This is a genomic window from Actinoallomurus spadix (assembly GCF_024055725.1).
GTDB lineage: Bacteria > Actinomycetota > Actinomycetes > Streptosporangiales > Streptosporangiaceae > Actinoallomurus > Actinoallomurus spadix.
On the sequence record NZ_JAMXMX010000004.1, the window covers coordinates 1 to 399,327 of the forward strand.

At 71.8% G+C, this 399,327-nt stretch carries 345 protein-coding genes, 4 tRNA genes, 6 pseudogenes and 1 riboswitch; of the genes and pseudogenes, 135 read left to right on the forward strand and 220 right to left on the reverse strand.

Going from position 1 to position 399,327, the window contains the following annotated elements; all coding sequences use genetic code 11:
* Positions 1–739: 739 nt before the first annotated feature.
* The 8 genes from tyrS to argC all read right to left on the reverse strand — a co-directional run bounded on the left by tyrS (position 740) and on the right by argC (position 9,391).
* Positions 740–2,008 carry a tyrosine--tRNA ligase gene (gene tyrS, locus NE235_RS06090; RefSeq protein WP_252799960.1) on the reverse strand — a complete coding sequence of 423 codons (1,269 nt, stop codon included), beginning with the start codon at positions 2,006–2,008 and terminating at the stop codon, positions 740–742.
* A gap of 227 nt (positions 2,009–2,235) precedes the next feature.
* Positions 2,236–2,859 (reverse strand): DNA-3-methyladenine glycosylase, encoded by a 624-nt coding sequence (locus tag NE235_RS06095; protein WP_252799961.1) that lies wholly within the window; start codon positions 2,857–2,859, stop codon positions 2,236–2,238.
* Positions 2,859–4,289: an argininosuccinate lyase gene (gene argH, locus NE235_RS06100; RefSeq protein ID WP_252799962.1), complete on the reverse strand. Its 1,431-nt coding sequence runs from the start codon at positions 4,287–4,289 to the stop codon at positions 2,859–2,861. Before argH ends, NE235_RS06095 begins: the two co-directional genes overlap by 1 nt.
* Positions 4,290–4,523: 234 nt before the next feature.
* Positions 4,524–5,129, reverse strand: a complete 606-nt coding sequence (locus NE235_RS06105) for an arginine repressor (protein ID WP_252799963.1) — start codon at positions 5,127–5,129, stop codon at positions 4,524–4,526.
* The gene (locus NE235_RS06110; RefSeq protein WP_252799964.1) at positions 5,126–6,298 is read right to left on the reverse strand and encodes an acetylornithine transaminase; all 1,173 of its coding nucleotides are present in this window, start codon (positions 6,296–6,298) and stop codon (positions 5,126–5,128) included. The genes NE235_RS06105 and NE235_RS06110 overlap by 4 nt, the downstream gene beginning before the upstream one ends.
* Positions 6,295–7,215 (reverse strand): acetylglutamate kinase, encoded by a 921-nt coding sequence (gene argB, locus NE235_RS06115; protein WP_252799965.1) that lies wholly within the window; start codon positions 7,213–7,215, stop codon positions 6,295–6,297. The genes NE235_RS06110 and argB overlap by 4 nt, the downstream gene beginning before the upstream one ends.
* Complete coding sequence (argJ, locus tag NE235_RS06120) at positions 7,212–8,366, reverse strand: bifunctional glutamate N-acetyltransferase/amino-acid acetyltransferase ArgJ (protein ID WP_252799966.1); 1,155 nt, start codon at positions 8,364–8,366, stop codon at positions 7,212–7,214. Before argJ ends, argB begins: the two co-directional genes overlap by 4 nt.
* The gene (gene argC / locus NE235_RS06125; protein ID WP_252799967.1) at positions 8,363–9,391 is read right to left on the reverse strand and encodes an N-acetyl-gamma-glutamyl-phosphate reductase; all 1,029 of its coding nucleotides are present in this window, start codon (positions 9,389–9,391) and stop codon (positions 8,363–8,365) included. The genes argJ and argC overlap by 4 nt, the downstream gene beginning before the upstream one ends.
* Before the next feature lie 94 nt (positions 9,392–9,485).
* Between argC and NE235_RS06130 the strand changes: the two genes are divergently transcribed.
* From NE235_RS06130 to NE235_RS06140, 3 genes are all read left to right on the forward strand, one after another.
* Entirely contained in the window at positions 9,486–9,869 is a 384-nt protein-coding gene (locus NE235_RS06130; RefSeq protein WP_252799968.1) for a hypothetical protein, read from the forward strand.
* A gap of 108 nt (positions 9,870–9,977) precedes the next feature.
* Positions 9,978–11,480, forward strand: coding sequence for a CYTH and CHAD domain-containing protein (locus NE235_RS06135; protein ID WP_252799969.1), 1,503 nt, complete (start codon positions 9,978–9,980; stop codon positions 11,478–11,480).
* 191 nt (positions 11,481–11,671) lie between these two features.
* Complete coding sequence (locus tag NE235_RS06140; RefSeq protein ID WP_252799970.1) at positions 11,672–13,708, forward strand: phosphocholine-specific phospholipase C; 2,037 nt, start codon at positions 11,672–11,674, stop codon at positions 13,706–13,708.
* Between the two features lie 67 nt (positions 13,709–13,775).
* Here NE235_RS06140 and pheT read toward each other — a convergent pair whose 3' ends face one another.
* The 4 genes from pheT to NE235_RS06160 form a co-directional block, all read right to left on the reverse strand.
* The gene (gene pheT / locus NE235_RS06145) at positions 13,776–16,256 is read right to left on the reverse strand and encodes a phenylalanine--tRNA ligase subunit beta (RefSeq protein ID WP_252799971.1); all 2,481 of its coding nucleotides are present in this window, start codon (positions 16,254–16,256) and stop codon (positions 13,776–13,778) included.
* On the reverse strand, positions 16,256–17,365 hold the full coding sequence (gene pheS / locus NE235_RS06150) for a phenylalanine--tRNA ligase subunit alpha (protein ID WP_252799972.1): 1,110 nt from the start codon (positions 17,363–17,365) through the stop codon (positions 16,256–16,258). Before pheS ends, pheT begins: the two co-directional genes overlap by 1 nt.
* A 125-nt stretch (positions 17,366–17,490) precedes the next feature.
* On the reverse strand, positions 17,491–18,597 hold the full coding sequence (locus NE235_RS06155) for a sensor histidine kinase (protein ID WP_406567544.1): 1,107 nt from the start codon (positions 18,595–18,597) through the stop codon (positions 17,491–17,493).
* A gap of 108 nt (positions 18,598–18,705) precedes the next feature.
* On the reverse strand, positions 18,706–19,077 hold the full coding sequence (locus NE235_RS06160; RefSeq protein WP_252799973.1) for an STAS domain-containing protein: 372 nt from the start codon (positions 19,075–19,077) through the stop codon (positions 18,706–18,708).
* A 382-nt stretch (positions 19,078–19,459) separates the two neighbouring features.
* Here NE235_RS06160 and NE235_RS06165 point away from each other — a divergent pair, with 382 nt between their 5' ends.
* Positions 19,460–20,215 (forward strand): sulfite exporter TauE/SafE family protein, encoded by a 756-nt coding sequence (locus tag NE235_RS06165; protein WP_252799974.1) that lies wholly within the window; start codon positions 19,460–19,462, stop codon positions 20,213–20,215.
* Between the two features lie 8 nt (positions 20,216–20,223).
* On the opposite strand, the gene NE235_RS06170 is transcribed toward NE235_RS06165, so the two are convergent.
* The 5 genes from NE235_RS06170 to NE235_RS06190 form a co-directional block, all read right to left on the reverse strand.
* Positions 20,224–21,048, reverse strand: a complete 825-nt coding sequence (locus tag NE235_RS06170) for a TrmH family RNA methyltransferase (protein WP_252799975.1) — start codon at positions 21,046–21,048, stop codon at positions 20,224–20,226.
* Between the two features lie 20 nt (positions 21,049–21,068).
* A complete protein-coding gene (gene rplT / locus NE235_RS06175; RefSeq protein WP_252783341.1) occupies positions 21,069–21,446 on the reverse strand; it encodes a 50S ribosomal protein L20 in 378 nt (125 codons plus the stop codon).
* Positions 21,447–21,560: 114 nt separating this feature from the next.
* Positions 21,561–21,755, reverse strand: a complete 195-nt coding sequence (gene rpmI, locus NE235_RS06180) for a 50S ribosomal protein L35 (RefSeq protein WP_252799976.1) — start codon at positions 21,753–21,755, stop codon at positions 21,561–21,563.
* 148 nt (positions 21,756–21,903) lie between these two features.
* Positions 21,904–22,551 carry a translation initiation factor IF-3 gene (infC, locus tag NE235_RS06185; protein ID WP_289848277.1) on the reverse strand — a complete coding sequence of 216 codons (648 nt, stop codon included), beginning with the start codon at positions 22,549–22,551 and terminating at the stop codon, positions 21,904–21,906.
* A 205-nt stretch (positions 22,552–22,756) separates the two neighbouring features.
* Positions 22,757–23,626, reverse strand: coding sequence for a putative RNA methyltransferase (locus tag NE235_RS06190; RefSeq protein WP_252799978.1), 870 nt, complete (start codon positions 23,624–23,626; stop codon positions 22,757–22,759).
* Between the two features lie 78 nt (positions 23,627–23,704).
* Here NE235_RS06190 and NE235_RS06195 point away from each other — a divergent pair, with 78 nt between their 5' ends.
* Both NE235_RS06195 and NE235_RS06200 read left to right on the forward strand, forming a co-directional pair.
* Positions 23,705–24,037: a PadR family transcriptional regulator gene (locus NE235_RS06195; RefSeq protein ID WP_252799979.1), complete on the forward strand. Its 333-nt coding sequence runs from the start codon at positions 23,705–23,707 to the stop codon at positions 24,035–24,037.
* Positions 24,034–25,044 carry a hypothetical protein gene (locus NE235_RS06200; protein WP_252799980.1) on the forward strand — a complete coding sequence of 337 codons (1,011 nt, stop codon included), beginning with the start codon at positions 24,034–24,036 and terminating at the stop codon, positions 25,042–25,044. Before NE235_RS06195 ends, NE235_RS06200 begins: the two co-directional genes overlap by 4 nt.
* Here NE235_RS06200 and NE235_RS06205 read toward each other — a convergent pair.
* The 7 genes from NE235_RS06205 to NE235_RS06235 all read right to left on the reverse strand — a co-directional run bounded on the left by NE235_RS06205 (position 25,039) and on the right by NE235_RS06235 (position 32,178).
* Positions 25,039–25,818: a shikimate dehydrogenase gene (locus NE235_RS06205; RefSeq protein WP_252799981.1), complete on the reverse strand. Its 780-nt coding sequence runs from the start codon at positions 25,816–25,818 to the stop codon at positions 25,039–25,041. The two genes, NE235_RS06200 and NE235_RS06205, sit on opposite strands and share 6 nt — an antisense overlap.
* On the reverse strand, positions 25,815–26,987 hold the full coding sequence (mltG, locus tag NE235_RS06210) for an endolytic transglycosylase MltG (RefSeq protein WP_252799982.1): 1,173 nt from the start codon (positions 26,985–26,987) through the stop codon (positions 25,815–25,817). Before mltG ends, NE235_RS06205 begins: the two co-directional genes overlap by 4 nt.
* Positions 26,984–27,442: a Holliday junction resolvase RuvX gene (gene ruvX, locus NE235_RS06215; protein WP_252799983.1), complete on the reverse strand. Its 459-nt coding sequence runs from the start codon at positions 27,440–27,442 to the stop codon at positions 26,984–26,986. The genes mltG and ruvX overlap by 4 nt, the downstream gene beginning before the upstream one ends.
* Positions 27,439–30,105 carry an alanine--tRNA ligase gene (gene alaS / locus NE235_RS06220; RefSeq protein ID WP_252799984.1) on the reverse strand — a complete coding sequence of 889 codons (2,667 nt, stop codon included), beginning with the start codon at positions 30,103–30,105 and terminating at the stop codon, positions 27,439–27,441. The genes ruvX and alaS overlap by 4 nt, the downstream gene beginning before the upstream one ends.
* A complete protein-coding gene (locus tag NE235_RS06225; RefSeq protein WP_252799985.1) occupies positions 30,105–30,347 on the reverse strand; it encodes a hypothetical protein in 243 nt (80 codons plus the stop codon). Before NE235_RS06225 ends, alaS begins: the two co-directional genes overlap by 1 nt.
* Positions 30,344–30,718 carry a DUF948 domain-containing protein gene (locus NE235_RS06230; RefSeq protein WP_252799986.1) on the reverse strand — a complete coding sequence of 125 codons (375 nt, stop codon included), beginning with the start codon at positions 30,716–30,718 and terminating at the stop codon, positions 30,344–30,346. The genes NE235_RS06225 and NE235_RS06230 overlap by 4 nt, the downstream gene beginning before the upstream one ends.
* Before the next feature lie 110 nt (positions 30,719–30,828).
* Positions 30,829–32,178 (reverse strand): replication-associated recombination protein A, encoded by a 1,350-nt coding sequence (locus tag NE235_RS06235; RefSeq protein ID WP_406567545.1) that lies wholly within the window; start codon positions 32,176–32,178, stop codon positions 30,829–30,831.
* A 190-nt stretch (positions 32,179–32,368) separates the two neighbouring features.
* Between NE235_RS06235 and NE235_RS38095 the strand changes: the two genes are divergently transcribed.
* Positions 32,369–33,079, forward strand: coding sequence for a GNAT family N-acetyltransferase (locus NE235_RS38095; RefSeq protein WP_252799987.1), 711 nt, complete (start codon positions 32,369–32,371; stop codon positions 33,077–33,079).
* Between the two features lie 6 nt (positions 33,080–33,085).
* Here the strand turns inward: NE235_RS38095 and NE235_RS06245 are convergent, their stop codons facing one another.
* Positions 33,086–34,570, reverse strand: coding sequence for an MFS transporter (locus tag NE235_RS06245; protein WP_252799988.1), 1,485 nt, complete (start codon positions 34,568–34,570; stop codon positions 33,086–33,088).
* 93 nt (positions 34,571–34,663) lie between these two features.
* On the opposite strand from NE235_RS06245, the gene NE235_RS06250 reads away from it, so the two are divergent.
* A complete protein-coding gene (locus NE235_RS06250; protein WP_252799989.1) occupies positions 34,664–35,374 on the forward strand; it encodes a TetR/AcrR family transcriptional regulator in 711 nt (236 codons plus the stop codon).
* The gene (locus NE235_RS06255; protein ID WP_252799990.1) at positions 35,359–36,087 is read left to right on the forward strand and encodes a helix-turn-helix transcriptional regulator; all 729 of its coding nucleotides are present in this window, start codon (positions 35,359–35,361) and stop codon (positions 36,085–36,087) included. Before NE235_RS06250 ends, NE235_RS06255 begins: the two co-directional genes overlap by 16 nt.
* Here NE235_RS06255 and NE235_RS06260 read toward each other — a convergent pair.
* The 4 genes from NE235_RS06260 to NE235_RS06275 all read right to left on the reverse strand — a co-directional run bounded on the left by NE235_RS06260 (position 36,047) and on the right by NE235_RS06275 (position 37,883).
* Positions 36,047–36,700 (reverse strand): class I SAM-dependent methyltransferase, encoded by a 654-nt coding sequence (locus tag NE235_RS06260; RefSeq protein ID WP_252799991.1) that lies wholly within the window; start codon positions 36,698–36,700, stop codon positions 36,047–36,049. The genes NE235_RS06255 and NE235_RS06260 overlap by 41 nt on opposite strands.
* A 61-nt stretch (positions 36,701–36,761) precedes the next feature.
* A complete protein-coding gene (locus tag NE235_RS06265; RefSeq protein ID WP_252799992.1) occupies positions 36,762–37,151 on the reverse strand; it encodes a tautomerase family protein in 390 nt (129 codons plus the stop codon).
* 15 nt (positions 37,152–37,166) lie between these two features.
* Positions 37,167–37,430, reverse strand: a complete 264-nt coding sequence (locus tag NE235_RS06270; protein WP_252799993.1) for a DUF4291 family protein — start codon at positions 37,428–37,430, stop codon at positions 37,167–37,169.
* Between the two features lie 69 nt (positions 37,431–37,499).
* Positions 37,500–37,883, reverse strand: coding sequence for an ATP-binding protein (locus NE235_RS06275; RefSeq protein WP_252799994.1), 384 nt, complete (start codon positions 37,881–37,883; stop codon positions 37,500–37,502).
* 197 nt (positions 37,884–38,080) lie between these two features.
* Between NE235_RS06275 and NE235_RS06280 the strand changes: the two genes are divergently transcribed.
* Together NE235_RS06280 and NE235_RS38590 are read left to right on the forward strand one after the other, a co-directional pair.
* A complete protein-coding gene (locus NE235_RS06280) occupies positions 38,081–38,533 on the forward strand; it encodes a Scr1 family TA system antitoxin-like transcriptional regulator (RefSeq protein WP_252799995.1) in 453 nt (150 codons plus the stop codon).
* 184 nt (positions 38,534–38,717) lie between these two features.
* Positions 38,718–38,831 carry a DUF4253 domain-containing protein gene (locus tag NE235_RS38590; protein ID WP_406567552.1) on the forward strand — a complete coding sequence of 38 codons (114 nt, stop codon included), beginning with the start codon at positions 38,718–38,720 and terminating at the stop codon, positions 38,829–38,831.
* Between the two features lie 46 nt (positions 38,832–38,877).
* Here the strand turns inward: NE235_RS38590 and aspS are convergent, their stop codons facing one another.
* Genes aspS through NE235_RS06295 form a run of 3 tightly spaced genes read right to left on the reverse strand, consistent with a single transcriptional unit; the run spans position 38,878 to position 42,627 of the window.
* Positions 38,878–40,668, reverse strand: a complete 1,791-nt coding sequence (aspS, locus tag NE235_RS06285; RefSeq protein WP_252799996.1) for an aspartate--tRNA ligase — start codon at positions 40,666–40,668, stop codon at positions 38,878–38,880.
* Positions 40,665–41,933, reverse strand: coding sequence for a histidine--tRNA ligase (hisS, locus tag NE235_RS06290; RefSeq protein ID WP_252799997.1), 1,269 nt, complete (start codon positions 41,931–41,933; stop codon positions 40,665–40,667). The genes aspS and hisS overlap by 4 nt, the downstream gene beginning before the upstream one ends.
* A gap of 10 nt (positions 41,934–41,943) precedes the next feature.
* Complete coding sequence (locus tag NE235_RS06295) at positions 41,944–42,627, reverse strand: MBL fold metallo-hydrolase (RefSeq protein WP_252799998.1); 684 nt, start codon at positions 42,625–42,627, stop codon at positions 41,944–41,946.
* Positions 42,628–42,842: 215 nt separating this feature from the next.
* Here NE235_RS06295 and NE235_RS06300 point away from each other — a divergent pair, with 215 nt between their 5' ends.
* A complete protein-coding gene (locus NE235_RS06300; RefSeq protein WP_252799999.1) occupies positions 42,843–43,682 on the forward strand; it encodes a peptidylprolyl isomerase in 840 nt (279 codons plus the stop codon).
* A 212-nt stretch (positions 43,683–43,894) separates the two neighbouring features.
* The gene (locus NE235_RS06305; protein WP_252800000.1) at positions 43,895–45,124 is read left to right on the forward strand and encodes a DUF349 domain-containing protein; all 1,230 of its coding nucleotides are present in this window, start codon (positions 43,895–43,897) and stop codon (positions 45,122–45,124) included.
* Positions 45,125–45,186: 62 nt separating this feature from the next.
* On the opposite strand, the gene NE235_RS06310 is transcribed toward NE235_RS06305, so the two are convergent.
* Complete coding sequence (locus tag NE235_RS06310) at positions 45,187–47,574, reverse strand: RelA/SpoT family protein (protein ID WP_406567546.1); 2,388 nt, start codon at positions 47,572–47,574, stop codon at positions 45,187–45,189.
* 186 nt (positions 47,575–47,760) lie between these two features.
* Here NE235_RS06310 and NE235_RS06315 point away from each other — a divergent pair, with 186 nt between their 5' ends.
* Positions 47,761–49,200: a peptidoglycan D,D-transpeptidase FtsI family protein gene (locus NE235_RS06315; protein ID WP_252800001.1), complete on the forward strand. Its 1,440-nt coding sequence runs from the start codon at positions 47,761–47,763 to the stop codon at positions 49,198–49,200.
* A gap of 102 nt (positions 49,201–49,302) precedes the next feature.
* Here the strand turns inward: NE235_RS06315 and NE235_RS06320 are convergent, their stop codons facing one another.
* The 18 genes from NE235_RS06320 to pgsA form a co-directional block, all read right to left on the reverse strand.
* Complete coding sequence (locus NE235_RS06320; protein WP_252800002.1) at positions 49,303–49,842, reverse strand: adenine phosphoribosyltransferase; 540 nt, start codon at positions 49,840–49,842, stop codon at positions 49,303–49,305.
* 99 nt (positions 49,843–49,941) lie between these two features.
* Positions 49,942–51,090 (reverse strand): protein translocase subunit SecF, encoded by a 1,149-nt coding sequence (secF, locus tag NE235_RS06325; protein WP_252800003.1) that lies wholly within the window; start codon positions 51,088–51,090, stop codon positions 49,942–49,944.
* A gap of 5 nt (positions 51,091–51,095) precedes the next feature.
* Positions 51,096–52,850: a protein translocase subunit SecD gene (gene secD, locus NE235_RS06330; protein WP_252800004.1), complete on the reverse strand. Its 1,755-nt coding sequence runs from the start codon at positions 52,848–52,850 to the stop codon at positions 51,096–51,098.
* 120 nt (positions 52,851–52,970) lie between these two features.
* Entirely contained in the window at positions 52,971–53,498 is a 528-nt protein-coding gene (gene yajC, locus NE235_RS06335; RefSeq protein WP_252800005.1) for a preprotein translocase subunit YajC, read from the reverse strand.
* Between the two features lie 157 nt (positions 53,499–53,655).
* On the reverse strand, positions 53,656–54,693 hold the full coding sequence (gene ruvB / locus NE235_RS06340; RefSeq protein WP_252800006.1) for a Holliday junction branch migration DNA helicase RuvB: 1,038 nt from the start codon (positions 54,691–54,693) through the stop codon (positions 53,656–53,658).
* Between the two features lie 34 nt (positions 54,694–54,727).
* A complete protein-coding gene (gene ruvA, locus NE235_RS06345; protein WP_252800007.1) occupies positions 54,728–55,330 on the reverse strand; it encodes a Holliday junction branch migration protein RuvA in 603 nt (200 codons plus the stop codon).
* A gap of 94 nt (positions 55,331–55,424) precedes the next feature.
* On the reverse strand, positions 55,425–55,949 hold the full coding sequence (gene ruvC, locus NE235_RS06350; protein WP_252800008.1) for a crossover junction endodeoxyribonuclease RuvC: 525 nt from the start codon (positions 55,947–55,949) through the stop codon (positions 55,425–55,427).
* 98 nt (positions 55,950–56,047) lie between these two features.
* Entirely contained in the window at positions 56,048–57,190 is a 1,143-nt protein-coding gene (locus NE235_RS06355; protein WP_252800009.1) for a GNAT family N-acetyltransferase, read from the reverse strand.
* Between the two features lie 68 nt (positions 57,191–57,258).
* Positions 57,259–58,011 carry a YebC/PmpR family DNA-binding transcriptional regulator gene (locus NE235_RS06360; RefSeq protein WP_252800010.1) on the reverse strand — a complete coding sequence of 251 codons (753 nt, stop codon included), beginning with the start codon at positions 58,009–58,011 and terminating at the stop codon, positions 57,259–57,261.
* The gene (pdxT, locus tag NE235_RS06365; RefSeq protein ID WP_252800011.1) at positions 58,008–58,613 is read right to left on the reverse strand and encodes a pyridoxal 5'-phosphate synthase glutaminase subunit PdxT; all 606 of its coding nucleotides are present in this window, start codon (positions 58,611–58,613) and stop codon (positions 58,008–58,010) included. Before pdxT ends, NE235_RS06360 begins: the two co-directional genes overlap by 4 nt.
* A 144-nt stretch (positions 58,614–58,757) precedes the next feature.
* A complete protein-coding gene (locus NE235_RS06370) occupies positions 58,758–59,984 on the reverse strand; it encodes a helix-turn-helix domain-containing protein (protein WP_252800012.1) in 1,227 nt (408 codons plus the stop codon).
* A 137-nt stretch (positions 59,985–60,121) separates the two neighbouring features.
* The gene (locus NE235_RS06375) at positions 60,122–60,766 is read right to left on the reverse strand and encodes a DUF6928 family protein (protein WP_252800013.1); all 645 of its coding nucleotides are present in this window, start codon (positions 60,764–60,766) and stop codon (positions 60,122–60,124) included.
* 209 nt (positions 60,767–60,975) lie between these two features.
* Positions 60,976–61,893 (reverse strand): pyridoxal 5'-phosphate synthase lyase subunit PdxS, encoded by a 918-nt coding sequence (pdxS, locus tag NE235_RS06380; RefSeq protein WP_308206030.1) that lies wholly within the window; start codon positions 61,891–61,893, stop codon positions 60,976–60,978.
* Between the two features lie 130 nt (positions 61,894–62,023).
* Positions 62,024–63,067, reverse strand: a complete 1,044-nt coding sequence (locus tag NE235_RS06385; protein WP_252800014.1) for a DUF3048 domain-containing protein — start codon at positions 63,065–63,067, stop codon at positions 62,024–62,026.
* 86 nt (positions 63,068–63,153) lie between these two features.
* Positions 63,154–63,711 carry a hypothetical protein gene (locus NE235_RS06390; protein WP_252800015.1) on the reverse strand — a complete coding sequence of 186 codons (558 nt, stop codon included), beginning with the start codon at positions 63,709–63,711 and terminating at the stop codon, positions 63,154–63,156.
* 2 nt (positions 63,712–63,713) lie between these two features.
* Positions 63,714–64,844: a glycosyltransferase family 4 protein gene (locus NE235_RS06395; RefSeq protein WP_252800016.1), complete on the reverse strand. Its 1,131-nt coding sequence runs from the start codon at positions 64,842–64,844 to the stop codon at positions 63,714–63,716.
* Between the two features lie 47 nt (positions 64,845–64,891).
* Positions 64,892–65,779 (reverse strand): phosphatidylinositol mannoside acyltransferase, encoded by an 888-nt coding sequence (locus NE235_RS06400; protein ID WP_252800017.1) that lies wholly within the window; start codon positions 65,777–65,779, stop codon positions 64,892–64,894.
* A 13-nt stretch (positions 65,780–65,792) separates the two neighbouring features.
* The gene (gene pgsA / locus NE235_RS06405) at positions 65,793–66,416 is read right to left on the reverse strand and encodes a phosphatidylinositol phosphate synthase (protein ID WP_252800286.1); all 624 of its coding nucleotides are present in this window, start codon (positions 66,414–66,416) and stop codon (positions 65,793–65,795) included.
* 233 nt (positions 66,417–66,649) lie between these two features.
* Between pgsA and NE235_RS06410 the strand changes: the two genes are divergently transcribed.
* Entirely contained in the window at positions 66,650–68,794 is a 2,145-nt protein-coding gene (locus NE235_RS06410) for an elongation factor G-like protein EF-G2 (protein ID WP_252800018.1), read from the forward strand.
* Positions 68,795–68,920: 126 nt separating this feature from the next.
* Positions 68,921–69,748: a polysaccharide deacetylase family protein gene (locus tag NE235_RS06415; RefSeq protein ID WP_252800019.1), complete on the forward strand. Its 828-nt coding sequence runs from the start codon at positions 68,921–68,923 to the stop codon at positions 69,746–69,748.
* Positions 69,749–69,775: 27 nt separating this feature from the next.
* On the opposite strand, the gene NE235_RS06420 is transcribed toward NE235_RS06415, so the two are convergent.
* The 4 genes and pseudogenes from NE235_RS06420 to NE235_RS38595 form a co-directional block, all read right to left on the reverse strand.
* Positions 69,776–70,189 (reverse strand): thiol-disulfide oxidoreductase DCC family protein, encoded by a 414-nt coding sequence (locus NE235_RS06420; RefSeq protein WP_252800020.1) that lies wholly within the window; start codon positions 70,187–70,189, stop codon positions 69,776–69,778.
* Positions 70,190–70,475: 286 nt separating this feature from the next.
* Positions 70,476–71,027, reverse strand: a complete 552-nt coding sequence (locus NE235_RS06425; protein ID WP_252800021.1) for an HIT family protein — start codon at positions 71,025–71,027, stop codon at positions 70,476–70,478.
* Between the two features lie 308 nt (positions 71,028–71,335).
* Complete coding sequence (locus NE235_RS06430; RefSeq protein ID WP_252800022.1) at positions 71,336–71,479, reverse strand: hypothetical protein; 144 nt, start codon at positions 71,477–71,479, stop codon at positions 71,336–71,338.
* Positions 71,480–71,568: 89 nt separating this feature from the next.
* Positions 71,569–71,862, reverse strand: a pseudogene (locus NE235_RS38595) (DUF5753 domain-containing protein); the annotation flags it as partial.
* A 197-nt stretch (positions 71,863–72,059) separates the two neighbouring features.
* Here NE235_RS38595 and NE235_RS06440 point away from each other — a divergent pair.
* Entirely contained in the window at positions 72,060–72,215 is a 156-nt protein-coding gene (locus tag NE235_RS06440) for a hypothetical protein (protein ID WP_252800024.1), read from the forward strand.
* A 73-nt stretch (positions 72,216–72,288) separates the two neighbouring features.
* Here the strand turns inward: NE235_RS06440 and thrS are convergent, their stop codons facing one another.
* Positions 72,289–74,265: a threonine--tRNA ligase gene (gene thrS, locus NE235_RS06445; protein WP_252800025.1), complete on the reverse strand. Its 1,977-nt coding sequence runs from the start codon at positions 74,263–74,265 to the stop codon at positions 72,289–72,291.
* A gap of 234 nt (positions 74,266–74,499) precedes the next feature.
* Positions 74,500–76,395 (reverse strand): PIG-L family deacetylase, encoded by a 1,896-nt coding sequence (locus NE235_RS06450; RefSeq protein ID WP_252800026.1) that lies wholly within the window; start codon positions 76,393–76,395, stop codon positions 74,500–74,502.
* A gap of 283 nt (positions 76,396–76,678) precedes the next feature.
* Between NE235_RS06450 and NE235_RS06455 the strand changes: the two genes are divergently transcribed.
* Entirely contained in the window at positions 76,679–77,749 is a 1,071-nt protein-coding gene (locus NE235_RS06455) for a sodium:calcium antiporter (protein ID WP_252800027.1), read from the forward strand.
* Between the two features lie 55 nt (positions 77,750–77,804).
* Here NE235_RS06455 and trxA read toward each other — a convergent pair whose 3' ends face one another.
* Positions 77,805–78,164 carry a thioredoxin gene (trxA, locus tag NE235_RS06460; protein WP_252800028.1) on the reverse strand — a complete coding sequence of 120 codons (360 nt, stop codon included), beginning with the start codon at positions 78,162–78,164 and terminating at the stop codon, positions 77,805–77,807.
* A 444-nt stretch (positions 78,165–78,608) separates the two neighbouring features.
* On the opposite strand from trxA, the gene NE235_RS06465 reads away from it, so the two are divergent.
* Together NE235_RS06465 and NE235_RS06470 are read left to right on the forward strand one after the other, a co-directional pair.
* The gene (locus NE235_RS06465; protein WP_289848279.1) at positions 78,609–79,907 is read left to right on the forward strand and encodes a helix-turn-helix domain-containing protein; all 1,299 of its coding nucleotides are present in this window, start codon (positions 78,609–78,611) and stop codon (positions 79,905–79,907) included.
* Positions 79,908–80,084: 177 nt separating this feature from the next.
* Positions 80,085–80,231 (forward strand): hypothetical protein, encoded by a 147-nt coding sequence (locus NE235_RS06470; protein ID WP_252800030.1) that lies wholly within the window; start codon positions 80,085–80,087, stop codon positions 80,229–80,231.
* Between the two features lie 98 nt (positions 80,232–80,329).
* On the opposite strand, the gene NE235_RS06475 is transcribed toward NE235_RS06470, so the two are convergent.
* The 4 genes from NE235_RS06475 to NE235_RS06490 all read right to left on the reverse strand — a co-directional run bounded on the left by NE235_RS06475 (position 80,330) and on the right by NE235_RS06490 (position 85,090).
* A complete protein-coding gene (locus NE235_RS06475) occupies positions 80,330–82,438 on the reverse strand; it encodes a glycoside hydrolase family 31 protein (RefSeq protein WP_252800031.1) in 2,109 nt (702 codons plus the stop codon).
* Between the two features lie 130 nt (positions 82,439–82,568).
* On the reverse strand, positions 82,569–83,501 hold the full coding sequence (locus tag NE235_RS06480) for a Ppx/GppA phosphatase family protein (protein ID WP_252800032.1): 933 nt from the start codon (positions 83,499–83,501) through the stop codon (positions 82,569–82,571).
* Positions 83,502–83,584: 83 nt separating this feature from the next.
* Positions 83,585–84,211, reverse strand: a complete 627-nt coding sequence (locus NE235_RS06485) for a TetR/AcrR family transcriptional regulator (protein ID WP_252800033.1) — start codon at positions 84,209–84,211, stop codon at positions 83,585–83,587.
* 39 nt (positions 84,212–84,250) lie between these two features.
* A complete protein-coding gene (locus NE235_RS06490) occupies positions 84,251–85,090 on the reverse strand; it encodes a class I SAM-dependent methyltransferase (protein WP_252800034.1) in 840 nt (279 codons plus the stop codon).
* Positions 85,091–85,421: 331 nt separating this feature from the next.
* On the opposite strand from NE235_RS06490, the gene NE235_RS06495 reads away from it, so the two are divergent.
* Both NE235_RS06495 and NE235_RS06500 read left to right on the forward strand, forming a co-directional pair.
* Positions 85,422–86,237 carry an SAM-dependent methyltransferase gene (locus NE235_RS06495; RefSeq protein ID WP_252800035.1) on the forward strand — a complete coding sequence of 272 codons (816 nt, stop codon included), beginning with the start codon at positions 85,422–85,424 and terminating at the stop codon, positions 86,235–86,237.
* A 113-nt stretch (positions 86,238–86,350) separates the two neighbouring features.
* Positions 86,351–87,100, forward strand: a pseudogene (locus NE235_RS06500) (ADP-ribosylglycohydrolase family protein); the annotation flags it as partial.
* Positions 87,101–87,628: 528 nt separating this feature from the next.
* Here NE235_RS06500 and NE235_RS37200 read toward each other — a convergent pair.
* The 5 genes from NE235_RS37200 to NE235_RS06530 all read right to left on the reverse strand — a co-directional run bounded on the left by NE235_RS37200 (position 87,629) and on the right by NE235_RS06530 (position 96,135).
* Positions 87,629–92,401: a glycoside hydrolase family 48 protein gene (locus tag NE235_RS37200; RefSeq protein WP_289848280.1), complete on the reverse strand. Its 4,773-nt coding sequence runs from the start codon at positions 92,399–92,401 to the stop codon at positions 87,629–87,631.
* An 80-nt stretch (positions 92,402–92,481) separates the two neighbouring features.
* On the reverse strand, positions 92,482–93,495 hold the full coding sequence (locus NE235_RS06515; protein WP_252800036.1) for a LacI family DNA-binding transcriptional regulator: 1,014 nt from the start codon (positions 93,493–93,495) through the stop codon (positions 92,482–92,484).
* Between the two features lie 277 nt (positions 93,496–93,772).
* On the reverse strand, positions 93,773–94,558 hold the full coding sequence (locus NE235_RS06520) for a CPBP family intramembrane glutamic endopeptidase (RefSeq protein WP_252800037.1): 786 nt from the start codon (positions 94,556–94,558) through the stop codon (positions 93,773–93,775).
* Entirely contained in the window at positions 94,546–95,298 is a 753-nt protein-coding gene (locus NE235_RS06525; protein WP_252800038.1) for an enoyl-CoA hydratase-related protein, read from the reverse strand. The genes NE235_RS06520 and NE235_RS06525 overlap by 13 nt, the downstream gene beginning before the upstream one ends.
* Before the next feature lie 198 nt (positions 95,299–95,496).
* A complete protein-coding gene (locus NE235_RS06530; protein ID WP_252800039.1) occupies positions 95,497–96,135 on the reverse strand; it encodes an NAD(P)-dependent oxidoreductase in 639 nt (212 codons plus the stop codon).
* Positions 96,136–96,245: 110 nt separating this feature from the next.
* On the opposite strand from NE235_RS06530, the gene NE235_RS06535 reads away from it, so the two are divergent.
* A complete protein-coding gene (locus NE235_RS06535) occupies positions 96,246–96,617 on the forward strand; it encodes a winged helix-turn-helix transcriptional regulator (RefSeq protein ID WP_252800040.1) in 372 nt (123 codons plus the stop codon).
* Between the two features lie 7 nt (positions 96,618–96,624).
* On the opposite strand, the gene NE235_RS06540 is transcribed toward NE235_RS06535, so the two are convergent.
* Positions 96,625–97,407 carry a TetR/AcrR family transcriptional regulator gene (locus tag NE235_RS06540; RefSeq protein ID WP_252800041.1) on the reverse strand — a complete coding sequence of 261 codons (783 nt, stop codon included), beginning with the start codon at positions 97,405–97,407 and terminating at the stop codon, positions 96,625–96,627.
* Positions 97,408–97,490: 83 nt separating this feature from the next.
* Here NE235_RS06540 and NE235_RS06545 point away from each other — a divergent pair, with 83 nt between their 5' ends.
* Positions 97,491–98,405 (forward strand): NmrA/HSCARG family protein, encoded by a 915-nt coding sequence (locus NE235_RS06545; protein ID WP_252800042.1) that lies wholly within the window; start codon positions 97,491–97,493, stop codon positions 98,403–98,405.
* On the opposite strand, the gene NE235_RS06550 is transcribed toward NE235_RS06545, so the two are convergent.
* Both NE235_RS06550 and NE235_RS06555 read right to left on the reverse strand, forming a co-directional pair.
* Positions 98,406–100,334 (reverse strand): acetyl/propionyl/methylcrotonyl-CoA carboxylase subunit alpha, encoded by a 1,929-nt coding sequence (locus NE235_RS06550; RefSeq protein WP_252800043.1) that lies wholly within the window; start codon positions 100,332–100,334, stop codon positions 98,406–98,408.
* A gap of 3 nt (positions 100,335–100,337) precedes the next feature.
* Positions 100,338–101,936: an acyl-CoA carboxylase subunit beta gene (locus NE235_RS06555; protein ID WP_252800044.1), complete on the reverse strand. Its 1,599-nt coding sequence runs from the start codon at positions 101,934–101,936 to the stop codon at positions 100,338–100,340.
* Between the two features lie 200 nt (positions 101,937–102,136).
* On the opposite strand from NE235_RS06555, the gene NE235_RS06560 reads away from it, so the two are divergent.
* Both NE235_RS06560 and NE235_RS06565 read left to right on the forward strand, forming a co-directional pair.
* Positions 102,137–102,370, forward strand: coding sequence for an RNA polymerase subunit sigma-70 (locus NE235_RS06560; RefSeq protein WP_252783236.1), 234 nt, complete (start codon positions 102,137–102,139; stop codon positions 102,368–102,370).
* A 2-nt stretch (positions 102,371–102,372) separates the two neighbouring features.
* Complete coding sequence (locus NE235_RS06565) at positions 102,373–102,927, forward strand: Clp protease N-terminal domain-containing protein (protein WP_252800045.1); 555 nt, start codon at positions 102,373–102,375, stop codon at positions 102,925–102,927.
* Positions 102,928–102,986: 59 nt separating this feature from the next.
* Here the strand turns inward: NE235_RS06565 and NE235_RS06570 are convergent, their stop codons facing one another.
* Positions 102,987–104,516, reverse strand: a complete 1,530-nt coding sequence (locus tag NE235_RS06570; protein ID WP_252800046.1) for an MDR family MFS transporter — start codon at positions 104,514–104,516, stop codon at positions 102,987–102,989.
* A gap of 335 nt (positions 104,517–104,851) precedes the next feature.
* Between NE235_RS06570 and NE235_RS06575 the strand changes: the two genes are divergently transcribed.
* Positions 104,852–105,871 (forward strand): pectate lyase family protein, encoded by a 1,020-nt coding sequence (locus NE235_RS06575; protein WP_252800047.1) that lies wholly within the window; start codon positions 104,852–104,854, stop codon positions 105,869–105,871.
* Between the two features lie 59 nt (positions 105,872–105,930).
* Here the strand turns inward: NE235_RS06575 and NE235_RS06580 are convergent.
* Positions 105,931–106,995, reverse strand: a pseudogene (locus tag NE235_RS06580) (rhamnogalacturonan lyase family protein); the annotation flags it as partial.
* A gap of 53 nt (positions 106,996–107,048) precedes the next feature.
* The gene (locus NE235_RS06585) at positions 107,049–107,690 is read right to left on the reverse strand and encodes a PhzF family phenazine biosynthesis protein (protein WP_252800049.1); all 642 of its coding nucleotides are present in this window, start codon (positions 107,688–107,690) and stop codon (positions 107,049–107,051) included.
* Positions 107,691–107,736: 46 nt separating this feature from the next.
* Here NE235_RS06585 and NE235_RS06590 point away from each other — a divergent pair, with 46 nt between their 5' ends.
* Both NE235_RS06590 and NE235_RS06595 read left to right on the forward strand, forming a co-directional pair.
* Positions 107,737–108,468, forward strand: coding sequence for a class I SAM-dependent DNA methyltransferase (locus NE235_RS06590; RefSeq protein WP_252800050.1), 732 nt, complete (start codon positions 107,737–107,739; stop codon positions 108,466–108,468).
* Between the two features lie 303 nt (positions 108,469–108,771).
* Positions 108,772–108,870: riboswitch (TPP riboswitch) on the forward strand.
* 61 nt (positions 108,871–108,931) lie between these two features.
* A complete protein-coding gene (locus NE235_RS06595) occupies positions 108,932–109,612 on the forward strand; it encodes a TenA family protein (RefSeq protein ID WP_252800051.1) in 681 nt (226 codons plus the stop codon).
* Here the strand turns inward: NE235_RS06595 and NE235_RS38600 are convergent.
* The 5 genes and pseudogenes from NE235_RS38600 to NE235_RS06615 form a co-directional block, all read right to left on the reverse strand.
* Entirely contained in the window at positions 109,605–109,724 is a 120-nt protein-coding gene (locus NE235_RS38600; protein WP_406567547.1) for a DUF397 domain-containing protein, read from the reverse strand. The two genes, NE235_RS06595 and NE235_RS38600, sit on opposite strands and share 8 nt — an antisense overlap.
* Positions 109,725–109,753: 29 nt before the next feature.
* Positions 109,754–110,260 (reverse strand): annotated as a pseudogene (locus NE235_RS06600) (DUF5753 domain-containing protein); the annotation flags it as partial.
* A gap of 39 nt (positions 110,261–110,299) precedes the next feature.
* Complete coding sequence (locus NE235_RS06605) at positions 110,300–110,539, reverse strand: helix-turn-helix domain-containing protein (RefSeq protein ID WP_252800053.1); 240 nt, start codon at positions 110,537–110,539, stop codon at positions 110,300–110,302.
* Positions 110,540–112,001: 1,462 nt separating this feature from the next.
* Complete coding sequence (locus NE235_RS06610) at positions 112,002–118,505, reverse strand: RHS repeat-associated core domain-containing protein (protein ID WP_252800054.1); 6,504 nt, start codon at positions 118,503–118,505, stop codon at positions 112,002–112,004.
* Between the two features lie 84 nt (positions 118,506–118,589).
* Positions 118,590–121,877, reverse strand: a complete 3,288-nt coding sequence (locus NE235_RS06615; protein WP_252800055.1) for a LamG-like jellyroll fold domain-containing protein — start codon at positions 121,875–121,877, stop codon at positions 118,590–118,592.
* Between the two features lie 1,247 nt (positions 121,878–123,124).
* Here NE235_RS06615 and NE235_RS06620 point away from each other — a divergent pair.
* Together NE235_RS06620 and NE235_RS06625 are read left to right on the forward strand one after the other, a co-directional pair.
* Positions 123,125–125,503 (forward strand): beta propeller repeat protein, encoded by a 2,379-nt coding sequence (locus NE235_RS06620; RefSeq protein ID WP_252800056.1) that lies wholly within the window; start codon positions 123,125–123,127, stop codon positions 125,501–125,503.
* A gap of 18 nt (positions 125,504–125,521) precedes the next feature.
* Positions 125,522–126,751 (forward strand): sialidase family protein, encoded by a 1,230-nt coding sequence (locus NE235_RS06625; RefSeq protein ID WP_252800057.1) that lies wholly within the window; start codon positions 125,522–125,524, stop codon positions 126,749–126,751.
* A 59-nt stretch (positions 126,752–126,810) separates the two neighbouring features.
* On the opposite strand, the gene NE235_RS06630 is transcribed toward NE235_RS06625, so the two are convergent.
* Positions 126,811–127,626 (reverse strand): ABC transporter ATP-binding protein, encoded by an 816-nt coding sequence (locus NE235_RS06630; RefSeq protein ID WP_252800058.1) that lies wholly within the window; start codon positions 127,624–127,626, stop codon positions 126,811–126,813.
* Positions 127,627–127,628: 2 nt separating this feature from the next.
* Entirely contained in the window at positions 127,629–128,504 is an 876-nt protein-coding gene (locus tag NE235_RS06635; protein WP_252800059.1) for an ABC transporter permease, read from the reverse strand.
* 152 nt (positions 128,505–128,656) lie between these two features.
* Here NE235_RS06635 and NE235_RS06640 point away from each other — a divergent pair, with 152 nt between their 5' ends.
* Positions 128,657–130,024, forward strand: a complete 1,368-nt coding sequence (locus NE235_RS06640; protein WP_252800060.1) for a hypothetical protein — start codon at positions 128,657–128,659, stop codon at positions 130,022–130,024.
* A gap of 23 nt (positions 130,025–130,047) precedes the next feature.
* Here the strand turns inward: NE235_RS06640 and NE235_RS06645 are convergent, their stop codons facing one another.
* From NE235_RS06645 to NE235_RS06655, 3 genes are read right to left on the reverse strand one after another with little or no spacing between them, the layout of a single operon-like run.
* A complete protein-coding gene (locus NE235_RS06645; RefSeq protein WP_252800061.1) occupies positions 130,048–131,922 on the reverse strand; it encodes a glycosyltransferase in 1,875 nt (624 codons plus the stop codon).
* The gene (gene glf, locus NE235_RS06650; protein WP_252800062.1) at positions 131,919–133,070 is read right to left on the reverse strand and encodes a UDP-galactopyranose mutase; all 1,152 of its coding nucleotides are present in this window, start codon (positions 133,068–133,070) and stop codon (positions 131,919–131,921) included. Before glf ends, NE235_RS06645 begins: the two co-directional genes overlap by 4 nt.
* On the reverse strand, positions 133,060–133,923 hold the full coding sequence (locus NE235_RS06655) for a glycosyltransferase (protein ID WP_252800063.1): 864 nt from the start codon (positions 133,921–133,923) through the stop codon (positions 133,060–133,062). The genes glf and NE235_RS06655 overlap by 11 nt, the downstream gene beginning before the upstream one ends.
* A 138-nt stretch (positions 133,924–134,061) precedes the next feature.
* Here NE235_RS06655 and NE235_RS06660 point away from each other — a divergent pair, with 138 nt between their 5' ends.
* Entirely contained in the window at positions 134,062–134,931 is an 870-nt protein-coding gene (locus NE235_RS06660; RefSeq protein WP_252800064.1) for a glycosyltransferase, read from the forward strand.
* On the opposite strand, the gene NE235_RS06665 is transcribed toward NE235_RS06660, so the two are convergent.
* The 3 genes from NE235_RS06665 to NE235_RS06675 all read right to left on the reverse strand — a co-directional run bounded on the left by NE235_RS06665 (position 134,903) and on the right by NE235_RS06675 (position 138,627).
* Positions 134,903–136,510 (reverse strand): LCP family protein, encoded by a 1,608-nt coding sequence (locus tag NE235_RS06665; protein WP_252800065.1) that lies wholly within the window; start codon positions 136,508–136,510, stop codon positions 134,903–134,905. The two genes, NE235_RS06660 and NE235_RS06665, sit on opposite strands and share 29 nt — an antisense overlap.
* A 108-nt stretch (positions 136,511–136,618) precedes the next feature.
* Entirely contained in the window at positions 136,619–137,548 is a 930-nt protein-coding gene (locus NE235_RS06670) for a DMT family transporter (RefSeq protein WP_252800066.1), read from the reverse strand.
* Between the two features lie 140 nt (positions 137,549–137,688).
* Positions 137,689–138,627, reverse strand: coding sequence for an aldo/keto reductase (locus tag NE235_RS06675; protein ID WP_252800067.1), 939 nt, complete (start codon positions 138,625–138,627; stop codon positions 137,689–137,691).
* A 115-nt stretch (positions 138,628–138,742) separates the two neighbouring features.
* Here NE235_RS06675 and NE235_RS06680 point away from each other — a divergent pair, with 115 nt between their 5' ends.
* Both NE235_RS06680 and NE235_RS06685 read left to right on the forward strand, forming a co-directional pair.
* Positions 138,743–140,344, forward strand: coding sequence for an adenylate/guanylate cyclase domain-containing protein (locus NE235_RS06680; RefSeq protein WP_252800068.1), 1,602 nt, complete (start codon positions 138,743–138,745; stop codon positions 140,342–140,344).
* Positions 140,345–140,437: 93 nt separating this feature from the next.
* Entirely contained in the window at positions 140,438–141,241 is an 804-nt protein-coding gene (locus NE235_RS06685) for an HAD-IIA family hydrolase (protein ID WP_252800069.1), read from the forward strand.
* Here NE235_RS06685 and NE235_RS06690 read toward each other — a convergent pair.
* The 3 genes from NE235_RS06690 to NE235_RS06700 are packed head-to-tail and all read right to left on the reverse strand — an operon-like array spanning position 141,157 to position 143,906.
* Positions 141,157–142,005 (reverse strand): FAD:protein FMN transferase, encoded by an 849-nt coding sequence (locus NE235_RS06690; RefSeq protein WP_252800070.1) that lies wholly within the window; start codon positions 142,003–142,005, stop codon positions 141,157–141,159. The genes NE235_RS06685 and NE235_RS06690 overlap by 85 nt on opposite strands.
* Complete coding sequence (locus NE235_RS06695) at positions 142,002–142,514, reverse strand: FMN-binding protein (RefSeq protein WP_252800071.1); 513 nt, start codon at positions 142,512–142,514, stop codon at positions 142,002–142,004. Before NE235_RS06695 ends, NE235_RS06690 begins: the two co-directional genes overlap by 4 nt.
* A 21-nt stretch (positions 142,515–142,535) precedes the next feature.
* Complete coding sequence (locus NE235_RS06700) at positions 142,536–143,906, reverse strand: ferredoxin reductase family protein (RefSeq protein WP_252800072.1); 1,371 nt, start codon at positions 143,904–143,906, stop codon at positions 142,536–142,538.
* Positions 143,907–144,094: 188 nt separating this feature from the next.
* Between NE235_RS06700 and NE235_RS06705 the strand changes: the two genes are divergently transcribed.
* A complete protein-coding gene (locus NE235_RS06705; protein ID WP_308206031.1) occupies positions 144,095–144,850 on the forward strand; it encodes a response regulator transcription factor in 756 nt (251 codons plus the stop codon).
* Positions 144,847–146,343: a sensor histidine kinase gene (locus NE235_RS06710; RefSeq protein ID WP_252800073.1), complete on the forward strand. Its 1,497-nt coding sequence runs from the start codon at positions 144,847–144,849 to the stop codon at positions 146,341–146,343. The genes NE235_RS06705 and NE235_RS06710 overlap by 4 nt, the downstream gene beginning before the upstream one ends.
* Positions 146,344–146,376: 33 nt before the next feature.
* Here NE235_RS06710 and NE235_RS06715 read toward each other — a convergent pair whose 3' ends face one another.
* The 4 genes from NE235_RS06715 to NE235_RS06730 form a co-directional block, all read right to left on the reverse strand.
* A complete protein-coding gene (locus NE235_RS06715) occupies positions 146,377–147,234 on the reverse strand; it encodes a universal stress protein (protein ID WP_252800074.1) in 858 nt (285 codons plus the stop codon).
* An 82-nt stretch (positions 147,235–147,316) separates the two neighbouring features.
* Positions 147,317–148,969 (reverse strand): GAF domain-containing protein, encoded by a 1,653-nt coding sequence (locus NE235_RS06720; protein WP_252800075.1) that lies wholly within the window; start codon positions 148,967–148,969, stop codon positions 147,317–147,319.
* 86 nt (positions 148,970–149,055) lie between these two features.
* On the reverse strand, positions 149,056–150,117 hold the full coding sequence (locus NE235_RS06725; protein WP_252800289.1) for an acetate/propionate family kinase: 1,062 nt from the start codon (positions 150,115–150,117) through the stop codon (positions 149,056–149,058).
* A complete protein-coding gene (locus tag NE235_RS06730; protein ID WP_252800076.1) occupies positions 150,114–152,474 on the reverse strand; it encodes a phosphoketolase family protein in 2,361 nt (786 codons plus the stop codon). Before NE235_RS06730 ends, NE235_RS06725 begins: the two co-directional genes overlap by 4 nt.
* Before the next feature lie 283 nt (positions 152,475–152,757).
* On the opposite strand from NE235_RS06730, the gene NE235_RS06735 reads away from it, so the two are divergent.
* Both NE235_RS06735 and NE235_RS06740 read left to right on the forward strand, forming a co-directional pair.
* The gene (locus NE235_RS06735) at positions 152,758–153,186 is read left to right on the forward strand and encodes a pyridoxamine 5'-phosphate oxidase family protein (protein ID WP_252800077.1); all 429 of its coding nucleotides are present in this window, start codon (positions 152,758–152,760) and stop codon (positions 153,184–153,186) included.
* The gene (locus tag NE235_RS06740; protein ID WP_252800078.1) at positions 153,183–153,689 is read left to right on the forward strand and encodes a CBS domain-containing protein; all 507 of its coding nucleotides are present in this window, start codon (positions 153,183–153,185) and stop codon (positions 153,687–153,689) included. The genes NE235_RS06735 and NE235_RS06740 overlap by 4 nt, the downstream gene beginning before the upstream one ends.
* Before the next feature lie 29 nt (positions 153,690–153,718).
* Here the strand turns inward: NE235_RS06740 and NE235_RS06745 are convergent, their stop codons facing one another.
* The 3 genes from NE235_RS06745 to NE235_RS06755 all read right to left on the reverse strand — a co-directional run bounded on the left by NE235_RS06745 (position 153,719) and on the right by NE235_RS06755 (position 157,460).
* Positions 153,719–154,549 carry a DUF1206 domain-containing protein gene (locus NE235_RS06745; RefSeq protein WP_252800079.1) on the reverse strand — a complete coding sequence of 277 codons (831 nt, stop codon included), beginning with the start codon at positions 154,547–154,549 and terminating at the stop codon, positions 153,719–153,721.
* 104 nt (positions 154,550–154,653) lie between these two features.
* Complete coding sequence (locus tag NE235_RS06750) at positions 154,654–155,640, reverse strand: alpha/beta hydrolase (RefSeq protein WP_252800080.1); 987 nt, start codon at positions 155,638–155,640, stop codon at positions 154,654–154,656.
* Between the two features lie 269 nt (positions 155,641–155,909).
* The gene (locus NE235_RS06755; RefSeq protein ID WP_252800081.1) at positions 155,910–157,460 is read right to left on the reverse strand and encodes a class I adenylate-forming enzyme family protein; all 1,551 of its coding nucleotides are present in this window, start codon (positions 157,458–157,460) and stop codon (positions 155,910–155,912) included.
* A gap of 135 nt (positions 157,461–157,595) precedes the next feature.
* Between NE235_RS06755 and NE235_RS06760 the strand changes: the two genes are divergently transcribed.
* On the forward strand, positions 157,596–158,870 hold the full coding sequence (locus tag NE235_RS06760) for a lactate racemase domain-containing protein (protein WP_252800082.1): 1,275 nt from the start codon (positions 157,596–157,598) through the stop codon (positions 158,868–158,870).
* A gap of 44 nt (positions 158,871–158,914) precedes the next feature.
* On the opposite strand, the gene NE235_RS06765 is transcribed toward NE235_RS06760, so the two are convergent.
* From NE235_RS06765 to NE235_RS06785, 5 genes are all read right to left on the reverse strand, one after another.
* Positions 158,915–159,061, reverse strand: coding sequence for a hypothetical protein (locus NE235_RS06765; RefSeq protein ID WP_252800083.1), 147 nt, complete (start codon positions 159,059–159,061; stop codon positions 158,915–158,917).
* A gap of 183 nt (positions 159,062–159,244) precedes the next feature.
* Positions 159,245–160,480 (reverse strand): carbohydrate-binding protein, encoded by a 1,236-nt coding sequence (locus NE235_RS06770; RefSeq protein WP_252800084.1) that lies wholly within the window; start codon positions 160,478–160,480, stop codon positions 159,245–159,247.
* A 615-nt stretch (positions 160,481–161,095) separates the two neighbouring features.
* Positions 161,096–161,545: a hypothetical protein gene (locus tag NE235_RS06775; protein WP_252800085.1), complete on the reverse strand. Its 450-nt coding sequence runs from the start codon at positions 161,543–161,545 to the stop codon at positions 161,096–161,098.
* 247 nt (positions 161,546–161,792) lie between these two features.
* Positions 161,793–161,864, reverse strand: a tRNA-Val gene (locus NE235_RS06780).
* 63 nt (positions 161,865–161,927) lie between these two features.
* On the reverse strand, positions 161,928–162,296 hold the full coding sequence (locus NE235_RS06785; RefSeq protein ID WP_252800086.1) for a TIGR02611 family protein: 369 nt from the start codon (positions 162,294–162,296) through the stop codon (positions 161,928–161,930).
* Between the two features lie 205 nt (positions 162,297–162,501).
* Between NE235_RS06785 and NE235_RS06790 the strand changes: the two genes are divergently transcribed.
* On the forward strand, positions 162,502–162,924 hold the full coding sequence (locus NE235_RS06790) for an SsgA family sporulation/cell division regulator (RefSeq protein ID WP_252783169.1): 423 nt from the start codon (positions 162,502–162,504) through the stop codon (positions 162,922–162,924).
* An 81-nt stretch (positions 162,925–163,005) separates the two neighbouring features.
* Here the strand turns inward: NE235_RS06790 and NE235_RS06795 are convergent, their stop codons facing one another.
* Entirely contained in the window at positions 163,006–163,860 is an 855-nt protein-coding gene (locus NE235_RS06795) for an aminotransferase class IV (RefSeq protein WP_252800087.1), read from the reverse strand.
* Positions 163,861–164,174: 314 nt separating this feature from the next.
* Between NE235_RS06795 and NE235_RS37205 the strand changes: the two genes are divergently transcribed.
* The gene (locus tag NE235_RS37205) at positions 164,175–165,974 is read left to right on the forward strand and encodes a serine/threonine-protein kinase (protein ID WP_289848282.1); all 1,800 of its coding nucleotides are present in this window, start codon (positions 164,175–164,177) and stop codon (positions 165,972–165,974) included.
* 24 nt (positions 165,975–165,998) lie between these two features.
* Here NE235_RS37205 and NE235_RS06805 read toward each other — a convergent pair whose 3' ends face one another.
* From NE235_RS06805 to NE235_RS06825, 5 genes are all read right to left on the reverse strand, one after another.
* On the reverse strand, positions 165,999–168,218 hold the full coding sequence (locus tag NE235_RS06805) for a DUF3488 and transglutaminase-like domain-containing protein (protein WP_252800088.1): 2,220 nt from the start codon (positions 168,216–168,218) through the stop codon (positions 165,999–166,001).
* Positions 168,197–169,324 (reverse strand): DUF58 domain-containing protein, encoded by a 1,128-nt coding sequence (locus NE235_RS06810; protein ID WP_252800089.1) that lies wholly within the window; start codon positions 169,322–169,324, stop codon positions 168,197–168,199. The genes NE235_RS06805 and NE235_RS06810 overlap by 22 nt, the downstream gene beginning before the upstream one ends.
* 1 nt (position 169,325) lies before the next feature.
* Positions 169,326–170,315 carry an AAA family ATPase gene (locus NE235_RS06815; RefSeq protein WP_252800090.1) on the reverse strand — a complete coding sequence of 330 codons (990 nt, stop codon included), beginning with the start codon at positions 170,313–170,315 and terminating at the stop codon, positions 169,326–169,328.
* A complete protein-coding gene (locus NE235_RS06820; protein WP_252800091.1) occupies positions 170,315–172,474 on the reverse strand; it encodes a fibronectin type III domain-containing protein in 2,160 nt (719 codons plus the stop codon). Before NE235_RS06820 ends, NE235_RS06815 begins: the two co-directional genes overlap by 1 nt.
* A 249-nt stretch (positions 172,475–172,723) precedes the next feature.
* Positions 172,724–173,443: an ArsR/SmtB family transcription factor gene (locus NE235_RS06825; RefSeq protein ID WP_252800092.1), complete on the reverse strand. Its 720-nt coding sequence runs from the start codon at positions 173,441–173,443 to the stop codon at positions 172,724–172,726.
* 139 nt (positions 173,444–173,582) lie between these two features.
* Here NE235_RS06825 and NE235_RS06830 point away from each other — a divergent pair.
* The 3 genes from NE235_RS06830 to NE235_RS06840 all read left to right on the forward strand — a co-directional run bounded on the left by NE235_RS06830 (position 173,583) and on the right by NE235_RS06840 (position 173,854).
* Positions 173,583–173,655, forward strand: a tRNA-Gly gene (locus tag NE235_RS06830).
* A gap of 30 nt (positions 173,656–173,685) precedes the next feature.
* Positions 173,686–173,756 (forward strand) — tRNA-Cys (locus NE235_RS06835).
* Positions 173,757–173,779: 23 nt separating this feature from the next.
* Positions 173,780–173,854, forward strand: a tRNA-Val gene (locus NE235_RS06840).
* Positions 173,855–174,076: 222 nt separating this feature from the next.
* Here the strand turns inward: NE235_RS06840 and NE235_RS06845 are convergent.
* The gene (locus NE235_RS06845) at positions 174,077–174,415 is read right to left on the reverse strand and encodes a site-specific integrase (RefSeq protein WP_252800093.1); all 339 of its coding nucleotides are present in this window, start codon (positions 174,413–174,415) and stop codon (positions 174,077–174,079) included.
* A gap of 375 nt (positions 174,416–174,790) precedes the next feature.
* Between NE235_RS06845 and NE235_RS06850 the strand changes: the two genes are divergently transcribed.
* On the forward strand, positions 174,791–178,024 hold the full coding sequence (locus tag NE235_RS06850) for a S8 family serine peptidase (protein WP_252800094.1): 3,234 nt from the start codon (positions 174,791–174,793) through the stop codon (positions 178,022–178,024).
* 280 nt (positions 178,025–178,304) lie between these two features.
* Positions 178,305–179,129: an SCO6745 family protein gene (locus NE235_RS06855; RefSeq protein WP_252800095.1), complete on the forward strand. Its 825-nt coding sequence runs from the start codon at positions 178,305–178,307 to the stop codon at positions 179,127–179,129.
* Positions 179,130–179,262: 133 nt separating this feature from the next.
* Here NE235_RS06855 and NE235_RS06860 read toward each other — a convergent pair whose 3' ends face one another.
* From NE235_RS06860 to NE235_RS06870, 3 genes are all read right to left on the reverse strand, one after another.
* The gene (locus NE235_RS06860; protein ID WP_252800096.1) at positions 179,263–180,432 is read right to left on the reverse strand and encodes a methyltransferase domain-containing protein; all 1,170 of its coding nucleotides are present in this window, start codon (positions 180,430–180,432) and stop codon (positions 179,263–179,265) included.
* Between the two features lie 146 nt (positions 180,433–180,578).
* Complete coding sequence (locus tag NE235_RS06865; protein ID WP_252800097.1) at positions 180,579–180,764, reverse strand: hypothetical protein; 186 nt, start codon at positions 180,762–180,764, stop codon at positions 180,579–180,581.
* Positions 180,761–181,288, reverse strand: a complete 528-nt coding sequence (locus tag NE235_RS06870) for an ATP-binding protein (protein WP_252800098.1) — start codon at positions 181,286–181,288, stop codon at positions 180,761–180,763. The genes NE235_RS06865 and NE235_RS06870 overlap by 4 nt, the downstream gene beginning before the upstream one ends.
* A gap of 208 nt (positions 181,289–181,496) precedes the next feature.
* Between NE235_RS06870 and NE235_RS06875 the strand changes: the two genes are divergently transcribed.
* Positions 181,497–182,342 carry a helix-turn-helix domain-containing protein gene (locus NE235_RS06875; protein WP_252800099.1) on the forward strand — a complete coding sequence of 282 codons (846 nt, stop codon included), beginning with the start codon at positions 181,497–181,499 and terminating at the stop codon, positions 182,340–182,342.
* Between the two features lie 27 nt (positions 182,343–182,369).
* A complete protein-coding gene (locus NE235_RS06880) occupies positions 182,370–182,483 on the forward strand; it encodes a DUF397 domain-containing protein (RefSeq protein WP_252800100.1) in 114 nt (37 codons plus the stop codon).
* A gap of 28 nt (positions 182,484–182,511) precedes the next feature.
* Here the strand turns inward: NE235_RS06880 and NE235_RS06885 are convergent, their stop codons facing one another.
* The gene (locus tag NE235_RS06885; protein ID WP_252800101.1) at positions 182,512–182,661 is read right to left on the reverse strand and encodes a hypothetical protein; all 150 of its coding nucleotides are present in this window, start codon (positions 182,659–182,661) and stop codon (positions 182,512–182,514) included.
* Between the two features lie 259 nt (positions 182,662–182,920).
* Positions 182,921–183,823 carry an AraC family transcriptional regulator gene (locus NE235_RS06890; RefSeq protein WP_252800102.1) on the reverse strand — a complete coding sequence of 301 codons (903 nt, stop codon included), beginning with the start codon at positions 183,821–183,823 and terminating at the stop codon, positions 182,921–182,923.
* Between the two features lie 100 nt (positions 183,824–183,923).
* On the opposite strand from NE235_RS06890, the gene NE235_RS06895 reads away from it, so the two are divergent.
* A complete protein-coding gene (locus tag NE235_RS06895) occupies positions 183,924–185,030 on the forward strand; it encodes an acyl-CoA dehydrogenase family protein (RefSeq protein ID WP_252800103.1) in 1,107 nt (368 codons plus the stop codon).
* A gap of 23 nt (positions 185,031–185,053) precedes the next feature.
* On the opposite strand, the gene NE235_RS06900 is transcribed toward NE235_RS06895, so the two are convergent.
* Complete coding sequence (locus NE235_RS06900) at positions 185,054–186,100, reverse strand: aldo/keto reductase (RefSeq protein WP_252800104.1); 1,047 nt, start codon at positions 186,098–186,100, stop codon at positions 185,054–185,056.
* A gap of 198 nt (positions 186,101–186,298) precedes the next feature.
* Between NE235_RS06900 and NE235_RS06905 the strand changes: the two genes are divergently transcribed.
* The 6 genes from NE235_RS06905 (at position 186,299) to NE235_RS06930 (ending at position 193,065) form a co-directional block, all read left to right on the forward strand.
* On the forward strand, positions 186,299–187,858 hold the full coding sequence (locus NE235_RS06905; RefSeq protein ID WP_252800105.1) for a DUF4331 domain-containing protein: 1,560 nt from the start codon (positions 186,299–186,301) through the stop codon (positions 187,856–187,858).
* Positions 187,859–187,922: 64 nt separating this feature from the next.
* Positions 187,923–189,239: a tetratricopeptide repeat protein gene (locus NE235_RS06910; protein ID WP_252800106.1), complete on the forward strand. Its 1,317-nt coding sequence runs from the start codon at positions 187,923–187,925 to the stop codon at positions 189,237–189,239.
* Entirely contained in the window at positions 189,236–190,609 is a 1,374-nt protein-coding gene (locus tag NE235_RS06915) for an urease accessory protein UreH domain-containing protein (protein WP_252800107.1), read from the forward strand. The genes NE235_RS06910 and NE235_RS06915 overlap by 4 nt, the downstream gene beginning before the upstream one ends.
* Positions 190,610–190,675: 66 nt before the next feature.
* The gene (sigK, locus tag NE235_RS06920; protein ID WP_252800108.1) at positions 190,676–191,266 is read left to right on the forward strand and encodes an ECF RNA polymerase sigma factor SigK; all 591 of its coding nucleotides are present in this window, start codon (positions 190,676–190,678) and stop codon (positions 191,264–191,266) included.
* Positions 191,266–191,967 carry an anti-sigma factor gene (locus NE235_RS06925; RefSeq protein WP_252800109.1) on the forward strand — a complete coding sequence of 234 codons (702 nt, stop codon included), beginning with the start codon at positions 191,266–191,268 and terminating at the stop codon, positions 191,965–191,967. Before sigK ends, NE235_RS06925 begins: the two co-directional genes overlap by 1 nt.
* A 12-nt stretch (positions 191,968–191,979) precedes the next feature.
* The gene (locus NE235_RS06930) at positions 191,980–193,065 is read left to right on the forward strand and encodes a serine/threonine-protein kinase (RefSeq protein ID WP_252800110.1); all 1,086 of its coding nucleotides are present in this window, start codon (positions 191,980–191,982) and stop codon (positions 193,063–193,065) included.
* A gap of 118 nt (positions 193,066–193,183) precedes the next feature.
* On the opposite strand, the gene NE235_RS06935 is transcribed toward NE235_RS06930, so the two are convergent.
* The 11 genes from NE235_RS06935 to NE235_RS06985 all read right to left on the reverse strand — a co-directional run bounded on the left by NE235_RS06935 (position 193,184) and on the right by NE235_RS06985 (position 211,520).
* Entirely contained in the window at positions 193,184–196,000 is a 2,817-nt protein-coding gene (locus NE235_RS06935; protein ID WP_252800111.1) for a glycoside hydrolase family 2 protein, read from the reverse strand.
* A 295-nt stretch (positions 196,001–196,295) separates the two neighbouring features.
* On the reverse strand, positions 196,296–198,053 hold the full coding sequence (locus tag NE235_RS06940) for a PucR family transcriptional regulator (RefSeq protein ID WP_252800112.1): 1,758 nt from the start codon (positions 198,051–198,053) through the stop codon (positions 196,296–196,298).
* Between the two features lie 83 nt (positions 198,054–198,136).
* Positions 198,137–199,243 carry an o-succinylbenzoate synthase gene (menC, locus tag NE235_RS06945; protein ID WP_252800113.1) on the reverse strand — a complete coding sequence of 369 codons (1,107 nt, stop codon included), beginning with the start codon at positions 199,241–199,243 and terminating at the stop codon, positions 198,137–198,139.
* Positions 199,240–200,112, reverse strand: a complete 873-nt coding sequence (locus NE235_RS06950; protein WP_252800114.1) for a GNAT family N-acetyltransferase — start codon at positions 200,110–200,112, stop codon at positions 199,240–199,242. The genes menC and NE235_RS06950 overlap by 4 nt, the downstream gene beginning before the upstream one ends.
* A 106-nt stretch (positions 200,113–200,218) precedes the next feature.
* Complete coding sequence (locus tag NE235_RS06955; RefSeq protein ID WP_252800115.1) at positions 200,219–201,343, reverse strand: M20/M25/M40 family metallo-hydrolase; 1,125 nt, start codon at positions 201,341–201,343, stop codon at positions 200,219–200,221.
* Positions 201,340–204,642, reverse strand: a complete 3,303-nt coding sequence (locus NE235_RS06960) for a serine hydrolase (RefSeq protein ID WP_252800116.1) — start codon at positions 204,640–204,642, stop codon at positions 201,340–201,342. Before NE235_RS06960 ends, NE235_RS06955 begins: the two co-directional genes overlap by 4 nt.
* A 65-nt stretch (positions 204,643–204,707) precedes the next feature.
* Positions 204,708–205,454 (reverse strand): ABC transporter ATP-binding protein, encoded by a 747-nt coding sequence (locus NE235_RS06965; protein ID WP_252800117.1) that lies wholly within the window; start codon positions 205,452–205,454, stop codon positions 204,708–204,710.
* Positions 205,451–207,466, reverse strand: a complete 2,016-nt coding sequence (locus tag NE235_RS06970) for a dipeptide/oligopeptide/nickel ABC transporter permease/ATP-binding protein (protein WP_252800118.1) — start codon at positions 207,464–207,466, stop codon at positions 205,451–205,453. The genes NE235_RS06965 and NE235_RS06970 overlap by 4 nt, the downstream gene beginning before the upstream one ends.
* A gap of 3 nt (positions 207,467–207,469) precedes the next feature.
* Positions 207,470–208,477, reverse strand: a complete 1,008-nt coding sequence (locus NE235_RS06975; protein ID WP_252800119.1) for an ABC transporter permease — start codon at positions 208,475–208,477, stop codon at positions 207,470–207,472.
* A 16-nt stretch (positions 208,478–208,493) separates the two neighbouring features.
* Positions 208,494–210,089, reverse strand: a complete 1,596-nt coding sequence (locus NE235_RS06980) for an ABC transporter substrate-binding protein (protein ID WP_252800120.1) — start codon at positions 210,087–210,089, stop codon at positions 208,494–208,496.
* A gap of 42 nt (positions 210,090–210,131) precedes the next feature.
* Positions 210,132–211,520, reverse strand: a complete 1,389-nt coding sequence (locus tag NE235_RS06985; RefSeq protein ID WP_252800121.1) for a serine hydrolase domain-containing protein — start codon at positions 211,518–211,520, stop codon at positions 210,132–210,134.
* Positions 211,521–211,732: 212 nt separating this feature from the next.
* Between NE235_RS06985 and NE235_RS06990 the strand changes: the two genes are divergently transcribed.
* The gene (locus NE235_RS06990; RefSeq protein ID WP_252800122.1) at positions 211,733–212,041 is read left to right on the forward strand and encodes a hypothetical protein; all 309 of its coding nucleotides are present in this window, start codon (positions 211,733–211,735) and stop codon (positions 212,039–212,041) included.
* A gap of 160 nt (positions 212,042–212,201) precedes the next feature.
* Here NE235_RS06990 and NE235_RS06995 read toward each other — a convergent pair whose 3' ends face one another.
* From NE235_RS06995 to NE235_RS07005, 3 genes are all read right to left on the reverse strand, one after another.
* Positions 212,202–212,894: a YcnI family copper-binding membrane protein gene (locus NE235_RS06995; RefSeq protein WP_252800123.1), complete on the reverse strand. Its 693-nt coding sequence runs from the start codon at positions 212,892–212,894 to the stop codon at positions 212,202–212,204.
* A 160-nt stretch (positions 212,895–213,054) separates the two neighbouring features.
* Positions 213,055–213,717 carry a hypothetical protein gene (locus NE235_RS07000; RefSeq protein WP_252800124.1) on the reverse strand — a complete coding sequence of 221 codons (663 nt, stop codon included), beginning with the start codon at positions 213,715–213,717 and terminating at the stop codon, positions 213,055–213,057.
* An 82-nt stretch (positions 213,718–213,799) separates the two neighbouring features.
* The gene (locus NE235_RS07005; protein ID WP_252800125.1) at positions 213,800–215,215 is read right to left on the reverse strand and encodes a sialidase family protein; all 1,416 of its coding nucleotides are present in this window, start codon (positions 215,213–215,215) and stop codon (positions 213,800–213,802) included.
* A 317-nt stretch (positions 215,216–215,532) separates the two neighbouring features.
* Between NE235_RS07005 and NE235_RS07010 the strand changes: the two genes are divergently transcribed.
* Entirely contained in the window at positions 215,533–217,425 is a 1,893-nt protein-coding gene (locus NE235_RS07010) for a sialidase family protein (protein WP_252800126.1), read from the forward strand.
* 167 nt (positions 217,426–217,592) lie between these two features.
* On the forward strand, positions 217,593–218,501 hold the full coding sequence (locus NE235_RS07015) for an RNA polymerase sigma-70 factor (RefSeq protein ID WP_252800127.1): 909 nt from the start codon (positions 217,593–217,595) through the stop codon (positions 218,499–218,501).
* Here the strand turns inward: NE235_RS07015 and NE235_RS07020 are convergent.
* The 5 genes and pseudogenes from NE235_RS07020 to NE235_RS07035 all read right to left on the reverse strand — a co-directional run bounded on the left by NE235_RS07020 (position 218,476) and on the right by NE235_RS07035 (position 220,570).
* The gene (locus tag NE235_RS07020; RefSeq protein ID WP_252800128.1) at positions 218,476–218,865 is read right to left on the reverse strand and encodes a hypothetical protein; all 390 of its coding nucleotides are present in this window, start codon (positions 218,863–218,865) and stop codon (positions 218,476–218,478) included. The genes NE235_RS07015 and NE235_RS07020 overlap by 26 nt on opposite strands.
* 59 nt (positions 218,866–218,924) lie before the next feature.
* Positions 218,925–219,092, reverse strand: a pseudogene (locus NE235_RS38605) (ferritin-like domain-containing protein); the annotation flags it as partial.
* 15 nt (positions 219,093–219,107) lie between these two features.
* Positions 219,108–219,350, reverse strand: a complete 243-nt coding sequence (locus tag NE235_RS07025; RefSeq protein ID WP_252800129.1) for a hypothetical protein — start codon at positions 219,348–219,350, stop codon at positions 219,108–219,110.
* Positions 219,351–219,575: 225 nt separating this feature from the next.
* On the reverse strand, positions 219,576–219,773 hold the full coding sequence (locus tag NE235_RS07030; protein ID WP_252800130.1) for a hypothetical protein: 198 nt from the start codon (positions 219,771–219,773) through the stop codon (positions 219,576–219,578).
* 44 nt (positions 219,774–219,817) lie between these two features.
* Positions 219,818–220,570 carry an SDR family oxidoreductase gene (locus NE235_RS07035; RefSeq protein WP_252800131.1) on the reverse strand — a complete coding sequence of 251 codons (753 nt, stop codon included), beginning with the start codon at positions 220,568–220,570 and terminating at the stop codon, positions 219,818–219,820.
* 420 nt (positions 220,571–220,990) lie between these two features.
* Here NE235_RS07035 and NE235_RS07040 point away from each other — a divergent pair, with 420 nt between their 5' ends.
* From NE235_RS07040 to NE235_RS07055, 4 genes are all read left to right on the forward strand, one after another.
* Positions 220,991–221,935 carry a DUF6924 domain-containing protein gene (locus NE235_RS07040; protein WP_252800132.1) on the forward strand — a complete coding sequence of 315 codons (945 nt, stop codon included), beginning with the start codon at positions 220,991–220,993 and terminating at the stop codon, positions 221,933–221,935.
* A gap of 125 nt (positions 221,936–222,060) precedes the next feature.
* Complete coding sequence (locus NE235_RS07045; RefSeq protein ID WP_252800133.1) at positions 222,061–223,584, forward strand: arylsulfotransferase family protein; 1,524 nt, start codon at positions 222,061–222,063, stop codon at positions 223,582–223,584.
* Between the two features lie 82 nt (positions 223,585–223,666).
* Complete coding sequence (locus tag NE235_RS07050) at positions 223,667–224,707, forward strand: type III polyketide synthase (protein ID WP_252800134.1); 1,041 nt, start codon at positions 223,667–223,669, stop codon at positions 224,705–224,707.
* A gap of 36 nt (positions 224,708–224,743) precedes the next feature.
* On the forward strand, positions 224,744–225,382 hold the full coding sequence (locus NE235_RS07055; protein WP_252800135.1) for a sulfotransferase family protein: 639 nt from the start codon (positions 224,744–224,746) through the stop codon (positions 225,380–225,382).
* 3 nt (positions 225,383–225,385) lie between these two features.
* On the opposite strand, the gene NE235_RS07060 is transcribed toward NE235_RS07055, so the two are convergent.
* Complete coding sequence (locus NE235_RS07060; protein WP_252800136.1) at positions 225,386–225,877, reverse strand: SgcJ/EcaC family oxidoreductase; 492 nt, start codon at positions 225,875–225,877, stop codon at positions 225,386–225,388.
* A 198-nt stretch (positions 225,878–226,075) separates the two neighbouring features.
* On the opposite strand from NE235_RS07060, the gene NE235_RS07065 reads away from it, so the two are divergent.
* The 5 genes from NE235_RS07065 (at position 226,076) to NE235_RS07090 (ending at position 234,246) form a co-directional block, all read left to right on the forward strand.
* On the forward strand, positions 226,076–226,516 hold the full coding sequence (locus NE235_RS07065) for a pyridoxamine 5'-phosphate oxidase family protein (RefSeq protein ID WP_252800137.1): 441 nt from the start codon (positions 226,076–226,078) through the stop codon (positions 226,514–226,516).
* Positions 226,517–226,578: 62 nt separating this feature from the next.
* On the forward strand, positions 226,579–229,674 hold the full coding sequence (locus tag NE235_RS37210; RefSeq protein WP_289848283.1) for an amino acid adenylation domain-containing protein: 3,096 nt from the start codon (positions 226,579–226,581) through the stop codon (positions 229,672–229,674).
* 71 nt (positions 229,675–229,745) lie between these two features.
* A complete protein-coding gene (locus tag NE235_RS07080) occupies positions 229,746–230,921 on the forward strand; it encodes a cytochrome P450 (RefSeq protein WP_252800138.1) in 1,176 nt (391 codons plus the stop codon).
* Entirely contained in the window at positions 230,918–232,741 is a 1,824-nt protein-coding gene (locus NE235_RS07085; protein WP_252800139.1) for an ABC transporter ATP-binding protein, read from the forward strand. The genes NE235_RS07080 and NE235_RS07085 overlap by 4 nt, the downstream gene beginning before the upstream one ends.
* Positions 232,742–232,845: 104 nt before the next feature.
* Entirely contained in the window at positions 232,846–234,246 is a 1,401-nt protein-coding gene (locus NE235_RS07090; protein WP_252800140.1) for an MFS transporter, read from the forward strand.
* Positions 234,247–234,299: 53 nt separating this feature from the next.
* On the opposite strand, the gene rfbH is transcribed toward NE235_RS07090, so the two are convergent.
* Complete coding sequence (gene rfbH, locus NE235_RS07095) at positions 234,300–235,643, reverse strand: lipopolysaccharide biosynthesis protein RfbH (protein WP_252800141.1); 1,344 nt, start codon at positions 235,641–235,643, stop codon at positions 234,300–234,302.
* 29 nt (positions 235,644–235,672) lie between these two features.
* On the reverse strand, positions 235,673–236,518 hold the full coding sequence (locus NE235_RS07100; RefSeq protein WP_252800142.1) for an NAD-dependent epimerase/dehydratase family protein: 846 nt from the start codon (positions 236,516–236,518) through the stop codon (positions 235,673–235,675).
* A gap of 323 nt (positions 236,519–236,841) precedes the next feature.
* Here NE235_RS07100 and NE235_RS07105 point away from each other — a divergent pair, with 323 nt between their 5' ends.
* Both NE235_RS07105 and NE235_RS07110 read left to right on the forward strand, forming a co-directional pair.
* Positions 236,842–238,053 carry a nucleotide disphospho-sugar-binding domain-containing protein gene (locus tag NE235_RS07105; RefSeq protein ID WP_252800143.1) on the forward strand — a complete coding sequence of 404 codons (1,212 nt, stop codon included), beginning with the start codon at positions 236,842–236,844 and terminating at the stop codon, positions 238,051–238,053.
* A 73-nt stretch (positions 238,054–238,126) separates the two neighbouring features.
* Positions 238,127–238,900 carry a class I SAM-dependent methyltransferase gene (locus tag NE235_RS07110; protein WP_252800144.1) on the forward strand — a complete coding sequence of 258 codons (774 nt, stop codon included), beginning with the start codon at positions 238,127–238,129 and terminating at the stop codon, positions 238,898–238,900.
* Between the two features lie 68 nt (positions 238,901–238,968).
* Here NE235_RS07110 and NE235_RS07115 read toward each other — a convergent pair whose 3' ends face one another.
* The 3 genes from NE235_RS07115 to NE235_RS07125 form a co-directional block, all read right to left on the reverse strand.
* Complete coding sequence (locus NE235_RS07115) at positions 238,969–240,045, reverse strand: glycosyltransferase (RefSeq protein ID WP_252800145.1); 1,077 nt, start codon at positions 240,043–240,045, stop codon at positions 238,969–238,971.
* A 108-nt stretch (positions 240,046–240,153) separates the two neighbouring features.
* Complete coding sequence (locus tag NE235_RS07120; RefSeq protein ID WP_252800146.1) at positions 240,154–240,771, reverse strand: DsbA family protein; 618 nt, start codon at positions 240,769–240,771, stop codon at positions 240,154–240,156.
* 234 nt (positions 240,772–241,005) lie between these two features.
* Positions 241,006–241,797 (reverse strand): helix-turn-helix domain-containing protein, encoded by a 792-nt coding sequence (locus NE235_RS07125; RefSeq protein WP_252800147.1) that lies wholly within the window; start codon positions 241,795–241,797, stop codon positions 241,006–241,008.
* 62 nt (positions 241,798–241,859) lie between these two features.
* On the opposite strand from NE235_RS07125, the gene NE235_RS07130 reads away from it, so the two are divergent.
* On the forward strand, positions 241,860–242,666 hold the full coding sequence (locus NE235_RS07130; protein WP_252800148.1) for an SDR family NAD(P)-dependent oxidoreductase: 807 nt from the start codon (positions 241,860–241,862) through the stop codon (positions 242,664–242,666).
* Positions 242,667–242,712: 46 nt separating this feature from the next.
* The gene (locus NE235_RS07135; RefSeq protein ID WP_252800149.1) at positions 242,713–243,378 is read left to right on the forward strand and encodes an SDR family NAD(P)-dependent oxidoreductase; all 666 of its coding nucleotides are present in this window, start codon (positions 242,713–242,715) and stop codon (positions 243,376–243,378) included.
* A 29-nt stretch (positions 243,379–243,407) separates the two neighbouring features.
* Here the strand turns inward: NE235_RS07135 and NE235_RS07140 are convergent, their stop codons facing one another.
* The 3 genes from NE235_RS07140 to NE235_RS07150 all read right to left on the reverse strand — a co-directional run bounded on the left by NE235_RS07140 (position 243,408) and on the right by NE235_RS07150 (position 246,279).
* On the reverse strand, positions 243,408–244,154 hold the full coding sequence (locus NE235_RS07140; RefSeq protein ID WP_252800150.1) for a DUF1963 domain-containing protein: 747 nt from the start codon (positions 244,152–244,154) through the stop codon (positions 243,408–243,410).
* Between the two features lie 120 nt (positions 244,155–244,274).
* The gene (gene pdhA / locus NE235_RS07145; protein WP_252800151.1) at positions 244,275–245,336 is read right to left on the reverse strand and encodes a pyruvate dehydrogenase (acetyl-transferring) E1 component subunit alpha; all 1,062 of its coding nucleotides are present in this window, start codon (positions 245,334–245,336) and stop codon (positions 244,275–244,277) included.
* 349 nt (positions 245,337–245,685) lie between these two features.
* Positions 245,686–246,279 carry a TetR family transcriptional regulator gene (locus tag NE235_RS07150; RefSeq protein ID WP_252800152.1) on the reverse strand — a complete coding sequence of 198 codons (594 nt, stop codon included), beginning with the start codon at positions 246,277–246,279 and terminating at the stop codon, positions 245,686–245,688.
* Positions 246,280–246,403: 124 nt separating this feature from the next.
* Here NE235_RS07150 and NE235_RS07155 point away from each other — a divergent pair, with 124 nt between their 5' ends.
* Positions 246,404–247,315 (forward strand): SDR family oxidoreductase, encoded by a 912-nt coding sequence (locus NE235_RS07155; protein WP_252800153.1) that lies wholly within the window; start codon positions 246,404–246,406, stop codon positions 247,313–247,315.
* 69 nt (positions 247,316–247,384) lie between these two features.
* Here the strand turns inward: NE235_RS07155 and NE235_RS07160 are convergent, their stop codons facing one another.
* Together NE235_RS07160 and NE235_RS07165 are read right to left on the reverse strand one after the other, a co-directional pair.
* Positions 247,385–248,653, reverse strand: a complete 1,269-nt coding sequence (locus NE235_RS07160) for a cytochrome P450 (protein WP_252800154.1) — start codon at positions 248,651–248,653, stop codon at positions 247,385–247,387.
* Positions 248,654–248,936: 283 nt separating this feature from the next.
* Complete coding sequence (locus tag NE235_RS07165) at positions 248,937–250,151, reverse strand: serine hydrolase domain-containing protein (RefSeq protein WP_252800155.1); 1,215 nt, start codon at positions 250,149–250,151, stop codon at positions 248,937–248,939.
* A 113-nt stretch (positions 250,152–250,264) separates the two neighbouring features.
* Here NE235_RS07165 and NE235_RS07170 point away from each other — a divergent pair, with 113 nt between their 5' ends.
* Both NE235_RS07170 and NE235_RS07175 read left to right on the forward strand, forming a co-directional pair.
* Entirely contained in the window at positions 250,265–251,422 is a 1,158-nt protein-coding gene (locus NE235_RS07170; protein ID WP_252800156.1) for a sensor histidine kinase, read from the forward strand.
* The gene (locus NE235_RS07175) at positions 251,410–252,054 is read left to right on the forward strand and encodes a LuxR C-terminal-related transcriptional regulator (RefSeq protein ID WP_252800157.1); all 645 of its coding nucleotides are present in this window, start codon (positions 251,410–251,412) and stop codon (positions 252,052–252,054) included. The genes NE235_RS07170 and NE235_RS07175 overlap by 13 nt, the downstream gene beginning before the upstream one ends.
* A gap of 201 nt (positions 252,055–252,255) precedes the next feature.
* Here NE235_RS07175 and NE235_RS07180 read toward each other — a convergent pair whose 3' ends face one another.
* The gene (locus tag NE235_RS07180; protein WP_252800158.1) at positions 252,256–253,191 is read right to left on the reverse strand and encodes an NAD-dependent epimerase/dehydratase family protein; all 936 of its coding nucleotides are present in this window, start codon (positions 253,189–253,191) and stop codon (positions 252,256–252,258) included.
* Positions 253,192–253,277: 86 nt separating this feature from the next.
* Positions 253,278–254,219, reverse strand: a complete 942-nt coding sequence (gene sigJ / locus NE235_RS07185; protein WP_252800159.1) for an RNA polymerase sigma factor SigJ — start codon at positions 254,217–254,219, stop codon at positions 253,278–253,280.
* A 193-nt stretch (positions 254,220–254,412) separates the two neighbouring features.
* Here sigJ (NE235_RS07185) and NE235_RS07190 point away from each other — a divergent pair, with 193 nt between their 5' ends.
* Positions 254,413–256,140: a sensor histidine kinase gene (locus NE235_RS07190; RefSeq protein WP_252800160.1), complete on the forward strand. Its 1,728-nt coding sequence runs from the start codon at positions 254,413–254,415 to the stop codon at positions 256,138–256,140.
* A gap of 115 nt (positions 256,141–256,255) precedes the next feature.
* Here the strand turns inward: NE235_RS07190 and NE235_RS07195 are convergent, their stop codons facing one another.
* A complete protein-coding gene (locus NE235_RS07195) occupies positions 256,256–256,816 on the reverse strand; it encodes a DoxX family membrane protein (protein WP_252800161.1) in 561 nt (186 codons plus the stop codon).
* A 297-nt stretch (positions 256,817–257,113) separates the two neighbouring features.
* On the opposite strand from NE235_RS07195, the gene NE235_RS07200 reads away from it, so the two are divergent.
* Genes NE235_RS07200 through NE235_RS07215 form a run of 4 tightly spaced genes read left to right on the forward strand, consistent with a single transcriptional unit; the run spans position 257,114 to position 263,857 of the window.
* Complete coding sequence (locus NE235_RS07200) at positions 257,114–258,154, forward strand: zinc-dependent alcohol dehydrogenase family protein (protein WP_252800162.1); 1,041 nt, start codon at positions 257,114–257,116, stop codon at positions 258,152–258,154.
* Between the two features lie 22 nt (positions 258,155–258,176).
* Positions 258,177–258,440 (forward strand): SHOCT domain-containing protein, encoded by a 264-nt coding sequence (locus NE235_RS07205; protein WP_252800163.1) that lies wholly within the window; start codon positions 258,177–258,179, stop codon positions 258,438–258,440.
* A gap of 49 nt (positions 258,441–258,489) precedes the next feature.
* Positions 258,490–261,171 (forward strand): pyruvate, phosphate dikinase, encoded by a 2,682-nt coding sequence (gene ppdK, locus NE235_RS07210; RefSeq protein WP_252800164.1) that lies wholly within the window; start codon positions 258,490–258,492, stop codon positions 261,169–261,171.
* Positions 261,172–261,202: 31 nt separating this feature from the next.
* The gene (locus tag NE235_RS07215) at positions 261,203–263,857 is read left to right on the forward strand and encodes a cation-translocating P-type ATPase (RefSeq protein ID WP_252800165.1); all 2,655 of its coding nucleotides are present in this window, start codon (positions 261,203–261,205) and stop codon (positions 263,855–263,857) included.
* Between the two features lie 28 nt (positions 263,858–263,885).
* Here the strand turns inward: NE235_RS07215 and NE235_RS07220 are convergent, their stop codons facing one another.
* From NE235_RS07220 to NE235_RS07240, 5 genes are all read right to left on the reverse strand, one after another.
* Positions 263,886–265,835: an ATP-binding protein gene (locus NE235_RS07220; protein ID WP_252800166.1), complete on the reverse strand. Its 1,950-nt coding sequence runs from the start codon at positions 265,833–265,835 to the stop codon at positions 263,886–263,888.
* A gap of 153 nt (positions 265,836–265,988) precedes the next feature.
* Positions 265,989–266,657, reverse strand: a complete 669-nt coding sequence (locus tag NE235_RS07225) for a CBS domain-containing protein (protein ID WP_252800167.1) — start codon at positions 266,655–266,657, stop codon at positions 265,989–265,991.
* A gap of 33 nt (positions 266,658–266,690) precedes the next feature.
* Entirely contained in the window at positions 266,691–267,368 is a 678-nt protein-coding gene (locus NE235_RS07230) for a CBS domain-containing protein (RefSeq protein WP_252800168.1), read from the reverse strand.
* 148 nt (positions 267,369–267,516) lie between these two features.
* Positions 267,517–268,770: an NAD(P)-binding domain-containing protein gene (locus NE235_RS07235; RefSeq protein ID WP_289848331.1), complete on the reverse strand. Its 1,254-nt coding sequence runs from the start codon at positions 268,768–268,770 to the stop codon at positions 267,517–267,519.
* Positions 268,767–269,288, reverse strand: coding sequence for an OsmC family protein (locus tag NE235_RS07240; protein WP_252800169.1), 522 nt, complete (start codon positions 269,286–269,288; stop codon positions 268,767–268,769). The genes NE235_RS07235 and NE235_RS07240 overlap by 4 nt, the downstream gene beginning before the upstream one ends.
* 114 nt (positions 269,289–269,402) lie before the next feature.
* Between NE235_RS07240 and metX the strand changes: the two genes are divergently transcribed.
* From metX to NE235_RS07255, 3 genes are read left to right on the forward strand one after another with little or no spacing between them, the layout of a single operon-like run.
* On the forward strand, positions 269,403–270,629 hold the full coding sequence (gene metX / locus NE235_RS07245; protein WP_252800170.1) for a homoserine O-acetyltransferase MetX: 1,227 nt from the start codon (positions 269,403–269,405) through the stop codon (positions 270,627–270,629).
* Positions 270,630–270,648: 19 nt separating this feature from the next.
* Entirely contained in the window at positions 270,649–271,986 is a 1,338-nt protein-coding gene (locus tag NE235_RS07250) for an O-acetylhomoserine aminocarboxypropyltransferase/cysteine synthase family protein (protein WP_252800171.1), read from the forward strand.
* Entirely contained in the window at positions 271,983–272,465 is a 483-nt protein-coding gene (locus NE235_RS07255) for a CoA-binding protein (protein ID WP_252800172.1), read from the forward strand. Before NE235_RS07250 ends, NE235_RS07255 begins: the two co-directional genes overlap by 4 nt.
* A gap of 76 nt (positions 272,466–272,541) precedes the next feature.
* Here NE235_RS07255 and NE235_RS07260 read toward each other — a convergent pair whose 3' ends face one another.
* The 5 genes from NE235_RS07260 to NE235_RS07280 are packed head-to-tail and all read right to left on the reverse strand — an operon-like array spanning position 272,542 to position 277,961.
* Entirely contained in the window at positions 272,542–273,516 is a 975-nt protein-coding gene (locus NE235_RS07260; RefSeq protein WP_252800173.1) for a nucleoside hydrolase, read from the reverse strand.
* Positions 273,513–274,373, reverse strand: a complete 861-nt coding sequence (locus NE235_RS07265; RefSeq protein ID WP_252800174.1) for an ABC transporter permease — start codon at positions 274,371–274,373, stop codon at positions 273,513–273,515. The genes NE235_RS07260 and NE235_RS07265 overlap by 4 nt, the downstream gene beginning before the upstream one ends.
* Complete coding sequence (locus tag NE235_RS07270) at positions 274,370–275,431, reverse strand: ABC transporter permease (RefSeq protein ID WP_252800175.1); 1,062 nt, start codon at positions 275,429–275,431, stop codon at positions 274,370–274,372. The genes NE235_RS07265 and NE235_RS07270 overlap by 4 nt, the downstream gene beginning before the upstream one ends.
* Positions 275,428–276,930 carry an ABC transporter ATP-binding protein gene (locus NE235_RS07275; RefSeq protein ID WP_252800176.1) on the reverse strand — a complete coding sequence of 501 codons (1,503 nt, stop codon included), beginning with the start codon at positions 276,928–276,930 and terminating at the stop codon, positions 275,428–275,430. Before NE235_RS07275 ends, NE235_RS07270 begins: the two co-directional genes overlap by 4 nt.
* Complete coding sequence (locus tag NE235_RS07280; RefSeq protein WP_252800177.1) at positions 276,930–277,961, reverse strand: BMP family ABC transporter substrate-binding protein; 1,032 nt, start codon at positions 277,959–277,961, stop codon at positions 276,930–276,932. The genes NE235_RS07275 and NE235_RS07280 overlap by 1 nt, the downstream gene beginning before the upstream one ends.
* A 126-nt stretch (positions 277,962–278,087) precedes the next feature.
* Here NE235_RS07280 and NE235_RS07285 point away from each other — a divergent pair, with 126 nt between their 5' ends.
* Positions 278,088–278,735, forward strand: a complete 648-nt coding sequence (locus NE235_RS07285; protein ID WP_252800178.1) for a hypothetical protein — start codon at positions 278,088–278,090, stop codon at positions 278,733–278,735.
* A 64-nt stretch (positions 278,736–278,799) separates the two neighbouring features.
* Here NE235_RS07285 and NE235_RS07290 read toward each other — a convergent pair whose 3' ends face one another.
* Positions 278,800–279,381: a 1,2-dihydroxy-3-keto-5-methylthiopentene dioxygenase gene (locus tag NE235_RS07290; RefSeq protein ID WP_252800179.1), complete on the reverse strand. Its 582-nt coding sequence runs from the start codon at positions 279,379–279,381 to the stop codon at positions 278,800–278,802.
* A 47-nt stretch (positions 279,382–279,428) separates the two neighbouring features.
* Here NE235_RS07290 and NE235_RS38610 point away from each other — a divergent pair, with 47 nt between their 5' ends.
* The 5 genes from NE235_RS38610 to mtnK all read left to right on the forward strand — a co-directional run bounded on the left by NE235_RS38610 (position 279,429) and on the right by mtnK (position 284,493).
* Entirely contained in the window at positions 279,429–279,545 is a 117-nt protein-coding gene (locus tag NE235_RS38610; protein WP_406567548.1) for a putative leader peptide, read from the forward strand.
* Between the two features lie 127 nt (positions 279,546–279,672).
* The gene (locus NE235_RS07295; RefSeq protein WP_252800180.1) at positions 279,673–280,752 is read left to right on the forward strand and encodes a substrate-binding domain-containing protein; all 1,080 of its coding nucleotides are present in this window, start codon (positions 279,673–279,675) and stop codon (positions 280,750–280,752) included.
* Complete coding sequence (locus NE235_RS07300) at positions 280,743–282,254, forward strand: sugar ABC transporter ATP-binding protein (RefSeq protein ID WP_252800181.1); 1,512 nt, start codon at positions 280,743–280,745, stop codon at positions 282,252–282,254. The genes NE235_RS07295 and NE235_RS07300 overlap by 10 nt, the downstream gene beginning before the upstream one ends.
* Positions 282,251–283,282, forward strand: coding sequence for an ABC transporter permease (locus NE235_RS07305; RefSeq protein ID WP_252800182.1), 1,032 nt, complete (start codon positions 282,251–282,253; stop codon positions 283,280–283,282). Before NE235_RS07300 ends, NE235_RS07305 begins: the two co-directional genes overlap by 4 nt.
* Positions 283,279–284,493 carry an S-methyl-5-thioribose kinase gene (gene mtnK / locus NE235_RS07310; protein WP_252800183.1) on the forward strand — a complete coding sequence of 405 codons (1,215 nt, stop codon included), beginning with the start codon at positions 283,279–283,281 and terminating at the stop codon, positions 284,491–284,493. Before NE235_RS07305 ends, mtnK begins: the two co-directional genes overlap by 4 nt.
* A gap of 43 nt (positions 284,494–284,536) precedes the next feature.
* Here mtnK and mtnB read toward each other — a convergent pair whose 3' ends face one another.
* Genes mtnB through NE235_RS07325 form a run of 3 tightly spaced genes read right to left on the reverse strand, consistent with a single transcriptional unit; the run spans position 284,537 to position 286,928 of the window.
* Positions 284,537–285,169: a methylthioribulose 1-phosphate dehydratase gene (gene mtnB / locus NE235_RS07315; RefSeq protein ID WP_252800184.1), complete on the reverse strand. Its 633-nt coding sequence runs from the start codon at positions 285,167–285,169 to the stop codon at positions 284,537–284,539.
* Complete coding sequence (gene mtnC / locus NE235_RS07320) at positions 285,166–285,858, reverse strand: acireductone synthase (RefSeq protein WP_252800185.1); 693 nt, start codon at positions 285,856–285,858, stop codon at positions 285,166–285,168. Before mtnC ends, mtnB begins: the two co-directional genes overlap by 4 nt.
* Complete coding sequence (locus tag NE235_RS07325; RefSeq protein WP_252800186.1) at positions 285,855–286,928, reverse strand: S-methyl-5-thioribose-1-phosphate isomerase; 1,074 nt, start codon at positions 286,926–286,928, stop codon at positions 285,855–285,857. The genes mtnC and NE235_RS07325 overlap by 4 nt, the downstream gene beginning before the upstream one ends.
* 298 nt (positions 286,929–287,226) lie before the next feature.
* On the opposite strand from NE235_RS07325, the gene NE235_RS07330 reads away from it, so the two are divergent.
* On the forward strand, positions 287,227–288,450 hold the full coding sequence (locus tag NE235_RS07330) for a hypothetical protein (RefSeq protein WP_252800187.1): 1,224 nt from the start codon (positions 287,227–287,229) through the stop codon (positions 288,448–288,450).
* 155 nt (positions 288,451–288,605) lie between these two features.
* Here NE235_RS07330 and NE235_RS07335 read toward each other — a convergent pair whose 3' ends face one another.
* Complete coding sequence (locus tag NE235_RS07335; protein WP_252800188.1) at positions 288,606–289,298, reverse strand: hypothetical protein; 693 nt, start codon at positions 289,296–289,298, stop codon at positions 288,606–288,608.
* Positions 289,299–289,863: 565 nt separating this feature from the next.
* Here NE235_RS07335 and NE235_RS07340 point away from each other — a divergent pair.
* A complete protein-coding gene (locus NE235_RS07340) occupies positions 289,864–290,136 on the forward strand; it encodes a hypothetical protein (protein WP_252800189.1) in 273 nt (90 codons plus the stop codon).
* A gap of 246 nt (positions 290,137–290,382) precedes the next feature.
* Here the strand turns inward: NE235_RS07340 and NE235_RS38615 are convergent, their stop codons facing one another.
* Entirely contained in the window at positions 290,383–290,499 is a 117-nt protein-coding gene (locus NE235_RS38615; RefSeq protein WP_406567549.1) for a DUF397 domain-containing protein, read from the reverse strand.
* Positions 290,496–291,314 (reverse strand): DUF5753 domain-containing protein, encoded by an 819-nt coding sequence (locus NE235_RS07345; RefSeq protein ID WP_252800190.1) that lies wholly within the window; start codon positions 291,312–291,314, stop codon positions 290,496–290,498. Before NE235_RS07345 ends, NE235_RS38615 begins: the two co-directional genes overlap by 4 nt.
* Positions 291,315–291,558: 244 nt before the next feature.
* On the opposite strand from NE235_RS07345, the gene NE235_RS07350 reads away from it, so the two are divergent.
* Both NE235_RS07350 and NE235_RS07355 read left to right on the forward strand, forming a co-directional pair.
* Positions 291,559–292,899, forward strand: a complete 1,341-nt coding sequence (locus tag NE235_RS07350; RefSeq protein WP_252800191.1) for a hypothetical protein — start codon at positions 291,559–291,561, stop codon at positions 292,897–292,899.
* A gap of 79 nt (positions 292,900–292,978) precedes the next feature.
* Positions 292,979–294,268 carry an MFS transporter gene (locus tag NE235_RS07355; RefSeq protein WP_252800192.1) on the forward strand — a complete coding sequence of 430 codons (1,290 nt, stop codon included), beginning with the start codon at positions 292,979–292,981 and terminating at the stop codon, positions 294,266–294,268.
* A gap of 139 nt (positions 294,269–294,407) precedes the next feature.
* Here NE235_RS07355 and NE235_RS38620 read toward each other — a convergent pair whose 3' ends face one another.
* Positions 294,408–294,557, reverse strand: a complete 150-nt coding sequence (locus NE235_RS38620) for a DUF397 domain-containing protein (protein ID WP_406567550.1) — start codon at positions 294,555–294,557, stop codon at positions 294,408–294,410.
* Positions 294,554–294,952 (reverse strand): Scr1 family TA system antitoxin-like transcriptional regulator, encoded by a 399-nt coding sequence (locus NE235_RS07360; RefSeq protein ID WP_308206033.1) that lies wholly within the window; start codon positions 294,950–294,952, stop codon positions 294,554–294,556. Before NE235_RS07360 ends, NE235_RS38620 begins: the two co-directional genes overlap by 4 nt.
* Before the next feature lie 66 nt (positions 294,953–295,018).
* Between NE235_RS07360 and NE235_RS07365 the strand changes: the two genes are divergently transcribed.
* The 4 genes and pseudogenes from NE235_RS07365 to NE235_RS07380 all read left to right on the forward strand — a co-directional run bounded on the left by NE235_RS07365 (position 295,019) and on the right by NE235_RS07380 (position 297,872).
* Positions 295,019–295,753: an SDR family oxidoreductase gene (locus NE235_RS07365; RefSeq protein ID WP_252800194.1), complete on the forward strand. Its 735-nt coding sequence runs from the start codon at positions 295,019–295,021 to the stop codon at positions 295,751–295,753.
* Between the two features lie 83 nt (positions 295,754–295,836).
* Positions 295,837–296,805, forward strand: a complete 969-nt coding sequence (gene sigJ / locus NE235_RS07370; protein WP_252800195.1) for an RNA polymerase sigma factor SigJ — start codon at positions 295,837–295,839, stop codon at positions 296,803–296,805.
* 44 nt (positions 296,806–296,849) lie between these two features.
* Positions 296,850–297,409 (forward strand): annotated as a pseudogene (locus NE235_RS07375) (IS5 family transposase); the annotation flags it as partial.
* A gap of 295 nt (positions 297,410–297,704) precedes the next feature.
* Positions 297,705–297,872 carry a hypothetical protein gene (locus NE235_RS07380; protein WP_252800196.1) on the forward strand — a complete coding sequence of 56 codons (168 nt, stop codon included), beginning with the start codon at positions 297,705–297,707 and terminating at the stop codon, positions 297,870–297,872.
* 27 nt (positions 297,873–297,899) lie between these two features.
* Here NE235_RS07380 and NE235_RS07385 read toward each other — a convergent pair whose 3' ends face one another.
* From NE235_RS07385 to NE235_RS07415, 7 genes are all read right to left on the reverse strand, one after another.
* Entirely contained in the window at positions 297,900–298,790 is an 891-nt protein-coding gene (locus NE235_RS07385) for an STM4011 family radical SAM protein (RefSeq protein WP_252800197.1), read from the reverse strand.
* The gene (locus tag NE235_RS07390; RefSeq protein WP_252800198.1) at positions 298,790–300,115 is read right to left on the reverse strand and encodes an STM4012 family radical SAM protein; all 1,326 of its coding nucleotides are present in this window, start codon (positions 300,113–300,115) and stop codon (positions 298,790–298,792) included. The genes NE235_RS07385 and NE235_RS07390 overlap by 1 nt, the downstream gene beginning before the upstream one ends.
* Positions 300,112–300,900 carry an STM4013/SEN3800 family hydrolase gene (locus NE235_RS07395; protein ID WP_252800292.1) on the reverse strand — a complete coding sequence of 263 codons (789 nt, stop codon included), beginning with the start codon at positions 300,898–300,900 and terminating at the stop codon, positions 300,112–300,114. The genes NE235_RS07390 and NE235_RS07395 overlap by 4 nt, the downstream gene beginning before the upstream one ends.
* Positions 300,897–301,988, reverse strand: coding sequence for an STM4014 family protein (locus tag NE235_RS07400; protein WP_252800199.1), 1,092 nt, complete (start codon positions 301,986–301,988; stop codon positions 300,897–300,899). The genes NE235_RS07395 and NE235_RS07400 overlap by 4 nt, the downstream gene beginning before the upstream one ends.
* The gene (locus NE235_RS07405) at positions 301,985–302,914 is read right to left on the reverse strand and encodes an STM4015 family protein (RefSeq protein ID WP_252800200.1); all 930 of its coding nucleotides are present in this window, start codon (positions 302,912–302,914) and stop codon (positions 301,985–301,987) included. The genes NE235_RS07400 and NE235_RS07405 overlap by 4 nt, the downstream gene beginning before the upstream one ends.
* Before the next feature lie 146 nt (positions 302,915–303,060).
* The gene (locus tag NE235_RS07410; protein WP_252800201.1) at positions 303,061–303,279 is read right to left on the reverse strand and encodes a hypothetical protein; all 219 of its coding nucleotides are present in this window, start codon (positions 303,277–303,279) and stop codon (positions 303,061–303,063) included.
* Between the two features lie 329 nt (positions 303,280–303,608).
* Positions 303,609–304,430: an oxygenase MpaB family protein gene (locus tag NE235_RS07415; protein ID WP_252800202.1), complete on the reverse strand. Its 822-nt coding sequence runs from the start codon at positions 304,428–304,430 to the stop codon at positions 303,609–303,611.
* Positions 304,431–304,506: 76 nt separating this feature from the next.
* Between NE235_RS07415 and NE235_RS07420 the strand changes: the two genes are divergently transcribed.
* Positions 304,507–305,139: a TetR/AcrR family transcriptional regulator gene (locus NE235_RS07420; RefSeq protein ID WP_252800203.1), complete on the forward strand. Its 633-nt coding sequence runs from the start codon at positions 304,507–304,509 to the stop codon at positions 305,137–305,139.
* A 64-nt stretch (positions 305,140–305,203) separates the two neighbouring features.
* Here NE235_RS07420 and NE235_RS07425 read toward each other — a convergent pair whose 3' ends face one another.
* Positions 305,204–305,401 carry a hypothetical protein gene (locus tag NE235_RS07425; protein ID WP_252800204.1) on the reverse strand — a complete coding sequence of 66 codons (198 nt, stop codon included), beginning with the start codon at positions 305,399–305,401 and terminating at the stop codon, positions 305,204–305,206.
* 234 nt (positions 305,402–305,635) lie between these two features.
* Here NE235_RS07425 and NE235_RS07430 point away from each other — a divergent pair, with 234 nt between their 5' ends.
* Both NE235_RS07430 and NE235_RS07435 read left to right on the forward strand, forming a co-directional pair.
* Positions 305,636–307,231 (forward strand): purple acid phosphatase family protein, encoded by a 1,596-nt coding sequence (locus NE235_RS07430; RefSeq protein WP_252800205.1) that lies wholly within the window; start codon positions 305,636–305,638, stop codon positions 307,229–307,231.
* Positions 307,232–307,326: 95 nt separating this feature from the next.
* A complete protein-coding gene (locus tag NE235_RS07435; RefSeq protein ID WP_252800206.1) occupies positions 307,327–308,157 on the forward strand; it encodes an RDD family protein in 831 nt (276 codons plus the stop codon).
* A gap of 94 nt (positions 308,158–308,251) precedes the next feature.
* Here the strand turns inward: NE235_RS07435 and NE235_RS07440 are convergent, their stop codons facing one another.
* On the reverse strand, positions 308,252–308,485 hold the full coding sequence (locus tag NE235_RS07440; RefSeq protein WP_252800207.1) for an EF-hand domain-containing protein: 234 nt from the start codon (positions 308,483–308,485) through the stop codon (positions 308,252–308,254).
* A gap of 322 nt (positions 308,486–308,807) precedes the next feature.
* Here NE235_RS07440 and NE235_RS07445 point away from each other — a divergent pair, with 322 nt between their 5' ends.
* Complete coding sequence (locus NE235_RS07445; protein WP_252800208.1) at positions 308,808–310,061, forward strand: GDSL-type esterase/lipase family protein; 1,254 nt, start codon at positions 308,808–308,810, stop codon at positions 310,059–310,061.
* Between the two features lie 31 nt (positions 310,062–310,092).
* Here the strand turns inward: NE235_RS07445 and NE235_RS07450 are convergent, their stop codons facing one another.
* Entirely contained in the window at positions 310,093–310,566 is a 474-nt protein-coding gene (locus NE235_RS07450) for a MarR family winged helix-turn-helix transcriptional regulator (RefSeq protein WP_252800209.1), read from the reverse strand.
* Between the two features lie 123 nt (positions 310,567–310,689).
* Here NE235_RS07450 and NE235_RS07455 point away from each other — a divergent pair, with 123 nt between their 5' ends.
* Together NE235_RS07455 and NE235_RS07460 are read left to right on the forward strand one after the other, a co-directional pair.
* Positions 310,690–311,457, forward strand: a complete 768-nt coding sequence (locus NE235_RS07455) for a pirin family protein (protein WP_252800210.1) — start codon at positions 310,690–310,692, stop codon at positions 311,455–311,457.
* Between the two features lie 110 nt (positions 311,458–311,567).
* Complete coding sequence (locus tag NE235_RS07460; protein WP_252800211.1) at positions 311,568–312,071, forward strand: VOC family protein; 504 nt, start codon at positions 311,568–311,570, stop codon at positions 312,069–312,071.
* 119 nt (positions 312,072–312,190) lie between these two features.
* Here NE235_RS07460 and NE235_RS07465 read toward each other — a convergent pair whose 3' ends face one another.
* From NE235_RS07465 to NE235_RS07475, 3 genes are all read right to left on the reverse strand, one after another.
* On the reverse strand, positions 312,191–312,616 hold the full coding sequence (locus NE235_RS07465) for a CBS domain-containing protein (RefSeq protein ID WP_252800212.1): 426 nt from the start codon (positions 312,614–312,616) through the stop codon (positions 312,191–312,193).
* A gap of 66 nt (positions 312,617–312,682) precedes the next feature.
* On the reverse strand, positions 312,683–313,168 hold the full coding sequence (locus tag NE235_RS07470) for a universal stress protein (RefSeq protein ID WP_252800213.1): 486 nt from the start codon (positions 313,166–313,168) through the stop codon (positions 312,683–312,685).
* Positions 313,169–313,245: 77 nt separating this feature from the next.
* Entirely contained in the window at positions 313,246–313,494 is a 249-nt protein-coding gene (locus NE235_RS07475) for a hypothetical protein (protein ID WP_252800214.1), read from the reverse strand.
* A 335-nt stretch (positions 313,495–313,829) separates the two neighbouring features.
* On the opposite strand from NE235_RS07475, the gene NE235_RS07480 reads away from it, so the two are divergent.
* Positions 313,830–314,714: a universal stress protein gene (locus NE235_RS07480; RefSeq protein WP_252800215.1), complete on the forward strand. Its 885-nt coding sequence runs from the start codon at positions 313,830–313,832 to the stop codon at positions 314,712–314,714.
* Between the two features lie 54 nt (positions 314,715–314,768).
* Here the strand turns inward: NE235_RS07480 and NE235_RS07485 are convergent, their stop codons facing one another.
* The 4 genes from NE235_RS07485 to NE235_RS07500 form a co-directional block, all read right to left on the reverse strand.
* Entirely contained in the window at positions 314,769–315,392 is a 624-nt protein-coding gene (locus NE235_RS07485; protein WP_252800216.1) for a CBS domain-containing protein, read from the reverse strand.
* 72 nt (positions 315,393–315,464) lie between these two features.
* Positions 315,465–316,586 carry an N-acetylglucosamine-6-phosphate deacetylase gene (locus NE235_RS07490; protein WP_252800217.1) on the reverse strand — a complete coding sequence of 374 codons (1,122 nt, stop codon included), beginning with the start codon at positions 316,584–316,586 and terminating at the stop codon, positions 315,465–315,467.
* Complete coding sequence (locus tag NE235_RS07495; protein WP_252800218.1) at positions 316,583–317,335, reverse strand: 6-phosphogluconolactonase; 753 nt, start codon at positions 317,333–317,335, stop codon at positions 316,583–316,585. The genes NE235_RS07490 and NE235_RS07495 overlap by 4 nt, the downstream gene beginning before the upstream one ends.
* Positions 317,336–317,366: 31 nt before the next feature.
* Positions 317,367–318,323 (reverse strand): LysR family transcriptional regulator, encoded by a 957-nt coding sequence (locus NE235_RS07500; RefSeq protein ID WP_252800219.1) that lies wholly within the window; start codon positions 318,321–318,323, stop codon positions 317,367–317,369.
* A gap of 85 nt (positions 318,324–318,408) precedes the next feature.
* Between NE235_RS07500 and NE235_RS07505 the strand changes: the two genes are divergently transcribed.
* The 7 genes from NE235_RS07505 (at position 318,409) to NE235_RS07535 (ending at position 325,544) form a co-directional block, all read left to right on the forward strand.
* Positions 318,409–319,401: a fumarylacetoacetate hydrolase family protein gene (locus tag NE235_RS07505; RefSeq protein ID WP_252800220.1), complete on the forward strand. Its 993-nt coding sequence runs from the start codon at positions 318,409–318,411 to the stop codon at positions 319,399–319,401.
* Positions 319,391–320,353: a cyclase family protein gene (locus tag NE235_RS07510; RefSeq protein WP_252800221.1), complete on the forward strand. Its 963-nt coding sequence runs from the start codon at positions 319,391–319,393 to the stop codon at positions 320,351–320,353. Before NE235_RS07505 ends, NE235_RS07510 begins: the two co-directional genes overlap by 11 nt.
* Before the next feature lie 41 nt (positions 320,354–320,394).
* On the forward strand, positions 320,395–321,519 hold the full coding sequence (locus NE235_RS07515) for an FAD-dependent oxidoreductase (protein ID WP_252800222.1): 1,125 nt from the start codon (positions 320,395–320,397) through the stop codon (positions 321,517–321,519).
* The gene (locus NE235_RS07520; protein WP_252800223.1) at positions 321,516–322,529 is read left to right on the forward strand and encodes an amidohydrolase family protein; all 1,014 of its coding nucleotides are present in this window, start codon (positions 321,516–321,518) and stop codon (positions 322,527–322,529) included. The genes NE235_RS07515 and NE235_RS07520 overlap by 4 nt, the downstream gene beginning before the upstream one ends.
* A complete protein-coding gene (locus NE235_RS07525) occupies positions 322,526–323,464 on the forward strand; it encodes a VOC family protein (protein WP_252800224.1) in 939 nt (312 codons plus the stop codon). The genes NE235_RS07520 and NE235_RS07525 overlap by 4 nt, the downstream gene beginning before the upstream one ends.
* A 24-nt stretch (positions 323,465–323,488) precedes the next feature.
* Positions 323,489–324,433 carry a fumarylacetoacetate hydrolase family protein gene (locus NE235_RS07530; protein WP_252800225.1) on the forward strand — a complete coding sequence of 315 codons (945 nt, stop codon included), beginning with the start codon at positions 323,489–323,491 and terminating at the stop codon, positions 324,431–324,433.
* A gap of 280 nt (positions 324,434–324,713) precedes the next feature.
* Entirely contained in the window at positions 324,714–325,544 is an 831-nt protein-coding gene (locus tag NE235_RS07535) for an FHA domain-containing protein (RefSeq protein WP_252800226.1), read from the forward strand.
* Here the strand turns inward: NE235_RS07535 and NE235_RS07540 are convergent.
* Together NE235_RS07540 and NE235_RS07545 are read right to left on the reverse strand one after the other, a co-directional pair.
* The gene (locus tag NE235_RS07540; RefSeq protein ID WP_252800227.1) at positions 325,541–327,043 is read right to left on the reverse strand and encodes a serine/threonine-protein kinase; all 1,503 of its coding nucleotides are present in this window, start codon (positions 327,041–327,043) and stop codon (positions 325,541–325,543) included. The two genes, NE235_RS07535 and NE235_RS07540, sit on opposite strands and share 4 nt — an antisense overlap.
* A 59-nt stretch (positions 327,044–327,102) precedes the next feature.
* Complete coding sequence (locus tag NE235_RS07545) at positions 327,103–327,840, reverse strand: TetR/AcrR family transcriptional regulator (protein ID WP_252800228.1); 738 nt, start codon at positions 327,838–327,840, stop codon at positions 327,103–327,105.
* A 114-nt stretch (positions 327,841–327,954) separates the two neighbouring features.
* On the opposite strand from NE235_RS07545, the gene NE235_RS07550 reads away from it, so the two are divergent.
* The gene (locus NE235_RS07550) at positions 327,955–329,184 is read left to right on the forward strand and encodes a saccharopine dehydrogenase C-terminal domain-containing protein (RefSeq protein ID WP_252800229.1); all 1,230 of its coding nucleotides are present in this window, start codon (positions 327,955–327,957) and stop codon (positions 329,182–329,184) included.
* Between the two features lie 6 nt (positions 329,185–329,190).
* Here the strand turns inward: NE235_RS07550 and NE235_RS07555 are convergent, their stop codons facing one another.
* The 5 genes from NE235_RS07555 to NE235_RS07575 form a co-directional block, all read right to left on the reverse strand.
* A complete protein-coding gene (locus tag NE235_RS07555; RefSeq protein WP_252800230.1) occupies positions 329,191–329,394 on the reverse strand; it encodes a hypothetical protein in 204 nt (67 codons plus the stop codon).
* A 364-nt stretch (positions 329,395–329,758) separates the two neighbouring features.
* Positions 329,759–331,237, reverse strand: coding sequence for an FGGY-family carbohydrate kinase (locus NE235_RS07560; RefSeq protein ID WP_252800231.1), 1,479 nt, complete (start codon positions 331,235–331,237; stop codon positions 329,759–329,761).
* Between the two features lie 279 nt (positions 331,238–331,516).
* Positions 331,517–332,923, reverse strand: coding sequence for an endo-1,4-beta-xylanase (locus NE235_RS07565; RefSeq protein ID WP_252800232.1), 1,407 nt, complete (start codon positions 332,921–332,923; stop codon positions 331,517–331,519).
* A gap of 29 nt (positions 332,924–332,952) precedes the next feature.
* Positions 332,953–334,563 carry a glycoside hydrolase family 27 protein gene (locus NE235_RS07570; RefSeq protein ID WP_252800233.1) on the reverse strand — a complete coding sequence of 537 codons (1,611 nt, stop codon included), beginning with the start codon at positions 334,561–334,563 and terminating at the stop codon, positions 332,953–332,955.
* Positions 334,564–334,575: 12 nt separating this feature from the next.
* Positions 334,576–335,649: a cellulose binding domain-containing protein gene (locus NE235_RS07575; protein ID WP_252800234.1), complete on the reverse strand. Its 1,074-nt coding sequence runs from the start codon at positions 335,647–335,649 to the stop codon at positions 334,576–334,578.
* 175 nt (positions 335,650–335,824) lie between these two features.
* On the opposite strand from NE235_RS07575, the gene NE235_RS07580 reads away from it, so the two are divergent.
* Positions 335,825–337,570 carry a glycoside hydrolase family 15 protein gene (locus NE235_RS07580; protein ID WP_252800235.1) on the forward strand — a complete coding sequence of 582 codons (1,746 nt, stop codon included), beginning with the start codon at positions 335,825–335,827 and terminating at the stop codon, positions 337,568–337,570.
* Positions 337,571–337,753: 183 nt separating this feature from the next.
* Here NE235_RS07580 and NE235_RS07585 read toward each other — a convergent pair whose 3' ends face one another.
* The 4 genes from NE235_RS07585 to NE235_RS07600 form a co-directional block, all read right to left on the reverse strand.
* On the reverse strand, positions 337,754–338,257 hold the full coding sequence (locus NE235_RS07585) for a MarR family winged helix-turn-helix transcriptional regulator (protein ID WP_252800236.1): 504 nt from the start codon (positions 338,255–338,257) through the stop codon (positions 337,754–337,756).
* 40 nt (positions 338,258–338,297) lie between these two features.
* Positions 338,298–339,008, reverse strand: coding sequence for a polysaccharide deacetylase family protein (locus NE235_RS07590; RefSeq protein WP_252800237.1), 711 nt, complete (start codon positions 339,006–339,008; stop codon positions 338,298–338,300).
* A 45-nt stretch (positions 339,009–339,053) separates the two neighbouring features.
* Positions 339,054–340,097, reverse strand: a complete 1,044-nt coding sequence (locus NE235_RS07595; protein ID WP_252800238.1) for a class I mannose-6-phosphate isomerase — start codon at positions 340,095–340,097, stop codon at positions 339,054–339,056.
* Positions 340,098–340,235: 138 nt separating this feature from the next.
* Entirely contained in the window at positions 340,236–341,180 is a 945-nt protein-coding gene (locus NE235_RS07600) for an alpha/beta hydrolase (protein ID WP_252800239.1), read from the reverse strand.
* A gap of 410 nt (positions 341,181–341,590) precedes the next feature.
* On the opposite strand from NE235_RS07600, the gene NE235_RS07605 reads away from it, so the two are divergent.
* On the forward strand, positions 341,591–342,394 hold the full coding sequence (locus tag NE235_RS07605; protein WP_252800240.1) for a rubrerythrin family protein: 804 nt from the start codon (positions 341,591–341,593) through the stop codon (positions 342,392–342,394).
* Between the two features lie 25 nt (positions 342,395–342,419).
* Here NE235_RS07605 and NE235_RS07610 read toward each other — a convergent pair whose 3' ends face one another.
* The gene (locus NE235_RS07610; RefSeq protein WP_252800241.1) at positions 342,420–345,158 is read right to left on the reverse strand and encodes a cation-translocating P-type ATPase; all 2,739 of its coding nucleotides are present in this window, start codon (positions 345,156–345,158) and stop codon (positions 342,420–342,422) included.
* Positions 345,159–345,487: 329 nt separating this feature from the next.
* Between NE235_RS07610 and NE235_RS07615 the strand changes: the two genes are divergently transcribed.
* Positions 345,488–346,240: an HAD family hydrolase gene (locus NE235_RS07615; RefSeq protein ID WP_252800242.1), complete on the forward strand. Its 753-nt coding sequence runs from the start codon at positions 345,488–345,490 to the stop codon at positions 346,238–346,240.
* 19 nt (positions 346,241–346,259) lie between these two features.
* Here the strand turns inward: NE235_RS07615 and NE235_RS07620 are convergent, their stop codons facing one another.
* Positions 346,260–347,126 carry a universal stress protein gene (locus tag NE235_RS07620; RefSeq protein WP_252800243.1) on the reverse strand — a complete coding sequence of 289 codons (867 nt, stop codon included), beginning with the start codon at positions 347,124–347,126 and terminating at the stop codon, positions 346,260–346,262.
* Between the two features lie 175 nt (positions 347,127–347,301).
* Between NE235_RS07620 and NE235_RS07625 the strand changes: the two genes are divergently transcribed.
* The gene (locus NE235_RS07625) at positions 347,302–349,719 is read left to right on the forward strand and encodes a glycoside hydrolase family 65 protein (RefSeq protein ID WP_252800244.1); all 2,418 of its coding nucleotides are present in this window, start codon (positions 347,302–347,304) and stop codon (positions 349,717–349,719) included.
* Between the two features lie 18 nt (positions 349,720–349,737).
* Here the strand turns inward: NE235_RS07625 and NE235_RS07630 are convergent, their stop codons facing one another.
* The 7 genes from NE235_RS07630 to NE235_RS07660 form a co-directional block, all read right to left on the reverse strand.
* On the reverse strand, positions 349,738–350,181 hold the full coding sequence (locus tag NE235_RS07630; protein WP_252800245.1) for a hydrogenase maturation protease: 444 nt from the start codon (positions 350,179–350,181) through the stop codon (positions 349,738–349,740).
* Positions 350,178–351,470: a Ni/Fe hydrogenase subunit alpha gene (locus NE235_RS07635; RefSeq protein WP_252800246.1), complete on the reverse strand. Its 1,293-nt coding sequence runs from the start codon at positions 351,468–351,470 to the stop codon at positions 350,178–350,180. Before NE235_RS07635 ends, NE235_RS07630 begins: the two co-directional genes overlap by 4 nt.
* Positions 351,454–352,215 (reverse strand): NADH-quinone oxidoreductase subunit B family protein, encoded by a 762-nt coding sequence (locus tag NE235_RS07640; protein WP_252800247.1) that lies wholly within the window; start codon positions 352,213–352,215, stop codon positions 351,454–351,456. Before NE235_RS07640 ends, NE235_RS07635 begins: the two co-directional genes overlap by 17 nt.
* Positions 352,215–353,009, reverse strand: coding sequence for an FAD/NAD(P)-binding protein (locus NE235_RS07645; RefSeq protein ID WP_252800248.1), 795 nt, complete (start codon positions 353,007–353,009; stop codon positions 352,215–352,217). Before NE235_RS07645 ends, NE235_RS07640 begins: the two co-directional genes overlap by 1 nt.
* Positions 353,010–353,014: 5 nt before the next feature.
* Positions 353,015–353,503: a Crp/Fnr family transcriptional regulator gene (locus NE235_RS07650; RefSeq protein ID WP_252800249.1), complete on the reverse strand. Its 489-nt coding sequence runs from the start codon at positions 353,501–353,503 to the stop codon at positions 353,015–353,017.
* The gene (locus NE235_RS07655; RefSeq protein WP_252800250.1) at positions 353,496–354,602 is read right to left on the reverse strand and encodes a 4Fe-4S dicluster domain-containing protein; all 1,107 of its coding nucleotides are present in this window, start codon (positions 354,600–354,602) and stop codon (positions 353,496–353,498) included. Before NE235_RS07655 ends, NE235_RS07650 begins: the two co-directional genes overlap by 8 nt.
* Positions 354,603–354,748: 146 nt before the next feature.
* Complete coding sequence (locus tag NE235_RS07660; protein ID WP_252800251.1) at positions 354,749–357,352, reverse strand: bifunctional acetate--CoA ligase family protein/GNAT family N-acetyltransferase; 2,604 nt, start codon at positions 357,350–357,352, stop codon at positions 354,749–354,751.
* Between the two features lie 109 nt (positions 357,353–357,461).
* Between NE235_RS07660 and NE235_RS07665 the strand changes: the two genes are divergently transcribed.
* Entirely contained in the window at positions 357,462–358,949 is a 1,488-nt protein-coding gene (locus NE235_RS07665; protein ID WP_252800252.1) for a bifunctional aminoglycoside phosphotransferase/ATP-binding protein, read from the forward strand.
* A gap of 63 nt (positions 358,950–359,012) precedes the next feature.
* On the opposite strand, the gene NE235_RS07670 is transcribed toward NE235_RS07665, so the two are convergent.
* Positions 359,013–359,534, reverse strand: coding sequence for a PH domain-containing protein (locus tag NE235_RS07670; protein ID WP_406567551.1), 522 nt, complete (start codon positions 359,532–359,534; stop codon positions 359,013–359,015).
* A gap of 39 nt (positions 359,535–359,573) precedes the next feature.
* Positions 359,574–360,815 carry a DUF5685 family protein gene (locus tag NE235_RS07675; RefSeq protein WP_252800253.1) on the reverse strand — a complete coding sequence of 414 codons (1,242 nt, stop codon included), beginning with the start codon at positions 360,813–360,815 and terminating at the stop codon, positions 359,574–359,576.
* Between the two features lie 90 nt (positions 360,816–360,905).
* Here NE235_RS07675 and NE235_RS07680 point away from each other — a divergent pair, with 90 nt between their 5' ends.
* Complete coding sequence (locus NE235_RS07680; protein WP_252800254.1) at positions 360,906–361,829, forward strand: formate/nitrite transporter family protein; 924 nt, start codon at positions 360,906–360,908, stop codon at positions 361,827–361,829.
* A 40-nt stretch (positions 361,830–361,869) separates the two neighbouring features.
* Here the strand turns inward: NE235_RS07680 and NE235_RS07685 are convergent, their stop codons facing one another.
* Positions 361,870–362,118: a Smr/MutS family protein gene (locus tag NE235_RS07685; protein WP_252800255.1), complete on the reverse strand. Its 249-nt coding sequence runs from the start codon at positions 362,116–362,118 to the stop codon at positions 361,870–361,872.
* 461 nt (positions 362,119–362,579) lie between these two features.
* Between NE235_RS07685 and NE235_RS07690 the strand changes: the two genes are divergently transcribed.
* Positions 362,580–363,290 carry a tryptophan 2,3-dioxygenase family protein gene (locus NE235_RS07690; RefSeq protein WP_308206040.1) on the forward strand — a complete coding sequence of 237 codons (711 nt, stop codon included), beginning with the start codon at positions 362,580–362,582 and terminating at the stop codon, positions 363,288–363,290.
* A 120-nt stretch (positions 363,291–363,410) separates the two neighbouring features.
* Positions 363,411–364,766 carry an aminotransferase class I/II-fold pyridoxal phosphate-dependent enzyme gene (locus NE235_RS07695; protein WP_252800257.1) on the forward strand — a complete coding sequence of 452 codons (1,356 nt, stop codon included), beginning with the start codon at positions 363,411–363,413 and terminating at the stop codon, positions 364,764–364,766.
* A 180-nt stretch (positions 364,767–364,946) separates the two neighbouring features.
* Here the strand turns inward: NE235_RS07695 and NE235_RS07700 are convergent, their stop codons facing one another.
* The 3 genes from NE235_RS07700 to NE235_RS07710 all read right to left on the reverse strand — a co-directional run bounded on the left by NE235_RS07700 (position 364,947) and on the right by NE235_RS07710 (position 367,324).
* Positions 364,947–366,710 (reverse strand): acetylserotonin O-methyltransferase, encoded by a 1,764-nt coding sequence (locus NE235_RS07700; protein ID WP_252800258.1) that lies wholly within the window; start codon positions 366,708–366,710, stop codon positions 364,947–364,949.
* Positions 366,667–366,909, reverse strand: a complete 243-nt coding sequence (locus tag NE235_RS07705) for a hypothetical protein (RefSeq protein WP_252800259.1) — start codon at positions 366,907–366,909, stop codon at positions 366,667–366,669. The genes NE235_RS07700 and NE235_RS07705 overlap by 44 nt, the downstream gene beginning before the upstream one ends.
* A 166-nt stretch (positions 366,910–367,075) precedes the next feature.
* A complete protein-coding gene (locus NE235_RS07710) occupies positions 367,076–367,324 on the reverse strand; it encodes a Smr/MutS family protein (protein ID WP_252800260.1) in 249 nt (82 codons plus the stop codon).
* A gap of 257 nt (positions 367,325–367,581) precedes the next feature.
* Between NE235_RS07710 and NE235_RS07715 the strand changes: the two genes are divergently transcribed.
* Genes NE235_RS07715 through NE235_RS07725 form a run of 3 tightly spaced genes read left to right on the forward strand, consistent with a single transcriptional unit; the run spans position 367,582 to position 369,796 of the window.
* Positions 367,582–367,761: a DUF3073 family protein gene (locus NE235_RS07715; protein ID WP_252800261.1), complete on the forward strand. Its 180-nt coding sequence runs from the start codon at positions 367,582–367,584 to the stop codon at positions 367,759–367,761.
* Positions 367,761–368,108 carry an ArsR/SmtB family transcription factor gene (locus NE235_RS07720; RefSeq protein ID WP_252800262.1) on the forward strand — a complete coding sequence of 116 codons (348 nt, stop codon included), beginning with the start codon at positions 367,761–367,763 and terminating at the stop codon, positions 368,106–368,108. The genes NE235_RS07715 and NE235_RS07720 overlap by 1 nt, the downstream gene beginning before the upstream one ends.
* Before the next feature lie 2 nt (positions 368,109–368,110).
* Complete coding sequence (locus NE235_RS07725) at positions 368,111–369,796, forward strand: SulP family inorganic anion transporter (protein ID WP_252800294.1); 1,686 nt, start codon at positions 368,111–368,113, stop codon at positions 369,794–369,796.
* Between the two features lie 24 nt (positions 369,797–369,820).
* On the opposite strand, the gene NE235_RS07730 is transcribed toward NE235_RS07725, so the two are convergent.
* From NE235_RS07730 to NE235_RS37215, 4 genes are all read right to left on the reverse strand, one after another.
* Positions 369,821–370,513 carry an SDR family NAD(P)-dependent oxidoreductase gene (locus NE235_RS07730; RefSeq protein WP_252800263.1) on the reverse strand — a complete coding sequence of 231 codons (693 nt, stop codon included), beginning with the start codon at positions 370,511–370,513 and terminating at the stop codon, positions 369,821–369,823.
* Positions 370,514–370,560: 47 nt separating this feature from the next.
* A complete protein-coding gene (locus NE235_RS07735) occupies positions 370,561–370,884 on the reverse strand; it encodes a putative quinol monooxygenase (protein WP_252800264.1) in 324 nt (107 codons plus the stop codon).
* A gap of 146 nt (positions 370,885–371,030) precedes the next feature.
* Positions 371,031–373,799 carry a helix-turn-helix transcriptional regulator gene (locus tag NE235_RS07740; RefSeq protein WP_252800265.1) on the reverse strand — a complete coding sequence of 923 codons (2,769 nt, stop codon included), beginning with the start codon at positions 373,797–373,799 and terminating at the stop codon, positions 371,031–371,033.
* A gap of 157 nt (positions 373,800–373,956) precedes the next feature.
* Positions 373,957–374,082, reverse strand: coding sequence for a hypothetical protein (locus NE235_RS37215; RefSeq protein ID WP_289848287.1), 126 nt, complete (start codon positions 374,080–374,082; stop codon positions 373,957–373,959).
* A gap of 208 nt (positions 374,083–374,290) precedes the next feature.
* On the opposite strand from NE235_RS37215, the gene NE235_RS37220 reads away from it, so the two are divergent.
* Positions 374,291–374,425 carry a hypothetical protein gene (locus NE235_RS37220; protein ID WP_289848288.1) on the forward strand — a complete coding sequence of 45 codons (135 nt, stop codon included), beginning with the start codon at positions 374,291–374,293 and terminating at the stop codon, positions 374,423–374,425.
* A 31-nt stretch (positions 374,426–374,456) separates the two neighbouring features.
* On the opposite strand, the gene NE235_RS07745 is transcribed toward NE235_RS37220, so the two are convergent.
* Entirely contained in the window at positions 374,457–375,317 is an 861-nt protein-coding gene (locus tag NE235_RS07745; RefSeq protein ID WP_252800266.1) for a hypothetical protein, read from the reverse strand.
* A gap of 104 nt (positions 375,318–375,421) precedes the next feature.
* Here NE235_RS07745 and NE235_RS07750 point away from each other — a divergent pair, with 104 nt between their 5' ends.
* Positions 375,422–375,565 carry a hypothetical protein gene (locus NE235_RS07750; protein ID WP_252800267.1) on the forward strand — a complete coding sequence of 48 codons (144 nt, stop codon included), beginning with the start codon at positions 375,422–375,424 and terminating at the stop codon, positions 375,563–375,565.
* Between the two features lie 242 nt (positions 375,566–375,807).
* Positions 375,808–379,365, forward strand: coding sequence for a hypothetical protein (locus NE235_RS07755; RefSeq protein ID WP_252800268.1), 3,558 nt, complete (start codon positions 375,808–375,810; stop codon positions 379,363–379,365).
* 21 nt (positions 379,366–379,386) lie between these two features.
* On the opposite strand, the gene NE235_RS37225 is transcribed toward NE235_RS07755, so the two are convergent.
* The 3 genes from NE235_RS37225 to NE235_RS07765 form a co-directional block, all read right to left on the reverse strand.
* Positions 379,387–379,521, reverse strand: coding sequence for a hypothetical protein (locus NE235_RS37225; protein WP_289848289.1), 135 nt, complete (start codon positions 379,519–379,521; stop codon positions 379,387–379,389).
* Positions 379,522–379,620: 99 nt separating this feature from the next.
* The gene (locus NE235_RS07760) at positions 379,621–380,415 is read right to left on the reverse strand and encodes an IS3 family transposase (protein WP_308206036.1); all 795 of its coding nucleotides are present in this window, start codon (positions 380,413–380,415) and stop codon (positions 379,621–379,623) included.
* Between the two features lie 490 nt (positions 380,416–380,905).
* Positions 380,906–382,420, reverse strand: a complete 1,515-nt coding sequence (locus NE235_RS07765) for a purine-cytosine permease family protein (protein WP_252800270.1) — start codon at positions 382,418–382,420, stop codon at positions 380,906–380,908.
* A 138-nt stretch (positions 382,421–382,558) separates the two neighbouring features.
* Here NE235_RS07765 and NE235_RS07770 point away from each other — a divergent pair, with 138 nt between their 5' ends.
* The 7 genes from NE235_RS07770 to NE235_RS07800 all read left to right on the forward strand — a co-directional run bounded on the left by NE235_RS07770 (position 382,559) and on the right by NE235_RS07800 (position 392,535).
* Entirely contained in the window at positions 382,559–383,722 is a 1,164-nt protein-coding gene (locus NE235_RS07770; RefSeq protein ID WP_252800271.1) for an NAD(P)/FAD-dependent oxidoreductase, read from the forward strand.
* Between the two features lie 468 nt (positions 383,723–384,190).
* Positions 384,191–387,286: a non-ribosomal peptide synthetase gene (locus NE235_RS07775; protein ID WP_252800272.1), complete on the forward strand. Its 3,096-nt coding sequence runs from the start codon at positions 384,191–384,193 to the stop codon at positions 387,284–387,286.
* Between the two features lie 23 nt (positions 387,287–387,309).
* On the forward strand, positions 387,310–388,293 hold the full coding sequence (locus tag NE235_RS07780) for an aldo/keto reductase (RefSeq protein WP_252800273.1): 984 nt from the start codon (positions 387,310–387,312) through the stop codon (positions 388,291–388,293).
* Entirely contained in the window at positions 388,290–389,006 is a 717-nt protein-coding gene (locus NE235_RS07785; RefSeq protein ID WP_252800274.1) for a sulfotransferase-like domain-containing protein, read from the forward strand. Before NE235_RS07780 ends, NE235_RS07785 begins: the two co-directional genes overlap by 4 nt.
* A 12-nt stretch (positions 389,007–389,018) precedes the next feature.
* Positions 389,019–389,897: a family 3 encapsulin nanocompartment shell protein gene (locus NE235_RS07790; RefSeq protein ID WP_252800275.1), complete on the forward strand. Its 879-nt coding sequence runs from the start codon at positions 389,019–389,021 to the stop codon at positions 389,895–389,897.
* Positions 389,894–391,048, forward strand: coding sequence for an MFS transporter (locus NE235_RS07795; RefSeq protein WP_252800276.1), 1,155 nt, complete (start codon positions 389,894–389,896; stop codon positions 391,046–391,048). Before NE235_RS07790 ends, NE235_RS07795 begins: the two co-directional genes overlap by 4 nt.
* 197 nt (positions 391,049–391,245) lie before the next feature.
* Positions 391,246–392,535, forward strand: a complete 1,290-nt coding sequence (locus NE235_RS07800; protein WP_252800277.1) for a patatin-like phospholipase family protein — start codon at positions 391,246–391,248, stop codon at positions 392,533–392,535.
* Here NE235_RS07800 and NE235_RS07805 read toward each other — a convergent pair.
* A complete protein-coding gene (locus tag NE235_RS07805) occupies positions 392,532–393,041 on the reverse strand; it encodes a MarR family winged helix-turn-helix transcriptional regulator (protein ID WP_252800278.1) in 510 nt (169 codons plus the stop codon). The genes NE235_RS07800 and NE235_RS07805 overlap by 4 nt on opposite strands.
* A gap of 139 nt (positions 393,042–393,180) precedes the next feature.
* Between NE235_RS07805 and NE235_RS07810 the strand changes: the two genes are divergently transcribed.
* Positions 393,181–394,950, forward strand: coding sequence for an ABC transporter ATP-binding protein (locus NE235_RS07810; protein WP_308206037.1), 1,770 nt, complete (start codon positions 393,181–393,183; stop codon positions 394,948–394,950).
* 34 nt (positions 394,951–394,984) lie between these two features.
* Here the strand turns inward: NE235_RS07810 and NE235_RS07815 are convergent, their stop codons facing one another.
* Together NE235_RS07815 and NE235_RS07820 are read right to left on the reverse strand one after the other, a co-directional pair.
* Positions 394,985–395,596, reverse strand: coding sequence for a UbiX family flavin prenyltransferase (locus NE235_RS07815; RefSeq protein ID WP_252800280.1), 612 nt, complete (start codon positions 395,594–395,596; stop codon positions 394,985–394,987).
* 13 nt (positions 395,597–395,609) lie between these two features.
* Positions 395,610–396,245: a UbiX family flavin prenyltransferase gene (locus NE235_RS07820; RefSeq protein ID WP_252800281.1), complete on the reverse strand. Its 636-nt coding sequence runs from the start codon at positions 396,243–396,245 to the stop codon at positions 395,610–395,612.
* Between the two features lie 230 nt (positions 396,246–396,475).
* Here NE235_RS07820 and NE235_RS07825 point away from each other — a divergent pair, with 230 nt between their 5' ends.
* Entirely contained in the window at positions 396,476–399,292 is a 2,817-nt protein-coding gene (locus NE235_RS07825; RefSeq protein ID WP_252800282.1) for a lectin, read from the forward strand.
* Positions 399,293–399,327 lie beyond the last annotated feature (35 nt).

Sequence of the window (399,327 nt, forward strand, 5' to 3'; positions counted from 1 at the left end):
ATAAAGGCACTGGCTTTTAGCACACTGTTGAGTTCTCAAGAAACGGACACACACCGTCAGGGACCCGACACTCGCCGGAACCCCTCTGGGGCAACCCTTCTATCCTAGCGCCCCCGCTCCGCTTGTCAATCCCGCTCCGAAGAAGATCTTCTTCGCGAGACGGACCGGCAGAACCGGCACGCTCCCCCCGGACGTCGAGCACCTCGACCGGCGAACCGGCCGCAGCAACTCCATCCAGGAGTTCCCCATCGGGCCGACCATCGCCATGAAGCGATGTCCTGCATCCCGTCTCGGGGCGACCACACCATGCTAGCCCGCTCCGGACACTGTCCGAACCAAGCCACTCGGTGTGGATTTCCCCCCGGGCCGGCCGCCTTCCGGCGTCCCGCTCCCTCGGGGGCGAAGAGAACACTACGTCGCCCCGGAAACCCCGTCAAATCGGCGCCAGTGCGGTGACCACATGCGTTCGCCTGATCCGGTGCCACCCCGGCCGGACCCATCAGGCCCGCCCGAGCACTCGGACGCTGTCACCCCAGCAGGAACGAGTCCCTGCTCAGGTAACAGGCGGCCTGGGGCCTTCGCGGAGAGCACCGCCGTCGCCTCGACCGGCCTCTGGCCCGCACCGTTCCGCCGCAGTCCATGCTCGCCGGGGGATCCGGGGCGGCCCGAGCATCGGCGGCGGCCGATACTGCTCAGGACCGGGCGGTGCCCCCGGGCGCCGGGGGCACCCCCCGACGACTCACGCGGAGGCGACCGTCACCCCGCCGACGTTCCGCTTGCCGCGCCGGAGCACGAGGTGGCGACCGTGCAGGAGGTCACCCCGATCCGGCACGGCCGACTCATCGGTGATCTTCACGTTGTTGACGTACGCACCGCCCTGCGCGATCGTGCGCCGCGCCTCGGACTTGCTCGCCACGAGGCCGGTCGCCGCCAGCAGCTCGACGACCGGAGGGATCGGCCCGGACACGGTCGCGGACGGCACCTCGGCGAGCGCGCTGGCCAGGGTGCGCTCGTCGAGCTCCACCAGGTCGCCCTGGCCGAACAGCGCACGGGACGCCGCGATGACGCGCTGCGTCTCGTCGGCGCCGTGGACGAGCGTGGTGAGCTCCTCGGCGAGGGCCCGCTGTGCGGCTCGGGCCGCCGGGCGTTCGCTGGTCGCCTTCTCCAGCTCCTCGATCTCCTCGCGGCTCCGGAAGCTGAAGTACTTCAGGTACGTCGGCACGTCCCGGTCGTCGGCGTTGAGCCAGAACTGGTAGAAGGCGTACGGCGAGGTCAGCTCGGGATCCAGCCAATAGGTCTCGCCGCCGGCCGTCTTGCCGAACTTGGTGCCGTCGGCGCGGGTGACGAGCGGGGTCGTCAGCGCGTGCGCGCTACCGCCCTCCACCCGCCGGATGAGGTCGACACCCGCCGTGAGGTTGCCCCACTGGTCGCTGCCGCCGGTCTGCAGCCGGCAGTCGTATCTGCGGTACAGCTCCAGGAAGTCCATGGACTGCAGCAGCACGTAGCTGAACTCGGTGTAGCTCATGCCCGTGGTGTCGAGCCGGGACTTGACCGTCTCCCGCGCGAGCATGCGGTTGACGGGGAAGTGCTTGCCGATGTCGCGCAGGAACTCGATGGCCGACATGGGGCCGGTCCAGTCGAGGTTGCTGACGATCAGACCGCGGTCACCGGTCAGGTCGAGGAACCGGGACACCTGCCCCCGGATGCGCTCGACCCAGCCGGCGACGACCTCTTCGGAGTTCAGCGTACGCTCGGCGCTCTTGCCACTGGGGTCTCCGATGAGCCCGGTGGCGCCGCCGACCAGGCCGATCGTCCGGTGGCCCGCCTGCTGGAACCGGCGCAGTGTCAGGAGCTGCATCAGGCTTCCGACGTGCAGCGAGGGCGCGGTCGGGTCGAAGCCGCAATAGAGCGTGACCGGCCCCGAGGCGAGCATCGCCCGCAGATCGTCCAGGTCGGTGGACTGTGTGATCAAGCCCCGCCAGGCGAGATCGTCCAGGATGTCGGTCACGGTCTTCCTCGTCTCGTGCGTACGTCCGGTCTCTTCCAAGGATGCCGGACGGGTCCGGCACCAAGGTAACGGGTCGGCGGAGGGGTTCCCCACCGTATTCGGCCCGTATGACGCCGGCCGGTCGGCCGGGGAGGCCCTCTGCCCGCGCGATCGCGGCGAGCAGGTCACGACCGCCGTCCGTCGGTTCGAGTCGCTGACGGCGTCGGCCGTCGGAGTCACGGGTGGGCCTAGCGGCGGGCCTCCGGATTCCGTCGGCGGGGCATGTGCAGGCGGTACGCGGAGACGTTCGGGTCCCCGTCGATCCAGAACCGCCAGGGCACGTCCTTGGCGCTGGTCACTCCCGTACGAGGGCCGGTGCGCACCTCGGCGGGCGGCGCTCCGGGCAGGACGCGCAGGGGGCTGTCCGGGTCGCACACGTCGGCGCCGTACATGGCGCGGTCGATGGCGAGGGCCTCGCAGAGCCGGGCCGGGCCCCGGGCCAGATCCCGGGCCGAGGAACGCGGCCGGCGCGCCATCGCCAGCTCGCGGCCCTCGATGACCTCGCCGGCCCGGATGAGCACGGCCGCGGCCGTGCCCTCCTCCAGGCACACGAGGTTCACGCAGTAGTGCATGCCGTACGTGAAGTAGACGTACGTGTGGCCCGGCGGGCCGAACATGACCGCGTTGCGGTCCGTCCGGCCCCGGTAGGCGTGCGAGGCCGGATCGAGGGGCCCGGCGTACGCCTCCACCTCCGTCAGGCGCACCGCGACCGTGCCCTCGGAAGAGGAACGCGCGAGCACGCACCCGAGCAGGTCGGGCGCGACCTCCTCGGGCAGCCGGTCGAAGAACGCGCGCGGAAGCGGAGCGGTCATCAGATCCCCGCGGCCGCCCAGGAGGCGTGGCCGTCGACGAGGGTGCGCAGCGTGGTGAGCTGCTCGGCGACGCGCTCCGGGGAGGTGCCGCCGTACGCCTTGCGCGCGGCCAGGGCGCCCTGGACGGAGAACACGTCCCGTACGTCCGGGGTCAGGTGCGGAGAGACCTTGGCGAGCTCGTCGTCGGTGAGGTCGCCGAAGTCCTTGTCGTTGACCTGGCACCACACGACGAGGTGACCGACGACCTCGTGGGCGTCCCGGAACGGCACGCCCCTGCGGACCAGCAGTTCGGCGACGTCGGTGGCCAGCGCGAAGCCCTCGGGCGCGAGGGCCTCCAGGCGGGCGGTGTTGACGCGCATGGTGGCGATCAGGCCGGACATGGCGGGCAGGACGAGCAGGAGGGTGTCGACGGCGTCGAACACGCCCTCCTTGTCCTCCTGCAGGTCACGGTTGTAGGTGAGCGGCAGGCCCTTGAGCGTGGTCAGCAGGGCGGTGAGGTGGCCGATGAGCCGGCCGGTCTTGCCGCGGGCCAGCTCCGCGACGTCCGGGTTCTTCTTCTGGGGCATGATCGACGACCCGGTCGCGTAGGTGTCGTCCATCTCGATCCAGCGGAACTCCTGGGACGCCCAGAGGACGACCTCCTCCCCCAGCCGCGACAGGTGCACGCCGATCAGGGCCGCCGCGGCGAGGAACTCCACGGCGTAGTCGCGGTCGCTGACGGCGTCCATCGAGTTGGGGGCGGCCGCGTCGAAGCCGAGCTCCTCCGCGACGGCCTCCGGGTCCAGCGGCAGGGAGGACCCGGCGAGCGCACCGGAGCCGAGCGGGCTGATCGCGGCCCGCTTGTCCCAGTCCCGCAGCCGGTCCACGTCTCGGGCGAACGCGTGCACGTGCGCCAGGAGCTGGTGCGAGAAGAGCACCGGCTGGGCGTGCTGCAGGTGCGTCATCCCGGGGGCGGCCACGCCGAGGTTGTGGTCGGCCTGCGCGATCAGCGCGGTCTCCAGCTCGACGAGGCGGGAGACGATCTGCCGGACGTGGTCCCGCAGGTACAGCCGCAGGTCGGTGGCGACCTGGTCGTTGCGGCTCCGCCCGGCGCGCAGCTTGCCGCCGAGGGCGCCGAGGCGTTCGAGCAGGCCGCGTTCGAGGGCGGTGTGGACGTCCTCGTCGGCGACGGCCGGCCGGAACTCGCCGGAGCGGCAGGCCTCGTCGAGATCGTCGAGCGCGTCGAGCATGCGGCGCAGCTCGTCCTCGGTGAGCAGGCCCGCACGGTGCAGGACCCGCGCGTGGGCGCGCGACCCCAGCAGGTCGTACGGGGCGAGCCGCCAGTCGAACTGCACACTGACCGACAGCCGGGCGAGGGCCTCGGACGGACCGCCCTCGAACCGGCCGCCCCACAGCCTGGTCGGCGTCTTGCGCTGCTGGTCGTCCGTCACGCTGTTCTTCTCCCCTGGAAAGCTGTTGGCAGGCGTCCGTGACCGGCCGCCGATGCGAAACTACTGCATGTCAGGCGGGCCGTGTCGGTGGCCGCCCGCAGGCGGCCGAAAAGCTCGATCATGAAGTGCTCGATCATGAAATGGTTCCCGGCGTGCGCCGGGGTTCGCTCCGGGCCGGAGCGTCGGTCGGGCACCGCTTCGGGCGGCGCCTGGGGCGTGCCCGTCGGACACGCCCTAAGATCGTCGCTCGGCGGGCTCCGGAATCGCCGGCACGCCGACGGTCTCCCATGCCGGGCCGGCGCCGAGGTCGCGCGGGACGCGCGATGCGCGTTCGTCCGGCCGGCGCTCGGTCAACGCCAGCAGGGCCGCCGCGAGGTCGTCACCGCCCAAGGGATCCCGTGCGATCACCAGGACGGTGTCGTCACCCGCGACGGTGCCGAGCACGGCGGGCCAGTCGGCGTGGTCGATCGCCGAGGCGAGGAACTGCGCGGCGCCGGCCGGGGTCCGTACGATCACGAGGTTCGCGGAGGCCTCGGCCGAGACCAGCAGCTCCTGGGCGAGCCGGGCCAGCCGGCCGCCGAACGTCTCGGCGGCGCCGGTCCGGGCCCTGCGGCTGCGCTCACCGCCCTCCCCCGGCACCGCGTAGATCAGCGAGCCGTCCTCGGCGCGCAGCTTGACCGCGCCGATGTCGACGAGGTCGCGCGACAGGGTGGCCTGGGTGACGTCGACGCCGGCGTCGGCGAGCAGCCGGGCGAGCTCGCTCTGGGAGTGGACGGCGTTGCGGCCGAGCAGCTCGATGATCCGGGACTGCCGGGCCGTCTTCGTCAGGGGCGTGGTCATGTCGCCCCCAGTATGCCCGGCAGGGCGGCGACGAAGGAGGCGATCTCGTCCGGTGTGATGATCAGCGGCGGGGCGAGCCGGACGGCCTGCGGCGCGACCGCGTTGACGAGGAAGCCGGCGTCGCGGGCGGCGGCCTCGACGGCCGCGGACCTCGGCTCGGTGAGCACGATCGCCCGCCACAGCCCCCGGCCGCGTACGCCCGCCAGAAGCGGGTGGTCGACGCCCCGGATGCCGGCGGCGAGCTGCTCGCCGGCCTTGGTGACGTGGTCGAGGAGCCCCTCGCGCTCGATGGTGTCCAGGACGGCCAGGGCCGCGGCGCAGGCCACCGGGTTGCCGCCGAACGTCGAGCCGTGGTCCCCCTTGGCGAAGGCCGTGGCGTACGGGCCGAAGCCGACGCAGGCACCGATGGGCAGCCCGCCGCCGAGCCCCTTCGCCAGGGTGATCACGTCGGGCCGGACGCCCTCGTGCTGGTGCTGGAACCAGGTGCCGGTACGGCCGATGCCGCTCTGGATCTCGTCGAGGACGAGTGCCGCGCCGGCCTCGTCGCAGATCGCCCGCGCGGCCGTGAGGTAACCCTCCGGCGGGGGGATCACTCCGGCCTCGCCCTGGGTCGGTTCGAGGAAGACGGCCGCGCAGTCGCCGGTGACGGCGGCGCGCAGCTCGTCGACCGAGCCGTACGTCACGAACCGCACGTCCGCGGCGAACGGCCCGAACGGCTCGCGGATCGACGTCTTGCCGGTCAGCGCGAGGGAGCCCATCGTCCGGCCATGGAAGCCGCTCTCGGCCGCGACCACGTAGCTCCGGCCGGGACCGGCGTGCCGCCGGACGAGCTTGTAGGCCGCCTCGTTGGCCTCGGTGCCGGAGTTGGTGAAGAAGACGCGGCCGTCGCCGCCGAGCAGGCCGAGGAGCCGCTCGGCCAGCAGCACCTCGGGCTCGTGGACGAAGAGGTTCGAGGTGTGCGCGAGGGTGCGGACCTGCGCGGACACCGCCTCCACGATCGCCGGGTGCGCGTGCCCGAGCGAGGAGACCGCGATGCCGCCGATCAGGTCGAGGTAGGCCTTGCCGTCGGCGTCCCAGACCCGGCAGCCCTCGCCGCGGGCCAGCGCGACCGGCGGGACGCCGTAGTTGGGCATGAACGCGGCCTCGAACCGGTCGCGCAGGTCGCTCATGACGGCACCACCATCGTTCCGATCCCCTCGTCGGTGAAGACCTCCAGCAGCAGGGCGTGCGGGACCCGGCCGTCGAGGACGTGCGCGCGCGGCACCCCGCCGCGCACCGCCCGCAGGCAGGCCTCCATCTTCGGCACCATGCCGGCCGACAGGTCGGGCAGCAGCTTCTCCAGGTCGTGGGCGGTGATCTGGTCGATCACCTCGGAGGCGTCCGCGGAGCCGCCGTCGGCGGGCCAGTCGGAGTACAGGCCCTCGACGTCCGTCAGCACGATCAGCTTGCCCGCCTGCAGGGCGACGGCCAGCGCGCCCGCCGCGGTGTCGGCGTTGACGTTGTAGACCTCGCCGTCCTCGCCGCGCGCGATGCTGGAGATGACCGGGATGCGGCCGTCGTCCAGGAGGCTGCGGACGGCGCCGGTGTCGACGTCGACAATCTCACCGACCATGCCGAGGTCGACCTCCCGGCCGTCCACGACCGCGGACTTGCGCTCGGCGGTGAAGAGCCGCGCGTCCTCTCCCGACATGCCGACGCCGAACGCGCCGTGCTGGTTGAGCAGGCCGACGACGTCGGGGCCGACCTGGCCGACCAGCACCATGCGGACGACGTCCATCGTCTCCGGCGTGGTGACCCGGAGCCCGGCCGTGAAGGTGCTCTCCAGGCCGAGCCGGTCGAGCTGGGCGTTGATCTGCGGGCCGCCGCCGTGCACGACGACCGGGCGAAGCCCGGCGTACCGGAGGAAGGCGACGTCGCGGGCGAAGGCCAGCCGCAGTTCGTCGTCGATCATCGCGTGGCCGCCGTACTTGATCACGACGGTCGTGCCGTGGAACTCCTCGAGCCAGGGCAGCGCCTCGATGAGCGTGGCCGCCTTCCGCAGGGCGGTGGCGCTCGCCCGCGTGCGGATGCGCGGTTTCGTCGTCATGAGGAGTACGCCGAGTTCTCGTGGACGTAGTCGGCCGTCAGATCCGTGGTGTGCACGGTCGCGGTGTGGGTGCCGGAGCCGAGGTCGACGGTGATGGTGACGTCTCGTGGCCGCATGTCGACCTTGGAGCGGTCGTCGCCGACGGAGCCGTTGCGGCACACCCAGACGCCGTTGATCGCGACGTTGAGCCGGTCCGGCTCGAAGACCGCGTCGGTCGTGCCGACGGCGGCCAGCACGCGCCCCCAGTTCGGGTCCTCGCCGTGGATCGCGCACTTGAGCAGGTTGCTGCGGGACACCGCGCGGCCGACGAGGACGGCGTCCTCGTCACTGGCCGCGCCGACGACCTCGATCGCGATCGCCTTGCTGGCGCCCTCGGCGTCCAGAAGCAGCTGCCGGGACAGGTCGGCGCAGATGTCGGTGACCGTCCGGGCGAGCTCGTCCTCGGACGGGGTCACGCCGCTCGCGCCGCTGGCGAGCAGCAGGACGGTGTCGTTGGTGGACATGCACCCGTCGGTGTCGAGCCGGTCGAAGGTGACCTCGCACGCCCGCCGCAGCACCCGGTCGAGAGTGGCCGCGTCGACGTCGGCGTCGGTCGTGATGACGCAGAGCATGGTCGCGAGGGCCGGCGCGAGCATGCCCGCGCCCTTGGCCATGCCGCCGACCGTGTACCCCTCGGTCGCCCGGCGGAAGGCGATCTTGGCGACCGTGTCCGTGGTGCGGATCGCGTCGGCCGCCGGCAGGCCGCCGTCGCGGGACAGCTCGCGCGCCGCCTCCTCGACACCGGCCAGCAGGGGGTCCATGGGCAGCCGCTCGCCGATCAGGCCGGTGGAGCAGACCGCGACCTCACCGGCCGAGTCGCCGAGGACTCCGGCGACCTTCTCCGCCGTCCGATGGGTGTCCTGGAAGCCCGCCGGGCCGGTGCAGGCGTTGGCCCCGCCGGAGTTCAGCACGACGGCGCGCACCCGGCCGCCGCGCAGCACCTGCTGCGACCACAGCACCGGCGCGGCCTTCACGCGGTTGCGGGTGAAGACGCCGGCCGCCGCGCGGGACGGGCCGTCGTTGACGACGAGGGCGAGGTCGCGTTCACCGCCCTTCTTGATTCCGGCGGCGAGTCCCGCCGCTCTGAAGCCGAGAGGTGCGGTGACGCTCACGGGGCGACTCCGATCGTGGTGAGACCCATTTCTTCGGGCAGGCCGAGGGCGAGGTTCGCGCTCTGCACGGCCCCGCCGGCGGTGCCCTTGGTCAGGTTGTCGATGGCGGCGACCGCGATGACGCGCCCGGCCCGCTCGTCGAGCGCGACCTGGACGACGGCGGTGTTCGCGCCGAGCGTCATGGCGGTCGCCGGCCACTGCCCTTCGGGCAGCAGGCGCACGAACGGCTCACCGGCGTACGCCTGGGCGTACGCCTCGCGCAGGCTCCGCGCGGTGACGCCGGGCGCGGCCTTGGCCGAGCAGGTGGCGAGGATCCCCCGGCTCATCGGCGCGAGGGTCGGGGTGAACGACACGGTGACCGGGTGCCTGGCCACCGCGGACAGCTGCTGGGTGATCTCCGGGGTGTGGCGGTGGACGCCGCCCACGCCGTACGCGCTCATGGAGCCCATGACCTCGCTGCCGAGCAGGTTGGGCTTTGGCGCCCGGCCCGCTCCGGAGGTGCCGGAGGCGGCCACGATCACGGCGTCGGGCTCGGCGAGCCCGGCGGCGTACGCGGGGAACAGCGCCAGCAGCGACACGGTCGGGTAGCAGCCCGGCACCGCGATGCGCCGGGTGTCGCGGAGCCGCTCGCGGTTGCCCGGCAGCTCGGGCAGGCCGTACGGCCACGTGCCGGCGTGCGCGCCACCGTAGTAGTGCTCCCACTCGGCCGCGTCGGAGAGCCGGAAGTCGGCGCCGCAGTCGACGACGAGCACGTCGTCGCCGAGGCCCTCCGCGATCGGCCCGGACTGCCCGTGCGGCAGTGCCAGGAAGACCACGTCGTGGCCGGCCAGGGCCTCGGGGGTCGTCTCGGTGAGGATCCGGTCCGCCAGGGGGTGCAGGTGCGGCTGGTGGGCGCCGAGGGGGGTGCCCGCGTTCGACGCGGCGGTCAGCGCGCCGATCTCGAATTCGGGATGGCCGGACAGAACGCGCAGGAGCTCACCGCCCGCATAGCCGCTCGCTCCGGCGACCGCAGCACGCGTGCCCATCGTCTCCTCCTCCGTCGATGCGTTAAGTATGCATTTCCCTGCATCATCATGCAACCGCCGATCCGGCATCCGGGAAGACGTTAGGGTCCTTCGCATGCGCCGCATCGCCCTGCTGTCCCTCCCCCTGGCCGCCCTGCTCACCGCCGCCGGCTGCGGTTCGGACGGCCGGCCGAAGGTCGCGACGACGCCTCCCGCCCGCGCGGTGGACTGCGGGCAGATCGACACCGCGGGCGGCGCCCCCGCGTACCTCAAGGTCACCAAGGGCTCGGCCCCGTGCGGGGACGCGGTGTCCGTCTACAAGGCGTTCTTCGCCGCGATCGCCGAGGGCAAGGCGCCCGGGCAGGGCAGCGGAGGCGCGCTGGCCGTCCAGGGCTGGTCGTGCGTCATCTACCCGTCCGACCGGATCCAGCAGGACGGCCGCGGCGCCGACTGCACCAAGGGCGGCACCACGGTCACGGCGTTCCAGAAGGCGGGCTGACCACCTCGGCGCACCGAGAAGCCACTCCTCTTTCCCTGACGATTCTTCGACGGCCGCGATTCGGGTATGTCGTTCTGCCCGATATGTCGCTGTTGCAAGGAGAGAAAAGTGGCTCGCCATACGGAGCTCGAGCGAAAGTACGACGCCGACGCCGACTTCGTGCTCCCCGACCTGGAGGTGCGGGTCGGCGCCCCCGCCACGCACACCCTGCAGGCCCGTTACTTCGACACCGAGGACCTGCGCCTCGCCGCCCGCGGGATCACCCTGCGCCGGCGCCAGGGCGGTGACGACGCCGGATGGCATCTCAAGCTGCCGGCCGGGCAGAACACCCGGAGCGAGATCCACCTGCCGATCGGCGAGAGCGAGCGGACCGTGCCGGCGCAACTCGCCACGCTCGTCACCGCCCACACCCGCGGCCGGCCGCTGCTCCCGGTCGCCGAGGTGGAGACCCGCCGGATCGAACGCCCGCTGCTCGACGAGGACGGCCGGGTGCTGGCGAAGCTCGCCGACGACACGGTGCACGCGCACCCGTTCGGGCCGGGCGGCGGCGAGGTCCGCCTGATGACGTGGCGGGAGATCGAGGTCGAGGCCGTCACCGCCTCCGACGACTTCCTGGCGGCCGTCGGCGACCACCTGCTCGCCGCCGGCGCCCGGCAGGCGGCCGCCCGTTCCAAACTCGCGCGGACACTGGAGACGGTGCCCTCCGCCGCGCCCCCGCCGGAGACCGGCACCGCCGGCGACGTGCTCGTGACCTCTCTGCGGGAGCACTTCGCCGCGATGCTGGCGTACGACCCGCCGGTCCGCCTGGCCGACCACGACGACGACTCGGTGCACAAGATGCGGGTGGCGGTCCGGCGGATGCGCAGTCTCCTGCGCACTCACCGGAACATGATCGACGCTGCGCGCGCCGCCGGGCTGGACACCGAGCTGAAGTGGCTGGCCGACGCCCTGGGAGAGGTCCGTGACCTGGAGGTCCTCCGGGCGCGGTTCGAGCGGCGCCTCGCGCAGGCGCCGGACGCCGACCCTGGGCCGTCCTGGCTCGCCGGGATGGCGGCGGAGGAGCTACGCGCCCGCGACCGGCTCCGCGAGGCGCTGTCCACGCCCCGCTACCTCGCCCTCCTCGACAGCGTGGACGCCTTCCTCGCCGCCCCTCCGCTCCTCCCCCGGCGCGCCGGCCGCCCGGCCCGTACCGAGACGGCCAACGCCGTCACGAAGGCCTGGCGGACGATGCTGCGCCGCCACGCCCGGGCCGCCGGGCTGCCCGCCGGTCCCGCGCGTGACGCCGCACTGCACCGGACCCGCAAGGCCGCCAAGCGTGCCCGCTACACCGCCGAGGCCGCCGCGCCGACCCTCGGCTCACCCGCCGGGAAGCTGGCCCGGCGGGCGGAGCGGCTGCAGGACCTGCTCGGCGCCCACCAGGACGGCGTCGTCGCCGCCGAACGGCTCGCCGAGCTCGCCCGGCGGCCCGGGACACCCGCCGCGGAGGCGTTCGTCCTGGGCCGGATGACCGAGTGGGAGGAACGCGACCGGGAACGCACGCTGCGGGACCTGCCGGGCGCGGTGAAGAAGGCCGCCAAGCGCAAGCCCCTCCGGAGACTCGGCAAGAACTGACCCCTGCGGCCCTGCGGGAACCCGGCGGAGCTCGAGAGGCCTGCGGCCCTCCGGAGGGCCGCAGGCGCGCGCCGCGCGGCGGCGCGGGTTGGCCGAGTCTTCTTCCGGGCTTCCCCCGCCGGTCTTGATCAGTTGCGGATCGCTTGAGATCACTGTCCTGCCCCGACGACCCCGATCCCGAGGCAGGACCCATGAGCATCGACCGTCGACGATTCCTGCAACTGGCCGGCGGGACCGCCGCGATGACCGCGCTGTCCACCAGCATCGCCCGCGCGGCGGAGATCCCCGCCGCCCGCCGCAGCGGCACCCTGCGCGACATCGAGCACATCGTCGTGCTCATGCAGGAGAACCGGTCCTTCGACCACTACTTCGGCACGTTGCGCGGCGTGCGCGGCTTCGGCGACCCGACCCCCGTGCGGCTGCCCGGCGGCAGGCCGGTCTGGTACCAGTCCGACGGGACCAAGGATGTCCTTCCGTTCCGGCCGGACGCCACCGACCTCGGAATGCGGTTCCTCCAGGACCTCGACCACAGCTGGAACGGCGGCCACGCGGCCTGGAACAACGGCGCGTACGACCGGTGGGTTCCGGCCAAGACGGCCACCACGATGGCCTATCTCACCCGCGAGGACATCCCGTTCCACTACGCGCTGGCGGACGCCTTCACGATCTGCGACGCGTACCACTGCTCGATGATGGGGCCGACCGACCCGAACCGGTACTACATGTGGACCGGCTACACCGGCAACGACGGCAAGGGCGGCGGCCCCGTCCTCGGCAACGATGAGGCCGGATACTCCTGGACGACCTATCCCGAACGCCTGGAGAAGGCCGGGATCTCCTGGAAGATCTACCAGGACGTGGGCGACGGCCTCGACGCGAAGGGCTTCTGGGGCTGGACCGGCGACGCCTACATCGGCAACTACGGCGACAACTCACTGCTGTACTTCACGCAGTACCAGAACGCCGTGCCCGGCGACCCGCTGTACGAGCGGGCGCGTACGGGCACCGACGCCAAGCACGGGCAGGGGCTCTTTGACCTCCTCCGGGCCGACGTCACGGCGGGACGGCTGCCGCAGATCTCCTGGATCGCGGCTCCCGAGGCGTTCACCGAGCACCCGAACTGGCCGGCCAACTACGGCGCCTGGTACATCGCGCAGGTCCTGGACGCGCTGACCGCCGACCCTGAGGTGTGGAGCAGGACCGCGCTGTTCATCACCTACGACGAGAACGACGGCTTCTTCGACCACGCCGTGCCGCCGTACCCTCCTTCGTCTCCCGCGCGGGGGCGCTCGACCGTCGACGTCACGGGTGAGATCCATCCAGGCGCGGGCGGGGAGGCCGCGGGCCCGTACGGACTCGGTCAGCGCGTCCCGATGTTCGTCGTCTCGCCGTGGAGCAAGGGCGGCTGGGTGTGCTCGGAGGTCTTCGACCACACCTCGATCATCCGCTTCATGGAGCAGCGCTTCGGAGTCCGCGAGCCGAACATCTCGGCCTGGCGCAGGGCGGTCTGCGGCGACCTGACGTCGGCGTTCGACTTCGGCCGTACGGCCGCGGCGATGCCCGCGCTGCCCGACACCAGCGGCTACCTCCCGCCGGACCGCGACCGGCACCCCGACTACGTGCCGAAGCCGCCGGCGCACCCGGCGCTGCCCCGGCAGGAGCGTGGCCTGCGTCCCGCCCGTCCGCTGCCGTACGACCCGGCCGTTGACGGCCGGGCCGCGTCCACCGGCCTGATGATCGACTTCGCCGAGCACGGTACGGCGGCCGCCGTCTTCCAGGTGACCTCCGCGACCCACGCGGGCGGGCCCTGGACCTACACCGTCGGCGGCGGCCGGCGGCTGTCCGCGACCTGGGGTCCGGGCGCGTACGACGTCGAGGTGCACGGCCCGAACGGGTTCTTCCGGCGGCTCGCGGGCGCCGGCGGAGCCGGCCCGGAGGTCACCGCGCGCCACGACGGACGCGGCGAGCGGGTCCGGCTGGTCCTGACCAACCACGGCGAGCAGCCCGTGCGGCTGACGGTCGAGGACGCCCACGGAGACGAGCACCCGGCGGCGTACCGGCTCCGGCCCGGCGGGCACGCCGTGCACGTGGCGCCGGTCCGCCGCCGCCACGGCTGGTACGACCTGTCGATCCGGTCGGACCACGACGAGGACTTCGTCCGGCGGCTGGCCGGTCACGTCGAGACCGGGCGCCCGAGCACCAGCGACCCGGCGATCACCACGGTCTGAGCCATCGCGATCCGAGCCGCGGCGGCCGGAGCGCCGTGGGCACGCGTGACCACGGCGCGGACCCTCGTCAGGCGCCCCGCAGGACGGCGCCGACCCGCTCGGCCGCCGCGGCCACGGCGGCGTCCCGGACGGCGGTCGTCTCCTCGGCGGTGAGCGTACGGTCGGGCGCGCGGAAGCGCAGCGTGTAGGCGAGCGACTTGTTGCCCTCGCCGACCTGATCCCCCGTGTAGACGTCGAACAGCCGGATCGACTCCAGCAGCCCGGTCGCCCCGTGCGCCTCGACGCCCGCCCGCAGGGCGGCCTCCACCTCGGCGGCGGGCACGCCGCCGGCCACGGTGAGCGCGATGTCCTGGGTGGCCACCGGGTACGTCGCGATGTGCGGCGCGAGCACCGTGCCGGCCGCCTTCGACTCCAGCCGGCTCAGCTCGAGCTCCATCGCACAGGCGCGGGCCGGCAGGTCGAAGGCCTTGGTCACCCGGGGGTGCAGCTCTCCCGCGTGGCCGATGAGCGTCCCGTCGGCGAACAGGGCGGCGCAGCGGCCAGGATGCCAGGGCGCGTGCCGGTCCGCCTTGACCTCCAGCTCGACGCCGGCCTCGGCCGCGACGATCCGGGCCGCCTCGATGGCGTCGGCCCAGGTCGCCGGGCGGCCCTCACCCCACCAGCCGGCCGGCTCACGGCTTCCGCCCAGGACGACGGCGACCCGCAGCGGCTGGTCGGGCAGTGCCGCCTCGATCGCGGCGAGCTCCTCGGCGGTGGGCGCCCGGTCGACCGGCGGCCGGGGCGGCGTCGGGGCGTCCGGCCGGGGCCGGTAGACCAGGCCCGTCTCGAACAGCGCGACGTCGGGGAAGCCCCGCCCGAGGTTGCGGTGCAGCGTGCGCAGCATCGCCGGCAGCAGGGTCGTCCGCAGCAGCGGCTCTTCCTCGGTGAGCGGGTTGGCCAGCCGCAGCGCGCGCCGGCGGGCGTCGTCGGCGGGCAGCTGCAGCGCGTCCCAGTCGGCCGCGGACACGAACGGGTAGTTGATCACCTCGTTGTAGCCCGCGGCGGCCAGGGCGCGGCCGACGCGGCGGCGCAGCCGCTGCGCCGGGGTGAGGCCCCGGCCGGCCACCGAGCGCGGCGCGCGGGCCGGGATGTTCTCGTAGCCCTCGAGCCGGATGACCTCCTCGGCGAGGTCGTTCGGGTCGCGCAGGTCCGGGCGCCAGGACGGCGGCTTCACCGTCAGGACGTCCTCGCCGGTGACCTCGCAGCCCACGTCGCGGAGCCGCTCGACGACCGTGTCGCGGCCGTACGTCACGCCGGCGACGCGGTCCGGATGGTCCGCGGGGATGGTGATCGTGACGTTCTCCGCCGGGGCCTCGGCGTGCGTGACCCCTGGGAGGATCTCTGCGCCGCCGAGCTCGGCGAGCATCCGCACGGCCCGGTGGGTCGCCACGAGCGGCAGGTCGCGGTCGACGCCGCGCTCGAAGCGGTACAGCGCCTCGCTCTTGAGCTTGTGGCGGCGCCCCTGGCGCGCCAGGTCGCTCGCCGAGAAGTGCGCGCCCTCGATCACCATGTCGGTCGACTTCTCGTCGATCTCGGTGTTCAGGCCGCCCATCGTGCCCGCCAGTGAGAGCGGCCCCGACCCGTCGGTGATCAGGACGTCGTCCGGGTGCAGATCCCGTACGACGTGGTCGAGGGTCTCCAGCCGCTCGCCGGGCTCCGAGCGGCGTACGACGATCGGGCCGGTGAGCTTGGCGCGGTCGAACGCGTGCAGCGGCTGGCCGAGCTCCAGCATGAGGTAGTTGGTGACGTCGACGGCCAGGGACACCGAACGCATCCCGGCGCGGGCCAGCCGGACCCGCATCCACAGCGGGGACGGCGTGTCCGGCGCGAAGCCGCGCACCTCCCGCAGCACGAAGCGGTCGCAGGCGGTCGGGTCGGCGATGCTCGCCGGGTACGACTCGCCGGTCTCGGCCGGGACCTCGGCGTCGGCCGGATCCCGGAACGGCACGCCGAACGCGGTCGCCGCCTCCCGGGCCACGCCGCGGATCGACGCGGTGTAGCCGCGGTCGGGCGTGATGGCGATGTCGAGCACCTCGTCGCGCAACCCGGCCAGCTCGACGAAGTCGGCGCCGAGGGGCGTGTCCGCGGCCAGGACGAGGATGCCGGGGCTGCTCTCGGCCAGGCCGAGCTCGGCCTCGGAGCAGATCATGCCGTCGGAGACCCGGCCGTACGTCTTACGCGCGGCGATCTTGAAGCCGCCGGGCAGGACGGCCCCCGGCAGCGAGACCGGGACCCGGTCGCCGACGGTGAAGTTGGTCGCACCGCAGACGATGCCGCGCGGCTCCGCCTCGCCCACGTCGACCTGGCAGAACCGGATCGGCTTCTTGAAGCCGGTCAGCTCCTCGATCTCCAGGACCTGGCCGGTGATCACGCCGGACACGTCGTGCCCGACGGTCTCCACGGACTCGACCTCCAGGCCGGCCGCGATCAGCTTCTGGGCGATGTCGCGAGCGGTGACCTCGGCGGGCAGCTCGGCGTACTCCCGCAGCCACGAAACAGGGACGCGCATCAGATCTCCATCCCGAACGCCTGGGTGAAGCGCACGTCACCCTCGAACATGTCGTGCATGTCCTCGACACCGTGCCGGAACATCAGCGTCCGCTCGACGCCGAGGCCGAACGCCCAGCCGCTGTACCGCTCCGGGTCTACCCCGGCGGCGACCAGTACCCGCGGGTTGACCATGCCGCAGCCGCCCAGCTCGATCCAGCCCTCGGACCGGCAGGTGCGGCACGGCTCGCCGCCCGGCTCGGCCGAGGCGCCGCGGCAGACGAAGCACTGCATGTCCACCTCGGCGGACGGCTCGGTGAACGGGAAGTAGTACGGCCGGAACCGGGTCTTCAGGCCCGCGCCGAACATGCCGGTGACGAACGCGCCGATGGCGCCGCGCAGGTCGGCCATCGTGATGCCCTCGTCGACGACGAGGCCCTCCATCTGGTGGAAGACGGGGCTGTGCGTCGCGTCGAGCTCGTCGGTGCGGAACGTGCGGCCGGTGCACACGACGTAGACGGGCAGCTCACGAGTGAGCAGGGCGCGGATCTGCACCGGCGAGGTGTGGGTCCGCAGCACCAGCCCGGAGTCCTCGGACTCGACGAAGAAGGTGTCCTGCATCTCGCGCGCCGGGTGGGCCGGCGGGAAGTTCAGGGCGTCGAAGTTGAACCACTCGGCCTCGACCTCGGGACCCTCGGCCAGCTCGAAGCCCATGGAGACGAAGACGTCCGCCATGCGCTCGGCGATGGTGGTCACCGGGTGGCGGGCGCCGCGCGGGCGGCGGTCGAGCCGCAGGGTGACGTCGACGGCCTCCTCGACGAGGACGCGCTGGTCGCGCTCCTCCTCCAGCTCGGCCTGACGGGTCTTGAGCGCCTCGGAGACCTCACGGCGCGCCGTGCCGACACGCTTGCCCGCCTCGGCCTTGGCGTGCGGCGGCAGGGCGCCGATCTCCCGATTGGCGAGCGCGAGCGGCGAGCGGTCCCCCGCGTGGGCGAGACGGACCTGCTTCAGCTCGTCGAGGCTCGCGGCGGCACTGATCGCGGCGAGGGCCTCGTCGCGCGCGCGGGCCACCTCGTCCGGATGGAGCGCGGTGACCTCGACGGGGTCATATGACTTATTGGGTGCGGACATGAGTGTCAGTTACTCCAGCAATGGCGGAACGGCGATCGAGTCTAGTCGGCCCATGGCCTGCGGCCCGTGAGACGGCCATCAGACGATCATGGCGGTACGGGCCGCTCGGGAAGCCCGCGGCGCTCTCAGGCGAAGTCTGGAGCCCCGGCGGGCAGGCTAAATCGGAACTCGGCGCCGCCGCCCGGGGCGCGCCCCACGGCGATGGTGCCGCCATGGGCCTCGACGAGGCCCTTCACGATGTAGAGGCCGAGGCCGGTGCCGCCGCGGGGCTGGCCGTGGCCGCGCCAGAACTGGCGGAAGACGCGGTGGACCGCCTCGGGCGGGATGCCCTCACCCTCGTCGCGCACGGCGACGACGGCTCCCGGGGTGCTCGCGTCCGGCTCCACCACGATGGTTACGGTACCAGCCCCGTGTCGCAGGGCGTTCTCGACGAGATTGCCGATGATCTGGTCGATCTTGTCCGGGTCGAGCCACATCTCCGGCAGCTCCCCGGTGACCTTCAGCTCGAACCGGCCCGCCGGGTCACCCGCCGCGATCCGGCCCGCGATGATCTTCCGGGCCTCCTCGGCGACGTCGACGACCTGGCGGCGCATCTCCAGCCGGCCCGCCTCGATGCGCGAGACGTCCAGCAGCTCGGTGATCAGGCGGGTCACGCGGTCGGCGTCGGAGTTGACCGTCTCGAGCATGACCCGCTTCTGATCGTCGTTGAACCGGTGCCACTTGGCCAGCAGCGTGGCGGTGAAGCCCTTGACGCTGGTCAGCGGGGACCGCAGCTCGTGCGCGACGGTGGAGACGAGGTCGGCCCGGCCGCGCTCGTGGCGGGCGCGCTCGGCCGCGTCGCGCAGCGCGATCGTGAACCGGCGGACGGTGCCGTCCCGCTCACGGTCGTACGAGGCCGTGACGAGCAGTTCGGGCCCGTCGCCGAGGTAGAGCGGCCGCTCCGGGTGGCGGGTGCGGGTGGCCAGCCCGCCGTACGGGTCGAGGCACTTCCACCAGTCGCGGCCGTCGGCGTCGCGCAGCGGCAGGACGTCGGCGAAGTCACGGCCGAGGGCCTCGGCCCGCCGGATGCCGGTCATCCGGACCGCGGCCCGGTTGAACACCACGACCCGCCGATCGGCGTCGGCCACGATGAGCCCGTCGGGCAGCGCGTCGGGAGACAGGTCCCATGGCGCCGCCTGGCCGGCGAGGTCCTCAACGCCGTGCGGGACCGATCCGCCCACGACCGCGGCCACCTCCCCGGCTCCCTATTGACAGTGCTGGCCTGACTCTAGTGCGGACGACGTAAATATCGCCACGCCAGAGTCGTTAATTACGGATGTTCCCGGTATGGCGGCCGGTCCTCAGTTGCCGAACGCCTCGTCGACCGTGTCATACGTCGGAAACAGCTCGTCGAGCCGAGTGATTCGCAGAATCCGCCGCTGCGCGGGCCGCACCCGCGCCAGGCGGAGCGTCCCGCCCTTGTCCCGGAGCCGGTTGCCGACCGCGACCAGCGCGCCGAGCCCGGCGGCGTCGCAGAAGCGGACGGCGTCGAAGTCGGCGACGAGGTTGATGTGCCCGGCCTCGATGAGGCCGAGAAGGTCCGCGCGCAGCCGCCCCGCCGTCTGCACGTCGATCTCGCCACCGATCGCGACGACCGCCGCGTCACCGTCCCGCCGGACGACCCGGGCCGCCATCGCGCGCCCGGCCTGGCAGCGGTGGACGCCCCCGCGCACCGTCGCGGACCGGCCCGGTCCCCTCTCGCAACCCGCCGCCGCACGGCGGCGAGGCAGCGGAATGCCTCTTATGTTCGTTTCCAACCTATTTGCCCCGTTCATCGGAATCGACATCGACTCCGTGACGGGCGCCGGGGAGCGGGGCCGGGCCTCAGCCGGTCCACCGAGCCGGCGCGACGGAATCGACAGCACCGATCATGTCGCCTTTTCGTCCATTGAACGAATCGGGACGCTGTTTTGTTACAGCGAGAAGACATCACTGTTGCGTTCGGTATCGAACATCACCCCCTGCCCGCCCCGGCTACAGTCTTCGACTACCCCACCACTCTCCGCGACCGCGGCGGGCTCCGACCCGGCTCGTCGTCCTGGAAAGGAGCCGGACGTGGACCTCCTCGACATGTGCCTGCTCGGCGCCGCCGGAGTGGCGGCCGGAGGGGTCAACGCGATCGCCGGCGGCGGCTCGCTCATCTCGTTCCCCGCCCTGCTGGCCGTGGGCTGCCCGAACCTCACGGCCAACGTGACCAACACGGTCGCGCTGTGGCCCGGCTACGTCGGAGGCGTGGCCGGCTACCGCGCGGAACTGGACGGCCAGCGCGGACGCGTGATCGCGCTGAGCGTGACCGGCGTCCTCGGAGCCGTCGCCGGCTGTCTCCTCCTGCTGCTCACCCCGGCGAGCGTCTTCGCCGCGCTCGTTCCCGTGCTGATCGCGCTGGCCAGCCTTCTCCTGGCGGCACAGCCGTGGCTGAAACGCCGGCTCGACGCGGCACAGCGCCTCACCGGGAGGCGGCACCGCACGGCGCTCCACGGCGGCGTGCTGGTCGGAGGCGCTTACGGCGCCTACTTCGGCGCCGGGCTGGGCGTGATGCTGCTCGGGCTGCTCGGGGTCTTCGTGCACGACCGCCTGCAGCGCCTCAACGCCGTCCGCGCGGTGCTGTCCCTGGTGATCAACACGGTGGCCCTCTCCGCGTTCGCGCTGTTCGGGCCGGTGCGCTGGCCGGCCGCGGGAATCATGGCCGTGACCAGCCTGGCCGGAGGGTTCCTCGGCGCCCGTGCGGCCCGCCGGATGTCTCCCGGCCTTCTGCGGGCCGTCGTCGTCACGTTCGGGCTCGGGGTCGCCCTCGTCCTCGCCCTGCGCTGAGGGCGGGCTCAGGAGGGTTCGCCGGCCCGCTGGGCACGGGCCGAGGCGTACAGGCAGACCGCGGCGGCCGTGGCCAGGTTGAGGCTCTCGGCCCCGCCGTAGATCGGGACGCGCACGACCTCGTCGACCGCGTCCAGGATCTCGTCCGGCAGGCCCCACGCCTCATTGCCGAAGACCCAAGCCGTCGGGCCGGCGAGGGTTCCGTTGTCCAGCGTGGCGTCCAGGGAGCACTTCCCGGCACCATCGGCGGCCAGGACGGTGAGGCCCGCCTCCTTCAACGCCGGGATGAGGACGTCGAACCGCGGTCCGACGACGACCGGAAGATGGAACAGGCTGCCCGCCGACGCGCGTACGCACTTGCCGTTGTACGGATCGACGGAGGCGTCAGTGAAGATCACCGAGTCGGAGCCCGCGGCGTCGGCGGTGCGCAGCACCGTGCCGGCGTTTCCAGGGTCCCGCACGTGCGCCAGCACGGTCACGAGCCGCGGCGGCGGCTCGAGCGCCGCCGGCAGGCCGACGTCCACGAACGCGCAGACGGCCAGCAGGCCCTGCGGTGTGACGGTCTGGGCGAGTTCGGCCATGACCTCACCGCTCACCCGGAAGGTCGGGACTCCGGAACCCTCGGCCTGAGCGATCAGGTCGTGGTGGCGGCTCTCCGCCTCGGCGGTGGTGAACAGCTCGGTGAGGACGCCGTCGAGCGCGAGGGCCTCGCGTACGGCCTGGGGGCCTTCGGCGAGGAACCGCCGCTCGCGGCGGCGGAAGGCGCGTTTGGCGAGCCGACGAGCCGCCTTCACCCGTGGTGATCGAGTAGAGGTCAGCTCGCGGCCCGCCATCAGCGTCGTTTCTCGCTCGGTCAGGCCGCCGCGCTGCCCTCGGCGGGCAGCGCCTTCTTGGCCGTCTCGACGAGGACCGCGAACGCCGCGGCGTCGTTCACCGCGAGCTCGGCGAGCATGCGGCGGTCGACCTCGACGCCGGCCTCGCGCAGGCCCTGGATGAACCGGTTGTACGTCATGCCGTTCGCGCGGGCCGCCGCGTTGATCCGCTGGATCCACAGACGGCGGAACTGGCCCTTGCGGTCCTTCCGGTCCCGGAAGGCGTACGTCATCGAGTGGAGCTGCTGCTCCTTGGCCTTGCGGTACAGCCTCGACCGCTGGCCACGGTAGCCACTCGCCCGCTCGAGGACGACCCGACGCTTCTTGGCGGCGTTGACCGCCCGCTTCACGCGTGCCACGTCTTAGAACTCCTTCGTGGAGGCCGTGCCTTGTCGGCCCGGCCGGTCGTTCGACTAACGGGACTCCCGGCACCCTATGAGGTGCCGGAGCCCGGCGATCAGGTGGTGCCGGGCTCAGTCGCCGAGCAGCTTCTTGATCTTCTTTACGTCGTTCTTCGACAGGACGACCGCTCCGTCGAGCCGGCGCGTGCGCTTGGTCGGCTTGTGCTCGAGCAGGTGGTTACGGTTGGCGCGGCGGCGCATGACCTTGCCGGTGCCCGTCTTCTTGAAACGCTTCTTGGCACCACTGTGCGTCTTCATCTTCGGCATGGTCGCCGACGTCTCCCTATGTCCGTGCGCCTCGTTCCGGGCATGCCGACTCCGCGTGGAGTGCCGGACGCCGGGAAGGCGCGGTGTGCGTACCTCATCGCGAGACGACCCCGCTCAGTGAGCAGGGTCGCGGCGGAGCGGGTCCCGGTCAGGCCGGGGTGCCGTGCTCCTCCTGCCGTCGCGCCCGACTGCCGGTCGCGCGCGGGCCTTCGGCCTTCGCCTCGCTCTTCTTCTTGTGCGGGCCGAGGACCATGATCATGTTGCGGCCGTCCTGCTTGGGCCGCGACTCGACGAAGCCGAGCTCCTCGACGTCCTCCGCCAGCCGCTGCAGCAGCCGGAAGCCCAGCTCCGGTCGGGACTGCTCGCGGCCACGGAACATGATCGTGACCTTGACCTTGTCACCTGCCTTGAGGAACCGCTCGACGTGGCCCTTCTTGGTGCCGTAGTCGTGCGGATCGATCTTCGGCCGGAGTTTGATCTCCTTGATGACCGTGTGCGCCTGGTTACGTCGCGCATCGCGGGCCTTCATCGCGGACTCGTACTTGAACTTTCCGTAGTCCATGAGCTTGGCCACGGGCGGCCTCGCGGTCGGGGCGACCTCGACGAGGTCGAGGTCGGACTCCCGGGCGAGGTCGAGTGCCTTGGCGATCGGCACGATGCCGACCTGTTCGCCGTTCGGACCGACGAGCCGGACCTCGGGCACGCGAATGCGCTCGTTGATACGCGGTTCGGCGCTGATGGGACCTCCTTGGGGCTTTCGAGCTGTCCTGACCGGCCATGCCCCGGGCCCTTTCAAACGAAAAAGCCCCGCACGACTCGCATGCAGGGCCACCACCGGACGCCTCGACGGCCAGAGCCGACGAGGCGGGCACGCCAGCAGCGTGCCGGACCGGAACCCATCAGCCTCTCGACTCCCGAGGGAGCGCGGCCGATCAGGTGGGAGGTAACCTCCGCTTGCGCGCCCGACGCGTGCACGCCGGGCCAGTCAAAAGTCAAGGGTATCAGCTTTTAGACCGCACGTCGAAGGCGGCAGCCTCCCGCGCTTCGAAGGCGCGCACTTCGAAGGCCGCGGTCACCCGGACCGGCTCGGCGAGATCCGCGACCCGCGCCCGCAGGACCGCCGGTTCGGTGTGACGGGCGCTCGGCCCCATCCCCACGAGCGACAGCACCTCCGAGCGCGTCAGGGACAGCGGAACCTCCAGCGACCAGGCGCCGGCGAGCGCGAAGCGCTCCCCCACCGACTCGGCCACACGGTCGGCCTTCCGCTCGTCCACGGAGATCAGCCCGAGCCGCCCGACCAACTCGCCCAGATGGTGGGCGGCCGGTGTGACGACGATCAGCGCGCCGCCGGGCCGGAGCACCCGGTGGAACTCCGCGCCGCTCCGCGGGGCGAAGACGTCGATGAGGACCGACACCGCGCCCGTGCGCACGGGCAGCGGCCGCCACACGTCCCACGCCAGGGCGCCGATCCGGGAGTGCGCCCGCGCGGCGCGACGCAGGGCGTGCTTGGAGATGTCGAGGGCGACGCCGGGGCGTCCGGGCAGCCGGTCCAGGACGGCCGCGAGGTAGTGGCCCGTACCCGCCCCGGCGTCCAGCACGCAGCCCTCCCCCTGGTCGAGCGCGGCCGCGCGTTCGGCGATCAACTCGGAGAGCGGGGCGAAATGGCCGCCGCCGAGGAAGTCGGCGCGCGCCGCGACCATCTCCAGAGTGTCCGCGGTGCCCAGGTTGGCCCTGCCGGTCAGCAGGTTGGCGTAACCCTGCCGGGCGATGTCGAACGCGTGCCCTGCGGAACAGCGCAGGGTCGTCCCCGCGACGGCGAGGTCGCCCGCGCAGAGCGGGCACTGGAGGTACGGAACGACGTCGGCGAGCACTCTCCCATGATGGTGCAGCCGGGCGAACGCTTCGTCCGCCGCTTGTCCATATATCGATGGTCGGTATATAACGACGACATGAAGAACAGGTCGCTCCAGGAACCGACGTTCCTGATCCTCACGGCGTTGGCGGCAGGACCCCAGCACGGTTACGGCATCATCGGCGACGTCGAGCGGATCTCCGACGGGCAGGTGCGCCTGCGGGCCGGCACCCTCTACGCGGCCCTCGACCGGCTGACCTCCGACGGTCTCGCCGAGGTCGACCGCGAGGACGTCGTCGAGGGCCGGCTGCGCCGTTACTACCGGCTCACCGAGACCGGGGCGGCGCGTCTCGCCGCCGAGGCCGAACGCCTGCGCCGCAACGCCGAGACCGCCACCGCGCGCCTGCGCCTCGCCGGAGGACCCGCGTGAGCCCCCTCGAACACCGCCTGCGCCGCTGGCTACGGCTCTATCCGATCGACCAGCGGGAAGAGATGCTCGGCGTCCTCCTCGCCACCGCCGGCCCCGGACAGGGGCGGCCGAGCCCCCGGGATGTGGCCGATCTGCTGACGGGAGCCGCCCGGATCCGCCTGCGACGCGAGTTCCGGTCCCTCGGCGGACCGGTCTGGCGCGACGCGTTCGCCCTGCTCGCCCTGGTGACGACCGCGCTGACGGCCATCGCGCTGGTCGCCTACTTCCGAAGTGAGCCGATGTTGGCGTCCGGCAATCTGCTGGCGTTCGACATCCCGTCGGGCCGCTCCTACGCGGACCTGTTCCCCGAGCCCGCCCAGGTCTGGCCGATGTGGGCTCCATGGCCGGTCGTCGGCGTGCTCAGTCTGCTACGCCTGCGTCGCGCAGCCGCCGGCCTCGCCTGGGCCGCGGCTCTGTCCCAGCTGCCGTGGCTGGCCGTGGCACAGGGACGCTATGCCCTGCAGACCGGTGACGTGGAAGGCAACCTGATGTGGTTCGGCCTGGCGGTCCTGGCCGCCTCGGCACTGTCCCTGTCCGACGGTCTCCGCCACGCCATAGCGCTGCTCGGCCGGTGGCGCGGCACCGCCCTGCTGACCGGCGTCACCGCCTTCGCCTGCGCGCTGCTGGGCCTCCCCGCGTCAGGCACCCCTCTGGCGGAAGTCCGCAGCATCATCCCCGTGCAGTCGGCGGTGGTCTACGATCCGAGATGGCTACCGGCGGTCGGCGCGCTCGCGCTCATACTGGCCTCCTGTGCCCATCCGCGCTCGGCGTCCGGCCGGCGCTCGATCGTCGCGATCCTGCTCGCCCTGTCGCCGCTGCTGGGCTCGCTGGCAATGTGGTTCACGACCTTCACGATGATCGGGCCGGCGTCCATCGCGCTGCTCATGACCGCTTTCCCGGTCCTGCTCGCGATCATGGCCGGCGCCTTCGCCGCGCGCCTTCGCGCACGGCACCGCAGCGCGTCATGACACGGCGGCGCGCATCGCCTCCACCGGGGCGGGTGCGCGCCCGGTCATGAGCTCGACCTGGCGGGCGGCCTGGTGCACCAGCATGGGCAGCCCGCCCACGACGATGCCGCCGCGGCCGCCGACGGCCTCGGCGGACGCGGTCGGCCACGGCGCGTACACGACGTCGAAGAGCGCGTTCGTAGCACCGGCGATCGCCTCGGCGTACGGGTCGGCGGCGTGGGCCGGCAGCGTCGAAATGATCAAATCGGCGTGCGGCATCGCGTCGGCGAAGGTCTGCACCGCCACCGAGACGCCGAGCCGGTCGGCCGCCGAGACCGCCTCGGCGGCGCGTCCCGGGCTGCGTACGACGACCACGGCCTTCGGGAGTCCGAGGTCCCGCAGGGCCGCCAGGGCCGAGCAGGCGGTCGCCCCGCCGCCGAGCACGGCGGCCGACCCGGGCGACCGCACCCCGGCCTCGGTCAGCGCGGTGACCATGCCGTACACATCGGTGTTGTAACCGAGCCGGCGGCCCTCCTGGAAGACCACGGTGTTCGCGCCGCCCACCGCGCGCGCCAGCCCGGACACCTCGTCGAGGAGCGGCAGCACGGCGCGCTTCAGCGGCATCGTCAGTGACAGGCCCGCCCACGGCCGCTCCAGCAGGCCGGGAAGGTCCACCTCGCGGCACTCGACCGCCTCGTAGGTCCAGTCGAGACCGAGTTCGGCGTACGCGGCGCGGTGCAGCGCCGGCGACAGCGAGTGGGCGATCGGCGATCCGAGGACTGCGGCGCGCGTCATCCGTGCCCCGTGTTGCGTGCGAGTTCCTGCCGGAGCCTCTGGAACTCGGTGTAGCTGCTGGTGAACTTGGTGACCCTGTTCTTCGGGTCGGTGGCCACGAAGTACAGCCAGTTGCCCTGCGCGGGCTCGAGCGCGGCCTTGAGCGCGACCTCACCCGGGTTGTCGATCGGGCCGGGCGGCAGACCTGCGACGTTGTAGGTGTTGTAGGGGTTCTTGACCTTGGTCTCCGCGAGGGTGGCCACGGTGTTGTACTTGCCCAGGGCGTACATGACGGTGCTGTCGAGCTGGAGCTTCCTCATCCACGGCTGCGAGCTGTGGAGCCGGTTGTCGATGACCCGGGCGACCTTCGGCATGTCCTCCGGCCGGCCGCTCTCGGCCTGGACGAGGCTGGCGATCGTGACGACGTCGCCCGGCGACATGCCCAGGTCGCGGGCCTTCGCCTCCAGGTCGACGTCGGCGGCGACCTTCTTGAACTGGTCGACCATCGAGCGCAGGATCTGCGTCGCGCTGGACTTCGGGTCCGGGTCGTACGTGAAGGGGTAGAGGTAGCCTTCGAGCTTGCCCTTGGCGTACGAGGGCAGGCCGAGCTTCTCGGGGTGGTTCGCGGCCTTCTGGAAGTCCTTCAGCGGGATGTGGGTCTTCTTGGCCAGCAGCGGCAGGATCTGGACGACCCGCTTGCCCTCGGCGATCGTGAGCCGGCCCGCGCGCGAGGCGTCGCTGAGCAGGAGCGCGAGCGCCGACTTCACCGACATCTGCCGGCGCAGGTGGTAGTAGCCCGGCTGGATGCTCGTCGCCCTGGTGTCCTTGGACGCGAGCTTGATGTACGCGTCGACCGACTTGACGACGCCGGCGTCCTTGAGCCGGTTCGCCATGAGGGCGACCGAGTCGCCCTCATGGATCCAGACGGTGACGCTGCCGCTGCCCTCGCCCTTGTAGTCGGGCGGATTGAGCATGCCGTTGATCGTGGTCAGGCCGACGTAGCCGCCACCGCACACGATCGCGAGCAGGAAGGCGATCGCGATGAAGGGCGCGAGTCTGCGGCCCTTCCGGGTCTTCTTGCGACGCCGCCCCCGGCCGCTCCGAGGGGCGCGCGGCGGACCGCCGAGAGGCTCCGGGCGCTGCTGGCGCTCGGAGAGTTGGCGCAAGAAATCGAGATCTGCGTCGCTCATGAGTCCCCCTGGACAGTCTCCCCAGGTGGGCGGCCCGTCAAGCGCTCGGCCTCGAGCGCCGCCTGGAGCAGCACCGCGGCCGCCGCCTGGTCGACGACCTTCCGCCGTGCCTGCCCGCGCACTCCCTTGTCCCGGAGGCCACTTTCGGCTGTCACGGTGGTGAGTCTCTCATCGAACAGCCGTACCGTCTCGGGATCGAGGCGTTGTGCGATCTTCTCCGCGAACCGGCGGGCCGTCGCGGCCGCCGGCCCCTCTCTCCCGGAGAGCGAGGTCGGCAGCCCGACGATCACCTCGATCGCGTCGTTCTCAGCGACGATCTGAACGATCCGGTCGATGTCGCCCTTACCCGCCCGGACGGTCTCCAGGGGCGAGGCCAGGATGCCGCCGGGATCGCTGCGCGCGACGCCGATGCGGACGCTGCCCGCATCGACGCCGATGCGCAGGCCTTGTCTCACGTGGTCGCCACGGTCCGGCGGACGGCGCTCAGGGCCTCGTCGATGGCGCCCGCGTCGGCGCCACCGCCCTGCGCCAGGTCGTCCTTGCCGCCACCGCCGCCGCCGAGGACCTTGGCGGCGACGCCGACGAGCGCACCGGCGCGGCGCCCGCGCGCACGCGCCTCCTCGCTGGTCGCGACGACGATCACGGGGCGGTCCTTGGGGACCCCCGCGACGATGACGACGGCCGGCCGTCCGCCCAGGCGGCCGCGGACGTCCATGGCGAGCCGCCGCAGGTCGTCGGCGCTGGTGCCGTCGGGCACCCGGTGGCCGACGAAGGCGACGCCGCCGACGTCCTCGGCCCCGCCCGCCAGCTCCCCTGCGACCTGCAGGACCTGCTGAGAGCGGATCTTCTCCAGCTCCTTCTCGGCCTCACGGAGCCGCGTGACCACCCCGGAGATCCGCTCCGGGAGCTCCTCGCGCCGGGTCTTCAGCTGCTCGGACAGCTGCGCGACGAGCACGCTCTCCTTGGCGAGGTACCGGAAGGCGTCGATGCCGACGAGCGCCTCGACCCGGCGCACACCCGCGCCGATCGACTGCTCGCCGAGCACCTTGATCAAGCCGAGCTGGCCGGAGCGCGCGACATGGGTGCCGCCGCACAGCTCGCGGGAGTACTCGCCGATCTCGACGACGCGGACCTCGTCGCCGTACTTCTCGCCGAACAGCGCGAGCGCCCCCATCTTGCGCGCCTCGTCGATCGGGTGCACCGAGGCGTGCACGCCGAGGTCGTCGATGAGAATGGCGTTGACCTCGTCCTCGACGTCGCGCAGGACGCTGAGGGGCACCGCGCCGGAGGCGGTGAAGTCGAAGCGGAAGCGGCCCGGGGCGTTCTCCGAACCGGCCTGGGCGGCGGACTCGCCGAGCGCGTTGCGGAACCCGCGGTGGACCATGTGCGTGGCGGTGTGCGAGCGGGAGATCGCCCGGCGCCGTTCGACGTCGATCTCGGCGTACGCGGTGTCGCCCGCCTGCGCCTCGCCGCTGCGGACTCGGCCGCGGTGCACGATCAGGCCGGACAGCGGCTGCTGGACGTCGAGGACCTCGACCTCGGCGCCGTTGCCGAACCGGATGACGCCCTGGTCGGCGAGCTGGCCGCCGCCCTCGGCGTAGAACGGGGTGCGGTCGAGCACGACCTCGACCTCGCTGCCCTGCCCCGCCGACGGCACGCTCGCGCCGCCGACGAGCAGGCCGACGACCCGGGCCTCGCCCGCGACCGCGTCGTAGCCGGTGAACCGCACCGAGCCGGTCTGCTCCAGGAGGCCGCCCAGCACGGACACGTCGAGGTTGCCGGTCTTCTTCGCGGCGGCGTCGGCCTTGGCGCGCTGCCGCTGCTCGTCCATGAGGCGCCGGAACTCGTTCTCGTCGACGGACAGGCCCTGCTCGGCCGCCATCTCCAGGGTGAGGTCGATCGGGAAGCCGTAGGTGTCGTGCAGGGTGAACGCCTGCACGCCGGACAGCGTCGGCTCCTTGCGGCGCTTGGTCTCCTCGACGGACGCGTCGAAGATCGCGGTGCCGGTGCGGAGCGTGGTGAGGAAGGACTGCTCCTCGGCGTCGATGACCGTGTGGATGTGGGCGGCGTCGGAGCGCAGCTCCGGGTACGTCTCGCCCATGCCGTCGATCGCGACAGCGGTCAGCTCGTGCAGGTAGCGCTCGTCACCGGCGCCGAGCAGCCGCAGGTGCCGGACGCTGCGACGCAGGATGCGGCGCAGGACGTAGCCGCGGCCCTCGTTGGAGGGCACGACGCCGTCGGCGACCATCATCGTGCCGCTGCGGACGTGGTCGGTGATCACGCGCAGGGACACGTCGGACCGCGCGTCGCGGCCGTACTTGGTCTTGGTGAGGTCGGCGGCGCGGTCGAGGATCCGCCACATGGTGTCGATCTCGTAGATGTTGTCGACACCCTGCAGGATCGCCGCCATGCGCTCCAGGCCCATGCCGGTGTCGATGTTCTTGGCGGGGAGCTCGCCGAGGATCGGCCAGCCCTCCTTGCCCGCGCCGGCGCCCCGCTCGAACTGCATGAAGACGAGGTTCCAGACCTCGAGGTAGCGGTCCTCGTCGGCGACCGGACCGCCCTCACGGCCGTACTCGGGGCCGCGGTCGTAGTAGATCTCCGAGCAGGGGCCGCAGGGGCCGGGCACGCCCATCGACCAGAAGTTGTCGGCCATGCCGCGGCGCTGGATGCGGTCCTCGGGCAGGCCGACCTTCTTGTGCCAGATCTCGAAGGCCTCGTCGTCGTCGTGGTAGACGGTGGCCCAGAGCCGGTCCTCCGGGAACCCGAACCCGCCGTCGGCCTCCGACCGGGTCAGCAGGTCCCACGCGAATGGGATCGCCTGCTCCTTGAAGTAGTCCCCGAAGGAGAAGTTGCCCAGCATCTGGAAGAACGTGCCGTGCCGGGTGGTCTTGCCGACCTCGTCGATGTCCGGAGTCCGGATGCACTTCTGGACGCTCGTGGCCCGAGGGTACGGCGGGGTCCGCTGCCCGAGGAAAAAGGGCTTGAAGGGCACCATGCCCGCGTTGACCAGCAACAGCGTGGGGTCCTCGGCGATCAGGCTGGCCGAGGGCACCACGGTGTGGCCGCGCTCCTCGAAGAAGCGGAGAAAACGGCGGGCGATCTCTGCCGACTCCATCAGTGCAGGTCCTTGTCAGTATCGGAGTGTGCGTCGAGGCGCAGGGCGTCGCGCAGTTCTTCCTCGCGGTGGTTCATCGCGACGCGGACGTCGCCGGCGAACCCGCGTACGGTCCGGCCGAGCCCGACGGCCTGGTGGGCGAGGCTGTCCGGCAGGACGGCACGGACCGTCCGCTTGAGCCGGAACGCCGACCAGGCGCCGAACGCGGTGCCCAGCGAGAGCCAGAACAGTCGCCGGATCATCGCTTGCCGTCCTGGTTGCCGTGGCCACGGGAACCGATGGCCTTACGGACACCATAGGAAAATGCCGCGGCCTTCACGAGAGGGCCGCCGACGATCGAGGTGACGGTGGTGCTGACCGCGGCGGCGTTCTGGCTGACGCTGCCCATGTTCTTGGTGATCACGTCGACCCGGTCCAGTTGCTCGTTCGCCCGCTCCACCGTGCCGGCCATGTCGTCCAGCAACGGGGCGGTGCGGTCGCCGAGCTCGGCCACGGTCTTGGTCGCCTCGGTCAGCAACCGGGCGAGTTTCAAGAGCACGTAGGCGAGGAAGGAGACGAGTATCGCCCAGAACATGGCCACGATCAGCCCGGCCAGCTGTTCGCCCGTCAGCATGCGGCTTCCCCCTCCTGTGGTCGCGGAGAACTCGGTCGGACCGACCTTACCGTCCCGGGCTTGCGAAAACGCGCCCAGGCGACCATGCCGCATCCGCCGACGGCGCGGCCTCAGTCGGCGCGTCTGCCGCGGAGCACGGCGCGGAGCCGCTCCACCACGTCGGAGAAGCGCGCCTCCATGCCGTGCCTGGTCGGATGGTAGTACTCCCGGCCGTTCACGGCGTCCGGAGCGTACTGCTGTTCGACCACCCCGCCGGGGAAGTCGTGGGCGTAGCGGTAGCCCTTCCCGTGGTCGAGCTTGGCCGCGCCCTTGTAGTGCGCGTCCCGCAGGTGCGGTGGCACCGGGCCGACGAGCCCCCGCCGTACATCGCCGCTCGCCTCGGTGATCGCCCTGATCACGGCGTTGGACTTCGGCGCCAGGGCCAGGTGGATCACCGCCTGGGCGAGGTTGATGCGGGCCTCCGGCAGGCCGACGAACTCCACCGCGTGCGCCGCGGCCGTCGCCGTCTGCAGGGCCGTCGGGTCGGCCATGCCGATGTCCTCGCTCGCGTGGACGATCAGCCGCCGGGCGATGAACCGGGGGTCCTCCCCCGCCTCGATCATCCGGGCGAGGTAGTGCAGCGCCGCGTCGACGTCGGACCCGCGGATGCTCTTGATGAACGCGCTGATCACGTCGTAGTGCTGGTCGCCCTCGCGGTCGTAGCGGACCGCCGCCCGGTCGACGGCCTTCTCCAGGACGTCGACGTCGATCGGCGCGCCGTTCGGCGCGACGTAGGACGCGGCCTCGAGGTACGTCAGTGCCCGGCGCGCGTCCCCGCCCGCGAGGCGTACGAGGTGGTCCTCGGCGGGCTGGGCGAGCTCCACCGCGCCGCCCAGGCCGCGCTCATCGGTCAACGCCCGGCGGATCACCGCGCGGAGCTGGTCGTCGCCGAGCGGCTGCAGGGTCAGCAGGAGGGAGCGGGACAGCAGCGGGCTGATGACGGAGAAGAAGGGGTTCTCGGTGGTCGCGCCGATGAAGGACACCCAGCGGTTCTCCACGGCGGGCAGCAGGGCGTCCTGCTGGGCCTTGTTGAACCGGTGCACCTCGTCGACGAACAGCACCGTCTGCCGGCCGCCCATGCCGAGCTCCCGCTTCGCCACGTCTATGGCGGCGCGGACCTGCTTGACGCCGTCGGTGACCGCGGAGATCTCCACGAACCGGCGTTCGGTCGCCTGGCTGACGACGTACGCGAGAGTGGTCTTGCCGGTGCCGGGCGGACCCCACAGCACCAGCGACATGGGGACGTCCCGCTCGACGAGCTGGCGCAGCGGGGTGCCGGGCCCGAGGAGGTGCTCCTGGCCGACGACCTCGTCGAGGCCGCGCGGGCGCATCCGGACCGCCAGCGGCGCGTTGGCCTGCTGCGCCTCTTCGGCGGGCGTGTCGAAGAGGCTGTCGGCCTGTTCATGCTCCTTGCGCACCACGCCTCGACATTATCCGTTCGCCGGCGCCGCTCAGCGCGACGGAGACGATCACCACGGCGGCCCCGGCGATCCCGTCGAGCCAGTCGTGGCCTTTCCATGTCGTGGCCTTCCTAGGGAGCGTCACGATTCCCATCGAACCGGTCGCGGGTCATGATCCGGGTGGGCCGGGGGCGGCGTTACCCTGTGCGGCGTGACCCCCGCCTCGATCGATGACCTCCTGGCGATCACCGGAGGCCACTCCCTGATCAGGAGCGTGCACCCCGAGCGACGCGGTAAGGCCTGGCGTGCCGACGAAGCGGTCGCGTTCCTGCAGCTGAACCCCGACCGCGCAACGATCAGACGGGTCGTCGGGCTGGGCACGCCCGGCGCGGTGGCCGGTCTACTGGCCGGGCTGCGCGGCGAGTTGCCTCCGGACGTGCAGGTCAACGTGCCGCGCGGGACGCCACTGCCGCTCACGGACTCGTACGACTGGCAGTGGCGGGTCGCATACGAGGTGCCGCCGGCCCAGCCCGCCGAGGACCTGGTCGACTGGTACGGCGACGGCGACGCGATCATGGAGCTGCTGAAGCGCACGGGCGCGGACTGGTCGGTCTGGCCCCGTGACGGCAGGGCGCGCCGCTGGGCTGCCGTGAGGGACGGGAACGGCGGGCTGCTGGCCTGTCTCGCCGATCTCACCACCTCCCCGGAGATCGGTCAGGTCGCGGCGATCGCGGTGCATCCGGACGCCCGCCGCCGGGCGCTGGGCGCGTCGATCACGGCCTGGGCGATACGACGGTTGTTCGCGGAGGGCTGCGACGGGGTGGGCCTGGGCGTCTACGAGGAGAACACGGCGGCCATGCGGCTGTACGACCGGCTCGGCTTCGGCGACGAGGCGCGCACCAGCGCCCGTCTCCCGGCCTGACTTCGGTCAGTCCCGGGCGGGCAGCGGAGCGCGCTCTCCGGTCCGCTCGGCCGGTACCGGCGGGCTGGTCCGGCGCAGGACGGTGAGGGCGATGAGAACGGCGGCGACCAGGAGCGCGGCGCTGAGGGTCAGGCCGAGCGCGTACCCGTCGCTGAGGGTCGCGGGTGTGGCGATCGGTCCGGTGCGGTCGTGCGCCGCCGTTCCGAGGGCCGCCAGCCCCAGTGAGGCGCCGATCTGGCGTGAGCTGTTGAGCAGGCCGGAGGCGGTGCCGGCCTCGTGGGCCGCGACGCCGGCGGTGGCGGTGGACACGACCGGGGCGAGGCAGAGGCCGAAACCGACGCTGGCGACGATCGAGGGCCCGAGGACGTCGGCGAGGAAGGCGCCGTCGGGGCTGATCAGGCCGAACCACGCGAAGCCGGTCGCGGTCATGAGCCCGCCGACGACCAGGAGGGTGCGGGGAGCGAGCCGGTAGCCGAGCTTGACGGCGAGTACGGAGCCGACGACCACTCCGAGGGCGAACGGCAGGAACATGACTCCGGTCAGCGCCGCTCCGGTTCCGAGGACCCGCTGGAGGTAGAGGGACACGAAGTAGAAGGCCGAGGCCATGGCCGCGCCGACCAGGAGGTTGTAGGCGTTGGCGCCGGCGACCGAGCGGTTGGCGAACAGGCCGAGCCGGATCAGCGGTTCGCGGGCGGTGGTCCGTTCGACGTGGACGAACGCGGCCAGCAGCACGGCGGCGACCACCAGCGTCGTGAGCGTGACCGGTGAGGTCCACGCGTACTGGTCGGTGCGGACGATGCCGAACACCAGCAAGGTCAGGCCCGCCGTGGCGAGGACGGCGCCCGGCACGTCCGGCCGTCCGCCACGAGCGGCCGGCGGGTCGGCGGATACCCCACGCCAGGCCAGGGCCAGTGCGCACGCGGCCATCGGCACGTTCACGAACATCACCCAGCGCCAGCCCGCGTACTCGGTGAGGACGCCGCCCGCGAGGACGCCGAGGGCGCCTCCTGCGGCGTTCATCGCGCTCCACACTCCGAAGGCCCGCACGCGGGCCCTGCCCGTGGGGAACGTCGCGGTCAGCAGCGCCAGCGCGGCCGGAGCCAGCGCGGCGGCCCCGATGCCCTGGGCGGCCCGGGCGGCGACGAGGTGCCCGGGCTCCTGGGAGAGACCGCCGAGGAGGGAGGCGAGGCCGAACGACCCCAGCCCGAAGAGCAGGATGCGCCTGTGGCCGTACCGGTCGGCGGCCTTGCCGCCCAGGAGGAGCAGTCCGCCGAAGGTGAGGGCGTAGGCGTGGATCACCCAGGTCAGGCCCACGGAGCTGAAGCCGAGACCGGCGGCGATCCGCGGCAGTCCGACGTTCACGACCGACAGGTCCAGCGACACCATGAACTGCACGACGGCCACCGCGGCGAGCGTGAGTCCTGGCCGGGTCTTCGGAATCTTCGTCATCGCGGCCTCCGCCCCGGTGCTGCGTACCGACTTTTCGAACATGTTCCGAAAGTAGCATCCCGGAGGCTCCGCTGTGAAGTTCGAGCACCCGTACCGGTTCCGCGGCGGGGAACGGCGGGACGGCATGATGGGACGGTGCCCAGACCGTCCGCATCGCCCGGCCGTACCGGCCGGCCGCCCCTGACCTCCCGCGCGCAGATCCTGGCGGCGGCCCGCCGGCTCATCGACCGCGACGGCTGGGAGAAGCTGACCATCCGCCGGCTCGCCGCCGAGCTCGGCATCGGGACGACGACCCTCTACCACCACATCCGGGACAAGGAGGATCTGCTGGTCCTCCTGCTGAATCACTACGTCGAGCAACGCGAACGCCCGGACCTGCCCGGACACCCACGGGACCGCGTCGTCGTGGCCGCCACCGCGCTGCACGACGCCCTCGCGGGCTGGCCATGGGCCGCGGAGGTCCTGACCGCCGACGGTTTCGTCGGCCGGCTCGACGAATCGGCCCTGTGGATGGTCGAGGCCGTCCTGGCCGGAGCGATCGACCACGGATGCACGCCCGCACAGGCCGTCGACGTCTTCCGCAGCATCTGGTACTACACCGTCGGCGAGATCCTCGTCCGCGCCCACTCCGCCCACCGGGGAACGGGCGGCCGGCCCCTCCCCTCCTTCGGCGACCTCGACCCGGCCCGGGTCCCGCACCTGGCCGCCATCGGCGACGAGTGGCCCGCGCTGGCCGCGCGGGACACCTACCCCCAGGGACTCCGCGCGTTCGTGGACGGGCTGCTCGCCCAGGCCACGTCGCCGGCGCCGCCCGAGGAGGGAAGCGGGGCGTGGAACGGCCGATGACGCCGCGCTTCGCCATCGGCGACGGGTACGCGTTCTACGAGGGGCCGTCCGGGGACGGCGCCTTTCACCGGCATGCCGCCTTCCAGATCGCCGGTGCCGTCCGGGGCGAGGTCGTCATGGTCGACGCGGCCGGAACGTCACATCGGGCGGCGACGCTGCTCGTACCGCCCATGGCGTGGCACCGGCTGGTCCCGGCAGAGGGGCTGCGCACCTTCTTCGTCGAGCCGCACTGCGCGTTCGCCGACCGGCTGCGTGCGCACTGCGGGACCGGGGTGACCCCGGTCCCCGAGTGGCACGGCCTCAGCGAGCAGGACGTCCACCGCGCCGCCGTCCGCCCGGCGGAGGAGCTCGACCCGCGGCTGCTGACGGCCATGAGGATCCTGGGCGAGGAGCAGATCTCGATGCCCGACCTCGCCGCGAAGGCCGGCCTGTCGCCGCAGCACCTGCGTGCCCTGGCGCGGCGCCAGTTGGGCATGCCGCTGACGCGGTGGCGCATCTGGCGGCGCCTGCGCGGAGGCGTCGAGGCGCTGCGCGCAGGCCGGCCGGTGGCCGAGGCGGCGGTCCTGGGCGGCTTCGCCGACCAGGCGCACTTCACCCGGCGGTTGCGCGAGATGATCGGCCTGACGCCGGCGGTCGTACTGCCGCTCCTGTGCCCGCCGCCTCCGGAGTCCGTCAGCCCCGGTAAGCGACGTACACCGAGATCGAGCCGCTGACCGTCGGCACGACCTCGGTCTCCCGGACGTCGCGGAACCCCGCCTCGGACATCAGCCGGGGCAGGACGCCGTCGGCGTTGGGCCGGGTGTCCTCCCGGCCGTCCGCGAGCTGCACCGCACGGAACGCCAGCCGCATCGACCGGGTGCGCTGCAGTCCGTAGTCGGCGATGACCAGCTTCCCGCCGGGTCGCAGCACTTCGTGCATCGAGGCGAGCACGGCCCGTTTCATCGTCAGCGGGCACTGATGCAGCACCAGGCTGGAGACCACGGTGTCCGCCGGACCGTCACCGACCGTCTCCGCGAGGGCGTCGCCCATGCCGGCCCGCCAGTCCACCGCCGCCCCGGCGGCGTCGGCCTTGCGGCGTGCCACCGCCAGGACCCGCTCGTCCGGATCGACACCGACGATGCGCGCGCCCGGCTCGACGCGGCTGATCAGCAGCGCCGTCGAACCGGTGCCGCAGCCCACGTCCACGATCACATCACCCGGCCGCGGTGCCACGTGCATCGCGAGCAGGCTGCGCCACAGGCGCTCGCGGGTCAGCGCGACGACGGCGTCGTAGAAACGCGTGGGCGCGAACCGGCCCAGCGCGGGAGTGAAGGTCCGCTCGGTCATGCCGGCAGTCTCGGCCGCCACGCTCCATCGGGTCTTGAACGAACCGCTGCCGGCGCCCCGGTCAGTCTCCCTGCGCGTACTGCGCCACCCCATGGCCGAACGACCAGTCGATCGACTCGTTCTCGGTCAGGGTGATGAGGATGTTCCTCGGCTCGGTCCCGGCGTACGCGTGGGCGAGTTCGGCGATCCGGCGGTAGAGCGCCCGCTTCTGCTCGGGCGGCCGCCCGGAGCGCAGGGTGATCGCGACGTAGACGACCCCGTCGTCCCGGGGCACTCCGAGGTAGTCGTCGTACCGCAGCATGCCGCTCGTACCGTCGTGCCCGGTCAGCACCTGGAACCGGTCGTCGGGCGGAAATCCCATCGTCTCCCCGAGGGCCTCGTGCACGGCCCGGCCCAGAGCGTCGAGCCGCTCCGCGTCGGTCCCCAGCGCGTCGATGCGCACGAACGGCATGCCGACGGTCCTCCTTCACGGTGGATGATCCGGCTCCGCGCGAACCGGCGCGTACATACTAGTAGGTACAGCACTCGAACATCTCGGCCACCGCACCGACGGCGTCGGCGAGCCGACGCAACAGCCGAGGGACGGCTTGATCCACGTCATCCGCGTCCGGGAGAACGGCGGCACGAACCGCCCCTGCTCGGCCGCCGGCCGCCCGATCTCCGGCCGGTACGCCTGGTAGACGACGATCGACGTATGGTCGTGGTCGGCCCTGATCTCGTGCGTTCGCATGAGGTCCCACGATCACGGCGGCGCGCACCGCGATCAACCGATTTTCGTACGGGCCGGGGCCTCCGTCGCTCAGAAGGCCACCTCGAACCAGACCGTTCGTCCCTTCGCATCGCCGTCGACCCCCGAGGCGGCGGCGAGCATCCGGACGATGTACAGGCCACGCCCGCCTTCGGCGTAGTGCGGCGATCCCGTCGCGAGACATGGACGGTTCACCGGATGGCCACCGTCGGCGACCTCCACCCGTATCCGGCCCTCGCAAACCAGGGAGACGGTGACGGAGACGCTCGTCGAGTCGGCGTACTTGACGGGGTTGGTGATGAGCTCGCTCGTCAAGAGCTCGGTGTCGTCGAAGGCCGGGTGGTCGTGACCCAGGACGCGGGCCAGCCAGCGCCGAGCCTTGGCCGCGGACTCGGGAGCGCTAGGGAAGTCCGTACACCCGAGCGCACGCCTCATCGGCGCGCCGCCTCGAGCCGCTCGGCGATCCATCGGGCGGTGCCGTGAACATCCGTCACCGGCCCGATCACCCACGGCGAGTCGCCATGCCACCAGTAGTGGACCGCGCCGGCCAGGACGAGGCCCCGCCGCTTCGCGCTGATCGCCTCCAGCGTTGGAAACGGACGTCGTTGCTGCTGGACGAAAGAGGACGAACAATGCAGAACCGCCGCCGTCCCACGCTTCGGTTGCGCCGCCTCGCCGCCGAGATGCGACGCCGACGAGAGGAGGCGGGACTGACCCAGGACGAGGTCTTCGAACGCACGTCGATTAACCAGGCGACCCTCTACCGCGTGGAGAACGCGCTAAGCCGTCCGCAGGTCCGAACGCTACGCGCCCTGCTCGATCTCTACGGGGTGAACAGTGAGCGCACCGCCTACCTGCTCACGCTCCTCCGCGAGTCCGACCACCGCGGCTGGCTCGAGACGATCGACGCCCACCTCCCCGAGCGCCTCACGACGTACGTCGAGTTCGATGACGAGGCCCGCACCGTCTGGAACTACCAACCGTCGTTCGTGCCGGGGCTCCTGCGGACCGAGGCGTACGCGCGGGCGATTGTGCACGGGCTGATGCCGGAAGCGTCTCCCGGGGCCGTCGACAGCCGGGCTTGAGTCTTGCTCGGGGCGGAAAGCTTGGTGAGCGTCGCTCAGACGCGGCGGCTCGCCGACTTAGCTCCAGTCTCGGCGGGGCCTTCGCCGAGGGGTCGGTGCGGCCGATCTTGTCGGCGGCGGCTCTTACAGCCGGTCGCGTGACCGAGAGATCACCCACGGATGCCTTCGCGCGCCTGGGCTCGCGCTGGAGCACTACCTCGTCTGCCCGGACAACATCGAGCAGGACTTCGACATCGTCTTCGCGACGTACGCCGAGCGGCTCGTCAGCGCACCCAGGTGGAGCTTCTGGTGGGACTGAGACGACGGCGGGGACCCCGTCCCGGGGTCCCTGCCGTGTCAGGCCCCTAGTACTTCTCGGTGGAGGGGCGGACGATGTGGCCGGGCTCGTTCGGCTCGGCGGGCTTCTCGTCCTCCGGGCGGACGTCGATGCCCGCCTCCTTGCGCTGCTCCTCGGTGATCGGCGTCGGCGCGCCGGTCAGCGGGTCGAAGCCGGACGCGGCCTTCGGGAAGGCGATGACGTCGCGGATCGTGTCGCGGCCGGCCAGCAGCATGACGACGCGGTCCCAGCCGAACGCGATGCCGCCGTGCGGCGGCGCGCCGTACTTGAACGCCTCGAGCAGGTAGCCGAACTTCTCCTGGGCCTCCTCGCGGCCCAGACCGAGGGTCTCGAAGACCCGCTGCTGAACGTCGCCGCGGTGGATACGGATCGAGCCGCCACCGATCTCGTTGCCGTTGCAGACGATGTCGTACGCGTTGGCGAGCGCCTCGCCCGGCTTGTCGTGGAAGGAGTCGACCCACTCCGGCTTCGGGGAGGTGAAGGGGTGGTGGACGGAGGTCCAGCCGCCCTCGTCGGTCTCCTCGAACATGGGCGCGTCGACGACCCAGGTGAACGCCCACGCGGACTCGTCGATCAGGCCGCAGCGGCGGCCGATCTCCAGACGGGCCGCGCCGAGCAGCTCGCGGGTGGCGTGCGGCCTACCGGCGCCGAAGAAGACCGCGTCGCCGGGCTTGGCGCCGACCTTGGCGGCCAGGCCGGACCGCTCCTCCTCGGTGATGTTCTTGGCGACGGGGCCGCCGAGGGTGCCGTCCTCCTGCACGAGGACGTACGCCAGGCCCTTCGCGCCGCGCGACTTGGCCCAGTCCTGCCAGCCGTCCAGCTCCTTGCGGGTCTGGGACGCGCCGCCCGGCATGACGACCGCGCCGACGTACGGCGCCTGGAACACGCGGAACGACGTGCCGGAGAAGTACTCCGTCACGTCGACCAGCTCGTTGCCGAAGCGCAGGTCCGGCTTGTCCGAGCCGTACCTGCTGAGGGCGTCGGCGTAGGTCATCCGCGGGATCGGACGCGGGATCTCGTAGCCGACGATGTCCTTCCAGAGCCGTCCGACGAGGTCCTCGGCGACCTGGAGGACGTCCTCCTGCTCGACGAAGCTCATCTCGATGTCGATCTGGGTGAACTCCGGCTGCCGGTCGGCGCGGAAGTCCTCGTCGCGATAGCAGCGGGCGAGCTGGTAGTAGCGCTCCATGCCCGCCACCATGAGCAGCTGCTTGTACAGCTGCGGCGACTGCGGCAGGGCGTACCAGTGACCCGGCTTGAGGCGTACGGGGACGAGGAAGTCGCGGGCGCCCTCCGGCGTGGAGCTGGTGAACGTCGGGGTCTCGACGTTCACGAACCCGTGCTGCCGCATGACGTCGTGGACGATGTACGAGCCCTGGGAGCGGATGCGCAGCGAGCGCGACAGGGCCTCACGGCGGATGTCGAGGTAGCGGTGCTTGAGGCGCACCTCCTCGTTGACGTTGGCGTCCGTCTCGATCGGGAACGGCAGCGGCGCGGCCTCGCTGAGCACCTCGATGTCGGAGGCGACGACCTCGATCTCGCCGGTCGGCAGGTCGGGGTTCTCGTTGCCCTCCGGGCGGACGCGGACCTCACCGGTGATCTTGACGCAGAACTCCGAGCGCAGGTCGTGCGCCGTGTCCTCCTCGCGGAACACCACCTGGGCGACGCCGGAGGCGTCACGCAGGTCGATGAAGGTGACGCCGCCGTGGTCGCGGCGGCGCGCCACCCAGCCGGCCAGCACGACCTGCTGCCCGGCGTGCTCCCGGCGCAGCGATCCCGCCTCGTGTGTGCGGATCATCTCTCAGCAAGCCTTTCTTTCAACGTCGTCACGAGCTCGGCGAGCGGAACGGCGACCTGGTCGCCGCTGGCCAGGTCCTTGACCTGGGCGGACCCCGCGGCGATATCTCGCTCGCCGAGGATCACGGCATACGCCGCCCCGGACCGGCCGGCCCCGCGCATCGCGCCCTTGAGCTTCTTGCCGTCGTAGGACATGTCGGCGGCGACACCCGAACGGCGCAGCTCGGCGATCAGACCGAAGATCTTACGCTCGGCCTCCTCGCCCAGCGGCACGCCGTACACGTCGACGGTCGGCGCGGTGACCGCGGCGACCTCTTCGGCCTCCATCGCCAGGACCGTACGGTCGAGGCCGAGGCCGAAGCCGATGCCGGGCAGCGGCGGGCCGCCGATGTCCTCCGACAGGCCGTCGTAGCGGCCGCCGCCGCCGATGCCGGACTGCGCGCCGAGCAGCGGGTGGTCGAACTCGTACGTCGTGCGGGTGTAGTAGTCGAGGCCGCGCACGAGGCGCGGGTCGTCGATCCACGGGATGGACAGGTCGGCGAGCAGCTCACGGACCCGGTCGTGGTGGGCCTTGCACGCCCCGCACAGGTGGTCGGTGACGAGCGGGGCGTCCTCGAGCTGGGCGCGCACCTCCGGCCGCTTGTCGTCCAGCACGCGCAGCGGGTTGATCTCGACCCGCTTGCGGGTGTCCTCGTCCAGGTCGAGGCGGCGCAGGAACTCCTGCAGCGCCGCGCGGTACACCGGGCGGCACTCCCGGCAGCCCAGGGAGTTCAGGTGCAGGGACAGGCGGGTGAGGCCGAGATCTCGGTAGAAGTCCCACGCGAGGGCGATCGTCTCGACGTCGACGGCCGGATCCTCGGAGCCGATCGCCTCCAGGTCGACCTGGTAGAACTGGCGGTAGCGGCCCTTCTGCGCGCGCTCGTAGCGGAACGCCGGGCCGGTGGCCCATACCTTGACCGGCAGCTCGCCCTTGTTGAGGCCGTGCTGGAGCACCGACCGCAGCACGCCGACGGTGAACTCCGGGCGGAGGGTGAGCGACCGGCCGCCGCGGTCCTCGAAGGTGTACATCTCCTTGGTGACGACGTCGGTCGACTCGCCGACGCCCCGCGCGAACAGGCGGGTCTCCTCGAACACGGGGAGTTCGAGGTAGGCGTAGCCGGCGCGCGTCGCGGCGGCGGCGAAGGCGTCGCGGGCGGCGAGGAAGGTCGCCGAGCGCGGCGGGAAGTACTCGCTGACCCCTCGGGGGGCCTGGAAGTTCGAGCTCATGGTGGTGTTGTCAGAGTCCCCTGTGCGGGCCGTCGATCGGGGCGATGTCCTTGAGGAACGGATTGGTCGCCCGCTCGTGGCCGATCGTGGTCTGCGTGCCGTGGCCGGGCAGCACGGTGGTCTCGTCCGGGAGCGGCAGGCACACGCGCGCCAGGCTCTCCAGAATGGCCGGGTAGTCGCCGCCCGGCAGGTCGGTGCGGCCGATCGAGCCCGCGAACAGCAGGTCACCGGAAAAGATCACCTGCTGGTCGGCGAGCCGGAACGTCACCGACCCGGGCGTATGGCCGGGGGCGTGCTCGACGATCAGCTCGAGCCCCGCGAGCGTCAGCGTCGCGCCGTCGGCGAGCTCCCGCACGTCGTCGGGCTCGCTGAACGTGAGGCCGCCCAGCAGCTGCTGCCCGACGCTGAGCGGGAAGCCCCTGGCCGGGTCGGACAGCAGGCCCCGATCGTCGGGATGGATGTACGCGGGGACGTCGCGCGCGCCGCAGACCGGGGCCACCGACCACATGTGGTCGATGTGACCATGCGTGAGCACCACGGCGACCGGCTTGAGCCGGTGCTCGCGGAGGAGCTCCTCGACCCCGGACTCGGCGTCCTGGCCAGGGTCGATGATCACGCATTCCTCCCCCGCCGCGGGTGCCACGACGTAGCAGTTCGTGGCGAAGGACCCGGCGGGGAACCCGGCGATGAGCACGATCGTCCTCTCTTAAGGCGCCTGCTTCCGGCAGCTTGAGCGTACCGGCGGCACCCGGCCGACCGCGAACGACATACGCGGGAGCGCCGCGGGGCGTCCGGTCTTGGACCGATTTGGCGGCCTCTGTGGGCCACTCGGGAAAATACCGGCCAGGACCGCTACGATGCGCAACACGTTTCCCTGTTCACGACGCGAATCGATGAGGTGCGACACCGGTGGCGGGTAAAGACCGCAAGAAGCAGCTGGCCCGGCAGCGCTATGAGCGCCAGATGCAGCGCCGTGCGGCCCGGCGGGCGCGAGCACGCAGGATGAAGATCATTGGCACGGTCGTCGCCGTCGCAGTGATCGCCGGCGGAAGCGGTGCCATCGCGTTCGCGATGAACAAGTCGGACAAGAAGTCGCCGACCGCCGCCGCATCCGCGTCCGCGTCGAAATCGGCGAGTGCGCAGCCGACCGTGTCGGCGAAGCCGGGCGAATGCGCCTACCAGCCGTTGACCGGCTCCCCGAACGCCAAGGACGTCGGCACGCCGCCGGTCAAGCCGGTCAAGGGCACGTACAAGATGACGATCGACACCGACCAGGGCAAGATCGTCGCGAAGCTGGACGGCACGAAGGCCTCCTGCACCGTCAACTCGTTCAAATACCTGGCGTCCAAGAAGTTCTTCGACAGCACCAAGTGCCACCGGCTCGACACCGGGATCAAGGTGCTGCAGTGCGGCGACCCGTCCGCCACCGGCAGCGGGGGCCCGAAGTACGGCTTCGGCAACGAGAACGTCCCCAAGGGCGACTCCTCCGGGCAGGCGACCTACAAGCGCGGCATGATCGCCATGGCGCACAGCAGCCAGCCGAACAGCAACGGCAGCCAGTTCTTCATCATGTACGGCGACGCGAAGCTGCCCGCCGACTACACGGTCTTCGGTGAGATCACCAAGGGGCTGGACGTCGTCGACTCCGTCGCCAAGGCCGGCGCGACCGCTCCCGACCCGCAGTCCGGGATGACCGCCCCAAAGAAGAAAATTGAAATAAAACACCTCACCGTCGCGAAGATGGGGTAATGGGGAAGGTTAGGGTGGCCTGCGGGAGTACGGCTCCCGAGGTCGTCACGGTGGGTCCGGCGCCCGACGAACGGCCCGGGCCTTGAAACAGGAGGCAACGGTGTGCAGCGCCACCGATCCTTGGGGAATCCGGTGCCGGAGAGGCGGAGACGGCTCCGTCCGGGTCGTCCGGCCGCGCATGGCGGGCACGCTTCACGACCGGGAGGGCCACGGTGACCGCTGATCCCTGGGGACGTGTCGATGAGAACGGCACCGTCTACGTCAAGACCGCCGAGGGCGAGCGGACCGTCGGCTCCTGGCAGGCCGGCGCTCCCGAGGAGGCCCTCGCGTACTACCGGCGCAAGTACGACGCGCTGGTCACCGAGATCGACCTGCTCGAGCAGCGGATCAAGACGACGGACCTGGCACCCGCGCAGGCCGAGCACAGCATCGCCCGGCTCCGAGAGTCGGTGACCGAGGCCCACGCCGTCGGTGACCTCGACAGCCTGGCACGGCGGCTGGAAACCCTCACCGGGCTGCTCGGCCGCCGCCGCGAGGAGCTCAAGGTCGCCCGGGACCAGGCCCGCGGTCACGCCCGCGAGGTCAAGGAGCGCATCGTCGCCGAGGCCGAGCGGATCGCGGCCGAGGAGACGCACTGGAAGAACGGCGGCGAGCGCCTCCGCCAGCTCGTCGAGGAGTGGAAGGCCGCCGAGCGCGTCGACCGGCCCACCGAGACGGCTCTGTGGAAGCGCCTGTCGACCGCGCGCAACGCCTTCACCAAGCGCCGCAAGGCGTACTTCTCCAACCTGGAGGAGGAGCGGGAGCTCGCCCGCCAGGAGAAGGAGCGCCTGGTCGCCGAGGCCGAGGCGCTCAGCGGCTCGACCGACTGGGGCCCGACGGCCGCCGCCTACCGCGACCTCATGCGTCGCTGGAAGATGGCCGGCCGCGCGGCCCGCGAGGTCGAGGACGACCTGTGGGCGCGGTTCAAGGGCGCCCAGGACGTCTTCTTCGCCGCCCGCTCCGCGGTCTTCGCCGAGCGCGACGCGGAGTTCCGGCAGAATGCCGAGGCCAAGGAGAAGGTCCTCGAGGACGCCGAGCGGATCCTCCCCGTACGGGACGTGCGCACCGCGCGCCAGATGCTCCGCACGATCCAGGAGCGCTGGGAGTCCATCGGGATGGTTCCGCGTGACTCCCGTGACCAGCTCGAGGGCCGGCTGCGCCGGGTCGAGGAGGCCGTACGCGCCGCCGAGGAGTCGGAGTGGCGGCGCACCAACCCGGAGGCCCGGGCCCGCGCCGAGGCCACCGTCACGCAGCTGCGGTCCTCCATCCAGCAGCTCGAGGCACGCTTGGACAAGGCGCGCCGCGGCGGCCGCGACAAGGACGTCAAGGACGCCGAGGAGGCCCTGACCGCGCGCCGCGCCTGGCTGGAGGAGGCCGAGCGCACCCTCGCCGAGTTCTCCTGAGCCGACGAACAACCTGAAAGGCCCGATCTCACGGTGAGATCGGGCCTTTCGACTGTTCTGCGCTAATTCGTGACGCGGTAGACGTCATAGACGCCGTCGACGTTGCGGACGGCCTTCAGAACGTGACCCAGGTGCTTCGGATCGCCCATCTCGAAGCTGAACCTGCTGATCGCCACCCGGTCGCGGTTGGTCGCGACGGAGGCCGACAGGATGTTCACGTGCTGGTCCGACAGCACCCGCGTGATGTCGGACAGCAGCCGGGTGCGGTCCAGCGCCTCGACCTGGATCGCCACGAGGAAGATCGAGTCCTCCCCCGGCGACCACTTGACGTCGACCATGCGGTCGGGCTGCGTACGGAGGTTCTCGACGTTGACGCAGTCCTCCCGGTGCACCGAGACCCCGTTGCCGCGGGTGACGAACCCGACGATCTCGTCGCCGGGCACCGGCGTGCAGCACCGGGACAGGCGCACCCACACGTCCGGGTCGCCGGCGACGACCACGCCCGGGTCGCCCGCGGGCCTGGACCGCCGCTTCTTTGTCGGGATGACGGTCTCGTCCAGGTCCTCGGCCGCGCTCTCGACCCCGCCCATGGAGTCGACGAGCTTGCTCACGACGCTCTGCGCGGACACGTGACTCTCGCCGATCGCGGCGTACAGCGCCGAGACGTCGGAGTAGCGCAGGTCGTGTGCCAGCGCCACCAGCGCCTCGCCGGACAGCAGCCGCTGCAGCGGGAGGTTCTGCTTGCGCATCGCCCGGGCGAGGGCGTCCTTGCCCTGCTCGATGGCGGTCTCGCGGCGTTCCTTGGAGAACCAGTGCTTGATCTTGTTACGGGCGCGGGCGCTCTTGACGAAGTGGAGCCAGTCGCGGCTGGGCCCGGCGTCGGGCGACTTCGAGGTGAAGATCTCCACCGTGTCGCCGTTGTCGAGGGTCGACTCCAGCGGCACGAGCCGGCCGTTGACGCGGGCGCCGATCGTGCGGTGCCCGACCTCGGTGTGGATGGCGTACGCGAAGTCGACCGGGGTCGCGCCCTGCGGAAGGGCCAGGACCTGCCCCTTCGGGGTGAAGACGAAGACCTCCGAGACCGACAGGTCGAAGCGCAGCGACTCCAGGAACTCCGCCGGGTCGGTGGTCTCCTTCTGCCAGTCGAGGAGCTGCCGGAGCCAGGCCATGTCCCCCGTCTTGGCGGGCGACCCGCCCCCGACCGTCTCCTCCTTGTACTTCCAGTGGGCCGCGATGCCGTACTCCGCGCGGTTGTGCATCGCGCGGGTGCGGATCTGCAGCTCGACGGGCTTGCCCTCCGGGCCGATCACCGTCGTGTGCAGCGACTGGTACATGTTGAACTTCGGCATCGCGATGTAGTCCTTGAACCGGCCGGGGACCGGGTTCCATCGCGCGTGGATCGTGCCGAGGGCGGCGTAGCAGTCACGGACGGTGTCGACGAGCACGCGGATGCCGACGAGGTCGTAGATCTCCTCGAAGCCGACCTCACGGGCGATCATCTTCTGGTAGATCGAGTAGTAGTGCTTCGGGCGGCCCTTGACCGTCGCCTTGATCTTGGCCTCGCGCAGGTCGGCCGAGACGTGCGTGATCACGTCCTGCAGGTAGACGTCGCGCCGTGGGGCGCGCTCGGACACCAGCCGGGCGATCTCGTCGAACCGCTTGGGATACAGCGTCTGGAAGGCCAGGTCCTCCAGCTCCCACTTCAGCGTGTTCATGCCCAGGCGATGCGCGAGCGGCGCGAAGATCTCCAAGGTCTCGCGTGCCTTGCGCTCCTGCTTCGGCCGGGGCAGATAGCGCAGGGTGCGCATGTTGTGCAGCCGGTCCGACAGCTTGATGACCAGCACCCGGATGTCGCGGGACATCGCGACGACCATCTTGCGCACGGTCTCGGCCTCGGCGGCCTCGCCGTATTTGACCTTGTCGAGCTTGGTCACGCCGTCGACCAGGGCGGCGATCACGTCGCCGAAGTCGGTCCGGAGCTGGTCGAGGGTGTAGGGGGTGTCCTCGACGGTGTCGTGCAGCAGCGCGGCGCACAGCACCTCGGTGTTCATCCCCAGCTCGGCCAGGATCGTCGCGACGGCGAGGGGATGCGTGATGTAGGGATCACCGCTCTTGCGCTTCTGGTGGCGGTGATGGTGGGCGGCGACGTCGTAGGCGCGCTCGACGGTACGCACATCCGCCTTGGGATGGGTGTTCCGGAGCGTCTTGATCAAAGGTTCGAGTACGGGATTCATCATTGGACCACGCTGGGCGCCGAGCCGGGCGAGCCGTCTGCGCACCCGGGCGGCGGACGGCGCGGTCGCGCTCGAAGGGGTCGCGTCACCGTCATCCGGCTTCGGCTCAGGGGGATCGGCAGGCGCCGCCGAGGATGAAGGCTCCGCCTTCGCCTGGGCTTGCGAGGTCAGCGCGGCGTCGGTCACCGCGTCGGACGAGACCACCTCACCGGGCACCCAGCCTCCCCATTCATGCGTCGGAACCACAGTTTATCCGTAGTCGTTTTCCAGTCGGTGCCCATCACCCATTCCGGTCACCGGGCGATGGGAGGACCGGGCGATCTCGCGCGATGCCGGGAGGCCGGAGGGAGGCCCGGACGATCTCGCGAGATGCTGGGACGGCACCGGCGGAGGTTGGACGCGATGAACAAGACACTCCGAAGAACGACGATCTTCGCGCTGCTCCTGGTCCTGGCGCTGATGGTGAACATCACCTACCTCCAGGGCGCACAGGAGCAGAAGCTGCGCGACGACCCGCTGAACGTCCGGCACTTCCTCGCGCAGTTCAACCGGAACCGAGGGCCGATCATGGCGGGCGGCACGGTGATCGCCAGGTCGCGCGACACCGGGAAGAAGGACTTCCGCTACCAGCGCGAGTACCCCGAATCCGAGGTGTTCGCGCCCGTCACCGGCTACTTCGCGCCTAGCGGCGGCGTGACCGGCGTGGAGGCCGCCGCCGACGGCCTGCTGGCCGGCACGGATCCGAGGCTGACCGTCCAGCACTGGTTCGACGCGATCGTCGGCCGTACGGACCAGGGCGCCACGGTGCACACGACGATCGACCCGGACGCGCAGCGGGCGACGTACGACGCTCTGCGCGCGAGCACGTCACGCCGTGCCGCCGCCATCGCCATCGACGTACGGACCGGTGCGATCAAGGTGATGGCGTCCTTCCCGTCGTTCGACGCCAACAGCATCGCGGTGCACGACATGACCACGTCGGCGAAGGCGTACAAGCGGCTCCTCAAGGCGTCCGGCAGCCCGCTCATCGACAAGGCGATCGATGAAAGTTTCGCACCCGGATCGACCTTCAAGATCATCACTGCCGCCGCCGGGATGGACGAGAAGGGGCTGACCAAGGACAGCCTCGTCGACACCCCCGGCGTACTCACCCTGCCCTCGGGCAATCCCCTGCACAACGACGCCGACTCCGGGCCGTGCAACGGCGGGCGGCTGCCGCTCATCACGGCGTTCGCGCAGTCGTGCAACAGCACCTTCGGCAAGCTCGCCCTGGACATGGGTCAGAAGACCCTGGGCGCCGAGGCGTCCGGCTTCGGGTTCGGCCGGCACATCCCGATCGAGAACGACCTGCGCAGCGCCGCCAGCGTCTACCCGAAGGACATGGGCGGCGACGACGTCGGGCGCAGCGGCATCGGTCAGGGCAGCGTCTCCGCGACGCCCCTGCAGATGGCCCTCGCCGCCGCCGCGGCGGCCAACGGAGGCGTGGTGATGAAGCCGTACCTCATCCAGCGCGTCACCGCCCCGGACCAGTCCGAGATCCAGGTGGCCTCGCCGAAGGAGCTCCTCCGGGCGACCAGCGCGCAGACCGCGAGCCAGCTGCGGGACATGATGCGGGAGGTCGTGGCGAGCGGCACGGGAGCCGGCAAGGTGTCCGGTGACATCGCCGGGAAGACGGGCACCGCCGAGACCGGCCTGTCGTACAACGAGCGGTGGTTCGCCGGGTTCGCCCCGGCCGACAACCCGAAGATCGCCTTCGCGGTGGTCACCGAGGGCAGCGGCTTCGGCGCGGACGCCGCCGGCCCGATCGTCAACCGCATGGTCCAGGCGCTGGGCGTCCGGTAGGAGACCGTTCGTCCCGTAGGGCACCGGCCCAGGCACCACGCACCGACGAGCCCGTACGCGCCCCTGAGGGCGTGCGTACGGGCTCGTCGTGCGGGTGAGGGGTCAGCCCTGGATGAGGGCGTGGACGTCCAGGTCGGGCAACCGGTCGCGGCCCTTGAGGAAGCCGAGCTCGATGAGGACGGACAGGCCCGCCACCTCGGCGCCCGAGCGGCGGACGAGGTCGGTGGCCGCCGCGGCCGTGCCGCCGGTGGCCAGCACGTCGTCGACGATGAGCACCTGCTCGCCGGGGGCGAGGGCATCCTGGTGCATCTCGATCGTCTCGCTGCCGTACTCGAGGTCGTAGCTCTCGGTGTACGTCGCCGCCGGAAGCTTGCCCTTCTTGCGGACCGGGACGAAGCCGGCACCGAAGTGGTAGGCGACGGGAGCCGCCAGGATGAAGCCGCGGGCCTCGATCCCGACGACCTTGTCGATCGTCCCCCGGCCGTAGTAGGCCACGATGGCGTCGACGACGGCCGCGAACGCGGTGTGGTCGGCCAGCAGCGGGCTGATGTCCTTGAAGATCACCCCGGGTTTGGGATAGTCGGGGACCTCGCGGATCCGCTCATTGATCAGCTTCGTCAGGTCGACCGGTCGCGAGGTCACGTTCCTCCTCAAGGGGACGGCCACCCCGCGGTGGATCAGGTGATCCGCCGCGAGATGGCCTCGTCGCTTGTTCTTCGGCTCCGCGCCGAGCCGTCGGGGTCAGCGCTTCTTCTTGCCGCTGGGCCGTCCCTTGGACCCGCCCCGGCGCGGCTGTTGCCGCGGACCATTCTGCACGACCCGGACACCGGCCCCGACAGAAGATGCCTCCGCCTCGTCCGGGACGTCGTCCTGCGGGAGTTCGGCGACCTCGACCTCGGGCTTGGCCTTGCGCTTGGCGCTGTTGGCCTTGGCAGCGACCCGCTTGGCCAGCGTCCGGTACTTCTCCTGCCGCTCCTGCAGGTCGGCCACGATCGGCGTGGCGATGCAGATCGAGGAGTACGCGCCGGCCAGCATGCCGACGAACAGGACCAGGGCCAGGTCCTTCAGCGTGCCGGCGCCGAGCACGCCGGCGCCGATGAACAGCAGGCCCGCGACCGGCAGCAGCGCGATGATCGAGGTGTTGATCGACCGGACCAGGGTCTGGTTGACCGCGAGGTTCGCCGCCTGGCTGTAGGTCATGGTGTTCGAGGTGGTCAGTGAGCGCGTGTTCTCCCGGACCTTGTCGAACACGACGACCGTGTCGTACAGGGAGTAGCCGAGGATGGTCAGCAGGCCGACCACCGAGGACGGCGTCACCTCGAACTGCACGAGGGAGTAGACGCCGACCGTGATGAGGATGTCGTGCGCCAGCGCGATGATCGCGGCGACCGCCATCCGCCACTCGAACGCGATCGACAGGTAGATGACGATCGCGACGATGAAGATCAGCAGGCCCTCGAGGGCCTTCTGCGAGATGTCCTTACCCCAGCTCGCGCCGACGCTCTGCGGGCTGACGTCGTCGGCCTTGGCCAGGTGCAGCCGCTGCTGCACGGAGTCCTGGACCTTGGTGACGTCCGTGGAGCTCAGGCTCTCGGTCTGGACCCGCCAGCCGGTGCCGGTCTTCTGGACGATGGGGTCCTCCTTGACGACCCCGGAGTCCTTGACCGCCGCGCGGGCGTCGGAGGTCGTGACCCCCGGCTTCGTCGGGAACTGGAAGACCGTGCCGCCCTTGAACTCGACGCCGAAGTTCAGGCCGAGGGTGAGCAGCGAAACGACGCTGACGACCAGGATCAGCCCGGAGACGGCGTACCAGGTCTTCTGCCGCCCGACGAAGTCGAGCGAGATCTCGCCGCGGTGCAGGCGAGCACCGATGTTGCCCAGGCGTGACATCAGGCTCAGGCCTCCTTCGTGCCGACGGGACGGTTGGGTACGCGCTTGGTCATGCCCAGCGTCCTCGGGTCGAGGCCGGAGAAGCGGTGGCCCCGGCCGAAGAACTTCGTGCGGGCCAGCAGCGTGACCAGCGGCTTGGTGAAGAAGAACACCACGACCACGTCGATCAGTGTGGTGAGGCCGAGGGTGAAGGCGAAGCCCTTCACGCCGCCGATGGCGAACCAGTACAGCAGCAGCGCGGCGATGAACGACACCGCGTCCGCCACGATGATGGTGCGCCGGGCGCGGACCCAGCCCCGTTCGACGGCGGTGCGGAGGGTGCGGCCCTCACGAACCTCGTCCCGCAGCCGTTCGAAGAAGACGACGAAGGAGTCGGCGGTGATGCCGACCGCCACGATGGCACCGGCGATGCCGGCCAGGGACATCCGGAAGTTGATGAACTTCCCGAGCAGCACGACCGCCTCGTACGTGAAGATCGTGGCGACCGCCAGGCTGGAGATCGCGACGAGGCCCAGGCCCCGGTAGTAGAAGAGGCAGTAGAGCACGACCAGGCCCAGGCCGATCGCGCCCGCGACCAGGCCGGCGGTGAGCTGGTCCTTGCCGAGGGTGGCCGAGACCGACTCGATCGAGCTCTGCTTGAACTTCAGCGGCAGCGCGCCGTACTTCAGGACGTTGGCCAGGTCGGTGGCGTCCTCCTGGTTGAACTGGCCCTCGATCTGCGCGTTGCCCGACGTGATCGCCTCCTTGACGCCCGGCCAGGAGTAGACCGTGCCGTCGAGGACGATGGCGAAGTGGTTGCGGGTGTTGTTCTCCCCGAGCGCAGCCGCCTGCTGGGTGAAGGTGGCGAACGCCTTGGTCGCGGAGCCGTTCATGTCGAGGCTGACGACCCACTGCATCCGGCCGTTCTGGGGGTCCGGCGGCATGGCCTGCGCCTTGGTGATCTGCTCACCGGAGATCTTCGCCGGGCTCAGGATGAACTTGTAGTCGACCTTGTGGGTCTTGGGGTCGGGCTTGGCGCACACCGCGGCCTGCTTGGCCGGGTCCAGCGTCCTGCCCTGGCCGATGTCGTTACCGACGCAGGTGAGCTTGTCGAACTGCGCCTTGACGGCCGGGTCGACACCGGAGAAGTCCTCGCCGGTCGACTGCTGCTGCTGTTGCTGCTGCTGAAGCTGCTGCTGCAACTGCTGGAGCTGCTGCGGAGTGAGCGACTGGGAGGCACTCGGGCTGGCCGAGGCCTTCGCGGACGCGGACGGCTTCGGCGTCGCGGACGCCTTGGTGAGGGCCTGCGCCAGCGCACGGCCCTTCGGCGTCGCACTGGCCGACGCCGAAGGGCTCGCGCTGCCGGATGCCTTGGCGCTCGCGCTGCCCGACGGCTTGGCGGAGGGGCTCGCCCCGCCCTTGGTCTTGCCGGTGCTCGTCGGGCTGGGGGCCGGGGCCGGCGCCTGCTGCGTGACGCCGACCGGCGCGGCGACGAGGACCTGGCGGAACTCGAGCTTCGCCGTGGTCCCGATGGTCTTGACGACCCGCTCCTGGCCCTGACCCGGCACCTGGACGACGATGACGTTGTTGCCCTGCTTGGTCACCTCGGCCTCGGAGACGCCCAGGCCGTTCACGCGCTCACGCATGATCTTGATCGCCTGGCCCATCTCGGAGTCACCGATCTTGGCGCCGGGCTTCGTGGGCTCCGCGGTGAGCGTCACCGTGGTGCCGCCTGCCAGGTCGAGGGCCAGTTTGGGCTTCTTCTGGCCCTGCCAGAACATCAGGCCCACCAGGGCTACGGCTATCGCGAGCAGCGCGAGGAGTACGCGCCCTGGTTTTGCGGTGTTTCTGCTAGGCGGAGCCACGGTCGTCTTTCGTCCTTCTGTACGGTCAGGTGCGGGTCAGGCCGACGGCTTCTTGCCGGCCTTGTGCTCGCCGTCCTTCAACGTTTCCGCTGCTGTCTTGTCCTCCGCGACCGTCTTCGCGTCGGTCTTCGGCTCGATGTCGTCCCGCGCGACCTCGGGCTCGTCATCGGCCACCGCCTCACCGGCGGTGTGCTCCTGCTCGAGCTCTTCGGTCTCGTCGGCCTCCTCATCCTCTTCCTCATCGGAGGAGTCGTCCAGGACCTGGGAGACGGCCTGCTTGACGAAGCGGGCCTCGACACCCGGCGCGATCTCCAGGACGATCGCGTCGTCCTCCACGGCCGCGACCGTCGCGAGGAGACCGGCGGTCGTCATGACCCGCTGGCCGGGCACGATCTGGTTCTGAAGCTGGGCCTGCTGCTGCTGCCGCCTGCGCTGCGGACGGATCAGCAGGAAATAGAAGACCACGACGATGAGGATCAGGGGAAGCAGCGACATCAGCGGGTTGCCGCCGCTCTTCGCCGCAGCGACGTGAGTGAGCGCTGTAAGTGGTGTGTTGCCCGTCACCGGGGCATCCTTCCGATATGAGTGATGAGCCCGCCGTCGACCCGTTCGCGCCGCGAACGGCGTGCCATCTGCTGACGGCGGCCAAGCTCCGGAGTGTAAAGGAGTATCTGAAACCCCGGCAATGACGGGACGAACCCGCGCACCGAGAAGTTCCGCGTCACTCCTCCGCTACCTCGAAAAGCGTACCCGCCGCCGTGGGCGGCGGAGCGAGACCGAGATGGCGCCAGGCGGCCGGTGTCGCGATCCGCCCCCGCGGGGTGCGGGCGATGAGCCCCTTGCGCACCAGGAAGGGCTCGGCCACGACCTCGACGGTCTCCGGCTCCTCCCCCACGGCGACGGCGAGCGTCGACAGGCCGACGGGGCCGCCGCCGAACTTCGTCAGCAGCGCCTCCAGCACCGACCTGTCGAGCCGGTCCAGGCCGTCGGCGTCGACTTCGTACAGCGTGAGGGCCTGCCGCGCGACCTCCTCGGTGATCACGCCGTCGGCGCGCACCTCGGCGTAGTCGCGGACCCGCCGCAGCAGCCGGTTGGCGATCCGGGGCGTGCCCCGGGCGCGCCGGGCGATCTCGGCGGCGCCCGCCTCGTCCATCTCCACGTCGAGGAGCCGGGCCGACCGGTTGATGATCTTTTCCAGGTCGGCCGGCTCGTAGAAGTCCATGTGCGCGACGAACCCGAACCGGTCGCGCAGCGGCGCGGGCAGCAGCCCGGCGCGCGTCGTGGCCCCCACCAGGGTGAACGGCGGGATGTCGAGCGGGATCGCGGTCGCGCCCGGGCCCTTGCCGACCACGACGTCGACCCGGAAGTCCTCCATCGCGACGTACAGCATCTCCTCGGCCGGCCGGGCCATCCGGTGGATCTCGTCGAGGAACAGCACCTCGCCCTCGGAGAGGGTGGACAGCACCGCGGCGAGGTCGCCCGCGCGCTCGATCGCCGGGCCGGAGGAGATCCGCAGCGGCGCGCCGAGCTCGCTCGCGATGATCATCGCGAGGGTGGTCTTGCCGAGGCCGGGCGGCCCGGACATCAGCAGGTGATCCGGCGCGCGGCCGCGCCGCAGGGCGCTGTGCAGGACGAGCGACAACTGCTCGCGCACCCGCGCCTGGCCGATGAACTCGTCCAGGCGCTTGGGCCGCAGCGCCGCCTCGATGACCTTGTCGTCGCCGTCGGCCATCGGCGAGACGAAACGCTCGTCGCTCATGCGCCCGCTCCCCTGCCGGCGCGCGGGTCCAGGGTCATCGGCTCAGCCTTCGCATGGCCATCTTGAGCAGCGTGGGGAGATCCGGGGTGTCCTGGCCGTCGATCTCGGCGGCCACCGCGTCGACGGCGGCGTCGGCCTCCTTGCCGGACCAGCCGAGGTTCGTGAGCCCGGCGTGCACCTGGTCGCGCCACGGCACGGCGCGGGTCACCGGGACGGGCGCGTCCAGGCCGTCGGTGGGCATGCCGAGGCGGTCCTTCAGCTCCAGAACGATGCGCTGGGCGCCCTTCTTGCCGATCCCCGGGACCTTGGTGAGGGCGTTCACGTCCTCGGTCGCGACGGCGCGGCGCAGGGCGTTCGGCGGGTGGACGGCGAGCATGGCCAGCGCCAGCCGGGGACCGACGCCGCTCGCGGTCTGCAGCAGCTCGAAGGTCGTGCGCTCGTCGTCGTCGGCGAAGCCGTACAGCGTGAGGGAGTCCTCGCGGACGATCAGTGAGGTGGGGACGTGCGCCTGGTCGCCGACGCGCAGTCCGGCCAGCGTGGCCGGGGTGCACTGGACGGACAGGCCGACGCCGCCGACGTCGATCACGGCGCCGTCCGGTCCCGCGCCGGCGACCTTTCCGCTGACGAAAGCGATCACTGCTCTGTCCCTCCGTGCGCCGCGGGCCGACCGGCCGGGCCTCCGTGCTCACCACGAGCGTCCGTGACCGCCGGCGGGCGGTCGTCGTCTGCGCTCACTTCTCGACTCCGTACCTTCTCATCCTCGCCGTCCGGATGCGCGCCTGAGCACCGCCGCGCCAGACGTGACAGATGGCGAGGGCCAGCGCGTCGGCGGCGTCGGCGGGCCGCGGGGGCGTGTCCAGCCGCAGCAGCCGCGTGACCATGCTGGTCACCTGGGCCTTGTCCGCCCGGCCGTTGCCGGTGACGGCGGCCTTGGCCTCGCTCGGCGTGTGCAGGGCCACGGGCAGCCCGCGCCGTGCCCCGCAGACGATCGCGACGGCACCGGCCTGCGCGGTGCCCATGACGGTCGAGACGTTGTGCTGGCTGAAGACCCGCTCGACCGCCACCGCGTCGGGGCGGAACTCGTCCAGGAGTTTCTCCAGGCCGCGTTCGAGGCCGACCAGCCGGGTCCCGATGTCGTCGTCGGGGCTGGTGCGGATCACGTCCACGGTGACGAGCCGCAGTTGTGCCCCCGGCGCGCCGTCGACCACGCCCACCCCGCACCGGGTCAAGCCGGGGTCGACGCCGAGTACGCGCACGACCGCTCCTTCCGTTCCGAACAGGTGTTCGCAGCGAGGCTACTCGCCGCGTACGACGCCCGCGCCGTCCCCGTCCCGGCGTGTCGCGTGCGGGATCGTCAGAAGTAGTCGAGCATGTACGGCGTCCCGCCGAAGGCCACGTCGAGGGTCGCGTCGGCGGAGGCGTCGCCCTCGGCGAGACCGGAGCGGCGCATGCGGCTCATCGGGACGCCCGCGTAGAGCGCGGCCAGGCCCCGGGCGGACAGGCGGACGGCGTCCGCCTCTCCTCCGGCGGGCGTCAGGGCTCCGCGGCCGCCGTCGACGGTCAGCCGCCAGGTGCCGGCGTTGCCCGGCCGGACCTCGTCCGTGATCGTCAAGGGGATCTCCGCCGACAACGCGCCGGGGAACCCGCGGGCGGCGACGGCCGCGGGCGCGTCGAGGACCCGCAGCATCCACGAGACGCGCTTGACCTCCTCGTGGGAACGGTCGCGCAGGAGCCAGAAGAGGGGATCGTCCGGAGCGACGCACGCGTACACGCTCCGGGCGACCGACGAGCCGGACCCGACCAGCGCCCACAGGGCCCGCGCGGTCTCGGCCGATCCGGCCACGCAGCGGTGCACGACCAGGCCCTGGCCGTCCGCGCTCCAGCCGTAGGAGAGGAAGCCGTCCTCGGCGAGATAGGCGAACACGTCCTCGCCGTCCAGCCGGTCGCGGAACCAGTCCTCGCCCCGGTCGATCGGGCCGGCGTCCCGTGCCTCGGCGTGCAGGCGGCGCAGCAGGCCGACGATCTCCGGAGCGTCGTCCGGCCCGGCGCGCCGGACCTTCACCGGGCCGGTGGCGAGCGTGCGGAGCGCCTCGGTCGAGACCGTGACGAAGTGCTGCGCGCCGGCGTGTTCGTACCCGGCGGAGCGGTACACCGGCGCGGTCGCCGGGTACAGCGCCGTGAGCGGCAGGCCGTCCATGAGATCCAGCAGGCCCCGGGCCAGGCGGCGCCCGACGCCGCGGCCGCGGTCCTCGGGGGCCACGACCACGCCGGCGACGCCGCCCATCGGCACCGGCCGGCCGTGCCACCACTGCTCGAACCGGTGAAAGCGGCCGGAGGCGATCAGCCGGCCGCCGTCATAGACGCCGAGCACCCGGCCCTCGCGTACGGCCGTGCGGGTGCGGCGCAGCCACCTCGCCTGGTCGGTCGGCCCGAACGCCCGGAGATTGACGTCGTACGCGGCGGAGAGGTCCTCGGGGGCGAGCACGCGAATGTCCACGGGGGTACGCTACGGCATCGCCCGAGACGGCCGCGGGGCCGCCGGAAGACGCTCCGGCGGCCGCCGGATCAGGCCTCGATCTTCTCCATGATCTCGTCGGAGACGTCGAAGTTCGCGAAGACGTTCTGCACGTCGTCGCTGTCCTCCAGCGCCTCGAGGAGACGGAAGACCTTCTTGGCGTTGTCCTCGTCGACGGGGACGCTGACGCTCGGCAGGAAGTTCGCCTCGGCGGACTCGTAGTCGACGCCGGCGTCCTGCAGGGCCTTGCGGACCGCCAGGAGGTCACCGGACTCGCAGATCACCTCGAACGACTCACCGAGGTCGTTGACCTCCTCGGCGCCCGCGTCGAGCACCGCCAGCATGACGTCGTCCTCGGAGGTGCCCTCCTTGGGCACGATGATGACGCCCTTGCGGTTGAACAGGTACGACACCGAGCCCGGGTCGGCCAGCGAACCGCCGTTGCGGGTGAGGGCCGTGCGCACGTCGGAGGCGGCGCGATTGCGGTTGTCGGTGAGGCACTCGATCAGCACGGCCACGCCGCCGGGGGCGTAACCCTCGTACATGATCGTCTGCCAGTCGGCGCCGCCGGCCTCCTCACCCGCGCCGCGCTTGCGGGCCCGCTCGATGTTGTCGAGCGGCACCGAGTTCTTGCGCGCCTTCTGGATGGCGTCGTAGAGCGTCGGGTTGCCGTCCGGGTCACCTCCACCGGTCCGGGCGGCCACCTCGATGTTCTTGATGAGCTTGGCGAAAAGCTTGCCCCGCTTGGCGTCGAGGGCGGCTTTCTTATGCTTCGTCGTCGCCCACTTGGAGTGGCCGCTCATTGCGTTCCCTTCACCATGTCGAGGAAGAGCCGGTGGATCCGCGCGTCGCCGGTGAGCTCCGGATGGAATGACGTCGCGAGCAAGTGTCCCTGCCGGACCGCAACGATCCTACCGGCGGCGTCCCCGGACTCCGCACGTCCGAGGACCTCGGCGTCGCCGCCGACCGACTCCACCCACGGGGCCCGGATGAACACCGCGTGGTACGGCGCGTCGAGGCCCGTCACGTGGATGTCCTCCTCGAAGGAGTCGACCTGGCGGCCGAACGCGTTCCGGCGCACGAGCATGTCGATGCCGCCGATGGTCTCCTGACCCTCGGCGCCGTCGGAGATCCGGTCGGCCAGCATGATCATGCCGGCGCACGAGCCGTAGGCCGGCATGCCCTGCTCGATCCGTTTGCGCAGCGGCTCCAGCAGCTCGAAGGTGCGCGCGAGCCGCCACATCGTGGTGGACTCCCCGCCGGGGATGACGATGGCGTCGACGCGCTCGAGCTCCTCCGGACGGCGTACGGACTCCGTCGAGGCACCGCAGGACTCCAGCGCACGCCGGTGCTCACGGACGTCGCCCTGCAGCGCGAGCACGCCGATCGTCGGGACAGCAGCCACGAATCAGCCCTTCAGAATGAGATGTACGGACAATGAGCCTAGTGCCTGTCATAACAACGGCAGCAGGGAGTGATCTTCCCCGCTCGCCCGGACCTCGGCGGCTCGCCTTCGCCTTGACGGCTCGTCTGGACCTCGGCGGCTCGCCTATGCCTTGACGGCGACGGCCCGTGCCATGCGGCGCAGTTCCGGGGTGAGGTGCCCGACGTCGACCACGACGTCGCTCACCACGGCGCAGGCCGGTCCGGTGGGAGAGAACGACTCGGCGCACAGGCTCTCGGCCTCGCGCAGCGTCTCCTCCGCGGCCCGCAGGTCGCGGATCTCCGTCTGCGCCCGCGCGACGTCGATCAGATGGCGGCCGTAGGACGTCCGTGACAGCTCGCCGGCGTGCACGTCACCGGCCGACCGCAGCGCCAGGCCGGGCTCGTGGAGCATCGCGTAGGCGTGGGTCGCCTCTCTCGCCACCCGCGCCGGGCCGAACCCCACGTGGTAGTCGAGGCGATCGCGGGCGAACCGGTGGGCGGCCGACCCGGCGAGTCCGAGGTACTCGGTCGCCGGCGCGGTGCGCTCCGCGGCGCTCGCCGCCGCCATGGCGGCCAGCAGCAGGCCGCCCCACACCGTCAGGTCGCGGAGCGCGGCCTCGTCCATCGCCGGCTCGGTGCGCGCGGCGATCGAGACGGCGTGTTCCTCGGACGCCCGGGGGCGGCCCTCGCAGAGCAGGGTCCAGGAGTAGGTGCCGTGGAGCGTCTCCCACTCGAGCTCGTCACCGCCGCCCTCGGCGGCCTGGATCGCGCGTTCGGCGGCGGCCTCGGCAAGGGCGCACCTGCCGTAGCGCACGAGGAGGCGCGCGGCGAGCTGGTGGGCCTCGGCGAGCGGTCCGGCCGCGCTCGGCCCGAGTTCGCTCGACGCGAGACGGGCCTCACCGATCAGGCTGGGCAGGACCCCGGCGAGGCGGGTCATGTTCCCCGCCCGGTAGGCGCGCCAGGCGGCGTCGACGGCGGCGTTCAGCTCGGCGAGGTCGGTCGCCTCGCCGGCGTCGTCGGCGTCCACGCCGGGCATCGAGTCCGCCGCCGCGACGACGTCGCCGACGTCCCGGACGTCGCGGATGCCGCGGACGTCGCTGGGCGCGCCGTGAGCGCGCTCCGTGCCGCCCTCTCCGGGGGACCGCCCGCCGAGCAGCCGCGAGACATCGACGTCCAGCGCGTCGGCGAGCCTGGTGAGTGCGGTGAGGCGCGCGGTACTCCGCCGGCCGTGCTCGAGCTTTTCGATCAGGTCGATGTCCATACCGGAGTGGTCCGCGAGTTCCCCCCGGGTCAGGGAGCGTCCTTCGCGGAGCGACCTGAGCCGGTCACCGATGTTGTCGGGCTCGGACACTGTTCTGCACCCCCTGGTGCCGCCTGCGTTCCAAGCGCTGCGCTCACATGCGCTGCATTCAGGCTACGACCGAATCGTCTCCACCGACCAGCCCGAAATGGCCTTATTAAGAAGGCCGAAACGGAGGTGCCCGCCGGTCAGTGCGAGTCGCGGCCCAGCCGGGCCGGCGAACGGATCTTGAATCGGCGGAGCGACAGCTCCAGGGGCAGGAACCCGTCATCGCGGCGCTCGGTCAGGCCCCCGCCGAACAGGTGCTCCCGGGCCAGCGCCAGACCGAACTCCTCATAGTCGAACGGCAGCGGCACATCGGGCGCGCCCTCGTCGATCGCCTTCCAGAAGGGCGCCTCCGCCGCGAGCCGCTCCCCCAGGTCGACGACGACACCGTCCTCGGCCGTGACGAACACGTCCCGTCGCGGCCGGTCGCCGGCGTACCACCGGAACCAGCACCCCGACACCACGCTGTGCAGGACGAGCACACCGCAGGTGGAGCCGGGCAGCGCCGCCGCGATCTGGTCGGCGAGCGTACGCGCCTGGTCGTCGACGTCGTAGAGCCGCCGGTCACAGACGACGAGCGCGTCGCCGTACGCCCCGATGAACAACTCGTCCTCGTACGGCCACAGCGCGAAGTCCAGCACCGTGTCACCGCTCTCGAGGATCGCCGACTCCGGATAGAGGCGCCGCGCCAGGTCGGCGGCGGCGTCCGGGTCCGGGACCAGGCCCTGCCGGAACGCCTGGACCGGATCGTCAACGCTCGCGCACGCCAGCGCGATGGACCACGCCATGGGTCTCGTCCCTCCTGCGGCCACTGCACCGGTCCCGTGGAGGCGTCACGCCGCCGGGCCCAGGCCAGGTTAGCCCGCCCGCGCCGTGCTGGGGAGGGCCCGAAGGCCCTGGAAATCCCCCGGCCCGGCCGGCGGGCCCTCCGGGCCCCCTCATCGGGGGCCCCTCTCCCGTGTGCCCGGTCATCGGCCCGGACGACGAGGCCGGATCCCTACCAGCCGCGCCCGGCGAGCCGGTCGGAGTCCTGCAGCGTCGAGACGTTGATGCCGACCATCGCCTCACCGAGCCCGCGGGAGACCTTGGCGATGACGTCGGGGTCGTCGTAGAAGGTGGTGGCCTTCACGATCGCCTCGGCGCGCTTGGCCGGGTCACCGGACTTGAAGATGCCCGAGCCGACGAACACGCCCTCCGCGCCGAGCTGCATCATCATCGCGGCGTCCGCCGGGGTCGCGATGCCACCGGCGGTGAACAGCACGACCGGGAGCTTGCCGGCCGTGGCGACCTCCTTGACCAGCTCGTACGGGGCCTGCAGCTCCTTGGCCGCGACGAACAGCTCGTCCTCGGGGAGGGCGCCGAGACGCCGGATGTCCTGACGCAGGCGGCGCATGTGGGTGGTGGCGTTGGAGACGTCACCGGTGCCGGCCTCGCCCTTGGAACGGATCATGGCCGCGCCCTCGGTGATCCGGCGGAGCGCCTCGCCGAGGTTGGTGGCACCGCACACGAACGGCACGGTGAACGCCCACTTGTCGATGTGGTTCTCGTAGTCCGCCGGGGTCAGGACCTCGGATTCGTCGATGTAGTCGACACCGAGCGCCTGCAGGACCTGAGCCTCGACGAAGTGCCCGATGCGCGCCTTGGCCATGACCGGAATCGACACCGCGTTGATGATGCCCTCGATCATGTCCGGGTCGCTCATCCGGGAGACGCCGCCCTCGGCCCGGATGTCGGCGGGCACGCGCTCGAGCGCCATGACGGCGACGGCGCCGGCGTCTTCGGCGATCTTGGCCTGTTCCGGGGTGACGACATCCATGATCACGCCGCCCTTGAGCATCTCCGCCATCCCCCGCTTGACTCGGGCGGTGCCGGTCTCCGGAGTGGCGGTGGGCTGGGCGGGGGTGGCAGTGGACACGGGCTACCTCTTAGGAGAAATCGATCACGCTTGTCGCTCTCCATGGTAGTTCGAGGTCCGAGGGGCCGGAGCCCGGCTCCGGCGGCGCCCGGCCGCGCCGGGTTCACGGGGGTGACGAGACGGCCCGCGGTCACGGGGTCACGGGACGGCCCGCGTTGACGAGGACGACCCAGACCTGGCCGGGAGCGAACGTCATCGGCCGTCCCGACGGGGTGGTGAAGGTCGTGCCCCGGTCCTCGGAGGCACGGGACCAGCGGACGTCGTACGCCTTGCCGTCGCGCAGCACCGTCGCGGTCCCGGTGCCCACCGTCCGCAGCAGCGGCGTGTAGTTGCCGAGGAAGTCGTGAAACTGCGACCGGGTCGTCCGTACCCGCTGGATCACGATCGTCCGCCCGCCGAGCCGCCCGCCCTCGGCGGCCTGGTCCGGGCGGCCGTCCTGGGAGACGAGCCAGCGGTGTTCCCCTGCCGACCAGTGGAAGACCAGCGTCGAGGACGGGTAGCGGGCGGTGTAGGACGTCGTCGCCGTGCCACCGGGCGGCGCGGCGCCGAACCGGAAGCCGATGTCCCGGGCCTTCGTCGCGCCGGGGGCCTTGGCGAGCAGCCGCCGCGGCGACGCGTACAGGTTGTACGGCGCCGGGTGCGGTCCCCCGCGCGCGTAGGCGCCGGACGCCGTGTCCGGGGAGACGTCGACCAGCGCTGTCCGGGCGAGATAGGGCTTCATCTTGCTCTGCACGCCGGAGTAGGCGAAGGCGGGCCGGCCGAACTGCGGCAGGAGGTGCAGGTCCGAGATCCGGGCGCTGCGGACCGGCCCGATCTGCGGCGGGAGGGTCGAGGAGTAGACCGCCATGATCCGGGACAGGCCGCCTTCGACCTGTTCGACGTAGACGATGTCCGCCGAGCGCAGGCCGCGCTGCGGCTTGGCGGACCGGGTGTTGTCGATCTTGACGGCCAGGACCGGGCCGTTCCGCGCGCCCGGGCGGCCGGTGAAGGGGTGGACCGGCCGCGCCGACGGGGACGGTGTGGCCGACGGTGCCGGCGTGCCCGCGGTTCTCGGCGGGGCCGCCGTGTTCGGTCCGCTGGAGCACGCCGAAAGGGTCAGGGCGGCGAGCGCGACGGCGCTCAGCACGGCTGTGCGTGGGCTCTTGTGCGGCTTGTGCGGCTGGAGAACGGACATGACGCGTTCTCTCCCACTAATCCGGAAAGGGCCAGACTAACCGAACGGCTCGCCGGCGGGCGGCGTCACCCGCGCATCCGGGCCGGTCAGCGAGGTCGGGCGGCCTCGGCCGAGGTCTCCGGCGGGGCGTCGTCGATCTCGAAGAACTCCGGGAGCGGCGCCCGGCCGGCCAGGTGCAGCAGGCGCGGCAGGAGCTTGCGCCGCGCGGCGCGGGTCGCGGTCACCGCGTTGTTGTAGAAGCTGCGCGCGTACGCGACCTTCCGGACGGCGGCGTCGAGCTCCTCCAGCAGCGCCGCGCCGTCCTCACGCCCGGCGAGGGTGTCGCGGAAGCCGGGCTGCTCGACGACGGCCCGCAGCGCGCGGGACAGGTCGCTCTCGGCGAACTCCCGGTTGTCGGCGTCGGCGATGCGGGCCTCGTGCGCGGCCGCGGCCAGCAGCAGGCTGGTCGCCGGGTCGAGCAGGCGGGAGGCGGCGAGCTCCAGGGCGACCGCCGCGCGCCGGACGAGCGCGACGTCGAGTCCGGCGCGCGCGGTCTCGAGGCGTACGTGCAGCCGGTCGATCCGGGTGGCGCGCCAGGAGACGTAGACGCCGAGCAGGAGGAGGACCGCGGCGGCGAGTGCGACGTTGAGCAGGGTGTGGTACACGGTCAGCCCGCCGACGTCTCGACGACGGTGCTGTCCCCGGCCACGGTCTCGTACACGCGGACGACGTCACGGGCGACCGTCGACCAGTCGTAGGCGCGCACGGCGGTCCTGGCCTCCGCCGAGAGCTGCTTGCGGCGGGCCGGGTCGTCCAGCAGCTCCGCCGCCGCGGCGGCCAGCGCCTCGGCGTCGCCCACCGGGAACAGCGCTCCGGCCCGGCCGTCGAGCAGCACGCGCCGGAACGCCTCGATGTCGCTGGCGAGGATCGGCGCGCCGGCCGACATGGCCTCGGCGAGCACGATGCCGAAGCTCTCCCCGCCGGTGTTGGGCGCGACGAACACGTCGACGGAGTGCAGGGCGCGGACCTTGTCGGCCTCGCTGACCAGGCCGAGCAGGACGACCCGGTCGCGAAGGTCCGGGGAGACCCGGGCCAGGACCTCCTCCTCGTCGCCGGGCCCGGCCACCAGCAGGCGGAGGCCGGGACGCCGCCGCGCGAGGATCTCGAAGGCGGCCAGCAGGATCGGCAGGCCCTTGCGCTGCTCGTCCATGCGGCCGAGGAAGCCGAGCGCGCCGTCGTCTCCGGGCCAGCCGGGCAGCGGCTCGGCCATGGCGTAGCGCTCGGTGGTCACGCCGTTCGGGATGAGCACGGCGTCGCCGCCGAGGTGCTCGACGAGGGTCTTGCGGGCCTTCTCCGACACCGCGATCCGCGCGGTGATCTTCTCCAGGGCGCTCTGCAGGATCGGGCCGGCCGCCGACAGCGCCCGTGACCGCTCGAACGAGGCGTGGAACGTCCCCACGATCGGCCCGTCGGCGGCCCAGCAGGCCAGCAGCCCGAGCGAGGGCGCGGCCGGCTCGTGCACGTGGAGGACGTCGAACCCGCCCTCGCGGATCCAGCGGCGCACCCGGCTCGCGGACAGGAACCCGAAGGCCAGCCGCGCCACCGAGCCGTTGTACGGCACCGGGACGGCGCGTCCCGCGGACACGACGTACCAGGGCAGCGGCGAGTCCTCGTCGGCGGGCGCGATCACCGACACGTCGTGGCCGAGCGCGACCAGCGCCTCGGCGAGGTCACGGACGTGCTGCTGCACACCGCCGGGAACGTCCCACGTGTAGGGACAGACGATTCCGATCTTCACCGGCCGCCCGTCCTTCCCGCCGCCCGCGCCGTCTCGGTCATCTCAGCTCACCGGAGATCCTCGAGCCAGACCCGCTGGAGCATGTGCCAGTCCTCCGGGTGGGCGGCGATGCCGCCGGCGAAGACGTCCGCGAGGGACTGCGTCATCGTTTCGACCTTGTCCCGCCGGTCTCCCTCGTCGGGCACGGGGATCTCCTCGTGGACCTGGACGGCCCAGTCGGCTCCTTCGTACCACAGGGTGACCGGGCGGAGCGCGGCGCCCGTCTCGACGGCCAGCGCGGCCGGGCCCGCGGGCATCTTCGCGGTGTGGCCGAAGAACTCCACCTCCACGCCCGACGCGGTGAGGTCACGGTCGGCGACCAGGCAGACCAGGCGGCCTTCGCGCAGCCGGGCGGCCAGGGTGCGGAAGACGTCGCCGTCGCCGCCGGTGGCCGGGAGGACCTCCATGCCGAGGCTCGCTCGATACGCGATGAACCGGTCGTACAGCGACTCGGGCCGCAGCCGCTCCATGACGGTCGTGAACGGCACCCCGGTCAGCGTGATCCAGGCGCCCGCGTGGTCGTAGTTGCCCATGTGCGGGAGGGCCGCGACGACGCCGCGCCCCGCGTCGATGTCCTTGCGCAGGTCTTCGATGCCGGTGATGCGCATGCCGGACAGGATCCGCTCCCGGCTCGTCGCGGGCAGCCGGAACGCCTCCATCCAGTAGCGCAGGTACGAGCGCAGGCCCCGGCGGCTCAGCGCGCGCAGGTCCTCATCGGAGACCTCGGGGCCGACGACGCGGCGGAGGTTCTTCTCCAGCTGCCGTACGCCCCGGCCGTGCTGCCGCCACGTCCGGTCGGCGATCAGCATGAAGATCTCCCGGGCGACCGGCTCGGGCAGCCGCCGGACCGCCGCCCAGCCGAGCGCGTACGCCGCGTCGGAGACCTCGTCCCTCATGACACCTCGTCCCTCATGACGGCTCGCTCACCTCGAGGACGTCGAGCTGACGGCGCACGGCCACGAACCGCTGCACGACCGTGATGGCGCTGGCCAGCGAGAGCAGCCACAGCCCGATGGCCAGGACGTACGGGACGCCGAGCCCGTCGAGGCCGATCGCGACCAGGCTGACGATGAGCCGCTCGCCGCGCTCGGCGATGCCGACGGTCGCGCCGACGCCGATGCCCTCGGCGCGCGCCCGCGCGTACGAGACGAGCGCCCCGGCCACGAGGCAGAACAGCGCGAGGCCGATCATCAGCAGGTCCTGGTGGTCCTGCCGGGCGAAGTAGAAGATCAGGCCCGCGAAGATCGCCGCGTCGGACACCCGGTCCATGTTGGAGTCGAGGAAGGCGCCGAACCGGCTCGTCCTCCCCGTGACCCGCGCCACCGCGCCGTCGAACATGTCGAAGAACACGAAGACCGTGATCACGACGGTTCCCCAGAAGAACTCGCCGCGCGGGTAGAAACCGAGCGCGCCGCCGACGACACCGCACGTGCCGATGAGAGTGATCGCGTTCGGGGTGAGACCGGTGCGGGCCAGCGCCCGGCCCACCGGCGTGATCACACGCGAGAGCGCCGGCCGCAACTGGTTGAGCATTGCCATCCTCTGATCGTGTTCTGGCCGCGATTTCATCGCCCCGTGGCCGTAGCCGCGCCACCCCCTGGGCGGGCCAATCGTAGTGCGTGGCGTCGGTGCAGGTGGGAACGGCTGATATCAGGCAGGCCTCAACCCGATCCTGGTCACCCCTTGTGATATGAGGCCGGGGCGGTAATGGTGGTGACCACGGGTGTGGCACCCGTCACACCCATCCGTCCTTTGGAGGTGGGCACGTGGCGGACAAGACAGCTCCCCAAGCCGCCGGCAGGGCACCAGCGGTCGACCAGCCCGACAAGATTCGCAACATCGCGCTGGTCGGCCACTCCGGAGCGGGTAAGACGACGCTCGTCGAGGCGCTGCTCGCTGCGACCGGTACCATCCAGCGGCCCGGTCGCGTCGAGGACGGCTCGACGGTCAGCGACTACGACGAGGTCGAGATCCGCCAGCAACGCTCGGTGAACCTCTCGCTCGCCTCGTTCCTGTACGGCGGGACCAAGGTCAATCTGCTCGACACCCCGGGCTACGCCGACTTCGTCGGTGATCTGCGGGCCGGGCTGCGGGCGGCCGACGCCGCGCTGTTCGTGGTGTCCGCGGTCGACGGCGTCGACGGCCTCACCCGGATGCTGTGGGAGGAGTGCGCGCTGGTCGGCATGCCGCGCGCGGTCGTCATCACCAAGATCGATCAGCAGCGCGGCGACTTCGACGAGGTCCTCACCGCCTGCCAGGACGCCTTCGGCGACGGCGTCCTGCCGTGCTACTTCCCGTGCGAGGCCGGCCTGATCGGGCTGCTCACCGGGCGGTGTTTCGACTACTCCTCCGGCGAACGCGTCGAGCGCGACCCCGACCCGCAGTTCCTGGACCGTCTCGCCGAGCAGCGCGGCGCCCTCATCGAGGGGATCATCCAGGAGAGCGAGGACGAGACGCTCATGGATCGCTACGTCTCCGGGGAGCAGATCGACGTGAAGGTCCTCATCGAGGACCTGGAGAAGGCCGTGGCGCGCGGCAGCTTCTATCCCGTGCTGGCCACCTCGGTCCCGCACGGGGACCATCCCGGGCCGGTGATCGGGATGCGCGAGCTCCTCGAGGTGATGACGCAGGCGTTCCCGTCGCCCATGGAGCACGGCATCCCCGCGGTCACGCGGGTGGACGGCTCGCCCGCGAAGGACCTGACCTGCGACCTGGACGGCCCGCTGGTGGCCGAGGTCGTCAAGACCACCTCCGACCCGTACGTCGGCCGGATCTCGCTCGTCCGGGTGTTCTGCGGCACGCTCCGGCCGGACGACACCGTGCACGTCTCCGGGCACGGCATGGCGGACCGCGGCCACGAGGACCACGACGTCGACGAACGGGTCGGCGCGATCACCTCCCCGCTGGGCAAGGCCCAGCGCACGATGGCCTCCTGCATCGCCGGTGACATCTGCGCGGTCGCCAAGCTCACCCACGCCGAGACCGGCGACACGATCTCCTCCAAGGACGCCCCGCTGCTGATGGCGCCCTGGTCGATGCCGGACCCACTGCTGCCGACGGCGATCCGCGCCAGGTCCAAGGCCGACGAGGACAAGCTGTCCCAGGCGCTGGCGCGGCTGGTGGCCGAGGACCCGACGCTGCGGCTGGAGAACAACTCCGAGACCCGCCAGCTCGTCCTGTGGAACATGGGCGAGGCGCACGCCGACGTGCTCCTGGACCGGCTGCGCAGCCGGTACGGCGTCGAGGTGGAGACCGTGCCGCTGCGGGTCCCGCTGCGCGAGACGTTCAGCGGCAAGGCGCGGGGCCTCGGCCGGCACGTCAAGCAGAGCGGCGGCCACGGGCAGTACGGCATCTGCCACATCGACGTCGAGCCGCTGCCGTCGGGCGGCGGGTTCGAGTTCATCGACAAGATCGTCGGCGGGGTCGTCCCGCGGCAGTTCATCCCGTCGGTCGAGAAGGGCCTGCGGATGCAGATGGAGCGCGGGGTCCTGGCGGGCTACCCGCTCGTCGACATCCGCGTCACCCTGCACGACGGCAAGGCGCACTCGGTGGACTCCTCCGACATGGCGTTCCAGACGGCCGGGCAGCTCGCGCTCAAGGACGCCGCCGGGAAGACGCAGATCCTGCTGCTGGAGCCGGTCGACGAGGTATCGGTGCTCATTCCGGACGACTACGTCGGCGCGGTGATGTCGGACCTGTCGTCCCGGCGCGGCCGGGTGCTCGGCACCGAGACCATCGCCGGGGGCCGTTCGCTGATCAGAGCGGAGGTCCCCCAGTTGGAGATCACCCGGTACGCCATCGACCTGCGGTCGATGTCGCACGGCACCGGGACGTTCAGCCGCTCGTTCCTGCGGTACGAACCGCTGCCGTCGCACCTGGCCGAGAAGGTCGCCGCCGAGTCGAGGGAGTGAGCGCGCGCCGTGTCACCCGTACCCCTGCCGTGCGGGTGACACGGCCGTACCGGACCCTCCCGGAGGACGGAACGATCATCCTCCGGGATGACGCATTGTTAACCGCGCGTTTGAGATGATCCCGGTATGGCTGATACGGGGGCTGAGGAGCACGGCAGGCGCGGCGTTCTACGCGCCGTCGCTCTCGGCGGCGCGGGTACGGCGGTCGGGCTCGCCGCGGGAGCGGCGATCGACTCGGCGGAGGCGGCGCCCGCCACGCCCCGCTCGGCGATGGGCGTGCCCTCGGCGGGGCCCTGGCGGCCGGTCGACGGGCACGTCGACGTGACCTGGGCCGTGAACACCTCTCAGAAGCTGGTGGCCCTCACGTTCGACGACGGCCCGATGCCGAACTGGACACCCATGGTCCACGACATCCTCGACGAGGAGAACGTCAAGGCCACGTTCTTCCTCGTCGGCCAGCGCCTCGTGCGCAACGCCCGCCTCGTGCACGGCCGGATGGACCGGCACGAGGCCGGCAACCACACCTGGGCGCACCAGAACCTCGCCCGGCTCGACCACCGGGCGGCGCTGGCGCAGATGCAGCGCGCGCACGCCGCCATCACGGAGATCACCGGCCGGGAGCCACGGCACCTGCGCCCTCCGTACGGCAACATCGGCGGCACGACGCTCAGCGCGGCGGGCGTCCTCGGCTACAACCTCGTCCTGTGGTCGATCAAGATGCTCGAGAAGACCTTCGAGAAGCACCCGCCCAAGCTGGTCGACTACATCGTCGGCAACACCGCGCCGGGCACGATCCTGCTCGCGCACGACACCGGCCACCCGGACCGCCTCGTCGCCCTGAAGAACCTCTCCGCGATGATCCGCGGACTGCGCGCGAAGGGCTTCGAGTTCGTCACCGTCTCCGAACTCATCGAGGCGGGCGCCGCGGCGCCGGGCACGCACCCGGCGCGCTGACCCCGACGCGCGGAACCGGCCGCCGGCTCAGCGGGCGCCGGGGCGCTCGGCGGCGGGCAGCGCCCAGGCCGGGGTGCCGCCGGGCAGCCGGTGGCAGTTGTTCGCGATGAGGCGATACAGCCCGTGCGCGGCCCAGCGGAACGGCGGGACCCGTGTGAGGAGGCCGAGCGGCCGCCAGAACCCGCCGGCGCGCATCAGCAGCCGGGCCACCGCCTGCGCCCCGCCGTGCACCCGGCCGTCCTCGACCCAGAGCACCTCGTGCTCGGCGCGTTCGGCGGTCGTGCCGAGCGCCGCCAGATCCGCGTGCTGGAAGGGGATGACCTCGGCGTCCGCCGGCACCCGCGGCCACCGCCGCCCGGAGGGCGCGGTGTCCCCGACGAGCCGCACGGCCTTCGTGCAGATGCCGCAGTCCCCGTCGTACACCAGAACCGGTCGCGTCATAGGCCCCATCCTCGCCGAGCCTGATCACCGCCGGCGACACGGGGCCCCCGCGTCATGCCACCGGCAGGACCGCGGTTGCGCCTCAGCCGATCTCCGATCCCTGTGACCGGGCGAAATGCGACTGGAGGGCGAGGAAGACCTCACGGCGGTCCCGTCCGAGCAGCGCCGCCGACTCCGCGGCCAGATGGGCGGCTCGTAGTCGCCACCGAACCGCCGCGTGATCGCGCGCCTGCGCAGCGTCCTGCGACGACCGTTGAGCACCGAAGTGCGGGTGTACGGAACCGGGTCAGTCGTGCGGCCAGGCGTCCGCGATGATCTGCCGGGTCTCACGGAGCAACTGGGGCAGCACCTTGGTCTGGCCGATGACCGGCATGAAGTTCGTGTCACCGCCCCAGCGCGGCACGACGTGCTGGTGGAGGTGAGCGGCGATGCCCGCGCCGGCGACCGTGCCGAGGTTCATGCCGACGTTGAAGCCGTGCGCGCCGCTCGCCTTGCGCAGCGCGGTGATCGCGTCCTGGGTCAGCCGGGCGACCTCGGCGGTCTCCGCGTCGTCGAGTTCGGTGTAGTCCGCGACGTGCCGGTACGGGCAGACCATGAGGTGACCGGAGTTGTACGGATAGAGGTTGAGGACGGCGAACGCGCTGTTCCCGCGCCGGACGATCAGTCCGTCCTCGTCGCTCATCTTCGGGATCTCGCAGAACGGGCAGCCGTCGCCCGCTCCGGCACCGGTGGGCTTGCTCTCGCCCTTGATGTAGGCCATCCGATGCGGCGTCCACAGGCGCTGGAACTGGTCGGGCTCCCCGACTCCGTACTGTTCCTCATGGTCGGACTCGGTCATGCCAGCAGCATAGGGCCGATGCGGGACCTGACCACCTGCGGGTGCCGACCGAGCGCTCGGTCACCGCGGCTGTGGCGGTCACGTTGCTGCCGCAGTGGTCACCTTGTCGCCGCGATGGTCACGTTGCCGTCGACGGTGACCGCCAGATGACCGGTTCGCCAGGCTCGCCACGTCAACACCGACGTCGAAGTAGCTGATGTGGTTCCCGGCGAGCAGCGACGACCAACGATCAAACCGTCACTCGACGCAGTTGCCACCGCCATTGGAACTGTAGGTGCTGGTGCGCCAGACGACCGCGGTGTTCACGCTCACTCGAACTCCTCCGCCAGGGCCGCCACGAAGCCGACCGACTCGCTCTCGGTGAGGGCGGCCTTCTCCAGACGATCGTACATACCGGCGATTCGCTCGGCCTCCACCGATTCGACGTACAACGCACCGGCGGGCCCCTCCACGTAAGCCACCTCCGGGAAAGGATGAAAGGATCCGACATCTTGAGTAGTTGGAACCCGCCGTTGGGACTCGCATGCGCGCCGACGCTGAACGGCAGTACTCGGAGTGCGATGTTCTCTCGCTCCGCCTGGACACCGATGTGGCGGAGTTGCTCGGCCATGACCTGGGCACCCCCGACCGGGCGGCGCAGGACCGCCTCGTCGAGAATGACGGAAAGACGTACGGAAGGGTTGCGGTCGAGAATTCCCTTCCTTGACATGCGCAGATCCACCCAGTGCCGTACTTGCTCTTCCGAGGCGTCTGGATCCACTGCCCGGATCATCGCCTGTGCGTACTCGCGCGTCTGCAGGAGGAACAGCAGCGCCGCCTGACTGTACGCCCGCATCGTCTCGGTTCGGCTTTCGAGCCAGACGAGGTCGATGAGGGAGTCGTCGACCTGGCCGGAGTACTTGTCCCACCAGCCCTTCTGCCAGACCTCGGTGGCGAGATGGAGGAGGATCTCGCTACCACGGCAGGGGGATCATCACCCGGCTCAGGGCACGGCTTCGCCGCCGGCCGGAGGTACCCCGGCTGTTCGCGCTCGTGCGCGAGGACGACGGGGACGGGACCGAGTTCGTCGCCTGGGGCATGGCCTTGCCCGACGGGCGGGCGGTCACCTTCGGCAGGGGCAATGTCGGAGAGTGGTCGGGCCCGGCGAGCGCCGCCCGGCTGATGTTCGCCGACCTGCGGTGGCTGTGAGCGGCGAAGAAAAATGATCCCTGGCGTGTGCTGCGCTCTTGGCACAGCACACGCCAGGGAATCACAGGCGGTCTCAGACCTGGGTGCGGCTCTCGACGGCCCTGGCGATCTCTTCGACGGCCTCGTCGATCGAGACGCCGTTCTTCTGCTCGCCGTTCCGATAGCGGAACGACACGGCGTCCTTGGCCACGTCGTCGTCGCCGGCCAGGAGCATGTACGGCACCTTCTGCTTCTGGGCGTTGCGGATCTTCTTCTGCATCCGGTCGGAGGAGGTGTCGATCTCGACCCGGATGCCCCGCTCGCGCAGCCGGTCGGCGACCTTCTCCAGGTGCGGGACGTGCGCGTCGCTGATCGGGATGCCGACCGCCTGCACCGGCGACAGCCACGGCGGCATCGCGCCCGCGTAGTGCTCGACCAGCACGCCCAGGAAGCGCTCGACCGACCCGAACAGCGCGCGGTGGATCATCACCGGGGTCTGCCGGGTGCCGTCGGCCGCCTGGTACTCCAGGCCGAAGCGCTTCGGCTGGTTGAAGTCGAGCTGGATGGTGGACAGCTGCCAGGTCCGGCCGATCGCGTCCTTGGCCTGAACGGAGATCTTCGGCCCGTAGAACGCGGCGCCGCCCGGGTCGTCCACCAGGTCCAGGCCGGACTCCCCGGCCGCCTGGCGCAGCGCCTCGGTCGCCTCGGCCCAGTCGGCGTCGTCCCCGATGAACTTGTCGGAGTCGTCCTTGGTGGACAGCTCCAGGTAGAACTCCGAGAGACCGAAGTCGCGCAGCACGCTGAGCACGAAGGTCAGCAGCGACTTGATCTCGTCGCCCATCTGCTCCTTGGTGGTGTAGATGTGCGAGTCGTCCTGGGTCATGCCGCGCACGCGGGTGAGCCCGTGCACCACGCCCGACTTCTCGTACCGGTAGACCGAGCCGAACTCGCACAGCCGCAGCGGCAGCTCACGGTAGGACCGCCCGCGCGCCCTGAAGATCAGGTTGTGCATCGGGCAGTTCATCGGCTTGACGCGGTACTCGACCTGGTCGACCTCGAAGGGCGGGAACATGTCCTCGCCGTAGTACGGCAGGTGGCCGGAGATCTCGAACAGCGACGACTTGGTGATGTGCGGGGTGTTGACGAACTCGTACCCCGCCTCCTGCTGCCGCCGCCGCATGTAGTCCTCCATCTCCTTGCGGATGATTCCGCCCTTGGGATGGAAGACGGGCAGGCCGCTGCCCAGCTCCGGCGGGAAGGAGAACAGGTCGAGCTCGGCACCGAGCCTGCGGTGGTCGCGCTTCTCGGCCTCCTCCAGGAACTTGAGGTACTCGTCCTGCTTCTCCCTGGACTCCCACGCGGTGCCGTAGATGCGCTGCAGCTGTGGGTTCTTCTCACTGCCCCGCCAGTAAGCGCCGCCGGACCGCATCAGCTTGAACGCGGGGATGACCCGGGTGGTGGGCAGGTGCGGGCCGCGGCACAGGTCCTTCCAGCGCAGCTCTCCGCTCTTGGCGTCGAGGTTGTCGTAGATGGTCAGCTCGGCGCCGCCCACCTCGACGTTCGCGCCCTCCGCCTCGGCCTCGACCGGGCCGGAGCCCTTGAGGCCGATGAGCTCCAGCTTGTACGGCTCACCGGCCAGCTCGGCGCGGGCGTCGTCGTCGGAGACCGGGCGGCGGGAGAACCGCTGGCCCTGCTTGACGATCTCGCGCATCCGCTTCTCGATGCGCTTGAGGTCCTCGGGGGTGAAGGGCTCGGCGACGTCGAAGTCGTAGTAGAAGCCGTTCTCCACGGGCGGGCCGATGCCGAGCTTGGCCTCGGGGAACAGCTCCTGCACGGCCTGGGCCATGACGTGCGCGGTCGAGTGCCGCATGATGGCCCGGCCGTCGTCGGAACCGATCTCCACCGGCTCGACGATGTCGCCGTCGCTCAGCTCGGCCGCCAGGTCGCGCAGCTCACCGTTGACACGGGCGGCGATGACGGTGCGGCCGTCGGCGTCGAGCGCCGCTCCGGCGGTGGTGCCGGCCGCCACCACACGCTCGCTTCCGTCGAGGGTGATGCGCAGCTCAGACACGGGAACTCCTCGATGGTCAGGGATGTCGGGATCGAATGCTATCGATTGTGCGGGTCCGGGGGACGCCGTCGACTCCATGGTCGCTCCTCTCGCGTGGCGGGAGCGAACCGGGACAGCAGCGAGGCCCCGGGATCGCTCCCGGGGCCTCGGCCGTGCAGGTCAGTGCAGGCGGCCGTCGCGCCGGGACTCGCCCGGCGTCGTCGTCTGGGACATGGCCGCCATGCGGTCATGGTATCAGCGCCCGATCGCGCGCCACGCGGCTTTCCGGGCGGCGGAGCGCGGCGCCACGTGCAGCCGCCCGTCGGCGCCGAGCGCGCACACCTGCGTGCCGTCCGGCAGCGGCGCGGGCACCCCGATCAGCCGGGAGGGCGGCAGGACGCCGATGACGGGCGCCTCGCCGTCGAGGTGGGCCGCGGCCCGTACGGGCACCGTGCCCTCCCAGGCTCTCGATCTCATGGGCCGGGAGATCGCCAGGGTCCGGGCGGTCCACGGCTCGCGGAACATGACCTGGACCCGGCCGCCGACCGCCTCGGCGGCCAGTGGCGCGATCGCACCCGCCACCGGCAGGACCCCGGCGAAGACGGGCGCCCTGCCCGGCCGGCGCTGGCGCCACCAGAGGACCTGCGAGCGGGTCGCGGCGAACAGTTCGACCAGCCCGTCGTCGGTGACGACCGCGGCCAGGCCGTCCTGGACGTCGCCGTACCGCCGGTGCCTCTTCTTCGGCTGCGGCGAGACGACCTGCCTCATGTCGACGCCCGGCAGGTCCGTCCACGCCCGGGTCCAGCCGCCCGGGCCGAGGAACCGGGCACTCACTCCCCCGCGCCCGTTGCGCACGAAGACGGCGACCGTGCCGGAGCCGTCGACCACGGCCACCGGGGCCCCGGCCTGGTTGTGGATGTTCTTCGGATCGGGCCGGCCCAGCGACCGCCAGCCCCCCTGGTCGTACGCGACGACCTCGCCCGTGTCGGTGCGCAGGCCGAGGACCACCGGCCCGGCCGCCGCCACGGCCGGCGCCAGGGGGCCTCCCGGGTCGCCGAGGGAGCGGGGAGCCGACCAGTGGCCGCCGGTCCGCCGCCAGACGAGCAGGCGGCCCGCGCCCACCGCGTACACGGCGTCCGCGGCGGTGAAGCCGGTGCCCCGCGGCCAGCGGTACACCATGCGCGCCTCGTAGGCGTCCCAGTGGGGGTTCTCGGAGCTGATGCGGTAGTCGTGCGCGGAGTAGGCGGCGAACACCCGCCGCTTGTCCCGGTTGTCGGCCTCACCGAGGTTCACCGCCAGGTTGCGGATGTTGTAGTCCCGGTAGTTCACCTGCAGGAGCGGCTGCTCGGGATGGCGCGCGGCGTGGCGGCGCACCGCCTCTGCGGCGAAGTGCGCGGCGGCGATGTGATCGGGGTGGTCCGCGCTGTACCTCTCGTCCGGCGCGACGTCCTGGGAGCGCACGACGGTCGGCCGGAAACTCTGGATCAGGCCCCCGAGCGCGGTCAGGACGTCCTCCCGGCTCAGGCAGCGCCGGTACGGCGATCCCTCCGGGGCCTGCGTCCATCCGCACACGTCCGCGTGGCCGGTGGCGCTCCACAGTCTTCCCAGCGTGTGCCATCCCAGGCTGGCCCGCGGGTCGCGCCCGTCCGGCACGAGCAGGAACACCAGCCGGACGTCCGGCCGGTCGACCAGGGCGTACGACAGCAGCCGCAGCGTCCCCACGGTGAGGGTCTCCCGCCGCCACCGGTTCCGTACGCCGAGCATGAGGGCGTACGCCGTCCGCACGCCGGTCTCCCGGTCGGCGGTGTAGGCGTTCACGTCGTGGGTGTCGGGCGGGATGCCGGCCTTGCTCTCCCCGGCGCTCAGGTAGACGGTGAGGTGCGGCGAGCCGGCGCGCAGCGACTCCGAGAGGTCGGGGGTCATGAAGAGCAGGTCGTCGTCCTCGTGCGCGACGATCTGCAGGTAGCGCGCGCGGGCGGCCGGTGTGCCCGGCGCCGCCGCGCCGTGCCGGTCCGCCGGCCGGCCACGGCCCTCCGACAGCAGGCCGAGGCCCGTTCCGAGCCCGGCTGCGGCGACCGCTCCCACCAGGAAGAACCGTCGCCGCCCGAACCCGGGCGAAACAGGCTCAGGAGCGGGCGGTTCGGTGGGCATGCGGCACTGACTCCAAGATCGGGACAAGGGTGCGTAACCGAACGAGTATCGCGGAATCAGGGCACTCCTGCGGGTGGAACCGAAGCCCTTCCTGGTCGAGTAAGCTGGGCGCCGCGAAGGGGAGTAGTCCCGCCGGCCGGTCGTCGACATACTGGAGCGCTCCAGCTCCCGGTGCCCGGGCCCCACGACAGGGGTGGACGAGACCTTCGGCCGTCGGTGACCCCTGTCACCGTGAGCCGAGGTCGTCTCTCTGTCTCACGGTGGCCCGATTCTCGAGGAACACATGCTTCACGTCGTGATCCTGCTGGCCTGCGCCGTTGCGATCTACCTGTCCTGTGAGTGGTTCGTCAACGCCGTGGAGTGGCTCGGTGTCCGCCTGAAGGTCGGACCGCTCGCCGTCGGAACCCTGCTGGCCGCGTTCGGCACGGCGCTCCCGGAGAGCGTCGTCACCTTCGTCGCCGTGGTGTTCGGCTCAGGTGCCCAGCAAAAGGACATCGGCGTCGGCGCGGCGATGGGCGGTCCCCTGGCCCTGGCCACCGTCGCCTATGGCGTGACGGGATTCGTGCTGCTGACGAGGCGGCGGAAGGTCCAGGCCGCCGCCCGTACGGCCGCGCCCGTCGGCGGCGGGGTCATGACCGCCGCGCCGCCCGAGACCCCGGCCGGCGGTACGGATCGGGACGACCTCGGCGACATCCGCAAGCTCGCCCGCGACCAGCGCTGGTTCCTCGCGATCTTCGTCGTGAAGGTGGCGCTGGGACTGGTCGCCTTCGCGTTCAAGCCCTGGCTCGGCCTGGTGTTCTTCGGCGCGTACGCCGTCTACTTCTGGCGGGAGCTGCGCGACGGCGGTGAGGGCGGCGACGGCGCCGACCTCGAGCCGCTGCTCCTGCAGCGCCGTCGCGAGGTGCCCGCGACCTGGGCGGTCGTCACGCAGACCCTCGTGACCCTGATGATCATCTTCTTCGCGTCGCAGCTGTTCGTCCACCAGCTCGACGTAATCGGCCCGATGATCGGCCTGCCGGCGGCGGTGACCGCCCTGCTGCTCTCCCCCATCGCCACCGAACTGCCCGAGATCATGAACGCGATCATCTGGGTCCGCCAGGGCAAGACGCCCCTCGCGCTGGCGAACATCAGCGGCGCGATGATGATCCAGGCCACCGTGCCGTCCGGGCTGGGCATCCTGTTCACGCGCTGGCGGTTCGACTCCGCGCTGCTCCTGGCCGGCGTGGTGACGATGGCGGCCATGGTCTACCTGCTGGCGATGCTGCGGAGCGGCCGGCTGAACGCCCGGTCGCTGACCGTGGCGGCCGCCTTCTACGCGGTCTTCGGCCTCTGCCTGATCCCGATCCTGTCCTGATCGGCGGACCGCGGCGGAACGCCGGCCGGCCCGGCCGGCGTTCCGTCCGCCTGCGTCAGGACTTCTTCGCCAGGCGGCTGCGCACGTCGTCCATGTCGAGGGCGCGGACCTGCTCGATCAGGCTCTCCAGCGACTCGGCGGGAAGCGCGCCGGGCTGGGCGAACACGATGACCCCGTCACGGATCGCCATGATGGTCGGGATCGACCTGATATCGAAGCGTTCGGCCAGCTCCTGCTCGGCCTCGGTGTCGACCTTGCCGAAGACGACGTCCTCGTGCTTGACCGAAGCCTCCTCGTAGATCGGCGCGAACATCCGGCACGGCCCGCACCAACTCGCCCAGAAGTCGACCAGCACGATGCCGTCGCCGCTCGCCGTCTTGTCGAAGTTCTCGGCCGTCAGTGTCGTCGTGGCCATTGAAGCTCCTCGTCATTGGATACCGGCGACCCGTCGGGCCGCCATGTCACTCGACAACACCGCGGTGGGGACGGTGATTCCAGCACGCCCGCACGACCCGGCCCGTGGAGCGGCATCACCTGGAAGCCTTCGGATTCGCGGGGGCGACCACCCGGCGGATCGCCCCCGCCACGAATCCGAACGTTCCGCTCGTCACTCAGAACGCGGTTCGACGCCGGTCAGCAGCACACGAGACCGCCCGGTGCCGGTATGGCCAGCGCCACCGCTACCGAGGCCGCCGACCCGGCCGACGCGGCGGACTCCGATGTAACGGAACCGGCCATCCCGCTTACGATCAGTGACCCAACAGTTGAAACAACTACCAGCGCTATGACCCTGCGCAGACGTGACATTCTTTCTTATCCTTTCCTGTGGCAGTGTCATTTTCTTCTAGAGGCGGGCGAGATGCCAGAGCAAGAATCACTCGGTGAACGGATTCGGTCTTTGCGGCTGCGCAAGAACCTCTCTCAGGCACAGCTCGCCTGGCCGGAACTCTCCGACAGCTACGTCTCACTCATCGAGAGCGGCAAGCGCACGCCGGCGCCGAGTATGATCGCGTTGCTGGCGCGCAAGCTCGACTGCTCTGAGTCATATCTGCTGACAGGAGTCAGCGAGGAAGCGATCGCCGGTCTCCGGGAAACCCTGCGTTACGCGCACATCGCTCTGGAGAACGGCGCGGCCGACGAGGCACGCATCCGTTTCGCCGAGGTATCGGCGCACCCCGCCGTGACCGATATTCCCGGGCTCGAACACGAAGCGTGCTGGGGGCACGCCCTCGCGCTGGAGGCGACCGGCGCACTGAAGGAGGCGCTCGGCGAGCTGGAACGCGCGGCGAGGATGATCTCCCCCACCACCGAGCCCGACCAGTGGGCCAAGGTCCACACCGCGCTGATCCGCTGTCACCGGGAGCTCGGTGACCTGACGACCAGCATCCAGGTCGGCGAGAAGGCCCTCGATCAGCTCACCGCGATGGGCGGCCAGTGGACCGACGCGATGGTGATGCTCGGCTCGACGATCCTCGGGGCGTACATCTATCGCGGTGATCTCGCCTACGCGCGCCAGTTCGCCGACATGCTGACCGTGCGGGCGGAGGCCATCGGCACGCCCAAGGCGCGGATGGCCGCCTATTGGAACGCCGCATGGGCGGCCGAGCTCAGCGGCGACGCGCCGGGCGCGCTCAAGTTGGCCGAGCGCGCCATCGCGCTCCTGGGCGAGGAGGACGACGCCCGGAACCTGAGCCGGCTCCGGGGGGCCTACGGTCACTTCCTGCTCTGCGCGCGGCCGGACCGGGCGGAGGAGGCACTCAAGGTGCTCCGGCAGGCGCAGCGCGAGATGGAGTCCACCGCGACGAGCACCGTCGACCTCGCCTCCTGCCTGCTGCACCAGGCTCGCGCGGAGATCATCCTCGGCAACCCCGTGGAGGCGGCGAGCCTGGCCCGGCGGGCGGCCGATCTGCTCAGTGACACCGCCGGCCAGGACATCGCGGAGGCCTACACGGTGCTCTCGGAGGCGCAGGCATGCCTCGGCCAGCGGGAGGAGGCGGTGGCCGCCCTGTTCCAGGCGGTCGACTACCTGGAGAAGATGGAGGCGCACCGGCCCGCGGCGCGCGCCTGGTTCGACCTGGCGGAGCTGCTGGGCGCGGCGGGCCAGGCCGACGGCCAGAAGGTCGCGTTCCAGCGAGCCCTCGCCTGCATGGGGCTGTGACCGCGACATCACGACCACGGAACGCCGGCACGACCGCGAAACGCCGGGAGGGCGCCGGCCGATGAGAGATCGACCGGAACCGATCAGCGCCACGGCACGTCTGTGTTCTTGTTCATGAAGGGTTCCTCCGGGAAAGCCGGACGGAACCTGAGGGCACGACTCTCGGAGGAAGACGTGATGGTTCGGCGGATCCGGCTGGCGACGGTGGTGGTCGTGGGGCTCGTGCCGGCGTTGCTCGCGCTGTCGGCCTGCGGCCACTCTCACCACCACCACACGGTGGTGCACCACCACGTCGTCCACCACCACGTGGTCCACCACCGCTGACGACCGCGGGGCGGGCCGGGCGTCTCCCGGCCCGCCCCGGCCTTGTTCACCGCGTCTCCGGACCATCGGGAGGCGACCACCGGGCGACGGCGGTCCGGTCAGCGGGCTCCCGGCGCGACGCCCGTGCGCCTGAGCGCGCCGATCGCCTTGGCGGCGCCCGCGGCCCTCACGTCGACGAACGCCGGGGTCACGTCCAGCGGCACGCGGTAGCCGCGCAGGGTCGTCGGGCCCCGGACGACCCTGCCGCGGTTGACGTCGAACCACCTTCCCGTCGGCAGGAACACGTCACGGGTCGCGCCGCTGCTCAGCTTTGGCGCGGCGAGGACGGCCGGGCCGAGCATCCACTCGTCCTTCACCGTGTACGCCGCCGCGTCCCTCGGGAAGTCGAAGAACAGCGGCCGCATGATCGGGTCGCCGGTGGCGACGCTGTGCTTCACCTGGTCCCAGATGTAGGGCGCGAGCCTGCCGTGCGCGCGAACGGCGTCGCGGTACCGGTCGATGGTCTCCCGGTCGTAGGAGACCGGCTTGCCGGTCGTCGTGTCGTTGGTCCCGGCGGGTGATGTAGAGGAGTACATCAGCGGCATGAGCGAGGACGCCTGCGCCCACCGGATGAGGACCTCCTTGGCCGGGGCTGGCTGACCCAGCGAGCCGCCGACCATGTCGGTCTCGACGAACGGGTAGCCGATCGTGGAGATCGCGAGGTTCTGCGACACCGCGGCGGCGAGGGATTCCCAGCCGGTCCCCTTGTCGACCTGGCGGATGACGAAGCCGGTCTGCTGCGACCCGCTCCAGTGCACGCGGATGCCGGCGCCCTGCAGGTCGAACTGGTCGGCCAGTTGCGCGCCGAGTCGCTGGTAGTCGGCGCGCCCGTAGCCTTCGTCGGGCGCGCAGGAGTCGTCGAAGAAGCGGGTGTCGAACTTGAAGCCGTCCACCCGGTAGGTGCTCATCAGCTTCTTCAGGTTCCCGACGTACCAGGCCTTGGCCTCGGGGTCGGCCAGGTCGACGATGCCGGCGGTGCCGTTCCACCAGCTCACCGTGCACGGCCTGGTCGGGTCGGCCTTGTCCTTCAGCAGGTAGCCGTGGTCGGCGGCGTACCGGTAGTTGGTGGAGTCCAGGTTGATCCACAGGGTGACCCAGATGCCGAAGTCGTAGCCCATCGCGTGGATCCTGTCCGACATCGCGCGGGCGTCGGGGAAGGTCCGCGTGTCGAAGGTCAGGTTCCCGTAGTTGGACTCCCACCGGTCGTCGAGCTGGATGGTGTGCCCGGGGATGCCGTTGTCGTGCAGCCGCTGGGCGTAGTCCAGGAGCTTCGCCTGGTCCACGTTCGTGTAGAACTGCGCCCAGGAGTTCCACAGCGGCTCGGCGAACTGCCTGTACGTGGCGTCGCTCTTGGCCGGCCTGCCGACGACGCCGGTGTGGTCGCGGTACACCTCAAAGGGGTTCGCCTCCACGAAGACGGTGGCGTTGTAGGTGCCGCCCGAGTCGACGGTGAAGCGGCCGAGGCCGTCGTTCGCGTCGTTGATGGCGACGTCCATGACCTCGCCGGTGTCGACGAGCAGCCCGGTGGCGCTGGAGGTGTACCAGAACGGGTCGACCACCTCGTACGACGCCGGCCCGAAGGCGTCGTCGTGCACGTTTCCGGCGTCGAGCGGCCACGGCTGGTCGGTGTACGGGCCGCCGCCCGGGGTAGCCGTCTCGCCGTGGCCGTACCAGTGACCCGCGGATCTCAGGTCGAAGGCCAGGCCCAGCCGGTCGGCGCCGCCGCCCTTGACGTCCCAGGACAGGGCGTAACGGTCGGACTTCGGGGTGATCAGCGCCTCGGCGGTGACGCCGTCCCGCGTGGTGGCGGCGTCGAGGCGCAGCACGCCGTTCTTCCAGGACCAGCCGGTGACCTTGGTGGCCCGCTGCCAGGCGCCGTCGGCGCGGAAGCGGAGGCCGCCGGTCGTACCGCCCGCGGTGGCCAGGACCGTGTGCCCGCCCCGCGTGGTCGTGATGGACAGGGAATCGGTGGCGACCTTGACGGAGTACCCCGGCGCTCCGGCCGATGCCGGCACCCTGAGGGTCACCGAGCGGGCATCGTGGGTCACCCGCGGACGGGCGGCGGCGTTCGTGCCGGCGTCCGCGGCGGGCATCGCGGCGAGGGAGCCCAGCGTCAGCGTTGCGAGAGAGACGGCGATCGCGACCGGTCGGTCACGCCATGACAGCACCCGGTACCTCCCGAGAGGAGTCGGCGGGCCGGCTCCCCCGTTCCGAACCCTGATCATGATCGATCGTGCTCAGTTTTGGCCGCAAACGCTCACATGTCAACGTTTGAGGTGATGACGTGTGCTCCCTCGGTCAGGCCGACTCGGGCAACGTGTCGAGATGCCGCAGGATGACGCCCTCCCGCAGCGCCCACGGGCAGATCATGACCTCGGACAGTTCGAACAGGTCCATCGCGGCGTCCGCGACGATCGCGCCGGCGACCAGTTGCGGCGCCCGGCCCGGCGACACCCCCGGCAACCCGGCGCGCTCGGCCACGCTCATCCCGGCCAGCCGCTCGGCCCACTCGATGAGGTCCGCGTGGCTGAGCACCCGCTGGACCAGCGGCCCCTGACCGGTCGGCGCCGCGCCGGCGATCCGGGCGAGCTGCTTGAACGTCTTGGAGGTCGCCACCGCGTGGTCCGGCATGCCACGCCGGGTCACCCCGGGGACCTCGCGGGCGATCGCCGCCCGGACGTACTTGCGCAGCGCGCGCACCTCATCGGGCGGCGGCGGATCCGCGGTGAACCAGTCACGGGTCAGCCTCCCCGCTCCCAGCGGCACGGACGTCGCGAAGTCGGGGTCCTCGTCGGCACCCGCGGCGATCTCCAGCGAACCGCCGCCGATGTCCAGGAGCAGCAGCCGGCCCGCCGACCAGCCGAACCACCGGCGGGCCGCCAGGAAGGTCAGCCGCGCCTCCTCGTCCCCGGGAAGCACCCGGAGGTCCGCGCCACTCTCGGCCCGCACCTTCGCGAGGACGTCCTCACCATTGACCGCCTCGCGGACCGCCGAGGTGGCGAACCCGATGAGCCGTTCGACCCCCTTGTCCTCGGCGACGCGCACGGCGTCCGCGACGAAACTCTGCAGCAGCGCCGCGCCCTCCTTGGACAACCGGTCGCCCTCCAGGTGCGCGGCCAGCCGCATCTCGATCTTGTGGGAGAAGGCGGGCAGCGGCGCCGCGCCGTGATGCGCGTCGACCACCAGCAAGTGAACGGTGTTCGATCCGACATCCAGGACACCGAGTCTCATGGCCGCACGTTACCGGCCCATCGCCCCGGCACGCCCGGCGGCGTCCGGCCGGACCCGGCCGGGCGCCGATCGACCGTGCCCGCTCAGCGGCCGATGCCGCGCAGTACGGCGGTGACCACGGCGTCGATCTCGTCCTGCGGAACGGGAGCGGCGTCCGGGTCCTCGGAGCGGCGCAGCAACAGGGACAGGATCGCCTCGTGGCAGACGCCGACCATCATCCGCACCGCCGGCTCCACCGGCGCCTGCGGGGCCAGGCGCCCCAGGTCCCGCTCGGCGCGCAGGTAGTCGATCAACCGGTCCCGCCAGTCGTCATCCGGCCTCGTCAGGTCGGCGAACCTCGCCAGGACCTCGGGCTGGGCGAGCAGCCCGGCGAACGCCGGGAGGATCGCCCGGTGTAGGTCCAGACCGTGAGCGAGGTAGGTGCGCAGGTTGCCCTCGATCGTGCCGCTGCCCGGCTCGGGCAGTTCGCCGAGACCGCGCTCGACCGCCCGCACCCGCGCCCGCAAGGCGTGGGCCAGCAACTCCTCCTTGTCGGCGAAGTGGTTGTAGAGCACCCCGTCGGCCACCCCTGCCGCCCGGGCGATCGCGCGTACGGTGAGCCCGGCGGTGCCGCGCTCGGCGATCAGACGCTCGGCCGTGACGATCAGGTGTGCGCGCAGGCTCTGCTCTCCGCCGCCGCCGCGGAGCGCCGCCGCTCTTCTCGGTGCCATCGGCACGCATCGTAGTGAGCCGCCGGGCCGGGCGGCCGATCAGGCGGGGCGCCGGGCGGTCACGAGCCATGCCGCGCCGCGGAGCCGTACGCCGCCGGGCCCGGCGAAGGGCCGCAGCGCGGTCGTGAGGGCGTCGCTCGCCCGGGCGGCGGCCTCGGGGCTCGCCTGGCGCAGGTGGTGCCTGACCGGTCCCCAGCCACGGATGAACTCGGCGGCGTCGGCGACGTCCCGGCCCCAGGTCTGGTCCGCCTCGACGCGACTGCAGCCGATCTCTCCGAATCCGGCGTCGGTCAGCACCTGCCGTACGCGCGCGGGGTCCGCGAACGACGTCGGGCCGGTGCCGTCGGGCCCGGTGGGCCGCGGCAGATGAGGGGCCATCGCCCCGAAGACGGTGCCCAGGTCGGTGCCTTCGAGCCCGGTCATGCACACGAAGGCGAGGCGCCCGTCCGGCCGTAGTGCGCGGCCGACGTTGGCGAACGCGGCGACCGGATCGGCGAAGAACATCACGCCGAACCGGCTGATCGCCGCGTCGAAGCCGTCCGCCGGAAACGCGTGGACCTGGACGTCCGCCCGCTCGAACGTCACGTTGGCCAGGCCCTCCTCGGCCGCGCGGGAGCGGGCCCTGGCGAGCATGGGGGCGGACAGGTCGATCCCGTGGACCCGGCCGGACCGGGCCGTACGGGCGGCGAGTCGTGTCAGCTGCCCGTTGCCGCAGCCGATGTCCAGCACGCGGTCCCGCTCCCCGATCGCCGCCGCGTCCAGGATGAAGCGGTTGACTCCGCTGTTCACGGCGTCGTACCGGTCGTCGTGATCGGCCCAGTGCTCCCCCTCGTACCCGTTCCACGCCTCGGCCTGGGCGGTGTTGACGATCCGTGACATCAGCGCTTCTCCCTCTTCCGACGTTATGAACGCATGTTCATGAACACATGTTCATGGTGGACCGGCCGACGACACGCGTCAAGGCCGCAAGGCTCGGGAGACGCCGGGGGGTCCGGGCGGAGACGGGCGGCGGGATGCGCGAAATAGCGCGATGAACACCACCGCATCCGAACGACAGCTCCCCCAACAAGCAGCATTTCCCCGCATGTCGGGTCGCTCCGCCGAGCATCTCGTCCGGCCTTCCGTCCGCACTGCCAGACGATGATCGCGACGAACGGGAGGAACCGGCAGGATAAGGACCAGGCCCATCGGACGGCAGCGAGGGACGCCCGTGAACGAGAGCTCCACCAGCCCCGAACCGGCGCCGACGCCGGAGATCGACACGAGCGTCCCGCACTCCGCCCGGGTGTGGAACTACTGGCTGGGCGGCAAGGACAACTATCCGGTCGACCGCGCGGCCGGCGACCAGTACCGGGAGATCTTCCCCGGCATCGTCGACACCGCCCGCGCGTCCCGGCACTTCCTCGCCCGCGCCGTACGGCACCTGGCGGGCGAGGAGGGCATCCGGCAGTTCCTCGACGTGGGCACCGGTCTGCCGACGGTCGACAACACCCATGAAGTGGCGCAGCGCGTCGCCTCCGGCTGCCGGATCGTCTACGTCGACAACGACCCCCTGGTCCTCGCGCACGCCCGCGCGCTGCTGACGAGTTCCGCCGAGGGCAGGACCGACTACGTCGACGCCGACATGCGCGAGCCCGAGAGGATCGTCAAGGCGGCGGCCGCCACGCTCGACCTGACCCGCCCCGTCGCGCTGATGTTCATGGGCGTGCTGGGCCATCTCGACGACTACGAGGAGGCCCGGTCGATCGTCCGGCGGCTGATGGACGCACTCCCCTCCGGCAGCTTCCTCGCGCTCGCCGACAGCATCGACGTCGGAGCGGACCATCGGGAGGCGAGCCGGCGCTACAAGGACAGCGGCGCGATCCCCTACCACCTTCGGACGCCGGAGCAGATCAGCGGTTTCTTCGCCGGCCTCGAGCCGGTCGAGCCGGGCATCGTGCCGATCCAGCGATGGCGGCCCGAGCCGGACCCGTTCGGCCCGCCGCGCGAGGTCGCGACCCTCGGCGGCGTCGCCCGCAAGCCCTGAGCCTTACACGAACCCTGAGCCTCGCGAACCCGACCGTCGGATTCCGGCAGAGCCGCCCGGCCGACGGCCTTTACGTAGTAAGCCCCGTCCGGCGTCCGCTACCGTGACGGGCGATGATCGCTCTCGCCTCCCTCGCCGGGCTCTCCGTCGGCGACGCGTTCGGCGCCCAGTTCTTCGCCACCGAGAACCGGCCGCTGCTCCTCGACGAGACGGCGGTGCCGCCCGGCCCGTGGCCGTGGACGGACGACACCGAGATGGCCTGCAACCTCCTCGACGTCCTGCGCCGGCACGGCGAGGTGGACCGGGACGCCCTCGCCGCCGCCTTCGCGACGCGTTACGACCCCTACCGCGGGTACGGGCCGGGCACTGTCGTCCTCCTGCGCGCGCTGCGCGACGGCGAGTCCTGGCGTACGGCCTCCCCCGCCCAGTTCGGCGGCCGGGGATCGATGGGCAACGGGGCCGCCATGCGCGTCGCTCCCCTCGGCGCCTACTACCCCGGTGACCTCGAACGCGCCGCGCTGGAGGCGGCCGCCTCGGCCGTCGTCACGCACGCGCACCCCGAGGGCATCGCCGGCGCGGTCGCCGTCGCCGTCGCGGCCTCGTACGCCGTGCGCGGTGACGCCGACGGGCTGCTGGACGCCGTCCTCGAGCACACTCCGCGCGGGTCCGTGCACGACGGCGTCCGCCGGGCGGCCGGGCTGCTCGGCCGGACCCGCGAGGAGGCCGCGTACGAACTCGGCAACGGGTCCCGCGTCCTCGCCGCGGACACCGTTCCATTCTGCCTGTGGGCCGCGGTCCGTCATCTCTCCGACTACGAGCGGGCCGTGCGCACCTGCGTGGCCGTCGGCGGAGACATCGACACGACCGCCGCGATCACCGGCGGCATCGTCGCGGCCCATACCGGGGCCGGGGGGATCCCCCCCGGCCTGGCGGACGGCCCGCGAGCCCCTGCCCACCTGGGTCGCGGAGCCCGGCGCGGGCCGCTGAAGCACCACGGCCGTCACCGGACCGAATCCTCCGGCCGGCCGCCCGCACGGGCGTCGGTGCCGGGACGCGCCCCGCTGGGGCGTGCCGAGGTAGGACGCCGGGGCCACCCGGCGCTCCCACACCGTTCGGTGGCGGCCCCGGCGTTCTATCCCTCCAGTCGCCCCAGGTTCGCGAAAGGTTGCCGCCGGATCGGGGAATTCCGGAAACGACGAAAGGGCGCCGGGGTCACGGCGCTCCCACCGTTAGGTTCCGACCCCGGCGCCCAGTCCATCGATCGCCCTGAGGAGGTCCTCCCGGGCGAATATCGGCTCGTCGTGTGGTGGGCCGGGCGGAGGCGGCATGAGGCACCGCCTCCGCCCGGCGTCGGTGGCGCGGGTCAGGCCCGCGTCATGGCGGCCGGGGTCCTACTGCACCGGCGGGTAGGCGTTCTGCAGGAGCTGGTGGAACATCGCGGAGAACCAGTGGCCGGACAGCGGCGCGTTCGGCATGGCACCGGACGGGTTGTTGTTGTTGCGCACGTTCCCGCCGTAGCTCGGGTCGCACATCTGGTCGAAGCCCTTGCCCTCGTCGTTCGGGATGCTGCTGCTCGCCCCGTCGGACTCGCCCGGCGGCTTGACCCACGCGTAGGCGTCGAAGCCGGAGGCCGGAGCGGCGGTCGGCCGGGCGCCCAGACCGGAGCCGGCCTGGTTGCACCAGTCGCCGACGTGCGGCCGGCGGTCGACGCGCTCGGCGTTGACCTGGGTGTTGATGTCACTCGCCGTGCTCGGGCCGGTTGGCCGGTTCGCGCCGCCCCAGCCATTGCGGGAGGTGTCGATCACCATGCCAATGCTCGACGGGAAGCCGTCGGAGATCAGCTGCTGCCGGAAGGCCGCGCCGAAGCTCGACTCGTCCACGTAGTAGTTCCAGTCCACCCAGGTCGACGCGCGGGTCTGGGAGTTGACCGGCAGGTACGGCTCGGTGGTCGGCGAGTAGTTGGCGGTGTTGATGACGAAACCGTCGACGCTGTTGACGCCCGCCGTGGTGCCCTTCGCGACCGTGGCGAACAGCTGCGCGGCGGGGCCCAGGTTGCTATCCCAGCCGAGCCAGCCGTGGTGGCCGGCGTCGATGTAGGTGTAGACGTTGCTGATCGCGTGCAGCTTGTTCAGCGCGTACTGGACGCCCTTCACGTAGTTGCCGTTCTGCTGCATCGTCTGGCACTGGGTGGTCGCGGTGTTGCCGCTGACGTTCGTGACCAGGTTCGGCAGCGAGTCGGGCTCGATGTAGGTGATGATCTTGAGGTTCTTGTACTTCGAGTCGCTCATGATCGAGGCGATCGGGTCGATGTACTCGGTCTGGTAACGGCCGATGTCCGTCGGGCCGAGTTCACCGTTGGAGGCCAGCGCCGCGCAGTCACGTCCCGGCAGGTCGTAGATGACGAACTGCGCGTAGCTCGCGCCCTGCGCCACCGCGGCGTCGAGGTGGGCCTTCAGCCCCATCCCGCCGTTCACCCCGTTGATCGCCGCGATCCGGTCCAGCCACACGGCGGTCGGCTGGTTGGCGATCGCGCTGCCGCCGTCGTTCTTGGCCTGGTCGGACCACTCGGAGTTGACGTAGCCCTTGCCGCCGGAGAACGGGTTGTCGGCGTGCGGTCCGCCCGACCCGGGGTCGGTAGGCGTCACGGTGGGCGTCGGCGTGTCCGTCGGGCCGCCGCCACCCGGAGTTCCGTTGCAGGTGGTGCCGTTCACCTTGAAGGACGTCGGGGCGTCGTTCGTCCCGGAGTAGGAGGCGTTGAAGCCGAGCGACGTCGACGCGTTGGTGGCGAGGCTGCCGTTGTAGGACAGGCTCTTCACGGTGACGTGCTTGCCGGACTGGGAGTACGTGCCGCTCCAGCCCTGGGTGACCTGCTGGTTCCCGGCGAAGTCCCACTCCAGCGTCCAGGAGCTCAGCGAGTCGCCGAGGTTGGTGAGCCCGATGTTCGCGGTGAAGCCGTTGCTCCACTGGTTCACCGAGTAGGTCACCTTGCAGCCGGCGGCCGCGTGGGCCCGGCCCATGCCGAACAGCACGGATACGAGGCCGAGCAGGAGCGCGGCGATCGCCACGCCCACCCGGTCCATCCGCAGCGCGACGCCGCGGCGGGGGTTGAATCTCAACAAGGGTTGTCCTCCTCGGACGGTTCGGGAGCGCTTCCGGGGGTCGGAACGGCTCCGGGGGCGGGGCAGAGGGTCGATGAGGAGTACGGCTCCGGGGGCGCGGGACGGCGCCCCCGGAGCGGTGGATCTCTGGTTGAAGAGCTGGCCGTAGGTCGCCATCGCCATCGCGATGTCCGCCTGCGCCCAGAACCGGTGGTAGGTGAAGACCGGCGCCGCTCCGCCGTTCAGGTACGACTGGACCTTCGACCAGGAGGGGTCCTGCTTGTACCAGGAGCGGATCGACAGGAACGTCGCGTTGCTGTCGATCTTGTCGCCGTTCGGCATCGTGCCGGTCCAGCCGGAGGGCACGTACACGCCGTCGTGGTTGGTGTTGGAGGTGCTGTACGGCTGCGTGAACCGGTTGTAGTCCGTACGGGTCTCCGGCACCGCGATGCCGATCCCGTCCTGGTTGTTCGTCCACATGTCGTCGAGCAGCGTCTGCGCGGTCGACCGGGCCGTCGTGTCCCCGGACTTGGCCGCGTAGTAGGCCAGGGTCTTGGCGTACGCCGCGGCCACGCCGACGTCGTTGGTGTAGTCGGCGATCGTGACGTGCAGGCCGGAGTTGGAGCCGGGGCTGGACGCGTTCCAGGTGTCGGGCTGGCCGCTCCAGTGCAGGGTCGAGGGGATCTGGAACGTCCCGTCGGGGTTCAGCGTGGTGTTGGCCGTGGCCCACGCCACCCACTTGTCCAGCACGGTCTTGGCGGTGGTGTCACCGCTGGCGTAGTAGTACTCGGCGACCCGCTCCATCGACCACGCCTGGAAGCCGAACCACTGGTTGCTCGGCGGGTCGTGGTAGACCGGCTGCCAGTCGTAGGCCATGCCGTAGAAGGTGGAGTCGCCGGACGGCGGTGTGCCGTACGCGCCGCCCCAGCTGTTGGTCGCCCCACCGGCGATGGCGCCTTCGGAGGACTGCAGCCAGCGGTAGAACTCCAGCTGCCGCTGCAGGCTCTTCTTCCAGTCGTCCGTGCCGGTCGTGGACTTCGGCGCCATGGCCGAGTCGTTCGTGAGGGCGTACGCCGCCATGGGGTTCTGGTAGCCGGAGTGCGAGGCGCTGTCGCCGATCCGCCAGGCCCAGCCGGCGCTGGTGTCGGTCGCGCCGCCCCAGGCGTAGTACCACGACAGCAGGTAGTGGGCGCTGTCCTTGCCGGTCCCGGCCGGGCAGCTCGGGCTGGTGCAGTTACCGATCTTCTTGAAGTACTTGTCGAAGAAGGAGTACCGCAGGTAGTCGCCCATCTTCCCCGCCTTGGCGACCGTGGCGGACACGTCCGAGCCCTTGTTCTGCTGCTTGGCCCAGGTGTCGGCCCAGTACGCGGCCTGGATGGCGCGCGCGTCGGCGTCCGGGGCGTCGGTGTACTTCCACTGCTTGGCGTAGCTGGAGTCCTTGATGAACAGGTCCAGGTAGCCGTTCTTGCCGCCGTAGGCCATCTTGTCGCAGGTCGGCTGCGGGATCGTCTCCCACACCGACTCCTGCGGGCCGCGCTGGTAGGTGTTGATGAAGGACGGCGCCTTGGTGTTCGGGCCCTCCTCGCAGCCACCGCCGGGCGTGTCGCCGTAGCCGTAGACGTTGTCGACGTCCTGCAGCCAGTGCATGCCGTAGACGTCGTCGGTGCCGTAGGCGGACTTCAGCTCCGCGGCGATCGGGTCCTTACCGGAGGTGACGCCCGAGTCGATCTGCGAGGGGTACTGCTCCGGCAGGTCGTGCTCGGCCGCGTACGTCGCCGGCTTGCTCGGGTCGTAGTAACTGTTGGTCGGCTGGTCCGCGTGCGACGGGATCATGTACTTCTCCATGACCGCCCACGCGTTGTTGAACTTGCTCCAGTCGCCGGTGACCTTCCCGTACACCGCCTGCAGCCAGATCAGGTAGCTGTACGCCTCGGAGGTGGTCTCGTGGCCCTGGTCCGGCGCCTCGACCATGAGCGTCTCGACCGAGTGGTACGGGATGCCCTCCTTGCTGAAGTAGCCGTTGGCCGGGTCGGTGATCTTGTTGTAGAGCGTGAGGAAGCGGTCCTCGTACGCGCCGTTGGACTTCATCTCGGTGACGGTGACGCTCGCGGTGTCGTACCCCGTCGCCTTGGCGGTGAAGGTCGCCGCGCCCGTGCCGGAGGAGTCCGCGCTGATCGTGACGTTCTGCGCGGTCGACCAGTTGGACGGGGTGAAGGTCAGCGTGCCGCCCGAGGAGACCGTGAGGCCGGTGTTGCCGCTGTCCCGCGCGACCGTGACGGTCACGTTGCCGGACGGCTGGCTGGACAGCTTCACGCCGAACGTCCCGGTCTTGCCCTGCTGGACGGTCAGCGCGGTCGGGCTCGCGACGACGGCGGGGCCGCTGGCGACGTGCACGCCGACCGGCGTGGACTCGGCGGTGGCGCCCTGGCTGTCGTACGCCTTGGCGTACAGCGAGTAGTCCCCGGCCGGCACGTTCGTCCAGCTGAAGGAGTACGGCGAGGAGGTGTCGGTGCCGAGCAGCGTCGTGTCGCTGTAGAACTCGACCTTGCTGATCGTCGCACCGTCATTGGCGCTCGCGGTCGCGGCGAGCGGGATGGTCGCGCCCGAGCTGTACGTCGCGCCGGCGGCCGGGCTGGTCAGCGACACGGTCGGCGCCTTGTGCGCCCCGTTACAGGCGGTCCCGTTGACGGAGAAGGACGTCGGCTTGGCGTTCGTGCCGCTGTAGGTGAAGTTGCCGCCGAAGCTGACGGAGGCGTTCGTGGCGAGCGCGCCGTTCCAGCTCAGGTTGGTGACGGTGACGTCCTGGCCGGACTGCGTCCAGTTGCCGCTCCAGCCCTGGCTGAGCTTCTGGTTGCCGGCGTAGGAGTACTTCAGGGTCCAGCCGTTGATGGCGGGGCCGAGGTTGGTGAGCGTGATGTTGGCGGTGAAGCCCGAGCCCCAGTCGTTGACCGAGTAGTCGACCTTGCACTGCACGTCGGCGGCGTGCGCGCCGGTGCCGGCGGCGAACATGCCGGCCAGAAGCGACAGGACGACCAGGAACGGTCGCCACCTCTGCCGTCTCTTCATAAGGGGGTTCCTCCTGACGGGGAGCACCACCGGCCCGCCGGGGCCGGCTGCTGAGGGGGTCGGCCTGCGCGGCCGGGTGATCACGCGGAGTCGCGGATGATGAGCTTCGTGTTGAGCACGACGCCCTGGCCGGAGGACGCGTCCCCGGCGATGCGGCCGAGCAGCTCGCGGGCCATCCGGACGCCCATGTCCTCGATGGGCTGGCGTACGGTCGTCAGCCGCGGGCGGACGCGGCCGGCGATCGGCGAGTCGTCGAAGCCGACGACCGCGACGTCCTCGGGGACCCGGCGCCCGGTCCGGCGCAGCGCGCGCAGCGCTCCGACGGCCATCTGGTCGGACGCGCACAGCACGGCGTCGATGTCGGGCCTGCGGTCCAGCAGGCGGTTCATCGCGTGCTCGCCCGACGCCTGGTGCAGGTCACCGTAGGTGATCAGGCCGGCGGTCGGCAGGCCGGCGTCGCCGATGGCGGCCCGGTAGCCCGCCAGCCGGTCGACGCCCACGGCCCGGTCGGGCGGCCCGGCGATCGTCCCGATCGTCTGGCGCCCGCACCTGAGCAGATAGTCCACGGCGGTACGCGCACCGCCGCGGTTGTCGGCGTCGACGTACGGCAGCGGGGTCGTCCACAGCGGCCGCCCGGCCAGCAGGACGGGCACGCCCGTCTGCCGGAGGGCCATCGCGGGTGCGCCGTGCGCGCTGATCAGCAGGACGCCGTCGGCACGGCCGCCGCGCAGGTACTCCGCGACCGTGCCCCAGCGGCCGGATCGGCCGACGACCAGGACGACGAGTTCGCGGTCGTCGCCCAGCTCGCGCCGGACGCCGGAGAACAGGCGGGCGAAGAACTGATCGGTGAAGACACGGGCGTCGTCCTCGCACACGACCGCGGCGATCGATCCGCTGCGACGGTCCGCGGGGGCGGCGCGGTGTCGCACGTACCCGAGGCGTTGCACGGCCTCTTCGACGCGGGAACGGGCGCGCGGGCTGACCCGTGCGGTTCCGTTGATCACACGGGATGCGGTGGCGGGCGAGACTCCGGCGAGAGCGGCGACGTGCGCGAGAGTGGGGGTCTCGATGTGCGCGAGTGTCGGCGTCTCCATGGTGCAGGAGGGTGCGGAGAGTTCCCTTCCGTTCACGGAAATGACTCCCTTCGGGCGCTGTGGCTCGAGTGGCGGGGGTGTGGGAGCGCTCCCACAATCCAAGGCGCGCGAAAGGGTTGTCAAGGGGAATGTATCGCCCGTGTAAACGGCGAGTTTCACGCCGGTGATCCCGGCGCGTCCGTCCGCGCTCGCGAGCAGGCCGGTTGCCCGCCCGGCCGCCGGACACGCCCCGTACGGGGCCGTGAAAACCGATGAAAGGGGAAGAAAGGGATGGCGTTCAGGGCAGCCAGGCCACGTGCCCGTGCAGGAACGTGTATCCGACGAACGTCACGGCGTCGATCAGCGTGTGCGCGACGATCAGCGGGGCCGCCCGCCCCCACCGCTGGTACAGCCGCCCGAAGATCACACCCATGATCACGTTCCCGGCGAACCCGCCGAACCCCTGGTACAGGTGGTACGACCCGCGCAGCACGGCGCTGACCGTCAGCGCCCGTCCCGGCGACCATTCCAGCTGGGAGAGCCGGTGCAGCAGGTAGCCCGCGACGATGACCTCTTCGAGGACGCCGTTCTGCGCGGCGGACAGCAGCAGCACCGGGACGCGCCACCACACGTCCGGCAGCCGGGCCGGCACGACGGCGAGGTTGGCCCCGGAGTAGTACGCGGCGAGGTAGAACCCCAGGCCCGCCCCGCCGACGACCGCCGCCAGCGCCGCGCCCCGGACGCCGTCCCGCACGGGTTCCCGCCCGTCCACGCCGATCGTCGCCAGGGACTCCCCCGAGCGGAGCAGCAGGTAGGCCACGAGCGCAACCGGCGCCAGGGCGCTCGCGACACCGAAGACCTGGAACGCCAGATCGATCCAGGGCCGTCCGGGCGCGTACGAGCCGACGATCAGTGCCTGCTGGTGCGACAGCGCCTTCGGCGCCGTGAGCGAGGCGATGAGATGCAGCAGCGCCTGGACGCCGCTCGCGCCCAGCGAGACCGCGAAGACGACCCAGATCTCTGCGGTGAGCAGCCGCCGGCTCACCGGCTCGGCACGAACGTCCACCACCGTCACGGGATCCACCGGGGATCGCGCTTCTCCAGGAACGCCGCGATCCCCTCCCGGGCCTCCTCCGACGCGAACCGCTCCGCGGACAGCTCGGCCATCCGCGCGAAGTCCTCCGCCACCGACGCGCCCGGGACCAGGCGCGGCAGCCGCTTGGCGACGGCGAGGGCCTCCGGCGCGCCGCGCAGCAGCATCCCCGTGTAGTGAGCGACGGCCGCGTCCAGCTCCTCCGGCGGCACGGCGCGGTTCAGCAGCCCGATCTCCTGCGCGCGCCGCGCGTCGAACACCTCCCCGGTCAGGAAGTACTCGGCGGCGGCGCGCGGATCCATGCGGCGCAGGCAGGTCACCGCGATCATGGCGGGCACCACGCCGAGCCGCACCTCGCTGAACGCGAACGTCGCCGTGTCCGGCCCGATCGCGATGTCACAGGCGGTGACCAGCCCGAGCCCACCGGCCCGCGCGGGCCCGTTGAGCCGCGCGACGACGGGTTTCGGGCTCTCCCAGATCAGCGTCAGCAGCCCCGGGACGTCCGGCGGCGCCCCGCCCGCCCGTTGTTCCTTCAGGTCCGCGCCCGCGCAGAAGACCGGGCCGGTGCCCGTCAGGACGACGACGCGTACGGAGTCGTCCGCGGTCACCGCGGTCAGCGTCTCGCGCAGTTCGGCGACGAGCCGGCTCGACAGCGCGTTGCGGTTCCGCGGCGAGTCGAGGGTGACGGTCGCGATCCCGCCCTCGGCGGTGAGACGGACGAGCGGTTCCATGGCCCTCCCCGGACGGCCCGGGAGGCGTCCCCTGCCGATGGCCGGGCCACGGCCTGAGAAGGACCCGTCCCGGCCCTGACAGTGACGGTTCAGGCGCCGCACGCTGCCGCGTGATCGGCGCGCTCACATCTTACGCAGCCGCCGTCCCCCTGCAGCGGCGCCCACCGCCCCACCGCCGGGCGGGCCCCGACCATGCCCTCAGGTCACGGCGAGGTGGCCGCGTTGGTGCCGTGGGGTCTCGGCCTCGTCGAGCAGGGTGATGGCGAAGTCGGCGTAGGAGATGCGGGCTGCGGGGTCGCCGTGGTCGCGGATGTCGTACGCGCCGGTGCGCTCGCCTTCGTGGTCGAAGTCGCCGGCGGGGCTGACGTACACCCAGTCCAGCGCGCCGCCTTCGGCGCGGAGCACCTCCAGACCGGCGGCGTGCGCCAGGCAGAAGGGCCGGAACTCGGCGGGGAACCCGGGCGCGTCCACCGGCCGGGTCCCGTCGAGACCGGGCAGCAACACCGACAGCCCGACCGCGACGAGCCTGCCCACGCCGGCCTGCGGCAAGCCCGTGACCAGGGCGCGTGCGGCATCGGTGAAGAAGGCGTCCGGGTCGGTGCCCGCGCCGTACACCGCCGCCGCGTTGATCGCCGCGTCGTGCCCGGCCGCGAGGGCGGCGACGTCCGCCACGTTGGTGACGTCGCCGGCGGCGACCCGTACGCCACCGTCCGTCAGGCCGCGGTGGCCGGAGGGGTCGCGCACCACCGCGGTGACCTCGTGTCCGCGCCGCCGCGCTTCGGCGACGGCCTGCCGGCCGGCTCGGCCGCCTGCCCCGAAGATCACGATTCTGCCCATCCTTGGAATACCTCCCGGTGAGTCGATGCTCCGGAAGGTATCCAGAGGGGCGGTTACCTCCTGGATACCGAGACCGGACACCGACCACCGCCGCGAGTCAGGAGACCGCCATGGCGCAGCGTCAGCCGCTGCCTCCCGACATGTTCGACGAACTGTGCCCGTCCTCGCTGTTGCCGTTCCGCTTCGGCGACAAGTGGGCGGCTCTCATCATCCGCTGCCTGGAAGACGGCCCCCGCCGGTTCTCCGAACTCCGCGTGCCACTCCAGCGCGTCACCCCGAAGGTGCTCACCCAGTCGCTACGCCGCCTGGAGCGAAACGGCCTCGTCTCACGCACGGTGCACGCCGCCCCGAAACCGGCGGTGGAGTACGCGCTGACGCCGCTGGGACGCAGCATGCTGGAGCCCCTGAAGACCGCGTGCATGTGGGCGGCGGAGCACTGGGACGAGCTACTCGACGCGCGGGAGCAGGATCCGGCCCTATGACCGGTCTCTAGGGCTGTGACGGCGGCTGCGCGACGAGACGGCGCCGGTGGGCGCGCTGACGGCAGGCCGGGCCGCAGTAGCGGGGTGGCCGCCCGGTGGCGTTGACCCGCAGCCGCTCGCCGCATTCACCGCAGTACCGCGGGGCGTCCATTTCGTGACGCGGATCCGGCCCGTTACGGAAGATTCCATCTTTCGTGACGGGTCCGGGACGCAGGCCGTCCAGCAGCAACCGCACCAGCCGCGTGCCGCGCGCCGGATCCCGGTGCGCCGTACGCACCGCGGCGCCGCCGACGGCCAGCGCGGACAGATCGTCGACCCGGACGTCGGCACGGATCGCGCCGGCCTCCTTCGCGTCGCGCAGCAGGCGCTCCAGCGCCTCGCGGAACCGCTGCGCCGCGGCGGCCAGCACGGCGCGCGGCCAGCCCTGGTCGGCGGTGAGCGCGTCACAGATCGGCTGCCGACCCGCCGACTTATCGATCACTTCGAGGAGGAAACCGAACAGCGCGTCACCGGGTGCGGCGCGGGCGGCCCACCGGTCGGCGGCGGTCGCCAGGCCGTCGATGTGCTCGGCGAGCACCGCCTCGACGAGGATCTCCTTGCTCGGAAAGTGCCGGTAGACGGTCCCGGCGCCGACCCCGGCGCGCTGCGCGATCCGGCCGAGCGACACTCCCGTCCCCTCCTCGGCGAACACGCGCGTCGCCGTGCGCAGCACGATCTCCCGGTTGCGGCGCGCGTCGGCGCGCCCGCCGGGCGCGGCCGTCCCGGAGGGGGGTGGCGGTACTGCTGTCATGTCACGAAACCCTTGTCCGTGTGGTCGAAGCGGGTGGAACATTCCGGATCGCCGCAGTATCCACCTTCCCCGGAGGAGACACCATGACCACCGCGAAAGCGGGCGACCCGGACCGTCCCGTCCTCGTCACCGGCGCCACCGGCAAGCAGGGCGGTGCGACCGTCCGCCGGCTGCTCGCCGGAGGGTGGCCGGTGCGCGCCCTCGTGCGCGACCCGGCCGCGCCCGCCGCCGTCGAGCTGGCCGCCGCGGGCGCCCGGCTCGTGCGCGGTGACTTCGACGATCCCGCGAGCCTGCGGCCCGCGCTCGACGGCGCCGCCGCCGTGTTCGGCGTACCGCCCGTGGCCTTCGGACCGGCCGGGCCTGAGACACGGCTGGAAGCGGCCCGCGGCCGGGCGCTGATCGACGCCGCGGCCGAAGCGGGGATCGAGCAGGTCGTGTTCAGCACCGTCGCCTCGGCGTCGGCCGCGTCACGGGTCCCGGAGGGCAAGGCGCTGATCGAGGAGTACCTGCGCGACCACATCGCGCTGCCCACCGTGTTGCGCCCGGTCCGGTTCATGACCAACTATCTCGCGGACGGAGCTCTCGGCTTCGAAGGGATCTCCCACGGCGTGCATCGGCACCTGTTCCCTCCGCACGAGCCCATGCAGGTCATCGCGCTCGAGGACGTCGCCGAGTTCGCCGCGCTCGCGTTCGCGGACCCGGCGCGGTTCGCCGGGCGGACCCTCGAACTGGCCGGCGACGAGCCGACCCCGGTCGAGGCGGCCGCCGCGATCAGTGAGGCGACCGGCATCCCGGTTCGTTACGAGCGGCTCACCGACGAGGAGGCCGCCGCGCTCGGCCCGCACCCCGCCGAGACGAGGAGACGCTGGGAGGCCGGTTCCCGCTGGCACGCCGACATTGAAACGCTGCGGGTCATCCACCCCGGCCTGCGCACCTTCGCCGGCTGGCTCGCCGAGTCCGGCGCCGCCGCCCTCCGCGCCCACCTCACCGCCTCGTGATCACTGTCCCTCCGTGACCACGGCGAGGACGGTGCCGGTCTCTACCTGGCGGCCGACCTCGGCGTGTAGGGCCGTGACGATCCCGGCGGCGGGGGCGAGGATCTGGTGCTCCATCTTCATCGCCTCCAGCCACAGCATCGGCTGCCCGCGTTCGACGGTGTCGCCCTCGCGCACCGCCACCCGTACGACGGAACCGGGCATCGGGGCGAGGAGCGTGCCGGGGGCGACCTGTTCGGCGGGGTCGGGCAGCCGCTCGGCGGGTGTGAGCGTCACGGGCCCGAGGGCGGACTCGACGTGCACGCGCCGGTCGTACCAGGCCACGGCGAACCGGAGCCGTACGCCGTCGTGATCGAGGACCACCGTGTCCGGCTCCGCGGAGACCAGCGCGACGTCCGGGTGGCCCTCGGCGGTGAGGCCGTCGCGGGTCAGCCGGTAGGCGACCTCCGCCTCCGCGAAGACGGTGCGCTGCGGCTGGGACGGGACGTTGCGCCAGCCGCTGGGCAGGGCGCGCAGGACGGGTGCCGCGCGCCGGTTGGCGGCGGCGCGGGCGAGGGCGGCGGCGAGCGCCGACAGGCGTACGGCGTCCTCGCCGGCGAGCGGCGCGGTGGTCGGGTGCCGGTCGAGGAAGCCGGTGTCGGTGTCGCCGGCGCGGAAGGCGTCGTGGCGGAGCGTGGTGACGAGCTGGTCGCGGTTGGTGACGAGCCCGTGGAGGCGGGCCCCGGCCAGGGCGGCGGACAGGCGGCGGATCGCGGCGGCGCGGGTGGGGCCGTACGCGATGACCTTGGCGAGCATCGGGTCGTAGTGCGTCGAGACGACACTGCCGGAGACGACACCGGCGTCCAGCCGCAGCCCGTGTCCAGGGGGGACGGCGAACTCCGCGTCCACCCCTGGGATCTCGAAGGCGTGCAGGGGGCCGCTGTGCGGGCGGTAGTCCTCGGCCGGGTCCTCGGCGTACAGGCGCGCCTCGATCGCGTGGCCGCGCGGCCGCGGCGGGTCGCCGAGCGCGGCGCCCTCGGCCACCTCGATCTGCAGGGCGACCAGGTCCACGCCGTACACGCACTCGGTGACCGGGTGCTCGACCTGCAACCGGGTGTTGACCTCGAGGAAGAAGAACTCCCCGCCGGGGGCCAGCATGAACTCGACGGTGCCCGCGCCGGTGTAGCCGATGGCGCGGGCGGCGGCGGCCGCGGCGTCCGACAGGCGCTCGCGCAGCGCGGCGTCGACCGCCGGGGACGGGGCCTCCTCGATGACCTTCTGGTGCCGCCGCTGGATGGAGCACTCCCGCTCCCCCAGCGTCCACACCGTGCCGTGGGAGTCCGCGAGCACCTGCACCTCGATGTGCCGGGCGCCGGTCAGCAGCGGCTCGCAGAAGACCGTCGGGTCGCCGAACGCCGAGGCCGCCTCGCGCCGGGCTCCTTCGACCGCGCCGGGCAGGTCCCCGGCGGAGCGGACGATCCGCATGCCCCGGCCGCCGCCGCCCGCCGACGCCTTGACCAGCACCGGGAACGCGCGCACCGTCGCGGGGTCGAGCTCCGGGAGGACGGGCACGCCCGCCTCGGCCATGAGCCGCTTGGCCTCGATCTTCGAGCCCATCGCGGCGATCGCCGCCGGGGGCGGTCCGACCCAGGTGAGCCCGGCGGCGAGGACCGCCTCGGCGAACGCGGCGTTCTCCGACAGGAAGCCGTAGCCGGGGTGGACCGCGTCCGCACCGGTGGCCTTGGCCGCCGCGACGATCGCCTCCGTGTCGAGGTAGGTGTCGGCGGGGGCCGCGCCCGGCAGCCGCACGGCCAGGTCGGCCTCGCCGGCGTGCGGCAGGGACGCGTCGGGGTCGGAGAACACGGCGACCGTGCTGATGCCGAGATCGCGGCAGGTGCGGAAGACCCTGCGGGCGATCTCGCCACGGTTCGCGACGAGCAGTCGAGAGATCATCGCCTACATCCTGAACACGCCGAAGCCCTCCGGGCGCTCGGCGACGGGGGCACTGTTGATCGCGGACAGGCAGAGGCCGAGGACGGTACGGGTGTCGCGCGGGTCGATGACGCCGTCGTCGTACAGTCGCCCGGACAGGAAGAACGGCAGCGACTCGGCCTCGATCTGCCGCTCGACCATCGCGCGCATCTGGACGTCCGCCTCCTCGTCGTAGATCTGGCCGCGGGCCTGGGCGGCCTGGCGCCCGACGATGGACAGCACGCCGGCGAGCTGGGCGGGGCCCATCACCGCCGACTTGGCGCTCGGCCAGGTGAACAGGAACCTCGGGTCGTACGCCCGGCCGCACATGCCGTAGTTGCCCGCGCCGTACGACGCGCCCATCACCACGGTCAGGTGCGGGACCCGGCTGTTGGACACCGCGTTGATCATCATGGCGCCGTGCTTGATGATGCCGCCCTGCTCGTACTCCGCACCGACCATGTAGCCGGTGGTGTTCTGCAGGAACAGCAGGGGCGTGCCGCTCTGGTTCGCGAGCTGGATGAACTGCGCGGCCTTCTGCGCCTCCTCGCTGAACAGCACGCCGCGCGCGTTGGCGAGGATCCCGATCGGGTAGCCGTGCAGCACCGCCCAGCCGGTGACGAGGCTGGCGCCGTACAGCGGCTTGAACTCGTCGAAGTCCGAGCCGTCGACGATCCGGGCGATCACCTCGCGCGGGTCGAAGGGGATCTTCAGGTCCTCCGGGACGATGCCGAGCAGTTCGTCCTCGTCGTGGAGCGGGGGGCGTACGGGCAGCGGCTCACGGCCCTGTTTGCGCCAGTTGAGGCGCGCGACGATGCGGCGGCCGATGCGCAGCGCGTCGTACTCGTCGGCGGCCATGTAATCGGCCAGGCCGCTGGTACGGGCGTGCATCTCGGCGCCGCCGAGGCTCTCGTCGTCGGACTCCTCGCCGGTGGCCATCTTGACCAGCGGCGGCCCGCCGAGGAAGACCTTGGCGCGGTCCTTGACCATCACCACGTAGTCGCTCATGCCGGGGAGGTACGCGCCGCCGGCGGTGGAGTTGCCGAAAACCAGCGCGATGGTGGGGATGCCGGCGGCGGACAGCCGGGTCAGGTCGCGGAACGTACGACCGCCGGGGATGAAGATCTCCTTCTGGGTCGGCAGGTCGGCGCCGCCCGACTCGACCAGGTTGATCACCGGCAGGCGGTTCCGCAGCGCGATCTCGGCGGCGCGGAACGACTTGCGCATCGTCCACGGGTTGCTGGACCCGCCGCGTACGGTCGGGTCGCTGGCGGAGATCAGGCATTCGACGCCCTCGACCACGCCGATCCCGGTGACGACACTCGCGCCGACCGTGAAGTCCGTGCCCCAGGCGGCCAGCGGCGACAGCTCCAGGAACGGGGAGTCCGGGTCGAGGAGCAGCTCGATCCGCTCACGGGCCAGCAGCTTGCCGCGCCCGCGATGGCGCTCGACGTATTTGGGGCCGCCGCCCGCGACCGCCTTGGCGTGCTCGGCGTCCAGCTCCGCCAGTCTGGCCAGCATCGCCGCCCGCCGGGCGGCGTAGTCCGGCCCGGCGGTGTCCAGCGCGCTGGGGAGAACCGTCATTCCGTCCCTCCGTCACGGTGAGCCGTGCGTCGAGTATGTCCAACCACCGTGGTGCGGCGGAAGCTCACCGGGCGCGTGAGTCGAATCTCATTCGGAATGCGGACCGGCGAGCCGTCCCGGTGATGCGCCCGGCGCGGGCCGTCCACAGAGCGCGTCAACCTGAGTTGACATCCCCATGGCTGTCAACCTATGTTGACGGCATGAACGACGGAGTCCAGCTCGCCCAGGCGGCGGGCAGCCGCGACCCGGCGATCGGGTTGCGAGCGGTGCGCGCACTGCGCGAACTCGCCGAGCGCCTCGAGGGGCTGCAGGTGGAGAACGCGCGCGACCAGGGATGGTCCTGGCAGGAGATCGCCGTCTGCCTCGGCGTCAGCCGGCAGGCGGTCCACAAGAAGTACGGCGGTGGCCGGCGGATCCTCGGAAAGGAGCGGTAGGGATGTTCGAACGGTTCGCCGACGACGCCCGGCAGGCGGTTCGGCTGGCCCAGGAGGAGGCCCGGCGCCGGCATCACCGGTTCGTCGGCACCGAGCACCTGTTGCTCGCCCTCCTCAACGAAGGACACGGACCCGCGGCGCAGGCGCTGCTCGCCCAAGGCGTCACAGGGTCGGACATCAACCAGCGGATCAGCCTTCTCACTGGGCCGCCGGACAACGGGCTCGACCAGGAGGCGCTGGCCACGATCGGGATCGACCTGGACGAGGTTCGCCGGGCGACCGAGGCCAGCTTCGGTCCTGGCGCCCTGGCCCCGAAAGCCCATCGTGAGGCACGAAAGGGCCACATTCCACTCAGCAAGAGGGCAAAGAAGGTCCTGGAGCTGTCACTGCGCGAGTCTCTCGCCCTCGGGCACCGGTACATCGGCTCCGGGCACCTCCTGCTCGGTGTGATCCGCGAAGGCGACGGAGCGGCGACCCGAATCCTCACCGGCGCCGGCATCGACCTGACCGCCCTTCGCGCCGACGTCACCCGGCGGATCCCGCCGAAGGCGGCCTGACGAAGATCGGTCGGGGCCGAAGGTTCCGGTGGCGCCCCGGACCTTCGGCCGACCGAGGATCAGACGAGGTCGAGCGGCTCGGTCCGGCGCGGCATCAGGGCGATGGCGGCCATGCCCAGGACCGCCAGCGCGGCGAGCGTGAGGAAGACGTTGTGGCTCGCGTGGTTCAGCGAGTTCCGGACGAACGCCGCGACCCCCGGGTCCGTGGCCCCGCCCCGGCCCGCCGAGACCACGCTGGTGGCGTCGACGCCCCGGCCGATGCGGCCGGCGAGCGCGGCCGGCGGGTGGGCGAAGCGGTGCGCGAGCGTGCCGTTGGCGATCGCGCCGAACACGGCGGCGCCGACGGCACTGCCGAGTGACCGGCCGAACATGTTGTTCCCCGTGACGACGCCCCGGTGCTCCCAGCCGACGACCGACTGCACGGCGACCAGGGTCGGGCTCGCGGTGAAACCCATTCCGATGCCGATCACGAAGCACGCGGCGGCGACCTCCCAGACCTTCGCGGAGGTGCTGAGCGGGAGGCACAGCAGCGTCCCGGCCACCGCGACGGTGCCGCCGATCAGCGCGGTGTCGCGGAACCCGATGCGCAGGTAGATCCGCCCGGCCTGCGAGGCGGCGATCGGCCAGCCGACCGTGAGCGCCGCGAGCGCGAAGCCCGCCACCAGGGCGCTGGTGCCCAGCACGCCCTCGGCGTACGTCGGAACGTACGAGCTGAGCCCGATCGTCACCGCGCCGACCACGACGGACGTCAGCGTCGCGCCGACCAGGACGCGGTGACGGAAGACCCAGAGCGGCAGGATCGGCTCGGGCACGCGGCGTTCGACCAGGCAGAAGGCGACCAGGGCGGCCAGGCCGACCGCGAAGATCAGGAGACTCGGTGCCGAGGCCCAGCCCCAGGAGACCCCGCCCTCCAGCAGGCCGAGGATGACCAGCGAGCAGCCGATGGTGAGCAGGACCGCGCCGGTGTAGTCGATGCGGTGTGAGCGTCGTTCGACCGACTCGGTGAAGCGCTTCGCGAGCATGAACGCGGCGAAGGCGCCCAGCGGCAGGTTGATGAAGAAGATCCAGCGCCAGGACAGGTAGTCGGAGAACACGCCGCCGAGGGTCGGCCCGACGACGGCGGACATCCCCCAGACGCTCGCGAGGTAGCCCTGCACCCGGGCGCGTTCCTCGACGGTGTACATGTCGCCGACCATGGTCATGCTCATCGGCTGGACTGCGCCCGCGCCGATGCCCTGCACGGCGCGGAAGACGATGAGGCTGAGCATGCTCCAGGCCGACCCGCACAGCACCGAGCCGAGCAGGAACGCTCCGATGCCGAAGAACATGATCGGCTTGCGGCCGAAGACGTCGGCGAGCTTGCCGTACAGCGGCACGCTGACCGCCTGGGTGAGCAGGTAGATCGAGAACAGCCACGGGAACTGCGTGAAGCCGCCGAGGTCGTGGACCACGGACGGCACCGCGGTGGCGATGATCGTGCTGTCCAGGGCGACGAGTCCGGTGCTGAGCATCAGCGCGGCCAGCACGGGTCCCCGCTCGGACCGGAAGCCCACACCCTGGGCGGCCTCGCGGGAGTTCGTCGTCGTCACTCCATGTCCCTTCGCCCGGCAACGCGAGACCGGTCACCCCTCCGCAGGAGACGACCGGCCGTTAGCCGCAACAACCATTTCAGACCAGGGACCATTCCGTCGAAGCGTTACAGCCACCTCGTAATGAAACTTTCACGGCATCTGTCAGGGATCCGCCAAGGCGCCGTCACGCGTTCACGCTGGTGGATCGGGGACGGGCGGCAGGGCCGGCCCGCCCGTGGCAGCGGGGTTGCAGGGACGCGTTGACGGCTTCCGAAAGGCGGCGCGACTCTGCGAGAGGAAAACCTTTTCCACCCCGCTTCCACCGCACCACCGACCCCTGGAGGAGGTTCCCCATGGGGAACGACACGCAGCGCACGGCCCGGATCCGGCGGCTTCCCCTGCGCCCCTTGAGCGCGGCCGCGGTCCTCTGCCTCGCCGCCGGCGCCGGCGCGCTGACCGGCACCGGCGCGACCGCCACGACCGGCACCGCGGCCCCGGCGGCCGCCGCGTACGAGTCCAGCCCCGTCGGCTTCGCGAGCATGAACGGCGGGACGACCGGCGGCGCGGGCGGCACCACCGTCACCGTGACGACCGCGTCCCAGCTGACCGACTACGCCTCGCGCAGCGGCTCGTACGTCATCAAGGTCAACGCCTCGATCTCCCTGTCGTCGATGACGAAGGTCACGTCCAACAAGACGATCATCGGCGTCGGCACCGCCGGGAAGATCACCGGCTATGGGCTCAACGTCACCAACGCCAAGAACGTCATCATCCGGAACCTGACCTTCACCGGCTCGGCCGACGACGCCATCAACGTGCAGTACTCCACGAACGTGTGGATCGACCACAACGACCTGTCGAACGCCTATGACGGGCTCGTCGACATCAAGCGCGCGTCCGACTACGCGACCGTGTCGTGGAACCACTTCCACAACCACGACAAGACCGCGCTGCTCGGCCACTCCGATGACAACTCGTCCGAGGACCTCGGACACCTGCGCGTGACCTACGTGCACAACTGGTTCGACAAGACCACCCAGCGCCACCCCCGCGTCCGGTTCGGCAACCCGGTGCACGTCTTCAACAACTACTACGGCGCCGTCACAAGCTACGGAGTCGCCTCCACCTGCAACGCGGGCGTCTTCGTCGAGAAGAACTACTTCGAGAACGTCAAGAACCCGACGGTCACCCAGACCGGCGACTCGCCGGACGGCAACATCAAGGCCGACGGCAACTACCTGACCGGTTCGGGCGGCATCGCGACCCGGAACTCCTCCAGCGTCGCGAGCATCCCCTACTCCTACTCCGCCGAGTCCGCCTCGTCGGTGAAGTCCACCGTCACCGCCGGCGCGGGCGTCGGCAAGGTCTCCTGACCCGGACGCCGTGAGGAACGGCCGTGGCGGACCACCCCGCCACGGCCGTTTCCCTTGTGTCAGGGCGTGTAGACGTTCGGCCGGGCGGGCTCGGCCATGCCGTTCCCGATGAAGAAGCCCGGATGCGGGGGCTGGTTGTACGCGGTGTTCTGCCAGGCGATGGCCGTGCGGTACTGCGTGTCGTGCATCAGCGTGACGATCCGCCGGTCGGTGACCGCCGTCGTCGTGTAGATCCGCAGCGCGGTGCCGTCCGACGTCCGCCAGACGACCTCCTCGCGCCAGTCGCCGAGGATGTCGCCCGACAGCGCCGGCGTGGACTTGGTGCCGTTGTCGGACGCGACCCCGGCGCCGGTCAGCAGCCGGGTGTCGGAGCTCGTGCCGTACTTGTCGATGTGCGTCCCGTCGAGCAGTTCCCGTACGGGGTCGGCGTCCCACCAGACGAGGAAGTTCGTCGAGGACGGTTTACGGCCGACCACGTTGCCGTGGGTGTCACGCAGGCCGTCGGCCGCCGCGGACCACGACTCCGCCCCGGCGCTGCCGGCGTAGACGTCGTCGGAGACGCCGCGGCCGTTGTCCCCGTTCGGGGAGGTCTGCCAGATGACCTGGCCGGTACGGGCGTCGGCGAACCAGGAGCTCGGCTTGGACGAGTCCTCGTCGACCTTGAACTCCTCCAGCCCCGGGCGGCTCGGGTCCAGGTCGCCGACGTGCATGGCGTCGCCGTGGCCGTTCTTCGTGGTCCACAGCCCGGCGCCGTTGTCGTCGACGCACATCGCGCCGTACACGATCTCGTCCCGGCCGTCGCCGTCAACGTCGGCCACCGCGAGCTGGTGGTTGCCCTGCCCGTCGTAGCCCCTGCCGTAGTTGGTGGAGCTGTTGGTGTCGAAGGTCCAGCGGCGGGTGAAGGCGCCGTTCCGCCAGTCCCACGCGCTGATCACCGTACGGGTGTAGTAGCCGCGCGCCTCGATCAGACTCGGCCGCTGCCCGTCGACGTACGCCGTGCCGGCGAGGAACCGGTCGACCCGGTTGCCGTAGCCGTCGCCCCAGCTCGACACCGTGCCGCGCGCCGGGACGTAGTCCACCGTCTGCATCGCCGCGCCGGTCTGCCCGTTGAACATCGTGAGGTACTCCGGGCCGGCATCGAGACCACGACGGCGGCACCCTCAACGGGGAACCCGAGCTACGCGGGGCGGACGCGGCCGCCCACCTCGACCAGGCCGTCCGGCCTCGGAGCGGTCACGATCTGGGAGCCGCGGCCCTGGGTGACGGTCAGGGCGCGGCCGAGACGCGCCGTCAGCAGCAGCGCCGCCGCGCCGGTCGCCTCGTCCTCGTCGATCCCGTCGTCGCGCCCGGGAAAGGCCCGCGCCCGCACCCGGCCGACCGCCTCGTCCTGCCACGCCCACGCGTAGATCCACTCCCCCGGCGGCGGCACCGGCAACGCGTCGACCTCCGCCGCCGAGCCGTACTGCCGTAGCGTGCGCGGCGGCGCCCACTCCGCCCGCGCCTCGATCCACGCCCACTCCCCGTCGCGCCGCGCGCGGACCCGCCCGGCCGGGGTGATCAGCGCGGGGAGCCCGAGCAGCCAGGCCGTGCCGACGCAGGGATGCCCGGCGAACGGCAGCCGCAGTGTCGGCGTGTAGATGTCGATCACCCCGCGCTCGGGGTCATCCACGAAGACCGTCTCGCTGAACCCGAGCCTCCGCGCGAAGGCCTGCCTCTCGTCTTCCGCGGGAACGGCGGCCCCGTCCCGTACGACCCCGAGCTCGTTGCCGTCGTCGCCGTCCGGCCCGCAGAAGACGCGCAGTACGTCGTATTCGGTCATCCGCGAAGTGAAGCACGCCCTCGCCGCTCCGGCTTACCCTTGGCCGGTGTTCTCGCCCCACGGCCCATCGCTGCGTGAACTGGCGATCCAGGCGCTCTCCTCGGTCGAACGCGGCTACGACCTGCTGGCCCCGAAGTTCGACCACACGCCGTTCCGCACCCCCGACGGCGTGCTCGACGCGACCGCCGACGCGCTGCGACCGCTCGGGCCGTTCGGCCGGGGACTGGACGTGTGCTGCGGCACCGGCGCGGGCCTGCGGGTCATCGACTCCCTGTGCCGGGAACGGATCACGGGCGTCGACTTCAGCGCCGGCATGCTCGCGCAGGCGCGCCGAGCGCACCCGGCCGCCGCCTGCGTACGGGCCGACGCCCGGGCCCTGCCCTTCGCCGAGGCATTCGACCTCGCGGTCAGCTTCGGAGCGCTCGGGCACTTCCTGCCCGCCGACCGGCCCGCGCTGTTCGCCGGGGTGTACCGCGCGCTGCGCCCCGGTGGGCTGTTCGCCTTCCCTCTCGGCGCGCCGCCGCCCATCACGTCGGGCTGGTACTGGGCGCTCCTCGGCTTCGACCTGGCCATGCGGGTCCGGAACGCCGTGTGGCGTCCCCCGTTCGTCATGTACTACCGCACCTGCCCGCTGGGCGCGGTCCGCGACGACCTGACGGCGGCCGGTTTCACCGTGACGACGGTCCCCCTGACGCCCCTGGGCCGGCGCGCCGACGGCGCCCCGCGCTACCGGCTCGTCCTCGCGCGAAAACCCACCGCGGAAACCGGTAGGCCGTAACGTCGTCCGACGTGATCGATCTCCCAGATCTCGCTGATGCCGTAGAACGGCTCTACTCCGTCTTCGCGCGATATCCACTCCCCGTCGAGATCAGCTACTGCGAGCATTGCGTGACCCCTTCCGAGGTCACGGCGACGCGGGCGAGACCGCTGCGCCTGCTCAGCACGGACGACCTTCACCCTCTGATGTGGCGCGCGTAAGCCCGCGCAGCTCCGTAGCGATCGGACCGGCGGCCACGTTCCGGTCCGGTCCGGTCCGGGCGCCACCGCGAGTGGCAGGCTCCGGCCGATCCTTGTTACGGTCGGCGTTGACGCGGGGTGCCCGGTGATGTTCCGGGCTGAGAACACACCCGTCGAACCTGATCTAGTTCGGACTAGCGAAGGGACGTCATCGTGACCGGATTCCTCCTGGTGCCGTCGAGCGTCCGCGCCTTGCCGTCCGCCGACCGCTGAAGGAGATCCCGATGTTCTGCGACGAGGTGTGGAAGCGCTCGGCCCGGCTGCTCCGCGCGATCCACGAGCACCCGTTCAACACCGCCCTCAGCGCGGGCACGCTGGAGCGTGAGCGGTTCGCGTTCTACATCGTGCAGGACGCCCGCTACCTGGAGGCGTTCTCCCGGGCGCTCGCGACGGCATCGACACGGGCCACCGACACCGACGACGCCGTCTTCTTCGCCGAGAGCGCGCACGCCGCGCTGGCGGCGGAACGCACGCTGCACGCCGGGTACATCGAGGAGTTCGGCCTGACCGCCGACGACCTGGCGGGCATCGAGACCTCCCCCACCTGTCTCGGCTACGCGTCGTTCCTCCAGGCGACGGCCCTCGCCGACCCGTACCCGGTGCTGGCGGCGGCGGTGCTGCCGTGCTTCTGGGTGTACCAGGACGTGGGCACGGCCCTGCTCGAGAACACCGCGGGCGTCGAGGACCATCCGTACCGCGCGTGGATCGCGACCTACTCCGACCCGGCCTTCGCCGAGTCGACCGAACGCGCCAAGGACATCACCGACCGCCTGGCCGCGACCACCGACCCTGCGACCCGCGAGGCCATGACCCGCGCCTTCTTCCGCGCCACCGAGTACGAGTGGATGTTCTGGGACAGCGCCTGGCGGCGTGAGACGTGGCCCACCGCCGGGTGGCTCAGGTAGGCCGCCGCGCGGACAGACCGGCGACCTCCTGAGAAGTCAGCGACGCCACCTCCACGCACGCCTCGTCGTTGACCCCGCCACTAACTGAGCTCTTGCGCCACTGCATCGCCATTCGGTGGCCTCCAATCGGCGTTCGATCATGACGCGCGAGGCATTCTCGGAGGCCGCCTGGTGCCCGATCCGGTCGAAGTCCATCTTGAACTCTTCGACCTCGCCGCCCATCTCGATCAGCCGACCGCCTCTCGCCGCTCCAGCGTAGGCGATATCGCGGGAATCGACAGTGATGATGCGGAACGGGCCGTCCTTGCCGATATGGGCGCCTGTCGAGCGCGGGATGATGCGGATGGAGATGTTCGGCCGCCGCATCAGTTCGAGCAGGTGCCGGAGTTGCGCCTGCATGACCTCGGGGCCGCCGATGCAGTCTTCCAGGACCTCCTCGTCCAGCAGCAGCCAGACATAGGGAGGATCCGGCCTGTCCACGATGGCGGCCTGCCGCTCCATCCTGGCCTTGAGTGTCTCGTCGAGGTCCTTGCCGTCGCTGCCGGCCAGCAGAAGGGCTCGCGCGTAGTCCTCGGTCTGGAACGGAGGTGGGATGTACTGGCCCTGGTAGATCCTGATCACCGCGGCCATGGCCTCGTACGCGGTGATGGACTGGGCCCAGTCGGGGTTGTGGCCGTTCTGCGCGTACTAGAGCAGCAGCTCGAAGAGGCCGCCGGTCTGAAAGTGGCGATCGAGGATCTTCGCCTGCCTCTCATCGATCTTCCTTCGGCCCGCCTCGACGTTGGAGACCGTCGACGGAGCAGCGGTGGCGATCCTGCCCCACTGCGCCAGCGACAGGCCGTTCTTCTCGCGCTCCCACCTGAGCAGGTAGGCCAGCATGTGCCACAGCGAGACCTTCGGGTTGAGCGGGGCCCGGATGACCGACATCGGCTCTCCTTGCGCATCCAGCGTGAGTGACTACTCACGGAGAGTAGATGCTCGGGCGACGTAACGCCGTCGATTCCCGGAAACTCACCCAGACAGGCACGGTGACCCCAGAGCGATACCACTCCAGACGGCTCCATACATCGGGCCGGGCCGCAGGAGTGCCGGTCGACAGGGGACCATTCGTCTTCCGGATGGGCCGTATAAGCCATGGGGCACTTCCTCACCTTGCAGAGTAAGGCACCTTATCGATGGGCTCAAGCCATCGACACCAGCCCACTTAGGCCTCTCAACCAGCACTCCTTTACATCATTAATATGCTCGAGGCCGCAACCGACAACTTCGCATGCCATATGAATGGCACCATCTGCTGGAGGGAGCGACTCCGATGGCCCATAATGTGGAGCTCGAAATCCATGCCCAATCGGCAATCCTTGCGCAACGATAGCCGCGGCCGCCAAGGCCGGTTCGACTCGTGGACTATCGAGGCGGCCGACACATTGCGCCGCCTTAAACAACACGGTCTGTAACGTATCGAGACGGTCCCCCTCAGCGCCCCGTCGAGTTCATCGACGAAATCCGCAACAGTGTCGTCACCTAATGGCCATAACCCCAGTTACTCATACATTTTCCATCACGTTATCGGTCTCCGCAAATCCACCACCAGGACACGACATCGAACAGCGAGGCACCGTCCGACAGTTTCGCCGGCCTCCTCCTAGTTGCCTTGCCGAAGGAGTAAGCATTAATTCACCAGGAAGCAGCAGGACCTTCATCTGACTTGCAAGTCCGGGCTCATCTACCAGCACCTTCAGTCGGGCTCGGCCCCTGAGACTGCGGCGGGTCAAGCGCATCACGTCGTTGGCATCGTGGATCACAAGCCTGCGGCCAGGTCGCAGGCCGTCGGGCCACGGAAGGCAAAGGATTACAACACCACCCAAGCCACCAGCCAACCCCGAAAGATCAGGCCGCATCCTTAGAGCTCAGGTCGAACGTCACTGCGCGGCGATTCGAAGCCTTATTATCGAGCTCGCAACATGAATGCCGACTTCAGGATTCGACAGAATCGAACCCGATGCCGGGATCGAACATAGGATCTCCAGACATTCGCACAAAGGGGAGCCGAACCGCCAAATTCAACGCCAAATTCTCAATCTCTGAAGCACTGATCCGAGGGAGCTTCGAAAACATGCCGCGCCTCACATCAAGATGCATCCAAACACCTCGATTCCTCTTGCCTATAATAATCAGCGCGCACTTCACAAAGCCTCGGTGATCGCGGCGTGGAAGTCGAACAAGATAGAGGTGCTCAACATCACCTAGTCGCTCCTCAAGCCATGCCCGATTTCCATGCGCCAAACCTTTGATGCTCTCTGCGGCTCGCATCGCCTGCACTAGGGGAACATAGTCAATCCTTCGCACACCAGAGAGAGATAGGCCGAACAAGCGACGAGCGAACACTCGCCTACCACCCGTCTACATAGATAGGAGTGTCGTGTGTGATAGATGAATTCGGATCACCGGCACGACGTAGCAGTTCAGCCATGCGATGGCTACCCTCCATCATGTGACCATCATGATAGGTCATGTGCACACCGTCGTCCGGAGTGAAGACTGATTTCAAAAGATCATCGTCGTCTAGCGAGCGAGCAAGCCCTCGCTTGAGCTTGTCTGGGACCCAGTTACCCGCATCATCGACAAAATCGTGGGGAATGCCTCTGAGATCACCAACGGTTCCGTTAGCGGCAGGCGGCTCTGGCTGTCTTCTACCGAAGCGCTTCCCGAAGAGGCTTGATCCCCTCCCGAGACTCTTCAACGCCCGTTCGGCCGAGCCGACCTCGTTACCGACCTTCACGAGATCCTTGATCGCCGATACGACCGTACCGACAAGCTTAGACACAGAACCGATAAGCTTGGCCGCTTTAGCCCACTTCCACGGGGCTGCGTACTTTGTCGCGAACTTGCCCAGCAGGCCGCCGGCGAAGCTGGACAGGACGTTGAGCGCCGTCTCGCCGCAGGCGCCGATGTCTCCCTTGGCGAAGCAGTCGATGCCGGCCGTGATGCCGAGCTCGTCCGCGGCGATCTTCAGCAGGGAGCCCAGCGCGTTCGCGAGCTTCCGCTTGAGCTGGATCTTCTTCTGCTGTGCCGCCCACAGCCGTTTGAGGGCGGCGACCTGGGCGGCGCGCTGCCGCGCGGCCGCCGCGGCCTGCGAGTAGGCGCCCTCGTGGTAGTAGATGTCCCCGTACGGAGTGCCGTGCGGGGGCTTCCAGTCGGGGTACATCCGGTGGAACTGGCCCGCGCCCCAGGCGTTGCACGCCTTAGGGTCTCCGCCGCCCATGCAGATGTCCGGGCGTGTGCCGTCCGGGTCCGAGAGCGTCGCCGGGTTGTTCTCGCCATAGGAGTACGCGTTCATCTGCTGCGGGTCGCTGCTGTCGATCACCGGGTCCACTGACAGGAAGCGCCCGTCTTCGGCGTCGTACTCACGTGCTCCGAGATGCGTGGTGCCGACCGAGTCGTCCTTGGTGCCGCCCAGGAACCCTCGCTCGCCCGGCCAGTTCGTCGGCTGGGTGCCGCGCTGGGCACCGAACGGGTCGTAGTACCGCTTGGTGACCTGGTTGGTCGTGGCGTCGATGGCCCGGGTGGCGGTGCCGTGCTGGTCGTCGGCGAGGAACTGCACGCCGTTCGCCGTCCGTACGGCCACGGTGTCGTCGCCCAGCGTGTAGTAGCGCGTCCCCGTCACGCTGGAGCCCTCCAGGCGAAGTTCCATCGTGCCGAGGTAGAGGGTCGTGGCGCCGGGCTCGCGCCGGATCAGCCGGTCGCCGTCGGCGTCGTAGAGGAACGAGGTGGTCTGCCCGCCCTTGGTGGACGCGGTGAGGTGGCCTTCGGCGTCCCAGTCGAACTTCTGGTCGTCGCCGCCGACGGTCTGAAGCGTGGTGTTACCGGTGTCGTCGTACTTGAAGGTGTCAACGCTGGTACCGCCGGGGCTGCCACCGGGGATCGGCGGGGTCACCGTGGTGACCGACTGCAGGGCGTGCGGCTGCTTGGCACCGGCCGCCGGGTAGGCGTACGTCTTGGTGACGTCCCGGCTGGTGTCGCCGTCGAGGTCGTGATCGGTCCGCTTCGTGCGGTTGCCGGTCAGGTCGTACTGGTAGGACTGCCAGTACGGCGCGGGTCCCATCGTGTCGACGGTCGTGGCGCTGGGCGCGGCCGCGCAGGCGTCCTTGGCCGTCCAGGCGTCATTGAGCCGCTGCAGGTAGTCGTAGGTGAAACACTGGTTCTCCGCCGACTGGCCGTTGCCGGGCTGGTCCGCGATCGACTTGACGTCGCCGGAGTCGTAATAGTCGTAGGTGGTGTTCTCGACCCGGAGCGGGGACGCCTTCTGCCGGTCGGTGACGACGTTCTTCAGCCGGTTGGTGCCGTCCTCATAGGTGTAGGTGCGCTGCACCTTCGCGCCGGTGGTCGTGGCCATCAGCTGGGTCGACAGGTTCCCGATGCCGTCGTAACCGGTGTCGGCGACGTAGGTGCTGGCGCCCTTCAGCGTCTGGGGACGGCCCAGGTCGTCATAGCCGAGGCGGAGCGTCTCCTTCGGCAGGCCGCCGGCGGCGGGCAGCGTCATCGTCGCCATGGACCCGTCGGCGTTGTAGGTCATCGACGTCTCGTACGTCCCGGCGAGGGCGCCGTTGCCGTCGGCGTTCGGAATCGTCACGCGCGTTCCGGTCGGGCGGTAGGCCGCGTCGTACCCGGTGACGTCGGTCCGGTACGCCTTGTCCGGGTCGCCGTCGGCGTACCGGATCGATGAGACCGCCTGACCGAAGACGTTCGTCGAACCCATCTTGTCGTAGATCCACTCGGCGAGCTTGGGCCCGTCGGCGGAGTCGGCGTGCTCGGCGGTCTGACGTCCGAGCAGGTCGTAGTCGAAGTAGAGCTTCTTGCCGCGGGCGTCCTCGGTGGACTCGACCTGGTCGAGGTCTGTGTACGTGTAGGTGGTGGTTCCCTTGTCGGGATCCTCCGCCTTCGTCTTACGGCCGAGCAGGTCGTAGTGGGTCCGCCAGACGTTCCCCGCGGGGTCGGTCACGCTGGCCAGGCGACCTGCGGAGTCGTAGCCGTACCGTGTGGTGTCGTAGTCGCCGCCGATCGTCGCGCCGTGATACTGGCGCAGCTCGGTGGTCCTGCCCTGCGCGTCGACGATCTTCGTGGTCGGCGTCGATCCCTTTGGCGGCACCACGCTGACGCTGTCGCCGGTGTACGTGGTGGTGGTGTGCCACTGCTCCACACCGAGCTTCTGGAACGCCTCGACGGTGGGGCGGCCCTGACCGTCGTACGTCGTCACGGTCTGGCCGGGCACCGCGTTGTCGGTGGGCGCATAGAGCGTGCCGGACGGCGCGGTCTCGTTGTAGTACGGGTCGTTGGTCTTGAAGACCCGGCCGCTGGAGTCGTAGAACGCGTCGGAGATCATGCGGCCGGTCACCGTGCCGCCGGCGTCGACCTTGGCCGGGGCCTGGGTCTGCACCGGACGCAGCAGCCCGTCGAACAGCTGGTAGGAGGTCGAGTACGTCGACCCGTCCCACATCAGCTGTTGCGTCGACACCACCGCCGGTTCGTCCTTGGAGATGGTGTAGGTGAACTGCATGTGCGGGGACATCGAACTCGTACGGCCGGGCAGCCACACCTTCGTCAGCCGGCCGAGCGGGTCGTACTGCTGAAGGGTCGTCCTGCCGTTCGCGTCCTGAACCGACGTGCGCGCCGCCCAGGCGGGCTGATACGTGGTCGTCTCGGTGTGGCCCAGGGCGTTCGTGACGACCGTCTGGTCGACCAGACCTCCGCTGGTGACCTGGTGATACGTGGTGGTCGTCTTGTGGTCGGCCTTCCCGCCCTCGTACGAGGCGGTGACCCGGCCGTAGTCGTCGTAGTCGGTCTTGGTGTCGGTCTGCCAGTCCGGGGATCCGTCGGTGAATCCGGTGAGCCGCCGGGTCTCGGTCACGTTTCCGGCGGACGGCGCCGCTCCGAAGTCCTTCCCGTCGAAGAGGTTCTGCACCCCGGAGATGATCTTGTCGTCGGGCAGCCCGGCGTCCTGTGCCGGGCAGGCTACCGAGGCGGTCAGCGTCCGGCTGACGTAGTTGAACATCCCCGCGCTCTCGTTGCGGGCGTACGTCGTGCGGGTGCAGGTGTCGTCGCCGGACGTGGACAGGTCGCCGTCGTCCTCGGCCTCGACCCCGAGGCCGTGATCGTCGTAACGCGTGACCGCCTGCGTACGCCGCCAGGTGCCGTCGCCGAGGAGCGTCCGGACCGCGGTCGTTCCCGGGCGGACCATCGCGGCGGTCGCGGTGCCCCACGACTTGGCGCGCTTGGCCGTCGCGCCGCTCACCCACGGCGTGTTCTGCGTCGCCGACTGGATCTGCCCGCCCGGCTTGTCGTAGACGACCTCCTCGCGGACCTGCCCCTCGAGCACGTCGGCGTCCGGGACGGAGCGTCCTTCGGAGTCGGTGACGGAGGCATCGCGACGGCCCGTCGGCTTGCCGTTCGAGTCCTTCTGCTCGTCGCCGTCCATGCCGCGGTAGAAGAGGGTCTCGGACTGTGACTGGATGTCGCCGTCGCGCCCGGTCGTGACCTTGACCCTGGCGTAGCCGCGCCACTGAGACCACGTCTTGTACTTCTCCTCGACGAGGCCGTCATCGTCGTCGTGGTGCCAGGCAGGCGCGCCGACGTACGTGTAGGCGGTCACGACCGGTGGTGTGCCGGAGATGCGAGGGTCGTTGACCACGGAGGCGACCGGGTATTTCTGGAAGTACTCCAGCTTCTGGCTGGTCGCGCCCTCCGGCGTCCAGTACAGCGGGAAGCAGCGTTTGTCGTTCTTGTCCTCGGCGGCCGGCAGGTTGCTCTGCGTGCACTCGGCCGGCATGTAGTTGACCGAGGTGACACCACCGGACTCGGAGGTGATGGACGAGATCCGGAACTTGATCATCTGCGGGCCCTGCAGCGGATCCACCCGGTTGGACAGTTTGGTGCCCTCGAACGTCACCTCGGGGAGCGCGGCGTCGCCGTTGACCTTCCCAGCGTGCGTGATCCCGTCCAGCCACAGTCCGGCGGACGTCCCGTCGCCCGGGTCCTTCATCTCCTGCCGCAGGGTCCAGGTGTCCACGGGGTCGTACTTGGTGCCGTTCCAGATCTGCGTGGTGACCCCGGTCAGCCGCTTTCGGCTCCAGAACGTCGGGCTGTTCTTGTTCGCGCAGGAGTCGCCGGACTTGCAGTTCTGATCGACCGGGACATCGGGCCAGTACTTGGCGTTCGCCGTGGTGAACTGGGCGTCGGAGCAGGTGATGCTGCCGGTCGGGAAGCAGCGCTCGGCGGTGGTGAAGGTGACCTGGGAGGGAGCCTTGGACGTGAACAGCGCGTCCTTGCGCTGACCGTAATCGATCCGGGTCAGCGTGCCGCCGCGCGTGTACTGAACCCCGGTCGACTTGAGGTTCCGCCCGTAATAGTTGGTCTCGGGCGTGTACCAGTAGGTCATCGTGTTGCCGTGCGGATCCACGACATAGTCGAGGTTCCAGCGCCACGCCTGCTGGCACCATGACTTGTCGAACGTGTCGGCTGCGTCCGTGCCGGTCTTGTGACACGGCTCCTTGTCGTCGTTGCCGAAGACGGGGACCGTCCACGTCGAGCCGGTCTCCGCCTTCCCGCTGCTCCAGCCGGGTAGGTGGTTGAGCCCGAAGTAGTACTGCGTCCCGTCGAGCGTGGTGATCCGCCAGTGCTCGCCCTTGTCCGCGGTGTCGCCGTCGTCGCCGTTTGCGGCCCCGGTCAGCTTCTCGACCTTCGAGCCGTCGTCGTCCTTGGGCTTCCAGACGCCCGTGGCGTCGTCGCGGATCAGCTCGGTGGAGTTGCCGTTCAGGGACATGGTGGCGTTGTCGTAGCGCCAGCACAGGTCCTGCTTCTTCGGCGAGAGACCGGAGTCGTCACCGCACGAGCGGTAGCGGCGCTCGATGTACCCGGGCCAGTAGTCGAACCCGGTGCCGATCCAGGACGGCTGGTTGTTCGTCGACGCGGTCTGGCCGTCGACCGCGCTGGAGGAGTAGCCGAGGCCGATCTGTGGCACCGGACCGCCCAGCGACGGCGGCATCCGCAACGGGTAGGACCAGGAGAAGTTGCCCGTCTGCGCGCTCACCTGCCAGGTCGAGGACGGCGCCAGCGGTGTCGCCGCGAAGCTGCCCGCCGATCCGGACGCGCCGGCCGCCAGCGCGACGACGCCGGACTCCCCCGACGTGCCCTGGGCCGCCGGCACGACGACCTGCGCGGTGACCTTGCCGGCGGCGACGTCGTTGGTGGAGGCCAGCGGCGTCTGCGTGCGGCACTCGGTCCGCTCGGGGCTGGTCAGCGCGCACGCCGGCAGCCGTACCAGTCGCAGCCGGGAGGCCCAGTCGCCACCGACGGCGTACCGGAACTTCGAGTAGTCGACCTCCATCAGCGCCCGGCCGCGACGGCCGGAGACGGCCGCCCGGGCCTCCGTTCGGGCACTGCCCGCCGGTGCCGGTGACGCCGTGGCCGGCTGAGATGCCGTCCCCGCCGTCGCCATGGTCAGCAGGAGACCGTCGACCCCGGCGCGTCGCGCGGCCGCCTGGTCCAGCAGCCGAAGTCGTACATCGCCGGAGGCCATGTCGCCTGCGGAGGCGGACTTCTTCTTACCGGGAGGAGGGCCGAGGCGTACGGGCAGGCCACCGGCCTGGGTCGAGCCGCTCGTAGGAACCTTGACCTCGGCGGTTCCGGACTTGGGCCAGCTCACCGCAGGTGCCGGCTTGGGCTTGCCGCCGGTGGCCGCGGGACGTGACCGGTAGCCGCTCGCGTGGCCGGGGACCGACCGCTGCTCCCGGGCCTTGGCGGGGTTCCATCGCGGAACCGCGTTCGCGGGCATCGCCGAGAGCAGACCGGCCGCCAATGTCACGACGAGCACCGCGGCGATGTGCGGGATGATCTGCATCCAACGGGATCGCAGCCGACGACGTGTCACCAATGCCTCCACTCGGCGACGTTTCAGACTCGTGCGTGTACCGCCGGGGCCCACTCAGGAGCCCATCTCGCTGATCTCGGTGTCGGTGAGGACACCGGTGAAGGCCTGGACGTCGTCGATCCCGCCGGGCCAGAAGTCGGTCGGGGCGCCCTTGTACTTCGCGCCGCCGATGTGAAACGCGCCGTTCGCGTGCCATGGCGCGCTGACCGCGGTCTCCCCTTGCAGCGTGCCGTCGACGTACAGACGGATCTTCTTCACCGCGGGGTCGTAGACGCCCGCGAGGTGATGCCACTCCCCGTCGAGGGCGGCCGGATCCACACTGTGCGCGTGGGCCCACTCGGCGTCGTCGCTGTCGGCGACGGGGAGCGTGAAGGACCAGTAGCCGACGCCGTTGAAGACCCGGTAGCCGAGGTAGAAGGCACTGCGACGGGATCCGTCCTGAGCCAGCGCCGTGGCGTTTCCGCCCGCGAGCCTGGACGACCGCACCCACGCCGCGACCGTGAAGCCGGTGTCGGTGCGGATGACCGGCCCGGCCGTCGCGGCCTGCTCCTTGTTCGCGTCGTTCAGCTCGAGCGCGCCGTCGACCTGACCGTCCGCCGTCCAGGCGGTGGCGGAGCTGAGTGTGGCGTCATGTCCTCGCCCGCTGGAGTCGGCCACGACCGTGCCGGATCCGAGGTCCCCGGTCCAGTAGCCCTCTCGTACGGGCGGTCGGTCGGCGAGATCGGCGATACCGCCGGTCGACCCGTCGATCGCGTCCGGCTCAGTGCCGGACACCACGCGGTCGTACACGCGGATGTCGTCGAGGTCCCCTTCGAAGGGGTCGCTGAAGGCGCCCTTCGCCAGGACACGGCCGATCTGCAGGGGACCGGTCGCATCCCACGGCGAAGGGACCGAGGCGCGGCCGGACTGCGGCGCACCGTTGACGTAGAAGCTCATCTGGCGGGTCGGCCCGTCGTAGACGCCGGTGAGATGCGTCCAGACGTTCAGGACGGCGGGCGCGTCCGCCACCACCGGAACATTGGTGGCGCCATCGGCGTCGGTGGAGTGCCGGTTGAAGACCCAGGTCTTGTACGAGGGCGAGTAGTAGAGCTGGAAGCCGCTGAAACTGCCGCCCGACTGGCTTACCGCCGTGGAGTAGTGGCTCGCATCGGTCAGCCGTACCCAGACGGCGACCGTGAAGCTCTTGTCGGTGTGCACCGCGGCGGAGGCGGTGGTCGCGTGGTCACCGTTACCGGTGAGACGCAGCGCCTGGTCCACGCGTCCCGGCACTCCGGGCATCCCGCCGGTCAGCGTCGCGGTGTCACCGCCCCCCGAGTCGGCCAGGTCCACGCCGCCGGTCTCGTCGAGCGTCCAACGGCCGACCGGGCCCGCCGGTGAGCCGAGGGCGAACTCGAAGACCCCCGGGTTGGCGCTTCGGTTGTTCGCCTTGTCGTAGCTGAAGGCGTAGAGCCGGAAGGTGATGTCCTGAGTGAACGGGACGGTCAGCGTCACCTTCGCCGTGCCGTCGGCACCGGGAACCACGGATGGCGCGTTCGCCGCCCCGGCCGCCGCGTCGTCGTTCCAGGCGTACTGGTATTTCGTGATGCCGGTGGCGTTGTTCGGCGCGAAGGTGAACGTCGCCGTACGTCCGATCGCGTCGTTCGGCTCGCCGGAGTCGAGGTCTTTCAGGTTCGGCGTCGTCACCGCGGGCGCCGACTCGGGTGCCGTCTTGTCGACGGTGTAGTAGCACCAGCCGCTCGGGGTGCCGGCGTAGGCGGTGTCAACCGGGGTGACCCGCCAGCGGAAGGTAAGCCCATCGGTGAGCGTGGTGTCCGGCAGAGCCATCGAATGCCGGGTGCCGGACTTGGCACCCGCCGTGGTCCGGGTGGCGACCTTCGTCCCTCCCGTCGTCCCGCTCCAGACCTCGAAGTCGGCGTGCGGATTCTCCGGATCAGGGTCCAGAATCGTCGCGACGATCGATGGTTTCGAATTGCCGACGACCACCGGCGCCGTCGTCGTTCCGCAACCGGCCGACGGATTCGTCATGCCCAGCCCGGACACGGTCGGGTAAGAGTCGAAGTTGACCGTCAGGTGGACGTTGCTGAAGTACTTGTACGAGTGGTTGCTCTCACTGCCGCCCTTCAGGGCGAGGTAGACCGACGACGCGGTGCCGGTGACCGCCTTCGTGGCGTTCAGCTTGACGTCGTGGGCGTCGCATCCCGGTTCCCCTCCTGCCGTCGACGAGGAGGCGAGCTCGGATCCGCCGGTCAACGCCGGTTTGCTGGACCATCGGGTGGAGCTCGAGAACGTTTTGCTCTGCCAGAGTTCCACCGTCGACTTCGTGCAGGTGAAGGACCTGTCGAGGAAGGCGTGGAACTCGGCGGCGATGATCTTCTTGTGCAGGGCCTTTGAGACGTTGTACTTGAAGAAGGCTCGGTACGTGTCGGAGCTCGGACTGCCCGGCCAGCCCTCGTAGTGGCCGACCTTGGCCTGTTTCCACTCGCTTCCGTTGTACGAGTGGAGGCCGGATGATGAGACGTTCACCCATGCGGTGCCCTTGTCGCCGAGCTTGGAGGTCGTCCAGTCGGGGTCGAGGACGACCGGGAACCGGGTGTCCGGGGAGTTCATCATCGCCTGGTCCGGTGTGACGACCACGTCCTGGCCCGACAGGCTGACCTCCATCGGTGCCTGACGGGCGGCGTCATCGGGTTCTTCCGCGGCCGAACGTGAGGGGCCTGCCGTCCTCTGCGCCGAGGCGGAGACCGTATCCCCGGTCGAGTCCCACATCATGGGTGTCGGGGCATGGAATACCGGCGTGCCCGCGGAATCGACGAACTCGAGATCGCCCTCACCGTCCGCGCGAAGTGATCCGCCACCCTGGATGCTCGTCGTGAACCGGACCTGCGCCAGCCTGGGGTCGGCCGCGGCTTCACGCGTACGTACGACGACCTGTTCGGAGAAGCCCTGCGCCCCGGCGCGCAGCCTGAGGTCGACACCGGTGACCCCCGGGACCGCTTCCGGGTACGTTGCGGTGTCACCGTCGAGGATTGGCGTCGGCAGTTTCCAGGGCCACGCCAGAGACAGTTCGTCGCCGCCCTTGGCGATGGTGACCAGCGCGTCATCGCCGCCGCCGGAGAAGCTGAGGCCTGCCACTATCGCCTTCGGCTGGAGCCTGCCGTTCTCCTGGCGCACCAGTGTGGTGTCGATCGGCACCCAGCCCCCGGCTCGCCGGACCCACTTCGGCTGTACGTAGTCCTCGAGCGTGAGGGAGCCGTCCGGGTTGGCCAGAAGCCGTTGGGTCTCCGAGCGTTCCTCCGTCACCTCCACCGGGTCGCCGGAGGCACGCGCCTCGCGCAGTGCCACGACGCGAGACCGCGCGGAGGGCGTGCCGGGCCTCTGCCCGAGGCCGGCCGTGGCGCCGGCCGGCTCGGCGGTCGCGAGCGGCAGTGCCGACGCCGTCAGAACGATGCCCAGCGCTCCCGCCGAAAGCCGCGTCCTCGCGCTCCTCCGGCGTCCAGCGCGTGCGAAAACCCCATGACCGTGTCGGCCGACCACGCCCGCTCCAACGTAGGTAAGACGATCTTTAGAAAGCGCACGGAACGTAACATTTCCGACCGAACTCTCAACAGCGCGATATAAGTGATGCAAATCACAGGACGCCGCATGACCCCCTGCCCGTCCAGGACGACCTGCGATAACCCGATCAGCACCTCAGCGGAACCGGGGATCACGGCCGGGAGTGGCCATGCTCGACCTCCTGCTGGCCACTCGCCGATATCACCGTCCGTGATCAACGCGTGGGACGGTCCACGCCACCTTTTCGACGGAAGTAACGGCGACCCGCCGCGCGTTTGTTCGCAGCATCGAGGATGTGACAGCAACTGCGCCGCTTGACCGCTTTGCCCCGATAAGATCGGGCCACGACGCTCCGTGGGGAGGTCGGGTCAGAGTCGCCCTTCGGGCGATGGACGGGAAGGGTGCGCGTGGCCGGGCAGAAGACGCCGGACGACGATCCGAACGGGGAGCCTCCGTCCGACGATCAGGGGCCACCTTCCCCTCCGTCGCCCCCGGCATGGGCGCCGAACCCCGCTCAGCCGCCACTGCCGCCCTGGGCCACGCCTCCTGCGTTGCCGTACGGCGCTCCTCCTCCGGGCCTGCCCGGCTCACCACCGTACGCGCCACCGGCGGAGCCGCCCCTCCCCCACGACCCCGCACCGGGCGGCCCGGCGCAGAGGACACCCGCGGAACCGTGGGCCGAGGCGGAGCAGGCACCGCCCGAGACGCAGGAGTGGGCTCCGGAGCCGGCCGCCGATCCGTGGCGAATCCCGCCGCAGCCGTTGTGGGATCCGGCCGTCGAATCCTCTCCCGCCGTGTTCCCGCCTCCCCCGGAGTCGTACGCTCCCGAGGAGCAGGAACCGCCCGGACCACGCTTCGCCGCCTATGACTCAAGGGACCCGGAGACTTCGGCACCGCGTTCGCCGGCTGCAGGCGGGCAGGGAACCCCCGCGCCACGTTTTCCCGCCTATGACGCGAGTGGAGGCGACCGCCCCACCTCGCTGGACCTGCCGCCGTCGGCGATGGTCCCGCGATCCACTCCGCGACCGCCCGGTGTGTCCGGGCGCGAGCCGTGGGGCTCCGGCGAGGAGACCGTTCGGTTCGACGAGCCGTGGCGTCTAGAAGCGCCCGCCAGGACGAGCCGCCGCGTACCGCTGCGGCCGATCCTCATCGCCACCGGTGCCGTCGTCGTGGCCGGCGGCCTGGTCGCCGGTGGCTTCTTCCTGCTGTCGGACGACAAGACGCCTGCGGACCATGCCGGGCCGCCGGCGCTGCTCGCCGGGTCGGTCTTCACCGCCGACCCGACCGCGGCGGCCGACGGCCGTGACCAGGCACTCACCGCAGTGACGGCGGTCGGGCCGACCGTGGTGGCGATCGGCGGTGAGGGCGACGGCGTGTCCTACCGGCCCGAGTTCCTCGTGTCCACCGACGGTGGCCGGTCGTTCCGGCTGGCGGACGTGCACGCCCTGAACGGCGAGGAGCCGCCGAACGGGGACGCACCCAAGATGATCGCCGCGACGAACGGAGCCTGGATCGCCCTCGGTGACCGGCCGGACGGCACGGCGGTGTGGACGAGCCGCGACGGCCGGTCCTGGATTCGCCAGCCGGACGCGGCCGGCGCCGCCTTCGGGCATAACGACCGGATCGCGCGAGTGTCGGCCGTCGGCTCCGGGTTCGTCGCCGTCGGATCCACCTCGGCCAAGGGTGACTTCAGCGATCCCACGCCTGTTGTCTGGCGATCCTCGGACGGGAAACGCTGGGACCGCGTCACCGGTGGGCGGCTGAGCCTGCCTGGGGCGGGCGCGAAGATGTCGCTCGTCGGAGCGGCCGCCACCGGGAACACCCTCATCACGCACGGGATCGGCTCCACCGGAGGAAAGCGTCCGAAGCCGATCGACGGGTTGTGGCGCTCGGCCGACGGCGGCCGTACCTGGGCGCAGGTCTCCGTTCCGAGTGCCCCGGGCGGCGGCGGCTTCGGCATCGCGGCCATCCCGTCAGGCTTCCTGATCGCCCGCGAGGCGAAGGACAAGAGCGGTCGCTTCGCCGCCGTCTACTCCTCCGCGGACGCCGCGCGATGGACGTCGGCCGGAGAGATCCGCGTACCCGGGTATGCCCGGCTGCTGCGTTTCACCGGTTCCCCGCAGGGCGTCGCGGCCCTGGCGGCCGCCGGCCGCAAGGCCGCGCTCGTGCACAGTGCCGATGGCCGGAGCTGGCAGAGCTCCGGTGACGTGCCGCTCCCGACCGGGCGGGTCCCCGCCGAGGTCACGCAGACGCCTGGTGTCACCGTCCTCGTCGGCCGGGACAACACCGGATCGGACGCGGACGCGATGATGGTCGTACGGGACACCCAGGGACAGGACGTCCAGGTGCCCGCGATCGCCGGAGGAACGCAGCCGGACCGCACGGTGAACGCCATCGCCCCGGCGAACGGTCATCTGGTCGCGGTCGGCAGCACGAACGGTGACGCTGCCGAGTGGCTCTCGGCGGATGGCCGTACCTGGCAGCGCGCGCGGACCGTCTCGCGGGAAGGCAGGCAGCGCCTGACGGCGGTCGCCTCCGGCAACGCCGGCCTGCTCGCGGTCGGCTTCGACGGCACGGCTCCACGTCGTCCCCTGGTCCTCACCTCCCGGGACGGAACGAACTGGCAGTCCGCCGACGGCGCCGGTGTCTTCAAACCGTCCGGGAAGGCCGCGCTCACCACCTCCGCGGCGGCGATGGGCCCGGCGGGTTACGTCGTCGTGGGAGAGGACGGCTTCTCGGCCGTCACGTGGTTCTCAGCCGATCTGAAGTCCTGGCAGCGCGGGAAGGCACCGGAGAAGAAGGCACTGGAGGGCACCCGGAACACCGGGCGGTGGATGCGTGATGTGGCGGCGGGGCCGTTCGGGTATGTCGCCGTCGGCGGGCTGAACGACCCGGGGACGCACAGCGACCGGCCGGGCCGCCCCGCCGCCTGGACATCCGCGGACGGTCGCACGTGGACGTTGCGACAGCTTCCCCTGCCGGCCGGGACGGTGGAGGCCTGGTTCGACCACGTCGCGGCGAAGGGCTCCGTGCTCGTCGCGACCGGTACGGCGACCGCGCCCTCCGGGCCTCAGGCGTTCGCGTTCCTGTCCGCCGATGGCGGGCGCACCTGGCAGCAGACCCCGCTGACCGATGCGACGACGAACACGGCGGTCACGGCCACCGCGGCGACACCGAGGGGATTCGTGATCGCGGGAACCGCGGGCCGGCCCGGGGCGACCGATGTCATGCTGTGGTCGTCGGGAGACGGCAGGACGTGGACATCGGCCCGGCCCAAGGGCACGGGGCTGTCCGGAAAGGGAGATCAGAAACTGAACGGTCTGACCGCTGTCGGCTCCGATCTGCTCGGGCTCGGCGCCACCTCCGACCACACCGGCGGACAGCCGACCCTCTGGCGCCGCCCCTTGCCGTAGAGCGGCACGGCGACCGAGATGCTCTCGACCCGCGCCTTTCTGAAGGGGCTGATCGCCTCTTATTGCGCCGTCGTGGTCGCAGGGGTGATCATCCTCGTCGACTCCACCCTCGGCGCGCGAGGGCCTGGCCCCGGGCCGGTGATGCGGCCGTCCGCACCCGGTAAGGGTTTGGAGCTCGGCGTCGTCAAGAGGCTGACCGACCGGGTGTCGTTGTACCCACGGGCGGTACGGCTGGCGCACTCCGGGTCGTACAACGGACGGATCATCGTCTCGGTCGTCTCGCACGACGGCCGGGAAGGCACCGGGGAAATCTTCGAGAGCGCGGACGGCGGCGCGACGTTCGCCCACCTCGCCACCATCGCCGACCCGCGGGCCGCCGGCGGCAGGGGCCTGTGCTGTGGGACGCTCTTCGAGGTGCCCCGGCGGACGGGCCGGACCGCGGAGGGGACCCTCTTGTGGGCGGCCTCGGTCGGTCAGAGCGCACGGCCGCGTGCCATGGCGCTGCGGGTCTGGCGGAGCGACGACCATGGGCGCACGTGGACGTACCTGTCGAGCTGTGCCACGACGAGGAGCTCCCGCGGGCTGTGGGAGCCCGAACTGTCCGTCGACTCCACCGGTCGCCTGGTCTGTCACTTCTCCGACGAGACTCAGCGTGGGCACAGTCAGGTCCTCGCGCGGGTCTACTCCACGGACGGTGGATACAGCTGGCGCGGCAAGGCGAACACGGTCGTCGGCCGCTCGTCCGCCGACCGTCCCGGGATGGCGGTGGTCCGCGAACTGCCCTACGGCGTCTACGTCATGAGCTACGAGGTCTGCAGCACGCCAGGTTCGCTCCGGTGCGCCGTCCACGTCCGGACCTCGTCTGACGGGTGGAAGTGGAACGGCCCGGACTACGTGCCGGAGTCGGTGCGGCAGGCACACTTCGAGCATGCCCCGACCATCGCGTGGGCGCCGGGGCCGGGGATGTTCGGCCGGCTGTTCCTGATCGGCCAGGTCCTCGTCCTGGGCAGCGGCGAGGTGGCGTCGCCGAGCGGTGATGTGCTGCTCACCAACGACCAGCGCGGCGGCGGCACCTGGTCCGAGACCTCCGCGCCCCTCGACACGCCGGTTCCCGCCCGGGACGCGTGCTCGAACTACAGCTCCGCCCTGCTGCCGTCCGCGGACGGCGACAGCCTGCTGGAGATCGGGACCCGCTACGACACGGACGGCGTGTGCCGCGCCTACTTCGCGACCGCCGGACTGCGTTAGCCGGACCGGTCCCGCGGCGGGGGTCACCGCACCGCCGGACCGGCCCCGCGGCGGCGGGATCACCGCGCCGTGGGATTCGCCCCTCCCGTGCGGACCGCCTCGTCGGACCGGGCCTCCCGGCGGGCGCGTTCCCGGCGGGCACGTTCCTGGTCGTCCGCCGGAGGGACCATCAGGTCGACGGCGTCGTAGATGTTCCCGTCGAACACCAGGCGGCCCTGGCGGAGGACGAGGCCCCGGCCGCACAGCCTCTCGAGCGTCCCCGTGTCGTGGGCGACGATGACCAGGGTGCGCCCCGCCGCGTGGTGCTCCCGGATGCGGGCCAGGCATTTCTTCTGGAACGGCGCGTCGCCGACGGCGAGGGCCTCGTCGATGAGGAAGACGTCCGGGTCGGTGTGCACGGCGATGGAGAAGCCCAGCCGCATGAACATGCCCGAGGAGTAGAACTTCACCTGCGTGTCGAGGAAGCGCTCGATCTCGGCGAAGTCGACGATCGAGTCGAAGGCCCGCTCGGTCCCGCGACGGCTCATCCCGAGGATCGCCGCGTTGAGGTAGATGTTCTCCCGCCCCGTGAGGTCGGGGTGGAGGCCCGCGCCGACCTCGATCAGACCCGCCACCGTGCCGCGGACGCGGACCGACCCCGAGTCCGGCCGCATGACCCCGGAGATGAGCTTGAGCAGGGTGCTCTTGCCCGACCCGTTCAGGCCCATCAGCGCCACCGCGTCACCCTGTTCGATGGTGAAGGAGACGTCGTCCAGCGCGGTGAACCGCTCCGCCAGGCTCTGACGCCGCGCCGCCCGCACGGTCATCTCCTTGATGGAGTGGGCGTGGCGCAGCGTGAAGCGTTTACTGACGGACTCGACGACGACGGCTTCCACGTCTACAGCTCCTGGGCGAATCGCCACTGTACGCGGCGGAACACGGCCTGACCGATGATCAGCAGAAGGACGGCGGCGGCGAGGGCCACCAGGCCGCGCGTGGTCAGGTGGTCGGGGAACCGCTGGTCTCCCGGCCGGAAGGGACGCCCCGTGGCGGGCCACCAGAAGGCCCGCTGGAACAGCGATACGGCGACGGTCAGCGGATTGGCCAGATAAATCTGCAGGCCCAGCGCGCTGGCGGATGCCTTGACCGCCGTCCATCGGTAGATCATCGGGGTGGTCCAGGGGATGACGAGGGCGAGGATGTCGACGACCTGGCCGAAGTCGCGGAAGAAGACGTTGAGGGTGGAGAACAGCAGGCCCAGGGCCAGTGCGAGGACCACGACGATGGCCAGGCCGAGTGCCGCCGACCCGAGGGCCAGCGTCGACGGGGACCATCCGGCCAGTACGGCGCCGACGAGCAGGATCACCAGCGCGGGGACCATCTGCACGAGGGAGACGAGCATCGACGCGGTCGGGAAGACCTCACGCGGTAGGTAGACCTTCTGCACCAACGCCCGATTGCCGATGACCGACCAGGTGGAGGTGATCAGCGTCTCGGTGAAGAAGTTGACCAGGACCATCCCGGAGAACAGATAGACGGGAAAGGCCGGGACGGTCTTCGTCATCCTCAGGAAGATGCCGACGACGAAGTAGTAGACGCAGAAGTTGACCGCCGGCCGGACGTACGACCAGCCGAGCCCCAGCAACGACCCTTGATATCGCCGGCGAAGCTCCCGCCGCACGACCAGCCGGAGCAGATAACGCCGGCGCGCGACCTCGATGAGGCCGCCGCCGCGGCCGGGCGCGACCAGGGGCGGGACGACGTCCGTGGCCATGACCGCCCTGACACCTCACGCCGCATCTCGGTTGAATCCCGTCATCACACCGTGAATCGGATGATCGGGAAAGTGCGTCGCTAAGATACCCGAAGATCATCGGAGCTCGGATGACGCTGGAGACGGTGTAGTTGGACGAAACCGACCGCCCCATGGCGGGGTTGGACCGCGCCGCCGAGCCTCTGAACCGGCCCGTCACCTACCTCCACATCGGTGCTCCGAAGAGCGGAACGACCTACCTGCAGAGCCTGCTGTGGAACAACCGGGACGCGCTTCGCGAGGACGGCGTCCTCTACCCCGGCCCGCATTACCTCTCACACACGCACGCCGCGCTCGACCTGCAGCGCACGCGGTTCGCCGGCTACGCGGATCCGGCCGTCCCCGGCGCCTGGGACCGCCTGGTCGATGAGGTCCGGGCCTGGAACGGCACCACGATCATCTCCCAGGAGCTGTTCAGTCCGGCACGGCCGGACGCGATCGAGCGCGCGATGGCCTCGCTCGCCTTCTCCGACGTGCACCTCGTGTACACCGCGCGCGACCTCGTCCGCCAGGCGCCCGCCGCCTGGCAGGAGGACATCAAGAACCGGCACACCATCACCTTCGAGGAGTTCATGGCGGCCCTCCGCGCCCCCGCGGAGGAGATGCATCCCCTCGGCGTCGGGTTCTGGCGCATGCAGGACGCCGCCGAGGTCCTGGAGCGCTGGGGAGCCGGCCTGAGGCCGGGTCACATTCACCTGATCACGATTCCGCGCGAGCGCGAGCGCGCACGCCGAAGCCCGCTGTGGGAGCGCTTCTGCCAGGTCACCGGCCTGGCACCGGAACGCTACGACACGACGCGCGCGACCCCGAACCCCTCGCTGGGCGCCGACGAGGCGAACCTGCTGCGCCGGCTCAACCTGGCCCTGGGTGAGGACCTCCGGTGGCCGCTGTACAACCGGTGCGTGACCGGGCTGCTCGCCGTCGACACCCTCCCGCACCGCCCGGAGCGCCGGCCCATCGTCCTGACCGGCCCCGACCGGGACTGGATGCGCGACCAGTGCGTGCGAATCGTCGGTGCCCTCCGTGAGCGGGAGTACGACGTCGTCGGGGACCTCGACGATCTGGTGCCGCCCGTATCCCCCGGCGAGCCCGCCGCGGCGGAGACCGGCGGGCCGGAGGGGCCCTCGCCCGTACGGCCGGACGAACCGTCTGAGACCGCGATGCTGGACTCGGCGGTCGTGTCGATGGTGGCCCTCCTCGGCCGGCTGCAGAAGTGGCGCGACGAGGCCGACCACCTCCAGCGGGTGAACGCCGAGCTCAGCGCCGAAGGGGAGACGCTGCGCGCCGAGCGGAGCGCACTGCTGGCCGAGCGGGAGGCGCTGCGGGCCGAGATCGCGGCGCAGCGGGAGATTCTGGCCAAGCCGGCCACGAAGCTCTTCGTCCGGCGGCTCAGCGAGAAGAACCGGGCCGTGATGCGTGCCCGGATCATCTACTGGAACGTCGTCGAGGGCCTGCGCAGGGTGCGCCGCCGCGCGTCCTGAGCGCTCCCGCCCCGGCTCCCGCCTCAGGGCCTGGTCTCGAACGTGTCCCGCCAGCTCTCGGGCGACACCAGTTCCGCCAGTGCGGCGCGGTACACACGGCTCAGGCGGGGCCATTCACGGAGCAGCCGCGCGTGCAGGACCGAGGAGCGCACCGCCAGGGAGCGGTACCGCGCCGGGTCCCGCTGGTACCAGGACACGCGGGTGCCGTCCGCGGAGGACACCAGGGCGCTGTCGAGCTGGGCCAGGAGCCACCAGCGCTGGTCCACATGCGGGACGGCCGCCTGCGGATGCCGGCGGGCGAAGTCGTCCACGGGGCGCAGCTGTTTGAGCGCCGCGCCCAACGCGGTGCGTACCATGGCACGCCGTCCCTCGGGGACGGCGAATTCCCGCCCCTTGCGCGGCGGCCTGCGCCGGCGTACGTCGGGGAAGTCCTCCACGTGCTCGGCGGCGCGTGCGTCAGGGTAGTCCTGGCGGGTGGCGCGGATCTGGCCGATCTTGGCGGCGAGGCTCTCGTGCAGGTGCGCGGGCCCCGCGAGAATGTCCTCCAGCGCCTGGCAGACCAGCTCGGCGGTGGAGTACTGCATCGCCAGGACGTGCTTGGCGGTGATCAGCATGCTCTCCCGCACCAGGGTGCCGCCCCGCTCGTACGGCGAGTGCAGCAGCGCGGTGATGAGCCGGTTGCGCGCGTGGTAGTAGGCCTGCCAGTCGAGTGTGTCGTCCTTCTCGTGCCACGGCACGTGCCACACGGCGGCGCCGGGGAGTGAGACGGTGGGGAACCCGGCCCGCTTCGCCCGCACGCCGTACTCCGCGTCGTCCCACTTGATGAACAGGGGAAGGGCCAGCCCGATCTTACGGATGACGTCGACCGGGATCAGGCACATCCACCAGGCGTTGTAGTCGACGTCCGCGCGGCGGTGCAGCCAGGGGGTGGTGCGCAGCGGCGCGTGGGCGAAGTCGTGTCCGTAGTGGGTGTGGTGGGCGGGCCGGTAGAACCAGCGGTACGGCTCGACGCCCTCGCCGAAGGTGTGCAGCACCGACCGGTCGTACAGATCGAACATGTGACCGCCGACGATCGTCGGGGTCCTGGTGAGGTCCGCGAACGTGATGGCCCGGATCACGCCCTCGGGCTCGGTGACGACGTCGTCGTCGAGCAGCAGGACGTAGTCGCTGCGCTCGGCCTGGAGGGTTTCGGCCATGGCGCGGGCGAAGCCGCCCGATCCGCCCAGGTTGGCCTGGTCGATGATCCGGAGTCGTGATCCGAGGGCTCGCGCCGCGGCGGGGAAGTCCGGGTGATCCTCCACCCGCTTGACGCCCTGGTCGATGACGATGATCTCATCGAGGAGCTCGAGCACGTCCGGGGAGTCGCCGAGGGCGAGGAGCTGGTCGACGCAGAACCCCGGTCGGTTGTAGGTCGTGATGCCGACGGTGGCGCTGCCCCGCTCGGCGGGAATGCCATCGGCACTCCATTCGGCGCCCTCGACGACGGCGCCGTCCTTCCCCGCGATCACGTCGAACCAGTACCAGCCACCGTCGATGAACGGGTCCAGCGGGAGCGGCACCTCGACCACGTCGTTCACGGTCTCGGCGGACGCCACCCGCTGTGCGTGGCCCTTCCCGCTGGACCGGTAGACGATGACGTGGGCGGGACCTCGGACGCGCACGCGCAGCAGCACCTCCTCGACCACGGTCCAGCGCCGCCAGTACGACGCCGGGAAGGCGTTGAAGTAGGTGCAGAAGGAGACCCTGCGGCTCCCCGGGACGGACAGCGAGTGCCGGCCGAGAACGGTCGATGTCCGCGACGCGCCCTCCTCCTGTCGGTGCGACGTCTCATCGACGTACAGCTTGAGCACGTCCAGGTCGCGGTCGACGGGCAGCACGAGCCGCTGCAGTACTGTCATTCGTTGCCTTCGCTGCTGGTACGGCCGCGGAACATCGGCCGCAGCCGGTTCTCGTACATGGTCAGCGCGGACGCGATGGCCATGTGCATGTCCAGGTACTTGTAGGTGCCGAGGCGGCCGCCGAACAGCACGCCCTTCTCCGCGCGGGCCAGTTCCCGGTAGCGGCGCAGCATCGCGCGGTCGGCGGGCGTGTCGATCGGGTAGTACGGCTCGTCGGCGGGCCCGGCGAAGCGAGAGTACTCGCGCATGATCACGGTTCGGTCTCCCGGATAGGCCCGTTCCGGGTGGAAGTGCCGGAACTCGTGGATCCGCGTGTACGGGACGTCCTCGTCGGCGTAGTTCATCACCGGGGTGCCCTGAAAGTCGCCGGTCGGCAGGACCTCCAGCTCGAAGTCCAGGGTGCGCCAGCCGAGCACGCCCTCGCGGTGGCCGAAGTAGCGGTCGACCGGGCCGGTGTAGACGACCGGGACGTTGCCGGGGGCGTCCAGGTCGAAGAAGTCGGTGCCGAGCCGGACCTCGATCCGCGGGTGGTCGGCCATGCGCTCCAGCCAGGCGGCGTAGCCGTCCACGGGCAGGCCTTCGTAGCGGTCGGCGAAGTAGCGGTCGTCGAAGGTGTAGCGCACCGGCAGCCGCGTGATGATCTCGGCCGGCAGTTCCCGTGGGTCGGTCTGCCACTGTTTCGCGGTGTAGCCCCGGATGAACGCCTCGTACAGCGGCCGCCCGATCAGCGAGATCGCCTTCTCCTCCAGGTTGGCGGGGTCGGTGATCTCGGCGGCCTGCGCGGCGATCAGCGCGCGGGCCTCGTCCGGCGACATCCTCCGGCCGAAGTACGCGCACATGGTGCCCAGGTTGATCGGCATCGGGTACACGCGGTCCTTGAAGACCGTGAGGACCCGGTGCCGGTAGTCGGTGAAGGCGGTGAACCGGTTGACGTACTCCCAGACCCGCTCGTTGGAGGTGTGGAACAGGTGCGCGCCGTACCGATGGACCTCGATGCCGGTGGACGGCTCCGCCTCGCTGTAGGCGTTGCCGCCGATGTGGTCGCGGCGCTCGACGACCAGCACCCGCAGGCCGAGGTCGCGGGCGCAGCGCTCGGCGACGGTCAGCCCGAACAGGCCGGCGCCGGCCACCACCAGGTCAGCGTTCACTCGTCTCCTTCACCGGGGCCCGGTCCCCCGCGCCGCGGGGCGCGACGAACCGGCGGTACATCGGCCGGCGGATCCAGGCCGGGGTGAGCCGGTACCCGCCGCGGACGCTCACGTTCCGGAGGTACTGGGCGAGGCTGGTGAAGCCGCTGCGCCGCAGCTCGCGCTGCAGGCGCAGCTCCGCCCGCAGCAGCGTCAGCCCGCCACGGCGCTCGTACGCGCCCTCGCCCACGCGGTAGTACACGAGCGGCTCGGGCAGGTTGACGACCGTGGCGCCGCTCGCGATCATGCGCGCGAACAGCCAGTAGTCCTCCATCAGCGGCATGTGACCGTAGCCGCCCGCGGCCAGGACGGCGGTGCGCCGGTACACGATCGTCGGGTGGTTGAACGGATCGTGCAGCCGGGCGTACCGGGCGATGTGCTCCGGGTCGGAGACCGGCGTGCGGCTCCCCACGATGTCGTCCCGGCCCGTCCCGAACTCCAGCATGCCCGCGCCGACCAGGTCGGCGCCCTGTTCGATGACCGGGAGCTGCGTCGCGAAGCGGTGCGGCATGGCGATGTCGTCGGCGTCCATGCGGGCCACGACGTCGTACCGGCTGGCCGCGAGCCCGGCGTCCAGGGCCAGGCCCAGTCCGCCGTTGCGCTCGATCGGGAGGAACGTCACCGGCACCGGGCTCTCGCCGGTCAGCCGGGCCAGGCACTCGGCGAGCTCCGCAGAGACCGGCCCGTCCTGCACGAGGATCACCTGGTCGGGCCGTCTCGTCTGAGCGTCCACCGCGCTGCGGAACGCCTCGCGGACGTGGTCCGCCCGGTCCCCGCCGTAGACGGTGAGGAGGAGCGCGAAGGGTTCGGCCATGCGTCCGTCTCGGTATGGAGGGGAAGGCGTCGCGGCCAATGGGGCGGGATGCATCTTATGCTACTTTTGCGGGCTTCATTGACATGTCCAACTGTGCGATAGGTGAGGTGTCAGCTGAAAGACGCCCAAATCGCCGCCGTGGTTGTCACGCACGACCGACGAGATCTGCTGACCGAGGCGCTGACCGCCCTCACCGGGCAGACCCGCCCGCCGGACACCATCGTGGTCGTCGACAACGCCTCGGCCGACGGAACCGCCCGGCTCGTCCGCGACCGGTTCCCGGCCGTCCGCCTGCTGGAACTGCCCCGCAACACCGGTGGGGCCGGGGGTTTCGCCACCGGGATCGCCCACGCCCTCGGCACGGGAGCGGACGCGCTCTGGCTCCTGGACGACGACACGGTGCCCGAGCCGGGCGCCCTGGCCGCCCTCCTGGCGGCGCGCGACCGGGGCCGGGACGGCGACGGACGGCCGCCCGCGCTCGTCGCCGGCCGCGTCGTCTGGACCGACGGCCGCGACCATCCGATGAACACCCCCCGGTCCCGGCCGTCGGCCGTGCCGGGCTGCGCCCGGATCCGCTCGGCGTCCTTCGTGTCGGTTCTCGTCGACGCCGCGGCCGTACGGGAGCGCGGCCTGCCGATCGCCGACTACTTCCTGTGGAACGACGACTTCGAGTTCACGCTCCGGCTGCTGCGCGGGCGCACCGGCCTGCTCTGCCGGGACAGCGTCGCCGTGCACAAGACCGCCTCCCCCGCGTTCGATCCGGGCCGGCGGTTCTTCTACGAGGTGCGCAACAAGGTCTGGCTGTTCACCCGCAGCCGCTGCCTCGGCCCGGGCGAACGCCTGCTCTACGCCGGCGCGACGGCCCGCCGCTGGGCCCGTACGCTCGCCGGCTCCGCCGACCGGGCCGCGCTCGTACGGGCGCTGGGCCGGGGACTGTGGGCGGGCCTTCGCTCCGGTCCCCGGCCCAACGAGGCCGTCCTCACCGACACGGATTCTGCGCCGCGTTGATCTCCCCGTGGACCTTCGGGATGTCCGGCGCCTTCACCTGAACGCCCTCGGGGCCCACGACCAGCGAGACGGTGCCCGGCGCCACGGTGTTGTCGGCGGCGATGACCACGCCCGGCACGGCGACCGCCAAGGCGTCGGCGAAGCGCTCGGCTCCCGGTCCGAACAGGATCCTGGTCTGCGGCTGCGCCGGACCCTTCGCCGCCGTCACGTGGAAGCCCTGGCTTTTGAGGTCCCGCACGGCCTTCTTCGGCGCGTTCACCGCGGTGACCTTGACCGCGCCGGGCTTCGGCGCCGCCGGCTTGGACGGCTCCGGCTTGGGCGCGGGCAGGTCATCGTCCCTGCGGATCGCCTCGAACAGCGGACCGGCCTGGGCCATGTCCCACTGCACCCGGTTGGGGTCCCTGGGGTAGGTCTGCGTCGGCACGGTGACGAACCGCACGGTGCCCGCGCTCATCCCCTTCAGGCTGGTGGCGAGCTTCCTCATCGCGGACACGCTGAAGTCGTCGTCGGTGGAAATCGCCTTCGTCACGGCGTTCAGGAACCGGTACGCCCGGGTCGGGTCGGTCAGCATGGCCTGACTCGTGGCCTTGTGCACCACCGAGGCCATGAACTTCTGCTGCCGCTGGATGCGCTCCAGGTCCGATCCGTCGCCGATCCCGTAGCGTGTCCGGACGTACCCCAGCGCGTCGTTGCCCTTGACGACCTGACGGCCGGCCTTCAGCGACAGGTCGGCGCGCGGGTCGTTCACCGCCTGCGGCACGCAGATCTCCACCCCGCCCAGCGCGTCGACCACCCGCTTGAACCCGGCGAAGTCGATCTTGACGTAGTGGTCGATGTGGATGTCGGTGTCCGCCTCGATCATCTTCCACGTGCAGGTCGCCCCGGCGTAGGCGAACGCGGCGTTCAGCATGCCGAAGAAGGCGGGCACCGTGCCGCCCTTCTTCTTCCTGCACTCCGGGACGTGCACCATGGAGTCCCGGGGGAAGCTGATCGCCACCGCGCGGTCCCGATTCGGCGACAGGTGGAGCAGGATCGTCGTGTCCGACCGCTCCCCGCTGATGTCCGGCGACCAGTACTGGTGGTTCTCCCCGTCCCGGGAGTCCGAGCCGAGCAGCAGGATGTTCATCGACTTGTTCAGCTTCGGCGGGCGGTTCGTGCCCAGCTGCACGCGGTCGACGTGCTCCTTCGTGATGTTGCCCTGCAGCTTCTCGTAGAGGCCGAACGCCGTGCCGCCCGCCGCGACGAGCAGGAGCGCCACGCCGGCCGCGACCCAGCGCAGGACCCGCCTCCGGCGGCGGCGCACGGGCTCCGCCGGAGCCGGTGGCGCCTTCTCCGCGGACCCGTCGCCGGACGGATCGGCCCCCTCATCCTGTCGTGTCTCCGCCGCCGGCGTCTCGTCCCCCGGCTTCCCGGAGTCCGGCTCCCCGGAGTCCGGCTCCCCGGAGTCCGGCTCCCCGGAGTCCGGCTTCCCGGACCCCGGCCCCTCGGAGTCCGGCTTTCCAGAGTCCGGCCCCTCGGAGTCCGGCGCCTTCGGCGACGCCTTGTCCGGCGTCACGTCCTCAGCGTCGTTGTCGGCCATTCCACCTCATCGATCCGTTGCGCGGCATGCCGCGCGAGTCCCTGCCCCGTTAGACGCACGCCGAAGTACATCAGATGACAAAGACGGCTTTTGACCGATTAGGTCAGATTAGGCGCGTTCGCGCGCGGAGGGCACCAGCGCCGCGCCCGCCCGCTCCTCCACCGCCTCGTGGCGCGGGAACAACACGAGCGCCGCCCCGGCCAGCACGAACGCCGCGAGCCGCAGCGCGACCAGCAGGCGGTCGGACGGCCACGGCTCCTTGTACAGCAGCGCGCCGAGGATGACGAGCTGGGTCTTGGCGGTCACCGTGAGCACGGACACCACGATCGACATGCGGCAGCGCTGCAGGCCGATCTGCAGCTGTGCCAGGCCGAGCGCCGCCATCCCCACGGCGACGTACGGATACGGCGTGCCGTAGGCCGCGGCCGCGAGCCCGTGCGCGTTGTAGACCGCGGCCACCCCCTTGAGGGCCAGTTCGGAGACGCCCAGGCTGACCCCGCACCCGATCCCGTGCGCGATGCCGGCCAGTGGCCGCGCGTGCCGGCCGAACGTCCGGATGTCGCCGCCCACGAGGACCGCCACCCCGATCAGGATCCCGGGGACGACGACGGCCATCAGGGTGAGCGGCCCGGCGACCGCGCTGGTCAGCACCTCGTGCCGGCCGTTCGACGCGCCGACCATCGCGGTCGCCAGGCCGAACAGGCCGACGCAGGCCCACTCCCGGCCGGTGAGCCGCTCGCCGAAGAAGACGCCGGCGTAGAAGAGGACGAACAGGAGGCTGGCGGCGAAGATCGGCTGGGCGAGGCTCAGCGGGAGCATCGTCAGCGCCTTGACCTGGGTGGCCACGCCGGCCAGCACGATCACCAGGCCGGACAGCCACAGCCAGTTCGTGTAGGTGTACTGCAGGAGGCGGAGCGGGCGGGTGCCGCGGAGCTCGGGCATGCGGTTCGCGGCGACGCGGAAGACGATGAAGCCCAGGTAGTAGATGAGGGTCGCCATCAGCGCCAGGACGGCGCCCCTGACGTCGGATCCGCCCATGCACCGAGCCTTTCGTCCCGCCGTCGTGACACCCGTTCATCGCTCCAAGTGCCACGACTGTCGCGGATAGCGATCATCGCGTCAATAGCCATGTTCGCCGATATAGGCCGGTCTCGTATGGTGTTTCGGCGATTACCGCGTTATGTCCAGGGCAGGGTGGCGCGCTCCTTCCAGTAATCCCCCGGCGGGGTGGCGAGGGCGCCGAGCGCGGCCAGGTCGTCCTCGCCCAGCCGTACGCGCGCGGCGGCGAGGTTGGACGTCAGCTGCGCGACGCTCACCGCGCCGGTCAGCACGGTGTCCGCCCACGGGTTGGCGAGCACGGCGGCGAGCGCGACCGCGTCCGTGCCCACCCCGTGCGCCGCCGCGACCTGCCGTACCGCCGCGGGAGGCTCGACCGCGAGCCGGCCGTTGGCCAGCCCCTCCTTCACGAGCACGTGCAGACCGCGGGCGTGGGCCTCGGCGAGCGCGCCGCCCGCCGACGGCTCCAGGACGTTCCAGGTCGACTGGACGGCCGCGAACAGGGGCCGCCCGTCCACCTCGAGGTCGAGCGCGCGCCGTACCGTCTCGGCCTGGGCGGGGCCGGACGTGGAGAAGCCGACCCGTACGCCCTCCGCGGCGAGCCCGGCCAGGGCCCGCTGCAGGGCGGCGTCGGCGAACACCGGCCCGTCCGCCATCAGCGAGTGGATCTGGTACACCGCCAGGCGGTCGCCGAGCAGCGCCCGGCTCCGCGCCACCTGGTCCCGGAACCTCGCCAGGGAGTGCTCCTTGACCTCGTGCACGTCCGCGTCCAGGCGCCACTCGCCGACGTAGGCGTACCCCCACTTGCTGGAGACGGTCACGTCACGGTGCCCCCGATCGTCCAGCCAGCCGGCCAGGAACTCCTCGGCCAGCCCGTACGAGCGGGCGGCGTCGGCCCAGCGGATCCCCTCGTCGTACGCCGCGTCCAGCACCCGCCAGGCGGCCGCCCGCATCGCCTCCACCGTCCGCTCGGCGGGCAGCGCGCCGTCACGGCCGAGGTTGATGTACGCCGGTCGCCCCAGGGCGGCCAGCCCGAGCCCCATCCTCCCGATCACGGTCATGGGACCTACCGTCCCACGATGCCGTCCACCGGTCCCGGCCGCCCTCCGGCCCGGACCGCCCCGGCGATCGGTCACACTGGTCTTCCACGGATGCGCGGGAGGAGGCAGTCGGGCGGTGGCCGCCAGGGCGTTGACGAAGAAGGGGTTCCACGGGCGGCTGGACGGGCCGCCGGGTGCCTCACGCGCGATGCTGGAACGCCGTACCCGCCGGCTGCTCATGGTCGCGGTCGGCGGCGCGAACCTCGCCGGCGCGCTGTTCGTCCTGCTGTTCTCGACGTTCGTGATGCCGGATCCGCCGGGGATCGCCGACCACGCGCACGTCCGGCTCGTCAACCTCCTGGTCTTCTGCGCCTACCTCCTGTTCGGCGCGCCGATCGGCGTCGCCTGGGGGATGTGGCTCTTCCGCCCGGTGCGCACGTTCGCCCGGCACGAGCACGACCCGACCGAGAAGGAACGGCGCGGTGTGCTGCGCGGCCCCCTGCGGCTGCTGACCATGCAGGGGACGCTGTGGGGGCTGGGCGCGGTCGGCTGGGCCGTGATCGACGCGCCGTACTCCGGCCTGCTCGCCCTGAAGGTCGGCATGATCACGGCGCTGGGCGGGGTCACCACCTGCGCGATCGTGTACCTGGTCACCGAGCGCCTGCTGCGGCCCATCGCGGCGGTGGTGATGGCGTCCGGGCCGGCGCAGTACGACGCGTGGTTCGGCATCACGCCGCGCGCCATGCTCGCGTGGGCGCTCGGCAGCGCCGTGCCGGTCCTCGGTCTCATCGCCGCGGCGGTCGCGGCGCTGGTCGTCGACGGCATGTCCCTGACCCAGCTGGCCGGCACCATCCTCGTGCTCGGCGGCGTCGCCCTGCTCGTCGGGGCCCAGGTGACCTACATCGCCGCGCGCTCGATCGCCGACCCGGTCCGGTCCGTACGCGAGGGGTTGGCGCGGGTCGAGCGCGGCGACCTGCGGGCGTCGGTCCCGGTCTATGACGCGAGCGAGCTCGGGAGGCTGCAGGCCGGGTTCAACCACATGGCGGCGGGGCTGCGGGAGAACGAGCGGCTGCGGGACCTGTTCGGCCGGCACGTCGGGGAGGACGTCGCCCGGCACGCGCTCGAGCACGGCGTCGTGCTGGGCGGGGAGCTGCGCGACGCGGCCGTCTTCTTCGTCGACCTGCAGGGCTCGACGCACCTGGCCGCGACGCGGCCGCCCGGCGAGGTCGTCGGCCTGCTCAACGCCTACTTCGGCGTCGTCGTCGACGTGGTGGCCCGGCACGGCGGCCTGATCAACAAGTTCCAGGGCGACGCGGCCCTCGCCGTCTTCGGCGTGCCCGAGCGGCTCGAGGACCCGGCCGGCCAGGCCCTGGCCGCCGCCCGTGAGCTGACGCGCCGCCTGCGCGCGGAGCTCCCCCAGCTCGTCGCCGGGATCGGCGTCTCGGCCGGACCGGTCGTGGCCGGGCACATCGGCGCGGAGCAGCGGCTGGAGTACACCGTGATCGGAGATCCGGTCAACGAGGCCGCGCGGCTCAGCGACCTCGCCAAGACCGCCCCCGACCGGGTCCTCGCGTCGGGCAGGGTCGTCGAGACCGCCGGGCCGGCCGAGGCCGCGCACTGGCGGCTCGGCAGCGCCGTGACGCTGCGCGGCCGCACCAGCCGGACCCGTCTGGCCGCGCCGTTCCGGCGGCCGCCGCCCAGCGGCATCGACCGGGTGATCAACCGCCTCCGCCGGTGACGAGGCGCCGGCCCGGATTCCGGGCCTTTCCCGGTGTCTCACGGGGTGATCCCGGCTGGTTAAACGTCGTGGTCATGCGGGATATTTGGTCGCATGACTGAGCGCAAGCCGATCAACTGCTGGTTGACGGACATGGACGGCGTGCTGGTGCACGAGGGTCAGCCCGTGCCCGGGGCCAAGGAGTTCCTCTCCCGGCTCAAGGAGGCGGGCAAGCCGTTCCTCGTGCTGACCAACAACTCGATCTACACGCCGAGGGATCTGCACGTGCGGCTCCGGAACGCCGGACTCGACGTGCCCATCGAGTCGATCTACACGTCCGCGCTGGCCACCGCGCAGTTCCTCAACGACCAGCGCCCGGGCGGTTCCGCGTACGTGCTGGGCGAGGCCGGCCTGACGACCGCCCTGCACCAGATCGGGTACGTCCTGACCGACCTGGACCCCGACTACGTCGTCCTAGGCGAGACCCGGACGTACAGCTTCACCGCGATCACGACGGCGATCCGCCTGATCGACAAGGGCGCGCGGTTCATCGCCACCAACCCCGACCCGATCGGCCCGTCCAACGAGGGCTCGCTGCCGGCCACCGGCGCGGTCGCCGCGCTGATCACCAAGGCGACGGGGGTCGAACCGTACTTCGTCGGCAAGCCGAACCCGCTGATGATGCGCAACGCCCTGAACACGGTGGGCGGTCACTCCGAGGAGACCGCCATGATCGGTGACCGGATGGACACCGACGTGGTGTCCGGCATGGAGGCCGGCCTGTACACGATCCTCGTGCTGACCGGGGTGACCTCCCAGGGCGAGATCGAGCGCTATCCCTTCCGGCCGCAGCGGGTCGCCGACTCGATCGCCGACCTGGTGGACATGGTCGACCTGCCGGACCTGGCCACGGGCTGACCCGGGGTGCCGACACCGGGGGCCTCGGTGCGCAGACCGGAGGTCGCCCAGGATCGCCCGTCGAGTCCGATGACGTACGCCTCGTACCCGGTGAGGCCCTCGATCCAGTCAAGGGCGGCCTCCCCCATCACGAAGGCCGTGGTCGCGTAGGCGTCGGCGAGGGTGACGCTCGGCCCGACGACGGTCACCGCGGCGAGGCCGTCCGCGGGCCGTCCGGTGCGCGGGTCGAGGATGTGCGCTCCGCGTTCGGCGGTCCCGGAGGTCGCCACGGCCATGTCGCGCCCGGCGACGACCGTCGCGACCGTGCCGGGGCGCAGGGGATCGGCGATGCCCACCCGCCACGGGCGGCCCGGTCCGGGGCCGCCGGACAGCTGGATGTCGCCGCCCCCGTTGACGTGGTGGTTGAGCGAGCCGGCCGCGCGCAGCATGCTCCCGGCGCGTTCGATCGCCCAGCCCTTGACCACGCCGGACGGGTCGAGCGACCCGCCGGCGCAGGCGCTGAAGCAGCCGCCCGTGGCCTCGGTGAGCCGGTCGCACAGGGCGAGGATCTCCCCCACCTCGGGCGCGCAGTCGCCCACCTCCGCCTCACCGCGCGCGAGCCGGCCGATGTCGCTGTCCGGCCGGTACGTCGAGAAGGTGGCGTCCACCCAGTGCAGCCAGGCGATGGTCTCGTCGAGCGCGCCGTCACGGGGGTACGGCTCGCGCAGGTCGAAGGAGAAGACCGTTCCCATGCACGGCTCGGCGTGCCGCAGCGCCGCCGTCACTTGCCGGCCTTGTCGAGCGCGCTCTGCAGCGACCGGATGTAGCCCTCGCTGGTGTAGGTGGCGCCGGACACCGTGTCGATCTGCGCGCTCTGCGCCGACAGGGTCTCCTGGTGGAGCTGCGGCACGGCGAAGTTGTTGATCTCCAGGTCGCGGCGGTTGTCGCTCGGCAGCTGGAGCGCCTGGACCTTGGTGATCTTCCCGTCCTTGAGCGTGACCTGCACCTGGACGGGGCCCCAGCGCGTGTCGATGGTGTCCCCGGTGACGGTCCGGGTCGTGGACTTCGACGTCTGGCCGCTCCCGGTCCCGCTCCCGTCGCCCGTGCCGGAGCCCGCGGTCGGGCCGCTGCTCGCGCTCGGCGCCGGAGCCGCCGCGCCACCGTCCGTACCCGAACCCGTGCCCAGCGTCGCTCCGGCGGCGGCGCCGCCGCTCGGCGCCGACTGCGTCTTGAAGCTCAGCAGCAGGACCAGCCCGGCGACGGTCCCGACGATGGTGAGGATCGCCCTCTTCATGTGCTCTTATCCCCCTGGATCTCAGAACTCGAAAGACTCGTGGTGGATGCGGCGCCGGGGCACGCCCGCCTGGTGGAGGGCCGCCTTCGCGGCGTTCGCCATGCCGTCCGGGCCGCAGACGTAGACGTCGTGGGCGCTCAGGTCCGGCAGGATGCGCGTGAGGACCTGCGGTGACAGCGGGTCCCCGCCGAGGTCCCGGCGCGAGCCGACCAGGTAGTGCAGGGCCGCGCCGCGCGCCTCCGCGATCTGGCGGAGCTCCTCCTGGAAGACGACGTCGGACCAGTCGGTGGCCCGGTAGACGAGCGTAAGGTCGCCGGGACTTCCCGGAAGGGTCTCGAACAGCGCGCGGACGGGGGTGATGCCGACCCCGCCGGCCAGCAGCAGCACCTTCCGCTGCCGGCGCCGTCCCGCGGTGAACGCGCCGTACGGGCCCTCGGCGAACACGCGCGTCCCGGGCCGCAGCCGCGACAGCGCGCCGCTGTGCTCCCCGAAGGTCTTCACCGTGACGCGGAGCATGTCCGGCCTGGCCGGGGCCGACAGCGAGTACGGGTTCGAGGCCCACCACAGGTCGCGGGTGAGGAACCGCCAGCGGAAGAACTGGCCCGGCTCGGCCCGCAGTTCGTCCAGGTGACGGCCGCGGACCCACACCGAGACGACGCCGGGGCCCTCGCGGTACACCCCCTCGACGCGCATCCGGTGCCGGAACGCCCGCCAGACCGGCACCGTGAACCGGAACCAGACGAGGAGCGCGCCGACGAAGACGTACAACGCGGACCACAGGACGCGGGCGGGCAGGCTGTCCATGAAGTCGGCGCCCGTCGCGAACTGGTGGCTGAACGCCAGCGCGATCGCCAGATAGGTGTAGAAGTGCAGGTAGTACCACGTCTCGTAGCGCATCCGGCGGCGTGCGGCGCGGGCGGAGACGATGCCCACGCCGACGAAGAGCAGGGCCGCGACGGTCGCCATGAGCACGTCCGGATAGCTCAGCAGCAGCGTCTTGGCCTGGTGGACCGGGTCGGTGTGCGCCGTGACGGCGTACCCCCAGGTGATCAGCAGGGCGTGCGCCACGACGAGCCAGACCATGTACCGGCCGCCCATCGCGTGCCACCGCGCGAGGCGGTCCGTGCCGACCCCGCGCTCGAGCGCCGGGATCCGGGCCATGAGGGCGACGAGGACGACGGCCGCGAAGCCGGCCAGCAGCCCGGTGATGCGTCCCGCGTTGGTGAGCCAGTCGCCGAAGCCGGAGACGGCCGGAGTGTCATGCCACCACAGCCCGATCACCGCGGCCGCCCCCAGGCCGATCGGAACCAGCACGTGCTCTGGCCGGGCACGGACCGGCTGCCGGCCGGCCGGTGGCCTCCGCACCATGGCCCGTTCGTCGAGAGTGGTCACAGGTCGTCCCCCCGTATGATTTGGGTCGTTCGGATGCTTACTTTCGGACCCGAAGCTGAACGTTCCTTCTGAACGACTTGTGCACCCCCGCTGAGACCGCGCCTGACCTGCGCGAATGAGGAACGCTCAGAGGAAACTCTCAGCGAACGTTCAACCTGAGCAGAACTGCGGGAGCAGCGTAGGTGACGATGAGCGAACCCCGACCCCCCGGCGCACCGCCCGCCCGGCACCCCTTGATGACGCGCCCCGACGGTTCGCCCGTACGCGTGCTCGTGGTCGACGACGAGCCGAGCCTCGCCGAGGTCCTCGCCAGTGTCCTGCGGTTCGAGGGCTGGGAGGTCATGACCGCCGGTGCCGGCGCCGAGGCGGTGAAGGCGGGCCGTGACTTCCGGCCCGACGCCGTCCTGCTCGACGTGATGCTCCCCGACTTCGACGGCCTGGAGGTCATGCGCCGGCTGCGCACGGACAACCCGGACGTCTGCGTCCTGTTCCTGACCGCGCGGGACGCCGTCGAGGACCGCGTCGCGGGCATCACCGCCGGCGGCGACGACTACGTCACCAAGCCGTTCAGCCTGGAAGAGGTGCTGGCCCGCCTACGCGGCCTGCTCCGGCGCTCCGGACTGGCCCGCGCGCAGGGCGGTGAGGCTCTCGCGGTCGGCGACCTCACCCTCGACGAGGGCTCACGTGAGGTCCGGCGCGGCGGCGACCTGATCGAGCTGACGGCCACCGAGTTCGAGCTGCTGCGCTACTTCATGCGCAACCCCCGCCGGGTGCTGTCCAAGCCGCAGATTCTCGACCGCGTGTGGAACTACGACTTCGGCGGCCAGGCGCACGTCGTCGAGCTGTACGTCAGCTACCTGCGCAAGAAGATCGACGCCGGGCGCGAACCGATGATCCACACCGTGCGCGGCGTCGGCTACGTCCTGCGACCCCCCGCCTCATGACCGCCCCCCGCCACGGCGTCTCCCGGCGCCGGCTCCGCCTGCCACCGGCCCGTATCCGGGTCCGCACGCTGCGCGGCAGGCTGATCGCCGGGTCGCTCCTGCTGTTCACGCTCGCCTGCACGGTCGTCGGGGTCGCCACGAGCCTCTCCCTGCAGCGTTTCCTCATCGGCCGGCTCGATCAGCAGCTCCAGGAGGCCAAGGGCCGGTACGCCATCAGCCTGGAGCACACGGAGCAGGACGAGCACTTCGACCGGGTGAAGGGCCAGGCGGTCGGCACGTTCGGCGCCCGCCTGGCCGGCGGCCGGGTCACGCAGTGCGGCGTCGTACGGGACGACGGCGGCACGCTGGACCTGCCGCCGGAGGACCGGGCGCGGCTGGAGGCGCTGTCGCCCGACGGCCGGCCACGGACGGTCGAGCTGGAGTCCCTCGGCAGGTACCGGCTCATGGCCGGCCACGGCGAGGACCGCGACGTCCTGGTCACCGGGCTGCCGATGCACGGCGTCGACGAGACGGTGGGCCGGCTCCTCGTGATCGAGATCTCGGTGTTCATCGTCGTCCTGACCGTCGGCGGGGTCGCCGGCGCCACGCTGGTACGGCTCGCCCTGCGCCCGCTGCGCCGCGTCGCCGCGACCGCCACCCACGTCTCCGAGCTGCCGCTGGCGAGCGGGGAGGTCGCGCTGCCGGCGCGCGTGCCGGAGACCGAGCCCGGAACCGAGGTCGGGCAGGTCGGCACGGCCTTCAACCACATGCTGGAACACGTCGAGTCGGCGCTCGCGCAACGACAGGCCAGTGAGGACAGGCTGCGGCGGTTCATCGCCGACGCCAGCCACGAGCTGCGCACGCCGCTGGCGAGCATCCGCAGCCACGCCGAGCTGGCCCGCCGGGACCCCGGCGAGACCGGCCCGCGGGTCGACCACGCGCTGCGCCGGATCGAGGCGGAGTCGGCGCGGATGGGGCACCTGGTCGACGACCTGCTCCTGCTCGCGCGGCTCGACGCCGGGCGCCCGCTCGCGAACGAACCGGTCGACCTGACGCGCCTCGCGATCGACACCACCAGCGACGCGCGGGCCGCCGGCCCCGACCACCACTGGGCCCTGGACCTTCCGGAGGATCCGGTCACGGTGTACGGGGACGAGTTCCGGCTCCATCAGGTCATCGGGAACCTCCTGACCAACGCCCGCACCCACACCCCGCCGGGCACGAACGTCACCGTGCGCGTCGCCGCAGCCGACCATGGCCGGACGGTCCTGCTCGAGGTGATCGACGATGGCCCCGGCGTCCCCGCCGACCTGCGCGGTGACGTCTTCGAACGCTTCGTACGGGGCGACGGCTCACGGTCGCGCAAGGCCGGTGGCAGCGGGCTGGGGCTGGCGATCGTGTCCGCCGTCGTCCAGGCCCACGGCGGGTCGACGTCGCTCGTCGGCGGGCCGGGGCGGACGTGCTTCCGGATCCGGCTGCCGGTCGGAGCGCCCGGCGAGGAGCCGCGGGACTGAGATCCGCTCCGGCACGCGGTCCCAGATGGACGGTCAGGGGCGGGCGCGTACGACGGCGACCGGGCAGGCGGAGTGATGGATCACGCCGTGACTCACCGAGCCGAGGTGCAGGCCGAGGCGGCCCCCGCCGTTCGCGCGGACGCCGACGACGAGCAGGTCCGCGCGGGCGGAGCGCGCGATGAGTTCGCCGACCGTGTGCCCCACGACCGCCTGCTCGACGACCCTGACCTCGGGATACCTGTCCCGCCAGGGCGCGAGCGCGCCGACCAGGAGCGTCGCCGCGGCCGCAGCCGCGTCGTGGATCGCGTCCGGGTAGGAGGCCGTGAGCGCGGCGGACGGCGCCGGCGCGACGTGCACCGCCCGCACCCACGCGCCCCGCAGGTGCGCCGTCTCGAAGGCGTACTGCAGCGCGAGGGCGGACTCTCCGGACCGGTCGACTCCGACGACGACCTCGCCGCGGGTCTCGCCCGTCTCGCCCCGGACGATCACCACCGGGCCGGGAGCGTGGCCCGCCACCTTCAACCCGGTCGACCCGAGCAGCAGAGCCGCGAGGCCCCCGAGGCCGCGGTTGCCGACCACGGTCTCGTACGCGCCGAAGGCCGCCTGGCGGAGCGCCTCGGACGGGGTCTCCTCGACGAGCTCGGTGGTGACCTCGATGCCCGGCCCGGCCTTCGCGGCGAGGTCGGCGGCTTCGGTGAGGACGCGGGCCGCGTCCTCTGCGCGGGATTCGCCCAGGCCGGGAGCCGGGTGGAACGGCACGTCGTAAGGCCAGCGTTCGACGGCGTGCAGCACGTGGAGCGGGCGACCGGTCCGTACCGCCTCCTCCGCCGCCCACTCGACCGCGAGACCGGCGCGGGGTGAGCCGTCCGTTCCGACGACGATCGGCCTCATGGGGATCTCCTCTGCGAGCGGGTGTTCCCGGCCGGCCACGTTCGTCACGTGAGCGTCACGGGGTCTGTTCACGCCTCCAGGATCATCGTCCGCCGGAACCGGCCGGAAGGGACCAAGGTCCCCGTACCACTCGCCGCTCGGCCGGACTTCCCTCCGGGCCCGCGTGCGCGGGCACGCGCCATTCCAGGACGCTGCCGCCGCGCTCCCCCGGTCCGACGCGGAAGGAGCCGCCGAGCCGTTCGGCCCGTTCGGCGAGGTTGCGCAGGCCGCTCCGGCGTCCGCCCGGCCGGATTCCGATCCCGTCGTCGGCGACCCGTACGACCAGGTCGTCGGCCACGCTCACGGTCACGCTCACCCGGCGGGCCCGGGCGTGCCGCGCGGCGTTGGAGAGCGCCTCCGCCAGCACGGCCGTGACCTGGGTGGCCACCCCGTCGTCCACCACCAGGTCCAGGGGGCCGTCCAGCCGGACCTCCGGGGAGAACCCGAGCGTCTCCTCCGCCCGGTCGGTCACGCGCCGGATCCGCGCGCGCAGCCCGTGCTCGGCCGGCGCCTCCTGGAGGGCGAAGATCGTCGAGCGGATCTGGCGGATCGTGTCGTCCAGGTCGTCGACCGCGCGCTGGACGCGGACGGCCACGTCCCGCCGTTCGGCCGTCTGGGCGGCGCCCATCAGCGTCATGGCCGTCGCGAACAGTCGCTGGATGACGGTGTCGTGCAGGTCCTTGGCGATCCGGCCCCGCTCCTCCAGCAGCAGGAGCCGCTCGGTGTCGCGGCGCCGGTCGGCGAGTTCGAGCGCGACCGCCGCCTGGGCGGCGAACGCCTCGAGCAACCGGCGGGCGGACCGCCCGAACGCGGGCCCGCCCCGCGGGTTGCCCACCGACAGGACGCCGCGCGCGGCCGCATCCGAGCCCAGGGGGACGATCAGCACCGGTCCGATCGGGTCCGGGAGGCGGATCCCGGCGGCGCGCAGGTACTCGTCCGCGTCGGCCAGGACGACGGACCGGCCGCTCCGGTGGACCCGGCCGGCGACGGCGTCGCCGGCGCGGAGCCGCATGCCGCGGAGCGCGTCGGCGTACCGGCCGGCGGTGGCCTCGACGACGAGTTCGCCGCCGTCGGCCAGGAGCACGCCGGCGGTGGCGGCGGAGCAGATCTCCCGGGCGCGTTCGGCGACCAGCTCGAGCACCTCCTCCGGCTCGGTGCCGGACAGCAACGACGCCGAGACCTCGGCCGACGCCTGGAGCCAGCGCTCCCGCCGCCGGGCCTCCTCGTACAGCCGGGCGTTCTCGATGGCCACGCCCGCCGCGACGGCGAGGGCGGTGACGATGTTCTCGTCGTTCTCGTCGAAGTCCCCGCCGTCGTTCCTGCCGGTGAGCTCCAGCGTGCCGAACACCGCGTCGCGGACCCGTACCGGCACGCTGAGCGACCGGCCGGGCGGCGGGCCGGCGCCGGGACCGCCCACGGCCACGAGCCGCCCGAGCCGGTCGTCCTCCCCGATCACTCTCAGGGCGCACCGGCGGGCGCCGGCGAGCGCGGCCGCCGCCTCGACGATCCGCCGCAGCACACCGTCGAGGTCGAGATCGCTCTCGATGGTCACGACCGCCTCCACCAGCGCGTGCACGCGGTCACGTGTGGTGAGCACGGCGGCCAGCCGCGTCTGCAGCTCGGCGAGCAGCTCATCGAGCCGCAAGTGCGGCAGGAGGCCGGAACCGTCCCGTCCCGGCAAGGTGTCGGAAGGCATGGCAGCGAGAACCTCCCCCGTCAGGCCGCTGCCCTGGGCCCGCTTGTTCACAGTATGGAACACCGGGTCGCCTGGGTGCACGCCGGCTACCTGGACGCCGCCCCGAGTACCGCGCGCGTTCCCGCCGCGACCTCGAGGTCCTCCCGCGCCGTCACGACGAGGGAGCGGACCGCCGCCCCCGGGGCTCCGATGTCCGCGTCACCGCGGGCGGCGGCATTGCGGACCGGGTCGATCCGTACGCCCAGGAAGCCGAGTCCGTCCGCCGCGCGCCGCCTGATCTCGGGCGCGTGCTCGCCGACGCCGCCGGTGAAGACCAGGACGTCGAGCCCGCCCATGGCCGCGGTCATCTCCGCGATCAGGCCGCGCAGCCGGTGCACGTAGACCTCCAGCGCGAGCGTCGCGTCGGCGTCGTCGCGGGCGAGGATCTGCCGCATGTCCGGGGTGCCGGCCAGGGCCAGCAGGCCGGACTCGTGCTCCAGCACCTCGGCGAGCTCGTCGATGGCGACGCCCTCGTGCTGCTGCAGCCACAGCAGCAGGCCCGGGTCGACGCTGCCGGACCGGGTCGCCATCACCAGACCTTCGAGCGGGGTGAACCCCATGGTGGTGTCGACCGAGCGGCCGCCGGCCACCGCGCACAGCGACGCCCCGGCGCCCAGGTGGCAGACGACGATCCGCAGCGCCGCCGGGTCGGCGCCCAGCAGCTCCCCGGTCCGCCGTGTCGCGTACGCGTGGGACAGGCCGTGGAAGCCGTAGCGGCGCAGGCCGTACTTCTCCCGCCACGAGGCGGGCAGGGCGTACGTCGCGGCGGCGGCCGGCAGCCCGGCGTGGAAGGCGGTGTCGAAGCAGGCCACCTCCGGGACGCCGGGCAGCACCGCCCGTACGGCGTCGATGCCGTGCAGCGACTTCGGCTGGTGCAGCGGGGCCAGGTCGACCAGGGCCCGCAGCCGCCGCTCGACGTCGTCGTCGATCAGCACGGGCTGGGTGAACTCCCGGCCGCCGTGGACGATCCGGTGGCCGATCGCGTCGGGCGCGGGCAGGTCCGCGAGCTCGTCCAGGCTCCCGGGCCTGGCCAGCACGGTGTCGCCGGCGTCCAGCAGGCTCAGCTTCAGACTGCTGGACCCGGCGTTTACCACGAGCACCCTGCTCATGAGAGCCTGCCGTGCGGCCACGCCCAGTTCGCCACCTCGGGCAGGTCCTCGCCGTGCTCCCGGGTGTACGCCCGGGCCCGGAGACGCTGGTCGATCATCTGCTGGCGCACGTACGCGCCCCGCCCGCCGAGCTGCGGAAGCCGGTCGATGACGTCCATCACGAGGTGGAAGCGGTCCAGGTCGTTCATCATGACCATGTCGAACGGCGTGGTCGTGGTGCCCTCCTCCTTGTACCCGCGGACGTGCAGGTGGTGGTGGCCGTGCCGCCGGTAGGTGAGCCGGTGGATGAGGTACGGGTATCCGTGGAAGGCGAAGATCACCGGCTTGTCGGTGGTGAACACCGAGTCGTACTCCGCGTCGGACATCCCGTGGGGGTGCTCGGTGTCGGGCTCCAGCCGCATCAGGTCGACGACGTTGACCACCCGGACCCGCAGCTCGGGGAAGTGCTCGCGGAGCAGGTCGGCGGCGGCGAGCGTCTCCAGGGTGGGGATGTCGCCGGCGCAGGCGAGGACGACGTCCGGGTCACCGCCGGAGTCCGTGCTCGCCCAGTCCCAGATGCCGATGCCCCGGGCGCAGTGCGCCACCGCCTCCTCCATCGACAGCCAGTTCAGGGCCGGCTGCTTGCCGGCGACGACGACGTTGACGTAGTCGCGGGAGCGCAGGCAGTGGTCGGCCACCGACAGCAGGGTGTTGGCGTCCGGCGGCAGGTAGACCCGGACGGTCTCGGACTTCTTGTTCACCACGACGTCGAGGAAGCCGGGGTCCTGGTGGGTGAAGCCGTTGTGGTCCTGGCGCCAGACGTGCGAGCTGAGCAGGTAGTTCAGGGACGCGATCGGCTGCCGCCACGGCAGGCGCCGGGTGACGTACAGCCACTTGGCGTGCTGGTTGAACATCGAGTCGACGATGTGGACGAACGCCTCGTAGCTGTTGAACAGCCCGTGGCGTCCGGTGAGCAGGTAGCCCTCCAGCCAGCCCTGGCACAGGTGCTCGCTCAGCACCTCCATGACCCGGCCGTGCGGGGCCAGGTGCTCATCCGTGGGCAGGCGCTCGGCCTCCCAGACCCGGTCGGTCTCCTCGAACACGGCCGCCAGGCGGTTCGACGCGGTCTCGTCCGGCCCCATGATCCGGAAGTTGTCGGCGTTGTCGGCGATCACGTCGCGCAGGAAGCCGCCCAGCACGCGCGTCGCCTCGCTGTAGCCCGTCCCCGGCTTGTCGACGGGCACGGCGTACTCGCGGAAGTCCCGCAGGTCGAGGTCGCGCAGCAGCACGCCGCCGTTGGCGTGCGGGTTCGCGCTCATGCGCCGCTCGCCCTCGGGCGGCAGCGCCCGCAGCTCGGCGACCGGCCGGCCGGCCTCGTCGAACAGCTCCTCCGGACGGTAGGAGCGCAGCCACGCCTCCAGCGCGGCCAGGTGCTCCGGGTCCTCCCGCACGCGGCCGAGCGGCACCTGGTGGGCCCGCCACGTGCCCTCGACGGGCACCCCGTCGACCTCGCGCGGGCCGGTCCAGCCCTTCGGCGTCCGCAGCACGATCATCGGCCAGCGGGGGCGCTCCGTCGAGCCGCCCTCGCGCGCCGCCGTCTGGATACGGGCGATGTCGTCCAGGGCGTCGTCCAGGGCGCCGGCGAGCTGCCGGTGCACGTCGGCGGGCTCGTCGCCGCTCACGATGATCGGCCGGTGGCCGTACCCCTCCAGCAGCGCCACCAGCTCGGGCTCCGGGATGCGGGCGAGCACGGTCGGGTTGGCGATCTTGTAGCCGTTCAGGTGCAGGATCGGCAGCACCGCGCCGTCGGCCGCCGGGTCGATGAACTTGGTGGAGTGCCAGCTCGTCGCCAGCGGCCCCGTCTCCGCCTCACCGTCGCCGACGATGCAGGCGACGACCAGGTCCGGATTGTCGAACGCCGCCCCGTACGCGTGGGCGAGGGAGTATCCGAGCTCGCCGCCCTCGTGGATCGAGCCGGGCGTCTCGGGCGCGACGTGGCTGGGCACGCCGCCGGGGAAGGAGAACTGCCGGAACAGCCGGGCCATGCCCTCCTCGTCCTGTGACACCGCCGGATAGACCTCGCTGTAGGTACCCTCGAGCCAGGCGTTCGCGACCGCTGCGGGACCGCCGTGCCCGGGGCCCATGATGTAGATCATGTCCAGGTCGCGTCGCTTGATGACGCGGTTGAGGTGGACGTAGCACAGGTTCAGGCCGGGCGACGTCCCCCAGTGGCCCAGCAGCCGGGGCTTGATGTCGTCCCGGGTCAGCGGCTCCCGCAGCAGCGGATTCGCACGCAGGTAGATCTGCCCGACCGACAGGTAGTTCGCGGCCCGCCAGTACGCGTCGATCCGGCGCAGTTCGTCGTCCGCCAAGGTCATGACGCGATCTCCTCGATCGATAGGCGTCGTCGGGCCGCTGGCCCTACCCGCGCGCCCTTCGATGAATCGCGCGGGCCGGTCCGCCGCCCTGGGACCCTCATCGGATCATGGTCCGCGCGCGCTCCTGCAGGGACCAAGGTCCCCCGGCGGGCGGACGTACGCCGCGGGCCGTACCGTCCCCGCGGACGAAGGTCCCGGATCGGGGGACTCCGGCGGAGAAGGACCGTCGGACGCGGGACGTTAGCCCCTGCCCGCCCGCCCCCGGCGGCAGCAGCATCGAGGTATGCGCTTCGACACGAACGGGCTGGAGATCCTCGACCGCGAGGAGTGCCTCGCCCTCATGGCATCCGTGCCGGTCGGCCGGGTCGTCTTCACCGACCGGGCCCTGCCCGCGATCCAGCCGGTGAACTTCGTGCTGCACGGCGATGACGTGATCATCGCGACCTCGGCCGGTTCCAAGCTGGCCGCGGCCACGGCGGGCACGATCGTCGCCTTCGAGGCCGACGCCTTCGACGCCGGCGACGAGGCGGGCTGGTCCGTCACGGTCGTCGGGCAGGCGCGGGCGGTCCGTGACTCCGGGGAGCTGCGCCGGCTGTCCCTGCTGCCGCTCGACCCGTGGATTCCCGGGCGGCACGACCACTTCATCCGCATCCGGAGCGACGTCATCAGCGGGCGGCGGATCCATCCGACGATGGTGGAGGCGAGACCATGACCGGGACGCTGGAGGAACGGCCGGTGGGCGAGGCCATGTCGGCCGACGTGCTCGCCGTCACCGAGGACGAGTCGGCGCTGCTGACGTGGGAGCTGATGCGACAGGGCGGCTACCACCACGTGCCCGTACTGCGCGACGACGGGAGCCTCGTCGGCGTCCTGGACGCCGAGACGCTGGCCGCCGCCTGGGACAGCGGCGGTCCCGACCGGATGCGCAAACCCGTCGGAACCCTCGTCGGCCACCACCCGCCGGGGCACGTACGCCCGCAGGACTCCGTCGCCACGGCCGCGCGGGCGATGCTCGCCGCCGGGACCGACGTCGTCCCGGTCCTCGACGACGACGGGCGGCTGTCGGGACTGTTCACGGCGTGGGACCTGATCGCCCTGGCCGCCGGCGCGCACCCGCGTACCCGGGCGGGGCACGTCACCGCGCCGCCGCTCTACCGCATCGAGCCGGTGGTGCCCAGACGGCACCCGGAGGGCAGCGCGATCCCGCCGAGCTGACCACCGGGCCGGCACGCTGGTTCCGCGCGCTACAGCCGGCGCCAGCGGGCCTCGCAGAAGGAGTACAGGCCGAACACGACCAGGCCGAACGCGACCAGGACCAGCAGCCACGGGCCCACCGCGGTGGACGCGAACTCACGCAGCGTCCCGTCGACGCCCCTGGCCTTGCCCGGGTCGTAGGTGACGCCGGCGTAGCCGAGGAAGACTCCGGCGGCGGCGAACACCAGTGCCCGTGTGGAGCGGCCCACCATGCCGAGCGCCTCGACGACCCTGCGGACCCGGACGCTCATCTGCTCGGTCTTGAGCTGCTTCTCGAAGTTGCGGCGCAGCGCGCCCACCGCGATCCCGATGCCGCCGGCGACGAAGCCGATCCCGACGAGCAGGACGAGCCACCGGCCCGCCGGGAGGTCGTGCATCGCCTTCGCGGTGAAGTCCTTGGACTTCTTGTCGCTGGACCCCGGTCCGCCGGCGCCGACGTTGAACGCCACGGTGGTGGCGCACACCGCCGTGTAGAACACGCCGCGCGCCAGGGAGGCCAGGCGCTTGCCGACCTTGTGCCCATCCGGCCCCGACTGACCCAGGAGTGCCTCGCTGAAGCGCCACAGGGCGAGGCCCGCGAAGCCGGCCGCCAGCAGCCAAAGGATCACGGTGCCGCCGGAGGTCTTCGCGACCGTCTGCAGGGCCCCCTGCCGGTCCGCCTGCTGCCCGCCCTTACCGAAGGCGATCTTGATCGCGAGGTACCCCACCAGGAGGTAGATGACGCCGCGGGCGGCGAGGCCGCTCCGGGCGAGAAGCTGGAACGGCGTGCTGTTGGACGCGCGGCGGCCGGCCGCCTGTACGTGTGCGCTCTGCACGGTCATAGCCACCTCCGGGATCGGCCGCGGAGATGCCCTGTCCGCATGAGCTCAAACCTGGTGACCGGCCGCGCGCCCTGGGGGACCGTCGCCTGCGGTCGCCCGGTGGGTCAGGCCGCCTGTTCGGCGGCGTCGAGGCCGGCCGCGGTGCGGATGAAGTCGGCCGCCTCCCGTACCGCCGCCCGCGCCTCGGGGAACAACCGGTTGAACAGCTGGAACACGTGGATCTGGCCGGGCCAGACCTGGAGCCGGCAGCTGTTCCCGGAGGCGGTCAGCGCCTCGGCGAGCCGTTCGGCCTCACCGCGCAGGACCTCCTGCCCCGCCACCTGGATGAGGAACGGCGGCAGCTGGAGGCCGGCGCAGTCGAGCAGGGTCAGGCGCGGGTCGGACCAGTCGTTGTGGTCGCCGACGTACAACCGGCCGAAGTGACGCGCCAGCGCGGGGCTGATGAACGGGTCGCGGTACTCCCGGTCGCTGAGCACCGACAGCTCGCAGCTGAGGTCGACCCAGGGCGAGAACAGCACGACGCCACCGGGCACCGGCAGTCCGGACCGGCACGCCTCGCCGACGGTGGCGGCGGCGAGATGCCCTCCGGAGGAGTCGCCGGCGATGACGATCCGGGACGGCGGCAGTTCGGTGAGGAGCCACCGGTAGGCCGCCAGGGCGTCCTCGAGCGCCGCGGGGAACGGATGCTCGGGAGCCAGGCGGTAGCTCGGCGCCAGGACCGGCAGTCCGGTGTCGGCCGCGAGCCGGCTCGTGAGCGTCCGGTGCGTCCGCGGCGAGCAGAACGCGTACCCGCCCCCGTGCAGGTACAGGATCGCGCCCTTGCGCTGTTCGGGGGGCCGGACCCATTCCCCGGTGACCGGGGCGCCCGCCGTGCGGGCCAGGTCCTCGACCCGCACTCCGGGATCGGGTCGTAGCAGGCGGGTGCCGTGTTCGAGCGCCATGCGGAGCACCGTGAGGGAGACGAAGCGTCCGTTGAGGCGGTCGACCATGGGCCGCCAGCCGAGGCTCAGGGCACGTGCGAGCGCCCTGGCCTGGCGGCTGGGAGCGACGATGTCGGCGAATCCGGCGGGAAGGTCGTCGTAAGAGGTCACGCGACACCACCGGCGGGTATCGAACGGCCCGGCTCCGACGCCCGGCCGCAGGGGGGATTTTGTGTCATTACTGCGCCTCGGTGTACTTGTCTGGAGGAACCACCTCGATCGTCCCTCCGCCCCTGTGACCCGCGATACGGGGGAATCCCCCCTTGGGATACCTGCTTCTCCCCGCTCCCGGGCCGCGGGTATCTCCCCACGGAGAGATCCGGTGACGCAGTGTGACCAGATCCGCGCGGCGGTCCCGCCCGTTCGGTGACGGTCCGTCGTCAGCGCCCGGCGTGATCCGGGAGACGGGAGAGCAGTGCCCGCTTGTCGAACTTGCCGCTGGCGGCGACCGGCGCCTCGGGGATCACCGTGATCGTCTTGGGCACGCTCGCGGCGCCGAGCCGGTCCCGCACCGCCCGCGCCAGCGTGCCGAGGTCCGGGGCCCGGTCGCCGGCGGGCACCACGAACGCGTGGATCGCCTCGCCGGTCCCCTCGTCCGGCGTACCGACGACGTACGCCTGGTCCACGTCCGGGTCCTCCGCGAGGACGGCCTCGATCGGACCCGCGTAGCAGACCTCGGCGTTCACGATGATCACCTCCCGGGTACGCCCGACGAGATGCAGCAGGCCCCGGTCGTCGAGCCGGCCGAGGTCCCGGGTGCGCAGCATGCCGTCCCGCAGCACCTCGGCCGTCTGGTCCGGATCGCCCCAGTACCCGCACATCACGGACGGGGTCCGCAGCCACACCTCCCCGGTCTCCCCCACTCCGACCGGGCGTCCCTGCTCGTCCCGTACCTCGAGATCGACGAACGACAGCGGCCGGCCCACCGAGGTCAGGACGTCGGCCGGCCCCTCGTCGATCATCTCCGGCGTCAGCACCGAGATCAGGCCCGCCTCGCTCTGCCCGTACCCCTGGTACACCACCGGGCCGAGACGCTCGACGGCCTCCGCGAGCCGCCTCGGACTCACCGGCGACCCGGACACCATGACGGCGCGCAGGCTGCCCGTGTCGACCGGCTCCTCGCGCAGGATGTCGAGCATCTGGTACAACCGCGGCACCGTCATGATCGTCCCGGTGATGCGGTGACGTTCGATGGCGTACGGGAACAGCGGACGCGTGTCGGCCGGGTCCAGGATCACCCCGGTGCCGCCCGCGATCAGCGTCAGCGAGGTGAAGTGCATGACCGCCGCGCTGGCCAGCGTGCCGAAGACCAGGCCGCGTTCGAAGCCGTGCGCCAGCCGGACCAGCTCCGGCGTCCACGTCGCGGGGTTGTACGCCCAGTCCGCGGTGAGGGCCCGGTAGGTCATCGCGCAGCCCTTGGGCCGTCCGGTGCTGCCGCTGGTGTACGTCAGCCGGCCCACGTCACCGGCGCGTCCCCGTACGGTCAGTGGCTCGTCCGCCGCGCCGGTGAGCAGGTCCTTCGCGGCCGGGCACTCCCCCAGCGAGAGCACCGGCCGCGCGCCGGCCGCCGCGATCAGCTCCGGCGTCACGGAGGGCCTGTCGACCAGGACCGCCTCGATGTCGGCGCTGAGGATCGCGGCGAGCCGCTCGGCGGTGTACCCCGGTGGCACGCCCACGACGCGGCAGCCCAGCGCGTGCGCGGCGATGTGCGCGGCGTACGCCTCCGGCGTGACGGTCGTCACCAGCGCGATCCCCTGGCCGGGTCCCAGCCCGGCGGCGGCCAGGGCGGACGCCAGCCGCCGGACGGTCTCCAGCAGCGCGCTCCGCGTGACCGTACGGTCCCCGCACTCGAAGGCCGGCCGCTCCGAGGCCCCTGCCAGCGCGTCCAGCAGGGTCTGGGGGAAGATCGCGTCGTCTGGCCTGTCCTGCATCGTCGCCTCGCTGCGGTCGACTCGTCCGACGCGCAGGAGACTAGGCCGGTCCTCCTCAGAGCATTCTCAGAACGACGGCCGCGGTGAGATGGTCGTGCCGCAGGCACGGCGCAGGCAACGGGAAGGAAGAAGATCGTGGTACAGGGGACGGGCAGCCCGGAGCGTACGCTCACCGAGGACGAGATCCGCCGGATCGTCCAGGACCTGGCGACCGGCGTGGACGTCGGCGGCCGGCACGTCGTCGTGATCATTCCGGACGGGACCCGGTCGGCGCCGATGCCCCTGATGCTCCGCCTGCTCCACGACGCGCTCGCCGGCCGTGCGGCCCGGATCGACGTCCTGGTCGCGCTCGGCACCCACCAGCCCATGGACGACGCCGCGCTCGACGCCCTCGTCGGCGCCACCGGGATCGGCCGGGACCGCCTGCTGCCGGAGATGACCGTCGTCAACCACGCCTGGTCCGACCCGGCGGCGTACGCGACCCTCGGCACGATCACCGCCGAGGAGGTCGGCGCGCTGAGCGGCGGGCGGCTCGACGCCCCCGTCGACGTGCGGATCAACCGCCTCGTCGTCGAGGCGGACCTCGTGATCGTGTGCGGACCGGTCTTCCCGCACGAGGTCGTCGGCTTCTCCGGCGGCAACAAGTACTTCTTCCCGGGCGTCGGCGGCCCGGAGGTGATCGACCTCTCGCACTGGCTCGGCGCCCTGATCACCAGTCATGACATCATCGGTACCCGCGGCATCACCCCCGTGCGGGCGATCATCGACCGCGCCGCCGCGATGATCCCGACGCCGAAGCTGTGCCTGGCCATGGTCGTACGCCCGGGCGGGACCGAACTGGCCGGCCTCTACGCCGGGACGCCCGAGGAGGCCTGGGCCGCGGCCGCCGGCCTGTCCGCCCGGGTCCACATCCGCCACGTCGACCGGCCGTACAAGAAGGTGCTGTCGATCATGCCGCGCCGGTACGCCGACATGTGGACGGCCGCCAAGGGGATGTACAAGGTCGAGCCGGTGATCGCCGACGGCGGCGAGGTGATCATCTACGCGCCGCACATCGACCGCTTCAGCGTGACGCACGGCGCGGTCCTCGCCGAGATCGGCTACCACACGCGCGACTACTTCCTCGCCCAGTGGGACCGGTTCCGCGACCGGCCGCTCGGCGTCCTGGCGCACAGCACGCACCTGCGCGGGCAGGGCACGTTCGAGGCGGGAGTGGAGCGGCCGCGGATCGACGTCACGCTCGCCACGGGCATCCCCGAGGACGTCTGCGCCGCCCACGGCCTCGGCTACCGGGACCCCGCCTCCATCGACGTCGACCGATGGATCGCGGACCCGGACCCGGACGTCCTGGTCGTCCCCGACGCAGGCGAGATCCTGTACCGCCTCCGCCCGGCGGACCGCCGGGCTTAAGACAAACGCGACCTGTCACAGAAACGTACGCTGCGCGGTCTCTGTCAGCGGGACTGGCCGTCGCGGCCGTCACCGCCCAGTTCGCGCACCACATCGCAGACGGGCGTGCCCGCGAGAGCGTCCTCGCCGCGTCCAACGGGGTCCGCGGAGCGCTGGAGAAGGCCGAGATCGGCCGCCCGCTCAGTCATCATCGCCGTACGACCTCACGGCGTCACCCGTCGCGATCTGCTACACCGTGGCCATCCCGACCGCGCAGTCCGGATCGGACGATGCCGCTCACCGGCGAACGCGGCGGAGACGGCGCGGCGGCAGGACACGAGGGCCGCTCCCTGTGACGGGGAACGGCCCTCGAAACCGCGCGGCCTACGGCGTGGTCAGCCGCATGGGCCCTGGTCGGCCCACACGTCGGCCTTTCCGGGCGTCTCGCCCTGGGTCCACCACCGGGCCTTCCACGTGTGCGACGCGTACGTGACCAGGTTCCCGCCGGTGTAGACCGCGGACGCGCTCCAGGCCGGCGCCGAGCAGGAACCGGGCGCGGGCGGGGTCGGCGTCGGGATCGGCACCGTGGGCGAGGCGCCGAACCTCGCCGTGTAGCGGGTGAAGTCCCAGGCCGACTGCGCCACGCTGGAGCAGGTTCCCGAGGTACGCCCGCCGTTGTCCGGAGGGCTGCACTGCCGGTCCCGGTTGACCGACCAGAAGGTGTACCGCGAGAGTTTGTGCGAGGTGACGTAGTCGAGCACGGCCTGGAAGTCGGACTGGGTGAAGATCTCACCGCTGTCGGACCGGCCGTTCATCATCGACACGCCCTCGTGCGCGTACGCGGTCACGGAGTCCCAGCCGAAGGTGCTCATCAGCGTGTTGTGGAAGCCCTCCAGCGCGCTGATCTGCGACGTGGACCCGTTGAAGCCCCCGTCGAAGGGCATGATCGCGTAGTTGGCGGGAGTGAATCCCTGGCTCTTTGACTCGGCCAGGAGCTGCTTGCCGAACCAGCCCGTGCCCTCACCGCCGGTCGTGCCGGCCGTCGTCACCGAGACGTACAGACCCGGGTTGTTCTGCTGCAGGATCTTCGCCGCGCCGATCTCATTGTGGATCGCCGCCGCGTTCTCGTACTCCGGCTCCTCCAGGTCGAGGTCGATCGCCTTCAGCGCGTACCTGCTGATCACCTGCTGGTACGCCGCGGCGGTCGATGCCGGATCAGCGCATGCCTGGCCGAGCTTGGTGCCGTTGTAGCCACCGGCCGACACGGTCACGTCGCCGTCCGCCGCACGGATGCCGTTGATGACCGACGCGGCCTGCGCGTCGGAGGTGAGTTCGTGGGTGCCGTCCCAGGTCGGCCGGCAGCCTCCGCCGTTCGGCGCGAGGATGAAGGCGAGCTGGAAGGTCTTCTGGCCGGTCGCGCTCATCACCGGCCCCAGGTCCGGCGGGTCGTTGTCGAACGGCATCACGTACGGCGCGGCGCCGTACCAGTTGCCGCCGAGTGCCGCGGCCGGGCTCGTGGCCGCGGCACTGACCCCGGTGACGGCCGCGGCCGTCCCAAGCGCCGCCGCCACCGCGGCGATCGCGGCGACGAGCCCTTGCCTGCGGCCGGGCATGCCCGTTCTCCATCGCATGTCGCTTCTCCTTCGGGGGTCGACGCACGGCCAGCGGCCGCACGTCTTGGCGGGGGATGGGAAGCTCAGCAATCTTTTAGGAAAGTTTCCAGTCTGGACTTGCCTCGGAGGATACTCGATGAACGCGTCCCCGGGGAGACCCTGATCGGCATTGAGGACCTCAGAGCCTGAGGCCGTCGGGAAGAACGGGCACCGGCCCTCTGCGATCAGCGCGGAGTGGGACGGCACGGCCCGCCCGTGAGCCGCCTCACCAGTCTCCCGGGCGGCCAGATCGGCGCGTAACCGTCAGAAGGGGCGCCAGGGGGTGCCGTCGCCAGAGGCCGTTTCGCCTCAGTAGAGATTTCCCGGCTGAGTAGACGACCCTCTGCGCGACGCCCCCACCCACGTCGCGCTTTCAGAGCATCGCCGAGCGGACATGCTCGTCCTGAGAGGCCGCGGTACGACCGGAGGGCCGGGGCGGGCGCGTCCACCATCACCGTCGCGCGAGCCGCCCGTCCGTCTCAGGCCGAACCGGACACCCGGTGGGTGCCCGCCTTCAGCGCGTGTCCCCTCAGGCGGCATTCGTGCCTGCTGAGGGGACGGCGTCCAACGCGACGGGGAGGCGGCGTCCCCCGGCTATTTGCACTTGATGGCGGCGCTGTACCACTTGTTCGTGTGGCCCTTGTACGTGTCCTGCCACCACGTCGCGACCGTCGCGTACCCCTTGGGACACTTGTATCCGGAGAAGGCGACCTTCTTCGCGCCGGAGCTCTTCTTCAGCGTCTTCAGCTTGCCCGGCGTCCCATCGGCCTTGTACGGCAGAACCCCCAGTGTGCCCTTGACCTTCTTGTCGTTGGTCATCCAGCTCTCGAGCTTGCCGCCGCCGATCCGCTTGATGCAGACGTAGAGCTTCTTCCGCGGCGGAAAATTCCGGCAGTACTTCTTCTGCACGACGACTACCGACGTTACCGGGGCGGCGGCCGCGGAGACGGCCGGAGCCTTCGTGCCCGTCTCAGCGGAGGCGACCGGAGCGGCGAGCCCCGCGATCGACGCGATGGCTCCGGCGGCGATGATCGTACGAACCACTGATTTCAATCTTCATCCGTTTTCTCTCGGGATGCGCTGTCAGTGGCAACGTAGTGATCCGCCCCGGCCCTGCGACAGGACTCCAAGACCCAACTTCCGGCGTCCTCGTTGGGCCCCAGGACCCATCCCCGACGCGAGAGGAGCCGAGCTATCGGGTCGCAGCGCCCGTCTCCCGGACCGCCCCTACACAGCGAAAAAGGGTCCCGGATGATCTCCGGAACCCTCTCTGACCTGCTCTCACACTGGGTGGGCGATACTGGGTTCGAACCAGTGACCTCTTCGGTGTGAACGAAGCGCTCTCCCACTGAGCTAATCGCCCCAGGCGGATCAGCCCGCCGCGGAAAAGACTAGCGCATCTCCCGCCCTCTTCGCGCATCGGCGATCAGAGCTTCGACGGGAGGTTTAGGCCGAAGGCGTGGAGGTAGGCCACGATCGCGGCGGCGACGATGACGCCGGCGCAGATGGCCAGGAGCTGGTTCCGGCGCCGTACCCGTGGGTCGAGGGCCTTCTCCTTCGCTTTGCTCGCCGTTTGCTTCGCGGAGGTGAGGGCACGTTGCGCCCAGGCGAACTCGGTCGCCAGGATGGCAAAGCCTACGAAGATCGCTGCCCATCCCGGGCCCGGCAGCGCCAGCATGGCGACACCCGCCGCGAGGACCGTGACGCCCACGGTGAACACGGCGAGCCGCCACATGTTGTTCAGCAGGGGACGGGCGCGGATGCGCTCCCGCCAGTCGCTCAGCGTCTCCCTCATGGGACCGACCCTAGGTCACTTCGCTTCCACGCAGGTCAGAGCGGGTATCTAGACCGGTGAGGTAGGTCACATGACGTACGGGGGGCGGAATGTTCTTAGGACTTTTGGCAGTTACGCGTCACAGAGCCAGGGGGACACCCGTTGGAGGGAGCGAGGTCCTCACCGAGAAACCCGCGATGCGGGACTGACGCCTGAAGGATGACCGATGAACAGCAGCAGCACCACTGCCTCCGCCGAGGTCGGCCTTCGGCTCCTCGTCCCGGACAGGACGATCATCCCGCTGCTTGCGACGTTGGACTACTCCGCTGATGACCCTTATGCGATACGTGTGGCGTTCCATGTGGGGAACGAGGCACCGGTGGAGTGGATCTTTGCTCGTGAGCTGCTGACCGTCGGCATTGTGCGCAAGGTCGGCAGGGGTGACGTGCGGGTGTGGCCGGCGGAGAAGAGCGGCGAGCGGATATTGAACCTGACGCTGTCATCGCCGTTCGGACGGGCACATTTCGAGGTACCGCTGACGCCCCTCACGGACTTCCTTGACCGGACGTATGAGATCGTTCCTGCCGGCCGGGAAGCTGACTTCATCGACATTGAAGCCGAACTGGACGACCTCCTCTGGCACATCTGAACCCCCGGCATTGACCGTACGGCCCCGCACCAGGCGCCTCCCAGCGCTGGCCCACACCCATGGTGCGGGGCCGTACGCCTGTCACGGGTCGAGGTCGGCGGCGCCGCGCTCGGCGAAGACCTCGATCGCCTTACGGGTGACGGGGCCCGGGGCGGCGGGGAAGACCTTGCCGTCGACGGCGCGGATCGGCTGGATGTCGCGGGTCGTGGAGGTGAGGAACGCCTCGTCGGCGGCGCCGAACTCCTCCAGCGGCAGGTCCTCCTCCTCACCGCCGCACCATTCCAGTACGAGCGCCCGGGTCACTCCCGCGAGGCAGCCGGAGGACAGCGGCGGGGTGGTCAGCCGCCCGTCGCGGACGACGAAGACGTTGGAGCCGGTGCCCTCGCAGAGGTTCCCGGCGAGATTCCCGAAGATCGCCTCCGCGCCGCCGTGCTCGTGGGCGTAGGCGAGGGCCTTGGCGTTGTCGCCGTACGAGGTGGTCTTGAGGCCGGAGAGGGCGCCGCGCTCGTTGCGCGGCCAGGGCACGACCGAGACGTCGGCGGCCGGCGGGAACGGCGTCTGCTCGGCGACCGCGACGATCGCCGTGGCGCCCTCCGCGCCGCGGTCGGAACCGAGCGGGCCGACGCCGCTGGTGTAGGTGATCCGGATGCGGGCCAGGTCCCACGACGGCGCCGCGGCCAGGACGGCCAGCGTGCCCCGGCGGATGGCGTCCAGGTCGGGCTCGGGCAGGCCGAGACCGGTCGCGGAGACGGCGAGCCGCCGCAGGTGGCGGGTCAGGGCGAAGGCCTCTCCGCGTACGGCCTTGACCGTCTCGAACACGCCGTCGCCGACGAGAATGCCGTGATCGAAGACCGACACCCGCGCGTTCTCCGGGGCGTGCAGTTCTCCGTTGATCCAGACCGGGACGTTCCCGGTCTGGGAGCTGAGCTCGACCACCGTGAAGCCACCTCTCCGTGCCGGGCGCCGCGGCCCGGTCCTCCCTGCTCGGCCGCCGGGCCCGAACACCCCCGGCCACCCCCACACTACGACCCGTGCGCGCCTGCTTCGAGCCAATAAACGCGGACGTCACGCGCCGGCCGTACGGCTCCGGCCGCCGCCGGGGAGGTCCCGTGGGAACGCCGGGAGCCGTCACCGCGTCGAACGACGACGGATCAACCCGGACCGACTCAGCGATCAGCCAGGAACCAGGCATTACCATCGACACGACTCATTCCCGCATCTCCAGCCGTCCCGATGAATAAGAGACTCAGATGAACGACCAGGTGCCCGGTTACCGCATCCTGGAGCGGGTGGGCGAGGGCGGGTTCAGCGTCGTCTACCGCGCCCTGCAGGAGCGTCTGAATCGCGTCGTCGCCTTGAAGGTGCTGTCCGTCGAGGACGTCGACGACGACACGATGCGCCGGTTCGAGCGCGAGTGCCAGATCACCGGACGGCTCACCGGCCACCCGAACGTCGTCACCGTCCTCGACACCGGCATGACGAGCGGCGGGCGTCCGTTCATCGCGATGGACTACTTCGAGCGGGGGTCGTTGCGGGACCGGCTGTCGCGCGAGGGGCCGCTCCCCCTGCAGGACGTCCTGCGGGCCGGCGTGAAGATCGCCGGCGCCCTGGCCGCCACGCATGAGGCCGGGGTGCTGCACCGCGACGTCAAGCCGCAGAACATCCTGGTCTCCAAGTACGGCGAGCCGGCGCTCGCGGACTTCGGCATCGCCCGGCTGGCCGGTTCGTCGGAGGTGACGCACACGACCGCGTTCACGCCGCACCACGCGGCGCCGGAGGTCGTCAACGGCGAGCAGCCGGGAGTGACCGCGGACGTCTACTCGCTGGCCTCGAGCATGTACCAGCTGCTGGCGGGCGGCCCGGCGTTCAAGTCGACGGGATCGTCCAACGGCATCGGCGCGCTGATGATGCGCATCCTCAACGAGCCCCCGCCCCCGATCCAGCGCCAGGACGTTCCGCAGCAGGTCTACGACGTCATCGCCAAGGCGATGGCGAAGACCCCGGCCCAGCGGTACCCCAGCGCTGTCGAGTTCGCGGGCCGGTTGCAGCAGTTGCAGGCCGAGCTCGGGCTTCCGGTGACGGAGCCGGCGGGCAGCGACTCGATCACGGCGCCGCCCGCCCCGACCCCGTACATCCCGGAGCAGGACCATTCCGGGCTGACCGGTCCCGGCTTCGAACTGCTGGCCCGGCAGTACGCTCCGCCGCACCTGCCGGCGGCGCATCCGGACGCCGCCGGCCCGGCGGCCGGCCCGGCGCCCGCCTCGCCGCCCGCGGCCGCTCCGAGGCCCGCGCCGCCCCGGGCGCCGGACGCCGGTCCCAGCCGCGCGCCGAGTGCCGGTGCCCCTCAGGCGGCGAGCAGCGGACCGGCCCGCACACCGGGCCCCGGCCCCACCGGCGCGTTCGACGCCGGTCGCGCCGGCGGACGGGGCGCCGGACCCGTCCAGGGTGCGGGGCAGCGCCCGCCGGTCCCCGTGCCGCGTCCCCGTGAGGCGACGCCGCGGACGCTGCCGGAGACCGCCGACCCCCTGGACCTGGCGCGCGTGGGCGGAGGCGACCGTAAGGGCCGTCCGGGCGCCGTCGTGGCCGGTGTGCTGGCCGGTGTGGTGGTGATAGCGGGCGCCGGCATCGGCGGGTTCCTGCTGTTCGGGAACACCGGAGACGGCACGAAGGACAAGCCGACACCGACGCCGACCGCGCCGCAGACGCACGCCTCGTCCGCTCCCGTGGCGGTCCCGTCTCAGGTGATGATCGCCGCGACCCCGCGCGACCTGCGCGCGACGGACAAGGGGCAGATCGTGGTCCTGCGCTGGAAGCTCGCCAAGAACAACAACTACCCGATCTGGGTGCAGCAGTCCGACGGCTCGCCCACCCAGGCCCCTCCGCAGGCGCTGCCACCGCGTTCCACGACGATGACCGTCTCCGGCCTGGACGCCCGGAAGGGGTACTGCTTCACGGTCGGCGCGCTGGTCGCTCTCGGGCAGAGCGACGGGCAGTCCGCGACGATCGCGTGGTCCAAGCCCAAGTGCATCCGGGGTGCCACGGCCCACTGACGTGTCGGCCGCGCCCGTCAGTGGTCAGCGCGGGCGCAGCGAGCGGGGGTGCAGGCGGCGGGCCAGGCGTCGCCGGAGGCCCGCCGTCCGCCGGACGAGCCGGCGGATCTCCTCCGTGTGCCGCCAGGCGGCCTCGGCCGTGTCCGGTCCGGGCGGCGTCGCGGCGTACCGTGACCGGTTCACGAGGTCGGCGAGGGGACGCAGGTGCGCTTCGGCCCCGGGGACCCGTTCGGCGCCGAAACCGGCCACCTCGTGGGCGGTCAGGGCGGTCACGGCGGGCAGGCCGACCGCGCCCAGCGCCTCGCGGGTCTGCTCCCAGGCCCCGGTGATCCGCGCGGCGGGGGTGGCGCCGCCGCGTCTGCGCCGGCGCCGCAGCACCGGGACGATGAGGACGCCGGCGAGGTACGCCGCCGGCAGGAGCGGGACCGCCGCCACCCCGTACACCCACGGCGGTGTCGGTGACGTCTTGTGGGCGGGCCGGGCCGGGGCCTTGGGCGCCGGCGCGCCGTGCTTGCCGGATCCGCCGTTGTCCTTCTTGTGGGCCGCCGCGCTCTTCTGCGCCGCCTCCAGTTTCTGCTGTGTCTCCCCCGCCGGCACCGAGTCCGGTTTCTTCGACGCTCCGGTCTCCTCGGGCGTGGGGAAGAACGGCACCCAGCCGATCTCGGCGAAGGCGACCTCGGGCCAGACGAGCACGTCGCCGGAGCGGACCTGCCAGGAGCCGTTCCCGCCGACGCCCGGCCGGAAGCCGACGACGACGCGCGCCGGGAGCCCGATCGAGCGCGCCAGGACGGCGTACGCGGTGGCGAACTGCTCGGAGGTGCCGCGTTTGGACGTGCCGAGGAAGTAGCGCAGCTGCGCGTACGTGTGGCCGGGCAGGCCGGTCACGTCGTACCTGGCGGCGGTGCGGAGGTAGTCCGCGAGCTTCGCGGCGCGCTGGAACGCCGTGTCCTGGTCCTTGGTGATCGCCTGGGCGAGGCGGCGGAACGCGGGTACCTCGGCGGTCTTCGCGGTGGTGCCAGGCGACTCCGGGAGGCCGGAGGCGGCCTGGGCCTCGGCGTCCCGGGCGGGCTGGGCGTCCGCGAGCCGGGCGGCGTCGTAGTCGGGCACCATCGAGGTGACGGTGTACGCCTGCCCGGACCGCAGCGGCCGCCCCGCGGTCAGCACGCCGCTGCCGGGGTCGGTCGCCACCGCCAGGCCCTGCACCGTCCGTGGCCGGTCGGCGGCGGGCACCCAGACGCCGGGCAGCTCCTGGACGGTGAACCGCTGGACGACGCGCGTGCGGTGGACGCGCGGGTCCTCCGGGATGCGGCTGCCGGCCGGTACGAACCGCGCGCCGGAGGTCCACGTGACGCCGTCGAAGCGGTCCAGGACGGCGAGGCGCCAGTCTTCGGGCGCGTCGGCGCGTACGGTGAACATCTGCTGGTCCGGGGTCTGCAGCCAGGCCGACACCCGGTCGAGGGGGCTGATGCTGTCCCGCTGCTGCGGCGGCGGGGCCTTGACCGTCGCCCGCGGGTCGTACGCCTCGCCCCTCATGGGCAGGTACGGTCCGACGGCCGCGCCGAGCAGCCCGATCGCGGCGGCGGCCGGGAGCCCGGCGATCAGCCACAGCGGCCGGCCGCCGCTCCGTACGATCGTGAGCGCGCCGACGAGCCCGGCGAGCCCGGCGGCGACGGGAAGGTTCGAGCCGGGGCCGTTGACGCCGAGGAGCAGGGCCACGCAGAAGACGGCCACCGCGGGCAGCGCCGGCGCCGCCTTCGTCTCGGTCCGCACGGCCAGTTCGGCCCCGCCGAAGGCCGCGAGCCAGACGAGCGCGTGCGGCAGGACGAGGAGCTCGGGCCGGCCGGGGGCGGGCAGCAGTGAGGTGAGTGTGCCCTTCCAGGAGTCGCGCAGCGCGCCGCCCACCACGGTGAAGTCGCCGTGGAACAGCGTCAGCCCGGCGATGAGCGTCCAGGCCGCCGCGGTGGCGAGCACCGAGATCCACAGCGGCCAGGTCCGGCGGCGCGGCCAGGACAGCAGCGCCACGAGCACCACCGGGGCGACGGCCGCGACCGTGATGACGGGCACGAGGTCCCCGAACGCGAACACCCGGTGGAACGCCAGGCCGCCGGCGCCGGCCAGCGCGATCACGATGACGAGCGCGGTGACGAGCCGTACGCGCAGGACCCGCCGGGGCGCGGGCGGCGCGTCCGTGGCCGGTTCCGGGGGCGCCGCCGCCGTCGTGGTCATCGCGTCGTGCCCTTCCACGCCGCCTGCAGCTCCGCCAGGCCGGAGATCTCGACCAGGGCGACGCCGGGCAGGCGCGGGCCGGGGGCGTCGGGCCGCACGCGTACGCACACCACGCGGTCGAACCGCCGGCGCAGCGTCCCGGCGCCGGCCACGTCTCCGTGCCCGCCCGTGACGAGCACGAGCGCCCCGCCCGCCCGTACGCGCCGCGCGACCTCGACCGCGCCGTGCGCGACGTCCGTACGGGACAGCCCGGCCAGCCGGTCGAGGATCTCCTCCACGTCGTGGGCGCCGCCGCGGGTCTCCACGAGCGGCCCGTCCGCGGTGAGGACGCGGACCGGGAAGTTCATGCGCGCCGCGCCGGCCGCCACGGACGCCGCCGCGTCCACGGCCAGCTCGAAGTCGTCCGCGTCGGCGTAGGCGGCCGCGGCCGTGTCGACGACGACCGTCGTCTGCGGCATGCTCGCGTCGACGAGCTGGCGGACCATGAGCGTGCCGGTACGGGCGCTCGACCGCCAGTGGATGTGGCGCAGGTCGTCGCCGACGACGTACTCGCGCAGCGCGTGGAACGTCACCGTGCCCGCCGGCGCGGTGTCCGACGTGGGCCCCTCCAGGTGGTGGTTCCGCCCGGAGGGCAGGAGCGGCAGGGCGACGGTGTGCGGGCGGACCAGGAGACTGCGCGGCTCGCCGTACTCCCGGACCCGCCGGGCCAGCCCGAACGGGTCGGCGCGGACCAGCCGCAGCGGTCCCACCGGGATCTGCCCGCGCCGGTCGGTGGGCAGCGGGTAGCGGACCGTCTCGGCCGTTCCCCGGCGCAACACGGGCACCCGGACCTCGATCCGCCCGCCGCCGCACGCGTCGTACGCCCGCATCCCCGCGCGGCGCACCCGGCCGGTGTTGGTGACGTGCAGGACGCCGGTGGCGGGCTCGCCGCGCGCGACGCGGTTCGGTGTGACCTCCCGTACGACGGTGAGGCGCGGCCGCGGCAGCGTCCACAGCACCGCCGTCACGACGGCGACGAAGCCGCCGACGGCGAGGGCGACCGGTTCCGGGTAGCCGAGCAGGGCACCGGCGGCGTACAGCACCGCCGAGGCCGCGGCGACCCCCCAGCCGACGGGCGTGAGCACCTCAGACCCCGGTGGACTGCGGCACCGGCACCTGCGACAGGGCCTCGGCGACGAGGTCCGTGGCGGTACGGCCGCGCAGCTCCGCCTCCGGCGTCAGCATGAGCCGGTGGGCGATGACGTGGGCCGCGAGGCCCTTCACGTCCTCGGGGACGGCGAAGGACCGGCCGGCCGCCGCGGCCCGCACGCGCACGGCCCGCAGCAGCGCGAGGCTCGCGCGGGGGCTGGCCCCCAGGCGGATGTCGGGATGCCCGCGCGTCATCGCGACGACCTGCACGAGGTAGTCGTAAAGCGGAGGCGCGACGTGGATACGGCCCGCGAAGTCGATCATGTTCTTGATGTCGGCCCCGCCGGCGACCTTCGGCAACTGGTCGATCAGCGGCCCGGTCGGCGTGCCGGCCAGCACGGCGACCTCCGAGGCGTGGTCGGGGTACCCCATCGAGATCTTCATGAGGAACCGGTCGAGCTGCGCCTCCGGCAGCGGGTACGTGCCGTCCATGTCGACCGGGTTCTGCGTCGCGATCACCATGAACGGCCGGGGCACCAGATGCGGCTGCCCGTCCACGGTCACCCGCCGTTCCTCCATGACCTCCAGCAGCGCCGACTGGGTCTTCGGCGAACCCCGGTTGATCTCGTCCGCGACCACGATGTTCGCGAAGATCGGCCCGGGATGGAACTCGAACCGGTTGTTCGACTGGTTGAAGATCGACACGCCGGTGACGTCGGACGGCAGCAGGTCGGGCGTGAACTGGATCCGCGTCCAGCGCGCGTCGACGCTCGCCGCGAGCGTACGGGCCAGGGTGGTCTTGCCGACTCCCGGCACGTCCTCCAGCAGCAGGTGCCCCTCACTGAGCAGGCACAGCAGCGCCAGCTCGACGTTCTCCCGCTTGCCGCGGATGACCCGCTCGATGTTGCCCGCCAGCGCCCCGAACAACTGCGCGAAGCGTCCAGCCAGGGCGTCCGCGTCGGACGCCCCGTGAATCTCGGCCGTCATCAGCCGGCACACTCCCAGATGGTCGGCCCGGCGAGCTCCTGCCACGGTGTGTGCGGCGTGTTCGGCAGATAACCGATCATGTACCCGACGTGCCCGTTGTGCGTGATGTGGTCGTACAGCTTGCCGCTGAACGCCGCCTTGCCGTTCGGGTGGTTGTACTGCGTCCCGATCTTCTGGCAGTCCACCTTCACCTTCTGGGTGTTAGCGTTCTTGATCTCCTCGACGAGAGTGCTCTTCGAGCTCGCCTGCGACCACACGTAGCTGACGTCGGTCGGGTTGCCGCCGTTGTGGATGCCGTACGTCCGCACCGGGCCCCTGAGCGCCCTGGTCGCGCTGCCGGTCTTGCCGCCGGCGCCGTTGGAGGCGGTCACCCGGATCGTGTACGAGCCGTTCTTCCAGATGCTCGGGATCGTCACCGACGTGCCGGAGATGCCGTCCTTGGTGTACGACTTCGGGCCCGTCACCTGGAGCCGGTAGGTCACGCCCTTGGCGTTCGGCGGAGCCTGCCAGCCGATCCTGGCGCCCTGCGCGGTGCCGGTGCCCGTGATGCCGCTCGGCGCGTCGGGCTGCGTGCAGGACAGAGTCGGGTCGGACTGGTCCGACTCGATCTCCGACTCGTGGTCGCCGTTCTGGTACGTCGCCGCGACCGCGAAGACGTACTCGGTGCCGCAGGTTCCGCCCCTCACGGTGAACGTGTAGTCCGGTCCGTCCGCGGGGATCCTGGCGGGCGTCGCGGTCAGGCCCGCGGGCAGGACGATCTTGTAGCCGGTCGCCTTCCCGCCGCCTCCAGGCTGGAAGTCCACCTTGATGCTCCCGTCCGGCTGCGCGGCCGCGCGCAGGTTGGTCGGCTTGTTCGGCGGCGTGACCTTGGGCGCCTCCGTCTTGGGCGGCGGCGGCGTCTTGGGCGGCTTGATCGACGGCTTGTGCGACCTCGGGCGGGGCGAGTGGGTCGGGATGCGCGGGACCGGAGGCGCCGACGTCGGCACCGGCGGCGCCGGCGCGTTCGAGGTCGGCTGGTTGTTGTCCTGGTTGTTGTCCTGGCCCTGGTCGTCGCCCTTCGGGATCGGGTTCTCAGGGCCGCCGGGCACCTTACCGGTGTACTTCTGCACCGGCTTGTGCGCGCCGGACCCGTCGACCACCACGGCCTTGGGGCTGTCAGGGTTGTTCACCCAGAGCAGGCCGTCCTTGACGAACGCCTCCAGCGGACCGGGCCGCCCGCTGACCGGCACCTGCGAGGCCATCCGGTTCGTCGCCGAGTCGTACACGAGGAGGCTGCCCGAGCTCTGGTCCGGGATGTAGACCCGCTGGCCGAGGACCTGCGGGGTCATGAGCTTGTGCTCCGGCAGCTGCAGCGAGACGCTGCTCACCGACCCGCTGCCCGCGTTGATCACGATCAGCGACTTGCCGGCCAGCAGCGGGACGAGCTGCCCCTCCGTGCTGGTCGGCGGCGCGGTGACGTGGCCCTTGCCGAGCTGCGCCACGATCGAGGGCAGCTTGACCTTCACCCGGATGCCCCCGTCGCCGAGGACGAGGCTCTCCGCCGTGGTGAAGTCCGTGACGACGGCGGCCCCGCCCGCGATCGTCAGCGCGAGGTCGTCACCGGCCCGCCCGACCCCGACCGGCTGCCCCGGCCGGCCGCTCAGCACCGAGGCCGCCTGCCCGTTGGTGGGCACCGGCACCCACAGCGTCGACTTCGCGTCGATGGCGGCCGCGCCGAGGGGCCCGGTCAGGCTGACCGGGTCGCCGGCCGTGGCCAGCGTCATCGGGTCCAGGCGCTGCACGTTGCCCTTCATCTGGTCGAGCGCGTACGCGGCGCCGGACCCGGACACGACCTGCATGCCGGCGGCACCGCGGTACGAGACGCCCTGGACGACGTTGAGATGCGCGGGATCGACGCGGCTGACCACGCCGGTCGTCTCGTCGACGATGAGGACGACGCCGCCCTGCTGGATCACCCGCATCGTGTGACCGGCCGTACCCGACAGGGTCACCTTGCCGTCGACCTTGCCCGACAGGCCGTTGACGTGGACGAGCTCGCCCTTCTTGGAGGACGTCAGCCAGCCGCCGACATCGGCGAGGTGGTACTTCGCACTGGCCATCCCGACACCGAAGACCACCGCGGCCGCGCACAACACCCCGACCGCGCCGATCGCGATCAACCCGGTCAGTCGATCACGACGGAAGAATCTGCGCTCCCCGCTCACCGCTTCGTCACCCCTCCGCGCCTGATCGTCGCTGCGACGCAGGCGCCACCTTAATGCGTCCGGGCGTCTCAAACCCGGCCAGTGCGGGATATTCGGACGCAACGGCGCTCTCAATGGTTCCAATGGGGAGAGGATGAATCGCCGCTCGAAGCCGGGACCAGGCCCATCAGCCGGGTTGGAACCGGTCAGTCAGCACGGAACCGGTCAGCCGAGGACGCAACCGAAGACGTCGGCCAGCCGGCCCCGGCCCAGCTCCGTCACGAACAGCGCCCGCCGCGCCGGCCCGCGCGTGAACCAGCCGTCCCCGATCATCCGGTCCGTGAGCGCCGCGCCGAGAGCGCCGTTGAGATGCGGACGGCGCTCGGTCCAGTCCAGGCAGTGCCCCGCGAACCTCCGGCGCGCCCGCCGCACGCCGGCGACGTCCACGCCGATCGACGCCAGCTGCCGCTCCCCCTTGTCGGTCACCTCGTACGCGGAGGCCGCGGGATCGTCGAACGACGAATCGACCGCCTCGAGGAGATCGCGGCTCAGCAGCGCCTCGAACAGCGCCGCGCCGGCGCGGCCCGCCAGGTGGTCATAACAGGTACGGGCCTCCTGCAGGGCGTGCGCCTGCCGCGACTGGCGGAGGCTGCGGACCTCGACGTCCGGGCTGATCCGGCTGATCGCCTCGATCACCGCGGCCACCTCGGCGCTCTTCAGGCGGTAGTAGCGATGCCGGCCCTGGCGCACGACGGTCACGAGATCGCCGTCCAGCAGCTTGGCCAGGTGCGAACTGGCCGTCGCCGCGCTCACCCCCGCCGTCCTGGCCAGCTCCCCCGCGGCGAGCGGACGCCCGTCGAGCAGGGCCGTCAGCATCGACGCGCGGGTGCGGTCCGCCAGCAGCGCGGCCACCGGCGCGATGTCGGAGTCGTACGGTGCTCGCATGCCCCCGACGGTACGCCGGACACGCTTCGACGGGCATCTAAAGATGCTGGTGACGTGGGCCGGGCCATTCGAGTTGGGGGTTGGGCCGGGCATCCGCTAGTGTTTACCCCGTTGCCGAGGGGGGAAGCCCCCGAGACACGCGGACGTGGCTCAGTTGGTAGAGCATCACCTTGCCAAGGTGAGGGTCGCGGGTTCGAATCCCGTCGTCCGCTCGGAGGAGAGGCCTCCCCAGGGCCTCACTCGGTGGAGTGGCCGAGAGGCGAGGCAACGGCCTGCAAAGCCGTGTACACGGGTTCAAATCCCGTCTCCACCTCTGAAGCACACTCTGCTTCGCGAGGGCGATTAGCTCAGTGGGAGAGCGCTACCTTGACACGGTAGAGGTCACTGGTTCAATCCCAGTATCGCCCACCATGTTAATGCAGGTCCGGCCATGTGCCTGGCCTGCATTTTGGTTTCTGGTGCTAACGATGGGCCGGAATCGGGAGCAGATCGGGGGCAGGGTGCTCCACAGCTGATCGGGACTACCCATTCGGTAGGTCGGGGTCGGTACTTCTCGGGGGTCGGGGTCATCGGGACCAGGGCTCCCGATGATGCTCCCGGCCGTGTTCCCCCTCGGCGCGAGATGGGTCGAGGTCACGATGATTGGGCCCGGCGGGCGGTCAAGGTGGTCCACCGTTCCTGCAGACGGTTCCGCAGGTTCTGCCGCATGGGGTCGGTGACGTGGCTGTAGACGCCGGCGATGCCGGGCATCCGGTGTCCCATCCGCTCGTATTTGAGGGCGTCTTCGATGCCGAGTTCATCCAGGACGGTCTTGTGGGGATGGCGCAGGCCGTGGAAGACCGCCCCAGGCAGGATGGGCGGCCATTTGCGGGCGGTGTCGCCGTCACAGGCGGGCCGCCACAGGCGGCGGGCGAAGTTGGATCGCCGATGCCAGTGACCACCCGCCACGCTCACGGCGCCGCCTATGCCCACCAGCGGTCCTCACAAGGGGAACGTGGGCCGAGGCAGTGGCTCCATGCCCCCAGCCGCATTTCCGGACGCCGGCCGACGGGCCGGCGCGGGCATCCCTCTTGGCGGCTCTGAACGCTTCGGGGGGCCAATCGGCAATCGCAGGGTGGGAGGCGAGGCAGGAGGAGGGCCATGACGTCCGACGCGGAACCGATCGGAAGATCGTCGGCCGGCGCGACAGGGAAGCCTGTCTCGGCCGGCGCGGCAGGGGAACCCACCGCGCCGGCCCAGGGGCAGGCGGCCCGATGGTCGACGTGAGCGTGCTCCGCCTGCCTCCCACCCTTCTCGCCGATTAGACGACCGAGGGCAGCCCACGCTGACCTGAGGACAAGGAGCTCCATGCGTCCCAGAAGATCCCTGTCGGCCGCCGCGATCCTGCTGCTCGCGGCCGGTCTCGCCCAGGCTCGCCCGGCCGCCGCGGCCACGGTGGCCCCGGCCGCCGGTGGCGACGGGCGGACCGCCACGCTCATCAGCGGGGACCGGGTCACTCTGACTCGGGACGGCGGCGTCAGCGTCGTCCCCGGCCCCGGCCGAGCGAAGATCCCCATGTTGACCAGCACGGTGTCCGGCCATGTGCGAGTGGTTCCGGCCGACGCGGTGCCGCTCTTGCGGGCGAAGCGGCTCGACCCGCGTCTGTTCGACGTCACCGGGCTGCTCGCCGATGGGTACAACGACCGGCGCGCCGACCTGCCGATCATCGCCTCCACCGACAGCGGCGTCACCGGTACGGTCGTGCACCGGATGACCAGCGTCAAGGCCACCGCCGTGCACACCCGCAAGCGGGACCTCGGCAGGCTGTGGTCCAGGGTGACCCGCAAGGGTGCGACCGGCAAGGTCTGGCTGGACGCGATCGGCCACTTCACCGGGGCCGAGGGCGTCCAGCAGATCGGCGCCCCGGACGCCTGGCACGCCGGCCTGACCGGCAAGGGGATCACCGTCGGGCTGATCGACAGCGGCGTCGACGTCACCCACCCTGACCTGGCCGGCCGCGTGGCCGCCCAGGTCGACTTCACGCCGGTGGCCGACGGTGGCGAGCCCACCAGCGGCGACGTGCACGACGTGGAGGGGCACGGCACGAACGTCGCCTCCGTCCTCGCGGGCAACGGGGCCGCTTCGGGCGGCCGTTACCGGGGCGTGGCTCCGGACGCCACGATCGTCTCCGCCAAGGTCGGCGACGGGGAACCGACTGAATCAGCCGTGATCGCCGGCATGGAGTGGGCGGCCGGCACGGAGCACGCCGCGGTCGTCAACATCAGCCTCGCATTCGCCGACGCCCCGGGCGACGACCCGCTCGAGTCCACCCTGAACAACCTGAGCGAGCAGTACGGGACGCTGTTCGTGGTCGGGGCGGGCAACGACGGCGATAACGGCGCCAACCCGAACGGCGCCGACGACTACGACGTCGCATCACCGTCCACGGCCGATGACGCGCTCAGCGTGGGCGCGGTCGACCACGACGACCGACTGGCCGCCTTCTCCAACCGTGGTCCGCGCCCCGGCGACAACGCCATCAAGCCCGAGATCACCGCGCCCGGTGTCGACGTCACCGTCGCCCGCAGCGCCGACTCGTCCGGCACCGGCCCCTACCGCAGCGGGGTGTGGGGGACGTCCGAGGCCGCACCGCATGTGGCCGGCAGCGCCGCCCTGCTCAAGCAGAAGCACCCGGACTGGACCGGTGCCATGCTGAAGGCCGCGTTGATGGGGACGGCCCGGCCTGCCCAGGGCGTCGGGGTGTTCGCCCAGGGCGCCGGCCGCGTCGACGTGGCCGGCGCGCTCGCCGACCCGGTGCTGGCCGACCCGCCCAGCCTGAGCATGGGCACCGCGACGTATCCGCACACCGACGACACTGCGCTCACCAAGGCGGTCACCTACCGCAATCCCGGCACCACCGCGCAGACGCTCCGCCTGGCCTTGACCGTGGACGGGCCGAACATGACGGCCACGTCCGGGCTGTTCAGCCTGAGCACGTCAACGCTGACCGTCCCGGCCGGCGGCAGTGCCCAGGTCAAGGTCACGGCCGCCGCCTCCACCGCGGCACCGAACGGGCCGTACTCCGGGCAGCTGACCGCCACCACCGCCGACGGCACGAAGGTGACCACACCGGTCGGGCTCATCCGGGAGGCCGCCACCCACACTCTGACGCTGCACCACCTCGGCGCCGACGGTCAGCCGACGGCGGAGTACTACACCACCGTCGTCGGCCTGGACACCCCATACGAGTACGACTCCCTCTTCCACTACGACCGGAACTACGGCAGCGACTTCACCATCAGTGTCCCCGAAGGGCACTACGCGATCGTCTCGCAGATGTTCTCGGCGCTACCGAACGAGACCTACGTGGCCCGGCCGAACCTCACCGTGGACACGGACACCGACCTCACGCTTGACGAGCGGGCCGGGCAGCCGGTCCGGGTCAGCGTGCCGACGGCCGGCGCGGTCCGCTCGGACAGCGCCGTCGAGGTCGGCATCCGCAACGGCAGCAACAGCTGGGTGACGGTCGGCGGTAGCAGCAACGAATCGATCCAGATGCGCACGGCCCAGATCGGCGGGTCCGGCGACAGCGACGCCTTCGTCTCGGAGATCCGGACGGCGTTCAGCGACGGATCGGATCCGAGCGCTTACGCCTACCAACTCGCCTGGTACCGGCCCGGAACGCTGCCCACCGGCTTCACCGAGTCCGTCACCGCGGATCAGCTCGCCGTGGACAGGACCTCCGCCCGCGCGCAGGCCCCGGCCGGCACGACCATCATGCAGTCGGCGCCGACCGTACCCGGTTATCCGCTGAGCCCCGTCTACACGAGCACGCCACTGGCGGCGACCCGCTACTTCAACACCGACGGCGGCATCAGCTGGACCTCGCAGGCGTACCAGTACTCGGAGGACTCCGCCGACTACTACACCGTCACCACGACCGGCCCGCCGACGGCCTACCAGGCCGGAAGGAGCTACACGTCCACCTGGAACGCCCCGATCATCGCACCGTGCCCGACCACCGGCGGTGGATGGACCGGCGACCAGCTCACCGTGCGGGTGGGCCCGTACTGCGACAGCGCCGGAAACGCCGGCTACGTCGACCAGGCCACCGCCGCCGGTACGACCACCCTCTACCGTGACGGCAAAGAGGTCGCCACCTCCGACGTGCCCGGCCACGCGCGGTTCACCGCACAGCCGACCGCGGGCGCCTACCGGCTCAACGTCGACTCCACCCGCGCGGCCTCGTTCGGCCTGTCTACCCACGTCACGGCGGACTGGACGTTCACCGACCCGGCCGCCGCCGCGCACCTCACGGCGATCCGGATGGCGCCGGCCCTGGACGCCACCGGCACCGCACCCGCCGGCCGTGCCTTCACCGTCCCGATCATCGCCGCCGCCACTGCCGTGACCATGCAGGTCTCCTACGACGACGGCGCCACCTGGCAGTCGGCCACGGTGACCCGCACCGGCACCGGTGCCTTCCGCGCCACGATCCGCCATCCGGCCGCTTCCGGGTACGTGTCCCTGAAGGTCCACGCCACCGGCGGCACCGCCACCCTCACCGAGACGATCGCGCACGCGTACCGGATCGGTTCGTGACGGACGGCCCCCCTGGTCAGGCGAGTCCCAGGCCAGGGGGGCCGTTGACCCGGTGCGGATCGAGCGTCCGATCGAAGGCTGATCGGCAGGGGACCGGTTCGCTCCACGTCCGCCGCGAGAAGCCAGACCACGGCGCCCAAGCGGCGACCGAGTCCGTGTGACACCCGAAAACTGCCCGGCGGAATCGGCCGAAGTTGTCGGATCCGGGCCGCGTCGTTCGTGGGAAGGGTGAGAGGCCGCCCATCAGGGGCGCTGCCGCGACCACGGGAGATGCCGACCGATGTCGCACCCACTGGCCAAGGTCCACCGCATGTTCGAGCTCGTCGAGCCGATCGCCACCGTCACCTTCTCCGAGGTGCCCAACGAGGCGTTCCTGGCCCTCGGCATGCGCAACTACTGGGACGGATACTTCGCGGGCCGGGCCGCGCCGCTGGGGCCGGCACCGGCCGAGGTGGTGCACGCGGTCTTCTACAACTTCGCCGACGGCGAGGTGGCGCGCCACATCCCGTGGGTCTGGGGGAAGATCACCCCGCAGGAGGCGATCGCCGTGCGCGAGCGGGGCAGCGCCGCCGCCCTGCGGCAGCTGATCGGGGAACTCGCCGACTCCCCCGCTCTGGTGCGGGTCGCCGACCTCGCCACCCGAGCGGGGGTCAGCGCGCCGATCGAGGGCCGAGCGCTGTACGCCGGGCTCCGGGCGCTTGCGGTGCCCGAGGAGCCGGTGGCCAGGCTCTGGCACGCGGCGACGCTGCTGCGCGAACACCGCGGGGACGGCCACAACGCCGCCCTCCTCGCCCACGGCATCGGCGGCACCGAGGCCCACGTCCTCCTCGCTCTCTCCCTCGGAATGAGGCCGGAGGAGTTCGGCCGGATCCACCACCTGCCCAGGGCACGGCTGGCCGCCGTCGTCGACGGGCTGCGCGACCGAGGTCTCATGGACGCCGCCGGCGGGTTCACCGACGCCGGCCGGGAGACCAAAGAGAGGATCGAGGCCCTTACCGACGAACTGGCGGCGCCGGCGTACGACGTGCTCAGCGCGGACGAGCTCGACGAGCTGGCCGCCGGGCTCGAGCCGTTCGCAGCCGCGGTGAAGGCCGCCGACGACTGAGCGGGCGCATGCGGGCGACGGCCACGACCCGGATGGAGGCCTCAACGTCGAAGTGGCCTTCCACTGACCATACGTTCCCTCACCACCGAACCTCGGCACTCAATGCGGGAACCGCCGGCTTGTCGTGCCTCGGTCAGGCCGTCGCAGTTCCTGCGCGCAGGGGCGAAACGATCTGTGCTGGATCATCCAGCCAGACCCGCTGGCCGTCCGGCGTGACCGTCAATCCGAAGCGGGTCACGTCCGGCCGGTCCGCTCCGGCCCACCAGCGGTAGGCGGCTTCGACCTCCTGCCACAGTGCGCGTGGGCCACCCTGCAAGACGTCCCATTCCGTGCAGCAGTCGCACCAGAACACCGCGGCCCAGGAGGCGTCCGTGAGCCCGTAGACCATCAGCGTCGTGGCGTCGCCGTCGACGCTGACCGTGCGGCGTGCGTCCGGCACGCGCAGGCCGATCGCCCAGTCCGCGGCGAGCAGCTCGTCACGGGCGATGGCGGTGCTGGACTCGCGGGCGTCGTCCGGCCACACCCCGCCCGGCAGGTACCGCTCTGGGTCGATGCGGTCGCCGCGCTGATCGCGGAGCTTCATGAACCCGGCGGGCCCGGTGAACCGGCCGATCGCCGCGCCGTCCACGGTGACCGTGAGCTGGGCGATCGCATCTGACTGGGAGTAGGGCGTGCCCCACGGCGTGACGATCAGCCCGCCGGGGCGGGTCTGGGCGATCCACGCCGCCGGGATCCGCCGGGCGCACGCGGTTGCCAGGACCCGGTCGTACGGCGCACCGGCCGGCCGGCCGTTCGCGCCGTCGCCGGTGACGACCGTCGGGCGCCACCGGGCGGCCCACAACGCCTTCCGCGCGGCGTGGGCGAGGGCGGCGTCGACCTCGACCGAGGTGACGCGGTCCGCGCCGAGCCGCGCGGACAGCAGGCCCGCGCACCAGCCCGTGCCGGTCCCGACCTCCAGGACCCGGGCGCCGTCGACGACGGCCAGGTCCCGGAACATCGAGGCCACCATCGTCGGCATCGAACTGGAGCTGGTCGGCTCCTCCCCCGCGCCGGGCCCGATGTGGTGTCCGTCGTCCCACTGGGTGACGATCGGGACGTCGCTGTCCGCCCACAGCTGCCACGCGATGGGGTCGGCGTCCCGATCGACCGTGATGTATCCCTCGCCGGTGAGCGGCCACATCACGGCCGGGAGGAACCGGTCACGTGGGACGGCCTCGAACGCGGCCCGCCAGTCCGGTGTCATCGCGCCGGCGTCGAGCAGCTCTTGGTGAAGCCGCTGCCGACGCGTGCCGGTGGCGGTCACTTCTTCGGCTTCGGCGGAGGCGGCGGGGTGCCCTTGCCATCCGGCGTGGGCTGGTCGTTCGGGTGCGGCGGCGGGTCCGGTCGGGAGTGCTTTCCCATGCTGGTTCCCCTTTCCTGAGATGAACGGTAATCCGTTGGCCGGAGATTTCATCTCCGCGCCGTGCGCCCACGTCTGTCGGCCGGCGCGCTCCGCTGAGCGAGGAGCTTCCGCGGCTTAGCGGGATAGCGCGCGACGAGGTCGGCCAGTTCGTCGAGCTTCTGCTCGTACGTCTCACCGACCGTCGGCGCGTTCAGCGCCTCCATGAGTCCGGCGTACTCTCCTTCGAAACTCACGTCGGAACTCCGATCCGCCGCAGCTCGTCGGCGGTCAAGGTGACGCCGGGCGCGGCTACGACGACGTGGATGGTCTTGCCGTGCTCGCGGTAGATCGGCCAGCGCGCAGTAGCCGCGCCGTCGATGATGTGCAGACCCCGGCCGTTCTCGGCCTCCAGGCCACCCACCGCGGCGGCGGGCAGCGGCCGATGGTCCGGGTCGGTGGCCGCGACGTACACCCAGCGGTTCGTGGCGGCCACGTCCAGGCGGACCGGCCATGAGTCGTACGGCCAGTCGCGCATGGCGCGGGCCGCGTTGACGGCGTTCGTGAGCAGCTCGGAGACGAGCAGCCGGACCAGATAGAGGTAATCGTCATCGAGGGTGTACCCGCCGACCACGTCCCGGGCGAACCGGCGACCCTTGGCGACGGAGGCGGGCTCGGCGCGTAGCGCGATCCACGACGGCCGGCGTGGGCTGGTCGGCATGACGGGCGTCACGACGGTGGGGGCGGCGCGGTCGGCGATGACCGCTGGATCAGGTGTCACAGGGAATCAACTCCCCTGGTCAGAGGCGCTCGGCTGGCTAGGCCGGGCATGAGCGGCTAGGTACGGGCCTCATCATGCTTGGTAACTATCAAACTCGCAATACTAATCTTTGACACTGCGTAGTTAGTTCCCTATGTCTGGATCACACGCCGTGATGAAGTCCTCTACGATCGCCTCACCGAGCCGCCCTGACCCTGCGGAGACGCCCATGCCCGACCGGCAGAGCCCTACTGTGCGCCGACGCCGCCTCTCCCAGCGCCTGCGCCAGCTCCGTGAGGCCGCCGAACTACCGAGCACCGAAGTCGCCAAGCGACTGGAATGGTCGCCGGGCAAACTGACCCGCCTCGAGCGGAACGAGGGCAAGCGACCCGACCCGCGTGACGTCCGCGACCTATGCGAGGTTTACGGCGTCGGTGAGGACGAGCGGAAGCACCTCGAGCAGCTCGCCCGCGACGGTCGCAAGCGCGGCTGGTGGGACCCGTACGACAAGATGCTCCCCGAGGCCACCACGACGTTCATCGGCCTGGAAGCGGAGGCCGCCAGCGTCCTGATCTTCGAGCCGCTCACCGTTCCCGGCCTCCTGCAGACGCCGGAGTACGCGGCCGCCATCTTCCGCGGCGGCGCCGCGACCCTGACCGACGAGCAGGTCCAGGCCCGCATCGACATCCGCACGCGACGCCAGCAGGCCCTGTATGAGGATCCGGCGCTGGAGGTCATCGCCGTCATCGACGAGGCCGTGCTACGTCGTACGGTCGGCGGCCCGGACGTGATGCGCGCTCAGCTCGAACACCTGCGCCAGGTCGCCCAGCTCCCGAACGTCACCGTCCAGGTCATCCCATTCGACGCCGGCGCGCACGCGGGCATGTCCAGCTCGTTCAACATCCTGCAGTTCCCCGAGCCCGGCGACCTCGACGCCGTGTTCGTCGACCTGGTCGCGGGCGAGATGTTCATCGAGGAGCCCGCGGAGGTGAAGCGGTACCACACGGCCTTCCTGAATCTGGTCGGCGCAGCGGCAAACCCAACGAATACGCTGAAGATACTCACCGACCGGTGAGAGCAGACCCAGTAGGAAGCCGCACCTATGCCAACGCCCCACGACCTGTCCGACGCCGCTTGGAGGAAGAGCCGGATCAGCAGCCAGAACGGCGCGTGCGTCGAGGTCGCGACGCTGACCGAGCGCTCCGCCGAGGAGTAGCCCGGAGAAGAAGAAGGGCCCCGGCGATCTACTTCCCGCAGCCACCTCTTGCCCGCCGGTCGGCCGCCATCCGCTGGATGGTCTTCGTGCGGTAGTCCTTCATCGACTCCGTCGTCGGCCTGAACCGCCAGTGGCCGCCCTCGTAGGCGAACTGGTAGCTCATTACGGCGATGCCCATGCGGCTCACCCGGACGTGTGCCGCGTGGGCACTGTCCATCGTGACCCGCTAAATCTCGAAGCGGACGCCCTGCGCGATCTCCGGGCACAACGTGAACAGCTTTACGTAGTTCGCACGCGAGATTGCCCGCTTCCCCGCGGCCGTCCATAGGTCCCACGCCGCCCCGTAGTCGCCCGCCGCGTAAGAGTCGAACTCCTCGGTCGCCACGGCGCGTACGGCCGCCTCAGTGCGCGGCTCCGCAGCCGGAATCGGGGGACCGTCACCGGTGGGGCGCGGCGGCCCGCATGTTCTGCCGGAATCGGCCCGGTGAGACGCCGTACTCACGTCGGAAGGCGTTCGCGAACGCGAACTCCGACGAGTAGCCGACCTGCCGGGCGATCGCCGCCAGCGGCGCCGAGGTCTCGCGCAGCAGGCGGGCGCCGAGGGTGAGGCGCCAGCCGGTCAGGTAGGTCGCCGGCGGTTTGCCGACCAGGTCGGTGAACCGCCGGACGAAGGTCGTACGGGACATGCCCGCGATCTCGCTCAGCCGCTGCACCGTCCACTGGCCGTCCGGCGCGTCGTGGATCGTACGCAGCGCCGCGGCGATCCCCGGGTCGGTGATCGCGGGCCATGGCTCATCGCCGGACTGCTCCTGCCAGTGACGGAGCGCGTGGACGAGCGTGAGGTCGACCAGCGCGGACCGGGTCGCGTCGTCGCCCGGCCGGGTCTCGGACACGTCGTCGCCGAGCAGGGCCGTCAGTGACCGGAGCTGCGGGTGGCGTTCGTAGTCCGGCGAGATCGCGATGACGTCCGGGAGCGCACGGAGGAACTGATGGACCTTGCCGCCGTCCAGGTGGTAGGACCCGCAGAGGAACTCGAAGTCGGACGGGCCGGGGCGCGGCGGCTCGGGGCCCATGCTCGCCACCGGCAGCGCGCCGAGCGCGCACGGCGCGTGACTGAGCCCGTGCTCGGTGCCGTACGGGACGAGCACGACGTCACCCGGCCCCAGCGCGATCGACTCGCCGCCTCTCAGGATCAGCCAGCCGGTGCCGCTGAGCACGAGGTGGAACCCGATGCCCGCGAAGGACGGATAGCGGGCGCCCCACGCCCCGGACTCCGCGATCCGGCGGGCGTAGGCGTTCCCGGCACGGACGGTGCCGATCACCTCGCTGATCATGTCCATGTACGGATCGTAGGCCCGCACACCGTCTCGGAACGGCACGTACGCGTATGCGCCTGGGCCGTTCGGGCATGGTCACCGGCGGCCGCGACTGGTTGGCTCGATGGACGTGACAGCCGACACCATCGCTCCCGACCAGGCCCGCATCCTTCTCGAGAACGCCGAGAAGACCGAGCAGCAGGATCGCCCGACCGCCGACAGCCTCGACGTGGTCCGCCGTCACGGCGGGTTCGCCCTCAGGACGCCCGAGCGGTCCGGCGGGGCCTGGGCCGACGCCGGCACCGTCGCCCGCCACCTGGCGGACGTGGGCCGGTACTGCCCGTCCACCGCCTGGATCGCCGGTACCTGCGCGACCGGCAAGACCTTCGCCGAGGACGCCTTCCGCGGCGCGGTACCGGCCGACTTCCACGCCGACCCGGACGCGCTGGCGTGCGGGTCGGGCCGGCCGGAGGGCATCGGAACACCCGAGCCGGGCGGTATCCGGATCAACGGCCGCTGGCCGTACGTCTCCGGCTGCGAGGACGCGGCCTGGGCCGGGCTCGGGTTGATCGTCGACGGCGTGTACTCGTTCGCGCTGATCCCCATGGCCGACCTGACCGTCGAACGGACCTGGCACTCCGCCGGCATGCGCGGCACCGGCAGCAACACCGTCGTCGCCCGGGACCTGCTCGTGCCGGCGGAGTGGGTGAGCCCGGCCGGGCCGCCGGCCCCCGGCGCCCTGGTGTTCTACGGGATCACGGTCCTCGCACCGGTGGTCGGCGCGGCGCGCGGCGCGCTCGACGTCGTGCACGCGCTGTTCGCCTCGGATCGCAAGCCGTTCATGACGGCGTACGCGCGGATGGGTGACTCACCGGCGGCCCGGCACTGGCTGGCCGAGGCGACGCTGCTCGTGGACCGCGCCGAACGCACCATGCTCGCCGCCGCGCGGACCGTCGACGCGGGCGACGTCTCGGCGGCCGAGCGCGCCCGGCTGGAGATGGACCTGTCGTACGCCGCCCGCGACTGCCGGGCCGCCGTGGAGCTGATGCTGGACCTGCACGGGCCGAGCGGCTTCGCCACGAGCAACGCGTTGCAGCGGTACTGGCGGGACATCGCGGTCGGCGGCCGCCACCCGCACCTGCGGACCTACATCGCGGCGGAGGGCTACGGCCAGGCCCTCACCGCCGAGAGCCGACCCGGGGCGTCGGCCGGCGGCGGCGTCCTCATCTGAGGCCGGGGGCATTCGGGCCTCGGCTACGAGCGGCTGCGGTTCAGCTGCGCGAGCTCCCCCAGACCGAGCTGCTGCGAGAGCATCCGGTAGGGGTACAACTCCGGCGGCGGCGTGTGCGCGGCCAGCCGCGTGTGCTCCGCCTCCGTCAGCGTGACGTCCGTCGCGCCGAGCAGGTCCTCGAGCTGGGTGAAGGTGCGGGGGCCGACGATCGGCGCGACGACGCCCTCGACGCCGAGGAGCCAGGCGAGCGCGACCTGCGCGATCGTCGCACCCTTCTCGCGCGCGATCGCTTCGGCCTCATCGACCGCGCGGAAGTTGCGCTCGATCGCGCGGCGGTGGCGCGCCTCCTCGAGATCGTCCCCGGCACCGGCCATCCGCGAGCCCGCCGGTGGTTCGGTGTCGCGGGAGTACTTCCCGGTCAGGAAGCCGGCCCCGAGCGGCCCCCACGGGATCACGCCGATGCCGGCGGCGCGGCAGAACGGCAGGATTTCCACCTCGATCGAGCGCTCCACCAGCGAGTACTGCGGCTGCAGTGAGACGAACGGCGCCCAGCCGTTGCGCTCCTGCAGCCCGACCGCCCAGGCGAGCAGCCACGCCGGGAAGTTCGAGGCGCCGAGCGCCCGTACCTTGCCCGCGCGTACGAGCCCGTCGAGCGCCTCGAGCGTGTCCTCGAGCGGCGTGCCGGGGTCCGGCGCGTGGACCTGATAGAGGTCGATCACGTCGATGCCCATCCGCCTCAGGCTCGCGTCGCACGCCGCGCGCACCCGGTCGGGGGCGAGGCCCTCCCCGGGCGGGTCGGAGACCGGCATGCCGACCTTCGTGGCCACGACGACCTCATCCCGGTGCGCGGCCAGCCACGGCGCGAGCGTGCGCTCGGACTCTCCGTCGCCGTACACGTCCGCGGTGTCGAGGAAGTTGCCGCCGGCCTCGTGGTAGCGGTCCAGCATCCGGTGCGCCTCGTCGCGCGGTGTCCGGCCGCCCATGAGCATCGTGCCGAGGCTGAGCCGCGTCACCTGGAGCGGGCCAAGGGTCATGGTGCCCATCGGGGATGTCGCCTTCTGCGGTGTCATGCCGGAGAGGTTATGGATCGGCCGTTCATGCGTCCAACGCATAGATATTGCACTCGCCTGGTCGGCGAGCCGACGTGCGGCTCCGCCGATGTTGGCCGGATCCGGCCACGGTCCCGTCCGGGCCGGGCTCCGCTCCGAATGACCCGTGCAGCAGGTGCTCAGGGGAGCACCGGAGGGATCACCGGAGGAAGCAGCGAAATGCCAGCATCCGCATCGGCCCGGGTCCGGGCCTCCGTGCTCCTGGCCGTGGGCGTCGCCCTGGCCGGCGGCGGGCTCACCGGTCTCGCCCCCGGTCAGGCCACGGCCAGCAGCCATCGCGAGGCGCCGCTCATCTCGGGGCAGCCGCAGTACGACAACACCGACGTCTACGCCTTCGTCAGCCCGGACCGGCCGGACAGCACCACGCTGATCGCCGACTGGATCCCGTTCGAGGACCCCTCGGGCGGGCCGAACTTCTACAAGTTCGCCACCGACGCCCGCTACGACATCAACGTCGACAGTGACGGAAACGCGCAGGCCGACTACACGTTCCGGTGGACGTTCACCGACCGCTACCGCAGCGGTGACACCTTCCTCTACAACACCGGCCCGGTGAAGAGCCTGTCCGATCCCAACCTCAACTTCCTCCAGACGTACGACCTCACCTTGATCAAGCGCTCGAACGGCACGGCCGTCTCGGAGCAGAGACTCGCCACCAACGTCCCGGTCGCGCCGTCCAACGTCGGCAAGGCGTCGATGCCGGACTACGCGTCGCTGCGGCAGCAGGCCGTGCACCCGCTGACCGGCGGCCCCGGCGGCTGGGCGAACGGCGGCCAGGTCTTCGCCGGGCAGGCCGACGATCCGTTCTTCCTTGACCTGCGCGTCTTCGACCTGCTGTACGGCGGGAACCTGTCCGAGGTCGGCAACGACACGCTGCGCGGCTACAACGTGAACAGCGTGGCGCTGCAGGTGCCGACGAAGATGCTGTCGGCCGGATCGCACATCATCGGCGTCTGGTCGGACACGCAGCGGCGTGGCGCGAGCGGCTGGTACACCCAGGTCTCGCGCCTCGGGATGCCGCTGGTCAACGAGGTCGTCATTCCCCTGAAGGACAAGGACAGGTTCAACGCCTCGGTCCCGTGGAACAACGCGCGGTTCGGCAGGTACGTCACCGACCCGGAGCTGCCCAGGCTCATCCAAAAGGTCTACGGCATCCCGGCGCCCGCCGCGCCGCGCAAGGACCTCGTCCAGGTCTTCCTGACCGGGGTGCCCGGCCTGAACCAGCCGCCGAACGTCCGCCCGGCCGAGATGCTGCGCCTCAACACCTCGATCCCGCCCGCCAAGCGGCCCGACCGGCTCGGCGTCCTCGCGGGTGACAAGGCCGGCTTCCCGAATGGCCGCCGCCTGGGCGACGACGTGGTCGACGCCTCGCTGCAGGTCGTCGAGGGCAGGCTGCTCGGCGCCAAGACGAACCTGGGCGACGGAGTGGACGCGAACGACCAGGCGTTCGGCACGTCCTTCCCGTACCTGGCGCTGCCGAGCTCGGGCTCGTCGGTCAAGAACGCCTCGGTCAAGGGCTCCTCGGCCGGCGGCACCGCGACCGGCGGCAACCCGACGGGCCGTGTGACGCCGTTGAACGCCGGCCCGGTCGCCGACAAGGAGCCGGTCCGCGGCTCGTCGCCGCTCCTGCCGATCGCCGCGATCGGCGCGGGCGCGCTCTTCCTCGGCGGCAGCGGTGCCCTCTGGTGGCGGCGCCGGCGCCCGTCCCGATCCCTCTGATCCCGGCCGGCCGGCCCGGCCGCGCCACCCGCGGCCGGGCAACCCACCTCGGAGGTTGGACGCCATGCGAGCGAAGATCCGGCGACCGGCGTACGCCCTGGTCACGATGGGGCTGGCCGTGGGCCTGACGCTGGCCGCCACGCTGACGACCGGCGGCTCCCGGTCCGCCTCCCCGGACCCCGGGCCGTACGAGCGGGTCTCGGCGGGCGGCCTGAGCACGGGAATCGGCCGGTTGCAGCGGCACCTGCGCGCGCAGCCGCGTGATTCGGAGGGCTGGGCGACGCTGGGCCTGTCGTACGTCGAGCGGGCCCGCCTGACGGCCGACCCCTCGTACTATCCGAAGGCCGGCGCCGCCCTCGCCAGGGCGCTGAAGGAACGGCCCGCCGACAACGACGCCGCCCACGCGGGCCTCGCCGCGCTCGCCGCCGCCCGTCACGACTTCGCCACCGCCCTCACGCAGGCGGACCAGGCACTGGCCGTCAACCCGTACCGGCAGAACGCACTGGCCGTGCGGATCGACGCGCTGGTCGAACTGGGCCGCTACCCCGAGGCGATGAACGCGGCCCGGCACGCCGACGCGGTCGCCCCCGGCATTCCCATCTTCACTCGGCTGGCCTATGTGAACGAGCTGAGCGGTCACGTCCGCGAGGCCCGGCGGATCCTGGAGCTGGCGGCCGGATCTGCCACCGACCGAGGCGACCAGGCGTACGTCCACGACCAGCTCGGCGAGCTGGCGTGGAACGCCGGCGACCTCACGACGGCGGCGCGCGAGTTCGCGCTGGCCCTGCGCCATGACCCCTCGTATCCGGCCGCCGTGGACGGCCGGTCCCGCGTGCGGGCGGCGCGCGGCGACACGGCCGGCGCGATCACCGACCATCGGAAGGTCGTCGCCACGCTGCCGCTGCCGCAGTACCTCACCGGATTCGGCGAGTTGCTCGAGGCGCGCGGCCGCCGGGACGAGGCCGCCCGGCAGTACGCGGTGGCCGGTGCCTGGGCCAGGCTCGCCCACGTCGCCGGAGTCGCCACCGATCTGGAGACGGCGCTGTTCGACGCCGACCACGGCGACCCCGCGCAGGCGCTGCGTGCGGCGCGGGCCGAGTGGGCGCGGCGGCACGGCGTGCACGTCGCCGACGCGCTCGGCTGGGCCCTGCACGTCAACGGGCGGGACGCGGAGGCGCTGGCGTACGCCCGGCAGGCGAACGCCGGCGGCTACCGCAACGCCCTGTTCCGCTACCACCTCGGCGTGATCGAGAAGGGGCTCGGGAGGCGCGCCGACGCACGACGCGACCTCGCCGGGGCGCTCGCCGTGAACAGGTACTTCTCGCCGCTGTACGCGTCGCGGGCGCGGGCGGCCCTGGCCTCGCTCGGAGGACGATCATGAGCCCGCCCCTGGTGCTCGCCGCAGCACTCATGGCACCGCTGCACCCGCTGGGGAACTTCACGGTCAACCGCTACGACGGGCTGGTGGTCGCCGCCCACGAACTGCGCGTCGACCACGTGCGGGACCTGGCCGAGATCCCGGCGGCGCAGGTACTCCAGGGCGGCGCGGACCTCACCGGCTGGGCCGGACGGACCTGCTCGTCGGCGGCCGGGTCGTTCCGGATCACCGTGGACGGGCGGCCGGTACGGGCGACCGTGCGTTCCGCCACCGCCCGGACGCGGCCCGGCCAGGCCGGGCTCCCGACGATACGCCTGGAATGCGCGCTGGCGGCGCCGTTGACCGTGCGGGACGGCGGTTCGGCCATCGTGGTCCACGACACGGGGGCCGCCGACCGTGCCGGCTGGCACGAGATCACCGCCGCGGGCGACCGCACCACCCTGCGGTCCTCCGACGTGCCGGCGAGGTCGAAGAGCGCGCGGCTGACCTCGTACCCGCAGGATCTGCTGAGCTCGCCGCTCGACCAGCGGACGGCGTCCCTCACCGTCACCCCCGGCGGCCCTCCACTGGCCGCCTCCCCCGGCACCGGGGTGACCCGCGTGCTGCCGCGCGGCGCCGGCCGGTTCACCCAGGCGTTCACCGATCTGATCGGACGGCGTTCGCTCTCCCCCGCGTTCACGCTGTTCGCGCTGCTTCTCGCCACCGTGCTGGGCGCCACGCACGCGCTCGCCCCCGGCCACGGCAAGACGATCATGGCCACGCAGGCGGTCGGCCGGGGCCGCCGCTCGCTCCGCGACGTGATCGTGCTCGGTCTCACCGTGACGGTGACCCACACGGCGGGCGTGCTGACGCTGGCACTGCTGGTGGCGAGCGGTTCCACGCTGGTGAGCCCGGCCGCGTTCGGCTGGCTGAGCGCGACGTCCGGCGTCTTCGTGGTGGCGGCCGGGGTGACCCTGCTCCGCCGCGCGCTCGGTCACCGCTCGCACACCCATCCGCACACGCACGGCCATGACCACCACCACGACATGCCGCAGCGCGGGACGGTGGTGCTCATGGGATTCGCGGGCGGGCTGCTGCCGAGCCCTTCGGCGGTGGTGGTGCTGCTCGGCGCGGCGGCGGTCGGGCACGCCTGGTTCGGCCTGCTGCTGGTCCTGGCGTACGGCCTGGGCCTGGCGCTGACCCTGGTCTCCATCGGCGTGTTCATCACCGGAGCCGGACGCCGCCTGGCGACCCGGATCCCATCCCTCCGGCAACGGCTGCCGTGCCTCCCCCGCCTGCCGGGAACATCGGTGCCCGCCGGATCCGCGCTCCTCGTCATCCTGCTCGGGCTCGGCCTGACGGTGCGAAGCCTGTCGTCCGTGCTCGGTCAGTGAGAAGGGCTGGGCACGATGGCCACGGGTTCGTACGATCCGGCGAGGACGATGGTCGGGAGAGCCGGAATGCCGAACATTCGCCGGGGCATGTCCGGGCAGCGGGAGAAGCGCCGTAAGACCCGCCTGGACGCCCTCCTCGGGCAGGTCGCGGCAGGCGACACCGCCGCGTTCGAAGAGCTGTACGACGAGACCATCGCCTCGGTGTACGGCTTGGCCGTACGGGTGCTGCGCGACCCCGCTCAGGCCGAGGAGATCGCCCAGGAGGTGATGGTCGAGGTCTGGCGGAAGGCCGGCCGGTACGACCCGGCCCGTGGCGGCGCGATGGGCTGGATCATGACGCTCGCCCAGCGCCGCGCCGTCGACCGGGTCCGCGCGGAACAGTCCGCCGCCGAACGCGACGACCTCGCCGCCCGCCGCGAGCCGCCCGCCGCGCCCGACGGCGTCGCCGAACTCGTCCTGGACCGGCTCGACCGCCGGCGCGTCCGCGACTGCCTGGACCACCTGACGGCGCCCCAGCTCCAGTCGATCACGCTCGCCTACTACGACGGGTACACGTACCGTGAGGTCGCGGAGCGGACCGACACACCGCTCAGCACCGTGAAGGCCCGGATGCGCGACGGGATGATCCGCCTGCGCGACTGCCTGGGGGTGGCGTGATGGCCGACGACATCCACACGCTGGCGGGGCCGTACGCCCTCGGCGCCCTCACCGACGACGCCGAACGCGAGGCGTTCGAGGACCACCTCGCCCAGTGCGCATTCTGCGCCGAGGAGATCGACGGCCTGCTCGCGACCTCCGCCGTTCTCGGCCGCGCGGTCGCCCTCCCGCCCCCGCCGGACCTGCGCGCCCGCGTTCTCGGCGAGATCGCCGATACGCCCCAGGAACAGGCCGCCCACCCCGTACGGCGGGCGCGCAGGCTTCCGCGCCCGGCGACGCTGCTCGCCGCCGCGTGCCTGGTCGTCGCCCTGGCCGCAGGGGCGGTGGCGGTGCGCACCCAGCAGCGGCTGAGCCAGGAGACCGCTCGCGCCCAAGCGATCGCGGCCGTGCTGTCCGCACCCGACGCGCGTACGGTCACGGGCCGGATGAGCTCGGGCGGCACACTGACCGTGACCAGCTCGGCCGCGCGGAAGAGCGCCGTCATCGCCCCCTCCGGGCTACCCGCCCTCCCGAGCACCAAGACGTACGAGTTGTGGACGATGAGCGGCTCGGGCGTGCGCCCCGCGGGCACGGTGCAGCCGGGCTCCGCGCCCGTCGTCACGTCCCTGCCCGCCGGCCACGACCGCATCGGCGTGACCGTCGAACCGGCGGGCGGCTCACCCCGGCCCACCACGACGCCCCTGGCCGTACTGACCCTCTAGAGGAACCCGACCGTGAGCGCACCCACCGAGGCCGATCCGGCCGCCATCGGCCCGTACACGATCGTCCGCCGGCTCGGCGCCGGCGGGATGGGCACCGTCCACCTCGGCCGTGACGCCGCCGGACGGCAGGCCGCCATCAAGCTGATCAAGCCGGAGCTCGCGGAGGACGCGGCCTTCCGCCGCCGATTCGAGGCCGAGGCGGTCAACGCCCGCCGCGTGGCGTCCTTCTGCACCGCGGCGGTGCTCGGCAACGGCATGTACGGTGACCGGCCCTACCTGGCCATCGAGTACATCGAGGGCCCGACACTGCGGACCCACGTGGAACGCGAGGGCGCCCTGCCGCCCGGCCCGCTGCACGGCCTCGCCGTCGGCGTCGCGGCCGCGCTCACCGCCATCCATGCCGCGAGCCTGGTCCACCGCGATCTCAAGCCGTCCAACGTCATCCTGTCGATCACCGGTCCGCGCGTCATCGACTTCGGTATCGCCCGTTCCCTCGACGCCACCGTCCACCTCACCGCGAGCGGCATCATCCTCGGCACGCCCGGCTGGTTGCCGCCCGAGCAGCTCCTGCGCGGCACGACCGCCCCTGCCGGAGACATCTTCACCTGGGGCTGCCTGGTCGCGTACGCGGGAACCGGGCGCCACCCGTACGGCACGGGCGACCCCGTGGCGATGGCCGGCCGCGTCATTCACGGCGAACCCGACCTGGACGGTCTTCCCGCACCACTCACCGAGGTCGTACGGACGGCCCTCGGCAAGGATCCGGCCCGCCGCCCCACGGCCCGCGAACTCCTGCTCACTCTCACCGGCGGATCGGCCGACGAGGAACACCTCATGGCCACCCTCGCGTCACCACTCCCGGACGCGATCCCGCCGCCGCAGCCCCGGACGACGCCGCCCTCGCCGCAGACCCGGACGACGACGCCACCCTCACCGCCCTCGCCGCGAACCAGAACGACGCCGCCCTTGCCGCAGACCCGGACGACGGCGCCGTCCTCGTCGACGTCCCGCCCCGGCCGCCGGCTCGCGATGGGCGCCCTGGCCTTCCTCGTCGGCCTCGCCCTGCTCGCGACGGGCGTCTTACTGCTGCATCGGTAGCCGCGCCCACCTCACCGAGGTGACAGGCCGGCAGGACTGCGCCCGATGGTCGATGCCACGGGCCGCCAGAGCGGCAACGGCCGGACGGGGGCGGGCCCCATCCGGCCGTCGCGTGAGGTCAGCCGGTGTGGCGGGTCTGGTCGGGGACGTTGAAGCCGTTGACGCGGACGTCGGGCTCGGCGGGCGTGGCGGAGTAGCGGGCGGTGATGGTCTGCTGCTCGCCGGGCCAGAGGGTGACGTCGTTGTCGCTCCAACGGATCGGCAGCACCTGCCTACCGCCGACGAACAGGTCGGCCCGGGTGAACAGGGCCGGGCTGCCGCCGTGGCCGACGTTGCGGACGGTCACGCTCGTCACCATCTCACGGCCCTCGCGGCGGGTCGTCGCGCCGACCCGGATGTCGGCGGGCTTGAGGGCGCGCAGGCCGGTCAGATCGGCGTAGCCGTCCTTCTGGAAGACCGCGAACCCGTTGGACGGGGTGTACCGGCCGGGCGCGTGCGTCTTCGGCCAGTCGACCTGGTCGGCCTTGGTGGACAGCCAGTACACGTTGCGGCTGACGACCTCGGAGCCGCGGGTGAGGGTGAGCTTCTCGAAGTAGGTCTTCGAGGTCCCGGCCGGGACCTTCGGGTGCAGGACGGTCCGCACGTCCTGGCTGCCCAGCGCCCCGACGGGCGCGGTGGCGGTGGCGCGGACCTCGCCGTCGAGGTCGATGATCTGCGCGGTGGCGCGCAGGCCGTCCTGGCGGGCGCCGGTCAGGTTGGCGACCTTGATGGAGCCGTCGTCGTAGGAGTACATGACGTGCACCGGCTCGTTGGCCTTCTTCGCGCCGAAGTAGACGCCCGGCTGGTCGAAGTCGGAGCCGTACATGCTCCACTGGAGCGACGGCCACGCCTTGTTCAGCATCCAGTAGATGATCCCGGTGCTGGGGTTCGCCTTGTCGGTGGAGTTGCCGATGTACGACTCGAACTGCGCGCGGGTGACCTCGTACTCACCGATCTGGACGGTCTTCTGGTACGAGCCGGCGTCCTTCCAGGGGCCGTACCGGTGCCACAGCGGGGTGTTGTAGACGCCCATCCGGGACAGGCGCGTGTAGTCGGCGTAGAAGAACGTGTGGTACATGTCCTGGCCGGCGGTCTGGCCCTGCGCGGTCGCCGGGTCCCAGATCTTCTTCTGCTCGTCCGGGGTGAGGAAGCGGTTCAGCGAGTCCTGCGTCGGGATGGTGTTCCCCGTGCTGACCTCGGTGTCGAATCCCCAGGCGCTGCCGGTCATGCTGAGCGTCGGGTCATTGGTGTTGACGGTCTCCCGCCCGTTGTTCCACAGCGCGCCCGGCGGGAAGTAGTTGTAACCGCCCTCCTTGGTGCCGGCCGGCCCGAGCCTGGGCGACGACTTGTACTCCGCCGCGGCGACCTGTGGGAGCCGGAAGTCGGCCTGCTCGAACGCCTTCAGGAAGAGCGCCTCCTTCTCCGCGTCGGGCGCGTCGTCGCTGCCCTGGAAGAAGGTGAAGACGCTCGGGTGGTCGCGGAGCCGCTCCGCCATCGTGCGTGCCTGATTGGACGCGTTGGCCGTCACATCGTCCGACCAGGTCGATGACCTGCTCTCCCAGAGGGCGCAGCACTGCCAGCCCGGCATGGCGAGGACGCCCGCCCGGTCGAGCCGGGCGAACATGTCGTCGGGCGGGAAGTTGCCCTCGAACCGGACCGCGTTCAACCCCATGTTGCGGATGTAGGAGATCTGGTCGGAGACGTTGGACGGGGAGTAGCGCAGGAACAGGTCCGGCGACCATCCGGCGCCGCGGATGACCAGCGGCCTGCCGTTGACGATGAACTGCCGGTAGCCGTCCTTGCCGTGGGTCTTGCCGGGGACGGGCCTGGTGAGCCGCGACGTCACCGTCCGGATGCCGAAGTCCTCGGCTGCGGCGCTGGACACCGTTCCGCCTGCGGACGCGTCCAGCGCGAGGTGGTAGAGCGGCTGGTCGCCCATCTGGTACGGCCACCACACGGCCGGGTGCTCCAGGTGCAGGCCGGGACAGTCCGCCTTGGTGATCGCGACGGTGCGGGTCGCGTGCGCGGCCACCGTGACCGTGGCCTTGCAGGCGACGCGGGTGGAGCCGTGCGTCACCGTGCCGGACACGACCACCCGCTGCGCCGACCCGGTGGTGTTGCGCACGTCGGCCTTGACGGTCAGGTCGGCGGTGGACAGGTCGGGGGCGTCGTCCTGCAGGACGTGTGCGTTCCGGACCGAGACCGGGCCGTCCTGAATGATCTGCGGCGCGTACTGCAGCCCGGTGTTCTGGTCGGGGGCCATGGGGTTCCAGTCCACCTGGTTCTGGGTCAGGTACCGCATGGGCGTGTCGAACTTGGTGATGTCGGCGTCGTTGCGGGAGACGTCGAGCGCGATGGCGTTCGCCCCGTCCCGGATGTAGGGCGTGATGTCGTATTCCAGCCTGGCGTACGATCCCTGGAGCTGCGCGCCTCCGGCGATCTTCGTCCCGTTGATCCAGAGGCCGGCCTTCCCGGAGACGCCGTTCAGCACCAGGAACGTGCGGCCGCCTTTCCGGGGGTGGACGGTGAGCTGCTCGCGGTACCACCAGTTCACGTCGAACTGCCCGGCCGGGACCTTCGCCATGGTGTCGTTGTGGAAGATGTTCGGGTACCGGCCGTTCTCCAGCAGGCCCGCCATCAGCGTCTCGGGCCGGGACAGCGGCAGCCAGCCCTTCGTCGGATAGTCCGGCGTGGAGATCTCGGCGCCGGTGTCGCGGGTGTCGGCGGACGACCGGATCGCCCAGCCGGAGGTGAGTTCCGTGGTCCCGGAGGACCGGATCCTCTGCACGGCGGGCCGGTGCCCGGTGAAGGCGTAGGCCGGCATCGCCGGGGCCGACGTCCCGGCGAGGGCGAGCGCGCCGCACAGCGCCATGGTTCGGTTCCTGGACCCGCTCATGTGTCCATCACCCCTTCGTGCGGCCGGAGCCGGGCGCTTCCCGGCGGCCGATGTCCTCAATGCTCGGGCCGGGGCGTCCGCCGGGCAGTAGGGCCAGGGCGTCAACGGGGGTGGTGCTGAGCCCACTCCTTCGGCGGCGCGTCGGGGCGCAGGGTGGAGCGTGGGCATCGGGCCATCGGCCGGCGTCCAGCGACGCCGGCCGCGGCCGGCGGGGGCTGCTCGCTACCTTGCTCGCCCGCATCGAGCACGCACAGGGTTCAACGACGAGCGACCACCGGGCGGTCAACCGTTTCGATCACGTCCGCCCGCTGTTCGATCGCCCACGCGAACCCGGCCGGTATCCGGACGGCGGTCCCCCTGCGGTCGTTGCGCTCCTCACGCCGCCGGTTCTCGGCGCCGGCGAGTCGGCGCGGAGCACCCGTAGTTGCACCATCAAGGCGAACCGCTGGTCGGGGTCGCCGAGATCGCACTGCCCGACCTCGGCGACCCGCCGGAGCCGGTACCGGAAGGTGTTCTGGTGGACCGCGATCGATTCGGCGGCCGTGACGACGTCACCGAAGGCGTCCAGCCAGGCGCGGAGGGTCTGGACGAGACCACCGCGACGCCGGCGGTCGTAGTCGATCAACCGCGCCAGCGCTCCCGCCGGCTCCTCGCCCCGAACCGCGGCGAGGTCGCGCAACTCCGAGATCAGGGCTTCGCCCTGCAGTTCGTCGAAACGGCCGATCCGCCGATGAAGGCGTCCCTCGCGGAGCACCCGCAGCACCCGGTCGACGCAGGACCGGCTGTGGGCGACGCCGGACAGGTCGAGCGCCACCGGGGCCACCGCGGTGATCGGCGGCAGCCGGTCCCCCACCCGGTCCAGGAAGTCCTGGAGAATCCCTGCCGCGCGGGTCCCGGCCGTCTCCGCGGCTCCGGTCAGGGGCACCAGCCCATAGGTGACCGCGCCGATCGCCGCCGCCGCGGATCGGGGGTGGATCGCCGACAGGTGCAGGGCGAACGCGTCGCTGAGCCGCTGCCGGTCATGGACCACGGTCGCGCTGTCGGCGTTGTCGTAGCGCGGGCCTCGCTCGTCGAGAGCAACGCCCAGCACCAGGAGCGGCTGACCCGACAGACCCAGCCGTTCGAGCGCCTCGCCCGCGCCGACACCGCCTTCCAGCGCGGTGCTCAGCAGGTCGGCCCGCAGTCGCCGCTGCACGTCGGCGCCGGCGCGGACCCGGAGCATGTGCAGGGCGACCAGCTTGGCCGACTCACGCAGCGCCTCGTCGCGTTCGTCGCTGAGACGGCCGGGCACCACGGCCCAGATGGAACCGAGCACCTCATCCCCCGCCCGCACGGAGATGGCGACGCGGGGCAGTGTCGTGCCGCCCGTCCCGTCGGAGAAGGGTTCGATGTAGACGGGCTGGTCGCTGCGGAACAGATCCCGGAAGACCCCCCGCTCGTGCAGAACGCGCGCGTACCGCTCCGGCACCTGGCGGCCGAGGATGGTCTCGACGCGGCCGGGGTCGGCCTCGTCCTGGCGACCGGAGAAGGCGAGCACGCGGGAGTTGCGGTCCTCGATGGTGACCGGGGCGTCGAGCAGCGCAGCGATCGCGTTGGCGGCCGCGAACAGGTCACCGGCGGGCAGCCCGCCGAGCGACTCCTCCTCGGCGAGTCCCGCGTCCACGCCCTGGTTGAGCAGGGAGCGGAGCATCTCGCTGAGGTGGCCCCACGGGGCACCCCGGCGCAGGCCGAGCACGGCGACCGCCGCCTCGTCGGCGGCGGCCCGTACCTCGTCGGTGAGCGGGACCGGCGCGCGGAGGACGAGCGCGGCCGCGTTCTGCTCCCCCAGCCGGCGCAGGAGCGCGGCGACGTGGCCGGGAGACTCCACCCCGACGCCGAGCACCAGCGCGTGGAAGGGCAGCACCGGCTGGTCGAGCGGGTCGTGGAACACGACGGCGCTGATCTCTCCGGGCCGGTCGGGGTCGCCGTACGCGAGTTCGAGCAGGGTGGCGCCCAGGTCGTCGACGACCCGTCCGAGGTTCGCGCGGGGACGCGTGGTGCCGGTGTGCTGCACGGTCTCACCGTAGACGCGCTCTACCACGGCCGACTAGTCGGATCCGCCGAATACGGCCACCGTCTCTCGTCGTGCCCGACCACTCATCCGGTGAGCCACTCGGTGGCGGTGGTGACCTCGGCGAGCCGGTCCGGCACCGGCGCCAGGCCGAGCCCGGGACCGGTGGGGACCACGAGGTGGCCGTCGTCGAGCACGAACGGCTCGGTGACGTCCGAGGCGTAGTACCGTCCGGACGCCGAGGTGTCGCCGGGCAGCGTGAAGCCGGGCAGGGCGGCGAGCGCCACGTTGGCGGCCCGGCCGAGGCCGGTCTCCAGCATCCCGCCGCACCACACCGGTATGCCGTGTGCCGCGCAGACGTCGTGGATCCGGCGGGCCTCCAGGTATCCGCCGACCCGCCCGGGCTTGATGTTCACCACCTGGCAGGCGCCCAGCCGGATCGCCGCCGCCGCGTCGCGGGCCGACGTGATGGACTCGTCCAGGCAGATCGGCGTCCGGATCCGCCGGGCCAGCTCCACGTGGCCGAGCACGTCCTCCTCGTCGAGGGGTTGCTCGATCAGCAGCAGGTCGAAGGGGTCCAGCCGGGCCAGGTGCCGCGCGTCGCCCAGGGTGTACGCCGTGTTGGCGTCCACCTGGAGCAGCAGGTCATCGCCGAACCGCTCGCGGACCGCGCGAACCGGCTCGACGTCCCAGCCGGGCTCGATCTTGAGCTTGATGCGGACGTACCCCTCGGCCAGGTAGCCCCCGACGGCGTCGAGCAGCTCGGGAACACCGTCCATGATTCCGACCGAGACCCCGCACGGGACCCGGTCGCGCACGGCGCCGAGTTCGCGGCCGAACGAGCGGCCCTCGGCGCGGAGTTCGGCGTCCAGTACCGCCATCTCGAGCGCCGCCTTGGCCATGCGATGGCCCTTGAACGGCGCGAGGATCCCGGCGACGGAGTGGGCCGCCGGCGGACCGGCCGCCAGCACCGCCGGAACGAGGAACCGGCGCAGCACGTCCGCGGCCGCGTCGACGTACTCGGAGGAGTAGAGGGGGTCGGTCATCGCCACGCACTCGCCCCAGCCTTCGGCGGCGTCCGTCGTCACGCGCACGAGCAGGATGTCGCGGCTGGTCTGGGTGCCGAACGACGTACGGAACGGCGCGACCAGTGGCATGGAGATCCGTCGCAGTTCGACGCCGGTGAGTTTCATGATTCCCTCCGTACGATGTACCAGCCGGTACGGTCGAAGCCGTCGATCCGGCCACCGCGGCCGGCCAGGCCGGTGAGCGCCTCGCGCACGGCGAGCCGCCAGCGCCGTGCCAGTTCGGGTTCGGTCGTGCGAAGCGCCGTGATGTCCGGGGGGACGGCGACGAGCGAGGTCGCGCCGTCGAGACTGCCGGGTACCGGGCTGCCGTCCTCGGCGATGCCCAGGGCGAGAACGGCACCCGCCCTCATCTCGTCGTCGGCCACCTCACCGGTGCCGCCTCCGAGTCCGGCGAGGGCCACCGCGGTGTCGCGGAGCGGCCAGCGCACCAGGAGCCGGTCGGACTCCCCGTCGCTGTTGATGGCGTCGACCATCGGGCCGTAGAAGTTCGGCAGGTACTCGACCGGTCGCGCGGCCAGCTTCACGAGGTTGAAGTAGGCGTTCCGCGCCACCAGCGGGTCGAAGGTCCAGGCGATCTCGGAGACACCGCGCAGCATCGCCCAGGCCCGCTGATGCAGTTTGAGCGCGAAGCCGACACTGCGGCCGGCGGCGGCCGGGGAGACACCGGCGATGTGGCTGTGGAGGGCGCCGCCCGCCGGGGCGAAGAAGCCGACGCAGGCGCCGATCAGCCGGTCGCCGTCGAACGCGCCGGCCACATAGTTGCCGGCCTTGGTGAAGGCCCGCAGCAGTTCGATGGTCACCGGCGGGTTCGCGGAGCGGCCCCAGATGGTGGCGAACAGGCCGACCACGCCGGTGAGCTCGGCGATGTCCGTGAGCTCGCGCACCGAGACACCGGCCGCCCCGGCGGCAGCCTCCGCGGCCCGCACCGCCTGGTCCAGCACCGGCTCCGCCGACGCGACGCTGCTATCGGTCATGGGGTCTCCTTCGTCGGCCCCATGACCAAGGTGCCGTGCTCATTGGTTCCCTCGCTTCGCTCGGTCACGGTCTTCCTGCTCCTCAGCTCGTCGGGGGTCGTCACGGTCATGCCGCGGTGGGCGTGGCGAGCGGGTCCGGCGAACCGGCCAGCAGCTCTTCGACCAGTGCGCGTACCAGCGCGGTCCGCGTGGGCATCTCCTCGACCAGCACGTGTTCGTCCGCGGCGTGCGCGCCGCCGCCGACCGCGCCGAGGCCGTCCAGGGTGGGCGTTCCGACACCGGCGGTGAGGTTGCCGTCGGACGCGCCGCCGACCGCGGCGTGAGCCGGCGCGGGCAGTCCCCGGGACGCGGCGATCCGGCACAGCAGCTCATAGAGCGGCGCCGAGGCCGCCGCCTCGAGCGGGGGGCGGCTCGGGCCGGCGGTGGTCTCGACGCGGGCACCGGACACCGTGGGCCACAGAGCGCGGATCGCCCGGTCGACCCGTTCCTGTTCCGCCACCGTCCTGGCCCGTACGTCGACGGCGAACGTTCCCTCGGCCGGGACGGTGTTGGCGGTGGTGCCGGTACGGGCGACGGTCGGCGTGACCGTGGTACCGGCCTCCCGGTCGGCGAGCGCGCTGACGGTCAGCACCTGGTGGGCGAGCTCCAGGGTCGCGTTCACGCCCCGATCCGGCTCCAGCCCGGCGTGGGCGGCGCGGCCGGCCAGGCGTACCTCGTACTGCGCGGCGCCTTTGCGCTCGGTCTTGAGGGCACCGCCGTCGGCGGACGCCTCGAACACCAGGGCGGCCGTCGCGGCCCGGGCCTCCTGCTCGATCAGCGCCCGGGAGCTGGGCGAGCCGATCTCCTCGTCGCCGGTCACGAGCAGGGTGACGCCGTCGAGGCCGGCGGCCGCGTGGAACGCCATGACCAGGCCGGCCTTCATGTCGAAGCAGCCGGGGCCGCGCAGGATCCCGCCCTCGACGGTGCACGGGTGCTCGGTCAGCGTGCCGAGGGGCCACACCGTGTCGTGGTGGCCGAGGAGCAGCACCCGTGACGGTTCCGCGCCGAGCCGCCAGCGCAGGTGGGTGCGGCCGTCCAGCACGATCCGCTCGGGCGGGACGCCGAGGCGTGCGGTGCCGACCCGGGCGACGACCTCGGCCGAGCGCGCGACGGCGGCCAGGTCGGTCGAGGGCGACTCGCACTCGATGAGGACGCGTGCGTCGGCGAGCAGGTCACCGAGGGCGGCCGTCATCGGTCCACCCGCGGGGTGGCGCGCGCGCCGAAGTGCAGGTACGGCTCGCCGGTCGGCAGCTCGTAGAAGGTGACCGGCGCCCAGGTCTGCGCCTCGGGCGGCCTGACGGCGAACAGGGCAGGGCCGACCGGGACCAGCGCGTGCTCTTCGACCGGGTCCGGCAGCAGCTCGGCGAGCGGACCGGTGATGGTGGTCCGGAGCAGCGGCCCCTCCAGGCCCTCCTCGACCTCCATGCGCACGCCGGCCCGTTCGTAGACGCCGGCGTAGGGTGCCACGTCGACGGTCACCGGTTCGGGCGGTGGCGCGAACGGCGGTGGCATCGTGACGCCGGCGACCTCCGCGAAGATCTCCCGGTACAGGTCCTGGTAGAGGCCGCGGGCGTCACCGCCGTTGGTGAGCAGCACGACGGCGAGTCCCTGCTCGGGCAGCACCCGCAGGAACGCCGCCTGGCCGAGCGTGTTGCCGTCGTGGCCGATCAGGCGGTGCCCGTCCCAGCCGAACCGGATCCAGCCGAGCCCCCACGAGTCGCCGAGGACGTGCTCGTCGGGCAGGCCGGTCTGGTGCGCGGCCATGGCGGCGGCGCTTCCCGCGCTGAGGATCCGCGTGCCGTCGGCCGCCAGACCGCCGGTCAGATGCAGCCGCGCGAAGGCCAGGACCTCGGCGGCGGTGGAGGTGACCAGCCCGGCCGGGCCGATCGAGCGGGGCAGCGTCCAGGCGGCGGCCGGGACGGTTTCGCCCGCGTGCTCTTCGTGGCCGACCGCGGCGGAGAAGAGCAGCGCCTCTTCGGGCAGGGTCACCGTGTGCGTCAGCCCGAGCGGGGCGCACAGCCGGTCGCGCAGCGCCTGGTCCCACGTCTGCCCGGTGACCTTCTCGATCACCCTGCCCAGCAGTGAGTAACCCGAGTTGCAGTAGGAGAAGGTGGCGCCCACCGGGTGGTTCTGCCCGGCTTCGCCGAGGAGGTCGACGTACTTTTCCAGGCAGTCGTCACCGCGGCCGGTGTCGGTGAACACGTCCCCGTCGATACCGCTGGTGTGGGTGAGCAGGTGCCGCAGCGTGACCGACTTCGTGACGTCGGGGTCGGCGAGCCGCAGCTCCGGCAGGACCTCGGCGACCGGGGTGTCCAGCGTGAGCGCCCCCTCGTCGACCAGGGCCATCACCACGGTCGCGGTCCAGACCTTGGTGATCGAGCCGATCTGGAACAGCGAGTCGGTGGCGGCCGGTACGCCGGTGCGGACGTTGAGGACGCCGTGGGCGGCCTCGACCAGCTCGTCGTCATGCTCGTTCGTCCCGACGCGGAGGATGCCGAGCTGCGCGCCGGGTACGTTGTGCCGCTCGGCGAGCCGGGCCAGCCGCCGCCGCCAGTGGGCGCCGTCGACGCGGGCCCGGCCGGCCCGGCCGGTGTGCTGCTCGAGCCAGTCCAGCACCCGGTGGTTGAAGTCGAGCCGCTGTGAGGGCGGGCCGAAGAGGATGAAGACGTGCGAGGCGTCCGGGTAGACGACCAGCCGGGTCGGGACCCCTCGCTCGCGCAGCGCGGTGTGCCACTGCTGCGCCTGCCCGAGCGGGCAGGTCAGGTCGGCGGCGCCGTGGAGCAGCAGGGTCGGCGTACGGACGTCGGCCACGCGGGTGAGCGGTGACATCGCGGCGTACTCCGCCGGCCTCCGCCACGGGGCGCCGCCGAGTTCGTGGACGCTGAGGAAGTGGCCTTCGTCGCTGGAGCCGGCCAGGCTCACCAGGTCGCTGACCGTACCGCCTGCGACGGCCGCCGCGAACCGGTCGTCGTGACCGGTCAGCCAGCAGGTCATGAAGCCGCCGTAGCTGTACCCCGCCACCGCGAGCCGATCCGGGTCCGCGAACCCCTCGTCGACGAGCCGGTCGAGGGGCTCGAGGAAGTCGGCGGCGTCCGCGAGGCCCCAGCCGCCGCGGACACCGTCGTAGAACGCCTCGCCGTAGCCGTCGCTGCCGCGCGGATTGACCAGCAGCACCGCCCAGCCGCGGTCGACCAGCTCCTGGTGGTAGAGGTGGATCTCGTCGGCCGCCGCGTTCCACGCGTTGTGCGGGCCGCCGTGCACGTCGAGGAGGACCGGCCGCGGGCCGCTGCGCGCGGGATCGTGCATCAGCCAGGCCTGCACCTCGGTGCCGTCGGAGACGGTGAACCACCGCTCCTCGCGGGGGTAGAGCTCCACGCCGGCGAGTGCGGCACCGTGGTCGGTCAGTACGGTCTCGGCTCCGGTCGCCAGGTCCACGACCGCGATCTCGCCGAATGACGTGGGGGTGGTGAGCGCGACCGCGGCGCGGCCGCCGCCGGCCGACAGCCCCGAGACGACGCGGCCGGGCCCGGCGATGACCGGGCGCGCGTCGTCGCCGTCGGCCGTGACCGACCACAGGTGGGTGCAGCCGTGGTCGCGCAGGCAGAACAGGATCCGGCCGTCGTCCTCGTGCGGCAGGCCGCCGGGATAGCCGGGACCGCCGGGCATCAGGTTGCAGTCGAGGGCGCCGGACAGGTCGGTGACCGCGCCGCCGGCGGCGTCCACGCGGTACAGGTGGGCGTGCCCGGCCGGGTCGCCGGCCCAGCCGGTCACGAGCAGCGCCGTACCGCCGGCGGCCCAGCCGACGGTGGCGGCCACCCCGTCGGCGAAGGCGACGTTTCGGGCCCGTGCGTGCGGGTCGTCCACCTCCAGCAGGTGCACCGGGGTGCGGTGGCGCAGGTCGCCGTCGGCTCCGGCTCTGCGGGTGAAGGCGAGGACGGCGCCGTCCGGTGACCAGGCCGGGGTGCCGGCGCTCTCCGGGCCGTCGGTGAGCTGCCGGACCTCGCGGCCGTCCAGGTCGAGGACGTGCAGCTGCCGGCGCACCGGGCCGTGGAACCCCGACCCGTCGGCCTGGTAGTCGATGCCGTCGGAGACCATCGGCCCCCGCGCGCCGCCGGTCGGGTCGACCGGCGCGGTGAAGGCGAGGCGGCGGCCGTCCGGGCTCCAGCGCGGGGCCCCGGCACCGAGCGGCAGGTCGGTCACCTGCTCGGGCTCCCCTCCATCGGCGTCGAGCACGGCGACCTGCCCGTCGCGGAGGAAGGCGAGCCGGCGGCCGTCCGGCGACCAGGCCGGCGCGGTGTCGGCCGGGCCGGAGGTGAGGCGGCGGGACGGGCCGCCGCCCGTGCCGACCAGCCACAGCTCATCGACGGTGCGGTCGCCGTCCGCGTCCAGGGTCCGGAGCACGTACGCGATCCGGCTCCCGTCCGGCGACAGCACCGGCTGCGACGGCACCGCCAGGTCGGTGAGGTCCTCGATGCGCAAGCGTCGGCTCATGAGTCCTCTCTCGTCGGAGGAGTGACCAGGGACGCTGTGTTCATTGCTGCACTCGCTCCGCTCGTTCATGGCCTGTTCCTTCGTGTCGTCCGCCCGGGTACGGCGGCGAGCAGTTCGCGGGTGAAGTCGTGTTCGGGTTCGGTGAGCACACGTGTCGTCGGTCCCTGCTCGACGAGCCTGCCGTGCCGCATGACCGCGATCTGCGAGGCGACGTAGCGGACGACCGCGAGGTCGTGGGAGATGAACAGCATCGCCAGGCCCAGCTCGCGCTGGAGCTCACGGACGAGGTTGAGCACGGCCCCTTGGACCGAGACGTCCAGGGCGGAGGTGATCTCGTCCGCGATGATCACACGCGGGCGTGCGGCGAGCGCCCGCGCCAGCGCGACGCGCTGCCGCTGACCGCCGGACAGCCGGGACGGGACGGCGCCGGCGCAGCTCGGGTTGAGGTGCACCAGTTCGAGCAGCCGCTCGACCTCGGCTCGCCGGTCGGCGCGTGAGCCGCCCGGCGGCATCGCCTCGGCCACACTCCGCCCGACCGTCATGCGGGGGTCGAGCGACGAGTAGGGGTCCTGGAAGACCATCTGCAGCGGACGTGGCCGGCCGCGGGCCGGGATCGGGTCGCCGCCGAGGGTGATCCGGCCGGTGGTGAGCGGGGCCAGGCCGACGGCGGCCCGGGCGAGCGTGGACTTGCCGGAGCCGGACTCGCCGACGAGCCCGACCACCGCCCCCTCGGGGACCGTCAGGCTGACCTCGTCGACGGCGGTCGTCCGGCCGTAACGGACCGTGACGTTCTCGAAGCGCAGCTCACTCACGGCGACTCCACCAGGTCATCGATGTTCCGGTCCTCCGGCCGGGCGGGCAGCGGCTCGCCCGCGTGCCAGCACGCCACCCGGTGGCGTGGCGAACCGGCCGGATCGTGACCGGCCGGGTCACCCAGGCCGGACGGGTCTGCCACGCCGGACGGGTCACCCGGGCCGAACGGGTCTGCCGCCAGCGGCGGGTCCTCGGCCGCGCAGCGGGCGTCGGCGAGCGGGCACCGGTCGGCGTAGGCACAGCCGGCCGGTACGTCCGCCGGGTCGACCGGGCGGCCCGGGATCGTCGCGAGCGGCTCGGCGAGGTCGGTGTTCATGTCGGGCACCGCGTCGACCAGCGCCCGGGTGTAGGGGTGCCGGGCGGCGGTGGCCAGGTCGGCGGCCGGCAGATCCTCGACGATCCGGCCGGCGTACATCACCAGGATTCGGTCACAGACCTCACCGACCACCGTGACGTCGTGGCTGATCAGGATCAACGCGACGTCGTCCGCGTCGCGGATCTCGGCGAGCAGGTCCAGCACCTGCTGCTGCACGGTGACGTCGAGCGCGGTGGTCGGCTCGTCCGCGACGATCAGCGCCGGGGCGCCCATCAGCCCCATGCCGATCATCGCCCGCTGGCGCATCCCGCCGGAGAACTCATGGGGATACTGGCGGGCGCGCCGGTCCGCGTCCGGGATCCGGACCGCCGTCAACCGGTCGACGGCGCGGGCCATCGCCTCCCGGCGGCTCATGCCCTGGTGGCGCGTGGCCACCTCCGCGAGCTGGGCGCCGATCCGGCGGGTGGGGTTGAAGGCGGTCATCGGGTCCTGGAAGACCATGGCCAGCGTGGTGCCCAGCGTCCGGCGCCGGGCCGTGGTGTCCGGTGCCAGCAGGTCATTGCCGAGGAACTCGAGCCGGGAGGCGTCGACGCGGCCCTGGTCGGCGAGCAGCCGGGTGACGGCCAGGGCGGTCATGGACTTGCCGGAGCCCGACTCCCCGACGATGCCGACCGCCTCGCCGCGGCGTACGTCGAAGGACACGCCGCGGACCGGCCGTACGGGACCCGACGGCCCGGAGATGGTGACCTCGAGGTCGCGGACGTCGAGCACCACCTCCGGCGACCGGTCCCCGGCGTCCTCACCCCGGCCCGTACGCTCCGGCCCGCTCGCCGACCCGGCGCGTACGGGCCCCATCCCGCGCAGGCCACCGGCGACGGGGACGCCGAGCCCCTTGGCGACCGACTCGCCGAAGAGGTTGAACGCCAGCCCGGCCAGCAGCACCGCCGCCCCCGGGGCGAGCGCCGCGGGCGCGTTCACGTAGATCGTGCCGATGCCCTCGTAGAGCAGACGGCCCCAATCGTAGGACGGTGACTGGACGCCGAGACCGAGGAACGACAGCCCGGCGAAGGACAGCAGCGCGGTACCCGCGCCGATGGTGGCGTTGACGACCAGCGGCTCGGCGATGTTGGGCAGCACGTGGCGGACCAGGATCCGGAACCGGCCGATCCCCATCGCCCGGGCGGCCGCGACGTAGTCCCGCGCCGCGACCCCGGCGACGAGCGTCTGCGTGAGGCGCGCGAACGCCGGGGCACCGGCGAGCCCGATGGCCAGGACCGCGCCGGTGGCGCCGACGCCGAACACGACCGCGAAGAACAGCGCCAGCAGCAGTCCCGGGAACGCGACGGCGGTGTTCACCCCGGCGGCCACCAGCCGGCCGGTCCGGCGGCCGAGCACGAACGGCGCCGATCCGAGCAGCAGTCCGGCGACCACCGAGATCACGGTGGCGAGCAGGGCGAGCAGGACCGACAGCCGGGACGCGACGAGGACCCGCAGGAGGATGTCCCGGCCCAGGTTGTCCGTTCCCGCCCAGTGCCGGGCGGACGGCCGGGCCAGGATGGCGTCGGTGTCGACGGCGCCGGCGCCGGATCCCCACAGCATCGGTCCGAGGACGGCCAGGGCGACGACCGCCACCACGAGCACGGTCGCCGTGAGGCCCAGCGGCGTGCGGACGACCCGTCTCCAGCGTCCTTGCATCCGTCAGTCCTCCCGGATCTTCGAGCGGGGATCGAGCAGGGCGAGGGCGACGTCGACGACGAGGTTGATGATCAGTACGCCGACGCCGTACACGAGGACGATCGCCTGCACCACCGGATAGTCCTTGGTGAGGATGGAACGCACGATCGTGCTGCCGAGGCCCGGCCAGGCGAAGACGTTCTCGACGAGGACGGTGCCGACGACCAGCGTGCTCAGTAGCAGGCCGCCCACCGTCAGCGCGGCGGTGACGGCGTTGGGCAGCGCGTGGCCGACGTAGATCGCCCGGGCGGGCAGGCGCTTGGCCCGGGCGGTGCGGATGAAGTCGGCCTCGAGCACCCCGACCATCTCGACGCGGACGATGCGGGCGAGGATCGCCGCCGGCCCGATCGCCAGCGAGAACACCGGCAGCACGTACGCCGGCGCGGTGGCGTCACCGGCGACGGGCAGCCATCCGAGCTGGATCCCGAAGACGTAGACCAGCGCGACCCCGATCAGGAAGTCCGGGATGGTCGCCACGATGACGCTGGTCGTGGTGAAGGCGAGCTCGGTGCGTCGTCCGCGGCCGCGCCGGGTCAGCACGCCCATGACGACGCCCAGGGGGATCGCCACGACCACGGCCGTCAGGAACGCGAGCCCGGCCAGGGTGAGCGTGGCCGGCAGTCGCTGGGCGACCACGTCGGAGACCGGTAGCTGCGAGGCGAGGGACGTCCCGAGGTCTCCGGTGACCAGCCCCTTCAGATAGTGCAGGTACTGCACGAGGATCGGGTCGTCCAGGCCCAGGGCGTGCCGGCGGGCCGCGACCAGGTCCGCCGGCGCGGTGGGACCCAGCGCTCCCCGGACCGGGTCGCCCGGGATGAGGTGGATCATCGCGAAGGACGCCGTCACCAGCACCCAGAGCGAGATCAGCAACCGCCGCAGGCGCCGGACGCCGAACCGTACCGACGGAAGGGCCCAGAATCGCGGGTGTTCCGGGTCCACCGGCGTGCTCGGGGCGGTCAGCGTCACCGACATGTCCGCTCTCCCTTCGTCACCGCGCCAGCATGCGGATGCTGGTGGGGACGAGCTCGCCGGGCGTCTCGAATCGCGCGCCCTTGCCGAACGTGCGCACGACCGTGCCGGCGAACGGCACGACGTCCGCCTTGGCGATCAAACCGGACTCCGCGGCGAGCCAGTCGCGGCACCCGGCCGTGCCCGGGATCGCCATCGCCGACTTCACCGCCGCGTCGTAGTCCGGGTCGGAGATCCCGGCGAAGTTGTTCCCCTGCGGCGCCGCCGGCCCGGAGAGGAAGGGCACGAGCTGGTCCGGGGTGTTGACGTTGACCGCGGCCCAGGCGACGTCCCAGTTGCCGGTACCGAAGATCGTGTTCGTCAGGGTCGTCTCGTTCTGACTGTGCGCGGTGGCCTCCACGCCGATCGCCTTCCACTGCCGCACCGCCAGCTCGGCCGCGGCGTCGCCGCCGGTGCCGTTGTTGTTCTGGTAGATGAAGGTCAGCCGCAGCGGCCTGCCGTCCTTGGTGCGCCTGCCGTCGCTTCCCTTGACCCAGCCGGCCTGGTCGAGCAGGGCGCCCGCCGCCTGCGGGTCATGGGCCGGCAGCGCGCGGGAGACGGAGTCACCGCGACAGGCGACCGGCTCGTTCGCGGCCAGCGTCGTCGCCGCCGTGCCGCGGCCCGACGTGAACACCTTCTGCAACTGGCCGAGGTCGAGCGCCTGCGTCAGGGCCTTCCGGACCTTGGGGTCGCCGGTGGCCCGGCCGGCGCGCTCGTTGTACCACTGCTCTCCGGCGAGGATCGGGGTCTTCGCCGCGTACAGGCCGGACTTCTCCAGTCGCTCCGCGTCGGGACCGACGATCTGGGCGCCGTTCAGGCCGCCCGAGAGCAGCAGGTTCGCCGCGGTCGACGCGTTCTCGACCACCTTGATCACGACGGTCTTCGGCAGTCCCCTGGTCGCGGTCGTCGCGCCGTTCGGGCCCCACGTGTAGCCGTCGCGGATCGCGTACGTGTAGTGGTCACCCGGCGCGGCCTGGATCAGCTTGTACGGCCCGGTGCCGGCCGTCGCCGTCCGCAGCGAGGACCGGTCGGCCATCCCGCGGGGACAGACGATCGGCAGCCCGGAAAGACCGTTGAGGACGAACGGGGCCGGCCGGGCCAGCGTGAGCGTCACGACGCGGGTGGTGTCGTCGCCCTTCGCCTTGGCGCCGACCGGGAGGAAGGTCCCCAGGAAGGGGCTCTTGTTCTTCGGATCGGCGACGAAGCCGAGGTTCTTCGCCACGTCGGAGGCGGTGAGGCGGGTGCCGTCGGAACAGGTGATGCCGTCGGCCAGCGTCAGCGTGACCGATCTGCCGTTGACCTGCCAGCTCTTGGCCAGCGCCGACTTGATCTCGCCGGTCCTGCCGTCGACGCTGAGCAGCGGGTCGTAGGCGAACTGGGTGACCGCGAACAGCGAGGTGCCCGCGCCCATCTGCGGATCGAGGCCGCCCAGGTCCGAGGAGAGCCCGTAGGTGAAGGTGCCGCCGTCGACGACCCCGGCTCCCCCGCCGCCGTTCGAGGCGCCCCCGCAGGCGGTGAGCGCGGCCGCGGCCAGGGCGAGGCAGCTGCCTTGGATGCCCAGAGTGGTCAGCTTCATGGCTGTTCCGTTCCGTACGTTCTGGTGGCAGGGGTTCGGCGGTCAGGCGCCGGCGCGGCGGACCGCGCGGCCGAGGTGCAGGTAGAGCGCGTGGCCGGTGCCGTCGTCGCCCACGAACGCGTGCGGCATGTACATGCCGCGGTCGGCGAGGACCGGGATCAGCATGTCGTCGCGGTAGTGGACGAGCTCGGTACGCTCGGCCCGCCCGCCCATCTCCTTGTAGGCGCCCTTGGGGATCTGCTCGATCCAGATCCGCTGGTCGTCGTCCTGGCTGACGGTGAGGTCGAAGACCGAGGCCGAGTAGGTGCCGACGTACCGCTCGGCGTCGATGCGCCGGGGCTCCGCGGGCGGGGCGGGGAGCGGGGGCAGCCCGAGCTCGGTGAGCTCGCCCAGCACGTGCCCCACGACGTCGTGGTAGAGCGAGACGGCGTCACCGCCGTTGGTCAGCAGCGCGATGGCCAGTCCGGCCTCGGGGACCATCCGCAGGAAGGCGGCCTGCCCGATGGTGGTGCCGTCGTGACCGATGATGGTGCCGGCCGGCATGTCGAACCGTTCGAACCCGAGGCCCCACGACGTCCCCATGAGACCGAGCTCGGGCAGGCCGACCTCCCGGTCGTGCATCCGGGCGGCGGTCCCCGGAGCCAGCACGCGGGTGCCGTCGGCCGCCCGGCCGTCCTCGAGGTGCATCCGCGCGAAGGCGACCAGGTCCCGCGGCCGCATCGCGAGCATCGAGCCGGCCGGGGCGTTCGACCGCGCCATGGCCCACATCGGCGCCGGCACGTAACCGGCGCCCGGCTCCATCTCGACATGGCCCACCGCGGCCCGGAACATGATCGCCTCATAGGGGCCGGTGGCGGTGTGGGTGAGCCCCAGTGGCGCGATGAGGTGTTCGCGCAGGCACGCGTCGTACGGCTGCCCGCGCAGGACCTCGACGAGCCGGCCGAGCACGCAGTAGCCGGCGTTGTTGTACGAGAACTGCTCGCCGGGCGGGAACAGCTGCGGCACGTCGTGCAGGGTCGCGACGTACTTCTCGAGACAGTCGTCGCCCACCCCGGTGTCGGTGAAGATGTCCCCCTCGAACCCGGCCGTGTGGTTGAGCAGCTGCCGGACGGTGATCTGCTCGGCCGCCTCCTCGTCGGCGAGGCGGAACTCCGTCAGATAGGTGCGCACCGGCCGGTCGAGGTCGATCGTGCCCTCGTCGGCCAGCTGCATGACCAGCGTGCTGGTCCAGAGCTTGGTGATCGACCCGATCTGGAAGACCGAATCCGCGGTCGCCTCCACCCTGGTCGTCTTGCTGAGCAGGCCGGCTGCTCCGTCGACCACCTGGTCGTCCTGCATCACGGCCCATCCCACGCCCGGAACCTCGTGTTCCTCGAGCAACAGCGGAAGCCGCTCATCGAGCCAAGCGTGGATGTCGTCAAGGTCGCCCATGCGTGGTGATGCTAAGCACAACGCCGTACGGAAAGTTCGTCGTGACCGACAACATGTCGGCGCCGGATGGTCGTATCCGACCAGATCTCCGCGCCGCGGCATCACGTCCGGATGACACGGAATCGTGCGAAACGGGAGGTCGCGGGGTGAGACGCACGCCGGTCTGACGCGGGGCGCCGGTTTTGTCGGCGGGGCAGGGGATCATCGGCGGCATGTGCAAGGACGACCGGTCCGCATTGAGCTGCCCGAGCTGTCATGCGTCACTCGTGCTCGCCGCCATCGGCGGCGGCACCTCACCGGTGCTCACCCACCGGGATCCACCGTCCCCACCGCCGGTCCAGGAGGTGCTGGCCCGGTACGCGGGCCGGGCCGTCGATCCGGCGGCCGCCCGGAACGGTGCCGCCCAGGTTCGCGCCCGCCTGGCCGCGGCCCGCAGCGCGGCGGCCGAACGCCGCGCCCGGCAGGCCGAGGCGCGGCGTGCCGGTCCCGGCGTCCAAGGCGTGCCCCACCGCGCGGCGTAAGACCGGCGTCGCGGCTTCCCGGCGAGGCAGCCCACGGACGCAGACCTCCCGAGGGCATGGCGGCCGTGGCGACGCCGGCGGGCCGCCGCCGGGCGGGTGAGCGCGGGCGCGCGGGAACACCGCCCGGCGGACACGGCCGCCGGGCGGAGGTGAGCGATCCTCACCTGCCCGCGGACCTGCCGGATCGGCGGAGGGCGACGGCCGCGAGGCCGAGGGCGAGCAGTCCGGCGGCCAGGCCCGCGGCGCCGAGGGTGATCCCGGCGCGGTCTCGGCCCCGCTTCACGGCGGGTGCCGCCTGGGGCGTGCCGGCCTTGGCCAGGGTGAGCGACGGTGCGGGATGCTCCGGTTCGGCGCCGCCGCCGGGCAGGTCGGTCCAGCGCACGACGCTGGTCCCGCCGCTGTGGTCGGTGTAGGTCTGCAGGGCCTTGAAGTACAGCGTGGCGGTGTCGGTGGGCAGCGGGCCGAGGGAGATCCAGAACTGCTGGAACCGCCCGGGCTGGATCTTCCCGCCGGACCAGGTGATCGCGGTGACCGCGTCGGTGAGTTCACCGCCTTCGATCTCGATCGGCTTGGGCAGGTGGCCCTTGGTGACCTCGACGTTCCAGCCGGGCACCGGCTCCACCGACACCGACGCGATCGGGTGGTCCGTCGGCAGGTACAGCTGCACCTTCGTGGTGTCGGCGCCGGTCTCCTCGTTGGGGACGCGGACGTTGAAGGCTCCGTACCCGCCCGGTTCGGCGGTGCGCGGGTTGATGGTGACGTGCGCCGAAGCGGGAACGGCCAGGGCCACGACGGTGGCCGTGACGGCGCCGGCGCCGGTCAGCAGGCGCGTGGCGGCATGCGAAAAGGACATGGGTACCTCGGGAAGAGTGCGTGCGAACAGGGCGGACGGTGACCACGGCCCGTTCCCCGGCCGGCGAGGCATCGCGGAATGCCCGGCCGCCCGCACGGCGGGGACCGGGTTCAGGGCGCGCCAGGACGTGTGCGGGCGCGCCGGGGAAGGAACCGTGGGATCACATGGCGGCGCGGAGGCCCGCGCCGACGCCCCGAGGAGGACCGCGCCGTACCAGGACGTGCCGCAACGCGACCACGGCCGGGGGCGTCTGGTCCGCACTCCGCCGACGTCGGGTACCGGCGGGCCGCCGCGCTCCCACGAGGTCGGCGTACGCCAGCGGGAGAAGGACGCGCAGCGCGGGGCCGAGCACCGTCTCCGCGAGGACGCTCAGCAGACGCCAGGCGGCCCGCTCCCCCGCGTACAGCCACAGCGCCACCAGCGCTCCGGCGAGCGCGTGCGCCCCGGCCATGCCGAGACCGGACGTCCCGGCACCGTGGTTCATCGGCGTGACGGCGGCGGCGCCCGGCGCGGTGTGCACGCCGCCGTGCATCGTCATGGCCGGGTGCGCGAGCGCGGAGCCGGGATCGGCGGGAGTGGCCCAGGCGAACCACTCGTGCAGGCACGCCTGCACGACCTCGACCGCCAGCAGGATCCACCGGGCGGACCGGTGCCGGTCGGCCAGGTGGTAACCGACCGCGGTCACCCCCGCCACGGCCGACCAGCCCGCCCACACCGGCGCCGGACGGGCGGCCATCAGATCATGGCCGGCCAGGGACAGCTCGACGCACGCCACGGCGAAAACCGCGGCGCGCATCAGGCGGAACCAGGCGGGCGGACGCATGACCTCACCAACGACTACGACGTGTAGTACACGGAGACTACACCGCGCGCCCCGAGACGGCGCCGGGCCCGGGCCGTACCGGTCATCGAGCGGTCGGTGGCGTGGTGGCGCCGGGGCGGGCGCCGGCCGGGTAGGTGGGGCCGGTGATGGCGCGGACGGAGCCGCCGGTGATGGGCAGGCCGCCGGTGGGCTCGTACGTCGCCTCGTCGAAGGTGCTGCCGGAGGGCGCGTTCGCGACCTCGATGGCCGGCCAGGCGCGCCCGCCGGTGACGGAGGTGGAGATGTAGTCGCCGACCATGCGGCCCTGGCTGGTGTCGGCGATCCACGACAGGGTCATCGGACCGGCGACCTGGGTGGGGGTGCTCCAGGTCGAGCCGCCGTTGGTGGAGGAGGTGTATCCGACGGTGAGCCGGCAGGTGGCGGCGGTGCAGTTCGCGGTCGGGTACCGGTAATAGGTCAGCCCGAGCCTGGCGGTCGAGCCGGAGGTGGCGCGGTCGACGCCGATGCCGGGGATGAAGTGGTCACCGCCGTCGCTGGTGATGCGGGTGACGGGTCCCCAGGTGGTCTCGCTGGTGGACTTGCTCATCACGATGTCGTTGGCGGGGCAGCCGGACTGGAAGCGGCAGTCCTGCCAGACCACGTACGCGGTTCCGGCGGCGTCGATCTCGGCGGACGGCAGCGTCTCGGTGCGCAGATCCCCGGCGACCTCATGGTCCTGGGCCGTCGCGATCAGCACGGTGGCGTTCCAGCCGGCGCCGCCGTTGGTGGAGCGGAACGAGCGGATCTGACCGTTGTTGCTCAGATACGGCACCAGGACGGTGCCGTTGGGGCGTACGACCGGCTGACCGCCGAGCCCCGTGGCGCTGGTGGAGTGGACGGTCCACGACGCGCCGCCGTTGCTGGAGGTCGCCATCTTGACGGCGTTGCCCGCGCCGTTGTCGTCGAACTCGGTATAGCAGTTGCCGTAGTACGGGCTGGAGGCGGTGTTGTCGCAGACGATCCAGTTCTTGTCCAGGCTGCCCCCGGTCGCCGTGGCGACCGGATTCGTCCAGGTCAGGCCGCCGTCGGTGGACCGGCTCGTCACGACGGCGGCGCCGGTGACGCCGCCGCTGTCGGTGAGCGCGAGCGAGGAGATCATCCAGGTGTTGTGCCTGGCGTCGTAGGCGACGGACTCGTCACTGGTCCGGTCGTACGGGCCGTTGCCCTCGAACTTGGTGAGACCGGGCAGGAACCCGTGGGTCCACGTGGAGCCACCGTCGGTCGAGGTGGCGAATCCGGCTCCGGAGGCCCCGCCGTCGTAGAACCGGCCGACCTGGAACGCGGAGACGATGGTGCTGCCCGAGGAGAAGGTGTCCGGTTCGACCTCGGTCCGGTGCTGGCTGGTGGTGTTGGTGTACGGATCGGTGCTCACCTGGGTGAGCGTGACGTTCGCGGACGCGGGTCCACTGCCGAGGAGTAACGCCGCCACCGCGATCGGGGCGGCGAGGGGAACGGTCACGAGAGAAGACAGGCGAGAACGCCGGCGGGTCACGGCAACCTCCTGAACGCTCCGGCGCCGAGGCCGGCGCAGGGCGGGGGCCGGCGGGGTCACTCGGGCCGAGCGCCACAAATGTGAATGGCGCCAGGTGCCGTGTCAATGGGCCGAATCCGGATGAGGCTTCCGGCCTGAGTTCACCGTGGTCACTTACCGCATTCTTTGACCACTGCTGGCCATTGGGGAACTCTGGGATTGTCTCGTCCCTACTCCGAGATCTACGTTCCGCGCGGGCGCGGTCTGCGCGCTCTTCAGGCGACGGAGCCTGATCGGAGGTAGGGATGCGAAAACGTGGTGCCCTGAGCCTGGTCGCCGCCGGTGGTCTGCTCATCGGCGGGCCGGCCTTAATCACGCCCGGCGCGAATGCCGAGCCGTTCGGCTACGCCAAGCTCAGCGCCGTTCAGAAACGACATGTCTCTGGAGCATTGGCCGAAGCCCTGGGCCCCCAGCGGCTGAACAGGAACACCGTCACCGTCCCGAAGGAGACGGCCGCGTCCGGCTGTTACGGGAATCACGGCCATGACGTCAAGGTCAACCAGAACTGCTCGAACGTCTCCGACCCGGACCTCGCCGGGCGCGGGCAGGCGCAGAACGAGACCTGGGTCGCGGTCAACCCGAACAACCCCAGGCAGGTCATCGCGACCTACAACGACTACCGGCGCGGCGACGGGACCTGCGGCGTCACCTACTCCCGCGACGCCGGCCGCACCTGGACGGACACCACGGCGCCGAACGGGTTCGTCCGTGGCACGGCCTTCGGCGGGAGACCGCGCGAGTACTTCCAGTCCGGCGGGGACACCTCGGTGGCCTGGGACACGCGCGGGAACGCCTACCTGTCGTGCCAGGAGTTCAAGCGCGGCAACGCCGTCTCCCCGGACGCCGACCAGTCCAGCGGCTTCTACGTCTACCGCTCGACCGGATCCGGCGGCGCGTCGTTCAACTTCGCCGGCCGCCCGGTCGCCGAGCACGACGACACCGCCGGCGCGGGGAACTTCCTGCTCGACAAGCAACTGCTGACCGTCGACGACCACGTCCGCAGCCCCTACCGGGACCGCGTCTACGTGACCTGGACGACCTATCCCGAGGACGGCACCGCCTACATCTACGAGGCCTACTCCAGCGACTACGGCGAGCACTTCAGCGCCCCCGTCCTGGTCAGCTCCGACTCGGCGCTGTGCCCGCAGGGTCATGACATCCCCGCACCGCACGGGCGCTGCAACGACAACCAGTTCTCCCAGCCGATCACCGCCGCGGATGGCACCCTGTACGTCGCGTGGGCGAACTACAACACCGCGAATCCGGGCAAGGACAATCGCTTCCAGGTCCTGCTCGCCCGCTCGGTCGACGGAGGCAGGACCTTCTCCGCTCCCGTCAAGGCCACCGACTACTACGACCTGCCCGACTGCGACACCTACCAGGGCGACGGCAAGAACCCCGGCCGCGACTGCGTACCGGAGAAGGGAAGCGGCACCGACTCGGTCTTCCGCGCCACCAACTACCCCAACGTCACGGTCGACCCGGCGAACCCCAAGCGGGTGGTCGTCACCACCGGCTCCTACCTCAACCGCGACTCCAACGAGGCCCGCGGCTGCACGCCCGCCGGCCTCACCGCGGCCGAAGAGGGGCTGGGCAGCCTGTACGACGGTGTCAAGACCGGCGGATGCAACAACGGCATCGTGATCTCCAGCTCCACCGACGGTGGCGCCTCCTTCACCGGCACCACCACCGACGTGCGGAAACTGCCCGTCATCGGTGACAACACCGCACAGGCGCGCAGCGACCAGTACTGGCAGGGCACCGTCTTCAGCCCCCGCGGCACGCTCGTGACCGCCTACTACGACCGGCAGTACGGCTCGGACGAGACCACCGGCTTCTCCGATATCACCGTGACCACGTCCAAGGATCTGACCCACTTCGCCAGCACGCGGGTGACCTCGTCCAGCATGCCGCCGCCGAGCCAGTTCAACGGCCAGTTCTACGGCGACTACATCATGGTCGACGCCACCGCCACGACCGCCCACCCGGTCTGGTCCGACACCCGCAACGCCGCCCTGTTCCCCTGCCCCGGCACCGGCACGAGCGGCAACCCGCCGCGGCTGTGCCACGCCTCGGCCGCCAACGCCTCCGTCGCCAACGACGAGGACATCTACACCGCCGCGGTCCCGATCCGCTGACCGGGTCGTCCGGGCGGCACCGGCCGCGCCGCCCGGACACCCGCGGTGACGCCGCGGCTCGATCACCGATCGGCGCGGTGTCACAGATCCCCGGGCCGCCTTGTCTCAGCTGTCCAGGGCAAGATGGGAGCGGAGCCGGTCCGGGGACCGAAACGGGGGCGATCATTGTGGGCGACACCGGGTCGGCGGCCCGTCCGGGTGGGCCGGAGGACCTCGACGAGGCCACGGCGGTCTTCGCCCGGGTACGGCCACGCCTGTTCGGCATCGCGTACCGGATGCTCGGCAGTTCCACCGAGGCCGAGGACCTGGTGCAGGAGGCGTGGCTGCGCTGGCAGTCCTACGACCGCGGCACCGTGGCCGACCCGGCCGCGTTCCTGGCGACCACGGTCACCCGGCTGGCGATCAACATCCTGCAGTCGGCACGGGTCCGTCGCGAGACCTACGTCGGTCCCTGGCTGCCCGAACCCATCGACACCAGCGCCGACCCGTACCTCGGCGCCGAACGCGGGGAGGCCCTCAGCCTCGCCGTCCTGCTGCTCCTGGAGAGGCTCTCGCCGACCGAACGCGCGGCGTACGTCCTGCGTGAGGCGTTCGACTACCCGTATCCGCACATCGCGGACATCGTCCAGGTCAGCGAGGCGGCGGCCCGGCAACTCGTCAGCAGGGCCCGCAAGCACCTGCGGTCCGAGCGCCGGGCACCGGTGACCGGCACCGAACAGCGCAGGCTGCTGACCGCTTTCGTCGCCGCGGCCCGCACCGGCGATCTCGCCGCTCTCGAGAAGATCCTCGCCGCGGACGTGGTCAGCTACTCCGACGGCGGCGGCGCCGTACGGGCGTCTCGCTTCCCCGTGGTGGGCGCGGTCCGTGTCGCCAAGTACGTCAGAGCGTTCGCGGACCGGTTCTGGGCCGGTGTCGAAGTGCGGTGGGCCGACGTGAACGGTCAGACGGCCGCCCTGCTCCACCGCGACGGCGAACTGTTCACCGTCCTCACGGTCGACGCCTCCGACGATGGCATCGACCGGGTCCTGTGGATGATGAACCCGGCCAAGATCACCGCAGCGTCCGGCACCGCCTGACACCGCCCTCGTCGCCGAACCGCTCGACCGCGCGTCGGAGCTGCGCTGTTACCTGCGCGACCCCGACGGCTACCTCATCGAGGTGGGCCAGTCCACCGGTCTGCTCGACGGAATCCTGGCCGCTACGCCCGCGGACTCCTGACCGCGGCCGGCCGTCCGCGCGCTGTACGGGCACGCCGCCGGTGACCCACAGCGCGCCGGCCAGGCCGTTCTCCTCTTCGAGGACGGAGATGGCCCGCGGCAGGTCGGGCTCGATGGTCTCGCCGCCGCGTTCCAGGGCGTAGCTGTAGGAACCCGATGGGCAGTGGTCGATGCGGCCCATGATGTCGGAACGGACGTCGCTGTCCCCGCTGTCGGCGAGCATGTCGGCGATCGGCCGGGTACGCCCGATGCAGAACGCGGCGTGTCCAGCCGCGGGCTCCCGCCGACGGCGTTGAGCAGGTTCGCGGCCAGCGCCAGGTGGAGCATCTCTTCGATGAAGACTCCGGCCACCGCCTCGACCGCTTCGGGATTGCGTTCCGGGTCGAGGGAGTAGAGCGCGCACAGGTACGGCGGCAGGGTCGCGTGTTCCAGCTCGATCGCCCACTGCAGGTGCTCGCGGAGATCTCAGGTGCCCTCGCCGGTGCCGCGCCGGCCGGAACGGGAGTCGCCGTGCAGTCCCTCGACCGCACCGAGGAGGTTGCGGAGCTCGATCTCTTCGCGCTGGACGTCGGTGGGATCGAACAGCCACTTCGAGGCCGGCAGCTCGGCGGACTCCTCCGGGCGGCTCGACTCGGACATGGTCAGTTCTGCCTCGATCTCGACCTCGAGTTCGACCTCGAACTCGGCGTCGCCGGTCGGCTTGTTCATCTCTCCTCCACGTGTGGCTTGGACGGGTCACCCGACGGGCCGGGCGCCGGCAGCCTGGTCCCGGCCGGCAGCGCGCACGCCTCCGCCTGCCAGGCCAGGGCCGCCGGATTCACGCCTGCCGCGGCAGGCGGCCCGATTTCGCGCTACCGCGGCAGGCGGCCGGGATCTCGGTCGGCGGCGCCGATCCCGTCGGAGGGCCACCTGCCGTCGGGGCGCGGTGGTGGGTCAGGAGTCGCGAGCGACCCGGAGGTGCTTGTGCGGCGGCGGCGCGCCGGGGTCGCCGGGCGGGTACTCGACGATCACGGTCATCACGTGCGCGCCCGCCGGGATGAAGGGCGGCTCGACCTCCTGGATCGTGGTGAACGCCGTCTGCCACACGGACGAGCCGGCCTTCGGCTCGCCGACCGGATCAGTGCCGGACATGGGATCGACCTTTCTGGCTCGGGGGTGAGGGACGGGGCCGGGCGCTACCTGCCGGCGTCACTCGCCAGCCAGTCGGCGTACTTGATCTCGCCGAGGACCGCGCCGTCGCCCGGAACGAGATCGCTTTCGCGCATCTCGGCGCCGAAGTAGTGCGCGTGCGGGTCGGTGACCACCTCACGCTCGTCACCCCAGGCCGTCAGAGCACTGCGGAAGAACTCGTCCATCCGGAACCGCTCGGGACCGGCGATGTCGACCCGTCCGTTCAGCGGCGACCCCACCGCGACCCGGCCGACCGTCTGCGCGACCTCCTCGCCCGCGATGGGCTGGAACAGCACCGGCGGCATCCGGACCGCCTCACCGGCCGTCGCCTCGTCGGCGATCCGCCGGGCGAACTCGAAGAACTGCGTGGCGTGCACGATCGAGAACGCGATGCCCGAGTCCTTGATCAACTCCTCTTGGGCGACCTTCGCCCGGAAGTAGCCGATGTCGGGCCGCCGCTCGGTGCCCACCACCGACAGCGCGACGTGATGCCCGACCCCGGCCTTCTCCTCGGCCGCCAGCAGATTGCCGGTCGAGGTGCGGAAGAACTCCAGCACCGCGGTGTCCTCGAAGGACGGGGAGTTGGACACGTCGATCACCACGGACGCGCCGTCCAGGACCTCGGCCAGCCCCTCCCCGGTCAGCGTGTTGACACCGGTGTTCGGCGAGGCGGGAACCGCCTCGTGGCCGTGCTCACCGAGCTTCGTCACGAGCTTGGACCCGATCAGACCGGTACCACCGATCACCACGATCCTCATTGACAAGCCTCCTGTCCCTCCGGCGGCGCTCCGTGCGCCACCCGGTCGCCAGCTAAGACAGGACACCCCTCCGGGCTGTGACAGTGCTCGGCGAAGAAATCGCGGTCCGTCGTGGTGGTCACGGCCACCACCGCCCGATCGTGTGGTGCTCCTCAGCCACCGCGTCGGTGGCGATGCCGTGTGACGCGCGGCCGGCCCGCCCCGAGTGGGCCGACCCGCCCCGGACCAGCACTGACCATCGCCCTCGGCCGGGCCCCTCCGGCTCTTCGGCCGAGGGCGATCGCCGTCCGGACGGATGCGCGCACGCTGGGGGCTCGGGCCCTACGGGGAAATGTCCGGCGCGAGGTGTAGGACAGGAGGCACCCCCGGCCAGGACCGTTCACGACGGGGACCACCGCGGCGTTTTCTTGAGGAGTGTCAATGTCCCTTCCCGAGCTTCCCCGACCGGAGCCTGGTGACGTGTTGCTGGTCTGTACCTCTTACGAGGACGGCACGCCCCTGTGGGGCGGGCTGTTCAGCGAGGTCGGGGGCCGCCGGGAGGGCGACGTCCTCGTGCTCGGGGACGGCGGGGTGCGGCTTCGCCTGGTCGAGGGCGGCGAATGGGACGACCTGCGCGGCGGCAACGTCCCGGCGCTCGTCCCGGGCGACGGCCCGGTGACGCCGGTCGTCGTCCTGGCGGACGACTCGGTGGTGTACGGCGGGGACGGGCCGTTGCTGGTGGATTCGGCGGTGGCGCCCGGGCGCGGTGTCCGGGTCTCCTCGGACCGGCTCGGTGAGATCCTGGCCGCCCTGCTGGGCGGCGCACTCGCCTTCGACGACCTGGTGCGCGACATGGACGTCTACGGCATGTACCAGGGGGACGGCGGCCGGCCGGCCTTCCCCGCGCCGGCGGCGCCGCCGCACCGGGACCACCCCGCACTACCCGCCACCGACGCGGCTCTGCTGGTCCGTACCTGTTTCGACGACGAGGAGGGCTGGCGTGCCCTGCTGGACGAGCTGGGCGGAGCCGACGAGGACGGCTGGGTCGGCGCGGACCTGGACCCGGACGAGATCGACGTGGAGCACTATCCGCTGACGGCACGGGTCGTCGACGACCGCGCCTTCGAGGGACTCACGGCGGGCCAGGTCCCGGCGCTGGTCCCGCCCGGGGAGGACACCATCCTGGTCGTGCTCGCCGACGCCCGGACCTTCGCCGAGCCCGACCGCCCGCTGACCGTCGTCGACCTGGACGACACCCCGGGGCAGGCCGCCGTCCTCCCCTGCCGCATGGTCGGATCGATGGCGTGCAACCTCGAGATCGGCAACATGGACTTCCACGAGTTCGTCGCCGAGGACGGCCGGGATCCGTGGTGGGACGCCCTCTGACGACCGCTCGGTAATCTCTCCGCCACTGAGCCCTCCGCTCTGGCCCAAATCCCGGTCCAGGGCGATACGGGCGGAGTTTTCCGGTAAATCCCCATGGGCAGGTACCCAGCCACTGGGGGAACCGCATGAGCCGCAAGAAGCCGCGACCGCCCGGTCGCGCACTCGGCGGGGCGGTGACGTCGTCCGTTCTCGGTCTGACGGCGCTCGGCGCCGTCCCGCCGCCCGCCGTGGTCCCGGACCCCGGCACCGCGCACCGGGCCCTTCCCGCCGCGCCCGAGCTTCGCATCCTTCGGCATCGACCGGGGGCGGCACCGGGGATGATCCTGATAACCCCGCAGAGTCTGCCGCCCGCGCCGCGGGACGGTAACGAGATCCTCGACGGACAGGGCCGGCCGGTCTGGTTCAGGCCGGTCCCGGCCCGGCAGTTCACGACCGACCTGCGCGTCCAGCGCTACCGAGGGCGACCGGTGCTGACCTGGTTGCAGGGCGCCCTCGCGGACGGTGTCCTCTCGTACCGCAGCGGGTTCGCCTACGACGGCACCGGATACATCGCCGACACCCACTATCGCGTCATCGCGACGGTTCGGCATGTCGCCGATCCGCACGAGTTGCAGCTCACCCCAAGGAACACCGTGCTGCTCATCGGCGCCCGGAATCTGCGCATGGATCTGACCCCGATCGGCGGCACCAGGAACGACACCGTCCGCGACGGCGTCCTCAAGGAGGTCGACGTCGCGACCGGCCGGACCCTGTGGCGCTGGAGCGCCGCGGACCACATACCGGTCACGGAGAACCACCACCCGGGGCTCCGGCCGCACGAACCCCGCCCTTACGACTATCTCCACCTCAATTCGGTCGATGAGGGCCCCGACGGCACCCTGCTCGTCTCGGCCATGAACACGTGCGCCGTCTACAAGGTGGACCGGCGGACCGGGCGGATCATCTGGCGGCTGGGCGGGCGCGAGAGCACGTTCCGGCTCGGACCCGGCGTGCGCTTCTGCGGACAACACGACGCGCACTGGGCCGGCGAGAACCTGATCCGGGTCTTCGACAACGGGACCCTCACGGATCGGCACGCGTCGCGCGTCGCCTGGATCCGGCTCGACCCCCGCGGCAGAACGGCCACGCTCGTCCGGCAGATCGTGCAACCCCGGCGCGAGTCCGTCGCCATCCAGGGCAACGCTCAGGAGCTGCCGAACGGCGACACCGCGGTGGGCTGGGGCTCGACCGGCCGGATCTCGGAGTTCTCCCCCGGCGGGAGCCGCTTGTTCGATGCCGCACTCCCCGAGGGGGTGATCACCTATCGGATGTACCGGCTGCCGTGGAACGGCCGGCCGTGCACACCACCGGCCGTCATCCCCCGGGGTCGCACCGTGCACGCGGTCTGGAACGGCGCGACGGGCGTCGCTCGCTGGCGCGTCCTCACCGGTCCGACGCGGAAGGCCGCGAAACCGGTCGCGGAGGCGGCGTGGAACGGGCTGGACACGGCCATCACGCTCCCCGGCACGTCGGCTTCGGCGCCGTACGTCCAGGTCGAGGCGCTGGACGCGCACGGCAGGCTGCTCGGCGTCGGCGCCCGGGGGCGCGGGGAGTCGCGGATGCCGCCGGTTCCGGGGCGGCCGGGAACGTGTCCTGGGACGACCCGCTGACCGGGCCGCCGATCATCCTGCCCCGTCGGCCGGCCCGGCTCGAGGAGGCGGCTCCGTTCCACCGGCATCACGGGAGGGCGTCATGGCCACCGCGCGGATCACCCGCATCGCGTTCACCTCCCCTCCTCTGATCAGGATGAAGGAGTTCGCCGAGTTCTTCGCCGCCGACGCCGGCGGCCACCACGTCATGAATTTCGTCCGCAACGCGGCGATAGAGACGAAGGGGATGGCGGTCAACCCGCGCACGGAGGACCCTCGCGGCTGGGGAACGGCCCGGCGCATGGATGTCAGCCTGGCGGTGGCCCGGGCCCTGGGGCGGGAGGCGGTCCGGCAGGCGCTGGCCGGTGCCGGCCTGCGGCCCGGCGACGTCGGCCTCCTGGTCACGGCCACCACCACGGCGCACTCGACCCCGGGTCTGGACGCGCTGATCACCCAGGTGGGGATGCGGCCCGACACCGAGTTCCAGTCGCTCGGCCCGATGGGCTGCTACGCCGCGCTTCCCGCGCTGTCCACGGCCCGGAACTGGGTCGAGACGCATGGCCGTCCGGCGGTGCTCGTCTGTACCGACCTGTTCTCGCCGTACCTGCCGCCGCCGCCGTACGACAAAGAGCAGGCCGTGGTGCTCACGCTCTTCGGGGACGGCGCCGCCGCGGTCGTGGTGCGCCCCGGCGGGGATCACGTCAGGGGGCTGGACATCCTCGACACCGAGACGTTCTACGTCCCCGAGTTCGCCGACGACCTGCAGATCCACGTCGGCGATCGCGGCATGCGGGTCCGCCTCGCCCCGACCATGCCCGACGTCACCGCGGCGGCCGTGGCAGGCCCGACCGACCGCCTGCTCGGCCGGCGCGGCCTCTCCCGCGCGGACGTCCGGTGGTGGGCGCTCCACCCCGGAGGACGCCGGATCATCGACCGGGTGGCCGAAGAACTGGCACTGCCGGCCGGCTCGGTGGACGCCTCCCGCGCGGTGATGCGGGAGTACGGCAACACCGCCGGACCGGCCGTCATCTGTGTGCTCAAGCGCCTGCAGGATTCCCGCCCGCTCGCTCCCGGAGAACACGGGGTCGCGCTGGCGTTCGGGCCGGGGGCGACCATCTGGGCCGTCCTTCTCGGCGGCGCCTGAGACGAACGACCGGACCGTCCTGCGGAAGGGGTCGCCATGCTGGAGGTCATCGGCGCCGGGTTCGGCCGTACCGGCACGCTCTCGTTGAAGACGGCACTGGAACGCCTCGGTTTCGCGCCCTGTCATCACATGCTCGGGCTGGCCGAGCATCCGGGTGAGGTCGGGCTGTGGCGGCGCGCCGCCCGTGGTGAGCCCGTGGACTGGGACGAGGTCTATCGGGGATACCGCTCGACCGTGGACTGGCCCGGCGCCCGGTTCTGGCGCGAGCTGGTCGAGCGTTACCCGGCGGCGAAGGTCATTCTCACCACCCGCGACTTCGCGTCCTGGTACGACAGTGTCCTCGGCACCATCTACCGCGCCGCGATCGACGACTCGCCGCTCGCCTCGCCCGTCCTGGCCGAGGTCCGGGCCATGGCCCGCGAGGTGGTGTGGGACGGCCTGTTCGGCGGGCGTTTCACGGACCGCGACCACTCGTCGCGGATCTTCGAGGACCACGTCGCGGCCGTGCACGGGCGGGTGCCCGCCGCCAGGCTGCTGGTCTTCGACGTGGCTCAGGGCTGGCGGCCGCTGTGCGCGTTCCTCGACCGGCCGGTGCCGGACGCGCCGTTCCCGCACCGCAACCGCCGGGAGGATTTCGGCTCCCTGCTGCGGGAGCAGTCCGGGACCTCGCCCTGATCTCTAGGGCCCGCCGGGACGACCGGCGGAGCGGTGGAGTATCTCCCGGAGCTCGTCGGCATGCCGTCTGGCGAGTTCCGGTCGATCGCGGTACCGCGCCGGGGTGGTGTGGAACAGCGCTATCCGCCAGCCGCCGGACTGTTTCTGGGCGACCAGTGACTGCACGGAGTTGGCGGCGGGGTCCAGCACGGTCCGCCCCGGCGGAGTCATCCCGGCGATGGCGCACAGCAGGACCACGCCGTCGTTCAGCGGCCGTACCTCACGCACCTTGGACACGTACGACGCCGGAACCTCGTCCGCGAAGAACGGTGTCAGGTGCTCTTCGATCCGGGCTCCTGGAACGTGGCCGCCGTCGTCGTCGACCAGCACGCCGTCGGAGGCGAAGAGCGCCGCGAAGCCGCGGGCGTCGCCTCGGTTCCAGGCGGCGAGCAGATCGTCGTACAGCGCTCGCACGGAGGCTTCGGCGGACTTCACCTGTTCAGTGGTCTCGGACATGCCATCCACGATGGTCGCAGGAGCAGTACATTTCCCTTCCGCCGAGCATGCTCGGGTGATCTCCCCGACAAACCACACCTGGTCAATGATTTCGTCATCATTGGTCAACTACCGAATGACGGGTCGGCTAGCGGGCATTTCGTCCCGAGAAGACGCATCTCGGCGGCTTTTGTGTGGAGGGCGTAGATGAACCTTGCCATGTCAAGCGATTGCCGGGAAAGGTTCCTCGCGGACCTGCACGTGGGCGTGCTCGGAGTGACCGATCCGCGGGGGACGTCCGCTCCCCTGCTCGTGCCGGTCTGGTACGGCTACGAGCCCGGCGGGGTGGTGACCGTCCTGACGGACCGGACCTCGACCAAGGCCGACCTGATCAAGCGGGCCCGGCGATTCAGCCTCTGCGCGCAGAGCGAGGTCCCGCCCTATCGCTATGTCAGCGTCGAAGGTCCCGTCGTGGCGGTGGAGGACGGCCTGGACCGGGCCGAGTGGGAGGCGATCGCCCACCGTTACCTCGACCGGGACACCGCCGTCGCCTACCTGGACGCGAACCGGCACCAACTCGAGGAGTACCTGACCTTCCGGATGCGTCCCCAGCGGTGGAGGACGGCCGACTTCACCGCCTTCGCGCGGCAGTTCAGCTGATCCGGCGATCACGCGATCACGCGAACCGCGCGCCGTGCGCAGTCTCAGCAAAGGAGCCCGCCATGTCTGCTCAGCGCTGCCGGGTCGTCTCCGCGCTGGCAGAGTGGAACGACACCGCGACCGGCTACCCGCGGAACAGTTGCCTGCACGGGCTGTTCGACGCGCGGGCGGCGGAAGGGGGCGGCGCGGTCGCCGCGGTGCACGCCGGCCGCCGGTTGACCTTCGGCGAGCTGCGAGACCGCTCCGACACCCTGGCCGTACGGCTGCGCGGCGTGGGCGTCCGGCGCGGGGATCCGGTGGCGGTCTGCGGCGGGCGCTCGCTGGACGCCCTGGTCGCCTTCCTCGGTGTGCTGAAGGCCGGCGCGGCCTACGTTCCGCTGGACGACACACTGCCGCCCGCCCGGCTGCGCGCCCTGGCCGAGGACGCCGGGGTGCAGACGGCGGTGGTCCTGCCGGATGCGGCCTGCCGGGTGCGCCGGCTGCGCGCCCGGGTCGACCTGCCCGATGACGAGGCCCCCGCACCGGAGCCGGTGGGCGGTCCACCGGTCGTGGAATCGGCGCCGCTCGACTGCGCCTACGTGATGTCGACCTCGGGTTCGGCCGGCCGGCCGAAGGCGGTGGGGATCCCCCACCGCGGGGTGGTCCGGCTCGCCTTCGCCGACGTGGCGGGGTCACGGCCGGGCCCCGGCGACCGGGTGCTCCACGCGTACGCGCTCTCGTCCGACGCGTCGACGATCGAGATCTGGTCCGCGCTGCTCAACGGGGCCTGCCTCGTGCTGGTCGACCGGGAGGACCTGCTGTCCCCCACGGCGCTGCAGTGGCGGCTGCGCGCGGAGCGGGTGACCGTGGCCTACCTGACCACCGGCGTCCTGCACGGCGTGGCCCGGACCAGGCCCGAGGCCCTGCGGTGCCTCCGGTTCGTCTCTGCGGGGGGCGAGGCGCTGGACCCGGCGCTGGCGCGCGCGGTGCTGGCGGCGTGCCCGGACACGACTCTGGTCAACTTCTACGGGCCGACCGAGAACAGCGTCGTGTCCACCGCCCAGGTGGTCCGCGACCTGCCGCCCGGAGCCGGCGACGTGCCCATCGGCCGTCCGCTGGCCGACTCCACCTGCTACGTGCTGCGGCCGGACGGCGCGCCGGCCGCGGTCGGCGAGCAGGGCGAACTCTTCGTCGGCGGAGACGGACTGGCGCTGGGCTACCTCGGAGACCCGGAGCTGACCGCCGAGCGTTTCGTCGACAATCCCTTCGCGCCGGGCACGCGCCTGTACCGCACCGGGGACCGGGCGTCCTGGCTGCCCGACGGCGCGCTGCGCTACCACGGCAGGATGGACCGGCAGGTGAAGCTGCGCGGCCACCGCGTCGAACCGGAGGAGGTCGAGACCAGGCTGCGGGCGCACCATGCCGTCGGCGAGGCCGTCGTCGGCGTGGTCGGCGACGACGGGAACGCCGAGCACCTGATCGGCTATGTCACACCGGCCGACCCCCGGGCCACGGTGTCGCCGGAGGACCTGCGCGAATACCTCACCGCCTGGCTGCCGGCCCCGGCCATGCCGTCGCGACTGGTCGTACGGCAACGCCTCCCCCTCACCCCCGCCGGGAAGATCGACCGGGAGCGCCTGGCCGCGGAGGCGGCCGAGGCGATCCGGGCGGGCCCGGGGTCCGCGCGGCTCGCCGTGACGGGCCCGGCCGACGTCCTCGCCGAGATCTGGCAGCACGCCCTGCGGGTCCGCCCCACGTGCGTCGACGACTTCTTCGCCCTCGGCGGTGACTCCCTCCTCGCCGCCGAGGTCGTCACGCGCACCCTGGCCGCACTCGACATGGACGCGCGGCACGGCAGCGAACTGGTCCGCCGGCTCCTGCGGACGCCGACCCTCGCCGGTTACGCCGAGGCGGTGGAGGAGATGCGCCGCGCCGGCACCACCGCCCCCGGGACGGTGGACTTCGAGGCGGAGGCCGTACTCGGGTTCGACCTCCCGCCGCGGCAGGGCCCCGCGCCGCGCTGGGACGAGCCCCGGCACACCCTGATCACAGGCGCCACCGGGTTCGTCGGCGCCTTCCTGGTCGACCGGCTGCTCCGGTCGACCTCGACCACGGTGCACTGCCCGATCAGAGCACGGGACGTGCGGCGCGCCGAGCGGCGGCTGGCGGCCAACCTCGCCCGCTTCGGCCTCGCCCCACCGGGAGTGACCGAGCGGATCGTGTGCTTCCCCGCGGATCTCACCGCGCCCCGGCTCGGCCTGTCCGCCGAGCACGCGGCCGAACTCTCCGGAGTCCTCGACCTGGTGATCCACGCCGGGGCCGAGGTGAACTTCCTGTATCCGTACGCGCAGCTGCGCGCGGCGAATGTGGACGGGACCCGGTCGGTGATCCGGCTGGCGGCCCCGCGCCGGGTCCCGGTCCACTTCCTGTCCACGATCGCGGTGGTCGCCGGCTTCGGTACGGCCGGGGTGCGGCGGGTCGACGAGGACCTGCCCCTCGCGCACGCGGACCGGCTCACGATGGGGTACGCCGAGACCAAGTGGGTCGCCGAGCGGGTCCTGCAGCAGGCCGCCGCCCAGGGCCTTCCGGTGGCGGTGTACCGCCCCTACGAGATCACCGGCGACCGGCACAACGGCGCGTGCAACACCGAGACCGCGATCTGCTCGCTGTTCAAGACCATCGCCGAGACCGGCCTCGCGCCCGACGTGCCGCTGCCGATGGACTTCGTCCCCGTCGACCACCTGGCCGACGCGGTCGTGCACCTCGCGACCAACCGCCCCGCCGCCTGGCGGGTCTACCACCTGACCAATCCCCGGCCCGCCCGGCTGGCGGACATGCTCGACCGCATGCGCGCCGCCGGCTGCCGCATCACCACGCTCCCCTACTCGCGATGGGTGACGGAACTGGTGAGGCATGTCGCCGAGCATCCGACCAGTCCGACCGCGCCCTTCCTGCCGCTGTGCGTCGACCGCAGCAACAAGACCGACATCTCGGTCAAGGAGATGTACTTCGAGGGCACGTTCCCGTCGCTGGGACGAGACAACGTCGACCGGGACCTCGCCGGCAGCGGCCTGCACTGCCCCCCGGTCGACCAGGCGCTGCTCGACCGGTACCTCGCGTACTTCTTCTCGACCGGATACTTCCCGCGTCCGCGGCGGACCGCAGGAGGGACGAGATGACCGCGAAGCGAACACCGTCCGGCGGCGCACCGCCCCCGGGGGGCGCGGCGGACGGGCGACGGCCGCCTGTCATGGACTTCCCGATCGCACCGCCAGGGGAGATCGGGCCGGTCGAGGAGTACGAACGGCTGCGGCGGGACTGCCCGCTCGCGTGGGTCCGCACGCCGATGGGCGCCCCCGCCTGGTACGTCACCCGTTACGCGGACGTCAGGGCGTTGCTCGGGGACGGCAGGCTGATCAGGCCGACCATCAACGCCTGGCCCGTCCGCCCCGGGGACCCCCCGGACCCGGGTCCCGGCCTGACGACCATGATGGAGCTGAACGGCGCCCGGCACGCCGCGTTGCGCAGGGCGCTGGCCGACGAGTTCGCCGCCCATACCGTCGACGGTCACCGGGGACGTATCCGGGCGCTGGCCGAGGGGTTGCTCGACGACGTCGAGACCGGCGGCCCGCCGGCCGACCTCGCCGCCGACTTCGCGGAACCGTTCCCGCTCCTGGTGATGTGCGACCTGGCGGGCATCCCGTACGAGGACAGGGACTACTTCCTGCCCATGGCCGACGCCGCGCTCGGGGCGCTGGTGACGCTCGACGAGGGACGCGAGGTCACCCGCACGCTGCGGCGCTACATCACCCAGGTGATCGCCGGTAAACGACGCCGGCCCGGGGACGACGTGCTCACCCGGCTGACATGCCGATGTGACCGCGGCGAACTCGACGAGGAGGACGTGGTCACCTTCGGCCTGTCCATGCTCATGGCCGGTTACCGCACCTGCACCATGTTCCTGGCCGACGCGATCCTCGTCCTGCTGACGCAGCCCGGCCGGTTCGCCCGTCTCCGCGACGACCGCGCGATCATGCCGCGGGCGGTGGAGGAACTGCTGCGCTACCTGCCGGTGCTGAACGGCGTCGTCGTCCTGCAGGCGACCCGGGACATCGGCCTGCGCGGACGCACGATCCAGGCCGGGGAGGCCGTGCTGCCGGTGCTCGCCGCCGCCAACCGGGACGGCACGGTGTTCCCCGACGCCGACCGGCTAGACCTGCGGCGGGACCCCAACCCCCACCTCACCTTCGGCCACGGCGCTCACTACTGCATCGGCGTGCACCTGGCCCGCGCCGAACTCTCCGTGGCGCTCGACGCCCTCCTCGACCGCTTCCCGGGCCTGCGCCTGGCCGTCGACGAAAGCGAACTGCCGTGGGAGAACGAGTCACCGGCCAAGTCGCCGCTGGCCCTGCCGGTCGACTGGTGAGCCCGGCGAACGAGCCCGGCCGGCCGGCCGGCTCACTGCGCGTTCTCTGGCGGCACGTGCGGGGCATGCGGCGGTTCCTCGCCGTGATGATGGTGCTCGAACTGGTGGGAGACGCGGCCGCCCTGTCCCAGCCCCTGATCGCACGCTGGGTCCTGGACGAGCTGAAGGCCGGCGGCAGCCTGGTCCGGCCGCTCATGGTCCTCGGCGGACTCGCCGTCATCGGGATGGCGTTGTCGGGCACCTGCACGTTCCTCCTCGGCCGCGGCGCCCTGCGGCTCGTGACGAATCTGCGCTGCACCCTGGTGCGGCGCGTGCTGAGCGGCAGCGTGGCCGCGGTGGAACGCAGGCCGGTCGGCGACCTCCTCTCCCGCATCGGCGCCGACACCACCCTGCTGCGGGACACGGTCGGTGACGCCCTCGTGCGCTCCGCCGCCACGCCGGCGGTCGTACTGGCGGCGCTCGCGCTGATGGGCACCATCGACGTGATCATGCTCGGTGTGGTCGTCGGGCTCCTCGCGATCACCGCTGCGGGCGAGATGGTCGCGGGACAGCGCGTCAGGGAGGCCACCGAACAGGCACAGGGACGCCTCGCCGCGATGACCTCGTCGATGCAGCGCGCGCTGATCGCGTTCCGTACCGTCAAGGCGTCGGGCACCGAACGGGCGGAGTCCGACCACGCCTGCGCCGAGGCTGAGGCCGCCTTCCGGTCCGGACGGCGGGCGGTGCGCGTCGAGGCGCTCCTCGGAATGCTCACCGCCTTCTCGGTCGACGTGACCTTCCTGGCGGTACTCGCCGTCGGCGGCGCGAGGGTCGTGTCCGGCGCCATCGGCGTCGGCGACCTGGTCGCGTTCCTGCTCTACGTGATGTTCCTGGGGGAGCCGATCGACGCGCTCGCCTTCACCATCCCCCAGATCGCCCAGGGCCTGGCGGCCGTCCGGCGGATCGAGGCACTGCGCTCCCTGCCGGCGGAGGCGGAGGAGCTCCCCTCCACGGCCCGCGTCACCGAGCGGGCCGCCCGGAACGGTCCGGGCGGCGGACCGGATCCCGAGGTGCGCTTCGACGCGGTGTGGTTCGGCTACGACGGCCGGCCCGTGCTGCGCGACGTGAGCTTCGCGGCACGCCGCGGCCTCACCGTGCTCGTCGGACCGTCCGGCGCCGGCAAGACGACCCTGCTCAGCCTCATCCTGCGGTTCGCCGACGTGGACCGGGGCCGGGTCCTGCTCGACGCGGTCGACGTCCGCGAACTGGACCGTGACGGGCTGCGGCGGCGGCTCGCCTACGTGCAGCAGGAGGCCGCGCTCCTCGGTGAAACGGTGCGTGAGGCGATGCTGTACGGGGTGCCGAGCCCGGGCCGCGCCGACGTGCGCGGAGCGCTCCGCGCCGTGGCCCTGGACGACTGGGCGGGCTCCCTGCCGAGAGGCCTCGACACGCCGGTCGGCGAACGCGGGGTGGCGATCTCAGGGGGCCAGCGGCAGCGGCTGGCGGTCGCGCGGGCGCTGCTTCGCGGCGCGGACGTGCTGCTGCTGGACGAGGCCACCTCCCAGCTGGACGCGATCAGCGAGCGCACGCTGCTGGACTCGCTGGCCCGGGAGGCGCGCGGCCGGGTGGTCCTGGCCGCCACCCACCGGGTGTCGGTCGCCGCGGAGGCGGATCAGATAGTGCTGCTCATCGAGGGCGGCGTACGAGCCGTCGGACGCCATGCGGCGCTGTTGCGATCCGATCCGGTCTACCGTGAACTGGCCTGCGCCCCGTACTTCGAGACCGGGGCCGGGCACGATCCCTGGCGAACCGGACGACGGCGCCGACGGCACGCACGGTGACCAGGGGCGCGGCCGTTTCATGACCTTCCACGTAATCGCCACGGTACGGGCCTCGGCGGCAATCTCGATCCTGCAACCGCCCGACAGAGCAGGAGACAACCGAGATGACCGCCATCAAGGCGCCCGCGGCCGCCCCCGTACGGGTGGCCGCCCCCGGCTGGGGGACCCTGCTGGTCCTCCTCACCGGGATCTTCATCACCACACTCGACTTCTTCATCGTCAACGTGGCGATCCCCGCCACCCAGCGGGACCTGAACGCCACCCCGTCACAGATCCAGTTCCTCGTCGCGGGCTTCGGGGTGGCGCTGGCGGCCGGGCTGATCACCGCCGGGCGGCTCGGCGACCTGTACGGCCGGCGGCGGATGTTCGCGATCGGGCTGACCGTCTTCACGCTGGCCTCGGCGGCGTGCGGGGAGGCCCCGACCGCCGGGTTCCTCATCGGCGCGCGGGTCGTGCAGGGGCTCGGCGCGGCGCTGCTGATGCCCCAGGTGCTGGCGATCATCAACACCGTCTACACCGGTGAGTACCGGGCCAGGGCGTTCAACGCCTATGGCGTCGCGATGGGCTTCGGCGGCGTGTTCGGGCAGCTCATCGGCGGCATCCTGATCAGGGCGGACATCGCCGGGCTCGGCTGGCGCACCATCTTCCTGATCAACGTGCCGGTGGGCGCGGCCGCGCTGGCGCTGGTCCCCCGGCTGGTGCCGGAGTCCCGCGCCGCGGCCGGCGCCCGGCTGGACCCGGTCGGCACCGTCCTGGTCTCCCTCGGCCTGGTCGCGATCGTCTTCCCCCTCGTGCAGGGCCGCGAGCAGGGCTGGCCGATGTGGACCTGGGAGTGCCTGGGAGCGGCGGTCGTCCTCCTCGCGGCGTTCGCCCTGTACCAGCGGCGGGCCGCCGCACCTCTGGTGGCGCCGGCGCTGTTCCGGCACCGCTCGTTCACCGCGGGCACGGCCGTGAGCCTGCTGCAGTCGATGACGATGGGCTCGTTCTTCCTGGTCCTGGCCCTCTACCTCCAGCAGGGGCGCGGGCTGTCCGCGCTGGAGTCCGGGCTGGTCTTCCTGCCGCTGGGCCTCGGCTACTTCCTGTCCTCCGCCCGCGCCGCCGCGGTCGCCGCGAGGCTCGGCCGTCAGGTCATCGCGGTCGGCGCACTGGGCATGGCGCTCGGATACACGGTGCTGGCGCTGACCGCAACGGAACTCGGCGAGCACGGGGCCGTCGGCTGGGTCATCCCCGGCCTGGTCATCGCGGGCGCCGGGATGGGCCTGGTCATGGCACCGCTGCCCGCGCTGGTGCTGAACGGTGTCGAGCCCGGGCACGCCGCCGCCGCCTCCGGCGTGCTCAGCACCGCCCAGCAGGCCGGTGGCGCGATCGGCGTGGCCGTGATCGGCGTCGTCTTCTACGGCGCGCTCGGCACGTTCCCGCACGCCTTCGCCGCCGGGCTGGTCCTACTGATCGTCCTGGACGCGCTGGTCGCGGCCCTGGTCCAGCTCCTCCCCCGCGTACGGTGAGACGCGCGTTCCCCCCGCCCTGGCGACCCGGCATCCGGGACGCCAGGGCGGGTTCAGCGCGGGACGCTCTGGGGCGCGTGACGGGCCGGCGCGTCACCCTGCCGGGTCGCGAACTCCCGGATCGAGGCGGCCATGAAGTCGATCATCTCGTCGGACAGCCCGGGGTGGACGCCGACCCAGAACGTGCGTTCGGTGATGATGTCGCTGTTCGTGAGCTCGCCGGCGATCCGGTGATCGCGTCCCTGGTAGGCGGGGTGGCGGGTCAGGTTCCCGGCGAACAGCAGGCGTGTCCCGATCCGCCGTGACTCCAGGAAGTCGATCAGCTCACGGCGCCCGAAGGCGGCGTCCGCCGCGATGGTGATCGCGAAACCGAACCAGCTCGGGTCGCCGCCCGGCGTCGCCTCGGGAAGCAGCAGAGCGGGCACTCCATCCAGGCCTTCGCGCAGCCGCCGCCAGTTGCGCCGCCGCGCCTCGCCGAAGGCGGGCAGCTTGCGGAGCTGGCTGACGCCGAGCGCCGCCTGCAGGTCCGTCGCCTTCAGGTTGTACCCGACGTGGGAGAACGTGTACTTGTGGTCGTACCCGTACGGAAGGTCCGCGAGCCGGTAGCCGAACCGTTTGTGGCACCTGTCGTCCTCTCCCGGCTCGCACCAGCAGTCACGCCCCCAGTCGCGCAGCGACTCGACGACGCGCGCCAGCGTCAGGTCGTCGGTGAGGACGCAGCCGCCCTCCCCCATGGTGATGTGGTGCGCCGGATAGAAGCTGACGGTCGCGAGGTCGCCGCGCGTGCCGGTGAGCCGCCCCTTGTAGCGCGAGCCGACGGCGTCGCAGTTGTCCTCGACCAGGAACAGCCCGTGCGTGGCGGCCAGTTCGGCGATCTCGTCGACGGCGAACGGATTGCCGAGGGAATGGGCCAGCGCGATCGCCCGCGTCCGGGGCCCGATCGCGGCCTCGATCCGGTCGGGCGTCGCGTTGTACGTGCGCGGGTCCACGTCGACGAACACCGGGATCATGCCGTTCTGGACGATCGGGTTGACGGTCGTCGGGAAGCCCGCCGCGGCCGTGATCACCTCGTCCCCGGGCCGGAGCCTGCGGTCTCCGAGTACGGGTGACGTCAGCGCGGAGATCGCGAGGAGGTTGGCCGATGACCCGGAGTTCGTCAGGTGAGCCTTGCGCCGGCCGAGCACGCGCGCGAACTCCCGCTCGAACCGCAGCGCGCGGGCGCCCGCGGCGATGCGGAGATCCAGCGCCGCCTCCACGAGCGCGACGCGGTCGTCCTCGTCCAGTACCGCCCCGGAGGGAGGCAGCCGGGTCACGCCGGGAACGAACTCCACCGGCGACGACGCCTCGGCGTGATACGCCCGGACCTGTTCCAGCAGCATCGACTTCGACTCGGTCATGGCATGCCTCCACGAGCACTCGACATCGGTCACCACGCGCCCGCGTCCCAGGCGGTGTACACGGTCGGGAAAAGCGGCCGGAAGCCGAGGTCCGCGCGGATCCGGGCGGCGTCCACGATGCCCTCCCAGGGATCGCTCAGGGGCCGGTCCGCGGCCTCGGCGTCGAGGGACCACCCGTGCAGCCGGTGCAGCTCGGCGGCCGTGACCGGCGCGTCGTCGGCGACGTTGAACGCGCGGCCGTCCACGCCGTCCGTGTGCAGGGCCCGGAGAACGGCCTGGCCGGCGTCGGCGTGGTGCACGAGGTGCAGGCGCCGGTGCGCCGGCCACGTCCGGATCCGCGCCATGGACGTCGTGAGGTGCGGGTCCCCGTAGCCGTACACGAGCGCGAAGCGCAGCACCCGCAACCCCAGCCCGTCCCGCCGGTGCAGGTCGCGCAGCGCCTCCTCGGCCGCCGCCTTGCTGCCGGGGTAGGCCCCCTGCGGCCTCAGGTCGTCGTCCTCGGTCGCGGGGCGCCCGCGGCCCGGGCCGTAGACGAAGTACGTACTGGCGAAGACGAAGCGAACCGCTCCCGCGCGCAGCGCCGCCCGGGCGAGCGCCAGAGTGACGTCCCGGTTCACCGACGTCAGCTGCTCGGGGGACGCGTCGCGCCCGGTCGCCGCGGCGAGATGCACCACCGCGTCCACGCCGTCGACCGCGCCGCGCAGCGTGGGGGGATCGCACAGGTCCCCGGCCATCATCTCGGCGCCACGGGCCGCGAGCGGAGCGCCGCGCGCGGAGTCGCGGACGAGAACGCGCACCCGGTCCCCGCGATTCAGCAGCGCGGGCACGACCCGGCTGCCGACACGGCCGGTGCCGCCGGTCAGCAGGATTCGCATTCTCGCCGAATCGTCGATGACGGCCACCGGGTACGGTCGTCTCTCCGATGAGAATTTCGCATGCGATACTCGATCCGACTCTGACGCTGGGCCGAGAAGTCATGGTGCCGACGAGAAATCGCGCGACGGTCGAGTAAAGGTCGAACCGCTTCGCTCCCCCATTTCCGGGCGCCTCGTCCGAGTGCGCCCTTGACGCGGTTGAACGCTCGCGGCCTCATCGTGCTCGCGGTAAAACGATCCGAGAGCCCGTCCGCGGTTCGATCAACCGAGTTCGAACGCCGCTTCCCGCATTCGACGTGCCCCCTGGAAGGCATCCGGTCGCCATGAGGATTTTGTTCATCGTCACGGGATCTCAACCGACCTACTTCGCAGTCGCCCCGCTGGCGACGGCCGCACGGAGCGCGGGGCATGAGGTCATGCTGGCCGCGCACGAGCCGTGGGTGAAGACCGCGGAGTCCATCGGTCTTCCCACGTTCTGTTTCACCGCCGAGCCGATGCGGCACTACATGGGGCTGCCCGCCACGGACGATTCCCGGCGGTCCTCTCCATTGCCGGCGGACGAGCAGATGACCGGCCAGGGCCGGGGCTTCGCCCGGATGGGCCGGGCCGGGCTGGAGCCGCTGCTGGAGTTCGCCGGGGACTGGTCCCCGGACCTGGTCGTCGGCACCGCGCTGTGCTTCTCCGCCATGCTGCTCACCGCCCGCCTCGGCATTCCCTACGTACGCCTCTTCGAGAATCAGATCCCGATAGCGCGCATCGACGCGGGAGCCGAGGAGGAGCTCCGGCCGGACCTGGAGGGTCTCGGGCTGGACCGGTTGCCGCGGCCCGATCTGATCCTCGACGCGACTCCCCCGTCGCTCCGGCCCCCGGACGCCCCCGCCCCCGCGCAGCCGGTGCGCTGGATCCCGAGCCATCCGCAACGTCGTCTCGAGCGATGGATGTACACCCGGCCCGAGGGACGCCGCCGCGTCCTGATCACCTCGGGAAGCCGGAGCCTCATGTTCCACGACGAGGGCTGGTCCATGCCGCTGCTGGTGGGTGAGCTGACCGCGACGGGGGTCGATGTGCTGGTCGCCGCCTCCCCGGGGAACCGGGAGCTGACCGGGCACCGGATCCCGGACCGCATCTCCGTGTCCGAGCGGTTCGGCCAGGACATGGGCGACGTCCGCGTCGGCTGGATCCCGCTGGACGCGGTCGCCCCCACCTGCGATCTGGCCGTCCATCACGGCGGCGCGACCACCATCCCGACACTCCTGGTCAGCGGCGTGCCGCAACTGATCATCCCCGAGGGCAAGCCGGACTACCACCGGGACGCCATGGCGCGGTCCCTCAGTGACTTCGGCGCGGCCAGGGCGCTGCGGCCCCGGGCGGAGGGGACCGGCCGGGACCCGGGTGAGGTGATCGCCGCGGCCTGCCGGGAGATGCTCGCGGAGCCCGGCTACGCCGAACGGGCGACCTTCCTCGCCAAGGAGATAGCGGCCCAGCCGACACCCGCCGAGATCGTTCCGAAGCTGGAAGCGCTGGCCTCCCGATAGCCGAGGGCCGGAGATCACCACCGGTCAGGGCCGGCAGGGCCCGCGGAGAGGCGCTGGAGAGGAGCACAGGCAGATGGGAAGTCCCCGGTACACCGATCCGTCGATCGTGCCGCATGAGTCGCCGGCCGAGCGTGAGTCGCGGGAGCGGCTGACGGAGCTGCTGGCCAAGACCCCGATTCCGGTGGAGTACCTGATCGATCACCTGGCCCTGTACCTGCGCCGGTGCCAGCTCAGTGACCTGCTGAGCATGGACGCGCTGTACCGGCAGGCGCGTGAGGTGCCGGGCGTGATCATGGAGTTCGGGGTGCTGCACGGGCGTCACCTGGCGGCGCTGACCGCGCTGCGCGGCTTCTATGAGCCGCAGAACTCCCTGCGCCGGATCATCGGTTTCGACACCTTCACCGGGTTCCCCGACGTCAGCGACGTCGACCGGGTCAGCCCGAGCGCGGTCGCCGGCCGGTTCGGCACGTCGGAGGACTTCCCCGAGCATCTGCGCCAGGTGCTGCGCGCGCACGAACTCGGCGAACCCCTCGGGCACGTCCAGCGCAGTTTCATCGTCCAGGGCGACGTGCGCGAGACGGTGCCCCGGTACCTGCGGGACAACCCCCAGACCGTCATCGCGATGGCCTACTTCGACCTGGACCTGTACGAGCCGACCCGCGACGTGCTGCAGATCATCGCCCCGTACCTGGCCCGCGGCGCCATCGTCGCCTTCGACGAACTCGCCCACCCCAAATGGCCCGGCGAGACGGCCGCGCTGCGGGAGGTCCTGGACCTGGGCCAGGCCACCTTGCATCAGATCCCCGGCCGGGAACCCCCGGTCATCTACCTGCGCTGGAACGACTGACGCGGCGCTCCACCGGCCCGATCACGGAGAAGTGACCGTGGTCGGGCCGGTGGAGCGCCCAGAGGCCGTCAGGCGGCGGGCAGGGCCTCCAGTTCGCGCAGCACCTCGGCCGGAGTCGGGAGCGAGGCGCTCTCCTCGGCGAGGAGCCGGCTCCGCTCGGCGTACCCGGGGTCCGAGAGCATCTCCCGGCAGCGCGCGCCGATGAGCTCGCCCGGGTTCCGGTCCGCGTCCGTACGCCGCTCCTCCACCATCAGGGCGGCGCCGAAGCCGCACAGGGACTCGGCGATGTTCCTGCTCATGCCCATGTCGGGGATGAGCAGCTGGGGCACACCCGCGTTGATCATCGTCGCCACGGTGGTCGCGCCGCCGTGGTGGACGGCCAGATCACAGGTGGGGGCGACCACGTCCAGCGGGATCCAGCCGGCGCGGACGTCGCCCGTCTCCCGCGCCAGTCGCTCAGCGGCCTCGGGAAGCGCCGCGACCAGTACCTCGGCCCCCGCCCCGGTCAGCTCGTCCACCAGCGCACGCAGCGGAGTGCCGAGGGTGTCGAGCACGAGGTTGCGGGTACCCGCGGTGATCAGGACGCGGGGTCGTCCGTCGGGGCGCGTGTACATCCACGGCTCGACGCGGGCCTGGCGCACGCGGGGGGCCCAGCGCATCGACCTCGCGGCGGGCGAACCCGGCGGCCGGAGCGACGGGGGGCAGAGGTTGATGAACATGGCGGGCTCCGGCAGCTCCGCCACCCCAAGGCGCCGCATCTCGGGCGCGAGCCCCTCCAGCACCGTGCGGTCGCGGCGATCCATCGAGGCGAAGTGCCACGCCTGACGCACGTACGGGACACCGAGCCGGGCGGCGAACACCCTGGGAACGTGCGACAGCCCGCCGACGATCAGGTCGGGAGCCCAGTCCTCCGCCAGTTCCAGGAGGGCGTCGAGCCGGACGGCGGCGGTCAGGACGTCCTGCCCGAACCGCATGCGCTCGGGGATGATGCAGACCGCGGGGAGGCCGATGGCCTCCGCGACCTCCATGAGCGACTCGTCGGCGGCCAGGAGGATCTCGTGCCCGGCGTTCCGCGCGGCCGAGGCGAGGGGGGCGATGGCGAAGACGATCGCCTGACTGCCACCGGCGGTGAACAGCATCTTCATCGGAATTCAGCTCTTCCACGTGCGACGGCGCGAACGGGCGCCGGGCGGGCTCGACTAGGGATTCGAAGCGCGGGCGGGCTCAGATGGAGATCAGAGTGCGGGGCGGGTTCAGGTGGCGATCGGGGCGCGGGTACGGCTTCGCTTGAGTTCGAAGAAGCCGTCGGTCCCGGCCACGGCCAGGACGCCGTCCCAGAGCCTGACCGCGGCCTCGCCGCGCGGGGCCGGCGACACTACGGGCCCGAAGAACGCCGCGTCCCCCACCGCGATGATGGGGGTGCCCACCTCCGTGCCGACCCGGTCGACGCCGTCCTTGTGCGAGGCGCGCAGCGCCTCGTCGAACTCGTCGGACCAGGCCGCTCCGGCCAGTGCGGGATCGAGGCCCGCGGCGGCCAGCGCCGCTTCGTAGGTGGCACGCTCCCGGGGCGCCTCCTCATGGTGGAACCGGGTGCCCAGTTCCGTGTAGAGGTCTCCCAGCACCTGGGAGCCGTACTTCTGCTCGGCGGCGACGCAGATCCGCACCGCCTCCAGCCGCATCGCCTGGCCCTTCCGCTGCTGCTCGGACAGGTCGCCGCGCCCCTCGTTGAGGACCGTCAGGCTCATCACATGCCAGCGCGGTTCCACGGGACGCAGCCTCGCCACCTCGAGGATCCACCGGGAGGTCAGCCAGGCCCAGGGACAGGCCGGGTCGAACCAGAAGTCCACCGGGGTACGGGCGTCGTGCGGCAATGTCGGCCTCCTCGCCGTAAGACTCTCGGCCGCCGCCGGGCCGACCGTTCGGCCCGCCGGCCACCGGCGCGACCCGCCGCCGATCGTCTGCCCTGGCGCGTGTTCCTTCACGGGTACGCTGCCGCAGCAGCCTGGCAGGCGCGCCGGGAGTCCCACTCGAGTCCGGGTGGACCCCGGAGCGAGCCGTTCGCACCACGATGATCGTGTCCGGCCGGGCGTACGGTCCGGCCCGCGTCAGACGAGCCGGGCGAGCGCGGACGCGGAGGGACTCCCCGGCTCCGCCTGGTAGACGATGATCACTTGCTGCTCGGCTCCGCCGACGGTGAGCGCCTGCCGCCGCAGGGCGAGCTCCCCGACGACCGGGTGGGCGAACCGTTTGAGCTCGTCGCGGGCGGGCCGCACGTCATGCCGTGCCCAGAGTTCACGGAAGTCCTCGTCCGCCTCCAGCTCGGCGAGCAGCGCGGCGATCCCGGGGTCGCGCGGGTCGGCCTCGGCGCGCAGCGCGGCGACGGTCTGCGCGGCGATCCGCGGCCAGTCCGGGAACAGCCGGCGGGCCCCGGGCCACAGGAACATCTCCCGGACCAGGTTGTGCCCGGGTTCGTACATCGGGGCGAGCATGCGGGCGTGCTTGTTCGCGGCCAGCACGTCGAACCCGCGATCGCGCACATAGGCGGGGCGGTCCACCCACGCGTCGAGCAACTGGTGCACGTCCGGGGTGACCTCGGCCGGCGAAGGCCGGACGGGATCCGGATCGGCGAGCGCGAAGAGGTACGCCGAGGCGTCGGCGTCCAGCTCGAGCGCGCGTGCGAGCGCCTCGAGGACCTGGCGCGACGGGTGCCGGTCGGTCCCCTGCTCGAGCCTGGTGAGGTACGGCTCGCTGATGCCGGCCAGCAGGGCGAGTTCGTCCCGCCGCAGCCCCGGCACCCGGCGCCGGCCGGCGGCGGAGGCGGGCAGGTCCTTATGCGAGGGCCGCACCCGGCCGCGCCTCGCCTTCAGGAACTCCCCCAGAGCGTTGTCGGTCGCCATGCTCGCAGGGTAACCCTCGCGGGGTGCTGGTCACCCGCGGGCGGTGCGCACAGGATCGAAGCATGAAGACATGGTTCATCACCGGCGCGTCCCGTGGTTTCGGCCGGATCTGGGCGGCCGCCGCGCTCGCCCGCGGCGACTGTGTCGCCGCCACCGCTCGCCGCATCGACTCCCTGCGACCCCTCGCCGAGGCGCATGGGGACAAGGTCCTTCCGCTCGAACTCGACGTCACCGACCGGGACGCGGCCGCCGCCGCCGTACGGCGGGCCGCCGACGCCTTCGGGCGCCTGGACGTCGTCGTCAACAACGCGGGCTACGGCCTGTTCGGGATGGTCGAGGAGGTCACCGAGGAGCAGGCCCGCGCGCAGCTCGACACCAACCTGTTCGGCGCGCTGTGGGTGACGCAGGCCGCGCTGCCGGTCCTGCGCTCGCAGGGCAGCGGCCACATCCTGCAGGTGTCCAGCCTCGGTGGTCTCGCCGCCTTCCCCACGCTCGGGCTGTACAACGCCTCGAAGTGGGCGCTGGAGGGGATGAGCGAGGCGCTCGCGCAGGAGGTCGGCCCGCTCGGGATCGACGTCACGATCGTCGAGCCCGGTCCGTACGGCACGGACTGGTCCGGCGGATCCGCGGTGCACACCGAGCCCATCGCCGCCTACGAGCCGATCCGCGAGGCTCGCCGTTCGGGCGCGTCCGCCCGCGCGCCGCAGGATCCGGCGGTCACCGCCGACGTCATCCTCGAGCTGGTCGACACCGAGCGGCCCCCGCTGCGGCTCTTCCTCGGCGCGTACCCCTATCCCGTCGTCGAGGCCGTCTACCGGCGGCGACTCGACACCTGGAACGAATGGCGGGCGCTCGCCACGAGGGCGTGACCGGTGTGGCGGCGCTACCCCGAACATCACGACATCAGGAGCGAACGTGCAGAACGAACGACCCGGACCGATCCATATCGTCGGCGCGGGGCCCGGGGTGGGCGCCTCGGTGGCCCGCCGGTTCGCCCGCGCCGGCCATCCCGTGGGACTCATCTCCCGCACCCCCGCGCGGCTCGGTGCCCTGACCGCGGAGCTGACGGCGGACGGCATACCGGCGGAGTGCGCTCCGGCCGACGCGAGCGACCCCGCCGCGCTCGAACGGGCGCTGGCGGTGCTCGCCGAGCGGCAGGGGCCGGCCGAGGTGCTGTGCTTCAGCCCGCTTCCGGACATCGACCTGATCAAACCGGTCGTGGAGACCACCCCGGACGACCTGGCCAAGGCCCTGGCCCTGAACGTCGTCGGCGCCGCCGCCGCGGTACGGGCCGTTCTGCCCGCCATGCGCGCCGCCGGCCGCGGCACGCTGCTGTTCGTGACCGGGAGCGCGGTGGAGCGGCCGAACCCGGACCGCGCGGCGAGCGCCGTCGCCGGATTCGCGGAGCGGTCGTATGCCGCGCTGCTGTCCCAGGCCCTCGCCGGCACGCCCCTGCGCGTCGCCCACCTGGTGGTCGCCGGGGCGATCGGCAACGGCCTGAGACACGAGCCGGACGCCGTCGCCGGCCGCCTCTGGGACCTGCACGACACCGCCGCGGAGACCTACGCGGTGCTGTCCTGACGCGCGCGGGTCACCCCTTGAAGCACGGGTCACCCGTTGAAGTCGGAGAAGAACCGGGCCTGGTCGAACCGCCCGGCGGCCAGGTCCGGGTAGCTCATCACGAAGGACACGAGGCAGAGCGGGCTCCCGCCGAAGTCCTGGCCGACGAGGTCGTCGGTCAGGTAGAGCTGGGCGAGGAGGGTCTCCTTATCCGGCGAGTCGACGGGATTACCGACGCCGCTGGTGCTCTCGTCGGCGTAACCGCCGATCGCGAGCTGGAAGTCGTCGTCGAAGCCGAGCTCCACGACGACATCCGCGATGAGCTCCTCATCGTGGACCCGCTCACCGAGGTCGACCGCGGCCTCCGAGCGTTCCACCGGAAGGGACCACGCCGCCCTCCCGTGCAGCGGGAACGGGTCATAGACCGGCGCGTACATGTCCTCCGGCACATCGCGTTCGGCGACCGGGACACCGGCCGGCACGTGAACGACCCGGCAGTCCTCCGGAACGATCTCCGGCTCGGCGAAGAACAGCAGGTGCCCGTCCCCCGGGAGGTCCAGGTCGTGGCTGCCCGGAGGGATCGCGGCGAGGTCGACGGTGGCGAGGAAGGCCGTCCCCCGCGGCCATTCCACGCCCTCCGGCAGCGCCGGCCTGCCGCCGAAACGGCCGGCCACCGGGCCGTCGGCCGCGCGTGACAGCTCGAGCCGGGGACGCGCCAGCCGCAGCCACCACTCGATCGCCGCGTCCGGCAGCCCCTTCTCGGACGCGGTCTCACGAAACCTCTGCCGTAGATCCATAGCCGAGCATTCTGCAGGATGGCGGCGCCGGGCATACGCCTTTCGCCCGGCACCGGAAGGCCGCTCGCCGCCGGGAGACCGCTCGGCACCGGGAGGCCGCTCCAAGCCGGGCGGGCCGGCTCACGCCTCGAACGTCGCGAGGTACCGGACGTACTCGTCCCGCTCGCCATCGAGCAGCGCGTGCGGGGCACCGTAGACGTGCTCGAAGATCGCTTCGGGCGCGGGGTCCGGCATGTTCCGTACGCCGTCGCGCAGGCGCGCGGTCAGCCGCCGCGCCTCCGCGTCCACCTCGGCGAAGAACGCGTCGTCGGCGTGTCCCTCGGCGACGAGGAGTCTGCGCAGCCGGGTGATCGGGTCCTTGCGCCGCCATTCCTCCAGCTCGGTCTCGAGGCGGTAGCGGGTCGGATCGTCGGACGTGGTGTGGCTGCCCATCCGGTAGGTGAACGCCTCGATCAGCGTCGGCCCCTGGCCGGCGCGGGCGCGGTCCAGCGCGGCGCGGGTGACGGCGAGGACGGCCAGCACGTCATTGCCGTCCACGCGCACGCCGGGGAAGCCGAACCCCTCGGCCCGGCGGTAGATCGGCGTACGGGCCTGGTTGTGCACCGGCGTCGAGATCGCGAGCTGGTTGTTCTGGCAGAAGAAGACCACCGGGGCCTGGTTCACCGCGGCGAAGACGAATGCCTCCGAGACGTCGCCCTGGCTGGTCCCGCCGTCGCCGAAGTAGGTCATCACGGCGGAATCGGCGGCGTCCATCGTGACGCCGACGGCGTACCCGACCGCGTGCAGCACCGAGGGACCGATGACGATCGTGTACGGATGGAAGTTGTGGGTGCGGCCGTCCCAGCCGCCATCGGCCCCGCGCCACAGGCCCATCATGTCGAGCGGGTCCATGCCCCGGCACCAGGCGACACCGTGCTCGCGATAACAGGGGAAGACGTGGTCGTCGTCGCGCAGGGCGCGGCCGGAGCCGATCTGGGCGGCCTCCTGTCCTTCCAGCGAGGGCCACAGCGCCAGCTCGCCCTGGCGCTGCAGTTTGATCGCCTCCGCGTCGAAGCCGCGGGTGAGCAGCATGTCCCGGTAGAGCCCGCGCAGCTCTTCGGGCGAGGGATCGATGGCGTACTCGTCGTGCTCGACGCGCTCCCCCGACGGGGTGAGCAGCTGGACGAATCCGGCCGTTTCCAAGTCTCCTCCTTCTCCGGGCGTCCGGCGCGCTCGCGGGTCCCGCCGCGCCGGGTCGCCCGCTGCCGGTCGCGACCGGGAGGGGAGCGGGCGCCGCCGTGCGCGGGCGCCCGGCCGGTCCTGGCCTCGGTGGTGGTGGTGCCGCACTGTGATGCGGACACCGCCGGATGGGGTGCGGCTCCGTGCCCTGATATTGCCTGAGCGGCCGAGAGCACGCCAGGACCACTATCGGCCTGCTCCCTCACCTGCCCGATGACCGGCGCGGAACGGCGAGACCCCGCCGATGGCGCTGACGTGCGCCGGCCGGGATGGCATACCCGAGCCTCGCGATCGGCGGCTGGGGCGGCCGGTCTCAGCCTTCGGGCCGTGCCTGTGCCGGTGGGGCGGTCGCGGAGAGGGCGCGCAGGTCGTCGAATGCCTGAAGGAGGTGCGCGTCCAGGCTCCTCTGCGAGGGATCGTCGAGCCAGGCCTGGGCCGCGTGGTGGAAGGTGCCCCAGCCGGTCTGCGCGGCCAGGCGGGCCAGCCGGTCGGCGACACCGCGCCGCCGCAGCGCCTCCGCCACGGCGTCGGCCATGGAGGCGGCCTTGGCCAGGTCGCGTTCGCGGAGCGCCGGGGTGGCGGCGATGATCTCCAGCCGCGGCTCGGAGAACGGGCGGTTCTCCTCGAGGATCCGCGCGGCCTTCCGGAAGGCCCACAGCAGGATCTCCAGCGGCTGCAGACCCTCCGGTGCTTCGACCACCGCCTCGATCAGCGCGGCGCGCAGGTCGGCCTCGCCGTCGAAGAGCACCTCGCGCTTGTCCGGGAAGTGCCGGAAGAACGTGCGCTCGTTCACGCCGGCCCGCGCGGCGATCTCCGCCGCGGTGGTCTGGTCGAACCCGCGCTCACGGAACAGGTCCAGGGCCGCCTGCTGCAGGCGGCGGCGCGCTTGTACTCCGCTCCGAGGCACACCCCGATGGTACCGGAGACGCCAGTCACCGACACTACGTTGCGCCAGTCACTGGCGCTACGTGTAGAGTCAGTGACTGGCGCTAAGAAGCGCCAGAAACTGGCATTACGCGGGAGAGTGTTCCATGCATGTCTTCGTCACCGGGGGCTCCGGCCTGACGGGCCCCACCGTCGTCGCCGAGCTCATCGCGGCCGGCCACTCCGTCACCGGGCTGGCCCGCTCGGACGCCGCGGCCGCCCGGCTGGAGTCACTGGGCGCCACGCCCCACCGCGGCTCCCTGGACGACCTCGACAGCCTGCGCCGTGGCGCCGAGGCCGCCGACGGCGTTCTGCACATGGCGTTCGGCGGCGACTTCGCCGACCCCGACGACATGATGCGGCGCGACCGAGCCGCGATCGAGACGCTCGGCCGGACGCTGGAAGGTTCGGGCAGACCGTTCGTCAGCACGTCGGGCACGCTGGTCATGCCCGCCGGCCGGGAGACCACCGAGAAGGACGAGCCCGACCTGGACGGGATCGCCGCCTTCCGGATCCCCGGCGAGCGGGCCTGCCTGGACTTCGCCGCCCGGGGAGTGCGCGCGAGCGTGGTGCGGCTCGCTCCCACCGTCCACGGGCCCCGCGACTACGGCTTCATCGGCATGCTCGTCGACACCGCGCGGAAGACCGGCAGGTCGGTCTACGTCGGCGACGGCGCCAACCGGTGGCCCGCCGTCCACCGGCAGGACGCCGCGGTCCTCTTCCGCCTGGCACTGGAGAAGGCCCCCGCGGGCAGCGTCCTGCACGGAGTCGCCGAGAGCGGCGTCCCCTTCAAGGGCATCGCCGAGACGATCGCCCGCGGCCTGAGCCTGCCCGCCGTCTCACTGACCCCCGACGAGGCCGCCACGCACTTCCCCAGCCCGTTCATGGCCACCGTGTACGGGTTCGACGCACCCGTCTCCAGCACCCACACCCAGGACCTGCTCGGCTGGTCGCCCGCCCACCCGGCACTCCTCGACGACATCGAACACGGCGACTACCTCACCCCGCCGGCGTCCTGACCACCTCGTACGTCTGCTCCGGAGCCCGCCCCGGAGCAGACGTACGAGCCGTAGGCAGGGACGTCGTTCTCAGCGGGGATCGACCAGGAGCTCGCACCCGATGGGGGTGAGCGTGGCGCGGGCGTCGGTCCGCACGTCACCGTCGACGCGGAACCTCAGCCGCTGCAGGAGGACCGCGATCATCGTGATCACCTCGGTGCGGGCGAAACGCGCTCCCAGGCACCGCCGCGGGCCCGCGCCGAACGGCACGTACGCGCCTGGCGGCGGGGAGAAGTGCTCCCACCTGTGCAGGTCGAACCGCTCCGGCTCGGGATAGCACCCGGCGACCCGGTGTGTGACCCAGAAGGGGATGACGACGCGCGAGCCCGGCGGCAACGTCCACGATCCGCAGGCGGCGCCCTCCCCCACCACCCGCTCCACGACCCAGCTCGCCGGCCATAGCCGCAGCGTCTCGTCGACGGCCCAGCCGAGCTCGGGCGGCTCCGGCTCGCCGCTGCGCCACCGATCCGCCGCGGCTCTCGCCGTCTCCTGCTGCTCCTGGTGGCGCGCCAGCTCGACGAGCGCCCACGCCGTCGCCGCCGCCGGGATCCCGTGCGCGGCGAGGAGTATCGAGGTCAGCGCGTCGACCACGGCGGCGTCGTCGAGACCACCGCGGTAGAGCACGTCGACGAGCCCGCCTTCGCCGTCGCTCTTCGCCGTGGACAGCAGTGTGGCGTGCATCCTCTTGAGCCGCCGGCTCGCGCGCCACTCCCGTTGCTGGATCGGCTTCACCCAGGCCGGGAACTCGTACGGACTCGCGATGATCGGGAAGAGTGCCTCCAGCATCGCCTGCGCCGTCTCCGGGACGGCGGAGGCGTCCCGGGTGCCGAAGCAGAAGCGGGCGACCGACGCCGAGGTGACCTCCGCGAAGGTCGCCATCAGGTCGTCGACGCGGCGCCGCCGGCGCAGTCGCTCGGACAGTTTGCCGGCCGTCCCGGTGAGCCAGCGCGCGTGGTCTTCGAGCATCTCGGCCGTCATGCCGACGATGGCCGTCCTCCGGGTGGACATCCACGCGTCGAGCTGCGCGGAACCCGGCGTCGCCGTGGATCTTCTTCGTCTCAGGTCGCGATCCAGGAAGTACGTCCGGTTGGTGTTCCGGAGTACGGCGTGGACCTCCTCAGGGCCCGTCACCAAGATGGCGCCCGGCCAGAGCCGCACCACCGGCCCGTACCGGCGCGCCGTCTCGTAGAAGAATCCGAGCCGATCGTTCTTGTAGGAATGCACCGCGTCGGCGCGGTCGAGGTCAAGGGCGGGTATCTCATCGATATTCCGCGTGGTCTTGCTGACGTCAACAGTCATTGATCGACCAGTTTCCCAGCGAACCCGCTGATCACCGGATCGGCGCCTCCCGCCGGGAGCAGGAAGGCGGGAGACGCCGGGCCCTCGGCTTAATGCCAGATGTAGCTGGCGGGATGCTCCTTGATTCCCACCATGCGCGCGAGCTTGAGAATCAAGCGACTGAGCGGGGACGCCTGCTTGGTCACTGCAACCTCCCTCCGCTTTCGAGCGGTACACAAATCACAGTAAAGCGCAGTCATATGGCCGTCAATCGGCAAGCCGAATATCGGTATGCCTAGAATCGCTACTCGTGCGGGGGCGCGCACAGCGCGTCGTCGACCAGCGTGTTCTCGGCCTCTTCCACGCGCACGACGTAGTCCTGCGATTCGGCGATGGCGCCCGTCATGGAGAGCGTGACGCTGCGCCGGCCGTCGGCGGTGACGCCGGTGGCGGTGATCCAGCCGGAGTCGCCGCCCTCGTGGCCCCAGTAGACGCCGCCGCACGACAGGGGGCGCGAGAAGAGCCCGAGTCCGTCACGGGCGCCCGGCATGAGCGGTTCGAACGCCGTGCCGACCGGGATGGTCCGCTTCATCTGCGCCAGTTGCGCCGGTCGCAGGAGCCGGCCGCCGAGCAGGGCGCGGAAGAACCGGTCGAGGTCGGCGGTGGTGGAGACGAGCCCGGCCTCTCCGTTGCCGGCCAGGCCGACCTGCTCGGTGACGTCGATGAGCGGTTCGCCGGGCTGCCATCTCTGGTAGGTCTCGGCATGGGGCCGGGGCAGCGTGGGGGACGCGCCCGGCCAGAAGGTGTGCTGGAGGCCGAGCGTCCGGACGATCCGGTCCCGTACCTCCTCGTGCCAGGGGTGCCCGGTGACCCGCTGGATGACCATGCCGAGCAGGGCGTAGCCGGTGTTGGAGTAGCTCCAGTCCGTGCCGGGCCGGAAGTCCGGCCGCTGGCGCATCGCCCGTGCGACGAGCTGCTCGGCGGTGTAGGTGTCGTACCGGTGCTGGTAGAAGTCCTCCTTCGAGGTGTAGTCGGGGTAGTCGTCGTGAGTGCCGCTGGTGTGCTGGAGCAGGTGGCGGAGGGTGATCGCGCGGCCGTCGTTGCCGTTTCCGCGCACCACGCCGGGCAGCCATCGCTCGACCGTGTCGTCCAGGGAGAGCCGGCCCTCGCCGGCCAGCTGCAGGATCACGGTGGCCGTGAACGTCTTGGTGACGCTGGCGATCCGGAAGTAGCCGTTCGGAGGGACCGGCCGCCGGCTCGTCACGTCGGTGACGCCACTGGTGGCGGTGACGTTCCGGCCGTCAGAGGTGACCAGGCGGGCCTGCACTCCCGTCACGCCGAGTGCGGTGATCGCGTCGGCGTCGCGCCGGAGCCGGAACTGGTCGTCGTGCGATGGGGCGGCGCTCGCGCCGGGTGCCCAGCCGGCGGAGAGAGTGCCGGCGACGATGGCGGCCAGGGCCAGGTTCCGCCGGGTGGATCGGCCGCGGCGCCGCGATGGGCGCTTCGATGAACTCGTCATGGTCGTTGACGCTAGGTCTGACCGGGGAAGGCGGGCGATACGGCGCTCTAGTAGGAAAAAGGGGTAGTTGGCTGTAGTGCCGGGCCCGGTCGCCATGGCGCAGACTCGTGCAGGTGAACGATCATCGTGCGGCCGACCGGCTGCCGGCGATGGCGCGTGGTCTGGGCTATCTCCTGGCGAGCCTGCTCACCGCCGCGGTCGCCCTGCTCGCGCTGCCCGTGCTCCTCGTCCCGGCGACGGCCCGTGCCTGGGCGTCCTGGCATCGGCGCCGCGCCGACCGGCTGCTGCGCCGTCCGCGTTCCGGTCCTGTCCGTGCCGGGGCGTGGCGGGTCCTCGGGTGGCTGGGCGCGTACGTGGTGACGAGCCTGGTGTTCGGGCTCGTCGCGGTGGTGTGCGCGGGCAACGCGGTGGCCACGGCCGTCACGGTGCCCTTGTGGTGGGCGTTGCCCGCCGGCACCCGCGCGGGCGGCTTCGCCGCCGGTGTTCCGCTGACCGGATGGGGCACGGCGCTGACCCTGGGGACCGTGCAGTTCGTCATCTTCGCGGCCCTGACGTACGGGCTGGTTCCGCCGCTGGCGCGCCTGCACGCACGAGTCGGCGTCGCGCTGCTGTCCCCCTCGGCCGCCGACGTGCTGGCGCAGCGGGTGGAGACGCTGACCGAGACGCGGGCCGGCGCCATGAACGCGCACGGCGCGGAACTCCGCCGGATCGAACGCGACCTGCACGACGGCACCCAGGCCCGGCTGGTGGCCATCGCGATGCGGCTGGGCGTGGCCCGTGAGTCGCTGGGCGAGGACCCCGAGCTGGTGGGCAGGCTCCTGCGGGAGGCGCATGAGAACACCGAGGAGGCCATGACCGAGCTGCGCGAGGTGATCCGGACGATCTATCCGCCGATCCTCGCCGATCGCGGACTCGCCGGGGCGCTGACCGCCCTGGGGAGCCGGTCGGCCATCGGCACCACTCTCGACATCGGCGGCCTCGGCACGATCCCCGCCGCGGTCGAGGCCGTGGCCTACTTCACGATCGCCGAGGCGCTCACCAACGCCGCGAAGCACAGCCGGGCCACCGGGACGACGGTCCGGGTCGCCCGCGCCGGTGACCGGCTGTCGATCGAGGTCACCGACGACGGGATCGGCGGCGCCGACGAGACGCTGGGCACCGGCATCGCCGGGATCCGTCACCGCGTCCTGGCGATCGACGGCACCGTACGGGTCCACAGCCCCGCCGGCGGCCCGACGACGATCACTGTGAGCCTGCCGTGCGCGTCGTGATCGCCGAGGACAACGTCCTGCTGGCCAGCGGACTGGAACTCCTGCTGACCGCCAAGGGCTTCGACGTCGCCGCGATCGCGCAGGACGGCCCCGGATTCATCGCGGCCGTCACCGAGCACCGGCCGGACGTCACCATCGTCGACGTACGGCTGCCGCCGACGTTCCGTGACGAGGGCATCCACGCCGCCCTCCACGCCCGCCGCCGGAATCCCGGGCTGCCGGTGCTCGTCCTCTCCCAGTACGTGGAGCAGCAGTACGCCGGCGAGCTGATCTCCGACCGGCGCGGCGGCGTCGGCTACCTCCTCAAGGACCGGGTGAGCCGGGTGAGCGAGTTCGTCGACGCCCTGCGGCGGGTCGCCGATGGTGGCACCGTCATGGACCCCGAAGTGATCGCGCAGCTCCTCACCCGTCACACCCACGACCCGATCGCCGACCTCACCCCGCGCGAACGCGAAGTGCTCGCCCTGATGGCCGAAGGAAGAGACAACGCCACCATCGCGGCCCGGCTCGTCATCACCGAGAACGCCGTCCACAAGCACATCGGCAACATCTTCGCCAAGCTCGGCCTCTCCCCCGCCGACAGCGGCCACCGCCGCGTCCTCGCGGTCCTCACCTACCTCAGCCGCCAGTGAGCCCGGCCTGAGTCGATCAACGGGACTACCATCGGCCGACCATGGGCCAGATGACGGTTTCACGAAGATGGGCGCTGGGCGGGATGTGCCTGGCGGCGACGGGACAGAACGCGCGACCTGGACGAAGCCCCGGCCACCGCGACGGCGAAGTGGCCACCGCGGCGGCGAACGCTGCCGGAGGGAAGAACGACGCTCAGCGGGTCACGCCCCGGGCTGGAGGCCTCGGCGCCAGGTGGGGTGTGCCGGGTGCCAGCCCAGTTCGCGCTTGGCCTTGGCGTTGGACGCGCCGCGCAGTTCGGTCATGAGCACGACGCCGGCCTCTCCGGCGGCCAGCCGTCCGACGAACCGCGGTACGCGCATCGGTTTCCTGGCGCCCAGCATCGCCGCCAGTTCGGGCAGCCATTCGGTGACCGGGGCGGGGTCGTCGTCGACGATGTTGTAGACACCGCGGTCGCCCTTCTCCACGGCTGCGACCGTGGCCTCGGCGGCGTCGGCGATGTGGACGAAAGACCACACCCCGCCGCCGTCGCCGACGACCGGGAACCTGCGCTTGCGGATCATCTCCAACTGCTCGGAGCCGGGTGCCATGGAGGTGCCGGGCCCGTAGAACGCGCCGTAGCGCAGCACGATCCCTTCGATCCACTCGGCGCCCAGCACGGCCTTCTCCAAGTGCTCGACCGCGGCGATCATCGAAGCCATCTGGCTGACCGGTGAGCGGTCCAGGGGGTCCTGTTCGGTCTTGACCGGCCCACCGGTCCGGGCGTAGGTGAACGCGCCGTTGCTCTGGGCCACGAACCGTCGTACTCCGGCGGCGCGTGCGGCCGCGAGCAGGTTGTCGGTGCCCTCGATCCGCAGCCGGTCGGTGGCGGCGAAGCTGCGTTCGAAGTGGCGGGTGTCGATGTGCCCGATGGCGGTCAGCTGGTTCACGATCACCTCCGGGGCCGCCTCGCGCACGGCCGCCTCGACCTGGGCCCGGTCGAGTGCGTCGGCGAGGACCGGCACCGCGCCCAGCTCCGCCGCCCTGGCCTTGGCGGAATCGCTGCGGACCATGGCGAACACCTCGTGTCCCGCGTCGACCAGACGGGGCAGCAGTTCCGTGCCCATCGCCCCGGTCGCTCCTGCCACCAGAACTCGCATCGTCGGCTCCCTTCCTCTCCGGTTCGGTTTCGCCACTTGAACCGGATGGCCCGCCGATCGCTGACAGGATTCAGGCGTGATCCACGTCACATGACGAGCAGGGGCTCCCCGTGGTCGGCCGCCGCCCATTGCCCCGTCGCGCGTTCGAGCTTGTCGGGGTTCGCCTGAGTACGGCAGGCGGCGATGCCCTCGGCGGTGACCTCCAGGCACATGATGGCGACGACCCGGCCTTCCGCGACGGCCACAATGGCGGGTTCGCCATTGGCGGTCCAGGCGTAGATCTCGGGCGTGCCGCCGACGATGGCGCGCTTGGTCTCGGCGGGCTTGAACAGGCCCCACACGAACTTCGCGACCGCGACGGCCCCCTCGAACGCCTTGGTGCGTGCCGGAACCTTCCCTCCGCCGTCACCGATGGAGATGGCGTCCTTGGAGAGCAGGCGTACGAGCTCATCGGTCCGGCCGCTGGTGGCGGCCGCGAGGAACTCCTCGACGACCCGCCGGGCGGCGGCCTCGTCGATCTCGGTGCGGGCCTTGCCGTACGCGACATGCTTCTTGGCACGGTGGAAGATCTGCTGACTGGCCGCCTCGGTGATGTCGAGGATGTCGCCGATCTCCCGGTGCGGGTAGTCGAAGGCCTCCCGCAGCACGTACACGGCCCGCTCGTTCGGGGACAGGCGTTCCATGAGGGTGAGGACCGCGTACGACACCGATTCGCGCTGCTCGGCGGTATCGGCCGGGCCGAGCATCGGGTCCCCGGCGAGCAGCGGCTCGGGGAGCCATCGGCCCACGTAGGTCTCGCGGCGTACCCGCGCGGAGGCGAGCTGGTTGAGGCACAGGTTGGTGAGCACCTTCGTCAGCCACGCCTCGGGAACCTCGACGCGATCAGTGTCGGCGGCCTGCCAGCGCAGGAATGTCTCCTGCACGGCGTCCTGTGCCTCGTCCGCGGAGCCGAGGAGACGGTAGGCGATGGCCTCCAGACGCGGCCTCGACACTTCGAATCGGTCGACGTCGTCCGCCGTCAGAGGCATGACCTGATCATATCTCCCGCGCTGCCTCCGGCCGGCCACGGCCCTTCTCATGGAGCGAGGCCGTCCGTACAGCGATCACGCTGTCGAGCGGCGGCGGGGCGGCCGGGTGGAGCCCGGCCGACTAGAGTCCGCGTTGTGAAGGTGAGGGGCAGGCCGTTCGTCGGTAAGCGCCTTGATCGCAGAGGAGTGCGCATTGTCCGGTGAAGGCCGCCGCGGGGATGCTTCGAAGCCGCGCCTGCGGCTGGACGAGCTTCTGGATGAACTCCAGGATCAGGTCACGCGAGTCCGCGGGGCACGGGACCGGGTCCACACCCTGCTGGACGCGGTGCTGGCGATCGGTTCCGACCTGGACCTGGACACGGTGCTGCACCGCATCGTGGAATCGGCCGTCGCCCTGGTGGACGCCCGTTACGGAGCGCTGGGGATCGTGGGGGAAGAGGAGACGATCCAGCGGTTCATCACGGTCGGGATGGACGAGCGGACCGTGACCGCCATCGGGCACTACCCGCGCGGGGAGGGCATCCTCGGGCTGCTCATCCGCGAGCCGGAGCCGCTTCGCCTGGCCGACCTGAGCGAGCATCCGGCCTCCGCCGGTTTCCCCGAGGGACATCCGCCGATGCACACCTTCCTCGGCGCGCCGGTGCGGGTGCGCGACGAGGTGTTCGGCAACCTGTATCTCACCGACAAGCGCGACGGACGAGAGTTCGACGCCGACGATGAGGCGATCCTGCGCACACTCGGCGCGGCGGCCGGTGTGGCGATCGACAACGCCCGCCTGTACGCGGACGCCCGCCACCGCGAACGGTTGCTCGGCGCCGGCACGGACCTGACCCGGTCCCTGCTGTCGGGCGTCGAGCCGGGGAAGGTGCTGCGGTCGCTCGCCGGCACGGTACGGGAACTCGCCGGGGCCGACCTGGTCACGCTGGCCGTCCCGGTCCCCGGGTCGGAGGACCTCGTGGTCGAGGCCGCGTCCGGCACCGGTGCGGAGAAGGTCCAGGGCCTGGTTCTGGAGACCACGACCCTGGCGGCGAAGGTGTACCGCACCGGTGAGCCGATCACCAGCGACGGCCTGTCGGCTGATCCTCGGTCCCTCGGCGGCAGTGCCTCCCGCGTCGACCTCGGCCCGGCGTTCTTCACCCCGCTGGCCACGGGCGAGCGGGTCATGGGCGTGCTCCAGGTCGCCCGGGTGGCCGGTGGCGCGCCCTTCACGGAGGCGGCGCTCGAGATGATCTCCGGGTTCGCCGCCCAGGCCGCTCTCGCGCTGCAGGTCGCCGAGCACCGCCGTCACGCCGAGCGCATGAACGTGATGGAGGACCGTGACCGCATCGGCCGCGACCTGCACGACCTGGCCGTCCAGCGCCTGTTCGCCTCGGGGCTGAGCCTGCAGATGGTCTTCGGACGGCTGGCCGACCGTCCGGAGCTGGCCGAGCGCGTACGGCAGGTCGTCGACGACCTGGACGACACCATCAAGATCATCCGCTCTACCATCTACGCCCTCCACCAGCACGACGACGGCACCGGTGAGGCCGGTCTGCAGGCCCAGCTGATCTCCGAGGCCGAGCGCGCCGGCCAGACCCTCGGCTTCGCCCCCGCCCTGCGGATGACCGGCCTGCTCGACACCCGCGTGCCGCCTGAGTACGCCGAGCACCTGGTGGCCGTGCTGCGCGAGGCGCTGTCCAACGTGGCCCGGCACGCCGGCGCCACCGCCGTGGAGATCGCCGCCGAGGTCACCGACACGCTGCTGAGACTCCGTGTCACCGACGACGGCCGCGGCATCGACCCGGCCGTCACCCGCCGGAGCGGCGTGTCCAACCTGCGGCATCGCGCCGAGCGACTCGGCGGCACCCTCACGCTCGGCCCGCACCGGCCGAGCGGCACCGTCGTGGAATGGGCCGTTCCGCTGCCGGAGACGGCCCCCTGACCGATCCCGGCGGCCGCGGAAACGACGAAGGGCCCGTCCGGCGCTGACGCCGGCCGTGCCCGGTGTGCGGTGAGGGAGAGCGCGTGCTCGCACCACGCGCTCTCCCTCACCGAGGTCACTTGAGGATGGGGAGGCGGCGGACCAGTCCGGTCTTCGCCCACCGGCGGCCCAGGCCGAGGGTGTCACCGGCGCCGACGAGGGCCAGGCCGATCACCAGCAGGGCGTAGATCAGGTGGTCGTCCATGAACGGGTTGTTGGCCGGAGGAAGGACGACACTCCACATCATGACCAGCATCGCCGCGCCCGCGGCCGCGGCGATCCGCATCCCGATGCCGAGCATCAGGGCGATGCCGATGCCGGCCAGGCCGAGCATGAACATCCAGTCCGCCCAGGCGGCGCCGGCGATGCCGTGGTAGAAGCCCTTCAGCGGACCGGCCGCCGAGAACTTCAAGAACCCCAGGGTCGGGTGGCCACCGTGAATCCACGCCTGCTTCGCGGCGGTCTCATGCCCCAGCCCGAACAGCTTGTCGACGAAGGCCCACAGGAACACGAAGCCCAGCGAGATGCGGGCCAGGGCCCACACGTAGCGGGCGGCGGGACGCTCGGTCACCGGCTCGGCGTGGAACGCGGGCAGGTGCAGGCGGTGGGTCGCGGGGCGGCGGTCGGTGACGGCCATCGTCATTCACCTCTTCCGAAGGGCGCCGGAGCCCTTCCGGCTACCTTCACTCAATCGCGAACCACCCCGCTCACCGCAGAGGCCAAAGCCGTACCGCCGATGGGACCTTCGTCCCCGATCAACGTCGCCACGGGCGAGACGGGCACGGTCCACCGCGCAGGTCGCGGGCGGGACGCGTCCGGGCCGGTCGTGACCTTCACCCCCGGCGACGGGACCTAAGCCCCTCCCGCGCTCCCTCCGGCGGCGAAGACGCTGACAGCGCAAGGTCAACCGACCGGACAGCGGGAGAGGATGGACATGCGAGCGCTCGTCTACCACGGACCGGGCCGCAAGGCCTGGGAGGACGTTCCGGACCCCCGGATCGTCGACGACACCGACGCCGTCGTCCGCGTCGACGCCGTCACCATCTGCGGCACCGACCTGCACATCCTCAAGGGCGACGTGCCGGAGGTGACGCCCGGACGGATCCTCGGCCATGAGGCCGTCGGCACCATCGAGGCCGTCGGCGCCGGTGTGCGGACCCGCAAGCCGGGCGATCGCGTGCTGGTCTCCTGCATCACCGCGTGCGGGACCTGCCGCTTCTGCCGGGAAGGCCGGTACGGGCAGTGCCTCGGCGGCGGTGGCTGGATTCTGGGCCACACGATCGACGGCACCCAGGCCGAACGCGTCCGCGTCCCGTTCGCCGACACCTCCACTCACCCGGTGCCGGACGGGGTCGCCGACGAGGAGATCCTCATGCTGGCCGACATCCTGCCGACCGGCTACGAGGTCGGCGTCCTGAACGGCGGCGTCCGCCCGGGCGACGTCGTCGCGGTCGTCGGATCCGGGCCCATCGGCCTGTCCGCCATCATGACGGCACGCCTGTTCAGTCCCGGTCACGTCATCGCCATCGACCTGGCCGACAGCCGTCTCGAGGCCGCCAAGCGATTCGGCGCCGACATCACGATCAACAGCTCCCGGCAGGACCCGCTCGAGGTCGTCCAGTCGCTCACCGCCGGTCTGGGGGCCGACGTCACCGTCGAGGCCGTCGGGGTGCCGGCCGCCTTCGAGGACGCCGTCCGCCTGGTCCGCCCCGGAGGGCGCGTCGCCAACGTCGGCGTCCACGGCGAGCCGGTCACGTTCCACCTGGAGAAGCAGTGGATCCGGGACGTCACGATCACGACCGGCCTGGTCGACACCGGCTCCACGCCCACTCTGCTGCGCCTGGTCACCGGTCATCAACTCGACGCGGGCCAGTTCGTCACCCATCGATTCCCCCTGAGCGACTTCGACCGGGCGTACGAGGTGTTCGGCGCGGCCGGTGAGACCGGAGCGCTCAAGGTCGTCCTGACCCGGTGACGCGTACGAAGGAGGAGATCCCATGATGTACGGCGGCCACATGGGCGGCGGATGGGGCTTCGGCCTCATGACCACCGGCATGGTGCTGTTCTGGGCGCTGCTGATCGTCGGCGTGATCATGCTCGCACGGCACCTCGGCCGGACCGGGCGTCCGGCCGCGCCACCGCCCCGGCCCACGCCCGAACAGGTTCTGGCCGAGCGCTTCGCGCGCGGCGAGATGGACGTCGATGAGTACGTCGAACGCCTGGAGACCCTGCTGACCCACCCTCATCCGACCGCGACCTGAGCGGCCGCGCGGGACGGAACGAGACGGTCACGGAACCGGAGGCACCACGATGCGACGCTACGTGTACGACTTCGCGTCCGGCAACAAGGACATGAAGGACCTGCTCGGTGGCAAGGGAGCGAATCTCGCCGAGATGACCAATCTCGGGCTTCCCGTCCCCCCGGGCTTCACCATCACCACCGAGGCGTGCCGCGCCTACATCACCTCCGGGTCCGAGCCGCCGGAGCTCCGCGACCAGTTGGTGACCCACCTGAAGGCGCTGGAGGAGCGGATGGGCCGGCGGCTCGGGCAGCCGGACGACCCCCTGCTGCTCAGCGTGCGTTCCGGGGCGAAGTTCTCAATGCCCGGCATGATGGACACCATCCTGAACATCGGGCTCAATGACGCCTCCGTCACGGCACTGGCCGCGCGGGCGGGCGAGCGGTTCGCGTGGGACTGCTACCGGCGGCTCATCCAAATGTTCGGCACCACCGTGCTCGGGGTGGACGGCCGGCTGTTCGAGGCGGCGCTGGACGAGGCCAAGCGCGGCAAGGGCGTGGCCGGCGACCTGGACCTGGACGCCGGCGACCTGTGGGCGCTGACCACGACCTTCAAGGGGCTCATCGCCGAACACGCCGGCCGCCCGATGCCGCAGGACCCGTTCGAGCAGCTGACGCTCGCCGTCGGCGCCGTCTTCGACTCCTGGACCGGCGAACGGGCGCGGATCTACCGCAGGCAGGAACACATCCCCGACGACCTGGGCACCGCCGTCAACGTGATGGCCATGGTGTTCGGCAACGTCGGCATGGACTCCGGCACCGGCGTCGCCTTCACCCGCGACCCCGGCACGGGCCAGGCGGGCGTCTACGGCGACTATCTGCCGGACGCGCAGGGCGAGGACGTCGTCGCCGGCATCCGCGACACGGTCCCCCTGCAGGAACTCGAGAACCTCGACCCGCGGGCGTACCGGGAGCTCCTGCGCATCATGCGGGTCCTGGAGCAGCACTACCGGGACCTGTGCGACATCGAGTTCACCATCGAGCGCGGGAAGCTCTGGATGCTGCAGACCCGGGTCGGCAAGCGGACGGCGGCGGCCGCGTTCCGCATCGCGACGCAGCTCGTCGACGAGGGGCTCATCAACGCCGACGAGGCCCTGCGGCGCGTGTCCGGCGCGCAGCTCATGCAGCTGATGTTCCCCCGCTTCGACCGGACCACGGCCGAGCCGATCGCCCGCGGCGTCAGCGCCTCACCCGGCGCCGCCGTGGGCCGCGCGGTCTTCGACAGCCGTACGGCCGTGGAACGGGCCCGGGCCGGGGAGAAGGTCATCCTGGTACGGCGGGAGACCAACCCGGACGACCTCGCCGGGATGATCGCGGCGGAGGGCGTCCTCACCAGCCACGGCGGGAAGACCTCGCACGCCGCGGTCGTCGCCCGCGGCATGGGCCGCGCCTGCGTCTGCGGCGCCTCGGCGCTGGAGGTCGACACCGACCGGAAGCGCTTCACCACCGCGGACGGCACCGTCGTGCACGAGGGCGACCTCATCTCGATCGACGGGTCCGGCGGGCAGGTCCACCTCGGCGCGGTCCCGGTGGTCCCGTCCCCGGTCGTGCGCTACTTCGACGGCGAGGCGGCCGAACCCGGCGACGAGCTCGTGGCCGCCGTCGCCCGGACCATGAAGCACGCCGACGCGGTCCGGCGGCTCGGCGTCCGCGCCAACGCCGACACTGCGCAGGACGCCGAACGGGCCCGCCGGTTCGGCGCCGAGGGCATCGGGCTGTGCCGCACCGAGCACATGTTCCTCGGCGACCGGCGACGGCTCATCGAAGACCTCATCCTCGCCGAGACCCCGGAGGGTCGCCGGGAGGCGCTCGACGCGCTGCTGCCCCTGCAGCGGCAGGACTTCATCGAGATCCTGCGGGCCATGGACGGGCTGCCGGTCACGATCCGGCTGCTCGATCCGCCCCTGCACGAGTTCCTGCCGGACCTCACCGACCTGGCGGTCCAGGTCGCCCTCGATAAGGAACGCGGCGAGCCCGACGAGGACCGGGCCCGGCTGCTGCAGGCCGTCCGCCGGCTGCACGAGGAGAACCCCATGCTGGGCCTGCGCGGCGTACGGCTCGGGCTGGTCATCCCGGACCTGTTCGCGATGCAGGTGCGGGCGATCGGTGAGGCCGTCGCCGCCCGCCGGGCGCAGGGCGGCGACCCCCGGGCGCAGATCATGGTCCCGCTCGTCGCCGACGCCGCCGAGCTGCGCGTCATCGTGGCCCGGGCGAGGCGGATCCTCGCCGAGGTGGCCCCGGAGACGGGAGCCCGGGCACGGTGCCCGATCGGCACGATGATCGAACTGCCCCGGGCCGCGCTCACCGCCGGACGGATCGCCGAGGAGGCGGACTTCTTCTCCTTCGGCACCAACGACCTCACCCAGACGACCTGGGGCCTGTCCCGCGACGACGCCGAGAGCTCCTTCTTCGCCGCCTACCTCGACAAAGGCGTCTTCCCGGTCTCGCCCTTCGAGTCGGTCGACCGGGACGGCGTCGGCCGGCTCATCGAGCTCGCGGCACTGGAGGGACGTACGGCCCGGCCCGGCCTGGAACTCGGAGTGTGCGGCGAGCACGGCGGCGACCCGGACTCGGTGCGCTGGTTCCACACGGCCGGCCTGGACTACGTGTCCTGCTCGCCCTTCCGCGTGCCGGTCGCCCGGCTCGAGGCCGGCCGCGCCGCGGTCATCCGCGACGGCGGCGAGAACTCCTGACGTCGACTCGGAGGACTCGGAGGAACGGCCCATGACGGATCTCAGGATTCCTTCCCCTGATCCCCGCGAGCCGTTGTCCCTGCTGCGCCACGATCTGGACACCGGACCCCGGGGCCTGTCGGCGCGTGAGGCGGACCGGCGCCTGACCGTGTACGGCCCCAACGAGGTACGGCGTCGAGGACGCCGTTCGCTCCTCAAGGAGCTGGTCGGCCAGCTCGCCCACCCCCTCGCCCTGCTGCTGTGGGTGGCGGCCGCGCTGGCGTACGCCGCCGGAACCCCGGCGCTGGCCGTCGCGATCGTCGCCGTGATCCTGCTGAACGCCGTCTTCGCCCTGCTGCAGGAGCGGCAGGCCGAACGCGCGGTGGAGGCGCTCGCCCGCTACCTGCCGGAACAGGCCCGAGTCGTCCGCGACGACCGCGAACAGCCGGTGCAGGCCCGGGACATCGTCCCCGGCGACATCCTGCTGCTCGGTGAAGGGGACAAGGTGCCCGCCGACGTCCGCCTGACGGACGGTGCGGTCGAGGTCGACCTGTCCATGCTCACCGGAGAGTCACTCCCCGTCAGCCGGGCGGCGGGCCCGTCGGATGAGCGCGTCCCTGCGCTCCGGGAGACCAACCTGGTGTTCAGTGGTACGACGTGCGTCGGCGGTGACGCCCGGGGCGTCGTCTTCGCCACCGGCGACCACACCGAACTCGGCCGGATCGCGGCTCTCAGCCAGCGCACCGTACGTGAACAGAGCCCGCTGGAGACCCAGGTCAAACGGGTGGCCTGGCTGATCGCGCTGGTGGCGATCGGCATGGGAGCGCTGTTTCTGATCATCGGCGTCACCTCCGGTATGGCCCTGGCGGCGGCGCTGACCTTCGCCATCGGGCTCCTGGTCGCCAACGTCCCCGAGGGACTGCTGCCCACGATCACTCTGGCTCTGGCCGCCGGCGTCCGGTCACTGGCCCGGCGGGGCGCGGTGGTCAAACGGCTCAGCGCCGTGGAGACGCTCGGCTCGACGACGGTGATCTGCACGGACAAGACCGGGACCCTCACCCGGAACCGGATGCGCCTGCAGGCCGTGTGGACACCGCGCGCCTCCGCGGACCGCTCCACCGAGCATCCGGGCGGGTTCGGTGAACTGGCCGCCGCGATGACCGAGTGCACCACCGTCGGCCGGGACGGCACCGCCCTGACCGGCGACCCGACGGAGGTCGCGCTGGTGGAGGGCGCGGACTGGCTGGGGCATCCGGCGGACCTGCGCGCCCGTGACGAACGACGCAGGGCACTGTTCCGCTTCGACCCGCTGCTGCGGTCGATGTCCGTCGCCACCGACGACGCCGTGTACGCCAAAGGAGCACCGGAGGCCGTGCTCGCGCGGGTCTCGGACCCGAACCGCGAACCCGCGCGCGCCGAGGCGACCGCACTCGCCCGGCGCGGCCTCCGCGTCCTCGCCGTCGCCACCAGGGACATCCGCGAGATCCCCCGCGACCGCGGCGACGCCGAACGTGACCTGCGGCTCGTCGGCCTCGTCGGTCTCTACGACCCGCCCCGGCCGGAGGTGCCCGAGGCCGTACGGCGATGCCACGACGCCGGGCTGCGCGTCCACGTCGTGACGGGGGACAACGGCGTCACCGCCGCCGAGGTCGCCCGCCAGGTCGGCATCGGTCACCCTCGCCTGCACGTCGTGGCCGAGGCCGAGCGGATCGACGACCGGGAACTGGACGAGCTGCTCGCCCAGGACCAGGAGATCGTCTTCGCCCGGTCGTCACCGGAGACGAAACTGCGGATCGCCGACACGCTGCGCGCCGGCGGGAGCGTGGTCGCCATGACCGGCGACGGCGTCAACGACGCCCCCGCACTGCACCGCGCCGACATCGGCGTCGCCATGGGCCGGTCGGGCACCGACGTCGCACGCGAGGCGGCGACGATGGTGCTCACCGACGACGACTTCGCCACGATCGTCGCGGCGATCCAGGCCGGGCGCCGGGTCTATGACAACGTCCGCAAGTTCATCCTCTACATCTTCGCGCACGCCATCCCGGAGATCGTGCCGTTCCTGATCTTCGCGCTCAGCGGCGGCACGATCCCACTGCCCCTGACCGTGCTGCAGATCCTGGCCATCGATCTCGGCACCGAGACGCTGCCGGCCCTCGCCCTCGGCCGCGAGCCCGCGGAGCCGGGCGTCATGAGCCGGCCACCGCGCAGCCGTGAGGAGAGCGTCATCACGCCGGGGATGCTGGCGCGGGCGTGGGGCTTCCTCGGCCTGATCTCCGCCGTCCTCGTGATGGCCGCGTTCTTCGCCGTCCTGTGGCGCGCCGGCTGGCATCCCGGCGACCCGACCGGGCCGGGCAGCCCGCTGCACCACGCCTACCTCGAGGCGACGACCGTGACCTTCACCGGCATCGTCATCTGCCAGGTCGGGACGGCGTTCGCCGCCCGTACCGAACGGGCCTCCCTGCGCGACGTCGGCGTCTTCGGCAACCCCCTGCTCCTCTGGGGCATCGTCTTCGAGCTCGCCTTCACCGCCGCGCTCGTCTACGTCCCCCCGTTCCAGCATGTCTTCGGCACGACGGCGCTGTCCCCGGAGGACATCGGCCTGATGGCCGCGTTCCCGTTCGTCGTATGGGGTGCCGACGAGCTCCGCCGCCTCGTCGTCCGCCGCCGCGCGGCGGCCCGCCGGCCGCGTGGAGCCGCCCGGTGAGAGGTACGAACCTCCAGGGCGGTGGCCGTCACACCGGCGACGGGGGCGTGGTGCGTGCGCTCCCGTCGCCGCCAGTGACGCTGAAGACCCCTCCGATCCGCCGGCGCGCCCGCGTCAGTCTCCAGGCCGCCTCACCGGGGTGCACCCCCAGCGCCGCCTTCGCCTCGGCGAGCAGGTCGGCGTGGCGCAGGAACTCCCCGGACTCGATGCCGCGGGCCCACTGTCCGGAGTCTCGCGGGGCGGAGAAGTACTCGCTGATCGCCACGGCGACGTCGAGGAACGCGGCCAGCAGGGCACGCAGCGGATCGCCGTCGCCCGCGTCCCACGGGTTCCGCCCGGCGAGCCGGCGATGCAGGGGCGCCTCGTCGTCCTCGACGAGCCTGCGCAGTTCGAGCAGCGCGTCGATCTCGGAGCCGCGTCCCTCACCCGCCCGCCGCCGGATCGCCGCGTCGACGGCCGCCGTCACGTCCCGCCGGACGACGGTCTGCACCAGCTCCACGACGGCCACCGGCGCCTTACGGCGGTCCTGGATCGCGACGCAGGACCGTGCGGTCCGGATCAGGTCCCGCGGCAGGCCCCCCGACCACGCATGACAGAACATCGCGGCCGGATAGGTGAACCGCGGTGAACGCCGCCTCAGCAGCTCATGCGACTCGTCCGCCCGCAGCCTGCGCATCTCGGTCACCGCGTCGAACACGGGATCGACGGCGTCCGGCATCGGCATACCGCAGGCCGCGAACCGCCGCGACGCGTCGTCCGGCACGGACATCACGAAGTGCACGCCTTCGATGTGGAACAGGTCCTTGATGTCGTTGATCACCCGATCCGCGTCGGCGATGCCGTCGAGTCCGTCGATCGCGACCACGATCCGGGCGCCCTCGCGTATCCGGTGCCCCCGTACGTAGCCGCGGAACTCCTCCGCCCATTCGGCCGGCCCGGGGTTACGTTCCGTCCAGGTGGTCTGCTCGGAGAGCCCGACGGAAAGCCCCCAGCGGGTCAGCCCCGCGGTTCGTCCCCGCTGACGAGAACTACTACCCATGATCGTGTCGAGTTTCCGTGCCGCCCAGACGACGTCGGGGCCGAATCGGCGCGGTACGCGCGTCCGGCCGCGTTCGGAGAGCCGCACGCCACGGCTGAGGAGGACCTGGCGGACGACGGCCCCGTAGATCACCCTGACGAACTGCCCCTCCCCCGCGTGTACGGGAGCGGGCAGGTAGACGCCGACCCACGAGGGTGACACGCCGCACAGCGACCGCAGGAGCGTGGTCTTCCCGATGCCCGGCGGTCCGGCCACCCCGACCGCCGAGGTCACATGGCCGCGCACCAGCGCCAGCGCCTCTTCGAAGCTCTCGGACCGGACGAGCGCCGGAGAGTCGAGTTCGACCAGGCTGGGCGCGCGCGTCCGAGGCAGGAACGCGCTGCGAACGCGTTCCTCCTCACGGTGAAGGATCTCCTTGACCATTCCCGTGATCTCCCCGATGGCCTCTCCGGCGATACACCGGCGGTACGTCTGTGTCTGCCGGCGGCCGATCCGGCCCGCCCAGGCCGCCAACACCGATCGCCGCAGGATCACCGTCACAAGGATCAGGAGACCCGCCGCCGCCCCGGCCGTTCTCAGGCCATGGGGGACAGGGGCGTGGCGGAGAAGAGAGGAGATCGCCGCCCCGGCGGTGGCGAACAGCACGAGTGACGCGGCTCCAATGACGAAGCCGCCCACCCCGTCCAGCGTGAAGCAGATCGAGCGCGCGATCCTGACGTACGTCTCGCCCCGGCGATAGACCTGGAGCGCGGGCCCGATGCGGCGGGCCAGTTCGGCGCGGCGGTTCCACACCTCTTCGTAGACGGCGGCCGGCGCCACTGGGGCCGCCCCCGCGGTGTCCGTCAGCGCGGTCCGGGTGAAGAAGGCCAGCCGCAGGGGCGTGATCGGTTTCAGCGGATTGTCGGTTTCAGCCGTTGGCGTCAGGTAGAGGAGGGTCACGTGTGCACCGCCGTCTCACAGGGCCGGTCGTCGTCGAAGCACTGGCCGCGGCCGGCCACGACCTCCGGCGACGCGCACCACTCGGGTCGGTGGATGAGCGCGGGTCCGCCCGGGTGGGGGCGGTCGCCCGCCGGGCCGGGCCCCGGCGGTCTCTTACGGGGCGACGACGGGGTACAGGTCGTCGAGGCGGTATTCCAGGCGGGACGTCACGGACACGACGCCCTCGACCCGCCGTACCGCGTGCAGGAGCGTCGCGATCGACGACCGGCGCTCGACGGTGCCCTGCACGGCCACGCGTCCCCGGTCGACGATGACGTCGAAGCGCCCCGGGTCGAGACGGAACCGGTCCGCGATGACCTCGGTGAGGATGTCGCCCTGGATGTCGGCGTCCGGGCGGGTGTAGACGCCCAGCAGGTCGGCGCGGCTGACGATGCCCACCAGCCGGCCGGTCAGCCCGTCGGTCACCGGGAGCTGATTCACGTCGTGCCGGCGCATCGTGCGGGCGGCCTCCTGGACCGTCGTCGCCGGGGACACGGTGACCGGGGGAACGGTCATCAGCTCGGCCGCGGTCACCGCCTCGGCCTTCCGCTGGGCCCGCCGGTGGGCGGGGAGGACGTGGAAGTCCTCGGTCGCCGCCGGATCCGCCTCCTTACACAGCAGATCGCTCGTTGACACGACGCCGCGCACCTGCCCGGTGGAGTCCAGCACCGGCAGCGCCCGTACGCCGTCGCGGTACATGACCTCGACGATCTCCTTGAACGTCGTCTGCTCCCCCACCGACACCACGTCGGTCGCCATCACGTCTCTGACCTCGGTCCGCATGGTCCTGTCTCCTCTTCTCCCCGCGCCCGCGGCTCAGTAGTACTGCTGGAACGGGACGTGGTCGTCATCGTCGATCTCGTAGGCCAGGTCGTCCTGGACGGACACGACGCCCTCGACGTGGCGGACGGCGTGGATCAGCAGCGGTGTCTGAGAGCGCTTCTCCACGGTGCCCTTGACGGTGACGCGGCCGTCCCTGACGGCCACCTCGAACCGCGCCGGGTCCATGGCGAACGCGTGCGTGATTACCTGGTTCACGACGTCCGCTCGGATGTCGGCGTCCGGCCGCCGGTAGACCGCCAGGACGTCGGCACGGCCCACGATCCCGATGAGGCGGCCGCTGTCCGGGTCCACGACGGGCAGCCGCCCGATCCGGTGCCGGCACATGGCCTGCGCCGCCTGCTCGACCGTCGCCGTGGCGGGCACGGTGACCGCCGGCGCGCTCATGAGGTCCGCCGCGACGGTGCCGACGGCCTTGTGCTGCTCGCGGCGCCGCCCGGGACTGAGGTGGAACTCCTCACCGGCGTCCGGAGCGGCCTCCTTGAGCAGCAGGTCGCTCTTGGAGACGACTCCGCGCACCCCGCCGGTCCGGTTCAGCACCGGCACGGCGCTGACGTGCAGGCGGTGCATGACGTCGACGATGTCCTTGAACGGCGTCATCTCCTCGACCGCCACGACCGCGGTCGTCATGATGTCCTTCACCGTGGTCCGCATCGGATCCTCCCGGGTCTTGGGCTCGGCAAGACGAGCATCCAAGACGGCCGGGCGCCGCGGCAGTGCCCAAGGTCCCGCCAACGGCGGGACCAGCGGCCGGAACGCGACAAAGGCGCGGTGACCCGGGCGGCCCGCCGTGGCGGTGCTGTCAGCGGTGTGCGGCCAGATGGCCCGCGAGGTGGTCGACGACCTCGCGGGCGTCGTCCTCGATCCCGTAGATGAAGGTGGACTTGCGCCGTCGCAGCACGGGGAGGCCCAGCGCGTACAGTCCCGGGCCGTCGACCACGCCGCCCTCGTGGCGCAGGCGGCCCTTCTCGTCGAGCACGGGGACGTCGAGCCATCGGTAGTCGGGCCGGAAGCCCGTCGCCCACACGATCGTGGCGATCTCGCCGCTCCTCAGGTCGAGCTGCAACCGTGTCGAGGCGGGCACCCGGGTGGGCGGGAAACGCTCGGAAGGAGCGACGTCGGCGTCGCGCCCGTTCCGGCGCGCCCACGCGTCGAACGTGTCCAGCAGACGCTCCATTTTGAGGTCCGCGAGCGAGAACACGTTGCGCAGGCCGCCGGAGAACAGGGCGCGCCCGTCGCGTACGGCCGCCCAGCGGCCCACGGGTTCGACTCCCATCGCGGTGAGCGCGTTGAGGTCGAGCGTCGCCCGCTCGGGGGTTCCGACGAGCTGGGGAGAGGGGAGCCGCCGGGCCCGTTCGAGGTCGTCGATCCGGTCGTACCGCTGATCCCACAGACCGGAGGCGTCCATCCACCAGAGCACGTCGCGGCCGCGGTAGGTACGCGGCATTCGCACCTGCTCCCCCACCGAGATGGTCACCGGCCGGCCCGACCGGCGCAGTTCCGCCGCCAGCTGCACACCGGTCGCCGACGCCCCGACGACGAGCACACCGCCGTCGGGCAGTTCGGTGGGGCCGCGGTAGTCGAACGGTGTCAGCTGCCGGATCGACGCCGGCACGGCGGCCGCGAGCCGCGGCACGGTCGGCCGGTTGCAGGCGCCGCTCGCGATGACGACCGTCCGGCAGCGGATCTCGCCGCCGCCGGTCGTCACGTGGTACCCGTCGTCGGTAGGCCGCAGCGACGTGACGTTCGTCCCGGTCCGGACGGGAGCGCCGGTGACCTTGGCGAACCGTTCGATGAACTCGGTGACCTCCGCCATCGTCAGGTAGCCGTCGGGGTCCGGGCCTTCGTAGTGATGGCCCGGCAGGCGGCTCTGCCAGTTGGGCGTGAGGAGCCGCAGCGAGTCCCAGCGTTCGTGGCGCCAGGAGTTCGCGACCTCGCCGCGTTCCAGGACGACGTGGTCGATCGACCGTTCGCCGAGGAAGTGACTCGCGGCGAGGCCTGCGTGCCCCGCGCCGATGACGACGGTTGTGACGCGTTCGATGGTGAGACCCCTCAGGCGACGTCGACGGTGACGTCCGTCGGGTTCGTCAGGGCGTCGAACACCGCGGAACGCTTCTGGGACTGGGCCACCAGCGCCTCGATCTCCTGCCGGGAGGCGTCCGCGTCGATGGTGAACGTCACCTTGACGTCGGTGAAGCCGTTACGGACGTCGCTGTCGGCGCCGAGGATCCCGCGGATGTCGTGCCTGCCCTCGACCGTCGACTCGACCGAGCGGAGCTGGATGCCGCGGTTCTGCGCGACCGACGCCACGCCCGCCGTCAGGCAGGCGGCCAGGCCGACGAGGAGGTACTCGATCGGCGTGATGCCGTTGTCCTCGGCCGCGAAGACCGCGGGGTGGTCGGCCTCGAACACCGACTCGGCCTTGTGACTCTGCTCCTGTCCGAGGCCGAAGAAGTCGCGGACCGTCGTGGTGCTGTGGACGCCGTTCTGCCACTTGGAGGAGGCCCGCCAGGTGAACTGGGCGGCCTCGGGGGCGCCCTTCAGCGCGTCGCGCGCCTCGAGCAGCGCCTGCACGTTGACTCCATTAGCGACCGTGGTCATGTCGGGTGATGCCCTCTCGTCGAATTACTCACATTCCCGATGGGTTCGCTTGACAATACACCGACAGTGACGGGCACCATAGCCCCTGTGACGAATTCGGTTCCCCCACTCGCGGCCGGGTCGGCCGGCACGGTCGAGACGCGGTACCTCGACCTGCCGGAACCGGTACGCCTCGACTGCGGGCGTGAGCTGCACCCGGTTCGCGTGGCGTACGAGACCTACGGCGTCCTGTCCCCCGAGCGCGACAACGTCATCCTGGTGTGCCACGCGCTCAGCGGTGACGCCCACGCGGCGGGCTTCGCGAAGGCGCCGCCCGAGGAGAGCACCCGCGACGGGTTCGGGGCCGAGGACCGCGACGGCCCGGCCGTGAAGGGGCTCGGCTGGTGGGACGGGATGATCGGCCCCGGCAAGGCGTTCGACACCGACCGCTTCTTCGTGGTCGCAACTAACCTGCTCGGCGGATGCGGCGGGACGACAGGCCCGTCGTCGGTGGACCCGGCGACGGGCCGGCCGTACGGGCCGGACTTCCCCGTCATCACCGTCCCGGACATGGTGCGCACCCAGCGCGCGTTCCTCGACGCGCTCGGCGTCGAGCGGCTCGCGGCGGTGGCCGGCGGCTCACTCGGCGGCATGCAGGCGCTCGAATGGGCGGTCTCGTTCCCCGACCAGGTGGACGCCGTCGTGGTGATCGCCGGCACGCACGCCCTCCAGCCCCAGGGCGTCGCCTGGAACGCGATCGCGCGTGAGGCGATCCTGCGCGACCCGGCCTGGCAGGGCGGCCGGTACCACGGGACGGGCCGCGCGCCCGACGCCGGCATGGGCGTGGCGCGGATGGTCGGCCACGTGACCTACCTGTCCGCACCGGCGCTGGAGGACAAGTTCGGCCGGCGACTGCAGTTCGCCGGCGACATCCGCTACACGATCAACGACCCGGAATTCGCCGTCGAGAGCTACCTGCGCCACCAGGCCGGCTCGTTCGTCAGGCGCTTCGACCCCAACACCTACCTCTACCTCTCCCGCGCCCTGACCTACTTCGACCTCGCCCGCCAGTACGGCGGCGGGTCGCTCGCGCGGGCGCTCCAGGGCGTATCGGCGCGGACGCTGCTGATCGCGTTCAGCTCCGACTGGCTGTATCCGCCGGCCGCGTCGAGAGAGATCGAGGAGGCGCTCCTGGCTTCCGGCAAGCCGGTCGAATGCCACGTGATCGACGCGCCGTACGGCCACGACTGCTTCCTCCTGGAGGAGGCGCGGCAGACCCCCATCATCCGCCGGTTCCTGAACAATCACCGTCCGGCCCACGGCGGGACCGGATGACGTCGAGGAAGAGACCTTCGTGACCGACAGCCCTCCCCCCACCGAAGAGACCCGCGCGTTCGGGTTCGAGACCCGGCAGCTGCACGCCGGGCAACGACCCGACCCGAACACGGGCGCGCGCGCCGTGCCGATCTTCCAGACGTCCAGCTACGTGTTCGAGGATCCCGAGTCCGCGGCGGCGTACTTCAACCTGCAGGAGTACGGCAACACCTACTCGCGCATCATGAACCCGACCGTCGCGGTCTTCGAGGAGCGCGTGGCGAACCTCGAAGGCGGCTGCGGCGCGGTGGCGTTCGCCAGCGGCATCGCCGCGCAGGCGGCCGCGCTGTTCACGCTGCTCCAGCCGGGCGACCACGTCGTCTCGTCGTCGGCGCTCTACGGCGGCACGGTGAACCAGCTCAAGCACCTGCTGCGCAAGCTGAGCGTGGAGCTGACGTGGGTCGACCCCGACGACCCGGACGCCTGGCGGCAGGCCGTCCGCCCGAACACGAAGGCGTTCTTCGGCGAGACCATCGGCAACCCCGCCGGGAACGTGCTCGACATCGAGACCGTCGCGGCCGTCGCGCACGAGCACGGCCTGCCGCTGATCGTGGACAACACGTTCGCGACGCCGTACCTGTGCCGCCCGATCGAGTGGGGCGCCGACATCGTGATCCACTCGGCGACCAAGTTCATCGGCGGCCACGGCACGAGCATCGGCGGCGTCGTCGTCGAGGCCGGCACGTTCGACTGGTCCAACGGCCGGTTCCCCGTGGTCGCGGCCCCGTCACCGGCCTACCACGGCCTGCGGTTCCACGAGACGTTCGGGACGTACGGCTACCTGATGAAGCTCCGGGCCGAGACGCTGCGCGACCTCGGCGCGGCCCTCGCGCCGTTCAACGCCTTCCTGTTCCTTCAGGGCCTTGAGACGCTGTCGCTGCGGATGGACCGGCACGTCGAGAACGCCCGGACGGTCGCGGCGTTCCTGGAGTCGCACGACCTGGCGTCGAACGTGACGTATCCCGGCCTGCCGGCGAGCCGGTACCGGCCGCTCGTCGACAAGTACCTGCCGCGCGGCGCCGGCGCGGTCTTCTCGTTCGACTGCGCCGGCGGCCGTACCGGTGGAACGGCGCTCATCCGCGGCCTGACGCTCTGGTCCCACCTGGCGAACGTCGGCGACGCCAAGAGTTTGGTCATCCATCCCGCCAGCACGACGCACCGGCAGCTCGGCGACCACGAGCTGCGCGCCGCCGGCGTCGGGCCGGGAACGGTGCGCCTGTCGGTCGGCACCGAGTCCGTCGACGATCTGATCTGGGACCTGGAGCAGGGCTTCACGCACGTCGCCGCGGCGGCGGCAGCGGAGGGGGCGACGGCATGAACGATCTCACGCGGTACCAGGACGCCTCGGCGATCCAGCGTGTCCTGCACACGGCCAGGACGGTCGCCGTCGTGGGCCTGTCGGGCAACGAGCTGCGGGCCAGCCACTTCGTCGGCTACTACCTCAAGCGGCACGGCTACCGGGTGATCCCCGTGAACCCCCGCGAGACGCGGATCCTCGGAGAGACGAGTTACGCGAGCCTGTCCGACGTGCCCGAGACGGTGGACGTCGTGAACGTCTTCCGCGCGCCGGACGCGCTGCCGGGGATCGCGCGGGAGGCCGTGGCGATCGGCGCCGGCGCCCTGTGGTGCCAGTTCGGCGTCATCAACGAGGAGGGCGCGCGGATCGCGGAGGACGGCGGCCTGACGGTCGTCGTGGACCGCTGCATCAAGATCGAGCACGCACGCTACGTCGGCCGGATGCACTGGCTCGGTTTCAACACGCAGCGCATCACCTCGGTCCGCACCGGACTCCAGTAGCCGGGTCCCCGGCGGCATGCCGGTACGGCCGGGCCGGCGATGGCCGGCCTGGCCGATGGTCCCCGGGCACTCCCGGTCAGGACAGCGTCTTCACGAAATCCTGCACGAAACGGGGCGCGTCCACCGAGGTCAGCACCCGGGTGTCGGGCGTCCTCTCGTACGGGAACGCGGGCGGCAGCCCGTCGCTGGTCCGCATCAGCCGGGCGCGGGACGTGAAGCCGTCGCCGACCACGTTGACGGGGCCGTCGATCCATCCGGTCGCGTAGCCCGGATCCAGCAGCACCCCGGCGGCGAGCGGGTCGTGCAACGGGATGATGCGCCGTCCCCACTCGTTCTGGTAAAAGTCCAGGTAGGAGTCGAGGATCTCCACGGCGAACCGCGCGACCGGCGTGCCGGCCGCGCGCAGCGCCCCGATGGCCTGCTCGTCCAGGATGGTGCCCGCGGTGACGTTCACCCCGACGCTGACGAGCTCGTTGCGCGGCGCGGCGAAGACCAGCCGGGCCGCGGCCGGATCGTTGTCGATGTTGGCGTCGATCATGCGCAGCACGCCGGGTTCGGCGTACGGGCCGGAGCCGCCCATGAGCACGACCGAGCGGTACTTCAGCAGCAGGTCCGGGTCGATCCGCAGCGCGAGCCCGAGGTTGGTCAGCGGTCCCAGGGCGAGCAGGTCGAGCTCGCCGGGCGCCTCATCGGCCAGCGTGACCAGCAGTTCGGCCGACGACTCGGCGGCCAGGTCCGGGACGGGCCGGAGGTAGCCGCGGTCGCCGAGCCCGTCCTTGCCGTGCACGTACGAGGCGATGTTCGGGCTGCCCTCCAGCGGCCCGGCCGCGCCCAGCGCGATCGGCACGTCCAGGCCGAGCAGCCGGGTCACGTAACCGATGTTGCGCACCGCGTCGTCGACGACGCAGTTCCCGTACACCGACGTGATCGCCACGATCTCCGCGTCCGGGCGTCCCGCCAGGTACAGCAGCGTGTGGGCGTCGTCGATCCCGGTGTCGGTGTCGACGACCACCCGGCGTACCGGGCTCACCCGTGCCTGCCCGAAGCTCATACGGTGCGTTCCTTCCTGCGTCTTGTCGAGATGACGCGGGCCACGACGAGCACCGCGAGCGTGATGAGGTAGGGGGCGGCGTCGGCGGCCTGCTGCGGGAGCCCGGCGCCCTGCAGCCGGAAGCCGAGCGCCTCGGCGACGCCGAACAGCAGGCAGGCGCCGAGCAGCCGGTACGGGCTCGTCCCGGCGAGCATGACGGCCACCACCGCCACCCAGCCACGGCCGGCGCTCATGCCCTCGCTGAACAGCGTCACGTTGCCGAGCGAGAGCTGCGCGCCGCCGAGTCCGCACAGGGCTCCCGCGGTGAGGACGGCGGCGTGCCGGTATCCGGTGACCTTCAGGCCGAGCGAGCGCGCCGCCTCCGGTTCTCCCCCGAGCGCCCGCAGCCGCAGGCCCGAGCGGGTCCGGCGGAGCCAGAACGCGACCGCGGCGGTGAGGAGGAAGGCGACCGGCACCAGCGCCGACTGCGACGTGTACGGCAGGTCCGGCAGCCCTCTCAGATCCGGCGAGGAGTAGGTGCCACCGAGACCGAGGATGCGACGCATGAGGAAGGAGGTCAGCCCGAGCGCCAGCAGGTTGGTGCCGACCGCGACCACGATCGGTTCGGTGCCCAGCGACACCGCCGGTACGGACAGCAGCGCGGCGAACAGCACGGTCGCCACGACGGCGGCGAGCACGCCGAGCCAGGCGCTGCCGGTCTCGTGGCCGACCACCACGGCCGTGAAGGCGCCGCACAGCAGCTGGCCCTCCAGCGCGATGTTGAACACGCCGGCCGCCGCGCACAGCAGCCCGCCGAGCGCGGCGAACAGCACCGGCGCGGTCGCGGTGATGACCGAGCCGGCGAAGACGAGGTTCATGACCGCCTCAGCCTCCTCGCGGTGGCCAGGACGGCGACGAGCACGATGATCAGCCCTTCCAGCACCTGGGTGAGCTGACCGGGCACGCCCGCGTCGCGTTCCATCCCCTCGCCCCCCACCTGCAGCACGGTCAGCAGCGCAGCGGTGACCGGCACCGCGCGCGGCCGCCCCGCGGCCAGCAGCACGGCGGCGACCCCGGTGAACGTGTAGCCGGGCGAGGTGAGTGCCCCGTCGACATAGCGGTACGGCTGCGCCAGCACGATCAGCGCCCCGCTCAGCCCGGCGAGCGCTCCGCCGGCCGCCAGCGACGACGTGGCCAGCCGGGCGACCGGCAGCCCGCCGTAGCGAGCGAACTCCCGGCCCGCGCCGAGCGCCCGGATCTCGTAGCCGAGCACCGTCCCGCCGTCCACCCACAGCCAGGCCAGTGTGACCAGCAGGATGATCGGCAGCCCGGCCGTGACGTACTCCGACCCGCCCAGGGGAGGCAGTTGCGCGCGTTCCGGCAGCAGGGGCGTCTCGGCGATCCCAGTGCCCTTCTCGGCCAGCGGGAACCGCACGAGGTAGGAGGCGAGTGCCGTCGCGGGCGTGCTGATCAGCAGCGTGCCAACGATCGCCGGCAGCCCGAGCCGGGTGGCGAGCGGCCCGGAGATCCCGGCGGTGAGCGCGCCCGCGAGGACCGCCGCGACGAGCGCTCCGGCGACCGCGAGCACGCCCGGCAGGGGCATCTTCAGCGCCACGGCGGCCGCCGTGATTCCGCCGAGCGTGAGCTGCCCGTCGCCGCCCAGGTTGAACTCACCGGCCCGGAACGGGATCGCGAACGCCAGCGCCATGCCGAGCGTCGGCACGTAGGAGGCGATCGTGTACGACAGGTTCCCGCCGCCGATGGCCCCTCTGACCAGCGCGGGATACGCCGTGCCCGGCGACACCCCGGCCGCCGCCATGACCAGTGCCCCGAGCAGGGCGGCCCCGGCCACGGCCAGCACCGGCGGCGCCAGCACCACCCGCCGCAAGGCGTTCCGGGGCCGGCGCGTACGAACTCCGTCGGCGGTGACACTCACGCGGCCACCCCGGTCATGGCGGCGCCGAGGGCGGCCTCGGTGGCCTCGGCCGCGGCGAACTCGGCGACCAGCCGGCCCTCGAACAGGACCAGGACGCGGTCGGCCAGGGCACGGACCTCCGACAGCTCGCTGGAGAGCAGCAGGACGGCCTGGCCGTTCTCGCGGGCCTCGGCGATCAGGGCATGGATCTGCTCCTGGGCGCCGACGTCCACCCCTTGGGTGGGTTCCTCGACGATGACGACCGGGGTCCGGCGGGCCAGTTCGCGCGCCAGTACCGCCTTCTGCGCGTTGCCGCCGGACAAGGTGGAGAGGGGGACGCCGGCCGACGCGGTGCGGATACCGAAGCGGGTCACCAGGTCGGCGGCGCGGGCCGCCACCGCCCGGCCGCGCAGGCCGCCGAGGGGGCCGCGCAGCTCGGGCGTGCGCTGATCGCCCATGACGAGGTTGCGGGCCAGGGACAGGGCGGGCGCGGTCGCCCGGCCGTCGCGGTCGTCCGGGACGTACGCCAGGCCGAGGCGGCGGCGGGTGGCCACGCCGGCCGACGTGACGTCGGCGCCGAGCAGTTCGACCGTGCCCGTCGCGGGCCCCAGGCCGGTGAGGGCGTCGACCAGGGGACGCTGGCCGCTGCCCGCGACCCCGGCGATGCCGACGATCTCACCGGGCCGGACGCCGAAGGTGACGCCGGGGTCCTCGGTGTTCCCGAGGCGTACTCCGCGGGCTTCCAGGGCGTACGGCGCGTCCGGCCGCTCGCGCGGGCGCCGGGGTGCGGGGGCGAGGTTGCGGCCGATCATCGCGTGGACGAGTTCGGCCGCGGACGTCTCGGCGGTGACGAAGCGGCCGGTCACCTGGCCGTCGCGCAGCACCGTCACCCGGTCGCTCGTCTCCAGGACCTCGCCCAGCTTGTGGGTGATGAGCAGGATCGAGGTGCCGGTCTCGGCCAGGGTGCGCAGCACCGCGAACAGCCGGGCGGCCTGCGCCGGCGTGAGCACCGAGGTGGGCTCGTCGAGGATGAGGATCTCCGCCTGCCGGTGCAGGGCCTTGAGCAGCTCCACGCGCTGGCGCAGCCCGACCGGCAGGCCGCCGACCGGCGCCGAGGCGTCGACCGGCAGCCCGTAGCGCTCGGCGAGCTCGGTGACCCGGCGTACCGCCGAGGTCCGGTCGAGCAGCCCGCGGCGGGTGACCGGCTCGGCGCCGAGCACGACGTTCTCCGCCACGGTCAGCTCGGGGAACAGCCGGACCCGCTGGTGCACCATGCCGAGCCCGGCGGCGATGGCGTCGGCGGGCGAGCGGAACCGGACAGGGCGGCCGTCGCGCAGCACGGTGCCCGCGTCGGGCCGGTACAGCCCGTACAGGACCGACATCAGCGTGGACTTGCCGGCGCCGTTCTCGCCGACCACGGCGTGGATCTCTCCGCGCAGCACGGTCAGATCCACGCTGTCGTTGGCCAGGACCGAACCGAAGCGCTTGGTGATGCCGGACAGCTCGGCGGCGGGTGTCATCAGGAGGCCGCGAGCGGGTCGGCGACCTTGATCCGGCCGGCCACGATATCGTCGCGGACCTGCTTGACCTTGGCGACCACGGCCGGGTTCGCGGCCACGGTGCAGCCCGAGGAGGCCAGGTCGGAGTCGAGTGCGGTCACCCCGACCCCGTTCTCGGCCAGGCCGTAGACCTTGGATCCGCCGGTCTTTCCCGCGGCGACGTCCTTGATCGCGTTGTACTCGGCGACGTCGACGTGCTTGAGCACGTTGTCGATGACGTTGCCCGGGCTGAGCCTGCACTGGTTCACGTCCACGCCGAAGGACTTGAAGCCGCCCGCCGCGGCGGCCTGGAAGACGCCCGGGTTGCCGCCGGAGGCGGCGGCCTCGATGACGTCGGCGCCCTTGGCGGACGCCAGGGTCTGAGCCTGCGCCTTGGCCCGGGCCGGGTCGCTGAAGGGGTTGCTGCCGCCGACGTACAGCGGCGTGCCGTTGGTCTGCGGGGCCACCGACTTCGCGCCGGCGAAGAACGGGTCGATCCAGCGGTGGATGAAGGGGGAGTCCAGCGCGGCGACCACGCCGAGCCGGTGATTGCCGCTCAGCCGACCGGCCTCGACCCCGGCGAGGTAGGCGGCCTCGTGCTCCTTGAAGGCCACGCAGGTCACGTTGGCGGGCTGCTTCTTCGGGCAGGAGTCGACCTCGAGGAACTGCTGGGAGGGGTGCTGGGCCGGGACGGTGGCGAAGACGTCGTCGAAGGAGAAGGAGACCCCGATGAGGACGGTCGGCCTGGCCCGGACCGCGGCGTCCACGTTCCGCGCGATGCTGGTCGGATCGTTGCTCTCGTAGAGCTTGAAGCTCGCCCCGAGTTCCTGCGCGGCCTTCTTGCCGCCCGCGACGCTGAGCTGCAGGAAGCTGTCGGTGCCGACCGGCGTGGGGGTTATGAGGATCACCGACTTCGCGGAGCCCTTGCTGGAAGAGGCGGAGGTGCCGGAGCCGCCGCAGGCGGTCAGGAGGAGGGGAAGCGTGGCAGCGGCGACGACGAGGGCTTTGCGCATGGTTGTTCCGGTCCTTGCTCGAAGAATATGGACGGACCCTATCAAACGAGTAGGAAAACTAGACATAGCGCTTTTCGATCGTCTACGGTCCGGCGGAACCGCTTCCGCCGAGTGAGGAGTACGACGATGAAGGCGCGATCGATCGCAATGGCGCTGGGACTGGTCGTGGCGGCCGGCACCTCGACGGCGGCGCCGGCCGACGCGACCACGGGTTCACGGGCCGAGTTCTTCGCCGCGAACGAGACGTCCGGCAGCTTCGATCCGAACGACCCGGTGCTGAAGACCCGCCTGACCGCGTTCGCCCACCAGGTCGAGGGGATCATCCGGACCAACGGCGGCCGCCCCCACGGCTCGACGCTGCTCAACGGCACGTTCTGGGACTCCGGCCTGCAGAAGGCGGACTACGAGCGCTCCCGGGAGTTCCACGTCGACGGCGTGACCCCGGTCGAGGTCCACGACATCGCGCACGTGCTGGCCGTGACGTACCACCAGCAGTCCGTCCTGACCTTCCGCTACCTGCCCCGCCGGTCGAAGGACGTGAACGCCGTGCAGGTCAAGGTGCCCGGGGTGTCGTTCCAGAAGCTGCACGACGTGATCCAGTCCGAGCCGGCCCTGGGCGAGGAACTGGGCGGCGGCTCGGTGACGCCCGGCGGCCGGCTGATCGAACTGGGCGCGGTGTCCGACCTCCCGCTGATCAAGCGGCTCGTCGCGGAGGTCGGCGCCGACTGGGCGCAGGCGAAGGTCGCCTACGGGGCATGGGAGTTCGTCGGCTGACCGATCTCCTCCCGGCCCGGTCGTGGGCGAAGCCGGCGCCGTCCACGACCGGGAGCCCGGCGGGTCAGGCCCGGGAGGCCCGCCGGGCCACGATGGAGTCGAAGTCGGGAATCCGCTCGGCGATCGGGTCGCCGGTGAAGTCGCCGACCCAGCCGTCGTCGTCGTGGAAGAACCGGATCGCCGTGAAGTCGGGTTCGGTGCCCATGTCGAACCAGTGCGTCGTGTCGCGCGGAACCGTCAGCAGGTCGCCCGCCTCGCACAGGACGGCGTAGACCCGGTCATTGACGTGCAGGTAGAAGATGCCGGACCCGCTGACGAAGTAACGAACCTCGTCGTCGTCGTGCGTGTGCTCGGACAGGAACTTCTCCCGCGCCGCCCGCGCCTTCGCCGGCCATTCGGGGCTGCCGTCCGGATGCAGCTGCGCGACGTCGACGAGGGTGTAGCCCTCTTCCGCGACGACGCGGTCGACCTGCTCGCGGTAGGCGTCGAGGATCTCCTCCTGCGAGCCGCCGTGCCCCTCGGCCACCGGCCACTGCCGCAGGACGACGTCGATCTCCTTCAGGACCGCGGCGATCTCGCCGGCGTCCTCCGTCTCGAGCACCGTCGCGGGACGCTCCCCGTCGGTGTACACGCTCAGATGCGTCATGCGCCGATTCTCCTTCAATCAAGGCCGGATAACCAGACTAACTCAGTATGGAAAGTGGACAAAGTGGCCCATCCGTGGCTACGCTGCCGCCCGTGATCCCGCGACGGCTTCTCGTGGGGCGTCGCCACATCGATCTGATGAGAGTGGCCGGCGCCTCCTGTTGACCGGGCCGATCCCGGCCCGTCTCTCCCCTGGCGCTCCGCGCTCCCGTATGTTCCCCGCTCCGGAGCGCCGTCCCACTCCCCGCGCGCCGCGCTGCCCGCGGCCCACCGAACGAATGATGAGATCAACATGCGCACGACCCTCGTCGCCGTCGCCGCCGGCCTGCTCTCGGTGACCGCGCTCTCCGCCTGCTCGCAGAAGTCCCCCGGTACGCAGTCCGCCGCGGCGCCGACCGATACGAGCACGCACCGGCCGACCGAGCAGGTCCCGGAGAAGTTCGCCAAGGGTGGGGTGCACATCGCCCTGGTCCGCCAGTTGTCCTCCGGCGACTACTTCGAGCAGTGGCTGGCCGGAGCACAGGCCGAGGCGAAGGCCCTGAACGTCACCCTGGACGTGTCCAGCGGCGACGACAACAACGACAAGCAGGCCCTGAACCTGCAGCAGGCGGTCGGGAACAAGGCCGACGCCATCATCGTGGACCACGGCTTCGCCCAGACCATCCAGCCCGCGATCAAGAAGGCGGTGGACGCGAACATCCCGGTCGTCGCCTTCGACGTCGACCCGGGCACTCCCCAGGCCGTGACGCTCGATCAGGACGACCACCAGATCGCGTCGCAGGCGCTGAGCGTGCTGAAGCAGGACACCGGTGGCAAGGCCAAGGTCGTCTACGCCTACGTCGCCGGGTTCGCGCCGCTGGACCGTCGCAACGAGACCTGGACGCAGTTCAAGAAGGACAATCCCGGCATCGCACAGGTCGCCAAGATCGGCGTGGTGAACAGTTCCACCGCGTCCGCCGTCGCCGACCAGGCGAAGGCCGCGCTGCAGGCCCATCCGGACGTCACCGCGATCTTCGCGCCGTACGACGAGTTCGCCAAGGGTGCCACCCTCGCCGTGAACGAGCTCGGCCTGCAGAACAAGGTCAAGGTCTACGGCGCCGACGTCTCCACCGCCGACATCGGTGTTCTCACCGCGGCGAAGAGCCCCTGGACGGCCACCTCCGCGACCGACCCCGCCAACGTCGGCCGCGTCGCCGTACGGGCCGCGGCGCTGCGCGTCGCCGGACGGCAGGTCGCCACGGCGCTGAAGGTGCCGCCGACGCTCATCACCCAGCAGGCGCTGCGCGACCACGGCATCACCAACGTCCAGCAGCTCGCCGGTGCCTTCCCCGCCCTGGAGACCCCGGACGTGGCGCCCGTGCCATGGAAGTGACCCCGGTCGTCTCCGTCTCCGGGCTGTCGAAGCGGTACGGCGCCACCTGGGCGCTGCGTGACGTCAGCCTGGAGATCGCGCCCGGCGAGGTGCTCGGTCTCATCGGCGTCAACGGCGCCGGGAAATCCACCCTCATCAAGATCCTGTCCGGCGTGACCCGCCCGACGGGCGGCGAGATCCGCGTCGACGGGACGCCCGTGGACCTGCGCGACCCGCTGCGCGCCCAGGAGGCCGGTCTGCAGACCGTCCACCAGGACATCGACGCCGGAGTGGTGTCCGGCGCCGACGTCGCCGCGAACCTGACGCTCGACGCACTGGCACCGGGCCGGTCCGGTGTCTTCGTCAGCCGGGACCGTACCCGCGCCGCCGCCCGCGCCATCGCCGAGGCCGCGCGCCTCGACGTACCGCTGGACGCGCCCGTCGAATCGCTGCCCGCCGGTGTCCGCCAGCAGATCGTCATCGCGCGCGTGCTGTCCCGCCGGCCCCGCGTGCTCATCCTCGACGAGCCGACGTCCGCACTGTCCGCCGCCGAGATCCGCGTGCTGATCGCGATGGTGCGCCGGCTGGCGGCCGACGGCGTCGCCGTCCTGTACGTCTCGCACCGGCTGAGCGAGATCCAGGAGCTGTGCGACCGCGTCGCCGTGCTGCGCGACGGCGCGATCCGCCGGGTCTTCGCGACGCCGGTCGAGGGACCCCGGCTCGTCGAGGCGATGCTGGGCGGCGAGGTCGGTGCCCTGACGCACGAGGTGCGCGACGGCGGCGAGCCGGTGCTGCGGGCGACCGGCCTGCGCACCCGCCCGGGCGCCGCTCCCCTCGACCTGACGGTCCGCGCCGGCGAGGTCGTCGGCGTCACCGGGCTCGTCGGCTCCGGCAAGACCGAACTCCTCGAGCAGTTGTACGGTGCCCGGCCGCTCGTCTCCGGAGCCCTCGACCTCGACGGGCGCCCGTACCGGCCCCGCGACCCCGGCGCCGCGGCCGCCGCCGGCGTCGCGTTCGTCGCGGAGGAACGAGAGGCCCAGGCGGTGCTGCCCGGCTGGTCCGTACGGGCGCACGTCACGCTCCCCCGGCTCCGCGACCACAGCCGGATCGGCCTGCTGTCCCGCCGGTCGGAGTCGGCGGCGGCCCGGCGGGTCATCGAGGTGTTCGGAGTGCGCGGCCCCGGACCGGAGGCCGAGATCGGCGCGCTGTCCGGCGGCAATCAGCAGAAGGTCGTCGTCGGCCGGTGGCTGGAGGGCCGGTGCCGGCTCCTCCTGCTGGACGAGCCGTTCCGCGGCGTGGACGTCGGCGCCCGCGCCGACATCGCCCGGCGGATCCGGGAGCGGGCCGGCGCGCTCGGGGTGGTGATCGCCTCGTCCGACCCGCAGGAGGTGCTCCAGGTCGCCGACCGGGTCATCGTCCTGCACGACGGCGTACGCACCGGGGAGGTGAGCGCCGCGGACGCGTCGGCCGACCGCCTGGCCACGCTCATGGCGGGCGGCGCCGATGAAGGAGGAGGAACGTGACCCTTGTGACCGATGGTTCGCCAGAGGCGCCCCCACGCGCCCCGGCGGCCGCGCGCCTCGCCACGGCCGGCTACCGGTACGGCCTGCTCGTGGTGCTGGTCGCGGTCACCGTGTTCTTCGGCGCGGCACGGTCGTCGTTCGCGACGTACGACAACCTGCTCATCGTGCTGCAGTCGGTGGCGATCGTGGCCATCGTCGCGCTCGGCGTGACCGTCTCGATGACCGCGGGCGGCTTCGACCTGTCCGTAGGCGCCAACGTGAGCTTCGTCGTCATGGTCACCGCCCTCGCGATGGTGCGGTTCGACCTGACCGGCGCGACCGCGATCGGAATCGGCCTGCTCGCCGGCCTCCTGGTGGCGGGCGTCAACGCGCTGCTCGTCGTGGTGGCCGGAGTACCCGACCTGATCGCCACGCTCGGCACCATGTTCCTGTTCCAGGGCCTGGCCCTGATCATCACCTCGGGCCAGTCGGTGTCCGCCGGGATGACGATCGGCGGCCGGCCCGCGCCCGGCCGGTACACCTCCGGTTTCACGTGGTTCGGCTCCGGGACGGTGGCGTCCGTTCCCGTACCCGTCATCGTCATGGCGCTGCTGGCGGTCGTCGCGTACGTCTTCCTGAACAACACCCGCTGGGGCCGGGCGCTGTACGCCATCGGCGGCAACGCCCAGGCCGCCCGGCTCGCCGGGATCCGCGTCGGCCGCTACCGCGCGCTCGCCTACGCCGTGTCCGGGCTGTGCGCCGCCGTCGGCGGCATCCTCCTGTCCGCGCGGCTCGGCCGCGGTGACGTGGGCGCCGGCGACCCTTACCTGATGCAGGCCGTCGCCGCCGCGCTCATCGGGTTCGCCGTGCTCGGCGCCAACCGGCCCAACGTCGTCGGCACCGCCGTCGGCGCGCTGTTCATCGGCGTGGTCATCAACGGGCTGACCATGCTGAACGCCCCGTACTACACGCAGACCTTCGTCCAAGGCGCACTGCTCGTCGTCTCCCTCGTGACCAGCTTCACCCTCACCCCAGGACGTCGCCGATGAACGACTACGAGATCCTCGACATCGCCGCCGTGCCGGCCTACATCGCCGGCCGCCCGGCCCTCGCGAAACGGATCGACCCCGGCCGCGTCACCGCCGTCCGCGAGGTCGGCGACGGCAACATGAACCTCGTGTTCGTCGTCGATGCGGACGGCCAGGGAAGCGTCGTCCTCAAGCAGTCCCTGCCGTGGGTCCGGATCGCCCCGGACTGGCCGGTGACCCCTGACCGCAACGGGTTCGAGGCGAACGCCCTGGCCGCGCACGGCGCGATGGCGCCCGAGTACGTTCCCGCCCTGTACGACGCGGACGAGGACCGGCACGTCATCGCGATGGAGGACCTGTCCGATCACCGGGTCTGGCGCGGCGCGCTCATCGACGGCCTGCGCCACGAGGGCGCGGCGGCCGACCTGGGCCGGTACGTCGCACGGGTCGCGTTCGGAACCTCGGTGTTCGGCCTGGACCCGGCCGACCAGAAGGCCGCACTCGCCCGCGCCGTCAACCCGGAGCTGTGCCGGATCACCGAGGACCTGGTCTTCACCGAGCCGTACATCCGGCACGAGCACAACAGCGTGCTGCCCGCAAACGAGGCCGACGTCGCCGCGTACGTGGGCGACCCGGCGGTCCGCGCGGCGATCGGCGCCGCCAAGCTGGCCTTCATGACGCACGCCGAAGCGCTCATCCACGGCGACCTCCACACCGGCTCCGTCCTGGTCCGGGCCGCGACCGGCACCACGCCGCGCTCGACCAGGGCGTTCGACGCGGAGTTCGCGTTCTACGGGCCGGTCGGCTTCGACCTGGGAGCGCTGTGGGGCAACTTCGTGCTGGCCGCCGCCCGCGCGACCGTCCTCGGCGCGGCGGACCACGCGGCCTGGGTGCTGCGGCAGGCGAGCGTGGCCTGGGACGCCTTCGAGGCGGAGTTCCGCGCGCTGTGGCCGGGGCGTGTCGACCCGCGGGTCTTCGGCGACGGGGTGCGCGACCGCTTCCTCGGCACGGTCCGCGCGGACGCCGCCGGGTTCGCCGCGGCGAAGGCGGCGCGGCGCGTCATCGGGTTCTCCAAGGTGGCCGACATCGAGACCCTGCCGGAGGCCGAACGGGCGGTTGCCGTGCGCGGCGTCCTCCGGTCCGCCCGGCTCCTCCTCGTCGACAGCCCGCGCCACACCGACGTACGGCGCCTGTTCGACGAGGTCGGCGACATCCTGGCCACGGTGGACTGATCTCCCGTACGGCGGGCCGCCGGCGCTCCGGCGGCCCGCCGGATCAGCGGGCGGTGGCGACGGTGTAGCCGAGAAGCCAGTCGAGGCACTCGGTCACATGGCGGGCGCGGGTCAGGTCCGGACCCCAGGCGTACAGGCCGTGGGAGGCGACGATGACCGCCGGAGTGCCCGCCTCGTACGCCTCCTCGAACCGGTCGCCGAGCTCGGCCATGTCCTGGCTGTTCGCGATCACCGGGACGACGACCTCGTCATCGTCGGCCCGGCGGCCGATGCCCTTCAGCATCTCCAGGTCGCGCAGCCGGACGCCGTCCGGCCAGTGGTGCCCGGCGACGACCGCGTTGAGGGAGTGCACGTGGACGACGGCGTCCGCGCCGGTCACCGCCGCCACGCGCGCGTGCAGCCCCGACTCCGCGGAGGGCCGCAGTGACGCGAGGCCGTCGACGGCGACCGAGACGCCGGCGTCGTCGACCACCGCGATGTCGGAGGCGCGCAGTTCGCCCTTGTCGAGGCCGCTCGCGGTGACCGCGAGCCGCAGCGGGTCGCGACTCACGACCTCGGACAGGTTGCCAGATGTTCCGCGCATCCAGCCGAGCCCGGCGAAGCGTGCCGACTCGGCCGCCAGCCGGTCTCCGGCCGCCAGGACGTGGTCGAGCGCGAGCGTTTCGGTGAAGGTCATGCGTGGTCCTCGAGACGGTCGAAGGAGTCGATCACGGGGTGCGGGCCGAAGCCGGCCGTGGCGTTCGGTTCACCGGGGCGGGCGACGCCGACGGTCCGCCAGCCCGCGGCCGCGGCGGCGTCCAGCTCGGCGGGCACGTCGGACAGGAACAGCGTCCGCGCCGGCTCCGCGCCGAGCGCCTCGGCGATGCGCCGATAGGAGGACTCCTCACGCTTCGGTCCCGCGTTCACGGTGTCGAAGTAGTCCTCGACGTACGCGGACAGGTCACCAGCGTCACCGTGCCGGAACCACGGGCGCTGACTCGCCACCGAGCCGGAGGAGAACACCGCGACGCGGATCCCCTCCGCCCTCCATCGCGCCAGGGCGGGCGGCACGTCCGCGAAGAAGTGTGAGGTGAGCTCGCCGGCCGCGAAACCGGCGGCCCAGATCTGCCCCTGCAAGGTCTTCAACGGCGTCGCCTTGACGTCCCCGTCCATCCAGCGGTGCAGCACGGCGACGACCTCCGCCGTCGTGGCGGCGCCGGTCTCCGCCCGGACCTGCTCCAGGGCCTCCTTCACCTGCGGACCGTCGGCGTGGGCCTCGATCCAGAGGCCCAGGCGCGGGCGCGCGTAGTCGTACAGGCCCTTGTGGACGGCCTCGGTGGCGCTCGTCGTGCCCTCGATGTCCAGCACGATCCAGTCGGTCGTCATCGCGACGTCCTCTCCTTCGGGAGCCGGTGGTCCGCGAAGTGGTCGGCGACCGAGGCGGGCTCGAAGACGCCGTTCTCGGTCACGATGCGGGTGACCAGCCGTGGCGGCGTGACGTCGAACGCCGGGTAGTAGCCGCGCGTGCCGGTGGCCGCGGTGCGGGTACCGAGGACGTGCAGCACGTCGTCGCCGTCACGGCGCTCGATGGCGACGTCCTCCAGGCGCGGCGCCTGCGGATCAGGGGCCTGCACCAGCGCGTAGAAGGGCACGCCGAACTCCCGCGCTGCCAGGGCGACGGCGAGGGTGCCCACCTTGTTGACCACGTGCCCGTCGAGGGTGACCCGGTCGGCCGCGGTCAGGGCGACATCCGCCAGGCCGTCGGCGAGCGCGGCCGGCACCATTCCATCGGTGATCACCGTCGGCTCGTAGCCGTACTCCACCAGCGTCGCCGCGGTCAGCCGCGCGCCCTGGAGGTACGGCCGGGTCTCGGTGCATACGAATTCCAGACGCTTGCCCGCGCGTTGCGCCGCCTCGACCGTCGCCATCAGGTAGAAGTCGGCCCAGCAGTGGGTGAGCACCTTCGCGCCGTCGGGCAGCAGCGTCGCCGCGTGCACGCCGAGCGCGGCGCTGCGGGCCCGGTACTCGTCGTCGACGGCCGCCGCGCTGCGGATGACCGCGGCGGCGAGTTCCTCCCCGGAAGCGCCGGCCGACGGCCCGTCCACGGTGGCGTCGAGGATGGCGTGCACGGCGTCACGGATGGCGTTGTTGGTCGGGCGGGTGGCGATGAGCCGTCGGCCCGCCCCGCGCAGTCTCCGGTCGGCGGCCTCAGGCTCCAGTCGCTCGATCTCGCGGGCGGCGAGGACCATGCCGGCGGTGGTCGCGAAGAGCGGGCCGGAGCTCTGCGTGACCATGTCCTCGATCGCCACGGCGACGTCCTCGACCGAGGCGCACCGGACCCACCGCCGCTCGAACGGGAAGACCCTCCTGTCGAGGACCTCGACGCCCGCCTCGGTGATCTGCACGGAATCCGCGAGCGTCGGCCGGGGCGGCCTCTCCACGGCCGCGCCCGTCACCCGTACACCCCTGCCACCTCAGGATTCACGAGGTGAGAGTGTATTTCCTACTTGTTCAATAGGCAAACCCAAGAATCTCGTGTCGCCCCGTCCCGTCCCTTCACCGGCCGGTCGGGGTCGCGTAGGCGCGCAGCGAGTGCACTCGTTCGGATCGCCGCTCAGTCGTAGGAGCGGCGATCATGCCGTCGCCATGGGCGCCGCCCGCTTCCGCGCCCAGTTGCTCAGGCAACCCGGAAGTGCAACGCAGGCGAGGAACGAATAGCCCCCGCACCGCCGTCAAAGGCTTCATCCTGGATGCGTGACGTCCTCTCAGGCAGCTGATCAGCAGCAGGCCAGGCCCGATATGCCGCAGGCACCAGAACACCCGACCTGGGAATCGTGGGGTGAACGTCTGCTCGCGAGCGAATCTGGATGCGCTGCCCTCGAGGTGTTGCGCTGGTTCTTTGGGCCTGACTATGTCCGACGACAGGTCGAACAACCGAGCGCCGCTCTCTGGCACGGTGATCTGTACCCTTCGATGGGCGAGTCAAGAGTCATCAGAGTTCTGGAGCTGGCCGGGCGCATCGCGGCAGTTCGTGAACAGCCGGGCATCGGAGCGCTTCGGCGGGAGGCATCGACGGACCGACAGGCCGGTTACTTCGCCCACCTTCGAGCGCTTCTGACCATAGCAGCACCGCTGAGCATCGAGGGTTGGCGTATCGAGATCGCTCCACGGTCGCACGTCTCCGGGAGGAAACCGGACCTGCGTGCGTCACTTTCCGGTACGACCTTCGACGTCGAGGTCAAGCACTTGGGATACGACCAGGACATTCGAGGAACGAACGACTTCCACGACCGGCTGTTCCTGCGCAAGGTAGCGCTTGAGAACCGCCTCAGGAAAGGACTGTCGATCACCGGCGCGAATGTCTGCGATGCGCAAGAGCTCGATGCGTGGGCCGAACGGGTTGAGGCAGCGATTGCGATCGGCGCAACCGCTGTCGACGGTCCCGGCGCCGGGCGGACACAGATTCTCGCCGACGAAAGTGGTCCGATGGAGGGCGCTCTCCTTGATGGGGATCTATGGGGACGTGTAGGGGTGGGCATCCAGCGGGCAGCTAAGCAGATTGACGGTGGGCACCGAGGTTGGGCCTTCATCGAAGACGCGGGGGCAGTGGCCTGGGCGACCCCATGGAGCAAGAAACCTCTGACCGCCAAGCTGAACAGTCTCATCGTCCCGATACGGCGGGAACTCGCCGCCGCGCCGCACCTTGCCGGCGTCGTTTTCAGTACGGCGCCGCGCAACGTCGGTGCGCCGGTGCTCGAGGAGACCGTCTGGTCTGAAGGGTGCATCGCCATACGGCGTGTGCTCTTGGGGATCCGCAGCCGCGAAACCTTCATCATCCGACGCGCCAGCCCCCAGCTCCCACTCCGCGGCATCAAGGGGATCCTCGGCCATGACGACGCTGTCGCGTTGTACCTCGCCTTCGATACCGAGGGACTCGCAGGGCGATTCACACAGCAGTACATGAGTTCGCGCCGATAAGGAACTCTGACGAAGGCTGGCGAGCGCCGACGAGCCGTCGCCGACCCGACTCATCCTTCGGGGTCGGGCTTCGGACCCGAGCCCAGCACGACCGGACCGCTGCTCCGGAGCAGACGTACGTGCCGGGAAAGGGACGTCGATCGGCGTACGACGGCTCATGCTCCGCCGTACTCGTTCCGTACCGCCTCGAACGCCGCGTGCACGGCGGCCGTTTCCGCGTCGGTGAGATCCATCGGCCGATGAGCGAAGGCGTTGCCCGTGACGTGGGTTTCCAGCCCCATCGCCTCGATGCTCGAGGTGAGCGCGCCGACGGCACGGAGCAGAAGGGAGATCGACTCTGTCGCCTGATCGACGTCCTGGTGAGCGTCGAACTCCTCGACCAGTCTCGTCAAACCTCGCAGCAAATCGTCATCGCGCGCGAGAATGCCGGTCGTAGGGTGCTTCGGGGCCGGGGAGTCGTCGTCCTGGAACGGCGAACGATGACGGAAACGGCCGTGGAGTGGCTCGCCCAGCGTGTCCAGGATGTCGTAGAGCCCGCCGTAGGCCCAGTCGATCCGCCAGCCCGGCCAGGTCTTGGCCATGACCGCCAGCACCGCCGCGCGGTAGCCGACGTCCCCGTCGCAGTGCGAGTACCAGAGCAGGCGCTGCTCGTCATGGTCGATCAGCGCGGCCGCCTCGCAGTCCAGTTCGTCCAGCCACCGGTCTTCGGACCGCTGCCCACGAGCGAACCGGGTGGCCGTCTCCGGGCCGGCGAGCAAATCCAGCTCCATGGAGTCCCCGCCCCACTGCGTGTAGCGACGCTCCCACGAACCACCGGCCTTCATGACGTAATGCGCACGAGAACCCATGAACTCGATGTAATCATATGATTACGCGTTGCGATGCCGTATTCATCGGACGGACGATGATCCCGCTTATAGCGGCCACCGCCACGTCCTCGCGGCTTTCACCCAACTCAGCCGCAGTAGACCTCGGTTCCTGAGGAAGAGAAACGGCGGGTCGGCCCTTCGTCGCAGAAGCCTTCCCGCCGCTCCCCCGGCGCGCCCCTGCCGACGGGTGACTAGGCCGCCGCTTCCAAGGAAGGGCTTACGCGCCCGGCGAGAGCTCTGGCGGCCTCGCGGACGACCCGAAAAGAGAAACGACGGGTCGGCCCTTTCGGCACACGGAGCCTTCCCGTCGTTCTCTCGCGCCCCTGCCGACGGGTGATTAGGCCGCCGCTTACGAGGAGGGGCTTACGTGCTTACCGAGTCTAGCCAGGGCCTGCGGCCCCGTGCCACACTCGGCTCACAACTCCATAGAGAAGAGCCCCCCGGCTCCCTCATGGACGTTGCACCATTCCGACCAGGTGTGACAAGAGGAGCCGGGGCTGATTACCCGGGTTCTTTGCGTTGCGCCTACGCATGAAGGAGCTTCATGTTTCGGCACAGCAGGTCCCGGAAGATCAGCGCGGAAGAGGCTCAGCGCACCGCTGAGGTCGCCCAGTACGAGCACCGAGTCAAGATTTCGAAGTTCAAGACTCAGCTGATCGGCGAGGCGATGGTGAAGATCAGGGTCGCGTGCGGACTCGACGACGGGACCGGCAAGGTCCCAGCGAGCACGAAGTACGCAGTCCTGATCGCCGTAGGTGTGATGACCGACTTCGGAAAGATCACCTCCCTTCTGCAGGCTCTACTCGGGGCCCAATGAGACCCCCGGGGTTGCACCCTGATCGGCCCACACCGGCCAGGGTGAAGCCCTCCCGTCCTTGACGGGACGAGGCTGGTCCTCCCGCGGGTAACCACCCCCGTTGTGATGAGACCGCGTCTCCCTGCGATCTTTCGCCCAGCCACACGGCTGAACGAAACGAATCGCAGGGAGACAACCATCTCCGCCCGGCCCTCGCCTCACGGCCGGCCGGCGCGATCGTGACCGCACGGACCGCGTCCGGATCGTTCAGCGGAGTTGCGCCATCAGGGCGGCGGCCTCCCGCCTGGTCAGGGGTGCCACCTCAACACACGCTTCGTCGTTCACCGCGCCGCTGACTGAGCTCTTGCGCCACTGGACCGTCACTCGAGGGCCTCCAATCGCCGTTCGATCAGGACGCGCGAGGCCGCGTCGGACGCCGCCTTCTGCCCGAGCAGGTCGAAGTCCATCCGGAACTCCTCGACCTCGTCGCACATCTCGATCAGCCGACCGCCCCGTGCTGCTCCAGCGTAGGCAATATCGCGCGAATCGATAGTGACGACACGGAAAGGACCGTCTTTACCGATATGCGCGCCCGCGGACCGGGGAATGATCCGCACGGAGAGGCGCGGCCGTTCCATCAGGTCGAGCAGGTGACGGAGCTGCGCCCGCATGACCTCCGGTCCGCCGACACAGTCGTCCAGGACGCTCTCGTCGAGGAGCAGCCAGACGTGCGGCGGATCCGGCCGATCGAGGATCGCGGCCTGCCGCGCCAGTCGCGCTTCGAGGGTCTCCTCCGGATCGTTGGCGATGCTCCTGGCCCGCACCAGCGCCCGCGCGTATGCCTCGGTCTGAAAGGGAGGCGGGACGACCTGACCCTGATAGATCCGGATCACGAGGGCCATGGCCTCGTACGCGGTCATGGACTGCGCCCAGTCGGGAGTGTGGCCCTTGCGGGCGTACCAGAGCAGTAGCTCGAAGCGTCGGCCCGTCTGGAAGCGGTGGTCGAGGATCTTCGCCTGCCGTTCGTCGATCTTCCTGCGGCCCGCCTCGATGTTGCAGACCGTCGACGGCGCAGCAGTGGCGATCTTCCCCCACTGCGCCAGCGAGAGGCCCTGCTTCTCGCGCTCCCACTGCAGCTGGTAGGCGAGCATGTGCCAGAGAGAGATCTGGGGGTTGAGCGGGTCTCGGGTGGTTCGCATCGCCCCTCCCGTACATCCCGAGTAACTGGTCTTACACGGAGAGTAGACGGGCTGCGAGCGCAGCGTGGCGCTTTTCCGAAAGGTCGCCCGAACAGGCACGGCGACCCCAGACGTCGGCCGATCTCCACCGCTCCAGACCGATCCACCCAACGACCTGGCGCCACACATCAGGACACGCTGAGTAGCGATTCGATCGCTCAATGCGAGGGGATGGTTGATCGCAAGCCTGAACTGAGGAGGGGCCATGACCGCATTGTTCGACCCGGACCGGCTGCTCAGTACCGACTCGACCGAGCGGGTCGCGCGGCGCCTGCCGCCCGTGGAGTTCGCCCGGCTGGCCGCCGCCGTGCGTGAGGCCGCCGACGCCGAGCGCCTCGTGAAGACCGAGAACGGCCGGACGGCGCCGTACCCGATGCTGGCGAGCCTCGTGCAGCTCACCGCCGACGCGGAACGGCACCTCGCCCGGCATGTGCCGCTGGTCGTGTCCGCGTGGCGGAAGGTGCTGCTCGCGCACCGTACGGACGCGCGGGTGCGGGACTTCCTCGCCGTGCCCGCCGTGCTCCGCGCGTGGGTGGACGCCGCGCCGATCGGGGACTACCGCGTGGACTTCTGCCGCTTCGACCTCGTCGGCGGCGACGTGGCGACCGCGCGGGTGGTGGAGTTCAACGCGAACTGCCCCGGTGGCGTGCTGTTCACCAGCGCGTACGCGGCGCTGTGGCGGGACGTGCCGCCGGTACGGGACGTGCTGGAGGAGTGGGGCGTGGCCCGCACCCGGCTCGACGACCGCCATTGGTTCCCGGAGTTCCTGCGCACCGCCGTCGGGCCGGAGTGCGCCGACGGGCCCTTCGGCATCTTCCACAAGACCGGCGGCAACGTCCTCGAACTGGACAGGATGACCGACCTGCTCGCCGAGACCGGGCACAGCGCGGTCCGCGTCGACCCGGGCCTAGAGGACTGGCTGGCCCGCGACCTGCGCGCGGGCTACCTCAAGTACGGCGTGCAGCCGGTGCTGGCCGACATCGCGCGCTGGCCCGCGTTCCTCGACCGTGTCTCGTCGGGCAAGCTGCGGATCGCCAACCCGCTGGCGGGCCGCTGGATCGGCGACAACAAGCTGTGCCTCGCGCTGCTGTCCGACCCGCGCTTCTCCGGAATGTTCACGGCCGCCGAGCAGGAGGCGGTCGAGCGGCTGATCCCGTACAGCCGGAAGGTCGGCGACGGCGTCGAGCCCGCCGACCTGCTCGCCGACCGCGCCGGGTGGGTCGTGAAGGGCCCTTATGACACGCGTGGCAACAGCGTCTACGTGGGCTCCGAGCAGGAGGAGGACCGGTGGCGGACCGTCGTGCGCCGGGCCGCCGAGGACGGCTGGCTGGCGCAGCGTGCGGTGCCGGCGTATCGGCGGGAGTGGCAGGGCCGACCGTGCTACCAGGACCTGTCGATCGTGCTGCTGCACGGCGCGTGGGCCGGGTACACGTCCCGGATCAGTGAGTCGCTGCGCGTCAACGTCGCGCAGGGCGGCGGGCGGCAGGTCGTCTTCGGCCACCGTGACACCGACTGGGGCGCCGGTGAGCGACCGCCGATCGCGTGACGCGCGCGCCGGTCTCCGGCGCGCGCGCGAGCAAGCATCGTCCGTACGCGGCTGCGCCGGGTCATGAGGGGAAACGCGCGTGACCAGGACACCGGCGAAGCGGCGGTCACTTTGGCGGCACCGGGACTTCCTCCTGCTGTGGGGCGGCCAGACGGTCAGTGACGTCGGCTCGGCGGTCACGGTCCTGGCGTTGCCGCTGATCGCGGTATCCGTGCTCGGCGCGTCGACGTTCGAGGTCGGCGTGCTGTCGGCATCGGGCACGGTGGCGTACCTGCTCGTGGCCCTGCCCGCGGGCGCGCTCGTGGACCGGACCGTCAAGCACCGCCTGATGATCTGGAGCAACGCGGGTCGCGCGGTGGTGCTCGCCGGGGTGCCCTTCGCGGCGATCCTCGGCCATCTGAGCATGCCGCAGCTTTACGTGACCGCGCTGATCGCGGGCATCCTGACAGCCGTATTCGAGATCGCCTACCAGAGCTACCTGCCGATCCTGTTACGGCGCGATCAGCTCGTCGAGGGCAACGGCAAGATCGGCATCACGAACTCGCTGTCAGATGTCGTCGGCCCGAGCCTCGCGGGCGGGCTGGTGTCGCTGCTGGGCTCGGCGGCGTACGCGGTGACGGCCGACTGCGTGTCGTTCGTGGTCAGCATCGTGTCACTTGTGTTGATCCGCGCCCCGGACCCCCCGCCGCGCGCCGGGGGGCCGCGCAAGACGATCGGCAAGCAGATCGCGGAGGGCTTCCGCTACGTGGCGGGGCACAGCGTCCTGCGCCGTGTGGCCGCCTGTGCCACCGTGTCCAGCCTGTTCAACATGACGCTGACGACCGTGCTGGTGGTGTTCCTCGCCCGCACGCTGCATGCTCACGCCGAGACCATCGGTCTCGTGCTCGGCCTCGGCAGCGCCGGCGGTGTCGCCGGCGCCTTCGCCGTCGGGCCGCTTTCGCAGCTGATCGGCTCCGCCAGGATGTTCTGGGCGGGCAAGCTGTTCCTTGGTGGCTTCGCGCTGCTGATCCCGTTCGCCGGCCCCCGCTGGGGCATGGTCCTTGTGTCGGCCGGGCTGTGCGCGACGACCGCCGGCGTCGTGATGTTCAACGTCTCCCAGGTCAGCTACCGGCAGGCCGTATGCCCCCCGGAACTGCTCGGGCGCATGAACGCCACCATGCGCTGGGCGATCCGGGGCGCCAAGCCGATCGGCGGCCTGCTCGGCGGCGTACTCGGTGATTGGATCGGCCTGCGAGAGACCCTGTTCATGGCGGCACTCGGCTCATGGCTGGCGGTGCTGTTCATCGTGCTCTCCCCGATCCGTCGCCTACGCGACATCCCGGTCCACGAGGCGTACGCGAAGAAAGCACCGCAACCCGCGGCGCCATGACGTCCGGCGTGTTCTCCCACGCTCCGGCCGCGGTCCCCGGCAGCTACGGCGTCCAAGGCATCTACGCCACCGGCCGGGCCGGTAGCGGCTCGTCGACTTCGCTGCACGCCGGCGGCAGGTCGCGTTGGAGGCTGTCCCCTCAGGAGGTACAAAGTCGCCGCTGGCGGGACACCCGCCCGCCTACATGCACTGGTTCGGTTACGGAGACCTCGACACAGTCCGGCCCATCGCCGCTGTAGGAGCTCTTACGCCAGATGCCGTTCTGGTTCAAACCTTGAGCCGGCGTCATCGATGCCTCGTCCTTGCGTTCAGTCTCGTCTTCCGCTGGCCAACTGCTTGAGCATGATCAGCGAATCGTCTGGACTCAACGCTATAGCGCGTACATGGTCGAAGCAGGATCTGGAGGGTGACGTTGGGGAGTTCGCCCAGCTCGATGAGCTGCTCGTACTGCGCACGCATGATCTCTGGTGATCCGATGCTCCGTTCCAGCACGGCCTGGTCCATCACGTTCCACAGCTCCAGCGGCCTCTCCCTGTGGCGTACGCGCTGACGCGCCAGGCGCACCTCGACCCGCCTTTCGATCTCGGCGGGCGGGTAGAGCGGCATGAGAGCCGAGCGGATGACCTCGCGGGCGTAGTCGGCTGTCTGCAACAGGCCTGTAGCAAGCCTGCTTCGCAGCCTCACATTTCTCCGGCCTGCGTCGTCATGTTGGTGAGGGCAGCGACTGGCGCCCCGGAGCGGAGTGAGGAAATGAAGGTTTTCATCGCTGGTGGGCGCGGCCGTGTCGGGTCCCGCCTCGCTGACAACTTGGAGGCCAAGGGCATCGAGGTGGTCTCGGGAGGACTTGAGGACGGGATCGACGTGATCTCGGGCAAGGGGCTCGCCGAGGCTCTCGTCGGAGTCGACACCATCGTGAACGTCCTCAACACCCCCCGGTTTGATGCGGAGGGGGCAATCTCGTTCTTCGAGGGAGCGATCAACAACCTGACTGCGGAGGGCAAGCGGGCAGGTGTGCGTCATCACATCGTGCTCTCCATTGTCGGCGTCGGGGAAGGAGACGCATCTGAGATCGGGTACTACCTCGGTAAGGTGGCGCAGGAGAAGGCCGTGCGATCCGCTTCGATCCCCGCCACCATCATCCGGGCCACCCAGTTCCAGAGCTACATTCCTGTCCTCATTGACCAGCACACCATGGACGGAAAGGTTTTCGCTCCGAGGTCATTCATCCAGCCCGTCGAGCTGGACGAAGTCATCGAGCTGCTCGCCGAGGCTGTCACGACGCTGGAGCCGGGGAGTGTGGTCGAGATCGCTGGACCTGACCGGTTCTACCACGACGACCTCTTCCGTGCCACTCTGGCCGATCGCGGAGACGATCGTGAGGTTGTGACCGTGGACGGACAGGAGCCCCTCGATGCCATGGTTCCGCGCGGCGCGTACCGGACAGGCACCGTGCGGTACCCGATTGCAGGGATCCCCACTGCCTGAATGCGATAGTGGAGAGAGGCGGGAACGTCTGACCGCCAGGCAATAGGTTAGGCGTGCCGCGCTCCAATGGGAAAGGGTACCCCATGCCGGAAGATCTTCCTCTCGAATCCGCGGAGTTCGGAAAAGCCGAGCGTGATGAATCACGTGCTCTCGATTCGATCATGGCGGAGCGGCATCGTCTGCTGTCGCTAGCCTTTCGCATGATGGGCACCCTGGCCGATGCCGAGGACGTCGTGCAAGAGACATATATGAGGTGGTACCGCCTTGAGCCCGAGAAACGCGACGAGATTGCCGCGCCTGCAGCATGGCTGATTCGAGTTGCGAGCCGCATCTCACTCGACCTGCTGGGTTCCGCGCGGGCGCGACGGGAGACGTACGTCGGGCAATGGCTGCCGGAGCCAGTTCCAGCTGACCTCTTCGCAGACACAGCCATTGCGCCGCTGAACTCCAGTCATCTCGCTGCTGATCCGCTCGAACGTGTCACCCTCGATGATGCCGTCAGCATGGCATTGCTGACGGTCCTCGAGGCCATGACCCCAGCAGAGCGAGTGACGTTCGTGCTGCATGATGTGTTCGGCGTCCCGTTTGACGAGATTGCTGGTGTCGTAGGTCGTTCAGCAGCAGCAGCAGCAAGGCAATTGGCAACGTCCGCACGCCGCCACGTTCGACGAGGAAGACGCGCACAGGTTTCTCCCCACCAGCATGATGAGGTTGTTCGAGCATTCCGTGGTGCAACTGTCAGAGGGGACATCGAGGGCCTGCTCCGCGTGTTGGCTCCAGACGTCGAACTACGAGTAGACGGCGGCGGCTTCGTCAATGCCGCACCTCGGGTCATCCGTGGGTCGGATCATGTAGCCCGGTGGTTCATGGGAGTGATGCGCAAGCAGCCCGCCCTCCGTCTTGAGCGACGCGACACAGCTGACGGTCTCGGATACATTCTTCGAAGTGAGGGGCGTCGATACGGAATGGTTACCTTTGACGTCAGTGATGAAGGCGTCACGAACGTGTGGCTGATGCTGAATCCAATGAAGCTAACAAATTGGTCACTCTGATCGTTTTAGAGTGGTTTGAGCTGCGGATCTTGTACTCGACCGTCATGTACGTGCTGCGGACGGGTGTCGCCTGGCGCGATGTCCCCGCGGAGACCGTGGGCCGCTCCGGGGTGACGGCCTGGCGTCGGCTGCGGGACTGGACCGAGGCCGGTGTCTGACCCCGCCTACATGTCGTCTTGCTGGACGAGTTGCGCCGCGCCGGCCTGCTGGACCTCGACGACTGCGCGGTGGACGGCTCGCACATTCGGGCGCTCAAAGGGGGGATTGCACCGGCCCCTCGCCCGTTGACCGGGGCCGCCCCGGCTCCAAGCACCATCTGATCGTCGACCGTCACGGAATCCCGCTCGCCGTCACGCTCACCGGCGGCAACCGGCACGACGTCACCCAGCTTCTGCCACTGCCGGACACGGTCCCACCGATCCGGGGTCTGCGCGGACGTCCCCGCCGCAAGCCCCGGCGTCTGCACGCCGACCGGGGCTACGACTTCGACAAGTACCGCCGCCTGCTGTGGAAGCGCGGCATCAAGCCCATGATCGCCCGACGCGGTGTCGCCCACGGCTCAGGACTGGGCAAGGTGCGTTGGGTGGTCGAGCGCGCCTTCGCCTGACTGCACCAGTTCAAACGACTCCGCACCCGCTACGAACGACGCGCCGACCTCCACCACGAACCACCGGCCTTCACGACGTAGTGCGCACGAGATCCCATGGACTCCATGTAATCATATGGTCACGCAAAGAAAGGTCGTATTGGTGGGTGGCCTACCACAGAACGGCGTGAGCAGTACGCTGCCCGATCCTGGTCACCCATGCCTTCCATGGCCGCCTAGATCTGGACTCGTGTCCAGACGATGCGTTCAACAGGTTCGGTAGACGGCGCTCTGACTGGGCAAGGATCACGTCATGACGGGACAGGAACACTACGACGCGGCCGAACGCCTACTGGCCTCCGCCCGCGAACTGGACACCGACGAACCCGAACAGCAACAGGCCAGCCGACGGTTGCACGCCGAAGCCCAGGTCCATGCCACGCTCGCCGTCGCCGACTACATCCGCAACCAGAAGATTTAAGGACCGGTTCAGACCTCTAACGGCCGGTCAGGCGGACGTGAGGGGTGCCGCGCCCATAGGGTGCGGCACCCGCCACGGGCCGGCCGGGATCCGTTCGAGGACGCCGCCGGCGAAGACGTCGTACAGACCGAGCGGCTCGAGGTGGACGTAGCCGATGTGGCAGTCGCAGACCGGGAGCGGGCAGGGGCGGGAACGCAGCGCGCCGCGGAACGATCCGTCGTAGAGGTTGCCGAGGACCTCCGGCACGAAGTGGCAGCGGCGCACGGTCCCGTCGCCGTCGACGGAGACCACGCTGTCCCCCGTCCGGCAGGGCAGGCCCCGGCTGGCGTGGGGGTGCCGGCTGTAGGCGAAGAGCGGGTCGATGGCGGTCCACTCGGCGGCCTCGGCATCGGAGTAGGCGTGCCCTTCGGCGGCGTTGACCCACAGGTAGGTCTCCGGCGGCAGGTCGGCGCGCAGCCGGCGGGCGTGCGGCAGGTGCTCGGGCAGCCCGACGACGCCCACGCTGTGCCGTACGTTCCGGTCGGCGAGCTCCCGGCACTTGCCGAGGAACCGTTCGTACGGCACCTGGCCGGGGTGGTACGTCGCCCACAGCGCGAGCCGGGACAAGTCCGCGGCGGCGGTCCAGTCCAGGCGGGCGCTGAGATTGGTCTGAATCGCGACGCGCTCCACGTGCGGCAGGTGGCTGAGCTCGGTCAGCGCCCGGCGGTACCAGGACCGGACGAGTCCCTCGCCCCAGGGCGTGAACAGGACCGAGACGCCGTGGGACTGCGCCGCCACCCAGGCGGTGAAGCGTTCGAGGGCGGCGCGGTCCGCGCGCAGCTGTTCCGGGGTGTCGCGCCGCTTGGCGAACGGGCAGTACGGGCAGTCGTAGTCGCAGCTCGCGAGCGGACCGCGATACAGGATCGTCAGGTGGTCCATCAGCGCGCCTCGTAGGTGTCCATGAGCGCCCGCACGCTCGGTGAGAACAGTGCCGGGCCGATCGCGTCGGAGTGGGCCAGGCCGTCCGGGGTGAGCCGGACGACTTCGCGCCGGTCCTCCTCCAGCCACCCCCGGTCCGCCAGGGCCGCCAGGTCGGGGGCGAAGTCGGCGTCCGGGTCCGTGCCGAATCGCCGCCGGTAGTCCGCCCGCCGCAGACCGGACGCCTGCAGCAGCGACTGGAGGAGATGACGGCGGCGCCGCTCGTCGTCGTCCAGCGCGAAGCCGACGCGGGCGTCCCCGAAGTCGCGGGTCTGGACGTACTCGCCGATGATGCCGCGTACGGCGCTCGCCGCGACGGCGTACTCGAATGAGTAGTGCAGTTGCTCGGTGTACGACCGGGCGCCGCAGCCTAGGCCGACCATGCCGTCGGTCTGGCAGCAGTATGTGGTGCCGCCGCCGTTCGTTCCGGCGGCCGGCCGCCGGAACATGCGCATGGACACCTGTTCGTAGCCGAGCCCGAGCAGGTGGTCGCGGCCGATCCGGTAGAGCTCCAGCCGCTGGTCGTCCCAGCTCCTCCCCTGCCGGCCGAGCCCGGTGAGCGGCCGGACGTACAACGGGTAGAGGTACAGCTCCTCCGGCTCCCAGGACAGCGCCGCGTCGAGCGAGTGGAGCCAGGACGCGGGGCTCTGGCCGTCGATGCCGTAGATCAGGTCGATGTTGAGCGTGTCGAAGCCGACGGCGCGGATGCGGTCCAGCGCCGCCTCGACCTCGGCGCGCTTCTGCGGGCGTACGGCGGCGCGCGCCTCGGCGTCGACGAAGCTCTGCACCCCGATCGAGACGCGGGTGGCACCACGTTCGGCGAGCACCGTCAGCCGGTCGGTGGTGGCGGTCGCCGGGGACGTCTCGACGCTCAGCGGGATGTCCGTGAGGTCCGCGAACCGCCCGGCGAGGTCGCAGAGGCGTTCGAGCTCCGCCGCCGTCAGATAGGTGGGCGTGCCGCCGCCGAACGCGGCGGTGGCGAACGACGCCTCGCCCAGCGCGTCGCGTACGGCGCCGGCCTGGCGCTCCAGCGCGTCCAGGTAGGCGGTCGTCAACTCCTCGGGCGCGCCCGTACGCGTGAACAGGTTGCAGAAGCCGCAGCGCATCTCGCAGAACGGCACGTGCAGGTAGAGGAACAGCGCGTCGCGCCGCTCGGCCGCCCAGACGTCGGACAGCCGGGGGCGCGGGGTGAGCGGCCGGTAGGCCGTCTTGTGCGGGTACGCGTAGACGTATCCCTGGTACGGGCGGGTCAGGTCGGGGGCCGCGGCCATGCTCGGCGAGGTCATGTCAGCAGGAACTCCGCGTAGGGCACGGTCCACACGATCTCATGACCGATCCGGTGGCCCGTATGGCCGTCCTCGCCGTACGCCGTGCCGTGGTCGGAGCAGATGATGACGAGGCAGGGACGGCGCATCAGGGCGAACAGGCCGCCGATGTGCCGGTCGACGTACTCGAGGGCAGCGGCGTGGCTGGCCCGCGAGTCCTCTCCGCGCGCCGCGCCGGCCGCGTAGAACCAGTTCGGCTGGTGCAGCGCGGACACGTTGACCAGCATGAACAGCCGCCGGTCGGCCGGGAGGCCCGCGACCACGCGCTCGGCGCGGGCGATCTGGTGCTCCAGCGAACTCGGGTCGGTCACGCCGAACTCCGGCTCCCAGTGGCTCTCGGCGAACAGTCCGGGCAGCGCCGAGCCGAGCGGGCCCCGCTTGTTGAAGAACCCCACGCCGCCGATGCAGACCGTGTGGTATCCGGCCTGGGCCAGCCCGGCCGGCAGGTCCGCGGTGTCGAACACCCACGTGCCGGGCGCCGTCGTCTCGCTGCCGGCGAACTCGGCCGCGAAGAGCCGTGGGTGCGGACCGGGCCGGGCCGGGGTCGGCAGAAAGCCCGCGAGGAAGGCCGCGTGCGCCGCGTAGGTGAAGCTGCCCGGCGTGTGCCGCCGCTCCCACCTGCCGTCCGGCAGCACCGCCTTCAGGGTGGGCGTGCGCCCGGCCGCCATCGACTCGGCCGCGACGTCGTACCGGAGCGTGTCGAGGGTGACCAGCAGCAGGTCGTGGGTGCCCACGATGGCGTTCATGTCGCGCACGCCGGAACCCTCCCGGTCAGGGCCGCGGCGACCTGGGCGGCGTAGGTGTCCAGGCCCTCGGCGGGGCCGCCCGGCAGGCCGGTCAGGCCCGGCAGCAGGTCGCCGAACGCGTTGACCTCCGCCACCGCCGGACGCCACCGGCCGGCGCCGATGAGCAGGTCGACGCCGACCATGAGGCTGCCGGGGAAGCACGCCGCCGCTCGCTCGCAGACCTCCATCGCCCGACGCCAGCCGGGCTCGCCGAGCCGCTCGCGGACCGCGCGCAGATCCCCGCGCGCGCCGCCGAGGTGGAGGTTGGTCATGGGGTGGCGGCTGGTGCGCACGACCGCGTGCGTCGGCCGGCCCGCGACCACCACCACGCGCAGGTCGAAGACGCGGCCGCCGATCGAGGCCTTGGGCAGCCACGCCTCGACGTGCAGCCCGTCCGGCGCGAGCGCGTCGACGAGCGACGCGACCTCGCGTTCGTTCTCGTAGGAGCGGACGCGCAGCGAGTTGACCAGCGCGCCATGGGCGTCGCGGGCCGCTGAGGTGACCGCCTTGACCCGGCCGGGGGCCGCCTGCAGGGCGACCACCCCGGAGGCGGACGACCCGTGCGCCGACTTGACGAACACCCGGTACCGGCCGGTCTCCGCCATGCGGGCGCGCAGCTCGTCGTAGGAGTGCACGGGCGGCAGCGCCGGCGGCACGGGAACGCCCGCCGCCGCGAGACGCGCGTGGCAGCGGCGCTTGTCGAACATCACCGCGATCTCGCCGGGGTCGCTGAGCGTCCGCGCCTCGCCGGCGGCGGCCGCGATCCGCCGGAGCCCGGCGGTGAAGGCGGCGTACCACCGCGCGTACCCGGTGGCACGCGCCGGATCCCCCGGCCCGCGCAGCAGCGCGGCCGTCTCCGGGTCCTCCCCGGGGGAGTCGACGCGCAGGAACGTGCCCGGCTCGACGTGGATCCGGCTCCCGCGCAGCACGTCCCGCCAGTCGACGACGTGCGGCTCGGGCAGGCCCCGGCCCCGGCAGGCGGCGGCGAACAGCGCCGCCCGCCGGCCGCCCGGAACGGCGACCACGGTGAAGGCCGTGTCCCGTGTCACTCGTCGACCGCCACGTAACGCCAGTCGCCGTCGGGCTTCTCCTGCTCGCTCAGGTCGACCGTGACGCCGGGCAGCGCCGCGCTGAACCGCTCGACCATCCGGTCGGTGAGGTAGTGGTGGTGCAGGTCGAGGCGCTTGAGGTGGGTGAGCGGCCGGCCGGACAGCAACGCCTCCGCACCCTCGTCCGTCAGGGTGCCCATGGCCAGGCTCAGCGACTCCAGCCGGGCCACGACCGGCGCGCCCGCGACCGCCGCCGCGATCTCGTCCTGGATCTCGCTGTCCTCCAGCCCGAGATGCCGCAGCGCGGGCAGCCGCTCTCCGCTCAGGATGGGCGCGAGGTCGGCCACGGTGGCGTCACCGCCGTAGTTCTCCACGCCGAGCCAGAGGTCGAGGTGCTCGAGGTTCGGCAGGTCACTGGCGGCCACCGCCCGTACGACGCTCGCGGGCAGGCCGCCCGACTCGAACCGCAGCACGGTCAGCGCCTCACTTTTGATCGGGTCCATGGTGAGCCCGGTGCCGCCGCGCACCTCCAGCCGCCGCAGGCCGGGGAACGCGGTGAACAGCGGCGTGATGTCGGAGTGCTCGATCCAGGAGATCTCCGCCTCGTCCGGCTCGATGTCCCCGAGGAACAGCGCGCGCAGCCGCGGCAGCCGGCCGGCCGCGTTGACCAGCAGATCCACGGGCTTCACATCGTTCTCGTCGTACGCGGCGCCCCAGAAGCCGATGATGAGGCTGGTCACCTGAGAGGTGTCGACCTTCTCGAAGAAGCGCTCGAACAGTCTGTCGAAGGCTCCTGCGTCGTAATCGATGGCGATCCGCCAGGCGGCGGACGCCACGGGCGGAAGCGGCTCCTCCGCTTCTTCGGCCGACAGGAAATCGACGACCGGAAGACCGTCGAACTCTGAGAGATGCTCGTCTACGGACACAGCCGGGAACCCTTCCTCATGGACGACGCGACAGATCTACCAGAGGGAGAGGACAGTCCGCCCGCTTTGGGACGACCTCACGGTGAGAGCGGGTGGCGGCCGGCGGAGGGATCCCCGAATCGCGGCCGGATCTCAGGGCCGCGAGGTCAGCCGCCGGTGACACGGTAGAGCAGGTAGAGGGCGATCAGCAGGCCGACCAGGAGCGAACCGGTACGGACGCTGCCGGTGATCCAGTCGCGGAGATCGGTGTTGGTGCGGGCTCGATGGTCGGAGAAGTGGTGGTGTGCGTCTCGTGCGCCCGCGTAGGTCCGGCCGATCGAAAAGCCGGCGGCCGCTCCGGCGAGGGCGACCATGATCCATACCATGGCGGGACCCTCCCCTCCTGGTCATTCGTCGGCGGATCGGTATCCGCCTCCACCACCGTGATACCTCTGCCGCCCGGTGCCCGGCAGGGCCCCTCGTCCCCGTACCGCCGGCCGAAGGTACTCCTCGCCCGTGTTGACCCGGCGGCGGCGCCGGCTCACGACCTCGTGGCGGCGGACGGCTTCGCGCCGCCGACGGCGATGCCCGGCCCTCGTCCGCCCGGACAGCGGCCGCAGCGGCGTGATCGGCGCTGCGGGAACCCGCCGGCGGGGACCGCGCGCCCGTCTCCGTCCGGTGACCGGGGCGGCACCGGGATCGCACGGGCGGCGGGTCACACCAGGGGGCGGCCGGCGCGGATGCGCCGGCGCACGTCCCACAGCAGGACGTTGAAGGGGAACCGGCGGAGCGCGACGGGCTGGAGGCGGGTCGTCACCCGGAGGACGGCGATGAGCCGGTCGAACCGGCGCTGGTCCCCGGCGTTCCACGCCAGGCCCATCGGCTCGCGGAACTCCGGCGGCAGGAAACCCGTCGTGACGAATCGGTTGAACCCTCCCAGCAGCGTGCCGATCGGGCGGGGCAGGAACCGGAGGTCGGCCAGCCCCAGCAGATAGCGGCGTACCGGGTCGTCGATCGAGACGTGCCGCAGCTCCTCGCACCAGTACTTCTCGAACGCCTCACGATCGGCGGGCCAGTCCTGCGGCCGCACCTGAAGAGTGGTGCCCAGAGGCGCCGCGGACCGGTACAACCGGTCCCGTACCTCGGGCGTCAGGGGGCCGATGAACGCCTCGTAGGTGTCCTCCAGCCCCCGGTAGAGGCAGGCGGCGACCCAGAGCTGCAGGGCGGGGTCGAAGGCGTTGTAGGACACCGGGCTGGACGGGCCGGAGCGCACCTGCGCGTGTGCCCTGTTCACGGCCCTGCGGTAGGCGGCCTTGTCGTCCGGGCCGCCCAGGAGGGCGACGGCGAGGTAGGCGAAGGTCGTCCGCGCGCGTTTGATCGGGTGGCGGTCCAGCCTGCCGCTCTCCACACGGCTCTCGATCACGCCGTGACCGACGCCGGGCCGGGCCAGCTGCATGATCACGTTGGCGCCGCCCGCCAGGAGCGCCGCTCCGACGATCGCCTCCTCGTTGAACGAAACCGGTTCGGTGGTCGGCATGGTCACTCCCGGGAAGATCTGGCAACGACTGTTTCCAGATCAGAGTCCGGCTCGGGTGATCTGTCAAGATGGCGTCATGGCTCCTCCGGAGATGCGGGTCTACGGCGGCATGACCGGCGCCGATCGCCGGGCGGAACGCCGGGCGCAGCTGATCGAGGCGGGCCTCGACCTCCTGGGCGCCGCCGAAGAGGACCGGCTCACCGTGCGTCAGGTGTGCCGGCGGGCGGGACTGACCCCGCGCTACTTCTACGAGAACTTCGCCGACCGCGACGACCTGGTGGCGGCCGTCCACGAGCACGTCGTGCAGACCATCGCCGCCGCCACGCTGGCCGCGGTCGAGGCCGCCGGCGAGCGCCCCGCGGCCAGGATCCGGGCCGGGCTCGAACAGCTCGTCCGCTCCGTGGCCGGCGACCCACGGCACGGACGGGTGCTGTTCTCCGTCACCCTGACCAACCCGCTGCTCGCGAGGCGGCGCCTGGAGTCCTCCGAATTCTTCGCGCGACTGCTCAGCGGACAGGCGCGCCGGTCCTACGGCATTCCCGACGGTCCCCGGCTCGAGCTGATCGCCCAGTTCCTCGTCGGCGGCCTGGCGCAGACGCTGACCGCCTGGCTGGCCGGCGCCATCGCGATGACCGAGGACGAGATCGTCGCGGAGTACGTGACCATCTTCACCGCCCTCGCCGGCCGGGATCCGCGGACGTCCGGCTGACCCTCACGTCTCACGCGGCGCGCGCACGGTGGCCGCGCACGGCCCAGGGCGGCCGCGCCCGGCGTCACTTGCTGGGCTCGGGGGCCTTGCAGGAGATCTTCGGATTCACTCCCGTGTAGTTGAGAGGACCGGCGATGATGGTGACCAGGAGCGTGCCCGCCTGGGAGCAGTTCTTCGGGCCGCTGCTGTAGTAGTGGCGCTGCCCGGCGGCGATCGCACCGATGATGAGCCACAAGAGGACGACGACCGTCGTGATTCTCATCCTCACTCCAAGGACTGCGCCGGTCGGTGATCGGCGCCGAGGGGGCGCCGGGGGCCGACCACGTTCCGGCGGTGGGGGGCATGGACGCCGGGCTTGTACCCAGATCTTGGGCGAATAGGCCGGTCGGGGCACCGCAGGGACCAGGCGTTGTTCACGGACCCGAGAGGAACGATTCACTCGTCGATCATCCGCAGCCGCGATCGTACTGCCGGTATCGATCGACAAGGAGTGCTGATGGCCGAGTCCCCGAACGAGTCACCCAACCAGGTCGCCCGGCGGCAGGTGCTGCGCGGACTGGGCGGCCTGGCCGTCGCCGCGCCCGTCCTGGGCCGGACCGGCAGCGCCGCCGCGCTGGTGACCACCCCGGACGAGGCCGGAGCACCCGCGCCGGAGCAGCTGCACCTGCAGTTCGGCGCGGACGCCGCCCACGAGATGGCGGTGTCCTGGGCCGCGCCGCAGCGGGTCCGCCGCCCGGTCGTCCGGCTCGGCAGGCGGGAGCACGGGCTCGGGTTGGAGATTCCAGCCGAGGAGCGGGTCTACACCGAGGCCCTCACCGGGGAGACCGTCTTCACGTACCACGCGGTGCTGCCCAGGCTCGCCCCCGACACCCGCTACGAGTACCACGTGGCGCACCGGGGCGCGGCGCCGCTCAGCGGGTCCTTCCGCACGGCGCCGCACGGCCGCTCCAAGGGCTTCCGGTTCACCAGCTTCGGCGACCAGGCGATCCCCGCGAAGGTCGGCAAGGGGCTCGGCCCGGCGACGCCGAACGCCGGTTACATCGTCGACGCGGTGGAGAGGCTCGACCCGCTGTTCCACCTGCTCAACGGCGACCTGTGCTACGCGAACGTCAGTGACGCGCCGGTCCAGACGTGGCAGTCCTTCTTCAACAACAACCAGCGCTCCGCGCGCAACCGCCCGTGGATGCCGTGCGCGGGCAACCACGAGAACGAGGTCGGCAACGGCCCGGAGGGCTACCTGTCCTACCAGACCCGTTTCACCCTGCCGGGCAACGGGTCTCGGGAGTTCGCCGGCAACTGGTACGCCTTCACGGTCGGCCCGATCCGGGTGATCTCCATCAACAACGATGACGTGTGCCTGCAGGACGGCGCGTTCAGCGCCTACCGGCGCGACAACGTCCCCGGCTACACCGCGAAGGGGTACGACCCGTACATCCGCGGCTACAGCCGCGGCGCGCAGAAGGCCTGGCTGGAGCGGACGCTCCGCGCGGCGAGCGCGGACCCGGGCATCGACTGGATCATCGTCTGCATGCACCAGGTGGCGATGTCCTCGGCGCACTTCAACGGCGCGGACCTGGGCATCCGGCAGGAGTTCCTGCCCCTCTTCGACAAGTACGGCGTGGACCTCGTCGTCGCCGGGCACGAGCACCACTTCGAGCGGACGTTCCCGGTCAAGGGCGTGCTGCCGGGCAGCTCGCTGCTCACCCCGGCGCCGCAGGACACCAACGCCTCCGTGATCGACACCACCAAGGGCGCCGTGCACATGATCATCGGTGGTGGGGGGCACTCGTCCGCCACGCCGTGGTCGGCGTTCGACTCGCCGAACGACGGCGTCGTCATCTACGACGTCGGCCCCGGCGACCCGACGAAGCAGCGCGCCTCCAAGACGGCCACCGAGCCCGCGCCCTGGTCGGCGTACCGCGACCTGCAGCGGCCGTACGGCTTCGCCGCGTTCGACTTCGAGCCGCACGCCCCGGGCGGGAAGACCGAGATCACCGTCACGCACTACGGCGCGGACCTCGGTTCCGCCGACTACCAGGAGCTGGACCGGTTCGTGCTCCGCAAGCCCCGCGGCGGCCACCACCGGCCGTGACGAAGCCACCGCCGGCTCCTGTCCGATCGGCCGGTTCCGACCGAGCCGATCGGCGGTTATGGGAAGGCCGCTCAGGGATGCGAGGATGGTCCGCTATGAGCGGAGCGGCGGGACTCGACGGGGATGACGCAGCGGTGCCGGCGGATCCACGGGAGGACGACGTGCCGGAGGCCCCCGCTCAGGACGAGTGGGCGGCGCCCGGCGGGTCACCGCCCGAACAGCCGGGCCCGCACCCCCGGCCGTACGGACTCCCGCCCGGGCAGCCGTACGCCGCCGCGCCGGGGCCCTACGGCGGCCCGCCTCCCGGGCCGTACGGGGCTCCGGGCCAGGGGTGGCACGGCGCCCCGCCCGCGGGGCCGCCGCCGTATCCACCCGGCCGGCCGCACCCGGCCTACGGCCCTCCCGCGCCGATGGACCCGACCCTCGCCGAGTGGTGGCAGCGCCTCGTCGCCCGGATCGTCGACGGCCTCATCCTCCTCGTCGTCACGGCGCCCCTGCTCATCTGGTACTTCTCCTGGTACCTCCACAAGATCAGGGACGTCCTCCCGTCCGACCCGGAGGGCGAGGAGCCGCCGATCGGCCGGCTGCTGCACGTGGAGGTCAGGCTGATGGGCTACAGCCTGCTGGTCGGGCTGGTCAGCGCGCTCATCGCCTTCGGCTACGAGGCGGTGGCGACCGCCCGATGGGGCCGGACCCTCGGGAAGCGGGTCATGCACATCAAGGTCGTCGCGCTGGCGGACCGCGGCGCGATCAGCGGGGGCACCGCCGTCAAGCGCGCCGCGATCTACACGCTCGCGCCGCAGGTCCCCTCCGCCGGCGGCCTCTTCGCCCTGCTCAACGTGCTGTGGCTGCTCTGGGACAAGCCGTACCGGCAGTGCCTGCACGACAAGATCGCCCACACGGTCGTCGTCAAGACCCGGCTCTGACCGGAACCGTCGCGGGGCCGACCCGCCGCACCCTGGCGACGGGACTCGCCCGTCGCCAGGGTGCGGCGCGCACGCGTGACCGGCGCGGCCGGGACTACGAACCGAGTTCGGGGAGGTTCTGGGCCAGCGGTACGAACTCGGCCGCCGACAGCAGCCCGTCGCGGTTGGTGTCGTACTGCACGAACAAGGCCCTGATGAGCCCCGACAGGTCGTTCACCTCGGCCGCCGGGAACATCCCCGCGATCGCCGCGGTCACCTCGTCGACGGTGAGCCGCCCATCCCCATCGGTGTCGTACCGAGCGAACACCGCCTCGTACTGATCGGACATGATTCCCTTCCACCAGAGCGACCGTGGTCCCCGATCGTAACGATCCCCGGGAGAAGGACCGTCCTCAGGCGGAAAGAAGCCGTCTTTCACGTTCGCCCGTCTTCGGGCATGGCCGGAATCAGCCAGGCGCCCCACCGGCCTCCCCGCGAACCCGCAGGTCGGCCGGTGATCGGTGGCGGATCCCCCGATGAGAGCGCAGACCCGCGGGCAGCGCGCGCCTCACGGGTCTTCTGGCGCTCGACGCGCCGAGTTATGTTGCAGGCCACAACATATGCCCGGCGTGCCGCGAATGTCCGCAGAGTCCCTGTCGACGGAGAGCCCGATGACGACGCTTCGAACACCCGCGGTCCTCGCCGCGACCTGTGCCGTGCTCCTGGCCTCCGCGACCGCGGCGAGCGCCTCACCGCCCCGCCCCGCGCCCCCGTCGATCACCGTGACCGAGTCCGCGCTGGAGGGCGTCCACGGCACCTCCCCCGACGCGACCGTGCGCAACGTCCTCACCGTCACCGCCTCCGGCACCCGGCTGCGGGTGCGGCTGAGCAACCCGTTCGGCGACGGCCCGGTGAACGTCCGATCGGTGTGGGTGGGCCTCCAGCCCTCCCCCGGCTCACCGGCGCTCACGCCGGGCTCGGACCATCGCGCCACGATCGGCGGCGCGAAGACCGCCGCCATCGCCCGGGGCGCCGCCGTCTGGACCGACCCGATCCCCCTTCGCGTCCGGCCGGGCGACCACGTCTCGGTGAGCGTCTACGCGCCCGGCGCCCCCGTCGACGACCACACCTTCCCGCCGCCGGAGACCGACACTCCCGGCTCGTTCCTGTCGGCGGCCGCGGGCGACGCGGGGTCGGACGTGACCGGTACGGCCTTCGGCGAGTTCCGGCCGGGCACGCTGTGGTGGGCCGACGCGGTCAGCGCCGTGTCGGCGGCACGCGGCACGATCGTCGCGCTGGGCGACTCCATCACCGACGGCTACAACGCCGTGGGCGGCGGCCCGCGCTGGACCGACGTGCTCGCGCAGCGGATCGACGCGCTGCCGCCCGGCCGGCGGCTCGCGATGGCCAACGCCGGGATCAGCGGCAACACGGTCAGCGTCCAGCCGAACCCCTACGACCCGACGGGACAGTGCTGCGGGCCGCCCGCTCCCGAGCGCCTGGACCGCGACGTCCTGTCCCTGCCGGGCGTCCGCTACGTCCTGCTGCTCGAGGGCACCAACGACATCGGCGGCGGGACGTACGCGCCGCCCGCGCCGGCCCGGCAGGTCATCGGCGCGATGCGCGGCATCGCCGCCCGCGTGCACCGGGCGGGGCACCGGATCGTCGGCGCCACCATCCTGCCGATGTGCAACACGGCCGGCAGCGCCCAGGAACGGACCCGGCTCGCGGTGAACGCCTGGATCCGGACATCCAGGACGTTCGACGCCGTCCTGGACTTCGACGCCGTCCTCCGCGACCCGGACGACCCCACGGTGATCTACGCGCCCTGGCGTTACGACTGCTACCACCCGAACGCCACCGGGGACCTGCGGCTCGGCCGGTCGATCGACCTGTCGGTGTTCGGCCTGCCCGCCACCCGCTGACGACGGCGACGGCGGCGGCCGGCCGCCGCCGTCAGCCGCCGGCCTCGGTGGTGGCGTCAAGGCGCGCGAGCACCTGGTCGGACACCTGCCGGAGCATCGCGAGCTGGTCGCGGGTGAGCTCGTCGAGGAACAGGCGTCGTACGGTGTCGACGTGCCCCGGGGCGGCGGCGACGATGGCCCGCCGGCCCGCGTCGGTCAGCGCGACGACGGCGCCGCGGCCGTCCTCGTCGCACTCCTCACGTGCGACGAGGCCGCGGCGCTGCATCCGGGTGAGGTGGTGGGACAGGCGGCTCTGCTCCCACTGCAGGCCACGCTGCAGTTCGAACGGCCGTAGCCGCCCGTCCGGGGCGTCGGTGAGCTGGACGAGCACCTCATAGTCGGCCAGTGAGAGACCGGAGTCCGCCTGCAGTTGCCGGTTGAGCCGGGCGGACAGCCGCCCGTGCATGCGGATGAACGCACGCCAGGCGCGCTGCTCCTCGTCGTCGAGCCATCGGGTGGCGCTCATGAGCCTCACCTTAGCGTGATCAATGACACGTCATTGAACGAGGAAATATATGACGTGTCATAAGGGTTGGGCGGCCTAGATGATGCATCATCTACCTGGAAGATCGGACTGAGAGGCCCTGTCATGAGCACCCCGGTGACACCGCGGATCGACATCCGCCACGCGGACGACCGCTACAAGACCGAGATCGGCTGGCTCGACTCGAAGCACTCGTTCTCCTTCGGCCACCACCACGACCCGCGCAACACCCACCACGGTCTGCTGCTCGTCAACAACGACGACGTGGTCACGCCCGGCATGGGCTTCGAGACCCACCCGCACCGTGACATGGAGATCGTCACCTGGGTCCTCCGCGGGTCGCTGGTCCACCAGGACTCCACCGGCCACAACGGAGTGATCTACCCCGGTCTCGCCCAGCGGATGAGCGCCGGCACCGGCATCCTGCACTCCGAGAAGAACGACTCCTGGCACCTGCGGGGCGAGCGGCACGACGAGCCGGTGCACTTCGTCCAGATGTGGGTGGTGCCCGACGAGGCCGGCATCACCCCCGGGTACGAACAGCTCGAGATCGACGAGAAGCTGCTGTCCTCCGGCACGCTCGTGCCCGTCGCCTCCGGGATGGAGCGGCACGACGGCGAGGCCGCGATCCGGATCAAGAACCGGTACGCCGCGCTGTACGCCGCCCGTCTGGCACCCGGCCAGAGCGTCGAACTGCCCGACGCGCCGTACCTGCACCTGTTCGTGCCACGCGGCGCCGTGAACCTGGAGGGCGCCGGTCCGCTCGGCACGGGTGACGCCGTGCGCTTCACCGCCGTCGGCGGGCAGCGGGTCACCGCGACCGAACCCGCGGAGATCCTGGTGTGGGAGATGCACGCCACCATCGCCGCCTGATCACCCGGCCGCCTGATCATGGAAGCCGCGCAGGACCGCCCGCGGGCGGGAGTCCACCGCCCGCCCCCCGGGCAGGGAACCCACACCACCACCCGGATCCGGAGGAGACCATGACCGACACCCCGACCGACCTCGCCGCGCTGGAGGCCGAACGGCGCCGCATCCGCGCCGCCCATCTCCGCCCCGCCGCCGAGCGTCCCCGGTCCACGGCGCGCGGGCTCCACCACACCGCGCTGATCAGCGGCGACGTGGAGCGTACCGTCCGCTTCTACCAGGACGTGCTGGGCTTCCCGCTCACCGAGCTGATCGAGAACCGGGACTACCCCGGCTCCTCGCACTTCTTCTTCGACATCGGCAACGGCAATCTGCTCGCCTTCTTCGACTTCCCCGGGCTCGACCTCGGCCCGTACGCCGAAGTCCTCGGGGGCCTCCACCACTGCGCGATCTCGGTGGAGCCCGCGCGCTGGGAGGAGATCGTGCGCCGCCTGGACGACGCCGGCGTCGAGCACGTCGTCCACAGCGAGGTCTCGGTCTACTTCCGGGACCCCGACGGCGCCCGCATCGAGCTGATCGCCGACCCGCTCGGCGAGATGTACGGCGACCGGGTGCTGTGACACGCCTGAGCGCCCATCCGGTGGGCGGGACCGGCGTCATCCGTCCGGCGGTCCCGCCCACCGGGCCGAGGCCGGGACGTCCCGCCCCCGGGCGCGGGCATTCCGCGATGAGGGCGTGGTCAGTGCGACGTGGTGGAGATGGCGGACACCAGCTCGCCGAGCTTGTCCTCGGGCAGCTTCGCCGCCAGGTCGGCCTGGCTGATGATCCCGATCAGCTGGTCGTTCTCCATCACGGGCAGGCGCCGGATCCGGTGCTCCGACATCTCATGCAGGACGATCTCGATGTCGGAGCCGGCGTCGACGTAGAACACCTCGCCCTCGCCGATGAGGTCTCCGGCACGGACGTCGGCGGGGTTCCTGCCCTGCGCGATGGCCTTCACGACGATGTCGCGGTCGGTGATGATCCCCTTCAGCCGGCCGTCGTTCCCGCAGACCGGCAGCGCGCCCACGTCCGACTCGGCCATGCGGCGGGCCGCGGTGGTGAGGTCCTCGTCCATCGACAGGCACTCACAACCGTGGTGCATGATCTCGCGTGCGGTTGTCATGATCTGTTCCCCTCTCTTCGAGCCCCTCGTCCGGGACTCGCTCTCTCCCCGTCAGTACGGGCTTGCTCAGGATTCGGGCGCCGGCGGCTCGTCGTCCGGCGGCTTGCCGGGGACCATCACCACCGGGCACGACGCGTAGGACAGGCAGTAGTGGCCGACCGACTGGGCGGTCAGGCGCCGCCTGCCGGGGCGGTCGTGGGTGGCCAGGACGAGCAGCGACGCGTTCCGGGCGAGCTCGACGAGGACCGGGCCCGCGGGTCCTTCGAGGATCTCGATGTCGGCGGCGACGTCCGGTGCGCATCGGCTGAGCACCTCTTCGATCGAGGCCCGGCAGCCGGCGACCACGGCCTTGCGTCTCTGCTCACGCTCATCGTGGCTGAGCACCGCGGCCTCTCCGGGTCCCAGCTCCCACGCGTGGACGACCCGCAACCGGGAGCCCTGCCGGCGCGCCTGGTCGACGGCCCAGCGCAGCGCCGCCGTCCGGGCCGGTGACTCGTCGATCCCGACGAGGATGGGCGCGGGTTCGCCGTTGGACGGAGCATCACCGGTCATCGCGTGGTTCACCTCTGGGCGGCCACCCGGGGCACGCCGCCGGCAGGCGCCGGGACCACCCGCCTCGCGCGAACGGCTCATCGCCGGGCTTCGTGGTGTTCCTCATCGCGGTGCGGATCGGTGATGAGCAGGAGTTCGTACGCGCGACGTGCCGCCTCGGCCACCGTCCTCTCCCCGGGCTCGGCCAGCGGGCCCTCCTCGAGCCCGTGCGCCAGCGACCGGATCGCCTCGGCGACCGCCTCCGTACGGGCCTCCAGTCGGGCGACGCGTTTCTCCAGGTCGGACGGGGTCGTCCCCTGGTCCGTCCGATCACCGTCTCGGATCATCGACTCCCTCGCTTTCCAGGCCGGTTCGGGTCCGGCGGTGCCGCCGGATCTTCGGAGTCCGTGCGACGGTCCTCATCTCCAGACTTCCCCGCCGGAAGGAGACGCCCCAGGGTCTTTCGTCACCAGCTGCCCGTCCGCCGTCCCCGCACGGCGCGCCGACCGGTCCGCGTTCCCTTCGGGCCCTGGTCCCTGGGGAGACCGGCCCCTGGGACGGCAGCGGTCGTTGGTCACCGTCTCCCGGGACCTTCGCCGCGCTGACCGGCGGCCACGGAGGGAAGAACGATGGTGCCGTCCGGAGCCGGAGCCTTCGGACGGCCGAAGCGAGAGGGGGGACCATGCGAGAAGCCGTCGTCGTCGGCGTCGATGGATCGACCCAGGCCCTGGCGGCCGTGGATTGGGCCGCGGCGGAGGCCGGGCGCAGACGGCTGCCGCTGCGAATCGTGCACGTCTCGACCGGCTGGGAGCGCGGTGACATCCCCGCGTATCGCGGCCGCGGGTCGCCGGAGCCGGAGAGCCCGGGGCTGCGGATCCTGGACGCGGCCGAGGAACGCGCCCGGACCTTCGCCTCGGTTCAGATCGAGCGACGGCTCGGCGTCGGGCCCGTTCCCCGGACACTCCTGGAGGAGTCGGCGGGGGGCGCGCTGCTGGTCCTGGGGCAGCGGAGTACCGGCGCCGTCACCCGGCTGCTGCTCGGCTCGGTGAGCCGGCAGGCGGCCGAACACGCCGACTGCCCGATCGTCGTCGTCCCCATGGACCCCGACCCCCGGTCCCGGCGGCCGGAGGTCGCCGTCGGGGTCGACGGCTCCGACGCGTCCGTCGACGCCGTGGGCTTCGCCCTGGAGGAGGCGGCGACGCGCGGGGTGGGCCTGCGCGCGATCCACGTGTGGAGCCGCCCGGACAGCCCACGGGACCTGCGGCCGGTCTGCTACGACGCGCTGACGGCCGAGGAGGAGGGCGCCAGGGTCCTGTCGGAGTCCCTCGCCGGGTGGACGGCCAAGTACCCCGACGTACCGGTGATCGAGCAGGTGGTCGAGGACCGTCCGCTCACGGTCCTCGCCGAGGCCTCACGCACGGCCGAACTCCTCGTGGTCGGCGCCAGAGGGCGGGGCGGGTTCCCCGGCCTGCGCCTCGGGTCGGTGGGCCACGCGGTGCTGCACCACGCCCGGGGACCGGTGGCCGTCGTACGGCGGTCCGGCCGCGGCGCCGGGGCCGGAGGGTGACGACCGGCGACCCGGCCGCCGATCAGGGAGGGCCCGGCGTCCCGTCGGCCCGCGTCACGGGTAGTGAACGACGCGGACCACGCCCGGCACGGTCTGAGCGATCACGTCGGCGATCCGCGCCGTCCTCTCGTCGCCGTCACCCCGGAGTTCGACGACGCCCTCGTGCACCGTGACCCGTGTCTCCGCCGTCTCCGCGGACAGGTCCCGGAGTGCCGCCCGTACGTCGTCGCGGATCCGTTCGTCCCCATGGGCGAGCATCCCCATCAGGTCACGGCGGCTGACGATGCCCACCACCGTGGTGTCGCGGACGACGGGAACGCTCTTGACCCCGGTGGTGATCATCACCTCGACGAGTCCCAGGACGTCGTCGGTCTCCCGCGCCGTCCGCACGTTCGGTGTCATGACCTCCTCCACCCCGGCCGGCGGCGGCGCCTCGGGCGGCGCGGCGAGACGCAGGTAGGCCCGCGGGTCCGCCTCGAACTGGCCGCGCAGCAGGTCCATCTCGCTGACGATCCCGACCATCCGGCCCTCTTCGTCGACGACCGGGGCGGCCGTGATGTTCATCTCGTACAGCAGGCGGATCGCCTGCCGGACCGTCCAGTCCCGTGGCACGGCCACCACGGGGGCCGTCATCACCTCGTGCACCAGCATCCCGTTCACCTCCACTCTCCATCCCACCTGCCCGTTCCCTCTCGGGCGAGAGGCCAAGGTCCCGTGGCGGCCTCCGTACGGCCCGGGTCGCCGAGGCGGTCAGGTCACCGGGTGCCCGGCGAGGAGGACCTCGCGGACGTCCAGCGTGGTGTCCCCCGGCCGCCAGGCGAAGGTGATCAGGTCGGCGGGCCGGCCGAGCCGCAGCAGGCCGCGGCCGCCGGTGAAACGCCCGGGATTGGCCGTCGCGAGGCGCAGCCCGGTGGCGAGGGTCAGACCGGCCATCGTGATCGCCGTCGCGACCCCGTCGGCGAGAGAGCGGGAGGCGCCGGCCAGCAGTGGCGTGCCGACGTAGGACAGCCGCCCGTCGGCCGACAGTTCCACGTCCCCGCCCACCGGGGTCCGGTACCGCCCCGGGGACATGCCGGCGAGGGCCGTCGCGTCGGACACCAGGTGGGAGCGCTCGACGCCCTTGGCGCGCAGCATGACGCGGAACGTGTCGGCGGGCAGGTGGTGCCCGTCCGCGATGAACCCGGCGTGCAGACGGTCGTCGGCGAGCTGGGTCCACAGGTGGTTCGGATGCCGGGGCAGCACGGTGTAGGTGGCGTTGCCCAGGTGCGTGGCGAGTTCGGCGCCGGCGTCGACCGCCCGGGTGATCTGCTCGGGCGTGGCGTGGGTGTGCCCGATCGCGCAGCGCACGCCCATGCGGGTGGCGGCGGCGATGAAGTCGATCGCGGCGTCGTCGTGCGGCGAGACGGTGACCATGCCGACGAGGTCGCCCCAGCGGCGCAGCTCCGCGACGTCGGCGGGCCGCAGGTACCGCGGGTCGTGCACGCCGCGCGGGCCGTCCTCCGCCGAGAGGAACGGTCCCTCCACGTGGACGTAGGGGATCGCGTGGGCGACGAGCGGGTCGGCCCGGCGGGCCCGCGCGATCGCCGACAGCGCCGCGTGAACGCGCTCCTCGGGCGCGGTCACGAGCGTCGGGACGAGCGTGGTCGTCCCGGTACGGCCCACGGCGCGCACGAGCGCGGCCACCGTGGCCTCGTCGACGTCGGCGGCGTTCACGTCGTGCCCGGCGAACCCGTTGACCTGCAGGTCGACCAGGCCGGGCGCGAGCCACCGGTCCGCGGGCCCGCCGGCCTCGGTGATCGCGCCGATCCGCCCGTCCTCGACGGTCACACACAGCGTGCGCCCGGTCGCCGGGTCCCGGCCGCTGATCCTCACCGGGGCGCGGATTCCTCGTCCACGTACACGACGCAGCGCGGGTGGGTGCGCAGCGCGCTCGCGGGCAGGTGCCCGCCGATCGGGCCGCGCAGCGCGGCGGTCACGGCATCGCGCTTGCGGGCGCCGGGGACCATGCAGAAGACCTCGTCGGCCGCGAGCAGCGCCGGGACGGTCAGGGTGATCGCCCGGCGGGGCACCTGGTCCAGGACCGCGAAGCAGCCGTCGTCGACCTGCTGCCGGCGGCAGACCTCGTCGAGCTCGACGACCTTGACGGGCACGGGGTCGGCCAGGTCGGCGGGCGGGTCGTTGAACGCCAGGTGCCCGTTGACGCCGATCCCCAGGCAGGTGATGTCGATCGGCGCGGCCGTCAGCAGCCGGGCGTACGCCTCGGGGGGCGCGTCCGGGTCGATCAGGTGCACCGCGCCGAGCGGCACCCGGTCGAAGAACGCCCGGCGCAGCCACGCGCCGAAGCGCTGCGGGGCGCCGGTGTCCAGGCTGAGGTACTCGTCCATGTGGAACGCGGTCACCCGTGTCCAGTCGACGCCCGGATGCTCCGCCAGCGCGCGGAGCGTCGCCTCCTGGCTGGGCGCCGCGGCGAAGATCATCCGGACCTCGGGCCGGGCCGCCAGCCGCGTGATGATCGCCGCGGCGATGTCCCGCGCGGCGGCGCGCCCCAGCTCCTCGGCGTCGGGGAACCGGCGGAGGACGGGTTCGTACGTCGCGGCGTCCGGCCGCTCTGCGTCTGTCATCGCGGCCACGGTACTCCGCGCCCGCGCGACCTCACCGTGACGGTGGGACCGTCACGCCGGCGCCGACCCGGGCCACGATCTCGCGGAGCCACAAGTGCGCCGCGTCGTGGGTGTGGACCGGATGCCACCACAGGGCCTCGCGGAGGGGGACGGCCTCGTACGGGGGCGCCAGGACGCGGATCGGGGCCGTTCCGCGCAGCCGGTCGGCGAGGAGCGCCTGGACGAGGGCGATCCTGCGGGTTCCGGCGACGAGGAAGGGCAGCGCCATGAACGAGTCCGCGGACACCTCGGCCTGCGGCTCGACGCCGAGCATGCTGAGCTGGCGGACGGCGGGGGCGTCGTAGGTCCGCTGGTACGTCGCCCAGGGCAGCCGTGACAGGTCCTCAATGGTCAGCCGTTCGCCGACCTCCGGGTTGTCCTCGGCGACCACGAAGACCCAGCGGTCGGTGAAGAGCTCGACGGCGGGGAAGCCGCCGATGACGCCGTGCGGCATGAGCAGGCCGTCGGACGTGCTCAGCACCGCCCCGGTGTGCTCGACGATGTCGGCCGTCGGCCTGCGGAAGTGGAGCCGGACGCCGGGCGCCTCGGCGTGGACGGCGCGGGTGAGCTCGGCGCCGAAGACGGCGACCGCGTAGTCGCTGGCGAGGAGCGTGAACTCGTGCTCCTCCTTGGCGGGGTCGAAGCCGGCGCGGCTGCTGAACACCCGTTCGAGCAGGTCGCAGGCGGTGCCGGTCCGGTCCCGCAGGGCCATGCCGAGGGCGGTCAGCTCGTAGCGGCCGCCGGCCCGCGCGAGCAGGTCGTCGTCGAAGTGGCGGCGCAGCCGGGCGAGCGCCGCGCTCATCGCCGGCTGGCTGAGGCCGATGCGCTGCCCGGCCCGCGTGACGTTGCGCTCCTCCAGCAGGGCGCGGAGGGCGATGACGAGGTTGAGGTCCAGGCTGGCGAGGTTCACGGCGGTCCCGTACTGGTCGGTCGATGGTATCCACCGCATGGATGATCATAATCCGAACAATCGATTTCCCTTATCCATGTGGGTGGCCTCAGATTAGTCGCACCGTCATCAGGAGGACATCCACGTGAAACTCACAGCCGCGGCGACGGGGTTCTCCGGTCCGTTCGCCCTCGGAACCCTCTCCGCGCCGGGACGCCCACCGTTCCCCGGTCTGGTCGTGCCGGACGGCCGGGTGCTCGACCTCGCCGCCGCCCTCGGCCTGCCCGACGTACGGGCGCTGCTTGAGCGCTGGGACAAGGTCCTCCCGCGCCTGGCCGAACTCGCCGCCGGCACGGGACGGGACTGGCTGCCGCTGGACGGCCTGCGCGTCCACGCGCCGGTCGAGCCGCGGCAGATCTTCCAGTCGGGCGCCAACTACCGCACCCACGTGATCGACCTGGCCGTCGCCCACGAGCCGGAGGGCGGGCGGCCGGCCGAGCAGGTGCGGGCCGAGACCGCGGCGATGATGGACCGCCGGGCGGCCGAGGACCAGCCGTACCTGTTCATCGGCCTGCCGTCGGCGATCACCGGGCCGTACGACGACGTCGTCCTGCCGTACTGGTGCCGCAAGCCCGACTGGGAGCTGGAGCTGGCCGCCGTGATCGGCCGCCCGGCCTTCCGCGTCCGGCCCGACGAGGCGCTCGAACACGTCGCGGCGTACACGATCGCCAACGACCTGACCGCCCGCGAGCTGGTGTTCCGCCGGGACATGCCCGAGATCGGCGCGGACTGGCTGCGCAGCAAGAACGCGCCCGGCTTCACGCCCCTGGGGCCGTGGCTGGTCCCGGCCGGATTCGCCGGCGACCCGGGCGACCTGCAGGTCACGCTGCGGCTGAACGGCCAGGTCATGCAGGACGAGTCGACCCAGGACATGATCTTCGACCTCGCCCGGCTGATCTCCTACGCCTCGCAGACGACGACGCTCCTGCCCGGCGACCTCGTGCTCACCGGCAGCCCCGCCGGCAACGGCATGCGCTGGGGGCGGCTGCTGCGCGACGGCGACGTCATGGAGGGCACGATCACCGGGCTGGGCGCCCAGCGCACCCGCTGCGTCGCGGAGGCCCGCGATGACGCTTGACCGCACCGACCCGGAGACCGCGATCGCCGAGGCGGCCCGGGCGTACTCGAACTGGGGGCGCTGGGGCGAGGACGACCGTCTCGGCACCCTCAACTTCCTCACCGAGGAGGCGCGGCGGGCGGGCGCCGCGCTCGTGCGCCGGGGCGTGAGCTTCTCGCTGTCCCTGAGGTTCGACATGGACGGGCCGCAGAAGGGCTGGCGGCGGCGCACGAACCCGGTGCACACGATGCTGGACACGGGCACGGACGCGGCACTGGGCAACCAGGGCTTCCCGCACGGGATCGGCGGCGCCGACGACGTGATCGCGATGCCGCTGCAGTGCTCCACGCAGTGGGACGGGCTCGGGCACATCTTCGACCACGGCCGGGCGTGGAACGGCCGTCCGGCGGAGAAGGTCGTCACCTCCGACGGCGACCTCGTCACCGGGATCGAGCACATGGCCCCGCACGTGGCCGGGCGCGGCGTCCTGCTGGACGTCGGGCGGGTCGTCGGCACGGACGGCGAACTGCCCGACGGCTTCGCCGTCACCGAGGAGCACCTGACCGCGACGGCCGAGGAGCACGGGGTCACCGTCGGCCGCGGCGACATCGTGTGCGTGCGGACCGGGCGGCTGGCGCGGGCCCGCCGTGAGGGCTGGGGCGAGTACGCGGGCGGGCCGTCGCCCGGGCTGTCGTTCACCACCGCCGGCTGGCTGCACCGCACCGAGATCGCCGCGATCGCCACCGACACCTGGGGGTTCGAGGTGCGGCCGAACGAGTTCGACCATGCCTTCCAGCCGCTGCACCAGGTCGCCATCCCCAACATCGGGCTGCTGATCGGCGAGATGTGGGACCTGGACGCGCTCGCCGCCGACTGCGCCGCCGACGGGACCTACGAGTTCTGGCTCACCGCCGCGCCCCTGCCCATCACCGGAGCCGTCGGCTCTCCGGTCAACCCCATCGCCGTCAAGTGACCCGTCAAGCGATCAGCCAAGTGATCCGGAGGGAGCCGGCCATGCCCCGTGTCCGCAAGGTGCTCGTCGTGGGAGGAGGAACGTCCGGCAACGCGGTGACCGTGCTGCTGCGCCGGGCCGGTGTCGAGGTCGACCTCGTGGAGCTCGAATCCGGCTGGAACGTCCGCGGGTCCGGCATCACGCTGCAGGGCAACGCCCTGCGCGTCCTGCGCGAACTCGGCGTCTGGGACGAGGTCCGCGCGCACGGCTTCGCGTTCGACACCGTCGGGCTGACCGCGCCGGACGGGACGGTCCTGCACGTCGCCGAGGACCTTCGCACCGGCGGGCCCGACCTGCCCGCCACCGTCGGCATGCAACGGCCCACGCTGCAGCGGATCCTCACCGACGCGGTCCGCGCGTCCGGCGCACGGGTCCGCCTCGGCACCACGGTCGAGACCCTCGCCCAGGACGACGACGGCGTCGACGTGGTCTTCACCGACGGCGCCGCCGGCCGGTACGACCTCGTCGTGGCCGCCGACGGCCGCGCGTCGGCGACCCGCGCCCTGGCCGGCGTCCCGGACCGGCCCGAGCCCATCGGCATGGCGATCTGGCGGGTCCCCGCCCCGCGCCCCGCGGGCGTCGAGCGCACCGACCTGACCTACGGCGGTCCCTGCTACATCGCCGGGTACTGCCCCACCGGGCCGGACACCGTCTACGCCTACCTGGTCGAGCCCAACCGGGACCGGGGCGCCGTCGCCCCCGCCGCGTACGCCGAAGAGATGCGGCGGCTCGCCGCGGGGTACGGCGGGGCCTGGGCTGAGATCCGCGAGTCCATCACCGACCCCGGCCAGGTCAACTACACCTGGTTCGACCAGATGCTGGTCGAGGACGCCTGGCACCGCGGCCGGGTCGTGCTCGTCGGCGACGCCGCGCACTGCTGCCCGCCGACGCTGGCCCAGGGCGCCGCGATGGCCCTGGAGGACGCCCTGGTCCTCACCCGCCTGCTCGCCGGCGACGACGCGCTGCACGACGCCCTCACGGAGTACCACCGGCGCCGTCTCCCCCGCGTCCGGATGGTCGTCGAGGGCTCCGTGCAGCTGTGCCGGTGGCTGATGGACGGCGTACGCGACGCCGACGTGCCCGGCCTCATGGGCCGCACCCTGACCGCGCTGGAGAGGCACCCGTGACCGAGACCCCGACGATCGACGTGCACGCGCACGTCCTCCTGCCCCAGGTCGAGGAGGCCGTCGCCGGGCGGTCCGGCCTGGCCGCCGCCCGTGAACTGGACGCCCGCCGCAACGGCCCCGACGCCCTCGCCGTCAGCGCGGCGATGATCCGCGAGCGGATCCCGAGGCTCACGGACGTCACCGCGCGGCTCGCCGCGATGGACGCCGCGGGCGTCGACGTGCAGCTCGTCTCGCCCTCCCCGTCGCACTACCACTACTGGGCGGAACCCGACCTCGCCCGTACGGTGTGGCGGCTCGCGAACGCCGGCACCGCCGCGCACTGCGCCCAGGCGCCCGGCCGGCTGTACGGCCTGGGCCTCGTCCCACTGCAGCACCCGGACCTGGCCGCCGAGGCGCTGGACGACGCCCTGGGCCACGGGCTGCGCGGTGTGGAGATCTCCAGTCACGCGCCGGGCCGGGAGCTGTCCGACCCCGCGTACGAGCCGTTCTGGGCCCGTGCGGAGGAGACGGAGGCGATCGTGTTCCTGCATCCGTTCGGGTGCACGCTCGACGAGCGCCTGGACCGGTGGTACTTGTCGAACACCGTCGGCCAGCCCACCGAGAACGCCGTCGCCCTGTCGCACCTGATCTTCTCCGGCGTCCTCGACCGCCACCCCGGGCTGAAGATCATCGCCGCGCACGGCGGCGGCTACCTGCCCACCCACATCGGCCGCTCCGACCACGCCTGGCGGGCCCGCTCCGACGCCCGCGGCTGCGCCCACCCGCCCGGCACGTACCTGCGGCGGCTCCACTTCGACTCCCTCGTCCACGACCCGCACGTGCTGCGGGAGCTCGTCCGCGTCGCGGGCGCCGACCGGGTGCTGCTCGGCTCGGACTTCCCGTTCGACATGGGCACCGAGGACCCGCTCGGCGCGCTGCGCGCCGCGGGCCTGCCCGCCCCCGACCACGACGCCGTACGCGGCGGCAACGCCGCCGCGCTCCTGCGCCTCGACCGAGGAGAACAGCCATGATCGACCGTCCCCTCACCCACCTGCGGCACGTCGACCTCGCCGTGCCCGACTACGACCGGCAACTCGACTTCTACACCGGCGTGTGGGGCCTGACCACGGTCGCCGAGGACTCCGGCATCGCCTTCCTCGCCGCCGAGGGCAGCCCCGAACAGTACGTGATCCGGCTCCGCAGGGCCGGGGACAAGCGCCTGGACCTCGTCTCGTACGGGGCGGCGTCCCCGGCCGACGTGGACGCCCTCGCCGAGCGCCTGATCGCGGACGGCGTCCGGCCGATCTCCCGGCCGGGGACCCTGGACACCCCGGGCGGCGGATACGGCTTCCGGTTCTTCGACGTCGACGGCCGGACGATCGAGGTCTCCGCCGACGTCGCCGCCCGGCGGCACCGGCGCATCGAGGAGCGCGAGTCGATCCCCGTCCGGCTCTCCCACGTGGTCCTCAACTCCCCCGACCTGAACCGCACCCGCGCCTGGTACGAACGCCACCTCGGCTTCCGTCTCTCCGACACGCTCGGCCACCCGCGCATGGGCGAGGTCATGCACTTCATGCGGATCAGCTCCCAGCACCACAGCATGGCCATCGCGCGGGGCCCGCACACCTCCCTGCACCACGTCTCCTTCGAGATGCGCGGCCTCGACGAGTACATGCGCGGATCCGGCCGGGTCATCCGCGCCGGGTTCCGCAAGATCTGGGGGCCCGGCCGGCACCTGGCGGGCGACAACACCTTCACCTACTTCCTGGACCCACACGGCAACACGGTCGAGTACACGACCGAGCTGGAGGAGCTGGACGAGGACACCTGGCACCCGCACGTCTACGACTTCTCCGAGCCGGAGGTCACCGACCAGTGGGGCACCGCGAACGCGATGAACGAGTTCGTCGCCAAGGAGTCCTTCAACGACCCCGACCACGGCTGCTTCGTCGCCCCGCCGGTCTGACCGCCCGTCTCCGAAGGAAGACCCATGCGCATCGCCACCTACGAGCACCGGGGTTCCCGCCGCTGCGGCGTCGTCGAGGGCGCCGCGGTGCGCCCCTTCCCCGACGGCACCGACCTGCTCGGCCTGCTCGGCTCCGGTGGGCTCGCCGACCCTCCCCCGGCCGGGGCGGCCGTCCCGCTGAGCGAGGTCCGCCTGCTGCCGCCGCTGCGGCCGCCCACCGTCCGGGACTTCGTCGCGTTCGAGGAGCACGTCGAGGGGGTGCGCCGCAGCGTCGACGGGGCGGCCGGCGTGCCGGACGCCTGGTACGACGCCCCGACCTTCTACTTCACCAACCCGTACGCGGTGATCGGCCCCGGCGACGACGTGCCGATGCCGCCCGGCAGCCGGGCGCTGGACTTCGAGCTCGAGGTCGCCGTGGTCATCGGCCGGGAGGGCCGCGACCTGACCCCCGAGCAGGCCCGCGCCCACATCGCCGGGTACACGCTGTTCAACGACTGGTCGGCGCGCGACCTGCAGTCCCGCGAGATGCAGGTCGGCCTCGGCCCCTGCAAGGGCAAGGACACCGCCACCACCCTCGGCCCGTACCTCGTGACCCCGGACGAGCTGGAGCCCTACCGCGACGCCGACGGCCTCCTCCGCCTCGCCCTCACCGCGGAGGTCAACGGCGAGGTCGTCGGAACGGACCTGCTGTCCAACATGAGCTGGACGTTCGAGGAGATGATCGCCTACGCCTCCCGGGGCACCTGGGTCCGCCCCGGCGACGTGCTCGGCTCGGGGACCTGCGGCAACGGCGGCTGCCTCGCGGAGCTGTGGGGCCTCCGGGGGGAGCGCACTCCCCCGCCGCTGCGGCCCGGCGACACGGTGACGCTCACCGCCGAGGGCATCGGCGCCATCTCCAACACGGTCGTCCCCGGCACCGCCCCCGTGGCCGTACCGCGCGGCCGCAGGCGCGACCGGAGCCGCCCGTGACCAGGCTGGGAAGGAGCGTCGCGCTCCGGGGATGACTCCAGGGTGATCCGGAGCAGCCCCTCCAGACTGCTCCGGATCACCCCGGGCGGTACCGCCCCTACCGAACCGCCCCCGCGTGTCCGGTGATGAGACGGCGCTGATGGAAGATGGCCACGGCGCGCTGAGGCCCTTACAGGGAACCCTCCGGCGGCCGTTTCCGGCTACCCCCGGATTCGGGGATGGCCGCGCCGGAGAGGCGGGTCCTACACTCGCCGACCATGAGCACTGGCAGCGTGCCCCGATGACGCCGCGCGCCACGCCTGCCGCCGTCACGCGCGTCACGGCGCCGTCCGGGGCCGTCCGGGACCTCCCCGAGCACGAGCGGCTGGTGTTCGGCCGCGGGCCGGACGCCGACCTGGTGATCTCCGCGGACCGGGGGCTCTCCCGCCGGGCGGGGGTGATCAGCGCCCTGTGCGGAGGCGCGTGGGTGGCCAACCTCAGCCGGACGCACGCGCTGTACGCCGAGAGCGACGGGTACCAGATCCGGCTGCCGCCGATGGAGAACGGCGGCGAGCCGTCCGCCGGGTGGTTCATCCGGTCGGGCACGACGCTGGTGGGGTCACGGGGCATGCTCGACGAGGGCCAGGCCGTACGCGTGACGGTGCTCGCCGCGGTGACCGACGCCCTGGTGAGCCCGCCGGCGGCCCGGACGGAGGACGACTCGACGCTCCTCCCGCTGTACCTCGATCCGCACACCAAGCTCTTCCTGGTGGCGCTGCTCCTGTGCCGGCCGTGGCTGCTGGACCCGACCCGCACGACCCCGCTGCCGCGGACGCCGGAGATCGCCCGTGCGGCGCTGGAGGTGACGGACGCGTTCTACGAGATCGAGCAGTTCGACCACGACCCCGTCTTCCGCGACCGGCTCGCCGCCCGCGTCGGCGAGCACCTCAAGGTGCTTCGCCGCAAGATCAACTCGCGGGGGCTCGCCCGGGCCGGGACCCGGCTGTCCGACGAGGTGGTCGTCGGCGTGCTGATCGAGCACGCCATCGTCACCCCGGCCGACCTGGACCGCCTCGCCGACCCGTCCTGGTGCTCACGGCAGGAGGACCTGTGGTGGGACCGTTCGCGTTAGAGGGCGTTCACGGTGAACGCCGCCTGGAGCGGGGCGTCCGCGCCGGGCACCGTCACGGTGACGCGATGTCGCCCGGGTGGGATCTTCCCGGGGAAGAACTCGTGACTCTGGTTGATCACGTAGTTGAACGTGCCCGCGAAGTCGACGACCGGCGTCACCGCCGACAGCCGGTTCCGGTCCAGGCGGACCGTGACCGGCCGGCCCGGGGTCAGTCCGGTGCCGTGGACGACGAACCCGGTGCGCCCGTCCCCGAAGTCCTGATTCAGCATGATCTGCGGGGGGCCCGACGGCCGTGCCGTGCGGGCCACGCCGGGCGCCCCGGGCGGTGGCGGACCCGGCGGCCGTCGCGGCCGGTCGTCGTCATCGCCCATCCGGCCCAGTACGACTCCGGTGAGCAGGGCCACGGCCGCTCCGAGCACGGCCGCGACGACGCGCCCGCCCCTGCCCGCCCGCCGGGGCGTGGCCGGGTGCGGCGGATCCGGGACACCGGGACGGTCGGGGCGCCGGCGGTGAGACGGCCCTTCCGGTACCCGGAGGGACGTCGGCGAGTCCAGGGTGGCCTCGGCGGCGTCGTCGCCGTCGTCCGCCGGTGGCTCCACCGGCGGAGGCTCCCGGCGGTACTCGTCGAGCAGGGCGAGCGCCTCGCCGGGCAGCGAGGCCGCGCCGCCGCCCTCGAACTCGGCCGCCAGCCGGGCCAGCAGGGAGCCGGCCGTGGGACGGCCCTTCGGGTCTCGGCGGAGACAGTCCAGCAGCAGGTCCGCCGCCTCGTCCGGCATCCCGCTGAGGTCCGGCGGCTCGCCGGCGAGGCGGAGCAGCACGTCGGTCACGGACTTCCCCGAGTACGGCGGGTGCCCGGTGGCGGCGAAGAGTAAGGTCGAGCCCAGTGCGAAGACGTCGCTCGCCGGCGTCGTCCGCCTGCTGTCACGCGCCTGCTCGGGCGCCATGTACGCCGGGGTGCCGACCGCCTGGTGGGTCGCGGTGGCCGTGACGCGCTCGGTCGCCCGCGCCACCCCGAAGTCGATGACCCGTGGCCCCTCGATCGACACCAGCACATTGGACGGTTTCAGGTCCCGGTGCACCAGGCCCGCCTGGTGGATCGACTCCAGCGCCTCGGCGCACCCGGCCGCCAGCCAGCGCAGGGCGGGGACGGGCAGCGGCCCGCAGGTCCGTACGAGCTGGTCGAGAGAGGGCGCCGCGATGTACGCCGTGGCCAGCCACGGGATTTCGGCGTCCGGGTCGGCGGCGACCACCGCCGCCGTGAACACGCCGCTCACCCGGCCCGCGGCGGCGACCTCACGGGCGAAGCGGGAGCGGAAGTCGGCGTCGCCGGCGAACTCGCTCCTGATCGTCTTGACCGCCACCAGCCGCCCTGACGCCGAACGGCCGAGGTAGACCCGGCCCATCGCGCCGCTCCCCAGCCGTCCCAGCAGGGCGTATCCGCCGATCCGCCGGGGGTCCTGCCGGGACAGCGGCTCCAGCCTCGTGCGACCCGACGCCATCCCGTCTCCTCCGCTCCGCCCGGCAGTCCGGGACCATCTTCCCGGTTCCGAACACGAAGTCAGACGGACTGTACGACTTCGTTACCGCCGTCCCGTGGCGCGGCGGCGAGCTCCGCGGCGGCGCTGGCGAGCATCAGGTCGAGGGCCGCCGGGTAGGCGCTGGAGTTCATCCGCGCGGCCAGCAGGTCCGCCACCGCGGTGATGTTCGGATGCGTCCGCTCCGGCAGCCGCGCGTACGTCGCGCGCCAGATCGTCCGGTCGGCGCGGAGGGCGGGCTCCGGGAGGGTCAGGGACGCGGCGTCCAGCGCGGCGAAGGCGAGGGCCTGGTCGATGAACGCGTGGTAGATCCGCACCGCCGCCGGGTCGGGGAATCCGGCGCCGCGCAGGAGTCCCAGGATCGCCTCGTCGGCGGCGATCTCCTGCGAGCGTCCGCTGACGCGGGCCGCCGTCAGCACGGCCGCCTGGGGGTGGGCGAGGTAGGTGGCGTGGATGCGCAGGCCCAGATCGCGCAGGTCGCGCCGCCAGTCGCCCGTCGTCTCCCAGCCGGCGACGGCCCGCCCCATCAGCTCGTCCGCCAGGGCGAGGATCAGGTCGTCCATGCCGTCGAAGTACCGGTAGACGGTGCTGGGGTCGGCACCCAGCGCCAGGCCGAGGCGGCGCGCGGTGAGGCCTTGGGGGCCGTGTTCGCGCAGCAGGCGCAGCGCGGTCTCGACGATCAGGGCGTGGCTGAGCACCAGTCCCTGCTTGGTCCGCCGGCGCCGCCGGCGCTCGGCGTCCTGCACCACCTTCTTCGCCATGCCGCCACCTTATGCCAACAGGGTTGACGTTATTCGGGGACCGGCCGTTGGATCGTCTCAGCGCGAGTGAACCGCTCACTCACGGATGAACCATGTGAAAGGTGATGATTCACGGTGCGGATCCTGCTGGTGGGCGCGGGTGGCGTCGGATCGGCGATCACTCGGATCGCCGCCCGCCGTGACTACTTCGAGCACATGGTCGTCGCCGACCACGACCTCGGCCGCGCGGAGGCCGCGGTGGCCGCCGTGGCCTCCGCGGAAGGGGCCGGGTCTCGCTTCGGCGCCGCCCGGGTCGACGCCGCCGACCGGGCCGCGGTCGCGGGCCTGCTGCGGGAGCACCGCTGTGACGTGCTGCTGAACGCGACCGACCCGCGCTTCGTCCTGCCGCTGTTCGGCGCGGCCCGCGACGCCGGCGCGCACTACCTGGACATGGCGATGTCCCTGTCCCACCCGCACCCGGAACGCCCGTACGAGCTGTGCGGGGTCAAGCTCGGCGACGACCAGTTCGCCCGCGCCGGGGACTACCGCGAGGCCGGGCTCCTCGCCCTCGTCGGGATGGGCGTCGAGCCCGGCCTGTCCGACGTCTTCGCCCGGTACGCCGCGGACGAGCTCTTCGACGAGATCGAGGAGATCGGCATCCGCGACGGCGCGAACCTGACCGTCGACGGCTACGACTTCGCGCCCTCGTTCAGCATCTGGACCACCATCGAGGAGTGCCTGAACCCGCCCGTGATCTACGAGAGGGGGCGTGGCTGGTTCACCACGGAGCCCTTCAGCGAGCCGGAGGTCTTCGACTTCCCCGAGGGCATCGGCCCGGTCGAGTGCGTCAACGTCGAGCACGAGGAGGTGCTCCTGGTCCCCCGCTGGGTCGACGCCGGGCGCGTCACCTTCAAGTACGGGCTCGGCGACGACTTCATCGCCAAGCTCAAGACCCTTCACGAGCTAGGTCTGGACCGCACCGCCCCGCTCACCGTGCCCACCGACCACGGCCCCGCGGGGGTCTCCCCGCGCGACGTCGTCGCCGCCGCCCTGCCCGACCCGGCCGGCCTCGGCGACCGGATGCACGGCAAGACCTGCGCCGGGACCTGGGTGAAGGGTGTCAAGGACGGCGAGCCGCGCGAGGTGTACCTCTACCACGTCGTCGACAACCAGTGGTCGATGCGGGAGTACGGATCCCAGGCCGTGGTGTGGCAGACCGCCGTCAACCCGGTGATCGCCTTGGAGCTCCTCGCCACGGGTGCGTGGACGGGCACCGGCGTGCTCGGCCCCGAGGCGTTCCCGGCCCGCCCCTTCCTCGACCTGCTGACCGCGTACGGGTCCCCGTGGGGGATGCGCGAGCAGTGACGGCGGTCACCGGCGGAGCCGGGCCAGGAAGCCGCCCAGCAGCAACCCGACGGCCAGGCCGAGGACGAGGCCGATGAGCAGGCCGGCGATCAGCCCGGCCAGGAGTCCGGCCGTCAGGAACACGACGAGCCCGGCCACCAGGCCCACGATCACACCGGCGACCAGCCCCGCCACGAGGCCAAGGAGAAGTCCGGCGATCAGCGTGGGCATCGCCGTTTCCGAGGACCTGGGTCGTGGGCGGGCATCATCCGCGGTAAATCCGGTCGGTGAACGAGGCGGGCGCCTCACCTCCGACGTTACGCCCCGGTCCACCGCGTCGCGAGGACGACGCCCCCGGGAACCACTGCCATGGCATGCCCGGGCGGTCGCATCACGGCCGGCGCCGATCACCTGCCGAGAAGCCCGCGTGTGAGGTAACCCGTACCGCGGCGCGTTCACAGTTCGGGCAGGTCGGCCTGGGCCTGCTCCACCGCGACGCGCAGCTCGGCGGCGAGCGGGACGATCCGGTCCTATTCGGCGGATCGCCGAATAGGACCGGCCCGATCGGAGCGGCCGGTGGGAGCGGTCCGGCTGCTCAGGCCGGGTCGCGGGACAGCGCGGCCAGAGCGTGGGCCGCGTCGCGGGTCGCCGGGTACAGGCCGCGGTACAACTCGTACAACGCGTCATAGGTCCGGCCGGCGGCCGGGTCGGGCTCGACCGTGCCCGCCGGAGGATTCCAGCCCGCGCCGTCCGACAGGCCGACCGCGCGCGCGGCGAGGAGCGCGTCGCCGTAGCAGGCGCCGATCGTGACCGAGGGCAGTTCCTGAGGGCGGCCGAGCACGTCCGAGACGATCTGGGTCCACAGCCCGCCCTTGGTGCCGCCGCCCACGGCGACCAGGCGTGCGGCCGTGCCGCCCGCCGCCCGCATCGCCTCCAGGTTGTGCCGGACGCCGAACGCCGTGCCCTCCAGAGCCGCCCGGTAGAGGTGCCCGCGGCCGTGGTCGAGGGTCAGGCCGAGGACGAGGCCCCGCGCGTCCGGGTCGAACAGCGGGGTCCGCTCGCCCGCGAAGTACGGCAGCATGATCAGCCCGCCCGCCCCATGCCCGGCCGCGCGCGCCTCCTCGGTGAGCTCCTCGTACGCCGCGCCGGTCAGCTGCCGCAGCCAGTCGGTGACCGCGCCGGAGGTGGCCATGCCCGCCGCCAGGTCGTACGTGCCGGGCGTCACGCCGACCGTGCCCCACAGGCCCGGCCAGGTACGGCGGGACGCGAGGACCTCGATGAGGAACATCGTCGTGCCGTACATCACCATGACGTCGCCGGGCTCGGTGACGCCGACGCTCACCGCCTCGGCCCAGGCGTCGATGGTGCCCGCGATGACCGGGGTCCCCGCGGCGAGACCCGTCCGCTTCGCCGCCGTCTCGGTGACCGCGCCGGCGACCTCGCCGGGCCAGGCGAGCGGCGGCAGGTCCAGGCCCGGGGCGATCTCCGCCGCCCAGTCGGCGATCCAGGCGTGCTCGCGGCTGTCGTACAGCGGTGAGCTCTGGCTGGCCGAGTGGTGGTCGAGGACGTACTCGCCCGTGAGTTCGTGGACGAGGTAGGAGCTCGCCATGAACAGCCGCCGGGTGCGCTCCCACACCCGGGGCTCGTGGCGGCGCAGCCAGGCGAGCTTGGGCCCGACCGCTTGGGTGGTCAGCGGCGAGCCGCCGCGTTCGATGATCGCCTCTGCGCCGTACCGCGCGGTGAGCTCCTCGATCTCGGCGACCGCGCGGGTGTCGACGCCGTAGAGGATGGCCGGCCGCAGCGGTTCGCCGTCGGCGGCCGCGGGCAGCGCGCACGGCCCGATGCCGCTGACGCCGACGCCCGCGATCGGGGCGTCCGCCCGCGCGAGCAGCTCGCGGGTGACGGCGGCGAAGCCGTCCCACCAGACCGTACGGGCGTCGTGCTCGGCCCATCCGGGGCGCGGCCGCGACACCGCGTGCTCACGCACCGCCGTCGCGACGACCTCGCCACCTGGAGTGGTCAGCACCCCCTTGGTGCTGGACGTGCCGATGTCGACTCCGAGCAGCAGGCTCATCCGGGCACCCCTTCCTCCCGGGAACGCTGCCGTGCGACGGCGTTCCCGCCTCACCCTTGCGCCGTCGATTCTCTCCGACCGGCGGCGGGCGGCGACGCTCCCCCGTTACGCGGAGAACCTTCCCGAGTCGGGCGGGTGGGCGGACCGGGTCCAGCGGGTCTGCCCGCGCTGCGACGCCGCTGTGCGGAGGCATCCGCGGGCGCACCGCTGGAGGCAGAAGTTGCGGCCGCCACCCGGCCCCTCCATGTCCGGGTGGCGGCCGCCGCGCCGCGGGGAACGTCAGCCGCTGCTGCAGGCCGTGCCGTTGAGCGCGAAGTTCGAGGGCGCCGGGTTACCACCGTTCCAGGACCCGTTGAACCCGAAGCTCGTGCTGGCACCGGTCGACAGCGAACCGTTGTAGTCGACGCTGCGCGCCGTCACGTTCGCCCCGCTCTGCGAGACCGTGGCGTTCCACGCCTGGGTGACCTGCTGACCCGCGCCGAACGACCAGGTCAGGGTCCAGCTCGAGACCGGGCTGCCCAGGTTCGTCACGGTCACGTTCGCGCCGAAGCCGCCCTGCCACTGCGAGCTGACGGCGTACGTCACCCGGCAGCCTCCGTTGCCCGGCGGCGGGGTGGGCGTGCTCGGCGGCGGGCTGTCGGGCGGAACCGTCGCGCCGCTGCCGAGCGCGGACAGGACCGCGCTGTAGGCCGCCTTCTTGTTGCCGTTCCCGTCGAACAGCAGCGGGTTGTCACCGCTGCGCCAGGAGTCGCTGTCGCGGATCCCCCACACGGTGATGCCGGCGCACCGGGAGACGTTCATGCACGCCTTGACGGTGTTCCCGTACTGGGTCGAGCCCGCCTGGGCGATGTCGAGCTCGGTCAGCTGGACGTCGACGCCGAGGGCCGCGAAGTTGGACAGCGTGGTCTGGAAGCTCGCCGGCGGGCCGTTGGAACCGAAGTGGCTCTGGAAGCCGACGCAGTCGATCGGGACGCCGCGCGACTTGAAGTCCCGGACCATGGTGTAGACGCCCTGGGTCTTGGCGTCGCTCCAGTTCTCGATGTTGTAGTCGTTGTAGCAGAGCTTGGCGCTGGGGTCGGCGCTGCGCGCGGTGCGGAACGCCTCCTCGATGAAACCGTTGCCCAGGACGTTCTGGAACACCGAGCTGCGGTGCTGGCCGCTGCCGCCATCGGCGAACGCCTCGTTCACCACGTCCCAGGCGTAGATCTTGCCCTTGTAGTGGTTCATCACCGAGGTGATGTGGTTGTCCATCACGCTGCGCAGGGTGTTCGCGTCACCGATGCCGCTGACCCAGCCGGGGAGCTGCTGGTACCAGACCAGGGTGTGGCCGCGCATGCGCTGCCCGTGTGCCTGGGCGTGGCTCACGATCTGGTCGGCCGGGCCGAAGTTGAACGAACCGCGGGACGGTTCGGTGGTGTCCCACTTCATCTCGTTCTCCGGGGTGATCATGTTGAATTCCCGGTCGAGGATGGTGGAGTACGTGGAGTTGCCCAGCTTCCCGGCGGCGACGGCGGTGCCGAAGTAACGCCCGGACTGGGCCGCCTGCGCGCCCAGGGTGCTCGCGGCCTGCGCGGAGCCGGGCACCAGCATGGCCATGCCCGCCAGGGTCGCGGCGGCCAGCGCCGCCGCCGCGGCCGACGCCGCCGCCAGGGGGCGGCGCCGGTCACCTCGGATGAGACGTTTCATGATCCTCCTTTGGTCGGTACGCGGTCCGCTCATCGGACGGTCCACTGCTGGTTCGCGCCGCCGTTGCAGGTCCAGAGTTCGACCTTGGTGCCGTTGGCGGTGCCGTTGTCGTAGACGTCCAGGCACAGCCCGGACTGGACCCCGGTGATGGTGCCGTTGGAATTGACCTGCCACTGCTGGTTCGCGCCGCCGTTGCAGTCCCAGATCTCGACCTTCGTGCCGGGGCTGGTCTGGTTGTCGTAGGCGTCCAGGCACTTGGCGCCGCCGTAGATGGTGAACCGGCCGCCGCTGTTGACCCACGCCTGGTTCGCCTGGCCGTTGCAGTCCCAGATGTCCACCTGGGTGCCGTTGGCCTGCGTCGAGTTCGGCACGTCCAGGCACTTGCCGGCCCCGACCGCGTGGACCGTGCCGGACGGGGGCGTGCCGGTGGTGCCGCCCGCGACCCGGTACATGACGGCGCCGTGCGCCGGCACGGAGGCGCTGATGGTCCCCGTGGTCGTCGACGTGGCCCCGCTCCACAGGTCGGTCAGCGTGTAACTCGACGCGCCCGACTTGCCGATCGCGGCCGCGGTGGTGGAGATGGTCGCGGTGGAGCCGGTCTCGTTGAAGAGCACGACGGACACGTCACCGTTCGACAGCTGCCGGGCCAGGACGTCGTGCCCGCCGGAGGAGGACACCTGGGTCCCCGGCTTCCCGAGGGGGTCCTGGTCGACCGCGATCACCGCCCGGTTGGTCAGGATCGACAGGGTGGTGGAGCTCGCGTTGACCAGGTTGCCCCCCTCGATGAGGGGGGCGGCCATCTCCGCCCACAGGCTGAAGTGCGCCCGGTCCTCGGTCGCGCTCATCCCGTTGCCGATTTCGAGCATGTCCGGGTCGTTCCACGCGCCGGGACCGGCGTACGGCGCGAGACCGACGGTGTTGTGGAAGTTGGACAGCATGCTGCCGAAGTTGGGCTGGATGTCGGCCGTCGTACGCCACAGGTTCGCGACCGGGCCGGCCCACGTCGCCGGCTGCACGCTGCCGTCCCAGCCGTTGCACATGCTGAAGACGATCGGCCTGCCGGTGGCCGACAGCGCGTCACGCATCCGCGTGTACAGGGTTTTGGCGACCTGCTGGTGCGACTGGCCGGAGAAGTTCCCGAACGGGATGTTGCACCAGTCGTACTTGACGTAGTCGACGCCCCAGGAGGCGAACAGATTGGCGTCCTGCTGTTCGTGCCCGTAGCTGCCGGGATATCCGGCACAGGTCGCCGTGCCGGCGTCCTCGTAGATCCCGAACTTCAGGCCGAGAGAGTGGACGTAGTTCGCGACCGCGGCGATGCCGTGCGGGAACTTCGAGGAGTTCGCGACCAGGTTGCCGCCCCCGTCCCTGCTGGAGGCCATCCAGCAGTCGTCCATGTTGACGTACTGGTAGCCGGCCGCCTGCATGCCGTTGTTGTGCATGGCCAGCGCGGTCTGCTCCACCAGTTGCTCGCTGACGTTGCAGCCGTAGGCGTTCCAGTCGTTCCAGCCCATCGGCGGGGTCAGCGCGAGGCCGTTGCCGAGTGCCGACGCCGAGGGTGCCGACACGAGCGCCAGGACCGGCAGGAGCAGCACGGCCATGAGGGCGGCGAGCCGGCGTCGGCGGGGTGAGGGTTTCATCGAGTCCTCCGGTCAGGTCGCCGTGCAGGTGAGCGTGGGCACCTCGTTGACGCCGGTCGAGGTGCCGAGGAAGCCGAACTCCGCGCTCGCTCCCGCGGCGAGCGCGCCGTTGTAGCCGGCGTTGCGGGCGGTGACGGCGGAGCCGGAGCTCGTGACCGTCGCGTTCCACGCCTGGGTGACGGTCTGGCCGCCGGCGTAGCGCCAGGTGACGGTCCAGCCGGTGATGGCGGTGCTCCCGGCGGTCACCGTGACCGAGGCTTGGAACCCGCCGGACCACTGCCCGGTCAGGGTGTAGGCGGCGGTGCAGGTCCGGTCGCCGGGCGGTGGCGTGGGCGTCGGGCCGCCCCCGCCGGTGTCGCCGATGCTGCCGGGTACCGAGCGCAGCGCGGCGAACCAGGCCGCGGCCATCTTGTCGAATCCGGTGGCGTTGGGATGGACGCCGTCGGACAGCAGGTCGGCGGTGGTGAGCGCCGCGTGCAGGTCGACCAGGTGCACGTGTCTCCCCGCGTTCGCCTTGCTCTGCACGATCCCGGGAATGGCGCTGTTGTAGGTGCGGGCGTTCGCCTCCAGGCCGGAGGACGCCAGCGGGATGATCGTGGCGACGAACACCTCGGCGGTGGGCACCGTGGCGGTGATGTGGTCGATGAGCGCCGACAGCCGCGCGGGCGCGCCGGACAGGTCGTGGGTCTGGATGACGTCGTTGGTGCCGATGTGCAGCAGGACGGTGTGCGGCGTGTAGGCGCGCAGCCAGCCGACGATGTTCGCGTCGATCTGGTCGATGCGCCAGCCCGAGTGGCCTTCGTGATCGTGGTCGCCGAGCGCGGAGGGCCCGTTGGACAGCGATCCGACGAAGTCCACCCGGTACCCGCCGCCGGTGAAGCGCTGCCACAGGCCGGTCCGGTACGCGCCGGGGATCGTCACGCCGTCGGTGATCGAGTCACCGAGGGGCATGACCCGTACCCCGCCGTTGGACTCGGCGCGAGCGGTGCCGACGCCGATGAGGGCGCCGGCCGCCAGGAGCACCGCGGCCAGGGCGACGGCCCACCGGAGAGGGGTACCCGGGAGGGGGAATTGACGCGGCGGCATTGCGGGGAGCCTTTCGTTCGATATTCCGAACAAGGTCCGACATAATGTGCACCGCGACGTTAAGAGGGGTGAGGAATCCGGTCAATGCGGCTTTCATCGGCTTTCACGCCGGTCCCCGCCCACAGCCCCTCCCCGCCGACCGCATAGCGGGCCGGGTTCGGGAAAGGCAGCGGGTATGACCGGTTCGGACATCACTCGGCCGCACGTGCTCCGTGAGTACTCCCTCGTCGCCGACGGAGAGCGCGGCGCGGTGATCGGCCCGCAGGGCAACATCGCGTGGATGTGCTTCCCGGCCTGGGAGTCACCGGCCGTCTTCGGCGGCCTGGTCGGGGCCCGGGGCCTCTACAGCGTCCAGCCCGTCGACGAGTGGCGGGTGTGGGGCGGCTACTACGAGGACCGGAGCCTGATCTGGCGCAGCCGCTGGGTCACGGGCGACGGCGTGGTGGAGTGCCGGGAGGCGCTCGCCGTCCCGGCCCGCCACGACCGCGCCGTCCTCCTCCGCCGGATCGAGGCCGTCCGCGGGCCGGCTCGCGTGCGCGTCCGCCTGGACCCGCATGCCGGATTCGGAGGCGGCAGGATGACGGGCCTGCGCGCCGAGGACGGCGTCTGGACCGCGCGCAGCGGCCCGGTGCACCTGCGCTGGAGCGGCGCCGCGCGGGCCGTCGAGGACGGCGGCCTCGTCCTGGAGCTCGAACTCGCCGAAGGACAGGCCCACGACCTGGTGCTCGAGCTGACGACCGGCCGATCCGACGAGCCGCTCGACGCGGGGGACCTGTGGGCGGCGACCGAGGCCGGCTGGCGGAGGCACGTGCCACGGTGCGACGACACGCTCGCGCCCCGGGACGCCCAGCTCGCCTATGCGGTGCTGGCCGGGCTCACGAGCCGCCGTGGCGGGATGGTGGCCGCCGCGACCACCTCCCTGCCCGAGCGGATGGGAGACGACCGCAACTACGACTACCGCTACGCCTGGATCCGGGACCAGTGCTATGCCGGACTCGCGGTGGCCGCCCACGGCGCACGGCCGGCCCTCCTGGACACGTCGGTGCGCTTCGTCGCCGAACGGCTCCTGGCCGACGGGGACCGCCTCCGCCCGGCCTACACCGTCGCCGGAGACCCGGTCCCGGCGGAGGAACACCACGACCTCCCGGGCTATCCCGGTTCCCGGCTCGTCACGGGCAACCGCGTCCAGCGCCAGTTCCAGCTCGACGCCTTCGGCGAGGCGCTGCACCTGTTCGCCGCCGCGGCCCGCGCGGACCGCCTGCCCGTGGACGCGGCCCGCGCCGCCCGCGTCGCGGTGAACGCCATCGCCGCGCACTGGCGCCGGCCCGACGCCGGGATCTGGGAGACGTGCGACGAGTGCTGGACGCACTCGCGCCTGACCTGCGTCGGCGGGCTGCGCGCCGCCGCGGCCGCCGTCGCCGGGCCCCGGGAGGTCCGCGAGTGGCTCGCGCTGGCCGAGTCCATCCTCGCGGACACCACGCGCACGAGCCTCAGCCCCGCCGGCCACTGGCGCCGCGCGCCCGGTGACGACCGGATCGACGCGTCGCTGCTCATCCCCCCGGTCAGGGGCGCGGTGCCCGCCGGCGACCCGCGCACGGTCGCCACCCTGGAGGCCGTCCGCGACCGTCTGGTCGACGACGGATTCGTCTACCGCTACCAGATCGACGAACGCCCGCTCGGCGACGCCGAGGGCGCCTTCATGCTCTGCGGGTTCTTCCTCGCGCTGGCCGAACACCAGCAGGGGCACACGGCCCAGGCCGTACGGCGCTTCGAGCGGCTCCGGTCCGGCTGCAGCACCACCGGCCTGTTCACCGAGGAGTACGACATCCGGCAACGCCAGCTCCGCGCCAACCTGCCCCAGGCGTTCGTGCACGCGCTGTTCCTGGAGACCGCCACGCGCCTGGCCACCGACCCGCAGTGAACCGACGCGCAGTGAGCCGGCACGCAGTGAGCCGGCACGCAGTGAGCCGGCACGCAGTGAGCCGGCACGCCCGGCCCGGGCCGGAGACCTCCACGCCCCCGGGCCACCGGCCCGCGCGAGCCGCCACGCGCCCGCCCCTCGGCCCGTGGCGAGCAGGTGCGCCCGGCCGGGGCCGGCGGCCGGTCAGTCCCAGGCGCGGGTCTCGGTCACGAGCGGCTCGCCGCCGGCGTCGGTGAACGCCTTGAGCGCTCCGACCAGCCCCGCCCGCTGCTCGGCGGGCATCGCGGCGACGATGGCCGCGATCTCCTCCCTGCGGCGCGCGGTGACCTCGTCCACGACGCGGCTGCCGTCCCCGGTCAGCCGCAGCAGGACCTCACGGCGGCTCGCCGGATTGACGCGCCGGTCGATCAGCCCCGCGGCCACCAGGCGCTCCACCATCCGCATCGCGGTCGAGGGGTTGACCCCCAGGTGATCGGCGAGGGTCACCAGCTTGGTCTCCTCATGGGTGGCCAGCACCACGAGCAGGCGGAACTGCGGCAAGGTCACCTGCTCCCGCACGGCGGTGAGCGACCGCAGCGAGATCCCCACCAGCAGGCGCGACGCGGTGAGGACCGCGGAGGTCACCGCATCGATGTCGTCGTCCGGCACCTGTCCCGGCTCCAGGGGTTCGATCGCGCGTTCCACCATGTCTCTGTTCTACCCGGCGCGTCGGCCGGCCCGCATGGGCTCACCGGAGACCATGATCACGTAGCGGGCCGACGCGCAGGCCGGCCGCGCGGCAGCGGGCCACCAGCTCGGGCAGCGCGCCCAGGGCCGAGCGCCACGCGCCCGGAGCCGAGGTGTGGTCGCAGTCGTGCAGCAGGATCGTCGCCCCGCCGCGCAGGTCCGGGGACAGGGTGGTCAGGACCGAGGCCGGGCTCGCCGAGTGGGTCCAGTCCCTCCCCCACGCCGTCCACAGCACCGGCCGCAGCCGGCGCCGGCGGGCCGCCGCCAGCGCCTCCGCGCTGAGCACGCCGTACGGCGGCCGGTACCAGATCGGGTCGGCGCCGGTGACGGCGGCGACGAGGTCGGCGGCCCGGCGGATCTCCGCGGTGACCCGGCCGGGGCGGGCCAGCAGGGCGTACCGGTGCCGCCAGCCGTGTACGGCGATCTCGTGACCGTCCGCGACGATGCGGCGGCCCACGTCCGGGTGCCGCATGAGGGTCTCCCCGACGACGAAGAAGGTGGCACGGCAGTCCAGCCTCCGCAGCTCGTCGAGGAAAAGGGGCGTCGAGCCGGGGTCGGGGCCGTCGTCGAACGTCAGCGCGACGTGATCTCGGCGGCCCTCCCCCGCCAGGCCCGGCAGGCGGCGGCGCACGGCCCGCAGCCGGCTCGCCGCCGGCCCGGCGTGTGCCAGGGCCAGGCCCGCCATGCCCAGCGTCAGCGCGGTCCGTGCCATCGCTCCCAGCGTACGCTCCGAGCCCGTCACCGCAGGTGAACCCGCTTAGACCTCCGTGCCGGGCGTGTCGTACGGCGGACGACAGCGGATCGCCCGAAGGTCGCCCCGGAGAGTGCAGGGACCCGCGGCGTACGGGACGAGGAGCGTCTGACCGGAGCGGACCTCGAGCGTGCCGCCGTGCTCGGCCTCCAGCACGCCGGACCCGTCCGTGACCACGACCACCGAGAAGGCCGGGTCGAGCACACCGACCGGGTCCGGGCGGACGCGCTCGGCGGCGAAGAACGGGTCGGCCGCCGCGGGGAACAGCCGGTCGATCCCGGGGCGGATGCCGCGCCCGGCGCGGTTCGCGCCGCGCAGCTCCTCGATCCGGCGGTCGTCCCAGGCGGAACGGTCCACGCACGCGAGCGCCGCGTCGTATCCGAGACCCAGATGGCCGGTCTCGGCGTCGACGTCGTAGCCCTCCCACTCCAGCAGGACCGAGAAGTCGGTCGGCTCCTGCACCTCCACCAGCAGGATGTCCGCGCCGATGGCGTGCGGAAGGCCGGCCGGGCAGACGATGGCGTCGCCCGGGCGGACGGGGATCCGGTTGGTGGCGGCCAGCAGGTCCCCGGTCCGCTGCCCGGCGACCCACCCGCGCAGTTCCTCGGTGCCGACGTCCCGCCGGAAGCCCAGGTGCACGGCCGCGTCCGGCGCCGCGTCGACGATCACCCACGCCTCGGTCTTGCCGTACGGCGAGGCCAGGTGGCCGGTGGCGAAGCCACGGCTCGGATGCACGTGGACGGGGAGTCGCTCCCCCGCGTCGAGGAGTTTGACGAGGATGGCGGGGTCCGCGCCGTGGCGGGCGAGGTGATCCGGGCCGAGCCAGGTCTCCGGGTCCTCGGCGACGGCCGTGGCCAGCAGGCGCCCGTCCGGCAGCGTCGTGAGCCCGGCCGGCGCCGCGCCGTGCCGCGCGGTGACCGACCCCACCCAGTCCTCCGGGAAGTACGGGTCCGTGGCGGCCGGCGTCGGCGCGTCGCGGAACCGGCCGATGCGGCCGGCGCCCCGGTAGAACGAACGCGGCATATTGGGCGGCAGCACGACGGGGCGCACGGGTCCCTCCTACGGTCGGTCCGCGGCCGCCGGAGCCGGCTCCGGCGGCCGCGGTGGAACACTCGTTCGCCAGCGTGCCATGGACGCGTCCGGTGCGGCACGGCGGGTCTCCCCAGGCCGGAGGGGTCGGCGTCCGTGTCAGGAGGCGACGGAGCGCGCGACGTACTCGCGCTGGCGGGCCAGCTCGCGCTCGGCGACCGTCAGCGGGAAGCCGACGAAGCCGTGGGGGGCCTCCGCGACGACCTCCAGCTCGGTCTCGTTCCCGGCGGCCCGCCAGCGGGCCTCCATGAACAGCGTGTCGTCCAGCAGCGGGTCCTGGGTCCCGACGACGAACCGGGCGGGCGGCAGTCCGGACAGGTCGGCGTACAGCGGGGACACGTCCGGGGCGCGGCGCTCCTCGGGGCTCATGCCGGGCAGGAATTTCGCGATGAACCACTGAAGGACGGGGGTCGACAGCGCCAGGTTCCGTTCGCCCCAGCGGCGCTGGCTCGGCGTCATGGACAGGTCGTAGGCGCCGAAGGTCAGCTGCGCCGCGCGGAACGCGCGCGCCGCCGTGCCCAGCCGCAGCAGGGTGACGGCGGCGAGATGCGCGCCGGCCGACTCGCCGCCGATGACGAGCCGCTCGGCGCCGAACTCCGGGCCTGCGGCCGCGAGAAGCCACCGCGCGGCGTCCTCGCAGTCGTCCGGGCCGCTCGGATACGGGTGCTCGGGGGCGAGCCGGTAGTCGACGCTGACCACCGCGACGCGGGCCTCGGTGGCGAGCCGCCAGAGCATGGGGTCCTGGGAGTCGGCCGTGCCGAGGGTCCAGCCGCCTCCGTGGAGGTGCAGGTAGACGCCGCGTACCTCGGCGGGCGTGAAGATCCGGACCGGGATCGGGCCGGCGCGCCCGGGGATGGTGCGATCGCGGCCCTCGGCGAGCCGCCCGGGTGGGGCCAGCGGTCCTTCTCCGCGAGCGCGGGCCGCCCGGGACGCCGGCGGATCGTCGACCTCGTGCAGTTGCGGTCCGGCGGCGTACAGGGCGGCGAGCTCGTCGTTGAACGCGCGGGTCTCCTCCGCGACGTCTGTTCCCGTGGTGACCAGCATGCGGCCATCGTGCCGCAGGCGGGCCGCGCGCGGGACCGCCGGTCCCCTCAAGCGGCGGCAAACGGGGAAACGGGGTACGCCCCCGCGAAAGGCATGGCGCGGGAGAGCGCTCACGCGAACGGCAAAGTCTGCTTCATCCGTTATGACTGATTAGAGGTTGATGTTCAGTGAGTGACGCTTCACCCGGGTAGCCACTTCCTATCGGCCATGGACGTTCCACGTCCGGCGAGGAGGTCCTTGATCATGAACCCTTTTCGACGCGCGCGCTGATCGTCGGCGCCTTCGCGATCGCACTCGGAAGCCCCGCGAGCGGGGCGTTCGCCGCCTCGGCGATCTCATCCGGGAGTCCGTCGGCGCCCCTGGCGGCAGACCCGCCCGCTCCGCAGACGCGAACCGACCTGACACAGTCGATGCGCGGTGAGGCGTTCGCCAACGCCTCGTACCGGCTGTACGCCGAGCAGGCCCGGCGGGAGGGGCTGCCGTCCGTGGCGCGGATCTTCGAACGCGCCGCCGACGTCGAGCTGAACGAGCATTTCCCGACCGAGGCCAAGCTGAGCGGCCAGGTGAAGGGCGACGCGGCCAACCTGCGCGACGCGATCACCGGTGAGCGGTACGAGTCCCGGCACATGTACCCCGGCTTCGCCCGTGAGGCTCAGAGCACCGGCGACGCCAACGCGGCGAATCGCTTCACGGAGATCGCCGGCGACGAGGCGAAACACGCCCGCGCCTTCGACACGGCCCTCAGAGCCGTCAAGTCCCGGTCCCGCAGCGGAAGCGTCCCCGCGGCGCCGGTCGTCCACCCGGTCGAGGTCCCGGCCGGCCCGCCCATGGTCCGCGCGCAACAGACGAGGGAGAATCTGGACACCGCCCTGCACGGGGAGGCACTGGCGTACGCCAAGTACCGGCTGTACGGGCAGCACGCCGCCCGCCCCGACGTCGCGCGGCTGTTCCGGGGCACGGGCGAGGTCGAGTTGCGCGAGCATCTGCCCGAGACGGCGCGTCTGGCCGGGCTCGTCGGCACGACGCACGAGAACCTGACCAAGGCGATCGCCGGCGAACGGTACGAGTCCCAGACCATGTACCCGACCTTCGCCAAGCGCGCCGAGGCCGCGGGTGACACGGAGGCGGCCCGGACCTTCCGGCACAACGCCCGGGACGAGGCCCGGCACGCCCGTTCCTTCGAGAAGGCCCGCGACCGGCTGTCGGGTTCCTGATCCGGCGCCGTCCCCGTGACGGGGATCACGACCGTACGGTGTCCTCCTCCGGGCCGGGTTCCGGTGACCGCGCGGACACGGCAGGCCGTCCCGCGCGGTCGCCGGCGGCCCGGCCCGGATGCAGCAGCCGGTCGAGGCGCACGGCGGCGTAGCCGAGTCCGGAGAGCGCGATGACGACCGCCAGCTCCAGGCCGGTCAGCGGCCGGGTGCCGAGCAGGTCGCGGAGCGCCGGGAGATAGAGTCCCGCCACCTGCAGGGCCAGCGCCGACGCGATGGCCACCGGCAGCAGCGGGTTCGCCCGGGTGCGGAGCCGGGAGCGGGAGCCGAGGGCGACGCCGAGCTGGGTGGCGCCGAGGGTGAAGAACGCCATGCTCTGCCAGGGACGGCCCGCGTGGTGCGCCCAGACGGCGACGCCCAGGGTGACGGCGCCGACGACCACGGCGATCCTGATGACGCGTAGCCAGAGTCCCGCGCCGAGGATGCTCTGGCCCGGGGGCCGGGGCGGGCTGCTCATGTCGCCGGGTCGCGCGGGCTCGCCGCCGAGGGCGACTCCCGGCAGTCCGTGGGTGAGCAGGTTGATCCACAGGATCTGGGCCGGCAGCAGCGGGAGCGGCAGGCCGAGGAACGGGCCGACGAGCATGACGGCGATCTCGGCCGCGCCGCCGGACAGCGCGTAGATGAGGAACCGCCGGATGTTGGCGTACACGCGCCGGCCCTCCTCGACGGCGGCGACCACGGTGCCGAGCGCGTCGTCGGCCAGGACGAGGTCGGCGGCCTGGCGGGCGACCTCGGTGCCGCGCCGTCCCATGGCGACGCCGATGTCGGCGCGGCGCAGCGCCGGGCCGTCGTTGACGCCGTCACCGGTCATCGCCACGATCTGCCCCTCCTCGCGCAGCGCCTGGACGATCCGGAGCTTGTGCTCCGGGGTGGCCCGCGCGAACACCGCGACGCGTCCCACCTCCCCGTCGTCCAGGTCGGCTCCGTCGAGGGCCCGGCACTCGGACCGGCCGTCCCCGGCGTCGAGGATGCCCAGTTCGGCGGCGACGGCGGCCGCGGTGCCGGGGTGGTCGCCGGTGATGAGGATCGGCCTGATCCCGGCGCGGCGGCACGCGGCGATGGTCCCGGCGGCGGCCGTACGCGGTGGATCCAGGATGGCGACGAGTCCGAGCAGGTGCAGGTCCTGTTCGGGTTCATCGCCCGGCCGCTCGCGGTCGGCCCACGCCACGGCCAGCACCCGGAATCCCTCTCGCGCGAGTTCGCCGGCCCGGGTCGCGGCCTCGGCGAGCAGCCCCGGGTCGTCGGCCAGGACCGACGGGCACAGCAGCGATTCGGGCGCCCCCTTGCAGATCACGCGGACCCGGCCGCCGGGCAGGCGGTGGACGGTGCTCATCCGCTTGCGCTCACTGTCGAAGGGCCGCTCGGCGACGCGGGGCAGCCGGGCGTTCAGCTCCTCCCGGTCCAGTCCCCGTTTGGCCGCCGCGGCCAGCAGCGCGGCCTCCGTCGGATCGCCCAGGGCCTCCCACTCTCCGTCCGGGTCCTGCGGGGGGACGAGCCGGGCGTCATTGCAGAGCACCGCCGCCGACAGCAGGTCGGTCATCGAGTCACCGGGCACCTGGGATCCGGATGCCGGCCCACCGGACACGGAGGAGCGGGGCACCGGGCGACCGGACGCGGCGGGGTCGGGTACCGGCCGGCCGGCATCCGAATCGGGCCGTCTCAGGGCCTGCCGGACCTCCCCCAGGGGGGCGTATCCGGAGCCGGTGACCGTCGCTTCGGCCGCGGGGGTCCACAGCCGGCGGGCGACCATCCGGCCCTCGGTCAGCGTGCCGGTCTTGTCCGTGGCGAGCACGGTCACCGATCCGAGGGTCTCCACGGCCGGTAGCCTGCGCACGAGGGCGTGCCGCGCGGCCATCCGGCGGGCGCCCAGGGCCAGGCTCAGGGTCACCACCGCGGGCAGCGACTCGGGCACCGCCGCGACGACGAGGCTGATCGCGGTCACGACCATGAGCTCCACCGGTTGCCCGCGGACGAGCCCGAACGCCAGGACCACGGCGCACAGCACGACCGTGACACCGGCGAGCATCCGGCCGATGCCGACGAGGCGCCGCTGGAGCGGGGTCAGGCCACCGCCCCGGTCCATCATCCCCGCGATCCGCCCGGTCGCACTGGCCGCGCCGACCGCGGTGACATGGGCCCGGCCACGGCCCTTGACCACGACGGTGCCCGCCCACAGCGACTCGTCGGCCCCCGTCTCCTTGCCCACCGGTACGGACTCACCGGTGAGCGAGGACTCGTCGAGGAGCAGCGTCGCCGCTTCGACCACCCGCGCGTCCGCGGGGACGATGTCGCCCTCCGCGAGCACCAGGAGGTCGCCGACGACGACGTCGGCGGCGGGGATCAGCCCCTGCTCCCCGTCCCGGATGACCCGGGCCGCCGGCGCGGTGAGCTCGGACAGGGCGGTGATCGCCCGGTCGGCGCGGATCTCCTGCCACACGCCCACCGACGTGTTCACGACGATGACGAGGAGGATGACCGCCGTGTCGGTCCAGTCGCCGGTGGCGATCGTCAGCGCGGCGGCCGCCAGCAGGACGACGATCAGTGGGTCGCGCAGCTGGGACAGGACCCGCCGCCACAGCGGCGTCGGCGGCCGTCCCGGCAGGACGTTCGGGCCGTCGCGGCCGAGTCTCACGGCCGCCTCGTCCGACGACAACCCGCGCTGGTCGGACTCGATCATCTCTTCTCCGGCACCGGCCTCGACGGTCACCGCGTTCGCCTCCTCGGTCGACGCCGCGACGCGGCCACCGGCGTGGCCGAGCGACCGACGCGGCTCGGGCTGTGATCTCAAACTCTCACCGGCGGGCGTCCGCACCTCAGGGGCGTTGTCCCATGTGGGACGGGACCTTCGGCCCGACACGACCCGGGGCAGCGCCCGATCCGGCTTTCGGCGCCGTTACCGGCAAAGGGACCTTTACTCCGGCAAGGGACAGAAGTCCCCGGACGCAGGGGAATTCCGCCCCTACGACCCGGCCGGGGAATCGCCTGAAGTGAAAGTGCGAGCCGAAGTTCGGGTGCGAGCCGAGAGGGGTGAGGCGGGTGCCGACCGATCAGTGCGTTCTCGGTGGCGACATCGCGGCGATCATCTTCGGGGTCGACGGAGTCATCCTCGACACCGCCCAGGCCGCGGCGGCCGCCTGGAAGTCGGCGCTGGACCCGTTCCTGCGCTCCCACGCCGGCGATCGGGAGGGGGGTTTCCGGCCGTTCGAGGTCCGCGCGGACTACCTGCGGTACTTCCACGGCAGGCCGCGGGCCGCCGGGGTTCGCGAGTTCCTCGCGTCCCAGGGGCCGGTGCCGAGGCCGGAGGTCGTCTCCGAGCTGGCCGGGCGCCAGGAGCGGCTCTTCCTCGCCGAGGTCCGCCGCCACGGGATCGCGCCCTTCGCCTCGACCGTCGACCTCGTCCGCGCGGCGCGCCGTCACCGGCTGCGCACGGCCGCGATCTCCGCCGACCGGTACGCCGCCGAACTGCTCACCCGGGCCGGCGTCACGGACATGTTCGACGTGCGGCTGGACGGCCTGGACGCGCCCGGCACCGGGCTGCCCGGACACCTCGAACCCTGCCTGCTCCTGGAGGCGGCGCTGCTGATGCGGACGCCGCCGGCGCGGACCGCCGTCGTCGAGCAGTCACCGGACGGCGTGGCCGCCGGACGGCACGGCGGGTTCGGGCTCGTGGTCGGGGTCGACCGCGTCGGCCGGGCCGCCGTGCTGCGCGCCCACGGCGCGGACGCGGTGATCGAGGACCTCTCCCGGCTGCGGTTGCGCAAGGCTCCCGCGCTGACCGGCCGCCCCTGACGCCCGCACGCGGTACGGCTCAGCGGGTGGCGGGTACGACGGCCAGGGGGCACTGGGCGTGGTGCAGCAACCCGTGGCTCACCGACCCCAGGAGCAGTCCGGTGAAGCCGCCCCTGCCCCGGCTGCCGACCACGAGGAGGTCGGCACGTGCCGACGCGCCGCCGAGGATCCGCACCGGCCGGCCGTGCTCGACGTCGAAGACCACCTCGACCTCGGGGAACCTGTCCCGCCAGGCGGCCAGCGACTTCTCCACCAGGCGCAGCTCCTCCTCCGCGACGATCTTCGGGTCGTACACCAGCGGACGCATGTCGCCCGGGCCGCTCGACGCGGGGTACGTCCAGACGTGGACGGCCCGCAGCCGGGCCTTGCGCAGCGCGGCCTCCTCGAACGCGAACCCGATGGCCGGCTCGCTGACCGCCGACCCGTCCACGCCGACCACGATCTCCCGCCGCAGCGCGGGCTCCAGGTCGCGTACGACGACGGTGGGCACCGTCGCGTGCGTGACGACCTGCAGCGTGCTGGAGCCCAGCAGCAGGCCGGTCGCGGCTCCCATGCCGTGGCCGCCCAGCACGATCATCGCGGCGTCTCCGGCCTTCTCCAGGAGGACGCGCGCGACCTGACCGGGCGCGCTCTCCGCGCGGACGTCGACGCCGGGGGCGCGCTCGCGCGCGGCGGCCTCCGCCTGTGCCAGGAGCTCCTTGTCACCGGCCAGCAGCCACTGCCGCACCGCGACGAGCCGCGGGTCGACCGGGGTGTCGTACATCCACTCGGCCTCCGCGTGCACGATCCGCAGGGGCAGGGCTCTGCGCTCCGCCTCCTCGGCCGCCCACTCGACCGCCCGGAGGCTCTGGTCCGACCCATCGGTGCCGACGATGATCTCGCGCATGACCCGTCCTCTCCTCGGCCGCGGGAAGGGCTCCCGGCGGTGCCCGCTCCCATCGCATCCGCCGCCGGCGCCGGCCGCCAGAGGCCGAAGGTCCTCGATCGGCGGGCGGTCCGCCTCTCGTACGCGGGACTCCGGGCGGCTGGGATGGACGCAGGCACCGGGGAGGAGGCGGGCCATGGGGGCATGGCTGCTCCGCTACGACGGCGTCGACCCCGACGGCGAACGGCTGCGCGAGTCGCTCTGCACGCTCGGCAACGGCTACTTCGCGACGCGGGGCGCGGCACCCGAGGCGTCCGCCGACGCCGTGCATCACCCGGGGACCTACATCGCCGGCTGCTACGACCGGCTGACGTCGACGGTCGCGGGCCGGACGACGACCAACGAGGACCTGGTCAACGCGCCGAACTGGCTGCCGCTCACGTTCCGCGCCGCGGACGGCGAGTGGTTCGGTTCCCGCCCCGGGGACCTGCTCGGTCACCGGCAGGTCCTCGATCTGCGCCGCGGGCTGCTCATCCGGCGCCTGCGCCACCGTGACGCCGCGGGCCGCGACACCACGGTGGAGCAGCAGCGCCTGGTCTCCATGGACGATCCGCACGTGGCGGCGCTGCGGACCGTGATCCGGCCGGAGAACTGGAGCGGGACGCTGGAGATCCGGTCGGGCCTGGACGGGCGGGTCCGCAACGACGGCGTGGCCCGCTACCGCGGGCTGGCCGACGCCCACCTGTCGATCCGCTCGGCCGGCGCCGACCGGGAAGTGATCTGGCTGGAGGCCGAGACCGTCACCTCGGCGGTGCGGATCGCCGAGGCCGCCCGTACCACCGTGACGGGCGCGGCCGTGGCCCGCCGGGAGACGCGGGACGAGCCGGGATGGATCGCGCACCACCTGACCCTGCCCCTGCGGCAGGGGGAGGCGGTGGCCGTGGAGAAGGTCGTCGCGCTGCACACCTCGCGGGACCGCGCCACGGACGGCACCCTGGCGGCGGCCCGGTCGCGCGCCGAGCGGGCGCCCGCCTTCGCGGAGCTGTGCGACCGGCACGTCATGGCCTGGGACCACCTGTGGCGCCGGGGCCGCCTCGACGTCGGGCGGAGCGCGGCGCAGCGGACCATCAACCTGCACATGTTCCACCTGCTGCAGACCGTCTCCCCGCACACGGTAGGCCTCGACGTCGGCGTGCCCGCCCGCGGGCTGCACGGCGAGGCCTACCGCGGGCACGTCTTCTGGGACGAGTTGTTCGTGCTGCCCTTCCTCGGCCTCCGCTTCCCGGACGTCGTCCGGGCCCTGCTCCTGTACCGCTGGCACCGGTTGCCGGCGGCGCGCGCGGCGGCCCGCGAGGCGGGGTACGCCGGGGCGATGTACCCGTGGCAGAGCGGCGGTGACGGCCGCGACGAGACGCCGCGCACGCATTTCAACCCCCGCTCCGGCCGGTGGCTGCCGGACAACTCCCGGCTGCAGCGGCACGTCGGGCTGGCCGTCGCGTTCAACGTCTGGCAGTACTACGAGGCGACGGGCGACCTGGAGTTCCTGTCGTCCTACGGCGCGGAGATGCTGCTGGAGATCGCCCGTTTCTGGGCGGACCTGGCGACGTTCGACGCGCCGTCCGGCCGCTACGACATCCGGGGCGTCATGGGGCCGGACGAGTACCACGACGCCCTTCCCGGCGCCGCCGCGCCCGGGCTGGCCAACAACGCCTACACCAACGTCATGGCGGTCTGGGCGCTGTGCCGCGCGCTCGACGTGCTCGCCCTGCTGCCGTCCGAGCGCCGGGCCGAACTGCTCGAACGCCTCGGTCTCGGCCCCGCGGAGATCACCCGCCTGGAGGACGTGAGCCGGCGGCTGCGCGTGCCGTTCCACGCCGACGGCGTCATCAGCCAGTTCGAGGGGTACGAGGACCTGGCGGAGTTCGACTGGGCGGGATACCGGGCGAGGTACGGCGACATCCGGCGTCTCGACCGCATCCTCGAGGCGGAGGGCGACACTCCCAACCGGTACAAGGCGTCCAAGCAGGCGGACGTGCTGATGCTGTTCTACCTGCTGTCCGCCGACGAGCTGACCGCCCTGCTCGCCCGGCTCGGCTACCGCCTGGACCGCGCGGCGATCCCGAGGACGGTCCGGTACTACCTCGCGCGCACCTCGCACGGCTCGACGCTCAGCGCGGTCGTGCACGCCTGGGTCCTGGCCCGGTCCGACCGGGCCGCGTCCTGGCGGTTCTTCCTCGAGGCCCTCGACGGCGACGTGCACGACGTCCAGGGCGGTACGACGGGCGAGGGGGTGCACCTGGGCGCGATGGCCGGCACGCTGGACCTGGCGCAGCGCTGCTACACCGGCCTGGAGCCGCGCGGCGACGTGCTGCGCCTCAACCCGCACCTGCCGCCGGGCCTGCCCGGGCTCGGGATGGAGCTGCGCTACCGCGGCCACTGGGGCATCCGCCTCCACGCCGATCATCGGGGCGTCCGGGTCGGGTTGCGCCGATCGGCGCAACCGCCGATCCGGATGATCGTGGACGGCGGCCCGGTCACCACGATCCCGGCGGGACGCACCGTCTGGTTCGCCACCTCCGCCGCGGCCGGCGAGCGGACCGCCGGGACCGGATGACGCCGGGACGAAGCGCCGTCACGACCGCCGGTCGCAGGCGAGCGCGGTGATCCGGTCGGCCACCTCCGTGACCGCGCGGCGCACCGGCGGGCTCAGGCCGGAGCCGAAGCCGAACTCCACGCCCTCGATGCCGTAGACGCGGAGGTCACCGGGCATCCGGCCGAGGATCCGCCCCAGCTCCGCGGCCAGGTCGACGCTGAGACCGTGACAGCTCGTGTCGGCGTGCGTTCCGGTCGGGAGCTCGGCGGCCTCGTGCACGTGGCCCGGACCGCTGGCGGGCGAGACCGCATCGACGACCACGGCGAGGTCCGCGCCGTTCCACAGCTCCATGAGCTGGACGGGTTCGCCGTCGCACGTCGCGAGCCGGACGTCCGGCGGGCAGCGGCCGCGCAGCTCGCGGACCACCGCCAGGCCGGCTCCGTCGTCCCGGCGCAGATCGTTGCCCACTCCGATGACGATCATGATCGGACCACCTTCAGGTCGAGAAAGTGCGCCGCGCAGGAGATGCACGGGTCGTAGCTGCGGATCGTCCGTTCGCACGCCGAGGTGAGCGCGGCGTCGTCCAGGTCGAGGCGATCCTGCACCAGGCGGCGCAGGTCCTCCTCGATCGCCGCCTGGTTCTGGGAGGTCGGCGGGACGATCCGGGCCGAGGTCAGCAGGCCCTCGCCGTCGAGGTCGTACCGGTGGTACAGCAGTCCGCGCGGCGCCTCGGTCGCGCCGTGCCCGCGGCCTGCCCGTGCCCGCACCGGGACGTACGGCGGCGGAGGCTCATAGGAGGCGATGACGCGCAGGGCCTCCTCGACCGCGTGAACGATCTCGACGGCGCGTACGACGATGCTCTGGAACGGGTTCCGGCACTCGTGGCCGAGACCGGCGTCGGCGGCGGCCTCGTGGGCCAGCGGAGACAGGCGGTCGCGGTTCAGCGCGAACCGCGCCAGCGGCCCGGTGAGGTACCGGCCGCCGTGCACCAGCCGGGAGTGCAGGGCGGTCGAGTGCGGCACCTGGTACTCGGCGACCTCGTCCTCGAAGTCCGCGACCTCGAACGCGGCGCCCGTCGTGGTCCGGGGCGTGCCACGCTCCAGGGGGTACTCCTCGCCGGTCAGGGCCAGGAACTCGTGGTCGAACGTCAGGTCGGGGAAGTCGAAGCCGGCCACCCAGCGCACCGTGGCCAGCGCGTCCTCCAGGGCCCTGCGGAGGCCCGGCACGAGCCCGCGCAGCTCCCGGGGCGTGGGGACCCGGTGGAAACCGCCGACCCGTACGTTGACCGGGTGGATCGCGCGGCCGCCGAGCAGCTCGATGATCGCGTTGCCGGTCTTCTTCAGCTCGAGGCCGCGTTCGACCAGCGGCCGGTAGGCGCGGGCCATCTCGACCGCGCTCGGATAGCCGAGGAAGTCCGGGGCGTGCAGCAGGTAGATGTGCAGGGCGTGACTCGAGATCCACTCCCCGCAGTACATCAGGCGCCGCAGGTCCCCCAGCGGCCCGTCGACCGCGACGCCGCACGCCGACTCCACGGCCCGGCAGGCGCTCATCTGGTAGGCGACGGGGCAGATGCCGCAGATCCGCGAGGTGATGTCCGGTGGTTCGGTGTACGCCCGGCCGCGGAGGAACGCCTCGAAGAACCGCGGCGGCTCGTAGATGTTCAGCAGGATCTCCTCGACACGGTCCCCGGCGACCCGCACCTGCATCGCCCCCTCGCCCTCCACCCGCGCCAGGGCGCCGATGTTCAGGGTCCGCTCATGCCGGTGGGTCATCGGGCACCTCCGTGAAGGCCGTGACGTTGAACGTGGCGAACATCCGGTCCATCTCGGGCCGCGCCAGGCCGATGTCGCCGAGCCAGGTCTTCAGCGAGCCGGTGTTGGGCCGGGCGGAGGGGCCGAAGCAGCCGTAGCAGCCGCGCCCGTAGGCGGGGCAGATCGCTCCGCAGCCGGTGTGCGTGACCGGCCCCAGGCAGGGCGTGCCGTGGGCGACCATGACGCAGACGTTCCCGCGCATCTTGCACTCGAAGCAGACCGGGTGGTTCGGGATGCCGGGCCGGCGCCCGGCCAGGTAGGCGGACAGCACCTCCAGGAGCTGGCCCCGGTCGATCGGGCAGCCGCGCAGCTCGAAGTCGACCGGCACGTGCGCCGAGATCGGCGTCGACTCGGCCAGCGTGGCGACGTACTCGGGCCGGGCGTACACCACCGACCGGTACTCCTCCACGTCGGCGAAGTTGCGGAGCGCCTGGATGCCGCCGGCGGTGGCGCAGGCCCCGATCGTGACGAGCCGCCGCGAGATCCGCCGGACCTCCTTGATCCGTTCCGCGTCGGCCGGGGTCGAGATCGACCCCTCGACGAGCGACACGTCGTACGGGCCCTCCGTCACGGCGCTGGACGCCTCGAGGAAGTGCGCGATCTCGACCTCGCCCGCCAGGGTCAGGAGCTCGTCCTCGCAGTCCAGGAGGGTGAGCTGGCAGCCGTCGCAGGAGGCGAACTTCCACACGGCGAGTTTCGGGGCCATCACCGCTCCTTGACGCGAAGCTCCGAGGCGACGTCCCGGTAGGGCACGACCGGGCCGTCGCGGCAGACCAGCCGGAGGCCGAGCTGGCAGTGGCCGCACCATCCGACGCCGCAGCGCATGTTCCGTTCGAGGGAGATCCGCACGTCGGTCAGCCCCTTGGCCTCCAGGGCCTCCGCGGTGAACCGCATCATGATCTCCGGGCCGCAGACGAAGGCCGTGGCGTTCGGCGGGTCGGCGCAGACGAGGTTTACGAGCGAGGTGATCAGCCCGACGTGCCCGCGCCAGCCGTCGTCGGCGTGGTCGACCGTCACCTCGACCCGCGCGCCCCGCTCGCGCCATTCGTCGAGTTCGGCCCGGTAGACCAGGTCGGCGGGGGTACGGGCGCCGATGAGCACGGTGATCGCGCCGTAGGACGCGCGCCGCCGCAGCGCGTACAGCAGGGCGGGGCGCAGCGGCGCGAGCCCGATCCCTCCTCCGGCGAAGACCAGGTCCCGGCCGACCGCGTCCTCGACGCCCCACCCGGCACCGTACGGCCCCCGGAGGCCGATCATCCGGCCGGGCGCGCTCCCGGCCAGCGCGCGGCTGACCGCGCCGACGTCGCGGACCGTCTGCTCCATGACCGTGCCGGTCCGGCTGACGGAGATGGGCGCCTCCCCGACGCCGAACGCGTACATCATCGTGAACTGGCCGGGTCGTACGGGCGGGATCGGCGCGCCGCACGGCCGCAGGACGAGCGTCGCGGTGTCGCGAGTCTCCTCCCGGCGTTCGGTCACCCGGTACGGGACCGGGGTCATGGCCGTCATCCGTCCCGTCCCCAGGGCGCGCCGTACAGGTCGAGGAGCCGCATGCGGGTGTTCTGCAGCCGGTCGAGCATGACGGCGGCGAACCGGCGCGTCAGCTCGTATCCCAGGGCGGGGTCCTCGGCGCACATCACGCGCACCGCCCTGGCGTCCAGGGCGATCGCCCGGACCGGCTCGGCCGCGAGCGCCCCGAACCGCCAGGCGTACGGCGGGAAGAGCCACGACCAGCCGAGCACGGTGCCCCGCCCGAGCGTCTCGACGATCACGGGGCCGCGGCCCGGGATGTGCAGGTCGAGGGTGACCCGGCCGGCCTGGATCAGCCAGAACCGGTCCGCGCTGCGGCCCTCCTCGAACAGGCGGTGCCCGGCGGGGACCTGGACGTACCGCGCGACCTCCGCCAGCCGGTCGACCTGGTCTTCCGGCAGTCCCCGGGCGAAGGCGTGCGCGGCCAGTGCGGAGCGCGGCACCGCGGTCGTTCGTTCACCCATCGCTCTTCTCCCCTTCCCGCCGGAGCGCGGCCACCTCTTCGGTCAGGTCGATGCCGACCGGGCACCAGACGATGCACCGCCCGCAGCCGACGCATCCCGACGATCCGAACTGGTCGTGCCAGGTTCCGAGCTTGTGGGTGAGCCACTGGCGGTAGCGGCTCTTCGTGGAGGTGCGCACGCTGCCGCCCTGCAGGTGGGAGAAGTCGAGGTCGAAGCAGGAGTCCCAGCGCTGCCACCGCTCGGCGTGCTCCCCGGTCAGGTCGGTGACGTCCTCGACGGTCGTGCAGAAGCAGGTCGGGCAGACCATCGTGCAGTTGCCGCAGGTCAGGCAGCGACCGGCGACGTCGTCCCAGCGGGCGGCCTCCAGGCTGCCGGCCATCAGCTCCCGCAGGCCCTCGGCGGGCATCTCCCGGCCCATCCGTCCGGCCGCCGCGTCCACCTCCGCCCGCGCCCGCGTCTCGGTCACCGGGTCCGCCGGGCGGTGCTCGATCCGCGCCAGCAGGTCGGCGCCCGCCTCGGTGCCGACGTCGACGAGGAACCGCCCCTCCCCCGCGAACTCGGTCAGTGCCAGGTCGTACCCCGAGTCGGCGCCCGGCCCGGTGCCCATCGAGACGCAGAAGCAGGTCTCGCCCGGTTCGGTGCAGTTGACGACGATGATGAAGACGCCGTCGCGGCGCGCGGCGTAGGCGTCGTCGCGGTACCGGTCGCCGGTGAGGACCCGGTCCAGGATCCCGATCGCCCGCAGGTCGCACGGGCGCACCCCCAGGAAGGCGTAGCGCGGCGCCTCCTCCCGGGTCTCGGCGACCTCGAAGCCGTCATCGGTGCGCCGCGCGTCCCACAGTTTGGCGCGCGGCCGGTGCAGGAAGGGCTTCCATGACTGGGGCCCCGCCGAGTGCGCGAACGCGGCGGAGTCCGCCCGCCGCCGGATCCGGTACCCGCCCGGCTCCAGCGTGACGCCCCAGCCGTACGGGAGGTCGTCGGCCGATTCCAGCTCGGCGAGGACGATCGCCCGGTCGCGGACCGTCGGGCCGATCACCGTGTAACCGGCTTCGACCAGCGCGGCGTGCAGCCCGGCCACACCGTCGAGGATCCAGGCCATGCGCACGCCTCCTCACCGACGAGCCCCCTCCTTTCCAGCCTCGGCCCGGGGTCCGGCCGGGACTAGGGCCCGAAGTCCCTCCCGCCCGGGCCGCTCGGTCCGAAGGCCCAATCCAGGGAGCCCGGTTCGTGGTCGATCGGGCCGGGTCAGCGAAGCCGGCGGAGGTGGGGATCCCAGTGCCGGGCCGGGACGACCCGGACCCGCGCGCCGGCGACCACGACGCCCGCGGGCCGGGCGATGACGGGGTCCAGGTCGACCTCGGCGATGTCCGGGTGGTCGTCGGCGAGCCGGGACAGGCGCAGCAGGACGTCCTCGACCGCGGCGGTGTCCACCACGGGCGCGCCGTGGTGGCCGAACAGCAGGGGCGCGCCGCGTACCGAGCGGATCAGCTCGGCGGCGTCCACGTCGGTGAGCGGGGTGAGCCGGGCGGCCCGGTCGCCGAGCACCTCCGTGGCCGCCCCGCCCAGGCCGAAGACGACCAGGGGCCCGAAGACCGGCTCCTGCACGATCCCGCACCGGAGCTCCACCTCCCCGGTGGCCGTCCGCCGCGCGCCGGCGGAGGGTTCCGGGCCGGGACCCGCCGGGGGCAGCCCGTAGGCAGCCAGGAGCTCCGGCACGTCGGCGGGCGGGAGCGGGCCGCCCTCCGGGGACTCGTCGAGGAAGCGGCGGATGATCCGGGTGACCGTGTCCTCCCGGACGTCGGGAAGAACGGGTTCGCTCCCGGCCGGGCGTTCGAGCCACCGGCCGTGGGAGCGGGCGTGGCCGAGTGCGCGGGCCGCGTCCTCGGGGAAGGCGTACGAGGGGACGCGGCGTCCGCCGGGCCCGTACCGTACGCGCACCGACTCGGGCTGGCCGAGGACGACCGCCGTGAACGGCTTGGCGGCTCCTCCGGCCGCGACGGCGGCGGTCAGGTCGGAGAGGGCCGTGGGGACGACCAGGGCGAGGACGGCGTCCACCCCGTCGTCGGCGGCGACCAGGTCCAGGCAGCGCGTGAACCGTTCGGGGTCGATCGCCGCGGTCGTGTCGACCGGGCCGGCGCAGGCGGCCCCGCGCGGCAGCAGCCGCGTCAGCCTGCGGACGGTCTCCTCGCTCAGCGCCGCGGTGGTCAGGCCGACGTCGGCGCAGGCGTCGGCGGCCAGCACGCCCGCCCCTCCGGCGTTCGCGACGATCGCGACCCGGTCCCCGGCCGGTACCGGCTGGTGGGCGAGCAGGGCGGCGGTGTCGAGCAGTTCGCCGAGGCCGTGCGTCGCGGTGATTCCCGCCTGCCGGAACAGCGCCTCCTGGGTCACCGCCGAGGTCGGTCCGGCCGCGTGGGAGGTTGCCGCCCGCCGCCCGGCCGCCGACCGTCCCGCGACGACGGTGAGCAGCGGCACGCGGCGGCCGACGCGCCGGGCGGTCCGCGCGAACTTGCGCGGGTTGCCGTACGACTCGACGTGCAGGACGCCCAGCCGCGTCGCCGGGTCGGCCTCCCACCACAGCAGGAGATCGTTGCTGCTGACGTCGTACTTGTCGCCGACCGAGGCGAAGGACGACACGCCGACGTCCAGCCGGGACAGGTGGTCCCGCAGCGCGATGCCGACGCCGCCGGACTGCGCGACGATCCCGGCCGCGCCGGGCCGCACCGGGAGCGCGGCGAACGTCGCGTCGAGCCGTACGGCGCTGTTGGCGACGCCGTGGCTGCCGGGCCCCACCAGCCGCATGCCGTACCGTCGGCAGGTCGCGAGCAGGGCGGGACCGTCCCCGCCCGGCGTGATCACCACGAGGGCCCGCACGCCCCGCCGCCCGCACTCCTCCGCGACCTCGGCCAGGGACTCCGGCGGCACCGCGAGCACGGCGAGTTCCGGGGCCTCCGGCAGGGCGGCCACCGAGGGCGCGCACGGCACGCCCGCGAGCCGGGTCCCCGCCCGGGGGTCCACCACGGACACCGCGCCCGGGAAACGCCCGGAGACCAGGGTGCGCAGGATCGCCCCGCCGGCCGGTCCGGCGCCGACGACCGCGATGGACGCCGGGCAGAGCAGGTGGCGCAGGCTGGCGACGTCCGCGGAACGCTCCCGCTCGGCGACCGCGTCGAGGTACCGCCCGTCCAGCGTCAGCGGCATCCGCACGTCGACCACGCCGCCCGCGACGCCGCGCTCGACGGTGAGCCCCGCGGAGGCGAAGACGCGCAGCATCACGGCGTTCTGCAGCAGGGTGTCGGCGCGGAACTCACGGACGCCGCGCGCGCGGGCCAGCGACACCAGGTGTTCCAGCAGCAGCGTGCCGACGCCGCGGTGGTGCATCGCGTCCGCGACGGCGAGCGCGATCTCCGCGGCGCCGGGAACGCCGGCGGGCTCGTAGTTCGCGACGCCGATGAGGTCCTCGCCCAGCCAGGCGCCGAGGACGGCGTGGTCCGGGCCGGGCGCGCGGCACAGGCGCTCGGAGGTCTCGTCGGCGAGGCGCGGGCTGAGGCCGAAGAAGCGCAGGTAAAGGTTGTCCGGTGACATGCCGCGGTGCAGGTCCCGGACGGCGGCGAGGTCTCCGGGGCCGATCTGCCGGATCCGGACCGCCGTGCCGTCGATGAGCAGCGCGAACGCCGGCTCGTCGGGCGGTCGCCCGGGGACGGGGACCGGTGCGGCCGCGGCGGCGTGCTCCACCGGGTGTCCGGGGACGGGGACCGGTGCGGCCGCGGCGGCGTCCTCCGGCGGGTGTCCGGGGACGCGGTCCGGTGCGGCGGCGGGGGCGTGCTCCGGCAGGCGCGCTGGTTCGACCATGTCTCACAGCCTCGACCGGCCGGAACCTCCCCGGAAAGGGCTCAAGGCCATCTCTCCGGGGGACCGACGCCCCTGTTCGGCCCGCGTCCTCCCGCGCGAGGCTGCGACCATGGGGACCTGGGGTACGGACGTCGCCGAGACGCATTCGGGCGTCGTGTTCTTCTTCGGAGACCGCGCCTACAAACTCAAGAAGCCGGTCGACCTCGGCTTCCTGGACTTCTCCACCCGCGAGCTGCGCGAACGCGCGTGTCACCGCGAGGTCGACCTGAACCGCCGGTTCGCGCCCGACGTGTACCTGGGCGTCGCCGACGTGAGCATGCCGCCGGGGACGCCGCGCGACCACCTCGTCGTCATGCGCCGGATGCCCGCCGACCGCCGCCTGTCCGATCTCGTCCGGGCGCACGCCCCGGTCGACGACGCCCTGCGGGCGGTCGCGCGCCTGCTCGCCCGCGCCCACGCCGCCTCCCCGCACACGGCCGCGATCTCCGCCGAGGGGAGCCGGGACGCCCTGTGCGCCCGGTGGACCGCGAGCTTCGACCAGGTTCGCCCGTTTCACGGGCGCGCCATCGACGCCGACGACGCCGCGGAGGTGGAGCGCCTGACGCTGCGCTTCCTGGAGTTCCGGGAGCCGCTGTTCGACGCCCGGATCCGCGAGGGGCGCGTGGTCGACGGGCACGGCGACCTGATGGCCGACGACATCTTCTGCCTCGACGACGGTCCCCGCGTGCTGGACTGCCTTGACTTCGACGACCGCCTGCGGTGGCTCGACGGCCTCGACGACGCCGCGTTCCTCGCCATGGACCTGGAACGCCTCGGCTCGCCGGATCTCGCCCGGCGCTTCGTCTCCTGGTACGCCGAGTACGCCGACGACCCGGCCCCGCCGTCGCTGCGGCACCACTACGTGGCCTACCGCGCGTTCGTCCGCGCCAAGGTCGCGTGCCTCCGCTGGGACCAGGGCGACACCCGCGCGGCCGGGGACGCCGGCCGGTACACCGAGATCGCGCTGCGGCACCTGAACGCCGGCTCGGTCGGCCTGATCCTGGTCGGCGGTCTGCCCGGAACCGGCAAGAGCGCCCTCAGCGAGGCCCTCGGCGACCGCCTCGGCCACACCGTCCTGAACAGCGATCGCGTCCGTAAGGAACTCGCCGAGCTGTCCCCCGAGACGCCTGCCCGGGCCCCGTACGGCACGGGCCTCTACGACGCCTCCTGGACCCGCCGCACGTACACCGAGCTCCTCGACCGCGCCGCGCGGCTGCTCTCCTACGGCGAGTCCGTCATCGTCGACGCCTCCTGGACCTCCGCGGAGCACCGGGCCGACGCCGCCCGCCTCGCCGACCGGGCGCGCGCGGACCTGGTCCAGCTGCGCTGTGACAGCCCGCTGGCCGGCGAGCGCCTGCTCACCCGCCCGCGCGGCGTGTCCGACGCCGACCCGGAGATCGCCGCGTTCATGGCCGAAGCGGCCGCCCCGTGGCCGGAGGCCGCCACCATCGACACGTCCGGGCCGGTCGGGGACGCCGTCGAACGCGCCCTGGCCGTGATCCGGCCGCACGGACCCGAGCCCGCCTGGCACCGCCTCCCGCGCCTGTCCCCGGGCTGACCCGGGCCGCCGGGCTGACCCGGGCCGCCGGGCCGCCGGGCCTGCGACGCGTCGCGGATCGCCTCAGTCGTCCCCGGAGCCGAAGGCCACGGCGGAGATCTGCAGGTAGACGCCCTCGGGCTCGGGAACGAACGTGACCTTGGACAGCGCCTGCTCCTGGCCCGCGGACTCCAGGACGACGGTGCCGTATCCCAGCATCCGGCCGAGGATCGACCGGTCGACCGTGAGGTCGGTGACCTTCGACAGCGGCATCATGTCGACCCGGCGGGTGACGATCCCGTGCACGAGCATGACCCGGACCCCGGTCACCGCGAAGAACTCGTCCGACCACTCGTACACCTTGAACAGCAGGCGGCCGAGGAAGGCGAGCCACAGGCACCAGATCACCGTCAGCACGGTGCCCTGCGAGACGAGGCCGCTCAGCACCCCGGCCAGGATCAGGCCGGCGATCGCCTCCAGGACGTACCGCAGCAGCACCGCGGGATGACGCCGGATGATGACCGCGTCCTCCTCCTGAGGCAGCAGGTACCGCTGCAGGTGATGCGGTTCGATGTTGCGCACCATGAGGAACGTGGGGAGTCGCACGAGCGGGACTCTACGCGGACAGGCCCCGAATGTCCCCCGTCAACCGCAGTCGCAGCAGCAGTCGCAGTCACAGCCGTCGCAGTCGCAGCACTCGCAACAGTTGCAGCAGTCACAGCAATCGCACCCGCCGTCGCAGGCCCGGCTGCACCAGCACCGGTCGCCACAGCCACTGTCGCGGTGGACGCTCCACGGGGGCTGCCACAGCCCGCAGGTGCAGCCGACCAGCGAACCGGCGAGGCACGCCAGGCCCCACCCGGGGCGGACGGGCGGCCGCTGCCCGGGGTGGTGCGGCCCGCCCGGCCATCCCGGAGGCGGGGGCTGCGGCCCCGGGCCGTAGGGGTGCTGCGGGCCGTACGGGTCCGGCGGGCCGTACGGGTCCGGCGGGCCGTACGGGTCCGGCGGGCCGCTGGGCCCGTACGCGGCGGGGCCGTGCGCGGCGAACGCGCGGTCGACCGAGCGGCGCACCTCACGGCCCAGCAGGGCCTTCACCAGCCGTGGGCGCTCCAGCTCCAGGTCGCCGAGGGCCAGGTGGAGGCCACGGACGGCGTCGTCGCAGTGGCGGCGCGCCTCGGCCAGGGACGTGCCGGTCGCGCGCAGCGGGTTGAACGCGCCCGAGGCCCGGTCGGCCTCGTAGTCCTCGACGGCGTCGAGGAGGTGTGCGAGGCGGCCGAAGAAGCGTCCCGCCTCGGCGAGCGTCTCCGCGTTCCGCGGCGTGCCCGCCACCACGGCGGTGTGCGCGAAGGCGGCCGCGACCGCCGTCTCCGTCGGCTCGGTCAGCTGCAGCAGGCCGAGCCCGGAGGTCGTCTCCAGGGCCGTCTGGCGGGCCACCGTGTCCCGCAGCACGCCCGGATCCAGTCCCACGGCCGTGCCGGTCCGGGCGCCCGCGGCGTCCCAGCGGCCGGCCATCCAGCCCGCGGTCGCGGCGACGAGCCGCCGGGCGTGGGCGCCGTCGCGGTCGGCGACATGGTCACGGGTCTTGCCGGCCGCGAGCAGCAACGACGTCGCGGCCGCCAGGCGGGCCCCCTCCGCGTGGGATGCGACGACGTCGGCGGTGCGCATGCCTCGCAGCGCGCACGGCCCGGCCTTGCGGTGCGGGGACCGCTCGGGGTTCTGCGCCTCCACCAGCACGGAGATCAGCAAGCCGTCGTAGTTGGTGACCAGCCGGGCCGCCTGCCCGTGCTCGTCGCGCAGCGCCAGGCACAGCCCGCACAGGTGCGCCATCCAGTCCTTGAACAGCGGCGCGCACAAGACATGACGGCAGGGCCGCACGATCCCGAACATCCCCGGCTCCCCCTGAGGTGATTCACGTACGGACCGGATCATCTCGCACAAACAGGCGAAATGCGGGAAGAACCGCCCAGGAACGAAGATGTGTCCAACGGGCAGGTCACGGCCCTGCCCGGCGCGCTCACACACGGGGGGTGGGCGATGGGCGGCGAAGCGGAACCGGACGGGCAGGACCGGGCGGAGGAGGCGTCGCGGCCGGTCGCCCTCGAGGAGACCTTCACCCGGGTCGTCGACGAGGGGCGCCGCCGCCTGTCACGGCCCTGGCTGCCGCTGGTCGCCACCGGACTGGTCGGCGGCGTCGACATCGTGACCGGGGTACTCGCCCTCCTGCTGGTCCAACACGCCATGGCGGCGTCCCCGCTGAGCGAACTGGTCGCCGGGCTGGCCTTCTCCGTCGGCTTCATCGCCCTCACGATGGCCGGCAGCGAGCTGTTCACCGAGGACTTCCTGATCCCCGTGATGACCATCATCGCACGCCAGGCCACCTACCGCGAGCTGGTCCGGCTCTGGTCGGTCACGCTGGCCGCCAACCTCGCCGCCGGATGGATCCTGACCTACATCGTCATCGTCGGCTACCCCCGGCTGCGCCCCACCGCGATCGAGGCGGGTTCGAGCTTCATCGAGCTCGGCACCACGTGGCGCGCCCTGGCCCTGGCCGTCCTCGCCGGGGTGGTCATGACGCTGCTGACCTGGACGCAGCACTCCAGCACGTCACCCGGCGTGAAGCTCGTACCCGCGGTGACCACGGCCTTCCTGCTCGGCGGAGGCGGCCTGAACCACGTGGTGGTCGGCTCTCTGCTGATCTTCGCCGGCCTGCAGACGGGTCACGCGCCGTACGGCTACGCCGACTGGGCCGGCACCGCCGCCCTGGCAGCCGCCGGCAACATGCTGGGCGGGATCCTGCTGGTCACGACCCTGCGCCTGGCCCAGGTTCCCCGCAAGCTGGCCGACCACCGCGCCGCCTCCGCCGCCGACCGCACCGTCCGGCCAGAAGAACCCGACACCTGACCGCAGCCCGCGGCCGTCACCGACGACTCCGCCGGCGAACTCACCGGAAGCGTACGACGATCCGCCCAAGGTTCTCCGGATCGGGCTCGACGTTCTTGTCCAGCTTCCTGAGGTGCGGCTGCCGCAAGAGGGCGAGCACGCGGCTCTTCAGCTTCTGGGACCCCTTGCCCGGGATGATGATCACACGCTCGGCATTCGTCTGCGCCGCCCTGAACATCATCGAGCGCACGGCCTGATCGACGTCCCGCTGACTCTTGAAGATCGGATGCAGGTCGAGCGTGAGCGTCATGACTCTCCTTGTCCCCCGTGCCCTGGCTGTGGCCGTAACCGTCACCCATACCTACGGTCGGAGACCCGATCGGGTTCACGCCGGGGAGGTTGCTTCACGCCGGCCGCCCTGTCGTCCGTGATTCAAGGGGATGGACCCTCCCCGCAGCCGCGGCGGTTCACCGTCGCCTCAACCTGAATGTTCATCCGATTCGGATTATCCATTCAATCGAACGTCGCCGCAAAGGAACCGGCCGATCTCGACGGCCGCCGTCCGCTGTTCACAGCTCGTCGTTCCTGGTCGCCGCCCCCTCCCAGCGAGGCCGCCGGCCTGCACCCGACCTTCATCCCGTCGGAAGCCGTACTGGTCTACGAGCCTTCCCCCCCTTTTTGGACAGGCCATTGATTTCGCTCGGCCCGACCTTTACCGTGATCCATCGTGACAGCCGCCCCAGGAGGACTATCCCGGGCGCGACCATCGCAGTGGAGTCACACGAAGGATCAATGAGGAAAGCAGCCATGGCAAGGAACGCTTATTCTGACTACTTGAATCTCAGCGAGTTGCTGACCTTGCAACAGCCCCGGACGGGGATACAGGACGGCGCGGTTCGCGCGTCTGAGCACTTCTTCATTGTGGTGCACCAGTCAGCGGAATTGCTGCTCACGCAGGTCATCGACGATCTTCGGACCGTGCTCCGGGACTGTGACGCGCATCAGCCCGACCTGGCCGACGCGGAGACACGACTGCGCCGTGCCTGCGGCGTGGTGGACCTCATCTGTCGGCACGTCCAGGTACTGGAGCATCTGCCGCGCGAGCACTTCTTGGCCTTCAGGGATCGGCTTGGCAGGGCCCGCGCGGGAGGGTCGGAGCAGTTTGCGGAGCTGTTCGCGCTGGCCGGGGCAGGTGGCGAGCGCAGTCTGCTGGCCGTGGCCATCGATCGGGCCGTACCGTGGGGTGGAGCTCAGGCGGAGCAGGTCCGGGAAGCGCTCGAATCCTTGGGGCGGGAGTTGCGGCGATGGCAACTCACCCACGTCGCGCTGGTAGAAAGAATGATCGGGGATGAGCCGGGCACGGCCGGTTCGGCCGGGGCGGCGTGGCTGCGCTCACGCATCGGGCCGCCATCCGCACATAGCTCGAATCCTTCCGCCACGCCGTCGCTGGGGGTCGCCGCCTCTCCGGAGACGGCAGCGTGATGGACGTCGGCGTGCGATTCCGCTCAGAGAACGACGATGCGCTTCTTGCGGCCGCCGGCGCATGTGAGGACGCGTGGCATGAGCCGCCGAGCAACGGCGAATGAGCGAAGGAAGCCGATCATGCAGAGACTCACGGACATCATCGCGGACAGTGGCCTTCCGACCCCGTACGACGACGCGACGCTCCTCACCGAGTATCAGAACGCCGGCCACGACCCCGCCGACGTGATCTATCTCAGTCTCGGCGAGACCTGGAGCGAGGTCGCCCCAGGTCTGCGGAAGACGCTCAGCGGCGGCATTCCCCTCCATAGCCATGGGTACATCCTCAGCCCCTACGGCCTGCCCGCACTTCATCGTGCCCTGCGCTCGTACATCACGGACACGCACGACCTGGCCGGGGTCGCCGACCTCGGCGTCGACTATGAGGTGGCGGTCTCTCAGAGCAGCACCCGCACCGCGATGTTCCACTTCGGACGGCTGCTGGCCGAGGAGAACGCAGCATCCGCTGAACACCGCCCCATCGCCATCACCTCCTCACCGGGCTGGGATCACGCCGGCGTCTACACGGCTCTCGGCTTTGACATGCGGTACTTCCCTCTATCCCCACGATCTGGCTACCAACCGGATGCCGAAGAGATCGAAGCCCTCTTGAGCCAGGCGCGCAAGGACACCCAGGGACCCGTCCTGTTGATCATCAACGCCCAGCACAATCCAAGTGGTGTCAACTGGGCGCGGGAAACGGTGCATGCGATGGTTCGCGCGGCACTCGATACCGGCAGTTGCCTGCTCATCGACGACGCCTTCTACGGCGTGCACGATCCCGACGTCAGGCCGACCAACGCCTTGCGCATTCTCCTGGACGAGGTCAGGGATCTGCCACTGGGTCGGCGTCCGCGCTGGCTGGCAGTGCGTTCACTAGGGAAGCAATTCAACAGCAACGGGTGGGGCATCGGTGCGATGACCGGCCCAGTCGACACACTCACACCTTTGCTCACTCGGCTTCTGCCGCAGCACACCTACGTGTCCGCCGTCCCCCTCCAGGCTGCGATGGCCGAGTGGCTTCGGGACCCGTCCTGCAACAGCTACCTCGCCGAACAGCGTGCGCTGTACGCGGCGAAACGCAAGGAGATCACTCGGCGTCTCACCCACGAGTTCGGATATCCGGACGAGGCTTTCTCCGCCGGGAACTGTACCAGCTACATGTTGATGCGCATTCCTCCTTGGTATCACGACTCTCCGGACTCGGAGACGGACTACCGCACCTACTGTCTGTGGCGGACCGGAGTTCTTCTCGGGGAGGCCCATATGACCACGCCCGGCCGACCCCTCAACGATTCGAACGGCTACATTCGGTTCTACCTCGGCCCGCCCCAAGAAACGCTCACCGATGCTCTGGACAGGATGAAAGCCGCCGAACTCACTTGGAAAGGAACAGAGGCCACTGAGCGTCTCACTTCCTCAACCAGGATTGCATGACGTGGCACTCATGGACCACCCGCGGACGTACGCGTCTTCGAAGTGCGACAGGTTGGCCCGCTCGAGCTCGGCGGCGGAGAACACGTCGGTCACGTCACCGGAGGATCTGACGTCAATCGGGTAGCCGCTGCGAACGCCTCGTGTCCCGGCCAGGCAATCGGGGCGTTCGCGGCCGCCCATCTACGATCCGCCGGTCGGAACGGCGGTCAGGGCCGCCATGTCCAGAGCGAGCGGCGCGATGCCGACCAGGTCGAAGCCGGCCGCGCGCAGCAGTCGGCGGTATTCCTCGTCGGTGCGTTCACGGCCGCCGATGTTGTTGACGGCCATGTGCACGTCCCAGGCGATGGCCAGGGACGGTGTGCCGTCCGTCGGGATGGGGCGTTCGATGATGACCAGCCGGGCGCTCTCCGTCATGGCGCGCCGGCAGTTCGCCAGGATCTTGAGGCACTGCTCGTCGTCCCAGTCGTGGAGTATGCGGGAGAGCAGGTAGATGTCGCCGCCCCGCGGTACCTGCTCGGTGAAGTCGCCGCCGACGACCTCGCACCGGTCGAGCAGGCCGTCCTTCTCGAACACCTCGCGGGCCGCGTCGGCGGTCGCCGGCTGGTCGAACAGCACGCCACGAGTGGCGGGAGCCGCCTTCAGGACGTGGCGGAGCAGGTCGCCGTGGCCGCCGGCGACGTCGACGACGGTTCCCACGTCGGCGAAGTCGATCACCTCGGGAACTCGGCTGAACCATGACGACCCGGCCGCCATGGCACCGTGGAAGACGCGGGCCTGCTCGGGATGCTCGTTCAGATAGTCGAAGGGCGGCAGGCCCAGCGCGTGCTCGAAGGCGTTCTCACCCGTGCGGACCGAATGCGTGAGGGAGCCGAAGCTGCGGTAGAAGATCCCCCCGTACAGCCGGGCGACGTCGCGGAGCGCTCCGGTCCGCAACGTCATGCCGAGCCGGGTCAGCTCCCATCGCTCACCGTCTCGGCGCACGACGCCGAGCGACGCGAGGTAGCGCAGTACCCGGTGCAGCAGGTCGGCGTCCGCGTTCGTCAGCAGGGCGAGCTCGGCGCTGGTCGCCGGCTGTGAACCCAGGTGGTCGGGGAGCCCGAGTTCCGCGGCCGCGCACAGGGCCTGGGTGGTCCACGCGCCGGTCAACATCTCGAACATCCGCCGCGTCGCGTCTTCGTCGGCGGACGGCTCCGGCACGGTGTGAGCGAGACGAGACGACTCCGCCGACCGCAGGTGAGTGGTCAGCAGCTCATGGCGGCCGTCGACGAGCAGTTCCAGTCTGCGCGGCCACCCCTGGGGTCGGATCAGGCCCTCGGCACGGAAGTACAGCACGGTGCACCCGGCCGGCCCTTCGTGGGGGTTGAACCCGCCGCCGTCGGGCGTCATTCCGGCGGGGCCGGTGAGCAGCCCCCATAGCCGTTCCGTAAGGTGAGGCTCGGACACGTGGAGCGCGAAATGGGTCTCGTGGCCGGCCCGGCGTTCGTCGTCCATCAGCCGTTCGAATCGTTCACCGGATCTCGGGGGACAAACGAAGATCTCGACTTCACCGCCGTGATCGGGATCGCCGCCGGTGATCGTGGCGTGCACGATCTGGACCGGCAGATCCTCCTCGGGTATGCCATATCCGCGGGCCACCCTGCCGCGTACGACGGTGCTCGGCTGGGGCGACGCGGCGGTCAGTCCCATCGCTGCCAGCCGGGCGAAGAACGCATCCGGCCGGCCGGACGGGAAGACCATGACCGAGCCGTGCACGAAACGGCAGTGTCGTGCGATCTCCGCGACGACATGCGCAGGCGTGCCATCGGGCAGTATTTCGGCGAGCAGTCGGCCGGTGCTCAACGAGCGGGTGAACTCCATGACTCGGCGTATGCGCCGCACGTCGACATCGTAAAGCGGTGATTCACCGGCGTTCTCGGCCTCGCCGGAAAAATGCGCGGTCGTCATCCTGGCCCCGAATCCACTTGGGAACAACGTTGATCATCGTTACACACAGCCCCAGGAGTTTCCAGCGATCACAGCAGACGAACGTCGACACAGCAGTTTTGTTCGATTCATCAAATAATCTGTCAAACCCCTGAGCCGCCGACGGATGGTCGACTGGAATCACCACCGAGAAGCGATAATTCAGCGCCTCGTCGTTCACCGGTGCGCAATCGGCGTACGGGTGCCGGGGGCCGGCCGATCCCTGTGATGACCGTCATTCAGCCGACGACCGCGCCGCCTCGGCCGCAGCCCGCAGCCGTCACTCCTCACCGGAGGCGAATCGGTGCTCAGAGTCACCGGCCGCCGACGGCGTTGCGCCGGGGAACTCATCGGAAGCGGATGATGATCCGCCCAAGGTTCTCCGGATCGGGCTCGACATTCTTGTACAGCTTCCTGAGGTGCGGCTGCCGCAAGAGGGCGAGCACGCGGCTCTTCAGCTTCTGCGACCCCTTGCCCGGGATGATGATCACACGCTCGGCATTCGTCTGCGCCGCCCTGAACATCATCGAGCGCACGGCCTGATCGACGTCGCGCTGACTCTTGAAGATCGGATGCAGGTCGAGCGTGAGCGTCATGAACTCTCCTTGTCACCGTGACCTGACCTCGTAGCCATCATCCATGCCTACGGCCGAAGATCCGATCGGGTTCAGGCCGGTCTCGTCGCCACTTCACGGTGGGATGCGACGCCGGTAGCCACGGGCACGCGTTAGCCAGCGCTATAGCGCGGCGTATGCGGCCGCCGGCAGCGACATGAAGGTTTTTTCAATTGCTAATATGGTGACTTGATGAAGGATGCGGGCCGTGCGCGGTCCCGATCGAGGAGGTCGAGCGGGTGGGGCGTGGGAGAGCGAAGGCGAAGCAGACGAAGGTCGCGCGCCGGCTGAAGTACGGCGGCGCGGGCACCGACCTCGATCGCCTGCGGAAGGAACTGGGCGCCGACGCGTCCGCCGCCGAGGAGAGCGAGCGTGCCGAGGCCGGGCGGGTCGACGCGGACGACACGGAGGCCGAGTGATGCCGGTCCCGCTCTACCAGGCCAAGGCCGAGCTGTTCAAGACGCTGGGTCATCCGGTGCGCATCCGGGTTCTGGAGCTGTTGTGCGAGGGGCCCACACCGGTCCGGGACCTGCTGGCCGCGATCGAGGTGGAGGCGTCCAACCTGTCCCAGCAGCTCGCGGTGCTGCGCCGGGCCGGGATCGTGACCGCCCACCGGGAGGGCTCGACCGTCGTGTACGAGCTGGCCGGCGGTGACGTGTCGGACCTGATGCGCGCGGCCCGGCGCATCCTCACCGACCTGCTCGCCGACCAGGGTGAGCTGCTCGCCGAGCTGAAGGGCGAACCGGCCGCGAGGACGACCGCGTGAGCATGCCCCTGCCCCTGCGCCGCCTCGGCGGCCTACTCCCCGGCCGGCTCGACTGGGCGCCCGCCCGGCGCTCGCCCGGCCGTGACCTGCTGGCCGGGCTGATCGTGGCGGTGGTCGCGCTGCCGCTCGCCCTGGCGTTCGGCGTCAGCTCCGGGCTGGGCGCCCAGGCCGGGCTGGTCACCGCGATCGTCGCCGGCACCCTGGCCGCCGTGTTCGGCGGCAGCAACCTGCAGGTCTCCGGCCCGACCGGGGCGATGACGGTCGTACTGGTGCCGATCGTCGGCCGGTACGGCGCCGACGGTGTGCTCATGGTCGGGCTGATGGCCGGGTTCGTGCTGGTGCTTCTCGCGGCGCTGCGGGCGGGCCGGTTCGCCGGGTTGCTGCCCATGCCGGTCATCGAGGGCTTCACCGCCGGGATCGCGGTGGTCATCGCGCTTCAGCAGGTGCCCGCCGCGCTCGGGGTGACCGGTGTGCACGCCGACAAGGTCTGGCGGGCGGCGGCCGTGGCCGCCGCGCGGTACGGCGAGCATCCCACGGTCGCCGCCCCCGTGATGGCCGTGGCCGTCGCCGCGCTCATGCTGGCCGGGGCCCGGATCCGGCCCGGCGTGCCGTTCTCGCTGGCCGGCATCGTGCTGGCGACGCTCGTCGCGCAGGTCGCCCCACTCCACGTGGCCCGCATCGGGGCGCTACCGGCCGGTCTGCCCGCACCCTCGCTCGGCTTCCTGGACCCCGGCATGGCCGCGGCGCTGCTGCCGTCCGCGCTGGCCGTTGCGGCGCTGGCCGCGCTGGAGAGCCTGCTGTGCGCGACCGTCGCCGACGCGATGAGCGTCGGCGAGAAACACGACCCGGACCGCGAGCTGTTCGGCCAGGGCATCGCGAACCTGGCCGCTCCCCTGCTCGGCGGCGTCCCGGCCACCGCCGCGATCGCCCGGACGGCCGTCAACGTACGCGCCGGGGCCCGGTCCCGGCTGGCGGCGCTGACGCACGCGGCGGTGCTCGCCGCCATCGTGTTCACGGCCGGTGGTCTGGTCGGCCGGATCCCGCTGGCCGCGCTGGCCGGCGTCCTGCTGGCCACCACCGTCCGCATGGTCGAGGTCGGCTCGCTGCGCGCGATCACCCGGGCCACGCGCGGCGACGGGGTCGTGCTGATCCTGACGTTCCTCGTCACCGTCGTGTTCGACCTGGTCACGGCGGTCGCCGTCGGTGTCGCGCTGGCCATCGTCCTGGCGCTGCGCGCGGTCGCCCGCACGGCCCGGCTCGACCAGGTGCCGCTGGAGGCCGGCGACCACACCGACGAGGAGCGGCGGTTGCTGGCCGAGCACATCATCGCGTACCGCTTCGACGGCCCGCTGTTCTTCGCCGCCGCGCACCGCTTCCTCCTCGAACTGTCCGAGGCCACCGACGTCCGGGTCGTCATCCTGCGGATGTCGCGGATCTCCACCCTGGACGCCACCGGCGCGGGAGTGCTCCGCGACGCCATCACGCGTCTGGAACAGCACGGCGTCACCGTGCTCATCTCGGGGATCAAGCCGGGGCACGACCAGATCCTGGCCGCCCTCGGCGTCGCGGACCATCTGCGCCGCGACGGCCTGATCTTCCCGGACACCCCGGCGGCGATCGCGCACGCCCGTACGCTCCTCCGCCGGGAGGTGCCCGGCGCGGCCGCCGGGAACGTCAGGAGCGCGTGAGGGCCGAGCGCCGGACCCGCGGCCTCACCAGGGGAGCACACCGGCGCGGTCGGTCACCGTGCCGGTGGGCGTGTCGGGCCCGAGGGTGGCGATGCGCACCGCGGCCTCGGCGCCCTCCTCGACGCTGTGCCCGGTGTGGCCGGTGAACTCGGTCGCGGTCTGGCCGGGGTCGACCGCGTTGAAGCGGACGTCGGGGGTCGCTTTGGCGTACTGCATGGTCAGCATGGTGACCGCGCTCTTGGACGAGCCGTACGCGGCGAGCGGATACCGCGACTCGACGCGCTCCGGGTCGTGGGTCAGCGTAAACGACCCGAGTCCGCTGGTGACGTTGATGACGGACGGAACGGTCGCCGCTCGCAGGAGCGGCAGGAACGCATGGGTGACCCGTACGAGGCCGAAGACGTTGGTCTCGTAGACGTGGCGGATCTGGTCCACCGTCATGTCCTCGGGCGCGGTGACCTCACCGAGGATTCCGGCGTTGTTGATGAGGACGTCCAGGTGGCCGGCCTGCGCGCGCAGCGTCTCGACCGCCGCGTTCACCGACGCGTCGTCGGTCACGTCCAGCTGGATGAACTTGGCGCCGAGCCGGTCGGCGGCCTCGCGACCGTTCTCCGGGTCGCGGGCTCCGATCCAGACGGTCTGGCCTGCCTCGATGAGCCGGCGCGCGGTCTCGTGGCCGAGGCCCCGGTTGCCGCCAGTGATCAATGTGGTCGTCATTCGCCGTTCCTTATATGCCGTCGGTGTGGATGTGAGGGCGTGTCGTACTAGTGGGCGGGGCGGAACGGGCGCAGCAGGCGGATGCCGTCCTCGATGGAGCCTTCGATCAGCTCGAGCATCTGCGGGACGAGTTCCTGCATCCGGGGCGCGGCGAGGTGGGCCTCGAGTTGGGCGCGGGTCTCCCAGCGTTCGTAGATGACGAACGAGCCGGGCCGGCCCTCGACCTCGTGGGCCTCGTAGTCGATGTTGCCCGGGTCGTTGCGCGAGGGGGTGACGGCCGCGGTGATGAACGCCTCGAGGTCGGCCTCCCTCCCCGCCTTCGCCTTGGCGTCCCAGATGACGGTCACGTAGCCGTTGGGGGTCGCGGTCATGTTGATCCCTTTCCGAGCCGGCAGGTTGATGTGCCTACGAGGGTGGCTCAGCGGCCGTGCCGGCAGCCTCCGTCAGCTGACTGACATCTGAGGGCCGGCATGCTCACATCAGGGCCGGGGCGGTACTGCGGCCCGGAGGGCGGATCTCACGGCCGGGCGGCCGGCGGCTCGGGGGGCCGCGCCTCGAGGGCGTCGCGGAGCGCGGCACGGGACGTGATCCCCAGCTTCGGGAACACCCGGTACAGGTGCGACGAGACGGTTCGCGGCGAAAGGAACAGCCGCGACGCGATCTGTGGGTTCGACAGCCCTGTCGCCGCGAGCCTGGCGACCTCCAGCTCCTGAGGGGTGAGGGGCGCGCCGGCCTTGCCCGGGGCGGTCCGCGTCATTCCGGTGGCGCGGAGCTCTGCCGCCGCCCGGGCCTCCCACGAGCGTGCCTCGAGCTGCTCGAAGCGGTCGCGGGCGGCAGCCAGCTGTACGCGGGCGTCGCGGTTGAGTCCCTGACGGCGCAACGTCTCGCCGTACGCCAGATGAGCACGGCCGACCTCGAATGGCCACTGCTCGATGCCCGGCACCGCGAGCGCCTCCTCGAAGCGCCGGGGCATGTCCTCGGAAGCCGAGGTCATCGCCGTGATCGTGGCCGAGGTCAGCGCGAACCGCGACGAGAGGCGGGCGACGTCGGCGTCGCGCACCGCGTCCGCGTGCCGTCGCGCCTCGTCGAGGCGCCCGGTACGCACGGCCGCCTCGACGAGGTCCGGCGCGGACCACACGGCCTCGGGGTTGAAGAGCGGCAGCGTCCCGGGTGTGCAGATCGCCGTGGCGTGCCGGAAAGCCGTCTCGAAGTCGCCGGCGCCCGAGGCTGCCCGGGCCGCCGCCTGGTGAGCGCAGTTCTCCATCCGCCGCAGCCCCCTGGGCCCTGACCAGCCCCAGATGGCCTCGCAGTGGTCACGGCAGGCGTCGAGGTCGCCGCGCTGGGCCGCGACCATCGCGGCGACGTAGTGCCCCACCTGAGCGAACAGATGGTAGCCCGTCTCCTCGCACAGCGCGATCAGCTCGGCCGCGGCGTCCGCCGACGCCCGCCACCGGCCGGCGTACAGGTCGTCGAGGGCAACGAAGATCAGACCCGGCATACTCGCCCCGACCGCGCCGCCGTCGCGGCCGTCGCGGATGACCTGGGACACGGCCTCGCGGCAGGCCGGGAGGCGGTCGAGGTACGAGGCGGCCAGGGCGGTGCGGATGACCACGTCGGCGTCGGTCTCGCCCTTCAGCTGCGCGATCTCGTCGTCCAGGCGGCGCAGCAGGTCGTCGGTGACGCCGCCGGGGTCGTGGTGGATCCGCGCCAACGACACGGCGGCGGCGGGAGGCGCGTCGGGAAACCGGGCGAGCATGCCGGCCAGAGGCTCCCAGTGCTCCGGCCGGCCCGAGTATTCGCCGGCGAGCGTGAGGGTGAAGAGCGCGGTCTCCAGCTCGCCGTGGGGCAGGCCGGAGGGGAACGGAACCTGCTCGATCGTCTTCAGCAGGAGCGCGAGGGCCGTGTCCGCGTCACCCTCCGTTACGAGCACGAGGAAGCCGGCGGCGGCGGCCGCCGCAAGTGACCGGGCCGCCGGGTCGCCCCGCACCTCGCGCATGATCTCGTGCGAAATCTCCAGATGACCGGCGACCCAGGCGGCGACGTAGGCGGCCTGCGACCTGCGGCGCCTCCGGTCGATCTGGCCGGGGCTCAGCTCGGCCGCACGCCGCAGCCGCATGATCGCGCCGGCGGCGTCGCCGCGCCGCAGGCTGATCTGGGCCGCCGACTCGATGACGGCGGCGACCACCTCGTCGGGCGCCGTCGTGGCCCTCGCGAGGTGATCACCGCGACGTTCGGGCTGGTCGGCCAGGGCGTCGGCCAGCCGGCGGTGGGCGCCGCGTCGCTGCTCGCCGGTGGAACCGTCGACCACCGCACACCTGACCAGCGGATGCCGGAAGCGCACGGCGCGGCCGCTCGCCGCGACCTTGACCAGGTGGTCGCGCTCCGCGGGAGCGAGCCCGTCGAGCAGACCCGGCCCGCCGGCCGCCTCGAGAACGCCGATGTCGCCGGAGCCTTCGAGAGCCGCGAGAAGCAGCAGGTCGCGCGTCTCCTGTGGTAGTCGTTCGACGCGGGCGGCGTACAGGGTACGGACTTCTCGCCCCTGGCCGCTCACCCACCCCACCCGTCCGCCGTACGGAGCGCCGGACGCACTGGTGGACCCGGCGAACTCGAGCAGAGCGAGGGGATTGCCCTGCGCTTCGCCCGCCACCGTCAGGAGGATCCGGCGAGGGAGGTGAGCGAAGCGCCGGGACAACAGTCGCAGTGCGTCCGCGTCGTCGAGCGGCGCGATCTCGAGCTCTGCCAGGCCGGTGGGCCGGAACGACCCGCTGGACTCCGCTCGCCGGGTCCCGAGCAGCCCGATGCGGTGACCGCCCAGTCTTCTGGCGACGAAGGCCACCGCGGACCGGCTCGCGTGGTCGATGACGTGGAGGTCGTCGACCACGAGGAGCAGCGGCTGTTCCTTCGCAACCTCGCCGAACAGCGACAGGGCCGCGTTCAGGACGGCGATCGGGCGCGGCGCGGGGCCGACGCCGAGACCGAGCGCGACCTCGAGGGTCTCTTTCAGGGAACGCGGCAGACGGCCGAGCTCGCGCGACAGCGAGACGACGAGCTGGTGCAGGCCCGCGAAGCTGATGTCCGTCTCGTACTCGACGCCGCTCCCGCGGATGACGCGCATCCCCTTCGCGACCGCCAGCTCGGCGGTCGCGTCCAGGAGCGCCGTCTTTCCCACACCTGGATCACCGGTGAGCAGGAGGGCGGCTCCGTCCGTCCCGGCCTCGTCCAGGAACGCCGCGAGCTCGGCGAGCTCGCGGTCTCGCCCGACCAGTCCGGTCGGGTCGGCGCCCACGCCTGCCACTACCTTCGCCCGCCTCGCATTCGCCGCGTCCCTCGTCCTGCCGCGCCGAGCAGTCGAACGACCGGCCGCGCACGTGAGCAGGCATTATCTCACCGGCAGAACGCGCGTGCGAAGGGCCCGTGTCCGCGCGGGCGGCCACCACGACGCATCAGCGGCCGCCCGGGAGCCGGCGCAGCCGGCGGGCCTCCTCGGTGCCGATGAGGGGTTCGGCCGTGTCGAGCAGAGCGTCCAGTTCGGCTTTCGGCTCCGGCGCCGTGCCGCCGCCGTGCTCCACCCCAAGGGTGCGGAACGCCCGGTCGAGTCCAGTCCAGGTCTTCGCGCTCGCGACCGTGAGCCCTCGTCCGCGGGCTCACGACCGGCGACGACGTCGGCGCCGACCGTGCCCGTCTGATCGCTGCCGCAGCAGAAGATCCCTTGGTCATGGGCGAGGCCGCCCGCAACCTGGCCGTCGAGCGATCACGCTGGAGATCGCGCCCGCATACGTGTCGGAGGAACAGGCGGCCGAGTGGCTGGCGCCCTTCGCCGACGAGGTCGGCGCAGCCCTCGAACGAGTGCTGGCCGCCCGTCGCTACGCCGCCACCGGCGACCTGCGCAGTCTGCAGGGCGAGTACCCCTAGATCGGCGGCTGGGCGTCTTACGTGAGGTTGATCACGGCGACTTCGACGCATGCCATCTGGTCGTCGGGAACGGGCTTTCCGTCGAGGCCGTAGCCGCTGTAGCTGCTCGTCCCCCCGGCGGCCGGTGCGAGCGGGTCCATGACACCAGCGCCTCACGCAGCCGGGCTCGAAGGGCCGGATCGATGGTTCCCTCGAGCACCTTGAGTAGCCCGCGCCTCATCAGGTCGGATACGTCGGCCTTATTGACCGAGAAACCCTCACGGGCACGGACCAGGCCCCACACCTGACCAGCGACAGCCGCATTCCAGCCTATGTCGGTCGCATCCTTGATGAACCGCCGAAAACCGCCCTCGCTCGCCGAATAACTCGGGACCGCCGCCGCCAACCCGGAATGTTCGCCATCAATGTCGACAACGAGCCCGCCGCCACCACCAGGACCCTGGGCATTCCCCGCACTGAATGGATCAGACCACTCAGAAACTTCTACGCCCGGCGGGTAACCCCCGCGACCGCTCGCATCAGCCGGGTTGACATTGAATGGAACAAGCGCCTGCGACCCGCCAGACCAGTCCTTGGACCCTCCGACCCCGAAATCATCGGGGGCGGCAGTGGGGTCGGGGGCGAGGCCGAGAATCTGAATTGTCTCGGGATCGACCCCCGGCGGGGGCTGGTAAACCTCTCCCTCCGGGGTGAACACCGGCCCTGTAATGAGCGACGTGATTTCGGCGATGGCGGCGAGCTGCGCCTCGTGCGCGTGCTGCAGGGTGGTGCGCTCGCGTTCGGCGTCGGCGCGGGCGCGTTCCAGCTCGGCCCGGGCGTCGTCGGCGGCCTGGGGGGCGCGGGCGACCGGCCTGGCGGTTCGGCACTCCCGCGACCGTCGACGACGGCACATTCTCCTACCGGTCGGCGCTGCGCTGGCCCGACAGGAAGTTCGATCTCGGCGCATACGCCCACGGAGCGGCGGCCACCGCTGCGGCCGGGCGAATGGTCGAGCACATGCGCGCGTGGGTGGACGCGGGCAGCCCCTCCCCGGTGCTGCACGTTCTGCCCGCGGCGACCCCTGACGGCGACCTGCCGGACGGGGCGGGCGATCACCGCTCCGGCGATGTAGTCGATGTCCTCAACAGTCGCCTCGTGTAGGGCGCGGTCTATGACGCCCCGGGCCGGGTCGTTTAGGGTTTTGCGGTATGGGTGTGGTGGGTTGTTGGGCAGGGTGGCGTACGTCGCGGTACAGCGCGGCCGGGGGTGAGGCGGCGTGTGTGCAGGCGGGTGTGGCGACGGTGTGGCCGGATGGGCGCGTCACGTTGGGGGCCGGCCCTGGGGCGGTGGTCCTGCGGGCTGCCTTCGAGTCTGGACCGCCGTCGGCCGCGGTCGTGGGGGCTGTGGATGACGTTGATCAGGGTCTGTCCGGGGTGGGAAGGCCGGGGGTGGGGGCGCCGGCGTTCGGTGACGAAGCGTGGACGGGTTCTGCCGGCCCGGTTCGGGCGGACGATCCACGGTCTGAGGCCCTGAACGGTGCGCTGGACTCCCACACCGGCTTCGTGCGCGCGGTCGGGACCCGGGTCTTGGCCTCCGTCCGGGAGAACGGCCTGCCGTATCGGCCGCCGGCTCAGACGGGTGATTCGCCGGCCGGAGCCGTTGATGGGCTGCTTGGGGTGATCTCGTATGCGACCGGGCGGCTGGAGGGCGCTGGTGCCGATGTCGCGGGCCGGTGCCTGCAGTTCGCCGAGGCGGTCTTGGCCGGGTTGTTTCCCCAGGGCATCGCACCTTCTGCGGGGGTGCGGTGGGTGGATGATACGGCGGCGTCGGCGGATCTGAGCGCGCGGCGCTGGCTGAACCGGCCCGGTAGTTGGGAACCGGTCCGATCCTGGGAAGCGGTGTTCGAGACGGTCGCGGGGCACAATACCGCCACGGTCGTCGTCGTCGGCCGTCCGGAGGTCAGTCACGCTCTCGTCGCCGTCAACACCACCGACGGTGTCAAAGTCCTCGACTATGACGGCGACACCGCCGTGCTCGAAGATTTGACTCCCGCCATGCTCGACCGGTTCGACAGCCCGCTCGGCTCGGTCGAACAGGCTCGCGCCCTGCACATCGAGCTGACCACCGCACGACCGTTGACCGGCCAGGTCACCATCCCGAGTCTGTCCAGCCAGGACATCGTCGCCGTGCTCACCGACAAGGCCAGTCCCCACATCGGCATGCCGAAGCGGAAGCAACCCGTCGACTGGGTCGCGCCCCCCGCCCCCCAGGGGAAGCTCACTGAGGCGGAAAAGCGGGCCGCCCTGCTGGACGCCGCCAAATACGCGCAGCGCATAGACCCGTACGAAAACGCGCCGCACACCAAAGTGACAGCTGGGAAGGTTTTTTTTAAGGCTCTTCGCAAGGCCGGCTGGAAAGTCAACACCGAGGTTGCCGAGGGGGTGTGGTCGGAGGTGAAAAAGCCGGCTCCGGGTATCGATTGGGTCGCGCCCCGCCCTCCCCAGGGGAAGGTCACTGAGGCGGCCCTGCTGGACGCCGCCAAATACGCGCAGCGCAAAGACCCGTACGAAAACGCGCCGCACACCGAAGTGACATCTGTGCACGACTTCTTGAAGGTTCTTCGCGAGGCCGGCTGGAAAGTCAAAACCGAGGCTGCCCGGGGGGCGTGGTCGGAGGCGAAGACGGGAGAGCGGGATCCGGGTATCGACTGGGTCGCGCCCCGCCCTCCCCAGGGGAAGGTCACTGAGGCGGCCCTGCTGGACGCCGCCAAACACGCGCAGCGTATAGACCCGTACGAAGACGCGCCGCACACCGAAGTGACATCTGTGGCCGGCTTCATGACGGCTCTTCGCGAGGCCGGCTGGATATTCAGAAGCGGGCCCGACGGGGAGGTATGGGCTGCGGTGAAAGGCGGGCAGACGGTTCCGGTTGTGTGGGCCCCGCCGCCCGCCCCCCGAGGGGAAGCCAGTGAGGAGGACCTGCTGGACGCCGCCCGCAAGGCGGTGAGTCAAAAGGTGATGTCTTCGCTCGGCTTCAAGGAGGCTCTTGAGACCGCCAAATGGATTTTTGGGGGGGAGGCTGCCAGGAAGGCGTGGAGGGCGGCGAAAAAGGAGCGGCCGGCTCCGGCTCCGTGGGTCCCGCCCCCCGCCCCCCAGGGGAAGGTCACTGAGGCGCACCTGCGGGACGCCGCCCTCAATGCGATAGGAAATGGCGTGTCAAATGTGCAGGTCTTCAAGGACTTTCTTGGGCACGCCACCCCCAAATGGAGGTTCGACGCTGAAGTCGCCTCGAAGGCGTGGAAGAAGGCGAAGAATGACTGGGTGACTACGAAGCGGCTCGTGGTTGCGCGGGTTTCCGAGGGTGGCTCTGATCTTGAGGCCGCCGCGGGTGCTGTCATCGAGGCCGGGGAGGCCGGCATGGCCTCGTATGACTTCGATTTCGCGGCCATCGAGGGCGGCTGGGGTGTGACTTCGGGGGATTTGCCCGGTCGGCTCGCCGCCGTTTACCCGCGCCAGTTCCGGCAGTGGTGGGCTTTGGACGCGGACTTGGGTTTTGAGGTCTCCTATGTCGGGCTGAGGTATGACCTGACCGATCGGCACAGGACTCCTTATCCGACCCCGCGTGGGGTCCATCCCGATAAGGTTCGTGTTCTCGACGCCAACGCCCTTGACCCCACTGCGGCGTCGGGGCCTAAGGGTAAGGAGGTGGACAGGCCGGGTTGGCCGCAGGCTCCTGTTTCTACGGGGGTGCAGGAGGGTGGCGTTGGTCGAGCGGTCGCAGGCGAGGAGGCCCTTGTCCAGTCGGATGTGGCCATGCTGGCGGAGAATTTGGCCAATGCCGTAAATTTCGGGAAGTTCGGCCTGGCCTCTTCCACCCTCGAATCGGAGTTCTGGTCTATTCCCGGTAGTTCTTTGGGAGAATTGATCGAGCGGCTGGCCGCCGCTCGCCCCGGCCAGTTCCGGTCCTGGTGGGCGTGGGATGATCACGGTGATTACGTCGCTCATTACGGGCCGGTGTTCACCCCGGAGGGAGAGCTTTACCCGCCCCCGCCGGGGGTCGATCCCCGGACGATTCAGATTCTCGGCCTCGCCCCCGACCCCACTGCCGCCCCCGATGATTTCGGGGTCGGAGGGTCCAAGGACTGGTCTGGCGGGCCGCAGGCGCTTGTTCCATTCAATGCCAACCCGGCTGATGCGAGCGGTTACGGGGGTTACCCGCCGGAGCTGGGCGTAGAGGTTTCTGATTGGTCTGTTTCCTTTAGTGCTCCGGTTAGCCTGGACGAGGGGAGCTCCAAAGGTAAGGAGGTGGACAGGTCGCAGGCGCTTGTTCCATTCAATTTCAACCCGGCTGATGCGAGCGGTTACGGGGGTTACCCGCCGGAGCTGGGCGTATCGGTTTCTGAGTGGTCTGATCCATTTAGTGCGGGGAATGTCCAGGGTCCTGGTGGTGGCGGCGGGCTTGTTGTCGACATCGATGGGGAACATTCCAGGTTGGCGGCGGCGGTCCCGTTGTATTCGGCGAGCGAGGGCGGTTTTCGGCGGTTCATCAAGGATGCGACCGACGTGGGCTGGAATGCGGCTGTCGCTGGTCAGGTGTGGGGCCTGGTCCGTGCCCGTGAGGGTTTCTCGGTCAATAAGGTCGACGTATCCGGCCCGATGATCAGCGGGCTGCTCCGGATGCTCGAGGAAACCACCGATCCGGCCGTTCGAGCCCAGCTGCTCAAGGCGCTGGCGTCATGGACCGGCTCGCACCGGCCGCCGGGCCCTGACATCACCCGCGACGAAAAACCGCCGGGCCCTGACATCACCCGCGACGAAAACCCGCGGGGCCCTGACATCACCCGCGACAAGAACAACGTCCGCTGGGCGGCGAGCAGCTACAGCCGCAAAGGCCCCGACGGACAGCCCGTCCCCGCCCACCTGAAGGAATGCGTCGAAGTCACCGTGATCAACCCCGCGTAAGACGCCCAGCCGCCGATCTAGCTAGGGGTACCCTCCCTGCAGACTGCGCAGGTCGCCGGTGGCGGCGTAGCGACGGGCGGCCAGCACTCGTTCGAGGGCTGCGCCGACCTCGTCGGCGAAGGGCGCCAGCCACTCGGCCGCCTGTTCCTCCGACACGTATGCGGGCGCGATCTCCAGCGTGATCGCTCGACGGTGAGGGGCCTCGCGTTTTCCGGACAGCTGCGTTGTGTCCGATTTAAGCAGCGAGCTGTGGACTCAGATACTCATCCTCAACCTCTTTTGGCGTCTTGTAGCCGAGTCCCGAATGAAGCCGCCTTCGATGTATCTGACAACCTGACGGCGTGCTTTAGCGCGGTCGGTAAACTCGAAACGATTCAACCACTGGTTCTTCAGCAAGAACGATTCGGCCATCGCGTTGTCCCAGCAGACACCAGTCCGGCCGATAGACTGCCGCATCCCCATGACCTTGAGTTTGCCTGCGTAGCCGAGCGATGTGTAATTAGAACCGCGATCAGAATGAAAGATCGCTCCCTCGGCGATCGGTACGTTCGTTGCGGCCATGTCGGTCGCCGCTTCGATCAGCGAGGTCTGGAAATGATCAGCCATCGCCCAGCCGACGACCTTCTTACTGAAACAGTCGATGACCGTGGCCAGATACAAAAAGCCTTCCCAAGTGGGAATGTAGGTGATGTCACCGACGAACTTCGTGCCCGGTGCGTTCGCGGTGAAGTCTCGCCCGACCAGGTCCGGGATGCGATGGTGGAGGTCGGCGTCGGTCGTGGCGGGCCGCCAGGGCCCGGGCTGGCAGGCCCGCAGGTCCAGCTCGCGCATCAACTGCCGGACCAGTTCCGGGCTGACCCGCTCACCGTGGCGTTCCAGCACCTCGTGCACGCGCCGGTAGCCTTCAGATCCCCCTTCAGCCGTCCGCACTCGGCTCCGTTTCGGCTCCTTGCGAGCAGGTAGCCCAGTACGCCGGAGATAAGACCGGACAGAAGTGCAGTAATGACAAGAAGAAGTGCATGCAACGTCGATACCTCCGGGAAGTGCCACCAGCCAGGGGCAGCCAGCGGAAAGGCCTGGTCACTGTGACGGCAGGACCCTCGCGAAGCCATGCATGTCATAGCAGTTCCGGCCATAGACCGGAACGGTGCAGCGACATCTCCTAAGTTCCGATAACCAGGGATATCAGTCACTTCTAGGCGGGGTCGTCGCTGATCTCTGCCCTACGGATAGTGCTGCCGCCCCTGGCGGTTACGACTACCTTTTCATGCCGCCACTGCCGCAAGTGCTGCCTATCGGGATATCCTCAGAGACAGGAGGGGAGTAGCCCTAGAACAGGCAGCGTCGTCACCACGGTCTCAAGAGACGTTATGCGGCCCGCGCCGTCACGAGCGGAAAAAACAAGCGGCAGCGATGCACCTGTTCCAGACACCCAGAACAGGGCCTCCGACGAGTAGCGCGCCGGCTCACCCGATTGGGGAACGAAAGTGGACCTCCGGGCGTCGCAGTCCAGAGGTTGATGGGCTCCCGGGCGGGCCCGTCACGCCTGGGCGACCTCGGTCTCGGGGGCTTCCGGGGAGGGGGACCGGCGGGACTCCTGGGCGCGTACGGTCGAGCGGTTCAGCGCCCACATCGCGGCGAAGCCGATGACGAGGGCGGCGAGCACGCCGAGGTTGGCGAAGGCCCAGGCGCCGGACCGGCCGCCGAGGCCGAGGGGCTTCAGCAGGTAGCCCTGCCATTTCAGCCAGCCCGCGGCCGTGTTCGTCACGAGGCCCCAGCCGACGGCGGTGGCGGCGAGCAGGACGAGCGGGGGCAGCGGGGGGACGTCGCCGTACCGCCCCGCCGGCCGGTACAGGTCGGTCTCGTCGTAGTCCCGGCGGCGGCGCGCGACGTCGGCGAGCATGATGCCGCACCAGGCGGCGACGGGAACGCCGAGGGTCGTGAGGAAGCCGGTGAACTGGCCGAGGAAGTTCCCGGAGACGAAGACGACGTAGACGGTGCCCAGCATCATGAGCACGCCGTCGGCCAGGGCGGCGGCGTACCGCGGCACGCGCAGGCCGGCCGCCAGCAGCGCCAGGCCGGACGAGTAGATGTCGAGGACGGCGCCGCCGACGAGGCCGAGCACCGCGACGGCGGCGAACGGGATGAGGAACCAGGTGGGCAGGATCGTCGTGAGCGCGCCGATCGGGTCGGCGGCGATCGCCTTGCCGAGGTCGGCCGAGGATCCGGCGAGGAGCAGGCCGAAGATGAGGAGCACGGCCGGCGCGAGGGAGGCGCCGAAGGTCGTCCAGCCGACGACGCCGCGGCTGGAGGAGTCCCGGGGCAGGTAGCGGGAGTAGTCGGCGGCGGCGTTCACCCAGCCGAGGCCGAAACCGGTCACCATGAAGACCAGGGCGCCGATGACCTCTTGGGCGGAGCCGCCGTGGATGGCGCTGACGGTGTGCCAGTCGATGCGGTGCGCGACCAGGAGGATGTAGACGATCGTCAGCGCGCCGGTGAGCACCGTGATGACCGCCTGCATGCGCATGATCAGGTCGAAGCCGATGACGCCGCCGCCGACGATCAGCACGGCGACGACGATCAGCGCGACGACCTTGGTGGCGGTGCCGCCGCCCCAGCCGAGACGGCCGAAGACGGTCGCGGTCGCCATCGTCGCCAGGGCGGTCAGGACCGTCTCCCAGCCCACGGTGAGCAGCCAGGAGATCGCCGACGGCAGGCGGTTGCCCCGGACGCCGAAGGCCGCGCGGCTCAGCACCATCGTCGGCGCCGACCCGCGCTTGCCCGCGACCGCGATGAGGCCGCACAGCAGGAACGAGAAGACGATGCCGACGAGCCCGGCCGGGAGTGCCTGCCAGAACGAGATGCCGAAGCCCAGCGCGAAGGACCCGTAGCCCAGGCCGAGGATCGACACGTTCGCGCCGAACCAGGGGAAGAACAGCTGCCGGGGCCGTCCCTTGCGGTCGGCGTCTCCGATCACGTCGATGCCGTGCGTCTCGATCCGGAGCGGCCGCCCGCTCTCGCCGCCCGCCGGGGCCCCGCCCTGGACACCGCTCATGGGTACTACCTGCCTGTCGACCTGTTCTCTTCCGTCCAGCGCACCGTAGAGGCCGTCCGTTATAGCGGTCAATGACCGGTTCCTATCCCCTGCGCGGGACCCATTGCGCCGACCGGCGCGGTGTGTTCAGTTGCGAGGATGGGCGATTTCCTCGTTGTGGGCGCCGGCGTGGCCGGTGCCGCCGCCGGCTACTTCCTGTCCGAGTACGGCCACGTCACCCTGCTGGAGATGGAGTCCGCCCCGGGGTACCACTCGACCGGGCGATCCGCCGCGCTGTTCTCCGAGTACTACGGCAACCCCACCGTACGGGCGCTGACCGCGGCGAGCCGCGCGTTCCTCACGGCGCCGCCGCCCGGCTTCGCCGACGGGCCGCTGCTGTCCCCCCGCGGCGTGCTGACCCTGTGCCCGGCGGGCGACGAGGACGGGTTCGCCGCGATGCTCGCCGACGGCCTGTCCGCTCCCGTGCCCGTCCGGGAGATCGACGTCGCCGGGGTCACGCGGTACTGCCCGGTCGTGCGGGCCGGGCGGTACACCCGCGCGATGGTCAAGCCGGGTGCGATGGACATGGACGTCGACCTGCTCCACCAGGGCTTCCTGCGAGGCGTACGGGCGCGCGGCGGCGCGGTCGTCACGAGGGCGCGGGTGCGGGGCCTGTCCCGTACCGGGGGGCGCTGGCGGGCGGTGACCGACGCGGGCGCGTTCGCCGCCCCTGTCGTCGTGAACGCGGCCGGGGCGTGGGCGGACGAGGTCGCCGCGCTCGCCGGCGTCCGCCCGCTGGGCCTCACGCCGCTGCGCCGCACGGCGTTCATGGCGAACCCGCCCGGCGGGGCCGACGCCGCCGGGTGGCCGATGGTGACCGACGTGGCCGACACCTTCTACGTCAAGCCGGAGTCGGGACGGCTGCTCGTCTCCCCGTGCGACGCGACGCCCGTGCCGCCGTGCGACGCGCGCCCGGACGACCTCGACCTCGCGCTCGCGGTCGAACGGGTGGAGGAGGCCACGACGTTGCGGATCCGCGGCGTCCGGCGCGCGTGGGCCGGGCTGCGGACCACGGCGCCTGACGATACCCCGGTCGTGGGCGAGGCGCCGGACGCGCCGGGGTTCGTCTGGCTCGCCGGCCTGGGCGGGTACGGGGTGCAGACGTCGCCCGCCATGGGCCGGATCGCCGCGGCCGCCGCGACCCGTACGCCGCCGCCCGCCGACGGCGCCGATCCGGCGGCACTGTCCCCCGGCCGCTTCACCGCGGCGAGTCATATTACGGAGTCAGAAACATTCCCGATCCGCCACATGGCCACGGAATAAGTGGCCGATGATTGCGCACTGTCCATTACTGAATTGACCACCGCGATCGACGACCGCCGCATATCCGAAGAGTCACCTGACCGGCCGGAACACCGGGTCGCGGGCGATCTCGCGCATCCGCTTCCGCGGCCTGCGCCCTTTCCCGCCGGAGCCGCCACGGGCTCCACAAGGGACGGAAGCTGAGGTCACGGCATCGTGCCGCTGCCCGGCGGCGGTCAGTCAACTCCGGCAGTCGGCGCGGGAGCCGGGTGACGTCCCGCCGGCACGGCGTTTCCTGGGAGAACTCCGTACGGCGATGAGACGGCCACCATCCGCGCTGTGGCGGGCGGCGAAGAAGCCGTCGAGAAGAGGGCCTTGCGAAATCCGCGGCGGGAAGCTTAATTTACCGCCAGCTTCGCACCGAAATATCCGGCGGGTCCCGGAATAGGGTCCCGCTCACCTTTTGTGACCCCCGATGGGGAGGTGTGGATGCCCGGACAGTCGGCCGACGATTCGAAAGACCATCACGACCCGTCCACACGGAGCTTCACCGGACGAGCGGTCGACCACGGCGGGTTCCGCCCGGTCTCCGCGTTGATCGAAGAGCAGGCCCACCGGCATCCCGAACGCCCGGCCGTGTCGTGCGGCGGGCGCACGCTCACCTACCGCCGGCTCGGCGAGCTGGTGGAGGGCCTCACGGCCACTCTGGCCGAACGCGGGGTGCGCAGGGGCGACGTCGTCCCGGTCCTGCTGGTCAACAGCCTCGAGCTGCCGATCACGTACCTGGCGCTGATGCGACTCGGCGCGGCGTTCGTGCCGCTGGACCCGGCGTGGCCGCGCGAGCGGATCCGCGACACGTTCGGCGTGCTGCCCCGGACGCCCGTGCCGTGTGCCACGGCGGACGCGCTCCCGGAGGAGCACCGCGACCGCGCGGTCGTCGTCGACGTCGACAGGATCGCGCCCGCGGAGCCGCCCGAACTCGCGGAGCCGGGCCCCGGCGACCTGGTCTACGGCTTCTTCACCTCCGGGACGACGGGCACGCCCAAGTGCGCGATGAACCGGCACGAGGGGCTGACCAACCGGCTGCGCGCCATGGCGCGGTACTTCGGCGTGACCGGCGCGGACGTCGTCCTGCAGAACAGCAAGCACACCTTCGATTCCTCGCTCTGGCAGCTGTTCCTGCCGCTGATCACGGGCGGGCACGCCGTGCTGCAGGTCCAGGGCGAGTTCCTCGACCTGCGGCGCACGATCGACACGATCGCGGAGTACCGCGTGACCGCCACCGACTTCGTCTCCAGCATCTTCAACGCGCTGGCGGCGGAGGTGGACCGGGACGGGGAGTCCCTGCGCCGCCTCGCGTCGCTGCGGTGGCTGATCGTGGGCAGCGAGCCGCTCAACCCCGGCGCGGTGCACCGGATGATGGCCCAGCTCCCGGGCCTGACCGTGACCAACGGCTACGGGCCCACCGAGGCCAGCATTGGGATGGTCTTCCACACCGTCTCCCCCGAGGACGGCGACCTCGTGCCGCTGGGCCGCCCGATCGACAACTGCTACGCGGTGGTCGTGGACGACGCGTTCCGGCCGGTGCCGCCCGGGACCGTCGGCGAGATCGTCATCGGCGGCGCCTGCCTGGGCGCCGGCTACCTGGGCGCGCCGGCGGCCACCGCGCAGGCGTTCGTCCGCAACCCGTTCCCGCGGATCCCCGGCGACCGGCTCTACCGCACCGGCGACCTCGGCCACCTCGACGACGAGGGGCTGCTGTACTTCTCCGGGCGCAAGGACTTCCAGGTCAAGATCGGCGGCGTCCGGATCGAGCTCGGCGAGATCGCGGTGGCGGCCGAGAAGTGTCCCGGGGTACGGCAGGCGGAGGTCCTGGTCGCCGAGCAGGCGGGCACGCGGTCGCTCGCGCTGTTCGCCTCCGGCACGGGCCTGACCGTCGACGCGCTGCGGGACGGGCTGCGCCGCACACTGCCCCGGATCAGCGTGCCCCGGTACTACTTCCTGCTGCCGGAGATCCCGCTGAACGACAACGGCAAGGCCGACCGGAGACGGCTCCAGGCCATCCTCGTCGCCCGGCTCGCCGAGGACGCGGCGCGGCTGGCCGAGGGCCCGCCCGCGGCGACACCGGCCGAGCAGGTGCTGCGGGCGCTCCGCTCGGTGCTCGGCCGGCCGGACCTGACCCCGGGCGCGCACTTCATGGAGGCGGGCGGGGACTCGCTCCAGGCGCTGTCGCTGGTCCGCATGCTGACCGCCGAGTGCGGCGTCCCGGTGGAGGTCCAGGACCTGTACGAGCATCCGACCGCCGCGGGGCTGACCGCGCTCATCGAGGCCCGGCGGCGCGGCGGAGCCGTGATCGAGGCGGAATCGGTGCTCATGGCGCGCGACGCGGCCGTGCCGGACGGCGAGCCGATCCGGGCCGCCGACCGCGCAGGAAGGCTGCGGACCGTGCTGGTGACCGGGGCGACCGGGTTCGTCGGCAGCCGCCTCGTCCACGAGCTGCTGGCCCGTACGGACCTGCGGGTGCTCTGCCTGACCCGCGCCGGCGGCGACTTCGGCGCGACGGCGCGGGTGGTCGGCGCGCTCGCCGAACGCGGCCTGTGGGAGCCGCGGTTCGCCGACCGGATCGAGGGCTACGCGGGCGACCTGGCCCGGCCCGGCCTCGGCCTGCCCCCCCGGACGTGGGAGCATCTGGCCCGCACCTGCGACCTGGTGCTGCACAACGGCGCGATGGTCAACTTCCTGTTCGACTACCGCGCGCACCGCCACGCGAACGTCCGCGGCACGGTGGAGCTGCTGCGGCTGGCGATGGCGCACCGGCCCGTGCCGCTGCACCACGTCTCGACGCTGGCGACGCTGCAGACCGAGGCGCTCCACCACGACGGGCCGCTCCCCGAGGACTTCGGCCCGTTCCTCGCGCGGATGCCCGAGGGCGGGTACGCCCGCTCCAAGCTGGTCGCCGAACGGCACCTGGCCGCGGCGCGGGAGCGCGGCGCGCTGGTCACCGTGCTGCGGCTGGGCGAGGTGATGCCGAGCGAGGACAACGCGTACCCGAACACCTCGGCGCTCACCCACCTGCTGCTCGCCGCGTTCCCGCGCCTCGGCGTGCGGCCCGACGCCGCGATCCTGTCGGACTACACGCCGGTCGACCACGTCGCGGCGCGGGTGGTGGCCGCGGTCCGCGACCGGGACGCCTGGGGCCGTACGTTCGACGTCTTCCACCCCGAGAGCGTCGACTTCGGCGCGGTGATGGAGCCGCTCCCGGTGGTCCCCTGCGGCGACTTCCTCGCCCGCGTACGGGAGGCCGCGCTCGCCACCGGCGACCGGGAGCTGACCGCCCTCGCCTCCCTCCTGCCCGGGCGGCCCGACGCGGACGAGCGGACGCTGAAGGACGCCTTCGCGGCCATGCTCACCGACAACCCCCGGCTGTTCCGCAAGGACGAGTGCCGGCGCCTCGAGGAGCGCCGGGGGCTCACCGACGGGCGGCTCGACGGCGCGATCGACGCGTACCGGGCCCGCCTCGTCCGTGGGGAGACACCGGAGCCCCGGGACGCGCCGGCGGCGCGACGCCAGGTCTCCACCGGCTGACGACAGGACGGGAAGGCGAGCCAATGCGCTATCGCACGATGGGAAGACTCGGCTGGCAGGTCAGCGAGGTCGGTTACGGGATGTGGGGCATCGGCGGCGGCCCCGGCAACTTCACCGGCTGGGACTACGACCTCGCGCCGCGCTGCCTCGACGAGGCCGTCGAGCTGGGCTGCACCTTCTTCGACACCGCCTGGGTGTACGGGCGCGGCATCAGCGAGCAGATGCTCGGCGCGCTGCTCAAGCGCCACCCCGACCGGCGGCTGTACGTCGCGACGAAGATCCCGCCGAAGAACCGCGAGTGGCCGCCCGGCGCCGGCGACACGCTCGACGACGCCTATCCGGCCGAGCACATGCGGGAGTACACCTACCGCAGCCTGGACAACCTCGGGGTCTCCCGGATCGACCTCCTGCAGTTCCACACGTGGGAGGACCGCTGGGCCGGCGACGAGCGCTGGCAGGAGACCGTCGCCGACCTCAAACGGGAGGGCGTCGTCGACGCGGTCGGCATCAGCGTCAACCGCTGGGAGCCGGCGAACTGCCTCGCCGCGCTCGACACCGGCCTCATCGACGTGATCCAGGTGATCTACAACATCTTCGACCAGGCACCCGAGGACGAGCTGTTCGAACGGGCGCTGCGGGACGGCATCGGGATCATCGCGCGGGTGCCGTTCGACGAGGGAACGCTCACCGGCACGCTGACCGCCGACAGCACCTGGCCGGAGGAGGACTGGCGCGCCACCTACTTCTGCGACGAGAACCTCAAGCCGAGCGTCGAACGCGCCGAGCGCCTGAAGGAGATCCTCCCCGAGGGCATGTCGCTGCCCGAGCTGGCACTGCGGTTCATCCTGCACCATCCCGCGGTGAGCACGGTGATCCCCGGCATGCGCAGGCCCGCGCACGTCCGCGCGAACCTCGCGGTGAGCGACGGGCGGCCGCTCGACGACGCCCTGCTGCGGGAGCTGCGGAACCACCGGTGGGACCGCGTCCCGACGTGGTGGTCGATGTGAGCGCCGGTGTGATCGTGATGTGGGCGCACTCGCGCTCGGCCTCGACGGCGTTCCTCCGCATGATGATCGAGCGCGGTGACGTCGCCGTCCTGCACGAGCCCTTCCTCGCCCTGACCGAGGAGGGCGAGGTCACGGTGCCGGCGGCGGACGGCGGCCGGGCGACCGCCCGGTCACCGGAGGAGCTCCTCACCCGGCTCACCGACCTCGGCCGGACCCGGCCCGTCTTCGTCAAGGAGGTCGTCGACTACGACTACGGCCTCTCCCGCGAGCGTCTCGCCGCGCTGACGCACACCTTCATCGTCCGCGACCCGAAGCAGACGATCAGCTCGCACTACGCGGTGAAGCCCGCGGTGACCTGCGCGGAGATCGGCTACGAGCGGCTGTACGGCCTGTTCGAGGCCGTACGGTCCGCCACCGGCCGCGTGCCGCTCGTCATCCGCGCGGAACACCTCGTACGCGACCCGGAGACGGTGGTGAAGACGTTCTGCGCCTACACCGGGCTGCCGTTCCTCCCCGAGGCGCTCGCCTGGGACGCCGGCGAACGGCCCGAGTGGCGGCGGACCCGTGAGTGGCACGTCGACGCGAGCCACAGCACCGGCTTCACCGACCGCCGGAAGACCTATCCGGTCACGGTCGACAACGACACCACCCTCAAGTCCTACTACGACCACCACCTGCCGTTCTACGAGCGACTCGTCCAGCACGCGTTCTGAGCAGGAGCAGGCATGACGACAGAGACAGTGCCGGCGCAGGCCACCACCCCCGGTCCGCTGCGGCAGTCCCCCGGGCGGTTGTTCGCGGCGGCCTTCGCGGCCGACCCCGGGCGCGCCGAAGTGCGGTTCGACTACACCATCACCGAGGCGCACGAGCCAACGAAGGACCGGCCGCGGCTGACCGTCCGCAACCTGCTCAGGGTGCGCCCGGTCGACGTGGACGTCGTACGGTTCTGGACCGAGACGCGCCCGGACCCCCAGGACGCGGGAGCGGTGCTCGACGCCGAGGTGCGCCGGGAGTCGGCGTTCCGGTTCGGCATGGCCGAGGCGGGCGTCCACCCGATCCGGGCCTGGGTGCAGATCCCCGAGGGGCTCGCCGGCGACCCGGACGCACTCGCCGAGTTCCTCGACTACCGGCTGCTCGTGCGCCTGGCGACCGCGGAGAACCAGGCGCTGACGAACGGGCCGTACGGCCTGATCAACCACCCCGACATCGCCCGGATCGCCTACCGCGACTACGTCACCGGGGTCCTGACGGCCTGCGACGAGATCGAGCAGACCGGCGCCACCCCGCACGCGATGATCGTCAACCCGAACGACTTCTACCACCGCCTGCTCGGCCGGGACGGGCTGCTGGCGGAGCTGGCCACGAGCAACGGCATGAAGATCAGCCGGAACCGGTGGGTGCCCCCGGGCACGGCCCTGGTCGGTGACATCTCGGTCGGCGCCCGGCTCCTCGACGCCCGCCGCTCCGTGATCCGCGTGGCGGAACCGCCGCCGGGGACCTTCGCGCGGCCGGGCGTCGCCGTCTGCGCCGAGGTCTACGAGGGCCTCGCCGTGCTCCTCCCCGCGCTGTTCTACCTCGTGGTCCCCGAGGGCGCCGCCGCATGAGACCGGGTTTCTACCGCCCGTACGCCGCGATGTTCGGCGGGATCTTCTGCTGCCTGCTCGGCGTCGGGGCGTCGCTCGCCACCCTGCCCTTCTACGTGCTGCGGGAGCTGCACGGCGACAAGGTCGAGGTGGGCGTCGTGACCGCGACGATCGCCGTCGCCGCGGTCGTCACCCGGCCCATCGCGGGGCGGCTCGGCGACCGCCACGGCTATAAAGTCGTCATGCTGGCCGGCGCGGCGATCTGCGTCCTCGCCGGCGCGGGCTACTACGCCGCCCGTGACGTCCCGGTCCTGGTCGCCGTCCGGGTCCTGCACGGCATCGGTGAAGGCACCGTCTACACCTCCGGCGCGGCCTGGCTGGTGCGCCTGTGCCCGCCCGAGCGGCGCGGCCGGGTCGTCGGGCTGTACGGCATCTCGATGTGGCTGGGGATCACCCTCGGCGCGCTGTTCGGCACGGTGGCGATGCGGGAGAGCGGGTTCCCCGCCGTCTGGGGCCTGTGCGTCGCGGTCGGCGCGCTCGGGTTCCTCGTCGTGTCCCTCCGGGAACGCCCGGAGCAGGCCGCGACCACGGCGACGGCCCGCGCCGCCATCCTGCCGGCCAGCACGGTGCTGCCGGGCATCGCGCTGTCACTGGCCGCCCTCGGCTACGCGGCGCTGTCCTCGTTCGTCGCGCTGCACATGGCGGCGCGCGGCGTCTCCGACGGGATCGCCGGGCTGAACGCCTACGGCGTGACGTACGTGGGCGTCCGCCTGGTCATCGGCAACCTGCCGGACCGGCTCGGCGCCCGGCAGGTGGCGTTCTGGTCGGCGGTCGTCGAGGCCGTCGGGCTGCTGATCGTCGCCGTCGCCACGAACCTGGTCACGGTGATCATCGGAGGGCTCGTGATGGGAGCGGGCCTGTCCCTGCTGTTCCCGGCGCTCGCCCTGCTCGTCATCAACCGTACGGAGCCGGCGCAGCAGGGCGCGGCGCTGGGCGGCTTCACCTCGTTCTGGGACGTCGGGCTGGCGGTGGGCGGCCCGTTCGCCGGCCTCATCGCGAGCGCGTCCGGCTACCCGGCCGTGTACTGGGTGATGATGGCCTGCGCGGTCGTGTCGGCGCTGCTGTCCTGGACGACGAACCCGCAGCGGAGGCCGGCGATGCAGGAGCCGTGACCCCGTTCCCGCCGCATTCCTGACGCGTTCTCCGCCGCACCGCCGCGGGCCGGCCGGCGCGCTCGCGGGCCGCAGTTCGCGGGCAATCCGCGAACTACCTGTGCGTTCCCTTGGGGTTCCCCGCCGTGAGACGGGGCATTGCGTGGTTGACCCCCTCGCATGTCCCGAAAACGGCACGGAACTCGAGGAGGGCACCGATGACAGAAGCGGCTCAGCGGACGCGTCAGCAGGAGCAGCGCGAGGAGCAACGGGAACGGTCCCAGCGTGGTCGGCGTGAGGAGCCGGCGGAGGGCACCGTCGGCATCGTCCTGGCGGGGGCCGGCGCGCGCGGCGCGTACGAGGCCGGGGTGATGTCGATCCTGCTGCCCGAACTCGACAACCGGGGCTACCGGCCGTCCGTCTACGTGGGCACCAGCGCCGGCGCCATCAACGCCGCGCTCTTCGCCTCCCTCGCGCATCTCGACGCCACCGAGGCCGCGGAGCGCGCGCTGGCGATGTGGCGGTCGGTGCGCCGGAGCATGGTCTTCAAGCCGGTCCTGCCGTCGCTGCCGTTCGCGGCGATGCGCTACCTGCTCAGGCTGGGCAACGTTCCCGTCCCGATGACCGGCGGCCTGCTGGACACCCGGCCGCTCGGCACGGCGCTGGCCGGCATGCTGAACTGGCGGGACCTGCACAAGAACCTGCGCACCGGGGCGGTGCAGGCCGTGGCCGTCGCCGCCACGGCGAGCCACACCGGGCGGACGCAGATCTTCCTGGAGAGCTCGAACATCCGCACCCCCGAGCCGGACCTGATCCGCGCGATCGACTACGTCGACGCACACCTGACGCCCGAGCACGTCATGGCCTCGGCCGCCATCCCGGTGCTGTTCCCCCCGGTGCGCATCAAGACCGAGGAGACCGACGGCTGGTACATCGACGGCGGCGTCCGGCTGAACGCGCCGATCGAGCCGGCGCTCGAGCTCGGCGTCGAACGCGTCGTCGTGATCGCCACCGACCCCGGCCGGCGGCTGAAGAGGCCGATCCGCGACCACGCGGGGATGCCGCCGACCGTTCAGGACACGTTCGCCCAGCTTCTCAACGGCGCGCTGGTGGACTACATGATGGAGGACCTGAACACGCTCCGCGACATCAACCAGCTCGTACGGGCCGGCGGCACGGGCGTCATCAGCCGGGGCTCCGGCCGTAAGTACCGCGTCGTCGACTCCCTCTTCGCCGGACCGGCTCCGGGCGACGTGGACGAGCTGGGACAGCTCGCCACCACCGTCCTGTCGACGGGCATGGCCGGGCTGCGCGCCCTCCAGCACCCCGAGCTGCGCCTGCTCAGCACGCTCATCGGGCCGACGATGAGCCGGGGCGAGCTGATGAGCTACCTGATGTTCGAGCAGGAGTTCATCGACCAGGCGATCGAGCTGGGCCGCCGTGACGCGCTGCGCGTCCTCGAGCCCGCCAAGGGCAAGGACGGCGACATCTGGAGCCTTTGCGACTAAGAACTCTTCGGATCACGTCCCGGAAGCAGCCCACCCGGTCGGCCGTGTGGGCTGCTTCCGCTTTTCCGGCCGCCGCTCCCCGGGGCGTCGTCCAGCACGGACAGCAGTTCGATGAGGCTGTGACGCTGGTCGGCGGACAGGGGCGCGAGCAGGTCCTCGCTCGCCTGCCGGCGGGCCTGCCGCATCTCCTCCCGTACGGCCAGTCCCGCGTCGGTGAGATGCAGCCGGATGGCGCGCCGGTTCGCCGGGTCGACCGCGCGCCGGACGAGGCCCGCCTGCTCCAGAGCGTCGATCACGGTCGTGACCGAGCGGGGGACGACGCCGAGCCGGTCAGCCAGCTCGGTCATCCGCAGCGGCTCGTCGCTGCGGGTGATCACGCGTAGCGCCCGCTCCTGGGCGGGCGTGAGCCCCAGAGGGGCGAGCCGGGCCAGCTGAGCCCGTCGCAGGCGCTTGGTCAGCCGCTGGAACAGGTCCGCGAGCTGCGCCGACGACTCCTCTTGATCCATACCGGCGAGCATACCGGTGCAAACTCACACTGAGTGCGACACAGTATGAGTGTTACTCTGTTATCGCCATTGCCGGTTGAATCGTGAGGCGCCGTTGAACTCCCACTCTCCCGAAGGCGATCGCCCCGCCCCTCCCCGCGTGCCCCTGCGGCGGGTCGTCCGCCTGTTCGCGCCGTACCGCTGGAGCCTGGCCTTCGTCGGCCTGCTCGTCGCCGCGTCATCGCTGGTGTCGCTGCTCAACCCGTTCCTGATCCGCGAGGTGATCGACGTCGCGCTGCCCCGGCAACGCGTGGGCCTGCTCACCGTGCTGGCCGCGGGCATGATCGTCGTCTCGATCGCCAACAGCTGCTTCAGCGTGTCGCAGACGTACGTGTCCACGAAGGTCGGGCAGCGGGTCATGCACGACCTGCGCACCGCCGTCTACGCCCACCTGCAGCGCATGTCGCTGGCCTTCTTCACCCGCACCCGCACCGGTGAGGTCCAGTCCCGCATCGCCAACGACATCGGCGGCATGCAGGCGACGGTGACCACCACCGCCACCACGCTGGTGTCGAACCTGACGACCGTCGTCGCCACGGTCATCGCGATGGCCGCGCTGGACTGGCGGCTGACGCTCGTGTCGCTGATCATGATGCCGGTCTTCGTGTGGGTCAGCCGCCGCGTCGGCCGGGAGCGCCGCCGCGTCACCCGGGCCCGCCAGGCGCAGCTCGCCACGCTGGCCTCGATCGTCCACGAGTCCCTGTCGGTCAGCGGGATCCTGCTCGGCCACACGATGGGCCGTTCCCGTACGCTCACCGACGCGTTCGCCGCCGAGTCGGCCACGCTGTCCGACCTGGAGGTCCGCGCGAACATGGCGGGCCGCTGGCGGCAGTCCGTCATCCAGATCGTCATGTCCTCGATGCCGGCGGTGATCTACTGGGCGACGGGCCTCACCGGCCGGAACGGCCACATGCTGATCTCCATCGGGACGCTCGTGGCCTTCACGACGCTGCAGCAGAGCCTGTTCCGCCCCACCGTGCAGCTCCTCCAGGTGGGCGTGGACCTGCAGTCCTCGCTCGAGCTGTTCGGCCGCATCTTCGAGTACCTCGATCTGCCCGTCGACGTCGCCGAGCCCCAGCGTCCCGCGCGCGTCGGCGGGATCCGCGGCGACGTACGGCTCCGCGCCGTCGGATTCCGGTACGCGGGCGCGGCGGACGACACCCTGCGCGACGTCGACCTGACCGTGCCCGCCGGGAGCAGCCTGGCGGTCGTCGGCGAGACCGGCTCGGGGAAGACGACCCTCAGCTACCTGATCCCCCGGCTGTACGACGTGACCTCGGGCAGCGTCACCATCGACGGCGTCGACGTCCGCGACCTGTCCTTCGACGACCTCTCCCGCGCCGTGGGCGTCGTCTCGCAGGAGACCTACCTCTTCCACGCCTCCGTCGCGGAGAACCTGCGGTTCGCCAAGCCGGACGCCACCGACGCCGAGCTGGTCGAGGCGGCGCGCGTCGCGCAGATCCACGAGCATATCGCCGCGCTGCCCGACGGTTACGACACCGTCGTCGGCGAACGCGGGTACCGGTTCTCCGGCGGGGAGAAGCAGCGCCTGGCGATCGCGCGGGCCGTGCTGCGCGACCCGCCGATCCTCGTGCTGGACGAGGCGACGAGCGCGCTCGACACGCGGACCGAGCGGGCCGTGCAGGAGGCGATCGACGCGCTGTCCGCCGGGCGCACCACGATCACCATCGCGCACCGGCTGTCCACCGTCCGCGGCGCCGACCAGATCGTCGTGCTCGACGACGGGCGCGTCGCCGAGCGGGGCACGCACGACGGGCTGCTGGCCCTCGGCGGCCGCTACGCCGCCCTCGTGCGCCGCGACGCCCGCCTGACCGCCGACCCCGGGGCGATCGAGGCCCGCTCGGCCTGAGCACCACCCGCCCGCGCCGGCGAGCCCGGTCAGGTCACGCGGTGGCGGCCACGGAGTCGTCGGTCGCCGTGGCCCGGCGCGGGTCCTGCCGCATCCCGGTCCACCGGTGGGCGGTCGGCAGTTCGAGCCCGAACTGATCAAGCGTGCGCGCGACGATGTGCTCGACGACGTCGGCGACGGTCGCCGGGTCGTTGTAGAAGGTGAGCACGGGCGGCAGGATCGTCGCGCCCATCCGGGACAGCGCCAGCAGGTTCTCCAGGTGGATCGTCGACAGCGGCGTCTCGCGGGCGAGCAGCACCAGCCGCCGGCGTTCCTTGAGCGTGACGTCCGCGGCCCGGCCGATCAGCCCGTCGGCGTAGCCGGTCCGGATGCCGGCGACGGTCTTCATGCTGCACGGTGCGACGATCATGCCGTCCGTGCGGAACGATCCGCTGGAGATCGCCGCGCCCTGGTCGTCCGGCGCGTAGCCGACGTCGGCCAGGTCGGTGACCTCGCGCACGGTGTACGGCGTCTCCTCCGCGATGGTGGCTCGCGCCCAGCGGCTCACCACCAGGTGGGTCTCCACGCCGAGATCACGCAGGGCGGCCAGGAGGCGCACGCCGATGATCGCGCCGGTGGCCCCCGTCATGGCGACGACGAGTCGCACGGCCACCTCCCGTTCAGGGCGTTCCGGTGTGCTCGCGGCGGGCGGGTGTGCTGACGCCGTCCCAGCGGTACCGGTCGGTGCGCTGCAGCCCGAGCAGCTGGAGCAGGCGCTCGACGAGCTCGTCCTGCAACTCGGCCAGCGTCTCCGGCACGTTGTAGTAGGTGGGGATCATCGGGTAGACGATGGCGCCCGCCTCGGTGACCGCGACCATGTTGCGCAGGTGGGCGAGGTGCAGCGGGGTCTCCCGCAGGCAGAGCACGAGCCTGCGGCGCTCCTTGAGGGTGACGTCGGCGGCGCGTTCGATCAGGTCGAGCGCCAGCCCGTGGGCGATCCGGCCGAGGACTCCGGCGGCACACGGGAGGATCACCATCGCGTCGGACGGGTAGCTCCCGCTGGTCACCGGGCCGGACAGATCGGCCGGATCCAGCATGCGCACCTTCGGCGACGCCGCGCCCAGCGCCTGAGCGACCGAGTCGGGGTCCTCCCGCGTGCCGAACTCCAGCGCCGCCAGTTTGCGGCCGTTGGCCGACACGAGGAGGTCGACGTGGGTGACCCGGTCATCCTCCTGGAGCGCGGCGAGCAGCCGCTTCGACGCGCCGACGCCGCCGGCGCCGGTCACCGCGACCGTGATCCTCCGGTCTTCCGGCATGAGGTCCGCTCCCCCGTGAGCGCAGCGATAAGCCTCCGAGGGAGGCCGACCTCGCAAGACTTCCCGCACGTGAGACGGCGAAAACCTGCCGCCCGCCGGGGCCCGGACCGTCGGAGCGCACGAAAATGGCCGACTCATGACAAAGCTCTTGACTCGCCCTGAATGCTGGCATAAGAACAGGCGACAACGTTGTCATCGCCCTGGCTCCCTCCGCGAAAGGGCAATCGAGGATGGCACTCCCCCGCCCGCGGGCGCTCCCGCCCGCGCTCCCCCGCCCCCTCCGTCTCCTCAGGTCCGCGCGCTCCCGCCCCCTGCGTGTTCTCACTCCCGCGCTCGTCCTGCTGGGCGCGCTGTCCCTCCCCGCCCCCGCGAGCGCCGCCGCGCTCGTCTCCGACCCCGCCTCCCTGGTCAACCCGCTCCTCGGCACGACCAACGGCGGCAACGACTTCCCCGGCGCCGACGTCCCGTTCGGCATGCTGCAGTGGAGTCCCGACACGTCCAGCCGCGCGCTGGGCGGTGGTTACTCCTACAACAGCTCCACGATCACCGGCTTCAGCCTGACCCACATGGCCGGACCGGGCTGCGGCGCGTACGGTGACGTGCCGATCATGCCGACGACCGGTGCGGTGAGCAGCCCGGGGTCGGCGAGTTCGGCGTACGCCCACGCGAACGAGTCGGCCTCCCCCGGGTACTACGGCGTGACGCTCGGCAACGGCGTCAAGACCGAGCTCACCACCACGACGCGCGGCGGCATCGGCCGCTTCACCTTCCCGTCCACCACACAGGCGAACCTGCTGTTCAAGCTGACCGGCAGCCAGAACGGCGACTCCGCGACGACCTGGCAGACCGTCGGGAACACCGAGGTCGCCGGCTCGGTGACCAGCGGCCGCTTCTGCGGCGCCGGCAACTCCTACACGCTGCACTTCTCGGTGGCGTTCGACCACCCGTTCAGCACCGGGACCTGGCTCGCGTCCGGCGTGCAGGCCGGCGCCCGGCGGCTGGCGCAGCGGTCGACCGCGAGCGCCACCCGCGCCGCCGTGTCGCCGCACGCGGCGGACCGGCCCGGACGGCCTCGCCTGCACGGCCCGGCGGCGAGCACGGCGGCGCCGCTGGCCGCTCCGAACGGCGGGTACCTGACGTTCGACACGACCGCGAACCGCGTGGTGACCGCGCGGGTCGGCATCTCGTTCACCTCCGACGCGAACGCGAAGGCCAACCGGGACGCCGAGGTGCCGAACTTCGACTTCGACGCCACCCGTACGGCGGCCCATAACGCCTGGAACGGCGTGCTGGGCAGGATCCAGACGGCGGGCGGCACCACCGCGCAGCAGCACGTCTTCTACACGTCCCTGTACCACGCGCTCCTCCACCCCAACGTGTTCAGCGACGCGAACGGCCAGTACATGGGCTTCGACAACGCCGTGCACACCGCCGCGTCCGGGCACGCGCAGTACGCCAACTACTCGGGCTGGGACATCTACCGCAGCCAGGCCCAGCTCCTCGGCATGATCGCTCCCGCGCAGGCGAGCGACGTGGCGCAGTCCGCCGTCAACGACTACGCGCAGGGCGGCCGGCTGCCCAAATGGGCGCAGGCCAACGGCGAGTCGTACGTCATGGTCGGCGACCCGGCGGCCCCGATCATCGCCGGCATCTACGCGTTCGGCGGCCGGGACTTCGACACGACCGCGGCGAAGAACGCGATGATCCATCAGGCGACGGCCGCGAACGACGACCGGCCCGGGCTGAACTACCTGTCGAGCATCGGCTACCTGCCGAGCGACGGGACGTACGGCTGCTGCAACTACTACGGGTCCGTCTCGACGACCCTGGAGTACGACACGGCCGACTTCGCGGTCGGGGCGTTCGCCGGCGCGCTCGGTGACACGGCGAACCAGAAGAAGTTCGTCGACCGCGCGCAGAACTGGAAGAACCTGCTGAACACCTCCAGCGGCTTCATGCAGCCACGTACGGCCAGCGGATCGTGGGCGGGCGGCTTCTCGCCGACGAGCGGCACCGAGATGGTCGAGGGCACGTCCTGGCAGTACACCGGGATGGTGCCGTTCAACGTCCGCGGCCTGGCGGACGCGAAGGGCGGCAACGCCGGGATGGTGGGCTACCTCGACCACGTGCTCGCGGCGTACGACGGCAGCGGCGGCGACCACGCCGACCTCGGCAACGAGCCGAGCGTCGAACTGCCCTGGGAGTACGACTACGTGGGCCGGCCGTGGCGCACCCAGGAGGTCATCCGGAACGTCCAGAACAAGCTGTGGCCGGACTCCCCCACCGGCTGGGGCGTCGGCAACGACGACCTCGGCACGATGAGCGCCTGGTACGTCTGGTCGGCGATGGGGATGTTCCCCGAGACGCCGGGCACCGCCGACCTGGCCCTGGGCAGCCCGCTGTTCACCCAGGTCGTCATCACCCTCAGCACCGGCAACAAGCTGACCGTCAACGCGCCGCAGGCCGCGACCGACGCGCCGTACGTGCAGAGCGCGACCTGGAACGGCAGTGGCTGGAACAACGCCTACCTGCCCGCCTCGGCGGTGACGGCCGGCGGCACGCTGGCCGTCACGCTCGGCACGACGGCGAACACGTCCTGGGCGACCGCCGCCTCGTCGGCGCCCCCGTCGTACCCGGGAAGCGGCGGTACGACGACCCGCACCGGCCCGATCACCTCGGGCATCGCCGGCAAGTGCGTGGACGTCGCGAACAGCTCCGCCGCGAACGGCGCGCACGTCCAGCTCTACACCTGCAACAACACCAACGCGCAGAAGTGGACCGTGCAGGGGGACGGCACCCTGACGGCCTTCGGTAAGTGCATGGACGTCGACCAGAGCGGCACCGCCGACGGCACGAAGGTCCAGCTGTACGACTGCAACTCCACCGGCGCGCAGCAATGGACCTACGACGCAACGACCAAGGCGCTCGTCAACCCGCAGTCCGGCAAGTGCCTCGACGACCCGAACAGCACCACCACGGACGGCACCCAGCTGCAGATCTACACCTGCAACAAGACCGCCGCCCAGCAGTGGACACTGCCGGGCTGACGCGCCGGGCGGCGGTCTTGTTGCAGGTGTAGATC

Excerpts from the sequence above, each read along its gene's own strand:
- NE235_RS07295 (WP_252800180.1), top strand. The coding sequence starts at position 279,673 with ATGCGCACGACCCTCGTCGCCGTCGCCGCCGGCCTGCTCTCGGTGACC.
- NE235_RS07685 (WP_252800255.1), bottom strand. The coding sequence starts at position 362,118 with ATGACGCTCACGCTCGACCTGCATCCGATCTTCAAGAGTCAGCGGGAC.
- NE235_RS07770 (WP_252800271.1), top strand. The coding sequence starts at position 382,559 with ATGGGCGATTTCCTCGTTGTGGGCGCCGGCGTGGCCGGTGCCGCCGCC.
- NE235_RS07335 (WP_252800188.1), bottom strand. The coding sequence starts at position 289,298 with ATGGGTTCTCGTGCGCATTACGTCATGAAGGCCGGTGGTTCGTGGGAG.
- NE235_RS06875 (WP_252800099.1), top strand. The coding sequence starts at position 181,497 with ATGCCCGACCGGCAGAGCCCTACTGTGCGCCGACGCCGCCTCTCCCAG.
- NE235_RS07035 (WP_252800131.1), bottom strand. The coding sequence starts at position 220,570 with ATGAGGATCGTGGTGATCGGTGGTACCGGTCTGATCGGGTCCAAGCTC.
- NE235_RS06995 (WP_252800123.1), bottom strand. The coding sequence starts at position 212,894 with ATGTCCTTTTCGCATGCCGCCACGCGCCTGCTGACCGGCGCCGGCGCC.
- NE235_RS06265 (WP_252799992.1), bottom strand. The coding sequence starts at position 37,151 with ATGCCGTTCGTGCGCATCGACGCGCTGGGGACCGACGCGGAGCGGCTC.
- NE235_RS07820 (WP_252800281.1), bottom strand. The coding sequence starts at position 396,245 with ATGCCGGAAGACCGGAGGATCACGGTCGCGGTGACCGGCGCCGGCGGC.
- NE235_RS07030 (WP_252800130.1), bottom strand. The coding sequence starts at position 219,773 with ATGTCCGGCACTGATCCGGTCGGCGAGCCGAAGGCCGGCTCGTCCGTG.
- NE235_RS07350 (WP_252800191.1), top strand. The coding sequence starts at position 291,559 with ATGACCGCATTGTTCGACCCGGACCGGCTGCTCAGTACCGACTCGACC.
- NE235_RS07710 (WP_252800260.1), bottom strand. The coding sequence starts at position 367,324 with ATGACGCTCACGCTCGACCTGCATCCGATCTTCAAGAGTCAGCGCGAC.
- argB (WP_252799965.1), bottom strand. The coding sequence starts at position 7,215 with ATGACGACGAAACCGCGCATCCGCACGCGGGCGAGCGCCACCGCCCTG.
- NE235_RS07160 (WP_252800154.1), bottom strand. The coding sequence starts at position 248,653 with ATGACTGTTGACGTCAGCAAGACCACGCGGAATATCGATGAGATACCC.
- NE235_RS06985 (WP_252800121.1), bottom strand. The coding sequence starts at position 211,520 with ATGGGCGACCTTGACGACATCCACGCTTGGCTCGATGAGCGGCTTCCG.
- NE235_RS06610 (WP_252800054.1), bottom strand. The coding sequence starts at position 118,505 with ATGCAGATCATCCCGCACATCGCCGCGGTGCTCGTCGTGACATTGGCG.
- NE235_RS07805 (WP_252800278.1), bottom strand. The coding sequence starts at position 393,041 with ATGGATCAAGAGGAGTCGTCGGCGCAGCTCGCGGACCTGTTCCAGCGG.
- NE235_RS07720 (WP_252800262.1), top strand. The coding sequence starts at position 367,761 with ATGCCGGTCCCGCTCTACCAGGCCAAGGCCGAGCTGTTCAAGACGCTG.
- NE235_RS07745 (WP_252800266.1), bottom strand. The coding sequence starts at position 375,317 with ATGTGCCGTCGTCGACGGTCGCGGGAGTGCCGAACCGCCAGGCCGGTC.
- NE235_RS06955 (WP_252800115.1), bottom strand. The coding sequence starts at position 201,343 with ATGACGGCCGCCCTCGGTGACCTGCTCGCCGACGCACGCGTCCTCATC.
- NE235_RS07590 (WP_252800237.1), bottom strand. The coding sequence starts at position 339,008 with ATGGCACGGACCGCGCTGACGCTGGGCATGGCGGGCCTGGCCCTGGCA.
- pgsA (WP_252800286.1), bottom strand. The coding sequence starts at position 66,416 with ATGCTCAACCAGTTGCGGCCGGCGCTCTCGCGTGTGATCACGCCGGTG.
- NE235_RS07010 (WP_252800126.1), top strand. The coding sequence starts at position 215,533 with ATGCGAAAACGTGGTGCCCTGAGCCTGGTCGCCGCCGGTGGTCTGCTC.
- NE235_RS07725 (WP_252800294.1), top strand. The coding sequence starts at position 368,111 with ATGCCCCTGCCCCTGCGCCGCCTCGGCGGCCTACTCCCCGGCCGGCTC.
- NE235_RS07425 (WP_252800204.1), bottom strand. The coding sequence starts at position 305,401 with ATGAGAATCACGACGGTCGTCGTCCTCTTGTGGCTCATCATCGGTGCG.
- NE235_RS37205 (WP_289848282.1), top strand. The coding sequence starts at position 164,175 with ATGAACGACCAGGTGCCCGGTTACCGCATCCTGGAGCGGGTGGGCGAG.
- NE235_RS06130 (WP_252799968.1), top strand. The coding sequence starts at position 9,486 with ATGCGCCGCATCGCCCTGCTGTCCCTCCCCCTGGCCGCCCTGCTCACC.
- NE235_RS07640 (WP_252800247.1), bottom strand. The coding sequence starts at position 352,215 with ATGGCCCCGAAACTCGCCGTGTGGAAGTTCGCCTCCTGCGACGGCTGC.
- NE235_RS06745 (WP_252800079.1), bottom strand. The coding sequence starts at position 154,549 with ATGACCGTGCAGAGCGCACACGTACAGGCGGCCGGCCGCCGCGCGTCC.
- NE235_RS07655 (WP_252800250.1), bottom strand. The coding sequence starts at position 354,602 with ATGGCCTGGATCCTCGACGGTGTGGCCGGGCTGCACGCCGCGCTGGTC.
- NE235_RS06575 (WP_252800047.1), top strand. The coding sequence starts at position 104,852 with ATGGGGAACGACACGCAGCGCACGGCCCGGATCCGGCGGCTTCCCCTG.
- NE235_RS07225 (WP_252800167.1), bottom strand. The coding sequence starts at position 266,657 with ATGCGGACCGAGGTCAGAGACGTGATGGCGACCGACGTGGTGTCGGTG.
- NE235_RS07575 (WP_252800234.1), bottom strand. The coding sequence starts at position 335,649 with ATGCCGCCGCGTCAATTCCCCCTCCCGGGTACCCCTCTCCGGTGGGCC.
- NE235_RS06560 (WP_252783236.1), top strand. The coding sequence starts at position 102,137 with ATGAACGACGGAGTCCAGCTCGCCCAGGCGGCGGGCAGCCGCGACCCG.
- mtnB (WP_252800184.1), bottom strand. The coding sequence starts at position 285,169 with ATGACCTTCACCGAAACGCTCGCGCTCGACCACGTCCTGGCGGCCGGA.
- rpmI (WP_252799976.1), bottom strand. The coding sequence starts at position 21,755 with ATGCCGAAGATGAAGACGCACAGTGGTGCCAAGAAGCGTTTCAAGAAG.
- NE235_RS07635 (WP_252800246.1), bottom strand. The coding sequence starts at position 351,470 with ATGACCCACCGGCATGAGCGGACCCTGAACATCGGCGCCCTGGCGCGG.
- NE235_RS38610 (WP_406567548.1), top strand. The coding sequence starts at position 279,429 with ATGGAAAGTGGACAAAGTGGCCCATCCGTGGCTACGCTGCCGCCCGTG.
- NE235_RS07140 (WP_252800150.1), bottom strand. The coding sequence starts at position 244,154 with ATGGATCTACGGCAGAGGTTTCGTGAGACCGCGTCCGAGAAGGGGCTG.
- NE235_RS07025 (WP_252800129.1), bottom strand. The coding sequence starts at position 219,350 with ATGAACAAGCCGACCGGCGACGCCGAGTTCGAGGTCGAACTCGAGGTC.
- secF (WP_252800003.1), bottom strand. The coding sequence starts at position 51,090 with ATGTCACGCCTGGGCAACATCGGTGCTCGCCTGCACCGCGGCGAGATC.
- NE235_RS07600 (WP_252800239.1), bottom strand. The coding sequence starts at position 341,180 with ATGCTGGTCACCACGGGAACAGACGTCGCGGAGGAGACCCGCGCGTTC.
- NE235_RS06385 (WP_252800014.1), bottom strand. The coding sequence starts at position 63,067 with ATGTCCGTTCTCCAGCCGCACAAGCCGCACAAGAGCCCACGCACAGCC.
- NE235_RS07765 (WP_252800270.1), bottom strand. The coding sequence starts at position 382,420 with ATGAGCGGTGTCCAGGGCGGGGCCCCGGCGGGCGGCGAGAGCGGGCGG.
- NE235_RS06990 (WP_252800122.1), top strand. The coding sequence starts at position 211,733 with ATGTGCAAGGACGACCGGTCCGCATTGAGCTGCCCGAGCTGTCATGCG.
- NE235_RS06170 (WP_252799975.1), bottom strand. The coding sequence starts at position 21,048 with ATGGCGGGCCGCGAGCTGACCTCTACTCGATCACCACGGGTGAAGGCG.
- NE235_RS07585 (WP_252800236.1), bottom strand. The coding sequence starts at position 338,257 with ATGGTGGAACGCGCGATCGAACCCCTGGAGCCGGGACAGGTGCCGGAC.
- hisS (WP_252799997.1), bottom strand. The coding sequence starts at position 41,933 with ATGAGCTCGAACTTCCAGGCCCCCCGAGGGGTCAGCGAGTACTTCCCG.
- NE235_RS06725 (WP_252800289.1), bottom strand. The coding sequence starts at position 150,117 with ATGAGCAGGGTGCTCGTGGTAAACGCCGGGTCCAGCAGTCTGAAGCTG.
- NE235_RS06885 (WP_252800101.1), bottom strand. The coding sequence starts at position 182,661 with ATGGGCATCGCCGTAATGAGCTACCAGTTCGCCTACGAGGGCGGCCAC.
- NE235_RS06535 (WP_252800040.1), top strand. The coding sequence starts at position 96,246 with ATGGCGCAGCGTCAGCCGCTGCCTCCCGACATGTTCGACGAACTGTGC.
- NE235_RS07290 (WP_252800179.1), bottom strand. The coding sequence starts at position 279,381 with ATGACGCATCTGAGCGTGTACACCGACGGGGAGCGTCCCGCGACGGTG.
- NE235_RS07480 (WP_252800215.1), top strand. The coding sequence starts at position 313,830 with ATGCGAGAAGCCGTCGTCGTCGGCGTCGATGGATCGACCCAGGCCCTG.
- NE235_RS07090 (WP_252800140.1), top strand. The coding sequence starts at position 232,846 with ATGACCGCCATCAAGGCGCCCGCGGCCGCCCCCGTACGGGTGGCCGCC.
- NE235_RS06270 (WP_252799993.1), bottom strand. The coding sequence starts at position 37,430 with ATGCGAACGCACGAGATCAGGGCCGACCACGACCATACGTCGATCGTC.
- NE235_RS06755 (WP_252800081.1), bottom strand. The coding sequence starts at position 157,460 with ATGCAGGACAGGCCAGACGACGCGATCTTCCCCCAGACCCTGCTGGAC.
- NE235_RS07450 (WP_252800209.1), bottom strand. The coding sequence starts at position 310,566 with ATGAGCGCCACCCGATGGCTCGACGACGAGGAGCAGCGCGCCTGGCGT.
- NE235_RS07465 (WP_252800212.1), bottom strand. The coding sequence starts at position 312,616 with ATGACAACCGCACGCGAGATCATGCACCACGGTTGTGAGTGCCTGTCG.
- NE235_RS07455 (WP_252800210.1), top strand. The coding sequence starts at position 310,690 with ATGAGCACCCCGGTGACACCGCGGATCGACATCCGCCACGCGGACGAC.
- NE235_RS06585 (WP_252800049.1), bottom strand. The coding sequence starts at position 107,690 with ATGACCGAATACGACGTACTGCGCGTCTTCTGCGGGCCGGACGGCGAC.
- NE235_RS06230 (WP_252799986.1), bottom strand. The coding sequence starts at position 30,718 with ATGCTGACGGGCGAACAGCTGGCCGGGCTGATCGTGGCCATGTTCTGG.
- NE235_RS06695 (WP_252800071.1), bottom strand. The coding sequence starts at position 142,514 with ATGAAGAGGGCGATCCTCACCATCGTCGGGACCGTCGCCGGGCTGGTC.
- NE235_RS06110 (WP_252799964.1), bottom strand. The coding sequence starts at position 6,298 with ATGAGCGACCTGCGCGACCGGTTCGAGGCCGCGTTCATGCCCAACTAC.
- NE235_RS07750 (WP_252800267.1), top strand. The coding sequence starts at position 375,422 with ATGCGCGCGTGGGTGGACGCGGGCAGCCCCTCCCCGGTGCTGCACGTT.
- NE235_RS07200 (WP_252800162.1), top strand. The coding sequence starts at position 257,114 with ATGCGAGCGCTCGTCTACCACGGACCGGGCCGCAAGGCCTGGGAGGAC.
- NE235_RS07535 (WP_252800226.1), top strand. The coding sequence starts at position 324,714 with ATGACGCCGCGCGCCACGCCTGCCGCCGTCACGCGCGTCACGGCGCCG.
- NE235_RS37200 (WP_289848280.1), bottom strand. The coding sequence starts at position 92,401 with ATGAAGAGACGGCAGAGGTGGCGACCGTTCCTGGTCGTCCTGTCGCTT.
- NE235_RS06825 (WP_252800092.1), bottom strand. The coding sequence starts at position 173,443 with ATGCGAGCACCGTACGACTCCGACATCGCGCCGGTGGCCGCGCTGCTG.
- NE235_RS06950 (WP_252800114.1), bottom strand. The coding sequence starts at position 200,112 with ATGACCGATAGCAGCGTCGCGTCGGCGGAGCCGGTGCTGGACCAGGCG.
- NE235_RS07340 (WP_252800189.1), top strand. The coding sequence starts at position 289,864 with ATGTTTCGGCACAGCAGGTCCCGGAAGATCAGCGCGGAAGAGGCTCAG.
- NE235_RS06980 (WP_252800120.1), bottom strand. The coding sequence starts at position 210,089 with ATGAAGCTGACCACTCTGGGCATCCAAGGCAGCTGCCTCGCCCTGGCC.
- mtnK (WP_252800183.1), top strand. The coding sequence starts at position 283,279 with ATGAACGACTACGAGATCCTCGACATCGCCGCCGTGCCGGCCTACATC.
- NE235_RS06665 (WP_252800065.1), bottom strand. The coding sequence starts at position 136,510 with ATGGCCGACAACGACGCTGAGGACGTGACGCCGGACAAGGCGTCGCCG.
- NE235_RS06260 (WP_252799991.1), bottom strand. The coding sequence starts at position 36,700 with ATGACCGAGCGGACCTTCACTCCCGCGCTGGGCCGGTTCGCGCCCACG.
- NE235_RS07020 (WP_252800128.1), bottom strand. The coding sequence starts at position 218,865 with ATGCTCGCCGACAGCGGGGACAGCGACGTCCGTTCCGACATCATGGGC.
- pheS (WP_252799972.1), bottom strand. The coding sequence starts at position 17,365 with ATGTCCGCACCCAATAAGTCATATGACCCCGTCGAGGTCACCGCGCTC.
- NE235_RS07795 (WP_252800276.1), top strand. The coding sequence starts at position 389,894 with ATGAGACCGGGTTTCTACCGCCCGTACGCCGCGATGTTCGGCGGGATC.
- NE235_RS07580 (WP_252800235.1), top strand. The coding sequence starts at position 335,825 with ATGACCGGTTCGGACATCACTCGGCCGCACGTGCTCCGTGAGTACTCC.
- NE235_RS06815 (WP_252800090.1), bottom strand. The coding sequence starts at position 170,315 with ATGACGGCCGAGATTCACGGGGCGTCCGACGCGGACGCCCTGGCTGGA.
- NE235_RS06645 (WP_252800061.1), bottom strand. The coding sequence starts at position 131,922 with ATGACAGTACTGCAGCGGCTCGTGCTGCCCGTCGACCGCGACCTGGAC.
- NE235_RS07620 (WP_252800243.1), bottom strand. The coding sequence starts at position 347,126 with ATGCGCGAGATCATCGTCGGCACCGATGGGTCGGACCAGAGCCTCCGG.
- trxA (WP_252800028.1), bottom strand. The coding sequence starts at position 78,164 with ATGGCCACGACGACACTGACGGCCGAGAACTTCGACAAGACGGCGAGC.
- NE235_RS07165 (WP_252800155.1), bottom strand. The coding sequence starts at position 250,151 with ATGACGAGTTCATCGAAGCGCCCATCGCGGCGCCGCGGCCGATCCACC.
- NE235_RS06675 (WP_252800067.1), bottom strand. The coding sequence starts at position 138,627 with ATGACCGTGATCGGGAGGATGGGGCTCGGGCTGGCCGCCCTGGGGCGA.
- NE235_RS06205 (WP_252799981.1), bottom strand. The coding sequence starts at position 25,818 with ATGACGCGCGCCGCAGTCCTCGGATCGCCGATCGCCCACTCGCTGTCG.
- NE235_RS07730 (WP_252800263.1), bottom strand. The coding sequence starts at position 370,513 with ATGACGACCACATTGATCACTGGCGGCAACCGGGGCCTCGGCCACGAG.
- NE235_RS07300 (WP_252800181.1), top strand. The coding sequence starts at position 280,743 with ATGGAAGTGACCCCGGTCGTCTCCGTCTCCGGGCTGTCGAAGCGGTAC.
- NE235_RS07055 (WP_252800135.1), top strand. The coding sequence starts at position 224,744 with ATGCTGGAGGTCATCGGCGCCGGGTTCGGCCGTACCGGCACGCTCTCG.
- aspS (WP_252799996.1), bottom strand. The coding sequence starts at position 40,668 with ATGATCCGCACACACGAGGCGGGATCGCTGCGCCGGGAGCACGCCGGG.
- NE235_RS06890 (WP_252800102.1), bottom strand. The coding sequence starts at position 183,823 with ATGGACATGATCAGCGAGGTGATCGGCACCGTCCGTGCCGGGAACGCC.
- NE235_RS07385 (WP_252800197.1), bottom strand. The coding sequence starts at position 298,790 with ATGGACCACCTGACGATCCTGTATCGCGGTCCGCTCGCGAGCTGCGAC.
- NE235_RS06490 (WP_252800034.1), bottom strand. The coding sequence starts at position 85,090 with ATGTCACGGATCGTCAACACCGCCCAGGCCGAGGCGTGGAACGGGTAC.
- NE235_RS06595 (WP_252800051.1), top strand. The coding sequence starts at position 108,932 with ATGTTCTGCGACGAGGTGTGGAAGCGCTCGGCCCGGCTGCTCCGCGCG.
- NE235_RS07780 (WP_252800273.1), top strand. The coding sequence starts at position 387,310 with ATGCGCTATCGCACGATGGGAAGACTCGGCTGGCAGGTCAGCGAGGTC.
- NE235_RS06685 (WP_252800069.1), top strand. The coding sequence starts at position 140,438 with ATGACTGAGCGCAAGCCGATCAACTGCTGGTTGACGGACATGGACGGC.
- NE235_RS07280 (WP_252800177.1), bottom strand. The coding sequence starts at position 277,961 with ATGCGCAAAGCCCTCGTCGTCGCCGCTGCCACGCTTCCCCTCCTCCTG.
- NE235_RS06765 (WP_252800083.1), bottom strand. The coding sequence starts at position 159,061 with ATGATGACTGAGCGGGCGGCCGATCTCGGCCTTCTCCAGCGCTCCGCG.
- NE235_RS06855 (WP_252800095.1), top strand. The coding sequence starts at position 178,305 with ATGTCGCACCCACTGGCCAAGGTCCACCGCATGTTCGAGCTCGTCGAG.
- NE235_RS07650 (WP_252800249.1), bottom strand. The coding sequence starts at position 353,503 with ATGGGTGAACGAACGACCGCGGTGCCGCGCTCCGCACTGGCCGCGCAC.
- NE235_RS06770 (WP_252800084.1), bottom strand. The coding sequence starts at position 160,480 with ATGCGATGGAGAACGGGCATGCCCGGCCGCAGGCAAGGGCTCGTCGCC.
- NE235_RS07345 (WP_252800190.1), bottom strand. The coding sequence starts at position 291,314 with ATGCGAACCACCCGAGACCCGCTCAACCCCCAGATCTCTCTCTGGCAC.
- NE235_RS06095 (WP_252799961.1), bottom strand. The coding sequence starts at position 2,859 with ATGACCGCTCCGCTTCCGCGCGCGTTCTTCGACCGGCTGCCCGAGGAG.
- NE235_RS07265 (WP_252800174.1), bottom strand. The coding sequence starts at position 274,373 with ATGAACCTCGTCTTCGCCGGCTCGGTCATCACCGCGACCGCGCCGGTG.
- NE235_RS07040 (WP_252800132.1), top strand. The coding sequence starts at position 220,991 with ATGTCCCTTCCCGAGCTTCCCCGACCGGAGCCTGGTGACGTGTTGCTG.
- NE235_RS06455 (WP_252800027.1), top strand. The coding sequence starts at position 76,679 with ATGCTTCACGTCGTGATCCTGCTGGCCTGCGCCGTTGCGATCTACCTG.
- NE235_RS06480 (WP_252800032.1), bottom strand. The coding sequence starts at position 83,501 with ATGAGACTCGGTGTCCTGGATGTCGGATCGAACACCGTTCACTTGCTG.
- NE235_RS06970 (WP_252800118.1), bottom strand. The coding sequence starts at position 207,466 with ATGCAAGGACGCTGGAGACGGGTCGTCCGCACGCCGCTGGGCCTCACG.
- NE235_RS06905 (WP_252800105.1), top strand. The coding sequence starts at position 186,299 with ATGCCAGCATCCGCATCGGCCCGGGTCCGGGCCTCCGTGCTCCTGGCC.
- NE235_RS07100 (WP_252800142.1), bottom strand. The coding sequence starts at position 236,518 with ATGCGAATCCTGCTGACCGGCGGCACCGGCCGTGTCGGCAGCCGGGTC.
- NE235_RS07115 (WP_252800145.1), bottom strand. The coding sequence starts at position 240,045 with ATGAAGATGCTGTTCACCGCCGGTGGCAGTCAGGCGATCGTCTTCGCC.
- rfbH (WP_252800141.1), bottom strand. The coding sequence starts at position 235,643 with ATGACCGAGTCGAAGTCGATGCTGCTGGAACAGGTCCGGGCGTATCAC.
- NE235_RS06425 (WP_252800021.1), bottom strand. The coding sequence starts at position 71,027 with ATGACCGAGTCCGACCATGAGGAACAGTACGGAGTCGGGGAGCCCGAC.
- NE235_RS06275 (WP_252799994.1), bottom strand. The coding sequence starts at position 37,883 with ATGAGGCGTGCGCTCGGGTGTACGGACTTCCCTAGCGCTCCCGAGTCC.
- NE235_RS07560 (WP_252800231.1), bottom strand. The coding sequence starts at position 331,237 with ATGAGCCTGCTGCTCGGAGTCGACATCGGCACGTCCAGCACCAAGGGG.
- NE235_RS07395 (WP_252800292.1), bottom strand. The coding sequence starts at position 300,900 with ATGAACGCCATCGTGGGCACCCACGACCTGCTGCTGGTCACCCTCGAC.
- NE235_RS07645 (WP_252800248.1), bottom strand. The coding sequence starts at position 353,009 with ATGACCCCGGTCCCGTACCGGGTGACCGAACGCCGGGAGGAGACTCGC.
- NE235_RS07500 (WP_252800219.1), bottom strand. The coding sequence starts at position 318,323 with ATGCGGTGGATACCATCGACCGACCAGTACGGGACCGCCGTGAACCTC.
- NE235_RS06670 (WP_252800066.1), bottom strand. The coding sequence starts at position 137,548 with ATGGGCGGATCCGACGTCAGGGGCGCCGTCCTGGCGCTGATGGCGACC.
- NE235_RS06245 (WP_252799988.1), bottom strand. The coding sequence starts at position 34,570 with ATGTTCGAAAAGTCGGTACGCAGCACCGGGGCGGAGGCCGCGATGACG.
- NE235_RS07105 (WP_252800143.1), top strand. The coding sequence starts at position 236,842 with ATGAGGATTTTGTTCATCGTCACGGGATCTCAACCGACCTACTTCGCA.
- NE235_RS07155 (WP_252800153.1), top strand. The coding sequence starts at position 246,404 with ATGCATGTCTTCGTCACCGGGGGCTCCGGCCTGACGGGCCCCACCGTC.
- NE235_RS07775 (WP_252800272.1), top strand. The coding sequence starts at position 384,191 with ATGCCCGGACAGTCGGCCGACGATTCGAAAGACCATCACGACCCGTCC.
- NE235_RS06850 (WP_252800094.1), top strand. The coding sequence starts at position 174,791 with ATGCGTCCCAGAAGATCCCTGTCGGCCGCCGCGATCCTGCTGCTCGCG.
- NE235_RS07180 (WP_252800158.1), bottom strand. The coding sequence starts at position 253,191 with ATGCGAGTTCTGGTGGCAGGAGCGACCGGGGCGATGGGCACGGAACTG.
- NE235_RS07260 (WP_252800173.1), bottom strand. The coding sequence starts at position 273,516 with ATGAGCTTCGGGCAGGCACGGGTGAGCCCGGTACGCCGGGTGGTCGTC.
- NE235_RS07080 (WP_252800138.1), top strand. The coding sequence starts at position 229,746 with ATGGACTTCCCGATCGCACCGCCAGGGGAGATCGGGCCGGTCGAGGAG.
- NE235_RS06550 (WP_252800043.1), bottom strand. The coding sequence starts at position 100,334 with ATGATCTCTCGACTGCTCGTCGCGAACCGTGGCGAGATCGCCCGCAGG.
- menC (WP_252800113.1), bottom strand. The coding sequence starts at position 199,243 with ATGAAACTCACCGGCGTCGAACTGCGACGGATCTCCATGCCACTGGTC.
- NE235_RS07230 (WP_252800168.1), bottom strand. The coding sequence starts at position 267,368 with ATGCGGACCACGGTGAAGGACATCATGACGACCGCGGTCGTGGCGGTC.
- NE235_RS06415 (WP_252800019.1), top strand. The coding sequence starts at position 68,921 with ATGGCTGATACGGGGGCTGAGGAGCACGGCAGGCGCGGCGTTCTACGC.
- NE235_RS06785 (WP_252800086.1), bottom strand. The coding sequence starts at position 162,296 with ATGAGGGAGACGCTGAGCGACTGGCGGGAGCGCATCCGCGCCCGTCCC.
- NE235_RS06375 (WP_252800013.1), bottom strand. The coding sequence starts at position 60,766 with ATGGCGTGGTCCATCGCGCTGGCGTGCGCGAGCGTTGACGATCCGGTC.
- NE235_RS06105 (WP_252799963.1), bottom strand. The coding sequence starts at position 5,129 with ATGACCACGCCCCTGACGAAGACGGCCCGGCAGTCCCGGATCATCGAG.
- NE235_RS07475 (WP_252800214.1), bottom strand. The coding sequence starts at position 313,494 with ATGATCCGAGACGGTGATCGGACGGACCAGGGGACGACCCCGTCCGAC.
- NE235_RS07630 (WP_252800245.1), bottom strand. The coding sequence starts at position 350,181 with ATGATCGTCATCGGAGTGGGCAACGATCTGCGCCGGGACGACGGAGCC.
- NE235_RS06740 (WP_252800078.1), top strand. The coding sequence starts at position 153,183 with ATGACCGGGACGCTGGAGGAACGGCCGGTGGGCGAGGCCATGTCGGCC.
- NE235_RS07060 (WP_252800136.1), bottom strand. The coding sequence starts at position 225,877 with ATGTCCGAGACCACTGAACAGGTGAAGTCCGCCGAAGCCTCCGTGCGA.
- NE235_RS07390 (WP_252800198.1), bottom strand. The coding sequence starts at position 300,115 with ATGACCTCGCCGAGCATGGCCGCGGCCCCCGACCTGACCCGCCCGTAC.
- NE235_RS06720 (WP_252800075.1), bottom strand. The coding sequence starts at position 148,969 with ATGCCTTCCGACACCTTGCCGGGACGGGACGGTTCCGGCCTCCTGCCG.
- NE235_RS07255 (WP_252800172.1), top strand. The coding sequence starts at position 271,983 with ATGAACGATCTCACGCGGTACCAGGACGCCTCGGCGATCCAGCGTGTC.
- NE235_RS07565 (WP_252800232.1), bottom strand. The coding sequence starts at position 332,923 with ATGAAACGTCTCATCCGAGGTGACCGGCGCCGCCCCCTGGCGGCGGCG.
- NE235_RS06715 (WP_252800074.1), bottom strand. The coding sequence starts at position 147,234 with ATGAGGCCGATCGTCGTCGGAACGGACGGCTCACCCCGCGCCGGTCTC.
- NE235_RS06530 (WP_252800039.1), bottom strand. The coding sequence starts at position 96,135 with ATGGGCAGAATCGTGATCTTCGGGGCAGGCGGCCGAGCCGGCCGGCAG.
- NE235_RS06545 (WP_252800042.1), top strand. The coding sequence starts at position 97,491 with ATGACCACCGCGAAAGCGGGCGACCCGGACCGTCCCGTCCTCGTCACC.
- NE235_RS07410 (WP_252800201.1), bottom strand. The coding sequence starts at position 303,279 with ATGGTATGGATCATGGTCGCCCTCGCCGGAGCGGCCGCCGGCTTTTCG.
- NE235_RS06400 (WP_252800017.1), bottom strand. The coding sequence starts at position 65,779 with ATGAGGGACGAGGTCTCCGACGCGGCGTACGCGCTCGGCTGGGCGGCG.
- NE235_RS07555 (WP_252800230.1), bottom strand. The coding sequence starts at position 329,394 with ATGCCCACGCTGATCGCCGGACTTCTCCTTGGCCTCGTGGCGGGGCTG.
- NE235_RS06655 (WP_252800063.1), bottom strand. The coding sequence starts at position 133,923 with ATGGCCGAACCCTTCGCGCTCCTCCTCACCGTCTACGGCGGGGACCGG.
- NE235_RS07275 (WP_252800176.1), bottom strand. The coding sequence starts at position 276,930 with ATGACACCCGCCGCCGAGCTGTCCGGCATCACCAAGCGCTTCGGTTCG.
- NE235_RS07440 (WP_252800207.1), bottom strand. The coding sequence starts at position 308,485 with ATGTCCGATCAGTACGAGGCGGTGTTCGCTCGGTACGACACCGATGGG.
- NE235_RS07470 (WP_252800213.1), bottom strand. The coding sequence starts at position 313,168 with ATGACCGGTGATGCTCCGTCCAACGGCGAACCCGCGCCCATCCTCGTC.
- pheT (WP_252799971.1), bottom strand. The coding sequence starts at position 16,256 with ATGCGCGTCCCTGTTTCGTGGCTGCGGGAGTACGCCGAGCTGCCCGCC.
- NE235_RS06640 (WP_252800060.1), top strand. The coding sequence starts at position 128,657 with ATGGCGGGGTTGGACCGCGCCGCCGAGCCTCTGAACCGGCCCGTCACC.
- NE235_RS06960 (WP_252800116.1), bottom strand. The coding sequence starts at position 204,642 with ATGAGCCGACGCTTGCGCATCGAGGACCTCACCGACCTGGCGGTGCCG.
- NE235_RS06705 (WP_308206031.1), top strand. The coding sequence starts at position 144,095 with ATGAGCGAACCCCGACCCCCCGGCGCACCGCCCGCCCGGCACCCCTTG.
- NE235_RS06280 (WP_252799995.1), top strand. The coding sequence starts at position 38,081 with ATGCAGAACCGCCGCCGTCCCACGCTTCGGTTGCGCCGCCTCGCCGCC.
- NE235_RS07415 (WP_252800202.1), bottom strand. The coding sequence starts at position 304,430 with ATGCCGACCACCGAACCGGTTTCGTTCAACGAGGAGGCGATCGTCGGA.
- NE235_RS06895 (WP_252800103.1), top strand. The coding sequence starts at position 183,924 with ATGGACGTGACAGCCGACACCATCGCTCCCGACCAGGCCCGCATCCTT.
- NE235_RS07510 (WP_252800221.1), top strand. The coding sequence starts at position 319,391 with ATGACGCTTGACCGCACCGACCCGGAGACCGCGATCGCCGAGGCGGCC.
- argC (WP_252799967.1), bottom strand. The coding sequence starts at position 9,391 with ATGGGCACGCGTGCTGCGGTCGCCGGAGCGAGCGGCTATGCGGGCGGT.
- NE235_RS06515 (WP_252800036.1), bottom strand. The coding sequence starts at position 93,495 with ATGGAGACGCCGACACTCGCGCACATCGAGACCCCCACTCTCGCGCAC.
- NE235_RS07800 (WP_252800277.1), top strand. The coding sequence starts at position 391,246 with ATGACAGAAGCGGCTCAGCGGACGCGTCAGCAGGAGCAGCGCGAGGAG.
- NE235_RS07790 (WP_252800275.1), top strand. The coding sequence starts at position 389,019 with ATGACGACAGAGACAGTGCCGGCGCAGGCCACCACCCCCGGTCCGCTG.
- NE235_RS06635 (WP_252800059.1), bottom strand. The coding sequence starts at position 128,504 with ATGGCCACGGACGTCGTCCCGCCCCTGGTCGCGCCCGGCCGCGGCGGC.
- NE235_RS07625 (WP_252800244.1), top strand. The coding sequence starts at position 347,302 with ATGGGGGCATGGCTGCTCCGCTACGACGGCGTCGACCCCGACGGCGAA.
- NE235_RS07050 (WP_252800134.1), top strand. The coding sequence starts at position 223,667 with ATGGCCACCGCGCGGATCACCCGCATCGCGTTCACCTCCCCTCCTCTG.
- NE235_RS07045 (WP_252800133.1), top strand. The coding sequence starts at position 222,061 with ATGAGCCGCAAGAAGCCGCGACCGCCCGGTCGCGCACTCGGCGGGGCG.
- NE235_RS06420 (WP_252800020.1), bottom strand. The coding sequence starts at position 70,189 with ATGACGCGACCGGTTCTGGTGTACGACGGGGACTGCGGCATCTGCACG.
- NE235_RS06470 (WP_252800030.1), top strand. The coding sequence starts at position 80,085 with ATGGTTCGGCGGATCCGGCTGGCGACGGTGGTGGTCGTGGGGCTCGTG.
- NE235_RS06925 (WP_252800109.1), top strand. The coding sequence starts at position 191,266 with ATGGCCGACGACATCCACACGCTGGCGGGGCCGTACGCCCTCGGCGCC.
- NE235_RS07570 (WP_252800233.1), bottom strand. The coding sequence starts at position 334,563 with ATGAAACCCTCACCCCGCCGACGCCGGCTCGCCGCCCTCATGGCCGTG.
- NE235_RS06195 (WP_252799979.1), top strand. The coding sequence starts at position 23,705 with ATGAAGAACAGGTCGCTCCAGGAACCGACGTTCCTGATCCTCACGGCG.
- NE235_RS07665 (WP_252800252.1), top strand. The coding sequence starts at position 357,462 with ATGGGGACCTGGGGTACGGACGTCGCCGAGACGCATTCGGGCGTCGTG.
- NE235_RS07110 (WP_252800144.1), top strand. The coding sequence starts at position 238,127 with ATGGGAAGTCCCCGGTACACCGATCCGTCGATCGTGCCGCATGAGTCG.
- ruvB (WP_252800006.1), bottom strand. The coding sequence starts at position 54,693 with ATGAGCGACGAGCGTTTCGTCTCGCCGATGGCCGACGGCGACGACAAG.
- secD (WP_252800004.1), bottom strand. The coding sequence starts at position 52,850 with ATGTTCTGGCAGGGCCAGAAGAAGCCCAAACTGGCCCTCGACCTGGCA.
- NE235_RS06360 (WP_252800010.1), bottom strand. The coding sequence starts at position 58,011 with ATGAGCGGCCACTCCAAGTGGGCGACGACGAAGCATAAGAAAGCCGCC.
- sigJ (WP_252800195.1), top strand. The coding sequence starts at position 295,837 with ATGCCGGAAGATCTTCCTCTCGAATCCGCGGAGTTCGGAAAAGCCGAG.
- NE235_RS06485 (WP_252800033.1), bottom strand. The coding sequence starts at position 84,211 with ATGGCACCGAGAAGAGCGGCGGCGCTCCGCGGCGGCGGCGGAGAGCAG.
- alaS (WP_252799984.1), bottom strand. The coding sequence starts at position 30,105 with ATGGAGTCGGCAGAGATCGCCCGCCGTTTTCTCCGCTTCTTCGAGGAG.
- NE235_RS06900 (WP_252800104.1), bottom strand. The coding sequence starts at position 186,100 with ATGACACCGCAGAAGGCGACATCCCCGATGGGCACCATGACCCTTGGC.
- NE235_RS07000 (WP_252800124.1), bottom strand. The coding sequence starts at position 213,717 with ATGCGTCCGCCCGCCTGGTTCCGCCTGATGCGCGCCGCGGTTTTCGCC.
- NE235_RS07430 (WP_252800205.1), top strand. The coding sequence starts at position 305,636 with ATGGCCGAGTCCCCGAACGAGTCACCCAACCAGGTCGCCCGGCGGCAG.
- NE235_RS07285 (WP_252800178.1), top strand. The coding sequence starts at position 278,088 with ATGAAGGCGCGATCGATCGCAATGGCGCTGGGACTGGTCGTGGCGGCC.
- ppdK (WP_252800164.1), top strand. The coding sequence starts at position 258,490 with ATGCGACGCTACGTGTACGACTTCGCGTCCGGCAACAAGGACATGAAG.
- NE235_RS07605 (WP_252800240.1), top strand. The coding sequence starts at position 341,591 with ATGCGCGGTGAGGCGTTCGCCAACGCCTCGTACCGGCTGTACGCCGAG.
- sigJ (WP_252800159.1), bottom strand. The coding sequence starts at position 254,219 with ATGCCTCTGACGGCGGACGACGTCGACCGATTCGAAGTGTCGAGGCCG.
- NE235_RS07130 (WP_252800148.1), top strand. The coding sequence starts at position 241,860 with ATGAAGACATGGTTCATCACCGGCGCGTCCCGTGGTTTCGGCCGGATC.
- NE235_RS06910 (WP_252800106.1), top strand. The coding sequence starts at position 187,923 with ATGCGAGCGAAGATCCGGCGACCGGCGTACGCCCTGGTCACGATGGGG.
- NE235_RS06975 (WP_252800119.1), bottom strand. The coding sequence starts at position 208,477 with ATGTCGGTGACGCTGACCGCCCCGAGCACGCCGGTGGACCCGGAACAC.
- NE235_RS06140 (WP_252799970.1), top strand. The coding sequence starts at position 11,672 with ATGAGCATCGACCGTCGACGATTCCTGCAACTGGCCGGCGGGACCGCC.
- NE235_RS07420 (WP_252800203.1), top strand. The coding sequence starts at position 304,507 with ATGGCTCCTCCGGAGATGCGGGTCTACGGCGGCATGACCGGCGCCGAT.
- NE235_RS07215 (WP_252800165.1), top strand. The coding sequence starts at position 261,203 with ATGACGGATCTCAGGATTCCTTCCCCTGATCCCCGCGAGCCGTTGTCC.
- NE235_RS07125 (WP_252800147.1), bottom strand. The coding sequence starts at position 241,797 with ATGGCGACCGACAACGCTCTGGGGGAGTTCCTGAAGGCGAGGCGCGGC.
- NE235_RS07365 (WP_252800194.1), top strand. The coding sequence starts at position 295,019 with ATGAAGGTTTTCATCGCTGGTGGGCGCGGCCGTGTCGGGTCCCGCCTC.
- NE235_RS07435 (WP_252800206.1), top strand. The coding sequence starts at position 307,327 with ATGAGCGGAGCGGCGGGACTCGACGGGGATGACGCAGCGGTGCCGGCG.
- NE235_RS07735 (WP_252800264.1), bottom strand. The coding sequence starts at position 370,884 with ATGACCGCGACCCCCAACGGCTACGTGACCGTCATCTGGGACGCCAAG.
- NE235_RS06315 (WP_252800001.1), top strand. The coding sequence starts at position 47,761 with ATGAACAAGACACTCCGAAGAACGACGATCTTCGCGCTGCTCCTGGTC.
- NE235_RS06540 (WP_252800041.1), bottom strand. The coding sequence starts at position 97,407 with ATGACAGCAGTACCGCCACCCCCCTCCGGGACGGCCGCGCCCGGCGGG.
- NE235_RS06465 (WP_289848279.1), top strand. The coding sequence starts at position 78,609 with ATGCCAGAGCAAGAATCACTCGGTGAACGGATTCGGTCTTTGCGGCTG.
- NE235_RS07380 (WP_252800196.1), top strand. The coding sequence starts at position 297,705 with ATGACGGGACAGGAACACTACGACGCGGCCGAACGCCTACTGGCCTCC.
- NE235_RS07530 (WP_252800225.1), top strand. The coding sequence starts at position 323,489 with ATGCGCATCGCCACCTACGAGCACCGGGGTTCCCGCCGCTGCGGCGTC.
- NE235_RS06935 (WP_252800111.1), bottom strand. The coding sequence starts at position 196,000 with ATGAGCGGGTCCAGGAACCGAACCATGGCGCTGTGCGGCGCGCTCGCC.
- NE235_RS06790 (WP_252783169.1), top strand. The coding sequence starts at position 162,502 with ATGAACAGCAGCAGCACCACTGCCTCCGCCGAGGTCGGCCTTCGGCTC.
- sigK (WP_252800108.1), top strand. The coding sequence starts at position 190,676 with ATGCCGAACATTCGCCGGGGCATGTCCGGGCAGCGGGAGAAGCGCCGT.
- NE235_RS06605 (WP_252800053.1), bottom strand. The coding sequence starts at position 110,539 with ATGTCGGTCATCCGGGCCCCGCTCAACCCGAAGGTCTCGCTGTGGCAC.
- NE235_RS07540 (WP_252800227.1), bottom strand. The coding sequence starts at position 327,043 with ATGGCGTCGGGTCGCACGAGGCTGGAGCCGCTGTCCCGGCAGGACCCC.
- NE235_RS07195 (WP_252800161.1), bottom strand. The coding sequence starts at position 256,816 with ATGGCCGTCACCGACCGCCGCCCCGCGACCCACCGCCTGCACCTGCCC.
- NE235_RS06710 (WP_252800073.1), top strand. The coding sequence starts at position 144,847 with ATGACCGCCCCCCGCCACGGCGTCTCCCGGCGCCGGCTCCGCCTGCCA.
- NE235_RS06625 (WP_252800057.1), top strand. The coding sequence starts at position 125,522 with ATGCTCTCGACCCGCGCCTTTCTGAAGGGGCTGATCGCCTCTTATTGC.
- NE235_RS38600 (WP_406567547.1), bottom strand. The coding sequence starts at position 109,724 with ATGGCGATGCAGTGGCGCAAGAGCTCAGTTAGTGGCGGGGTCAACGAC.
- NE235_RS06735 (WP_252800077.1), top strand. The coding sequence starts at position 152,758 with ATGCGCTTCGACACGAACGGGCTGGAGATCCTCGACCGCGAGGAGTGC.
- NE235_RS07660 (WP_252800251.1), bottom strand. The coding sequence starts at position 357,352 with ATGGTCGAACCAGCGCGCCTGCCGGAGCACGCCCCCGCCGCCGCACCG.
- NE235_RS06555 (WP_252800044.1), bottom strand. The coding sequence starts at position 101,936 with ATGACGGTTCTCCCCAGCGCGCTGGACACCGCCGGGCCGGACTACGCC.
- NE235_RS06525 (WP_252800038.1), bottom strand. The coding sequence starts at position 95,298 with ATGGAACCGCTCGTCCGTCTCACCGCCGAGGGCGGGATCGCGACCGTC.
- mtnC (WP_252800185.1), bottom strand. The coding sequence starts at position 285,858 with ATGACGACCGACTGGATCGTGCTGGACATCGAGGGCACGACGAGCGCC.
- NE235_RS07825 (WP_252800282.1), top strand. The coding sequence starts at position 396,476 with ATGGCACTCCCCCGCCCGCGGGCGCTCCCGCCCGCGCTCCCCCGCCCC.
- NE235_RS07445 (WP_252800208.1), top strand. The coding sequence starts at position 308,808 with ATGACGACGCTTCGAACACCCGCGGTCCTCGCCGCGACCTGTGCCGTG.
- NE235_RS07495 (WP_252800218.1), bottom strand. The coding sequence starts at position 317,335 with ATGACAGACGCAGAGCGGCCGGACGCCGCGACGTACGAACCCGTCCTC.
- NE235_RS07205 (WP_252800163.1), top strand. The coding sequence starts at position 258,177 with ATGATGTACGGCGGCCACATGGGCGGCGGATGGGGCTTCGGCCTCATG.
- NE235_RS06565 (WP_252800045.1), top strand. The coding sequence starts at position 102,373 with ATGTTCGAACGGTTCGCCGACGACGCCCGGCAGGCGGTTCGGCTGGCC.
- NE235_RS06730 (WP_252800076.1), bottom strand. The coding sequence starts at position 152,474 with ATGACCTTGGCGGACGACGAACTGCGCCGGATCGACGCGTACTGGCGG.
- NE235_RS07545 (WP_252800228.1), bottom strand. The coding sequence starts at position 327,840 with ATGGCGAAGAAGGTGGTGCAGGACGCCGAGCGCCGGCGGCGCCGGCGG.
- NE235_RS07460 (WP_252800211.1), top strand. The coding sequence starts at position 311,568 with ATGACCGACACCCCGACCGACCTCGCCGCGCTGGAGGCCGAACGGCGC.
- NE235_RS38620 (WP_406567550.1), bottom strand. The coding sequence starts at position 294,557 with ATGACGCCGGCTCAAGGTTTGAACCAGAACGGCATCTGGCGTAAGAGC.
- NE235_RS07515 (WP_252800222.1), top strand. The coding sequence starts at position 320,395 with ATGCCCCGTGTCCGCAAGGTGCTCGTCGTGGGAGGAGGAACGTCCGGC.
- NE235_RS07700 (WP_252800258.1), bottom strand. The coding sequence starts at position 366,710 with ATGACGACCGCGCATTTTTCCGGCGAGGCCGAGAACGCCGGTGAATCA.
- mltG (WP_252799982.1), bottom strand. The coding sequence starts at position 26,987 with ATGAGCGACGCAGATCTCGATTTCTTGCGCCAACTCTCCGAGCGCCAG.
- NE235_RS07675 (WP_252800253.1), bottom strand. The coding sequence starts at position 360,815 with ATGTTCGGGATCGTGCGGCCCTGCCGTCATGTCTTGTGCGCGCCGCTG.
- NE235_RS07525 (WP_252800224.1), top strand. The coding sequence starts at position 322,526 with ATGATCGACCGTCCCCTCACCCACCTGCGGCACGTCGACCTCGCCGTG.
- NE235_RS07065 (WP_252800137.1), top strand. The coding sequence starts at position 226,076 with ATGTCAAGCGATTGCCGGGAAAGGTTCCTCGCGGACCTGCACGTGGGC.
- NE235_RS37210 (WP_289848283.1), top strand. The coding sequence starts at position 226,579 with ATGTCTGCTCAGCGCTGCCGGGTCGTCTCCGCGCTGGCAGAGTGGAAC.
- NE235_RS06450 (WP_252800026.1), bottom strand. The coding sequence starts at position 76,395 with ATGCCCACCGAACCGCCCGCTCCTGAGCCTGTTTCGCCCGGGTTCGGG.
- NE235_RS07695 (WP_252800257.1), top strand. The coding sequence starts at position 363,411 with ATGCAGAGACTCACGGACATCATCGCGGACAGTGGCCTTCCGACCCCG.
- NE235_RS06225 (WP_252799985.1), bottom strand. The coding sequence starts at position 30,347 with ATGATCCGGCGACTGTTCTGGCTCTCGCTGGGCACCGCGTTCGGCGCC.
- NE235_RS06915 (WP_252800107.1), top strand. The coding sequence starts at position 189,236 with ATGAGCCCGCCCCTGGTGCTCGCCGCAGCACTCATGGCACCGCTGCAC.
- NE235_RS06880 (WP_252800100.1), top strand. The coding sequence starts at position 182,370 with ATGCCAACGCCCCACGACCTGTCCGACGCCGCTTGGAGGAAGAGCCGG.